The 461,373-nt window shown below is 53.1% G+C and carries 376 protein-coding genes, 12 tRNA genes, 6 rRNA genes, 3 other RNA genes, 4 pseudogenes and 2 riboswitches (2 of these 403 only partly in view); of the genes and pseudogenes, 307 read left to right on the top strand and 94 right to left on the bottom strand.

Annotation, left to right across the window (positions count from 1 at the left end; all coding sequences use genetic code 11):
* The 28 genes from nadB to MKX76_RS22415 all read left to right on the top strand — a co-directional run.
* A protein-coding gene (gene nadB / locus MKX76_RS22550; RefSeq protein WP_007132892.1) for an L-aspartate oxidase crosses the window boundary here: on the top strand, window positions 1-1,601 show its 3' portion. It extends 16 nt beyond the left edge of the window; 1,601 of the gene's 1,617 nt are visible here — the last part of the coding sequence; its start codon lies off the left edge, out of view; it ends in the stop codon at window positions 1,599-1,601.
* The gene (gene nadC, locus MKX76_RS22545; RefSeq protein WP_007132893.1) at window positions 1,591-2,466 is read left to right on the top strand and encodes a carboxylating nicotinate-nucleotide diphosphorylase; all 876 of its coding nucleotides are present in this window, start codon (window positions 1,591-1,593) and stop codon (window positions 2,464-2,466) included. Before nadB ends, nadC begins: the two co-directional genes overlap by 11 nt.
* Window positions 2,463-3,227 (top strand): type III pantothenate kinase, encoded by a 765-nt coding sequence (locus MKX76_RS22540; protein WP_007132894.1) that lies wholly within the window; start codon window positions 2,463-2,465, stop codon window positions 3,225-3,227. The genes nadC and MKX76_RS22540 overlap by 4 nt, the downstream gene beginning before the upstream one ends.
* Window positions 3,228-3,279: 52 nt before the next feature.
* The gene (gene hslO, locus MKX76_RS22535) at window positions 3,280-4,164 is read left to right on the top strand and encodes an Hsp33 family molecular chaperone HslO (RefSeq protein WP_007132895.1); all 885 of its coding nucleotides are present in this window, start codon (window positions 3,280-3,282) and stop codon (window positions 4,162-4,164) included.
* Between the two features lie 23 nt (window positions 4,165-4,187).
* On the top strand, window positions 4,188-5,123 hold the full coding sequence (locus MKX76_RS22530) for a peptidyl-prolyl cis-trans isomerase (protein WP_007132896.1): 936 nt from the start codon (window positions 4,188-4,190) through the stop codon (window positions 5,121-5,123).
* A gap of 400 nt (window positions 5,124-5,523) precedes the next feature.
* Entirely contained in the window at window positions 5,524-6,462 is a 939-nt protein-coding gene (gene cysK / locus MKX76_RS22525; RefSeq protein ID WP_007132897.1) for a cysteine synthase A, read from the top strand.
* Between the two features lie 202 nt (window positions 6,463-6,664).
* The gene (locus MKX76_RS22520) at window positions 6,665-8,326 is read left to right on the top strand and encodes an anthranilate synthase component I family protein (protein ID WP_007132898.1); all 1,662 of its coding nucleotides are present in this window, start codon (window positions 6,665-6,667) and stop codon (window positions 8,324-8,326) included.
* A 4-nt stretch (window positions 8,327-8,330) separates the two neighbouring features.
* Window positions 8,331-8,912: an aminodeoxychorismate/anthranilate synthase component II gene (gene pabA / locus MKX76_RS22515; RefSeq protein ID WP_007132899.1), complete on the top strand. Its 582-nt coding sequence runs from the start codon at window positions 8,331-8,333 to the stop codon at window positions 8,910-8,912.
* On the top strand, window positions 8,909-9,796 hold the full coding sequence (locus tag MKX76_RS22510) for an aminotransferase class IV (RefSeq protein WP_341034644.1): 888 nt from the start codon (window positions 8,909-8,911) through the stop codon (window positions 9,794-9,796). The genes pabA and MKX76_RS22510 overlap by 4 nt, the downstream gene beginning before the upstream one ends.
* Complete coding sequence (gene folP, locus MKX76_RS22505; RefSeq protein ID WP_028405999.1) at window positions 9,793-10,653, top strand: dihydropteroate synthase; 861 nt, start codon at window positions 9,793-9,795, stop codon at window positions 10,651-10,653. The genes MKX76_RS22510 and folP overlap by 4 nt, the downstream gene beginning before the upstream one ends.
* A gap of 37 nt (window positions 10,654-10,690) precedes the next feature.
* Window positions 10,691-11,053 (top strand): dihydroneopterin aldolase, encoded by a 363-nt coding sequence (gene folB / locus MKX76_RS22500; protein ID WP_007132902.1) that lies wholly within the window; start codon window positions 10,691-10,693, stop codon window positions 11,051-11,053.
* A gap of 7 nt (window positions 11,054-11,060) precedes the next feature.
* Window positions 11,061-11,609 carry a 2-amino-4-hydroxy-6-hydroxymethyldihydropteridine diphosphokinase gene (gene folK, locus MKX76_RS22495; RefSeq protein ID WP_028405998.1) on the top strand — a complete coding sequence of 183 codons (549 nt, stop codon included), beginning with the start codon at window positions 11,061-11,063 and terminating at the stop codon, window positions 11,607-11,609.
* The gene (locus tag MKX76_RS22490) at window positions 11,561-11,767 is read left to right on the top strand and encodes a helix-turn-helix domain-containing protein (protein WP_007132904.1); all 207 of its coding nucleotides are present in this window, start codon (window positions 11,561-11,563) and stop codon (window positions 11,765-11,767) included. Before folK ends, MKX76_RS22490 begins: the two co-directional genes overlap by 49 nt.
* Window positions 11,768-12,114: 347 nt before the next feature.
* On the top strand, window positions 12,115-13,140 hold the full coding sequence (gene dusB / locus MKX76_RS22485; RefSeq protein ID WP_007132905.1) for a tRNA dihydrouridine synthase DusB: 1,026 nt from the start codon (window positions 12,115-12,117) through the stop codon (window positions 13,138-13,140).
* A gap of 213 nt (window positions 13,141-13,353) precedes the next feature.
* A complete protein-coding gene (gene greA / locus MKX76_RS22480) occupies window positions 13,354-13,830 on the top strand; it encodes a transcription elongation factor GreA (RefSeq protein ID WP_007132906.1) in 477 nt (158 codons plus the stop codon).
* 238 nt (window positions 13,831-14,068) lie between these two features.
* Window positions 14,069-15,580 carry a lysine--tRNA ligase gene (gene lysS / locus MKX76_RS22475; RefSeq protein ID WP_341034643.1) on the top strand — a complete coding sequence of 504 codons (1,512 nt, stop codon included), beginning with the start codon at window positions 14,069-14,071 and terminating at the stop codon, window positions 15,578-15,580.
* A 205-nt stretch (window positions 15,581-15,785) separates the two neighbouring features.
* Window positions 15,786-16,259 carry an IS200/IS605 family transposase gene (gene tnpA / locus MKX76_RS22470; protein WP_007128375.1) on the top strand — a complete coding sequence of 158 codons (474 nt, stop codon included), beginning with the start codon at window positions 15,786-15,788 and terminating at the stop codon, window positions 16,257-16,259.
* Window positions 16,260-17,036: 777 nt separating this feature from the next.
* Window positions 17,037-18,590 (top strand): 16S ribosomal RNA (locus tag MKX76_RS22465).
* Between the two features lie 353 nt (window positions 18,591-18,943).
* Window positions 18,944-21,870 (top strand): 23S ribosomal RNA (locus MKX76_RS22460).
* A 233-nt stretch (window positions 21,871-22,103) separates the two neighbouring features.
* Window positions 22,104-22,220: ribosomal RNA gene (gene rrf, locus MKX76_RS22455) — 5S ribosomal RNA — on the top strand.
* The 16S, 23S and 5S rRNA genes sit together here, the layout of an rRNA operon.
* Window positions 22,221-22,851: 631 nt before the next feature.
* Window positions 22,852-24,309: an IMP dehydrogenase gene (guaB, locus tag MKX76_RS22450; RefSeq protein ID WP_341034642.1), complete on the top strand. Its 1,458-nt coding sequence runs from the start codon at window positions 22,852-22,854 to the stop codon at window positions 24,307-24,309.
* Window positions 24,310-24,479: 170 nt separating this feature from the next.
* Window positions 24,480-25,892, top strand: coding sequence for a D-alanyl-D-alanine carboxypeptidase family protein (locus tag MKX76_RS22445; RefSeq protein ID WP_341034641.1), 1,413 nt, complete (start codon window positions 24,480-24,482; stop codon window positions 25,890-25,892).
* A gap of 172 nt (window positions 25,893-26,064) precedes the next feature.
* Complete coding sequence (pdxS, locus tag MKX76_RS22440) at window positions 26,065-26,946, top strand: pyridoxal 5'-phosphate synthase lyase subunit PdxS (protein WP_007133228.1); 882 nt, start codon at window positions 26,065-26,067, stop codon at window positions 26,944-26,946.
* A 16-nt stretch (window positions 26,947-26,962) separates the two neighbouring features.
* Window positions 26,963-27,547, top strand: a complete 585-nt coding sequence (gene pdxT / locus MKX76_RS22435) for a pyridoxal 5'-phosphate synthase glutaminase subunit PdxT (RefSeq protein ID WP_007133229.1) — start codon at window positions 26,963-26,965, stop codon at window positions 27,545-27,547.
* Window positions 27,548-27,740: 193 nt separating this feature from the next.
* The gene (gene serS, locus MKX76_RS22430; protein ID WP_144872204.1) at window positions 27,741-29,021 is read left to right on the top strand and encodes a serine--tRNA ligase; all 1,281 of its coding nucleotides are present in this window, start codon (window positions 27,741-27,743) and stop codon (window positions 29,019-29,021) included.
* 79 nt (window positions 29,022-29,100) lie between these two features.
* Window positions 29,101-29,189: transfer RNA gene (locus MKX76_RS22425), tRNA-Ser, on the top strand.
* Window positions 29,190-29,475: 286 nt separating this feature from the next.
* On the top strand, window positions 29,476-29,817 hold the full coding sequence (locus MKX76_RS22420; RefSeq protein WP_007133231.1) for a hypothetical protein: 342 nt from the start codon (window positions 29,476-29,478) through the stop codon (window positions 29,815-29,817).
* Between the two features lie 520 nt (window positions 29,818-30,337).
* On the top strand, window positions 30,338-31,423 hold the full coding sequence (locus tag MKX76_RS22415) for a hypothetical protein (RefSeq protein ID WP_007133233.1): 1,086 nt from the start codon (window positions 30,338-30,340) through the stop codon (window positions 31,421-31,423).
* A gap of 71 nt (window positions 31,424-31,494) precedes the next feature.
* On the opposite strand, the gene tadA is transcribed toward MKX76_RS22415, so the two are convergent.
* Entirely contained in the window at window positions 31,495-31,986 is a 492-nt protein-coding gene (gene tadA, locus MKX76_RS22410; RefSeq protein ID WP_007133234.1) for a tRNA adenosine(34) deaminase TadA, read from the bottom strand.
* Between the two features lie 356 nt (window positions 31,987-32,342).
* Here tadA and MKX76_RS22405 point away from each other — a divergent pair, with 356 nt between their 5' ends.
* The gene (locus MKX76_RS22405; protein ID WP_007133235.1) at window positions 32,343-34,652 is read left to right on the top strand and encodes an ATP-binding protein; all 2,310 of its coding nucleotides are present in this window, start codon (window positions 32,343-32,345) and stop codon (window positions 34,650-34,652) included.
* A gap of 20 nt (window positions 34,653-34,672) precedes the next feature.
* Window positions 34,673-35,377: a 23S rRNA pseudouridine(2604) synthase RluF gene (gene rluF / locus MKX76_RS22400; protein ID WP_007133236.1), complete on the top strand. Its 705-nt coding sequence runs from the start codon at window positions 34,673-34,675 to the stop codon at window positions 35,375-35,377.
* A gap of 103 nt (window positions 35,378-35,480) precedes the next feature.
* Here rluF and motB read toward each other — a convergent pair whose 3' ends face one another.
* Window positions 35,481-36,296, bottom strand: coding sequence for a flagellar motor protein MotB (gene motB, locus MKX76_RS22395; RefSeq protein ID WP_007133237.1), 816 nt, complete (start codon window positions 36,294-36,296; stop codon window positions 35,481-35,483).
* The gene (gene motA / locus MKX76_RS22390; protein WP_007133238.1) at window positions 36,280-37,080 is read right to left on the bottom strand and encodes a flagellar motor stator protein MotA; all 801 of its coding nucleotides are present in this window, start codon (window positions 37,078-37,080) and stop codon (window positions 36,280-36,282) included. The genes motB and motA overlap by 17 nt, the downstream gene beginning before the upstream one ends.
* A gap of 189 nt (window positions 37,081-37,269) precedes the next feature.
* Here motA and MKX76_RS22385 point away from each other — a divergent pair, with 189 nt between their 5' ends.
* Both MKX76_RS22385 and MKX76_RS22380 read left to right on the top strand, forming a co-directional pair.
* Window positions 37,270-37,563: a hypothetical protein gene (locus MKX76_RS22385; RefSeq protein ID WP_077571099.1), complete on the top strand. Its 294-nt coding sequence runs from the start codon at window positions 37,270-37,272 to the stop codon at window positions 37,561-37,563.
* Window positions 37,564-37,671: 108 nt separating this feature from the next.
* Window positions 37,672-37,986 (top strand): 4a-hydroxytetrahydrobiopterin dehydratase, encoded by a 315-nt coding sequence (locus MKX76_RS22380; RefSeq protein WP_007133240.1) that lies wholly within the window; start codon window positions 37,672-37,674, stop codon window positions 37,984-37,986.
* A 115-nt stretch (window positions 37,987-38,101) separates the two neighbouring features.
* Here the strand turns inward: MKX76_RS22380 and MKX76_RS22375 are convergent, their stop codons facing one another.
* From MKX76_RS22375 to MKX76_RS22355, 5 genes are all read right to left on the bottom strand, one after another.
* Complete coding sequence (locus MKX76_RS22375) at window positions 38,102-38,458, bottom strand: c-type cytochrome (protein ID WP_007133241.1); 357 nt, start codon at window positions 38,456-38,458, stop codon at window positions 38,102-38,104.
* Between the two features lie 160 nt (window positions 38,459-38,618).
* Entirely contained in the window at window positions 38,619-39,119 is a 501-nt protein-coding gene (locus tag MKX76_RS22370; protein WP_028406709.1) for a GNAT family N-acetyltransferase, read from the bottom strand.
* Window positions 39,120-39,499: 380 nt separating this feature from the next.
* Entirely contained in the window at window positions 39,500-39,973 is a 474-nt protein-coding gene (locus MKX76_RS22365) for a C40 family peptidase (protein WP_007133243.1), read from the bottom strand.
* 4 nt (window positions 39,974-39,977) lie between these two features.
* Window positions 39,978-40,117, bottom strand: a riboswitch (cyclic di-AMP (ydaO/yuaA leader).
* Window positions 40,118-40,455: 338 nt separating this feature from the next.
* A complete protein-coding gene (locus MKX76_RS22360) occupies window positions 40,456-41,283 on the bottom strand; it encodes a hypothetical protein (protein ID WP_341034640.1) in 828 nt (275 codons plus the stop codon).
* A gap of 11 nt (window positions 41,284-41,294) precedes the next feature.
* The gene (locus MKX76_RS22355; protein WP_213617061.1) at window positions 41,295-43,289 is read right to left on the bottom strand and encodes a M1 family metallopeptidase; all 1,995 of its coding nucleotides are present in this window, start codon (window positions 43,287-43,289) and stop codon (window positions 41,295-41,297) included.
* A 147-nt stretch (window positions 43,290-43,436) separates the two neighbouring features.
* Here MKX76_RS22355 and MKX76_RS22350 point away from each other — a divergent pair, with 147 nt between their 5' ends.
* The gene (locus MKX76_RS22350; RefSeq protein ID WP_007133246.1) at window positions 43,437-43,955 is read left to right on the top strand and encodes a YwhD family protein; all 519 of its coding nucleotides are present in this window, start codon (window positions 43,437-43,439) and stop codon (window positions 43,953-43,955) included.
* A gap of 116 nt (window positions 43,956-44,071) precedes the next feature.
* Here MKX76_RS22350 and MKX76_RS22345 read toward each other — a convergent pair whose 3' ends face one another.
* From MKX76_RS22345 to MKX76_RS22335, 3 genes are all read right to left on the bottom strand, one after another.
* Window positions 44,072-45,238: a copper amine oxidase N-terminal domain-containing protein gene (locus MKX76_RS22345; RefSeq protein WP_341034639.1), complete on the bottom strand. Its 1,167-nt coding sequence runs from the start codon at window positions 45,236-45,238 to the stop codon at window positions 44,072-44,074.
* A 190-nt stretch (window positions 45,239-45,428) separates the two neighbouring features.
* On the bottom strand, window positions 45,429-47,702 hold the full coding sequence (locus tag MKX76_RS22340; protein ID WP_341034638.1) for a heavy metal translocating P-type ATPase: 2,274 nt from the start codon (window positions 47,700-47,702) through the stop codon (window positions 45,429-45,431).
* Window positions 47,703-48,089, bottom strand: a complete 387-nt coding sequence (locus tag MKX76_RS22335) for an ArsR/SmtB family transcription factor (protein ID WP_007133249.1) — start codon at window positions 48,087-48,089, stop codon at window positions 47,703-47,705. It lies immediately after the preceding gene.
* 410 nt (window positions 48,090-48,499) lie between these two features.
* Between MKX76_RS22335 and MKX76_RS22330 the strand changes: the two genes are divergently transcribed.
* Window positions 48,500-49,369, top strand: coding sequence for a hypothetical protein (locus tag MKX76_RS22330; protein ID WP_341034637.1), 870 nt, complete (start codon window positions 48,500-48,502; stop codon window positions 49,367-49,369).
* Between the two features lie 234 nt (window positions 49,370-49,603).
* Here MKX76_RS22330 and MKX76_RS22325 read toward each other — a convergent pair whose 3' ends face one another.
* A complete protein-coding gene (locus MKX76_RS22325; protein ID WP_341034636.1) occupies window positions 49,604-51,670 on the bottom strand; it encodes a transglycosylase domain-containing protein in 2,067 nt (688 codons plus the stop codon).
* Window positions 51,671-51,997: 327 nt separating this feature from the next.
* On the opposite strand from MKX76_RS22325, the gene speE reads away from it, so the two are divergent.
* Together speE and speB are read left to right on the top strand one after the other, a co-directional pair.
* On the top strand, window positions 51,998-52,825 hold the full coding sequence (speE, locus tag MKX76_RS22320) for a polyamine aminopropyltransferase (RefSeq protein WP_077571076.1): 828 nt from the start codon (window positions 51,998-52,000) through the stop codon (window positions 52,823-52,825).
* Between the two features lie 17 nt (window positions 52,826-52,842).
* A complete protein-coding gene (speB, locus tag MKX76_RS22315; RefSeq protein WP_341034634.1) occupies window positions 52,843-53,709 on the top strand; it encodes an agmatinase in 867 nt (288 codons plus the stop codon).
* 783 nt (window positions 53,710-54,492) lie between these two features.
* Here speB and MKX76_RS22310 read toward each other — a convergent pair.
* A complete protein-coding gene (locus tag MKX76_RS22310) occupies window positions 54,493-54,678 on the bottom strand; it encodes a hypothetical protein (RefSeq protein WP_144872835.1) in 186 nt (61 codons plus the stop codon).
* A gap of 295 nt (window positions 54,679-54,973) precedes the next feature.
* Between MKX76_RS22310 and MKX76_RS22305 the strand changes: the two genes are divergently transcribed.
* Window positions 54,974-55,441: a hypothetical protein gene (locus MKX76_RS22305; protein ID WP_007133157.1), complete on the top strand. Its 468-nt coding sequence runs from the start codon at window positions 54,974-54,976 to the stop codon at window positions 55,439-55,441.
* Between the two features lie 30 nt (window positions 55,442-55,471).
* Window positions 55,472-55,696 carry a hypothetical protein gene (locus tag MKX76_RS22300; RefSeq protein WP_007133156.1) on the top strand — a complete coding sequence of 75 codons (225 nt, stop codon included), beginning with the start codon at window positions 55,472-55,474 and terminating at the stop codon, window positions 55,694-55,696.
* 195 nt (window positions 55,697-55,891) lie between these two features.
* On the opposite strand, the gene MKX76_RS22295 is transcribed toward MKX76_RS22300, so the two are convergent.
* Together MKX76_RS22295 and MKX76_RS22290 are read right to left on the bottom strand one after the other, a co-directional pair.
* A complete protein-coding gene (locus tag MKX76_RS22295) occupies window positions 55,892-57,169 on the bottom strand; it encodes a S1 family peptidase (protein ID WP_007133155.1) in 1,278 nt (425 codons plus the stop codon).
* A 370-nt stretch (window positions 57,170-57,539) separates the two neighbouring features.
* Window positions 57,540-57,929, bottom strand: a pseudogene (locus MKX76_RS22290) (transposase); the annotation flags it as partial.
* A 491-nt stretch (window positions 57,930-58,420) separates the two neighbouring features.
* Between MKX76_RS22290 and MKX76_RS22285 the strand changes: the two are divergent.
* From MKX76_RS22285 to MKX76_RS22240, 10 genes are all read left to right on the top strand, one after another.
* Window positions 58,421-59,389: an ABC transporter permease subunit gene (locus MKX76_RS22285; protein WP_144872838.1), complete on the top strand. Its 969-nt coding sequence runs from the start codon at window positions 58,421-58,423 to the stop codon at window positions 59,387-59,389.
* Entirely contained in the window at window positions 59,389-60,258 is an 870-nt protein-coding gene (locus MKX76_RS22280) for a carbohydrate ABC transporter permease (protein ID WP_028406577.1), read from the top strand. Before MKX76_RS22285 ends, MKX76_RS22280 begins: the two co-directional genes overlap by 1 nt.
* Window positions 60,259-60,336: 78 nt before the next feature.
* Window positions 60,337-61,878 (top strand): extracellular solute-binding protein, encoded by a 1,542-nt coding sequence (locus MKX76_RS22275; RefSeq protein WP_341034633.1) that lies wholly within the window; start codon window positions 60,337-60,339, stop codon window positions 61,876-61,878.
* 5 nt (window positions 61,879-61,883) lie between these two features.
* A complete protein-coding gene (locus MKX76_RS22270) occupies window positions 61,884-63,182 on the top strand; it encodes a Gfo/Idh/MocA family protein (protein WP_341034632.1) in 1,299 nt (432 codons plus the stop codon).
* On the top strand, window positions 63,179-65,500 hold the full coding sequence (locus tag MKX76_RS22265) for a glycoside hydrolase family 88/105 protein (RefSeq protein WP_341034631.1): 2,322 nt from the start codon (window positions 63,179-63,181) through the stop codon (window positions 65,498-65,500). The genes MKX76_RS22270 and MKX76_RS22265 overlap by 4 nt, the downstream gene beginning before the upstream one ends.
* Window positions 65,501-65,569: 69 nt before the next feature.
* Window positions 65,570-67,843, top strand: a complete 2,274-nt coding sequence (locus tag MKX76_RS22260) for an AraC family transcriptional regulator (RefSeq protein WP_341034630.1) — start codon at window positions 65,570-65,572, stop codon at window positions 67,841-67,843.
* A gap of 30 nt (window positions 67,844-67,873) precedes the next feature.
* Window positions 67,874-69,940, top strand: coding sequence for a glycoside hydrolase family 65 (locus MKX76_RS22255; protein ID WP_341034629.1), 2,067 nt, complete (start codon window positions 67,874-67,876; stop codon window positions 69,938-69,940).
* 67 nt (window positions 69,941-70,007) lie between these two features.
* The gene (locus tag MKX76_RS22250; protein ID WP_341034628.1) at window positions 70,008-71,153 is read left to right on the top strand and encodes an oligogalacturonate lyase family protein; all 1,146 of its coding nucleotides are present in this window, start codon (window positions 70,008-70,010) and stop codon (window positions 71,151-71,153) included.
* Window positions 71,154-71,178: 25 nt separating this feature from the next.
* Window positions 71,179-72,324 carry a glycoside hydrolase family 88/105 protein gene (locus tag MKX76_RS22245; protein ID WP_341034627.1) on the top strand — a complete coding sequence of 382 codons (1,146 nt, stop codon included), beginning with the start codon at window positions 71,179-71,181 and terminating at the stop codon, window positions 72,322-72,324.
* Window positions 72,321-74,801 (top strand): glycosyl hydrolase family 95 catalytic domain-containing protein, encoded by a 2,481-nt coding sequence (locus tag MKX76_RS22240; RefSeq protein ID WP_341034626.1) that lies wholly within the window; start codon window positions 72,321-72,323, stop codon window positions 74,799-74,801. Before MKX76_RS22245 ends, MKX76_RS22240 begins: the two co-directional genes overlap by 4 nt.
* A gap of 302 nt (window positions 74,802-75,103) precedes the next feature.
* On the opposite strand, the gene MKX76_RS22235 is transcribed toward MKX76_RS22240, so the two are convergent.
* The 3 genes from MKX76_RS22235 to MKX76_RS22225 form a co-directional block, all read right to left on the bottom strand.
* Complete coding sequence (locus MKX76_RS22235; RefSeq protein ID WP_144871793.1) at window positions 75,104-77,176, bottom strand: serine hydrolase; 2,073 nt, start codon at window positions 77,174-77,176, stop codon at window positions 75,104-75,106.
* Window positions 77,177-77,255: 79 nt separating this feature from the next.
* Complete coding sequence (locus tag MKX76_RS22230; protein WP_144871791.1) at window positions 77,256-77,705, bottom strand: SitI3 family protein; 450 nt, start codon at window positions 77,703-77,705, stop codon at window positions 77,256-77,258.
* Between the two features lie 16 nt (window positions 77,706-77,721).
* The gene (locus tag MKX76_RS22225) at window positions 77,722-79,995 is read right to left on the bottom strand and encodes a CdiA C-terminal domain-containing protein (RefSeq protein ID WP_341034625.1); all 2,274 of its coding nucleotides are present in this window, start codon (window positions 79,993-79,995) and stop codon (window positions 77,722-77,724) included.
* Between the two features lie 397 nt (window positions 79,996-80,392).
* Here MKX76_RS22225 and MKX76_RS22220 point away from each other — a divergent pair, with 397 nt between their 5' ends.
* From MKX76_RS22220 to argS, 5 genes are all read left to right on the top strand, one after another.
* A complete protein-coding gene (locus MKX76_RS22220) occupies window positions 80,393-81,250 on the top strand; it encodes a carbon-nitrogen hydrolase family protein (protein ID WP_007133140.1) in 858 nt (285 codons plus the stop codon).
* Window positions 81,251-81,287: 37 nt separating this feature from the next.
* A complete protein-coding gene (locus MKX76_RS22215) occupies window positions 81,288-81,977 on the top strand; it encodes a GNAT family N-acetyltransferase (protein WP_341034624.1) in 690 nt (229 codons plus the stop codon).
* 74 nt (window positions 81,978-82,051) lie between these two features.
* Entirely contained in the window at window positions 82,052-82,723 is a 672-nt protein-coding gene (locus MKX76_RS22210; RefSeq protein ID WP_341034623.1) for a GNAT family N-acetyltransferase, read from the top strand.
* A 245-nt stretch (window positions 82,724-82,968) separates the two neighbouring features.
* Window positions 82,969-83,394 carry a DUF1934 domain-containing protein gene (locus tag MKX76_RS22205; RefSeq protein ID WP_007133137.1) on the top strand — a complete coding sequence of 142 codons (426 nt, stop codon included), beginning with the start codon at window positions 82,969-82,971 and terminating at the stop codon, window positions 83,392-83,394.
* On the top strand, window positions 83,391-85,070 hold the full coding sequence (argS, locus tag MKX76_RS22200) for an arginine--tRNA ligase (RefSeq protein ID WP_341034622.1): 1,680 nt from the start codon (window positions 83,391-83,393) through the stop codon (window positions 85,068-85,070). The genes MKX76_RS22205 and argS overlap by 4 nt, the downstream gene beginning before the upstream one ends.
* 110 nt (window positions 85,071-85,180) lie before the next feature.
* On the opposite strand, the gene MKX76_RS22195 is transcribed toward argS, so the two are convergent.
* Window positions 85,181-86,326, bottom strand: coding sequence for a S8 family peptidase (locus tag MKX76_RS22195; RefSeq protein ID WP_007133135.1), 1,146 nt, complete (start codon window positions 86,324-86,326; stop codon window positions 85,181-85,183).
* Window positions 86,327-86,688: 362 nt separating this feature from the next.
* On the opposite strand from MKX76_RS22195, the gene rpoE reads away from it, so the two are divergent.
* The 46 genes from rpoE (at window position 86,689) to trxB (ending at window position 126,740) form a co-directional block, all read left to right on the top strand.
* Complete coding sequence (rpoE, locus tag MKX76_RS22190; protein WP_007133134.1) at window positions 86,689-87,246, top strand: DNA-directed RNA polymerase subunit delta; 558 nt, start codon at window positions 86,689-86,691, stop codon at window positions 87,244-87,246.
* Between the two features lie 579 nt (window positions 87,247-87,825).
* Window positions 87,826-89,427: a CTP synthase gene (locus MKX76_RS22185; protein WP_007133133.1), complete on the top strand. Its 1,602-nt coding sequence runs from the start codon at window positions 87,826-87,828 to the stop codon at window positions 89,425-89,427.
* 292 nt (window positions 89,428-89,719) lie between these two features.
* Entirely contained in the window at window positions 89,720-90,112 is a 393-nt protein-coding gene (locus MKX76_RS22180) for a response regulator (protein WP_007133132.1), read from the top strand.
* Between the two features lie 168 nt (window positions 90,113-90,280).
* Window positions 90,281-91,135, top strand: a complete 855-nt coding sequence (fba, locus tag MKX76_RS22175) for a class II fructose-1,6-bisphosphate aldolase (protein WP_007133131.1) — start codon at window positions 90,281-90,283, stop codon at window positions 91,133-91,135.
* A gap of 214 nt (window positions 91,136-91,349) precedes the next feature.
* Window positions 91,350-92,609 (top strand): UDP-N-acetylglucosamine 1-carboxyvinyltransferase, encoded by a 1,260-nt coding sequence (locus MKX76_RS22170; RefSeq protein ID WP_007133130.1) that lies wholly within the window; start codon window positions 91,350-91,352, stop codon window positions 92,607-92,609.
* Window positions 92,610-92,782: 173 nt separating this feature from the next.
* The gene (gene rho, locus MKX76_RS22165; RefSeq protein ID WP_007133129.1) at window positions 92,783-94,108 is read left to right on the top strand and encodes a transcription termination factor Rho; all 1,326 of its coding nucleotides are present in this window, start codon (window positions 92,783-92,785) and stop codon (window positions 94,106-94,108) included.
* Window positions 94,109-94,143: 35 nt separating this feature from the next.
* Window positions 94,144-95,421, top strand: coding sequence for a radical SAM protein (locus tag MKX76_RS22160; RefSeq protein WP_007133128.1), 1,278 nt, complete (start codon window positions 94,144-94,146; stop codon window positions 95,419-95,421).
* 266 nt (window positions 95,422-95,687) lie between these two features.
* Complete coding sequence (rpmE, locus tag MKX76_RS22155; RefSeq protein ID WP_028406562.1) at window positions 95,688-95,885, top strand: 50S ribosomal protein L31; 198 nt, start codon at window positions 95,688-95,690, stop codon at window positions 95,883-95,885.
* A gap of 117 nt (window positions 95,886-96,002) precedes the next feature.
* Window positions 96,003-96,269, top strand: an RNA gene (gene ffs / locus MKX76_RS22150) — signal recognition particle sRNA large type.
* Between the two features lie 392 nt (window positions 96,270-96,661).
* Window positions 96,662-98,389, top strand: coding sequence for a DNA polymerase III subunit gamma/tau (gene dnaX, locus MKX76_RS22145; RefSeq protein ID WP_007133127.1), 1,728 nt, complete (start codon window positions 96,662-96,664; stop codon window positions 98,387-98,389).
* Between the two features lie 42 nt (window positions 98,390-98,431).
* Complete coding sequence (locus tag MKX76_RS22140) at window positions 98,432-98,743, top strand: YbaB/EbfC family nucleoid-associated protein (RefSeq protein WP_007133126.1); 312 nt, start codon at window positions 98,432-98,434, stop codon at window positions 98,741-98,743.
* Window positions 98,744-98,768: 25 nt separating this feature from the next.
* Complete coding sequence (recR, locus tag MKX76_RS22135) at window positions 98,769-99,368, top strand: recombination mediator RecR (protein ID WP_007133125.1); 600 nt, start codon at window positions 98,769-98,771, stop codon at window positions 99,366-99,368.
* Window positions 99,369-99,707: 339 nt separating this feature from the next.
* Window positions 99,708-99,998, top strand: a complete 291-nt coding sequence (locus MKX76_RS22130; protein ID WP_028407137.1) for a DUF2508 family protein — start codon at window positions 99,708-99,710, stop codon at window positions 99,996-99,998.
* 49 nt (window positions 99,999-100,047) lie between these two features.
* The gene (locus MKX76_RS22125; RefSeq protein WP_007133123.1) at window positions 100,048-100,314 is read left to right on the top strand and encodes a pro-sigmaK processing inhibitor BofA family protein; all 267 of its coding nucleotides are present in this window, start codon (window positions 100,048-100,050) and stop codon (window positions 100,312-100,314) included.
* Window positions 100,315-100,679: 365 nt separating this feature from the next.
* Window positions 100,680-102,233, top strand: a 16S ribosomal RNA gene (locus MKX76_RS22120).
* 135 nt (window positions 102,234-102,368) lie between these two features.
* Window positions 102,369-102,485 (top strand): 5S ribosomal RNA (gene rrf / locus MKX76_RS22115).
* 9 nt (window positions 102,486-102,494) lie between these two features.
* A tRNA-Ile gene (locus MKX76_RS22110) sits at window positions 102,495-102,571 on the top strand.
* A 26-nt stretch (window positions 102,572-102,597) separates the two neighbouring features.
* Window positions 102,598-102,673, top strand: a tRNA-Ala gene (locus MKX76_RS22105).
* Window positions 102,674-102,977: 304 nt separating this feature from the next.
* Window positions 102,978-105,904 (top strand): 23S ribosomal RNA (locus MKX76_RS22100).
* Between the two features lie 164 nt (window positions 105,905-106,068).
* Window positions 106,069-106,160 (top strand) — tRNA-Ser (locus MKX76_RS22095).
* Window positions 106,161-106,193: 33 nt separating this feature from the next.
* Window positions 106,194-106,270: transfer RNA gene (locus tag MKX76_RS22090), tRNA-Met, on the top strand.
* Between the two features lie 9 nt (window positions 106,271-106,279).
* Window positions 106,280-106,355, top strand: a tRNA-Val gene (locus MKX76_RS22085).
* A gap of 27 nt (window positions 106,356-106,382) precedes the next feature.
* Window positions 106,383-106,458 (top strand) — tRNA-Thr (locus tag MKX76_RS22080).
* 10 nt (window positions 106,459-106,468) lie between these two features.
* Window positions 106,469-106,545 (top strand) — tRNA-Asp (locus MKX76_RS22075).
* 91 nt (window positions 106,546-106,636) lie between these two features.
* Window positions 106,637-106,709 (top strand) — tRNA-Phe (locus tag MKX76_RS22070).
* 12 nt (window positions 106,710-106,721) lie between these two features.
* Window positions 106,722-106,807: transfer RNA gene (locus MKX76_RS22065), tRNA-Tyr, on the top strand.
* Window positions 106,808-106,814: 7 nt separating this feature from the next.
* Window positions 106,815-106,887 (top strand) — tRNA-Lys (locus tag MKX76_RS22060).
* Between the two features lie 266 nt (window positions 106,888-107,153).
* On the top strand, window positions 107,154-108,377 hold the full coding sequence (locus tag MKX76_RS22055; RefSeq protein WP_341034621.1) for a PucR family transcriptional regulator: 1,224 nt from the start codon (window positions 107,154-107,156) through the stop codon (window positions 108,375-108,377).
* Between the two features lie 104 nt (window positions 108,378-108,481).
* Entirely contained in the window at window positions 108,482-109,606 is a 1,125-nt protein-coding gene (locus tag MKX76_RS22050; RefSeq protein ID WP_007132960.1) for an ABC transporter ATP-binding protein, read from the top strand.
* A gap of 349 nt (window positions 109,607-109,955) precedes the next feature.
* Window positions 109,956-110,894 carry an HPr(Ser) kinase/phosphatase gene (gene hprK / locus MKX76_RS22045; protein ID WP_007132961.1) on the top strand — a complete coding sequence of 313 codons (939 nt, stop codon included), beginning with the start codon at window positions 109,956-109,958 and terminating at the stop codon, window positions 110,892-110,894.
* 19 nt (window positions 110,895-110,913) lie between these two features.
* The gene (gene lgt, locus MKX76_RS22040) at window positions 110,914-112,068 is read left to right on the top strand and encodes a prolipoprotein diacylglyceryl transferase (RefSeq protein WP_341034620.1); all 1,155 of its coding nucleotides are present in this window, start codon (window positions 110,914-110,916) and stop codon (window positions 112,066-112,068) included.
* Window positions 112,069-112,072: 4 nt separating this feature from the next.
* The gene (ppaX, locus tag MKX76_RS22035; protein WP_341034619.1) at window positions 112,073-112,720 is read left to right on the top strand and encodes a pyrophosphatase PpaX; all 648 of its coding nucleotides are present in this window, start codon (window positions 112,073-112,075) and stop codon (window positions 112,718-112,720) included.
* Window positions 112,721-112,734: 14 nt separating this feature from the next.
* The gene (locus tag MKX76_RS22030; protein ID WP_007132964.1) at window positions 112,735-113,241 is read left to right on the top strand and encodes an acyltransferase; all 507 of its coding nucleotides are present in this window, start codon (window positions 112,735-112,737) and stop codon (window positions 113,239-113,241) included.
* 180 nt (window positions 113,242-113,421) lie between these two features.
* Window positions 113,422-114,645: an acyltransferase gene (locus tag MKX76_RS22025; protein WP_028406111.1), complete on the top strand. Its 1,224-nt coding sequence runs from the start codon at window positions 113,422-113,424 to the stop codon at window positions 114,643-114,645.
* Window positions 114,646-114,889: 244 nt separating this feature from the next.
* On the top strand, window positions 114,890-116,086 hold the full coding sequence (locus MKX76_RS22020) for an ATP phosphoribosyltransferase regulatory subunit (protein ID WP_341034618.1): 1,197 nt from the start codon (window positions 114,890-114,892) through the stop codon (window positions 116,084-116,086).
* Window positions 116,087-116,152: 66 nt separating this feature from the next.
* Complete coding sequence (hisG, locus tag MKX76_RS22015; protein ID WP_028406109.1) at window positions 116,153-116,794, top strand: ATP phosphoribosyltransferase; 642 nt, start codon at window positions 116,153-116,155, stop codon at window positions 116,792-116,794.
* Between the two features lie 113 nt (window positions 116,795-116,907).
* On the top strand, window positions 116,908-118,191 hold the full coding sequence (gene hisD / locus MKX76_RS22010; RefSeq protein WP_028406108.1) for a histidinol dehydrogenase: 1,284 nt from the start codon (window positions 116,908-116,910) through the stop codon (window positions 118,189-118,191).
* Between the two features lie 75 nt (window positions 118,192-118,266).
* Complete coding sequence (gene hisB, locus MKX76_RS22005) at window positions 118,267-118,872, top strand: imidazoleglycerol-phosphate dehydratase HisB (RefSeq protein ID WP_028406107.1); 606 nt, start codon at window positions 118,267-118,269, stop codon at window positions 118,870-118,872.
* A gap of 5 nt (window positions 118,873-118,877) precedes the next feature.
* Window positions 118,878-119,486 (top strand): imidazole glycerol phosphate synthase subunit HisH, encoded by a 609-nt coding sequence (gene hisH, locus MKX76_RS22000; RefSeq protein WP_007132970.1) that lies wholly within the window; start codon window positions 118,878-118,880, stop codon window positions 119,484-119,486.
* Window positions 119,487-119,510: 24 nt separating this feature from the next.
* Window positions 119,511-120,242 carry a 1-(5-phosphoribosyl)-5-[(5-phosphoribosylamino)methylideneamino]imidazole-4-carboxamide isomerase gene (gene hisA / locus MKX76_RS21995; RefSeq protein WP_028406105.1) on the top strand — a complete coding sequence of 244 codons (732 nt, stop codon included), beginning with the start codon at window positions 119,511-119,513 and terminating at the stop codon, window positions 120,240-120,242.
* A gap of 145 nt (window positions 120,243-120,387) precedes the next feature.
* The gene (hisF, locus tag MKX76_RS21990) at window positions 120,388-121,146 is read left to right on the top strand and encodes an imidazole glycerol phosphate synthase subunit HisF (protein ID WP_007132972.1); all 759 of its coding nucleotides are present in this window, start codon (window positions 120,388-120,390) and stop codon (window positions 121,144-121,146) included.
* The gene (gene hisIE, locus MKX76_RS21985) at window positions 121,143-121,841 is read left to right on the top strand and encodes a bifunctional phosphoribosyl-AMP cyclohydrolase/phosphoribosyl-ATP diphosphatase HisIE (RefSeq protein WP_007132973.1); all 699 of its coding nucleotides are present in this window, start codon (window positions 121,143-121,145) and stop codon (window positions 121,839-121,841) included. Before hisF ends, hisIE begins: the two co-directional genes overlap by 4 nt.
* 12 nt (window positions 121,842-121,853) lie before the next feature.
* Window positions 121,854-122,708 carry a histidinol-phosphatase HisJ gene (gene hisJ / locus MKX76_RS21980; protein WP_007132974.1) on the top strand — a complete coding sequence of 285 codons (855 nt, stop codon included), beginning with the start codon at window positions 121,854-121,856 and terminating at the stop codon, window positions 122,706-122,708.
* Window positions 122,709-122,881: 173 nt separating this feature from the next.
* Entirely contained in the window at window positions 122,882-123,832 is a 951-nt protein-coding gene (locus MKX76_RS21975) for a ribose-phosphate diphosphokinase (RefSeq protein WP_007132975.1), read from the top strand.
* 90 nt (window positions 123,833-123,922) lie between these two features.
* Window positions 123,923-125,659, top strand: coding sequence for a tetratricopeptide repeat protein (locus tag MKX76_RS21970; protein WP_425262133.1), 1,737 nt, complete (start codon window positions 123,923-123,925; stop codon window positions 125,657-125,659).
* Window positions 125,660-125,786: 127 nt separating this feature from the next.
* Entirely contained in the window at window positions 125,787-126,740 is a 954-nt protein-coding gene (trxB, locus tag MKX76_RS21965) for a thioredoxin-disulfide reductase (RefSeq protein ID WP_007132977.1), read from the top strand.
* Between the two features lie 288 nt (window positions 126,741-127,028).
* On the opposite strand, the gene MKX76_RS21960 is transcribed toward trxB, so the two are convergent.
* Window positions 127,029-127,511 (bottom strand): spore coat protein, encoded by a 483-nt coding sequence (locus MKX76_RS21960; protein WP_007132978.1) that lies wholly within the window; start codon window positions 127,509-127,511, stop codon window positions 127,029-127,031.
* Window positions 127,512-127,603: 92 nt separating this feature from the next.
* Window positions 127,604-128,056: a GNAT family N-acetyltransferase gene (locus MKX76_RS21955; RefSeq protein ID WP_007132979.1), complete on the bottom strand. Its 453-nt coding sequence runs from the start codon at window positions 128,054-128,056 to the stop codon at window positions 127,604-127,606.
* Window positions 128,057-128,449: 393 nt separating this feature from the next.
* On the opposite strand from MKX76_RS21955, the gene MKX76_RS21950 reads away from it, so the two are divergent.
* The 5 genes from MKX76_RS21950 (at window position 128,450) to MKX76_RS21930 (ending at window position 131,758) form a co-directional block, all read left to right on the top strand.
* Window positions 128,450-128,782, top strand: a complete 333-nt coding sequence (locus MKX76_RS21950) for a DUF2642 domain-containing protein (RefSeq protein WP_007132981.1) — start codon at window positions 128,450-128,452, stop codon at window positions 128,780-128,782.
* Between the two features lie 319 nt (window positions 128,783-129,101).
* Window positions 129,102-129,605 carry a GNAT family N-acetyltransferase gene (locus MKX76_RS21945; protein WP_007132982.1) on the top strand — a complete coding sequence of 168 codons (504 nt, stop codon included), beginning with the start codon at window positions 129,102-129,104 and terminating at the stop codon, window positions 129,603-129,605.
* A gap of 2 nt (window positions 129,606-129,607) precedes the next feature.
* Window positions 129,608-129,802 (top strand): HAD hydrolase-like protein, encoded by a 195-nt coding sequence (locus MKX76_RS21940; protein WP_341034617.1) that lies wholly within the window; start codon window positions 129,608-129,610, stop codon window positions 129,800-129,802.
* 271 nt (window positions 129,803-130,073) lie between these two features.
* Window positions 130,074-130,481: a hypothetical protein gene (locus MKX76_RS21935; protein ID WP_251537831.1), complete on the top strand. Its 408-nt coding sequence runs from the start codon at window positions 130,074-130,076 to the stop codon at window positions 130,479-130,481.
* A 149-nt stretch (window positions 130,482-130,630) separates the two neighbouring features.
* Window positions 130,631-131,758: a VanZ family protein gene (locus tag MKX76_RS21930; protein WP_210095691.1), complete on the top strand. Its 1,128-nt coding sequence runs from the start codon at window positions 130,631-130,633 to the stop codon at window positions 131,756-131,758.
* Window positions 131,759-132,058: 300 nt separating this feature from the next.
* Here MKX76_RS21930 and MKX76_RS21925 read toward each other — a convergent pair whose 3' ends face one another.
* Complete coding sequence (locus MKX76_RS21925) at window positions 132,059-132,433, bottom strand: cupin domain-containing protein (protein ID WP_007132986.1); 375 nt, start codon at window positions 132,431-132,433, stop codon at window positions 132,059-132,061.
* A 174-nt stretch (window positions 132,434-132,607) separates the two neighbouring features.
* Here MKX76_RS21925 and MKX76_RS21920 point away from each other — a divergent pair, with 174 nt between their 5' ends.
* The 3 genes from MKX76_RS21920 (at window position 132,608) to MKX76_RS21910 (ending at window position 133,975) form a co-directional block, all read left to right on the top strand.
* On the top strand, window positions 132,608-132,811 hold the full coding sequence (locus MKX76_RS21920; protein ID WP_007132987.1) for a DUF4177 domain-containing protein: 204 nt from the start codon (window positions 132,608-132,610) through the stop codon (window positions 132,809-132,811).
* Between the two features lie 19 nt (window positions 132,812-132,830).
* On the top strand, window positions 132,831-133,589 hold the full coding sequence (locus MKX76_RS21915) for a DUF3891 family protein (protein ID WP_244152806.1): 759 nt from the start codon (window positions 132,831-132,833) through the stop codon (window positions 133,587-133,589).
* Between the two features lie 206 nt (window positions 133,590-133,795).
* Window positions 133,796-133,975, top strand: a complete 180-nt coding sequence (locus MKX76_RS21910; protein WP_007132989.1) for a hypothetical protein — start codon at window positions 133,796-133,798, stop codon at window positions 133,973-133,975.
* A 340-nt stretch (window positions 133,976-134,315) separates the two neighbouring features.
* On the opposite strand, the gene MKX76_RS21905 is transcribed toward MKX76_RS21910, so the two are convergent.
* From MKX76_RS21905 to MKX76_RS21890, 4 genes are read right to left on the bottom strand one after another with little or no spacing between them, the layout of a single operon-like run.
* Window positions 134,316-134,921, bottom strand: coding sequence for a response regulator transcription factor (locus MKX76_RS21905; protein ID WP_050954105.1), 606 nt, complete (start codon window positions 134,919-134,921; stop codon window positions 134,316-134,318).
* The gene (locus MKX76_RS21900) at window positions 134,848-136,065 is read right to left on the bottom strand and encodes a sensor histidine kinase (protein ID WP_007132992.1); all 1,218 of its coding nucleotides are present in this window, start codon (window positions 136,063-136,065) and stop codon (window positions 134,848-134,850) included. The genes MKX76_RS21905 and MKX76_RS21900 overlap by 74 nt, the downstream gene beginning before the upstream one ends.
* A gap of 21 nt (window positions 136,066-136,086) precedes the next feature.
* Entirely contained in the window at window positions 136,087-136,833 is a 747-nt protein-coding gene (locus tag MKX76_RS21895; protein ID WP_007132993.1) for an ABC transporter permease, read from the bottom strand.
* A gap of 1 nt (window position 136,834) precedes the next feature.
* Window positions 136,835-137,761 carry an ABC transporter ATP-binding protein gene (locus MKX76_RS21890; RefSeq protein WP_007132994.1) on the bottom strand — a complete coding sequence of 309 codons (927 nt, stop codon included), beginning with the start codon at window positions 137,759-137,761 and terminating at the stop codon, window positions 136,835-136,837.
* 408 nt (window positions 137,762-138,169) lie between these two features.
* Between MKX76_RS21890 and MKX76_RS21885 the strand changes: the two genes are divergently transcribed.
* From MKX76_RS21885 to MKX76_RS21845, 9 genes are all read left to right on the top strand, one after another.
* Window positions 138,170-138,655: a hypothetical protein gene (locus MKX76_RS21885; RefSeq protein ID WP_051425170.1), complete on the top strand. Its 486-nt coding sequence runs from the start codon at window positions 138,170-138,172 to the stop codon at window positions 138,653-138,655.
* A 324-nt stretch (window positions 138,656-138,979) separates the two neighbouring features.
* On the top strand, window positions 138,980-139,930 hold the full coding sequence (locus MKX76_RS21880) for an ROK family glucokinase (protein ID WP_007132996.1): 951 nt from the start codon (window positions 138,980-138,982) through the stop codon (window positions 139,928-139,930).
* Window positions 139,931-139,973: 43 nt separating this feature from the next.
* Window positions 139,974-140,882 carry an RNase adapter RapZ gene (gene rapZ, locus MKX76_RS21875; RefSeq protein ID WP_007132997.1) on the top strand — a complete coding sequence of 303 codons (909 nt, stop codon included), beginning with the start codon at window positions 139,974-139,976 and terminating at the stop codon, window positions 140,880-140,882.
* 57 nt (window positions 140,883-140,939) lie between these two features.
* Window positions 140,940-141,881 carry a gluconeogenesis factor YvcK family protein gene (locus MKX76_RS21870; RefSeq protein ID WP_186311136.1) on the top strand — a complete coding sequence of 314 codons (942 nt, stop codon included), beginning with the start codon at window positions 140,940-140,942 and terminating at the stop codon, window positions 141,879-141,881.
* A 5-nt stretch (window positions 141,882-141,886) separates the two neighbouring features.
* Complete coding sequence (gene whiA, locus MKX76_RS21865) at window positions 141,887-142,816, top strand: DNA-binding protein WhiA (protein ID WP_028406089.1); 930 nt, start codon at window positions 141,887-141,889, stop codon at window positions 142,814-142,816.
* Window positions 142,817-142,916: 100 nt separating this feature from the next.
* Window positions 142,917-143,186 carry an HPr family phosphocarrier protein gene (locus MKX76_RS21860; protein ID WP_007133000.1) on the top strand — a complete coding sequence of 90 codons (270 nt, stop codon included), beginning with the start codon at window positions 142,917-142,919 and terminating at the stop codon, window positions 143,184-143,186.
* Between the two features lie 250 nt (window positions 143,187-143,436).
* Window positions 143,437-145,230 carry an ABC transporter ATP-binding protein gene (locus tag MKX76_RS21855; RefSeq protein WP_341034616.1) on the top strand — a complete coding sequence of 598 codons (1,794 nt, stop codon included), beginning with the start codon at window positions 143,437-143,439 and terminating at the stop codon, window positions 145,228-145,230.
* Between the two features lie 48 nt (window positions 145,231-145,278).
* Complete coding sequence (locus MKX76_RS21850; protein WP_007133002.1) at window positions 145,279-145,956, top strand: response regulator transcription factor; 678 nt, start codon at window positions 145,279-145,281, stop codon at window positions 145,954-145,956.
* Complete coding sequence (locus tag MKX76_RS21845; protein WP_007133003.1) at window positions 145,956-147,026, top strand: sensor histidine kinase; 1,071 nt, start codon at window positions 145,956-145,958, stop codon at window positions 147,024-147,026. The genes MKX76_RS21850 and MKX76_RS21845 overlap by 1 nt, the downstream gene beginning before the upstream one ends.
* A gap of 131 nt (window positions 147,027-147,157) precedes the next feature.
* On the opposite strand, the gene MKX76_RS21840 is transcribed toward MKX76_RS21845, so the two are convergent.
* Together MKX76_RS21840 and MKX76_RS21835 are read right to left on the bottom strand one after the other, a co-directional pair.
* Complete coding sequence (locus MKX76_RS21840; RefSeq protein ID WP_007133004.1) at window positions 147,158-147,886, bottom strand: amino acid ABC transporter ATP-binding protein; 729 nt, start codon at window positions 147,884-147,886, stop codon at window positions 147,158-147,160.
* The gene (locus tag MKX76_RS21835) at window positions 147,879-149,327 is read right to left on the bottom strand and encodes an amino acid ABC transporter substrate-binding protein/permease (protein WP_028406085.1); all 1,449 of its coding nucleotides are present in this window, start codon (window positions 149,325-149,327) and stop codon (window positions 147,879-147,881) included. Before MKX76_RS21835 ends, MKX76_RS21840 begins: the two co-directional genes overlap by 8 nt.
* A 276-nt stretch (window positions 149,328-149,603) precedes the next feature.
* Here MKX76_RS21835 and MKX76_RS21830 point away from each other — a divergent pair, with 276 nt between their 5' ends.
* From MKX76_RS21830 to MKX76_RS21800, 7 genes are all read left to right on the top strand, one after another.
* Entirely contained in the window at window positions 149,604-150,365 is a 762-nt protein-coding gene (locus tag MKX76_RS21830; protein ID WP_028406084.1) for an SIMPL domain-containing protein, read from the top strand.
* A gap of 458 nt (window positions 150,366-150,823) precedes the next feature.
* Entirely contained in the window at window positions 150,824-151,795 is a 972-nt protein-coding gene (locus MKX76_RS21825; protein WP_028406083.1) for an ABC transporter ATP-binding protein, read from the top strand.
* Entirely contained in the window at window positions 151,792-152,640 is an 849-nt protein-coding gene (locus tag MKX76_RS21820; RefSeq protein ID WP_007133008.1) for an ABC transporter permease, read from the top strand. Before MKX76_RS21825 ends, MKX76_RS21820 begins: the two co-directional genes overlap by 4 nt.
* Window positions 152,641-153,447, top strand: coding sequence for an ABC transporter permease (locus tag MKX76_RS21815; RefSeq protein WP_007133009.1), 807 nt, complete (start codon window positions 152,641-152,643; stop codon window positions 153,445-153,447).
* Between the two features lie 73 nt (window positions 153,448-153,520).
* A complete protein-coding gene (locus MKX76_RS21810; RefSeq protein ID WP_144870176.1) occupies window positions 153,521-154,573 on the top strand; it encodes an ABC transporter substrate-binding protein in 1,053 nt (350 codons plus the stop codon).
* 204 nt (window positions 154,574-154,777) lie between these two features.
* Complete coding sequence (tnpA, locus tag MKX76_RS21805) at window positions 154,778-155,251, top strand: IS200/IS605 family transposase (RefSeq protein ID WP_007127619.1); 474 nt, start codon at window positions 154,778-154,780, stop codon at window positions 155,249-155,251.
* A 458-nt stretch (window positions 155,252-155,709) separates the two neighbouring features.
* Window positions 155,710-156,780 (top strand): PdaC/SigV domain-containing protein, encoded by a 1,071-nt coding sequence (locus tag MKX76_RS21800; RefSeq protein WP_210094348.1) that lies wholly within the window; start codon window positions 155,710-155,712, stop codon window positions 156,778-156,780.
* Between the two features lie 295 nt (window positions 156,781-157,075).
* Here MKX76_RS21800 and MKX76_RS21795 read toward each other — a convergent pair whose 3' ends face one another.
* The 3 genes from MKX76_RS21795 to MKX76_RS21785 all read right to left on the bottom strand — a co-directional run bounded on the left by MKX76_RS21795 (window position 157,076) and on the right by MKX76_RS21785 (window position 158,497).
* Complete coding sequence (locus MKX76_RS21795) at window positions 157,076-157,522, bottom strand: hypothetical protein (RefSeq protein WP_210094347.1); 447 nt, start codon at window positions 157,520-157,522, stop codon at window positions 157,076-157,078.
* A gap of 139 nt (window positions 157,523-157,661) precedes the next feature.
* Entirely contained in the window at window positions 157,662-158,258 is a 597-nt protein-coding gene (clpP, locus tag MKX76_RS21790; protein WP_007133013.1) for an ATP-dependent Clp endopeptidase proteolytic subunit ClpP, read from the bottom strand.
* A gap of 164 nt (window positions 158,259-158,422) precedes the next feature.
* Window positions 158,423-158,497: transfer RNA gene (locus tag MKX76_RS21785), tRNA-Arg, on the bottom strand.
* A gap of 263 nt (window positions 158,498-158,760) precedes the next feature.
* Between MKX76_RS21785 and MKX76_RS21780 the strand changes: the two genes are divergently transcribed.
* The 6 genes from MKX76_RS21780 to eno all read left to right on the top strand — a co-directional run bounded on the left by MKX76_RS21780 (window position 158,761) and on the right by eno (window position 166,029).
* Window positions 158,761-159,804 (top strand): sugar-binding transcriptional regulator, encoded by a 1,044-nt coding sequence (locus MKX76_RS21780; RefSeq protein ID WP_210094346.1) that lies wholly within the window; start codon window positions 158,761-158,763, stop codon window positions 159,802-159,804.
* A 118-nt stretch (window positions 159,805-159,922) separates the two neighbouring features.
* Window positions 159,923-160,927 carry a type I glyceraldehyde-3-phosphate dehydrogenase gene (gap, locus tag MKX76_RS21775; protein WP_007133015.1) on the top strand — a complete coding sequence of 335 codons (1,005 nt, stop codon included), beginning with the start codon at window positions 159,923-159,925 and terminating at the stop codon, window positions 160,925-160,927.
* 194 nt (window positions 160,928-161,121) lie between these two features.
* A complete protein-coding gene (locus tag MKX76_RS21770; RefSeq protein WP_007133016.1) occupies window positions 161,122-162,303 on the top strand; it encodes a phosphoglycerate kinase in 1,182 nt (393 codons plus the stop codon).
* 83 nt (window positions 162,304-162,386) lie between these two features.
* On the top strand, window positions 162,387-163,139 hold the full coding sequence (gene tpiA, locus MKX76_RS21765; protein WP_028406079.1) for a triose-phosphate isomerase: 753 nt from the start codon (window positions 162,387-162,389) through the stop codon (window positions 163,137-163,139).
* 1 nt (window position 163,140) lies between these two features.
* Entirely contained in the window at window positions 163,141-164,685 is a 1,545-nt protein-coding gene (gene gpmI / locus MKX76_RS21760; protein ID WP_028406078.1) for a 2,3-bisphosphoglycerate-independent phosphoglycerate mutase, read from the top strand.
* 54 nt (window positions 164,686-164,739) lie between these two features.
* On the top strand, window positions 164,740-166,029 hold the full coding sequence (eno, locus tag MKX76_RS21755) for a phosphopyruvate hydratase (protein WP_007133019.1): 1,290 nt from the start codon (window positions 164,740-164,742) through the stop codon (window positions 166,027-166,029).
* Between the two features lie 655 nt (window positions 166,030-166,684).
* Here the strand turns inward: eno and MKX76_RS21750 are convergent.
* Entirely contained in the window at window positions 166,685-166,876 is a 192-nt protein-coding gene (locus tag MKX76_RS21750; protein ID WP_028406730.1) for a hypothetical protein, read from the bottom strand.
* A gap of 295 nt (window positions 166,877-167,171) precedes the next feature.
* Between MKX76_RS21750 and MKX76_RS21745 the strand changes: the two genes are divergently transcribed.
* Together MKX76_RS21745 and MKX76_RS21740 are read left to right on the top strand one after the other, a co-directional pair.
* Window positions 167,172-167,357 carry a hypothetical protein gene (locus MKX76_RS21745; protein ID WP_028406731.1) on the top strand — a complete coding sequence of 62 codons (186 nt, stop codon included), beginning with the start codon at window positions 167,172-167,174 and terminating at the stop codon, window positions 167,355-167,357.
* Window positions 167,358-167,432: 75 nt separating this feature from the next.
* Window positions 167,433-168,335 (top strand): RsiV family protein, encoded by a 903-nt coding sequence (locus MKX76_RS21740; protein WP_210094345.1) that lies wholly within the window; start codon window positions 167,433-167,435, stop codon window positions 168,333-168,335.
* Window positions 168,336-168,430: 95 nt separating this feature from the next.
* On the opposite strand, the gene MKX76_RS21735 is transcribed toward MKX76_RS21740, so the two are convergent.
* Window positions 168,431-168,955 (bottom strand): hypothetical protein, encoded by a 525-nt coding sequence (locus MKX76_RS21735; protein ID WP_210094344.1) that lies wholly within the window; start codon window positions 168,953-168,955, stop codon window positions 168,431-168,433.
* Between the two features lie 42 nt (window positions 168,956-168,997).
* Window positions 168,998-169,660, bottom strand: a complete 663-nt coding sequence (locus tag MKX76_RS21730; protein ID WP_028406734.1) for a M50 family metallopeptidase — start codon at window positions 169,658-169,660, stop codon at window positions 168,998-169,000.
* A gap of 144 nt (window positions 169,661-169,804) precedes the next feature.
* Between MKX76_RS21730 and MKX76_RS21725 the strand changes: the two genes are divergently transcribed.
* The 17 genes from MKX76_RS21725 to MKX76_RS21645 all read left to right on the top strand — a co-directional run bounded on the left by MKX76_RS21725 (window position 169,805) and on the right by MKX76_RS21645 (window position 194,691).
* Window positions 169,805-171,895 (top strand): TerB N-terminal domain-containing protein, encoded by a 2,091-nt coding sequence (locus tag MKX76_RS21725; protein ID WP_341034613.1) that lies wholly within the window; start codon window positions 169,805-169,807, stop codon window positions 171,893-171,895.
* A 55-nt stretch (window positions 171,896-171,950) separates the two neighbouring features.
* Window positions 171,951-173,285 carry an ATP-binding protein gene (locus MKX76_RS21720; RefSeq protein ID WP_341034612.1) on the top strand — a complete coding sequence of 445 codons (1,335 nt, stop codon included), beginning with the start codon at window positions 171,951-171,953 and terminating at the stop codon, window positions 173,283-173,285.
* Complete coding sequence (locus MKX76_RS21715; protein WP_341034611.1) at window positions 173,282-175,468, top strand: DEAD/DEAH box helicase; 2,187 nt, start codon at window positions 173,282-173,284, stop codon at window positions 175,466-175,468. The genes MKX76_RS21720 and MKX76_RS21715 overlap by 4 nt, the downstream gene beginning before the upstream one ends.
* A 350-nt stretch (window positions 175,469-175,818) precedes the next feature.
* On the top strand, window positions 175,819-176,022 hold the full coding sequence (locus MKX76_RS21710; protein ID WP_341034610.1) for a hypothetical protein: 204 nt from the start codon (window positions 175,819-175,821) through the stop codon (window positions 176,020-176,022).
* 488 nt (window positions 176,023-176,510) lie between these two features.
* The gene (locus MKX76_RS21705) at window positions 176,511-177,521 is read left to right on the top strand and encodes a LacI family DNA-binding transcriptional regulator (RefSeq protein WP_007132950.1); all 1,011 of its coding nucleotides are present in this window, start codon (window positions 176,511-176,513) and stop codon (window positions 177,519-177,521) included.
* Between the two features lie 196 nt (window positions 177,522-177,717).
* Window positions 177,718-178,716, top strand: coding sequence for an ABC transporter permease (locus MKX76_RS21700; protein ID WP_007132949.1), 999 nt, complete (start codon window positions 177,718-177,720; stop codon window positions 178,714-178,716).
* 100 nt (window positions 178,717-178,816) lie between these two features.
* Window positions 178,817-179,701 carry a carbohydrate ABC transporter permease gene (locus MKX76_RS21695; RefSeq protein WP_210094340.1) on the top strand — a complete coding sequence of 295 codons (885 nt, stop codon included), beginning with the start codon at window positions 178,817-178,819 and terminating at the stop codon, window positions 179,699-179,701.
* A gap of 61 nt (window positions 179,702-179,762) precedes the next feature.
* A complete protein-coding gene (locus tag MKX76_RS21690) occupies window positions 179,763-181,406 on the top strand; it encodes a sugar ABC transporter substrate-binding protein (protein WP_186332972.1) in 1,644 nt (547 codons plus the stop codon).
* Window positions 181,407-181,530: 124 nt separating this feature from the next.
* Window positions 181,531-182,877, top strand: a complete 1,347-nt coding sequence (locus MKX76_RS21685; protein WP_340897900.1) for a glycoside hydrolase family 30 protein — start codon at window positions 181,531-181,533, stop codon at window positions 182,875-182,877.
* A 233-nt stretch (window positions 182,878-183,110) separates the two neighbouring features.
* Complete coding sequence (locus tag MKX76_RS21680) at window positions 183,111-184,823, top strand: sigma-54-dependent transcriptional regulator (protein ID WP_341034609.1); 1,713 nt, start codon at window positions 183,111-183,113, stop codon at window positions 184,821-184,823.
* A 302-nt stretch (window positions 184,824-185,125) separates the two neighbouring features.
* Complete coding sequence (locus MKX76_RS21675) at window positions 185,126-186,112, top strand: 2-keto-3-deoxygluconate permease (RefSeq protein WP_040740343.1); 987 nt, start codon at window positions 185,126-185,128, stop codon at window positions 186,110-186,112.
* 13 nt (window positions 186,113-186,125) lie between these two features.
* The gene (locus MKX76_RS21670) at window positions 186,126-187,427 is read left to right on the top strand and encodes a four-carbon acid sugar kinase family protein (RefSeq protein ID WP_276824934.1); all 1,302 of its coding nucleotides are present in this window, start codon (window positions 186,126-186,128) and stop codon (window positions 187,425-187,427) included.
* On the top strand, window positions 187,424-188,428 hold the full coding sequence (gene pdxA, locus MKX76_RS21665) for a 4-hydroxythreonine-4-phosphate dehydrogenase PdxA (RefSeq protein WP_210094337.1): 1,005 nt from the start codon (window positions 187,424-187,426) through the stop codon (window positions 188,426-188,428). Before MKX76_RS21670 ends, pdxA begins: the two co-directional genes overlap by 4 nt.
* 627 nt (window positions 188,429-189,055) lie before the next feature.
* Window positions 189,056-190,696: a methionine--tRNA ligase gene (gene metG, locus MKX76_RS21660; RefSeq protein ID WP_040740348.1), complete on the top strand. Its 1,641-nt coding sequence runs from the start codon at window positions 189,056-189,058 to the stop codon at window positions 190,694-190,696.
* A gap of 387 nt (window positions 190,697-191,083) precedes the next feature.
* Window positions 191,084-192,262, top strand: coding sequence for an MFS transporter (locus tag MKX76_RS21655; RefSeq protein WP_251536227.1), 1,179 nt, complete (start codon window positions 191,084-191,086; stop codon window positions 192,260-192,262).
* A gap of 298 nt (window positions 192,263-192,560) precedes the next feature.
* Entirely contained in the window at window positions 192,561-193,130 is a 570-nt protein-coding gene (locus MKX76_RS21650) for an RNA polymerase sigma factor (RefSeq protein WP_028406749.1), read from the top strand.
* Window positions 193,111-194,691 carry a DUF4179 domain-containing protein gene (locus MKX76_RS21645; protein WP_251536225.1) on the top strand — a complete coding sequence of 527 codons (1,581 nt, stop codon included), beginning with the start codon at window positions 193,111-193,113 and terminating at the stop codon, window positions 194,689-194,691. Before MKX76_RS21650 ends, MKX76_RS21645 begins: the two co-directional genes overlap by 20 nt.
* 280 nt (window positions 194,692-194,971) lie before the next feature.
* Here the strand turns inward: MKX76_RS21645 and MKX76_RS21640 are convergent, their stop codons facing one another.
* A complete protein-coding gene (locus MKX76_RS21640) occupies window positions 194,972-195,817 on the bottom strand; it encodes an alpha/beta fold hydrolase (protein WP_251536223.1) in 846 nt (281 codons plus the stop codon).
* A gap of 334 nt (window positions 195,818-196,151) precedes the next feature.
* Window positions 196,152-196,553, bottom strand: a pseudogene (locus MKX76_RS21635) (class I SAM-dependent methyltransferase); the annotation flags it as partial.
* An 87-nt stretch (window positions 196,554-196,640) separates the two neighbouring features.
* On the opposite strand from MKX76_RS21635, the gene MKX76_RS21630 reads away from it, so the two are divergent.
* Window positions 196,641-197,552: a GNAT family N-acetyltransferase gene (locus tag MKX76_RS21630; protein ID WP_144870742.1), complete on the top strand. Its 912-nt coding sequence runs from the start codon at window positions 196,641-196,643 to the stop codon at window positions 197,550-197,552.
* A 56-nt stretch (window positions 197,553-197,608) separates the two neighbouring features.
* Here the strand turns inward: MKX76_RS21630 and MKX76_RS21625 are convergent, their stop codons facing one another.
* From MKX76_RS21625 to MKX76_RS21615, 3 genes are all read right to left on the bottom strand, one after another.
* Entirely contained in the window at window positions 197,609-197,818 is a 210-nt protein-coding gene (locus MKX76_RS21625; protein WP_341034608.1) for a hypothetical protein, read from the bottom strand.
* Window positions 197,819-197,882: 64 nt separating this feature from the next.
* A complete protein-coding gene (locus MKX76_RS21620; protein ID WP_007132933.1) occupies window positions 197,883-198,944 on the bottom strand; it encodes a hypothetical protein in 1,062 nt (353 codons plus the stop codon).
* Between the two features lie 234 nt (window positions 198,945-199,178).
* Complete coding sequence (locus MKX76_RS21615; RefSeq protein WP_341034607.1) at window positions 199,179-199,967, bottom strand: DeoR/GlpR family DNA-binding transcription regulator; 789 nt, start codon at window positions 199,965-199,967, stop codon at window positions 199,179-199,181.
* Between the two features lie 229 nt (window positions 199,968-200,196).
* Here MKX76_RS21615 and MKX76_RS21610 point away from each other — a divergent pair, with 229 nt between their 5' ends.
* The 5 genes from MKX76_RS21610 (at window position 200,197) to phnX (ending at window position 205,574) form a co-directional block, all read left to right on the top strand.
* Window positions 200,197-200,949, top strand: a complete 753-nt coding sequence (locus tag MKX76_RS21610) for an ABC transporter ATP-binding protein (protein WP_007132931.1) — start codon at window positions 200,197-200,199, stop codon at window positions 200,947-200,949.
* Window positions 200,942-202,558: an ABC transporter permease subunit gene (locus MKX76_RS21605; protein WP_007132930.1), complete on the top strand. Its 1,617-nt coding sequence runs from the start codon at window positions 200,942-200,944 to the stop codon at window positions 202,556-202,558. The genes MKX76_RS21610 and MKX76_RS21605 overlap by 8 nt, the downstream gene beginning before the upstream one ends.
* Before the next feature lie 77 nt (window positions 202,559-202,635).
* Window positions 202,636-203,628, top strand: coding sequence for an extracellular solute-binding protein (locus tag MKX76_RS21600; RefSeq protein ID WP_007132928.1), 993 nt, complete (start codon window positions 202,636-202,638; stop codon window positions 203,626-203,628).
* A 33-nt stretch (window positions 203,629-203,661) separates the two neighbouring features.
* Window positions 203,662-204,756, top strand: a complete 1,095-nt coding sequence (gene phnW, locus MKX76_RS21595) for a 2-aminoethylphosphonate--pyruvate transaminase (protein WP_007132927.1) — start codon at window positions 203,662-203,664, stop codon at window positions 204,754-204,756.
* Window positions 204,753-205,574: a phosphonoacetaldehyde hydrolase gene (gene phnX, locus MKX76_RS21590; RefSeq protein WP_007132926.1), complete on the top strand. Its 822-nt coding sequence runs from the start codon at window positions 204,753-204,755 to the stop codon at window positions 205,572-205,574. Before phnW ends, phnX begins: the two co-directional genes overlap by 4 nt.
* Before the next feature lie 63 nt (window positions 205,575-205,637).
* Here phnX and MKX76_RS21585 read toward each other — a convergent pair whose 3' ends face one another.
* On the bottom strand, window positions 205,638-206,600 hold the full coding sequence (locus MKX76_RS21585; RefSeq protein WP_007132925.1) for an alpha/beta hydrolase: 963 nt from the start codon (window positions 206,598-206,600) through the stop codon (window positions 205,638-205,640).
* Window positions 206,601-206,904: 304 nt separating this feature from the next.
* The gene (locus MKX76_RS21580; RefSeq protein WP_244152802.1) at window positions 206,905-207,627 is read right to left on the bottom strand and encodes a kanamycin nucleotidyltransferase C-terminal domain-containing protein; all 723 of its coding nucleotides are present in this window, start codon (window positions 207,625-207,627) and stop codon (window positions 206,905-206,907) included.
* 285 nt (window positions 207,628-207,912) lie between these two features.
* Here MKX76_RS21580 and MKX76_RS21575 point away from each other — a divergent pair, with 285 nt between their 5' ends.
* From MKX76_RS21575 to MKX76_RS21565, 3 genes are all read left to right on the top strand, one after another.
* The gene (locus MKX76_RS21575; protein WP_213613351.1) at window positions 207,913-208,629 is read left to right on the top strand and encodes an SAM-dependent methyltransferase; all 717 of its coding nucleotides are present in this window, start codon (window positions 207,913-207,915) and stop codon (window positions 208,627-208,629) included.
* Between the two features lie 104 nt (window positions 208,630-208,733).
* Entirely contained in the window at window positions 208,734-209,171 is a 438-nt protein-coding gene (locus MKX76_RS21570; RefSeq protein ID WP_373872013.1) for a hypothetical protein, read from the top strand.
* A 129-nt stretch (window positions 209,172-209,300) separates the two neighbouring features.
* Window positions 209,301-209,945: a hypothetical protein gene (locus MKX76_RS21565; RefSeq protein WP_007132921.1), complete on the top strand. Its 645-nt coding sequence runs from the start codon at window positions 209,301-209,303 to the stop codon at window positions 209,943-209,945.
* Window positions 209,946-210,155: 210 nt separating this feature from the next.
* Here MKX76_RS21565 and MKX76_RS21560 read toward each other — a convergent pair whose 3' ends face one another.
* The gene (locus MKX76_RS21560) at window positions 210,156-210,734 is read right to left on the bottom strand and encodes an LOG family protein (protein WP_007132920.1); all 579 of its coding nucleotides are present in this window, start codon (window positions 210,732-210,734) and stop codon (window positions 210,156-210,158) included.
* 302 nt (window positions 210,735-211,036) lie between these two features.
* On the opposite strand from MKX76_RS21560, the gene MKX76_RS21555 reads away from it, so the two are divergent.
* Window positions 211,037-211,348 carry a MazG-like family protein gene (locus MKX76_RS21555; RefSeq protein WP_245255874.1) on the top strand — a complete coding sequence of 104 codons (312 nt, stop codon included), beginning with the start codon at window positions 211,037-211,039 and terminating at the stop codon, window positions 211,346-211,348.
* Window positions 211,349-211,498: 150 nt separating this feature from the next.
* On the opposite strand, the gene MKX76_RS21550 is transcribed toward MKX76_RS21555, so the two are convergent.
* The 3 genes from MKX76_RS21550 to MKX76_RS21540 form a co-directional block, all read right to left on the bottom strand.
* Entirely contained in the window at window positions 211,499-212,476 is a 978-nt protein-coding gene (locus MKX76_RS21550) for an electron transfer flavoprotein subunit alpha/FixB family protein (protein WP_007132918.1), read from the bottom strand.
* A 289-nt stretch (window positions 212,477-212,765) separates the two neighbouring features.
* Entirely contained in the window at window positions 212,766-213,533 is a 768-nt protein-coding gene (locus MKX76_RS21545; RefSeq protein WP_007132917.1) for an electron transfer flavoprotein subunit beta/FixA family protein, read from the bottom strand.
* A 59-nt stretch (window positions 213,534-213,592) separates the two neighbouring features.
* On the bottom strand, window positions 213,593-214,183 hold the full coding sequence (locus MKX76_RS21540) for a TetR/AcrR family transcriptional regulator (protein WP_007132916.1): 591 nt from the start codon (window positions 214,181-214,183) through the stop codon (window positions 213,593-213,595).
* A 543-nt stretch (window positions 214,184-214,726) separates the two neighbouring features.
* Between MKX76_RS21540 and MKX76_RS21535 the strand changes: the two genes are divergently transcribed.
* The 27 genes from MKX76_RS21535 (at window position 214,727) to MKX76_RS21410 (ending at window position 246,901) form a co-directional block, all read left to right on the top strand.
* Window positions 214,727-216,907, top strand: a complete 2,181-nt coding sequence (locus MKX76_RS21535) for a (Fe-S)-binding protein (protein WP_213613342.1) — start codon at window positions 214,727-214,729, stop codon at window positions 216,905-216,907.
* Window positions 216,904-219,342: a 3-hydroxyacyl-CoA dehydrogenase/enoyl-CoA hydratase family protein gene (locus MKX76_RS21530; RefSeq protein ID WP_340897884.1), complete on the top strand. Its 2,439-nt coding sequence runs from the start codon at window positions 216,904-216,906 to the stop codon at window positions 219,340-219,342. Before MKX76_RS21535 ends, MKX76_RS21530 begins: the two co-directional genes overlap by 4 nt.
* Before the next feature lie 276 nt (window positions 219,343-219,618).
* On the top strand, window positions 219,619-220,809 hold the full coding sequence (locus MKX76_RS21525) for an acetyl-CoA C-acyltransferase (RefSeq protein ID WP_341034606.1): 1,191 nt from the start codon (window positions 219,619-219,621) through the stop codon (window positions 220,807-220,809).
* Between the two features lie 1,079 nt (window positions 220,810-221,888).
* Entirely contained in the window at window positions 221,889-223,679 is a 1,791-nt protein-coding gene (locus tag MKX76_RS21520) for an acyl-CoA dehydrogenase family protein (protein WP_341034605.1), read from the top strand.
* Between the two features lie 159 nt (window positions 223,680-223,838).
* On the top strand, window positions 223,839-224,006 hold the full coding sequence (locus tag MKX76_RS21515) for a hypothetical protein (RefSeq protein WP_167324142.1): 168 nt from the start codon (window positions 223,839-223,841) through the stop codon (window positions 224,004-224,006).
* Between the two features lie 95 nt (window positions 224,007-224,101).
* Complete coding sequence (locus MKX76_RS21510; RefSeq protein WP_341034603.1) at window positions 224,102-225,781, top strand: long-chain-fatty-acid--CoA ligase; 1,680 nt, start codon at window positions 224,102-224,104, stop codon at window positions 225,779-225,781.
* 331 nt (window positions 225,782-226,112) lie between these two features.
* The gene (locus MKX76_RS21505; protein WP_007132910.1) at window positions 226,113-226,562 is read left to right on the top strand and encodes a PaaI family thioesterase; all 450 of its coding nucleotides are present in this window, start codon (window positions 226,113-226,115) and stop codon (window positions 226,560-226,562) included.
* Between the two features lie 422 nt (window positions 226,563-226,984).
* A complete protein-coding gene (gene secG, locus MKX76_RS21500) occupies window positions 226,985-227,215 on the top strand; it encodes a preprotein translocase subunit SecG (RefSeq protein ID WP_007132909.1) in 231 nt (76 codons plus the stop codon).
* Between the two features lie 190 nt (window positions 227,216-227,405).
* Window positions 227,406-230,048: a ribonuclease R gene (rnr, locus tag MKX76_RS21495; RefSeq protein WP_341034602.1), complete on the top strand. Its 2,643-nt coding sequence runs from the start codon at window positions 227,406-227,408 to the stop codon at window positions 230,046-230,048.
* A 284-nt stretch (window positions 230,049-230,332) separates the two neighbouring features.
* Entirely contained in the window at window positions 230,333-230,812 is a 480-nt protein-coding gene (gene smpB, locus MKX76_RS21490) for an SsrA-binding protein SmpB (RefSeq protein WP_007132695.1), read from the top strand.
* A 267-nt stretch (window positions 230,813-231,079) separates the two neighbouring features.
* Window positions 231,080-231,447: a transfer-messenger RNA gene (gene ssrA, locus MKX76_RS21485) on the top strand.
* Between the two features lie 94 nt (window positions 231,448-231,541).
* Entirely contained in the window at window positions 231,542-231,739 is a 198-nt protein-coding gene (locus MKX76_RS21480; RefSeq protein WP_210094321.1) for a hypothetical protein, read from the top strand.
* A gap of 75 nt (window positions 231,740-231,814) precedes the next feature.
* Window positions 231,815-232,198, top strand: a complete 384-nt coding sequence (locus MKX76_RS29800) for a hypothetical protein (protein ID WP_445669849.1) — start codon at window positions 231,815-231,817, stop codon at window positions 232,196-232,198.
* A 91-nt stretch (window positions 232,199-232,289) separates the two neighbouring features.
* Window positions 232,290-232,562, top strand: a transfer-messenger RNA (tmRNA) gene (ssrA, locus tag MKX76_RS29795).
* Window positions 232,563-232,660: 98 nt separating this feature from the next.
* Complete coding sequence (locus MKX76_RS21470) at window positions 232,661-233,113, top strand: HNH endonuclease (protein ID WP_341034601.1); 453 nt, start codon at window positions 232,661-232,663, stop codon at window positions 233,111-233,113.
* A gap of 445 nt (window positions 233,114-233,558) precedes the next feature.
* Entirely contained in the window at window positions 233,559-234,632 is a 1,074-nt protein-coding gene (locus MKX76_RS21465; protein ID WP_341034600.1) for an AI-2E family transporter, read from the top strand.
* Between the two features lie 264 nt (window positions 234,633-234,896).
* Window positions 234,897-235,787 carry an ABC transporter ATP-binding protein gene (locus MKX76_RS21460; protein WP_341034599.1) on the top strand — a complete coding sequence of 297 codons (891 nt, stop codon included), beginning with the start codon at window positions 234,897-234,899 and terminating at the stop codon, window positions 235,785-235,787.
* 41 nt (window positions 235,788-235,828) lie between these two features.
* Window positions 235,829-236,572, top strand: coding sequence for an ABC transporter permease (locus MKX76_RS21455; protein WP_341034598.1), 744 nt, complete (start codon window positions 235,829-235,831; stop codon window positions 236,570-236,572).
* Entirely contained in the window at window positions 236,573-237,745 is a 1,173-nt protein-coding gene (locus MKX76_RS21450) for a sensor histidine kinase (RefSeq protein ID WP_341034597.1), read from the top strand.
* Window positions 237,746-238,351: a response regulator transcription factor gene (locus MKX76_RS21445; protein ID WP_341034596.1), complete on the top strand. Its 606-nt coding sequence runs from the start codon at window positions 237,746-237,748 to the stop codon at window positions 238,349-238,351.
* A gap of 673 nt (window positions 238,352-239,024) precedes the next feature.
* Window positions 239,025-239,819 (top strand): sensor domain-containing protein, encoded by a 795-nt coding sequence (locus MKX76_RS21440; RefSeq protein ID WP_341034595.1) that lies wholly within the window; start codon window positions 239,025-239,027, stop codon window positions 239,817-239,819.
* Window positions 239,820-240,178: 359 nt separating this feature from the next.
* Window positions 240,179-241,432 carry a mechanosensitive ion channel family protein gene (locus MKX76_RS21435; protein ID WP_210094312.1) on the top strand — a complete coding sequence of 418 codons (1,254 nt, stop codon included), beginning with the start codon at window positions 240,179-240,181 and terminating at the stop codon, window positions 241,430-241,432.
* A gap of 144 nt (window positions 241,433-241,576) precedes the next feature.
* Window positions 241,577-241,807: a DUF1259 domain-containing protein gene (locus tag MKX76_RS21430; protein WP_341034593.1), complete on the top strand. Its 231-nt coding sequence runs from the start codon at window positions 241,577-241,579 to the stop codon at window positions 241,805-241,807.
* Between the two features lie 262 nt (window positions 241,808-242,069).
* Window positions 242,070-242,714: a TetR/AcrR family transcriptional regulator gene (locus MKX76_RS21425; protein WP_341034592.1), complete on the top strand. Its 645-nt coding sequence runs from the start codon at window positions 242,070-242,072 to the stop codon at window positions 242,712-242,714.
* Between the two features lie 150 nt (window positions 242,715-242,864).
* Window positions 242,865-245,189 (top strand): ABC transporter permease, encoded by a 2,325-nt coding sequence (locus tag MKX76_RS21420; RefSeq protein ID WP_341034590.1) that lies wholly within the window; start codon window positions 242,865-242,867, stop codon window positions 245,187-245,189.
* Window positions 245,189-245,947, top strand: a complete 759-nt coding sequence (locus MKX76_RS21415; RefSeq protein WP_341034589.1) for an ABC transporter ATP-binding protein — start codon at window positions 245,189-245,191, stop codon at window positions 245,945-245,947. Before MKX76_RS21420 ends, MKX76_RS21415 begins: the two co-directional genes overlap by 1 nt.
* Window positions 245,948-246,058: 111 nt before the next feature.
* Window positions 246,059-246,901: an aldo/keto reductase gene (locus MKX76_RS21410; protein WP_213613336.1), complete on the top strand. Its 843-nt coding sequence runs from the start codon at window positions 246,059-246,061 to the stop codon at window positions 246,899-246,901.
* 98 nt (window positions 246,902-246,999) lie between these two features.
* Here MKX76_RS21410 and MKX76_RS21405 read toward each other — a convergent pair whose 3' ends face one another.
* The 4 genes and pseudogenes from MKX76_RS21405 to MKX76_RS21390 all read right to left on the bottom strand — a co-directional run bounded on the left by MKX76_RS21405 (window position 247,000) and on the right by MKX76_RS21390 (window position 252,647).
* Window positions 247,000-251,007: an endo-1,4-beta-xylanase gene (locus tag MKX76_RS21405; protein ID WP_341034588.1), complete on the bottom strand. Its 4,008-nt coding sequence runs from the start codon at window positions 251,005-251,007 to the stop codon at window positions 247,000-247,002.
* A 432-nt stretch (window positions 251,008-251,439) separates the two neighbouring features.
* Window positions 251,440-251,942, bottom strand: a pseudogene (locus tag MKX76_RS21400) (SRPBCC family protein).
* 12 nt (window positions 251,943-251,954) lie between these two features.
* A complete protein-coding gene (locus MKX76_RS21395) occupies window positions 251,955-252,287 on the bottom strand; it encodes an ArsR/SmtB family transcription factor (RefSeq protein WP_210094310.1) in 333 nt (110 codons plus the stop codon).
* 24 nt (window positions 252,288-252,311) lie between these two features.
* Window positions 252,312-252,647 (bottom strand): DUF1801 domain-containing protein, encoded by a 336-nt coding sequence (locus tag MKX76_RS21390; protein ID WP_213613331.1) that lies wholly within the window; start codon window positions 252,645-252,647, stop codon window positions 252,312-252,314.
* A gap of 146 nt (window positions 252,648-252,793) precedes the next feature.
* Between MKX76_RS21390 and MKX76_RS21385 the strand changes: the two are divergent.
* Window positions 252,794-253,380, top strand: a pseudogene (locus MKX76_RS21385) (sugar phosphate isomerase/epimerase family protein); the annotation flags it as partial.
* Between the two features lie 376 nt (window positions 253,381-253,756).
* A complete protein-coding gene (locus MKX76_RS21380) occupies window positions 253,757-254,542 on the top strand; it encodes a collagen-like protein (protein WP_341034587.1) in 786 nt (261 codons plus the stop codon).
* A 241-nt stretch (window positions 254,543-254,783) separates the two neighbouring features.
* On the opposite strand, the gene MKX76_RS21375 is transcribed toward MKX76_RS21380, so the two are convergent.
* The 3 genes from MKX76_RS21375 to MKX76_RS21365 all read right to left on the bottom strand — a co-directional run bounded on the left by MKX76_RS21375 (window position 254,784) and on the right by MKX76_RS21365 (window position 256,547).
* The gene (locus tag MKX76_RS21375; protein ID WP_213613328.1) at window positions 254,784-255,494 is read right to left on the bottom strand and encodes a DUF421 domain-containing protein; all 711 of its coding nucleotides are present in this window, start codon (window positions 255,492-255,494) and stop codon (window positions 254,784-254,786) included.
* Window positions 255,495-255,586: 92 nt separating this feature from the next.
* Entirely contained in the window at window positions 255,587-255,838 is a 252-nt protein-coding gene (locus tag MKX76_RS21370) for a hypothetical protein (RefSeq protein WP_245255849.1), read from the bottom strand.
* A 184-nt stretch (window positions 255,839-256,022) separates the two neighbouring features.
* Window positions 256,023-256,547: a ferritin-like domain-containing protein gene (locus MKX76_RS21365; protein WP_341034586.1), complete on the bottom strand. Its 525-nt coding sequence runs from the start codon at window positions 256,545-256,547 to the stop codon at window positions 256,023-256,025.
* 162 nt (window positions 256,548-256,709) lie between these two features.
* Between MKX76_RS21365 and MKX76_RS21360 the strand changes: the two genes are divergently transcribed.
* Together MKX76_RS21360 and MKX76_RS21355 are read left to right on the top strand one after the other, a co-directional pair.
* Window positions 256,710-257,372: an MBL fold metallo-hydrolase gene (locus tag MKX76_RS21360; protein WP_341034585.1), complete on the top strand. Its 663-nt coding sequence runs from the start codon at window positions 256,710-256,712 to the stop codon at window positions 257,370-257,372.
* 136 nt (window positions 257,373-257,508) lie between these two features.
* A complete protein-coding gene (locus tag MKX76_RS21355; RefSeq protein ID WP_210094304.1) occupies window positions 257,509-257,652 on the top strand; it encodes a hypothetical protein in 144 nt (47 codons plus the stop codon).
* A 143-nt stretch (window positions 257,653-257,795) separates the two neighbouring features.
* Here the strand turns inward: MKX76_RS21355 and MKX76_RS21350 are convergent, their stop codons facing one another.
* Window positions 257,796-257,975: a hypothetical protein gene (locus tag MKX76_RS21350; protein WP_210094303.1), complete on the bottom strand. Its 180-nt coding sequence runs from the start codon at window positions 257,973-257,975 to the stop codon at window positions 257,796-257,798.
* Between the two features lie 309 nt (window positions 257,976-258,284).
* Between MKX76_RS21350 and MKX76_RS21345 the strand changes: the two genes are divergently transcribed.
* The 3 genes from MKX76_RS21345 (at window position 258,285) to MKX76_RS21335 (ending at window position 261,472) form a co-directional block, all read left to right on the top strand.
* The gene (locus MKX76_RS21345; protein WP_341034584.1) at window positions 258,285-259,142 is read left to right on the top strand and encodes a hypothetical protein; all 858 of its coding nucleotides are present in this window, start codon (window positions 258,285-258,287) and stop codon (window positions 259,140-259,142) included.
* 473 nt (window positions 259,143-259,615) lie between these two features.
* Window positions 259,616-260,341: a divergent polysaccharide deacetylase family protein gene (locus tag MKX76_RS21340; protein ID WP_376773062.1), complete on the top strand. Its 726-nt coding sequence runs from the start codon at window positions 259,616-259,618 to the stop codon at window positions 260,339-260,341.
* A 681-nt stretch (window positions 260,342-261,022) separates the two neighbouring features.
* A complete protein-coding gene (locus MKX76_RS21335) occupies window positions 261,023-261,472 on the top strand; it encodes an Hsp20/alpha crystallin family protein (protein ID WP_007132667.1) in 450 nt (149 codons plus the stop codon).
* 108 nt (window positions 261,473-261,580) lie between these two features.
* On the opposite strand, the gene MKX76_RS21330 is transcribed toward MKX76_RS21335, so the two are convergent.
* The 4 genes from MKX76_RS21330 to MKX76_RS21315 form a co-directional block, all read right to left on the bottom strand.
* Window positions 261,581-262,516, bottom strand: a complete 936-nt coding sequence (locus MKX76_RS21330) for an aldolase (protein WP_210094300.1) — start codon at window positions 262,514-262,516, stop codon at window positions 261,581-261,583.
* Between the two features lie 98 nt (window positions 262,517-262,614).
* Window positions 262,615-262,740, bottom strand: a complete 126-nt coding sequence (locus MKX76_RS21325; protein WP_028404171.1) for a paeninodin family lasso peptide — start codon at window positions 262,738-262,740, stop codon at window positions 262,615-262,617.
* A 15-nt stretch (window positions 262,741-262,755) separates the two neighbouring features.
* Window positions 262,756-264,708 (bottom strand): asparagine synthase-related protein, encoded by a 1,953-nt coding sequence (locus tag MKX76_RS21320; protein ID WP_210094299.1) that lies wholly within the window; start codon window positions 264,706-264,708, stop codon window positions 262,756-262,758.
* Window positions 264,709-264,851: 143 nt separating this feature from the next.
* Entirely contained in the window at window positions 264,852-265,271 is a 420-nt protein-coding gene (locus tag MKX76_RS21315; protein WP_210094298.1) for a VanZ family protein, read from the bottom strand.
* A 217-nt stretch (window positions 265,272-265,488) separates the two neighbouring features.
* Between MKX76_RS21315 and MKX76_RS21310 the strand changes: the two genes are divergently transcribed.
* The 34 genes from MKX76_RS21310 to MKX76_RS21145 all read left to right on the top strand — a co-directional run bounded on the left by MKX76_RS21310 (window position 265,489) and on the right by MKX76_RS21145 (window position 307,641).
* A complete protein-coding gene (locus MKX76_RS21310; RefSeq protein WP_210094297.1) occupies window positions 265,489-267,453 on the top strand; it encodes a glycosyl hydrolase family 28-related protein in 1,965 nt (654 codons plus the stop codon).
* A gap of 337 nt (window positions 267,454-267,790) precedes the next feature.
* A complete protein-coding gene (locus tag MKX76_RS21305) occupies window positions 267,791-268,537 on the top strand; it encodes a YveK family protein (protein WP_210094296.1) in 747 nt (248 codons plus the stop codon).
* Entirely contained in the window at window positions 268,518-269,159 is a 642-nt protein-coding gene (locus tag MKX76_RS21300; RefSeq protein WP_210094295.1) for a CpsD/CapB family tyrosine-protein kinase, read from the top strand. Before MKX76_RS21305 ends, MKX76_RS21300 begins: the two co-directional genes overlap by 20 nt.
* A 309-nt stretch (window positions 269,160-269,468) precedes the next feature.
* Entirely contained in the window at window positions 269,469-270,359 is an 891-nt protein-coding gene (gene galU, locus MKX76_RS21295) for a UTP--glucose-1-phosphate uridylyltransferase GalU (RefSeq protein ID WP_210094294.1), read from the top strand.
* Between the two features lie 15 nt (window positions 270,360-270,374).
* A complete protein-coding gene (locus tag MKX76_RS21290) occupies window positions 270,375-271,073 on the top strand; it encodes a sugar transferase (protein WP_210094293.1) in 699 nt (232 codons plus the stop codon).
* An 18-nt stretch (window positions 271,074-271,091) separates the two neighbouring features.
* Window positions 271,092-272,021: a glycosyltransferase family 2 protein gene (locus MKX76_RS21285; RefSeq protein ID WP_244869059.1), complete on the top strand. Its 930-nt coding sequence runs from the start codon at window positions 271,092-271,094 to the stop codon at window positions 272,019-272,021.
* Window positions 272,000-273,415 carry an O-antigen ligase family protein gene (locus tag MKX76_RS21280; protein WP_245255872.1) on the top strand — a complete coding sequence of 472 codons (1,416 nt, stop codon included), beginning with the start codon at window positions 272,000-272,002 and terminating at the stop codon, window positions 273,413-273,415. Before MKX76_RS21285 ends, MKX76_RS21280 begins: the two co-directional genes overlap by 22 nt.
* Window positions 273,416-273,836: 421 nt before the next feature.
* Entirely contained in the window at window positions 273,837-274,208 is a 372-nt protein-coding gene (locus tag MKX76_RS29790) for an SGNH/GDSL hydrolase family protein (RefSeq protein ID WP_445669848.1), read from the top strand.
* Window positions 274,205-275,356, top strand: a complete 1,152-nt coding sequence (locus tag MKX76_RS21270) for a glycosyltransferase family 4 protein (RefSeq protein WP_210094290.1) — start codon at window positions 274,205-274,207, stop codon at window positions 275,354-275,356. The genes MKX76_RS29790 and MKX76_RS21270 overlap by 4 nt, the downstream gene beginning before the upstream one ends.
* A gap of 14 nt (window positions 275,357-275,370) precedes the next feature.
* Entirely contained in the window at window positions 275,371-276,708 is a 1,338-nt protein-coding gene (locus tag MKX76_RS21265; RefSeq protein WP_210094289.1) for a lipopolysaccharide biosynthesis protein, read from the top strand.
* A gap of 43 nt (window positions 276,709-276,751) precedes the next feature.
* Window positions 276,752-277,804, top strand: a complete 1,053-nt coding sequence (locus tag MKX76_RS21260) for a glycosyltransferase family 4 protein (RefSeq protein WP_210094288.1) — start codon at window positions 276,752-276,754, stop codon at window positions 277,802-277,804.
* A gap of 74 nt (window positions 277,805-277,878) precedes the next feature.
* A complete protein-coding gene (locus tag MKX76_RS21255) occupies window positions 277,879-279,018 on the top strand; it encodes a glycosyltransferase family 4 protein (protein WP_210094287.1) in 1,140 nt (379 codons plus the stop codon).
* An 86-nt stretch (window positions 279,019-279,104) separates the two neighbouring features.
* A complete protein-coding gene (locus MKX76_RS21250; protein ID WP_210094286.1) occupies window positions 279,105-280,292 on the top strand; it encodes a glycosyltransferase family 4 protein in 1,188 nt (395 codons plus the stop codon).
* Complete coding sequence (locus MKX76_RS21245; protein WP_210094285.1) at window positions 280,289-281,485, top strand: glycosyltransferase family 4 protein; 1,197 nt, start codon at window positions 280,289-280,291, stop codon at window positions 281,483-281,485. The genes MKX76_RS21250 and MKX76_RS21245 overlap by 4 nt, the downstream gene beginning before the upstream one ends.
* Entirely contained in the window at window positions 281,486-282,625 is a 1,140-nt protein-coding gene (locus MKX76_RS21240) for a glycosyltransferase (protein ID WP_341034581.1), read from the top strand.
* 2 nt (window positions 282,626-282,627) lie between these two features.
* A complete protein-coding gene (locus MKX76_RS21235) occupies window positions 282,628-284,004 on the top strand; it encodes a sugar phosphate nucleotidyltransferase (RefSeq protein WP_341034580.1) in 1,377 nt (458 codons plus the stop codon).
* Between the two features lie 48 nt (window positions 284,005-284,052).
* Window positions 284,053-285,390, top strand: a complete 1,338-nt coding sequence (locus MKX76_RS21230; protein ID WP_341034579.1) for a UDP-glucose dehydrogenase family protein — start codon at window positions 284,053-284,055, stop codon at window positions 285,388-285,390.
* Window positions 285,391-285,434: 44 nt separating this feature from the next.
* The gene (locus MKX76_RS21225) at window positions 285,435-286,589 is read left to right on the top strand and encodes a nucleotidyltransferase domain-containing protein (RefSeq protein ID WP_341034578.1); all 1,155 of its coding nucleotides are present in this window, start codon (window positions 285,435-285,437) and stop codon (window positions 286,587-286,589) included.
* Window positions 286,590-286,632: 43 nt separating this feature from the next.
* Window positions 286,633-286,926: a lasso peptide biosynthesis PqqD family chaperone gene (locus tag MKX76_RS21220; protein ID WP_007132651.1), complete on the top strand. Its 294-nt coding sequence runs from the start codon at window positions 286,633-286,635 to the stop codon at window positions 286,924-286,926.
* Complete coding sequence (locus MKX76_RS21215; protein ID WP_341034577.1) at window positions 286,926-287,426, top strand: lasso peptide biosynthesis B2 protein; 501 nt, start codon at window positions 286,926-286,928, stop codon at window positions 287,424-287,426. Before MKX76_RS21220 ends, MKX76_RS21215 begins: the two co-directional genes overlap by 1 nt.
* Window positions 287,423-289,228, top strand: coding sequence for an ABC transporter ATP-binding protein (locus MKX76_RS21210; protein WP_341034576.1), 1,806 nt, complete (start codon window positions 287,423-287,425; stop codon window positions 289,226-289,228). Before MKX76_RS21215 ends, MKX76_RS21210 begins: the two co-directional genes overlap by 4 nt.
* Window positions 289,229-289,385: 157 nt before the next feature.
* A complete protein-coding gene (locus MKX76_RS21205) occupies window positions 289,386-289,910 on the top strand; it encodes a GNAT family N-acetyltransferase (RefSeq protein WP_007132648.1) in 525 nt (174 codons plus the stop codon).
* Between the two features lie 318 nt (window positions 289,911-290,228).
* Complete coding sequence (locus tag MKX76_RS21200; RefSeq protein WP_007132646.1) at window positions 290,229-290,933, top strand: PspA/IM30 family protein; 705 nt, start codon at window positions 290,229-290,231, stop codon at window positions 290,931-290,933.
* Between the two features lie 27 nt (window positions 290,934-290,960).
* The gene (locus MKX76_RS21195) at window positions 290,961-291,992 is read left to right on the top strand and encodes a TFIIB-type zinc ribbon-containing protein (RefSeq protein ID WP_210094278.1); all 1,032 of its coding nucleotides are present in this window, start codon (window positions 290,961-290,963) and stop codon (window positions 291,990-291,992) included.
* A complete protein-coding gene (locus tag MKX76_RS21190; RefSeq protein WP_341034575.1) occupies window positions 291,989-292,774 on the top strand; it encodes a TPM domain-containing protein in 786 nt (261 codons plus the stop codon). The genes MKX76_RS21195 and MKX76_RS21190 overlap by 4 nt, the downstream gene beginning before the upstream one ends.
* Before the next feature lie 21 nt (window positions 292,775-292,795).
* Window positions 292,796-293,848 carry an SPFH domain-containing protein gene (locus MKX76_RS21185; RefSeq protein ID WP_341034573.1) on the top strand — a complete coding sequence of 351 codons (1,053 nt, stop codon included), beginning with the start codon at window positions 292,796-292,798 and terminating at the stop codon, window positions 293,846-293,848.
* 259 nt (window positions 293,849-294,107) lie between these two features.
* The gene (locus MKX76_RS21180; RefSeq protein ID WP_077570320.1) at window positions 294,108-294,299 is read left to right on the top strand and encodes a hypothetical protein; all 192 of its coding nucleotides are present in this window, start codon (window positions 294,108-294,110) and stop codon (window positions 294,297-294,299) included.
* Between the two features lie 417 nt (window positions 294,300-294,716).
* Window positions 294,717-295,826 carry a BMP family lipoprotein gene (locus tag MKX76_RS21175; protein ID WP_007132641.1) on the top strand — a complete coding sequence of 370 codons (1,110 nt, stop codon included), beginning with the start codon at window positions 294,717-294,719 and terminating at the stop codon, window positions 295,824-295,826.
* 161 nt (window positions 295,827-295,987) lie between these two features.
* Window positions 295,988-297,514: an ABC transporter ATP-binding protein gene (locus MKX76_RS21170; RefSeq protein ID WP_007132640.1), complete on the top strand. Its 1,527-nt coding sequence runs from the start codon at window positions 295,988-295,990 to the stop codon at window positions 297,512-297,514.
* A complete protein-coding gene (locus tag MKX76_RS21165; RefSeq protein ID WP_007132639.1) occupies window positions 297,511-298,605 on the top strand; it encodes an ABC transporter permease in 1,095 nt (364 codons plus the stop codon). The genes MKX76_RS21170 and MKX76_RS21165 overlap by 4 nt, the downstream gene beginning before the upstream one ends.
* Window positions 298,589-299,542 (top strand): ABC transporter permease, encoded by a 954-nt coding sequence (locus MKX76_RS21160; protein WP_341034570.1) that lies wholly within the window; start codon window positions 298,589-298,591, stop codon window positions 299,540-299,542. Before MKX76_RS21165 ends, MKX76_RS21160 begins: the two co-directional genes overlap by 17 nt.
* Before the next feature lie 167 nt (window positions 299,543-299,709).
* Window positions 299,710-305,973: a 5'-nucleotidase C-terminal domain-containing protein gene (locus MKX76_RS21155; protein ID WP_341034569.1), complete on the top strand. Its 6,264-nt coding sequence runs from the start codon at window positions 299,710-299,712 to the stop codon at window positions 305,971-305,973.
* Window positions 305,974-306,136: 163 nt separating this feature from the next.
* Complete coding sequence (locus tag MKX76_RS21150; RefSeq protein WP_210094271.1) at window positions 306,137-306,628, top strand: RNA polymerase sigma factor; 492 nt, start codon at window positions 306,137-306,139, stop codon at window positions 306,626-306,628.
* Between the two features lie 65 nt (window positions 306,629-306,693).
* On the top strand, window positions 306,694-307,641 hold the full coding sequence (locus tag MKX76_RS21145; RefSeq protein WP_341034568.1) for a hypothetical protein: 948 nt from the start codon (window positions 306,694-306,696) through the stop codon (window positions 307,639-307,641).
* A 401-nt stretch (window positions 307,642-308,042) separates the two neighbouring features.
* Here the strand turns inward: MKX76_RS21145 and MKX76_RS21140 are convergent, their stop codons facing one another.
* Window positions 308,043-309,959, bottom strand: a complete 1,917-nt coding sequence (locus MKX76_RS21140; RefSeq protein ID WP_341034567.1) for a beta-N-acetylhexosaminidase — start codon at window positions 309,957-309,959, stop codon at window positions 308,043-308,045.
* Window positions 309,960-310,294: 335 nt separating this feature from the next.
* On the opposite strand from MKX76_RS21140, the gene MKX76_RS21135 reads away from it, so the two are divergent.
* From MKX76_RS21135 to MKX76_RS21095, 9 genes are all read left to right on the top strand, one after another.
* The gene (locus MKX76_RS21135) at window positions 310,295-311,308 is read left to right on the top strand and encodes a LacI family DNA-binding transcriptional regulator (RefSeq protein WP_007132633.1); all 1,014 of its coding nucleotides are present in this window, start codon (window positions 310,295-310,297) and stop codon (window positions 311,306-311,308) included.
* Window positions 311,309-311,466: 158 nt separating this feature from the next.
* Window positions 311,467-313,140, top strand: a complete 1,674-nt coding sequence (locus tag MKX76_RS21130) for an ABC transporter substrate-binding protein (RefSeq protein ID WP_007132632.1) — start codon at window positions 311,467-311,469, stop codon at window positions 313,138-313,140.
* A gap of 107 nt (window positions 313,141-313,247) precedes the next feature.
* Window positions 313,248-315,158 carry an ABC transporter permease subunit gene (locus tag MKX76_RS21125; protein WP_028404136.1) on the top strand — a complete coding sequence of 637 codons (1,911 nt, stop codon included), beginning with the start codon at window positions 313,248-313,250 and terminating at the stop codon, window positions 315,156-315,158.
* A gap of 12 nt (window positions 315,159-315,170) precedes the next feature.
* Window positions 315,171-316,001: a carbohydrate ABC transporter permease gene (locus MKX76_RS21120; RefSeq protein WP_007132630.1), complete on the top strand. Its 831-nt coding sequence runs from the start codon at window positions 315,171-315,173 to the stop codon at window positions 315,999-316,001.
* 26 nt (window positions 316,002-316,027) lie between these two features.
* Window positions 316,028-318,175 carry an alpha-L-rhamnosidase C-terminal domain-containing protein gene (locus MKX76_RS21115; protein WP_341034566.1) on the top strand — a complete coding sequence of 716 codons (2,148 nt, stop codon included), beginning with the start codon at window positions 316,028-316,030 and terminating at the stop codon, window positions 318,173-318,175.
* Window positions 318,172-320,565 (top strand): family 78 glycoside hydrolase catalytic domain, encoded by a 2,394-nt coding sequence (locus tag MKX76_RS21110; protein WP_341034565.1) that lies wholly within the window; start codon window positions 318,172-318,174, stop codon window positions 320,563-320,565. The genes MKX76_RS21115 and MKX76_RS21110 overlap by 4 nt, the downstream gene beginning before the upstream one ends.
* A 103-nt stretch (window positions 320,566-320,668) precedes the next feature.
* Window positions 320,669-324,535, top strand: a complete 3,867-nt coding sequence (locus tag MKX76_RS21105; RefSeq protein WP_341034564.1) for a DUF5722 domain-containing protein — start codon at window positions 320,669-320,671, stop codon at window positions 324,533-324,535.
* A gap of 16 nt (window positions 324,536-324,551) precedes the next feature.
* Window positions 324,552-327,239 (top strand): family 78 glycoside hydrolase catalytic domain, encoded by a 2,688-nt coding sequence (locus MKX76_RS21100; protein ID WP_341034563.1) that lies wholly within the window; start codon window positions 324,552-324,554, stop codon window positions 327,237-327,239.
* Between the two features lie 513 nt (window positions 327,240-327,752).
* Window positions 327,753-332,747 (top strand): pullulanase, encoded by a 4,995-nt coding sequence (locus MKX76_RS21095; protein ID WP_341034562.1) that lies wholly within the window; start codon window positions 327,753-327,755, stop codon window positions 332,745-332,747.
* A 383-nt stretch (window positions 332,748-333,130) separates the two neighbouring features.
* Here the strand turns inward: MKX76_RS21095 and MKX76_RS21090 are convergent, their stop codons facing one another.
* Entirely contained in the window at window positions 333,131-334,483 is a 1,353-nt protein-coding gene (locus tag MKX76_RS21090) for a sodium-dependent transporter (RefSeq protein ID WP_210094264.1), read from the bottom strand.
* Between the two features lie 397 nt (window positions 334,484-334,880).
* Between MKX76_RS21090 and MKX76_RS21085 the strand changes: the two genes are divergently transcribed.
* Window positions 334,881-336,200 (top strand): APC family permease, encoded by a 1,320-nt coding sequence (locus MKX76_RS21085; RefSeq protein WP_007130703.1) that lies wholly within the window; start codon window positions 334,881-334,883, stop codon window positions 336,198-336,200.
* A 145-nt stretch (window positions 336,201-336,345) separates the two neighbouring features.
* On the top strand, window positions 336,346-337,245 hold the full coding sequence (locus MKX76_RS21080) for a sigma-70 family RNA polymerase sigma factor (protein WP_213613275.1): 900 nt from the start codon (window positions 336,346-336,348) through the stop codon (window positions 337,243-337,245).
* On the opposite strand, the gene MKX76_RS21075 is transcribed toward MKX76_RS21080, so the two are convergent.
* The 4 genes from MKX76_RS21075 to MKX76_RS21060 all read right to left on the bottom strand — a co-directional run bounded on the left by MKX76_RS21075 (window position 337,214) and on the right by MKX76_RS21060 (window position 343,317).
* The gene (locus MKX76_RS21075) at window positions 337,214-337,660 is read right to left on the bottom strand and encodes a carboxymuconolactone decarboxylase family protein (RefSeq protein ID WP_210094261.1); all 447 of its coding nucleotides are present in this window, start codon (window positions 337,658-337,660) and stop codon (window positions 337,214-337,216) included. The two genes, MKX76_RS21080 and MKX76_RS21075, sit on opposite strands and share 32 nt — an antisense overlap.
* A 470-nt stretch (window positions 337,661-338,130) precedes the next feature.
* Window positions 338,131-339,786, bottom strand: a complete 1,656-nt coding sequence (locus MKX76_RS21070; RefSeq protein ID WP_341034561.1) for a DUF4179 domain-containing protein — start codon at window positions 339,784-339,786, stop codon at window positions 338,131-338,133.
* A complete protein-coding gene (locus MKX76_RS21065; protein ID WP_210094259.1) occupies window positions 339,773-340,306 on the bottom strand; it encodes an RNA polymerase sigma factor in 534 nt (177 codons plus the stop codon). The genes MKX76_RS21070 and MKX76_RS21065 overlap by 14 nt, the downstream gene beginning before the upstream one ends.
* 215 nt (window positions 340,307-340,521) lie before the next feature.
* Window positions 340,522-343,317, bottom strand: coding sequence for a glycoside hydrolase family 3 protein (locus tag MKX76_RS21060; protein WP_341034560.1), 2,796 nt, complete (start codon window positions 343,315-343,317; stop codon window positions 340,522-340,524).
* Between the two features lie 254 nt (window positions 343,318-343,571).
* On the opposite strand from MKX76_RS21060, the gene MKX76_RS21055 reads away from it, so the two are divergent.
* The 3 genes from MKX76_RS21055 (at window position 343,572) to MKX76_RS21045 (ending at window position 346,663) form a co-directional block, all read left to right on the top strand.
* Window positions 343,572-343,901, top strand: coding sequence for a PadR family transcriptional regulator (locus tag MKX76_RS21055; protein ID WP_007130697.1), 330 nt, complete (start codon window positions 343,572-343,574; stop codon window positions 343,899-343,901).
* Between the two features lie 2 nt (window positions 343,902-343,903).
* Window positions 343,904-345,226, top strand: a complete 1,323-nt coding sequence (locus MKX76_RS21050) for an FtsW/RodA/SpoVE family cell cycle protein (protein ID WP_341034559.1) — start codon at window positions 343,904-343,906, stop codon at window positions 345,224-345,226.
* A gap of 117 nt (window positions 345,227-345,343) precedes the next feature.
* Window positions 345,344-346,663: an FtsW/RodA/SpoVE family cell cycle protein gene (locus tag MKX76_RS21045; RefSeq protein ID WP_341034558.1), complete on the top strand. Its 1,320-nt coding sequence runs from the start codon at window positions 345,344-345,346 to the stop codon at window positions 346,661-346,663.
* A 281-nt stretch (window positions 346,664-346,944) separates the two neighbouring features.
* On the opposite strand, the gene MKX76_RS21040 is transcribed toward MKX76_RS21045, so the two are convergent.
* From MKX76_RS21040 to nikC, 4 genes are read right to left on the bottom strand one after another with little or no spacing between them, the layout of a single operon-like run.
* Window positions 346,945-347,970, bottom strand: a complete 1,026-nt coding sequence (locus tag MKX76_RS21040; RefSeq protein WP_445669847.1) for an ABC transporter ATP-binding protein — start codon at window positions 347,968-347,970, stop codon at window positions 346,945-346,947.
* Window positions 347,960-348,976, bottom strand: coding sequence for an ABC transporter ATP-binding protein (locus MKX76_RS21035; RefSeq protein ID WP_341034557.1), 1,017 nt, complete (start codon window positions 348,974-348,976; stop codon window positions 347,960-347,962). The genes MKX76_RS21040 and MKX76_RS21035 overlap by 11 nt, the downstream gene beginning before the upstream one ends.
* A 33-nt stretch (window positions 348,977-349,009) precedes the next feature.
* Window positions 349,010-349,933 (bottom strand): ABC transporter permease, encoded by a 924-nt coding sequence (locus MKX76_RS21030; RefSeq protein WP_028404120.1) that lies wholly within the window; start codon window positions 349,931-349,933, stop codon window positions 349,010-349,012.
* Window positions 349,934-349,952: 19 nt separating this feature from the next.
* The gene (gene nikC / locus MKX76_RS21025; protein ID WP_028404119.1) at window positions 349,953-350,852 is read right to left on the bottom strand and encodes a nickel transporter permease; all 900 of its coding nucleotides are present in this window, start codon (window positions 350,850-350,852) and stop codon (window positions 349,953-349,955) included.
* 227 nt (window positions 350,853-351,079) lie between these two features.
* On the opposite strand from nikC, the gene MKX76_RS21020 reads away from it, so the two are divergent.
* The 17 genes from MKX76_RS21020 (at window position 351,080) to MKX76_RS20945 (ending at window position 371,197) form a co-directional block, all read left to right on the top strand.
* Window positions 351,080-352,753, top strand: a complete 1,674-nt coding sequence (locus tag MKX76_RS21020; protein ID WP_341034556.1) for a glutathione ABC transporter substrate-binding protein — start codon at window positions 351,080-351,082, stop codon at window positions 352,751-352,753.
* Window positions 352,754-353,018: 265 nt separating this feature from the next.
* Window positions 353,019-353,351: an ArsR/SmtB family transcription factor gene (locus MKX76_RS21015; protein WP_100085238.1), complete on the top strand. Its 333-nt coding sequence runs from the start codon at window positions 353,019-353,021 to the stop codon at window positions 353,349-353,351.
* A 69-nt stretch (window positions 353,352-353,420) separates the two neighbouring features.
* On the top strand, window positions 353,421-353,930 hold the full coding sequence (locus MKX76_RS21010) for an SRPBCC family protein (RefSeq protein ID WP_251536143.1): 510 nt from the start codon (window positions 353,421-353,423) through the stop codon (window positions 353,928-353,930).
* Between the two features lie 15 nt (window positions 353,931-353,945).
* On the top strand, window positions 353,946-354,770 hold the full coding sequence (locus MKX76_RS21005; protein ID WP_341034555.1) for an alpha/beta fold hydrolase: 825 nt from the start codon (window positions 353,946-353,948) through the stop codon (window positions 354,768-354,770).
* A 263-nt stretch (window positions 354,771-355,033) separates the two neighbouring features.
* Entirely contained in the window at window positions 355,034-355,993 is a 960-nt protein-coding gene (locus MKX76_RS21000) for a LacI family DNA-binding transcriptional regulator (RefSeq protein WP_341034554.1), read from the top strand.
* Between the two features lie 164 nt (window positions 355,994-356,157).
* Window positions 356,158-357,420, top strand: a complete 1,263-nt coding sequence (locus MKX76_RS20995; RefSeq protein ID WP_007130686.1) for an ABC transporter substrate-binding protein — start codon at window positions 356,158-356,160, stop codon at window positions 357,418-357,420.
* Between the two features lie 293 nt (window positions 357,421-357,713).
* Window positions 357,714-358,589 carry a carbohydrate ABC transporter permease gene (locus MKX76_RS20990; RefSeq protein ID WP_341034553.1) on the top strand — a complete coding sequence of 292 codons (876 nt, stop codon included), beginning with the start codon at window positions 357,714-357,716 and terminating at the stop codon, window positions 358,587-358,589.
* Window positions 358,589-359,425 (top strand): carbohydrate ABC transporter permease, encoded by an 837-nt coding sequence (locus MKX76_RS20985; protein ID WP_341035069.1) that lies wholly within the window; start codon window positions 358,589-358,591, stop codon window positions 359,423-359,425. Before MKX76_RS20990 ends, MKX76_RS20985 begins: the two co-directional genes overlap by 1 nt.
* Complete coding sequence (locus tag MKX76_RS20980) at window positions 359,422-360,183, top strand: ChbG/HpnK family deacetylase (RefSeq protein WP_007130683.1); 762 nt, start codon at window positions 359,422-359,424, stop codon at window positions 360,181-360,183. Before MKX76_RS20985 ends, MKX76_RS20980 begins: the two co-directional genes overlap by 4 nt.
* A gap of 54 nt (window positions 360,184-360,237) precedes the next feature.
* Window positions 360,238-361,677 carry a serine hydrolase domain-containing protein gene (locus MKX76_RS20975; RefSeq protein WP_341034552.1) on the top strand — a complete coding sequence of 480 codons (1,440 nt, stop codon included), beginning with the start codon at window positions 360,238-360,240 and terminating at the stop codon, window positions 361,675-361,677.
* 275 nt (window positions 361,678-361,952) lie between these two features.
* Window positions 361,953-362,873, top strand: coding sequence for a proline dehydrogenase family protein (locus MKX76_RS20970; protein ID WP_007130681.1), 921 nt, complete (start codon window positions 361,953-361,955; stop codon window positions 362,871-362,873).
* 568 nt (window positions 362,874-363,441) lie between these two features.
* Window positions 363,442-363,616: riboswitch (cyclic di-AMP (ydaO/yuaA leader) on the top strand.
* A 129-nt stretch (window positions 363,617-363,745) separates the two neighbouring features.
* Window positions 363,746-364,156, top strand: coding sequence for a hypothetical protein (locus tag MKX76_RS20965; protein ID WP_341034550.1), 411 nt, complete (start codon window positions 363,746-363,748; stop codon window positions 364,154-364,156).
* 155 nt (window positions 364,157-364,311) lie between these two features.
* Window positions 364,312-364,389: a K(+)-transporting ATPase subunit F gene (gene kdpF, locus MKX76_RS29785; RefSeq protein WP_077570726.1), complete on the top strand. Its 78-nt coding sequence runs from the start codon at window positions 364,312-364,314 to the stop codon at window positions 364,387-364,389.
* Between the two features lie 31 nt (window positions 364,390-364,420).
* Window positions 364,421-366,100, top strand: a complete 1,680-nt coding sequence (kdpA, locus tag MKX76_RS20960; RefSeq protein WP_340897818.1) for a potassium-transporting ATPase subunit KdpA — start codon at window positions 364,421-364,423, stop codon at window positions 366,098-366,100.
* Between the two features lie 22 nt (window positions 366,101-366,122).
* Entirely contained in the window at window positions 366,123-368,156 is a 2,034-nt protein-coding gene (gene kdpB, locus MKX76_RS20955) for a potassium-transporting ATPase subunit KdpB (protein ID WP_007130677.1), read from the top strand.
* 96 nt (window positions 368,157-368,252) lie between these two features.
* Entirely contained in the window at window positions 368,253-368,882 is a 630-nt protein-coding gene (gene kdpC / locus MKX76_RS20950) for a potassium-transporting ATPase subunit KdpC (protein ID WP_340901414.1), read from the top strand.
* The gene (locus tag MKX76_RS20945; protein WP_340897816.1) at window positions 368,879-371,197 is read left to right on the top strand and encodes a histidine kinase; all 2,319 of its coding nucleotides are present in this window, start codon (window positions 368,879-368,881) and stop codon (window positions 371,195-371,197) included. The genes kdpC and MKX76_RS20945 overlap by 4 nt, the downstream gene beginning before the upstream one ends.
* 158 nt (window positions 371,198-371,355) lie before the next feature.
* Here MKX76_RS20945 and udk read toward each other — a convergent pair whose 3' ends face one another.
* Complete coding sequence (gene udk, locus MKX76_RS20940) at window positions 371,356-371,991, bottom strand: uridine kinase (RefSeq protein ID WP_007130673.1); 636 nt, start codon at window positions 371,989-371,991, stop codon at window positions 371,356-371,358.
* A gap of 198 nt (window positions 371,992-372,189) precedes the next feature.
* Between udk and MKX76_RS20935 the strand changes: the two genes are divergently transcribed.
* Window positions 372,190-372,819 carry a carbohydrate-binding family 9-like protein gene (locus tag MKX76_RS20935; RefSeq protein WP_340897815.1) on the top strand — a complete coding sequence of 210 codons (630 nt, stop codon included), beginning with the start codon at window positions 372,190-372,192 and terminating at the stop codon, window positions 372,817-372,819.
* A gap of 65 nt (window positions 372,820-372,884) precedes the next feature.
* On the top strand, window positions 372,885-373,304 hold the full coding sequence (locus MKX76_RS20930; protein ID WP_340897814.1) for a hypothetical protein: 420 nt from the start codon (window positions 372,885-372,887) through the stop codon (window positions 373,302-373,304).
* A gap of 194 nt (window positions 373,305-373,498) precedes the next feature.
* On the opposite strand, the gene MKX76_RS20925 is transcribed toward MKX76_RS20930, so the two are convergent.
* From MKX76_RS20925 to fabF, 4 genes are all read right to left on the bottom strand, one after another.
* Complete coding sequence (locus tag MKX76_RS20925; protein WP_341034549.1) at window positions 373,499-374,623, bottom strand: stalk domain-containing protein; 1,125 nt, start codon at window positions 374,621-374,623, stop codon at window positions 373,499-373,501.
* 202 nt (window positions 374,624-374,825) lie between these two features.
* A complete protein-coding gene (locus MKX76_RS20920; RefSeq protein WP_341034548.1) occupies window positions 374,826-375,710 on the bottom strand; it encodes a DUF3298 domain-containing protein in 885 nt (294 codons plus the stop codon).
* Window positions 375,710-376,222 carry an RNA polymerase sigma factor gene (locus MKX76_RS20915; RefSeq protein WP_210094246.1) on the bottom strand — a complete coding sequence of 171 codons (513 nt, stop codon included), beginning with the start codon at window positions 376,220-376,222 and terminating at the stop codon, window positions 375,710-375,712. The genes MKX76_RS20920 and MKX76_RS20915 overlap by 1 nt, the downstream gene beginning before the upstream one ends.
* A gap of 201 nt (window positions 376,223-376,423) precedes the next feature.
* Complete coding sequence (gene fabF / locus MKX76_RS20910; RefSeq protein WP_210094245.1) at window positions 376,424-377,668, bottom strand: beta-ketoacyl-ACP synthase II; 1,245 nt, start codon at window positions 377,666-377,668, stop codon at window positions 376,424-376,426.
* A 138-nt stretch (window positions 377,669-377,806) separates the two neighbouring features.
* On the opposite strand from fabF, the gene MKX76_RS20905 reads away from it, so the two are divergent.
* A complete protein-coding gene (locus tag MKX76_RS20905; RefSeq protein WP_341034547.1) occupies window positions 377,807-378,652 on the top strand; it encodes a helix-turn-helix transcriptional regulator in 846 nt (281 codons plus the stop codon).
* Window positions 378,653-379,008: 356 nt separating this feature from the next.
* On the opposite strand, the gene MKX76_RS20900 is transcribed toward MKX76_RS20905, so the two are convergent.
* From MKX76_RS20900 to MKX76_RS20885, 4 genes are all read right to left on the bottom strand, one after another.
* A complete protein-coding gene (locus tag MKX76_RS20900; protein ID WP_210094243.1) occupies window positions 379,009-381,969 on the bottom strand; it encodes a DEAD/DEAH box helicase in 2,961 nt (986 codons plus the stop codon).
* The gene (locus MKX76_RS20895; RefSeq protein WP_210094242.1) at window positions 381,966-383,618 is read right to left on the bottom strand and encodes an SWIM zinc finger family protein; all 1,653 of its coding nucleotides are present in this window, start codon (window positions 383,616-383,618) and stop codon (window positions 381,966-381,968) included. Before MKX76_RS20895 ends, MKX76_RS20900 begins: the two co-directional genes overlap by 4 nt.
* Before the next feature lie 305 nt (window positions 383,619-383,923).
* Window positions 383,924-384,094 (bottom strand): hypothetical protein, encoded by a 171-nt coding sequence (locus MKX76_RS20890; RefSeq protein ID WP_210094363.1) that lies wholly within the window; start codon window positions 384,092-384,094, stop codon window positions 383,924-383,926.
* Window positions 384,095-384,285: 191 nt separating this feature from the next.
* A complete protein-coding gene (locus tag MKX76_RS20885) occupies window positions 384,286-384,576 on the bottom strand; it encodes a hypothetical protein (RefSeq protein WP_210094241.1) in 291 nt (96 codons plus the stop codon).
* Between the two features lie 732 nt (window positions 384,577-385,308).
* Here MKX76_RS20885 and MKX76_RS20880 point away from each other — a divergent pair.
* The 7 genes from MKX76_RS20880 (at window position 385,309) to MKX76_RS20850 (ending at window position 394,274) form a co-directional block, all read left to right on the top strand.
* A complete protein-coding gene (locus tag MKX76_RS20880) occupies window positions 385,309-387,114 on the top strand; it encodes a sensor histidine kinase (protein WP_007130660.1) in 1,806 nt (601 codons plus the stop codon).
* Window positions 387,111-388,673, top strand: a complete 1,563-nt coding sequence (locus tag MKX76_RS20875; protein ID WP_341034545.1) for a response regulator transcription factor — start codon at window positions 387,111-387,113, stop codon at window positions 388,671-388,673. Before MKX76_RS20880 ends, MKX76_RS20875 begins: the two co-directional genes overlap by 4 nt.
* A gap of 97 nt (window positions 388,674-388,770) precedes the next feature.
* The gene (locus tag MKX76_RS20870; protein ID WP_007130658.1) at window positions 388,771-390,096 is read left to right on the top strand and encodes an extracellular solute-binding protein; all 1,326 of its coding nucleotides are present in this window, start codon (window positions 388,771-388,773) and stop codon (window positions 390,094-390,096) included.
* Between the two features lie 51 nt (window positions 390,097-390,147).
* Window positions 390,148-391,023, top strand: coding sequence for a carbohydrate ABC transporter permease (locus MKX76_RS20865; RefSeq protein ID WP_007130657.1), 876 nt, complete (start codon window positions 390,148-390,150; stop codon window positions 391,021-391,023).
* An 18-nt stretch (window positions 391,024-391,041) separates the two neighbouring features.
* A complete protein-coding gene (locus tag MKX76_RS20860) occupies window positions 391,042-391,911 on the top strand; it encodes a carbohydrate ABC transporter permease (RefSeq protein ID WP_210094238.1) in 870 nt (289 codons plus the stop codon).
* Window positions 391,912-392,218: 307 nt separating this feature from the next.
* On the top strand, window positions 392,219-393,280 hold the full coding sequence (locus tag MKX76_RS20855) for a bifunctional transcriptional activator/DNA repair enzyme AdaA (protein ID WP_007130655.1): 1,062 nt from the start codon (window positions 392,219-392,221) through the stop codon (window positions 393,278-393,280).
* A 145-nt stretch (window positions 393,281-393,425) separates the two neighbouring features.
* Window positions 393,426-394,274: an arylamine N-acetyltransferase gene (locus MKX76_RS20850; RefSeq protein ID WP_040738813.1), complete on the top strand. Its 849-nt coding sequence runs from the start codon at window positions 393,426-393,428 to the stop codon at window positions 394,272-394,274.
* A gap of 154 nt (window positions 394,275-394,428) precedes the next feature.
* Here the strand turns inward: MKX76_RS20850 and MKX76_RS20845 are convergent, their stop codons facing one another.
* A complete protein-coding gene (locus tag MKX76_RS20845; protein WP_007130653.1) occupies window positions 394,429-395,247 on the bottom strand; it encodes a helix-turn-helix domain-containing protein in 819 nt (272 codons plus the stop codon).
* A 141-nt stretch (window positions 395,248-395,388) separates the two neighbouring features.
* Between MKX76_RS20845 and MKX76_RS20840 the strand changes: the two genes are divergently transcribed.
* Together MKX76_RS20840 and MKX76_RS20835 are read left to right on the top strand one after the other, a co-directional pair.
* A complete protein-coding gene (locus MKX76_RS20840) occupies window positions 395,389-396,162 on the top strand; it encodes a sugar phosphate isomerase/epimerase family protein (RefSeq protein ID WP_007130652.1) in 774 nt (257 codons plus the stop codon).
* Window positions 396,163-396,201: 39 nt separating this feature from the next.
* Window positions 396,202-397,221 carry a Gfo/Idh/MocA family protein gene (locus MKX76_RS20835; protein WP_007130651.1) on the top strand — a complete coding sequence of 340 codons (1,020 nt, stop codon included), beginning with the start codon at window positions 396,202-396,204 and terminating at the stop codon, window positions 397,219-397,221.
* Between the two features lie 109 nt (window positions 397,222-397,330).
* On the opposite strand, the gene MKX76_RS20830 is transcribed toward MKX76_RS20835, so the two are convergent.
* From MKX76_RS20830 to MKX76_RS20795, 8 genes are all read right to left on the bottom strand, one after another.
* Entirely contained in the window at window positions 397,331-398,977 is a 1,647-nt protein-coding gene (locus MKX76_RS20830) for an MGH1-like glycoside hydrolase domain-containing protein (protein ID WP_007130650.1), read from the bottom strand.
* An 83-nt stretch (window positions 398,978-399,060) separates the two neighbouring features.
* On the bottom strand, window positions 399,061-400,377 hold the full coding sequence (locus tag MKX76_RS20825; RefSeq protein ID WP_007130649.1) for an ABC transporter substrate-binding protein: 1,317 nt from the start codon (window positions 400,375-400,377) through the stop codon (window positions 399,061-399,063).
* 72 nt (window positions 400,378-400,449) lie between these two features.
* Complete coding sequence (locus tag MKX76_RS20820) at window positions 400,450-401,289, bottom strand: carbohydrate ABC transporter permease (RefSeq protein WP_007130648.1); 840 nt, start codon at window positions 401,287-401,289, stop codon at window positions 400,450-400,452.
* Window positions 401,290-401,293: 4 nt separating this feature from the next.
* A complete protein-coding gene (locus MKX76_RS20815) occupies window positions 401,294-402,208 on the bottom strand; it encodes a carbohydrate ABC transporter permease (RefSeq protein ID WP_007130647.1) in 915 nt (304 codons plus the stop codon).
* Window positions 402,209-402,355: 147 nt separating this feature from the next.
* Window positions 402,356-403,063, bottom strand: coding sequence for a helix-turn-helix transcriptional regulator (locus tag MKX76_RS20810; protein ID WP_341034543.1), 708 nt, complete (start codon window positions 403,061-403,063; stop codon window positions 402,356-402,358).
* Entirely contained in the window at window positions 403,024-403,938 is a 915-nt protein-coding gene (locus MKX76_RS20805; RefSeq protein WP_341034542.1) for a response regulator, read from the bottom strand. Before MKX76_RS20805 ends, MKX76_RS20810 begins: the two co-directional genes overlap by 40 nt.
* Complete coding sequence (locus MKX76_RS20800) at window positions 403,913-405,730, bottom strand: cache domain-containing sensor histidine kinase (protein ID WP_007130645.1); 1,818 nt, start codon at window positions 405,728-405,730, stop codon at window positions 403,913-403,915. The genes MKX76_RS20805 and MKX76_RS20800 overlap by 26 nt, the downstream gene beginning before the upstream one ends.
* Window positions 405,731-405,844: 114 nt before the next feature.
* Entirely contained in the window at window positions 405,845-407,134 is a 1,290-nt protein-coding gene (locus MKX76_RS20795) for a Gfo/Idh/MocA family oxidoreductase (protein ID WP_007130644.1), read from the bottom strand.
* A 128-nt stretch (window positions 407,135-407,262) separates the two neighbouring features.
* Here MKX76_RS20795 and MKX76_RS20790 point away from each other — a divergent pair, with 128 nt between their 5' ends.
* The 3 genes from MKX76_RS20790 to MKX76_RS20780 all read left to right on the top strand — a co-directional run bounded on the left by MKX76_RS20790 (window position 407,263) and on the right by MKX76_RS20780 (window position 410,334).
* Window positions 407,263-408,123: an AraC family transcriptional regulator gene (locus tag MKX76_RS20790; protein ID WP_341034541.1), complete on the top strand. Its 861-nt coding sequence runs from the start codon at window positions 407,263-407,265 to the stop codon at window positions 408,121-408,123.
* Between the two features lie 237 nt (window positions 408,124-408,360).
* Entirely contained in the window at window positions 408,361-409,491 is a 1,131-nt protein-coding gene (locus MKX76_RS20785) for a DUF4261 domain-containing protein (RefSeq protein ID WP_007130642.1), read from the top strand.
* A 297-nt stretch (window positions 409,492-409,788) separates the two neighbouring features.
* Window positions 409,789-410,334: a hypothetical protein gene (locus MKX76_RS20780; RefSeq protein WP_138919333.1), complete on the top strand. Its 546-nt coding sequence runs from the start codon at window positions 409,789-409,791 to the stop codon at window positions 410,332-410,334.
* A 4-nt stretch (window positions 410,335-410,338) separates the two neighbouring features.
* Here the strand turns inward: MKX76_RS20780 and MKX76_RS20775 are convergent, their stop codons facing one another.
* Both MKX76_RS20775 and MKX76_RS20770 read right to left on the bottom strand, forming a co-directional pair.
* Complete coding sequence (locus tag MKX76_RS20775) at window positions 410,339-410,845, bottom strand: hypothetical protein (protein WP_007130640.1); 507 nt, start codon at window positions 410,843-410,845, stop codon at window positions 410,339-410,341.
* A gap of 29 nt (window positions 410,846-410,874) precedes the next feature.
* A complete protein-coding gene (locus MKX76_RS20770; protein ID WP_341034540.1) occupies window positions 410,875-411,834 on the bottom strand; it encodes a phosphotransferase enzyme family protein in 960 nt (319 codons plus the stop codon).
* Between the two features lie 292 nt (window positions 411,835-412,126).
* On the opposite strand from MKX76_RS20770, the gene MKX76_RS20765 reads away from it, so the two are divergent.
* Entirely contained in the window at window positions 412,127-413,365 is a 1,239-nt protein-coding gene (locus MKX76_RS20765) for a DUF4073 domain-containing protein (protein WP_341035068.1), read from the top strand.
* A 126-nt stretch (window positions 413,366-413,491) separates the two neighbouring features.
* On the opposite strand, the gene pgmB is transcribed toward MKX76_RS20765, so the two are convergent.
* Both pgmB and MKX76_RS20755 read right to left on the bottom strand, forming a co-directional pair.
* A complete protein-coding gene (pgmB, locus tag MKX76_RS20760; RefSeq protein WP_213613229.1) occupies window positions 413,492-414,166 on the bottom strand; it encodes a beta-phosphoglucomutase in 675 nt (224 codons plus the stop codon).
* Window positions 414,167-414,440: 274 nt separating this feature from the next.
* The gene (locus MKX76_RS20755) at window positions 414,441-416,729 is read right to left on the bottom strand and encodes a glycoside hydrolase family 65 protein (protein WP_341034539.1); all 2,289 of its coding nucleotides are present in this window, start codon (window positions 416,727-416,729) and stop codon (window positions 414,441-414,443) included.
* A 111-nt stretch (window positions 416,730-416,840) separates the two neighbouring features.
* Here MKX76_RS20755 and MKX76_RS20750 point away from each other — a divergent pair, with 111 nt between their 5' ends.
* From MKX76_RS20750 to MKX76_RS20690, 13 genes are all read left to right on the top strand, one after another.
* Complete coding sequence (locus MKX76_RS20750) at window positions 416,841-417,593, top strand: helix-turn-helix transcriptional regulator (protein ID WP_007130635.1); 753 nt, start codon at window positions 416,841-416,843, stop codon at window positions 417,591-417,593.
* 17 nt (window positions 417,594-417,610) lie between these two features.
* Window positions 417,611-419,413 carry a sensor histidine kinase gene (locus tag MKX76_RS20745; RefSeq protein ID WP_040738808.1) on the top strand — a complete coding sequence of 601 codons (1,803 nt, stop codon included), beginning with the start codon at window positions 417,611-417,613 and terminating at the stop codon, window positions 419,411-419,413.
* A 6-nt stretch (window positions 419,414-419,419) separates the two neighbouring features.
* Window positions 419,420-420,970, top strand: coding sequence for a response regulator transcription factor (locus MKX76_RS20740; protein ID WP_341034538.1), 1,551 nt, complete (start codon window positions 419,420-419,422; stop codon window positions 420,968-420,970).
* 174 nt (window positions 420,971-421,144) lie between these two features.
* Window positions 421,145-422,383: an ABC transporter substrate-binding protein gene (locus MKX76_RS20735; RefSeq protein WP_007130632.1), complete on the top strand. Its 1,239-nt coding sequence runs from the start codon at window positions 421,145-421,147 to the stop codon at window positions 422,381-422,383.
* Window positions 422,384-422,486: 103 nt separating this feature from the next.
* Window positions 422,487-423,431 (top strand): carbohydrate ABC transporter permease, encoded by a 945-nt coding sequence (locus tag MKX76_RS20730; RefSeq protein WP_007130631.1) that lies wholly within the window; start codon window positions 422,487-422,489, stop codon window positions 423,429-423,431.
* Window positions 423,432-423,436: 5 nt separating this feature from the next.
* Complete coding sequence (locus MKX76_RS20725; protein ID WP_007130630.1) at window positions 423,437-424,261, top strand: carbohydrate ABC transporter permease; 825 nt, start codon at window positions 423,437-423,439, stop codon at window positions 424,259-424,261.
* 49 nt (window positions 424,262-424,310) lie between these two features.
* Window positions 424,311-426,419, top strand: a complete 2,109-nt coding sequence (bglX, locus tag MKX76_RS20720) for a beta-glucosidase BglX (protein ID WP_007130629.1) — start codon at window positions 424,311-424,313, stop codon at window positions 426,417-426,419.
* A gap of 33 nt (window positions 426,420-426,452) precedes the next feature.
* Window positions 426,453-428,525 (top strand): amylo-alpha-1,6-glucosidase, encoded by a 2,073-nt coding sequence (locus MKX76_RS20715; protein WP_341034537.1) that lies wholly within the window; start codon window positions 426,453-426,455, stop codon window positions 428,523-428,525.
* A 187-nt stretch (window positions 428,526-428,712) separates the two neighbouring features.
* Window positions 428,713-429,183: a DinB family protein gene (locus MKX76_RS20710; protein ID WP_341034536.1), complete on the top strand. Its 471-nt coding sequence runs from the start codon at window positions 428,713-428,715 to the stop codon at window positions 429,181-429,183.
* A 266-nt stretch (window positions 429,184-429,449) separates the two neighbouring features.
* Window positions 429,450-429,959, top strand: coding sequence for a hypothetical protein (locus tag MKX76_RS20705; protein WP_341034535.1), 510 nt, complete (start codon window positions 429,450-429,452; stop codon window positions 429,957-429,959).
* 115 nt (window positions 429,960-430,074) lie between these two features.
* On the top strand, window positions 430,075-430,380 hold the full coding sequence (locus MKX76_RS20700; RefSeq protein WP_007130626.1) for a DUF3139 domain-containing protein: 306 nt from the start codon (window positions 430,075-430,077) through the stop codon (window positions 430,378-430,380).
* A 240-nt stretch (window positions 430,381-430,620) separates the two neighbouring features.
* Window positions 430,621-431,403: a TrmB family transcriptional regulator gene (locus MKX76_RS20695; protein WP_213613223.1), complete on the top strand. Its 783-nt coding sequence runs from the start codon at window positions 430,621-430,623 to the stop codon at window positions 431,401-431,403.
* Window positions 431,404-431,478: 75 nt separating this feature from the next.
* A complete protein-coding gene (locus MKX76_RS20690) occupies window positions 431,479-432,276 on the top strand; it encodes an inositol monophosphatase family protein (RefSeq protein WP_341034534.1) in 798 nt (265 codons plus the stop codon).
* A 123-nt stretch (window positions 432,277-432,399) separates the two neighbouring features.
* On the opposite strand, the gene MKX76_RS20685 is transcribed toward MKX76_RS20690, so the two are convergent.
* From MKX76_RS20685 to MKX76_RS20670, 4 genes are read right to left on the bottom strand one after another with little or no spacing between them, the layout of a single operon-like run.
* Window positions 432,400-433,389 (bottom strand): ketoacyl-ACP synthase III, encoded by a 990-nt coding sequence (locus tag MKX76_RS20685; protein WP_007130623.1) that lies wholly within the window; start codon window positions 433,387-433,389, stop codon window positions 432,400-432,402.
* 12 nt (window positions 433,390-433,401) lie between these two features.
* Window positions 433,402-433,743 carry a hypothetical protein gene (locus MKX76_RS20680; protein ID WP_007130622.1) on the bottom strand — a complete coding sequence of 114 codons (342 nt, stop codon included), beginning with the start codon at window positions 433,741-433,743 and terminating at the stop codon, window positions 433,402-433,404.
* 59 nt (window positions 433,744-433,802) lie between these two features.
* The gene (locus MKX76_RS20675; protein ID WP_341034533.1) at window positions 433,803-435,428 is read right to left on the bottom strand and encodes a thiamine pyrophosphate-binding protein; all 1,626 of its coding nucleotides are present in this window, start codon (window positions 435,426-435,428) and stop codon (window positions 433,803-433,805) included.
* A complete protein-coding gene (locus MKX76_RS20670) occupies window positions 435,425-435,880 on the bottom strand; it encodes a GAF domain-containing protein (RefSeq protein WP_007130620.1) in 456 nt (151 codons plus the stop codon). The genes MKX76_RS20675 and MKX76_RS20670 overlap by 4 nt, the downstream gene beginning before the upstream one ends.
* A gap of 951 nt (window positions 435,881-436,831) precedes the next feature.
* Between MKX76_RS20670 and MKX76_RS20665 the strand changes: the two genes are divergently transcribed.
* From MKX76_RS20665 to MKX76_RS20630, 8 genes are all read left to right on the top strand, one after another.
* On the top strand, window positions 436,832-438,172 hold the full coding sequence (locus MKX76_RS20665; RefSeq protein WP_007130619.1) for an ABC transporter substrate-binding protein: 1,341 nt from the start codon (window positions 436,832-436,834) through the stop codon (window positions 438,170-438,172).
* 5 nt (window positions 438,173-438,177) lie between these two features.
* A complete protein-coding gene (locus MKX76_RS20660) occupies window positions 438,178-439,128 on the top strand; it encodes a carbohydrate ABC transporter permease (RefSeq protein ID WP_007130618.1) in 951 nt (316 codons plus the stop codon).
* Entirely contained in the window at window positions 439,118-439,978 is an 861-nt protein-coding gene (locus tag MKX76_RS20655; RefSeq protein WP_007130617.1) for a carbohydrate ABC transporter permease, read from the top strand. The genes MKX76_RS20660 and MKX76_RS20655 overlap by 11 nt, the downstream gene beginning before the upstream one ends.
* A 110-nt stretch (window positions 439,979-440,088) precedes the next feature.
* Entirely contained in the window at window positions 440,089-440,808 is a 720-nt protein-coding gene (locus MKX76_RS20650) for a glycerophosphodiester phosphodiesterase (protein WP_007130616.1), read from the top strand.
* Between the two features lie 281 nt (window positions 440,809-441,089).
* Window positions 441,090-442,538, top strand: coding sequence for an MDR family MFS transporter (locus MKX76_RS20645; protein WP_373872011.1), 1,449 nt, complete (start codon window positions 441,090-441,092; stop codon window positions 442,536-442,538).
* 59 nt (window positions 442,539-442,597) lie between these two features.
* Entirely contained in the window at window positions 442,598-443,173 is a 576-nt protein-coding gene (locus tag MKX76_RS20640; protein WP_232239381.1) for a TetR/AcrR family transcriptional regulator, read from the top strand.
* Between the two features lie 250 nt (window positions 443,174-443,423).
* Window positions 443,424-444,746 (top strand): MFS transporter, encoded by a 1,323-nt coding sequence (locus MKX76_RS20635; RefSeq protein WP_007130613.1) that lies wholly within the window; start codon window positions 443,424-443,426, stop codon window positions 444,744-444,746.
* Window positions 444,718-445,635: a polysaccharide deacetylase family protein gene (locus MKX76_RS20630; RefSeq protein WP_034273828.1), complete on the top strand. Its 918-nt coding sequence runs from the start codon at window positions 444,718-444,720 to the stop codon at window positions 445,633-445,635. Before MKX76_RS20635 ends, MKX76_RS20630 begins: the two co-directional genes overlap by 29 nt.
* 320 nt (window positions 445,636-445,955) lie before the next feature.
* Here MKX76_RS20630 and MKX76_RS20625 read toward each other — a convergent pair whose 3' ends face one another.
* On the bottom strand, window positions 445,956-446,852 hold the full coding sequence (locus MKX76_RS20625) for a hypothetical protein (protein WP_341034532.1): 897 nt from the start codon (window positions 446,850-446,852) through the stop codon (window positions 445,956-445,958).
* A gap of 161 nt (window positions 446,853-447,013) precedes the next feature.
* Between MKX76_RS20625 and MKX76_RS20620 the strand changes: the two genes are divergently transcribed.
* The 13 genes from MKX76_RS20620 to MKX76_RS20560 all read left to right on the top strand — a co-directional run.
* A complete protein-coding gene (locus MKX76_RS20620; protein WP_251536098.1) occupies window positions 447,014-447,736 on the top strand; it encodes a response regulator transcription factor in 723 nt (240 codons plus the stop codon).
* A complete protein-coding gene (locus tag MKX76_RS20615; protein ID WP_251536096.1) occupies window positions 447,733-449,118 on the top strand; it encodes a sensor histidine kinase in 1,386 nt (461 codons plus the stop codon). Before MKX76_RS20620 ends, MKX76_RS20615 begins: the two co-directional genes overlap by 4 nt.
* 221 nt (window positions 449,119-449,339) lie before the next feature.
* Window positions 449,340-449,930 (top strand): TetR/AcrR family transcriptional regulator, encoded by a 591-nt coding sequence (locus tag MKX76_RS20610; protein WP_341034531.1) that lies wholly within the window; start codon window positions 449,340-449,342, stop codon window positions 449,928-449,930.
* A 141-nt stretch (window positions 449,931-450,071) separates the two neighbouring features.
* Window positions 450,072-450,533 (top strand): SRPBCC family protein, encoded by a 462-nt coding sequence (locus MKX76_RS20605; RefSeq protein ID WP_007130607.1) that lies wholly within the window; start codon window positions 450,072-450,074, stop codon window positions 450,531-450,533.
* 240 nt (window positions 450,534-450,773) lie between these two features.
* Window positions 450,774-452,195, top strand: coding sequence for an aspartate ammonia-lyase (locus MKX76_RS20600; protein WP_007130606.1), 1,422 nt, complete (start codon window positions 450,774-450,776; stop codon window positions 452,193-452,195).
* 310 nt (window positions 452,196-452,505) lie between these two features.
* Window positions 452,506-454,143 carry an ATP-binding protein gene (locus tag MKX76_RS20595; protein WP_007130605.1) on the top strand — a complete coding sequence of 546 codons (1,638 nt, stop codon included), beginning with the start codon at window positions 452,506-452,508 and terminating at the stop codon, window positions 454,141-454,143.
* Between the two features lie 342 nt (window positions 454,144-454,485).
* Window positions 454,486-455,817: a hypothetical protein gene (locus MKX76_RS20590; protein ID WP_007130604.1), complete on the top strand. Its 1,332-nt coding sequence runs from the start codon at window positions 454,486-454,488 to the stop codon at window positions 455,815-455,817.
* A gap of 460 nt (window positions 455,818-456,277) precedes the next feature.
* Window positions 456,278-457,186: a DUF4349 domain-containing protein gene (locus tag MKX76_RS20585; protein WP_341034530.1), complete on the top strand. Its 909-nt coding sequence runs from the start codon at window positions 456,278-456,280 to the stop codon at window positions 457,184-457,186.
* A 227-nt stretch (window positions 457,187-457,413) separates the two neighbouring features.
* Window positions 457,414-458,430, top strand: a complete 1,017-nt coding sequence (locus MKX76_RS20580) for an NAD-dependent epimerase/dehydratase family protein (RefSeq protein ID WP_341035067.1) — start codon at window positions 457,414-457,416, stop codon at window positions 458,428-458,430.
* Window positions 458,431-459,513: a dihydrodipicolinate synthase family protein gene (locus tag MKX76_RS20575; RefSeq protein ID WP_341034528.1), complete on the top strand. Its 1,083-nt coding sequence runs from the start codon at window positions 458,431-458,433 to the stop codon at window positions 459,511-459,513.
* Between the two features lie 39 nt (window positions 459,514-459,552).
* The gene (sdaAB, locus tag MKX76_RS20570) at window positions 459,553-460,236 is read left to right on the top strand and encodes an L-serine ammonia-lyase, iron-sulfur-dependent subunit beta (RefSeq protein ID WP_341034527.1); all 684 of its coding nucleotides are present in this window, start codon (window positions 459,553-459,555) and stop codon (window positions 460,234-460,236) included.
* Complete coding sequence (gene sdaAA / locus MKX76_RS20565; RefSeq protein ID WP_341034526.1) at window positions 460,233-461,153, top strand: L-serine ammonia-lyase, iron-sulfur-dependent, subunit alpha; 921 nt, start codon at window positions 460,233-460,235, stop codon at window positions 461,151-461,153. Before sdaAB ends, sdaAA begins: the two co-directional genes overlap by 4 nt.
* A 6-nt stretch (window positions 461,154-461,159) precedes the next feature.
* Window positions 461,160-461,373, top strand: partial view of a Gfo/Idh/MocA family protein gene (locus tag MKX76_RS20560; protein ID WP_007130598.1) — the 5' end (the start) only. It continues 692 nt past the right edge of the window; only the first 214 of its 906 coding nucleotides appear in the window; the start codon lies at window positions 461,160-461,162; the stop codon falls past the right edge of the window.

Raw genomic sequence — 461,373 nt, 5'->3', positions numbered from 1 at the left:
TGATCGATTTTGACCTAAAGGACCTGCCGGTAAAGGAGACGGATGTGATCGTCATCGGCTCCGGCATCGCCGGATTATATACCGCCATTCTGGCAAGCGAGCATCATAAGGTGCTGTTGATTACGAAGAAATCGCTGCTCGAGAGCAATACGCGCTATGCGCAAGGCGGCATCGCTGCCGTGACGGCGGAGGACGATTCACCGGCCTATCATCGGCAGGATACGCTGCTTGCAGGGGCCGGGTTATGCTCCTCGGCGGCGGTGGATGTGCTGGTTAACGAAGGACCGGCCGGTGTCCAGGAATTGATCCGTCTCGGGACGATGTTTGACGTCGAGAACGGGGAGCTCGCTCTAACGAAGGAAGGAGCCCATAGCCACCGCCGAATTCTCCATGCGAATGGGGATGCTACGGGCTATGAAATCGTACGCGCCCTTTCCATTCAAGTCGAAATGCTTCACAATATAGAGGTGTGGGATGATCATTTTGTCATCGATCTGGTTACCGATCAAGGCGAATGCCATGGAGCGATTGTCCAGTTGCCGGACGGGAAGCGGATCTTCGTGCGGGGCCAAGCAACGATTATGTGCTCCGGCGGTGCCGGTCAGCTGTACCGGTACACGACCAATCCCGAAGTTGCGACCGCCGATGGAGTCGCGATGGCCTATCGGGCGGGCGCCCAGATTCGGGACATGGAGTTTATTCAGTTCCACCCAACGGCGCTGAGTTATCCGGGAGCACCGCGGTTTCTGGTATCGGAAGCGGTGCGCGGAGAAGGCGCCGTGCTCCGGAATATTAAAGGCGAGCGCTTCATGCACAAATACCATGAGCTGCTGGAGCTGGCGCCCCGGGATATTGTCGCCCGGGCGATTGTGAGCGAGATGGAGGAGACGGGCTCCACGTTCGTCTACTTGGACATTACCCATGAATCCCCGGAGATGGTCAAACACCGGTTCCCAACGATTTACGAAACCTGCATGCGGTATGGTCTTGATCTGACCTCCGATTGGATTCCGGTCTCCCCCGCTGCGCATTATATGATGGGGGGCATCAAGACCAATCTGTACGGGGAGAGCAGCGTGAAGCGTCTGTTCGCCTGCGGAGAAGTGTCCTCGACCGGCGTTCATGGCGCGAATCGCTTGGCCAGCAACTCGCTGTCCGAAGCGGTTGTATACGGAAGCCGCATTGTTGAACGGATCCGGCAGCTTCCGAAACGGACGGAGCGATTCCTTCATGTATCCTTCGGGCTTGGGCGCAAGGATGCGCCTTCCCAGGCTATGGTCGAAAAGCGGCTGAAGCTTCAGAAAGTGATGGTCCGGTATGCCGGTCTTCGCCGTAACCGGGACACCCTATTACGGGCGGCCGAAGAGCTTGGCCGGCAGCTGCCCTTGTTTCAAGCGGTATTGACCAAACGCGAGGAGTACGAATTTGCCAATATGCTTACGGCCTCACTGCTGGTCGTTCAAGGCGCGCTGTGCCGTGAAGAGAGCCGGGGGGCCCATTACCGCGAGGATTTTCCGGAACGAAATGATGATGCATGGAAGAAGCATATCGTGCACACCCGGGATCAAGATAGGACGGAGGAAATAAGCGATGATGTTTAACGGTTACCATGACGGCCTGCTCCAGAGTATTCGAACCTGGCTACAAGAGGATGTAGGCTCTGGAGATATTACGACCCTTACGACGATTGAGTCCGGACATGAATCCAAGGCCGTGATTCACGCCAAGGAATCCGGGATCGTGGCCGGCATGCCGGTTGCGGAGCTGGTCTTCGAGACGGTTGACCAGACGCTGGTGTTTAGGTCGCTGGTTCGGGACGGCGAGCGGGTGGAGAAGGGAACCGTTCTTGCTGAAGTGGAAGGGTCTACGCACCGTATATTGACAGGGGAGAGACTGGCCCTTAATCTGCTGCAGCGTTTGTCCGGAATTGCAACCACGACGCGCGCTTATGTCGAGGCGCTGGAAGGGCTGCCGACCCGGCTTGTGGACACGCGGAAGACGACGCCGGGCCACCGGATGCTTGAGAAGTACGCTGTCCGCGTAGGCGGCGGGTCGAACCACCGGTTCGGCTTGTATGATGCCGTCATGATCAAGGATAATCATATTAAAGGCGCCGGCGGCATCCGCCAGGCGGTAGACCGCGCAAGAGCGAATATACCGCATACGATGACCATCGAGGTTGAGACGGAAAGCCTTGAACAGGTAGACGAAGCGCTGGATGCCGGTGCAGATATTATCATGCTCGACAACATGAATCATGAGCTGATGACCGAGGCGGTTCGAAGAATTAAGGCGAGGTCGCCGCATGTTCGGGTCGAGGCTTCCGGCAATGTGTCGCTTCAGACCGTACGCGGCATAGCGGAGACCGGGGTGGACGTCATTTCGGTCGGTCGGCTCACTTATTCGTTCCACAACCTGGACATCAGTTTAGATCTAAACGCCAAGAAGGGAGGAGCAGGGGTTTGATTCTGGTCGTAGACGTAGGCAACACGAACATCGTGCTTGGCGTGTATCAGGGCAAGCAGCTGCTGCACGATTTCCGAATCAGCACGTCACGCCAATCCACGGTGGATGAATACGGCGTGCTGATCCATAATTTGTTTCAAATGTCGAATATTACGGTAAGCCAAATTGAAGGAGTTATCGTCTCTTCCGTTGTTCCGCCGCTTATCCGAGTGGTCGAGGAGATGTGCAGCAAGTATATTGGCAAGGCTCCGTTGATCGTCGGCCCTGGCATTAAGACCGGCCTTAATCTGCGGTATGAGAATCCTCGGGAGGTCGGTGCGGACCGTATCGTCAACGCCGTTGCTGCGATCGAGCAGTACGGAAGCCCAATCATTGTCGTGGATTTTGGGACGGCAACGACCTTTGATTGCATCGATAAAGATCGAAATTATCTGGGCGGCGTTATCGTTCCAGGAATCGGGATCGCTACCGAAGCCTTGGTGCAGCGTGCATCGAAGCTCCCCCGCGTAGAGCTCGAGAAGCCGAAGAAGGTGATCGGACGCAATACGGTCCACGCCATGCAAGCCGGAATCGTATACGGATATGCCGGACAGGTCGACGGGCTGGTTAAACGTATAAAAGCCGAGATGGGGACGGACAATGTTAAGGTTATCGCAACTGGGGGATTGGCAGAGCTGATCGCGAGCGAAACGGAATCCATCGAAGAGATTGCGCCTCTGCTTACGCTTGATGGACTGCGCATCATTTACGAACGCAACTAAGCCCGGGATTCGGGGTAAAACATAACAACTAGAAGACAAGGAGGGCCTTAGGATGGACCAACAAAAAGACCGCATACTGCGGGGAACTGCATTAGGCGGGAAAGTGCGGGCCTTCGCCGTCCGGACCACGGATCTGGTCGAGGAGCTGCGCAGCAGGCATGACACGTTCCCGGTCGTTACAGCCGCTTTAGGCCGTACCGTGTCGGCAGCAGCGATGATGGGAGCGATGCTGAAAGGCGACGAGCGCCTCAGCATTCAAGTACGCGGGGACGGGCCGATCGGCTTGATCGCCGCAGAGAGCAACGCCGACGGCGAGGTGCGCGGGTATGTTCACAATCCGCATGTCGAGCTGACGAATATCCGTCCGGGCAAGATGGATGTGGCTGCTGCCGTCGGACGCACCGGTTATATTCACGTCATCAAGGATTTGGGGTTGAAGGAGCCCTACCGCGGCAGCGTGCCGATTATTTCAGGCGAGCTGGCCGAGGATTTCACGTATTATTTTGCCGTATCCGAACAGACGAACTCGGCAGTCAGCCTTGGGGTGCTCGTATCGCCTGACTATACGGTCGCCAATGCTGGGGGATTCATCATTCAGCTTCTTCCGGGAATCACGGATGAGGAGATCACGGAGCTTGAGCGTGCGCTTGGCGCCATTCCGCCGGTGACGAAGATGCTGGAAGAGGGGCTCAGCCTGGAGGACATCCTGAAGCGGGTTGTACCGGACGTGAACATTCTGGATGAGATGGACGTGAAGTTCACCTGCGACTGCACGCAGGAGCGGGTCGAGCGAGCCTTGATCAGCTTGGGACACGATGAAATTCAACAAATGATTGATGAGGACGGTAAGGCGGAAGTATCCTGCCATTTCTGCAACGAAACGTATACCTTTGATGTAGAACAGCTAAAATCCGTGTTAGAGCGGGCCAAATCTTAAACGTTAAGGATTGAGCGACCGTGATGACGAGACAAGAGAAGGGATTGTGGGCGACCGTCATTGTCTTGACAGCAGGCGTACTGGTCATGGGCAGCTACATGCTGTTCTCCGGGGAAGGTCCGCGGGCAAGTTCTCCATCAGGGAATGGGCCGTCTCCGGCTGTTGCCACCATTCAGGACAAGGCGATCACAGAAGATGAGTGGGTTCGCGAGCTGAAGAAGCGATACGGGCATGACATGCTGATGACCATCCTTAACCGGAAGGCCGTAGCATTAGAGGCCGAAGCGAGGGGCATCGACGTTACGAAACCAGAGCTGGAAGCGGAGATCGACATGATGAGCCGAGCTTACGGCTCGAAAGAACGTTTTTTTGCGGAGATGGAAAGTCAGCTTGGCATCTCAGAGGAAGAGTTGAGAATAGAGACGACCTATCGGTTGCTCCTTGAAAAAATTGCTACGGCCGATGTGCATATCGATGAGCAGCAGATTGATTCCTATCTTAAGCAATATCCGGATCAATTTCGCCCCAAGAAACAGCTGAACTTATCGATGATTGAGGTCGCGTCGGAGGCTGAAGCGAATCAGGTCATGGACCGGCTGGAGGCCGGAGAAGACTTTGCGGATCTTGCCGCCGAGGTTTCCTTGGATGAGTATACCCGGGGCGACGGCGGGAAGATCGGCTTGGTGGAGGAAGATGATCCTTTTGTACCCTCTGAGCTGATGGAAGCTGCCCTGACGCTGGAGGCCGGAGATATCGCAGGACCGATCCGGCTGGAGGACAATTATGCCATCGTGTATGTGGAAGAAATCGTGGAGCCGAAGGTCCCGAGCGAGGAAAGCATCCGCGAATCGGTCCGCAAACAGCTGGCGCTGGAGCAGTCGATATCGTTGACGGAGCTTGAAGAGCGGCTTCGGGAGAAATACGAAGCGCGCATCGTTGCAAGCACAGTGACCTTATGACTTATACTGATACATCAATCCGAGCAGAATAGCTCCTGGGGGAAGGATCATCCTTGCTTCGGGAGCTTTTTTGCTAAACGCCTTTCATAAAGCATTTCCAGGAGCATTCTTTCTCTGGCAGACTCGTCCGAAAGATGCAGGGAAGAATACCTAGAAAAGCTTATTTTCAACGCAAAGTGTTATTGACAATGGCCCTTATCGTTGATAAGATGAAAGTACAAAAACCTACCTATTTACTCGGATTAAGTAAAGGCCGCAGGCATGAGTTATCGTCAGCGCGTTTAGCGGCTCTAATGATTTCGACATCACGGATGGGCTATGCATATACACGATGACATGGCTTGCCTAACAATGTTATGTATTCATGGAACATACCCATATTATGAGGAGGGCTTCATTCATGGCAAAAGTCGTAAACAATGTGACAGAACTCATCGGCGATACACCCCTTGTCCGCTTGAACCGGATCGTGCCGGAGGACAGTGCGGAGATCTATCTGAAGCTGGAATACCAGAACCCGGGAGCCAGCGTTAAAGACCGGATTGCGGTCAGCATCGTAGAGGAAGCGGAGAAGGAAGGCCGTTTGAAGCCGGGCGATACGATCATTGAAGCAACGAGCGGCAACACGGGAATCGGGCTGGCGATGGTGGCTGCGGCCAAAGGCTACAAAGCGGTCATCGTTATGCCTGAGACGATGAGCTTGGAACGCCGCAACCTGCTGCGCGCATACGGAGCCGAGCTTGTTCTGACGCCAGGCTCCGAGGGGATGAACGGGGCGGTGAAGAAGGCGGAGGAAATTCTGAAGGAGAACTCCGGATTTTTCATGGCTGAGCAGTTCAAGAACCAAGCGAACGTAAAGATTCACCGTGAAACGACAGGTCCTGAAATTGTAGAAGCGATCGAATCCATCGGCGGCACGCTAGATGCATTCGTAGCCGGGATCGGCACAGGCGGTACGATTACGGGTGCCGGCGAAGTGCTGAAGAGCCACTACCCTGATATTAAAATCTATGCGGTTGAGCCTGCAGCTTCCCCGATTCTGGCTGGCGGCAAGCCTGGCCCGCATAAAATTCAAGGCATCGGCGCGAACTTCGTTCCGGAAATTCTGAATCAGGAAATCTATGATGAAATCATTCATGTCGAGAATGAGGAAGCCTTCGAAACCTCCCGCCGCGTAGCGAAAGAAGAAGGCGTTCTTGGCGGAATTTCTTCCGGTGCAGCCGTTTACGCCGCATTGAAGGTTGCCAAGGAGCTCGGCAAAGGCAAGCGCGTGGTTGCCGTTATCCCGAGCAACGGGGAGCGCTACCTTAGCACGCCGCTCTATAACTTCGAGGCATAAATCGTTCATACAGCGTTGCCCTCAATGTGTTCATAGCATTGAGGGCTTTTTGTGTATACTACAACCATATTCGGCTGCTTCTGAACGTAAAAAAATATTGTTGGCCAAGCATGTTTTTAGGGTTTTCAAGCGAGGCGGGATACAGTATACTGACAGGCAACAGTAAGGGTTTATGCGTTCAATACTATAAGGGAGGATCGGCATGAAGAGAAGATTGGATTTGGCCCATTGGCTTGCGTGGGCTGCGGAGGGCTGGTCCGTACTTCCCTATCTGGTTCAATATAAAGGAAGTTCCAGAGGACTTCCTCCATCATGGAAGCAGGCTTGGAGATCGGCTTCTCCCTATGCTTTCGTATTCGAGAGCGGCAAGGGCGGACGTTATACGTATCTTGGCCTGCAACCGGCGTCCATCCTGCAGGGCAAGGGAGATGAGGGAGAGATCCTTACGCTGTCTACCGGAGAACGGCAAAAGGTTGCGGGTAAACCGCTGCATCTGCTGGAGAATTGGATGCATGCCTTTCGTGCGCCGCGGATTCAGGGGTGGCCGGATTTTCGCGGAGGCTGCGCGGGCTTTCTCAGCTATGACGTCATCCGCTCCATCGAACAGCTGCCGGCCTTGGCCAAGGACGAGCCCGGCTTCCCCGATTATTTATGGATGCAGATGAATGAGATTTGGATCTACGACCACAAGGATGAATCGATCTACTGCTCGATCCATGTTCCGTGGGATGGCCACAAACGGCAAGAGGATCAATCTGGTTTAAGCGATAAGTCCGCTTCGGGGAAGAATCAGGCTTCCGGTCTATCACCGGAGCAGGAGCTTTCGCTACGACAGCGGTACGCCGAAGCCGAGGCAAAGGCAGAGCGTATGCTGACTGCATGGAACGACTTGTTCGGCCAACCTTTGGAAGCCGGAGGCGAGGGCGAGTCCGAGAATTCAAGGCAGCAACGCAAGCGTGTGGAAAGGGCCGGGGAGCTGTCAGGACCTCATGTTGAAGGCTGGGACCGGCTCGAGATTGATTTCTCGCAGGATGCGTTTCAGCAGGCAGTGCTGGCCATCCAGGAGTATATAAGGCAAGGGGACGTGTTTCAGGTTAATCTGTCCCTCAGGCGGCATCTGAAGCTCCACGGGGATCCGGCAGAGGTCTATGAATGGATGCGGATCTTGAATCCGTCCCCTTACATGGGTTACCTGACGTCGCCGGGATTCAGTCTGGCCAGCGGATCGCCGGAGCTGCTGGTGAAGGTGGACGGCGATATCGTATCGGCCCGTCCGATTGCAGGAACCCGGCGCCGCGGGGGCAATCCAGAAGAGGATGCGGCGATGGAGGCTGAGCTTCTCGGCAGCGAGAAGGAACGCGCGGAGCATATCATGCTTGTTGATCTGGAGCGCAATGATATTGGCCGGATTGCAGCTTACGGCACCGTTCATGTCCCGGAGCTGATGACGGTGGAGCGGTATTCGCATGTCATGCATCTCGTATCGCAGGTCGAGGGACGGCTTGCGGAGGGCAGCAAGGCGTATGACGTCATTGCCGCCGTATTTCCTGGAGGCACGATAACGGGCGCACCCAAAATCCGGACGATGGAAATCATTGAGGAGCTGGAGCCGGTTACGAGAGGGCCCTACACCGGTTCGATGGGCTGGATTGACTATAACGGGGATATGGAGCTGAATATTATTATCCGAACCCTCGCGGTGAAGGATGGGATCGGCTACATTCAGACGGGGGCCGGCATCGTGATCGATTCGGATCCTTATCGGGAGTACAGGGAGTGCCATAACAAGGCAAAGGCTTTGATTGCAGCCTTGATGTGCAGTGAAGAAGAAGCTGCAGCCGTAGCTGCGGATATAGGGGGATAAACGTATGATACTTGTGATCGACAATTATGATTCATTTACGTACAACCTGGTTCAGTATTTGGGTGAGCTCGGTGAGGAAGTTAAGGTATTCCGGAACGATGAGATCGATATTGCCGGCATTGAAGCGCTGGCGCCGGATCATATTCTGATCTCCCCAGGTCCGTGCACACCTAACGAAGCAGGCGTCAGCTTGGAAGTCATATCCCATTTCAAAGGCGTTATCCCGATCTTCGGCGTTTGCCTGGGGCATCAGGCCATCGGCCAGGCCTTCGGCGGCAAGGTCGTCCGGGCCGAGCGGCTCATGCACGGCAAGACCTCGCCGATCCATCATGAGGGCCGTTCCGTCTTTGAGGGGCTGCCAAATCCGTTCACGGCGACGCGTTATCATTCGCTGATCGTTGAGAAGGAAAGCCTCCCGGACGAACTGGAGATTACCGCTTGGACCGAAGAAGGCGAAATTATGGGGCTTGCCCATAAACAGTACCCGGTGGAAGGCGTGCAGTTCCATCCGGAATCGATCATTACGGATCATGGCCATCAAATGCTCCGGAATTTCCTGAAGCGGACCGCAGGTGCCAAGGCATGAAATTTGTCGGCTTGAACGGCGGCATTGTCGAAGCTGCCCGGGCTGAAGTGTCTGTGTTGGACCACGGATTGTTATACGGGATGGGCGCGTTTGAGACGTTTCGCACCTATAACGGCCAGCCGTTCCTGCTGGAGCGGCATCTGAACCGTCTCGCTGAGAGCTGTGCATGGATGGGCATCGAATATCAGGCGGATCCGGAGTCCATCCGTGCCTGGATCACGGACCTAATGAACGCGAACGGGCTGGCGGATGCCTATATCCGTTATACGATAACGGCCGGCGAAGCTCCCCTGGGGTTGCCGTCGGGCGATTATGTCAAACCGGCGCAAATCTTGTTTGCCAAAGCACTGCCTGGGACGAATGGATCTTTATACGAGAAGGGACGGGCGCTGCGGCTCCTTTCTCTTCCCCGAAATACGCCGGAGTCGCCGATCCGGATGAAATCCTTGCATTATATGAATAATATACTCGCGAAGCGGGAGCTCGACCGTTACCCGACCCATTCGGAAGGACCGGCTGAAGGCTTGCTGCTAACAGCTGCCGGCGAGCTGGCTGAGGGAATCGTCAGCAACGTGTTTTTCGTGAAGCAGGGACGGCTGTATACGCCTGACCTCGGGACAGGCATTCTCCCCGGCATTACGCGGGCAGTTGTGCTGGAGCTGGCAGCGGAAGCCGGGATTCGAACCGAGGAGGGGCGCTACCGCTGGCGTGATCTGCTGGAAGCGGATGAAATATTTACGACTGGCTCCGTTCAGGAGATTGTACCGGTAACGACGCTGATTGGTCTGGACGATGTTCACCAGGTCGTTGGAGCAGGGACAACCGGTCCGATCACCCGGATTTTACTCGGAGCCTATCGAGAGAAAGCAGGGTTGCACCAATGAAAACCACGATATATGAACGGGAATACCGACTTAGCGAAGAAGCAGTCCTGAAGCTGGGACAATCGACGCTGATCATGGGGATATTGAATGTAACGCCGGATTCGTTCTCTGACGGCGGCCGGTATAATGATACGGAGCGGGCGCTCGCGCATGCGATGCAGCTGATCGAGGACGGAGCCGATCTGATTGATATCGGGGGGGAATCGACCCGCCCGGGTCATGAGCCGGTCGGAGTAGATGAGGAGCTCGCCCGGGTTATTCCGGTTGTGGAAGCGATCCACCGGCATGCCCCCCATATTCCGTTGTCGGTGGATACTTATAAGGCCGAGGTAGCCCGCCAGGCGATCCAAGCCGGCGCTCATATTATCAACGATATATGGGGGTTCAAAGAGGATCCGGACATGGCGAGAACAGCGGCGGAGCTCGGCTGCCCGGTTATCCTGATGCATAACCGCCGGAACCGGGATTATACCGACCTCGTGGAAGACGTGAAACGGGATTTGATGGAAAGTGTCGAAATTGCTCGAGCGGCCGGGGTGAAGGATGAACATATTTTGCTGGACCCGGGAATCGGGTTTGCGAAGGATTATATGGAGAACCTGCAGGTGATGGCATCGCTGGACAAGCTGGTTGAGCTTGGGTTTCCGGTGCTCCTGGCAACATCGCGCAAACGGTTCATTCAGACGACGCTCAATGCGCCTGCCCAAGATGTGTTGGAAGGAACAGCGGCTACGGTGGCTTACGGCATCGCGCAAGGCTGCCAGATCGTTCGGGTGCATGACGTGCTGCATATGAAACGCACGGCGAAGATGTGTGATGCGATGGTATATGCCTCGCCGGAACTGCGCCGGATGTGATTTTTTATCAGATTGGATGGAAGGGCGGAGCTAGAGAATGGATAAAATGATATTGAGCCGGATGGAATACTACGGTTATCATGGTGTGTTTGAGGAAGAGCGCAAGCTTGGTCAGCGTTTTTACGTCGATCTGGAGCTTGAGCTGGATCTCAGCAAGGCTGCGGCTGCCGACGATCTGACGTTAACGGTAAATTATGCCGAGATTCATGAGCTCCTTCAAGGCATCATGCGGCAGGAGTCCTTTCAATTAATTGAAGCTTTAGCGGAGCATATTGCAACTAAAGTACTGGACACTTATACTATTATCGATGCTTTAACGGTCCGATTAACGAAGCCGCACCCTCCTTTTGACATTCATTTCGAAGGTGTTACCATTGAGCTCCATCGGACCAGAAAGTGAGACGATCATGAATTCACACGCCACCTCTGAGTGCTCAGAGGCTTATATTGCTTTAGGGGCCAATTTGGGGGACCGTGAAGGGAACCTGATGGAAGCCCTGGAACGTTTGGATGATACGCCCGGCATTCAAGTGCTGCGAGTCTCCCATCTATACGAGACCGAGCCTGTAGGTTATATTGATCAGCCAATGTTCCTCAACATGGCGGCGGTTGTGTCGACATCCTTGAGTCCGCACGCGCTTCTTGCCGAAATGCAGCGGATAGAGAAGGAACTCGGCCGTGTCCGTCATATTCATTGGGGACCGCGGACGGTTGATCTGGATTTGCTGTGGATGGAGGGACGCCGCCTGGATACGCCGGAGCTGATGCTCCCGCATCCCCGCATGCAGGAGCGTTCGTTTGTTCTTAGGCCGCTTTCCGATATCGTATTTGAGGATGAGCCTTCCGGCTTGTACCGGGTGGTGCAGACAGCTCTTGCGAAACTGGAAGGAAAGGAAGGAATACAGCTTTGGAAAACAAGCAGCTGGCGCAGCGTATCCGCGCTTTCCGAAAATTAAAGGGTTTGACGCAGCAGGAACTGGCCGAGCGCACGGGCATTTCGCTGGCCGTGCTGGGGGCCGTTGAGCGGGGTAATCGCAAGGCCGAGGAGCAGATCCTTGCGAAGATTGCCGAGGTACTTGGAATTTCGCTGCAGGAGCTGAAGGCAAGAGGCTGATGCCCCGCTCGCCATGCATGTTATGCCGAAGCCGTGGCTCCGGAAAATGGAGATCCATGGATCACCTGCAAACCGAACAACCTCGATTTCGAAATCTCTTTCGGGAATTTCTAAGTCTACTGCATGTCGTCAGGGTATGAACTGCGTGCAGCTTGCTAATCACTATACCGTAACCTAGGGAGCAAGGCGCATTGGACATCCTGCCATCCTTTCATGAACTGTCATGAACTGGACGGGCGTGACGGAAATGGGTATGATGAATGAGTTTGAGAATTACGGATTCACTTTCTAGTCAGAGAGGGGATCATTCAGCGATATATATTTGAAGTATAAAGGAGGGACATAACATGTTGAAAATCGGAGACATCGAGATGAAGAACCAGGTTGTTCTCGCCCCGATGGCGGGCGTGTGCAACCCGGCATTCCGGCTGATCGCCAAGGAATTCGGCACAGGCTTGGTCTGTGCGGAGATGGTTAGCGGCAAAGCAATTGTGCATGGGAATAAACGCACGCAGGAGATGCTGTTCGTCGACGAACGGGAGAAGCCGCTCAGCCTTCAGATTTTCGGCGGCGACCGCGATTCTCTCGTCGAGGCTGCAAAAGTTGTCGACCAGCAGACCAATGCCGATATCATTGATATCAATATGGGCTGTCCGGCACCTAAAGTGACGAAAATGGATGCCGGCGCCCGCTGGCTGCTGGATTCGAATAAAATTTACGAAATGGTGGCCGCCGTGGTGGATGCCGTGAACAAACCGGTTACGGTGAAAATGCGTACCGGCTGGGACAGCGAGCATATCTTTGCGGTTGAAAATGCGCAGGCGGTAGAGCGCGCGGGCGGCCAGGCCGTCAGCGTCCACGGACGTACGCGGGAGCAGCTGTATACCGGACATGCCGATTGGAACATTATTCGGCAGGTGAAGGAAGCTGTGTCGATTCCGGTCATCGGCAACGGAGACGTGGTCACGCCCGAGGACGCCAAGCGGATGCTGGATACGACCGGCTGCGACGGGGTCATGATCGGCCGCGGTGCGCTGGGTAATCCTTGGATGCTGTACCGCACCGTGGAATATCTGAAGACAGGCGAGCTTCTTCCGGATCCGACGCCGCAGGAGAAGATTCGCATTGCTATTTTGCATATGGACCGGTTGATTGCCCTTCGGGGTGAGCAGGTAGCGGTCAAAGAGATGCGGAAGCATCTTGCTTGGTACCTCAAGGGTCTCAAGGGATCTGCCCGGATCAAGGATACCATTATGGAAGAAACGAAACGGGATGAAATGGTCAACATCCTGAACAGCTTCGTGGATTCACTCGAGGATCAAGGGGAGACGACCGCTAGTGCGTATCCTCAAACAGTTGCAGCGGTTGGATAATGATACGCTAAAAAGGCTGTTAACGGTGTGCCGTATATATCACCGCTGACAGCCTTGGCGCACATTGACTTTTTGAAATGGTTACCATATAATCTTTCAGTATAAATTCCAAGAAAGAAGCTTGCATCACGGGGAGGTTCTGATCCCCAAGAATTCGCATATAGTATGGTGATACCGTGGTATAAATTATTTACATGACAGGAGAATCGGTTAATGAGCGATAAAGAAGTCATTCTTACACAGGACGGTCTGAAGAAGCTGGAGGACGAACTTGAAAATCTAAAATCTGTGAAACGCCGCGAAGTGGCAGAGCGGATCAAGGTTGCCATCGGCTATGGCGATATTAGTGAAAACTCCGAATATGAAGACGCCAAGAACGAGCAGGCCTTTATCGAAGGACGAATCATTACGCTGGAGAAGATGCTCCGCAATGCGCGTATCATCAACCACGATGACATTAACACCGATATCGTCAGTGTCGGCAATACCGTTATCGTTGAAGATCTGGAGTTTGGCGACAAGATGGAATACACGATAGTGGGTACGGCAGAGTCCGATCCGCTTAACAATAAGATTTCCAACGAAAGCCCTGTCGGCAAAGCGATCATCGGCAAGGCCAAAGGCTCGGTTGTTGATGTTAACGTTCCAGCGGGCGTTATTCAATATAAAATTGTAGATATTAAGAAGTAAGTCGGAATGTGATTGCGAAAGCTTCCTTCGGGGGGCTTTTTTAAATTAGATAGCTGTGTATAGGACTTAATCGTGTGATGCTGCGAAATGGGCAAGCCATACCTTTAAGTCCTTGGCGAATATGCACACCTGCAGGAAGATGTAGTCACGAACGAAGAGCTCGGACGGCGCTGTGTGATGCTGTTATTTGTTGGTGACGGGACTATGTATGGAAGTGAAATGAAGGAGATGAGCGACAATGACGGAAGAAATCAATAACCAGGAACAGGAGCAGGAGCTAAGTGAGCTTCTGCAGATTCGACGCAATAAATTGGACGAGCTTCGGAAGCTTGGCATCGACCCGTTCGGGGGAAAATACGAAAGAGAGCATCATGCCGGCGATATCGTGAAGGCGTATGACGCACTTTCCAAGGAAGAGCTCGATGAGAAGCAGGTGGAAGTGAATCTGGCCGGCCGGATTATGGCCAAGCGCGGCATGGGTAAGGCTTCTTTCGCCCATATCCAGGATTTGAGCGGCCGAATTCAGATTTATGTTCGTCAGGATACGGTTGCCGAGGCACAGTACGAAGCGTTCAGCATTCTCGATCTTGGGGACATCATCGGCGTGAAGGGTGTTCTCTTCAAGACGAAGACCGGTGAGTTAACCGTGAAAGTGATGGAGATTGAGGTTCTTTCAAAATCACTGTATCCGCTCCCTGAGAAGTTCCATGGTTTGAAGGATGTGGAACTTCGTTACCGTCAGCGTTACGTCGACCTGATCATCAATCCGGACGTTCAGAAGACCTTCATTACCCGTTCCCGCATAATTCAGTCGATGCGCCGTTACCTCGATTCGTTAGGATATCTTGAGGTGGAAACGCCGACCCTGCATTCGATCGCGGGGGGAGCTGCCGCCCGTCCGTTTATTACGCATCATAATGCGCTCGATATGGAGCTGTACATGCGTATTGCGATTGAGCTTCATCTTAAGCGTCTGATCGTGGGCGGATTGGAGAAAGTATACGAGATCGGCCGCGTGTACCGGAATGAAGGGATCTCGACCCGTCATAATCCGGAGTTCACCATGATTGAGCTGTATGAAGCATATGCCGATTACAAGGATATTATGGCCCTGACCGAAAACATGATCGCTCACATTGCCCAGGAAGTACTGGGCACGCAGGTCATCAATTATCAAGGGCATGAAGTCAACTTGAAGCCGCAATGGCGCCGCGTATCCATGGTGGATGCGGTTAAGGAAATTGTCGGGGTTGATTTCGGCGTTCAGATGACGAACGAGGAAGCCCACCGCCTGGCAAAAGAGCATAAAGTGCCGGTTGAGCCGCATATGACCTTTGGCCATATTCTGAATGCGTTCTTCGAGCAGTTCGTCGAGGAGACGTTGATTCAACCGACCTTCGTTACCGGTCATCCGGTTGAAATTTCGCCGCTGGCGAAAAAGAATGATGCCGACCCGCGCTTTACGGATCGTTTTGAGCTGTTTATCGTAGCCCGTGAGCATGCCAATGCATTCTCCGAGCTGAATGATCCGATCGATCAGCGCCAGCGCTTTGAAGCCCAGCTGAAAGAGAAGGAGCAGGGGAACGATGAAGCGCATGAGATGGATGAGGATTTCCTGCGTGCGCTGGAGTATGGCATGCCGCCGACAGGCGGACTCGGCATCGGTATCGATCGTTTGATCATGCTGCTGACCGATTCACCGTCCATCCGCGATGTACTGCTCTTCCCGCATATGCGTAATCGCGAGTAGTTGAAGATGTTCGTACGATGAGATTTCAAAGGCAGTCAGCTTGGGAGCTGGCTGCTTTTTTTATGGCTTTAGCCAGTTGAGCTCGCGAAGCGTGCGAAACAAAAAACCACCCGCTATGCGGGTGGAGGGATCGAGGGTTTGACCAACAAGACCATTCCGATAAAATTGAGATGTTCAGGCTCAATAATGAAAGGAATGGTCTTAGATGGCAAACAAGAGCTATAGTTTAGCTCACACGAAGTGGATGTGCAAGTACCACATTGTGTTCACCCCGAAGTATAGACGGAAAGAGATTTATAATCAAGTGAGGAAAGACTTAATCGAAATTTTCAAACGATTATGCAAATACAAGGGAGTGGAGATAATCGAAGGCCACATGATGCCCGATCATGTACATATGTTGGTAGCAATTCCCCCCAAAATCTCAGTATCATCATTTATGGGATACCTGAAGGGGAAAAGCTCACTCATGATATTCGAGAAGCATGCTAGCTTGAAGTATAAATATGGCAATCGAAAATTTTGGGCGGAGGGATACTACGTCAGCACAGTGGGCTTGAATGAAGCCACCGTGGCAAAATATATCCGTGAGCAAGAAGCACACGACCAGGCAATTGATAAACTGAGTGTGAAAGAGTATGAAGACCCATTCAGCAAAAACAGTAGCAAGAAGAAGTAAACCAGTTTAACTGGTAAGTGAAAGTGACAAATTACACTGAGCCTGAACAATTTTATTGTCAGGCTAGCGTCTTTAGGCGCAGTTTGGCAACAAGGGGTTATACCCCAAGAGCAAACCACCCGTTTGACGGGTGGTTCTGATTATGACTTCTTTCCATTGTTCCTTGTTTATGTGGCTGTATCATTAAACGAAGGTAGTCTCCTTCATGCATTTAAGTAGAATCTTTCCGCAAATGGATCGAGCAATAGGAGAGGCGTGAAGCTCGTACGGAGAGGAACCTGCAATCGTTAATCGGTTAGGGACGGATATACGGCGGCGGCCTATGGATGATTTAATGATCATTCATTACAAATGACGAGGATTATTTTACCGCAAGATAATATTGCAATTAAGGGTTGCACAATTCTAAATCCCATGGTATATTATATTTCCGGCCAAGAAAACAGCCGGTAAGCACACCGGATTGAACAAGCTAAAGAGAATGGATTGAAAAAAGAAATTCAAAAAAAGCTTGCATTAATCGAAAGAGTGTGATAAGATATAAAAGTTGCTAGCGAGAGAGATTGCTGGTAACGAACGAAAAGGTTGATCTTTGAAAACTGAACAACGAGTGAGTAAAAACGAACCGCTTCGGCGGGGAGTTACAATAGAGAATTGAACAAATTCTCGTCAGTTTTTCTAAATGAGCTTAATCGCTCTTTCAAGACTCACCAGATTTGATTCACTCATCCGAGTGGAACCCAAATCCGGCGAGGTCGATCGTCCTTCGGACGATCTTTATTGGAGAGTTTGATCCTGGCTCAGGACGAACGCTGGCGGCGTGCCTAATACATGCAAGTCGAGCGGAGCTGATGGAGTGCTTGCACTCCTGATGCTTAGCGGCGGACGGGTGAGTAACACGTAGGCAACCTGCCCTCAAGACTGGGATAACTACCGGAAACGGTAGCTAATACCGGATAATTAAATCTGCTGCATGGCAGAGTTATGAAAGGCGGAGCAATCTGTCACTTGAGGATGGGCCTGCGGCGCATTAGCTAGTTGGTGAGGTAACGGCTCACCAAGGCGACGATGCGTAGCCGACCTGAGAGGGTGAACGGCCACACTGGGACTGAGACACGGCCCAGACTCCTACGGGAGGCAGCAGTAGGGAATCTTCCGCAATGGGCGAAAGCCTGACGGAGCAACGCCGCGTGAGTGATGAAGGTTTTCGGATCGTAAAGCTCTGTTGCCAGGGAAGAACGTCTCATAGAGTAACTGCTATGAGAGTGACGGTACCTGAGAAGAAAGCCCCGGCTAACTACGTGCCAGCAGCCGCGGTAATACGTAGGGGGCAAGCGTTGTCCGGAATTATTGGGCGTAAAGCGCGCGCAGGCGGTTCTTTAAGTCTGGTGTTTAAACCCGAGGCTCAACTTCGGGACGCACTGGAAACTGGGGGACTTGAGTGCAGAAGAGGAGAGTGGAATTCCACGTGTAGCGGTGAAATGCGTAGATATGTGGAGGAACACCAGTGGCGAAGGCGACTCTCTGGGCTGTAACTGACGCTGAGGCGCGAAAGCGTGGGGAGCGAACAGGATTAGATACCCTGGTAGTCCACGCCGTAAACGATGAATGCTAGGTGTTAGGGGTTTCGATACCCTTGGTGCCGAAGTTAACACATTAAGCATTCCGCCTGGGGAGTACGGTCGCAAGACTGAAACTCAAAGGAATTGACGGGGACCCGCACAAGCAGTGGAGTATGTGGTTTAATTCGAAGCAACGCGAAGAACCTTACCAAGTCTTGACATCCCTCTGAATCCTCTAGAGATAGAGGCGGCCTTCGGGACAGAGGAGACAGGTGGTGCATGGTTGTCGTCAGCTCGTGTCGTGAGATGTTGGGTTAAGTCCCGCAACGAGCGCAACCCTTGATCTTAGTTGCCAGCACTTAAGGTGGGCACTCTAAGGTGACTGCCGGTGACAAACCGGAGGAAGGTGGGGATGACGTCAAATCATCATGCCCCTTATGACTTGGGCTACACACGTACTACAATGGCTGGTACAACGGGAAGCGAAGCCGCGAGGTGGAGCCAATCCTAAAAAGCCAGTCTCAGTTCGGATTGCAGGCTGCAACTCGCCTGCATGAAGTCGGAATTGCTAGTAATCGCGGATCAGCATGCCGCGGTGAATACGTTCCCGGGTCTTGTACACACCGCCCGTCACACCACGAGAGTTTACAACACCCGAAGTCGGTGGGGTAACCCTTACGGGAGCCAGCCGCCGAAGGTGGGGTAGATGATTGGGGTGAAGTCGTAACAAGGTAGCCGTATCGGAAGGTGCGGCTGGATCACCTCCTTTCTATGGAGAATCGTCTTCTGCAACGAAGACATTCAAATATGGCTGACCGCAAGGTCGCCGAGATTATGCTTTCGAAGTAGCTTTACTTCGTAAAGCTTTCAACTCACTCGTTGGTCAGTTTTGAGAGTTCAACCTCTCATTTGATCCTTGAAAACTAGATAACGAAACGAATTTGCGTTTTAGAAATATCCTTTTAGCTGCTTGTGTCTTCATTGAAAGACCAAGTAATAAAAGTAGCACGCGAAGGTTTTGGGATCATCGATCCTTTGGAAGCTTGTTTCACCATTGAGTGGTTTTATCCAATCAGGAAACAAGCGGACAACAGAGCGATGAGCGCAACAACCGGAGCATAAGGTTAAGCTACTAAGAGCACACGGAGGATGCCTAGGCGCTAGGAGCCGATGAAGGACGTGGCGAACAACGATACTGCCTCGGGGAGCTGTAAGCAAGCTTCGATCCGGGGATGTCCGAATGGGGAAACCCGACTGGTGTAATAGCCAGTCACTTCTGCCTGAATACATAGGGCAGCTAGAGGCATACCCAGGGAACTGAAACATCTAAGTACCTGGAGGAAGAGAAAACAAGAGTGATTCCGTCAGTAGCGGCGAGCGAACGCGGAACAGCCTAAACCAGAGAGCTTGCTCTCTGGGGTTGTGGGACGTCTCACATGGAGTTACAAAGGTTTAGATTAGACGAACAGGTCTGGAAAGGCCGGCCATAGAAGGTAAAAGCCCTGTAATCGAAAATGTGAACCCTCCGAGACGGATCCCGAGTAGTGCGGGGCACGTGAAACCCCGTATGAATCCAGCAGGACCATCTGCTAAGGCTAAATACTCCCTAGCGACCGATAGTGAAGCAGTACCGTGAGGGAAAGGTGAAAAGCACCCCGGAAGGGGAGTGAAATAGAACCTGAAACCGTGTGCTTACAAGAAGTCAGAGCCCATTATAGGGGTGATGGCGTGCCTTTTGTAGAATGAACCGGCGAGTTACGTTCCCATGCAAGGTTAAGGCGAGAAGCCGTAGCCGCAGCGAAAGCGAGTCTGAATAGGGCGACTGAGTATGTGGACGTAGACCCGAAACCGTGTGATCTACCCCTGTCCAGGGTGAAGGTGCGGTAACACGCACTGGAGGCCCGAACCCACGTACGTTGAAAAGTGCGGGGATGAGGTGGGGGTAGCGGAGAAATTCCAATCGAACTCGGAGATAGCTGGTTCTCCCCGAAATAGCTTTAGGGCTAGCCTCGGAAATTAGAGTCGTGGAGGTAGAGCACTGATTGGGTGCGGGGCCCGCAAGGGTTACCAAGCTCAGTCAAACTCCGAATGCCATAGACTTATATCCGGGAGTCAGACAGTGAGTGCTAAGATCCATTGTCAAAAGGGAAACAGCCCAGACCATCAGCTAAGGTCCCCAAGTGTGTGTTAAGTGGGAAAGGATGTGGAGTTGCACAGACAACCAGGATGTTGGCTTAGAAGCAGCCACCATTTAAAGAGTGCGTAATAGCTCACTGGTCGAGTGACTCTGCGCCGAAAATGTAACGGGGCTAAACACACCACCGAAGCTATGGCTTGATGCTTGCATCAGGGGTAGGGGAGCGTTGTGTATGCGTTGAAGGTGTACCGTAAGGAGCGCTGGAGAGTACACAAGTGAGAATGCCGGTATGAGTAACGAAAAGATCAGTGAGAATCTGATCCGCCGAAAGCCCAAGGTTTCCTGAGGAAGGCTCGTCCGCTCAGGGTAAGTCGGGACCTAAGGCGAGGCCGAAAGGCGTAGTCGAAGGACAACAGGTTGAAATTCCTGTACCACCGTAAACCGTTATGAACGATGGGGTGACGCAGGAGGGTAGTGACGCGGACTGATGGATGTCCGTCCAAGCAGTGAGGCTGATGTGTAGGCAAATCCGCACATCGTAAGGCTGGGCTGTGATGGGGAGTGAAAATTACAGTAGCGAAGGTCATGATCTCACACTGCCAAGAAAAGCCTCTAGTCAGGTGAAGGTGCCCGTACCGCAAACCGACACAGGTAGGCGAGAAGAGAATTCTAAGGCGCGCGGAAGAACTCTCGTTAAGGAACTCGGCAAAATGACCCCGTAACTTCGGGAGAAGGGGTGCCTCGGTAGGGTGAATAGCCCGAGGGGGCCGCAGTGAAAAGGCCCAAGCGACTGTTTAGCAAAAACACAGGTCTGTGCGAAGCCGCAAGGCGAAGTATACGGGCTGACGCCTGCCCGGTGCTGGAAGGTTAAGGGGAGCGGTTAGGGAGTAATCCCGAAGCTGTGAACCGAAGCCCCAGTAAACGGCGGCCGTAACTATAACGGTCCTAAGGTAGCGAAATTCCTTGTCAGGTAAATTCTGACCCGCACGAATGGCGTAACGACTTGGGCGCTGTCTCAACGAGAGATCCGGTGAAATTTTAATACCTGTGAAGATGCAGGTTACCCGCGACAAGACGGAAAGACCCCATGGAGCTTTACTGCAGCTTGATATTGGATTTGGGTACGATCTGTACAGGATAGGTGGGAGCCTAAGAAGCATGAGCGCCAGCTTGTGTGGAGGCGACGTTGGGATACCACCCTGATCGTATCTAGGTTCTAACCTGGTACCGTGATCCGGTACGGGGACAGTGTCAGGCGGGCAGTTTGACTGGGGCGGTCGCCTCCTAAAGAGTAACGGAGGCGCCCCAAGGTTCCCTCAGAATGGTTGGAAATCATTCGAAGAGTGCAAAGGCATAAGGGAGCTTGACTGCGAGACCTACAAGTCGAGCAGGGACGAAAGTCGGGCTTAGTGATCCGGTGGTACCGCATGGAAGGGCCATCGCTCAACGGATAAAAGCTACCCTGGGGATAACAGGCTTATCTCCCCCAAGAGTCCACATCGACGGGGAGGTTTGGCACCTCGATGTCGGCTCATCGCATCCTGGGGCTGAAGTAGGTCCCAAGGGTTGGGCTGTTCGCCCATTAAAGCGGTACGCGAGCTGGGTTCAGAACGTCGTGAGACAGTTCGGTCCCTATCTGTCGTGGGCGTAGGAAATTTGAGAGGAGCTGTCCTTAGTACGAGAGGACCGGGATGGACGTACCGCTGGTGCACCAGTTGTTCCGCCAGGAGCATGGCTGGGTAGCTACGTACGGACGGGATAAGCGCTGAAAGCATCTAAGCGTGAAGCCCCCCTCAAGATGAGATTTCCCAATTCGTAAGACCCCTTGAAGACGACGAGGTAGATAGGTTGGAGGTGGAAGTGCAGTAATGCATGGAGCTGACCAATACTAATCGGTCGAGGGCTTATCCTAAACAACACCCCAAAAAGTGAAGCGAAGCTTTGAAGCGGATGCCGAATACTTTTCGGGGACCCCGATCCAACATTGGGGAAATGCTACGGATTCTAAACAACGCAAAGACGTTTCGTATCTAGTTTTCAAGGTTCAAAAAATCTTGAAACGATTTTGAAGCTGCATGCCTTTTCTAAGGTTTGATATTTTGCTGATGAGCAATCATTGAAGCAAAGTGCAGCGCAAAAATCACGTTTGGTGGCGATGGCGGAAGGGTTCCACGCGTTCCCATACCGAACACGACCGTTAAGCCTTCCAGCGCCGATGGTACTTGGACCGAAGGGTCCCGGGAGAGTAGGACGCCGCCAAGCGAACAACCATAAAGGCCGTTATCGAACAATCGATGACGGCTTTTTTTGTATATATTCTTGGGTATATATTATACGCTCAAGTAGCGTAAGGATTGAAGGGATATGGGTTAATGACTCATGCACAACAGCGATGGCTAATACACAATGGCATAATAAAGGCTTACGTGTATGCAAAAAGCTTAAATATATCGTGATTTGATACGCCGAGGAGCAGGGTCCGTTAACCGATCAGTCATAAAGGCTGCCTTCAAGCAGGTACTATGAAGATCGCAGAAATGATCAGCTGTTTAGTCTGTATGATCTTAGGTGATACTATGTCAGCATGAAGCCCATCAAGGAATGTTACATCTTACACTTTTGGCTATTCAAAAGGGAAGGGGAAGATCAGGGTAAGGAAACCATGTAATAGAAGATTATTGATGATTTGTCCACTGTGTAAAGACAATCTGACGCCGTGGGTGGATGCCAATCGTCTTTTAGATATGGGGCAATTCAATCCTTGACAGCCCATGGGCCCTTTGCTAAGATGGCAATAATATATTTTCTGAAAATACTTGAAAATGCCGTCCGGTCCAGCACTGACAGTCATTAAAAGTCCGCAGGATGACGACAAAAAGGAGGAATTACCCAGGTGTGGGAAGATAAGTTTAGCAAGGAAGGCTTCACTTTTGACGATGTATTGTTGGTTCCTAGAAAATCCGAGGTGCTTCCAAAGGAAGTGGATGTTACCACTCGATTGAGCGAGCATGTGAAGCTGAACATTCCCCTGATCAGTGCGGGAATGGATACCGTAACGGAGGCTCCTCTGGCGATTGCTATCGCGAGAGAAGGCGGAATCGGCATTATTCATAAAAATATGTCCGTTGAACAGCAAGCCGAGGAAGTGGATCGGGTCAAGCGCTCCGAAAGCGGCGTTATTACGAACCCATTCTCCCTGCATGCAGATAATCTTGTAGCCGATGCCGAGAAGCTGATGGGGAAATTCCGCATTTCCGGCGTTCCGATCGTGGATAAGGATAATAAACTGATCGGGATTTTGACGAACCGGGATCTTCGTTTTGTGCATGACTATAACACGGTCATTCGTGACGTGATGACCAGCGAGAACCTTGTGACTGCACCTGTTGGAACGACGCTTCAGGATGCAGAAACGATTTTGCAGAAGCATAAGATCGAGAAGCTGCCTTTGGTGGACGAAAATAACGTGCTAAAAGGGCTAATTACGATTAAAGATATCGAGAAGGCCATCCAGTTCCCTAACGCTGCGAAAGACGCTCAAGGACGCTTGTTGGTGGGCGCGGCCATAGGGATCTCCAAGGATACCTTTGAGCGAGCGGAAGCGCTTGTAAAAGCAGGCGTAGACGTCATCACCGTCGATTCCGCGCATGGACACCATATCAACATCGTCGACTCGGTACGGAAGCTGCGCGAGCTGTATCCGGATCTTACCATCATTGCAGGTAACGTTGCGACTGGTGAAGGCACGAGAGATTTGATCGAAGCCGGAGCCTCAGTCGTCAAAGTCGGGATCGGACCAGGCTCGATCTGCACGACCCGTGTCATTGCAGGTATTGGCGTACCGCAGATTACGGCGATCTACGACTGTGCTACGGTTGCTAAGGAATATGGCATTCCAATTATCGCGGACGGCGGCATTAAATATTCCGGCGAAATTACGAAGGCGATCGCTGCTGGAGCGCATGCAGTCATGCTGGGCAGCATGTTTGCCGGTACGGAAGAAAGCCCGGGCGAATCGGAAATTTACCAAGGCCGCCGATTTAAGGCTTACCGCGGCATGGGATCTCTGGCTGCAATGAAGCAAGGAAGTAAAGACCGTTACTTCCAGGATGACGACAAGAAATTGGTGCCGGAAGGCATTGAAGGCCGCGTGGCTTATAAAGGGCCACTGGCGGATACGATTCATCAGCTGATCGGCGGATTGCGCTCAGGGATGGGCTACTGCGGTACGCAAAACCTTGAGGAGCTGCGCAATGATACGCAGTTTATCCGCATTACGGGTGCCGGACTTCGGGAAAGCCATCCGCATGATATTCAGATTACGAAGGAAGCACCGAACTACTCCTTGTAATCAAATCTGATCAATATAATCAGCATATGCACACAATGTTATTTATTTCCTGGACAAGCCGGGCGGAATCGCTCCGGCTTGTCTTTTTTTGATATCTCTCCTGTGATAGAATAGAACAAGTTAATGACTTAAACTTATGACTTATTGAGTAGTAGAGGGGAGTATTTCCATTGATAGAGAAGTCGATTAAAAGAAACAAACGGTACCGCATACAACGTACGCTGGCATCCTTGATGCTGTTTAATATACTGTGCTTCTCGGCTGCACCGGCCGTCTCGCTGGCTGCGCCAACCACACTTGCTACGGCGGAGACCACCGATAAAGCGAAAACAGGGGAAGCGACCGCGGACACGAAGAATTCCAAGGTTGATCGAGTTCCTTCAGCTAATCAGCTCGGACTTGAAGTGGAATCAGCGGTACTCATTGAACCGTCTACCGGTCAGGTGTTGTTATCGATTAATGCGGACGAGGCATTGCCGCCGGCCAGCATGACAAAGATGATGACCGAGTATATCGTAGCTGAGCAAGTGAAGCAAGGAAAGCTCTCTTGGGACGAAGTAGTCACCGTTGGGGAGAATGCCGCCAAGACCGAAGGTTCACGTATATTTCTTGCCGAAGGCGATCAACATACGGTTAAAGAACTTTACATAGCGATGGCTGTTGGCTCTGCGAACGATGCAACCGTTGCTTTGGCCGAGCGTGTAGCCGGTTCGGAAGAAGCTTTTGTGAAGATGATGAACGACACGGCCAAGAAGATGGGGCTTAAGACGGCCTTCTTTATTAATTCTACCGGTCTGAGCCGAGCAGATATGCCGGAGAAGTTCCGTCCCAAAGAAGATAAAGAAACCGTAATGTCGGCCATGGACGTTGCCATACTGGCGAAGTACATCGTGGAGGACCATCCGGATTTTGCTGAGTTTACGGCGCTCCAAAATTACAAATTCCGCAAACGCGATGATAAACCAATCATTAACTATAACTGGATGCTGGAAGCGAACAAGAACATTACGAACTTCAAGTCGTATGCATACGAAGGATTAGATGGGTTAAAGACAGGGCATACCAGTGCTGCTGGCTATTGCTTTGCCGGTACGGCCGAACGGAATGGTATGCGCCTCATTAGTGTCGTAATGGGGACGAAGTCCGAGCCTGCCCGTTTTGTAGAGACTCGTAAGGTTCTGGACTATGGCTTCAACAACTTTGAAGTGAAAGAGGTTCAGCCTGCGGGGGCGACTGTTGAAGGTTTTGACAAGGTGCAGGTGAAGAAGGGCAAAGGTAAAGAAGCAAAGCTCGTGACCGATCGTGCCCTGACGTTCGTGGTGCCTAAAGGCTCCAATGGCAACAATATTCAATTCGAAGCGAAGCTCGATTCCACTTCTGTAAATGCTCCTGTAGCAAAGAATACGAAGGTCGGGACGGTTACGTATAATTACAAGATCGAGGGCATGGCCAGCACCCAGAGCGATACGCTGAATCTGGTTACAGCCGAAGAAACGGAAAAGGCGGGCTGGTTCAAGCTGTTCCTGCGTGCGATTGGCGAATTCTTCGCGGATTTGTTCGATTCGATCAAAAATTTGTTCTAATCCGCAAAAGCCTTATAAATTCCGAGTAAATGGGTTGTGTATTTCATAACCTTGCGTTAAAATATCAAGTTAGATTCATTACAAATTTCTACAAGATTCACATGTACGATACCACCTGAGATCTTCATTTCAGGTGGTAAGATCTAAACATATATTCGGGAGGCTAGGGGATATGGAAACAGGAACATCTACTGTAAAAAGAGGTATGGCAGAAATGCAAAAGGGCGGCGTCATCATGGACGTCATGAACGCGGAGCAGGCGAAAATCGCTGAAGCTGCCGGCGCAACGGCAGTCATGGCGCTGGAGCGCGTACCTTCCGACATTCGTGCTGCCGGAGGCGTGGCTCGTATGGCAGACCCGACCATTATTGAAGAAGTGATGAAGGTTGTTTCCATTCCCGTTATGGCGAAAGCCCGTATCGGTCACTATGTGGAAGCGAAAGTGCTTGAATCGCTGGGCGTCGATTATCTTGATGAGAGTGAAGTGCTGACGCCGGCTGATGAGGTATACCACATCGATAAATGGGACTTTACGGTTCCGTTCGTATGCGGCGCGAAGGATATCGGTGAAGCGCTGCGCCGAATCGGAGAGGGCGCTTCGATGATCCGTACGAAGGGTGAGCCGGGAACCGGCAACATCGTTGAGGCGGTACGTCATATGCGCCTGATCAACAGCCAAATCCGTAAGGTACAGAATATGTCGAAGGACGAGTTGTATGCCGAAGCGAAGAACCTGGGCGTCTCTTATGATCTCTTGAAGGGTGTTCATGAGACTGGCAAGCTTCCTGTCGTGAACTTCGCGGCTGGCGGTGTTGCAACACCTGCAGATGCTGCGCTTATGATGCATCTCGGTGCAGACGGCGTATTTGTAGGCTCCGGTATTTTCAAATCCGAGAATCCAGAGAAGTTCGCCCGTGCAATCGTTGAAGCGACAACGCACTACGATGATTACAAGCTGATTGCCGAAGTTTCGAAGAACCTTGGTACACCGATGAAAGGCATCGAGATTTCCAAGCTTACGGCTGCTGAACGTATGCAGGATCGCGGCTGGTAAGAGAGAAGGGGTAATATTGAAGATTGGCGTACTGGCACTTCAGGGTGCCGTTGCAGAACATATTCGGAGTATTGAACGGGCAGGTGCCGAAGCGATTCCGGTTAAACGAGTGGAGCAGCTTGGTGATATCGACGGCTTGATTATTCCTGGCGGCGAGAGCACCACCATCGGCAAGCTTATGCGTAAATATGATTTCATGGATGCGATCCGCAGCTTCTCCTCGCAGGGGAAGCCGATCTTCGGTACATGCGCCGGCCTGATTGTGCTGGCAGAGCGGATCCAGGGCGATGAGGAAGCGCATCTGAAGCTCATGGATATCACGGTGGCGCGCAATGCATTCGGCCGTCAGCGAGAAAGCTTCGAGACAGACCTGAAGGTCGTGGGAATCGATGAACCGGTGCGTGCCGTGTTTATCCGGGCGCCGCTCATCCTGGAAGTAGGAGAAGGGGTTGAAGTTCTCTCTACGTACAACGATGAGATCGTGACGGCAAGACAAGGTCATCTGCTGGCAGCTTCCTATCATCCGGAGCTGACCGATGATTACCGGCTCCATGCATATTTTATTGAAATGGTCCGGGAACAGGCAGACCGTCAAGGCTAAACCAAACATAGGCATAGGATCAGACAGAAGACATCTTGACTCTTTAGGCATTGCTAAGGGTCAAGTTTGTCTTTTTCGCTGAAATAAACTAAGATTGTAACGTATATGAGAGTTTGCAGCTTGCCAGCCTGGAGTACCGGGCCTAGAGCTGTTACGATACACCGATGGATGTTTTACTTTAGGAGGGTTTCCCGTGTTAGACGTAAAAATATTGCGCAGCGAGTTTAGTCGTGTAGAACAATCGCTTAAGAATCGCGGCAAGTCGCTTGATTTGATTGCGGATTTTCCGAAGCTTGACGCCCGCCGCCGGGAGTTGCTGCAGGAAAGCGAGAGCTTGAAGAATCGCCGCAACACCGTGTCGGCTGAAGTCGCTCGTCTGAAGAAGAACCGTGAGAACGCAGATGAGCTGATCCTGGAGATGCGCGAAGTCTCGGATAAGATCAAGGCGATGGACGAAGAGGTGCGCGAAGTAGAAGCAAGCATAGCGGAGCTTACGCTTGCGATTCCGAATATTCCGCATGAGAGTGTGCCGGTAGGCGCCTCGGAAGAAGACAATGTGGAGGTTCGTCGTTGGTCGGAGCCTGCTGCATTTGATTTTGAGCCGAAAGCGCATTGGGAGCTTGCCCAAAACTTGAATATCCTTGACTTTGAAGCTGGTGCCAAAGTTACGGGCTCGAGATTTACCTTCTACAAAGGTCTTGGTGCGCGCCTTGAACGTGCCCTGATCAGCTTCATGATGGATCTGCACAGCGACAAACACGGCTATGAGGAAATGCTGCCTCCTTATATCGTCAACCGGGACAGCCTGTACGGAACCGGTCAGCTTCCGAAATTCGAAGAGGATCTGTTCAAGATCAGCGATACGGACTATTATCTGATTCCGACGGCCGAGGTTCCAGTCACGAACTACCATCGTGAGGAAATCTTGAATGCTGAAGATTTGCCGAAATATTATGTAGCCTACAGCTCTTGCTTCCGTTCCGAGGCCGGCGCAGCCGGGCGGGATACGCGCGGGCTGATTCGCCAGCATCAGTTCAACAAGGTTGAAATGGTGAAGATTGTGCATCCCGACACATCCTTTGACGAGCTCGAGAAGATGACGGCGGATGCCGAGCGTGTTCTGCAGCTCCTTAATCTTCCTTACCGCGTGATGGAGTTATGCACCGGCGATATGGGCTTTGGCTCGATGAAAACCTATGATCTTGAGGTATGGCTGCCGGAGAGCGGCGTATACCGTGAAATCTCCTCATGCTCGAATATCGGTGATTTCCAGGCACGCCGGGCGAATATCCGTTTCCGTCCGGAGCCGAAAGCGAAGCCGGAATTTGTCCACACCCTGAATGGGTCGGGACTTGCGGTGGGACGTACCGTTGCGGCAATCCTGGAGAATTATCAACAGGCTGACGGCTCGGTTGTCATCCCGGATGTGCTTCGTCCATACATGGGCAATATCAGCGTGATTGCACCGAAATAATTAGCTTGATTAAATCATTTGAGTTGTGGTATAATGAATGGTGCACGTGATTCATTTTGGTGCAATTGTTATACCACATGGAGAGGTACCGAAGCGGTCATAACGGGGCGGTCTTGAAAACCGTTAGGGGGCAACTCCACATGGGTTCGAATCCCATCCTCTCCGCCATACATAATAATGACAGGCCCGTTTCCTTATTGGAAACGGGCTTTTTGCATTGCATTTTTTCTAAAGCGGAAATCGATTCTTTCCAGGGGCGGGCGTTCGCGTGCTCATTTATTTCCTTCTATAATAAACGGTTGCTGCACAATAGGTCTCCTTTTTAATCTAAGGGTTACCGATTGAATAAACGAAGCCAGCATGCATGGGCTGGTTGGTGTGTCTTCACAGGCCTTTAGAGGGTGCATAAAAGTTCACCCACTTTCGCAATTTATAGAGAAGGGGAGGTGTGATGATGAACTCAGAACTGAATGTAGATCAGGCTACGCTTGTTAACGCTTGGCAGGAGAGGCTGCCGACGATCCTCAAGCCCGGTGACCGTGCGGAGGTGGCTCCCGACGAGGGAGATCCCAATGCCATCCGCATTCATATCGGTGCGGCTGGACGCCAGGAGTATTCGTTCGATTTCCAATGCACGTACGTGGACACAAGAGAAGTAAAAGTGGACCTGATCGATGTGGAGCGGGATGGCGCAACGACCGATGAACGCAATGAGAATGTCCAGGGCATGATCGGCGATTACACCCGGCATATCCATGAATGCGCGCAGGCGCTGCAGCAGATTACGCATCAATAGGGACATGAAGTAATGACTTTGGTATGGTTCCGATTCCAAGAAACGGAGGACTGCACAATGAGCAAGCCGAAAGCGATTCCTGTACCGGAAGCCCAGGAGACACCGCAACGACGATGACCGTGACAGAGGCGGTCAAGAGCCCCTGTCGGGCTCGCACAAAGCCAAGATCCGCAAGCAGGACGGGCACTTTAACCCGGAGGGCTGACCTGCTGCCAGCCTTCTCTCTAGGCGTTATAAACATGAAGAGATTAGAACTTCCTGTATAATTTCGACAGGAGGTTCTTTTTTTGTTGAAACTAATTCATTACCGTCTCGTATTAGAAGGCAAGTGTAATATTACGGGGCCCCGAACATTACAGGAAAGTTAAGAAGTTTAAATTAAAGATTCCTGGAAAAAGAAAGGAAATAAAATTTCAGCAAATATTCCATAAAGTGTTTCTCATTTCGTCGAAATGGTATATGATTAAAAGGTCTGTTATTTTTTATTTTTTTTTAAGCATTAGAGGGGAGAGAAAGTTTAATGAACAAGAAGTTGGTAGCCATTTTGCTGACACTGCTGCTCACAGTGACAGTGGTTATGTCTGGCTGCGCGAAGAAGGAAGAGCCTAAAGCCGCTATGACGGCAGCTGCCAAGAACGCTATGCAGATGACGTCGTACGAGATGAAAAGCAAAGTTGTCCTTGAAGATCTGCAAATCAACATACCGGAAGTTGCAGGGGATCCAAGCGTAACGCAAGCGATGACCATGTTGAAAAATGCCGAAATCACGATGGACGGCATGTATCAAGCGGATCCGCAGCAAATGGAAATGAAGATGGGCATCAACCTGAAGGGTGACATGGCGATGTCTTTCAACATCGACATGGTTATGACCCAAGACACCATCTACATCAAAGTACCAAGCATCCCGATGCTTCCACTGCCTGAAGATGTTGTCGGCAAATATCTGAAGATGGACCTGAAAGAACTTGCCGAGCAATCCGGCGAAACGTTCAGCCCAGAAACAATGGATACGGAGAAGACTCAGAAGTTCGCGAACGAAGTGCTTGAAGCATTGCTCAGCGAATACGATCAAGCGAAGTACTTCAAAGAAATCAACGCCAAGGACGCAGGTCTTCCTGAAGGCGTAGACGCGAAGCAAGTGGTGCAATTCTTCGTAACGAATGACAACGTAAACGAAGCACTGGAAATCTTGGTAAACAAGGTTGCTCCGAAAGTTGTCGACATCGCAGGTAAAGAAGAATACCGCGAAATGCTGGGACTTACTCAAGAAGATATCGACTCCGCTAAGACTGAGCTGTCCGCATTGAACCAGGAAGATTTCAAAGCAGGCCTGGAAGAAATGAAGAAATACCTGAAGATCAACACATTTAGCATCAACACCGCAATCGATAAGAATGACTTCCCTGCGTATCAGGACGTAGCATTGAATGTTGAATTCAATGAGCCTGAAACAAGCGAAAGCGTAAAAGTCGCTATCAAGGGCAGCACGCAATACCTCAACATCAATAAGAAGCAAGAATTCAAGATCGGTATTCCAAAAGACGCTGATGTCATCACGATGGAGCAATTTGAGGAATCCATGAGCGAATTGGGCGCTTATTAATCACATTATCCATGAACAGAAAAAACCCGGCCGTCATGGCCGGGTTTTTGTATTGTTCCTGACAAGAGGGATTACTTTCCCCGCAAGCGGCGAAAAAACTGGGTCAGAAGCGCGGCGCATTCTTCCTGCATAACGCCTTCCGTGACCTGGGTCCGGTGATTAAACCGCGGCTCTTGAAGCAGGTTCATCAAGGTGCCTGCGCAGCCGGCCTTCGGATCCCGAGTCCCATAAACGAGGTGCGGCACCCGCGATTGAACGATTGCTCCGGCGCACATCGGACACGGCTCAAGCGTTACATACAGGCGGCAGTCCAGCAATCGCCAAGCGCCGAGATGTCTGCTGGCCTCGCGGATCGCAACCATCTCCGCGTGGGCCGTCGCATCGTATGTCGTTTCGCGCAGATTGTAACCTCGGCCGATGATTTTGCCGTCGTGGACAACGACGGCGCCAATAGGCACTTCTCCGAGCTCCTCGGCTTTCCGAGCCTCGTGAATCGCTGCCTGCATCCAGTATTCATGTTGCTCATTATCCACAAGCGTGGTAGACGCTATATTTGATTCCATTTTATGATCTCCCTTCAATACAGCCCAAAACACGTGGGTTATACCCAGTGTTCAACGAACACTCATTCGTTTGTTAACATGATGTGGACATATTTGTGGATAACTTTATTTTTATACACAAAGTTATTCACATTATCCCCAATGAAGCTGTGTATTTGTTAGCAATCTGTGGACATCTATCTTGTCTGTAAGGATTAACTTCTATATTGTAAGGATTCCCTCATTCTTTGGCAATGAAAACGGAAATCCAGGTCCCCTTAAGGGGCCTGTCTTTTCAAACGTTTACGATCAAGGTATCATGAGGATATCAGAGGTTGCAAGCCGTCACTGTGATAGCAGAAAGGTGAAGATGCCATTTGTCGATTAAGACCAAATTATCGATGATCATGTCCATATCGGTATTATTTATACTTCTGCTTAACATCACGCTCAACTACTATACAACGCAGGAAAATTTGCAGCGGGATAGCGAAGTCAAAATGGTTATGGCCGCAACCCAGATCGCGATAACCGTTCAGCAGACGGAGTTCAGCTCCTCTTATGTGGATGATCTGTTCGGAGATATGCTTAAAGATATTTCGATTGAAGCGGCTCAGGTGTTGGATCCGGATATCAATAATATTACGAACGGCCAGTTAGTCGAGCTAAGCAAGAAGTTAGGCGTGGCTCATATTTCGCTTCTGGTCAAGACGAAGGATGACGTCGTCGTTGCCCGTTCCTCCGCGAATGAAGAGATCGGATTGTCCACTAAAAACTGGGGTTATTGGCATACGGCGTTTCTCGAGCTATTCGAACACGGCGAGGTGCGCTCGGTTACGAAGGGCCAACGATCGGACAATTTCTGGTCCGGTCCATTCGAGTTCTCCACTTCAAATCCCGACATGATTTATAAATGGGGGTATTATTATGACGGGAAGCGCAATTATATTATCGACCCCTATATCCAGAACTCTACGTTTAAGGATTATGTAAAGGTTACGAGCCCGAATACGGTCGTTCAAGAGACGCTGAAGGCCAACCCGCATATATTGGAAGTAACGGGCATTAACCCTGAAACGTTTGGCAATCAATATATGAGAGAGGACGGCTCGGACGACGTTCATTATAAGCTCTACAACCGCCCCATTACGTTCGGCAGCTATCATTACGGCACGCTTGACCAGGATGTGGAGGCGGTTCGGAAGGCCGTGTCAACCGGCGAGAACGTCGTGCTTGTGGATACGATCCAAGGGAAAAAGGTGCTTAAGAGCTTTATCCCGATTGATTATGAGGACAAGCCCACCAATGTAATCAGCGTGGTCATGGATTATGAAGCCATTTCATCGGTCATGAGGGAGCAGATGATCAGTCTCGTCGCGATTTCCTTGGTTCTGCTAGAGATCGTTATTTTCGGGAGCTACATTGTAGCCGGCTATTTTACCAAGCCGATTCAGTCCATCCTGAGGACGGTCAATGACGTAGCGGACGGACACTTTGACCGGCGCCTGGAGGTAACGAGCCGCGATGAGCTGGGCCAGCTGGCCGGAAGGATTAATGCGATGACCCGCAATCTCGGCCACTATACAAGCCAATTGAAGCAGATGGTCGAGGAAAATCAATCCGTCAAAGAATATCTCGAATCCATCATTAACCAAACGGCGGATGCTATTCATACAACCGATACGCATGAGCGGGTGATCAGCGTGAACAACGCCTTCGAACAGCTGTACGGCTGGAAGGCGCATGAGGTGATCGGGCAAAAGCTGGAGCTCGTTCCCCCGTCCAAGCTGGATGAAGAGCGCGACCGGATTAGGCGGCTGCGGCAAGGAGAGCGTCTGCCTCCGGTCGAAACGGTCCGCATGCGGAAGGACGGAAGCCTGATTGAGGTCAGCATCAGCACCTCGCTCGTTCGGGACGAGCAGGGGCAAGTAACCTCGATGATCAGCGTGTCCAGGGATGTAACCGAGCGCAACCGGATTGAGGAGCTGCTGCGGCGCTCCGAGAAGCTGAATACGGTCGGTCAGCTGGCTGCCGGCGTGGCTCATGAAATCCGCAATCCGCTAACGACGCTGCGGGGATTCCTGCAGCTGCAGCAGCAGACCCGTTCCGTAAATCCGGATCATATTGACCTGATGCTGTCGGAGCTGGACCGTATTAATTTGATTGTGAGCGAGTTTTTGATTTTGGCAAAGCCGCAGGCGATTCATTTCCAGGAGCGGGATGTCAGGGGCATTCTCCGGGACGTTATATCGTTCTTGGACAGCCAGGCGCATCTATACGGGGTCGAGGTCAAGCTCGACTTCTCCTCCGAACCTGCGCTTGTCCATTGTGAGGAGAACCAGCTGAAGCAGGTATTTATCAATTTGCTTAAAAATGCGTTCGAAGCCATGCCGGACGGCGGAACAGTAACGATTACACTTAAACGCCCGGAAGGAGATCACGTGCTTATCACCATACAGGATGAAGGCCATGGCATACCGGAGGAGCTGATGCCTCACCTGGGTGAGCCGTTCATTACCAATAAGGAGACAGGAACCGGACTTGGGCTTATGGTGAGCCAGCGGATCATTCAGGGTCATCAAGGCACGCTTGAAATCGAGAGCAAGTCCGGGGTGGGAACGAAGATCAGCATCGTTCTTCCTGCGGCAAGACAATCAGACATGGAAGCATCATCAAACGATGAGTGACATAATAAGGGGATGGCAGCTTGAGAATCAATAAATTTATTAGCGAAACGGGATATTGCTCCCGGCGGGAAGCGGACAAGCTTGTGGAGAGCGGGAAGGTAACGATTAACGGCGAGATTGCCGTATTAGGAAGCCAAGCCGAGGAGGGCGATGATGTCCGTATTAACGGGCGTCCGCTGCAGGAGAAGAAGCAGCAGCACGTCTATATTGCGCTTAACAAGCCGGTAGGCATTACAAGCACGACGGAATCGCATATCAAAGGCAATATCGTCGATTTCGTAGGCCATAAGGAGCGCATCTTTCCAATCGGGCGGCTCGACAAGGATTCCGAGGGTTTAATCCTGCTAACCAACGACGGGGATATCGTCAATAAAATATTGAGATCCGAGGGCAAGCACGAGAAGGAATATATCGTGACGGTCAACCGCCCTGTTACCCCGGCCTTCCTGAAGGGGATGTCCAGCGGCGTCAAAATTTTAGGCGAGATGACGCTGCCCTGCCAGGTCACCCGGATTTCGGAGCGGGTTTTCCGCATTATTCTAACCGAAGGGAAGAACCGGCAAATTCGGAGAATGTGCAGCGCGTTTGGCTACGAGGTTCGGAGGCTCAAACGGATCCGGATTATGAACATCCTTCTCGGGGAGCAGAAGGTAGGCACTTGGCGGGATTTGACCCCTGCGGAGAAGCAGGAGCTTGGCAAGCTGCTGAATTACAAGCTGGAGTAGAGGAAATACCATACGCTGGAAGTACCGGAGATACAAAAAAACAACCGATTCGTCTGTTTGGCAGAAGCGAATCGGTTGTTTCATTTATAGGGACTTGCGGCGGCTAATTGCCGGCTTCGTCGACACTCGTAAAGGTTGCGCTGTCCTGATATTTCCGGATAATGGACACTTCAACCCGGCGGTTCTTCGCCCGGCCTGCAGCCGTTGCATTGTCCGCGATCGGATGGTATTCGCCGTAGCCGATCGGCATGAAGCGTTTTGGATCCAGCGACGAGTTCGCCAGCAATATCTTCATGAATTGCAGCGCGCGGTCCGAGCTCAGATCCCAGTTTGACGGGTATTTGCTATTGGAGATCGGAACATTGTCGGTATGACCGGATACGATAATTTCATAATCCGGGAACTTTTGAAGCATTTGCGAGATGGCCTCAGCCAGCTTGCGGGCCTCCGGCTTCACGACAGCTTCCCCTGACGGGAACAGCGCGTTGTCGCGAATCGTCAGCACGAGCTGGGAATGGTTGAGCTTGGTGCTTAGCTCGGAGGTCAGCCCGTTATTTTTAATATAATTATCGATCTGCTTCTTGAGCTGCTCCAGCTCCTCTTGCTCCTGACGCATCAGCTCAGCCCGTCGTTGGTCGGCAGTCGGTGCGGGAATGGTGGGTGCTGTCGCTTTATGATCCTTAACATCAGGGGGATCGTCGCTTGGCTGGGTCTTGCTGTAATCCAGCACGCCGGTACCGCCCGTCAGGGCAATGCTGAAGGCCTCGCTCATCTCCTGGAATTTGCGCGCATCGGTCGCGCTCATGGCGTAGAGCACAAGGAATAACGCAAGCAGGAGCGTCAGCAAGTCGGCATAAGGGAGAAGCCAGGATTCATCAGCATGCTCTTCGTGCGGCTCGTGTCTAGTCTTCTTGCTCACTAGAACCAGCCTCCCTCTCATCAAGCTGAGCACGCTCGGACGGTGTCAGGAACACGGACAGCTTCTGGTTAATGGCGATCGTGGACACACCCGACTGAATGGACAGCAGGCCCTCGACCATCATAAGGCGGATTTCCACCTCGCGTTTCGACAGACGCTTCAGTTTATTTGCAATCGGATGGCAGATAACATAACCTGTAAAAATACCAAGCAGGGTGGCAATGAACGCAGCACCGATCGCGTGGGCCAGCTCGCCCATGTCTTCCATGTGGCTAAGGGCTGCGATCAGACCGATAACAGCGCCGAGAACCCCGAGCGACGGAGCGTACATACCGGCCTGGGAGAAGATCAAAGCCCCGGAACGATGGCGCTCTTCGGTGGCATTGATGTCTTCCATCAGCACGTCGCGGACGAATTCCTGATCGTTGCCGTCGATGATCATCCGCATGCCATTGCGCAGGAAGCCGTCATCAATTTCTTCGACTTTGGTTTCCAGGGCAAGCAATCCTTCACGGCGAGTGATGGAAGCCCATTCCATAAACAGCTTGATCATATCCGTCTTGTCCATCAGCTGCTGCTTCACAAAGGTCATTTTGATCAGCTTGGGAATTTTCTTCAGTTCCGAAAGAGGGAAACCGATGAATAAAGTTGCGGCAGTTCCGCCAAGAATGATTAAGTAAGCTGCCGGATTAATCAAAGACGCGATGGAGGCACCCTTGAGGATCATGCCCACCAGCACCGCGATAAGCCCGAGAATCAAACCTATAAGTGTTGAAATTTCCATGCTACACCTCATCCGTGAGAAATAAATAACGAATCCATTCGTTTTTAGCGGCTCTTGCGGCGAACCGCGCGCCTTTACGGGGCGTTATCCTATTTATCGTCAGATCGGGCTTTTTTTTTTAGTTGTAATTTCCGGTATAATAGAAGGAAGAGTAATCGAAGCTTAGCATGGCAGGAAGGAGTGATGGAGATGGGCGTAAAGCACGGAAGGGATTACGGCGAAATTCTGACCGAATTAACGGAAGCCGTTGGGCGTATTCCTGACAGCTATGTCTTCTTTGAAATGGATCCGGAGGATTGGGGCAGGCTGGAGGATGCCGAGCAGGCCGAGGTTCATGAGGCGCTGGCGGAGGATCTGTTCTATGCCTTGGGCACAGAGCCGGTCATTACGGTCGGCAGCGGGGTTGTCATGCATGATCGGACGAATCATCGGATACATATTTTGATCGGTGAGGAAGAGCTGGCATTCGTAGCGCTCGTGTAAGCCAGGGTTGGTTATCAAGGAATGAAGCATGGAATAAAATAGATGGAAGAAGCCCTAAGGACGTAACAATCGGCTTATGAAAGGTTTTTTTCGGGGAGGAATATAATGATGCTTTATACGCAGCAGGAAGTGGAGGCTCATCTAGAGAAGCTTGAAGGCTGGGAATTTGAACAGGGGAGATGGATTGTACGCAAGTACACCTTTTCCTCCTTCATGAAGGGAATCGCCTTTGTTGATGAGGTGGCAGCGATTTCGGAAGCTTTCGGACATCACCCCTACATCACCATTGATTATAAAACGGTGACGCTCCGCCTGACGTCATGGGATGACGGTGGCATAACGGCCGTCGACATCAAGGAGGCCCAGCAATTTAACGAAGTTTATGAGAAGAGCCGATCCAAGGATCTGAAGGATCCGGAATAGGCAATGTAGATTCGGGCAGCTGCAGAAGCGTTAGGCCCGAGAATTAAAAAACACGCTTGGATCCAAACAGCAGTCTGGGGATCCAAGCGTGTTTTGCGTAATAAGAGCTGATGGATTATTTTTTCTCAGCAAGGTACAGCGCGATGTTTGCAATTTCCTCAGGCTTCAGCTGATCCTTAAAGGAAGGCATTCCTTTACGTCCCTTGGTGACTACGTTAAAGATTGCGTTCGCATCCATATGTCCGCCTACTTGATTCAGAGCCGGACCTGCACCGCCCTGGAGCTGATCGCCATGGCAGGAGATACAGCTGGCTTTCAATGTAGCTTCAGCCGCAGCGGCATCCAAAGTAACCTCCGGCATGGTCGGCTTCTCTTCCTGCGCCACCTGCTCCTTGCCTGGAAGCGTAAACATCAGCGCAATAGCCAACGCACATGCGACGAAGAACAGTCCGCTCATGATCCATTTTTGCATCGTCATATCGTCCTTTCTATGTATACTGCACTTTTGCACTTGTCTTCATTATAAACCAACATCCTTACACATCATAGCCAGTTGTGACAAAAAAAGCAATGTTCAAGCCTGCCTTCATAAAAAGTACACAAAATTGTGCTTTTTCATATAGACAAGACTACTATTCCTCATTGGCCATCGGGTCATGCACCATGCAATAAAAAGACGCCATGCCCGTCGGCGTAAGGCGTTCGTACGTATCGGCAATGTAAAAGCCAGCCTTCCGGTAAGTCCGGATAGCCCGTTCATTCCAGGTAAGCACCTCAAGATCAATCTCGTCCGAAGGCCGGCGCCGCTTCGCCTCATCCACAATTGCCTGCACGAACCGTTTACCCATTCCCCGGCCGCACCAATCAGGCCGCATGCCCAGGCCTAGACGCGTAACGCCTGCCATAGGGAATAGCTGGGCAAACCCCCAGAGCTGATCCTGCTCATCCAGCACGGACAGGTATTGCTGCAGGCGGATGCCGGGATCCCCGAATTCCACCCCTAGTCCCTTCATCTGCTCCCAAGGAAGAAAGCCATATATATTATAGGGCGGGGGATAGGACCAGGTGCAAATTTCAGCGGCATGGGCTTCCTGCATGACCACGGTATGAAACGAGGGTAAATTCGCCTCCATCTAAATACTCCTCTCATTCAAAACAATTCCGTTAGAGAGAGAATACATGCTGCTGAGCGGGATTGCAAAGATAATAGCGCAGGGGGAAACGAAACTGAAGCTAAAAAATTTTCGATTGTTTATTCGTATTGCTGTTTAGGTTAATTCTGGAAGGGTAAATAAAATGTAAGCGCTCGGATTGGCCGAATCTTGTTGGTGGCTTTGAGCATACAGAATGAAAAAAATATTTTTGGATTTTCCGAAAAACATAGAACTTTTCCATGGCCTGAAACGTTATAGAGGTATAGACGAAAAATTATAGAAAAAAAGCCGCTGGGTGAGATCGGCACATCTCATGCTCCAGGGCTTATGGACATTCAGAAAAATTACGGTACAGTCAATTAATTGTAGTTCACGGCAAGGGACTTGTACGTGCTTTGGCTCATGATTCTCTTCGCGCCTACATAACGCTTCGCGTAGTAGCTCTGGCTGAGCGGGCTAACGATGACACCGCGCGAGGAGGAAGAATGGGCGAACTTCCCGCCACCGACATAAATGCCAACATGGGAAACGCCTCTGCCGGAAGTATTAAAGAATACGAGATCCCCGGCCTTCAGGTTGCTCTTCGATACCGCGGTACCTACCTTGTATTGTGCTGCAGAAGTGCGCGGCAGGGTGAGGCCCAGCTTCTTGTAAATATAGCTGGTGAATCCGGAGCAATCAAAACCCTTTGTAGTGGTTCCGCCGGTTTTATAAGAGACACCGATGGTTGGTTTGATAACGGTATTCAACTTGGAATCCGCGAAAGCGCTACCGGTTCCAATCGTGAGCGCAAGGGCCAAGCCTAAAGAGATGGCTGTTAACTTCTTCTTCAAAACAAAAAGCTCCTTCCATTGCCTGCGAGGTTAGCTTAAGGGTTCGGTTGAAGGTCCCCTATGATCCCTCTCTAGCGAGATCAATTCACCCAAAACGGATCCCCCGCTTCCCGTATGAAGACGGGAATTCGGCTTTTAAAAGATGTCGATGAACCCAATATGACGTTCCAACATGTTAACATGATGACAATAGTTACAATAAAAATGACAAAGTTGTTACTAACATATTCGTTATTTTAGCAGAGTATTAACAATTTGGCAAACGAGGAAAGTTGTTTTTTTAACAAAAATCCCTGTCCACATTGAAGTGGGACAGGGATTTTGTATAAATCATGGGAGGAGAATGTTGAGGATTCCGGTTGGATGTAGAAGTTATCGTTCGAAATCTATCCTTTTCGGAGGCTGCTTTAGCTTCCGGTTACAACCTTTTTACCACATTTAAACGATGAATGGTTGTTAATGAAATGTAACTTTTGTAACCGTTATGGATTTGAAGCTACGGACGCTCTCCATAAATGATATTGGGAAGAAATTCCCCATATTTGGAAGAGCCCGTTCAGGAAATAGGAGGCTTGCTGAATGATGAGTCCGATTAATCCCGCCCAGACCAGGGACGCCGAGCTGAACAGCAGGAGAATGACAAATGCGGCTCCACCAACAGAAATGGACAGCAGTACGGCCGTTCCCAGCTTGCGTATGAGCGCCGTGACGGATGCGATCATACCGAGCTCTCCGGTATGCCCGAACTGCATATACAGCAGCACAAGGCGAATAACATAGGTATAGAGGAACCAGGCCGCCGCGTAAGGCAGCACCCGGAGCAGCTGGGAAGGCTCCTGAATGGAGCCGAGCAGTGCCGGAAGAGCCTTGGGAATGATCCAGTAACCCGGCGCAACCGTAAGAACAAGCTCGATGAGATAGAACACCGTTACCGATTTCCAATGCTTCCGCATGCCGATGAAGAAGAACAGACCGCGTTCGCCACGGGCCTCCTGGTGGAGGTTGTAGAAGATGCCGGAGCGAATCAGCGGGGTAAGCACCATGCGGATGAGGAGCAGAGCGGCAAGGATCCAGCCGTAGGTATGAACCGTATTGCTGAGCGACAAGCTCATTTCGCCCTCATAGAAGAACAGGAGGCGGCTCAGCTCGTTAGGAGCCGGATCCGGGTACCGCATCAAAAGCGGGACGACGGCGGATTTCACTAGCCTGTACAGACAGTAGCCCCAGAGAAGACGGTACAAGAACAGTAGAATGGAGACGTATAATTGATCTTTAACACTGATCCAGCCTTGGCCTGCATAGCTTTTCATGTGCTCCCCCCTCACCACGACATGCTGCCGAACAGCGTCTCCACGAGCTTGGTAATGCCGAGATTCCAGCGTGTAACGACTTTCGGATCCATGCCAGCCTTCATATAGTTATTCATGTGTTTATTCTCCAGCATGATGGTATATTTCGGATCTACCATGGCCCAGGCGAGCGGTGTATGGTATTCCAGCGTATAAGTTACTTTGCCGTTCTTGCCGCTCCATGTCCGCTCAACAAGCTTGCCATCCTCAAAAGCAAACACAATCGGCACATCGGTAACATCGCCGCCCTTGCTCGTGATGTTTACGGTCGAAACAAACCGTGGGTGCGCTTGTGAGCCTTTATTTTTGGTTTTGATCTGGTCGATCGCGATGTCAGCCATTTGGCTGCCGTAAACGTACTGATCGAAATACGACTGCCATGAGGACTGGGTAACCTGTTCAACAACCTTCTGGAAGTCCGTCGTTGTCGGATGCTTGAAGCGGAATTTTTTGGCGTAGGTCATCATGATTTTATCCATCGTCTTGGATCCGACTTGTCGCTCGATGCCCTGGAGCACCAGCTTGCCGCGTGTATAGACGTTGAGTGCGTAATTTTCATGCGAGCTGTATTTCCAGGACTCCATCTTAAGCGGTTCAGGCGACGTAATGGATGCGCCTTGCGCCGCGGTATTGGATGTAATTCCGTACTGCTTCTCCATGACCTTCTCCTCGGCATAGGAAGCAAAAGCCTCGTCCAGCCATGCCTCTTCGAATTCGTTATTGGCTACGATGCCGTAGAAATATTGGTGGGCGATTTCATGGATGACGGTCCGCTCCAGCTCATATCCGGGCGAGTCGTTATTGGCTCCGAAGGCGGTGACCAGCGTCGGGTATTCCATGCCGCCTGCGCCGTTGCCGGAGTAAGGCGGGACAACGATGGATAATGTGGAGTACGGATAGGAGCCGTACCATTTGCCGAAAGAGGACAGCGCCGTTTTGGCTGTATCAAAATAACGCTCCTTCAAATCCTTATGAGCCGGATCAAGGTACAGCTTGATCCGGACGCCAGGGATACCCGGAGCGGAGTAAGCCTCTTCCGCTGTCACGAAGTTCGGCGAGGCGGCCCAGGCGAAGTCATGCACGTCATCCGCATAGAATTGGTAAATTTTCTCGCCGTTTGCTTTCTGCGCAGGCTTGGTCGGGAACCCGGTAGCGGCTACGATATAGTCCTCGGGTACACGAATCCGAACGCTATAGATGCCGAAGTTCGAGTAAAACTCCGAATTACCGTGATACTGATGTAAGTTCCAGCCTTCCTGGGTTCTTCCCCGCGTGCCGGCAGGCTCGTATACCGATATCTTGGGAAACCACTGGCCAGCCATGACAAAATCCTCGGTCCGGCCCATGCGCGCGAAAATCTTCGGCAGCTCTACCTCAAACTCCAAATGCAGGGTTATACTCTCTCCGCCTTTTACAGGCTTGGGCAACCGGAGTTTGGCAAGACTTTGATCTTTGATGTTCCCGTCATCCGGCTGAACAAACTGCAGTCGTTGCGTCAGGCCAAGGCCCTCGGTCGTTTTCACGTTCGTAATCTTCATCGACCCATAGCCGTTCTCAGGCATCGGATCGGATCGAAGCCTGCCTCCGGACTCCTTCATGAACGTCGTTTCATCGGATGCAAAGGCGTTCGGGTATAAGTGGAAGTAGAGCTCATTCACGCTTCTTTTGCCAGGATGGGTCCAGGTGACGGTCTGCTTGCCTTTCAGCTTGTTTTGTTCAGGCTCGTACCTTACATCCATGTGGTATTCGACCAGCCGGTCGCTAAGCGCAGGGGCCGGTGCATCAGGCTGAACCTTTGGAGGTGAAAGCGGGGCCTTCTCCACGGCAGAGACGGAGGGCTTGCCCCCATTCGGAGCAAGCGCCGACAAGGAGGACCCTTGATTAGAAAGAAATATTGGCATCGATCCTGCAAGCAAACCCAAGGCGAGCAGGGATGATAGAAAGACTTTGGCACGTGGTGGGACCATATCGAATAACCTCCCGTTGACAAGCATCTACAGCATGTATATGTTTGCTTTTGGAGGATTATTAGTTAAAATAAAATTATTGGGACAAAGGTAGTTACGATGCAGCCGACAGGCTTTGTCGGCTCTGATATAGGAGGTTTTGCGGCAATGGAGAACGGGAGTCAGGAACAGGGCGCCAAGAAACAAATCGCGCTGAACATTATTAACAGCAAGAGCAAGCATAAAGGGTTCGGTGCAGGATCGATTGATTTGAACAGCCTTTCGCCAGTCATTATCGATAATGGCGAGGCCAAGGTGGATATTGGGGCCATGCATGCAAAGAGCAAGGTGGAGCGGGGCATCCGGTTTACGACGGACCGGGACGAGGTGCCTAATGGCCGTCAGGTGTGGATCGTATGGGTAGCGGTGGACCGCACGGCTGAAGGCCAGCATTACGCCGGTGCGACCGCTTGCGAAATGTGGATCGATCAGGAGGCGCGCAAGGGCTGGAAAATCCTCGCCGATCATGTGAACAAGATGGACGCTGCGCTAAAGCGCCGGATTATTCTGGACGGACTTGGCGATGTAGAGAAGAAGGCGCTGCGCGAGCTGCTGATTTCCCGCAATGAGGAATGGTGGAACGCATCCCCGGATGAATTCAAGGAAGCGCTTCGGACTGAGGAATAATTACATTGCCTTGAAAAGAAAGTTTTAGGATTAGAACGCGAAGAAAGACCGGTCAAGATTCGAGGGAGGAATCTTAACCGGTCTTTTTGTGCTGGCGTGTTTAGTTATCGGATTCATCAGAAGGGCAGAGCATATGTCAGATTGTTCTTGATATCGAGAAACGGATTTTCATATTGCAGCGTCAGCTTGCCGCTCTTATAACCGACAAACGTCAGACCATCACCGATGAAGCCCACCTCATTCGGCGGCATTTCCCCGATGGCCTTGATGCTTTCCTCATCCAGAATCTCAGGATAAATCAGCTCTGCTTTCGTGCCAATCGGGTTAACGATGTACAGGGTTGCCTTCGTATACGGCCGGACGAGCAGGAAGTCCTGTTCGATCGCCTCCACCGTGAAATCATCCTTTACGCCTGTAAGGGCGGCGAGATCATAGGTTTTGACCGTCTTGCCGGTCGGATGAACGAGCTCCAGCTTGCTGCCGTTCATCATGGCGATATTTCCTTTATAGCCGGTAACGTTCGGCTCGTAGTTAATGCCCGCGAAGTTGGCATTCTGGGTTGCGGCCGTTTTGATGATCTTCTGATCCCGAATGAGTACACGGTATCTAGCTTCATGGATATGCGGCTCTCCGTACGTGTTATAGATGTCGGCCACGTACGTATTGCCATTTACCTTATGCGCATCGATCTCAAGAATGTCGATATTTTCAATAGACACCTTGCCTGCTTTTACAGGAACCGTTCCTGCTTTCCCCATATAGAGCGTTCCGTTCTCCCGGTTCACCCAGAACAGCATGCTGCCCTTTGCCGTGTAGGCATATCCGGTTCCCGGGTTAAAGGTTGTTGCCAATCCGGATTTGGCATCATAACGAAGCGGGATGGTAAACGCTTTGGTAATCAGGCTGGCAGGGACGTAGGTGACCCCTTTCTTGATGACCGGCGCGGCCTCAAGCTTCAGCACGCTGCCTTTCGCATTCACGGCACGAGCCTGCCCGACCTTGATCCGGACGGATTCCTTCGGACTGTTAATGTACATCTGGTTCTTGCCAACAACCGTCAGCTGCAGCTGGAGCGATTCGGAAATTTCCTTCAACGGTACATATAGTACTTTATTCTTCGTAAATGGCTGATTTTTAAGATCAATCGTGTTCCACGCGGCTTTGGCCTCCGAGGCGGCTGCTGCTGCGGCATGCGAGGGTACGGTCGCGGCGGATGCTGCTAATAACAGCGTCGCGGCTAGGGAGGCGGTTCCGGCTGCTTTCATCCATTTTCTTGTGTTCATGATAGGTCTCCTCCTTTAATCGTTGGGTTAACTTTCTCCCATATGCATAAACGAGTCGGACATGGAAAATGTTTCATTAAAGAGCGAAATGATATGAAAAAAAATATATAGCCAGCCGAATTGCCCTGCTTCTAAGCCCATAAAAAAGAAGCTTCATCCTGCTGGATGAAGCTTCGAAGAGTGTTCGCTGTCACGACCGGGCTATCGGCTGGGATAAGCCCTCGGTTACGGATTCCCGATCCTTGCCAAGCAGGATGGACAGGCCGAGCAGGGTAACGATAATGGTTGCCCCCATATCCGAAATGATCGCGATCCACAGCGTCAGCCATCCGGGGATGGTGAGCAGGAGAGCAATCGCCTTCAAGGACAGTGAGATCCCAATATTCCATTGGATGATGCGGTTTACCCGGCGGGCCGTTCGGATCGCTCCGGGAAGCTTGCCGAGGTGATCCTGCATTAAGACGACGTCCGCCGTTTCGATGGCGCTATCGGTCCCCTTGCCCATGGCAATCCCGAGATCCGCCGCAGCCAATGCCGGGGCATCGTTGATGCCATCACCGACCATGCCGGTCTTCCGGCGGGAGGCCAGTTCCTTGATTTTGGATACCTTCTGTTCAGGGAGCAGGCTTGCAAAGACGCGGGTGACGCCGGATTGCTTCGCGATGGACTGCGCGGATTGTTCATGATCGCCGGTAAGCATAATCGTTTCGGTAATGCCGGCTTCGTGAAGCTTACGGACGACGTCCGCCGTTTCCGCCCGGATCTCGTCCGCCAGACCGAAATGGCCCAATACGCCGTCTTCGCTTACAGCCGCAACAATCGTATATCCCTGTGCCTTTAAGTGGGCAATATCTGCTTTGACGGCGGCCAGATCATTCCGGGCGCTGTCATGAATATGGGACAGAACATCCTCACTGCCGACCCAATACAACTGTCCGTTGATTCGGGCCCGGACACCTTCACCCGGGAGAACCGTAATATCCTGCGGATCACGGAACGTACACTGCGGCTGCTTGATTTCAAGATGCTTCATTACCGCTTTGGCCAGCGGGTGGAGCGATGCTTGCTCGATAGCCCCAACCACTGCGTAAAAGCGGTCTTGGTCGTAGACCGTCTCGGCATACACGGCTGGCTCGCCCTTGGTGAGCGTGCCGGTCTTATCGAAAGCAATGGCCTCCAAGCGGCCGAGCTGCTCCAGATGGATGCCGCCCTTGATCAGAATGCCGTTTCGGGCTGCCCGGGTCATGCCGCTGACGAGCGCAATCGGCGATGACAGCACAAGCGAACAAGGACATCCGACAATAAGGATGGATAGTCCCTGGTAGATCCACGTCATCCAGGGCTGATTCAACAGCAGCGGAGGGATCAGTGCAACGCCGAGCGCGATGATCATAATGGCGGGCGTATAGTATTTGGCGAACTTATCGATAAACAGCTCGGTCGGCGTCTTGCTGTCCTGCGCTTCCTGTACCAAGTGCATAATCTTGGCGAGGGAAGAATCCTCATATGCCTTCGAAATAGCGATATGGAGCACGCCGTCCGTGCTTACGCTGCCGCCAAAGACCGTATCGCCCACCCGCTTGGTTACGGGCACCGATTCGCCCGTAATCGCAGCTTCATTGACGGCTCCGGCTCCGCTGGCAATCGTACCGTCAGACGGAATTTTCTCGCCGGGCCGGACCCGAACTACGTCGCCGGGTTTAAGGGTTCCGATCGGCACGAGGACAGGCTCGCCGTCCCGCAGCAATTCCGCTTCCTTCGGCGCGGCCGCCAGCAGAGCTTCCATGGACTGACGGGCGCGGTTCATGCCGTAGCCCTCCAGCAGCTCATTGAGCCCGAACAGGATCGCGACCAGCGTAGCCTCCCGCCATTCGCCTATGATGACCGCACCGACGAGCGCTACGGTCATCAACGTGTCCATATTAAATTTGAAGCGGGTCAGATTTCTAAGGCCCCGAAGAAATGTTGTGTAGCCGCTAAGCAGCATGGCGCCCGCATACAGTGCGATCAACACGGGCTGCATGGTTCTTCCTTCCAATAGGAAGGTGAGCAGGTACAGCGCAGCCGAGATGCCGAGCAGCCATTTCATCTTCCGCGTGCTGTCCTGTGCGTGATCGTGGGCATGGTCGTGATCATGGCTGCGGTGTTCATGACCGGCCGCCCCGTGGTCGGAATGGCCGCCGGGCGATGCGGCTTCTTGGGAGGAAGATGACGGGGCTTGAACGATTCGTGCTCCATCGCTCTTCAAGATGCTTTCTACGCGGCTGAGATCCACATGAGGGGAGACAGTCAGCTTCCCGCTGTTATAACTCAGTCGGGCATTGTCGCCATGTTTGAGCTTCTGGATCTCCTCCTGCATTTCACGCGTGCAGTTCGGGCAGGAGAGGCCCTGTACGCGATATTCAACAAAGCTAGGACCATCCGTCTCTGGAGATGGCTTCGTTTGTGATTTTTGCATACCCATTTACCTCTTCTCCTTCTGATGCTCCAGCGTCATATGAAGCAGGGTACGGATGTGATCATCCACAAGCGAGTAATACACATTCTTTCCGGATTTTCGCGATTTGGCGATATCCTTGTTCTTCAGCGTTCTTAGATGATGAGAAGCCGTTGCCGTGGAGCAGCCGAGCAGCTCGGCAATATCGCAGACGCACAGCTCGCCTCCGCGGTCCAGCATATAGGCGACCTTCACCCGAGTAGGGTCCGCTAGAGCTTTGAAGATTTCCGCCATCCCCTGCACATCATTGTCGGACACCTGCTCGCTTAATACGGCAGCGACCCTGTCCGGTGAAGGGCACGTGATTTCACATAGCTCGGCGGAATTGTCTGCCGGTACGGTTCGGGTTTCCATATCCAATCGCCTCCTTGAAGAAAATGATTAGGGCTCTTATTCTTTATATTCAAACCGTCGTTTGATTGTTTAAACCTAATATACCTCTTTTTATTATTATATTCAAATGAATGTTTGATTGTTCCTGGGATTTCGCGTTCGGCCAGGGAAAAGCGCAAGCCTGATTTTTGAAAATCTGTGCCGTTAGGAGCAGGGCATATAGGTCAGAAAATCCTTCCATTTCCTTGGCGGCAAATTTATACTTAATAGCAAAAAGCGAAGTCCCTATGAAGTGAGCGAAGCTTGCCGGTGAGCGTTCCCCGTGCCCCCGGTGCAAGAATTGGGCCAGCGGCTCATCACAACCGTTATATCAGCATCATCTGTACCTGATCCTTCAATTGCAGAATCGTAAATAACAGGGAGGCATGCGTATGATGTGTCCAATATGCCGATACGAGACGGAAGAAGGGAAGTACTGCGAGCAGTGCGGAGCCCGTCTGATCATCGAGGATAAGGCCGTATTTACAGCGTTCAAAGAGCAGGCGGCTGCCTCGGAGGTATATGGTGTTCACCAGGGAAGCACAAGATATAGAGGCAGCTCCCAAGGTGAGAAGGAGATGCCTGTGTACATACCGCCTGACATTCCGTTTCATACCGCGGGACGGCAGCACGTAGAAGAGGAAGCCGTATCCAACCCTTATTGGGAAAGCATTAAGTTATACGGGCAAATCTACGGAGACTATGTGGTCAAGGGATTGAAGCATCCGATCGCATCCGCTTCCGCCACGGATGGCAGCCAGCTGCTTAACGCGACGGTGTCCATGCTGCTGTATGTTCTGTTTCTTCCGCTCTTGGGTTATGTTACCCTGAGCTTTGATGGAGCAATCCTGCAGAAGGGAGCTTTTATCCATCTGGTCCTGAAGCCGATGGGCTGGCTGGCGCTGTTTCTATTTTTGCTCAATGTATTTACGTTTACCGCCGTGAAGTTATCCAATCACCCGGGAGTTAGGCTGAAGGAAGCGATGGCAAGGTTCGGGACATTTCTGACCCCGTTTCTGGCCCTGCTCGTCATCAGTCCGCTATTTCTATTTATAAACAGCGACATTACAACGGTCATCCTGATTCTGTCGTTTGTCAGCACGGTAATCACGATCCCGGTGCTCGTCATGAACAGCTACAAGCGCAAAAAAACCGGCGGCTTGGATCCGTTGTACGCGATCCTGTTGGTCTATGCCGCAAGCCTGCTGGTGCTTGCTTTGATCTGGGATATATTCACCCGCTATTTGATCTCAAGCCTTTAGAAGGTATGAAGGTATATAGAGGGATCTAACTCAATTACATAGGAACACAGAAAAGCAGCAGGCGATGCCTGCTGCTTTTCTTATATATCGATGTGTCTGATTGTGATGGATGCTGCTAGAGCACACGGAGCTACGGAAGGCTTGGAAATACGCTAAAATGGGGCACTTTGCAGGGTTCGTGGCGTACGTTGCTTGGGGCCACATCAAAGGTAATCCGCTCGATAGGTTGTTCGTTTACTCCACCCACCAGCGCTTGAAGTCCTTCCACCAGGAGCGCTCTTCTTGCTTCTTGGCCGCTTTGGTCTGGTCCTCTTCCTTCGGCTGCTTCTCCCCGTCGCCGTGCTCGGCACAGTATTCCGTCGGCTCCGTTCCCTTTACGAATACCTCCAATACCTTATCCGGGCAATCGGGACCGGCCAGCATGCCGTTTTTCGGATCGACGTAGGCGCTGACCACCTGATCCGGAATGGGGAAAATTTTCGGCGGCACGTTCTCGAGGGCCTTCTCCGTAAAATTCGCAAAGATAGGCGCTGCGCGGTGGCCGTCCACTTTGCTGATCTCCCGGCCTTTATCGTAGCCGACCCATACGGCGGTGGCCAGCTCCGGGGTATATCCGACGAGCCATGCATCGGTATCGGTCGTCCCGGTTTTGCCCGCGACCGGACGCTTCATCAGGGAGGACACGCGGTTGCCGGTCCCGCCGTTCTCGAACACGCCTTCCATCATGCGGGTCATCACGTATGCGGCTGCCGGCTCCACGACCTGTTCGCCCGGATCCTCCGGAGCTTCGTAGACACTCCGGCCGGCGGCGTCCGTAATACGGAGCACCGCCACCGGAGCAATCCGCTTGCCGTTATTGGCCATAACGGCATAAGCGGATGCCATTTCCAGCGGACTGACGGGGGAGGTTCCGAGCGCGAGCGAAGGGACGGACTCGAGCGGGCTCGTGATGCCCATTTTTTTGGCCATGTCGACGACCTTGTCCGGACCGAGCTGCATGATGGTGTTGACGGCATAAATATTGTCTGACGCCGCGATGGCCTCGCGCATCGGAATTTCGCCCAAATATTTGCCCCCGAAATTGCTGGGCTGGTAGGTCTTGCGGTTGTTATCGTAATGAAACAGCGTCGGCTGGCTGTTAAATACCGTTGTGCTCGTCATTTCCTTAGAGTTGATCGCCGTCAAGTACATGATCGGTTTGAAGGATGAGCCGGGCTGTCTCGTCTTGGCCAAGGCGTGATTGTATTGGTTTTCGCGGTAATTTTTGCCGCCGACCATCGCTTTGATATGCCCGTTTCGCGGGTCGATGGACACCAGGGCGGTTTCCAGCTCGCTTTTGCTGTCCATCCCGCTGGCAACCGCCTCTTCGGCTGCCTGCTGGGCTCTTGGATCAAGCGTTGTGTAGATGTTCAGACCGCCTTGCTCCAGCTGCTCCTCCGTTATGTTAAGCTGCGAGGTGACCAGGCTTCGCACATAATCCCGGAAGTACGAGGCGATCACCTTGTTCTCTTGGCGGTCCTGAGGCAGTATAGCCAGCTTGGAAGAGGCGGCCCGGTCCGCTTCAGTCTGGGTGATGAAGCCGGTCTCCGCCATGGCGTTCAGGACGATGCGCTGTCTTTTGAGGGCATTATCCATATGGTTATATGGCGAATAATAGGTCGGCCCTTTCGGAATACCTGCTAGCAGGGCGCTCTCGGCCAAGTTCAGGTCTTTGGCGGATTTTCCGAAATACAGCAGCGATGCCGATTCGATACCGTAAGCACCGTGGCCGTAATAAATTTCATTCAGATACATTTCAAGAATTTGGTCTTTCGTATATTTCATCTCAAGCTGGGCCGTAAACTTCGCCTCCTTGAGCTTGCGGGTCCAAGTCTTCTCATGGGACAGGTACAGGTTCCGCGCAAGCTGCTGGGTAAGCGTGCTGGCTCCCTGCTTGCGGTCCATGTGACGCAGATTGACGAGCAGCGCCCGTGCCATGCCCTTCACGTCAAAGCCGGGGTGATCATAGAATTTCCGGTCCTCCACCGCCATGGTGGCCTGGATCAGAAGAGGAGAGATTTCGCTTAAGGCCACCTGCTCCGAGGTATGCCCCGTTGTCGAGAATGTGGCGAGCAGCTCGCCTTGGCTGTCGAGCAGCCTTGAGTACCTGTCCGTTTCCGCTATGGGCAGCGGCGTTATAAATAGATAGGCGAGCAGAATGCCGCCGGCGATGACCGATAAGCCAAGGAGTGCAAACAGAAATGCAGATAGCCGGACGAAACGACGTTTGCGCTTTTGCGGTTGTTTTTTGGATCCCGGCATGCGTGAAGCTCCTTCCTTCTCCAGGTGTAAGTCGGTGTTCTCCATCAAGGGCGGACCTACCGGACAAAAGCCGCTTGATGATTACCTTTTCTATACAGTATGGGGCGGGGAAGGGCAGGATATTCATGGGCGGGGCGGCAGAACCTTCCTTGTGCTTGCGCGTCCTAAGTTTTGGTTGCATTTTGGGCTTGATTTAATATAATACAATTTGTTTGGTACAATAGAAAAAGTGTGAAACTGTAAGCTCAAGGCATCTGCCCCGAATAAAGTTTTACGGCTTGGATCTGGACGGCTGAACATTATTCTAGCGGAAAGAAGGTAGAGACGATGGAATTATGGTTTACGGAGAAGCAAACCCCGACTTTCGGCATCACGGCGAAAATCCGGGAAACGTTTGTGCATGAGAAGACGGAGTTTCAACAGCTGGATATGATCGATACCGAGGAATTTGGACGTATGCTCGTCCTGGACGGCATGGTCATGACTACGATTAAGGACGAATTCGTCTATCATGAGATGGTCGCTCACCCTGCGCTAAACACCCACCCAAATCCGAAGAAGGTTCTGGTCGTCGGCGGCGGAGACGGCGGTGTCATTCGCGAAGTGATCAAGCACCCTGGCGTTGAGAAGGCCGTTCTGGTTGAAATCGACGGCAAAGTTATCGAATATTCGAAGCAGTATCTGCCTGAGATTGCCGGCAAGCTCGACGATCCGAAGGTAGAAGTGCTGGTGAATGATGGATATATGCATATTTTGGAGCACAAGAACGAATACGACGTTATTATGGTGGACTCCACCGAGCCTGTAGGCCCGGCTGCTCCATTGTTTGAGCGCGGCTTCTACCAAGGCATCTATGAGGCGCTCAAGGATGACGGTATTTTTGTGGCACAGACGGACAACCCTTGGTTTAAAGCCGATCTGATCCAAAAGGTCAGCAAGGACGTAAAAGAAATCTTCCCGATCGTCCGTGTCTACGGCGCGAACATTCCGACGTATCCAAGCGGCTTATGGACCTTCACGATGGGCAGCAAGACGTATGATCCGCTTGAAGTGGACGAGTCCCAAATTGCGGAGATGGATACGAAATACTATTCGCCACGCCTTCACAAGGCAGCGTTCGTGCTGCCTAAGTTCGTCGAAGATCTGGTGAAATAAGGAGGCCGCGGCAACTGATGAAACTTGATCAAGGTTACTCCGGCAACGTGTTTATTTTGAGCTCCGAGGATTACGCCGGATCCAAGGCGGTCATTTACGGCATGCCGATGGATTTTACGGTCAGCTACCGTCCCGGTTCCCGCTTCGGCCCGGCCCGTATCCGTCAGGCTTCGGTCGGCCTGGAGGAGTACAGCCCGTATTTGGATAAAAGCATTGAGGACATGACCTATTTCGATGCCGGCGACCTGATGCTGCCGTTCGGCAATGCCGCCCGCAGCCTTGACGTGATCGGCGACTATGTCGGCAAGCTGCTGGATGACGGGAAATTCCCGATCGGTCTTGGCGGGGAGCATCTTGTGTCCTGGCCGGTCATTCAGAAGGTTTACGCGAAGTATCCGGATCTGATTCTGATTCATATCGATGCGCATGCCGACCTGCGCGAGCAGTACGAAGGCGAGCCGTTATCCCACTCGACGCCGGTCCGCAAAGCGGCCGAGCTGATGGGCGGCAGCAACATTTACCAGTTCGGGATTCGTTCCGGCTCTCGCGAGGAATTCCAATACGGACGCGAGAACATTAATTTCTATCCGTTCGACGTGGCGGCTCCATTGAAGGAAGCCCTGCCGTCTATGGGTAACCGTCCGGTATACGTGACGATCGACATCGACGTGCTTGACCCTTCAGCCGCACCGGGCACCGGTACCGCGGAAGCCGGCGGCATTACCTCGAAGGAGCTGCTGGAAGCCGTGCACTTGATCGCAAGATCCGACGTCAACGTCGTCGGCTGCGATCTGGTGGAAGTGGCGCCGATTTATGATCCGACGGAACAGACGCAGATCGTGGCGGCGAAGCTGATTCGCGAGATGCTGCTAGGGTTTGTTTGACCCTCCCAAACCCTCCCTGCCAGGGAGGGCCCCGAGGGCGCTGCCCTCTGGACACCCGAAACTTGTTGGCGCCGAGTTAGGTAGGGTGCAGGATTGGAGCGGGGCTGGTGCGTGTGCACGGCCCTTCTCGGGCTCCCTTGCGGACCGCCCTCAGGGCCTTCTGGATGGTTGTGAGGCTGCCTGGGCTCCGCCATCACGGCAGCGTTTTTTTGAACAAGCAAGCCTCCTCCATCTCAGCCTATCGGCTGGCGGAGGAGGCTTGCTTGTTTGCGTGCGAGAGGCCCCCTCGTGTCGGCACCCCTGTCGGGGTAGCCTCGGGGGCCGAGGGGCTGCCGGGGCTTTGCAACCCGGCCGGGAGCGCCTCCAAGCGACCTCCGCAGCCTTAGCCTTCGGCTGTCGGCGTCGGACGCTAGGAGAGGCGGCCCGCCGCTCTCGGAGCATCCAGACGGGAGCGCCTCGAGCGCCTGGCCTGGAAGGCGTTCCGGGCTCCGCGTCCGGCCGCCCGGCAGGACGCGTCCGTGGCTGCGCCTGTGTGCCGCCCGTGCCCGTAATGCTGCCGTGTTCCAACGCGGCAGCGTTTTTTTGAACAAGCAAGCCTCCTCCATCTCAGCCTGTCGGCTGGCGGAGGAGGCTTGCTTGTTCGCGTGCGAGAGGCCCCCTCGTGTCAGCACCCCTGTCGGGGTAGCCTCGGGGGGCCGAGGAGCTGCCGGGGCTTTGCAACCCGGCCGGGAGTGGCTCCAAGCGACCTCCGCTGCCTTAGCCTTCGGCTGTCGGCGTCGGACGCTAGGAGAGGCGGCCCGCCACTCTCGGAGCATCCCTGACGGGAGCGCCTCGAGCGCCTGGCCTAGAAGGCGTTCCGGGCTCCGCGTCGGGCCGCCCGGCAGGACGCGTCCGTGGCAGCGCCTGCGTGCCGCCCGTGCCCGTAATGCTGCCGTGTTCCAACGCGGCAGCGTTTTTTTGAACAAGCAAGCCCCCTCCATCTCAGCCGATTGGCTGGCGGAGGAGGCTTGCTTGCGTTAGAGGATCTTGTCGATGCTAGCGTTGAGCCTAATGAAGAAGTGGACAGACTTATTCAAAATATTCCAAGCAGGCTTTCAGCTCTAGGTTGCCTGCTGCATTGGTTTATGATTGTCATGAAGAAAGCAGAGAAGATTTTGGGTAAGAAACTCGAACGGAAAAAATTCTCAATATTATGCAACTCTGAAGGATTATTAACGTTGTTATATATAATTGCAATTTTTTATTGTAAAAGGAGCTGTTAATTATGAAAAACAAAAAAAACGCACTCCTTATTCTGTTACTGCTGAGTGCATCTCTTCTTATTTCATGTAATAGCAACACTTCAAAAAAAACAGAACAAGAACTACCTGATAACACACCGACTAAACCGTTAATTTTCCAATTGAATGCTGAGGACATTTCAAGTGTTAGCATTTTTAATTTTGAGAGGAACCATGTGTCGGGTGAATTTCAAAAGAAGGATGACATAAAAGAATTAACCCAAATCTTAAATGATAGTTCTACTAATGTTGGAAACGTTACAGATGACTTATACCGTAAATTAATTATTCATATGAACAATACAGATACCCAGATATTGTTATTTGGCGGAAATGGAATCTATTTTAAAGATACAACAACACGGCATACTTATATGCTCGACCCCACCACTAAAACACAAACTTTAAATCAGTTGATAGATCGATTAGAAAAGGAATACTCAAATAGATAACATCTTCAGTTTCATGCGACAGCCCCCAGCATGAAGCCTGTGACCGAAGTTACGTATTTATCGGTTTACTACTTGTCCTTTATCCGGTATCTTATTTACAACGGAATTGTGGTATGGCAAGTGTCCAAGCGCAATGATGTAAAGTTGGTGCTGTATACGGGTGAGCAATGGACACCAAAAAGAGACGTGTTTGAGGCCGTGCTCCATTCGAACCAAGGCTTTCAATACGCGTCTCAGGCATACAACACACGATGAGAAGCCAGCGTCAAAGGCAGCCACTCTCGCAAAGCAATCTGCATGGATAACGTCTGTATTCGTTTTCAGGCGAAACTCAAACAGCGCGTGCTGTTTGGGTTTCGGCACGCGCTGGCTACTTAATTTTTTAGGGGTATGACCATCTCGATCCAGGCGTCAGATTTTTTATGTCTAAAGATAGATCACTAACATCTTCTAATTATTGGGGTCTACCGTTTTGACTGTACTGCTAGTATACATTGTAACCGCTCCGACATTAACCAGAGATGGTATTATTTTGGATGTATATCCCCAGGTTCCGCTTGGCATTGTATCGGTTTCTATATTTCCTCCAGAATGAACACCTATAATATGATTGCTGTTTTGTGCGCTAAAAACAATAGCTCCGCTATCACCGCCCTTACTGTACCCTCCACCTTGTTTATATATTGTAATCATATTGGTAAATGTAAAATAAGTTGTACCTTCTTTGTAATCCACACTTCCACTTGTAGATTGTACATTTGCACAAGTAACATTTGTAGACATTCCTGATTTACAGATAAGTTGTCCGACTAACGCTGTACTTGTTTGAGTATAGCTTTTGTCGTATTCAGCATTCGCGACGGGATTATAATAATACTTATTTCCGTATTTTTTATTCTTATTTGTAAGCAGCACAAGACCGACATCTGTACCGTTATCCTTATAACCAGATAAGTGTTGAGTTCCTATAGATGTTCCGCCTTGATACACAGTAGAACCTATATCTCTTATGCAATGTCCCGCCGTGACAATGAACTCTCTCGTATCTTTGGTCGCTATTCCTGCAGTGCTGCAAGTACCCTTAATTGATATCCCCCCGCCCATTTCCGTAAATGCATCAGTTCTTAGTTTATAAGGTATGTTTTCTGGTCTTTCATCAAATTCAATAAGACCGTTATACTCCTCATTCAGATTAACCATATAACTCTTTTCTAGATTCACACCCTCGGGGACACTGATAATGACCTTCTGTTTCTTTGTACTTACATCGGTTGATATTCCTCGAGGAATTGCTATACTGCCCGATTGAACTCGCTGTAAAATATCTCCTTGTATATTTATGAGGTCTTCCTTTGAATAACTGACACGTTGCACTTCAAGTAAATCACCCGGTAATATTTTTTTAATCTCTTCAATAAAACTACTAACCTTTACACTATCCTTAGCAACAGCAATAACGAAATGTGGGAACTTATCATTTTCAATATATATCTCTCCGTAAGGATTAAAATTTTCGGGATCTCCAAAGTGTTTAGCAATGATGTCAAAGACGGAGTCTAGATATTTCTTTTCAAACTCAAGTTGAAGTTCTTGTTGTGCATCCAATGGTAAGACTGTTTCGGCTTGATATTCATCATAGGACACTGTTTCCCCGCCCTCTGCAAATACTACAGCAGATTGGAAGATGAGACCCACAGTTAGAATAATTGGTAAGAATATTTTTTTCATCCAGAAATTCTCCTTTTACTTTTAATTATAAAACAGCGTAAATACCTTCCTACCCTCCCTTTCTATAATTCTCTTTTGATTGTTATCTTGGTGTGTTATATGTATAAACGCCAGTTTTTGTACACTAGTTACCTAATATTTGGATTTTTTCTAAAAAATAAATTTTTGGAAAAATAAAAATATCATCCTGAATTTCGAAAGCCCATAGCAGCAAGGTTAGCGTAGGAATCAAAGGGCCTTCTTAATGTAAAATCACAGTAGATTCCCCAGTGATATCGTTACGATTACAATCATGAAGGAGCCCTTCCCCATCCCAATGAAGGGGCATTGCGATTTCCATGTAAGATTGTGAAAGGATCATTTCAACTGAGCGACTCGGCGAGAATCCGTTCTTGGCTTCTTTGATGTAGTTTTCAAAGTAGCAGCGCTGATTGTAAAAGCGTCACAAATCAATCGGCTCCCATTCCGAATTCGTGACGATTGCTTCGTATTGCCAGTCGCTGTCGAAGACCAGTCGGCTTTGCCCGTCATCGAATACTTGGACCTTGCTGATGATTGCCACCCGGCGCGTTTTCTTCCAGGACGTTGCTTTGTAGATCAGCGTGATGCCTTCGATGATCCAATCATCGTAGCGCTTCCAGTAGCGACATTTCTGAACTTCCTGCTCCAGCCGCTTTGTCCATTTCATTTTGCCGGCATAGCCGATCTTCCGGCTCTCGAGCAGGCTGTAGAAATCTTCGCCACCAAAACCCTTGTCGAATCAAGCTAGACGATTGGATGCTCGCCAAGCAGTTCAAATGTTTGCTTTCGAAATTTAGGCTCAGATAGATAACATCACCACATATTAATAGTAGGTCAGAGGATCGCCCGTGCCCGTAATGCTGCCGTGTTCCAACACGGCAGCGTTTTTTTGAACCAGCAAGCCTCCTCCATCTCAGCCTATCGGCTGGCGGAGGAGGCTTGCTGGTTCATTGCATATGTACGGTCACGGCCAACCGGTTTTGAAAGGGGAGAATCGCCAACCAACCGATCCTCCAGCGCATCAACAAATCCTCTTTTTCCGGTACTTCCTTCATTTGTTCGCCGGATCAATTTTATGAACCTGGAACTGCCGCAGTCTATGCGGATCTCCGGCGGGGTTTCCTCGATCTGCTCATTGCGTGTCGGATTGAACCGTTGTTCGGTTTGCGCGGTGGACGTTATGATTGGCGATACATTGACATGCTCAAAGCGAAGGGAGGTTTAATCACGATGGCAACCCGGTCAACCGAACTGAAACAGGATGGCGCGCCGCTGCCTCTCAAGGCGAGCGGAATATCCCGCAACCGGTACATTGCGAACATGCGCAAGCACTGGATGCTGTATCTCATGATTCTCCCCGGCATCTTGTTCTACGTCGTATTCAAGTATGTGCCGCTGGCGGGGAGCGTCATCGCCTTTCAGGACTATCAGATTTTTAAGGGCATTTGGGGAAGCCCTTGGGTAGGGCTGGATAATTTCGGATTTATTTTTACTTATCAGGATTTCTACAATGTGCTGCGCAATACAGCCGTCATCGCTTTATATCAGCTGCTGTTCGGATTTCCGGCACCGATCCTGCTGGCGCTGCTGTTTAATGAGATCCGGATCATGCTCGCCAAACGGGTGGTACAGAGCCTGTTCTATCTCCCTCATTTTCTGTCATGGGTCGTTGTGGGCGGGATCGTATTCGAGCTGCTGTCCAGTCAAGGCGTGGTGAACGCGGTTCGCGGCTGGCTCGGATATGAGCCGATTCTGTTTATGCAGGAGGCGGGTTATTTCCGGACCATCGTCGTCCTGTCGTCGATCTGGAAAGAGGTCGGCTGGGGCACGATCATTTATTTGGCCGCCATCGCCGGCATCAACCCGAATTTATATGAAGCGGCCGTCATGGACGGGGCGGGTCGATGGAAGCAGACGATCCATATTACGCTGCCCACGATGTTCCCGACGATACTGGTGCTGTTCCTGCTGCAGATCGGCAATTTCCTCGAGCTCGGCTTTGACCAGATCTTCAATTTGCTGACGCCGATGACCTATTCGGTCGGGGATATCATCGAAACGTATGTCTACCGCGCAGGCGTGCTTCAAGGTCAATACAGCATGACGACGGCGATCGGCTTGTTCCAGTCCGTCATCGGGTTTATCTTGTTGTGGATGTTTAACCGGTTGGCCAGAAAAACGGATCAGGGGTTGTGGTGATGAAAGCGACATTCGGAGAAAAAGTGTTTCAGACGTTGAATTATGTATTTCTGATCGCCGCCGCGGCGACGATGCTGTTTCCGCTGGTGCAGCTGCTGGCCGTATCGTTCAGCTCACCGGTCGCCGCCGATTCCAAGGAAGTGTTTCTGCTGCCTGTGGAATTTACGACCGCTTCGTGGGAGCATATTTTGAAAAACCAAGGCCTGTGGACATCCTTCGGCATAACCGTATATATTACGGTCGTCGGAACGCTGCTCAGCATGCTGTTCTCGGTCATGACGGCCTATCCGCTGTCCCGCCGCGAGTTTCTGCTGCGCAAGCCGGTCATGCTAGGCATCGTGCTGACGATGATTTTCAATGCGCCGATGATCCCGTTCTTTCTGACCGTTCGCGAGCTCGGCATGATGAACTCGTTGTGGGCTCTGATCCTGCCGGGCCTGATCGGCACATTCAATATGATCATCATTCGAACCTTTTTCATGGGCATTCCCGGCGAATTGGACGATTCAGCGAGAATGGACGGGTGCAGCGATTTCGGCATCTTGTTCCGCATCTACCTGCCCTTATCCAAACCGGTCGTGGCGACGGTGAGCCTGTTTTATGCAGTCGGTTACTGGAATACCTTCTCCCGGGCCGTGCTGTTCATCCGCGATCCGGAGAAATGGCCGCTTCAGATGAAGCTTCGGGCTTATCTGCAGTCCCCGGAGGAACTGGCCGCGGTCAATATGTTTCTGGGCGACTTCGATTTTAACACGACAACTTTGAAAGCGGCTACAATCTTATTTGCGACGATTCCGATCATTCTGGTGTATCCGTATCTGCAAAAATATTTCGTCAAAGGCTCAATGCTTGGCTCACTAAAGGAATAGGCCGGGCAGATCTTCGATATGAAATCGGTTCTAGGACCGGTTTGATATAACAACCATTCAAAAGGGGAGGATTTACACATGGCGAAATGGTATTTCCGCAAATGGTTCGGGAAGCCTGCGCTCGCGGTCTTGCTGGCGGCAGGACTGCTGGCGGGCTGCGGCAGCCCGGGAGGCTCCGAAACCAAAGCAGGCCAGGGCAGCGAAGGGGGAAGCGACGTTACGAAGGTCAAGGTGTTCAAAAGCCACATGGGGGTCGGCACGATTCCGGGCCCGGACAATCCGCATGTCCAGTACGTGGCCGAGCGCACCGGGGTCCAATATGAGCTGGTTACGACCCCGCCGGGCTCGGAGCCGACGGAATTTTTAAATCTGATGATCGCCTCCGATGATCTTCCGGATATTTTGCGGCCGATCGGCGGCATCGAGCAGACGTTGATCCGGCAAGGGGGCGCGCTTGCGCTGGACGATTTGCTGCCGCAGTATGCGCCGAACGTGTGGAAGAACATTCCGCAGGAAGCGTGGGATGTCGTGCGATCGGCTTCGCCGGACGGAAAAATCTACTATGTGCCGAAGGTGTTCCTCGTGCCTGAGCGTGCGCCGATGATCCGCCAGGATTGGCTCGACAAGGTCGGCATGCCGATGCCAACCACCACGGAGGAATACAAGCAGGTGCTGGCCGCGTTCCTGGAGCAGGATCCGAACGGCAACGGCGTAAGGGATGAGCTGCCGACGTCTGGCCGGGAATTCGGCAAATGGATGGACCATTTGTTCGCGATGTATGGCGTAGCCATGTGGGAGGGCAGTCCGGAATGGGACGTGTATGACGGGAAGATCCAATATGCCGGCATCACGGACAACATGAAGGCAGCGATCGGGTTCATCCGTGAGCTGTACGCCGAGAAGCTGCTCGATAACGAGACGTTCCTGAACAAGGGCGATGTATGGACCGCCAAAATCAACAACAACCTCGTCGGCAGCTGGTACCATCTTCCGGCGAACCTGCGCGACCGCTTTACGGCGATTCAGCAGAAAGCCCCGGATGCGTATGTCGTCGGCATGCCGCTTCCGAAAGCGGATGGCTATGAAGGTTATGTCACGCAAAAAAGCATGGGCGAGCCCGAATGGATCATTCCGACTAAAGCCGAAGCCAACGCGCCTGCAGCCCTGAAGCTGCTGGATTTCTTCTATGACCGTTCCAACGACGAGTTTATCCGGTTCGGGATCGAGGGACTGCAACATGAAGTCGTAGACGGCAAGAAAGTGCTGCTCCCGCCAGAGGACAGCCGGCCGCTCGCCCTCGGCATGCGCAACCTGACGACCGAGGAGGACATGAACATCCGGATTCAGGAGACGATCCCGGAAGACATGCAGCAGATGGTGAAGGATATTTTCAAGATAAGCACAGCCGACGCGAAGCGGATAGCCGGCGACGGGCTGCCGAGCACCGTGTACGAGGGCTATCCGGATATTCAATCCCATAAGCTGTTCCAGGAATACTTGACCAAGATTGTCATCGGCGAGTGGCCGCTGGAGAAGTTCGATGAATTCGTGGATCGTTGGTATACGTCCGGAGGGGAAGAAGTCACCAAGCGGGTTGAGGAATGGTATTCGAGGATGTGATGCTAATGAAGAAGAAATATGCGATATGCGGGGTAAGCGGACGAGCGCTTGGGATGTTTGCCAAGCCGATCTTGACGACGTATGCCCCGCGGTGCGAGCTGGTGGCGCTGCTCGACACAGACCCGGAGCGTTTTGAGCTGTTCCGCACACGTTTTCCGGAGCATTCCGCCACCGCTGTTTACGGAGAAGAGGAGTTCGACCGCATGATCGAGGAGACGAAGCCGGACGTCGTGATCGTAGCGGGACGGGATGATACGCATGCGCGTTATATCGTCGCCGCGCTGGAGCACGATCGGGATGTCATCACGGAGAAACCGATGGTCACGACCGGGGCGGACGCCCGGCGGGTGCTGGAAGCGGAAAGGGCAAGCAAAGGCAACGTAACCGTCACGTTCAATTATCGTTATGCTCCCGTTCACGACAAGATCAAGGAAATGGTATGGGAGGGCCGGCTTGGCCGCATTACTTCCGTGGATTTGAACTGGTACCTGGATACGTATCATGGAGCTAGCTATTTCAAAAGATGGAACCGCCGGCGCGAGCTTTCCGGCGGCCTCTCCATCCACAAGAGCACCCATCATTTCGACCTCGTCGGCTGGTGGATCAATCAGCGGCCGGTCGAAGCGTTCGCTTACGGGGCCCTTCATTATTACGGCTACGAAGGCGAGCTTAACCCGGAGCGGGTGGACGGCCGCCATTGCGGCACCTGCACGGCAGCAAGCCGCTGTGCCTACTACACGCGCTGGAATGCGCGCCATGTGAAGGATGATCACCTCGGTCTCCTTGCGGCGGAAGGGCGGCAATTTCCTTACACGGGTTACCGCCCGGACCAGTGCATCTTCGACTCCGAGATTGACATCGAGGATACGTATGCGGCCGCTATCCGATACAACGGGGGCGCGCTGCTCAGTTATTCCGTCAACTTCTCGCTGCCGTACGAAGGCTACCGCCTGGCGATAAACGGCACGAAGGGCCGCCTGGAGACGACCGAATACCATGCTCCGTCCAGGACCCCGTTCCCTACGCCGGTCCAGACCATCGATTATTTCCCGTTGTTCGGCTCCAAAGAAACGATCCATGTAGTGCATCGGGAAGGCGGGCATGGAGGAGGCGATCCGCTGCTTTTGAACGATCTGTTCCTGGGTGAGGATCGATCCAGGCCCTATTCCGTCTTATCGGGGGCAGTGGACGGCGCGTATTCGGTTGCAACAGGGGAAGCGGTGTGGCGCTCGGCCAAGGAAGGGAAGCCGGTGGCGATCCAGGACGTGCTTGCAGGTTGGAAAGGAGAGCTGACAAAAGCATGAGCAAACAGGATAGCAGCGAATATTTCGATCCGGCGGAGGGCTTGGCCTACCAGACGGAGGGAAGCTCGATTGAGCATGCTCTTACGGTCATCGCCCAGCGTTATGTAGGGGATCATCCTCCTCACCCTCCGGTGTACCGGGTTAGCCGCAGCGGGCCGATTCGCAAGCGGGGGGATCACGCTTACGTATTTCCGATCGGGGACATGTTTCCGGAGATGACGGAAGATCAGGTGGTTTATGCCTGGGGGAAGCTGTGGGTCAGGGAAGGGCACACCTTTCCCTTCCTGATCCAGAGCGACGGACCGGTACGGCTGTATCATAACGGCAGAAAGCGGTTCGGCTCCGCGCAGGGCGAGGCGGCGGATCCGGACACGCCGATCAGAATCGGGATCCAGCTCACCGAAGGGTGGAACCACTTCGTCCTGGAATTCCGCCCTGGACCCGGGGGAGCCGGAGGTGTATTCGGCACGAGCAACCGCAAAAACAAACCGTATTGCTTTCTGGCCCCGTCAACGGAGAGGGAGGGGGAGGAGGGTTGGATCGTGACACGGCCGCTTTCTCGTCCGCTTCCGGTCATCCCCGGTGTCGTGGAGAGTGAGTCGTTAACGAGAACGGACTGGCTTCCTGCTCGAGCGGAGCATGATGAGAGAGCCGACGCTGGCAGCCCGAAAGGCCCCATGTCCGTCATGTATGGCGACAAGAAGGGATATGCCGCATATGCCTGGGCGGCTGTCGTTAACCGCAGCTTGGCCCCGGCGAAGGTCCTGGTGTCCGGAACCGCCTACGGACCGGTGCGGTTTGAATGGAACGGCCGGGAAGCCGGCTTCTATCCCGAGGCCGGAAGCTTCTGCTTCATGCTCGATGCCCCCGCAGGACGCGGAGAGCTGACGGCCCGGTGCGAATGCGATCCGGACGGATGGGGATTTCGCATCGATGAGGTTTCCCCAGCCGGGATGCTGTGCGCGCCCCGCAAGGTGCACGGCCTCAAGGGAGAATGGCTGTATCTCGGCCCATTCCGTGCGGATGAGGAGCTTGAGATATCCGAGTATTTTGGCATGGATACCCTCGCTCAGCCGGGCGGCGAGAAGCTGTTCTGGACGGGAGGCGAGCCGGGCGCATGCATCCGGCCGTTTCTGGAGAACGAGCTGTTTGGCCGATGGAATTATCCGCTGGGCGTCACGCTTTACGGCCTGCTTGAAACGAGCAAAACGCTGCATCGCCCTGATCTTGAGCATTACGTTCTGCGGCATGTCGAGTTCGCTACCTCCCATTACGAGTACTCGTTATGGGACCGGGAACGGTTCGGCGCAGCCGGGCTGAACAATCAGCTGTCCGATATCGACAGTCTGGATGATTGCGGCTCCTTCGGCGCGCTCGCCATCCTCGCCGACCGCCTTCGGCCGCTGAAAGGGGCTCGCCGGGCCGCTGACGATATCGCCCGGTATATCATGACCGTTCAATCCCGGCTGCCGGACGGCGCCCTCTACCGGGAGGTCGGCGTTTCCCGCAGCATGGACCTGACGATGTGGTGCGACGATATGTATATGAGCGTGCCGTTTCTATGCCGGTATGCGGAGCTGACCGGCGACTCCCGCTATTTGGACGAAGCGGCAAAGCAGCTGCTGCTGTATAAGTCTTACTTGTATATGCCGGATTTGCAGCTGATGTCGCATGTCTATGACGTACGGCAGGGCCAGCCTTCCCGTACGGTATGGGGGAGGGGAAACGGATGGGTATTCTTCTCGCTGGCCGAGCTGCTCGCCGTGCTTCCGACCGGCCATCGCGACTACGGTCGTCTTCTGCAGTTCTACCGTGAGCTTGCGGAAGGGTACCGACGAGTGCAAGGCGTAAACGGGCTGTGGCACCAAGTGCTGACCGATCCCCAATCCTATGAGGAAGCGTCGTGCACCGCGATGTTCATCTACGGCATGGCCCGGGGCGTACGGCGAGGCTGGCTTCGGTCGACACAGCTTTACGCACAGGCGGCCGTCTCGGGGTGGGAGGGCCTGACCGCCCGGGCGATTGACGGCCAAGGCAATGTATTCGGCGTATGCAAGGGGAGCAGCTGGTCCAACTCCCACTCGTATTACAAACACGACCTGTCGTGGAATGTGAACGACACGCACGGCATCGGCATCGTGCTTCTGGCCGGCGTCGAGCTCCTTCAGCTGATGCGTCATACAGCACAGGAATTGGAGGACGGCGGACAGCTGAAGGCATCAACGGTGCCCGGCGGGACCGGTGGTAGTCCGGGGGGACGAAGGTCCACTATAAGTTTAAAAAGGGGAGCGGAAACAAGAGGAAATGAAAACGCTTAATCCCTAATGACGGCAGGAGCGGAGCGTAAGCTATAATGGAACCAAACTGGTAGTAAAGCGGGGATGGATATGTTCCAAACGATCGGTAAGTGGCTCAAATATTCGCTGGCCCAGACGCAGGCCCGACTGGTGCTCATTTTGACCGTATCCGTATTCTTGATCATTTTGGCCGTCAGCCTGACCTCCTATTACACCTCCAAATCGGTGCTGCAGGAGGAGCTGAGCGAGCCTCAGCATCAAATGCTGCAGATCAGCATGAAATTCATCGACGACTCGATCCGGGAGAGCGACAAAATCGCGGTCCAGGTCGCCGTGAACGAGCATGTTTACCATTTCCTGACGAGCGAGAACCAGAATTCGGTCTCCAATATTTCCACCTTGTACCGGCTCCTGTCCACCTGGATCAACAATTCGGAGTACATCAACAGCATATACGTTTATGACATCGAGCGGGGCAGCTTCGTTTCGCTGCCTCAAGGCTACAGCTCCAGCAGGCTGACCTTCGTGGACTCCGAGTGGACCAGCATCGCGGATGAATTCGGTGACGATATGATGACGATCCGCAAGCGGCATGTTCCCGAGGGGGCGGGGAACAAGGGCTCTGAGCTGACGCTGTTCCGAAAGATCATGATTCAGGGCAAATTTCGAGGCATCGTAGCGGTGAATTTGCGGGAAACGGAGCTGTTTGCCAAGCTTAACCCGCCGGCGCTTTCGCAAGTGGACAGCATGCGGTATATCGTGGATCAGCAGGGTCATGTGCTGTACTCGGTCTCCAACTCGGAGTTTAAGCCGGATGCCGTGACCCAGGCGCTGAACGAGCTGAAGGAGGACCGCTTCGGCGACTTTGTTCATGAAGGGCAGAAGCTGCTGGTGAACCAGATCGAATCACCGCTCACCGGCTGGAAATATGTCTCCATCGTGTCGCAGGACAGTTTGCTGGCCCAGTCCAAGAAGGTGCGCGACACCGTGCTGTCCGTCTCTGTAGCTGCCCTGGCACTGGGAGCGCTGACGATCCTGTACGTGAACTCGGCTGCATTCCGGCCGGTGCGGCGGCTGAAGCAGTTGTTTAGCGCCTACGAAGGGAAGACGTCCAGCCCGGACCGCATCGATCTGGAGAAGCTTGCGGGCGAGCTGCTGAGCAACCATGCCCATCTGTCCCAATTGGTTCGGGAGACGATCCCGGATGCGGCGTCCAAGTTTTTACACGATATCCACTCGGGGCATATGAGCGGACGGCGTGAAATCAGGGAGAAGTGGTCCCGTTATTTTGCCGAATGGACCGATGCTCCGGTGACGGTAGCCGTGCTGTCGATTGACCGTTTCGACTCGTGGTCGCGCCGGTTCCCGGCAAGCGATCATTCCTTGCTCAAGTTCGCCTTGGCCAATATCATAGCCGAGCTGCATGAGCCGAAATGGCGGGTCGCCTGCGCCGATTTCGGGGCAGACCGAATGGCGATTCTCCTTCAGCCTCAGATGGCCGAAGGACGTCCGCCACTGGCTGAGGCGATAGAAACGGTGTCCCGGCTGCTGAAGTTCAGCGTATCTGCGGGCATGAGCATGCCGCAAAGCGATGTCTGCAAATTGAAGCAGGCCATGCTGGAGGCGGAGAATGCGTTAACCTACCGCTTATACAGAGGCTATGGCCAGCTCGTGCCGTTCCAGGACGTATCCGCCCATGAGGTAACCGACACGCAAGCGCCGGAAGGCGGAATACGGGAATTGCTGGCCGCCGTGGAGAGCGGGGAAGGGGAAAAAGCGGTGGCCCTGCTGGAGCGTATTGCCGGCAATATCCGCAGTCGATATTGGTATCCGACGGAAGCGCTTGCCGCGCTGCAGTCTTTATTGGAACGCTTGCAGGGACTCTGCCCGGGCGGGGAAGGAGCCGAGGCAGAATCGGCCGGCCGGCTCGCCACGATGTATATCGAGGACATCGAAGCGGAGCTGACGGGCTTGATCAACGCATTGTCTGAACGCTACCGACGCTTGATCGGAAGCAAGGATTTTATCCTGTGCCAGCGGATGATGGAATACATGGAGCAGCATCTCGGAGAGCCGATCGGCATTCCGGAAATCGCCGACTCCATCGGCATCAGCAGCAGCTTGGCCAGCCAGCTGTTCAAGCAGGAGACCAATGAAACGATTTACAACTACTTAACCCGGCTGCGGATGGAACGCGCCGGGGAGCTGCTGGTCAAGACCGACCGGAAAATATCCGATATCGCCCTGATGGTCGGTTATCAGCACGAGAACAGCTTCATCCGGAGCTTCCGCAAATTCAAGGATATCACCCCGGGAAAGTACCGGGATATGATGAGAACCCGAATGGACGCCTTATACGAATAACAGGGCATGTCCACAGCATGGAAGGAGAGCATGGAGATGGAGAGAAAGCAGATTGTACAGCGACATCATCCGGAGTTCGACAGGCTGAATCCATTATCGCCGCTGTCGGTCGGCAATGGGGAATTCGCGTTTACCGCCGACCTTACCGGGCTGCAGACGTTTCCCGAGCAATACGAGGTGCCGCTCGGGACCCAATCGAACTGGGGCTGGCACTTTACGGGGGGACGCCGCCGATTCGATTGGAAGGATGCCGCGCTACAACCGTTTGACACGCATGGCCGCCAGGTCGGTTACCCGATGAAGCCCGGGGATCGGGAGGGGGCATATCAATGGCTGAGGCAAAATCCCCATCGCCTTCATCTCGGCCGCCTGGCCTTCCGATTTTTGGATGAGTCGGGAGAGGAGCTTGATTACGGTCATGCGGGCGGGTTTCGGCAAAAGCTCGACCTCTGGACCGGGGTCCTGTCTAGCTACTTTACCGTTCGCGGGGTGCCTGTCGACGTGACGACGGTTTGCCATCCTGACGCGGATATGCTGGGCGTGAAAGTCGTCTCGCCGCTTGTTGGCAAAGGGCAGCTGCAGGTATTTATCCGCTTTCCCGCACCGGATATGACGCACACCTCCTGGTCCAAGTCCGTGAAGCTCGACTGGGCAAATGACCATCGCCATGAAACGGTTCTGCTCCGGCAGGAGGATGGGGCGGCCTGGATCGAACGAACGATGGATGAGGACCGTTATGCCGTCCGGTGGCAGTGGAGCGGGGGGCGGCTCGAGCAGACGGGGCAGCATGAGTTTACGCTGCATCCGGAAGGAACGGGCGAAACGCATGTCGATGAGCTGGCGTTCTCCGTCGGATTTGCTCCGGGTACGCCCGCTGCCGCCGAGGTGGAAGACATAACGGCAGCCAGCGCCCGTCACTGGGAAGCCTTCTGGCAGAGCGGGGGGGCAATCAGCTTTGAGGGCAGCTCCGATCCGCGCGCCTTTGAGCTGGAGCGGCGGGTGGTCTTGTCGCAATGGCTGTGCGCCGTTCACAGCGGCGGCTCCATGCCGCCGCAGGAAACCGGCCTTATGTACAACAGCTGGTTCGGCAAAGCGCATCTGGAGATGCACTGGTGGCATGCGGCACATTTTGCGTTATGGGGCCGGGCTTCGATTCTGCGGCGCAGCATGGACTGGTACGACCGCATCCTGCCGATCGCCCGCGAGCTGGCCAGGATGCAAGGCTATGAGGGAGCCCGCTGGCCGAAGATGGTGGGCTTTGACGGCTATCCCTGTCCGTCGCCCGTCGCTCCCGGCCTGATCTGGCAGCAGCCGCATCCGATCGCGATGGCGGAGCTGTGCTATAAGGCGGAGCCGACAACGGCGACACTGCGAAGACTCCGCGACATCGTGTTCGAATCGGCTGACTTTATGGTGTCCTATGTCCATTGGAATGAGGAGACCGGCGCTTTCGATCTCGGTCCGCCGCTCATTCCTGCGCAGGAATGCCACCCTATGGACGGCAGCGTCAACCCGCCGTATGAGCTGGAATATTGGAGATATGGCCTTCATATTGCCGTGAAGTGGGCCAGCCGCATGGGGATCCGGCCGAATCCGCGCTGGGCGGAGGTAGCAGGCAGGATGGCATCGCCGCCGCAGAAGGATGGCGTCTATTTGGCTCATGCGCTGGCCCCAGACACGTTTACGGCGAAGAATCATGATCATCCGTCCATGCTGTGTGCGCTGGGCGTGCTTCCGGGCAGACTGATCGACCGGGAAACGATGCGCCGTACGCTGAAGAAGGTGAAGGACGTGTGGCAGTGGGAGACGGCATGGGGATGGGACTTTCCGGTATGTGCCATGACGGCGGCCAGGCTTGGGGAGCGCGATCTGGCCGTCGATTTTCTCTTGATGGACGAAGTGAAGAACACGTATTTGCCGAATGGGCACAATTATCAGCGTCCCGGCTTGTCCGCATACCTGCCTGGCAATGGCGGGCTGCTTGCGGCGGTTGCCATGATGGCCTGCGGCTGGGAGGGGCAGGAGGACCCGGGCGCACCCGGATTTCCGTCCAGCGGCTGGAATGTACAGTGGGAAGGATTGAAGCCGTGGTTGTAGCATTGTGTAGCATTGGATGAACCCTGGTTCGAAGGATGGGGAAAACGCTGGACTGGAGGGAGGCATTATGGCAAAAGGAACGGTATGGAAACCGGAACGGAGGCAATACCGGGACCGGTTGACTGGAGTTGAGGTCGCACAGCTGACCGACTACAAGGCACACAGCCACCATTTGTATTTTACGGAAAACGGATGGTATGACGGGGGACGGCGGCTGCTGTTCGTATCGGACCGCGGAAACAGCGCCAACCTGTACAGCATGGAGGTGGAGAGCGGCGAGATGCTGCAGTTGACCGATTATCCGGACAATGATGAGCTCGATGCTTGTCTGCTGCCGGACGGGACCGCGGCATTCGTCCGAATGGGCCGAAGCGTACGCCGGCTCGATCTTGCAACGCTGGAGGAAGTGGAGCTATATGAGGCGCCTCAGGGCTACACGATCGGCAATTTAAGCTGCCCGGCTGACGGCCGGTCGGTGGTTACGTGCATCCAGGAAGATCTGTCGGACCGGATGCAGCTAGATCTGGGCAATGGCTACGTCGGCCACCGCGAGTTGATGCAGGCTCAGCCCCACAGCCGGATCATCCGGCTGGATGCGAAAGGGAGGACGCAGCCGGAGACGCTGTATGAAGAGCATAACTTCATCACCCATATCAACGCTTCGCCGGTGGAGCCGTGGCTGATGACGTTCTGCCACGAAGGCCCCTGGCATGAGGTGGACCATCGCATATGGGGGCTGGATCTGCGAAGCGGAGAGGTTTGGAAAATCCGGGAGCGCCTCGAGCCGGGAGAGAAAGTAGGCCATGAGTTCTTTTATCCCGACGGCGTAACGATCGGGTATCACGGCTTTCGCGTAGACGGCACGAATTTTTTCGGCAGCATCCGGTATGACAATACGGCGATGGAGGAGACGGAATTCGGCTTTGATACGTGGCATGCGTATGCCGATGGCCTCGGGCAGGCCGTCGTCGACGGCAAGGGGGCGGTCCGCACGCTCTCGGTGTGGCGCAAGGATGCCGGCGGGATATATCAGGGGCCGAGCATGCTGTGCGAGCTGCGGTGCAGCTTTCACTCCCAGAAGGTGCATGCGCACCCGCGCTTTGATCCGGAGGGCAAACGGCTGCTGTTCACAAGCGACAAAAACGGCTACGCCAACCTGTATTTGGTTGACATGCCCGATCAGTTCGATACGCTGCCCCCGTTCTCGGTCTAAAATGAACAGAGAGGAGTGAATTACCTTGGCAGAAGCAACGGTTGTGGAACGGATGCCGGTCCGCATCGGCGACACGATTCTGTCCGCCTGCGTGGACGGGTATCACCCGGGCATCGCCAACAAGTGGGGATACGTGGCTGGAATGGCTCTAACCGCGCTTGGAAGGCTGGGCGATTGGACAGGTGAGCAGCGGTATCATGAGGCGGTTAAGCGCCACATGGATGTCTTTATCCGGGATGACGGCTCGATCGCAGGGTACACGCTTGAGGAATACAATCTGGATCATATCAACAAAGGCAAAAATCTGCTCCGCCTGTGGCGGACCACGGGGGAAGCCAGGTACCGCCAAGCCGCCGAGCTGCTTGCGTCCCAGCTGATCGGGCAGCCGCGGACGGATGAGGGCGGTTTTTGGCACAAAAAGATTTATCCGTATCAGATGTGGCTGGACGGTCTTTATATGTCCTCCCCGTTCATGGCGGAGTATGCGGCTGCGTTCGGGGAGCCGGAATGGTTTGACGAGGCAGCACGGCAGCTGCTGCTTATCGAGCGGCGGACGCGCAATCCGGAGACGGGGCTGCTGCATCATGCCTATGACGAGAGCCGAGAGCAGCGCTGGTGCGATAAGGAGACCGGGCGCTCGCGGCACGTCTGGGGACGCGCCATGGGGTGGTATGCCATGGCGCTTGTGGATGCCCTGGAGTTCTTCCCGGTCCGGCATCCGCAGCGCGGGCAGCTGATGGGCATTTTCGAGCGGATGGCCAATGCCATTGTACGGGTTCAGGATCAGGCAAGCGGGTTGTGGTATCAGGTCATGGACTGCAACGGCCGGCAGGGCAACTATCTGGAAGCTTCCGGTTCCTGCATGCTGACCTACGCTTTGGCGAAGGGCATTCGCCTCAAGTATTTGGCCGAAATCGACCGGGAGGTCGTGGAACGCGCCTATGAAGGCATTAAGAAGCGTTTCGTTACCGTGGACGGGGAGGGCGTCCATCTTCACGGCATTTGCCACGGCGCAGGACTTGGCGGGCGCAAATACCGTGACGGCTCGTATGCTTACTATATCAGCGAGCAGGTTGTAAGCGACTCGTTAATGGGCGTCGCTCCGCTCCTGCTTGCCAGTATGGAAATGGAGAGACTGCAGGCGGAAGGGGAAGGCGGTCATCCTCAATGAGTGCCGGGAATCTGCTGACTTTGCGATATCCGGCATCCTGGTGGCGCAATATGTGGCGCGAGGCGCTGCCATCCGGGAACGGCACCATCGGGGCCTCCGTCTTCGGCGGGGGTCAGGAGGAGACGGTGCTGCTGAACCATGAAGGATTATGGCATTGGGGACGGAAGGACCCGCTGCCGGATGTCAGTTCTGCACTGCCGGAAACGCGAAGGCTTATGGATGAAGGACATTATGACGAAGCCAGCTGGAAGCTGGCGAATGCATTGCGGGAGCGGGGATACGGCACCAAGCTTGCCTCCCGGTTTCCGCTGGCGGCGATCCAGCTGCGGATGCCCGGAAGCCGGGCATTCCGGGAATACCGGCGTACGCTCGACATGGAGACAGGGGAAGTATCCGTCCGGTGGTCCGATGGTGCGGCCCGATATGTCCGGCGGCTGTTCGTTTCCCGCGCGGATTCGGTCGTCGTTTACGACATCCGCCCCGGTGAGCCTGTATGGGAAGATTGCTCCCTTTCCGGTGCACGAGCCGAGCGAGAAGGCGATCCCGGGGATGGAGGAGGAAAGCTCCGCACCGTATCCGGCGAGATTGGACTGATACTCTATCCGAGCGACCGCTGGGGGGATTCCCCCGAATTTAAGGAGCTGGCCGATTCGGTAACCATTCAAGCCGAAGGCTGCTATATCCGATATGCCGCCCGCAACGACGACGGGGAAGACTTCGGGGCCGTGCTGCGGATCATCTGCGAGGACGGGCGCGTCCATACCGGCAAGGAAGGGACGACGATCAGGTTTGAAGCGATGCGAAAGGCGCTGGTTCTTGTAAAGGTATTTGTCGGAGGGCGGCGTGAAGACCAGTGGAAGCGGCTCGAGCAGGAGCTTGCCGCTCTTCTGGATGCATGCGAATATGAACGGCTTCTCCATCGGCATGCCGAGCTGCATGGGCCGTTGTTCCATTCCGCTGCCCTGGAGCTGAGTGGAGCCTCCGATGACGGTCGCTCAGGCGAAGAGCTGCTGCTGGAGGCTTATGAAGGCCAGGCCCCGGCTGCGCTTGCCCGCAAAATGTGGGCGTATGGCCGGTATCTGTTCATCAGCGGGACGGGGGCGGAATCGGGTCCGTTCGGGTTATACGGCCTATGGGGCGGTGACTACCGTCTGGTCTGGTGCCATCATATGGCAAACGAAAACATCCAGATGATGCACTGGCATGCCAATGTCGGCGGATTGTCTGAACTGGTCAAGCCTTTATTCCGTTATTACGGCGGCCTGATGGAGGATTTCCGCGAGAATGCCCGCAAGCTGTACGGCTGCAGAGGGATTTACATTCCGGCAGGCACCACGCCCGGGATCGGCTTGCCCAGTCAGATCGTGCCCGTTATCTTGAACTGGACCGGGGCTGCTGGGTGGCTGTCCCGGCATTTCTACGAGCACTTTCTGTACACGGGGGATACCCGGTTTCTTCAGGAGGAGGCGCTGCCGTTTATGCAGGAGGCCTGGCAATTCTATGCCGATTTTGCGACGGAAGGGGAGGACGGCTTCCTCAAGCTGTATCCTTCGGTTTCACCGGAGAATACGCCGCGCAATTTTATGCCCGAAGACGGCAGACAGCTGGCTCACCCCATGCCGACGACGGTGAATGCCACGATGGAGATAGCCATTCTGAAGGAATTGCTTACCCATCTCATCGAAGCGGGCAGAGCGGTCGGCGTTCCGGAAATGGAACAAGCCGAATACGAACGGATGCTGGCAAAAATTCCGCCCTATCGGACGAACCGTGACGGCGCCTTGGCGGAATGGCTGGATCCCGCCTTCGAGGATCGCTATGATCATCGGCATCTTTCGCATATCTACCCGCTGTTTCCCGGTCATGAAATTACCCGGGAATCGTCACCGGAGCTGTTCAGCGCCTGCGAGAACGCGGTGCGGCTGCGCCGCATCGAGGCGCAAAGCGGCTGGTCGCTGGCCCATATGGCTTCCATCTACGCCCGGCTTGGCGATGGGGATCATGCGCTGGAATGTCTGGATATGCTGGCGCGCTCCTGTCTGCTGCCAAATCTGTTTACGCTCCATAACGATTGGAGAGGCATGGGGATTTGCATGGATATGCCTGCTGCCCCTGTTCAGCTCGATGCGAATATGGGATGGGTTCATGCGGTGCAGGAAATGCTGCTGCAGGTATCATCGCGTATGGTTCGACTGCTTCCAGCCCTGCCTCAGCGCTGGCGCAGGGGCCGGTATGCCGGTTGGAGATTCCATACGGGGCAGATTGCCGCCGAGTGGGATGCCGATACCGGATGGCTGCAGGCCGAGCTTTACGCCGAGCGACAGACCGATACCGTCGTTTCCTTGCCGGAATGGGCCGGGGCATGCTCATTCTCCGGAGAAGGGGATGTTCAGCCGTCGGAGCAGGGCCGCCGCTGCTTCGCCGTACGGCTGAGGCCTGGAGCACGGCTCACGTTCCGGTGCCGTCCCGATCGGTAAAGCGGGAACCCCGGGTTCCCTAAGAGGCGCCGCTTCGGCAGAGCCAAGCGGTCTCGCCGCCCAGTTCACGAAGAAAGGCACCTTTCGAACCCCGGCCTTGGGCCAATGTTCGAAGGTGCCTTTTTTGAGATACCAGCAAGTATAAACTTTGAAGGATCGAATGCCTGATATCGCAGGGAAAACTTCCGCTAAACGCGGTCAGTCTTCTTTGAGCGTACGTCGACAGACCTCTCTCTTATCGTTCATGCATGAGATAAAAAATCGGATAGTTCAGGAAATTCAAGACGCTGTCAATCGGAAGCTTACTTCAACTGAACGCCGAATACCGAGCCCGGTGCACCGGCAAACACGATCGTGCCGTTCTCCGGCAGCTTAACTTCGTTTGAGCGGCTGACAAGGGAGTAGTTCAGGACCGTTCCCAGTTCGTCATAGACGGCAAATGCGCCTTCGGCAGGCAATGTGACGGTAAGGGTCTTGCCGGCCGCTCCTTTAGGAACGGTATACCATTTGGCGTATCCGTCGGATTGAATGGTCACCGTGGATCGCTTGCCCTTATACAGGGATTTGATGCCGTCCTCGCTCATATACAGCGTTCCGGAAGCGTTGAAATACTCGACACCCTTTTCTTTGGTGAACTCGATGTCCAGCGTATCCCGGCTGCCCGTGCCCGGAACGTTGTGCTTGGTCGTTGCCCGGTCCCGATCGGTGATTGCCATGTCGAGCACATAACCTTTAAGCTCAGGATTGCGGGCAATTTGCATGGTCGGCTTCGTCATGAAGTAGGCGATGGACGTGTATTTTTCGTTCAGCGGGTAATAGGTTTTGCCCTCCCGCTTGCTCCAGGCCGCCTCGACGTCAGGGGTCAGCTTGTTCTCATCCAGCTTTTCGGCAAGATATTGGGAAATCGCTACCTGTCCGAGCTCCGGAACGGTGGCATATTGTCTTACCCAGAGATAGGTTCGGCCGTTGTCTTCCGTGACGAAGCTGGCTTTAATCGTGCCGGCCTCATCGACGAAGGCACCATCCTTCGTATAGATATACTTTTCTTCAGGATAATTGGGCACTTGCGGGACCGAGAGGCTGAGGACGCCTTTTGGATCCAGCTTCACCCGGATTTGCTGCTTGGAAGCACCGTAATAGCCGTCATACTTCAGCAGGTCGCTTGGCAGCTCGGCTTGCACCGGCTTGCCGAAGGATTTGTCGGGCTTGAACTCTTTAATCGTACCCTTCTCCTTCAAAGCATGCAGCAGCAGCTGGGTTGCCAGCAGCTGATTCGTCGAGCTGGAGCCGCCGGATGACAATACAGCCGCAGCCATATCCTGCTCCGGAAGCACGATGAGGGAAGCATGGTACAGGATCGTATCCCCGCCCTTTACCAGAGCCTTCATGCCGTAGTCGTTAAACGGATACAGCCGCACGCTGTCCCAGCCGAGGCCGAAATCGAACGAGTTGTCTGCATCCTCCGGCCACAGGCCGTGCTTATACTCTTCCTGCTCCATCGCGCGTAAGGAGGACTCCGAAAGAATGCCCTCGGCTTCGCCGGTGAAGATGGTGCCGAACTTGACGAGGTCTTCCGCGGTGGAGTAGATGCCCCCGGTTCCGATCACGTTGACCGTTTCATTCGGCAGCTGCTCCGGATACGTCGGATAATACAGGCCTGCCATTTGGTCGAGATCCAGATCGTCCTGTGATGTCTTGGTATGGTTCATCCCCAGCGGCTGCGTAAAATGCTCATGAATGAATGCGGTAAAATCTTTGCCGCTGACGCGCTCCACCAAAATTTCAGCCAAGGTAAAGCCGTCGTTGCAATATACGGAGAATGCGCCCGGATCTGCTTTTAACGTCTGGGTGGACAGCTGCTCAAGCAGCGTGTCGTGTGCGTAGGTGTCGTTATCTTCGAACAAAAAGGCGTTCCCAAGGCTGGAGCCTTGCAGGCCCGAGGAATGGTTAAGCAGCATGCGTGGGGTGATCTTCTTGTAGCGCTCGTCTTTCATTTTGAATTCGGGTATGTACTGGACCAAAGGCGTATCTAGATTAATCTTTCCGGCCTCCACCAGCTTCATCACCGCTGCGGTCGTAAACACTTTGCTCGTGGACCCGATGCCGTACATCGTATCCTTCGTGAGCGGAATCTTTCCTTCTATATCGTTCATGCCCGATTGGCCCGATGCTTTAATCTCTCCGTTGTCGATTAGGGCATATTGGACGCTGATCGTACCGTACTGCTCGGTAAGAAGCGCCGCTTTCTCCGCAGCGATCTCCTTAAGTCCTTTGGCCGAGGCCGCCGGGTCACCGCTTGCAGCCATGACGCCTGATGGGACCAACAGGGTAAGCGTGAGCAAACCTGCCAACATTCGTGAAAGTCGTTTCTTCAATGATAAACCTCCTTATGGTTGATGTATCACTTAGTACGTTTTACCAGCCCGAATGGTTCAATGTTTTTCGAAAAAAATTTCAAACCTTCTCCAAATCGCCCTCGACAAAAGAGAGCTTCAGCGCGTGAAACGGAAACTTGGCGGTTCCCTTCAGCTTCTTATCGTCGACCACGATGCGGCTCCCCGTTCTTGTCAGAATCGGGGTGTCCCCGTTGGACTCCAGAATGCAATCACCTCCAATCCGGCTGAGCAGGCGCCCTGTGAACGCCATGAGCTTCTCCGCCCAGTCCGGCTGATTCGGCAGGATGTCGAACCACAGGCTGAACCGGAGCGGCATGCCGTAATCCTCGCTTTTGAATATCAGTCCCTGTCCGCCTTCTTTGGCCGTCATGGTTGCCCAGTCGAATGAAATGACAAGCTCCTCCGCCGTATTTCGAATGACGTCCCCTTCACCGGCATGCAGCGTTACAAGCGTTGCGCTCAGTTCCTCGAACGATGAGCCTGTTCCCAAATATAAATTGTAAAACACCGAGATCCACTCCTATCTATTTTGGAAACCATCTCGTGATGGTCCCGTCTTTAACAACGAACAGCTCGTCAAGGCCCTCGATCGGCCAATCATCGAACTGCTTCATCAGCTTATCCATCGAGCCCGTGTAGTCGTCCAGATTCAGAACGATGCCGCCGGCCTGCCGCTCGGTTTTGCCAACAACCGTGGACCAGATATTCCGGACGTTGCCCGTATCAGGCGAATAACAGTCAAAGGCTTTGCCGTTGATCAGGAAATCGGGGTTGGACTCGGGCAGAATGCCGTGTCCGTTGCCGCCCTTCGTGCCGGGCAGCATTTCAACATCGTATCCTTGCGAGGCCAGCAGGTCGGCGGTTTCATTTTGCCGCATGATCGGCCGAGGATCATTGGGATCAGGCGTTTCATAGTTGCCTCGCGGCTCGCCGCCGGACGTAGTAGGCTCGGTCAAGCCGGACTCCTCCGGCTTGTTCTCCGGCGGATGATTTTCCCCGGATTTATTTTCGTCGGGTTTATTTTCATCGGGCTTATTCTCGTCAGGTCTGTTATCTTCCGGTTTATCGTTAGGCTTGTTTTCGCCGGGTTTAGTGTCTTCCGGCTTATCGTCCGGCTGCCGGTTCTCGGGCTCCGGCTTTCCGTTCGGAGTTTCTTCATGGCGGTCAGGCCTGCCCGGCGTGTCGCCGTCCGGTTTTGGTTTGAGGCCGAGCTTCGATTGAATGGCGTCGAGCAGGCCCTTAGCCCTCGGTCCCAACCGGACAGACAGCCATCTCAGCCCTCTTCCTACCGGAATCCGGTCGAGCAGAAAGGCCGTGAGCCCTGCCAGCATATGCTGAGGGGAAAGCAGCTTCTTCGGATCGCGGATGTAGCTGGCAATGCTGTGCCCGCTTGATGCAATATCGAGTCCGGTCAAGGCAAGCCCGAGAGCCGGCCAGAATCCGACGAACATAAACCCTAAGGCGAATGCCCCGAGAACGATGGCTGCCTGCTCCCAGCCGCTGAGGCGGTCCCACCAGTTCTGAAGCGAATCGAACAGGCAGGCGAAGCAGGCGGAATCCGGGGCCTGCATCATCTGAAATCCGGAGAAGACGCCGCCGGCAAGCAGAAGGACGGTAAGGGCTCCGAGCAGCACCCCGTATTTTTGCAAATGCTCCTGAACGGTAAGTTCCCGGCTCTTGGCCTCTTCATTCCCATATCGAAGGGAGAAGCCCAGCTCACGTCGTGCTCTGTAAAAGGCAAGGAGGTTTCCGAACCTTTTTCTGCTGCTGAACAGCGCGGTCATGGTGTGAAACAACTCGGAGAACGGATTAAGCATGGATTCCTGACCGTACCTAGGCAGGCGCTGTCTAACCTTGTTCAAGTCGATGTAGTCCATGACCAAACCGCCCGCCAGCATAATCAGGAACACGTCTTTGACCCGGTAGCCTTCCCCGGTCCATTCATGGACGGTCATGATCCAGTCCGGGAGCCGATTTTGCCCGTTCCATGCCACATGATTCAATATGGCCCAGAGCAGCAGGATAACCGGAAACAGGTAGACCCACGGAGTCAGCTTATGGCGGAAACGAACGGCGAATCCGACGCCAAGGGAAATCACTGCGGTATGTAAGGGATGGCCTTCACTCATCATTAACGGAGCAATGCTTTCCTCGAAGTATCCCGGAAATAGGGTAAACAGGTCCCAATGGATCGTTTTGCCGCCCAACAACGTTACGCTGTAGTCGTACTGCCGGGCAAGATAGCCGTCATTGACCCAGCGCCTGGAAAGCTCCTCGATAAGTTGGAAGCCGACGCCCGGGGCTGCGCCCAGGAGCACGTAATCGCTAAGGCTTAGCGCAGACGCCCTGCGGGAGAAGAACAGGAACGCCGCGAGCGGCAGCAACTTCAGGGCTTCTTCCACGATCGGGGTGGCCACCGCCATGGACCAGGCATCCGAGGTGCGGCCGCCAAAGATCAGGTGCAGCAGCTGAATCGTAAGATTCGTAAGCGGCACGACCAGAATTACCCCGGACAGCACCAACAGACTGACATGCTTCCACGGCAGCGTTTTGCTCCGGCAGAGCAGCCAGAACTGCAGCAGCACGTAGAATGACCAGAGGTACTGGACCATCATGAGACGGGAATCCCTAATAAAGATGAGGCTGATTAGGAGAAAGATCAAGGAAAGCCAGGAAAATGCGTAGTAAACCTTTACGACCAAAGGGTGCTTCGCGAGCCAGGCGCGCGCCGCTCCGTATACACTCTCCACCGCATCCCGAATGCGGGTTCGGACCATCGTGATGGACATCGTTACCATGCTCCCCTCCCGTGAATGACCAAGCTTTTGCGCGAGAATCGGCGCGGGTTCGGATGATTCTTTTTTCAATATTTTTACACATTCCCGGATTCGTGTGAACCAATATAAGGAAACTTCCCGAGCGGCCGTGCAAAAATGATGCCAACGTATGAGAAGCAGGAGTGCGGAAATACCCATATCCTTAATTCCGCCCATTTAACAAGCCGGGCAAAGGCTGCTCCCGAGCCCTTCACCAATTTTACTGCTCTACTTTCGCAAGAGCCTGTTTCGCATTCTGGTCTCCGCCGGTTTGCCCATGATACGGGCATTCCGCCCAATCAGATCATCATGGATTCCGCAAGCGAAGTTCTCTATAATCTTATATAATGAAACCAGCACAGGCCTAAGGAGGAGTAGCATGAAGTTTCGCGTTTCCGCCGTGCAGTACCATCTGCACACGATCCAATCGTTTGATGATTTCGCTCAGCAATCGGAGCATTACATACGGACAGCCGAGGAGTTTGAAGCTAATTTCGTGCTGTTTCCCGAGTTCTTCACAACCCAGCTGATGTCCATTGGAGACGACCAAGGCAAGGCATTATCGATCAATGATTTGCCGGATTTCACGGACCGCTATCTGGAGCTGTTCATCCGGCTTGCGAAGCAATATGACATGCATATTATCGGCGGCACGCATGTGATTCGCCGGGCAGGGAAGCTGTATAACGTGGCGCATCTGTTTTACCCGGACGGCCGCGTGGCCGAGCAGGCCAAGATCCATATCACCCCGTCGGAGGTTACCGGATGGAATATGGGGGCAGGCGAGGGGCTCGAGGTGTTCGAGACCGAGTATGGCACGATTGCCATGCTGACCTGCTATGATATCGAATTCCCTGAAATTGTGCGGATGGCGAAGGCCAAGGGCGCCGACGTCATTTTCTGTCCGTCCTGCACGGATGACCGGCACGGCTTCCATCGCGTCCGTTATACGAGCCACGCCCGTGCGATCGAGAATCAGGTCTATGTCGTATTGACCGGAACGGTCGGCTCGCTGCCGACGGTCGATTTGATGCGGGCCAATTTCGGCCAGGCGGCCATTATTACGCCGAATGACATTCCGTTTCCTCCGAAGGGACTGCTGGCGGAAGGCGAGTTGAACCACGATATGATTATTACGGCCGATCTGGATTTAGACCTGTTATATCAGGTCCGGGAGAAAGGTTCCGTTACGACGTGGCGCGACCGCCGTACGGATCTTTATCCGGATTGGGAGTAAACGGATCGCTACAAAACACGGAAAGGCAGGGGGCGGCATGAGCAGCTATTTTCAGCGGTTTTACGTATTTGACGGCGACCGGCCGGTACCGGTTGTCATTCGCGGCTATACGGCGGACGATTTCGACGAGCTGATCGTAATTCAATCCGAAACCTTCCCGCCGCCGTATCCATCCGAGCAGTGGTGGAACAAGGAACAGCTGACCCAGCATGTAACCCGGTTTCCCGAGGGCGCGTTATGCGTGGAGGCAGACGGGGTGCTGGCCGGATCGATTACCTCGCTGATCGTGGATTACGATCCTTCGGAGCCGGCTCATTCCTGGGCGGATACAACGGACAACGGGTATATCCGGACCCATAAACCGGACGGCAATACGCTTTATATCGCGGATATATGCGTGAGACCCCGGTTTCGTAAACTGGGGCTGGGCAAATGGCTGATCCAGTCGCTGTACCATGTGACCGTGCAGCGCGGACTGGACCGCCTGTTGGGCGGCGGCCGGATGCCGGGCTATCACAAGTATGCGGACAGGATGAGTGCCGAATCCTATCTGGAGGCGATCGTCCAGGGGAAGCTGCATGACCCGGTGATTACGTTCCTGCTTCGCTGCGGGCGCACGCCGATCGGCGTCGCGGCCGATTATCTGGAGGATGAGGAGTCATGCAATTACGGGGCTTTGATGGAATGGCGCAATCCGTTTAAAGCTGTACGGGGCGGGCTTAATTGAAGTCTTCCATAGCTATGTTACGCACGGATGAAGAGTCATAATCTACGACCATTAATGAAGGGGGCTTTGCAGTCATGGAATATATTCGGATTACTAGTATCGAGGACCCGCTGTTTCGCAGCATGCACAATCTGATGAAAGAGGTGTTCCCGCCTGAGGAGGTGCTGGAATACGAGCTGTGGAAGGAGCCGTTTGAGGATCCCGGCATCCGCGTGTTTGTAGCGCTGCATGAAGGAGAAGTGGTCGGGACGACCGAGTACCGGTATTACGAGGATTGGAACGTGGCGATGACCGACTTTACGATCATCGGCCGGGAAGGACTCGGCATCGGCCGGTTCCTGGCGCAGCATCGTTTGAAGGACCTGCATGCCCTTGCGGCCGCCAACGGGAAAGAACTGCTGGGCATGTTCGCCGAAATCTATGATCCATATCGGGTCAGCGACTACGAATTCGGCGGAATCAAGCCGATGGATCCGTTTGTACGGCGCGAGGTGCTCTCGCATCTTGGCTACAAACGTACCGATATCGACTATGTTCACCCGTCCTGGAACAACGACGGAGAGGCGGTAACCGGCCTGGACTTCTGCTTCATGCCGAGCGATGACAGCATGTCGGAGCTGCCTGCCGAGCTGATCGTGAATTTCCTGACGCGCTACTACGCCGTCCTGCCGGAAAAGCCGCAAGCATGGCTTGATATGGTGGCAAAGCTCAAGCAGCGGGAGAAGGTAGCGCTGCTGCCCCTGTAATTTATGGAAGCTTGGTTCCCTGGGGAACCAAGCTTTTTCTTATCCCTGCTTTTAGAACAGAAGGTCGGCCGGTAGCCTGATGCCGTGAGGGGCGGCATGGAAAATAAGCAGGCTTTTTGTCGCAAAGTATGGCGCAAACCCTGCATGAAGAAGTATAATTTCTGAAGTATTGTACCATCCTCATTTGAATTGCCGGCCCATACTGGATATATTAATACAATAGGTAGAAAAAAGAGGAGCGTATCATGAACGACCGAAAACAAGCGACCATCCGTCTTCAAAGTCTTCACGAAGGCGAGAATACGGTTCAGGAGCTACCGGCTGAAGTGATCTCCAAAGGGAAGGCCTTGTATGTCCGGTATATCGAACCGAAGATGGGACCGCATCAGGGAGAAACCCGGGCGATGCTGAAGCTGACCGAAGATGAGCTGAAGCTTATCCGCCATGGGGAAGTGGAATCTGAACAGACGTTCAGATTAGGACAGAGGCTGCCGGGATTTTACCGTTCTCCATTCACCTCGTTTAATCTGTCTACGCACACTCAGCGCCTGGAGCTTGCCGTTGAAGGTATGTCCGGACGCGCTGCATGGGTGTATGATCTATACGTGCTCGATGAGTTTTCGGGGCACTTTTCCATAAGTTTGACTATTCAGGAGGCTCATGAATCATGACATTGAATCCACTAGACCATATTAACGGGCTGGTCGCGGAAGCGGTGGCCGATGCCGCCGTCGCTGCCGGACTGGTATCCCGCGAGGAGCTTCCGGCAATTACGCTGGAGGTCCCTAAGGATAAATCGCATGGGGACTTGGCTACGAACGCAGCGATGCAGCTGACCCGGATCGCCAAGAAGAACCCGCGCCAGATTGCCGAGGCGATCCTGGAGCATTTGGATACGGCGAAAGCCTCGATTGAGAAGGCCGAGATTGCCGGGCCCGGTTTTATTAACTTTACCTTGAACAAAAGCTATCTTTACCCGGTCGTTGCCCTGGTTCACGAGCAAGGGGAGCGTTACGGACGCGTCGATATCGGCCAAGGCCGGAAGGTTCAAGTGGAGTTTGTCAGCGCCAACCCGACGGGCAGCCTCCATCTTGGACATGCCCGCGGAGCGGCAGTCGGCGACGCGCTGTGCAACGTGCTGGACTATGCGGGTTATGAAGTAACGCGGGAGTACTACATCAATGATGCAGGCAACCAGGTCGTCAATTTGTGCAAATCGCTAGAAGCGCGGTATTTGCAGGAGCTTGGCCAAGAGGCTGAAATGCCGGAGGACGGCTACCACGGCGAAGATATCAAGGGCTTTGCCAAAGAGCTTGTCGCAGAGAAGGGCGATTCTCTTCTGGCGATGAATCCCGGCGAACGGACCGCATTTTTCCGTCAATTCGGGCTTGAGAAGGAGCTCGACAAGATCAAGCGCGATTTGAATCGGTTCCGCGTGCATTTTGACGAATGGTTCAGCGAAACCTCGCTGTACGAGGACGGACTGGTGGAGAAGTCGCTCGAGGAGCTGAAGGCCAAGGGCGAAGCTTATGAGAAAGACGGAGCGGTCTGGCTGCGCACAACGGACTACGGGGATGACAAGGACCGGGTCCTGGTTAAAAATGACGGGACGTACACCTATCTGACGCCGGACATCGCCTACCACCGCAACAAATACGAGCGCGGCTATGACCGCATCATCAACATTTGGGGCGCTGACCACCACGGCTATATTCCCCGCATGAAGGCGGCCATGGAGGCGCTGGGCAACGATCCGGAAAAGCTGACGGTATTGATCGCGCAGATGGTCAGCCTGTTCCAGAACGGCGAGAAGGTGAAGATGTCCAAGCGTACCGGCAAAGCGGTCACGATGGAGGATCTGATGGATGAAGTAGGCGTGGATGCGATCCGCTACTTCTTCACGATGCGGAGCATGGACTCCCATCTCGATTTCGACATGGACCTGGCGGTTTCCACCTCCAATGAAAATCCGGTGTTCTACGTTCAATATGCGCATGCCCGCATTTGCAGCGTATTCCGCCAAGCGGAGGAGCAAGGGATTGCGCTCCTTCCGCTTTCCGAGGTTGACCTCGGCGTGCTCACGGCGGAGCATGAATATGACATTTTGCGCAAAATCGGCGAGCTTCCGCAAGAGGTGTCGGTTGCTGCCGAAAACTACGCGCCGCACCGGATCATCCGTTATGTATACGAGCTGGCTTCGCTGTTCCACAGCTATTATAAAGCCCAGCGCGTAATTACCGAGGATGCGGAGCAGACGCAGGCACGCCTTGCGCTGCTGGGAGCCGTGCGCACGGTTATCGCGAACGTGCTGCGCCTGGTCGGCGTATCGGCGCCGGAACGGATGTAGGATTCGACCATACGCATAATCATCGACAGCCGCTTATCCATGATGGAAAGCGGCTGTTTCTATAGGCAGCGGCGTACGGGAGCTATTCGATTCGGGCATGCCGAAGCGTTCTATAATTTCATGCCCTCGCGCAAAAACTTCAGGGCATTTACCTCTCCGTCGGAAGCGCTGAAGCCCTTCTTCAGTTTAAGAGGGGTGGAGGTGCGGCGCAGCAGGGACTTGACCGTCGCCTGTTTAAGGTCAGGCTTTTGGGCGAGGAGCAGTGCGATTGTTCCGCTGATATGCGATGTGGCCATGGAGGTGCCGCTCATCTCATGATATTTGCCTTGCAGCCACGTGGATACGATTTTGTCGCCGGGGGCGTAGATATCGACAAATTGCCCACGGTTGCTGAACGCGGGGATTTTGCGGTTCCGGTCGGTTGCTCCAACGGAAATGGTATGGGGGTAGCGGGCCGGGTAATCGGCCGTGCGGCGCTTGCCGTCATTTCCGGAGGATGCAACGATAATAAGGCCTGCCTGATTGGCCTTGCTGACGATATCAAGCAAGGTTCTGCTCCGGGTCTGCATGCCGAAGCTCATATTGATGATATTGACCTCGGCCCGGACACACCAGTCAATCGCCGTTATGATGTCCGATACAAAGGCCGACCCATTGTGATCAAAGGCTTTCACCGGGTAGACCACCGATCTGGGCGCAACGCCAATCATGCCTTGCGTGCTGTTCGCTGCAGCAATCGTGCCTGATATATGCGTGCCGTGCCCGTTGTCATCATATGGCGGGATGTTCCGGTTAACGAGATTGACCCCCTTGGTCAGGGAGTATCTCAAATCCGGGTGGGCGAAATCCACACCCGTATCAATAACGGCAATCTTGATCCGATGACCTGTTGAGATTGACCAGGTTTGCGGGGCTTTGATCTGTTTGATTCCCCATGGGATCCCGGTTAGCGTTCCAATGCTTCCCTGTATCGCTTGGATATGAACCTGGTGATCCTCCTCGATCATCAGCTCGTTCCGGAATTCCGCCTCAAGCTTTGCAGTTTGGGACGCCGGAGCGATGATGGTCCGGACAAGCGGCGAGAAGCTGACTGAACCGTCGAGGCGGCTTTTTCCGGTGAGTCGCTTCCATTCGCTGATGCACGCATGGTACAGCTTAGGGTCATGAAACGTCAGGAGCCGCCGGTTCTCTCCCCGGACGTTCCGCATAGGGTTCGTCTCCGCAAGTAGTGATTGCATGATCCGGGTGTAGTCCATGTGTGGCAATCTCCCTTCTCGATGAACCGTTGCTTCAGTATTGTATGAGCCGGGGAGGGAGCCCGAATGGGACGCAGCCCTTTTTCCGGGAAATAGGCCCTGTTTCGCGTGTCAAAGCGATAGGGCGAACATAAGATACATGGAGGGAGCCTGCAGAGGTTCTTTCATCTATCCCGTAAGGAGTCGATCCTAGGGGCGGATACAGTCGGAAGGCGGAGACGATGAGTCTCCGCCTTTTTCCATGCATAAGATGCCAACCGCATAAAAACTTGATTTTTATGTTTAAATAGGTTTTACTTAGTTTTGATAATGGATATGTTGAGGGTATAACGTGAAGATTGTGTGAGAGGAAGTGTGCGTTAGTGAGTAATCCGCTCAATTTAAAGATCGATCCGGAGAAGATCCAGGAAATCCCGATGGTTGACCTGGCTTTTATGGTTCTGAAGGCGGCCAATACGCCGTATTATTACCGTGACCTGATGAATGAGGTGGCCAAGCTTCGCGGCTTTACGGAAGAAGAGATTAACGAAACGATTGCCCAGTTATATACCGAGATCAATATAGACGGACGTTTCGCTTGCGTTGGAACGAATCTGTGGGGATTGAAGCGCTGGTATCCTCTGGAGCGCTCCGAGGATCCGATTGCGAACGCCAAGCGCCCTCGCATCATCAATGATGAAGACGATGACGACGATGACTTCACCGATGAAGAGGATACGTACAGCGTGGATGACGTCGAAGACGATTACGACAGCCTGGATGACGAAGATGACGATCTCTTCGCCGAGGACGACGATGCTGACGCTGACGTTGACGACGATGTCGTGATCGATGACGACGATTTGGACGATGAGGATGCCGAAGCGGAGGAAGAAGAGAATCTGGATGGCGAGGAATTCGAAGAGGAAGATCTGGATTAATCCGTGATCGAATACCTTGGAATATGACTTGCCGAGGCCAGTTTCAGCAGGTCGTGAACGGGATTGGGAAATAGGGGGATTTTAAGCCTGTTTCTTCCCTTGACAAGCAGACAAGGCACAGAGTAAACTATTGCTTGGGCTTATGATTGTGGATTAAAATATGTTTAATATAAAAGTGCCCCGTTACTACTCGGGGTCACTTTTTTTGTTTTTATGAGCAGGTGTAGGGGTGTCTTCGGAAGGAGGACGCATCCTTGCTCATAGGGATGTCTTCTACAAGACCTCATGATCGATCTGGATGTAGTCTTTGCAGAAGACAAGGATGAAGGTATCAGAACCTGTTCCTGCCCGAATACGCATGATCGGAAGATCTGTGTGCTTATCGTGGGCCGCCTGGATGGATTGCCCACGCGAAGAGGCGGGGACGGTTTGTAATAGGTCGGAGGTCAGCTCGCTCACCCTTAGGGAAGCGGGCCGTGCTTTTTGTTGGTCCCCTCTGATGAATCTGGGGAAAACGGGTTAGGATAAACATCATATGTCGCCTGAAGTTATGGAGATTATATAGGAGGGTTTTTAACAGTGACAAAGTATATTTTTGTAACAGGCGGGGTTGTATCATCTCTCGGGAAGGGAATTACCGCCGCTTCGCTCGGCCGATTGCTGAAGAACAGAGGACTCAAGGTAACGATTCAGAAGTTCGATCCGTACATTAATATAGATCCGGGCACGATGAGTCCCTATCAGCATGGCGAAGTATTCGTAACGGACGACGGTGCGGAAACCGACCTGGACCTCGGGCACTATGAGCGATTCATCGATATCAATCTGTCGAAGAACAGCAATGTTACGACAGGGAAAGTATATTCCTCGGTAATCAGCAAGGAGCGCCGCGGCGAATATTTGGGCGGTACGGTACAGGTCATTCCGCATATTACGAATGAAATCAAGGAGCGCGTATTCCGTGCAGGACGTGAAGCCGGCTCGGATGTGGTCATTACCGAAATCGGCGGTACGGTCGGCGATATCGAGAGCCTTCCGTTCCTTGAAGCGATCCGTCAGATCAAGAGTGATGTCGGCCGCGAGAACGTGATGTATATCCATGTAACCCTCATTCCATTTATTAAAGCTGCCGGCGAAGTGAAAACGAAGCCGACCCAGCATAGCGTGAAAGAGCTCCGCAGCATTGGCATTCAGCCGAATGTCATCGTATGCCGTACGGAGCATGAGCTTTCGACGGAGATGAAAGCCAAAATCGCGCTCTTCTGCGACATCGATCCGAACGCAGTTGTGGAATGCCGCGATGCGTCCTCTCTGTACGAGGTGCCGCTGAACTTGCGTGACGAGGGTCTTGACGAGATTGTCGTCAACCACTTGAAGCTGACTACGCCGGCGCCTGACATGAGTGAATGGGAGGCTCTGGTTGAGCGCGTATCCAAGCTGGAGAAGACGGTTGAGATTGCCATCGTGGGTAAATACGTGGCGCTTCATGATGCTTACCTCAGCGTGGTCGAATCTTTGTCGCATGCCGGATTCGATGCCAATGCCGAAGTGAAGATCCGCTGGGTGAATGCCGAGGAGATTACGGACGAGAACGTGGAAGAAGCTTTGAACGGAGTCGGGGGCATCCTCGTACCGGGCGGATTCGGCGATCGGGGGATCGAAGGCAAGATCAGCGCGATCCGGTATGCCCGTGAGCGCAACATTCCGTTCTTCGGCATCTGCCTTGGCATGCAGGTATCGGTAATCGAGTACGCCCGTTCCGTCTTGGGATTGCAGGGGGCGAACAGCTCCGAAATCGATCCGGCCACCGAATATCCGGTCATCGATCTTCTGCCGGAGCAGAAGGATGTCGAGGACTTGGGCGGAACGATGCGCCTCGGCTTGTATCCGTGCAAGCTGGCTCCGGGCTCGCTGGCCGAAGCCTGCTACAAGGACGAGCTGGTGTATGAGAGACATCGTCACCGGTATGAGTTCAACAACCAATACCGCGAGGACATTGAAAAGGCAGGATTGCGCATTTCCGGGACGTCGCCGGACGGACGTCTGGTCGAAATCGTGGAGATGCCGGGCCATCCTTGGTTCCTTGCCGTGCAATTCCATCCGGAATTCACATCGCGTCCGAACCGCCCTCAGCCGCTGTTCCGCGAATTCGTGAAAGCTTCGATTCAGCATCAGGTGTAATCGGCGAGCTATAGCAGACTGCGCCCATTCCAACGCATAATAGTCCCCTTTAAGCAGACCTTGAGGCGGTTTGCTTAAAGGGGATTTTTTATGCTGAGCAGGCATCATACCTTTTAACAGCAATGGGTATTTCTGTGTTTTGGCAGGGCATTATTTTCCAGAAATTTTTCGAAAGTAAGGAAGGATTTCGACTACAGCGGGCGAATACAGATAATGGTCGGTTTATGGGGCGTTAAGGGCTCTTAGATTTGCGTATCATCAATGCCATTTAAGGATCGGGAGGCTTTGAAGAATGAACGAACCAAGCAAACACAAAGTGTTGATCGTGGATGACCAGAACGGAATTCGGATTCTGCTAGTGGAAGTGTTCAGCAGCGAGGGATATGAAACGTTCCAGGCCGCCAACGGCAAGGCGGCTTTGGAGATCGTGAAGCTGCATGCGCCGGATTTGGTACTGCTCGATATGAAAATTCCGGGGATGGACGGGCTTGAGATTCTAAAGCATATTAAACAGATGAATCCGGATATCAAGGTCATCATGATGACGGCCTACGGCGAGCTGGATATGATTAAGGAAGCGACGGATCTCGGCGCGCTGATGCACTTTACGAAGCCCTTTGATATCGACGAGATGCGGCAGGCCGTCAATATGCAGCTGAAAGGCGCGGCGAACAAGATAGGTTAAGCTATGAATTCTGCTTCAATGGCGGAGTTCTTTTTTTTGCCAATATGTGATGCAGGGGATTCGGGAAATGCTTGTTTAGTATTTACGACGCGATGTGGTATAATATATGCGTATGTTATGTCGGCTTTAAACCATAGACAAACTAAGCATCTTTAGGAGGATGAAACCATGCCATTAGTATCAATGACAGATATGCTGAACAAAGCGCTCGAAGGCAAGTATGCTGTTGGTCAGTATAACATCAACAACCTTGAGTGGACTTACGCGATTCTGGAAGCGGCTGAGCAAGAGAAATCCCCGGTTATTCTCGGTGTTTCTGAAGGCGCAGCACGTTACATGGGCGGCTTCAGCACCGTTGTGCACATGGTTAAAGGTCTGATGGAAGACCTGAAAATCACGGTTCCAGTAGCGATTCATCTGGACCATGGATCCAGTGTCGAGAAATGTAAAGAAGCGATCGACGCGGGCTTCACTTCGGTCATGATCGATGATTCCCACAGCCCGATCGACACAAATATTGCAACAACGAAGCAAGTTGTCGAGTATGCTCATGCCAAGGGAGTATCCGTTGAGGCAGAAGTGGGCATGGTAGGCGGCCAAGAAGATGACGTAATCGGCGATGTTATGTACGCGAAGCTTGATGACTGCGTGCGCATCGTGAACGAGACGGGCATCGACACGCTGGCACCTGCGCTTGGCTCCGTACACGGACCATACAAAGGCGAACCAAACCTCGGTTTCAAAGAGATGGAGGAAATTCGCGATGCCGTGAAGCTTCCGCTCGTTCTTCATGGCGGAACAGGTATCCCGACGCATGATATCAAAAAAGCGATCTCGCTCGGTACTTCCAAAATCAACGTCAACACCGAGAACCAAATTTCGTTCACGAAAGTGGTTCGCGAAGTGCTCGCCGCTAAACCAGAAGCTTACGATCCTCGTACGTTCTTGAAGCCAGGCCGTGAAGCGATCAAAGAAACGGTTGTCGGCAAAATCCGCGAGTTCGGCTCCAACAACAAAGCTTAAATTCCATACCTATTCCGAATCCCTTATTGCCCTTGGCGGCTATAACAGTAGATTTGGAATCATCTAAGATATATGTTTAGGCTGTCTTATGCTGCACCTTGAATTGGAAAGGCACCGGTTTTCTTGCGGTGCACTTTCCTTTTCATTTACTTACGAACGACTGCCATCAGAACCATTTCCGGCTGCGAAGTGATGTAGGGGGACCCGAAAGCTTATGGAAAAATTGATGATCAGCGGTGGACGCCCACTGCGAGGCACAGTCACCATCAGCGGTGCCAAGAACAGTGCTATAGCGTTAATTCCTGCCGCAATCCTGGCGGATTCAGAAGTCATACTCGATAACTTGCCGCTGCTCAGCGACGTGGCGGTGTACGCCGAAATGCTGAGAGATATCGGCGGAGAGGTATCATGGGAAGGCAATCAGATGAGAATCGACCCTTCTGATATCAAGTCTATTCCGATGCCCAACGGACCCGTGAAGAAACTGCGCGCCTCCTATTATATGATGGGTGCTATGCTTGGAAGATTTAAAGAAGCCGTGATCGGCCTGCCGGGCGGCTGTAATTTTGAACCTCGCCCGATCGACCAGCACATCAAGGGGTTTGAAGCGCTTGGCGCAACCGTGACGAATGAGCACGGTTCCATTCATCTGCATGCCAAGGAGCTGCGGGGCGCTAAGATCTACCTGGATGTAAGCAGTGTCGGCGCGACGATTAATATCATGCTGGCGGCTGCCAAAGCCAAAGGCTCCACAATTATCGAAAATGCGGCCAAAGAGCCTGAAATCATAGATGTTGCTACCCTTCTAAACTCAATGGGAGCCGTCATTAAAGGCGCCGGAACGGAGACAATCCGGATTGAAGGCGTTACGGAAATGCACGGCTGCCGTCACTCGATTATCCCGGATCGGATTCAAGCCGGCACCTACATGATTGCCGCTGCCGCCACTCGCGGCGATGTTCTCATCGACAATGTTATTCCGAAGCATCTGGAAGCGTTAACCGCGAAGCTGATCGAGATGGGCGTCGGCATCGAGGAGCTGGATGAGAGCATCCGCGTAATCGGCAAAGACCGATACAATCACGTGGATGTTAAAGCCCTGATTTATCCCGGATTCGCAACAGATCTGCAGTCGCCGATGACCAGTCTGCTTACGCAAGCCGAGGGAGTCAGCGTTCTTAGTGATTTTGTATATAGCAACCGGTTCAAGCATGTGCCGGAACTGATTCGGATGGGCGCCAAGATTCGTGTGGAGGGACGCTCCGCGATTATCGAAGGAGGCCCGCTGAATGCAGCGAAGGTCAAAGCGACTGACCTCCGTGCCGGCGCGGCGTTGGTCATTGCAGGGCTTACGGTGCCGGAGGGCGTAACCGAGGTCAGCGGCGTACAATTTATTGACCGCGGCTACGACCATTTGGTCGAGAACCTCCGCATGCTCGGGGCCGACGTATGGCGCGAGACCGAAGAAGAATAATTTTCACCCAGGATGAGGGAAATATGCCGTCTTTACTGCATATCTCCCTCTAATTTGGGTAATGCTTATCTAGTAAAGTGTAAAGTAACTCATAGAATGATAGACTTTTTTTACAATCATATTGAAGGCTTGAACGTGAAAAGACACGAAAAAATTGAATAGGTGGTTATTAAATGGATTTACAAATATCCGATTTGGAAGGCATGAAGCTAACGGATCTATATAAGCTGGCCAAGAAATACCAGATTCCGTACTACGGGCAGTTGAAGAAGAAGGAACTGATTTTTGCCATTCTTCGGGCCCAGGCTGAACAGAGCGGTTTAATGTTCATGGAGGGCGTGCTTGAAATCTTGCCGGAGGGCTACGGATTTCTCAGACCGATCAATTACTTGCCGAGCACGGAAGACATTTATATTTCGGCATCCCAGATCCGCAAATTCGATCTGCGTACCGGTGATCTGGTTTCAGGCAAATGCCGGGCGCCTAAAGAGAATGAACGATACTTCGGTCTGCTTCAGGTGAATGCCGTCAACGGCGAGAATCCTGCGGTAGCGGCAGAACGACTGCACTTTCCAGCCTTGACTCCTCTATACCCGCAAGAAAAGCTTGTTCTCGAAACATCCCCTAATCAGTTGTCCACCCGAATCATGGATTTGCTCGCACCGGTAGGTCTAGGACAACGCGGTTTGATTGTGGCACCGCCCAAAGCAGGGAAAACGCTCCTCTTAAAAGAAATTGCCAACAGCATCTCAACCAATTATCCAGATATCGAACTGTTTGTTTTGCTTATCGACGAACGTCCGGAGGAAGTAACGGACATGCAGCGCTCAGTCAAGGGAGAGGTGGTTGCTTCCACGTTCGACGAGCTGCCGGAGAACCATATTAAAGTGGCTGAACTGGTGCTCGAGCGTGCATTACGCTTGGTGGAACATAAGAAGGATGTCGTGATCCTGCTTGACAGCATCACCCGTCTTGCCCGTGCCTACAACCTGGTCATCCCGCCATCGGGCAGAACGCTTAGCGGTGGTATTGATCCTGCGGCGTTCCATCGTCCGAAGCGTTTCTTCGGTTCGGCACGGAACGTGGAGGAAGGCGGAAGCCTGACGATTCTGGCAACCGCGCTGGTGGATACCGGCTCGCGCATGGATGATATCATTTACGAGGAATTTAAGGGTACAGGAAACATGGAGCTTCATTTGGACCGCCGCTTCGCGGAACGCCGTATTTTCCCGGCAATCGACATTCGCCGCTCGGGCACACGGCGTGAAGAAGTGCTCTTGAACAAGGAGGAGCTGGATACGATCTGGGCCATTCGTAAGAACATGAACGATTCGGCCGATTTCGTGGAGGGCTTCTTGAAAAAAATGCGTGACAGCAAAAACAACGCGGAATTTTTGGCAGCATTTGATGTCAGTGCGAACAGCAGCGGATCGGGCAGCTCGGGCAATCCGGCCAGACGTCCGTCCCGTGCATCGCAGACGGCTGCCCCTCAAAGCTAATCCCGAGTACGAAAGCCGGAGAATAGGAGATCAACATGTATTTGGTTTACGCAGATGAACAAGGAAACGTCTATGATCATCCCGAGCTGTTCGGGTTAGCCCGCAGCGCAGATATGATCGTTGAAATATTGGAGGATGAATTAATTCCATTGCCGGAAGGGGCAACGCTGGTCGGACTGCCGAACACCCGCGCCATCGGAATGGATCCCGAGAGCGGTGAGATGCTGCCGCTGGAGGAGGGCTATACCGCGGTAGGTGCTCTGCTTCCGCAGGGCTTTACCCGCCTGTGCCTGCCTGGGTATGTAAAGACCGACAAGGAATACAAGCTCCCGCTCTTCGGATATTCCGCCGTCGTGTGGAAAGACGGAGCCTTCTATACAACGGCCCGGCTGTCCGATGATCCGGAGAAGTGGAATCCGGTTAATTGCGATCTGAATGAGCTTGAGCTTGGAGTAAAGCGGCTGACCGAGAAGTATCCTGATAACCGGTTGTACGAGCATCTCTCGAATTGTGCGCTCGGGTATGAATGCCTTACCGCCTCCAACACCTTCCTGAATCGCTGGGAGGGCGCTGTGCCGGTATCCTATTCCTGCAATGCGGGCTGTTTTGGCTGCATATCGGAACAACCGGATGACAGCGGCTTCGTTGCGCCTCAGACGCGGATGAACTTCCGACCACGGGTGGATGAGCTGGTGCAGGTTATGATGGAGCATCTCAAGACGCCGGATTCAATTATCAGCTTCGGCCAAGGCTGTGAAGGTGAGCCTTCCACGCAGGCCAAGATCATTATCGAGGCAATGAGAGAGGTTCGTTCCCGGACCGACATGGGTTATATCAATATCAATACAAATGCGGGTCTGACCGACTTTATCCGCGGCATTGTCGATGCAGGGCTTGATCTTATGCGGGTAAGTACGATCAGTGCGCTGGATGATCACTATAACGCATACTACAAGCCGCGGGCCTACACATTAGCTAATGTGGAAAAATCTTTGCGCTACGCATCCGATCAAGGCGTGTATACGTCGATCAACTACTTGATCTTCCCCGGCGTAACGGATCGCGAGGAAGAGCTTGAAGCGATGATCGAGTTTGCCCGCCGTACCGGACTTCGTCTCATTCAGCTTCGGAATCTGAACATTGATCCGGAGAGCTATCTTGAGCTGATACCGCCGGCACGGGGAGAGATTCTTGGGATGAAGCAAGCCATTGAAATTATGCAGGCCGAGCTGCCTGATGTTGTGATCGGTTCCTACACGCATGTTCCGCCCGCCGGTCAGGCGCGGCCTAAGAAAAAGCCTTTAATGAGCTAATTAATGTAGCTGTCGGTAGAGATTTGTCCATCTTGTTCGTAGATGAAGGATGGTAAGCCATTCGTAAACGCTGCTTAAAAACGATGCTTGAGCAAGCATGTTTGCGAGGATCTCCTAAAATCAGGTCCTGGATCCAGTTTTGGGCTCGGCTGAGTATTTGTGTGCGGGCTATTGCGCAATGAAAAATGCCGTGATATACTGATTTTATGTGTCCATATAACTCTGGGTCCGCATGAGGCTCAGGGCGGAAAGAGGTGAAAGGTATAATGAAACAAGAGATTCAACCGAAATATCACGTTACTACAGTAACCTGCGCATGCGGTAACACGTTCGAAACAGGTTCTGTAAAGCCGGATCTTCGTGTCGAGATTTGCTCTAACTGTCACCCGTTCTTCACAGGTAAGCAGAAATTCCTGGATGCTGGCGGTCGTGTTGATAGATTCAAAAAGAAATACGGTATCTAATAACAAGCCCTTCGCCTTTACTGGCCGAAGGGTTTTTGTTTTATTATGGCAGGGCGGGGGTTAACAACTTCTTCCGTCGGTTGCATTTTTGGTGCCCATGCGCTATACTAAAGTTCGCCGTGCTAGATGGGGAGGTAGCGGTGCCCTGTAACTCGCAATCCGCTGTAGCGAGGTTGAATTCCTGTTAGAGGTATTGTCGATGTGAGGCTGGTCCCTGCGCACAATGTTGACGGTTGGGTCCTCCGCAATGAGCACTTGTGAACCTGGTCAGGTCCGGAAGGAAGCAGCCATAAGCAAGCCCGCTCTTGTGCCGGAGGAGTGCCTAGCCCGAGTTGCTGTTCAGGATTGCCGCTCGGATCGCAATTATCAATAACAGGTGCACGGTATTACATAGCATCTACTCTAACACCCTTGCCTAAGGCAAGGGTGTTTTTGGTTAGTGGATGAATAGACGATGAAGCTCTGTAAGGATATCCAGTGGAAGAAATGGTATTTTTCCAGGTACGGCGTGCAATTCTAGAACATGTTCTGTGCGTCGATCCATGTCGATTAATTTGGATAAAGATTTCCAATTAAACGTTTTGCTAAGGCAGGGGAAAGTAGTATAGAATGTAGTATAATAATATCCGTCAGCTGATGGCTGTTGATGCGTTGGTCTGATGAATCGAAGTAGCAAACAACGATGCGCGTATGTTTTCGATACGGGTTAGTCCGGATGATGGATCCGTCCGTTCGAAAAACAACGTGAAGTGGAAGTTGAAAGAGGGTAAAGCACAGTGGAACATATCGCGCTATATCGTGCATGGCGGCCGCAGTCGTTCAGCGACATGGTGGGCCAGCAGCATATCATCCAAACCCTGCAGAATGCTATTCGCGAGCAGCGGGTGTCCCATGCCTACCTGTTCAGCGGTCCGCGGGGCACAGGTAAGACCAGTGCCGCTAAAATTTTGGCCAAAGCCGTGAACTGTGAGCATGGTCCGGCTGAGGAACCCTGCAATACATGTGAAGCCTGCCGGCGAATAACCGCAGGAGCTGTCATGGATGTCCAAGAGATCGACGCGGCTTCCAACCGCGGCGTTGAAGAAATCCGGGATTTGCGGGAGAAGGTCAAATATGCACCAACTGAGGTGCGGCGCAAGGTTTATATTATCGACGAAGTACACATGCTGACAACAGAAGCGTTCAATGCGCTCTTGAAGACGCTCGAGGAGCCGCCGGCACATGTGATGTTTATACTGGCCACCACGGAGCCGCATCGGCTTCCTGCCACCATTATTTCGCGTTGTCAGCGGTTTGATTTCCGGAGAGTTTCGCTTGATGAGCAGACGGGTCGGCTGGAGCGGATCTGTACGGAAGAAGGGATTACGGCTGAGCCCGAGGCGCTCTCGTATATTGCCAGACTTTCCGACGGCGGGATGCGCGATGCGCTGAGCATCCTGGACCAGATCGCTTCCTTTACCGGCGGCACGGTATCCTATCAGCAGGTGCTGGACATGACGGGTGGCATCGCCTCCGAACAGTTCGGCCGATTGGCCGCAGCCCTGAAGCAGGGCGATGCGGGACTCGTGCTGCAGATCGTGGAGCAGTTCATGCAGGAAGGGAAGAGCGCTGACAAGTGCATGGAGAACCTTCTGTACTATTTCCGCGACCTGCTGATGATCAAGATGGTTCCGGATGCCGACAAGCTGACGGATCGTGTGCTGAATCCGGCGGAGTTTCAAGAGATGGCAGGCGCCTTTAGCCGTGAAGAGCTGTTTCAGATGATCGATACGCTGAACCGCTATCAGGGGGAGATGAAGTACGCTTCGCAGCCGCAGACGCTGTTTGAAGTCGCTCTGTTGAAGTTATCGGGCATCGCTCAATCGGCAGGAGCTTCGGCTCAGAGCTCCGCGCAAGCCGGCAGTGCTGCTGACGCGGGCGAGGTGGCCAAGCTGAAGCAGCAGGTTGCCGCGCTGGAGAAGAAGCTGGAGCGTGTCATGCAGAACGGAGTGCCTGCTGGTGCCGGACGTGAAGCTGCCAAGCCGGCAAGAACGCCAGCGCCGAAGGTAGCGTCCACCGCCAAAATACCGCAGCATATGGATCAGTATGTCGCTTCCCGAAGCAGTGAGGCCTTTACTGCCGTGCAGCGGCAGTGGCCGCAGATTTTGCAGAATGTTAAGGAAACGAAGGTTACGGTCCATGCTTGGCTGATGGATGGGGAGCCGGTCTCCGTATGGGAAGACAATGTGCTTGTCGGGTTTAAAAACAACATCCACCGCGAAACGACCGAGAAGCCGGCCAACAAGCAGGTGATCGAGAGTGTGCTGGAGTCTTGCCTCGGCAAGCCGTACAGGCTCGTTACGATGATGCTCCGGGACTGGAGTGAAGCGGTGGAGGGCGTAGGAAAGCCCCAGGCCGAAGAGCTGAAGCTGGAGCATGAAGAGGCCGGAGAGAACGGAGAAAAACCTTGGATTGATGAGGCGATCCAGCTTTTTGGTGAAGACCTCGTTGTCATAAAAGACTAGTACGCTTAATCGCGTGCACCCTATATGAAGGAGAGATGACTCATGAATAATATGAACCAAATGATGAAGCAGGTTAAGAAAATGCAGGAGCAAATGCTGAAGGCACAGGAAGAACTCGCCACGAAAAAGGTGGAAGGCACTTCCGGCGGCGGCGTTGTTACGGTAGAGGCTAACGGACATAAGCAAATTCTGTCCATTAACATCAAGCCGGAGGCCGTTGATCCTGATGATGTGGAAATGCTTCAGGACTTGGTATTGACCGCGGTGAACGATGCGCTTGCGAAAGCGGAAGAGCTGGCTAATGCAGACATGGGCAAATTCACAGGCGGCATGAAAATCCCGGGCTTGTTCTAATCTAACCTAGAAGGAGTAGTTACATTTGTACTATCCCGAACCGATCGCGAAGCTCATCGACGCCTTTACGCGACTGCCGGGTGTGGGGCCGAAGACGGCTGCCCGCCTGGCTTTTCACGTTTTGAATATGAAGGAAGACGATGTCATTGATTTTGCCAAAGCGCTGGTGAGCGTCAAGCGGAATTTGCATTACTGCTCGGTATGCTGCAACATTACGGATACGGATCCGTGCCGGGTATGCCAGGACAAGACGAGGGACGCATCCGTGATTTGCGTCGTGCAGGATGCGAAGGATCTAGTGGCTATGGAGCGCACGAAGGAGTTTGACGGTTACTATCATGTGCTGCATGGAGCGATATCGCCAATGGAGGGGATCGGGCCGGATGAAATCCGCTTGAAAGAACTTCTCACCCGGCTTAGCGATGAAAGGGTGAAGGAGCTGATTCTGGCAACGAACCCGAATATCGAGGGGGAAGCCACGGCGATGTATATATCGCGACTGGTTCGTCCTTTTGATATTAAAGTAACCCGGATCGCGCATGGGCTGCCTGTCGGCGGTGACTTGGAGTATGCGGATGAAGTGACGCTATCCAAGGCACTTGAGGGACGGCGCGAGTTGAATTGACCTCATACATTATTATTATGGCTGTCAGCCTGCAGGTTCATCCAAAATGTCATGGTGCCATTTAGCCTTAAATAGGCGGAAGCTGCAGAGCGTTAGTTACACATGCCAAATTAACGGGAGGGGTCCCTAAGGGGTCTCTCCCGTTGGATTGTTGCGATTTTAATACAGGCGGGTATCCGGTTTAAACCGGATGCTCGCTTTTTTTATGTAATTAGGCTGGTTACCGAAGATGGCTTGTTCAAGTGCTCGCAGGTTTATGTTCTAAGTTTGTCCTCCCCTTTATATGAATGTTACAGACGGTCTGATCAAGCTGTGACCAATAACGAAGGGGTGAGCCAGATGAGAGTATGGTGGAGACCAGCGAAGAAAGACGAACAGGAAGTATATATAACGGCTGAGGAGCAGGAGCGGATGTGGCATGTGTTTATGGACGTCCGCAAGTCCCAGATGGAATGGGAGCGGGCACATATGATGTTCCAGGAGGCGACAGGACAGGATCAGATTGATTACGCCATCTATATGCTGGAAGCGGCAGAACGGAAGTATCAGATGAATTTAAAACAGGCTAAGCAGTTGAATATTAACTCTGTATTTATGCAGAAGCTTGAACAGCAGCGGGGGAACGGGTAAAGGTAGGCGCAACCCGAGGATCGATTAAGAGGAAAGGAGTTGGACTTAGATGAAGCTGATTGTTCTAGCTGTGCTGTGCATATCATTACTGCTGCTCGTTTATATCATCTTTCGGAGGAAGCTCGGTTTTGGTTGGATGACGGTATTCGGTGCGCATCTGGCCTTGTCTGCACTAGGGATCTACGTCGTGAATTTCTCAGGGATCTTTACGGAAGTCTATATACCGCTGAATCCGATGACCATTGGTACGGTTATGATATTGGGGCTGCCGGGAGTTGCTCTGCTGATCGGATTAAAATTAACGATATTTGGGTAGTTGACGCGGCGCTCGAATCTATGATACATTAATGTTCGCCCGTTTGATTCGGGTTGCTAGCAGGGTGGATGGCAAGACAAAGATTGGTTATGAAATAATTCAAAAAAAGTCTTGACCAATAGCAAGCTAGTATGATATATTATAAAAGTCGCCGCTGAGATGCGGATGACGAAAAGAAACACTGATTGATCTTTGAAAACTGAACAACGAGTGAGTGAGGATTTTACTTGTAAAATCCATTGCGGCATCATTGGACAGGCTTCGGTTTGTCGGATGGTGAAGCATAAATGAGAATTGAACGAATTCTCGTCAGTTTTTCTAAATGAGCTTAATCGCTCTTTCAATCGATCATCCTCGGATGATCCTTATTGGAGAGTTTGATCCTGGCTCAGGACGAACGCTGGCGGCGTGCCTAATACATGCAAGTCGAGCGGACTCGATGAGGAGCTTGCTTCTCTGAGAGTTAGCGGCGGACGGGTGAGTAACACGTAGGCAACCTGCCCTCAAGACTGGGATAACTACCGGAAACGGTAGCTAATACCGGATAATTAAATCTGCTGCATGGCAGAGTTATGAAAGGCGGAGCAATCTGTCACTTGAGGATGGGCCTGCGGCGCATTAGCTAGTTGGTGAGGTAACGGCTCACCAAGGCGACGATGCGTAGCCGACCTGAGAGGGTGAACGGCCACACTGGGACTGAGACACGGCCCAGACTCCTACGGGAGGCAGCAGTAGGGAATCTTCCGCAATGGGCGAAAGCCTGACGGAGCAACGCCGCGTGAGTGATGAAGGTTTTCGGATCGTAAAGCTCTGTTGCCAGGGAAGAACGTCTCATAGAGTAACTGCTATGAGAGTGACGGTACCTGAGAAGAAAGCCCCGGCTAACTACGTGCCAGCAGCCGCGGTAATACGTAGGGGGCAAGCGTTGTCCGGAATTATTGGGCGTAAAGCGCGCGCAGGCGGTTCTTTAAGTCTGGTGTTTAAACCCGAGGCTCAACTTCGGGACGCACTGGAAACTGGGGGACTTGAGTGCAGAAGAGGAGAGTGGAATTCCACGTGTAGCGGTGAAATGCGTAGATATGTGGAGGAACACCAGTGGCGAAGGCGACTCTCTGGGCTGTAACTGACGCTGAGGCGCGAAAGCGTGGGGAGCGAACAGGATTAGATACCCTGGTAGTCCACGCCGTAAACGATGAATGCTAGGTGTTAGGGGTTTCGATACCCTTGGTGCCGAAGTTAACACATTAAGCATTCCGCCTGGGGAGTACGGTCGCAAGACTGAAACTCAAAGGAATTGACGGGGACCCGCACAAGCAGTGGAGTATGTGGTTTAATTCGAAGCAACGCGAAGAACCTTACCAAGTCTTGACATCCCTCTGAATCCTCTAGAGATAGAGGCGGCCTTCGGGACAGAGGAGACAGGTGGTGCATGGTTGTCGTCAGCTCGTGTCGTGAGATGTTGGGTTAAGTCCCGCAACGAGCGCAACCCTTGATCTTAGTTGCCAGCACTTAAGGTGGGCACTCTAAGGTGACTGCCGGTGACAAACCGGAGGAAGGTGGGGATGACGTCAAATCATCATGCCCCTTATGACTTGGGCTACACACGTACTACAATGGCTGGTACAACGGGAAGCGAAGCCGCGAGGTGGAGCCAATCCTAAAAAGCCAGTCTCAGTTCGGATTGCAGGCTGCAACTCGCCTGCATGAAGTCGGAATTGCTAGTAATCGCGGATCAGCATGCCGCGGTGAATACGTTCCCGGGTCTTGTACACACCGCCCGTCACACCACGAGAGTTTACAACACCCGAAGTCGGTGGGGTAACCCTTACGGGAGCCAGCCGCCGAAGGTGGGGTAGATGATTGGGGTGAAGTCGTAACAAGGTAGCCGTATCGGAAGGTGCGGCTGGATCACCTCCTTTCTATGGAGTACCTCGCTTCCGTAGCGAAGCGGTACAAATACGGTCAGCGTAAGCTGCCGGAATAGACTTTACGAAGTAAAGTCAACCAACTCACTCGTTGGTCAGTTTTGAGAGGTCAATCCTTTCATACATACGTTTGGTGATGATGGCGGAAGGGTTCCACGCGTTCCCATACCGAACACGACCGTTAAGCCTTCCAGCGCCGATGGTACTTGGACCGAAGGGTCCCGGGAGAGTAGGACGTTGCCAAGCGTATGATATGGGCCCTTAGCTCAGCTGGTTAGAGCGCACCCCTGATAAGGGTGAGGTCGGTGGTTCGAGTCCACTAGGGCCCACCATAACAACTTTATATACTTCCTAATATGGGGCTATAGCTCAGCTGGGAGAGCGCCTGCCTTGCACGCAGGAGGTCAGGGGTTCGATCCCCCTTGGCTCCACCATATTTATTCTTAACGCTTCCATAAATTGCAGGTTGTACTGTGATGGAGGTTGTGGTAAGATAATCTTCCGGTCGAAAGACTGGCATTGATCCTTGAAAACTAGATAACGAAACGAATTTGCGTTTTAGAAATATCCTTCTCTAACGACTTGTGTCAAGTGATTGACCAAGAAGTGAAAGAGTAGCGTTAGAGCGAAAGATTCGTGACAGGTGATCCTTTGGAAGCTTGTTTCGCCATTGAGTGGTTTTATCCAATCAGAAAACAAGCGAACAACAGAGCACATGGCACGAAGCTGGAGCGACATGGTTAAGCTACTAAGAGCACACGGAGGATGCCTAGGCGCTAGGAGCCGATGAAGGACGTGGCGAACAACGATACTGCCTCGGGGAGCTGTAAGCAAGCTTCGATCCGGGGATGTCCGAATGGGGAAACCCGGCTGGTGTAATAGCCAGTCACTTCTGCCTGAATACATAGGGCAGCTAGAGGCATACCCAGGGAACTGAAACATCTAAGTACCTGGAGGAAGAGAAAACAAGAGTGATTCCGTCAGTAGCGGCGAGCGAACGCGGAACAGCCTAAACCAGAGAGCTTGCTCTCTGGGGTTGTGGGACGTCTCACATGGAGTTACAAAGGTTTAGATTAGACGAACAGGTCTGGAAAGGCCGGCCATAGAAGGTAAAAGCCCTGTAATCGAAAATGTGAACCCTCCGAGACGGATCCCGAGTAGTGCGGGGCACGTGAAACCCCGTATGAATCCAGCAGGACCATCTGCTAAGGCTAAATACTCCCTAGCGACCGATAGTGAAGCAGTACCGTGAGGGAAAGGTGAAAAGCACCCCGGAAGGGGAGTGAAATAGAACCTGAAACCGTGTGCTTACAAGAAGTCAGAGCCCGATCTATGGGTGATGGCGTGCCTTTTGTAGAATGAACCGGCGAGTTACGTTCCCATGCAAGGTTAAGGCGAGAAGCCGTAGCCGCAGCGAAAGCGAGTCTGAATAGGGCGCTTTAGTATGTGGACGTAGACCCGAAACCGTGTGATCTACCCCTGTCCAGGGTGAAGGTGCGGTAACACGCACTGGAGGCCCGAACCCACGTACGTTGAAAAGTGCGGGGATGAGGTGGGGGTAGCGGAGAAATTCCAATCGAACTCGGAGATAGCTGGTTCTCCCCGAAATAGCTTTAGGGCTAGCCTCGGAAATTAGAGTCGTGGAGGTAGAGCACTGATTGGGTGCGGGGCCCGCAAGGGTTACCAAGCTCAGTCAAACTCCGAATGCCATAGACTTATATCCGGGAGTCAGACAGTGAGTGCTAAGATCCATTGTCAAAAGGGAAACAGCCCAGACCATCAGCTAAGGTCCCCAAGTGTGTGTTAAGTGGGAAAGGATGTGGAGTTGCACAGACAACCAGGATGTTGGCTTAGAAGCAGCCACCATTTAAAGAGTGCGTAATAGCTCACTGGTCGAGTGACTCTGCGCCGAAAATGTAACGGGGCTAAACACACCACCGAAGCTATGGCTTGATGCTTGCATCAGGGGTAGGGGAGCGTTGTGTATGCGTTGAAGGTGTACCGTAAGGAGCGCTGGAGAGTACACAAGTGAGAATGCCGGTATGAGTAACGAAAAGATCAGTGAGAATCTGATCCGCCGAAAGCCCAAGGTTTCCTGAGGAAGGCTCGTCCGCTCAGGGTAAGTCGGGACCTAAGGCGAGGCCGAAAGGCGTAGTCGAAGGACAACAGGTTGAAATTCCTGTACCACCGTAAACCGTTATGAACGATGGGGTGACGCAGGAGGGTAGTGACGCGGACTGATGGATGTCCGTCCAAGCAGTGAGGCTGATGTGTAGGCAAATCCGCACATCGTAAGGCTGGGCTGTGATGGGGAGTGAAAATTACAGTAGCGAAGGTCATGATCTCACACTGCCAAGAAAAGCCTCTAGTCAGGTGAAGGTGCCCGTACCGCAAACCGACACAGGTAGGCGAGAAGAGAATTCTAAGGCGCGCGGAAGAACTCTCGTTAAGGAACTCGGCAAAATGACCCCGTAACTTCGGGAGAAGGGGTGCCTCGGTAGGGTGAATAGCCCGAGGGGGCCGCAGTGAAAAGGCCCAAGCGACTGTTTAGCAAAAACACAGGTCTGTGCGAAGCCGCAAGGCGAAGTATACGGGCTGACGCCTGCCCGGTGCTGGAAGGTTAAGGGGAGCGGTTAGGGAGTAATCCCGAAGCTGTGAACCGAAGCCCCAGTAAACGGCGGCCGTAACTATAACGGTCCTAAGGTAGCGAAATTCCTTGTCAGGTAAATTCTGACCCGCACGAATGGCGTAACGACTTGGGCGCTGTCTCAACGAGAGATCCGGTGAAATTTTAATACCTGTGAAGATGCAGGTTACCCGCGACAAGACGGAAAGACCCCATGGAGCTTTACTGCAGCTTGATATTGGATTTGGGTACGATCTGTACAGGATAGGTGGGAGCCTAAGAAGCATGAGCGCCAGCTTGTGTGGAGGCGACGTTGGGATACCACCCTGATCGTATCTAGGTTCTAACCTGGTACCGTGATCCGGTACGGGGACAGTGTCAGGCGGGCAGTTTGACTGGGGCGGTCGCCTCCTAAAGAGTAACGGAGGCGCCCCAAGGTTCCCTCAGAATGGTTGGAAATCATTCGAAGAGTGCAAAGGCATAAGGGAGCTTGACTGCGAGACCTACAAGTCGAGCAGGGACGAAAGTCGGGCTTAGTGATCCGGTGGTACCGCATGGAAGGGCCATCGCTCAACGGATAAAAGCTACCCTGGGGATAACAGGCTTATCTCCCCCAAGAGTCCACATCGACGGGGAGGTTTGGCACCTCGATGTCGGCTCATCGCATCCTGGGGCTGAAGTAGGTCCCAAGGGTTGGGCTGTTCGCCCATTAAAGCGGTACGCGAGCTGGGTTCAGAACGTCGTGAGACAGTTCGGTCCCTATCTGTCGTGGGCGTAGGAAATTTGAGAGGAGCTGTCCTTAGTACGAGAGGACCGGGATGGACGTACCGCTGGTGCACCAGTTGTTCCGCCAGGAGCACGGCTGGGTAGCTACGTACGGACGGGATAAGCGCTGAAAGCATCTAAGCGTGAAGCCCCCCTCAAGATGAGATTTCCCAATTCGTAAGACCCCTTGAAGACGACGAGGTAGATAGGTTGGAGGTGGAAGTGCAGCAATGCATGGAGCTGACCAATACTAATCGGTCGAGGGCTTATCCTAAACAACACCCCAAAAAGTGAAGCGAAGCTTTGAAGCGGATGCCGAATACTTTTCGGGGACCCCGATCCAACATTGGGGAAATGCTACGGATTCTAAACAACGCAAAGACGTTTCGTATCTAGTTTTCAGGGTTCAATCTCTGAAACTGCATAATAAGTTATGATGGAGAGATACCCAAGTGGCTATAAGGGGACCCTCTGCTAAGGGGTTAGACTGCGTAAGCGGTGCGAGGGTTCGAATCCCTCTCTCTCCGCCATTGATATAACTTGAATGCATAAGAATTTGTTATGGCGGCGTAGCTCAGCTGGCTAGAGCGTACGGTTCATACCCGTGAGGTCGGGGGTTCGATCCCCTCCGCCGCTACCATACATATTCGGAGGCTTAGCTCAGCTGGGAGAGCATCTGCCTTACAAGCAGAGGGTCGGGGGTTCGATCCCCTCAGCCTCCACCATGAATATTTTTGTACGTCCTTATATGCGCCGGTGTAGCTCAATTGGTAGAGCAACTGACTTGTAATCAGTAGGTTGGGGGTTCAAGTCCTCTCGCCGGCACCATCTAAAATGCGGAACTGTGGTGTAGAGGCCTAACATGCCTGCCTGTCACGCAGGAGATCGCGGGTTCGAATCCCGTCAGTTCCGCCATTTTAATTACCAGCATAAAAGTGAATCGGTTTCCACAGATTAAAGTGGGAAGTGTTACACTCCGCACTTTATTTTTATGCCAATTACATATGGCTCGGTAGCTCAGTCGGTAGAGCAGAGGACTGAAAATCCTCGTGTCGGCGGTTCGATTCCGTCCCGAGCCACCTTTATATTTTGGAGGATTAGCGAAGTGGCCAAACGCAGCAGACTGTAAATCTGTTCTCGTACGAGTTCGGTGGTTCGAATCCATCATCCTCCACCAGTATTACGAGCCATTAGCTCAGTTGGTAGAGCACCTGACTTTTAATCAGGGTGTCGAAGGTTCGAGTCCTTCATGGCTCATCTCAAAAGTCGTCAACATTGTTGGCGGCTTTTTTGTTATGTTCTTCTGTTTTTCTAGGCTTGAGTTGTAGGGGGATTTGAACGGGAGAAGGGGAAGCTTACCGTCCGAGCGTCGACGCTGATCATCGTGCAACAGTCATCATTAGACCGAGCGCCGGGAGAGACACGCGGTAAGGAGATTTGTTGAGACTACCCGCATGATATTGTCGCTCCCGGCGGTTCGTGTGCTAAAATAAGAAAAAAACGATAAAGTGGTGGGGACATCAATGGAGATGGAGCACATCGTTCAGCAGCTGGAGCAGACCCTGGGCATATCCCTGAGATTGAAAACTTTGAATGAGCAAGAATATGGAGAACTCGCTAAGGCGCTAGCGGCTTCCAAAGATGATGCGGTGAGTATCGGCGGGTCACAAGGCAAGCGGTCGACTCAATCCAAGACGAAAAGTCCTCAAGTTCAGCACGGACAAGCCCGGTCCATGACGCAAACGGCAGCCGGTGCCTATGAGAACGAAGCACTCGGTGAGATTTGGATCCCGATCCAAATGCAGAAACCGGGTATCGTGATTGCAGTGGCCCGGGGGGATTTAACCGTTTCGGAAATCCGGCTCATTGAGCTATGGCTCTCCGCACTGCGAGGAGCCTCATCTTTAAATGCCAAGAGCGGTTCTAAAGCCGAGGAGGAGCGTTCTGCACAGCAGCTGGGCGCATGGCTGAAGGAGTGCTTGGAAGCAGGTGAGCAGGTTGCCGAGCTGCCTGAAGAGCTGCCGATCCGTTCAAGCCTGTCGGCGGATATGGTGCCGTTTCTGCTCCTGAATGAAAGCGAACATGCCCCGGCCCCGAGCTATAAGGCATTGCAGCGACTATTACGGAGCTATTTTGACGGAGACATTGTACTTGTGCCGCTGCATGAGAAGGAATGGCTCATTCTGGCAGAGCAGCAGCTGCTGGTGGGCATTGTGGATGATAAAGAAGAGCTTACTGCCGAAGGGGAGCAGGACTCGCTGGCCTTATTCTGTATGGGGCTATACGAGCTGATCTCTACGGAATGGGTCGGGGACTTTCATATATCGGCCATACCGTCCGTAAATGCCTTACACGCCCTTCCGCAGGCGGTGAACATGCTGAGGGAAACGATGACCATCGGGCGTACGTTTCAGGTTAAGGAACATATACACCTGTCGACCGGGCTTCATTTAGAACGTTTGGTGTACAGTATTCCCGAATACCAGCGCAATTTATTTTTACGAGAGTATGCCGCCGGTCATACCGATCTGTTCGAGGATAGCGAGACGTTATCGACACTGGAATCCTTCTTCGAGCTGGACTGCAACGTCAGTGAGACGGCCAAGCATCTGTATATCCACCGAAACACGCTGCTGTACCGCCTGGATAAGATCAAGCAGGAAACGGGGCTGGACGTTCGAAGCTTCAGCGATGCGGTATTAGTGAAAATAACACTGCTATTGTATAAAGTGACGAAAAGGAAATAGGTTTTTTGTGCAGATTGTGTATAGCAAGTCAGGTGCCCATCAGGTAATATAATATTATAAATTGTATTCGATTTCATAACTTTCCTAAGAGGGGGCAAATGCACATGGCAGGTGTACGCTTAGAGCATATTTACAAGAAGTATCCAGGTGCGGATAAAGCAACGGTAATCGACGTGAATCTTGATATTAAAGATAAAGAATTCTTGGTATTGGTAGGTCCGTCCGGTTGCGGTAAGTCCACAACGCTGCGTATGATCGCAGGTCTTGAGGAAATTTCCGAAGGTAAACTCTACATTGGCGACCGCGTTGTTAACGATGTAGCTCCTAAAGATCGTGACATCGCGATGGTGTTCCAGTCCTACGCGTTGTATCCGCATATGAACGTATATCAGAACATGGCATTCGGCCTGAAACTCCGTAAAGTGAAAAAAGACGAAATCGACAAGCGTGTACGTGAAGCAGCAAAAATTCTGGATATCGAGCACTTGCTGGACCGTAAGCCGAAGGCTCTCTCCGGTGGTCAGCGTCAGCGCGTTGCCTTGGGCCGTGCAATCGTCCGCGATCCGCAAGTCTTCCTGATGGACGAACCGCTTTCCAACTTGGATGCGAAGCTCCGCGGTCAGATGCGTGCCGAAATCACAAAGCTGGTTAAGCGCCTTGAAACCACGTGTATCTACGTAACGCACGACCAGACAGAGGCCATGACGATGGGTGACCGTATCGTCGTTATGCAGGATGGTATCATTCAGCAAGCCGACTCTCCGGAGCAGCTGTACAACAACCCAAGAAACCTGTTCGTTGCAGGCTTCATCGGTTCCCCAACCATGAACTTTATTAACGGTAAGCTGTCCGAGCAGAACGGCGGCGTATACTTTACTGCCGATGGACTGAATGTACAGGTTCCAGGCGGTAAGGCACAGCTTCTGAAGAATAAATCGATGATCGGCAAGGAAGTTATTATGGGTGTTCGTCCAGAAGATATCCATGAGGAGCCAGTATTCCTGGAAGCTTCCCCGAACACAATCTTCACGGCTAAAGTTGACGTAACAGAGAACCTCGGTCACGAGATGCTCTTGTACCTGAGCGGACTTGGTACGGATACCGTAATCGGCCGCGTTGATGGACGTTCCACTACGCGTGAAGGCGACAATGTGAAATTGGCTATCGACATGAACAAAGTTCATATCTTTGATAAAGAGTCCGAATTGAATGTATTGGTGGAGGACTAATCCCCAAGGCAGAAACGGCTAACTCTTGAAAAACCGCCCCTCAAGGGCGGTTTTTTTAGGTATTCGATGAGGGTGGCCGTGATATGAAATCAGCAGCATGAGCGATAACCTGAATTGCAATCCTTGGTTTTTTTCGATAAGATAAGCACAAAGCAGGGCCTACATCGCGAATGCTAAGAATAGGATTGAGACAGCATGCGTACAACGGCCGCATGATGGCATGATGAAGTTTGGCATCGCCGTAAAACCGGCGACAACCGATGAAACAAATCATGGATAACGGGTCTTTCAGCCTATGAAGGCAGGCTTCGTTATGATGTTTACATACTGGATGAAGAGGGGTAAGACCATGGCCAAGAAAGTAAAAGTGTCCGAGCTGGTCCAACAATTCCAGCTGGAGGTCATTTCGGGCGAGGAGGGCTTGAAACGTCAGATTACAACGGATGATCTTAACCGCCCGGGTCTAGAGATGGCCGGTTATTTCGAATACCATCCGCGTGAGCGCGTACAGCTTTTGGGACGGACAGAGCTGGCATTTTTCGGCATGCTCAAGCCTGAGGAGCGAAAGGAGCGGATGCGCAGCCTGTGCACGGATGAAACACCATGCATTGTCGTAACCCGTTCCCTGGAAGTGCCGGAAGAGTTAGTTGAAGTCAGCAAAGAGAAGGGCTTGCCGGTGCTGCGGAGCAGTATGGCCACTACCATTTTAACAAGCCGATTTACGAGCTTCCTAGAGCGTCGACTGGCTCCGACGACTACGATCCACGGCGTATTATGCGATGTGTATGGCGTAGGGATGCTTATCACCGGTTCAAGCGGGATCGGGAAGAGCGAGACCGCCTTGGAACTGGTGAAACGGGGACACCGCTTAATTGCGGACGACGCGGTGGAGATTCGCCAAACCTCCGACTTTCAGCTTCATGGCACCGCGCCGGAGTTAATCCGTCACCTGCTGGAAATCCGCGGAGTCGGCATTATCAATGTCATGACATTGTTCGGAGCCGGCGCCGTCCGGAACAACAAACGAATCACGCTGGTCGTTCGTTTGGAGGCCTGGCAGCAGGATAAGCAGTATGACCGTTTGGGATTGGATGAAGAGACAACACGCATAATCGATACCGACATTCCTCTGGTAACCATTCCGGTTCGTCCTGGGCGTAACCTTGCGGTTATTATTGAAGTTGCGGCAATGAATTACCGATTGAAGCAAATGGGGCTCAATGCGGCACTTCAGTTTACGAACAAATTAACAGCAACGATTAACGAAGATATGGATGACTTGGATTAGGACTAGGGGAGGTTAAATTATGAGGCAAACGTTGCTTATCGATCCGGTGGCGTTCTCCATTGGATCGCTGAGTGTTCATTGGTATGGCCTGATTCTGGGCTTAGGCGCACTGGTCGGGCTGCTCTTGGCCATTCGGGAAGGGAAACGGTTCGGTATTCCGCAGGAATTTTTCATGGATCTGCTGTTGCTTGGCGTTCCATCCGCAATCATTGCTGCACGTATTTATTATGTGGCTTTCAAGTGGGAAGACTACAAGGATAACTTCCTTGACGTGTTTAAAATATGGAATGGCGGGATCGCCATTTACGGTGCGCTGATCGGCGCCGTTATTTGCGCTGTCATCTACGTGCGCAGGAAAGGCTATTCGTTCTGGCGGATCGCCGATATCTGTGCGCCGTCCTTGCTTGCCGGGCAAATTATCGGACGCTGGGGAAATTTTGTGAACCAGGAAGCGTATGGCGGCCCGGTGGAGGAGTCCTTTTTGCGCAATACACTGAATTTGCCGGACTTCATCGTCAATCAAATGAATGTGCAGGGTGTGTTCCATCACCCGACCTTCCTGTATGAGTCGTTATGGAATGTTGTCGGCATCATCCTGGTCCTGATTATACGGAGACTTCGTTTTCTGCGTGCAGGCGAGCTGTTTATCGGTTATTTCATCTGGTATTCCATCGGACGGTTCTTTATTGAAGCTGTGCGGACCGACAGTTTGGCGTTCCAAGGGGCACAACCCGTGGCTGACTTTATCAACAACACGCTATGGGCTCCAATGAGATGGATGGGCTTCGAGCTCGGATATCTTGATCCAGCCTATGGCAACATCCGGATTTCGCAGCTCTTGTCGATCCTGCTCGTGATCGGGGGCATTGTTCTCATTATCGTACGGCGGGTGACGGGAAAAGCCAACGAACGGTACCTGGACCCGATTGTCTCGACAAAGGCAGTCTCGGAAGCGCCAGAAGCCGACCAGCAAGCCGGAAAGAGTCCGGTTTCGGCTGCCAAGGCTTCCGAGCCGGTGTCCGCAAACCGAACCGATAAGGTGCAGGAAGACGCTAACGTTAAAATCCAGGGGGAGGATCGCCCCGCAACCCCGCACGATTCGGGCAATGGGGAGTCTGATTCGTATACAGAGGATCCGGCCTTGAAGCCGGACACGGAGGATAAAAAGGAGTAGCAGCATGATTGAAACCGTACTGTTTGATTTGGATGGTACCATTATCGATACCAATGAATTGATTATTTCGTCTTTTCTCCATATCTTCGAGTCCCGGCAGACGGGTCCGCTGACGCGGGAACAAATCATTCCCCATATGGGGACGACGCTGGAGCAGCAGCTTCAGGCGTTCTCCGGCGCGGAGGATGTGAGTTCCTTCGTTCAAGCGTACCGCTCCTACAACGCGCTTCATCATGATGAGATGGTGCGAACGTTCCCTCACGTAAATGAGGTGGTGGAGCGTCTCTATGAACATGGACTTGCACTGGGCGTCGTTACCACGAAAATCCGGCCATCGACCATGATGACGCTGGAGAAATATGATCTGGAACGGTTTATGTCTGCGATTGTGACAGTAAACGACGTGGAGCATCCGAAGCCGCATCCCGAGCCCGTGTTGACTGCGGTGGAGCGGCTGGGAGCAAACCCGGAGACGACCCTCATGATCGGCGACAGCCCGGTGGACATCCAGTCCGCCAAAGCGGCAGGCGTGAAGGCCGCAGCCGTGGCCTGGTCGCTTAAGGGGGAGCAGCAGCTTCAAGCATACGAACCGGATTACATCATTCGGGATATGAGAGACCTATATGACATCGTAGGACTTCCTAAAGAATAGGAGTTTGGGGCAGCATGGCCAGAAAGTTAACCCGTTACCCGGTCGAGGGACCGAATGCGCTGTGGCAGATCTATCGCACGGTCAGTCCGTTTAAAGGCGTCAAGAATTTCATTTTTATTCAGCTTGCCCGTTATTGCCCGATTCTTCCGATGAAGAACTGGATCTATCGCCGTATGCTGGGCATGACGGTCGGCAAGCATACCGCTTTCGGATTGATGGTTATGGTGGATGTGTTCTTTCCCGAGAAAATCACGGTCGGCGAGAATTCGGTGATCGGGTACAACACGACGATCCTCGCGCATGAATACCTGATTAAGGAGTACCGTCTTGGCGAGGTGCGTATTGGAGAGAATGTGCTGGTCGGTGCCAACACGACGATCCTGCCGGGCGTTACGATCGGGGACGGCGCGGTTGTTGCCGCCGGCTCCGTTGTACATAAAGACGTTGCTCCCGGGGCGTTCGTAGGGGGAAACCCGCTGCGAGAGCTGGGAAGGGCAGCAGCGGAAAACGAGTCAATATGAGGCAATGCGACAGGAATGGTTCCCATTCGATAGGATTTATTGTAGAATGATAGAGGATCGTCAAGAAGCGAACGATAGTCCCTTGGGTATGATGCGCCTTGAGGGACTTTTTTGTCGGTTCCGAAGCGTGATACACGTAAAAAGATATGAAAAAATGGATACAAGGAGGCGACGCTCGACATGTCTGCTACGCTGATCAAGAAGGAGCGGCTGCCGCAGTTGGATATTTACCGCGCGTTGGCGATTCTGGGCGTGCTGCACGTGCATGCGACATCCTTTGCCACGGTCGAAGCACTTGATTCGAGATTCTACTACATTATTAACTTTATCAATATCTTCTTTAAATATGGAACGCCCTCGTTTATATTTCTGAGCAGCTTCGTTCTGTTCTATAACTACGCGGACCGACCGTTAACTAAAGAATTAATCGGGAACTTCTATAAGCGGCGTTTGTTGTACATTCTGCTCCCGTATTTGCTGTTCTCGATCCTGTATTTCTTTGTCCGGATGTATCAAAACGGCTATTTGGGCCCGTCATTTGATTTGTCTGCGCAGCTGCCGGTCTTTTTCGAGCGATTGATTCGCGGTCAGAACTACACGCACTTATACTTTGTGTTTATCAGCTTGCAGTTCTACATTCTGTTTCCGATCTTCCTGGCACTGTTCAAGTCTTCCCGTTTTCTGGTCCGGTGGGCCGTGCCGATCGGATTCCTGCTGCAGTGGGCATTTATCATCTGGAATAAATATGAGCTGCGGTACGAGTTTAAAGGAAGCTTAGCCATTTCCTATTTGGCTTATTATATGCTGGGTGCATTTCTTGCTATGCATTATGACAAGTTTAAGGACTGGCTTACCTTGTCCTGGTGGAAGCAGAGTGCAAGGCAGAAAGCCGGAACGGTTGTGCTCTGGGGAGGCTGGCTGTTCATGGCGCTGACGCATGTGCAGATCTGGTACAACCAACGCTTGCACGGAGCCAAATACGATTCCCTGCTGTACGAGCTGCTCTGGAACCTGCATACAGTCTTCTCCGCACTCGTCCTGATGCAGCTGGCCAACTGGCTGTACCACGGCGGCTGGAAGTGGCTCGTGAAGCTCTTAACACGAATCGGCGAGCTGTCTTTCGCCATCTACCTGGTTCACCCGTTGTGGCTGTTCCTTTATCGGGAGCTCGATCCGAAGCTGAACCCGGTAACCGACGATTATTTGATCTGGGTCTATGGCGGAATGGTAACCGCGCTGATCGTAAGCGGGCTGGCCGTACAAGCCTTCATGCGGTGGATTCCTGGAGCTTGGGTGCTGCTTGGAAGCATTCCACGTTCGCTCAAGCGGGCTCCTAAAGCGCCGACGCCGTCCCATCCGAAGGACACCGTTACCGGTGACAGCCGAAAATCGGTTGATCTCTAAAACGAATACTGAACTGCGAAGTAAAGAGAATGCTGCAGTCATGCGAGCCGTCCGGGAACCGGACGGTTTTTTTGCGAGTATATGGGGTAAAAAAATCATGCGCCCGAGTAATATGTTTGCATTCCATTGACGATAAGGTTACATTCATGGTAATATAGCCAATATTATTCTTTATCTTATTAGCAAGTTAACACTTTACCATATTGAAGTAAATCGCAAAACGGACAGAATTTGAGGTGGGATCATGTCTAAACCGAAAGGCTTCGAGAAACCGGCAGGCGTCCGGGATTATCTCCCGCATGCGGTCGCCAAGCTGCGTCGGATCGAGCGTGAGGTGCTGGCTTGCATGGATCGCTGGGGATACCGGCAAATTATGACGCCGACGATGGAATATTACGATACGGTAGGCGTGGCTAGCTCCACGTCGGACCAAAAGCTGTTCAAGCTGCTCAACAAACGTGGCACGACAATGGTGCTGCGGTCGGACCTAACTGCTCCAATTGCCCGGGTTATGTCTTCGCTGCTGAAGGATGAGCCGCTTCCGGTTCGACTGTCCTACCATGCGAATGTGTTTCGGGCAATCGAGGAGGAGGCCGGGAGAGAGGCGGAATTTTTTCAGACCGGTGTAGAGCTTGTCGGCGACGACTCACCGGAAGCGGATGCCGAGGTCATCGCGCTGGCGATCGAGTCATTGCGGGCCGCCGGGGTAGAACGGTTCAAAATTGCCATGGGACATATGGGGTTCCTGAACGGGCTGCTGCAGGAGGTACTCCTGGAACGGACGGAGGATCAGGAAAATCTGAAGCAGGATCTGCTCAACCGCGACTACGTCGGCTACAGGGGAACCATCGCCGGGTTGAAGCTGGAGGCACGGCAGCAGGAGCAGCTGGAAGGCATTCTCCGGCTTCGCGGAGGCAAAGAGATCGCCGAGCAGGCATTGGAGATTAGCAGCAATCCGCTAGCGCGCTCCTCCATTGAGCACATGGGTCATGTGTGGGAAGTGCTGGAAGCTTACGGGGTATCGGGACATGTAATGATCGATTTGACACTGCTCGGAGACTTCTCCTATTACACAGGGATCACGTTTGAAGGGTATGCCGCCGAGCTGGGATCGCCTGTGGCGAACGGCGGTCGTTATGACAAGCTGCTGAAGCAGTTTGGCCGGGATGTTCCGGCTACCGGATTTGCGCTGAAGACCAATCGGATTTTGGATGGCGTTCAAGGTACAGCAATGGAAGAGCCGCTCCCGATTCTGGTCCGCTATACGGCAGAGTACCGGCAGGAAGGCTTGGCCAAAGCGGCGAAGCTGCGGGCAGAAGGCCTCACGGTAGTAACCTCATTGATTCGGGAGAACGACCAGACCGATCTGGTTGGGGTCGCATCCGGTGTAGCAGGCAGCTTGCTGCACAAAGGCTACCAGGAAGTCATTACGCTTAAGTAGTCCCGGCAGGTAAGAATATATGAGATTTACGAGCTTTCAATCAAGGTTAAGTCAGGAGGATTTGACGTGGCGGAAACGTTGAAAGTAGCGATGCCCAAAGGGCGTATATATAAAAAAGCCTCTGCGCTGTTCCGTTCAGCCGGACTGCCGATTCCCCTCGATGTGGATGAGACGCGGAAGCTGGTCATTCCATTGCCGGAAGCCGGCATGGAATTCATTCTGGCCAAGCCGGTCGATGTGCCGACCTATGTCGAGTATGGCGTAGCCGATATCGGTATTGTCGGCAAGGATGTGCTTCTGGAGGAGAACAAGGATGTCTACGAGCTTCTTGACCTAGGCATTGCAAGATGCCGGATGTCCATCATCGGGCTGCCGGACTGGAAGCCCGGCATTCACCAGAGGGTCGCAACCAAGTATCCGAATGTGGCCTCCCAGTATTTCCGCGAGCAAGGACAACAGGTTGAGGTTGTCAAGCTGAATGGCTCGATTGAGCTCGCGCCTCTGATCGGTCTTGCTGACCGCATCGTGGATATGGTGGAGACCGGACAGACGCTTAAGGAGAACGGATTGGTTGAAATGACGAGCCTGTTCGAAATTACGAGCCGTCTCATTGCGAACCGCGTCAGCTACCGAATGAAGAATAATGAAATTCAGGCATTGTGCGACCGGCTGCAGCAGGTTATAACGGAAGGGCAAGTTAACCGCTAAAATGGCTTGGCGTATAGGCAGCAGGGTATACGAATCGATAAAGAAGAAACACCACGTAAGATATCGGTGATCAGCGTTACGTGAGGAAGCGAGCGGGATAGGGGGAGATCATGATGAAGGTAGTATCAGCATCCGACTTTCAATTGAATCGGGAAAATGACTATGGCACGCCGGAGCAGAATGAAACCGTCAAAACGATCGTGCAGGCGGTGCGGACCGAAGGCGATGCCGCGCTGCTGCGGTATACCGAGCAGCTGGACCGGATCCGGTTGACGGCCGGGCAGCTCCGCGTTACGGACGAAGAGCTGCAGGCCGCTTATCAGAAGGTAGAGTCATCGTTCGTGGAAGCGATCCGGGCGGCGGCGGACAATATTCGCGCCTTCCATATGAAGCAGAAGCGGAATTCATGGATGGACGTTCAGCCGGACGGAAGCATACTCGGGCAAATTATCCGTCCCTTGAAGCGGGTCGGAGTATATGTACCCGGAGGCAAGGCGGCATATCCTTCATCGGTGCTGATGAACGTCATTCCCGCTCAGGTGGCCGGCGTTCCCGAGATCGTCATGGTAACTCCGCCTTCCACCGGGGGAGAGGAAGGGATCAACCCTTATATTCTGGTAGCTGCCGCTGAGGCCGGCGTAACGGAATTGTACCGCGTAGGCGGTGCTCAGGCGATTGCTGCATTGGCCTATGGCACCGAAACGCTCGCTCCGGTTGACAAAATTTGCGGACCTGGCAACATATTTGTGGCGCTGGCGAAACGCGAAGTGTATGGCGCCGTCAACATTGACAGTCTTGCCGGACCGAGCGAGATTGCCATTCTGGCGGATGACACGGCGGAGCCTGCTTACATCGCGGCTGATCTGCTCTCTCAGGCCGAGCACGACGAAATGGCCTCGGCTATTCTGGTGACGCCGTCTCGCAAGCTTGGCGAGGCGGTCGCCGCTGAGGTGGAGAAGCAGCTGGAGCTTCTGCCGCGGCGCGATATCGCTAGAGCATCCATCGACCAATATGGCGCGGTCGTGGTGACGGAGTCCCTGAGTGAGGGGATCGAGCTTATCAATCGCCTGGCGCCGGAGCATTTGGAGATCGTCACCGAGGAGCCGATGTCGCTGGCCGGGCGGATCGAGAATGCCGGCGCCATATTCCTCGGCCCGTACAGCTCGGAGCCGGTGGGGGATTATTTTGCAGGACCGAACCATATCATTCCGACCAACGGCACGGCAAGATTCGCGTCTCCGGTCGATTTGGACGACTTCATTAAGAAGTCGAGCCTGATTTATTACAGCCGGGAGGCGCTGCTTGCTAACGGCGAGCAGATTATGGAGCTGGCACGGCGAGAGGGGCTGGAGGGCCATGCCAGGGCAATCGCCATCCGGCTCGAGCAGGAACGCTAATTATACAGGTTATAGCAGGGATGCTAATTATACCGAATAACGATCATGGCACAAGACCATATAGGGGGTATCATTGTGAGCAGTTTTGAAGCGGCAGGCCGCACCGCCAGTGTGAGCCGAACAACGAATGAAACGGACATTACCTTAAAGCTGAACGTAGACGGAACCGGAGTTTCCGAGCTGGAGACGGATGTTCCCTTCCTTAACCATATGCTGGATTTGTTTACGAAGCATGGCCATTTCGATCTCAGCGTGAAGGCCAAGGGCGACATCGAAATTGATGATCACCACACGGTTGAGGATATCGGCATCTGCCTTGGACAGACCTTGCGGGAAGCGCTCGGGGACAAGCGGGGCATTAAACGATACGCGAGCGTATTCGTGCCGATGGATGAGGCGCTGGCACAGGTGGTCGTTGATATCAGCAACCGTCCGCACTTCGAATACCGGGCCGAATACCCATCCGGGCAGGTAGGGTCGTTCGATACCGAGCTGGTGCACGAGTTTCTCTGGAAGCTGGCGCTTGAGGCGCGGATTACGCTGCATGTCATCGTTCATTACGGACAGAATACCCACCATATGATCGAAGCGGTGTTTAAAGCGCTCGCCCGTGCCTTGGACGAAGCGACCAGCATCGACCCGCGGGTGACGGGCGTGCCATCCACGAAGGGAGTGCTCTAACCTCTATGGCAATTGCAATCGTCGATTATGGCATGGGCAATCTGCACAGCGTCAGCAAGGCAGTGGAGCGGCTCGGCTTCGAGCCGCTTGTCACGGGGGATCGTGAGGAGCTTCTGTCTGCAGATGGCGTAATTCTCCCGGGGGTCGGCGCGTTCGGAGATGCGATGGAGCAGCTGCGGCAGACCAGGCTGGATGCGGTCATGAAGGAAGCTGCCGCTGTTGGCAAGCCGCTGCTTGGCATTTGTCTCGGCATGCAGCTTCTGTTCAGCCGGAGCGAGGAGCATGGGAACCATGAAGGGCTTGATATGCTGCCCGGCTCGGTTGTCCGGTTTGCCGGAGGCGATTATAAAGTGCCGCATATGGGATGGAATGCCCTGCAGTTTCAGAAGCCGGAGCACCCGCTGCTGGCCGGGCTTGAGGAAGGGCATGTGTATTTTGTTCACTCTTACCATGTCCTCCCTGAGGCGCAGGAGGATCTGCTGGCGGTAACCGATTACGGGCAACCGGTAACGGCGATTGTCGGCCGGGGCTCCGTATACGGCATGCAGTTTCATCCGGAGAAGAGCGGGGAGCTCGGCATGAGCCTGCTCCGTAATTTCTTAGCTTTAACCTAAAACGAATGGAAAGTGGGTATGGGGATGTCCTCTTTTATCATATATCCGGCCATCGATATTCGCGGCGGAAAATGCGTTAGGCTTGTACAGGGCGATTACAACCAGGAAACGGTGTACAACGACAATCCGCTGGAAGTGGCGAAGTCTTGGGAGTCGCAGGGCGGAGCATTCATCCACCTGGTCGATTTGGACGGAGCCAAAGCCGGCCATCCGGTCAATGATGAAATCATCGGAAGCATTGCGTCGAGCGTCAATGTGCCGGTCCAGGTCGGCGGCGGTCTTAGAACCTTGGCGGATGTGGAGCGGCTGCTGGGACTCGGCGTCAGCCGGGTGATCATCGGTACGGCAGCGATTGAGGACCGCGCTTTCACAGAGGAGGTGCTCGGCCGGTACGGCGACAAGGTGGCCATTGGTATCGACGCTCGGAACGGGTATGTCGCAACACGGGGGTGGCTTGAAACATCCGAGGTGCAGGCGGAAGTATTGGCGAAGGAGCTTGCAGCCAAAGGCGCGGAGACATTCATCTTCACGGATATTTCCCGCGACGGCATGATGCAGGGCCCGAACGTAGAGGCCATTGTATCGCTCGCTAAGGCCAGCGGCCGCTCGGTCATTGCCTCGGGAGGCGTAACCCGGCTTGAGGATTTGCTGGCGCTGAGCGCACACCGCGAAGATGGCGTTGGCGGTGCCATTGTCGGCAAAGCGCTGTATACGGGCCATATTGACCTGGCCGGGGCGGTTCAGCGAATCGGGTAAGGCTCGCGCTGCAGGGCGATGGAGGGATTCGGTGGATTTTGCCCAAAATTAAAAGCCAAGTGATTCTGATGGGTGATCGGTTCATAGGGATTCGAACGCCATGGTATCGATCATATGTTGGTTAACAGGGGGAGGAGACGAAACCATGCTGGCAAAACGGATTATCCCTTGCCTGGACGTAAAGGACGGGCGGGTTGTAAAAGGCGTTAACTTTGTAAATCTCCGCGATGCGGGAGATCCTGTGGAGCTCGCAGCGCTGTATGATCGCGAAGGTGCAGATGAGCTGGTGTTCCTGGACATTTCGGCCTCGGTGGAAGGACGGGCGACGATGGAAGAGGTCGTGCGGCGGACGGCCGGGGAAATCGCGATTCCGTTTACGGTTGGCGGCGGCATCTCCTCCGTTGATGATATGAAGCGGATCCTTCGCGCAGGTGCGGACAAAATCGGGATTAACACGGCGGCGGTCAAGCAGCCGGAGCTGATCTCGGCCGGGGCACGCAAATTCGGCTCCCAGTGTATCGTGGTGGCAGTCGACGCCAAATACAACGAAGACTGGGACGAATGGGAGGTCTACACGCACGGCGGCCGAACGCCAACCGGCATCAAGGCGCTGGATTGGGTGAAGCAGGCGGAATCCTTAGGCGCAGGCGAAATATTGCTGACGAGCATGGACGCGGACGGAACGAAGGACGGCTTCGATCTGGCCTTAACCTCAGCCGTATCATCGGCCGTTCGGATTCCGGTGATCGCCTCCGGCGGTGCCGGAGATGAGGAGCACTTCTACGATGTGTTTACGAAGGGCAAAGCCGATGCCGGACTGGCGGCAACCATTTTTCACTATAAGGAAATTTCCATTCCCGATTTGAAGGGGCAGCTTAGAGTAAAAGGAGTGAATGTACGGTGAGCGAGGATATAGGAAAGGATCTGATCCTGGAGCAGGCAAGCGAATATATTCGCTGGGATGCGGCCGGCTTGGTGCCGGCGATCGTGCAGGATGCAAGCAGCAAGCAGGTGCTGATGATGGCTTATATGAACCGGGAATCGCTCAAGCGGACGCTGGAGAGCGGCGAGACCTGGTTCTGGAGCCGTTCCCGCGGGGAACTATGGCATAAGGGCGCCACTTCGGGCAATACTCAAACGGTGGTCTCGATAGCCTATGATTGTGACGGGGATACGCTGCTGGTGCAGGTGGAACCGAAAGGGCCTGCCTGTCATACCGGGGAAACGAGCTGCTTTTATCGGGAGATAAAGGCCGGAGATTCGATCCGCGGCCAGGTTAATAGACAGGAAGCCGCAGGTGATCGGTTCGCCGTGCTGGCCGAGCTGGAAGAAGTCATCGCGCAGCGTGAGGTGGAACGGCCGGAGGGTGCATATACGACCTATCTGTTCGATAAAGGCGTGGACAAAATCTTGAAGAAGGTCGGCGAGGAAGCCTCCGAGACGATTATCGCTGCTAAAAATAAGGATAACGCCGAGCTGAAGCTGGAGGTCAGCGATCTCATCTATCACCTGTTGGTTCTTCTGCAGGAGCGGAAGCTTCCGCTTGATGAGATCATGGCCGAGCTGAGCCGCCGTCACGAACGTCCGCGCCGCGATTAGGGGGGAGTATCGATGCATATCGATTATCATACGCACCATGTCCGCTGCGGACATGCAGAGGGACGACTCGAAGAATATGTGCAGCGTGCGATTGAGCTTGGCTACGATCAGCTTGGCTTATCGGATCATATGCCGCTCATTCACGTTGACCCTGCTTCCTATTATCCCGAAATGGCGATGCCCATGGAGGAGCTCCCCCGATACGTAGAGGAGTGCCTCCTTCTAAAGGACCGTTACCAAGGGCAGATCGATATCCGGGTCGGGCTGGAAGGGGACTATATCGAAGGCTATGAGGAGCAGATCGAACGGATCATCGCCGAGTATCCTTGGGATTATGTCATTGGTTCGGTTCACTTCCTGGGCGAGTGGGACATCACGGATTATCGCCAGACCCAAGGCTGGGAAGGGAAGGACCCGCTCGAGGTGTACCGCCAATATTACGATGCGGTGCAGAAGGCCGCAGCGACCGGATTCTATGATATTATGGGCCACCTGGATGTGATCAAACGGTTCGGCTACGGACCGGGCAAGGAGCAGGCGGACGAAGTGATCGCTTTGGAAAACGCTGCGCTTGCAGCCGTCGCCAAAAGCGGCAAGGCGATGGAGCTGAATGCTTCCGGCCTATCCAAGGCCTGCGAGGAGATGTTTCCGAGCAGCCGTATGCTGGAGGAAGCGATTGCGCTTGGCATTCCCCTGACGCTGGGCTCGGATGCGCATCAGCCCGGGAAGCTCGGGGAGCATCTGGATAAGGCACGGGCGCTGCTGGCTGACCTGGGGGTACGGCACATTGCGACCTTCCGCGGGCGAAAGCGGGAGATGGTGCCTTTGGATGGTCATTTTTTGAGTGATGAAGAAAACGATGTATAATAAGATATATAGATATTGATCGGGACATGCTCGTACGGACGGCTGTTCTCCTCCCCGATGCTCGCGAGGTGCGGGCCTTGCAGGGAGGGGGCAGCCTGATTTCGCGACAGCGCTTTCCTAATCGACGGGTGTGCAGCATGCGCCTAAACCATTTATTGTGTCAGGAGGTCTCCATGTATCGTACCCTTCGATTGTTCGCCGGAACGTCCAATCCGCAGCTAGCCGAAAGCATCAGCCGGCAGCTGGGCGTGGAGCTGGGCAAGATTAAAATTTCCCGCTTCCAGAGCGGCGAAATCTACGTTCACTACGAGGAGAGCATCCGCAATTGCGATGTGTTTCTCCTGCAGTCTTTTTCCCAGCCTATCAATGAAATGTTCGTTGAGCTGCTGGTCATGATCGATGCGGCCAAGCGGGCTTCGGCAAGAACCATCAATATTATCGTACCCTACTACGGGTATGCGAGACAGGAGCGCAAGTCGGCTCCGCGTGAGCCGATCTCCGCTAAGATGGTGGCTGATGTGCTGACGACAGCCGGGGCAAACCGGGTGATTACGATCGATCTGCATGCCCCGGCCATCCAGGGCTTCTTCAATATTCCGGTGGATCATCTGACAGCGCTGGATCTCATTACGGAGTATTTGAAGACGAAGAACATCGAGCAGCCGGTTATCGTGTCCCCGGACGCAGGCCGGGCGAAAACGGCGGAGAAGCTGGCCAGCAGGCTGGGATCCCCATTCGCGATCATGATCAAACAGCGGCCGGCCCATAACGAGTCGGTCATTACGCACGTGATCGGAGATGTGGCCGGCCGCACGCCTATCATCATCGAGGATCTGATCGATACCGGCACCACCATCGTCCAGGTCGTGGAGGGACTTAAGGAGCGCGGGGCGAAGGATGCGATCGTCTGCGCGACGCACGGCCTATTCTCCGGCGAAGCGCTGGACCGGCTGGATCATGGCCATATTGCAGAAATTGTCGTAACGGATTCGATCGTGCTGCCGGAGCATCACTGCCGGATGCGGCTGAAAGTACTGTCGGTTGCGCCGATGCTGGCGCAGGCTACCCAAATTATACTTGAGGGCGGATCCATCGCCACTTTATTCAAAGACGCCGGTGTGTAAGCTGGTGTCTTTTTTCTGCAAATGATGTTGTAACTTGTGTTATACTGTTCTGGATAGAGGAGCAAGTTAAAAGGAGGTGCCTTGCTTTTCGTGAATGGAAATCCATACGGGTCGAGTGACCCTCACAACATTATATCTATCGAAATGAACGCGAACTTTTTCTTCGATCGGGCGGTTCGCTCGCTGGATCGTTACCAATATGAAAAGGCGCTTAAATATTTTCGCAAAGCTGTTGAATATGAACCGGATAATCCGGTGAATCATTGCAATATGGCGGGTATATTATCAGAGACGGGAGATTATAAAGCTTCGAACGAGGTGCTTGCCCACATTTTGGAGCAGGTCGATCCGTCGATGACCGAATGCTATTTCTATATGGCCAACAACTATGCCAATATGGAGCAGTTTGAGAAAGCGGAGGAAGCGCTGGTCACTTATCTGGAAGAAGACCCGAACGGGCAGTTTCTGGATGAGGCGGAGGAGATGATGGAGCTGCTGCAGTATGAGCTCAATCGTCCTGCCAAGCTGAACCGCATCAAGAGTCGGGAAGGCGTCGTTGAGCATGAGCATGCCCGCGCTTTGCTGGAAGAGGGCAAATTCGCGCAGGCGGTGAAGCAGCTGGAGGAGATTGTGAAGGAGCATCCGGATTTCCTTGCCGCGCGCAACAACCTGGCGCTTGCCTATTATTATATGGGACGATTCGATTCGGCGAAACGGACGATCGGCGAGGTGCTGGATCAGGAGCCGGGGAATCTGCACGGCTTGTGCAACCTGGCGATCTTCTATCAGCATGAAGGAGACGTGGAGCAGCGCGACCGTCTGATGGACATGCTTCGCATCACGGTGCCGTTTCACCTGGAGCATGTATTCAAGCTGGCAACGACGATGGGCATTCTTGGGCAGCATGAGGTGGCGTACGGACATTTCCGGCGGCTGCTGAAGCATGAAGAATTTAGTTCCGATCCGAGCTTGTATCATTATACCGCTGTGGCTGCCTGCAATATCGGCCGCTACGAGAAGGCGGAGCAATATTGGCGCCATGCCGCGAAGCTTGATCCCGAGTCGGTCATTCCCGATTTCTACCTGGCTCAGCTCCAGAAACGCAAGGAGACGGGAACCGATCAAATGAAGGTCAGCTATCACTATCACTTGCCGTTTGAGGAGCAGTTCAGACGGTGGGAGCAGGATGGGGATCAATTGACCGAGGAGGCGAAGCAGAATCCGCTGATCCGTTCTTCATTCTTCTGGGCGCTTCGGCATGGTGATCCGCAGACGAAGCTGCAGGTTATCCGTACGCTCGAGCTGATTGCCGATGAAGAGGTGCAGCATGCGCTGCAATCCTTCCTTCAGGAGCCCGGAGAGAACGCGGAGCTGAAGACGGCTGCCCGCCTTGTGCTGCAGCATATGGAGTCGGCAAGCAACCGGATTGCGGACCGCAGGGAAGACCGCGACGCCGCTCCGGTCAAAACCCGAGAAGTGCTGCCCGACTGGCTGCTTTCCTGGAAGGCCGTTCTGGAGAGAGCGGAGCAGGCGATGGACATGCGATCCGATGCCTTCTTGAAGAAAGAGATGGAGAATCTCTGGACCGACTTTCTCAGCCGTCTGTATCCGGACATCCCGAACATCCGAAACGTAGAGGGCTGGGCAGCGGCGCTGGAATATTGGACCGCGAAGAAGCGTGGACGCAACCTGACGTACGAGGAGGTTGCCGTCCGTTACGGGATTTCGCCTTCGACGGTCAGCCGGTATGCACGTCAAATTAACAGTGTTTGCGGGGACGAGGCGCAATCGGATCATAATTTCCGCCCATTTACAGAGAATATTTAAGTATGGGTTAGCGAATCAGTGGATCAGAGGACAGGAAAGCGTTCCCTGTTGCATCATGGAATCGCGGTTAAGTCATGAATAGGATGTAGAAGCATTCAATCACCCTATATACTAGGAGGCTGTATCTATGTATAAATCCATCGTAATCGGAACCGGGCCTGCCGGATTGACGGCAGCCATCTACTTGGCACGCGCAAACCTGAAGCCGCTCGTCATCGAGGGCATGCAGCCCGGCGGGCAGCTGACAACCACGACCGAAGTTGAGAACTTCCCAGGGTTCCCGCAAGGTATCATGGGCCCGGAACTTATGGACAATATGCGCCAGCAGGCGGAGCGCTTCGGAGCCGAATTCAAGAGCGCTTGGGTGGAGTCCGTTGATTTCTCCGAGCGGCCGTTCAAGGTGAACGTTGAAGGAATGGGTCAGCTTCTGGCAGAGTCTGTAATTATATCCACCGGCGCATCCGCCAAATATCTGGGCATTCCGGGCGAACAGGAGAATGTGGGCCGCGGGGTAAGCACCTGCGCGACTTGCGACGGCTTCTTCTTCCGCGGCAAAAAGATCATCGTCATCGGCGGCGGCGACTCCGCGATGGAGGAAGCGAGCTTCCTGACGCGCTTCGCTTCCAGCGTTACGGTGGTTCATCGCCGTACGGAGCTGCGAGCTTCGAAGATTATGCAGGATCGCGCACGAGAGAACCAGAAGATCGAATGGGCGCTCGATCGTACGCCGCTTGAAGTCGTGACCAGCGAAACGGGCGTGAAAGGCCTGAAGGTAAGAAACAATGAGACCGGCGAAGAAGAGCTGATCGAAGCCGAAGGCGTGTTCGTGGCGATCGGCCATACCCCGAATACCGGCTTCCTCGGCGGTCAGATTACAACGGATCCTACCGGCTATATCCTGGTTAAGCCAGGTACGACCGAGACGAATATTCCAGGCGTATTTGCCTGCGGCGACGTGCAGGATACGCGTTATCGTCAAGCAATCACTGCAGCAGGCACTGGCTGCATGGCTGCGATGGACTGCGAGAAATTCCTCGAAGGCCATATGGTGCATGACTGGAGCGAAACGCTCAACCCATAATAGAGGTTGTTCAAACAGTAGGAAGTGCGAAGAAGCCCCCGAGCTTACAGCGCCTTACGGATGACGACGATAAACCGTCATGTCCGGGGGGCTGAAGCCGGGGGCTTTATTGTACAAGATGCAGATCTCAAACTTGTGGATCCATCTGTAAGTCATTGCCTGAGCAAACTTGCAGTTGGACCTTAACTTAACCCGTAAACCGTCGCATTTCCAATGTCCGATGAAAGCCGTGGAGAAGGGGTCCGGGCCAGGCAGGGTAGAGTAAAGCCGAGCCCGCCGGAACTCCAATTACAAGCTGATCGCTTTATTGGCGTTCTTGACGTCGTTCGAAAGCAGCTGCTTCAGATTGTAGGAAGGGTACAAGCCCCGTTCATACATGAAGTAGTACACTTTCCCGTGCAGCTCAATCGCCTTGTTCAGCTGCTTCTGCAGCGTCTCGCGAAGGCTTGGGGTCGCGGTTTCGGTAATGGCGATCGCGTAATTGCGGACCGACGTTTTGGCGAAGCCGAGCAGATGGCCGGCATAATAGGCGGTCAAATCAGCCTCGGACAGCTTGCGGGTGCCGACAGGGGCTTCCGGGAAATATTGAAGCAGCTCTTTCAGGTTGTTTTCCACGCCTTGGATCGCTTCGATGTACAGGCTGTGCAGCTGCGGGTCTTGAATATCGCCGAGCGCCATCTTGAACCCCATCAGGTTGTTAGCTTGGAAGGCCGTTAATTCGTGCATCTCGAGCGTCTCATGCCACGCCAGATGCTTGGGATTATGCTTCATATCCTCTCTTGTCTCCTCCATGTGATGAAATATGTGATAGCCTATTCAATCACGCGGGGGAAGGTGCCTATCCTGCCGGAGTTCTTAGGAGTTTATAGATCCTGGGATAGCCGTACCATATCCCGCAGCCGCATCCCGTTCTCGTAAATCTCCTCTTCATAATGCCGGACGAAAAAATCCCGGTCGATCGCCGTCATGCGGAAGCCGCATTTTTGGTACAATGCGAGCTGGGCGACACCGGTGCTTCCTGTACCGACCTCAATGGTGGCGAATCCGAGCTCTTTAGCCTGACGGACCGCATGGTTGACCAGCTGCTTGCCGAAGCCTTGGCCGTGCCGCTCTTCCGCTACGGCGACATTGACGAGTTCGACGGTATCGGGCCGCGTAGGCAGCAGAACATATACGCCGATAACTGCGGAATCGACTTCGCCGATGTAGCAATGTCCCCGATGGATATAGTCCTCCACCAGGCGCTTTGAAGGGTCCGCGAGCAGCAGCAGATCCATGGGAGGCGGTTCACCAGGAATAAGCCGTCGGATGTTCATAGCGTCGTCTCCTTTCATCTTCCACTTCCAATCTCGAAATCGAAGCATTATATTTGCTATTTTATCACAAAAAAGGGCTCGCTCACGCTTCTCATGGAAGCAGCGGCCCGCCCCGTGGTTCCTTGTGCGAGTGGAACAAGCGCATGGCTTGTCGTCCGAGCGTCGACGCTGATCATCGTACCAGCAGTGATCATTACATCACGCGCGGGAGAGGCACGCGGTAAGAAATCCCAATTAGCGCCTCCACACTCGGCTGCAAATGGAAATCGGGAAAGGCGCTAACTCTTGTATCGGAGCGGATTCCCTCGAAAAAATACACCAGGATAAACATAGCGATCCGAATTCGCTCATACATAAGGTGTAAGATGATTTATGACAAGGGAGGACTTGCGCTTGAACAACTATGGATTTTACGGATACCCGCCGCCGACCGGATATTCGCCGAGCAGCTTCTATTCTGCACCCCCTACGACTCCTGGGCACCTTGCACCGCGAGCATCGGCTGTTCCGCTGCATGTCAATTACGTAACCCTTGTAGAGCCAATGTTTATGGACCATCTGCTCAAGCATAAGGGGGCGAAAATTACCGTCGTAACGACAGCGGGAAAAGTAGAGGGCATCCTCTCCGGGGTCACCGCAGATCATATCCAGCTGACCGTCGGGGATAACAAGGCGCTGCATATTCGGTTGGCACAGGTGGTGTACTTTGAAGGGGTTCCCTATTAGCAGGGGCCTTACGTCATCTTAGTTTGGCTATAATTGAATTTTACCGCTGTTGCAGGCAGGATCGGGCGGTATAAACCGCCAATATGTATACATGGATCCGGAAGGCGTCTATCGTAGACGCCTTTTATAAACGACAGATCCGGCTTCGTTTGTTCTCATGGCAGCACCAGCTATGGGGCAGGCCTGTGTCGGATTTCCATATTACCTAAGCTTTTCGTTCTCAACCGACGATAAGTAGGAAGTGTATCCGGTGATATTTCGACCGTTTTTTATAGATCCAGAGACTAAGGTGCGGGATAGCAAGAGAGGTGGATTTTTCATGACTTCATTAAATTCGTATAACATTCGAGTGGCGACGGCACAGGACGAGCCCTTTCTATGGGATATGCTGTACGAATCCCTGTATGTGCCTGATGGGGCGGAGCCCTTTAGCAGGGATATCCTCAACGAACCCTTCATGAGGAAATATGTGGAGGGCTGGGGCCGAGAGAGCGATCTGGGCTATATCGCGACCAACGGGGAAGGAAAGCCGATGGGCTCGATTACCCTGCGGTATTTTGACGAGGCGAACAAAGGATTCGGCTACGTCAGTGACGAAATTCCGGAGCTTGGCATGGCCCTGCTGCCGGAGAGCAGGGGACAAGGGATTGGAACGGCGCTGATGAGGGCGTTGCTTCAAGGAGCGAAATCCAGAGGCATCTCCCGGTTATCCCTAAGTGTAGCGCCGGAGAATACGGCAGCAGTGAAATTATATAGGCGCTTTGGGTTTCAAGAGGTTGGCGTATTTGGCACATCCATTACAATGGTAGCGGACGTCGTATAAAAATGAGAGTGATCCATATCGGCGATTCTTTAACCAGCGACATCCGGGGTGCGCAGAGCCTGGACATTGCGGCGATGTGGCTCAATCGGCTGGGCAAACCGCAGGCGGATGGGATCGAGCCCGATTACGTTTGCACAACCTTGGATGAGGCTCGGAAGTTGCTGCGTGGCCATCATAAGGAAGAGGCAAGGGCGTGAGGCAGCGAAAATGCCATATATGGACAGTGTTCGCTAAAATCCAGCGGCTTCTGAACGAGAAAGCTTTAACAAGCCATGACAAGTTAGAACAAGCTAGAACAAGCTAGAACAAGCGTCCCGGGCTAACCGAAGACGCTTGTTTTTTCGGCTAAAGGAGTCCGGCTCGGATAGGAAGCAGGTTTGGAGAATTCGGTTACGGTAACCCCAAACCTTTTACCCCGAAACTGCGTTATAGCTACGTACTGATCACAAGGTTAAAGAAGGTGCGGGCATGAATCGAACGAAAACGATGCAGTTTGCCGGCAAAGGTGCGGCGTGGAAAGCGGACTATATCGTTACGCATAAGGATAAGGTTAATGCGAAGCAGACCGTATTTCAGGACGAGCTTGGCGGGAAATTAAAGCTTCAGTATGTCGGGAAGGCGCCGCTAGGCAGCGGTAGAATTACCTACCGGCTGGAGGATCGAAAAGGACGCTTCTCGGAAGGTGAGATCATTGCGGGGACGGACTATGCCGGCATGAAAGAAACCCTCTCCACCCTGGACTACAGTTCTTTGCTCGATATGATGGATCCTGATAAGGAACTGATCCTCACCATAGACTGGGAGAGTGGACGCGAACAGTTTCTGCTGACCCTTCCACCCTCAATCGGCTTCGGCAGACTTCCCCGTAAACGGTGAGGTCTATACCTGTCCAAGAACCGCCCATCTCCAAGAAGAAGGGACGGAGCTGGTGGATTTTAACCCTTTTTTAAACGAAGGCGCTCCCCCGATTTAACCTGGACCTTGTAAACTATAAATAGAAACCTCATGAAGGGAGTGAACGGGGCGTGCTGGAGGCGTATTTGTTCCCGATATCGTATGCATTTTTAACTTTTCCCATAGCAGCCTTGCTGTGTGCGGTCCCGTTTCTGATCGTGCAATACCGCAAGTATGGCTATTTCAATAAATTTCGCGGGTTTCTTCTGTATCTGTTCCTGCTCTATCTGCTCAATGCGGTGTACCTCGTGCTGCTCCCGCTGCCGGCATCTCGACATAATGCACCGATGGACGTGTCCTCGGTGATCCAGTGGATTCCGCTCAATTTTATTCACGATATTGTGAAGGAAACCCAGGTGGTTCTGTCGGAGCCGGGGACGTATATCCACTTGATCAAGGAACGGGCTTTTCTGCAGGTGGTGTTCAACATCCTGCTGGTCGTGCCGTTCGGCATGTTCCTCCGTTATTATGCCCGGGTGAATTGGCTTACGTGCCTGGTCGCTTCATTCGGTCTGTCGCTGTTCTTTGAGGTAACCCAGGTTACCGGAATCTACGGCTTCTATGACCACCCTTATCGGCTGTTTGATGTAGATGACCTGCTGACCAACACGCTCGGCGGGATGGTCGGCTTCGTGCTGGCCGATTGGATGAAGAACCATCTGCCACGGATGGATCGGTTGGATGAGAAGGTGGATCTGTCCAAGAAGCGGGTCAGCTATACAAGAAGAGCAATCGCTTTTGGCATCGATGCGATGATTACGTTGCCGGTCATCGGGATTATGTCCGTGGTGCTGAACGTGAAGGCCGCGTATTTCATCGTTGTCATTCTGTACTATATCGTAATTCCGTATATGCTGGAGGGGCAGACGGTAGGCAAATGGATTGTACGGATTCGCATCCAAGGGCAGGGCGAACATCTGAAGCTGAAAGAGATCATTATCCGGAATGGGCTGCTGTACGTCGTGTGGGGCGGCATTCATGCCCTGCTGATAACGCTGAGCTTCCCGGGCTCTGGCTTTCTGTATGCCTTGTATGTCATGGGAATGCTGCTGATCGACGGGGTTGTCATGGTCCATCTGCTGCGGTGCCTCTTCAACCATGAACGGACGCTGCTGCATGAGGCGAAGAGCGGAACCAGACAGGTGATCGCGGAGAAAAGACAGCCTGCGGCGGGGCGAAGCGAAGGGAATACTGTCTGATCGTTACTTCTTTCAAGAAGAAGCTCGATAAAGCCAAGGATATTATCGATATTGGCCGTTGTGCCTGCACTCGATTCATACCATGGCATGCGGCAGGAGCCGGGGATGGAGATTCAGGTCGGCGGAAGAAGCAAACAAATCCAATGAAATCGTCCATGAAGGACAGATCAAGAAGTACGGCCGGTGTATAAGGTTAAGCCCAAGACACCGGCTTTTATATTTATGTCGGCCAACCGGTAGGTTCAGCAGGGGCAGCCGGATGCTATATCAATAGCGGTCGAAAGTATGGAAATAAATCATTCAACCTATATAAACGTCAGCTTCGGGCATATCGGGCTCAATCAAGGGCCCTTCAACAACGATGACGGTCATGCCTAGCTCGGAGCCGGATTCATGCCACTCCCCTTTTTTCCACAGCACGGCCTGTCCAGCAATCACCTTCGTTCTCGGTCCATGATTGGCGGTAACCCAGCCTTCTCCTTCAACAACGATAAACAATTGGTCCGACGATGCCGGATGCTCTCCGACCACGCCCCCGGCGCCGATGTGCATGCAGCCGATGTGGTGAATGGGGATGGCTGCTTGACTCATGAGTATTTTCGACATAATCAGATGCTGGCTGCCGTATACGGAAATCGGGCGTCCGGCGTCCATGTCAAAGCGGAATATCTTCAAAGCCTCATCTCCTCTTGGAAAATTCATCAAAAACGATCTATTGTATGATAACATAAGGTGAATAGCACCACGGTGAATTCTCGCATACAAGCGAGAGATCCGTACTCGCGAACCACACATGTCAAAGCGGATTTGATGGAAGCCTTGAAGAACAACATACAGGAGTGACGTTTCATGGATAAATGGGAGTATAAAACTTTGAAATTTAAGACACGGGGATTTCTCGGGGGCAAGGTTGATGAGGAGGAATTCGAGGATTTACTGAACAGCTACGGGATCGACGGTTGGGAATTGGTGTCGTGCTTCGATACAAGCATGTATCAGGGCCAGTCCAATGATATTATTGCTGTTCTGAAGCGGAAAGCATATCTCGAGTAGTGACCAAAGGAAAGAGGGAGTGGATCCAGTGATCATTCGGGAGACGGAAGATGCGTTTGTGATGACAACTCAGGACGATCATGGCCGGTTCTCCGGGGACGTTGCCCGGGGCTTCCGGAAAGAGCTGTTCCTGGATGAAACGGTAGTGGAAGAAGTGCTGCTCGCAATCGCCGAGCATGATCGGGCCTGGCTGCCAATGGATGATACGCCCATCTGGAATGATGCGGTCGGGGTACCCTTTACTTTTGTTGATTATCCGACATTGCCGAAATTGCTGATGTATGCCAAGGGGGTTGACGAAACGGAAGCGATGAACCCCTATGCAGGGTACTTATGCAGCCTTCATTATGCGTCGTTTATGAAAAATGCGACCGAAGCGCCCTTCGTGGAGTTTTATCATGCGGAGCTGGAGCGCCAGGAGAGGCTGAAGAGTCAGCATCCTTTTCCGGATGAGGAGACAATCCAGCGGCAGTTTGCGCTGCTTCAGCTGTGCGATGACCTCTCGCTTTATGTATGCATGAACGCTCCCGGCGCGACCAAGGAAGAGGAGCACCCGTGGTTCAGGGATGGCTTTGATATGTCCGTGGATGGACAGCGGGTTGCGGCTGAATGGCTGGGCGGCGAAGAGATCAGGCTGAGCCCGTTTCTGTTCGAGCGGGAGTGGCCGGTTGTGCTTAAGAATAAGCATGTGCGGAAAGCGCAGATTAAACAAGAAGGCATCGCGAAGGCATTTGAGCATGCTCCATGGACCGAGCAGAAGGTTCTCTTCGTTCCGTAGCCGGAAGTGTGCAGGGCTATACGTATTTTTGAAGATATCAGACAATAATTACTTCGGAGGATCTGCTGCCCGATACCGTAAGAAAAACTAACCGTTTAACGCGGTCTGTATTCTGTGAGTACGTCGAGAGACATTTTTCTTATGGAATATGGTATGATCCGGTTTGAAGCCATGGAAAAATCCCGTCAGATTGTAGAGGTTGAAGGATGAAGAAAAAAGAGTTTTTGATCGTAGCCATGTTGAATTTTTTAGCGGCGATAGCCTTTTTGGTCGTGGTGATTATCACCGACCGCAGCTCATGGAAGTGGGGATTCGGCCTCGTGTCGCTGCTGTTCGCGCTAGGCGGGATAGGCAATATCGTCCTCCATTTTAAAAATAAATCGTAGGTGCAGCACTCGATGCAAGTTATAAACAGTATACATTACTGGGGGCTCCATGCCCCCGAATTGAACTTGCGTCAATGGTGCTCCTTCCCAATCATTGATATGAATGTGATAGTATTCACTAAATCTAAAATAGGGGCCTAGCCAAGCCTTCCACTCGTAGGATAGGAGAGGACGTGCAGGCGTCAAAGGCGCTGACCGCTGCCGCTTCGAAGGGACAGAACACAGGACAACCGGTGGAGAATTGGCGGGGAGCCGGGGAGGACGAAAGTTCCACGCCAGAGGTCTTTTGGCGAAGAGCAACGTTCAGACTCAGGACCCAACGCGGCCCGGCAGAATTCCTTCAAATCCATCCCTTTTCCTCCGCAGTCGTAATCGCCTCGATTCGATTCTTCGCCCCCAGCTTGCTCAAGATTTCAGACATGTAGTTGCGGACCGTGCCGTAGGATAGATGCAGCTTGGCGGCAATCTCGCTCGAGCTGCTTCCGCCGGCAGCCAGACGGAGCACCTCCCGTTCACGTTCCGTAAGCGGGTTCGCATCTCGCATCGTCCCGAAGACAAGCTCGGGCGAAACCTCCCGGCGGCCGTCCATGACGCGGCGGATCGCTTCCGCCAGCCGCTCGCTCGGCTCATCCTTCAGCAAGTATCCTTGAACGCCTGCTTGGACCGCCCTCTCGAAATAGCCCGGCCTTGCGAAGGTGGTCAGGATGATGACCCGGCATTCATAGCCAAGACGCTTGATCTCCTCAGCCACCTCCAGGCCGCTGCGAACCGGCATCTCGATATCCAGCAGGCAAATATCGGGACGGTGGGCTGCAATCAGAGACAGAGCCTCATCTCCATTGCCTGCTTGCCCAATCACATCGATATCCTCCTCAAAATCTAGCAAAGAAGCCAGTGCGCCCCGAAGCATGCGCTGATCCTCGGCGATCACCACTCGGATGCTCATGTGTATCCTCCTCCTTCCGGTTCTCGTTTTTGATGACGATCGGTACGCGAATGGTAATGATCGTTCCTTGGTTAGAGCGGGCTTCGATCGTCCCTCCGATCAACGACAGCCGTTCCGCCATTCCTTTCAGGCCGTTGCTCCCCTCAGCGGGAAGCGGACTGTCGTTCGGGAGACCAACCCCATTATCGGCGACGATCATCCGCCACTCATTCTCCAGCGTTTCCATCCGAATCCGGCATTGGCTGGCCTTGCTATGCTTCACCACATTCGTTACGGACTCGCGCAGGCAGAGGCTGAGAATATTATGAGCCAGATCCGGAATTCCTTCCAGCCGCTCATTTCCTTCACAAACCAGCTCAATCCCGGCGCTGTCCAGAATCATGCGGGCATCCCGGATTTCTTCGGGGAGCGTGGCTGTCCGCATTTCAGCGACAAGCTCGCGCACCTGGCGCAAGGCCGCACGGGACGTATTCTGGATTTCGCGCGCTTCCGCCTGGGCCTTCATCGGGTCCTTCGTCACCAGCTTCTCCACGAGCTGGCTCTTTAGCGTGATGAGCGACAGCGTATGGCCAAGCGTGTCATGAAGGTCGCGGGCGATGCGCATCCGTTCTTCGCCTTTAATCAAATTGCGGATTTGCTCATTGGCTTTCGCAAGCTCCTGTTCCAGCTTCTGCCGCCTGCTCAGAGAACGGAAGCCGAGCGGCGACAGCAGCATGATCAAGAAGAATGGAATGAGCACCAAGAGATCGGCGGTTTCGAGCGTTGGTGCATAGAGCGCCAGCGGGATCGCTTCGACAAGGAAGAAGATCAGCATAGCCGTTTTGAATCGGCGGTCATCAATGTACCAGCCGATGAAGTTGGCGGAGAAGAAGCCCATATACATAAAGGTAGGGTGATACCAGGTGGACAAGATGAAGATGACGGCAAGCTGGACTAACAGCCAATACATAAACGATCGCTTCTCTACTTCAAAATACAGCTGACGGTACGTAAAAAGAAATACCGCTAGCAGGAAGAAGCCGATGCCCATTTTCCACGAATCGAATTTGAACATGTTGTAGATCGGCAATATTACATACACCAGCCACAGATAGGGGAAGAATCCCATGTGGCGCGGAAACACCTCGAATCTTTGTCCTCTCATATATCCATCACACTCATCCCCTTAATCGGCTTGTTGTTTTTTCCGAATATAGGTGGATAGTATCATAAATACGAGCAAATATCCCGTCAAAATCAGGATGTGATCCCAGCCTGGTGCCTCGCCGCGCGTAATGGCCCATGCCCCGCCGCCGAAATGGTAGGAAGGCATCCACTTGCCGATCGCTTGCATGAAGCCTGGCATGGCCTCGATCGGGAACCACATGCCGCCGGTCACGGCCAGCGCCAGATAAATGCCGTTGCTGACGCCGCTGGCCGTATCGACGCGCCTCATGGCTCCAATCAGCGTACCGAGCGCGAGGAAAGGAATGGAGGCGATAAGGATCCACAATCCGCTGAACAGCCACTGCCAGAAGGAGAGCGAGACGCCGTTGATGAGATAGCCGGCAGTGAAAATAACAACGATGCAGAGCAGGTGCATGATCGCCTGCACGAACATTTTGCCGAAGAAATAGACGCTGCCCGGAAGCGGCGTTACCCGCATATAGATCGACCACCCCTGCACCCGCTCCTGAACGAGCCGGATGCCAAGCGACATAATGGCCGTGCCCATGACGCTGAAGGAGGTCATCGACATGAGGTAATGCGCCTGCCACTGGCCAGCCTCGGCTGCGCCGGTATCCACGATGCGGGTGAAGATGAAATAGAACAAGATCGGCATGGCCAAAGACCAGAATATATAGTACGGATTGCGAATCATCCGCAGCAGCTCCATCCGGCATTGAATCGTAATCAACTTCAGGTTTTTCATGTTAACCCGCCTCCCCTTGACTCATCGTTAACTGATCGAATGCTTCATCCAGACTGCCCTGATCGATCCGGATATCGCGAACGGTGAGTCCGGCACGGAACAGTGCCGCCAGCGCTGTGTCCGTATCACTCGTGACGGCGATGAGCCGCCCGTCCTGCTCGTAGACATCCGTTACGCCCGGCACCTCATGAAGCAGCCGTATCACCTGCTGGCCGTCCGCATCCGCGATGAAGGAAACCGTTCGCCGGGTAAGCTTGGATTTGATGGCTTCAGGCGTACCGTCGGCCGCCACTTGGCCTTGGTGAAAGAGCACGATGCGTTCGGCTATATCGTCAGCCTCCTGCAAGTAATGCGTGGTGAACAAAATGGTCTTGCCTTGGGCCTTGAGACCTCGGACCGTCTGCCAGAACAGCCGGCGGGCGGACGTGTCGAGACCCACCGTCGGCTCGTCGAAGAACAGCAGCTCGGGGTTGCCGGCGATAGCCAGCGCGAAGCTGAGCTTGCGTTTCTGGCCGCCGGACATTTTCACCGCCCATTTGCCGAGTTCCTCGGGAGTGAGCCCGCTGAGCGCTGCGATTTCCTCGAGCGTCATCGGATTCGGATAATAGCTGCGGATCAGGTTGATGATCTCCCGCGTTCGCAGGCCGTCCATGACGCTCACCTCTTGGAGCATCGCCCCGATCTTTTCCCGAACCTTGAGATCTTTCGGGCTCTGGCCGAAGAGAAGGACCTCGCCTTCGCTTGTGTCCTTGAGCCCCAGCATCATGGAGATCGCGGTCGATTTGCCCGCCCCGTTAGGCCCGAGAATGGCCGTAATGGATCCACGCTCAATCGTAAAGGATACTCGGTTCACGGCTTTCTTGCTTCCGAACGTTTTGGTCACCTGCTTCAGCTCGACGATTGGTTCGCCGCTTAGCTGTTGAATCATAGGTTACGCACCCCCGTTTTCGTTATCGTGATCTTATGATTCCATGATATCGGGAGCGGGAAAGGCACGTTAGTAAAGGATGTCACCGGTTTGAAATGACTTTTGTCATGTTGCAGGGAGACAGCTGGACGATTGGTTTAGTGATGGAATTCATGCCAAACATTTTCCCATATAACTTTTACCATTCTTAGAGCGTCTACTATATATCAATCGGCTGACATTCTTACCAAGAACGGACAATAGAAATGCAATAAGGCCAATGGGGAGAATAGATGGAAGGGGGAAGTTCTCATCAAAAAAAGCACGATATTTTTAGTAGCTGTATCTATTCTTGCTGCATCATCTTTATACTTTGCAACGAGTGCAGGGAATCCGGATAAAGATCGTCCAATAACAGGAACAGTTAATATGGATGCCAAATATATCGCATTCGATACGATCGAGGAACTCGATCAAGCCGCGGACGTGATCGTTATCGGTTCCCCGATTAAGGATTTTGAGGATCGGGAACATATGGCGCAATATTTTGAAGATGGAATGATCCAGGATTTCTATACAATGACCGAGCTGAGGATCGAGAAGGTTATCAAACAACCGGACGGGATAGACATCGGCGAGATGATGGAGTTCATTGAACCGTTATGCATTATAGAAGAGTCCGGGAACCAAAAGACGAAAATCATTATGGATGATTACCGCGAATTGAAGAAGGGCAGCAGGTACATTCTTTTTCTAAAAGACAATACGTTCGGCCAGTACAGCATCATCAACATGAACAACGGTAAATTTAACCTGGATAATACCGATGATTCCGATATGCCTATGGAGCAGCAGGACCTTGCGTTTAAAACTTCCCTGAAAAACCAAGTTTTGCGGAAATACGACCTGTATTGATTGCGAGTAAGAATACCGGAGTTAGATTCGGTGTTCTTTTTTCGCTATCCAACATTTCTGCAGCCTTTAGCCCACATGCCCAGTACCGGATGATTTGAGGGTTGGCGCGATCAATTCGTTAGTGACGCTGGCAATAGGTATAAAAAATGAAACGGTGCCTGTTTTTGTTAAGGGGGTCATGAGCACCTTGGACATCCCGACTTTCTGCGGCCTATAAGGGATTTCTATCCCCTTGTCTTCTCTTGACCGCAGGGGTGCCTTCAATTATAGTGGGTACAGTAGGAGCAATCTATAAATTATAGAAGGAAAAAGGTGGCTTGTAACATGTCTGAGAAGATCTACGTCGGTGTCGACCTGGGCGGAACGGCAATCAAAGTCGGAATTTGCGACGAGGAAGGGCATCTTCTGCATAAGTTTGAGGGGCCTACGGAAACAGCAAAGGGCGTTGACACGGTAATTGACAACATTGAAAAATATGTGCGTCACATTGTGGAGGAATCGCCATACACCTGGGATCAGCTGGCCGGAGTGGGAGCCGGATTCGCAGGCTTCACGAACATTCGTGAAGGCATCATTATTCTGGCACCGAATGTAGGATTCAAGGATGTACCGATTCGCGCCATTTTGGAGGAGCGTCTTGGCAAGCCGATCAAAATAGACAACGATGCGAATGTAGCGGCGCTTGGAGAAGCATGGAGCGGCGCGGGCCGCGGAGTTGATAACTGCGTATGCTATACCCTGGGAACCGGCGTAGGCGGCGGCATCATCATTAACGGCAAAATTTATCAAGGCTTCGGGGGAATGGCCGGCGAGCTCGGACATATTTCGGTTGTCCCTGATCTGGAAGCCATCCAATGCGGCTGCGGGAAAATGGGCTGCCTGGAGACCGTATCCTCCGCTACCGGCATCATTCGCATGGCGAAGGACGCCGTGGAGCGCGGAGACCGCACCTCCCTGTCGCTCGTGCAGAACATCGCGGCCAAGGAAGTGTTCGACGCGGCGAAGGCGGGCGACGAAGTGGCGATCCGCATCGTAAATCGCGCAGCGTATTACCTGGGCAAATCGATGGCTGCCGTATCGGCCGTCCTGAACCCGGAAGCTTATATTATCGGCGGCGGCGTGTCCAAAGCCGGCGACATTCTGTTCGATGAGGTGAAGGCGGTATTCGCGAAGCTGACACCGGAGCCGCTGCAGCGCGGCGTGCGTATTGTGCCGGCCGAGCTTGGCAATGATGCCGGCGTCGTCGGCGCTGCCGGACTTCACCTGCGCTCGTAGTTAATTCATCATTCGATTTTAACTTATAAGGGAGGGAAAGCTGATGCTGGAAGCAGCCGAACGAGGCAGCAACACATCATCGATGGCCACCCTGATCATCATTACCGGGATGTCGGGAGCAGGTAAAACATTGGCCGTGCAAAGTCTGGAGGATCTTGGGTTCTTCTGCGTGGATAACCTGCCCCCGGTGCTCATCCCGAAATTCGCGGAACTGATCGATCAGTCCAAGGGCAAGATCGGCAAGGTTGCGCTGGTCATCGACCTGCGCGGACGTGAATTCTTCACCGCCTTGTCGGAATCGCTAAATTATATTAAGGATCACTTCACGATTCACTGTGAAATTCTGTTCCTCGATGCGACCGATTCCGTACTCGTTCAGCGTTATAAGGAGACCCGTCGCCGCCATCCGCTCGCTCCGGAAGGCATGCCGCTTGACGGGATCCGACTGGAACGGAAAATGCTCGAAGAGCTGAAAAACTCGGCAACACAAGTGATCGATACGAGCAATATGAAGCCGCTCAAATTAAAGGAGAAAATCATCTCGCGTTTCACGCATCTTGAAAGCAGCATTCTGTCGGTCAACATTACGTCGTTCGGGTTTAAATACGGCATTCCGATTGACGCAGACCTGGTTTTTGACGTCCGGTTCCTGCCGAACCCTCATTACGTCGAGCAGCTCCGCCCGAACACGGGCCAGGACAGCGACGTGTACGACTACGTAATGAAATGGCCGGAAACCCAGGCTTTTCTGACAAAACTGCTGGATATGCTGCATTTCTTGATCCCCCAGTATCGCAAGGAAGGCAAGAGCCAGGTCATCATCGGCATCGGCTGCACCGGCGGCAAGCATCGTTCGGTAGCGATTGCGGAGTACCTCGGCAAGATGCTGGGCGTAAGCGAGACGGAGTCCGTATCGGTGAGCCACCGGGATTCCGAGCGGGATCGGCATTAATTAAGGGAAGTGATAGATGTGGCTGTGCAAGCTAGAAAGCGCCCCCGCATTGTCGTAATGGGCGGAGGCACCGGGCTGTCCGTTATGCTTCGGGGCCTTAAGGAAAAACCGCTCGATATAACGGCCATTGTCACGGTCGCAGATGACGGAGGAAGCTCCGGCATATTGCGAAGCGAGCTGCAGATGCCTCCCCCCGGAGACATTCGCAATGTGCTTACGGCGCTAGCCGACGTGGAGCCGCTGCTATCGGATATACTGAAATACCGTTTCAAGTCAGGGTCGGGACTGGCCGGCCACAGCCTCGGCAATCTGATCCTGGCTGCCATGACGGATTTGCACGGAGATTTTGTCACGGCAGTCAAGGAGATGAGCCGGGTTTTTGTTGTTCGCGGACAGGTGCTCCCCGCAGCCGGTGAAGCCGTCATCCTGCACGCGGAGATGGAGGATGGCACCATTGTCACCGGTGAATCCAAAATCCCGGAGGCCGGAGGCCGCATCAAGCGGATATTCCTGGAGCCGGAGCATGTCGAGCCGCTGCCGGAGGCGCTGGAAGCGATTCAGCAGGCGGATGCGATATTGATCGGTCCAGGGAGCTTATATACAAGTATTTTGCCAAATCTGCTCGTTCCGAAGCTGTCTGAGGCGATCGTCGCCTCGGAGGCGATTAAAATTTTCGTCTGCAATGTTATGACGCAGCCCGGCGAGACAGATAATTATACGGTGAGCGATCATCTCCAGGCGGTGTATGACCATATTGGTCTTCACCTGTTCGATTATGTTATTGTTAATGATGGAGAGATTCCGCCTCAGGTTCAGGATAAGTATGCCCAGAAGGGTGCCAAGCCCGTCTATTTGGACCGTGATGAGGTGACCAGCCGTGGATATAAGCTCATTGCGGATAAGCTTGTGCTATTTCGAACATACTTGCGGCATGATGCCGACAAGCTGAGCAACCATATTTTCCAGCTGGTGCAAGACTGGATTTCACGAAAGGGGTGAGTACCTTGTCCTTTGCGGCACAAACGAAGAAGGAACTAACGATGGTCGAAAGCCAAAACTGCTGCGAGAAAGCCGAGCTGTCCGCGTTGATCCGGATGAACGGTTCTGTTCAGCTGTCCAACAAAAAGGTGATTTTGGATATTTCGACGGAAAATGCCGCGATTGCAAGGCGTATTTATTCCTTAATTAAGAAGCATTTCCAGGCGCATACCGAGCTTTTGGTGCGTAAAAAAATGCGTTTGAAGAAGAATAACGTATATATCGTCCGGATTCCGGCCCAGGTTCAGGAAATTTTGAAGGAGCTTCGCATCGTGTCCGAGGGATTTCTGTTTCAGTCCCGGATCGATGAGAAGATCATCCGGAAAAATTGCTGTAAACGGGCGTATCTCCGCGGTGCCTTCATGGCGGGCGGATCGGTGAACAATCCGGAGGGTTCTTCGTATCATCTCGAGATTGCTTCGATGTATGAGGAGCACTGTCAGTCCCTCGTTGAGCTTGCTAACCAGTTTCGCCTGAATGCGCGCTGCATCGAACGCAAGAAGGGCTTTATCTTCTACATTAAGGAAGGCGAGAAGATCATTGAGTTCCTCAATCTGATCGGCGCTCATCAAGCGCTGTTTAAATTCGAGGATGTCCGCATTATGCGCGACATGCGCAACTCGGTGAATCGGATCGTGAACTGCGAGACCGCCAATCTCAACAAAACGATCGGTGCCGCTGTTCGTCAAATCGAGAACATCAAGCTGCTTCAGAAGGAAGTAGGACTTGAGAATTTGCCGGACAAACTGCGGGAGGTCGCCGAAATCCGGCTGGCTCATCCCGATATGAACCTCAAAGAGGTCGGGGAACTCCTCAAGGGGACCGTCAGCAAGTCGGGCGTCAACCACCGTCTGCGCAAGATCGATGAAATGGCCGAAAAGATCCGCAATACCTGACATTTTTTCTTCTAGTGTCCTGTATGCTAAAATGGTATAATATTATAAAATGTCAAGACGCTTTCAATACCGCAGATTTATAAGATAGGGGGTAATTTTCATGACAAAGCACCCGGTAGTCGTTCGGTTGAAGACGGGGCTCCATGCTAGACCGGCCGCGCTGTTCGTTCAGGAAGCGAATAAATACTCATCTGAAATTTTTGTTGAGAAAGATGATAAAAAAGTAAATGCCAAAAGTATCATGGGAATTATGAGCCTTGCAATCAGCTCGGGTACGGAAGTGCATATTAGCGCTGAAGGAGCCGATGCCGAGCAAGCGGTTACTTCTCTGGTTAATCTTGTGAGCAAAGAGGAACTCGAGAACCAATAAGCCATCCATGTTTAAGAAAAGTCTTGTGTTTGCAAGGCTTTTTTTAATATATGGGCGGGCGACGTTCCCCGTACTCAAGTATGCATCGCGCGGAGCATGTTAGATCTACATATGACTTTACAGAAAAGGGGAAGCGATTCCGCCTTTTTTTGTTTCTGCGCCGGAAAGCTGTTGTTTAACTTCAGTTTAACTTGTTGTTTTATTCTGACCTTACACCATAAATAATCGGACGGGGAAGGGAAGAGAAACAATGAGTGTACTGAAAAATACGGCAGACAATCTTCAGGCGTCACAAGACGAGAATCGAAAGGCAGGCTCGCAGGCGTTCTTCCGCCTGTTGAAAGAGACCAAGCCGCCGATGGCCCTGCTCGTGGGCGCCATTCTGCTCAATGTCGTCTCGACGCTGGTCGGGCTGGTCATTCCGATGTTTACGAAAAACCTGGTGGATGGCTTTTCCTTAACGGATATGAACCGGAGCCATATCATAGGGCTTGGCATCGCATTTATCGTGCAGACGATCGCCGCAGGCTTCTCGATCTATTTGCTGAGCTATACGGGACAGAAGATGGTGGCCGCCCTGCGGGACCGGCTGTGGAAGAAGCTGCTGGTGCTGCCGGTAAGCTATTACGATCATAACCGGTCAGGGGAAACGGTCAGCCGAATGACGAATGATACAAGCGTCATTAAGGGCCTGATCTCCGATCATGCAGCCGGCTTCGCCAGCGGGATCGTGTCGATCGTCGGATCCATCGGGGTGCTGTTGTATCTGAACTGGAAAATGACGCTGACCATGTTCGTTGTGATACCGATTGCTGCGCTAATCCTCGTTCCACTGGGACGCAAAATGTATAAAATATCGCTGGGCATGCAGGATGAGACCGCATCGTTTACGGCGAATATCAGCCAGGTGCTGTCCGAGATCCGCCTGGTCAAGGCCTCCAATGCGGAGAATCGGGAGTACGCTAACGGCAGCAGAGGTATAAGGAATCTGTTGAGATTCGGCATTAAGGAAGGCATCGTATCCGCCTGGATCGCGCCGCTGATGTCCTTTGTGCTGATGATGCTGCTCGTCGTCGTCATCGGCTACGGCGGATTGCAGGTGTCGACCGGGGCGCTGACGGCAGGCGAGCTCGTGGCGTTTATTCTATACCTGATTCAGATCGTCATGCCGATGACGCAGCTGACAACGTTCTTCACCCAGCTTCAGAAGGCAAAGGGGGCTACCGAGCGGATCTTGGAGGCGCTCGATGCCGAGGAAGAGGCGTTCGAGGACGGGATGGATGTACTTGATGCGAACCAGCCGGTATCGATTGAGCATCTGACTTTCGGCTACAAGCCGGGTGAGCCGGTGCTGAAGAATGTCAGCTTCCGGATGGAGCCGGGGACGGTTACGGCCGTTGTCGGGCCGAGCGGAGGCGGGAAAACGACGCTGTTCTCCATGCTGGAACGTTTCTACCTGCCGCAGGAGGGACAGATTAAGCTTGGCCAGGATCCGATTCATACATTTGCTCTACGGTCCTGGCGCGGATTGATCGGTTATGTCTCGCAGGAAAGCCCGATGATTGCCGGTACGATCCGCGAGAATCTGTGTTATGGGACGGAGCGGGACATTAGCGACGCGGAAATCCGGAGAGCGGCTGAAATGGCTTATGCGGACGGATTTATCGATGAGCTGCCTAACGGCTTCGATACCGATGTAGGTGAGCGAGGGATCAAGCTTTCGGGCGGACAACGGCAGCGGATTGCGATTGCGAGGGCACTGCTCCGGGATCCGAAAATATTGATGCTGGACGAGGCGACCTCGAGCCTGGACAGCCGCTCCGAGATTGAAGTCCAGAAGGCGCTGAAGAACCTGATGACCGGACGGACGACGATTATTATCGCCCACCGGCTGTCGACGGTGGTGGGCGCAGACCAGATCATTTTCATTGAGAAAGGGGCCGTTACCGGAAGAGGCACTCATGAGGAATTGGTACGGGAGCATGCGATGTACAGGGAATTTGCAGCCCAGCAGTTACAGATGAACGAAAGTCTGGAGGCCTAGGGAGCAGACCGGGCCGGGGAATAATGCTTGGGAAAGAAAGGGATGGACATGGCAAACATATTGGTCGTCGATGATGATCCGAATATTCGGGAGCTGGTGAAGGTGTTTCTGGAGGAGGCCGGCATGGACGTCCTGGAAGCTCCGGATGGACTGGCGGCGCTGAGCGTGATGGAACAGAGCCCCGTTGATCTGGTCGTGATGGATATTATGATGCCGAATATGGACGGCTGGGAGCTGTGCCGGGAGATTCGCCGGCATGACGGCGTTCCGGTGCTGATGCTGACTGCCAAAGGGGAAACCAGGCAGATTGTGAAGGGCTTCGAGCTCGGTACCGATGATTATCTGGTGAAGCCCTTTGAGCCGGCCGAGCTGGTGGTTCGGGTGAAGGCGCTACTGAAGCGGTATCAGGTGGCAGCCTCGCAAACGGTCACTGCCGGTAAGCTGCAGATGAACCGCCGCACCTATGAAGCGAAGACGGATGAGGAGACGTTCATGCTGCCGTTGAAGGAATTCGAGCTGCTGTTCAAGCTGGCCAGTTATCCGGGCAGCACGCTGCCCCGGGACCGGCTGATCGAGGATATTTGGGGCTACGATTTCGAGGGGAATGAACGGACGCTCGACGTCCATGTGAACCGGCTGCGGGAGCGGTTCCCCGAGGCGAAATACCGGTTTCGCATACGCACCGTGCGCGGGCTCGGCTACCGGCTGGAGGGGTGTGAGGACTAGTGCGCAAAACCGGCAAATGGGCATGGAGAATCCTGAGGGAGATCTTACAGATCATTGTCCTCTTCGCCGTGCTGGCCGTCTCCTGGACGGCTGCGACTTATTTGACCAAGGCCGTGTATGCGAAGACAGGTGAGCCATCATCGGCTTATGTGATGCAGATCATCGACTTGTTTCTTGGCGTCGTGATATTCTTCTTATGCATAATGCTGATCGGACTGATGTTCAAGCATAAGCAGATGGCCGTCTTGAATGCGATGATCGATGCGATGCGCCGCATCTCTCAAGGCGACTTCAACGTCAAGATGGAGGAGCATAAGCTGCCCGGTGAATTTAAAATGATTGCGACCGGCATTAACGACATGGCCGAAGGGCTTGGGCGGATGGAGACGATGCGCCAGGATTTCATCTCGAACGTATCGCATGAAATCCAGTCGCCGCTGACGTCCATTCGCGGCTTTGCAAGGGCGCTTCGCAATCCCCGGCTGACGGAGGAGCGAAGGAATCATTACCTGGAGATCATTGAGGGAGAGAGCAGACGCTTGTCCCAGCTTAGCGATAATCTGCTGAAGCTGTCCTCGCTCGAAGGGGACCGGACCGCGTTCGATATGCAGCCCTACCGGTTAGATGGGCAGCTTCGCGCCGTGGTGCTTGCAAGTGAGCCGCAATGGCTGGCGAAGCGGATACAAGTGGATCTCGAGCTGGCGCAGGTGGAAGTCCGGGCGTCGGAGGATTTAATGAGTCAAGTGTGGATGAATCTGCTGCACAACAGCATCAAATTCACCCCGGAGGGCGGCGTGATTACGATTGAGCTGAAGGCAGACCGGGAAGAGGCCGTTGCTACGATTGCCGATACGGGAATCGGGATGTCGGAAGCGGATCAGCTGCGCATCTTCGAACGCTTCTACAAGGCGGATAAATCGCGAAATCGTGAGGCCGGGGGGAGCGGACTCGGGCTGTCGATCGTGAAGCGGATCGTCGACATCCATCAAGGGACTGTGACCGTGCTGTCCAGGCCCGGAGAAGGCTCCGTCTTTACCGTGAGGGTGCCGCTTGCGCCTCCTCCCGAATGAGGGGCGGACGCAACAAGGCTCACCTGCCATCGCGAGATGTCCGGTGAGCCTTGTCTTTGTTTGTTGCGTTGGTAAGTGGGAACCTTACGCCAAGACGCTGCGGCTGTCACTTGGGTTACAGCCGTTCAGCGTCATAGCACTTTCTCCAGGAAGCTGATCGTCCGCTCGTTCTTCGGATTGCCGAATACCTCTGCGGGCGGTCCTTCCTCCACGATATAGCCGCCGTCCATAAAGATGACCCGGTCGGATACCTCGCGGGCAAAGCCCATTTCATGCGTGACGATCATCATCGTCATCCCTTCGCGCGCCAGATCCTTCATGACGCCGAGCACCTCGCCGACCATCTCCGGATCAAGCGCCGACGTTGGCTCATCGAACAGCATGATGTCAGGGTTCATGGCGAGCGCCCGTGCAATCGCGACCCGCTGCTTCTGTCCGCCCGAGAGCTGGCTAGGAAAGGCCTCCGCCTTATCGGACAGCCCTACCCGTTCCAGCAGCCGCAGGGCCGTGGCCCGCGCTTCCTCCTTCGATTGCTTGCCGAGCTCGACCGGAGCAAACATAATATTCTTCAGCACGTTGAAATGAGGGAACAGGTTGAAGTGCTGGAACACCATGCCGATATTTTCCCGTACCTTGTTGATGTCGGTCTTCGGATCGTTGATGTCCCGCTCGTCCACGATGACTCTGCCGGCCGTGATATCCTCCAGTCGGTTAATGCACCGGAGGAAGGTGCTCTTCCCCGAGCCCGACGGGCCGATCACGCAGACGACCTCGCCTTCCTGTACCTGCATGTCGATGCCCTTCAGCACCTCGTTCGAGCCGTAGCTCTTCTTCAGTCCTTCTACACGGATTTTACCCAACTCGAACCCTCCTTTCCAGACGGTTCGCAATCTTCGTCAGAATGGTGATAACAATCAGATACATGATCGCTATGGTCAGCCAGATATCAAACGATGCGAACGTTCTTGCAATGACGATTTTACCCGATTGGGTCAATTCGACCAAACCGATGACCGACAGAATGGACGTATCCTTCAGCGTAATGACGAGCTGGTTGATTAATGTCGGAATCATGATTTTGACAGCCTGCGGGATGATGATCTTCATCATGGCTTTGCGATACGGCAAGCCAAGGGAGCGTGCTGCCTCCAGCTGGCCGGGATCGATGGACTGGATGCCGCCGCGGATAATCTCCGTCACGTAAGCCCCGGCATTGAGGCTCAAAGTCAGAATGGCAGCCACCAGCGGCGACATCGTGAATCCGAGAGCCTGCGGAATACCGAAATAGATGAAGAAGGCAAGCACCAGCAGCGGAATGCCACGGAAGATGTCGACAAAGACGGTCGCAATGCCCCGAAGCCATTTGTTGCGGCCCACCTTCATGAAGCCGAAGATCAGGCCGATGAAGAAGGCAAAAAACAGCGACACGAAGGTAAGCAGAAGCGTTTTGCCGAGGCCTGCGAGCAGTATCGGCATCGACTCGGCAATCAATCCGAGACGGCTTTGGTTAGCCGGTCCGGCCGCGTTCTCGCCAACGTATGTTTCGAGAATGCGGTTATACTCGCCGTTTGCTTTCAGATTAGCCAGCCCGGCGTTGAATTTCTCCATAAGCTCCTGATTCTGCCCCTTCTGAACGGCAAATCCGTAGGATGCCCCGGGTTCTTTCTCGGTAACGAGCTTCAGCCCGTTATTTTGCTTGACGCCGTAAGCCAGCACCGGATAATCGTCAAAGCAGGCCACGGAATTGCCGGTTTTGACATCATCGTACATCTGGGCCGAATCGTCGAACGGCACGATCGTGAAGCCGTATTTCGATGCGATGGATTCGGCGAAGCTGTAGCCCTCCGTGCCGGTTTTGACCGCCACCTTCTTGCCTCGCAAATCCTCGTAGCTTTGAATACCCTCTTGGTCCTTACGGACGGCCATCACGACACCGGAATCGAAATAAGGATCCGAGAAATCGAATTTCTGTTTCCGTTCCTCCGTGATGCTCATGCCGGCGATCACGCCGTCCACCTGGCCGGATTCCAATGCCTGAACGGCTGCGTTGAAACCGAGCGGCCTGATCTCGTATTTGAAGTTCTGATCCTTGGCGATTGCTTTCATTAAATCCATGTCGATGCCGACGAATTCGCCGCTCGGATCCTGGAATTCAAACGGAGCGAACGTGACGTCCGTACCGATCAGATAGGTTTTGCCCGATCCCGGCTGATCCGCCTGGCTTTGCGCCAACACCGGTACGCCCGTCGTTGCAGCGAGCAGCAGGACCAAGGCAAGTACTACACCCCGTATTAATCTCATAATGACCTCCTCATGTTAAAAACAACATATTAAGTTAGTTACCCACTTACCATCTTACATTAACATCCTGCTGCCTATTTCGTCCTCTATTTCTATTTTATTTGTCATAGCGGCCTGCAACCACTGGCATTTCCTGGATGGCGAAATAGAGGGGGCGATGAAGGAAAAAAAGTTGTGAAACCGCTTAAACGTGATGCAACATTTACCAATCGGTTTGCGTTAGAGAGGTAAGGCAAGCATCAGAAGCGGGCCAATATTAAAGGAGGTTGACCACACATGAAAAGATGGGTCAAACAGGTAGGTTCCATTATGATTGCAGGCGCTCTGCTGACAGGCGGCACGGCTTGGGCCGGATTCGGCGGCGCCACGGAAGCCTATGCGGCCGAGGCGGTGCAGCAAAATGTCGTGACGGTGCTCGGCAAGGGCGAGATATCCGTGAAGCCGGATATCGTATATTTGTCCATTGGGGCAGAGTCGTATGCGGAGACGGCTAAATCGGCGCAGAAGGCCAACGCGCAAAAAATGGATAAGGTTATCAAGGTGCTGAAAGAGACCTGGAAGATCGACGACAAAGATATTAAAACCGAACAGTTCTATGTGCAGCCAAATTACTCTTATACGGAAAAAGAAGGCCGCAAGGTGCAAAACTACTCGGCTTATCATTCCCTTGAAGTAACGCTGCGCGATCTGAACAAGGTGGGCGAAGTGCTGGATGCAGCGGCTGAAGCCGGGGCCAATTCGATCGGCAATGCCCGCTTCTCCGTGGAGAATCCTGATACATTCGAGGCTCAAGTGATCGATAAGGCAATGGCGAATGCCGATCTCAAGGCCCAGGCGATCGCCAAGGCTTCCAAACGTCAGCTTGGGGTTGTCGTAAACGTAACCGAAGGCTCCGTGAACAACAACGTTGTGTACGGCATGTATGACAAGATGTCGATGGAAACGGCTTCGATGGCCGACGGCGGCGCTGCGACATCCGTGAAGCCGGGCGAGATCAAAATCACGACCCAGCTGTACGTGCAGTATGAGCTGAAATAATCTCCTTTATGAGGAACCGGCAAGAGAAGAGACCGTCACCGCTTAGCAATGCGGGGGGCGGTTTTTTCTATTTGGCAACCCTAAGCCTTGGACGGTTCGATCCACCATGGGATCCAGAATCCGGCGAAATATCCGGGGCTTCCCCTGTCGAATTACTAAGAAAAGTGTTGTGTACAAAGGGAAAACAAGGTATAGTGAATATGCGAAAAACGTAAAGCCGCCAGTACGCGGCGTGAACATCGAACGAAATATGAAGCAAACGGTAAAGCCATACCCATGGATATGGCTTTTTTTTCTTAAAGAGACTTTAAAGCATCGTCCCTCAAGAAACGGATCCCCCTTCGGCACAGGCTGGAACACGGGCGGAATTACCGTTTCTTCTTAATGGAAATGGAATTGTAGGTTCGGTCAAATCAAGAGGCCCTGTGCCGATAGGCCGCATTTTGAACAAGGAGTTGGTGCATGTGATTGAACTTGTCCAGATCGAGAAGCATTTCCAAGGACAAGCGGTCGTGCATCCGCTGTCGCTCTCTATTAAAGAAGGGGAATTCCTGACTTTGCTGGGCCCCAGCGGCTGCGGCAAAACGACGATTCTCCGGATGATAGCAGGATTTGAACAGCCGACAGGGGGCCAGGTATGGCTGGCGGGTCAGAACGTGACAGAGATGCCTGCGAATAAGCGGGATCTCAATCTCGTATTCCAGCATTACGCCCTGTTCCCGCATATGACGGTGGAGGATAATATCGCCTTCGGGTTGAAAATGAAAAAGCTGCCGCGCCAGCTCATCAAGGAACGCGTGGAGGAGGCGGCTGCGATGACGCAGCTCACCGCTCTGCGGGAACGGTTCCCGCACCAGCTCTCCGGCGGACAGCAGCAGCGCGTGGCGATCGCCCGCGCGATTGCGAACAAGCCTAAAGTGCTGCTGCTCGATGAGCCGCTCGGCGCGCTGGATCTGCAGCTGCGCAAAAGCCTGCAGTCGGAGCTGAAGCATCTGCAGCGGACGCTCGGCATTACCTTCGTCTATGTAACGCATGACCAGGAAGAAGCGATGATGCTCTCGGATCGGATCGTCATCATGAACCAAGGGAAGGTCGAGCAGATCGGGACGCCGCGCGACGTGTATGCGAAGCCGCAAACGCTCTTCGCTGCCACATTCATTGGGGAGAACAATGTTTTCTCTTCGCCGGAGGGCCTGTTCTCTGTCCGTCCCGAGAAGCTGGTTCCGCAGCGCGGCGTGGCCGGCAGGAAGACAGGCGTCATCGAAGACGTCCAGTTCCTTGGCAGCGTGCATAAGCTGCTTGTCCAGCTGGACGACGAGCCGATGAAGGTGACGATCGCGCTCGATATTACGGAGGAGCATCCTTGGAAGATCGGCGAGAGGGTCGGGGTGAATTGGAACGACAAGGATGAGGTGATGATCGGGCCATGAGGAAATCGAAATTCCTGCTGACCCCGGTGCTGCTTTGGATGTCCCTGTTCCTGATCATCCCGATGCTGATTGTGATCGGCATTTCATTCCTGTCGCGGGATGCCCAAGGCAATTTGGTGTTCGAGCTCAGCATGGAAGGCTACAAGACCTTTTTCGATCCGTTATATCTTGGGATCTATTGGGATACCTTGGTGCTGTCGCTGCTAACAACCATCATCTGTCTGCTGGTCAGTTATCCGCTTGCCTATTATATTGCGGGCGCATCCCCGCGAATCCAGACTTGGGGTCTGATTCTCATTACGATTCCGTTCTGGATTAATTTCTTGATTCGAACCTACGCCTGGGTGCTGCTGCTTCGGACACAGGGCGTTGTCAACAGCCTGCTGATGTGGCTCGGCTGGATCGATGAGCCGATTCAGATGCTGTACACCTACGGCGCCGTGCTGCTCGGCATGGTGTATAACTTCATTCCGTTCATGGTGCTGCCGATCTATGTAGCGCTGGAGCAGATGGACAAGCGCCTCCTGGATGCAGCCAGCGATCTCGGCGCGTCCAAATGGAAGGCATTTCGGCATATTACGCTGCCGCAGAGCAAATCCGGCATCATGACCGGATCGGTGCTGGTCTATGTATCGACCTCGGGGATGTTCGTCGTCACGGACATCCTGGGCGGAGCCAAGTCCTCCATGATCAGCAACATCATCCAGTCGCAGTTCCTTGGAGCCCGCAACTGGCCGTTCGGCGCCGCGTTGTCGGTCATTTTCGTGGCCACGTCCCTGGTGCTCATTCTGCTGTTTAACCGGGCGATGCAGGCCCGCCATCAACGTGTAGGGGAGGGGAGATAAGTGAAGAAGAAGCGCCAGCCTTTGCTTTCGATTCACGCCTTCCTGATGATGGCGTTTATCTATGTGCCGATCCTGATTATCATCATTTATTCCTTCAACGATACGCGGTTGAGCGGGAACTGGGAAGGCTTCACCTTCGACTGGTATATCTCGCTCTTCGACAACCGAAACGTGATGGAAGCCTTGATGAACAGTCTGACCGTGGCGGTGGTGTCCACGATCATCTCGACAATGCTGGGAACGGCGGCGGCCCTCGGGCTCCGAAATTTGGGACGCAGAGGCCGCAGCGGCATGAACGGTCTCCTGTACTTACCGGTTATCATTCCGGATATTATCATGGGCCTGTCGCTGCTCGTGCTGTTCAGTCAATTAAATATTCCGCTCGGCAAGATGACGGTGATGATCGCCCACATCACCTTCAGCATATCCTATGTCTATGTAGTGGTGAGCGCCCGGTTGTCGGGAATGGGCAAGCAATTGGACGAGGCGGCCCAGGATCTGGGCGCTACGCCTTGGCAGGCCTTCCGGCATGTGACGCTGCCGCAGATCGCACCGGGTATTATCTCCGGGGCCTTGATCGCGTTTACGCTGTCGCTTGACGATTTCATGGTCAGCTTCTTCGTCGCCGGACCAAGCTCGACTACGCTGCCAATCTACATCTATGCCCAGGTGAAGCGCGGAATTTCGCCTGAGATTAATGCGTTATGTACGATACTGATTCTGGTGAGCATCACGCTCATCCTGCTGGCTCAATATATTCTTAACCGCGGCAGCGGGGATAAGAAACACAAAACGCTGCCGATTTAAAGCAAATGTTCCATTTCTTTTTGGGAAGGATCCGATATATCCATCATGGATACGAAAGAGAGGAGATAGGGAATTGAAAAGATCAAGATGGACCCGCCTGCTTGCTGCAGGGCTGGTCGCCGTATTGTCCGCAAGCCTTCTGGTTGCGTGCGGATCAAGCAAGGAGACACTTCACATTTACAGCTGGGCTGACAACTTCGATCCTGAGGTACTGGAGGATTTCGAGAAGAAGTTTAACGTAAAGGTCACGTATGACAACTACGCGAACAATGAAGATCTGCTGGCGAAGATTAAGGCCGGCGGCAGCGGCTACGACCTGATTCAGCCGTCCGATTACATGGTCAAGACCATGATTGAAGGAGACCTGCTGGAGCCGCTCGACATGAACAATATCCCGAACTTCGTCAATATTTCGGAGACGTTTAAGAACCCTTCTTTTGACCCGGGGAACAAGTACTCCATCGTCTACACGTCCGGTGTGACGGGGATTGCTTACAACAAGAAGTACGTGAAGGATGAGATCAACAGCTGGGAAGATTTGTGGAATCCGGAATACAAGGGCAAAGTGCTGCTTCTGGACGACAACCGTGAAATGATCGGCATGGCGCTGAAGAAGCAAGGGAAATCCAACAGCACGACGGATGAAGCCGAGATTAACGCTGCGGCCCTGGACCTTAAGACGCTGCTGCCGAACGTCCTTGCCTTCGACACGGATAACATCAAGCAGAAGATGATTCAAGAGGAAGGCTGGATTGCAACGGTATGGTCCGGTGACGCTGCATTCATCGCGGAAGAAAATCCGGATGTGGCGTATGTGGTGCCGGAGGAGGGCGCAACGATCTTCTCGGATAACTATGCAATTCCGAAGGGCGCGAAGAACAAGGAGCTGGCGGAGAAATTTATCAATTTCATGCTGGAGCCTGAAGTCAGCGCGAAGAACTACGAATATATCGGATACAGCAATCCGAATACGAAAGCGATGGAATTCCACAGCGAGGACTATCGCAGCAACACCATGATCAACTTGACCGACGAGGAGCTGGGCCGCACGGAATGGCTCGATAACGTCGGAGAAGCTCTCCAGATCTATGATCGCTTGTGGACCGAGCTGAAGAGCGGACGATAGAGAATTGGTGCTTTAGCACCTTTTTTATAAGCCTTGCCCATAGGGGCAGGGCTTTTTTTATTGCGGCTTTAGCCAGTTGAGCTCGCGAAGCGTGCGAAACAAAAAACCACCCGCTATGCGGGTGGAGAGATCGAGGTTTGACCAACAAGACCATTCCGATAAAATTGAGATGTTCAGGCTCAATAATGAAAGGAATGGTCTTAGATGGCAAACAAGAGCTATAGTTTAGCTCACACGAAGTGGATGTGCAAGTACCACATTGTGTTCACCCCGAAGTATAGACGGAAAGAGATTTATAATCAAGTGAGGAAAGACTTAATCGAAATATTCAAACGATTATGTAAATACAAGGGAGTGGAGATAATCGAAGGTCACATGATGCCCGATCATGTACATATGTTGGTAGCAATTCCCCCAAAAATCTCAGTATCATCATTTATGGGATACCTGAAGGGGAAAAGCTCACTCATGATATTCGAGAAGCATGCTAGCTTGAAGTATAAATATGGTAATCGAAAATTCTGGGCGGAGGGATACTACGTCAGCACAGTGGGCTTGAATGAAGCCACCGTGGCAAAATATATCCGTGAGCAAGAAGCACATGACCAAGCAATTGATAAACTGAGTGTGAAAGAGTATGAAGACCCATTCAGCAAAAACAGTAACAAGAAGAAGTAAACCAGTTTAACTGGTAAGTGAAAGTGACAAATTACACTGAGCCTGAGCAATTTTATTGTCAGGCTAGCGTCTTTAGGCGCAGTTTGGCAACAAGGGGTTATACCCCAAGAGCAAACCACCCGTTTGACGGGTGGTTCTGATTGGAATGGGGATCATGACGGAGGAGCAGCGGTCTATGAGATATGCCAAAGATTTTGAATGTTATAGAACCAGCTGAAGTGGTAAGACACTATAAAGAGATACGGTTCGCAGATCGATCAGGTGAAGGAAGCAGCCCGTTCATAAGTTTTGGTCAAATATGGGGAAATAAGACTATAAGACTATATTCTTCATGTAGTTCCTATAGCATGGAATCAAAATTGTCATTCACTTGTTACCAAACGGTGGTCCGGATTTTTTATAATGAATGAGGGTAATAAACAACTATGGCAACTTAAATTGGAAAAGGTGGAACTAATATGAATTCCAAATTTCGCGTATGCGCAACAATTATTGCAACTGGCGTCCTGCTCGGAAGTCTTGGCTTGAACGGACAGGTCATCGATGCAAGCCCCTCGAAGCCCTCTGTTTCCGCCAGCCACAACGTAGCGAAGAAGAATGAAGTGACATTGAAATGGAACGGCAAGACCCTATCCCAGAAGGGAGTCCTTCTGCACGGAGTTACTTATATCCCTGCAACCGTACTCCGGGATGCGGCGGGAATGCCCCTGAAATATGATTCGAAAAACCGTACGTATACCCTGAACGCCGGCTATCATCAACTAAGTGCCGTTGTGTATGATTCGAAGGAAATCGGCTTGTTGGTCAACGGCCTCTATGCCGGAGAGCCTGGGGGTCAAATCCTCAACGGACGGCTCTATCTGCCGTTCAAGACGGTCAGCGAATACTTAGGGATCCAGGGACAATGGAGTCCGTCCTCGAAGACGCTCAGCTTGACGAAGAAGCAGAGCGATCTAACGATCAAATCGGAAACGTTGAAGAAGACGATCCAGGGCGTGGAAGCTGCTGTGAGTTATCCGGTTGTCAGCGGCCTAAGCAATGGCGAGGCCCAAACTCAAATCAACAGCGTATTGAAAAAGCATGCGGAAAGCGTGATCGCCCGCGCAGAGGAAAGCATCAAGGAGCTTCCTCCGGGTGAAGACAGCTTCCCTTATGCCTTCGAAGGCAATTTTGTGGTCCACTACAACAAGGACGGCTTGCTGAGTGTTACGGCGCATGATTATTCCTATCTCGGCGGCGCGCACGGCATGACCTTCAAGAACAGCTTCACGTTCTCCCTGAAGGATGGAAAGCTGCTGAAGCTTGGCGATTTCATCGACCTGAAGGGCAAGAAGAAGAAGCTCGACAACCGCGTCTTGAGCGAGTTGAAGAAGGGCGGGGGCTACCTTGGCGGATTCGAAGGAGTTCCGGAAGATGCGGAATTCTATCTGAAGGATAACGCCGTGGTCCTGTACTTCCAGCTGTATGAATACACGGCTTATGCCTACGGCTTCCCTGAATTTGAATTGAAGCTGAAGGAATGGAAATAAGGATGGGAACCGCAGGTTCTGAACCATGGGATAACTGAATCCTAGGGGGCGCGAGGCCTGTGACCGTTTGATACACTGTGATGTAAAGATGCAACAATGTGCCGGAATACAAAAAGAAATCCCTTGGATCGCAGCCTGAGGTTAACTTCAGGCCTAGCGGCCAAGGGATTTTTGTATGCGTAGGGCATGGCGGAGGGGTCTGCATCACAGTTGGGTATAGCTAATCAGACGGATATGGGCATTCACAAGCTCATGAACCAATTACGAATCCATCCTGAAGGGATCCGATGGAATCTCATGTTGCTTGTTGAGGATCCCTCCGTCTGAAGCGGGAATGTCCAATTCCGTAACCAATTATACCGGCTCCCCAACCAACGGCCGCATGGACAAGAGGATAAACCGTCTCCTCCGAGTGACCGGTGTAGTGGACGAGCCCGTAAAGGGGGACGGCGTAGAGAAGGACGAATGGAATGAGAACGACGTAGAGCTTCAGCAAGTAGCCGACGACCATGAAGAACACGCCGACGAGCCAATAAGCCGAGAACCAGCGGGGGTAGAATGTCTGATTGGTATACCCCATCACAAAACCGGAGAACAGAAGCAGAAGGACAAGAACAATGGAGGCAACTCCATGAATTGCATGCGGATCGGCGCCGGAAACGGCACGCTCCAGGTTCATGATCAGAAACGGAAGATGGACGAGCACGAGCATGAAAACAAAGGATATTTTAGAGCCGATCATAAGGACCTCCCTGTATATTAGGAATCAACAATGCAATTATACCAGAAATAACCATTGGGGTTGGTCACTATGTTCTATACAGACATAAGAAAAAAGGCATGCACCTTTACGTGTGCATGCCTTTTGCATGTATTGCTTCTTATAGTCCTTGCGAAGGCGTCTTCTCCAACACTTGGTCGACGAGACCGTATTCTTTGGCTTCTTCAGCCGTCATGAAGTAGTCGCGGTCGGTATCCTTCTCGATCCGCTCCAGCGGTTGGCCGGTGCGCTCGGCAAGAATACGGTTCAGCTTGTCGCGCATCTTCAGAATGCGGCGTGCCCGGATTTCGATATCCGTTGCTTGACCTTGTGCGCCGCCAAGCGGCTGGTGAATCATGATTTCGCTGTTCGGCAGCGCGTAGCGCTTGCCCTTAGCGCCTGCATTCAGCAGGAATGCACCCATGGAGGCGGCCATACCGACACAGATGGTCGAGACGTCCGGCTTGATGAATTGCATCGTATCGAATATTGCCATCCCCGCGGTGATCGAACCGCCAGGGCTATTGATGTAAAGGTGAATATCCTTCTCCGGATCCTCTGCCGACAAGAACAGCATTTGGGCAATGATGGAATTGGCGACCACGTCATTGACGTCGGAGCCGAGGAAGATTATGCGGTCTTTCAGCAATCTGGAATAGATGTCGTATGCCCGCTCGCCGCGGTTGCTTTGTTCAACGACCATAGGTATAAAACTCACGTGAAAAACCTCCTCATTAAGTGCATCACTAATAAATACTGTTACCGTATTACCCACATGATAAACAATTTTAATCAAAAAGTCAAAGATAGTCAAACTATTGGGCAAAAAAAAGAGCCGTCATGGGCACTTTCGGGTAATTCATATATGAGAAAATTTAAAGATGGCGCGCCCGCGAGGAATCGAACCTCGATCTCAGGCTCCGGAGGCCTACGTCATATCCATTGGACCACGGGCGCATATAAAAAATCAGCAACGAAGATGATTATACCCTATCTAATAGAAAAACACAAGAGCGGATAAAACATTGTTTTGATATATAGAGAGGTTTCGATTTGGCCATAATGTATAAGAATGATGGTTGCAGAGAAATATACGTTCGGACACTTGCAACCTGCATCATTATTGGTTAGAATAGGGGTGGGACTTAAAAGGTTATCCTGGGACATTTTACGTCCAACCGATAGAAGAGCCGAGACGAAAGTTTGCAGGAGTGGAATGCATGCGTAACCTATTAGAAATACAAGAGCAGCTTCTGCCCGATTTGATGGACACCTTTAAACGAAGGTACACGATCCTCCATCAGATCAAGCTGTCCGGGCTGGTCGGCCGACGAACGCTGGCGTCATCCTTATCGATGACGGAACGGGTTCTGCGGGCTGAAACCGATCTTCTGAAAGCGCAGGGACTGATCGAGATTGAGACGCTCGGTATGCGGATCAGCCATGCAGGACTGTGTCTGCTCGAAGAACTGGAGCCGCTCATGAAGGATTTGTTCGGGCTGGTCGAGCTTGAGGAGAAGATCAAGAAGGCCTACGGACTCCGCAAGGTTGTCGTCATTCCCGGTGACAGTGAATCCTCTCCGGAAGTGAAGCGCGAGCTCGGACGTGCCGGAGCAAGAACACTGCTAAGCTTCGTCGAGAACGGCGATACGATCGCCGTCACGGGTGGATCCACGCTCGCCGAAGTCGCGGAGCAGATGTCACCGCTTGCGGCAGGGCCTCTGAAAGGCACATGGTTTGTGCCCGCACGCGGCGGTCTCGGAGAGAGCATGGAAATTCAGGCCAACACGATTGCTTCCAAGATGGCAAAGCGCGTGGGTGCCGAATATCGTCTGCTGCACGTGCCTGATCTCCTTAGCGAGGATGCCTATCAATCCCTAGTGCAGGATCAGCACATCCAGGAGATTGTGGATGTCATCCGACGTTCCCGGATCATTATCCACGGGATCGGCGACGCGATGGAAATGGCCAGAAGACGCAAGCTGGACGAGGACTCGATCCGCAGCCTCCAGCAGGATGGGGCGATTGCCGAATCCTTCGGATACTACTTCAGCGAGGAAGGCGCGGTTGTCCACAAGATGCTGACTCTCGGGCTCCGGCTGGAGGACATCATGCAGACGGAGACGATCATTGGCATTGCCGGCGGCCGAAGCAAAGGCAAAGCGATTCATGCCGTGCTGAAATTCGGGCACGAGGATATCCTCGTTACGGATGAGGCGGCTGCGCTGGAGGTAGAGAAGGAGATCGATGCAGCGGCATCGTAACCTTAAGGTCCGGCAAGCATACAGGTGCAAGGCCTCGTTATTCTTTATCCCGTTGTCTTGATCGGCTTAACGGTCGGTCTTGAATATATTAATTTTACAAATATGGAGGGAACTACTCATGGTTAAAGTAGGTATTAACGGTTTTGGACGTATTGGACGCAACGTGTTCCGTGCTGCGCTGAACAACAGCGAAGTAGAAATCGTTGCAATCAACGATTTGACGGACGTAAGCACGCTGGCTCACCTTTTGAAATATGACACGACTCACGGAAGACTGAATGCAACCGTTGAAGCTAAAGAAGGCGCACTGGTTGTAAACGGCCGTGAGATCAAAGTATTTGCTGAGCGCAACCCTGAAGCATTGCCTTGGGCTGAGTACGGCGTAGAAATCGTTGTTGAGTCCACGGGTATCTTCACAGCGAAAGAGAAAGCTTCCGCTCACCTGAAAGGCGGCGCTAAGAAAGTTATTATCTCCGCTCCAGCTACGGACGAGGATATCACTATCGTTATGGGCGTTAACGAAGAGAAATACGATGCTGCTAACCACACCATCATCTCCAACGCTTCTTGTACAACCAACTGCTTGGCTCCATTCGCTAAAGTTCTCGACGAGAAGTTCGGCATCGTGAAAGGTATGATGACTACCGTTCACTCCTACACGAACGACCAGCAAGTGCTTGACCTTCCGCACAAAGACCTGCGTCGTGCTCGTGCAGCTGCAGAGAACATCATTCCTTCCACAACAGGTGCTGCTAAAGCGGTTAGCCTGGTTCTGCCGCAATTGAAAGGCAAGCTGAACGGTATGGCAATGCGCGTACCTACGAAGAACGTTTCCGTAACGGACCTCGTTGTTGAGCTGTCCAAGAACGTTACGCAAGAAGAAGTTAACGCAGCGCTGAAAGCAGCTGCTGAGGGTCCATTGAAAGGCATCCTGAACTACTCCGACGAGCCGCTCGTATCGAGCGACTACAATGGCGATCCTGCTTCTTCCACGATCGACGCGCTCTCCACAATGGTTGTTGGCGACAACATGGTTAAAGTTGTTTCCTGGTATGACAACGAGTGGGGCTATTCCAACCGTGTCGTTGACCTCGCTGCTTACATCGCAAGCAAAGGTCTGTAATTGATCCAGCCAACCAATCGAAGAGGAGTTCCGTTTACGGGCCTCCTCTTTGGTTCATGGTTTTAACCTGTTTTCATGCCAGAGTACTGGGAAGTAGCGAGAGAAGCCGGCTCTGGCGGGCGATTAGAGAGAGAAACGAGAGCAGCGGCATGCTGCCCGGCGAGGGAGAACATTTTGTTAGGAGGAACGTGGAGATGAACAAGAAAAGTGTGCGTGACGTAGAAGTAAGCGGCAAACGGGTGTTTGTCCGCGTCGATTTCAATGTACCGCTCGAAGATGGTAAAATTACAGACGACACTCGGATTCGCGAAACTTTGCCGACGATTCAATATTTGGTGGAGCGGGGCGCCAAGGTCATCCTGGCGAGCCATTTGGGCCGTCCGAAAGGCGAGGTTGTCGAATCGCTGCGTCTGAATCCTGCGAGCGAGCGTCTGTCCGAGCTGCTGGGCAAGCCGGTAGCAAAAGCGGACGAAGCTGTAGGGGAAGCGGTAAAAGCGCAGGTCGAAAAGCTGCAAAACGGCGACGTGCTGGTGCTTGAAAATGTTCGTTTTTATCCAGGTGAAGAGAAGAATGATCCGGAGCTGGCGAAGCAGTTCGCAGAGCTTGCCGATCTGTTCGTGAACGACGCGTTTGGCGCAGCACACCGTGCGCATGCATCTACTGAAGGTATTGCTCATCATCTTCCAGCCGTATCCGGCCTCTTGATGGAGAAGGAGCTGTCCGTTCTCGGCAAAGCCCTCTCGAATCCGGATCGTCCGTTCACGGCGATTATCGGCGGCTCGAAGGTTAAGGACAAAATCGATGTCATCGACAACCTGCTGAACATTGCCGACAACGTGATCATCGGCGGCGGATTGACGTATACCTTCCTCAAGGCGCAAGGGCATGAAATCGGCCAATCTCTGCTTGATAAAGAGAAGCTGGATGCCGCGCTCGGATTCATCGAGAAAGCGAAGCAGCTCGGCAAGAATTTCTACCTGCCTGAAGATATCGTCGTTACCGACGAATTCAGCGCAAATGCCAACACCAAGATTGTCAATATCGATGGTATTCCGGCTGATTGGGAAGGCATTGACATCGGACCGAAGACTCGTGCCAAATATGCTGAAGTCATTAAAAACTCCAAGCTGGTTGTATGGAACGGACCTATGGGCGTATTCGAAATCGAACCATTCAGCCATGGTACCCGTGCAGTGGCACAGGCATGTGCAGAAACGGAAGCCTACACGGTGATCGGCGGCGGGGATTCCGCAGCAGCTGCTGAGAAATTCGGACTCGCTGACAAGATGGACCATATTTCCACCGGCGGCGGTGCGTCTCTTGAGTTCATGGAAGGCAAAGCACTTCCTGGTGTTGTGGCACTGAACGATAAATAAAGATATAGATCAATGATTTTGGATAGCTAATGTGGAAGAAGCTTGAACCCCGGCTCACCGGGGGGAATAAAGGAGTGAACTGTGTGAGAACACCTATCATAGCTGGCAACTGGAAAATGTTTAAGACGGTTCCGGAAGCAAAGGCTTTTTTCGAAGAGATTAAAGGCAAAGCGGAAGTAGAAGGCGTGGAAAGCGTGATCTGCGCACCGTTTACGAATCTTCCGGCTTTGGTGGAAGCAGCCAAAGGAACGAACATCAAGATCGGCGCGCAAAACCTCCATTTTGAAGATAACGGCGCATTTACAGGCGAAATCAGCGGTTTGATGCTGAAGGACCTGGGCGTTGATTATGTCATTATCGGACATTCCGAGCGCCGCCAATACTTTGCAGAAACCGATGAGATCGTGAACAAGAAGGTTCATGCGGCATTCCGTCACGGCTTGCTGCCGATCGTATGCGTAGGCGAGAAGCTGGAAGAGCGTGAAGCCGGCCAGACGAAAGATGTGTGCAAGGTGCAGACCGAAGCCGCATTTGCAGGTCTCCCTGCAGACCAAGCGGTTCATGTTGTCATTGCTTACGAGCCAATCTGGGCTATCGGGACAGGCAAATCTTCCACGGCTGAGGATGCTAACGAAGTGATCGCCTATATCCGCGAGCTGGTGAAGGGCTTGTACGGTGAAAGTGTTGCAGCTCAAGTACGGATTCAGTACGGCGGCAGCGTGAAGCCTGAAAATGTAGCGGAGTATATGGGACAAAGCGACATCGACGGCGCGCTCGTCGGCGGTGCAAGTCTTCAGCCGGCTTCCTACATCGCACTCGTTGAGGGGGCGAAGTAAGATGACAGCTCCAAGACCAGTAGCCCTGATCATCATGGACGGTTTCGGGCTTCGCAACACCGAAGTAGGCAATGCAGTCGCTCAAGCGAACAAGCCGAATTATGACCGGTACTTGAAGCAGTATCCGAACACAACGCTTACCGCTTGCGGCGAAGCGGTTGGTTTGCCGGAAGGCCAGATGGGGAACTCTGAAGTAGGCCACCTGAACATCGGCGCAGGCCGGATCGTGTACCAAGACCTGACCCGGATCTCGAAGTCGATTCGTGAAGGCGAGTTCTTCGAGAACGATACGCTGGTCGAGGCGGTTCGCGCGGCAAAAAACAGCGGCAAGAAGCTTCATCTGTACGGGCTTGTGTCGGATGGCGGGGTACATAGCCACATCGAGCATATGTTTGCGATGCTGGACCTGGCCAAAAAGGAAGGCATGCAGGACGTTTACATCCATGGCTTCATGGACGGACGGGATGTAGCGCCTGACAGCGGCAAGCAGTTCGTGAAAGATCTCATTGCCAAGATCCAGGAAGTGGGCGTTGGACAGATCGCTACATTGTCCGGACGCTATTACGCGATGGACCGCGACAAGCGTTGGGATCGCGTGGAGAAGGCTTACCGCGCCATGGTATACGGAGAAGGACCGAAGTACACCGATCCGCTCAAAGCGATTACCGAATCGTATGAGAAATCCGTATATGACGAATTCGTCGAGCCTACGGTGATCGTTGATGACCAAGGCCAGCCGATAAGCCTTGTGGAAAGCGGCGATTCGGTCGTCTTCCTGAACTTCCGCCCTGACCGCGCGATTCAATTGTCCCAGGTGTTCACGAATAAGGATTTCCGCGGATTCGATCGCGGTCCGGGATTCCCGCAGAACCTGCATTTCGTGTGCTTGACCCTGTTCAGCGAGACGGTGGAGGGCTTCGTTGCCTACAAGCCGAAGGATCTGGACAACACGCTTGGCGAAGTGCTGGTGCAGCATAACAAGAAGCAGCTGCGCATTGCGGAAACCGAGAAATATCCGCATGTGACGTTCTTCTTCAGCGGCGGACGCGATGTGGAGCTTCCAGGCGAAACGCGCATCCTCATCAACTCGCCGAAGGTAGCAACCTATGACCTCAAGCCGGAAATGAGCGCTTACGAGGTCGCAGATGCGTGCGTGAAGGAAATCGAAGCCGAGAAGCATGATGCGATTATCCTGAACTTCGCGAACCCGGACATGGTTGGCCACTCGGGCATGCTCGAGCCAACCAAGAAGGCGGTTGAAGTGACGGATGAGTGCGTCGGCAAAGTGGTTGAGGCCGTTCTGGCTAAAGGCGGGGTCGCCATCATTACGGCTGACCACGGCAATGCGGACATGGTATTCGACGAGAATGGACGCCCATTCACGGCTCATACCACCAACCCGGTACCGTTCATCGTTACCGATGAGAACGTGACGCTGCGCGAAGGCGGCATTCTGGCCGATATTGCTCCGACGATCCTCGACCTGATGGATCTGCCGAAGCCGGCTGAAATGACCGGAACTTCCATGATTGCGGCGCGTAAATAAAGACGGACAAAATCTTTACCATAAACGATACCAAAGAAAAAGGAGACTATACCCATGACTATTATTTCTGACGTATATGCTCGCGAAGTCCTTGACTCCCGCGGCAACCCGACTGTAGAGGTTGAAGTATACCTGGAATCCGGCGCGATCGGACGCGCGATCGTTCCATCCGGCGCTTCCACTGGCGTTCACGAGGCGGTTGAGCTTCGCGACGACGACAAATCCCGTTACCTGGGCAAAGGCGTTCTGAAAGCTGTTGAGAACGTGAACGAAATCATCGCCCCTGAAGTAATCGGTATGGACGCGCTTGACCAGCTCGGTATCGACAAGCTGATGATCGCTTTGGACGGAACGCCTAACAAAGGCAAGCTCGGCGCAAACGCGATCCTGGCTGTATCCATGGCTGTAGCACGCGCTGCTGCTGACGCATTGGATCTCCCGCTGTACGTATACCTCGGCGGATTCAACGCCAAACAGCTTCCAGTACCAATGATGAACATCGTGAACGGCGGTGCACATGCCGACAACAACGTAGACGTTCAAGAGTTCATGGTACTGCCTGTGGGCGCACCTAGCTTCAAAGAAGCGCTTCGCATGGGCGCTGAAATCTTCCACAACCTGAAGTCCGTTCTGAAAGGCAAAGGCCTGAACACGGCAGTTGGCGACGAAGGCGGTTTTGCTCCAAACTTCACGTCCAACGAAGATGCACTGTCCTCCATCATCGAAGCGATCGAAAAAGCCGGCTACACGCCAGGCAAAGACGTATTCCTGGGTATGGACGTTGCTTCCACGGAATTCTTCAAGGACGGCAAATACGTTCTGGAAGGCGAAGGCAAATCCTTCACGCCTGCGGAATTCGTTGACCTGCTCGCTTCTTGGGTAGACAAATACCCAATCATCACCATCGAAGACGGATGCTCCGAGGACGATTGGGAAGGTTGGAAGCTGCTCACTGAGAAGCTGGGCAACAAAATTCAGCTGGTTGGTGACGACCTGTTCGTTACGAACACTGAGCGTCTGGAGAGAGGTATCAAGGAAGGCATCGGTAACTCCATCCTGATCAAGGTTAACCAAATCGGTACATTGACTGAAACATTCGATGCAATCGAAATGGCAAAACGCGCAGGCTACACCGCTGTTGTCTCCCACCGTTCCGGTGAGTCCGAGGACAGCACGATCGCTGACATCGCTGTTGCTACCAACGCAGGTCAGATCAAGACGGGTGCACCTTCTCGTACGGACCGCGTAGCGAAGTACAACCAATTGCTTCGCATCGAAGACCAATTGGGCGAGCTTGCTCAATACAACGGCTTGAAGTCGTTCTATAACTTGAAGCAACAATAATTTAGGGTAAAGCCCGGCTCCTGCTCTTGCAGGGGCTGGGCTTTTTATTTTGCGCTTTTCTGGGTGAGGGCGTGGCTGTTGGCTGCACATTTATTAGGGTGCCGTGGGGCGGTGCGTATATCGACTCCGGTCGCTGTTAAAATCGGGAAGCTGGAATGGAGTAGGCAGAGGATACTTCCCGATTTTAAAGGCGAACGCATAGCTCCTCCGCCGATATACGCACCTGTGGCAGGGAAGAAAGTGTGCAGCCCAGCCACGTGGGTTCCCATAGAAGCGCAAAGGCAAAGCCGGCTCAGCTGCAAAGGCAGGAGCCGGGCTTTTTTGGGGAGGAGGGAGGAAGGGCTGCACATTAGGGTTTGTGCCGTGGGGCGGTGCGTATATCGGCTTCGGTCGCTGTTAAAATCGGGAAGCTAGACTGGAATAGGTAGAGGATGCTTCCCGATTTTAAAGGCGAGCGCGCTGCTCCTCCGCCGATATTCGCACCTGTGGCAGGGGAAGAAGTGTGCAGCAAAGCCCTTGTGGGTGTCCCATGGAAACGCAAAGGCAAAGCCCGGCTTGGCTGCAAAGGCAGGAGCCGGGCTTTTTATGGAGAAGGGGGGCTGTGGCTGCACTCCTTAGCGAGCCGTGGGGCGGTGCGTAAATCGTCTCCGGTCGCTCATAAGTCTGACTTTTCAAGGTTATTAATTTTTGTATGTAAGTTTTTTACCTCTGCCCTTAATTTTGTGATGTCCTCTTTAATTTCAGATCGGTTAACCGCAAGTTTTACGATTCGATATAGGACTAATAAAACAACAAAGATTATGACTAGATTGGCGATCAGGCCTCCAAAACCAAATGCCGAACCCATATCAACACCCCCTTATCATGGGATTTTATTAAACTATTTACAATTATACCATTACACGCGCTCTTCGTTCGACCGTATGGTGAAAACAACCGATTGCTTTGCACCAGGCTCCTGCTCTTGCGGGGGCTGGGCTTTTTATTTTGCGCTTTTTTTGGGAGTGGGGGAGGGGCTGTGGCTGCACACCTGTTAGCGTGCCGTGGGGCGGTGCGTATATCGAATAAGTGAGCAGATTTGAATTCCTCATTCCGCAAACTATGGTAAAATTGGGTATGCGGCATAGTGGAGGTGCATTCATATGGTCATGGGCCCGGAGCCATTGGATCAAGTACAACAGGAAGTTTCAGAAAGAAAGGTCAAGGAGAAGCTTGCAGGTCATCAGCAGCGGGGGTTGCTGAGCGATATGGCGATGACTTTATTAGCGGCTGGTGTATTGATCGTGATCGCCGTTATTTTTGGATTTATCATTCATATTGTCAGGTAGTGATTGGAGTTGCTTTGAAATACTGATGGAAAAGAAATTGGGGTTTCATCCAATCGTAGGGGGAACGAAAACGTAATGAGTAAAGTTGTTTCTGGATGGTTGATCGTGTGCCTCATCAGCCTGATCTCATTCGCATCAGGGGTTGATGCGGCTTCAACCAAGGTTAAGACAAGCGTACATTACTTCCTCGGCCAACAATATGTGCAAATTAGCGGGGAAAACAAAAAAGTGGTCAGTGATATCAATAGGATTCTTAAAGCAGACGCCCAGCTTTTAGCCTGGGCGAATATGGAATACAAAAAGAGCGGTGAACATACCTCTTTTCGTTCCAAAGCCAATACCAAATACAATAAAAACGGAAAGTTATCGATTGTTAATACCATCTACTTAAATTCTGAAGGCGGCCAAACCATCTCAGCCAGTACATTTAATTTTGATCTAAGGACAGGCGAGCGCTTGGAGCTTGATGATGTGATCAAGACTGAAAGTCAAAAGCTCAATCTGATTGAGGCTGTTACATCGCAGCTTGTAAAGAGGGAGTCCAAAGGGGATCCGATCTTCACGGATCATATTGAATTTTACCTTACTCAGTCCAATCACTCATTTTACTATTATGATCAGGGCATCGTCATCCGCTTCAATCCAGGTGAAGTTGGGCCTCACTCCGAGGGATTTGTGGATGCTAAAGTAGACTATACAACAATTAACAAGAAAAGGAATGGCCCGCCATCGCCTGCTCCAACCATTCCAGGTTATACGTATGTCACAAAGTCCCATATCGAAAATGAATTTACCGGATTTGATTACGGGAATATTTATGAATTAGCAAACGGGCAAACGTGGAAGCAAGTGGGGTATGTATTTTATTATAATCCCTCTTGGCCGGAAGTGATCATTTATCAAAAAGGGTCCAAATATTACTTGAAAGCCGAGTACATAGATGAACTCGTAGAGGTTGAGCTTGTCGGAACAGATTAACTGGACCTCAATATTTTTTAAAAAGCGCTACTACCCACTTCAGCTAATAAAGAAGCCGCCGTCCCTCTCACCGAGGAAACGACGGCTTATTCCATTTACAGCACTTCAAGCGGAATGCGGTCCCGGATGGATTGCCCATGGCTGTTCCTCCACTCGACGACGACATAAACGCCGGAAGGCTGGAATTTGATCATATTCCGTTCGGCAGCCGTAATCGGGCTTTCCACCGAGCCTAGATCCTCCAGATTCTGGAGGAGATTGATCGCCCCGCCTACGGCTGTCTGGCTTCCACTAAGCACGGGAACGGCTTCATTCTCGCTGCCGAGCGTCTCATAAACGGTATAGCTCAGGTAGTCGGAGTGCCTGATTTCGTTAGAGTCCCCCAGATAGACCAGCTTGGCATTGCCGCGCCAAATGGAGTCCTTTGTTCGAATGACGGTATAGTCCTCCACCCGCCAGGCGGCTCCATTCCCTTCTAGTGTATATAATTCCGTATGATCCGCAGTCTTAGTATCTGCAGTTTCGTTATCAGGTATTGCTTTAGACCAGAGGATGCCTAAAGTGATGAGACTCGAGGCAACTAACACCACAAGCGCTCTGATCCATTGCTTCCGGGCCATGCTAAGCAGCTCCTTTCAAAATCAGGTAAGCGGGACGGCCCATCATCGCTTCTTCCAGAACAGCTGCAGCGCCACCTTGGCGCACCACAAGGAAAAGACGAAGAACAGCAGTGCCCAGATAATCGCGGGAACCACAGTCATATTGGCCAGATTGCTTGCGTCTCCTGCTTGCGATGGCTGGCTCAGCGCCCGTATGGCCAAGGTCAACGGCCCCATGACGGACTCCTCCAGCACGAGAAAGGCCAGGAGCAGGTAATAGAAGTTGCGGATTTTCGGTCCCAGCATATAGAAGATAAGATTGACGATGATGAAAATAATGAGCCACCACAGCCCGTACCCCTTGTGTACGAAGAAAATAATCATAATAACCGCCAGCGCGGTAATGGTCATTAAGCCTTCGCCCTGCCGTTTGCGGGCATATCCCAGGAACATGAGAATGGCGAACACGGAGGCCGATACATACCCTGCCAACGAGACAACGACAGGACTCCAGCCCCCCGAGGACAGCATGGAATACGTGACGCCGCTGTGATCCGGGTTCAGCTCAATGCTGAGCACTCGGCCGGACATGAGGAGGGTCATGAGCGCGTGTCCCAGTTCGTGAATCATCGTATCGAGGATGCGGAACCAGGAAGAGAAGGGGATCAGCCGGGTCAGAATGGCCGCCCCTACCAGAAATAATAGTGCCTTGATCCATTTATTCATCAGGAAGTCCTTTCCGGCTTCAGTCTTTGATCTGGAGCATCGTTCGCTTTCATCCCTTATAATATAGATGAGTTTCATATGAAAATCCATTAGACTGGCCATGCAAAATGGTATAATTGAAGTCATGACGGAGGTTCATGACCGATGAAAAATGAGAAGCCGGATTTCAATAATAACAAAAACAATCACATAGAGCACATAAGACATACCACGCTAGTCAATGATCAGGGGATTCGATTTGCGGAAATCGAGTTCGGCGGGGAGGAGCGGGACATGCCGCTTGCCGCCCGGTCCGGGGAGGGTCTGGATCCGGAACAAGAGCGGGATAGGCAAACGGAGGCACCTCAAGCACCGGGGGAGAGAACCTCGTTGGTAGTGAAGCCGCAGCAGCCCCTTGATCTGAATTTGGACGACAGCTTCCGTTATCTCACCAAGGAGCAGCAATTCGCGCTGAAGGCACGGGAGCTGGCTTGGCATACGGAGGATGAGGCTCCATTCGTTCCGTTCAAAACGTACTGGCCGACGTACGAGCAGATGAGGCCTGAACAGTTTCGCTGGTATTTTTACTGGCGGGAGGAGGTAAGGTCCGGCCGGTACCCGGATACGGATTTATCCTATTTGTTCCTGTACTTTTACGAGCTGATTCACGGCGTAGGCTGGAGCGACCCGCGGCAAGGGTACGATTTGATGCTGCAAGCATGGAACGCTTACCGAGAGCGTTATGCCAAGCTCGATATGTACTTGCGGGAATGGCTATATGATTTTATGATCGTGCATCACCTGGATATGCCGATTCCCGAGACGTATGATCGCCTGCCGCGGGCCATCTCGCCGGAATTGAAGGAGCGGGAGTACATGCGGCGTTTCTCCCTTCAGCCTGCCGAGCTGACCTGGGAGCTGTTGTGCGGCCTGCTGGATTATGACGCCGAGAAGAGCCGTTTCTATCAGGAATCCGGACGCAAGGACATGCAGCGGTATGCCCCGAAGGTTGTGGCGCTGGTCGACAGCTATCTGGCCAAAAAGACGGGGCAGCGCTTCATCGACCGCTTCCAACCCCGGCCAAGACAGGTCAAGCGATATCTGTTTCGCAGCGCGGTGTATGACCATGGTCTGCATGGGCGAACGGTTGTCCTGACAATCCTCTCCTTAAGCGAGTATGCCCCATTGCGGGCTTACATGACCGGGTTGATCCGGCTGACGGAGAACAAGCTGAGGGAGCTTAGGGGCTTCAAGGGACGGCTTCGCGGGACGGAGGCCATCGGACCGGATGTGGCGCAGCTGGTTGAACGGTATTTGACCAAAGAAATAGAGCAGCAGCTTGAAGCCGAGCGGAAGAAGAGCATCCCGGAGGTGCAGATCGATACAAGGAAGCTGCGGCGACTGCAGCGGGAGTCGGACGAGGTCCGCGACATGCTGCTTGTCGAGGGGGCCGGATCGGAGGAGGCCTTGGATGAGAAGTCTTCATTAGTCCATGCAGGTTCAGATCAGTCCCCGAAAGCCGTCTCATCTGGAAAGCGCAAACCGAAGAGTGTGGATGTCGTTCAGGCCGTGATGGATTTTGATGCGGGGCTCCCTAGCGAAGATTCTTCCGGAATGGAACCGCGGATCGAAGGGACGGCTAACGCAACGACCGTAAAAGCGGCTAAACCAACGACCGTCGAAGCGGCAAACGTACCGACTGGACAAACTACGGGGGGATCTTCTGCGGAAACCGCTGAGCCAATCTATAAACAGGCTGCTGAACAATCTATCGCGCTTACTACTGTAGAAACTACCCTGGATACTAACATAAAAACTATCGAAGAACCAATCGAAGAACCTTTCGAAGAAACTACCAAAGAAGCTACCAAAGAAGCTACCGAAAAAAACGCTGAAGTAACGCTTGGCGCTAAAGAAATCCCTCATATTGAACGGGGATCGGAGGCTGAAGCGAGTAAAGTAGAGGAAGCATCCCATTCACACGGACAGGCATGGCAATGGGATGTTGAGGATGACGATTGGCAGCAGCTTGCGGAGCGTCTGACGCCCGTGCATATGGAGATTCTGCACGTCTTGAAGGCGGGACCGAATTCGGCTGCGCTGCAGCCCATTGCAGAGCGCGCAGGCTCGATGCCTGCCCTGCTGCTGGATGAGATTAACGAGGCTGCAATGGATACCATCGGGGATCTGCTGATTGACGGAGAATCCATTGCGGAAGAATATATCGACAAGATGGATGCTTTGAAGAGGATATAAAAGCAAGGGCGGTACAACCGGCCTCTAATGCTTTGAAAGAAGGTGAATATCGATCATGAACGAGTTGAAAATCCCGAAGCGGCTCACCACTGCCCTTGTGAACTCCATGACGGCAGGCGTCGTGCCGCGCGTTGGGCTTGAATATATTGCCGTCGGGCGTAAACCGGAGGTGGAGTCGATCCTGCGGGATATGGACAATATCGCCGAAGGGGGGGCGGCTTTCCGCCTTATCACGGGACGTTACGGCAGCGGCAAGAGCTTCCTCCTCCAGATGATACGAAACTATGCCATGGACCGCGATTTCGTCGTGGCGGACGCGGATTTGTCGCCGGAGCGCCGGCTCGTAGGCACGAAGGGGCAGGGGCTGGCGACGTACCGGGAGCTCATGACCCATCTGTCAACGAAGACGCGGCCTGACGGCGGAGCGCTGGAGGCTATTCTGCAGAAGTGGATTGCGGCGATTCAGCAGCGGATCATGGTTGAGGCGGGCCTTCGGCCGGATGATCCCGCCCTGAACGAACGCGTGGAGCTGGACATTTTCGCGGTGACGAATGAGATGCAGAATCTGGTGCACGGGTTTGATTTTGCAAAGGTGCTGGCTGCTTATTGGAACGGCTATAAGCTTGGCGACGATGACCGGAAAGCGGCGGCGCTGCGATGGCTGCGCGGGGAAGTGCCGACCAAGACGGAAGCCCGCAAGGAGCTCGGCGTAGGGGTCATCATCGACGATGACAACTGGTACGACTATATGAAGCTGTGGTCCGAATTCACGGCTGCGATTGGATACAAGGGACTGCTGCTGTTCATTGACGAAGGGGTTAACCTGTACAAAATCACGAACAGCATCTCCCGTCAGAGCAACTACGAGAAGCTGCTCACCATGTTCAACGACACGATGCAGGGCAAAGCCCAGCACCTGGGGATCTACATGGGCGGCACGCCCCAGTTCGTCGAAGACGAGCGCCGGGGGCTGTTTAGCTATGACGCCCTCCGTTCCCGTCTGATCGATGGACGTTACGGCAGTAGCACGCTTCGGACGTATACGTCTCCCATTCTGAAGCTGGACATGCTCTCGTACGAAGAAATTCTCATCCTTCTGCAGAAATTGAGGGATATCCATGCGCTGCACTTCAAGTATGAGCCCCAGCTGAAGGACGAGCAGCTGGTGGCGTTTATGCAGGCTGCCGTGAACCGGCTGGGCGCGGAAGAACTGCTGACGACCCGGGAGGTTGTGCGGGATTTCATGGACCTGCTGCACACGCTGCATCAGCATCCGGAAGCCAGCTTCGAGCAGCTTATGGGCGAGCGTGCGGAGGCGCAGCCAATCGGCAAAGGAGCGGATGAGCCGGGGGACGACATGGATGATCTGCTGGCGGAGTTTGAGCTATGAGCGCAGCGAATCCTTTTTCCCGGTTGGCGCCATTCATTCAGGAATTTATCTACAAAAAAAGATGGGATACCCTTCGCGAGGCACAGGTTGAAGCCTGCCGCGTCCTGTTCGATACGCCGAACCATTTGCTGATCGCATCCGGTACGGCTTCGGGGAAGACGGAGGCGGCGTTCTTTCCGGCCCTGACGGAGCTGCATAACAGGCCATCAAGCTCGGTAGGCATTTTGTATATCGGGCCGCTTAAGGCGCTGATCAACGACCAGTTCGAGCGCATCAGCGATCTGCTGAAGGAGGGGCAGGTTCCGGTATGGCACTGGCACGGCGACGTGTCCCAGGCTGAGAAGACGAAGCTGATGCGGAAGCCTTCCGGCGTGCTTCAGATTACCCCGGAGTCGCTTGAGGGGCTGCTGATGAACCGGCCGAATGCGATACCGGCCCTGTTTCAGGATCTTCGGTATGTCATTATCGACGAGGTCCATGCGTTCATGGGGGCTGATCGCGGCATTCAGGTGCTGAGCCAGCTCACCCGCATCGAGCGGATGGCTTCGTGCGAGCCTCGCCGGATCGGCCTGTCGGCTACGCTGAGCGACTACGAGACCGCGGCCGGGTGGCTGGGTGCGGGAACCCAGCATGCGGTCGAAGTCATTGCTCCGCAAGGCGGGCGGAGACTGCGGCTGTCGGTGGAGCACTTCTCCTTTCCCGATGCGCGGGACGAGAAGCAGGCCGAGCAGCTGGAGCTCGCGCGCAAAGCCTACTATGATTTCGTGTACGATCACACGTATATGAAAAAAGCGCTCGTCTTCACGAACAGCCGCTCGGACGCAGAGCTCACGACGCTGGAGCTGCGGCGAATCGCCGCGAAGCGGCAGCAGCCGGACGTCTTCCATGTCCATCATGGAAGCATCTCCGCCATGCTGCGCGAGGAAGCGGAGGCCGCGCTGCGGTCGGGGCCGGGGCCGGCGGTGGCCGCGGCAACCCTGACCCTGGAGCTTGGCATCGACCTCGGCGAGCTGGAGCGGGTCATCCAGCTTGGTGCGCCGTACAGCTGCTCCAGCTTCGTGCAGCGGCTCGGCCGTTCCGGCCGCAGGGGGGACCAGGCCTCCGAGATGATGTTTCTTTGCCCGGAGGACGAGGATGAAGAGGCGCTGCTGCCGGCGCGCATGCCCTGGATGCTGCTGCGGGCGATCGCCGTCATCGAGCTGTACATCCGGGAGAAATGGGTTGAGCCGCTCACCTTGCGGAAGAAGCCGGTGGGCGTGCTGTACCATCAGACGATGAGCACGCTGAAGAGCATGGGAGAAGCCGAGCCGCAGGATCTGGCGCGGGCTGTGCTTACGCTCCCGGCATTTCGCGGCATCGAGCCGGAGGAGTATAAGGAGTTCCTGCAGTATTTGCTGCAGACCGATCATATCCAGCGCACAGAGGAAGGCAGCCTCATCATCGGTCTTGGCGGGGAGAAGATCGTAAATAACTACCGCTTCTATGCGGTATTTAAGGACGATGAGGAGCATGTCGTCTACAACGGATCCGAGGAGATCGGATCGATTACGACCGTGCCGCCTCCGGGCTACTGCTTCTCGCTGGCCGGCAAGCTGTGGAAGGTAGAGGAAGTGGACACCAAGCACAAAGCATTGTACGTGAAGGCTGCCAAAGGCAAGGTTGATACGTTATGGCTGGGCGCCGGCGGCGATGTCCACACCCGGGTCGTACAGAAGATGCGGGAAGTGCTGGCGGACAGCACCATCTATCCGTATCTCGCGCCCGGCGCCGTGAACCGCCTGGAGCGGGCGCGCCGGCTTGCCCGGGAGAGCGGGCTGCTGAAGCAGGTCGTTATCCCGGCGGGCGGGGATTCGCTGTTTATACTGCCTTGGGCGGGCAGCAAGCAGTTCCGGACGCTCGAGCGGCTGCTGAAGCATAATCTGTCCGAGCCGCTCTCCTTGCGCTCGATCGTGCCGATGGAGCCCTATTACATGATCGTTGCCGGCAAGGCGGATGCCGGGACGCTGCTCGAGGAGATCCGCCGCGAGCTGGCGGAATGCAGCGACGCCAGTTCGCTGCTGGATCCGGACGAGGCGCCTTACCTCGGCAAATACGACGAGTTTGTGCCGCCGAAGCTCGTCCGCACGGCGTTTGCCGCCGACGGGCTGGATGTGCAGGGCCTCGCTGAGTTGTTGAGGTCGTGATAAGCCCCTTGCGGGGTGTTTTAGCCAGCGTTAGGCGCGAACATAGGCGCGTGAAGTAAACATGAAATCGAAATCAGCCATGGAAGAACGGGACATGCCCGATTCCATGGCTGATTTTTTATTCTTCACTTTTTGATAGCACATAGGATTTCAGGTCATTAAAACGTTTCTCATTTTCTCGGATCCACTTCGTTTCATCGCTGAATCGGCCGGTACTCGTCGCAGGATTTCAGCTTAGGATCTATAACTAGGAGAGATAAATTATTCCAGCTTTGTCGATCTGTGTTACAATATTCTTAGGTAGAAAATACAATACTTTGAATTTCTGTGAACTAGAGGTGAAAACAGCTGTGAAAAATAGAAACAAAACAGGTATTGTTGTGGCCCTAATTTATTGTTTTGTCCTTTATGCGATTTTTATTGATGCACCCCCTGGTGAGGCTCCGGTTAATCCGCCATGGGCACCCGCCATGATTCCGCTTGGAGCTGTTATTATTACATCTCTCTTTGATTACGTGATCAAGTTCGATTTCTTCGAAAAAAAGAAAAAGTGAATGGATAAAATGCCAAAATTAAAAATTGCGAAGACTTTTAATGGCTGGAGTTCTGCTCTACATTTCTGCTCTACATTTAATTGAATTCCAGCCTTTGAATGAAAACCTGCAGACTTCTCTTCGAATTAAAATGATCCCTTCGTTTATTTTCTTAATTTAAAGAGTCGTCTGAATCGGCTTGATCATCGCTTGTGAATCTAGGTTATCCCCAAAAATGAGCCTTGGTGATGTCATTCACCAAAGGCTTCTGTTCCTTTTGGAGCCGTACTGCCCTCCCTCAAAAGGTTCTTCCATCACTCGCACGCAGATGGGATCACCCGATCCACTTCCGTCGTCTTCCATCGGCTTCTATCGGCCCCGAGGATTGGTGCGAATGACAAGCCTCGCATAAAAATCCGCCTACCCGAAAAAATAAGCATTGTGCTCAACGCCATCGTATGGTAACTTATGTACATAAAAACGTTTTTATTGCAAAGGAAGATCAGTGAATGGGCAAGGTAACCATCAAAGATGTCGCAAGAGAGGCCGGCGTATCGATTTCGACGGTATCGAACGCGCTCAATGACGTGGACGTGCTGAATCCCGAGACCAAGTCGCATGTGTTGAAGGTGGCGGAACGGCTCAACTACGTGCCGAACCTGAACGGCAAGCTGCTGAAATCGGGCAAGACGAAGATGCTTGGCTTCTTCACCACCAGCGTATCGGGGCCCTATTTCTATACGCTCGTGGAATCCATGTCCCGCGAGTGCGACCGTCTCGGCTACGGGCTGAACGTGTTCGTGACGAAGGACAAGCAGGTCATTATGAGCAACATTCTGGGCGGGCGCGTAGACGGCGTCATCATTTTCGAAGAGCTGAGAATTGATGATAAAGACATTGCCGTCATGGAGAAGGACAAGATCAAGGCGGTATTCCTCGATCGAGTCGTTCAGAACGAGACGATGGGGAGCATTATTTTCGATTCATATGAAGCTGGATATGAGGCGACGAAATACTTGATCAGTCTCGGACACCGCAATATTGCTTACATATCGGGCGTGGACACCATGTTCGACAGCGTCCAGCGGAAGGAAGGCTATCTCGCGGCCTTACGCGAAGTGCAGTTTCCGATCGATGAGGACTTGATCCTCCAGGGTTATTTCGAGGAGGAAGGCTCCTATAACGCCGTAAAATCGTTCATCCACATGCATCCAGGCAAGGTGCCGGACGCGTTCCTGGCAGGGAACGACCTCAGCGCCATCGGCTGCATCCGGGCACTGAAATCGCTCGGCTACGAGGTTCCGAAGGATATCAGCGTCGTCGGCTTTGACGACATCGATATCGCACAGTATTTTACGCCGCCGTTATCAACGGTGCGCAACCAGATTGCGCGGCAAGGCATCCTGGTCGTTGACCATCTGGTGCGCATGATCCAGAAGAAGGAGCAGGGCAAGGTGCAGAAGCTGGCGGGAGAACTGATCGTCCGCGGCTCCAGTCAAGTGAAGGTCCGATCGGAATGAGTCGGAGCCAGTAGACTAGGCAGAAGGCGTCATTTCGGATCTGTTTTTTTAAAATTCATCCAAGCATAGGGGGTTTTTATTACCAAAAATAAAAACGTTTTTATTGAATGATTGCGTTCTTATGGATGGGTAACAAGGTGTAGTGCAATCGAGGGGTCTGGAAACAACCATGTTATTAAAGGAGGAGGCGAACGAGGTGGCAAAGACAGCCGAGGCTCCGTCCGCGACGCCCGCAGGAACGGGAGCCGTGCTTCCATCCGGCAAAAAGCCGATGGGGCGGAGAGTGAAGGAGTTTGTCGTGGATTTCGGACGGCAATGGGAGCTGCAGTCCATGATTCTTCCGGGCGTCGTGTTCATGTTTATTTTCTGCTACATTCCGATTTACGGTCTGACGATCGCATTCAAGAGCTACACGGTCATCGACACGATCGATTCCGCGCCGTGGGTCGGCTTGGACAATTTCAAAATCATCATGTCGGACAAGTACTTCTGGGATTCCGTCGTAAACACGCTGGGCATCAGCTTTCTGAAATTAGCGATCGGGTTCGTCATTCCGATTATTCTTGCCATCATGATTTACGAGGTCAGCTTCGGGCGGTTCAAGAAATTTGTGCAGACGGTGTCGTACCTGCCGCACTTCCTGTCCTGGATCGTGCTCGGCGGGATGCTTATTACCTGGTTCTCGACGACGGGCTTGTTCAACCAGCTGCTGCTCAGCCTGGGTCTGATCTCGCAGCCGCAGAACATTATGCTGGATCCGAACAAGTATTGGTGGATCGCCACCTTGTCCGACATCTGGAAGGAAGCGGGCTGGGGGACGATTCTGTATCTGGCGATTATGGCCAAGATCGATCCGACCTATTACGAAGCCGCGAAAATCGATGGCGCCAGCCGTCTCAGACAAATCTGGAATATTACCATTCCGAACATGAAAATGATCATCAGCTTGAATTTGATCCTAACTGTAAGCGGTTTATTAGGCTCGAACCTGGATCAGACGCTGGTGCTTATGAACTCGCAAAACCGGGAAAAGGCGGAGGTTATCAACTCTTACGTATACCGGATGGGGATGACGCAGGGTGACTTCTCCTACGCAACGGCCGTGGGCCTTGGCGTCTCGATCGTTTCGGTCATTCTGCTCGTGACCGCCAACAAAGTCACCAGCAAATTAAACGACAACCAGTCGGTTCTGTAACGGTTGTTCACCCAAAAGTGCCCGCTGCATCCAAAGCGCCGAATCGGACGCTAAGGGTTAAGGGCGGGCGGTAGAAGTGTAACGGGAGGGAGGCTTTACCTTGAATTCGAAAGCAGCGAAAGGGGACTGGGATAGCCGGATCTTCGATGCCGTCAATATCGCATTGCTGGTAGTGTTTACGCTGATCATCGTGGTTCCGCTTTGGAATGTTCTGGTCTCTTCCTTCAGCTCGGGCAGAGCTCTGGCGGAGGGCGGGTTTATTTTCTGGCCGACCGAATTTTCCCTTGAAAATTACCAGGCCGTATTCCGGGATGACGGCATCTGGCAGGCCTTCTTCATCTCGGTCGCCAAAACCTTGATCGGGGTCATCACCCACGTCTTTTTCTGTGCGATGGTCGGCTACGGCCTCAGCAAGCGGTACGTGCGCGGCCGCAAATTTTATGTCACGATGGGCGTCATCACGATGTTTTTCTCGGGCGGGATGATTCCGACGTACCTGCTCATCAAGGACCTGGGCATGCTGAACAGCTTCTGGGTGTATATTATTCCGGCGCTGCTCAGCTTCTACGATGTCATTATTTTGATGAATTTCTTCCGCAACGTGCCGGATTCGCTGGAGGAATCCGCGAAGATTGACGGCGGCGGGGATTGGCGGATCTTTCTGAGCATCTTCATTCCGCTGTCCATGCCGGCAATGGCGACCATTGCGCTGTTCAACGGCGTCGGACAATGGAACGACTTTATGACGACCAAGCTCTATATTACGGATCAGTCGCTGTACCCATTGCAAATGATGCTCTACGAAATTATTGTGCAGTCGCAGACGCAATCGATGCAGAACGCCGGCTCGGTCGTGATCGAGACGACGACGAAGGGCGTTCAGCTTGCCACGATCGTTGTTACTACGCTGCCGATTGTTGCGATCTATCCAATACTTCAAAGGTACTTTATTTCCGGAATGATGCTGGGAGCGGTGAAAGAATAAGAAAGCAGCAGTAGGTTCGGGTCTGAAAGAAAGCGCTTTTATTAAAAGGGAGGGTTACTGGATGTTGAAGATGGATAAATCAAAGGGCAAAACAAGATTCGCATGGGCTTCGCTCATGCTGGCGATTATGCTGGTGGTTGCCGGCTGCGGCTCGGGCGGCGACTCCGGCTCCAAGAAGGAAAACTGGATCTCAATCGAGGACCGGTACACCCCGGATCCGGAAACGCCGGCGTGGAAGCTCGATAAGAAGGAAGAGGCGACGGAGCTGACCTGGTATGTGAACGCTGATTGGTGGAACACCGATTTCGGCAAGGACGTCGTCACGAAGAAAATCAAGGAAGACCTTAATATCAACATCAAGTTCATCACGGGGGACGATACGAAGCTGAATACGTTCTTTGCCGGCGGCGATATGCCGGATTTGATCACGACCTTCGACTCCAACTCGCCGGTAGTGCAGAAGGCTGCGACTTGGGCATTGCCGCTCAATGATCTGGCCGAGAAGTACGACCCTCACTTCAACAAGGTGGCAGCGCAGGATACGCTGAACTGGTTCCAGCTGAAGGACGGCAAAACCTACGGGTACCCGAACTACTCCAACACCCAGGCGGATTATGACAGCGGTAACATTCCGGCGAAGACGGCGTTCATCATCCGCAAGGACGTGTATGAGGCGCTGGGCAAGCCGAGCATGGGAACGCCGGATGAGTTCCGCGCGGTATTGGCTGACATCAAGCAAAAATTCCCGCAGCTGATTCCATTCGGATTCAACTCGATCGGCGAGGGAACCGGGTCGCTGGGCGACGTGCTGCAGGACTTCATCGGCGTGCCGTTGGAGGACGAGAACGGCGGGTTCTACAACCGCAATCTGGACGAGGACTACCTGACGTGGGTGAAGACGCTGAACACCGTTTATCGTGACGGCGCAATCAGCGACGACAGCTTTGCGGACGACGGGACGGCTTTTGAAGAGAAGGTGAAAGCGGGCAAATACGCGACGATTCTGCTCGACGGAACCCCGCAGCAGGGCGGCAATCTCCAAAGCTTCGCCAGCGCTAACCCGGGCAAGGAATACATCGCGATTGACGGGCCGCAAAGCACGGCGGGACATGCTCCGACCTTGAACCAATCCGGCATCACCGGCTGGATGATCAGCTTCATTACGAAGAGCAACGCCGATCCGGCCAAATCGATTCAGCTGTTCACGTACCTGCTGAGCGAAGAGGGCCAAATGCTGATGAACTACGGAATCGAAGGCGAAACCTATCAGGTCAACGCCGACGGCACCGTAGCATTCCTGCCGGCCGTGAAGGAGCTGCAATTGAACAATCCGGACACCTTCAAGAAGGATTATCGTATGGGTGAATTCATGTTCTTCGGCCATGACCGCCATAAGGCGCTAAGCCAGGACGCCTTCCCGGATGCGATCAAGCAGATGCAGGAATGGGGCCGGGGCAAGCTGGTGCCGCACTTTATTCTGGAGAATATCAATCCGGATCAAGGGACCCCGGAGGCTCGCGCATTGAGCGCCATTAATACGAAGTGGAACACGACGCTCGTCAGCATGATCCGTGCCAAGGACGATGGGCAATTCGAGAGCATTTTGAATGAATACAAATCGTTCCTTGAGGCCAACAGCTGGGACAAAATCGTGGACATCCGCAACGAGAAGATGAAAGCGAATAAGGAGAAGCTTGGTCTTTAAATAGACGAAGGTCCATGCAGGGGCTGCGGAGATTTTTCCAAGAAGGGGAGAGCTTCAGCAGACAAGCCCCTGGCATGGGCCGATCCGATGGATAGGAAACTTAGCGAACCTGGAGGGAAACAGCATGCTAAACATCACCATTTATGAGTCGAGAGGGGAAGACGAGCTATTCGTCCCGAAATCGAAGGAACAGCTATCTCCGGTACCACCGGACGAGGAGCATAGCACGATTACCATTAACGATGAGCTTACCTATCAGGAGATGGACGGATTCGGGGCATCGTTTACGGATTCGGCCGCGTATTTGATCCATCAAGTGCTGGAGCCGGAGCAGCGTTCGGTGCTGATGAGGAGGCTGTTCGATGCGGAGGAAGGAATCGGCTTGTCGGTGCTTCGCAATCCGATGGGCGCTTCCGACTATGCCCGCGATTTCTACAGCTATGACGATATGCCGGACGGTGAAACGGATGAGGAGCTTAAGCGGTTCTCGATCGCGCATGATGAGGAGGACATCATCCCCTTGGTGCAGGAGGCGCTGCGGCTGAATCCGGATGTTAAGCTGATGGGCTCGCCTTGGAGTCCTCCCGGCTGGATGAAGACGAGCGGCTCGATGATCGGCGGGGAATTGAAGCCGGCATATTACGGGGTGTATGCAGATTATTTCGTGCGGTACATCCAGGCTTATGCGAAGCATGGCCTGCCGATTTATGCCGTAACCCCGCAGAACGAGGCATTGTATTCGCCCGTGCACTATCCGGGCATGATCATGCTGCCGGAAGCGCAGAGCGATTTTATTAAAAACCATCTCAAGCCGAAATTCGTGCAGCACGGCATCAACACGAAAATACTGTGTTATGACCACAACTGGGACAAGCCGGAGTATCCAAAGGCAGTGCTCGAGCAGGCGAATGACGAGGTGGATGGCGTCGCGTGGCATTGGTATGGAGGGCGGCCATCGGCGCAGACCGAGGTGTTTGAAGCTTTTCCTGGCAAAGAGGTCCATTTCACGGAGGGATCGGGCGGGGAGTGGATTCCGCCGTTCGAACCGGCTTTCTCTAATGTGATGCGGACGGGCATCGATATTCTCCGGAATTACAGCAAGTCGTTCGTGCTATGGAATATGGCGCTCGATGAGAAGAACGGGCCTACGGTACCGGGATTCGGCAAGAGCACCTGCCGCGGTATCGTCAAGATCGATCAAGGAAGCAAGGAGCTGACCTATACGCTGGATTACTACGCGCTCGCCCACTTCAGCAAATGCATTCGTCCCAAAGCGGTCCGAATCGCGTCCGAATCCAGCCATGCGCCGGTATCCAACGTTGCATTCAAAAATACGGACGGCTCGGTGGCCGCCGTGATGTTCAACGACGGGGAGCAGGCTGCCAATGTATCGCTTGCGCTGAAGGGTATAGAGGCGTTAAGCTTCCGCATGGAAGCCAAGAGTGCCGTAACGGTACGGATTGAAGCATAACTGAATATGATAGAGGCACCCCCTGGCATGGAAGACGGTCGGGGGGGGTGTTCGCTGTTCATTTTGTGCCGATGGGAAATCTTCTTACCGCTAGCGCATCCTGATCGGATCCCGTTTAATAGTCCGGCTCCCGGCAAGGCCCTTGCCCTGTGATCCCATAAAAAGTTGGTTATTTGAACGGGAACGTTTAGAATAATGAGCATAGGGTTAACCAAAGAACTTATAGGTGGAACATGATGAAGATAAAAACATTGTTTATCGCTCCTTACCCGGCCATGACCCCGCTCATCGACGAATGCCGGCAGGAGGATCCCGATCTGGATATTCATATCGAGGTGGCGAACCTCCAGGAGGCGATTCCGCTTGCGCAGGCAGGAGAGTCTCAGGGCTATGACGTGATCATCAGCCGGGGCGGCACGGCCAAGCTGATCGAGCCCGAGGTGGCGATTCCGGTCATTGACGTTCATGTTTCGGGCTATGACATGCTGCGGGTGCTGACGCTGGCGAATGATTTTCCCGGAAAAAAAGCGATTGTCGGTTTCTCCAACATTACCCTTGGGGCCAAGGCCATTACCGATGTGCTGGATATCGAGATCGAGGTGTGCACGGTCGAGAAGGCAGGGGAGGTCGACTCGATTCTGGAGGAACTCAAAGACAAGGGCTATGAGCTGATTATGGGGGATGTCGTAACGATAGAGGCTGCCGCCAAGCACCGTCTGGAGGGCATTCTTATCCAGTCCGGGCGGGAAGCGATTTTTGAAGCGTTCCAAAGGGCGAAGTCGGTTCATCGCCTTTATCGGCGAAAGGAGTGGGAGATTTCCTTCCTCCAATCCCTGCTTGCCGAGACGGCCAACAACCTCATCGTGCTGGATCGCCAAGGCGAAGTGGTCTATCAAAACTGGATCGACTATGATTCCTGCCCTGTTCCGGTCGATGAATTAAGCGCAGGCATTCGGGAGAATCCGGATCAAACCCGTGTTCTGACGGTTCAGGAGCGCGGGCAGCGCAAGCTGAAGCAGAAGCGGATATTGAAATACATCCAGGGGAAGCCGTACTATCTGTTCGATTTCTCCGAAATGAAGGAGAGTACCGGACAAGTGGCCTTCCCTGTCGAGGCCGTATCCCAGCTGCCGATGATCATTGCCCGCAGCGAATCGATGGCCGGATGCCTCGCAGCAATGGAGCATCATCTCGAGAGCGACTCCTTCATCCTGATTGGGGAAACGGGTACCGGCAAGCAGCTGCTGTCACGCTACATTCACTTCAAGAAACACGACCGCAAGGGGCTGTACGCGGCATTGACGGCGAAGCAGGCCTTGACCGAGATCGAAGGCGAAGGCTTCGACGACGATATCAAAACGGTCTATATTAACGGAATCGACATGCTTAGTCCGAACGAGATTTCGAACCTTCAAGCTCTGGTGAGGGCTGAACGCAGCAGGGGGCGAACGGTGATACTGGCCTTCGAGAAGGAGGATCCGGTCTATCAATCGCTCCTGTTCGATGAGCAGTCCGTTCGCGTGAATGTGCCGGCACTGCGGGAGCGCAAGGAAGATATTAAGGCGCTGGCAACCTACTATATCGCTGCCTATCACGGAACGCTGGGCACATCGCCGGTCAAGCTGAAGGACGAAGCCGCGATGATGCTGGAAGGGTACAGCTGGCCGGGCAATGTGGCCGAATTAAGGACCTTGCTGAAGGATGCGGTGACGGAGGAAAAAGGCTATGTGATCGGGAGGGCGCAAATTTCCCGGCATCTTGGCAGGAAGCAGATACAGCATTCTGTAAACGCCCGTTTGCCGGCGGATTTTCTTCAAGGAACTTTGGATGAGATTGAAAAGCGGATTATTCATGCCGTCATGAAAGAAGAACATGATAATCAAACGCGCGTTGCGGAACGGCTGGGGATCAACCGCTCGACGCTGTGGCGAAAGCTGAAACAATAGTTTCAGCTTTTTTTGTTATGCTGATATATCTGCGTTTCATTATGCGTGAGGGGTATCGGTTCAGGAGGAACGGTCAGAATAAGGGAAGGCACGGAGTCAGGCTTTGAACCGGTAGTGTCTCATTTAGTTTGGCATCTTGGAGAAGGAAATATAGCTCTTTAGATAGAATGTTTAAAATTGCAACAATTTTTGAACAATGTGTTGCAAATTTTAGAGTAAGCATTTACAATAATCCCTGCAAGCGATTTCAATTATGAATCACTGTTTAATATTGAAACAATTATTGAAGGGGTGCTACAATAATGAAGATCAAAGCAGCTTTAGATCGAATTCCCGGAGGCATGATGGTAGTTCCGCTGCTTATTGCAGCAGTTATCAATACCTTCGCTCCGGATTTGCTTCGCATCGGTAATTTTACTGAGGCCTTGTTCGTAAACGGTTCAAGCACATTGATCGCGCTGTTCCTGCTCTGTACGGGGGCGCAGATCAACGTCAAATCGTTCGGCGTATCGGTCGGTAAAGGCGCGACGCTGCTCGTAACCAAGTGGGTAGTAGGGGCGGCATTCGGCTTGATCGCTTATGCGTTTGCCGGCGAGAACGGATTGTGGCTCGGCCTGGCGCCGATTGCGGTCATCGCGGCGATGACCAATAGTAACGGGGGCTTGTTCGTGGCGTTGGTCGGCCAGTATGGCAGCAAAGAGGACCGCGCGGCCTATTCTTTGCTGGCATTGAATGACGGTCCGTTCCTGACCATGGTGGCCTTGTCGATCTTCGGTGCGATGGGATTCGTCGACGGCATGTTCTCGTTCGTCTCGTTCATCTCGGTGCTGCTGCCGATTCTCGTCGGTATGGTGCTGGGCAACCTGGACGAAGACATGCGCAAGTTTCTGGATAAAGGAAGCTCTATGCTGATTCCGTTCTTTGCATTCTCGCTCGGTATGGGCATCGATTTCGGCGCGATCGTGGAAGGCGGACTGTCCGGCATCATTCTTGGACTCTTGACGGTGTTTGTTACAGGTACTGCAGGTTACTTTGTATTTAAAGCGATGAAATGGAATCCGATTGTCGGAGCGGCTGAAGGCTCGACTGCAGGCAACGCGGTGGCGACGCCTGCTGCCATTGCTGCCGCCAATGCATCCTTCGCGGCCTTTACCGATATTGCAACCGTGCAGGTGGCGGCCTCTGTAGTAACGACGGCCATCCTGCTTCCGATCTATGTCGGCTTCCTGGTCAAACGGATGGAGAAGAAGGGATATTCATTTGAGCGGGAAGCGGAAACCGAAGTTTAAAGGTGTGATAAATGTGATCAATCAAATGGGAATTATCGCTGACGATCTGACGGGGGCGAACGATTCAGGCGTACAATTGGCGAAGAAAGGCCTCTCCTCGACCGTTATACTCGACTATCGTCAGAGCGGTGACGCTGCGCCTGCCGATGTGCTGATCGTGGATACAGACAGCCGGGCGAAGCAAGGTGCCGAAGCTTATGAAGCGGCATATGGAGCGGCCCATTATTTGAAACGGCATGGTTACGGGCATATTTATAAAAAGGTGGACTCGACGCTTCGGGGCAACATGGCGGAGGAGCTGAGGGCGGTGGAGCAGGTGTTCCGCCCGGATCTGATGTTGATTGCTCCGGCTTTTCCCAAGATGAACCGGGTAACCGTCGGCGGGCATCACTATGTGAACGGCTCGCTCATCACGGATACGGAATTTGCCAAGGACCCTAAGACGCCTGTTACGGAAAGCTTTATTCCTGGGCTTCTCCAGGCAGGGGCCGGCCGTGAGGTAGGGCTGATCGATACGAGCCTGCTGCGGGGGCCCGCGGATGAGCTTGCGGCATATGTGAACCAAGCGATATCGCATGGGCAGACCTGGCTGGTCTGCGACAGTGAGTCCGAGCAGGATCTTCGGACCATCGCCGCCTTCTTCTCGAGCTGGGATCGATCGATCGTCTGGGCCGGTTCGGCCGGGCTGATCGAATACCTGCCAGAGGCTTTGGCTTTGAAGCCGTCAGGTAGCGGGGAGGAGGCTGAGGCGCTGGCGGGCAAAACGCTGGTTGTCTCCGGCAGCTTGTCCAGAACCACGCGGCAGCAGCTGACAAAGGTCGGCGAGATGGCGGAGGCCTGCATGCTGGAAGTGGATCCGGTCGACTTGGTCCGAGGCGATACAGATGCCGATCGTTACGTTCGAGCATTGGAAAAGAGCTCGGACAAGCCTTATGCTGTATTGTATGTGGACGGTTCCGAGCATAATCGCATCGCTGCGAAAGCAGCGGGAGATCAGCTTGGGCTGTCCTTGACGGAAGTAAGCGAAGCGATCTCTCGGGGACTCGGGCATATTACACGGGAGATTTTGCAGGCATTTGAGGATATTGAGGGGCTGGTGCTGACGGGCGGAGATACGGCGAAGGCGGTCTGCCAGGAGCTGGGGATCGGCGAAATGCAGCTCCATTCGGAGGCGGAGCCCGGACTGCCGTTCGGTAAGCTCCAAGGCAAGGGTCGCAGTTATTGGGCGATTACGAAAGCCGGAGGCTTTGGCCGTGACGAGTCGCTCGTTGATGCGTTGCAGTATATGACCACAAAGAAAAGGGTGAGAGTATGAGTGAGCGCAAACCGATAATCGGCATCACGATGGGCGATGCCGCTGGCGTCGGACCGGAGATTATTCTGAAGAGCCTCAAGCAAGGGGAGATGTATGAGATCAGCAGACCGTTCGTCATCGGGGACCGTAAGATCCTGGAGCGCGCGAAGACGTTCGTAAACAGCGATTTGGCCATCGAGAGCATTGCTGCGGACGAGCTGGAGCAGGCCGATTACCGTCTGGGCACGGTATACGTGCTGGATCTGGACTTGCTGCCGGGCGATCTGCCGGTCGGTCAAGTGTCGGCCGAGGCTGGACATGCCGCGTTTAAATATTTGGAAAGAGCCATTGAGCTGGCGAAGGAAAATCGCATTCAAGCAATTTGCACGGCTCCGCTGAATAAGGAGGCTCTTCACAAGGGCGGGCACAAATATCCGGGTCATACGGAGATTTTGGCAGACTTGACGGGAACGCAGGACTTCTCCATGATGCTGTCCGCGCCGAACCTGAAGGTCATCCATGTGACGACCCATGTCGGACTGATCGATGCCGTGAAGATGATCACGCCGGAGCGGGTATATCATGTGATCAAGCTGGCGCATGAGACGCTGCGGAAGGCGGGGATCGATGCGCCGAAGATTGCCGTGTGCGGGATTAACCCTCATGCCGGGGAGAACGGCCTCTTCGGGTACGGGGAAGAAGAGGAGAAAGTCATTCCGGCTGTTGAGAAAGCTCAGGCGGAAGGCATTGAGGTTGTGGGACCGCTCCCGGCGGATACGCTCTTCTTCCGGACGGTTCGCGGCGACTTCGATATCGTCGTGGCCATGTATCACGATCAGGGACACGGACCAGTCAAAGTGCTGGGCCTGGATGCGGGCGTCAACATTACGGTCGGGCTGCCGATCATCCGCACAAGTGTTGACCACGGCACGGCATTCGATATTGCCGGAACGGGCATCGCGGATGAGAAGAGCTTGATGGAAGCGATCCGCCAAGGGGCCGAGCTGGCGCCGAAGGCTTAACCGATCAGACTGTGAGTATCAACCAATATGCAGTCCTTTCTTGCCGGATGGCAGAAGGGGCTGTTTTTTTCATGAAGAGAGCGATGGCTGACCATTGGATGGGCAGGACTGCTTGAATCGTATTTCGATCCCGATGGATCTAGGCTTTATGCAGCTGTAAATCATATGGAGAAGCGACACTCGCTTTACAAAAATCTTTGGCGCTTATGTGAGATTAGATGCTAAGCGGCTTTGCATTTTTTCTTACGTAACAGGTCGCCCCTTGACTTCGGGAGTTATGATCAGGTATGATTTCCAATAACTTGAATATGCCAATGACAAGCGATGATGAGAAGAGTACCTAGGTAAGGTCCTTGACCAGAGAGCCCCGGCAGGTGAGAAGGGGTAAGGAATGAGCCTAAGGGAATATGGCCTCTGAGCTGCGCACCGAAGCTGATCCAAGCCGTAGGCTGCGCCGGAACCTGCACCCGTTACTGTGCTAGGGTATACGTGCATGGAATGCGCCGTACCCGAAGAGGTGAATGCTGTGAGGCATTCGTGAAATTGGGTGGTACCACGTGAGCACAAGCTCTCGTCCCTTTGGGATGAGGGCTTTTTTTGTTTGTGAAAAAAAGGAGGGATTATATGATGACCAACATTTTTATCGGGGGCGCGTGGCCTTACGCGAATGGATCGCTCCATTTGGGGAGGCTGGCGAGTCTGCTCCCTGGCGATGTATTGGCTCGTTATTTTCGGGCTAAAGGCGAGCGGGTGCTGTATGTATCCGGCAGCGATTGCCACGGAACGCCGGTGGAGGTTCAGGCCACTGCCGAGGGGATTGCTCCGCGGGATATTGCGGACCGGTACCATCAAGAATTTTCGGAATGCTTCCGGCGGCTTGGGTTTACCTACGATCTGTACACCCGTACAGACCAACCCTTCCATCACCGTATTGTACAGGAGCTGTTTTTAAAGCTTCAGGAGAACGGGCATTTATACCGGAAAACGATCCGGCAAGCGTATTGCGAGACCGACCACCGGTTTTTGCCGGACCGTTATGTGGAAGGGGACTGCCCGATATGCGGAAGCCGGGCTCGCGGCGACCAATGTGACGTATGCTCCGCTATTTTGGACCCTTCGGACCTGACGAACGTAGCCTGCAAAATTTGCGGCAACCCTCCGGTAGAACGCCCCACGGAGCATTTTTATGTACCGTTGTCCAAGTTTCAGGAAGATCTCGCGCAATACGTGAAGGAAGCTGAGGGCTGGCGGGAGAATGCGGTGCTGCAGAGCCGGCGATATCTGGAGGAGGGCTTGCGGGACCGGGCGGCTACAAGGGATTTGGACTGGGGGATCGACGTCCCGGTTCCGGGGCTTGAAGGGAAGAAAATCTATGTCTGGATCGAGGCGGTTAGCGGATATTTATCGGCAAGCAGGCAATGGGCCGCGGAAACGGGCGGAGATTGGGAGTCCTTTTGGCAGGAAGATGGCGACATTACCGCCTACTACGTTCACGGTAAGGATAATATTCCGTTCCATACGTTGATTTGGCCGGCGATTCTTAAAGGGGTAGGCGGACTGCATCTGCCGGATCGGATCTTGTCCTGCGAATATATGACCTTGGAAGGGAGAAAATTTTCGACAAGCCGAAACTGGGCGATCTGGGTGCCGGACCTTCTTAGCCGCTATCAGCCGGATTCGATCCGCTACTTCCTGATCGCCAACGGACCTGAGCATCGGGATACGGATTTCTCTTGGCTCGATTTTATTAACAGGCATAATGGTGAGCTGCTCGGGGCTTTCGGGAATTTGGTGAATCGGACGCTGGTTTTTATCGAAAAATCGTTTGGCGGCAAGATTCCTGAAGGGAATTTAGAAGAGGATTGGCGGAGGATCATCGAGCAATCGTATGTCGATACCGGAACGCTCATCGAACAAGGTCGTTTGAAGGAAGCCTTAGCCTCCGTCTTTCGGATCGTGCGCCAGGCTAACAAATTTTATGATGAGCGGAAGCCATGGCTTCAAATCAAGAATGACCCGGAGGCTTGCGGTCACACACTGCATACCTGTGTGCAAATCATCGCTAACCTTGCGAATCTTCTGCAGCCTTTTATTCCGTTCGCCTGTGATCGGATACGGGACTTTCTTGCGTTGGATGAGCCGGGCTGGTCTCGGTGCCATGTACCCGTAAATCGGACGGTATGCCAGTTGGCGAAGCTGTTTGAGCGCATTGATCCGAGCCGGATCGAGGAGGAGATGAGCCGCTTGGGTGGGGCTGATCTGCAATGACCCTTTTTAGGGATAAGGGGTCTTGGTTGCTGTATGATGTTGATCGGGTCGGCTGCGTCCAAAAGCCGGAAATCCGGGCCAAGAACATCCGGTAGTTTACCGAAATGTTGAAGAAGGAGAGAGCTACCCAAGCGGGTCGGTCGATGACTGCCCGCAAGAGTCAGCGCCCGGAAAGAAGGATTCCCGGGGACGGACAATATCCGTTATAATAGCGTTAACGAAAGAGGCAAGCGAGCATAATATAAGCAAGTTTATCAAGCGAAGAGGAGGCCGCTGAATGAATCAAGCCCGACCGCCCTGCTAATCCCTCGCCGTACTTCGTGCACGAGGTCCCCCCTCTGTATCCGGATTTGAAATAAGACAGTCCGATAAGAGAGGGAGCCGATAATGAACCATTCGATAAATATAAATGTGTGGAAGCTGCTGGCGATCCGCTTCTTCTACAGTCTCATTCCCGCGTACGTCATCGAACGATTGTACTGGGAAGATCGAGGCATGACGATTCCGATGGTCGTGTATGCGGAGATTATTTATGCCGTTACAATCGTGCTGCTGGAAGTGCCTAGCGGCATGATGGCCGACCGCTGGGGGCGGAAGACCATGATGCTGGTCTCCGCGCTCATGGGCTGCGCGGAGTTTCTGCTGCTCCTGTTCGCCGAGGCATTTTGGCATTTTGCGCTCGTTGTCGTTGTGGCGGCAATTGGCGGCGCGGCCAGCAGCGGGGCCGAGCAGGCGCTGCTGTATGAGTCGCTGCGAGAACGAGGGCGGGAGCGCTCCTTCGAGAAGTGGCTCGGCCGCTTGAACGCGGTGGATATAGCATCAACGGTGCTGGCGGCGCTGTGCGGCAGTCTGCTGGCAAGCCGTCTGCCTTACGAATTCAACTACGCGCTGTCGCTAATCAGCATGCTGGTCTGCCTCGGCTTGACCTTGACGCTGACGGAAGCGGGGTCGTCCGGGGACGGGGAGGAAAGTCCGATTCCAATCCGCGTGTACCTTACCGCATCATGGAGACTGTTCAGGGAGAACCGGGGGCTGCTATTGGTAATGCTGTCCGGCATGGTCACAGGGGCAGCCGTCAATTTCATCGATGAGTTCTGGCAGACATATTTAGAGCGTGTGGAGATTCCCGTGCTGTATTTCGGCCTGTTCTCCGCAGGCATCTTTCTGCTCAGGCTTCCGGGCAACTTGCTGGCATTCGCGCTGAAGGAGCGGTTCAGCTACAGGCTGCTCTTAACCCTGGTTACCGTCGTGCTGGCTACCTGCTTCTTCTGGCTTGCCGCCATGCGGGATAGCCGCTCGATAGCGGCATTGTTTGTCATATCCCTGTTCGCTGGCCTCATCGAGCCATTAGCCGCAGGATATCTCCAACACCGGGCAGACTCCCGAATGCGGGCGACGATGGGATCATTCCAGTCGTTGGGGGAGAAGGCGGTACTAATTGCAATCGGCTTAGGCTTCGGATACTTTTCGTCGAAATTCGATGTGTTTGGCGGATATGGCTTCATTGCCGGCATCTGCGCCTTGTATGCGTTGTATTTTCTAACCGCTTCGCACAAAGCCGTTTAAACAATGCCTTGGTGCTGCAAGCTTTCCCTTAACATCGACAGCCTCAAATTGATTCAGGTGCTATTAGACCGCGCAGATTCCTGGATGTATTTCCGTGTACGGGTGGTGGCGAGCACCTGCCCCAGCGCCGATGGTGATCCAAGCGACAACCTGTACAATCTTCCGACATTCTATGTTTTTAACAAAGACCTCGCAAGATCATCTTGCGGGTTTTTTGTTTTGGGGTGAGAAATTCATCCACCGTTTACGTCTATAGAGTACAGACCATGCATGGGCTCTGAAAGTTAGGAGGAATAACATGACTCAACCGCCGCAGGATGCGGAACTGATAGAACGGATTATCAACGGGGACAAGCAGCTGTTCGCTGTGTTGGTTGACCGGTATAAGAACAAAATATACGGAATTTTCTACGGAATGGGCGCCAGCCATCAGGATGCGCAGGACTTGGCCCAGGAGACCTTTATTCGGATATACCGCAACTTGCCAAGCCATCGCCAAGGCAGCAGCTTTTTCTCATGGATGTATACCATCGCCGTGAATTTGATGAGAGACCACCAGCGGAAAAAGAAGCCCGTTCTGACGTCAGATACGCCTGAAGCCGTATCGCCTGACGAAAAAACGCCCGAGCAGCAATTGCTGCACCAGGAGATGAAGCGGGAAATCCACCAACAATTAGATGAGCTCCCTGAGCAATATCGTCTTGTCCTCCTGCTGAAATATACCAATGAGTTAAGCTATGAGGAAATAGCGGACATTGCCAATATGAGCACCTCTCAAGTGAAAAATGCCTTATACCGCGGCAAGAAAATGCTAAAAGCAAGAATCGAGCGCAAAGGAGGGATCCTGCTTGAAGCTAAAATCAAATGAGGAAGATCCAATGTGGGAGCATATGTTGTTCAGCCAGGGCACCGATACCGATTTCACACAAAAGGTCATGCAAAGCTTAGAAGAGGTCGAGATGGATTACAGCAAACAGGGAAGTCATCAACGTTGGAAACGAGCCAAGCAGAGAAGACGGATGATCACCGCTGCCGCAGCAGTCTCGCTGATTGTGATGGGCGGTTCCCTGCTGGCCTGGAAGCAGCCTGACCTGATACGCCAGGTCTCGAGCATCTTCAGTCCGCAACCGCAGACTATAGAAGAAAGTTTGCCTCCGGAATTAAAAGCTTGGACAGAAATGAGCGACTTGAGCTGGCTTGAAGATTATAAAAAATCCAAGCCGCTTGGCCTGGTGCAAACGCCTAAGATCAAGGTAGAAGACAAAGGCTACAGCTTTGAAATTGTGAATGTCATGGTGGACAGCTCCCGAATTGTCATTACCGCCAAACAGACTGGACCTGATGGCAAAGAGCTGCAGAGTCCCTTGGAAGACGGCGGCCTGCAGGTGACCGATCTTGAAGGCAATGTGATCGCTTCGCTCGCAAGAGGAATTAATATGATGGACGGTCTGGAGGAATATGTGTTTATTTTTGATCAAACCGTACCTGACCGGATTCTCGTAACGGGAAATCCTGAATACATCAGAGAGTCAGTGGACAATCAGGAGACGGGGCGTTTTGAGCGCAAGCAAGTCGAGGTCGATTGGGACTTCCAATTTCAGATTGATATGAAAAAATCCAAGCAATTCGAACACCGGGATATACTGGATGCGAAGTATACAACCCCGGAGGGGCTTGTGGTCAGTATGGAACAGATGATCCGTACCCCGAACGGCATTCGTTTGGATATGGGCTTTAAGCTAAAGGATATGCTTGCCAGCAAGGCAACTGCCGACTGGGGAGACGATCTCCACATTTGGTACCATCTTGAAACGGATCAACCGCAGAAGATATTGCGCTTTGGGGATGGGATCGGAAGACACTCTGTCAAAATCCAGGGGCTGCCCACTGTCAATGAGGACAACGGCACATTACCTTGGTCTGAAACATGGTATACAGGCACTGTTCCGCCCGAGACCAAGAATATACGATTCGTATTGGACGGATACAGCCTGCCTGTTAAGAATGAAGCTGCTGTTCACATCCATATGGAAAAGCTGGAACAAACCCCCGTTGTCTTCGAACATGAGGGAGACCAAATTACGATCACGGGCTCGAGTATGGAGAAGGATGCGGTGAAATCCAACGGCAACGTTCTGCGGCTTCATGCCAAAGGCCGTTATACAAATAACGTCACTAGAGACCAATGGATCGCTTTGGACAGCAATGGTGAAGAATATCCGGTTGAAATTGAGGGATCCGGCAGCGCGAACGAGGACGGAACAGCAGAGTGGATAATGGATTTTGTCGTAGCAGGAGTGGACCCTAACTTATCTGAATTGACCTTAAAGCGTACGGTGGTAGACAAAAGATTCACCGACGTGAATTGGGCCGTCGATCTCCCTTCCTACACAAGCTTGCCGTGGGAAAGTCTTGCGGAAAATAAATAAACTGCACCCCATCAAGTAGACAATTCAAAAATAAAATTATCAATTAAGCGGCCTTGGTCCTGGAATTCCATCGGATTAAGGCTGTTTAATTTTGCTTGCTTTACTGCATGGAGCTTAAGATCAGCACTAATAAAAATCTCCCCCTACGGCATCCAAGCTTTTGTTATTTCACCTGTCTGCCGTAAGGGGAGCATATCAAACGGGGGTCCCTGCTATTTTAAAATTTACCCGAGCGAAGGAGGCTTCAGACAGCGCAGGCTTTCTTCATCCGTTCATCCGTTCACTCATGTATCCAACCGGAAAGCGCCGAGACGAATGCTTCAGGCTCCTCCAGCATCGGATTATGGCCGCTGGCTTCAAAAACAACCTTGCGTACATGGCCATACCGTTCATCTACGGGATCCCACAGCGATACCGGACCGACTAGGTAGTCATACCGTCCGAGTCCGAGGAATACGGGGGTGCGCAGCTCCGCCAGCAGCGGAATCAGATTTTGCTCAGCGAAGGTCCTGCCCCATAAATCATCGATGACGGGCATATTGGTGTAGACTCCGTCCCACATTGGCGAGGCGTCAAAGGTATAATCATGAAAGCTGTGCGCGCCCATGCGGATACATATATGCACAAACCGTCTCTCAGGCTCCTTCGCGAGATCTCCCTCAAGCAGGGCGATGTCCTGCTCGAATTGCCGTTTACGCTCCGGACTGGCGGTATCCTGGAAGAAGGCCAGGCTCTGCTGCTGCCGCTGCGGGCTGTTGGTCGGCGCGGTGTTCAGCAGAACAAGCTTGCGGACAGCTTCAGGATAACGGCGGGCGTAGGCCGCTGCCATGAACGCATGCCCGGAATGGCCCATGAGCACAAAATCCTCCAAGCCCAGTGCTTGCCTCGCAGCCTCGATATCCTCCACGATGCGGTCCAGCGTATAATCTTCCGGCTGAAGAGGCCGCGGCGGCTTCACAAACCCCCTGTGGTCAAGGGCAATCAATTGGAATGCTGTATAAAAATGCTCCGAAAACAAGCGCGGATAATACACACTGCTTCCTACGGCAAGAATGGGTTGACCTTGCCCGCGGACTGTATAGTTCAATGCAAATCCACCGCTCATGATCGTGCCGTTTCTGTTCATGTTCATCGTCCTCTTTTCGTTTATATTCGTTAAGCATCAACTCCTTTCGCGAAATATCCCATCACATTCTCCATCGAACGCTCCAGCATTTCATGCTCACCTCGATTACATCATGGTTGTTTGATGCCAGTATACCGGAAACTCGGGAATGGTGGGTATAGGTTCTTAATTGATTGTAATAAGACCATAGGCTTAAAGCTTATCGAACATCGTCCGCTCTGCTTCTTCTGTGAATGGTACGTGGTCAGGTGCATGCTTGGATGGCTGTCGACCCAACTTACATTGTGGACCATTTCAGCCGGGATTGGCTGAAACGCATGCATGTTTTCGGACTCTACCGCTTCCGGAACAGGGCCGTCCACAGGAAAGACTCCCCAAACAGCGGGCCGGGCTGCTCCATGCTCCGCATTCGCCGGAACTCGACTGACTCGAAGGATTTGAAAATATCCCGCAGCTTCTCCTCCGTGTACCCGAGGCCTCCTTTCAGGCTTCGCTCCCGGTATACGTCCCAATCCGACATCTCTGCCCCCATGCCGCCTGCGGCAAAACAGACAAGGCCGAAGAAGCCGCCGGGCTTTAAGCAGGTGTTCAGCATTTGCAGGTAGCTGATTCTCCGGTGCGGAGCAATATGATGAAAGCAGCCGCAGTCGTACACGAAATCGTAGGCGTTCGGGGAGAGTTTTAGCTCGAACAGATTACGGCAGTGGAACTGCACCTCGGCATTCAGGGCATCGGCACTTCGCCTTGTTTGACTTTAGCCATTTTTTATATAGGTCAGGCCGCAGGACCATCGTACAATGAAGGCAAAAGGAGGAAGCGAAGCTTGAATATACGAATCATACGAAACTTCCGGCAGGACGACATGCCTTTGCTCGGAGCGTTATACGAGGCCGTGCGCCAAGGGGACGGGCTGTTCTGGTGGGTGGGCGATGAAGACAACTGGACGAACGTCTTCTGCGCATTTGAAGAGGGGAAGATGGTTGCCAAAGGACAGGTGGCTGTCATCAATGTGCTTCCGGAGGATTGCACGGAAAACTGCAAGCACCATATTTACGTAAATTTGAAAACCATCCCCGAACGGGAGCGGGATGCTGAGCTGCTGGAGGAATTGTACCAACGTCTCTACGCCCGGGCGCTCGAGCTGAACGAGACGCTGCCCGGTCATCACGGCACTTATTTGTGTGTCGGTAATTTTGCCCATGAGGAGAGGAATACGGCTTTTTTCACAGAGGAAAAAGGATTTAGGCCGCTGGAGAACCTGTACTCCATGGTCCGCTCCTTGAACGAGCCGATCCCTTCATTTGCGATTGATGAGAACTTTAGCTGTCAGTTATGGGACATGCAGACCGAGCGGGAGGAAGCGAGGTATCTGAAGCTGGAGGCCGAGGTATGGCCGGATGCACCGCTTGGCTTGAACCGGCTCCGGGAATACAAGGCGAAAAAGAATTGGACGGCAATCATCGCCGCTGAGGGAGGACAGATTGCAGCCAGTGTCATGGCATGGCAGGAGGAAGGCGAGGGCGTCATTGAGGACGTGTTCGTCCGTGAGCCTTGGCGCCGGCAAGGGCTTGCCAAGTACTTGTTAAGCCGGGCGATGATGTACTTACGTGAACACGGCTCGGAATCGGCGGAGCTGGTAGTGAAAGCGGCGAATGCCTCGGCCTTGTCGCTCTATCAATCGGTCGGATTCGCCCAAGCCGGGGAAGAGCAGCGATTCTATCTGCCGATCCCGTGAGGAGGAGCATGGCAAAAAGGAGAAACGCTGCCGTTTCGGCTGCGATTCTCCTTTTTTTATGCTTCCCGTCGAAAAACGGCTGCGACGCTAAGAACGAAGCCGAAGATCATGAGGAACACTCCGAGCAGCACAATGCTGTCGGCCCCCATTTGCGTAATATGGTACAGCAGGAGTAGTTCGATCCCGAACAATGTGCTCTGGCTGCCGAGTAATAACAGATGCAGCGATTTTCGCCTGAAGACTGTCAGCGCATATACGGCCCCCACGATAAGCGAGAAATCGCGGCGTCAATTAAAGTGATCAATCTACTTCCTCCCTGTTAGAAAGGCGTTAAGCCGGAGCAGGGCTGTCTCCATCTTTCACATTCGGGTTAACAGCAAGAATATCCTCCGTAACCTTCCACAGCTTCGGCAAGTATTGCAAGGCTAATTCCGCTCTGCTGAACAGGTCATCCCTGCCGGTGATGCCGAGGTCGGCAAGGAGCGAATCAAAGGCCGGCCGGTACTCCTGCTGCAACTCCGGGGTTGCATCAGCTGCCAGGATGGCATGGCAGCGGGCGTACGTGGCGACCATCCAGAAGACGGCCTCCCGGTGGTTCCCCCGGGCGATCAGCTCCCGGCTGCCGTCGATGGCAATCGGCCTGGCCTCCGGCGTAATATCGCTGCTGAAGAAGAAGGGCGTCTTGGCAACAGCGCTGGCTGCATCAAAGGTGCGGGCTAGACCCTCAAGATGCCCCAAAGCTTGATTTTGAGTCATCAGCTGACAGCCCAGCAGCTCCAGCAGCTCGCTGTACACCTCATCATAACCATATGCTATCAGCACATCGCGGGCCGCCAAATACCTGAGCCGAACAGTTGGATTACGAAGGTCGGCAACCAGCAGCAAATGCGTCGTAATCCCGGTGGGAAACAGCCAGGAGGTTACCTGCTGGTGCCAAGGTGCGTCCTTCTGGATGGAGCGAAGACCTGTTATGATGCGCTCCCGGACACTTTCGCAGCGGCGCATGACCCAGGCCCGGTCAGCGAATTGACGGGCAACGGCAGCCTGCAGCTTGCGAAGCTGTCCGGATGGATCGGCAATCAGTGTGTCCACGCGAAAGCTGCCGGCCAAATGATGAGAGGATAGCACCCGCTCGGGCGAAGCAAGGTCCTGCCACGACAAATAAGTGACCTCAATCAAGGCGTCCTGGTAACGAAACTTTCCAGGCTTCATCGGAGGCTCTGCGCGATCGGTAACGACCACAACGTCGATATCGGAGGATGGCGCGATCTCGGCATCGTCCGGCTTTCCTACCGTTGAGCCGCTAAAGTAGGCCCCCATAAAGCCGGGCTCGCTGCCTGCATGCTGCAGCACCCAATCCGCTGCGGCCGCCCGAGCTGATCCAACGTTCATAACCCGATTTCCTCCCCTATCTGCATAGTGTTGTATTCACTTAGAAAAAACATCCTGATCTTCTTACCATTATATTGACTTCCATTTAGTAGTACAACTACAGTACGATGGATCGATCATTCGCTCATTTTGCTCCAATGCCGATTCTGCTTCATGCCCATGCATACCGAAAAAGGACACTTCCTCCGGATGGATCCCTCAAGATCCCGAAGTAGAAATGTCCCTTTGCTATGATTACATCTCAGCGATAACAAGCTCAGTCCCCGTCTTCTTGAATTTGGGAATAAAGCCTCGATTCACGTTGGAGTCGGTCACGATACAATCGATTTTGTCGAGCGAAGCAATCGACACGGTCACGTCCTTGCCGAATTTGGTGTTGTCGGCCATCACGTAGACCTCCTTGGACAGCTCGATCATCTTTTTGCGGGTAATGGCTTCCTCTAGATTGTAATCGGAGATGCCCCGCTCGATCGTAATGCCGCTGCAGCATATGAAGGCTTTCTGCACATTTAGCTCGTGAAAATTAAAGATATACTCATACGCAACGACCGACTGCTCCTCGCGCCGTATTTTTCCTCCGATCATGATCAGCTCCACGTCGCTGTCCATCAGCTCCATCGCAACCGGAAGCGAATTCGTTACGACAGTGAGCTTCTTCCGGAGTTTCACGTACTTGGCGATCTGGTAGGTCGTCGAGCCGCTGTCGATATAGATACAGTCGCCTTCTGCGACAAATTCGCTGCACCTGCGGGCGATCCGGTCTTTCTCCTCCAGATGGCTGACCATGCGCTCATCCATGGAGGATTCGCCGAACCGGGACTCCGCAAGCTTCACGCCGCCGTATATTTTCTCGATCCGCCCTTGGTCGGTCAGAATATTCAGGTCCCGGCGCAGCGTATCTACAGAAATCTTCAGCTCATCGGTCAGCTCCGTGATCTTCATGACTTTTCGAATTGTCAGCAGTTCAATGATTTTCTGTTGCCTCTCCAGCGGAAACATGCCCCTCACCCATCCCATCAGCATTAGCCGAAGCCTCGTTTTTTCATGTCCAGTTTACCGATTTTCCCCTGCTTATTCAATAGAGTATCCCACATTGTTCATAAGTTAGGCATTCATTAAGGGTGAATATGACCATAACATGGTATAGATTTAGTAATGATTTATGCATAATTTACGTGAATTTAACAGTTCGCATGATTCCTGTTTACATAGGATTTCTATACTGGGGGTGTGTTTAAGGGAGGTGACCGGTTTGCTGAAACTCCAGCATGTAAGCAAACATTTCGACAATAAAGCGGTTTTGGACGATATCAGCGTGGAGATCGGCACGGGAGAGATCGTCTCCCTGCTCGGTCCGAGCGGAAGCGGGAAGACGACGCTGCTGAATATGATCCTCGGTCTGACGAAAGTCGACCAGGGCAAGATTTTATTCCACGATCAGGACCTGAGCCGCGTGCCGATGAAGAAGCGGGGATTCAACATTGTTTTTCAGGATTACGCGTTGTTTCCCAATCTGAATGCCTACGAGAACATCGTCTATGGCTTGCGCAATAAGAAGGGGGCTGCCAGCCCGCAGGAGGTTCATGAGTATATCGATTTTCTTGAGCTCCAGCCGCATTTGAAGAAGCGGATCGGCGAGCTGTCCGGCGGGCAGAAGCAGAGGGTGGCACTCGCTAGGACGCTGGTGACGAAGCCGAGGATTCTTTTGCTGGATGAGCCGCTCAGCGCCTTGGACGGCGTCATTAAGGAGTCGATCAAGCAGCGGATCAAATCGATTGCGAGGGAATTCAAGCTGACAACTATTATTGTCACGCATGACCCGGAGGAGGCGCTTACGCTTTCGGACAAAATCCTCATCATCCATCAGGGGAAGGTGGCGCAGTTCGGGACGCCTCAGGAGATTGTCCATCAACCGGAGAACGAGTTCGTGCGGGAGTTCATTATCAAGCAGCTGCACATCAAGCGCCAAAACATTTACAACCTGTTCGGTGAGCAGTATGCCTAACGCCAAACCGGAAATGCGGGTGATCTTTACCGTCATCCTGCTGCTATTCGCTGTGTTTCTGTTCTTGCCGCTCTTGATTTTGCTCGTGCGCTCGCTGGAATCCGACCAGGGCTTTACCCTCGGTCATTATGCTTCGGTGATATCGAGCCCCGAAATGGCGGCGTCGATCGGGAACAGCCTGAAGGTATCGGCCATGACGGCTGCCATCACAACAGTGCTGGGCTTCATCCTTGCGTATTCCATTCATTGCACGAAAATCTACCGCCCGCTCAAAGGCGCGCTAAAAACCGCCATCATCGTCCCGATGCTGCTGCCAACGATCACATACGGGTTCGCCATTATGTATTCGTTCGGCAATCAGGGTCTGATCACCCGGATTACCGGGCGCAGCTGGTTTGAGATATACGGCTTTAACGGCCTGTTGATCGGCTATGTCATTTACACGTTGCCGCCGGTGTTTCTGCTGATCCATAACGCTTTTCAATACATGGACAAAAAATTCATCATCGTCTCAAAGCTCATGGGCGACGGCACGCTCAGAAGCTTCCTGAATACGATCCTGCGGCCTTTGGCCGGCGCCCTAGGCGGCGCGTTCGTGCTGTCCTTTATCTTAAGCTTTACCGATTTCGGCATCCCCGCCTCGGTCGGGGGCACCTACCCGGTGGTGGCTACGCAGCTCTACCAGGTCATGCTTGGATCGATCCCCGATTTCAATCAGGGCGCGGTCATCGCGGTGCTGATGCTGGTCCCGGCGGTATTCGGCATCTGGCTGCTGCGCGTTCTGGAGAGGTTGAACTTTCATTATGACAAGCTGTCCGATACCGAGCTGCCGCAGCACCGGACTCGTGATATTTTGTTCGGCGTCGGTTCATCGGCCATTGTGCTGGGGATGCTGTCCGTATTTGCGGTGATGTTCATAGCGCCTTGGCTCGGCAGCTACCCATATGACTTGACGTTCACCCTCAAGCATGTGAGGGACGTGCTGCAATCCGGAGATTTGACCGGAGTGTATCGCAACTCGCTCTGGGTTGCGCTATTGACGGCAGTGTTCGGAACGTTGACGGCTTACTTATCCGCGCTGCTGAATACGCGCACTTCGCTGAAAGCCCGGTCCGGCACGGATGTGATCTCGATGATCACCAACACGGTGCCCGGCATGGTGCTCGGGATCTCCTATCTGCTGCTGTTTAACGGCAGCACGTTGAAGGGGACGTTCACGATTATCGTCCTGTGCAACATCGTTCATTTCTTCACGACGCCATACCTGATGGCCAAGAACTCCCTGTCGAAAATGAACCCGGCTTGGGAGACGACCGCGGAGCTGCTCGGAGACAGCTGGATCAAGACGGTGTGGCGGGTCATTGTGCCGAACTCTGTGTCGACGGTCATCGAGATGCTTAGTTACTTCTTCATCAACGCCATGGTGACGGTCAGCGGGATTATTTTTCTCGTCTCGGCTCAAACGTCGCTCGTTGCCAGCAAAATCAAGGAGCTGCAGCACTTCGCCAAATTCAATGAAATTTTCGTGCTGTCGATGCTGATCTTCTTTACGAATTTGGTCATCAAGCTGGTGTGCGATGCATTGCAGAGGAGAACGGCGCAGCGCTGAAGTTGCCACTGTTGAGTCCGCTTCGCTGCCGGATCGTATTTCAAAATATAAAAAGTATACAAGGAGTGGAGTTAATCATGATGAAGACGCTTAAGGGAATGCTGCTGTCATTGTTTGCAATCAGCATGGTGTTTGCGCTGGCCGGCTGCGGCAGCGGCACGTCGGGGGAAGCGAAGAAGGTTGTAATCTACACCAACGGGGATGAAGAAGCTGTTGCGGCGATGGAAGCCTCTCTCAAAAACGCCGGATACGACGGGCAGTATATCATGCAATCGATGGGGACATCGGAGCTTGGGGGCAAGCTGATGGCGGAGGGAGGCGATATCGAGGCCGATTTGGTCACCATGAGCTCGTATTTTATCGAAAGCTCGCAGACAAAGCATTCGATGTTCAAGGACCTGACCTTCGAAACGGGCGCCATCGACTCATATCCCGCATACTACACGCCGATTCTCGCCAACACCGGAGCGATCTTCGTGAACACCGAGGTGCTGAAGGAGAAGGGACTGCCCATGCCGACTTCCATTACGGAGCTGACCAAACCGGAATATAAGGGACTGGTATCGATTCCGAATATTATGGATTCCTCCACCGGTTGGCTGCTCGTTCAAGCGATTATCAACCAGTATGGACAAGAAGCGGGGCAGCGGGTGCTCCGTGATCTGATCGCGAATGTCGGTCCGCATCTGGAGAGCTCCGGCTCGGGACCGATCAAGAAGGTTCAGGCAGGGGAAGCCGCAGCAGGCTTCGGTCTTCGCCATCAAGCGGTAGCGGCCAAGGCATCCGGTGCTCCGATCGATTATATCGATCCGATGGAAGGCAATTTCTCGCTGACGGAATCGATTGCCGTGGTGAATAAGGAGAACGGGAATACGGACCTTGCGATGAAGATGGCGGAGACCATCATCAAGGATGCGCGAAAAGATTTGATCGTGAACTATCCGGTTGCGCTCTATAAGGGCGAAACGGTCGACGAGGCGAACAAGCCGGCGCATGCGATGACTTTTGAGAAGCCGCTGACCGTCGAGCTGCTGGAGGAGCATCAGCAATTTTTTAACGGATCGAAATAATGGAACTTTACTTCATAGGAGTGATGGGAAATCATGAACAGCTATAAGCTATTGACACCGGGACCGCTGACCACGACTCAAACGGTAAAAGAGGAGATGCTCTTCGACCGCTGTACTTGGGACGATGAATATAAATCGATTACGCAAAAAATCAGATCACAGCTTCTGGACCTGGCCGGAGCGGAAGCCTCCCGCTATACGGCCGTGCTGATGCAGGGCAGCGGCACGTTTGCGGTCGAATCGGTCATGACCTCCGCCATTTCCGATAAGGATAAAGTGCTGATCGTGTCCAACGGCGCATACGGTGAACGAATCATCCAAATGGCCGAGTACATTGGACTCCAGTACGCCGCTTACAGAACGGGTTATGATGTGCACCCGAAGGAGGAGGAGCTTCGCACTATCCTGAATGAGGATCAGCGCATCACCCATATCGCGATGGTGCATTGCGAGACGACAACCGGGATTCTTAATCCGCTGGACATGATTTCGGGGCTGTCCCGGGAATACGGAAAAACCCTGATCATCGATGCGATGAGCAGCTTTGGCGGCATCGAGATCGACGTGGCAGGGCTTGGCATCGACTATTTGATCAGCAGTGCGAACAAGTGCATCCAGGGCGTTCCGGGCTTCGGGTTTGTCATTGCCAACATCGAGCGGCTGGCGGCTTGCCAAGGCATCGCGCGCAGCTTGTCCCTGGATCTGTATGATCAGTGGAGGGGAATGGACAAGGACGGCAAATGGCGTTATACGTCGCCCACCCATGTCGTAGCCGCTTTTTCCAAGGCGCTGGATGAACTCATGGAAGAAGGCGGAGTATCTGCAAGATTCGAGCGCTACCGGAACAATAACCGGCTGCTGCGAGAGCGAATGGCGAGAATCGGAATCCGCGCTTATATCGCCGAGCCTGTTCAATCTCCCATTATTACTACATTTGTTTTTCCAAGCGACCGGTTCAGCTTCGAGCAATTTTACGCGTACATCAAGGACAGGGGCTATGTCATCTACCCGGGCAAGCTGACGGAGGTGGACACGTTCCGCATCGGGAACATCGGAGAGATCTATGAGCAGGATATCGAGCGGTTATGCGAAATTATCGAAGAATATATGGGAGTGATGGCACAATGAACAAGATCGAAGGCGTAATTCTCGACTGGGCTGGGACGGCTGTGGACTTCGGCTGCTTCGCACCGGTGAATGTGTTCGTGGATATATTCCGGAATGCCGGCATCGATGTAACGATGGAGGAAGCCAGAGCGCCGATGGGCATGCTGAAAATCGATCACATCCGCGCAATGCTGTCTATGCCGCGTGTGTCGGGACTGTGGGAGGAGAAGTACGGAAGGGCCTTCAATGAAGATGATGTGGAGCGGCTGTACGGCGAATTCGAGCCTGCGCTCATGGCATCGTTGTCCACATACACCGACCCTATTCCTGGAGTGATCGAGACGGTGAAAGAGCTTCGCGGCCGGGGGCTGAGGATTGGCTCTACAACCGGCTATACGGCCGGGATGATGGAGGTGGTCGTATCGAATGCCGAGCGCAAGGGGTATCGCCCCGATGTGTTCTTCACGCCGGATGATACGCATTCATGTGGACGCCCCTATCCGTATATGATCTACCGGAACATGGAGCATCTGAAGCTGTCGGCTGCCTGGAAGGTCGTGAAGGTCGGGGATACCGCGTCTGATATTAAAGAAGGCGTAAATGCCGGGGTGTGGTCGGTAGGCGTTGCTGTGGGCAGCTCGGAAATGGGACTGTCCCATGAGGAATTCGAATCCTTGTCCGAATCGGAACGGGCGGAAGCCATCTCAAGGACCCGGCAGACGTTTATTCGGCACGGGGCGGATTTTACGATCGATACGATGCGCGATCTTCCGGCATTGATCGAGCGGATCGACGGTTTGCTGAGCGAGGGGAAAAGACCGGGTCATCATTATGAATAGCATGATACGAGAAGAAACCGCGCCTTGGGCGCGGCTTCTTGCTGCTTGGTTAAACTAGGATTTTTAGCGTACCATGGCCGCTCTTTTATTCTCCTCACGGACATACGCCCCGATAAACTCCGTCACTTCCCCGTCATAGCCTTCGGGATCGAACTGACGAGCCAGGCCATGGCCGGCACCGGGAACGACAAACAGTCGTTTTTCCGCAGGCCCGTTCTCGTACAGCCTGTAGACCATTTCTGTCGGGACAAACAAATCGCCGCCGCCGTGGATGAACAGAATGGGGGTTTTGGATTTCTTCACCTGCTCCAAAGCCGAAGCCTCTTTGAACGAATAGCCTGCGCGCAGCTTAGTGAGCAGACTTGTGGATGGAAGGATCGGGAACGAGGGGAGCTTATACATGCGCTTCAGCTGATACGCCAGCTCATCCGCCACCGAGGTATACCCGCAATCCGCTACGATGGCCTTCACCTGGGGAGGCAGCTTCTCGCCGCTGGCCATCATGACGGTTGCGGCGCCCATGGATACGCCGTGCAGGACGAGCTGCGCTTCTTCTCCCGTATGTTCAACGATCATATGAATCCACTTCACCACATCCTTGCGCTCCGGCCATCCGAAGCCGATATAATCACCTTCGCTCAAGCCATGGCCCCGGGCATCAGGCAGAAGGACATTAAAGCCTAAATCCTCATAGTACATTTGAGCGAAGCTGCTCATTTGCTCGGAGCGTCCGGCATAGCCGTGCGCAAGGAGAACCGTTTGGTTAGTGGCCTTTTTTGCCGGCAAATAATAGGCATGAAGCTTCAGGCCATCGTCCGCGATAAGACTCCAATTCTCGAAGCTTTGCGCGCTCCACCAGTCTTTGCTGTCCGCAAAAGGGTTCTCGACATCCGCATTGGCTGCCAGGTCCGGATTCTCTGCTAGAAATTCCTTATCTGCGCGGGCGATGGCGACGTGATAAAAATAAAAGCTGACTGCGACCATCACGATTATAAAAAGCACTAGTGCCGTAATTGCTGCTAACATGACGACAATCCTTTGTTCAATATGGTTGATAATCTCTCTATGGTCATTGTGGTGTACGTCGTGCTGAGCTGCCGTACATCGAACGAGCGGTGATTCTGGGAAGAGAGTATGTTGTTCCTATCATAGCTTATAACCGTATCCCTTTAAAAGAACAACTTACCAAAGTAACAAGCTGCCCCCCAAGTACAAAAACTTGAGGGGCAGCTGTTTTTTTAGCCTATGCTTTTTTGCACCGTACGCATAGAGAGCAATGCGCACGGTGTACAAATAGCTGCCTGTGAGAAATTCATGCTTGGAGCGATTATCAAAAAGGAAGCTTGTCCAACTTATACTCGATGCCCATCTCCGCATACCATTCGTTTAGTCCGGTCCACAAATGCTCGCAGCGCTCATATATAAGCTCCGAATCATGAAGCTGTCCCCGTGTCACCAATTCGATAAGCTCATCATAGCCCGATGGGCGAGATGGCATTTGAAGCGATTCCTCATAGGTTCTGGCTCGGGTAGTATAGAAGGTTTTGTTGGCGAGCCCGATCAGCTTGGCGCTCTGCCACGCCAGATCCTTGGCACCGAGGGGCAGGTAGCCGTTATTGCCTGCCTGTTTATTGTTGCGGATTTTGCCCATCGTTTCGTAAGGCTCCCAAATCATAAAATCTCTCATCACGGCCCGAATCGCTTCATCTGAAATTTGCATCGGCCGTGTGCGAATCTCATCGAGCAGCCGGTCCGGATCATAGATTGCTTGCAAATGAGCATATGCGCCTGCCTTAATGGCCCAGGAATCGTCAACGGTCGCAGCGGAGCGCATGGCTTCGCGTTTTTGCTTCATTCCGATTTCGATTTTGAATGGAGGATATATAAATTCATGCCCGGGAAGAGAGAAGCCATCCTTCGTAATCACCCGAAGCTCGATATCGGAGTAGGGCCCGTCGATCCCTTGGGCAAGCGAGCCGTACAGGCCGATCGCCAGAATGGCATCGCCATGAAGCTGAAGCAGCCGATCCTTGATTTGGGCAACCAATTTCATTTTTTCCTCTCTTGTCGTGGGAGCAGGGTAAGGCAGCATACGTATGATCCTCCTTATATGGCTTTTTTCAAATTGAATACGTACATAAAAAGAGTATAGCTTAAACAGGGGAGGGCCGAAAACGAATGGAGAAGGGATGATAGAGAAGAGGCAAGTACACGGGCACCTGCACGGATCGGAAAATGACTAATATCCATGCATTCCATCATATGGTAATATAGGTTTGCGGAGATGACGCTTGGATGGCCGGAATCCGCACCAAGATCATAGCTGAGGTGAGATGAGATGAGAAGAGACGAGAAGAGGCAAGGGAAGACGAAGCTGGAATTGAACCGGGTGGTGTTTATCGGTCGTACCTATGAGGAGTACATGCGGATGTTTGATCTGCAGGCAGGGGAGCTGGCAGGCAAGAAAATATTAGATTGCCCCGCCGGAGCGTGCTCTTTTACGGCGCATGCCGCAGCGGCCGGATTGGATGTCACCGCAAGCGACATCGCTTACGATCATCGGATCGAGGATCTGGAGCGGAAGGGCTTGGAGGATACCGCGCACGCAATGGAATCCATGGAGCAGACGAAGCGAAACTTTATATGGGACTTTTACGGGGATGTTGCGGGCGTCAGCCGTCATCGCCATCAAGCCCTCCAGGACTGTGTTTCGGATATGAGAGCACATCCGGAGCGGTATGTGGCTGCAGTGCTGCCGGAGCTGCCATTTTGCGAAGAACAGTTCGATCTGGTGTTATCCGCTCATTTTCTGTTTATGTACAGCGACCGTTTGGACTATGACTTTCACCTGAACACGATTCGAGAGCTGCTTCGGGTTGCTTCGGAGGAAGTACGTATTTTTCCGCTAACCGATTTGTCGGGGAACCGATATGAGCATCTGGAGCGACTGATTCAAGATCTGGAAGCTGAAGGTCTCGAAGTGACCGAGAAACAGGTGTCCTATGAATTTATGATCAATGGCAACTCCATGCTGCAGATTCGAAAAACAAGATGAAGAAACTAGGGGGCCGATCAACATTCGGCTCCCTTTCTTTGTGGTGATCTTATAAGCGTGGGAGTAAGATTTTCGTATAACTGTGAGGTGAATGGTTCTTGAAAGTGATCAAATGGATGACTGCTGCTGTACTTCTTTGCTGCACCTTTGTTTTAGGATCGTGTTCTCCACAGCAGGCGGAGAATCCTCTACCTGAAGATCAAGAAGAACAGCCTGGACAGCTGCCCCAAGCCAAAATTACAAATGTATCTACAACCCTAGAGGAACGGGACAACTGGTTCGTCGTCCCGGAAAACACGGAAACCGTGACATTTAAGGTGGAAGCGGAGCATACGAATACGGTTCTGTTCTGGATTGCTCCTACAGGTACCGAGACAGGGAAGGAACGTAAAATAATAGGTTATGATGCCGATGGTTCCGATGGCTGGTCATTGGAATGGAAGGTAGGAAATCAAGCACTGCATGATCATATATCGATTGAAGCATTGGGCGTTGATGGCCGCACAATGGATAGTTATACGCTAAATATACATTCTGATTGAGGGAGCTGCCGGAAGTTCCTGGGGATATATATTTGTTAAAAATTGGATTAATACAAATACGCAACATTTAATAGTGGATTTCGTTCTCGACTACGTAAATATCTTTTACAAATACTAAGGGGGAATCACGTGAAAAAAGCTATTTATATCATTGCCTCTTTGGCAATCGTCTCATCGATCGGATTTGGAATGATACAAACTGGTGGAGATACCAGTCAGGTTGCAGGCACAAAACAACTGAAGGAAGGCACCTATCAAATAGCTACGACCCACGCTAAAATACCTTTCTTTGAAGAGTTTAGCACTTTAGAGAACTACTCGGAAATAATCGTAATTGGACATGCAGTAGGGCAACAAGGCACCTATCAAGTTAAAACAGATACTGGAGCGATAATTGACAAGCTTGATAAAACGCCTTTTCAGATTGACAAAGTTTTTAAGGGTAACATCTTTAAACAATCTACAATCACCGTAATGGAGGATGGGCGTATTGAAGATGGTGTATACCACAACCTGGAAGGATACGTCAAAATGAACGATTCCAATCAATATTTACTGTTTTTGCGCAAAACCGGTGATAACACATATGCTGTTAATGGATCTTACCAGGGCAAATTTAATGTTGATAAACCGGGTAAAGTTTCGAACTTCACGAGTAATTCAATTTCTCCACAACAATTAGGAGATGTTGAATACCTTGGTGAAAATACGGAGCATTACAACAAACTGAAAGATAAAGCCATTAGTAAATACACAATCAAGGCAGCCGACTAAGCGAAAATCCCACGGAGTAAATCCGCGGGATTTTTTTATTTGGGGGCTCGTCTTATTGGCCGCTATTTGGCTTTCTATGGGCTTAGCTGATCTAAGACAGCAACCGGGAACAGCCTTCAAAAGGATAGGGTGTAAACACTTGATCGTGAATGGTGTCAAATTAAGGCAACCTTGAGTCAGCCTCTTATGTAACAACGGACCTCTCGTGACTTAATCGAGATCCTTCCACTTCATATCCAGCATAGGCGGTGTATAACTCTCCATTAGCTCCAGAAGCTTGATCGGATCGTCGGAAATGTTGATCAGATTCAAATGGGACGAATTAGCAAAGCCGGCGGTAATGCTGGATTGGACCAGGCTCATCAGCGGGTCGTAGTAATTTCGGATATTCAGCAGCCCGATCGGCTTCTGGTGAATCCCGATTTGAGACCAGCACAACACCTCGAACAATTCCTCAAAGGTTCCGAAGCCCCCAGGCAAAGCGATAAAGCCGTCGGCGTATTTCCCCATCGTTGCCTTACGCTCATGCATATCCGCAACTTCAATCAGCTGCGTTAGTCCGGTATGTACAATTTCGCCCTTAAATAACCCCCGGGGCATGACCCCAATGACCTCGCCGCCAAGCTCAAGCACCGTATTGGCCACCTCGCCCATCAGTCCGACACGCGATCCGCCGTATACCAGCCGGTATTGTTTTCGGGCAATCAGTTCGCCTAGCGCTGCCGCTTGGGTCTTATAATCCGGATGCTCACCCATGTTCGAGCCTGCAAATACGCATATTGATTTCAATTCAGCCACTCCTAACCAGATGTTGATAATCATTCCGAGTAATTATACTATATATAGTGATTGGTGTCATGGAACGAAAAAACATGTCTTCGTGTTCCTTAAGTTAGAGCATGTTTATATCGTACTCGCCTTATGTTAAACCGCATGTTAGAAGATTCCCCTTATATGTAAAAATTTATGAATAAGCCGACAACACTCGCGGTTTCAACCATGAAATGAATCGGCTTTGGGCAAGGCGTATCTTTTTAGCGGCTCAAGACATAGGGTACAGCCCAGAACTCGGAGGTATTTGGACAGTGAACATGAATGAAGCGCAGCAATGGATCAAGCAATTTTACGGAGGGCGGGGCTGGACGGACTACGGTCCTTTTATCCGCATCGGTTTTCTGATGGAGGAGGCGGGGGAGGCCGCCAGGGCAGTACGCGCTTATGAAATCGGGAGAGACCGACCGGACGAGGAAGTATCGTCCCGAGAGCGGCTGAAGCAGGATTTGGTGGAAGAAATCGGCGACGTTCTTGGCAATATATCATTGCTGGCCGATCTCTATGATATATCGCTGGAGGAGGCATTTCGGGCACATCAGCAGAAGCTGCTGAAACGGTTCAGCTCCTGAGTGGAGTGACGGATTGACATAGAACATTAATGTATGAAAAAAAGAAAGGTCGAGTCCTGTCATCCGATATGCCGGATGGGAACTCGACCTTCTTTGAGCTGGAGAAGCCGGGTAGGCTTCAATAGCACAGACCGCTAATGCTTCGGCCGGTTAAGACACCAACACCTTGCGGAATTCCTGGGTGAGCAGCGGCACGATGTCGAACAGGTCGCCGACGATGCCGTAATCGGCTACCTTGAAGATCGGCGCTTCCGGGTCCTTGTTGATCGCGATAATGACCCGCGATTGGCTCATGCCTGCCAGGTGCTGAATGGCGCCGCTGATGCCGCAAGCGATATAGATCTCCGGCGTAACCACCTTGCCGGTCTGCCCGATCTGGAGCGCATAATCGCAGTATCCGGCATCGCATGCGCCCCGGGAAGCGCCGACGGCGCCGCCGAGCAGCTCGGCCAGCTCCTCGAGCGGCTTGAAGCCCTCCGCGCTCTTCACGCCGCGCCCGCCGGAGACGACGATTTTGGCCTCGGAGAGGTCGATTTTTCCCGTCGTTTTGCGGACGACATCCTTAACGACGGAGCGGAGGGAAGGCGCGGGGAAGGCGACATCCTCGATGCTCGTGTCCACACCCTCAACAGCTTCGGCTGCCGGGATGTTGTTGGGCCGCACGGTCACCACCCATGGTCCGTTTACGAACACCCGCTTCTCGAATGCTTTGCCGGCATAGAGCGGACGGGTGAATACCGCTTCGCCGCTGTTATTCTCAATCGCGGTTACGTCGGAGATTTGACCGGCATCCATGGAAGCCGCCACCAGCGGAGCGAGATCGCGTCCGATCGCTGTATGTCCGAATAGAACCGCATCCGGCTTCGCAACGCCTAGCACCGCTTCGATCGCCGCCATGTAAGCGTCGGGATTATAGTGCTCCAGGTCGTCATGCTCAACGGTATAGATGATTTCGCCGCCGTAAGGCTTAAGCGCGGATACGGCCTCCGTAATGTTCGAGCCAGCCACGAGAATGCGGATGCTGTCCCCGTCACCTGCGATCAGACGGGCTGCCTCCAGCGTTTCCAGGGCGACCTGACGCAGCTTCCCGTCGCGGGTTTCCGCGTATACCAGTATCGTTTTGCTCATAACATAACCTCCTTAGGTCCCTATCGAGATGGATGAAGAGATGATAAATCAATAAGTTAAGAGCCAATCAAACAAATCACGGTTCAAGCTTAGATTGATCAGAGGGCTGTAATTCGCCCACCCGAACCTAGGGCCCGGCCATCGAAATGCGTGCATGACGGACATCCCATGAACCATACAATCAGAATACGTAGTGAAAGGGGAAGTGCTCGATCAGCCCCTGTGTAACCGCATTCAACGAATCGTATAAAAGTAAGGAGCGAAGAATCTCCCCGTATTCCGTAAAAAACTAGATCACCTTGGACTCGGTTCGCAGCAGCGTAACAAGCTCATGCGCCACCTCGGCAGGCTCACCCTTCAGAATGCGTCCGGCGCTGCGCTCCGGCGGCAAGGACAGATCGCTTTGCTTCGTCGCCGGGCGGATATCGTCCTCGGAGAGACCGAGATCATCCAGCGACAGCGTTTGAAACGGCTTCTTCTTCGCCTTCATAATGCCCGGCAGCGACGGGTAACGCGGCTCGTTCAAGCCCTGCTGGGCGGTGAAAATCGCTGGCAGCTGAACCTCCAGCACTTCGAGATCGCCCTCGGCGTCCCGGTGCACTTCAGCCTTATTGCCGCTGATCGTAAGCTTGGTAATCGATCCGGCATGGGCTATGCCGAGCAATCCCGCAAGGCGTATCGCGACTTGGCCCGAACCCCGGTCGACCGAGAAGTTGCCGCCTAGAATCAGATCCGGCGTTTCTTTAGCCAAATACGCATGGAGCACTTTCGATACGGCATATTCGTCATCCGGTATCCGTTCATCCGAGATAAGCACCGCATCGTCCGCACCCATCGCAAGCGCGGTCCGCAAAGCCTCCGACGTGCGGTCCGGACCGACCGAGAGAAGCGTGACGCTGCCGCCATGCTCGTCGCGGAGCTTTACGGCTTCCTCCACAGCATATTCGTCATACGGATTAATCACGAATTTGACGCCATCCTCGGCAATCGACCCGTTCTCAATCTCAATCTTCTCCTCGGTGTCAAATGTTTGCTTCAGCAATACTACAATCTTCATGGGCCTCAGCTCTCCTTTCGAATGGTTGCCTTCATAAAATATGATGAGCGGGACTTGTTTTATTGCCCGCTGGACACACCGTTCAGAAAAAATCCAAGCGTCTCCTCCACCTGATCGGACAGGGAATACTTGCGGCCCGAGATGAGCCAGGAGGTTACCGCTTCGTCCATCGCTCCGAATATCAGGCTGCGCACAAGCTTAACGTTAAGATCGGGGCGGAACTTCTTCTCTTGGATACCCTGCTCCAGGATATTCTCGATCAATACGATATAGGGCTTAAGCGCATTGCCGATTTCCTTGCGAAGCTCGAGATCGCTCTGCCGGAGCTCAATCTGCGTGACATAAGCCAGTTCCGGATTGCTCTCCAGCTCGGAAAAATGAATGCTGCATACGGTCCGCAGGGCTTCCACTGCGTCTGTCGTTCCTTTCACGCTTTCGTGGAATTTTCCGACGAGCTCGCCGAGCTTCTCCTGGAACAGACGGATCAAGATATCCTCCTTTCGCTTGAAGTATAGATAGATGGTACCGTCGGCTACGCCGGCCGCCTTGGCGATCTTGGACACCTGGGAGCGGTGGTAGCCGTTCTCGGCGAATACTTTCAGGGCGCCTTGAAGGATCAGATGGTACTTCTCATTTTTTTTACTTGTCATATGCTCACCCCGATGTTAGAATACAGTTAAAATTATGAATGAATACTCATTCAGTTCTTGTATCCATCATAAAATACGTTCATGTCATTGTCAACGACCGGTTGACTGGGGCCGGGAAATTTATGAAGCGGGCGTATTCGGACCACAAATTATAGACGTTCATATCACTAGGGCAACAGACGGCAGTTTAACCGTAAGAGCGAAATGCAGCTTTAAGGATCGGCAAAGCCATTACCGGTTTAAAGGATCTAGATACGCAGCTAACGCAAGCAAGTTCGGTTTGAAGAAGTCGGCAGGGCACAGGTATGAAGGTCTATTTTTAGTCCTTGAATGTAAGCGCTTCATATGTTGTCCGAGTAACGCATGGACGGGCGGATTAGCGGAAGGAGTGACGGCAGCCTGGTTTCACGGTGCAGAGTGCAGTTGGATCAACACCAACCTCGTTGTTGGCAGTCTTCCGGCTTAGGAGGCGGGTTAAGAGTCCAACCACATCGCCTGAGCGGCAAGCAGGGGAAAGAAAAATAACGCAAGGAGCTGAGAGGGATGATTCTTGATCTGATCAACGCCGTGCTCTTTGTTGGAATCACAGGCTGGGCGGTATATATGTTCGCGAGCGTGGTGTATCGCCGATACCTGTACATCCGTTTGGGAAAGCCGGCGAATTTGAAAAAGGATCTGAAGGAGCGCTTGAGCCAATTTGCGATTCAAGTGTTCGGCCAGAGCAAGCTGTTCAAGGACCGCAAGAGCGGGATCATGCACTTTATCGTTTTTTATGGATTCATCATCTTGCAGTTTGGCGCGATCGACATTATATGGAAGGGCCTGTCAGGGCACGGACTCCCGATTCCGGGGTATGCGGGCTTCATCCTGATGCAGGAGATTACGGTGGCCCTTATTCTGCTCGCGATCGGCTATGCGGCATACCGGCGGTACGGCGAGAAGCTGAAGCGGCTGAAGCGCGGGTGGAAGCCGAGCATTGTGATCTTCTTCATTACCTCGCTGATGGCTTCCGTGCTGCTGACGATGGCATTCGAGCGTCTGCGGGAAGGTCTTCCCTGGTCGGCATTGGCACCGATCACCTCGAGCATTGCCGCCGCGTTTGCCTGGATGCCTTCCACGGCGGTCTCGGTATGTTATTTCGCATTTTGGTGGATTCATCTGCTCATTCTGTTGTCGTTCTTAGTCTACGTGCCGCAGTCGAAGCACTTTCACCTTATTACGGCACCGATCAACATTCTGGTCCGCCGTACCGATCCTCCCGGCAAGCTCAGCAAGCTGGATCTCGAGGATGAAGAGGCGGAGTCGTTTGGCGTCGGCAAAATCGAGGACTTTACCCAGAAGCAAATGCTCGATTTCTACGCCTGCGTCGAGTGCGGACGGTGCACGAATGTGTGTCCGGCCTCGAATACCGGCAAGCTGCTGTCGCCGATGCACATGATCGTGAAGCTGCGCGACCACCTGACGGAGAAAGGGGCGGCCCTTACCTCCAAGTCGCCGTGGATGCCGGCTTCGGTGTTTGGATCCGCCGGCGTGCATACGATGGCCGCCACCGATCTTGCGCTGGTCGGCTGGAAGGGCGAGGGCATTACCGATATCGGGCCGACGATGGAGGTCCAGAAGCGCTCCTGGCATCAGGTTGAGGGCGTGGATCCGAAGGATGTCCAGCTGATCGGCGGGGTCATGACGGAAGAAGAGATATGGGCATGCACCACCTGCCGGAATTGCGAGGATCAATGCCCGGTCGCGAACGAGCACGTTGACAAAATCGTTGACCTAAGGCGGCATCTGGTCCTGATGGAAGGCAGTGTGCCGCAGGAGGGGCAGCGTGCCATGCAAAACATCGAGCGCCAGGGCAATCCATGGGGCATCAGCCGTGCTGACCGCAGCAAATGGGTGAAGGAGATTGATCCGGAAGGAACGCTGGATTTAAAAATTCCGACCGTGAAGGAAAATCCGGATTTCGACATCCTGTTCTTCGTCGGTTCCATGGGGTCCTATGACAACCGGAGCCGCAAAATCACCCGCGCCTTCGTCCGGCTCATGAATGAAGCGGGCGTGAACTTCGCCATTCTCGGCAATGAGGAGAAGAACTCGGGCGATACCCCGCGCCGGATGGGCAATGAATTTTTGTTCCAGCAGCTGTGCATGGAGAACATCGAGACGTTCCAGAAGTACGATGTGAAGCGAATCGTCACAGCTTGTCCGCATACCTTCAATATTTTCAAAAACGAATATCCGGAGTTCGGGCTCACGGCTGAAGTCCTCCATCACACGGAGCTGCTGGATCAGCTGGTAAAGGAAGGCCGGCTTACGCCGAAGCATCCGATCCGGGAAAAAATCACCTACCACGATTCCTGCTACCTCGGCCGGTATAACGACGTCTATGACCAGCCGCGAAACGTGCTTCGCGCGATTCCGGGCGTGGAGCTGCTCGAGATGGAGCGCACCCGCGAGAACGGAATGTGCTGCGGAGCCGGCGGCGGCCAGATGTGGATGGAGGAGGATGCCGGCAAGCGCGTCAATCTGGCGCGAACCGAGCAGGCGCTGGCGGTCTCGCCGACGATGATCAGCTCGGCCTGCCCGTACTGCCTGACGATGCTGGAGGACGGCACGAAGCTGAAGGAAGTGGAGGACAGCGTAAGGACGCGGGATATCGCGGAAATTTTGGAGTTATCCGTATTTGGTCTATCCGAAATCCATGAACAGGAGGTCGTTGTGCAATGAATCAAACCACTACCCGGGAAGCCGTCAGAGGCTCCGGCGTCGCTAGCCGAAACATTACCAAAGCCGCTGTCATCGGCTCCGGCGTGATGGGATCCGGCATTGCCGCCCATCTCGCCAATGCAGGCATCCCTTGCCTGCTGCTCGATATTGTTCCAAAGGATCTGACGCCGGAGGAGGAGAAGGCCGGTCTTACGCTCGACCATCCGAAGGTGCGTAACCGGTTGGCGGCCAAGGCTGTTGCCGCGCTGCCGAAATCAAGCACCGCTCCGCTGTACCGTGCCGATTTTGTCAGCCGCATTACGCCTGGGAATATGGAGGATCACCTGAGCCAGCTGAAGGAGGCCGACTGGATCATTGAGGTCGTCACCGAGCGGCTGGAGATCAAGAAGAGCATTCTGAAGACGATCGAAGGCGTTCGCAAGGATGGAGCGATCGTCAGCACCAATACATCCGGGATCTCGGTCAATGCGATGGCGGAGGAGTGCGGCGAGGAATTCCGTAGGCATTTCCTGGGGACGCATTTTTTCAACCCCCCTCGCCATATGAAGCTGCTGGAGATCATTCCGGGCTTCGATACCGATCCCGATATTACGCAGTTCATGGTGGATTTCTGCACGAAGCGTCTTGGCAAAGGCGTTGTGCTGGCGAAGGATACGCCGAATTTTATTTCGAACCGCATCGGCACCTATGGCCTGCTCGTCACGCTGCAGGAAATGGTAAAGAACAGCTACTCCGTCGAGGAAGTGGATGCGGCGACCGGGCCAGTGCTGGGACGGCCGAAAAGCGCCACCTTCCGTACGCTCGATCTGGTTGGGATCGATACGTTCGTCCATGTGGCGAAGAATGTGTACGACAACGTGCAGGACGGACATGAGAAGGACGTATTTACAGTGCCCGACGTGCTGAATGAGCTTGTATCCCGCGGATGGATCGGGGAGAAGGGCGGCCAGGGCTTTTATAAGAAAATAAAAGGAGATCAGGGCAGCACCATTCTGTCCCTGAATCTGTCCACGATGGAATATAACCCGAGCGCTAAAATCAGCTCCGCATCCATTGAGGCGGCTAAGGCGGTGAAGGGGGCTAAGCGGAAGATCAAGGCTTTTCTCGGCACGAAGGACCGCTACTCGGAGCTCGCCTGGAATGTGCTGAAGCAGGTACTCGTGTACTCCGCCGAGAAGCTGGGCGAAATTGCAGATTCCATCCAGGAGATCGACAATGCCATGAAATGGGGCTTCAACTGGGAGCTGGGGCCGTTTGAAACCTGGGATCTGATCGGCCTGCCGGAATCGGTGCAGCGGATGGAGGCCGAGGGGCTGACGGTGCCGGCCTGGGTCAAGGACTGGATCGCCGCAGGGAATAAATCCTTCTATCAAGAGAAGGACGGTCAGGTGTTCCATTATTTGAAGGGCGAGTACAGAGGCGTGGACGTGGAACCGGAACGAATCTCGCTATCGGCGCTCAAAGCGCAGAATCGGGTGATCCGATCCAACACGGGGGCGAATCTGATCGATATCGGGGACGATGTCGCACTGCTGGAGTTCACGTCACCGAACAATGCGATCGGTGCGGACATTCTGGTCATGATCCAGCAGAGCGTGGAGGAAGTCCGGGCGAATTACCGCGGGTTGGTTCTTGCTAACGAAGGACGCAATTTCTGTGTCGGGGCGAATCTGATGCTCATGCTGATGGAGGCCCAGAGCGGCGATTGGGATGAGGTGGATGACATCATCCGTCTGTTCCAGGGCAGCATGATGAAGCTCAAGCGGCTGGAGAAGCCGGTCGTCGCGGCGCCGCATCGGATGACACTCGGCGGCGGCGTGGAGGCGTGCCTGCCGGCGGACCGGATTGTTTTCTCGGCCGAGACCTACTTCGGCCTGGTAGAGACCGGTGTCGGCCTGATTCCAGCAGGCGGGGGCTGCAAGGAGCTCGCCCTGATGGCTAGCAGCCGCTACCCGGATCCGGGCAGCGATCCGCAGCCGGAGATTAACCGCATGTTCGAGATGGTGGCCATGGCGAAGACGTCCACCAGCGGTCACGAAGCGGTTCAAATGTACGGCCGCGGGGCGGATACGGTGGTCATGAATCAGGACTACCGGATCTATGAGGCCAAGCAGGCCGTGCTCGAGCTTGATCGCGCAGGCTATGTCCCGCCGCAGCCGGGCAAGGCCCGGGTCGTCGGCCGCGACGGCCGCGCCGTGCTCCAGATGGGCGCCATCGACATGAGACGCGGCGGATATATCAGCGACCACGATCTGCTGATTGCAAAGAAGCTGGCGCATATTTTGACCGGCGGCGACGTGCCGACCGGAACCGTCGTCAGCGAAGAGCATCTGCTCGATCTGGAACGCGAGGCGTTCCTCAGCCTGCTCGGCGAGGTGAAGACGCAGCAGCGCATGCAGCATATGCTCGCCAAGGGTAAGCCGCTGCGGAACTAGGGACAGCTGTTGGTCAAAAGCAAGTCACTGCGGAACTCGGGGAGTTGTTGGTAATCCGTTGGGGATTAGATTTTACTTTGACAATTCCTCTGTGATTCACCATTCATCAAATGCTGTTGCTGCTTGCAAATAGGTCTTATACGTTCATCGAACCTTTCGATTTCCAGCAGTGCCTTAGGTCCTGATTGAATTATAGTCGGCAAATCCGATTAGTAAATGAAGTTAGAAGTTGTCCTATTATATCCAACCAATTCAAGGTGACGAGGTGAAGATGGCATGAGAGAAGCAGTCATCGTATCGCTTGCCCGAACTCCGGTGGGGAAAGCGAAGAAAGGGAGTTTGGCCCAGACGCGCGTGGAGGACCTGGGGAAGGCGGTGCTGGAAGCCGTCATAGCTCGTGCGCCGGGCCTTAAGAAGGAGGATGTTGAAGACATCATCCTCGGGTGTGCGATGCCGGAAGGCGAGCAGGGATTGAACGTCGCCCGGATCATCTCGTTGTATGCGGGATATCCGGTCACGGTTCCCGCCCTGACGGTGAACCGGTTCTGCTCCTCCGGCCTGCAGGCAATCGCCTTTGCAGCGGAACGGATTATGCTCGGTTACGCCGACGTGATTATCGCTGGCGGCGTCGAGAGCATGAGCCATGTGCCGATGACCGGCTTCAAGCCGGCTCCGCATCCGACGATCGTTGATGAGATGCCGGAGGTGTACATCGGCATGGGGCATACGGCGGAAGAGGTCGCCCGCCGGTTCGGCATTACCCGCGAAGCGCAGGATGCCTTCGCGGCCAGCAGTCACCGCAAGGCAGCGGCTGCCATTGCGGAAGGGAAGTTCCGCGACGAGATCGTGCCGGTGAACGTGTCCTTGGCAGCCGCAGACGAGTCGGGCAAGGTGCGCAGCAAGTCCTTCACCTTCGATATGGATGAAGGCGTACGTCCCGACACATCGCCGGAGGTACTGGCGAAATTGCGGCCTGCCTTTGCTCTCGGCGGGACCGTAACCGCCGGGAACGCCTCACAGACCAGCGACGGCGCGGCGGCGGTCGCGGTCATGAGCCGCGAGAAGGCGGAAGCGCTCGGCCTTAAGCCGCTCGCGACCTTCAGGTCCTTCGCGTTGGCGGGCGTGGAGCCCGAGATTATGGGCGTGGGCCCGGTGGAGGCCATTCCGAAGGCCCTCCGGATGGCGGGCATCGGGCTGGATCAGGTGGATGTGTTCGAGATTAACGAAGCGTTCGCTTCGCAATGTCTCCACATCATCCGCGCCTTGGACATTGACGAGAGCAAAGTCAACGTCAATGGCGGAGCCATCGCCCTCGGTCACCCGCTCGGCTGCACCGGTGCGAAGCTGACGGTCAGCCTTGTGTCCGAGCTGGCCCGGCGAGGCGGCGGCTACGGCGTCGTGAGCATGTGCATCGGCGGCGGTATGGGCGCCGCGGGGGTGTTCGAGGTACACGCAGCCGGGGCGTGAGGTAACTATTTACTACATCGGAGCAGGCACCTTCACAGCCAACAAGCGCTGTGCCCGCTCCGAACACGGACCGGGCACCCGCGCCCTTCCCCCCACCAACAGTGATTGTGGGGGGAGGGTGGCCCTACCCAGCGGAGAGGGCGGAATTGGACTGGAGAAACGGAGTGTTCGCCTTTAATTTCAGATTTCAACCGCACTAAGGGTCATTCAGGAAATCTGAAATTAACAGTGATCGGAAGTACAATCCGCCATCGTAGCGGACACCAGGCCATTACCTGCACCAGTCATCGAAGCGACGCTATCTAAGGAGGTACATCGAAGCAGCACCCGCACCAGTCATCGAAGCAGATCACAGCCAACAAGCGCTGTGCCCGCTCCGAACACGGACCGGGCACACGCGCCCTTCCCCCCACCAACAGTGATTGTGGGGGGGAGGCGGCCCTACCCAGCGGAGAGGGCGGAATTGGACTGGAGAAACGGAGTGTTCGCCTTTAATTTCAGATTTCGACCGCACTAAGGGTCATTCAGGAAATCTGAAATTAACAGCGATCGGAAGTGCAATCCGCCATCGCAGCGGACACCCGGCCATTACCCGCACCAGTCATCGAAGCGACGCTATCCATGGAAGTACATCGCAGCAGCACCCGTACAGTCTTCGAAGCAGATCACAGCCAACAAGCGCTGTGCCCGCTCCGAACACGGACCGGGCACCCGCGCCCTTCCCCCCACCAACAGTGATTGTGGGGGAGGCGGTCCTACCCAGCGGAGAGGGCGGAATTGGACTGGAGAAACGGAGTGTTCGCCTTTAATTTCAGATTTCGCCTCTGTTAAGGATCATTCAGGAAATCTGAAATTAACAGCGATCGGAAGTACAATCCGCCAACGTAGCGGACACCGAAGCAGCACCCGCACCAGTCATCGAAGCAGAACACCAGGAAGTACAATCCGCCATCGTAGCGGACACCCGGCCATTACCCGCACCAGTCATCGAAGCAACGCTATCTAAGCAAGCAGACCTAATCATCGCAGCAGACGCACCACCACAATCACTAATCCCATTCCAGAAAGGAGCCATAACCATGAGCGACAACCAAACGAAAGAACCGAAAATCAAAGGCGGCAGCTATATTATCGATAACCTGGACGTGCAGCGCATCCTGACCCCGGAGGATTTCACCGAGGAGCATAAAATGATCGGCGACACGGTCCGGGACTTCATCGACGGTGAAGTGGTGCCGCATGACGAGGAGCTGGAGAAGCTCAATTACGAGCTGACCGTGGATTTGCTGCGCAAGTCCGGGGAGCTCGGACTGCTGGGCGCTGACGTGCCGGAGCCGTTCGGCGGCGTCGGGCTGGATAAAGTGAGCTCCACGATCATCAGCGAAGCGCTGGCCAAGGGCTCGTCCTTCGCCCTGTCCTTCGGGGCGCACGTCGGCATCGGGACGCTGCCGATCGTGTTCTTCGGCACGGCGGAGCAGAAGAAGAAGTACCTGCCGGACCTGGCCACCGGGGCCAAAATCGCGGCCTATTGCCTGACCGAGCCGACGTCGGGCTCCGACGCGCTCGGCGCCAAAACGACGGCACGTTTATCCGATGACGGCGAATATTATATTTTGAACGGATCGAAGTTATATATTACCAATGCCGGATTTGCGGATATCTTTATCGTGTACGCCAAGATCGACGGCGAGCATTTCACCGCGTTTATCGTGGAGAAGGAGATGGAGGGCTTTACGCTCGGACCCGAAGAGAAGAAGATGGGCATCAAAGGCTCCTCGACGCGTCCGCTCTTCTTCGAGGACGTGAAGGTGCCGAAGGAGAATTTGCTGGGCGAGATCGGCAAAGGCCATCGCATCGCCTTCAACATCCTGAACATCGGCCGGTATAAATTGGCAGCCGGTACGGTCGGCGCGGCGAAGGAAACGATCGAGCTGAGCGCGAAATATGCAAATACCCGCAAACAGTTCGACACCCCGATCTCCCAGTTCCCGCTCATGCGCAAAAAGCTGGCCGAGATGAACATTGCCACCTTCGTGATGGAGAGCATGGTGTACCGCACAGCCGGCCTGCTCGACGAGGCGCTTCAGGACATCGATTATGCCAGCGAGGACGCGGGCGCCTTATCGGCCGCCGCAATCTCGGATTATGCCATCGAGTGCTCGATCAACAAGGTATTTTGCTCGGAAGGGCTGGATTTTGTAGCGGACGAGGGGGTTCAAATCCACGGAGGGTACGGGTACATTCAGGAATACAAGGTGGAACGGATCTACCGCGATTCCCGCATCAACCGCATCTTCGAGGGCACGAACGAGATTAACCGCCTGCTCATCCCGGGAACACTCGTGAAAAAAGCCATGAAGGGCGAAATCGCGCTGCTGCAAAAAGCTCAAGGCCTGCAAAATGAACTGCTGCAGATCGTTCCAGGCCAAACGTTCGAGGGTACGCTGGAGCAGGAAGCCCACTTCCTGGACATGAGCAAAAAGATTTTCCTGCTCGCCGGCGGCCTCGCGGTTCAAAAATTCGGGACCAAGCTCGAGAAGGAACAGGAGCTATTGTCCAATCTGGCGGACATGATGATTGATATTTTTGCGCTGGAAAGCGCCCTGCTGCGCACCAAGAAGCATATCGCTCGTACATCGGAAGAGAAAGCGGCCGGCATGATCGAGATGACGCAGGTATTTGCGTATGAAGCGTTCCAACGCATCGAGGCGCTCGCCAAAGAAACGCTGGCCTTGGTGGAAACCGGCGATATGCTGCGCATGCAGCTGTCGGTATTGAAAAAGCTGACCCGCACCAGCCCGGTCGATACGGTAGCGCTGAAGCGCAGCATTGCGGCCCGCGTCGTCAAAAACGAGCGGTATACGGTGTAAGTAACGTTGCGCCCATACTGCTGCCGGCATATTAACAAGGTATCCAAACCTTCCGGCGGATCGCCCTGAAGCTCATTGCGCAGTTTGCGGATAACGGAGAACCCTGTGAACGAGTTCATAGGGTTCCCGCCTCGTATAAACGCAGGGAGGAGTCAAGTCGTGCGAACAGCCAAAGGAGCGCACGACTCGGAGACCGGACCAAAGCGGTTCGATAAATCCGGGCAAACCGATGTCCAGACATTCAGAGCACGCGGACATTCTAAGACAGCGGGCAACTCCAAGCAAGCGCACGACCTAAACCGTTCCTCCCGGGATGTGCGGGGGTGATCTATACCGGATTTTTTTGGAGCTTATCAAAAGAGACAGGTTTTTTCTTGGAGTAGGAAAGGAAGAAGCATTCCTTAGGAAAGGGTTGGTTTTGTATGGATACAAAGCCTTGGCTGCAGTTTTATCCGCCGGAAGTAGCCCCCGCTTTTGATTATCCGAAACAGAATTTGGCGTTGTTTCTCGTGACGTCGGCACAGAAATATCCCCGAAAGCCGGCGATGTATTTTATGGGGAAAACGATCACCTACCAAAGCTTGCTGGACTCCGCCTACCGCATGGCAAATGCGCTCCGCAGCAAGGGCGTGAAGAAGGGAGACCGGGTGGCGATCATGCTGCCCAATTGTCCGCAGGTCGTCATCTCGTATTATGGCGCGCTGCTCGCTGGAGCGGTGTGCGTCATGACCAATCCGCTCTATATGGAGCGGGAAATCGCGTATCAGATGAAGGACTCCGGTGCCAAAATCATCATAACGATGGATATGTTCGTCTCCCGGGTGGAGAAGGTAATAGAGGAGACGAAGCTTGAGCATATCATCGTAACGTCGGTGAAGGACTATCTACCGTTCCCGAAGAATCTGCTCTATCCGATCAAAGCGAAGCAGGCAGGCCCTCTCCCGGTCGTCCATTATGGCAGCCGGGTGTATGCATTTAAACAGCTGCTGGCCGCATCGCCTAACGATCCAATCTGCGAAAGCGTGGATGCGGAAAGGGATTTGGCACTGCTGCAGTATACCGGCGGCACGACGGGGACGCCCAAGGGCGTCATGCTGACGCATCTGAATTTGGTGGCCAATACGGTCCAGTCCGCGAACTGGTGTTACCAGGTTGAGGACGGGAAGGAGCGGTATATGGCCGCGCTGCCGTGTTTTCACGTATTCGGGCTGACGGTGCTGCTGAATCAGGCGGTGTACCGTGCCGGTATGCTGATTCTGGTCCCTAAATTCGAAGTGGCGATGATTCTGGATTTGATCAAAAAAGTAAAGCCGACGCTCTTCCCCGGGGCGCCGACCATGTATATTGCTCTCATCAATCACCCGCGGATTCAGGAATACGACTTGTCTTCCATTAATGCTTGCATCAGCGGCTCCGCCGCGCTCCCGGTCGGGTTGCAGGATAAGTTCGAGGAGCTGACGAAGGGACGGCTGATCGAGGGCTACGGATTGACGGAAGCCTCGCCGGTGACCCACGCGAATCCGATCTGGGGAAGACGCAAGATCGGGACGATCGGTATCCCGGTTCCCGATACGGAGGCGAAAGTGGTCAACCCGGAGACAGGCGAGGAGATGCCGGTCGGCGAGCCCGGCGAGCTTATTGTGAAGGGCCCTCAGGTCATGAAAGGCTATTGGAACCGGCCGGAGGAGACCTTCGATACGATCCGCAATGGCTGGCTGTTTACCGGCGATATGGCCACGATGGACGAGGAAGGATATTTTACGATCATCGATCGGAAGAAGGATATGATAATTGCAAGCGGTTACAATATATACCCGAGGGAGATCGAGGAAGTGCTGTATGAGCATCCTTCCGTCAAGGAAGCCGTTGTGGTCGGCACCAAGGACGATTACCGCGGCGAGACGGTCAAAGCCTACATCGTGCTAAAAGATGGGGCTGCTCCCGATCCTTCGGGATTGGAAAAGTTTTGCCGAAGCCAGCTTGCCGCTTATAAGGTGCCGCGGCAGTTCGTATTCCGTGACGCTTTACCAAAGACGATGGTCGGAAAGGTGCTTCGCCGCAAGCTGCTGGAGGAAGAGGAGGAAGGCAGACCAACGGGCTGATGCATAGGATGGAGAAGTTAGGTGCAGGCGCTGCGGGCATGCATCGGTCGACAAGACGTAGCTTCTCCTCTTACCGCGTGCCTCTCCCGGCGCGGTGTAAGGATGACTGCTGCACGATGCTTAGCGTCGACGCTCGGGCGACCAGCCATGCCCTTTGGATGACCCACTGAGGTCACTCCCAGCATGTCGTCGGCGATTTTCAGCCGATTTTTAAGAAGTTATCATCAATAACTAGGATTAGGTAACGTTGAAAATCGGAAGATGGGGTACCTTAAACGTTGAAATATTGTAAGTATGCCGTGTCATAAATTCGATACAAGGAGGCGGCCTTATGCATAAAGCCGATACGAGCCAGGATCCGAAGGCCGAACAGCCGACATTTGACCGGGAGGCCTACATGGAGGCGATGGCCAAGGCGGCCGAGCCCACCTTCTGGGGATATCTTGGCTGTAAGCTGGCTTCCGCTACCCCGGAAGCGGTTGTCGTCACCCTGGATGTGCAGCCTCATCATATGAATATGATGGGGATCGTGCATGGCGGTGTCCTCTCCTCGCTGATGGATAATGCTATGGGCATCGCCGTCATGCTGGAGCGTCCCGGCGAGTCGACCGTGACCAGCAACCTGAACGTGCATTTTGTCATGCCGGCCCGGGAGGGGGTCCTTACGGTGACGGCCAGCATCGTTCATCAGACGCGCCGGTCGGTCACGACGGAATGTAAAATTACGGATGCAAAGGGAGAACTGGTTGCCATAAGCACCGGATCATTCCGGGTGAAATGAAGCAAGACGGAATAAAAAGCGGTCTGTCGTCTCCTAAGGGTGGAGAGGGCAGGCCGTTTTTTGTTGAAACCAGGTAAGCTCTATGGGCTTTGTTGCGATACATAGTTAGATAAACGTTTCTCAACGTTGAATTTCTCGTATTCACGTATTATCGCTCACAAACTTCGAATCAGGGAATCCTACGAATCTTGTGTCTGTCGAAACGTTCTCATGAATTTGTTGCGTTCTTGGAATTCTGTCTCTCTTTTAAATCACTTGAGTCTCTTGAATCCAAACATTAGATCAGATCACCAGAGACGGTTGGTAATGCCTTGTCAGTCAGAATAAGCTATGGTACAATAATAATGCTGTTTTTCATCAGAATTTGAACATTATATTTGATTATAAATCTGATGTTTACATACGCGTAGGAGGTGGAAGTCATGGTTGTATTGTTCGAAGTGCTGCTCGTCATTTTCTCCATCGGGTTGATTACGGTTGTTCTTCTCCAGAAAGGGAAAAGTGCAGGTCTTGCCGGTGCCATCTCCGGCGGTGCGGAACATCTGTTTGGCAAAACGAAGGCTCGCGGTATGGATCTCGTGCTGCAGCGCATTACCGTTGGTTTGGCGGCAGGATTCATGATCTTGGCGATTGTTGTTGCGATGCTGAAATAATTGGAATACGGCCCTCGCTTTTCACTCTGGAAGAGCGGGGGCTTTTTATATGCCTTGGGCGAATGGTGATCTTTGGGGGGATTTCGAAGGATACCGCGGATTAAATTCGTGTATACTAGGGTATGTGTATATGTAGGTAAAGAATGGATAGAGGAACGAATGAATTCGCAGGTTCCCCGAGGTGATAATCATGATAACGGAACAAATTTTACTCGATTTTATGCGGGAAACTGCATACAAACCGATGACGTACCAGGAATTGGAGCAGCATTTTGCGATTGAGGATGCTCATGATTTCAGGGAGTTTTTAAAGCTGTTGAACGATCTGGAGCAGTCCGGAAAAATCATTCTCACCAGCACCCAGCGTTACGGCGTGCCGGAGCGGATGTCTTTGCTGCGCGGGCGACTGCAGGCGCATCCGAAGGGTTTTGCTTTTCTGATTCCGGATGATCGGGAGCATCCCGATGTGTACATTCATGCGAACGACCTGAAGAGCGCCATGAACGGCGATACGGTGCTGGTTCGCATTAGCTCGCAGCATAGCGAGGGCGGCAAAATGGAAGGCGAGGTTGTCCGCATCGTCACCCGCGCGGTCACGCAGGTAGTGGGCGTCTTCCAGAATCACGAGGCATACGGCTTCGTGCTGCCGGATGATAAGCGGATTAACCGGGATATTTTTATCCCGAAGCATGCGATGAACGGCGCCGTGGACGGCGTGAAGGTCGTCGTTAAGCTGGTAAGTTATCCGGAGGGCCGGGCCGCAGCCGAGGGCGAGGTTGTGGAGATTCTGGGCCACAAGGACGATCCGGGCGTCGACATCCTGTCGATTATCCGTAAGCATCAGCTGCCGGAAGGCTTTCCGGATGAGGTGCTGGCTGAAGCGGATGCTGCGCCGGATTCCATTACGGAAGAAGAGATCGTCCAGCAGGGCCGGCGGGATCTTCGCGGCTTAAATATCGTCACGATTGACGGTGAGGATGCCAAGGACTTGGACGACGCGGTCAACGTGGAGCGCCTGCCGAATGGCCATTACCGTCTGGGCGTGCATATTGCGGACGTGAGCTATTACGTGCGCGAGCATTCCGAGCTGGATAAGGAAGCGTACAACCGCGGGTGCAGTGTCTACCTGGTAGACCGCGTTATTCCAATGCTGCCGCACCGCTTATCCAACGGCATTTGCAGCTTGAATCCGAAGGTGGACCGTCTCACGATGTCCTGCGTCATGGAATTCAATGAGCAGATGAAGGTCGTGAAGCACGATATTTTCACAAGCGTGATTCGGACGAAGGAACGGATGACGTACAACAATGTGCGCAAAATTCTGGTCGACGAGGATCCGGAGCTGATCGAGCGTTACAGCGATCTGGTGGAGGATTTCCGCCTGATGCAGGAGCTGGCGCTGAAGCTGCGCAACCGCCGGATGCGGCGGGGCGCGGTCGATTTTGATTTTGTGGAGTCGAAGGTCATTGTCGATGAAAACGGCAAGCCGATCGATATCGTCAAACGGGAGCGTTCCATCGCGGAGCAGATCATCGAGGAATTCATGCTGGCCGCCAACGAAACGGTGGCTGAGCATTTCCACTGGCTGAAGGTGCCATTCATCTACCGGATCCACGAGGATCCGGATCCAGAGAAGCTGCAGAATTTCATGGCGTTTGCCGCGAATTTCGGCCATCACGTGAAAGGGCGCGGCAACCAGATTCATCCGCGTGCCCTGCAGAACCTGCTGGACGACATCCACGGCACGAAGGAGCAGACGGTGCTCAGCACAATGATGCTCCGTTCGATGAAGCAGGCGAAGTACGATGCCGAGAGCACCGGCCATTTTGGCCTGGCGGCCGAGTACTATTCCCACTTCACTTCACCGATTCGCCGTTACCCGGACCTGGTCATTCACCGGGTGATCCGGGAGGTGCTGGAGAGCGGCGGAACGCTGAGCGAGCAGCGGCATGAGCAGCTCGCGGCCCGCATGGCGGACATTGCTCAGCAATCCTCGGAGCGCGAGCGCGTCGCCGTTGATGCCGAACGTGACACCGAGGCCCTGAAGAAGGCCGAGTTCATGCTGGATAAGGTCGGCGAGGAATTCGAGGGCATTATCAGCAGCGTGACCAGCTTCGGTATGTTCATCGAGCTGGAGAATACGGTGGAAGGCCTGATTCGGCTCAGCGCTCTGACCGACGATTATTACCACTTCGACGAAGGCCACATGGCGCTGATCGGGGAGCGGACATCGAAGGTGTTCCGCATCGGCGATGACGTCAAGGTGCGCGTGGCGAAGGTGAATATGGATGAGCACACCATCGATTTTGAGATGGTGGACATGAAGCCGCGCCGGCAAGGCCGCGGCGGCGGTGCTGGCGGCGGCGACCGCGGCGGAGCCGGTGGCCGCGGGTTTGGCGCCCGCGATGGCGCAGCCCGCGGGGGCAAGGGCCGCGGCAAGCGCAGCTCCGCGGCAGAAGGCGGCGCGCCTGCAGGGCGCCGCGAGGGCAGCGCCGGCGGCCAGGGCGGCCGTGCCGGCGGGAAGCGCGGCGGCGGAGAGGCCGCCGAAGGCACGGAGACGCGCAGCTTCGCGTTCGGCTCCGGCAAGGGCGGCTACAGCTCCGCCGGCGGCGGGGCCCTTGGCTTTGACCGCAACGCCCGCTCGGGCGGCGGAGGCGGCAAGGGCCGCCGGAAGAAGACGTCGCGCAGCGGCATCTTCATCGGCGAAGGACCAACGCCGGGCAGCGGGCCAGCCGGCGCTGAGGGCGATGCCGCAAGCGGCGGCGGACGGCGCAAGCGGAAGAGCAAAGGCGGGAACGGCACAGCCGCTTTTGTGAGGAAGAAGAAAAAGTAGGGCTGGGGCGGACGGCAAGCGCTTTGGCATCCCTAGGACCAGCACTGTGAACACAGTAATGAAGGGGAATGGGATACTTTTAATCTTGAAGTCCCTCCCCGGTGCACTTGGCCTTGGAATCATGGCTGTCGATTTTGCCATTCGATATTCAGAGTGGAACGCTTGCCCCGCCTTGCGTAAGCAGGCCTACGTTTGATACAATGGACTTCTGGTGAGATTGCATATTTTCGGCGGTCTGCCGGGAGTCCTTTTTCCATTTACTGCTCATGACAAGGAGTGAGACCATGGGTAAGAAGAGTGACGGGAAGGTTCTGGCCCAGAACAAGAAAGCTTCCCATGATTACTTCATAGAAGATACGTACGAAGCGGGGATGGTTCTGACCGGGACCGAGATCAAGTCGATCCGTAACGGCCGTGCCAATATTGGCGACGCGTTTGCGACAATTCGCAATGGCGAGATCCACATTCACAATATGCACATCAGCCCGTTTGAGCAAGGGAACCGGAGCAATCCATCCGACCCGACGCGTGCGCGGAAGCTGCTGCTGCACAAAGAACAGATCCGTAAGCTGCTAGGTCAATCCAAGCAGGAAGGATATACGATCGTTCCGCTTAAAATCTATATCCGCAACGGCTATGCCAAGCTGCTGCTGGGCCTCGGTAAAGGTAAGAAGCAGTATGACAAACGTGCGGATGCTGCCAAGAAGGACGCGCAGCGCGATATCCAGCGGGCACTGCGGGAGAAGCAGAAGATTGTGCGTTGAGGAAGCAAGTTGGCTTTTTGAGTGGCATGTTTTAGCTGTGTTACCTGCATTATATATATCATTTTGATGCAGTTTGTGATATACTATTTGATGTAAGGCAAGATCGATTCTTTGACAACAGCATGCAGTAGACGGCATTCTTTCTTTGGAGGGAAGGAATGCGAACGTTTGATTGACTACTGTGGCTGAATCATCTTTAGATCTAATCCAGGTACCCTTTTTGGCGGAAACGTCAGGTGCTTCGCGCATCGGCATTTCTCCACATAAGGGGGCGTTCTTTGGATTCGACGGGGATAGTTCGGACATGAGTAGCGGGTAGTGGGGACGCGTCCACTTCATCAACGCTAAAGCCATAATAACTGGCAAACAACAAACTTCTTACGCTGTAGCAGCTTAATAACCTGCACGCGTGCTCTCGCTCTGTATCGCCCATGTACCGGGATGAGGGCTCAACTTTAGTGGGATACGCAGTCACATCTCCGCCTGGGGTGTGCTGAAGAAGACAATCAGGCTGGGCATAGCGAAAGCCGGTTACGGGGCGTTTGCTTTGCCGACATTAAAACTGTAACTACACCCGTAGAAACTTGTGTTGTCGTTATCTTCGGACAGGGGTTCGACTCCCCTCGCCTCCATACATACCAATGATAGAGCCATCAGCCAGTGATCTGGTTGGTGGCTCTTCTGTTTATGATATAATAAGCGTAATTAGAAAACTGGAGGGGACTCAGGATGGTTGCCAATCGAGAGCAGCTCCAAGAAATTCTGAAAAAAGCAAATCAACATGCACGCAAGCAAGCCAAGGAGTCAGGGGCATCCATTTACTATATCAAGGATAATAAACGAGTTCGTGAGGATGCTAACGGAAATAAGTTCGAAATCATTTATGATGCAACCGGAAAACGACATGAGTTCGAATATCATGAATAAGCAAAAACCAGTTATGACGGTTTTTGCCGGAACAAATGGGGCCGGAAAAAGCACGCTCAGTATGCAGATGAGGACATGTTAGGCGAGTTGGTTGATCCTGATCAGATTGCGCGTGAACTAAAACCAGATGATCCAAGAAGTGTCGATCTTTCGGCGGGAAGAGAAGCGGTCAAAAGAATCAGATCGTTGATAAAAAGACAGGAGCATTTTGCCATTGAAACTACCCTATCAGGTACATTTGTTTTAAAGCATATGCAAGTTGCTAAAGAAAGCGGTTATGACATCGTCATGTACTATATTGGACTTCAAGATGTACAAATGCATATTGACCGTGTGGCCTCTCGTGTCGAGCAGGGTGGACATTGGATTGCAGAAGAGGATATTCGGTTTCGATACGGCCAGTCATTGCAAAATTTAAAGCCTGCACTAGCCATTGCAGATCATTTTTATTATAGATAATACAAATGAACCCATGATTGTTGCTGAAATCGCAGGAAGTAAGCTGATATATTGCATAGATCATATACCTGCTTGGTCTGCAAGTGTTATTAGAGACCATAGTTGATGATGTATTCTAGGGGATATTACAGCTTAATAACCTGCACGCGTGCTCTCGCTCTGTATCGCCCATGTACCGGGATGAGGGCTCAACTTTAGTGGGATACGCAGTCACATCTCCGCCTGGGGTGTGCTGAAGAAGACAATCAGGCTGGGCATAGCGAAAGCCGGTTACGGGGCGTTTGCTCTGCCGACATTTAAAACTGTAACTACACCCGTAGAAACTTGTGTTGTCGTTATCTTCGGACAGGGGTTCGACTCCCCTCGCCTCCATCTTGAAAAACACCATCCGCATGAGGATGGTGTTTTTGTTTTATATTAATACTATAGGCTAGAGCATGTCTTACAGATGGAGTGAAATCGATGAATCATAGTCATGATGGAGAGGATCGATTGATAACGGTGCTCAATATGGATGGTCAACAGCTAACCCCGTGTTTGCTCCATCGGGCTTGGCGGGAAGTTGAGCGATCGCGAGCAGTCTGGATTGATGAGCAGACGATCCAATTGCTTTATAATCCGTTCTTATTCCGGGGCTATCGAAAAGCTGCACTGAAACGAGATCATCACACTTGTTTGTGGTGCGGAGGACACGCCACGACAGTAGACCATATTATCCCCTCAAGCAAAGGCGGCTCGGATCTTCCCCACAACCTGATCGCTTCATGCAGCGAATGCAATACGAAACGCGGAAACCGTCCGGCATGGTCCTATCTCAAAGAAAACGTACGCGCTGTTCCGAATCTTATAAAGCTGTGCTGGCGTATCTTTATCGCGAATTACAGACATCGCCCCATGAAAAAAGGGGACACTTGAGTAAAGGTCTAGAATTGTTGTTTCGACCGACCGAAGTCTTTGCAGCAATCGTGACGCGCTCCTTAATTTTGCCGACATTAAAACTGTGACTACATCTGTAGAAACTTGTGTTGTCGTTATCTTCGGACAGAGGTTCGACCTCCCTCGCCTCCATACATACAGTAAAAAAGCGACCCTAATTGGTCGCTTTTTTGCTTGTTACCACTTTTAGCTTCAGTCTGAATTCAACATGTTCTTTGTAGAAGGGTTTGCTTTCTTATTACTTGGGGAGGGGGCAGCCCCCTTTGCCGTCATTGTATGTGTCTTGGGCAGTAGAAATGGCATGTGTTTTATTGCTTAAGTGCCGACATTTCATAATGTAACAATCTTCATATATAATTGAACTGTCTAAGTTGAACTCCGTAAATGATTAGATAACTAAAATATAGTTAAATGAGGGAAGCGAATGAATTTTTTGCGGGAGTTTTTTGCTAACAATATAGTAAGAAGAATTCTATTCCTCCTACTAGTCGTTTTATTGCTGTATAGCTTGAGAGATATGCTCAATTTGCTGTTATTGCTGTTTCTTGTTACCTTCGTCATGGGACGCCTCGAGCAATATATTACGAAGAAAATATCTAAGCTGTTTCCTATATCGCCTATTGTCGTTAATACGGTATTGTATGCGGCTTTAATATTTGGGCTTGTCTACGGAATTCTCCATTATGTTCCGAAGCTCATTAGTCAAATTTCTGATTTGTATTTTTCCATTATCCGATTTCTAAATACACCTCAGTCAGATGAAATTGCTGCGCTTGTCTCCTCCGCACTTAGTAAGCTGGAATTAGAGCAATACGGAAGCCAGGCACTAAATTATATTCTGAAGCTAGGCAAGTGGGCAGAGGTTATCATTTTTGTTATTGTATTGAGCTACTTCTACTTAATCCAGAAGAAAACCGTCAATGACTTTACAGATAAGTTGAGCAAAAGCAAAATAAGCTGGGCTTACAATGAGTTTAAATATTTTGGCCAAAAATTCACCTCCTCCTTTGGTAAAGTGATCGAGGTTCAATTGATGATCGCCTTGTTGAACACGATTCTAACGACGATCGGGTTGTCGATTTTGGGCTATCCTTACTTGTTCGCTCTAGCGATTATGGTTTTTCTACTAAGTCTTGTGCCGGTAGCCGGTGTTGTTCTTTCCTTCATTCCGATCAGTATTATCGGTTACCAGATTGGCGGTATCTCAACCGTTATTTGGGCGATTGACATGATTTTGATCATCCATGCAGTTGAGACATACTTCTTAAATCCGAAGCTGTATGCTCATAAAACGAAGCTGCCGATGTTCTACACCTTTATTGTTCTTATTTTCTCCCAGCACTTCATGGGGATCTGGGGGTTAATTCTCGGGATTCCGATCTTTATGTTCCTGCTCGATATTTTCGAAGTCGATCAAAAAAACACGGTATCATCAAATATTGAAGCTGCACAGCTTTCAGGAGAAAACGTAAGTCCTAGGAATAATCAACAGCCCTAAGGCACTTCCCGAAATAATCTTGCTGTGTTCGATTAAAAATGTAAAATCCTTATCGTTTGCAAAGCAAGACACCTCACTCAAAGAGTATCAAATGTACATTATGCATAAGAAGGGCCTTTAGAGGTCCTTCTTTTTTTGCCCCCTTTTTTTCTGACATTTGTCATAATCGGCTTGTGACAACCCACACTAATTGGTTCTCGCGCTTTCTCAATATAATAAGGACATCAAGGAACGAAAGAAGAAATTAGCGGAGGTTAGTACAAAATGACAAAGGCGATTGAATGTATCAATCTAGTGAAGAAATTCGGCGATTACTGTGCCGTTGATCATATGAATCTATCATTTGAGAAAGGTCAAATAACAGCATTGCTCGGACCGAATGGGGCAGGCAAGACAACCACCATTTCCATGATACTTGGAATGATCAAGCCAACATCAGGAGAAGTCAGGGTCTTGGGGATGCCATCTGGAACAAAAGAATTACGGCAGCGCGTTGGAGCGCTTTTGCAGGATGTTAAAGCAGCAGATGGACTTACGGTGAAAGAAGTGCTTCAATTGTTCCGCAGTTATTATCGTAATCCGATGTCGCTAGAGCGATTGTTAGACATTTCGGGTCTCCACGCGGATCAGAAACGACGCGCATCCTCCCTGTCTGGAGGTCAACGTCGTAGATTAGCTTTCGCCCAGAGTTTGGCGGGGAATCCGGAGCTTCTCCTGCTGGATGAACCAACCGTCGGAATGGATATCGAGGCTCGTGGCCGCTTTTGGGACACCATCCAAGCGCTGGCAAGTGACGGACGTACGGTGCTCTTAACTACACATCATTTAGATGAAGCTGATGCTGTCGCAGATCATATCGCAGTCATCGCCAGGGGACAGGTTGTTGCGGAAGGGACTCCGGCACGTTTAAAGGCACAAACAGCACTTAGAACGGTTTCATTTCGGGCGGCAAATGCGCCAGCCCAGCAGGAGTGGCTCACATTACCTGGTGTAGAAAAGGCGGAATGCAACGGCGAGCGGATTCGCCTTTATGCCCAAGAGACCGATGTATTGTTATTTACACTGATGCAGTCTGAATGGGGAATTTCCGATATTGATATACAATCCGCCAGTTTAGAAGATACATTCCGAAGTCTTACAGGCTCAAATAAATAAACGATTATACGATAAAAAACATTTTTAGGAGGAAAATAGCCATGTTCCATATGTTTGTTGCTCAGACGAAAGCAGAAAGTATACGAATTATCCGCAGTCCATTTTTCTTACTCTTCTCCATTGCGATGCCGCTTGCTTTCTACTTTTTATTTGCGAGTATGAACGGGGTAGATCAATCGATCCAATCAACAACTTGGGGTGTCTTTTCATTGATGTCGATGACGGCATTCAGTTTGATCGGTACAGCCGTATCTCAATTCGGCATCCGTCTATCGTTTGAGCATCAAGATGGGTGGGTACGCCTGTTGAAGCTGACTCCACTATCTCCTGCCGTCTGGATTGGCAGCAAAATCGTATCGCAAATGGCTGTTCACTTGATCGTCATTGTTGTTATATTTGTATCTGCCGGCCTTGTTCATGATATACAATTGACAGCCGGGCAATGGATTTTATGCGGATTATGGTTATGGATTGGGAGCATATCTTTTCTGGCGCTTGGTGCCTTGTTAGGAACGCTTAAAAATGCGAATACCTCCGTTGCCATCGGAAATGTATTACAGATGGGACTTGCCATTGTGGGGGGGCTTTGGATGCCGCTTAGTACTTTGCCGAGCTGGATGGGATCGGTCGGGGAATGGCTTCCATCTCACCGTTACGCTAATGGGGCGTGGAATATGATCGCTGGAAAAAATCCAGCAAGCATCGATTTCATAATTTTGACAGGATGCGGACTCCTCTTTATGCTACTATCAATCTATATCTATAATCGACGGGATGCGGTCTAATTGAATAGAGAAAAGTGGCGTCTCTTTCCAAAATCGGAAGGAGTCGCTCCTTATATTTTGTTAACAAATTTAATGATACCCATGTACTTTCTACTCTATGAGCCGTCAAGTATACAGTGGCTTGGCTTTGTTCTGTTAGGTATATTCGTTCTATTGTTTCGACAATCCTACTTTTATTTAAAGTGGGCCACGCCAATATTGATCGTTCAGGTGGGTATACTTTTGATTTTAGCAGCTGTATTTCACCCTATGTATACGTTTATGGGTTTTATGATCGCTGCTCCGCTGAGCAAACAAAAGCTGCCGATGTTACTCTCTATAACGATCGTTTTCACTGTAGCTATGGGATTTATCGCTGTTCCTTACTTGGACCGGATGGGCAGCCTAGTATGGATAGGGCTGGTGCCTATGTTTGGCATCTGTATTCTGCCGTATATTATTCGAACTTCGACCCGATTTCAACATAAGTCTGCGCGGCTGCGGGCAGAAACGGCTGAACGAATGGCACAGCAGGAGGAGCGCCAGCGGATCGCACGTGAATTACATGATACATTGGGACATACGCTGTCATTAATCGCACTAAAAGGTGAGGTCGTTGAGAAATTGGTCAATCGTCAACCCGAGAGAGCGATAGCAGAGGCTCGTGAAATACGAGAAACGGCACGCGCAGCCTTGAAACAAATGCGAGAATTGGTTACGGAGATGAAAGTTACATATCTCGCTGACGAATATAAGCATGCTATATCGTTATGTTCAGCAGCGGGCATACAGCTTTTTTTCCAATATCAATCGATTTCAGATCCCAGACCTTCTAATGGAGGGACGCAAGACGCCTTAGTGAACAATCCGCTTCCGTTAACACCCTTGCAGGAGACGATTTTGGCGATGTGTTTTCGCGAGACGATTACAAATGTGGTTCGACATAGCCGAGCAACAAGTTGCAGCGTTCTTCTCGACATTCAGGAAGGGGAAGTTCGTGTATCCGTAAGTGATGACGGTATTGGGGCAGATATGGATCAATTCTATACTAGCAGTAATGGCCTCGCCGGTTTACGGCAACGGTTGGTTATGATCGATGGTCGTATGTCGCTGTCTTCGTCCCCAGGCAAGGGGACGGAAGTCACCTTACATATCCCTAGGGTAATACGAAATGAAAAGGTAGGTAGTGCTTAGATGATTCGTATTGTTTTGGCAGAAGATCAAAAGTTATTAAGGGGAGCACTGGCAACGTTACTCTCGTTAGAAGATGATATTGAAGTCGTCGGTCAAGCTGAAAATGGGGAAGAAGTGATGTCCATGATTCAGCAATATGAACCCGATGTAGCTGTTCTGGATATTGAGATGCCGCTGAAAACGGGGTTAGATATTGCGGAATTGGTTCAAAAAAATAAGTCAGCTGTTCGTGTCATCATCTTGACGACATTCGCGCGTCCTGGATATTTCCAGCGGGCTATGCAGGCAGGAGTTTATGGATATCTTCTTAAAGATACAGGCAGCGAGGAACTGGCTGATGCGATTCGTCGGGTTTATGATGGGAAACGCGTCATCAATTCAGAATTGTCGCTCGCGGTATGGGATGATCCATGTCCATTATCACCCAGGGAGCGTGAAGTCATGAAGTTGGCTGCCCAAGGCTTAGTTCTTCAAGATATTGGAGCACAGCTGTTTCTATCCTATGGAACGGTACGGAACTATATGTCTGAGGCGATTGGGAAGCTTGGGGCGAATACACGGATCGAGGCAATCGATATCGCACGTAGCAAGGGTTGGTTGGATTGAGGAGAACTCCGAGAAATTCTGAAAAAGCGGGTCAATTTTAATAGGATTTACTGATGTAAAGGCGAAAGAAAAAAGCCCCGAACAACGGAGCTTGTATGCTATAATTTGGAATGTACAACACACCTTGAGTGGGTGGGGCTTCCTCCGGAAAGGAGGTGAGTCCATATGAACTTCTCTTTTTCCGATGTGATCGTATTCGCAGGGTTTATCGTTGCGTTACTGACCTATATCGACCGAAAAAAGAAGTAACCCACTCTTAAGGTTGGCAAACCGTGGGTTACTTCTCTGGACAAGCATTACCCTGGAGGGAATCCCCACTCAAGAGGTTGTGCTGAGGACGGACTGCCATCCGTCCTTATTTCTATTCTTATCTTATCATACCCGGTTTTAGTCCTCAAGGATCAGCATTAATGAAGATCCCCCGTATAGTCCAGTGAATGGGTGTACAATCCCTTCGCCTACATATATATCAAAGAGCAACGATTTGAACTGGACCCTTTACAGAAGCTCCGATTGAGAATAGCCGAAGAATAAGTTCACCAGAGCCAGGCCCATTCCTAGTCTAAGGTCTAGGTTCAGATACCCCTTAAGACGGTTATGTCAGGTAAATGAGGCGGTTATAATGAATTTATATAACTCGCTGATACGTGATATATGAAGCCAAAAGGGGTGTTTGAATTTGAACACAGAAGTAACGAACACGGCACGGGCAGGTAAGGTGAAATGGGTGCTTTTTAATCCGAAAACCTATGCAACGATCCTCTATTTATTGCTATCCCTCCCGTTAGGGATTATTTATTTTACAGTAGGGATAACGGGACTGGTATTATCAATCGGTCTAACTCCCATATTTATCGGAATACCGCTGTTCTTTGGCGTAGCGAAGCTGTTGAACGGGATTGTGCTCTTTGAACAAAGCATGATTAGGCAAATTTTGGGCCTTCCTGCCCCATCCGTTTCATATTCCTACCATCAACAGCCTGTAGCTGGGCAGAACTGGTTGAAACAAATGGTGAGCGGTTTTGACGGAGCGCTATTTATTCGAAATCTGCTGCTCGTATTCCTAAGGTTTGTTACTGGCATCGTATTCTTTGTTATAATGGTAACGGTGATTTCACTGGGACTCGGATTGATTGCTCTTCCCGTCGTGCATATCATTTTGATGAATGAATTGAAGCTTGATATTTTGGAGAATAGCTTGTTCAGTTATTTCCATATCGATTGGACTTATAATCAGCAATACCTGCTGTACGTAGGCGTTGGTCTTGTCCTGTTCTGGGTCGCGCTGCGCGTCGTGAATGGGCTCATGCAAATTCAGCGCAGAATCATGTACGTAGATGAACCCTATCAACGTCCGTCCGTGTCCATGGAACCCCCAAGCCATGAGCCTTTTCAGCCGCAATATGATGAGTACCTGGAGGATCAGCCCGCTCAAGGGATGATGCAGCCAGCCTATAGAGAGCTTTAAAAGCTCTCCCAAAAGCGACCTTAATTGGTCGCTTTTTCGTTTGCGCCCGGTTATGCCTGAAGTATCCTAATCTGCACCTTGAATCTGTTGCTTTCAGAAGTTAGAGATATGCCGGTAAGGATGGCTAGAAATTCGGGGTCGTCTTTATCCATCTATGCCTTAAGAAGGCGATGGTTGAAAGAAGTGTGGTACATATAACCATTGAATCTGTCTTTCCTTTACCTCGGGTCTCCATCTACTTTATAATAGTAGGCTATATAAGCTGAACGAAATGAGGTGTAGACAGCACGAATATTTTACGTACTAGGCAGTGCATCAATTTCATACTCATATAGGAAACAAGGCTTTAGGAGGCAACAATGGATTTTATCAGAAATCAACTAGACGGATATGGCATGAGCGAGCAAACGGTGATCTATCTTTCCAACATGATCATGGTCCTTTTCATCGCGCTGGTCTCCATACTGGCCAATGTTATAACCAAAAAGATTGTGCTGAAGATCATCATTCACATCGTCAATAACAATCGATATACGTGGGACAATATCATTGTGGAGAAAAAAGTGTTTCATAAGCTCTCGCACCTGGTGCCGGCAATCATCATCTATTATTCGGCGTCGATCTTTCCGTCCTATCAAACTTTGATTGAAAAGGCAGCCATGACTTATATGATTATCGTAACGATCATGGTATTTAATGCGCTGCTCAATGCGTTTGATGCGATTTATCGTTCGTTCGAGGTTTCCAAGATCAGGCCGATTAAGGGATACATTCAGGTAGCGAAGATCGTTCTTTACATCGTCGGCGGCATTGTGGTCATCTCGAACCTCATCGGTCAGAATCCCTTGATTATTCTCAGCGGGCTGGGTGCATTATCGGCTGTGCTGATGCTAATCTTCAAGGACTCCATCTTAGGCCTGGTGGCAGGCGTTCAGTTATCGTCAAATGATATGGTGCGTGTCGGCGACTGGATTGAAATGCCGAAATACGATGCGAACGGCGACGTCATCGACATTACCTTAAACACGGTGAAGGTGATGAATTTCGATAAGACGATTACCATGATTCCAAGCTATGCACTCATCTCCGACTCGTTCAAGAATTGGAGAGGCATGCAAGTATCCGGCGGCAGAAGGATCAAGCGCAGCTTCTATGTTGATACGACCAGCATCTGTTTTTGTACCAAGGAAATGATTGAGGAATTTCAGAAAATTCACTACCTTACCGACTATATCACGACCAAACTAAGCGAAATTAATGCGTACAACCTCGAACACCAGATTAATACGGAGAGCAAAGTGAACGGCAGACAACTTACGAATATCGGCGTGTTCCGGGCATATATCCAACAATATCTGAGGCATCATCCGAGAATTCATCAAGAAATGACGCTGATCGTCAGGCAGTTAGAGCCGGGAGATAACGGGCTGCCATTAGAAATCTATGCATTCAGCAATGATACCACCTGGGCAGTGTATGAATCGATTCAAGCGGATATTTTTGACCATATTTTCGCAGTCGCGCCGACATTCGGGCTTCGTGCCTTCCAAAATCCAAGCGGCCATGATATCGTCCAACTCAAGCAAAGCCCGGAATTTTCGCGGGGATATTGAGGCAGGGATAGAAAATATTCATTAGAAGGCGACCGGACCTGGTCGCTTTTTTTAATTTCATCTCCCGATTCCTTACAAATCGGGGTAATTTGGATTTCTTAATTCAAAATAATCCGCCTTGGGCCAGACGGTTGAGCTCTATGTTTGGGAGAGACGGTTATTCTGACAAAGGAAATCACCCCCTTTATTTCCCGGCTGCGCAAGCATGGAATCAAGGTAACCGCGCTTCATAACCATTGGTTATTTACGAATCCGAATCTCTGGTATATTCACTTTGAAAAGCTGGATCAACCGCTTGACTTCGCAAGTGATAGCCGGGATACGCTGAATGTATTAACGACACGGGTAGTTCGGCCTGTGATTCATAAAAAATAATATAATTAGCCATCCTTCGATCACACTAGAGTCGAGGTTCCATAGAATAGGGGCTCAGAGAGCACTAACAGAGGCTCAACTCCCTCGCCTCTTCTGGAATCCACAGCCATGCCGGTTGTGATTTTTCTTATGTTTAAAATGGGTAAAGAATGACGCTTCATGGAAACGAACTCCGACGACAAGAAACTCTTTCTTGACACCCTTCCAGCATATGGTATCATTTTACCGACAGACAGTCGGTCTAATCCAATGGAGGGATTGCATGAGAGTTGTAAAAAAAGCGGAGGAACGCAGGAACGAAATTCTTGACGCGGCGGATGAGCTTTTCGGTCAGAAGGGCTTTGACGGAACGAGCACCAATGATCTCCTCGAGAAGGTCGGCATTGCGCGTGGAACCTTGTATCATCACTTCAAGTCGAAGGAGGATATCATGGACGCCCTGATCGATCGGTATGCGGCCCGCCTCTTGGAGGGGGCACGGGGAATTGCCGCGGACAAGAGCATCCCAGTCGTTGAGCGGATTACCCGCGTTGTGATGGCGCTGAACCTTAGCGGCGGAAGCAGCCAGGAAATTATGGAGCATATTCACAAGCCGCAGAATGCGCTCATGCATCAAAAAATACAAAAGGTCATTATCCATGGCGTTCCTCCGATCCTGACGGAAATCATCCGCGAAGGGATTACAGAGGGGCTGTTTCATACACCGTTTCCGTATGAGTGCATGGAAATGGTGGTGATCTACGCGACAACCGTATTTGATGACGATGTGGTTGCCATGACGAGCGAGGAGCGGTTATCACGAATGGTCGCGTTTATTTCCAATGTCGAACGACTGCTTGGCGCGGAAAGCGGAACGCTGATGGATACATTGAAGATGTTTGGCGGAGAAGGGGGGAGCCATGAGTAGACCGGAGAATTCGTTCTGGAGGCTTCTTCCGTTGTGGTCGGGACGGGAAAATATCGTCTTGATCGGTATTTCAGGATTTCTTTTCTTCGTCATGCTCCCGTTTGCCGGCACAAATCTGGATGTCAGGAAGCCTGAATATCGAGGTGACTTATGTATTTCAGAATAATTCGCAACGATATGCTAAAAAGCAAATGGGTCACGTTCACAACCATGCTGTTCGTTGCCGCTGCAGCTATGCTTGCATCCCTTGCGGCTATTCTTTTCGTCCATTTGTCCGGGGCGCTGAATGAACTGATGACTACGGCAAAAACGCCGCATTTTCTGCAGATGCATGCAGGCGAGGTTAATACGGAACGACTTCGGACTTTTGCGGAGCAGAATCCCGATGTGGATGAATATCAGGTGCTCCAGTATCTGAATCTAGACAACGCCCGGTTTCAATTTGGGGAACAATCGCTTGCGAATAGCGTTCAGGATAACGGGCTTAGCGTGCAAAGCGAAAAATTTGATTATCTGCTCGATCTGGACGGTAACGTCATCCATGTCTCCGAAGGGGATCTCTATGTTCCGGTCAGTTATATGAAGGCCGGCCTCGCACAGGTTGGAGACAAGGCGACTGTAAGCGGAAAGTCGTTTACGGTAGCGGGATTCCTTCGAGATTCGCAGATGAATTCCGCGCTTGCTTCCTCCAAGCGATTTCTGATCAGTGCCCGAGATTTCGAGGAGCTTAGAGGCCTTGGAAATGTAGAGTATTTGATTGAGTTTCGATTGAAGGATTTGTCGAAGCTGAGCGAATTCGAAGCGGCTTATGCCTCCGCAGGGCTTGAAGCGAACGGACCAACCATAACCTACCCGCTGTTCAAAATGATTAACGCCATCTCCGACGGAATGATCATTGCGGTTATTCTTCTCATTAGCGTGCTGGTCGTTACGATTGCGCTAATGTGCATACGCTTCACGCTCCTTGCGAACATCGAGGACGATTACCGCGAAATCGGCGTCATGAAGGCAATCGGGATGCGGATCTCCGACATCAAGAAGATGTATCTTGCGAAGTATGCGGCGATAGCGGCTGCAGGCGGTATGCTGGGTTTTGTCTTTTCCTTAGCCTTCAAAGACAGGCTGCTCGAGAATATTCGGCTTCATATGGGGGAAGGCGGCAATTCTTCATTAGCCTGGCTGCTTGGAATCGCCGGCATCCTGGCTGTGCTCCTTGGAATAATGGCTTATGTAAATCATGTTCTCAGACGTTTCCGGAACATATCCGCCGCCGAAGCCATCCGCTTTAGTATGTCGCAGGAAAAGGCAGTCGGTACCAAACGGTTTACCCTGAGCGGAAACAGGCTCTTCAGCACGAATATATTCCTCGGGCTAAAGGATGTTCTGGCAAGGAAAAAGCTTTATGCGACCTTGCTCGCCGTACTGGTCATTTCGGCATTTATCGTCATCGTTCCGCAGAGCCTGTACCATACGATTTCGTCCAAAGGCTTCATCCAATACATGGGGATCGGCAACAGCGATATGCGCATTGATATTCAGCAGACCGACAATATGTCGGAGAAAGCCGCTGGAATTATGAACATGATGGAAAGCGACGACGCTTTTTCAAAATATTCTCTGCTTGCAACCAAAGCATTTAAAGTAAGAACGGAGAACGGGGTGGAGGAAAGGCTGAACGTTGAGCTCGGTAACCATTCCACATTTCCCTTAGAATACACCGAGGGAGATGCGCCAGCCGCAGACGATGAAATTGCCCTTTCGTCTATGAATGCCGATGAGCTGGGCAAAAAGGTCGGAGAATCCATCATGCTGGTAGTTGAGGGAAAGGAAAGGAAGCTGACGGTAAGCGGCATCTATTCCGATATTACGAACGGCGGCAAAACCGCCAAGGCAGCGTTCGCCGATCATTCGGCAGACGTTATGTGGTATGTGATCTATGCGCAGCTTTCGGAACCGTCTCTTACCGATCGTAAGGTCTCGGAATATGCGGAGAAATTCGCGTATGCCAAGGTGTCCGACATCGATGAGTATATGGCGCAGACCTACGGCTCAACCATAAGCTCTGTCGGCAAGGCCTCCCGTACCGCTACGGTCGTTGCGCTGACAATTATGATCCTAATCACCCTGTTGTTTATGAAAATGCTTGTGGCCAAAGACAAATATGCCATTGCCGTCATGAAAGCGCTCGGGTTTACGGACAAAGACGTGAAGGCGCAGTATATGTCCCGTTCGGTCATCGTCCTCATTGTCGGCATCGTCCTCGGCACCATTCTAGCGAACACGCTTGGAGAGCGACTTGCGGGCGCTGCGATCTCCACCTTCGGAGCATCGGCGTTTCGGTTTACGGTCGATCCGCTGTCTGCGTATTTGCTCAGTCCGATGATGATGATCGGTTCGGTGCTGATTGCGACCGTGATCGGCACATCAGGCGCGCGGCACATCAAAATATCCGATAGTTTAAAGGAGTCAACCTGATGAAGAAAATGATTGTCGGTGATCATATCGTAAAATCTTTCGGCGAGGGTGATGAAAAGCGCAATGTTCTTGACGGCGTCTCGGTCCATATCAACGAGGGGGAGTTCGTTTCGGTAATGGGACCATCAGGCTCGGGGAAATCGACGCTAATGTTTGCGCTTAGCGGCACGGATGGCATTAACGGCGGGAAGGTCGTCGTTGACGGCCAGGATTTATCGGAGCTGGGAGAGAAGGAGCTATCCGATGTACGAAGAACGAAGATGGGCTTTGTGTTCCAACAGCCGACGATGCTGAAGAATCTGAACATTCTCGATAACATCCTTCTTCCAGCCATGCGGGATAACCGCAAAAACTCTGCGGACCTGACGAAAAAAGCAAGAGCGCTTATGAAGAGGGTAGGTATTCAAGAGCTCGAGAAGCGCGACATGACACAGGTATCGGGGGGACAGCTTCAGCGTGCGGGAATATGCCGGGCGCTGGTGAACAACCCGATGATTATTTTTGGCGATGAGCCTACGGGCGCGCTCAACTCTGCCTCGGCGCAGGAGATTATGGACATTTTCTCCGAAATTAACGGCGAAGGCACGGCGGTAATGCTTGTCACCCATGACGCCAAGGTGGCGGCACGGACAGAACGGATTATGTTTATGCGCGACGGAGCAATTGTAAGTGAAATGACGCTTCCGAAGTATAACGGCATGAGGCTGGACGACAGGGTCGAGAAGGTAACGGCCAAAATGCGGGACATCGGCATATAACAGAGTCCGTCGCCAAAAAGGAGCTAACTGAATCATGAATGGGTCATGTCCCCTGAATGAGGTTTATAATAGGACTAGCGAGGACTCAAATTTATGTAAGGAGGCTTTCCAATGAATCAGAATGTTCCGGAGCTTACGCTAAATGACGGCTTGAAGGTGCCCGCAATCGGACTCGGCACTTATAGCCTGAAAGGCGAAGAAGGCGTTAAAGCCATGGCTGCCGCGATGGATGCAGGGTATCGGTTGATCGATACGGCTTTTAACTATGAAAATGAAGGTGCCGTCGGCAAAGCCATCAAGCGGAGCTCCGTTGCCAGGGAAGAGCTGTTGATTTGCTCCAAGCTGCCGGGCCGCCGCCATGCCTACAAGGAGGCGCTCGTAACCATCGAAGAGTCGCTGTACCGAGCGGATCTTGATTATTATGATCTTTATCTGATCCACTGGCCGAATCCCAAGCAGGATGTGTACGTGGAAGCCTGGCAGGCGATGATTGAAGCCAAAAAACGCGGATACATCCGGTCTATCGGGGTTAGCAATTTCCTTCCCGAACATATTGACCGTCTAATTAAAGAGACCGGGGCAGCGCCTAGTTTGAATCAGGTGGAGCTTCATCCTTTCTTTGACCAGGCGTACCAGCGGAAGAAGGATGCGGAGCATGGCATTGTTACGGAATCGTGGAGCCCACTTGGGCGCGGCAATGATATCGTGCAGGATGAACAAATCGTCCGAATAGCCGAGGCTCATGGAAAGACGGGAGCGCAGGTGATTTTGCGCTGGCACACCCAGCTTGGGGCCATTCCGATTCCTAAGTCGGGCTCCCTTCAGCATCAGACGGAAAATCTCGATATTTTCGATTTCGAGCTGACTGCGGAGGAGATGGATGTCATTTCATCCTTCAGCCGCGAGGATGGACGGTTGTGGGGACAGGATCCGAGCACTTACGAAGAATTTTGATCGTAGTAAGCCGCTTCTTTGGCCAATATCCCCCATCATCAAAATCAGACGCCGATATTTAACCGGCGTCTGATTTTTCGTCCTTTTCTATTGCTGTACTACAGCTTCCAAATACGGTACAGAATCACTGCTGCTTCGGCGCGGGTGAGGGGATCGTGCGGTGCAATGCGGCCGTTCTTGCCGTTTACAATCCCGGACTTGACCAGTCGGGCCGCACTTTCCAATGCATAACCGGAGACGCTTGCCGCATCGCGGTAACCGTCTAAGCTTCCGGTACCTTCGAGGGACTTGCCGGCTGCCGATAATGCCCGCACGGTCAGCGTCATCATGTCTTGTCTTGAGATCGGCTCATTCGGCTGGAAGGTCTGATCTTGAAAACCTTTTACGATTCCGAGCGCATAGGCGATGTCCAGCTCGCTGTGATCGAAACCGGCAGACTCGGCATCGCTGAAGCCTGCTTGCAGAGCCGCTGTCCCTTGGCCGTCGGATCCCTTTAACTCGAGCGCTCTGACAAGAAGTGCGACGAAGTCGCCTCTCGTCATAAATGCTTCGGGAGAGAAGCGGCCCTCGGACGTCCCTTTGATGACATCCCGCGCAGCCATATGATGAATGGCTTGCTCGGCCCAAGGAACCTTTTGCAAATCTTCGAAAGACTTGGCTTCGTAAGCTATAGCGTAGGTACCGAAACGGGTCGTTTGAAAAACAACCGCGCCCGCCGATGCATCATATCGGCCATTTGGAATGACCGCAACCTTTCCTTTGCCGTTGCCGTCCATGTACCAAACCACCAGGCGCTCCGGATTAAGCAGTTCTTTGGCGGTTGGGGTATATGGAATTTTGACCGTTACAGGAACCTCAGGATGACTCCAGTCTATGGCTTTCCCGTCTGCCGAAAGACTTAGATCGATGGCTGGTCGGCCGCTGATCCGTTCGAGGTCCGCTGCAGCCAGATGAGCCGTTGAAGCTGTGCCTATGCGGATCGACACCTGTTTTGCGGCTTTTGCCGCTTGCGACAACCCGCTGCTTGGGATATGAAGGGTCGCGTTGTCCGTTTTCAACACAAACTCAAAGGCTGGTTGGGCGTTCAGGCTAGGGCCCGGCAGCTGTACTTCATATGCATCTACGTCATTTTGAGGGGCCACTTCAATTACGATTTGTTTCTTGCCGTTGGGGTTAGGAGTGGCTAGCCCAAGCGCTTTTGCGAGATCATCGCTAGCAATGGCGCCTACTGCATGTCGATTAGCGACCTTCACTGCGGGCTTGATGGTAATCAAGCCGTTTTCGTTCCTAATGCTTCCGGCTTGCGGGGTGCTTCCATTGCCGGAGCCGGGATTGCTGCCATTGCTGCTGCTTGGGCTGCTTCCATTGTTGTTACCTCCACCGCCGCCGTTCCCAGGACTTGCGGGTTTGCCGTCTAAGGTAACGACGCCGAACACGGAAGGATCCTGATAGCCGTTGCCGGTCGTATCATTCCACGCGGCAACGCTTTGGCGAGCGCCGTCTTTCGCGTCATTGATCTGGGCGTCGAAGCCTATTTTAACCTGATTTGCAGGTTTGATGGATTTGAAAGGGATCTTTGCTTCCACCGTGTAGTTCGTTCCGGAAATTTTGGTTGCGGACACAAAGTCTTCTGCGATCGCTGGAGGATTAAATGAGGTCTCATTTTCAAAGTTGATTCTGTACTGCCCGTCATCCGCTTGATAGAACGTTGTTTTGGCATTGTTTTCGTCCAGGAAAATTTCAACGGAGTCCTGCTCCCATACATTCACGCTCGCTTTATCAAGCTGGGCGTCGCTAACCTGGATCAATACATATAGATTGTGTTCATCCCAGAGCGTTCTGGCCACCCCGGTCGCACCCTGCCAGGCCGTCTGGTATTGATGGATCGACATCTCGGGAGCTTGGCTCCAGATCGGGTCGACTGTTCCGTCTATGCCAGGTGTGCCATACATGGCAGTGGACTGGTTGGCATCTTTCGAATCAGGTTGGTGCTCCTGAATAAATGTATCAGGATCAATGACACCGAAATAGGCCGGTTTGGCCCGCAAGTTCTTATCAAACAGCAGCGGGTTGGAGGCGGCCCGCCAGCTTGAGCTGTCTTCAAGGCCCCAGAAGGTAACGCGGCTGATATGAGCCGCATGCTCCTTGAAAATTTTCATGAGCTGGGCATACAAATAGCCTTGTGCATTGGCTAACTGCTCGGAGAGCTGGTGGTTGCTTCCGGCCTGGATATCAAGCTCGCTGATGGTGATTTCCACGCCCAAGGAGATAAATTTCTCCAGGGAGCGCTTCACGTTTTCCGGATTCGTGTTGATGTTGTAATGTCCCTGCATGCCGATTCCGTCGATGAGCAGCTTGCCCGGATGGTCCAGCGCATACTTGTCATTGATTGCTTTCACCATATTGTAAATGGCCTGGGCCTTATTCTGATTGTCTTCGTTATAGTCATTGTAATGAAGCTTGATATCCCATTCCGGATGTTCATCTAGCACTTCCCTTGCCGCGAGAAATGCCTGCTCGACATAATCCGGACCGATGGCCTGATACCAAGGGGACTGACGCAGCGAGGCTTCCCAATCGGACGGATTCGGCGGATTATCGCTCATCGCCTCATTGACGACATCCCAGGAGATGACTTTGTCGCCGAAGTGCTCCATTACGGTGCGGATATGCGTGCGCAGATTCTCAAGGGCTTCCTCCCGGCTTAAAGGGATCGTATTCCCTTGTCCATCCTGCACCGTGTTCATCCATGCCGGGGACTGCTGGTGCCATACCAGCACATGCCCGTGCATCTGCATGCCCTCTGCCAGAACTTTATCTACCATGGCATCCGCGGCCGTGAATGTAAAATTACCCTTTGTCGGCTGCAGCGCATCCGGCTTCATCGCGTTTCCGGCGGTGGCCGCATTATGATGCATCGATAACAGCTCGAGCCGCACGCCTTCGAGATCCTCCGCTGTGATGGCGTTGCCGATGAGGAAATCATTTTGATACGCTTGTTTGACGGGAATCAAGTCTTTCTCGATTTCGACGGGGCCGGCGCTTGTTTTCTCGAAGCTGATGTCATCGATATAAAAGGATGCCGTCGCGTTATTCGAGCTTTCTACATAGATGGTTAAGTATTCATTCCCCACACTGTTGTACCGATAGGTTCCCTCGAACTGGACCCATCCGTCGCTGGTGCTGATCGTTTTGGGGGAAAGGGCCACATAATTCGCGCTGCTTCCGGAGCCGATTTGGGAGGACAGCTGGAGCTGCGAGCTTGCGGGCTCGATCAATTTGATCCATGCCGTGACTTTATATTCGCTGCCTTGATCAACGTATTTCTCGACTCGGAATGATGGCCCGTGCCATGTGGCTGTACGGCCTTCTACCTTCAAAGAGTAAGAGCCGCCGGGGGTATGGTTGGCTTCCTGGGTGACGGTCAACGTTTCATTACCGGATCTGCCTTCAAATCCGCCAGCCGTTTGGTCTTCAAAATCGATGGGAGTGAAGGGTAAAGCGGGTTCCCTAGGAGGCTCTTCCTCACCATCACCGCCGGAAGCCGCCTTCTTGGTGATCCGTATATCCCCGATGTAGAAGGGAACCGTCTTCCCGTCCTCGTTGGATTGAACCCGGAGGGCCGAATCGACTTCGGTATTAACGGTGAATTCTTTAGTTAGCTGTACAGGCGTGCCTGCGGCAAAATCCGCACCGGCCAGCCAACCATAGCTGTCTACCGTTTGAAGAAAAGCCTGAGCGCCTGTTGGCACAGGCTCATTGGCGTCTACATATACAGAGACGGTCACCGTATACGTTATGCCGTTCTCCAAGCCCAAGTCGACGTATTTGAAATCGGCCGCGTCCCAGTTATTGGCTCGGTTGCTTACATACAGAGCGCCTCCGTCCTCATTGCCGGCAAACGCTTTATTGGATACATGCGATATGCTGGCACTGCCGGATTGCACCGCTTTTCCTACGCCCGTCCCAAAGGTTTCATGATAAACGGTTTCGGTGGCTTCCGGTTCCTGTGCGTCAGCCCGAACATCAGGGGCTCTCCAGCCCGTCGGAAGAAGTAAAGCTGCCGCGATCAGAATCGAGATGCCTTGTTTGATCCATTTACTCATTTACTGTACTCCCCCTAACCTAAGAATATTAAGCGCTTTCATTACTTGACAGGCGGCCTCCTTTCTCCAGAAATTGTAGCATCCAGTTAGATCCAGTGTCTTTTTGCAAATTAAAGGAGATACTTAGTTTTTTACATACATTTGTTGGTTAGAAGCAGAAGAGAGTGGAGGAGCGGTGACCAAATACTGAAGAGGATGCCGATGCAGCCTCTTTAAATTCCGGCATCACTGAACTGAACCAACTCACCGTTGCGGTTCATGACCTCGTGATACGTCTTGCTAGCTCGTCGAAGCCTCTTGGGGTATGCTTCTGAGCAGAGCTGCTTTCGAGCAGCTTTATCGCCAATTCTTCCGTCTACTTATACGATAACAGACGAGAGAGCTGCGGAGCGATTCACCGCAGCTCTCTCGTCAAAGCAGATTGTATCCGCATTATTGTTGACTTGCCAAGTAATTAGCAAGTTGCTCGAACGTGCCTTTAAAACCTTGCGAAACCATTGGTGCCATAGCATTGTACGCTTCCTGTTCCTCAGCAGAGGCGTTGAGCGGTCCACCTTGCAGTGTCAGCAACGTCTTTCCTTCGTTTTCTTCAAGCGTTAGGACATTCAGTATTTCAAGGGGCCAGTTCGGATTGAACGGGGCTCGAATAATGTTCCCTTCTTCATCGGAGAAGGATTGTACCCATACCAATTTCTCAGGCGCCTTTACCTCATGGTAAACAAATCTGCCCCACATGGCATGCTGCCCATCCGGAGACTTCTGGCATCCCAGAAAAATTCCCCCTGGACGGACATCCATTTTTTCCACCTCAAGCGAGAATCCTTGGGGACCCAACAGTTACCAAAGTGCGCTGGATCGGTCCACACCTTAAATACCAGTTCTCGAGGGGCGTTAAACTCACGTTTCAATACAATGCCTTGTTGTTGGTTCTTCATTACACTTCCTCCTTAGGATTTAGGGATAATTCGTTCTTTATTCAGATGATCAAGATAATCGGATAGACGGTCAAAACGTTCTTCCCACATCCCACGAAATGATTCTAGCCAATCATCCAGCTCTATTAGGGGTTCTAGGCGAATTCGATAGATTCTTCGGTTGGCGTCCGCATGTACTTCAACAAGACCTGCCTCACTCAAGATTTTCAGATGTTTGGATGCCTGCGGTTGCCGAAGGTGCAAGCGATTCGCTATTTCTCCGACCATTAGCGGACCCTCGCGCATCAGTTCAATGATCTGCAATCGGTTGGGTTCCGCGAGCGCATTCAAGGTTGTCGTATTCATTAGTCCCTCCCGATGAGATGATCGTTATAAAGAGCTGGAGGCTTGTTTGAGAAACCCCGACAGCATTGTAAGATCCAGATTGTCCCCTTCCCGCAATTTAATCCACTTTCGTTCGGCAGGTCCTTCAAATCCCTTCGGAAAGTCAATCCCGTTTGCATTCATGATCATGAATGCAATGGCGTCCTTTGAAGGCGAAATGACAGCTGCGTAATGTCCGTTTTTCAGAAAATGAGGTTTTTTGTACTGAATACGTTCTTCGGCCTCCGGAATCGTTTCATGAACCATGTCCCGCAAGATTGAACTGACCTCACCTTGCCACTTCGGCAGATTTTCAATGTAGGCTGTAACTTCCTGATTCACTTTGTTTTCCCTCCTATTTGGATATTGCATTCCTTATGAATTGAATATACCACAACAGGAATATTCCTGTAAAGGAATATATTGATTTTCAGGAAATTGATAAAACATAAGCAATCGATTTTTACCTACATTCAAAATCGGCCTAATTGACGCCAGCCTCCCAGGTCGGTGTCCGCGAAAGACTTCATAAAGCGAAAGCCATCGGCGCAGACGGAGTGCAAATTTATGCGGTAACCGGAGAGATGGACCTGGCGGCCTTGACGCCGGCCAATCGCCGGGAGTGGAAGTGTTCATCGAGTCACTCGGGCTGGAAATTTCCGCGCTTGCCGGCGATTTAGGCGGCCACGGCTTCCAGGATCGGGAGCGAATCCAGCTAAAGTCGAGAAATCGAAGCGTATTCTTGACCTAGTTGATCGAGTTGGGCACTCGTGTCGTTACGACATATATCGAAATCGCTCTCTAAGACGAGAACAGCGCGCCGCCTATGAAACGATGCATAACGCATACAAGGAGCTTAGCGAGTGTGCAACACTATTTTGCGATTGAGACGGGACCCGAGACAACGGCGCATTTAAGAAGCGCGCGGCTTGGGCTCGAAGGGCATGTCAGGAACTTCGACCCGGCCAACATGGTATTGGTCACCGGCGACTATCCATTATAAGGTGTTTATACGCTGCGCGACTATATCGTTCACACGTACGCCAAGGACGGCATTCGCTTGCGCGAGATCGATCAGCACAGAAACTCGGCGTTGATGCAAAATCAGTCATGAACTGGGAAGCTAACAAGGTAATTCCATCATAGATTTTTCTTATATAGACCATTTTGTAAGAATAGTTGAAATATTAAGTTTACATTTAGTTTTAAAAAAAAAGGCCCATGGAATGGGCCCAATTAAGGAAGTGTATAATCGTTCTCATGCCAATGTATACAGAACTTCTCAATACGTTCAGGCTAAAATGACTCTTTTTTAAAAAAACACGATTCCTTGTATGTTTTAGCCTGTTTTCAACGAAATCCAACTATAGTCTAATAAATCGTAGGTGTACATCCATGCATCTAAAGGCATTTCAACATACCCTGCATTAAACCATAAGGAGGTGCCTCTATTGCATCGATCTATAAGTAAATTAAAGAAAAAGCCACTAAAGAGAACACTCTCGTGTTGCCACGGGAAAAAGAAAAAAGAAATTGTGGTTAAAAAAAGAAAGGTGGTAAGAGTAACCTGTCCTACACCGAAAATAAATGTTACTCCTGTTCCTGGACCACAAGGGCCACAAGGGCCGCAAGGCATTCCTGGGCCACAAGGCATTCCTGGGCCACAAGGCATTCCTGGGCCGCAAGGACCCGCTGGGGCGCAAGGAATACAAGGACCAGTTGGTCCTGCAGGACCGGCAGGAGCCCCTGGACCAATAGGACCTACAGGACCAGCAGGCGGACTTGCCGCATTTGCCTTTGTATGTAGCTCGGAAGCACAGACCGTGGCCGCTGCTCCAGCACCAGGTGCTCAAGGTGGAGCTGTGACGTTTAACAACCCTCCAGTTATTGGTGGGACGTCCGTTACTTTCACCGCACCATCAACCTTCACCATTAACGAGACAGGTGTCTATCATATTAGTTGGGAGGTATTCCCAACCGCTGGTAACAGTGCTTTTGGATTGTTCTTTGACCCTGACGCTGCTGGACCTGCTGCTCCCGCGCTGGTTCCATGTAGCAACTATGGAGCAGGGTCTGGTAACCAACCATACCAAGGTCAAGTCGTAGCTTCATTAACAGCAGGGGGGGTACTAACCTTAAATCGTATCGACTTCATGGGAACACAGACCTTGCAAGCTGCCATCGGCGGAGGCACACCGACAGTGAGTGCATCTATTGTTATTGAACGACTGGCATAATATGATATTCCAGTGACTATCGTTGTGCTATGTTTGACCATATTTAGGGCTCCCGAGAGGGAGCCTTTTCAAGGTGCTGGAAAAACAAATGGTCGCACTATAAAGCTGCTCCAATTGCTATTACAGTATGCCTGTCGCTTGGAATTACGCGTCATCATTAAACGTCACGCATTCATACTTAACTGAACCCAGAGCGTTTCTGAGCTTTTTTTGCATTATTACACTTAACCTCAACTGTTTCTTATTCGATATCAATGGGATGGGTTATTTTATCATTATAGAAATCAATGTACAGTTGTCCGTTACTCCCTTTTACTGCATAAAAAACATCATCCAGTTGCTTCCCGCGAGCGGTTAGTTTATCCATAACCCACTCCGGGGGGATGTTGTTGACCTTTAGATTCCCCTCTAATAGTTGTCCATCCATTATGAGTTCAATCGGAAAATTTCCAAGGTCTTTGGATCCCTTTTTTAAGTCTTTTAGCGTTACGTTGTGATATTCCTTTTTTTTCATCACTGAGATTTTCCCGTTGATCTCCAATAAAGCATATTCAATTTCGCTATAATCAAATATATCCTTTTGGCGCAGCATCTGATTTAATGTGTCTAAAGTTAGATGGTTTTTCTTTAAATTATCCTCAAGAATTTTCCCGCCCTCAATAAGAATCGTCGGTGTCCCTTCAGTCCACATACGGAATTTCCGGTTTTTTACGACAATTATTGATAAAAGATATGACGTAAATGTAAAAACGGCAAGCGAAATCAGTAAGTGAATGACTTGCATTTTTTCATTGAAAGCAAAATTCGCAGCAATTGCACCCAAAATAACGGCTGTAACAAACTCATGAAAATTCATGTTAGATAGTGTTTGTTTTCCTAAGAAACGCGTAATAATTAACAGAATTACGAATGCTGATATACTACGAAGTAAAATTATCATATGATCAACCATGCTTCATCCAAACCTCCATAGATTACATTTTCTATCCTAAGTATGGGCAGTTTTAGAAAAATAAAAACGATAAGGCTAAGAAATAGTCTACCTTATCGTAAAATATATGCTTCGATTAAGTCACTCACACTGATATCGTCAAGTTCTTCAGCGACTTTATCTGCTTTGGTCTTCTTTCTAAATGAACCCTCCAATAATACTTGAACCTTTTGGTCTTTATCGATAAGGACAGAGTTTACTTCTAAGGCATTGGTAAGTATTCCGACTATTACTGCAATCTGGGCAGGGGATAACTTGGGCAGTGAGTTTTTTTTTACATTTACCGTTTTTCTTGTTCCTTCCATTACTGTTATTGTTATTTTTTCTCACTGCTCTTCCCCCCAAAACTAATCCTCTATGATAGGAACATTATCTCCTCCTATGTTCTGCAGGTCCCGTGATATATGAAAATTTATTTTTGCCAGTTACACAAATGTGATTATTCAGCAACCTGATTCAATACTTCAGAACTAATGGTTATACGTATCATCAATTAGCAATATCATTCAACTTTCTTTTGAGTTCTAAATTCAAAATAAAATTATACTTACTTGCATGCTTGAGTTCATCAGTTAGTATCTCAAATACCATGTCTCGGTAATACCTGATTGGCAGTCCTGCTCTGATATTACGGTATCTTTCTACCGCTTTTAACTCACCCATTAAAGCTTTCTCTACACCCTCATTAAATGATTCTGGCTTTTGAAATTGGACTTCCGTCGGAGACTGGATCGCTCTCCCTGTGAATGCCTCAAAGATCATACGAAACATCCTATTGTGTTTGCGTTCATCATCCCTGATACTAATTATAATTTCCCTTTCCTGCTGCGTTGGTGCCATTGAAATTAAATAATCATAAAACAACTCATCTTCTCGCTCCCCAGAAACTGCTTGTTCAATTAATGATAGTGCCTCCTCTAAAGATATGTACGAGGATTCTCCTGATGCACTACGATAATATGGATAGCCCCTTTGTATAGAACTAAGCTGATAATAACTCGGCATATTAAACATGGCTCTTACCTCCTGGTTTATTTCTTAACAACATATTCACAATTTGAAGTTAGGAATCATGTCCAAAGTTTAAAATGATTTTGAGCAAAGATTGATCTTAACCAAGCACCGGTCGTCTTAAGCCAACAGACGTCATTTCAAAATTATCTCGCGAAAGTGACAGTGTTCACGAAGCGACTTGCGTCTGATGCCGTTGATGTACAGCAAAGAAATCCTAGCGCAGATCCCGTTGCCGTCCGGCAGCTTCGTTTTTTTCCTTATGTTGGTGTTGTAGGCGCGGGGGAGGCGGTATTCGCGCAGATCGAAGCTCGCAGGCCGGAGCGTGAAACCGCGGACAACAGGAGCTGCGCGCGCCAAAGAACAGGAGCTTCAGATCCCTCGAACCTGCAGAACGCCAGCGCTTCAGCCGATGCATCTGCTAAGCCGCGGTCCGAATACGCGATTGTCCACCGGACGGGTGACGTATTCGATACGAAATCATACCAGGATCAGCTCACAGTACGTTATTTTTTCCTCGACCGGGAGGAGAAACCCGGCGACTCTATTTTTCTGCAAAACGCCCAACGGGCTCAACATCATGATCCACGCAGGCATTCCCGAGACAAGCTCCCAATTGGAGGAGTATATGAACGGCTGGGTGTAACCCGAATCGATTACGCCATAAATACCCATCCTCATTATGACCATATGGGCGGATATACATCGCTGCTAAGGGCGAAAGAAATTGGCGGATTTTATATTCCGAATATTGAACACACGACCGGCACATACCGCACGGTGATGGATTTGTTTGAGCAGCATGATATATCCCGCTGCATGTGTTGAAGGACGGCGACCGCCATCAGATCGCGAGCATGTGGAGGTTGAGCTGCTGAATCGGAAAAAGGCATATCCCCGGATAAATTTGAGGATTGGTCGGCAGAGAATATCAATAAACAGTCACTCGTGATGAAGATGCACGATGGGGACAACACCTTTTTATTTGCCGGCGACTTGTACAAGTCTGGAGAATATGATTTTGCAAAGCGGCATGCTGATCATCTTAAAGCCTGGCAAAGCCATTGAGCTCATTGCGGTGAAGGAAGTCAAAGAACCGTCCTTATGAAACACTCGTACAAGGCCCCGGAAAACCGGAGGTTTATCAACAACCGGGAGTCCTAACAGGATGGCACAGCCCGTATGCTTAAATACCCGCTTTGCTTCCCACACATAATACTCATCACAATCGATTCCAGCATAAGGAAGGCCTTACATTTGAGCACGAACCAACCGGACAATAATTTGATCAATACGGTCGAGAGACTGGATGAGACGCCCGTGAACAGCTTGGACGCCCAGCACCAGCAGGCCCGCAATGATCGCCGAAAGCAAGCACTGCATGTCAGCGATGGCAAGTACAACGAAAACAAGTCCAAGAACTATCATCAAGGGGTACCCCCTCTACTCCCTTCTAGCTGTTTTTTTGTTTTTAACTACCCTGTCCCAAAAAACAATCACCTAAGAAGCGGCCGAGCACCGGTCGCTTTTCATATTGTCAAAAGTGCTACATATTTAGTGCTACATATTTATAGGGCATGTTCAGGCGGGACGTCCTCGGCATGAACATGACCCCTTAAGTGGAATTTGATTTGGTATTTGTTTCTGCTGAATGGAATCCAAACACGCGGCTGGAATGGTCACAATCCAAAAAGAGCAGGATTCCCGATTTAACTGGGGAACAGGAAGCTGGCACCAGCCTTGTTTGTGGTTCCATTATTAAGTCTGCTTCGCGGTTATCTGCAAGGCATTGAATTGTATAATGTCATTGCTTTCTCCGAAATTATAGAGCAAGCCATTCGAGTGTTCTTCATGCTGGTCATTGTTGTTCTCTATATGCCTCAAGGTCCTGCCATTGCAACCGGTAACAGCATGATAAGTACATCATTGGGTGCGATTTCTGCTTTCTTCGTATTAATTTCATATTATCTATTCGTGAATCGAAAAAGTGATCAACCTCCGCCTCGTTGGAAAGACACTAGTTTTCAAAAGGAAATAAAATGGTTCTTAAACAGCTCTCTCATTATATCTCTTACCCGATTACTGGTACCACTCTCAGATGTTTTGGACGCGATCATTATCCCTAACCGACTTCAAGCCGCTGGTTATACATCCGCAGAAGCAACGGCAATTTTTGGAGTTCTCACAGGCATGGCTGCACTTGTAGCCTATATGCCCACATTGGTCACTGCCGCGATTTCACATACATTAGCTATGAGAATGGTAGCAGATTGGGAGGCAAGAAACTTTGATGGTTTTCATCTGCGTACGAGAATAGCACTGAAGATAAGCTGGATATGGGGCTGGACAGCGAGTCTATTTCTTTATGTCTATAATGAGGAAATTTCACTTATTCTATTTGACACAATCGAAGCTGCAAAACCCATTCAATATTTATTTATCGTTCCGTTGCTTGTCGGTATACGTGAGGTCAGCACAAGCATACTTTGGGTCCAAGAGTATAAAAAAGTACCATTAATTGGATTAATCGTTGGTATAAGTATATCAATTGTCGTTCATTATTATCTTGTAGCAATACCCGGACTGAACTATTGTTAATAATTTTACTCATCATTCAGAATCTGGAATAATAACAACACAGACCATTATTCGAATGATGATTTATGTTTGTTGTAGTTTAATTTATGGAACTTTTCGTTTCAAATCTGACATATAAGTGATTATGAAGAATAACCCCATCTGAAAAAATATGGAGGGTTCTCTGGGTAAACTCATATGCAATTTTCTCAACTGAATAGAATCGAAGGAATTAATGGGTCGTACAGAATATAATCTTCATTCTTGGCTTACATATTTTTATACCTCTTCTCAAACAATACGGGTAGTTAGATTATCATGAACAGGAGTGGAGGGCTAAAGCATGAAAAAGGCATAAAAATTCGGTGATCCTGCTGTGTATGATGTGGGGGATCGTATGCGGATCACGTATTGGCTATGGGGCTGATGGGGGGGCTTTGGCTGATCCGTCTCGTCAGAAACCAACCCAAGTAAAGATAGACTCCGATGGCATCATGACTGGACAGGAAGAGAAGGCCAAATTAGCCGTCATTATCGATGATTTTGGAAATGGTCAAAAAGGGACGCAGGAGATGTTAAATTTGCCTGTCAAGATTACGGTAGCCGTGATGCCTTTTTTACCGACAAGCAAGAAAGACGCAGAGGCTGCGCATCGACATGGCCATGACGTCATTATCCATATGCCCATGGAGCCTAAGAAAGGCCGATCCTCATGGCTTGGACCGGGGGCAATTTTGAGTTCGCTTACGGATGAAGAAATTCGTCAACGAATGGAAGAGGCAATCGATTCGATTCCTTACGCCGTTGGATTAAATAATCATATGGGCTCCAAAATTACCGGAGATGAACGGGGCATGTCCATCGTGCTCGATGTCTGTAGGGCGAGAGGATTGTTCTTCATCGACAGCAAGACGAATTACCACAGCGTTGTCGGCAAACTGGCTGTAGAGAAGGGAATGCCATCCATTGCCAACGACATATTCCTGGATGATATTCATGCCGTACAGCACGTGAGCAAGCAACTCCAAACGGCGGCACAGCAAGCGGAAGAAAGAACATTTTGTATAGCGATAGGCCATGTAGGCGTGTACGGAATTCGTACGGCAGAGGCGCTGAAAAAATCCATTCCGGAGCTCCAAAAAAAAGTGGAGTTCGTCGGGATCAGCGATTTAGTCAGAGAGCATTCAAGCTGGCGGCCTAAACCCCTTCGCGCATATTAAGGCAAACGGGAACAGGAGAACCAAGGTGATGTTAGCCAATGAACCGATAATGTAGCCGAAAAAACCGATCTTGTGCAGTTCTTGTCCCAAGGTAGAAACCCATCCATTTTGGCAACAGTTAGAGAGTCATGAGCTTATGAAAGAAAATAATGTCAGATCGCTTCATTCATGGCAATGACGTTCATGGACTCACTCCTGTGGACGTTTTTTTCAAGACCGGTATGAATTTCGTAAAAGTACAGCAGATCTGCGAGGGGTAATAAGAAAAAGCCCTTTGCACCAATAAACCTTTAATCGATAAAGGCTCTGATGATGCAAAGGGCTTCTCATATTCTCTGCCCGCTTCAATTTCCAATATTCACTCTCATAGTACACATATCTTAGAATGATGACAAGCTATTTCGTAAGTAACGTAATCGTCGATCAACGGGTACAATTTCGTCGAAGTCTATTTTCGATGATGAATGGTTGATGTATATCTTCCGCGAGTGCTTAGTCTCAACAGAACGAAAAAGGTCAAAGATAGTCAAAATCAAAAATCGAATGCTAAAACACGGCCATTTCCGGCCAAAACAAGCGGATTCAGGGCCATATCGGGTTTATTCGGCTTTGTCATAACCCTTCGACGGGCATATAATGAACATGTAAGGTCAAACAAGGTCAAAGAAAGGGGAATGCATCATGTTTGATATGATTCCTTTTGGAAAACGCAGAGAGGACTCCATCAGCCAGCTGATGAAGTCATTCAATGATGTGTTTAGCAACGACTTTTTTGCACCGTTCAAGGGTTCGGCGGCGATGTCCTTTAAGACCGACATCCGTGAGACGGAGAACGCTTATCTGGTTGAAGCGGAATTGCCCGGTTTTCATAAAGACGACATTGAAATTCGCTACGAGGAGCCTTACCTGACGATTAAAGCCGTGCGCAAGGAAGCTAGCAGCGTGGAGGATTCCGATCAAAATATCATCCGGAGAGAACGCAGCTACGGCGAATACGTACGCCGCTTCCATGTTCAGCATATTGACGAAGACGGCATCACCGCATCGTTGAAGAACGGGGTGCTGAAGCTGGAAATCCCGAAACAGCCGGACACTCGTGCTAAACGGATCCAAATCCGGGATGACATGTAATCCAATTACGCGGCCTTAAGCCGCGTTTATATAAAGGGCTGCCTCCAGGGTGATATCACCAGGGGGCAGCTTTTGCTGCGTTGGAGCCATCCATAACCATGCCTAGTCTCACCTATTGTCGTCGGCACCGATCGTCGAAAGAACCAGCTCAGCCAGCTCATGAACCGTCGATTCATACAGCGGTCGTTCCAAACGGTACATGTCTATACATCCGGATAACCGTGCGGTAAAGTCAAAATGCCACTGGGTTAATCCGCTGCCCGAGAGCAGCAGATTGCGATATGTATGAAGATATAGAAGCGGAAGCCTCCCCAATCTGTCGATCGGTTGAATCCGAACCTTGTCACAATCGGATTTCACCAGTTCAAAAACACCAGCCAGCGGTACCTTGGCATTGGAGAATTGCTCTACTACAGGAATGGCATATTTGGTTTCGCGGTCGGCCAGGGGGCGATACTCAACCGAATTCATCCCGAAGGCGTCCAGGCTTTCCTGCCACAGCTTCTGCTGCGGGTAAGCAGGCGTGACAAGGGGCATATTCTGCTCATCCAGCGTGACGGCGATCACGTCATCGGTCAATAGCCGATAGCCACGCTGCAGCAGGGCTGATGCCAATGTTGATTTGCCATGTCCGGAGTGGCCGACGAAGGCGTATGCCTTATGGTCGACGACAACCGCGCTGCCGTGAAGCGGGAGGATTCTGCGCTGCAGCAAGATCGCCCCCATGCAGGATCCGAGCACGTACAGCCGAATCCGATCCTCCTCCCCATTCTTTTCGGGGGAGACCGAAATGAGTGTGCCATTTTCGATGGCAAAGATCGCAAGCTCGGGTACCCTGAACATGACCCTGTTCTCTGTACATACGAATGAGGCGTTGGCCGCGCTCGATTCCTCCAGCCATGCCTCTGCCAAATCGGCATAGCCCACGTTAATATCAGCGGAAGCTCCGAGGTTGGGGGCGGACTGCAGCTCCGGAAGGGGAATGTCACTATGTATGGTGAGCCCGAAGGCCTTATAAGCAGTTGATTTTATTGTGTGAAGCAAGGTCCTCACTCCAAAAATTCATATTCCAATAAAAGAAGATAAGCCCTTATACCCGTTCAGGCGTATAGGGGCTCACTCAGAAAAATTCCAGCTTGCTATTAGCTAGTATGGACCAATTCATCGGGATCCGGTTGTACACCGTCCGGAATTGCGTTACCAGGACCAGCCATCGTCATCTTCATGTCCAGTACCTCCAAAGCAGGCTCACTCCATTGCTTTTTCATTTGGTTCACCTCCTTTCATAAGTTTTTCTGAAGAAATCGATATAGAATCAAGCTCCGCATAAGCAGCTTAATGGAAGGGCCGTAGGCTTGATTCGTGTCCATTCCGTGACGCGCCGTTGCAAGCGCATCTTGGAGAACGGGCATATTCATGATGTCCTGCATTCTGGAATCACGGGTGAGCCGATCCAACTCATCGATAAATTGAGGCCAGTCTCTCTGCATCCGATGGATAGAGTCGGCAGCCTGAATGCCTTTGGTTCGCTGATTGAGCCGGATCGCGTCGGGAAGCCAGCCCTTGGTTGAGCGTCTGATTAAGGCGCGGTCCATCCCGTTGTGAACGAATTGTTCCATGGGTGTCGCCAGGCAGAAACGGATGACCCGCAGATCGTTGGTCGGATCGTGGCTCCAGACAGCATATCGAAGAGACATTTTGCATCCGCTCGTTCCCGTGGTGGTCCATATATAGATTCGTTTGAAATGCTGCACTCTTGCCTCCAGAGGATCACTCGGCAGATCGTCCGTCGATCCGATCCCGATAAATGCGCGGTCCTCCAGCTTATCGTAAATTCCAGTCCGTCTGGCAAAATCGGAATGTACAAGCTGCGGGAGATCATCGGTGGAGGATCCGAGCGGTGCCAGCTTCTGTAGGGAAGGAAAGGCTTTGCGGCCCAGGATGGAGTATAGCCGCTTACGACCGACACCGACATTCCGACTGTACTGATTGACCTCCCGTGTTAGCCGAATCCAGTGAAACCTCTTCATAAGCTGGGCATAGTGCTCGATCGCCGGGCCCCAAGAGATGCTGTAATTCCCTCGGGCGCCATTAAGCAGAATACCGATACCGCGCTGCTGGGCCTGTTCATAGATGCCTCGGAGCCAGAAGGAGTTATCGAAAAATTTATAAGGAGCTTCCAGGATGTCGAGCCAATCGTCAATTTCGGTAAAGGGACTGCGCCCCTGGAAATCCAAATAATGATCCTCGATATTACCTGCGAATTGCACCGTCTGCTTGATAAGAGGCCTCTCGTCCGCGAGCCTGTGCTTCGGTGTCCAATCAACGAAGTCGCTCTCAGGGACGTAGCTGAATGTATGGAGAGGACGCTGCTCTTGTTGAAGTGCCCTGGCAGCGAAGCTGACTACTGAGCCTGAGTCCAAACCGCCGCTCAGATGGGCGCCGACATGACGCCGGGTTCGGCGAAGTCTGGATGTGACGGCCTGCTGGAATACGTTCTGGAAGGCTTCTTCATACTCTTCAGACGAGTTCAGTCGCAGCGGCTCTTCATGTCCCAGGCAGTCGTATCGGCTGATGCGCAGCCGGTCGCGCTGGATGACAAAGAAGTGGGAAGGTGGGATCTGATGAATTTGGTGATACACGGTGGTTGAAGCATCAGGTGGTTCGAATACGCCGCGGATCGCCAGAAATTCGGCCAGCCACCGTTCATTAAGCTTTTTATGTACATAAGGCAAGGCGAGCAACGGATTCATAAGCGTGCAGAAGGAAAACTGCTGTTCATTCCGGTGATAATACAGGGTACGAGCCCCGGAAAAATCCCTTGCCCCATATAACAGCTGCTTGCGTTCATCCCAAATGACAAAGGCAAAATCTCCGGTCAAACGCTCCGCCATCGCCTCTGACCATTTCTCGTAAGCCAACAGCATCACTTCGCTATCCGTCATGATTGCTCTTACCGGATGCGGAACCTGCAGCTGATCCATGAGATCGTCCCGGTTGTCTAGGATGGCGTCAGCCGTAATGGCAAGCCCGCGCTGCGGATCGTAATAAGGCAGCGTCTCGTCGACTGCTTCCTCCGTAATCCATTGGGCAAGACAACCCATTATAACGTGGCTTTTGTGCCATAGAGCTCTTCGATCTGCAGGATAAGCGTCCATCGCTGACATGATGAGCTCGCCGTCCCCCAAGTGAACCGGTTGCCCATAAAAACGATAAATACCGGCAATTGCGCCCATTTATATATTCCTCCGTTATGGCCTATCCCGGCTTTATCTTCACGATTATATTTGGATACATTTCGTATCATTGACATTATATATCATGTATACGTTTTGTATCAATACATTTTCACCCGTATTATGCAATAACTTAATCCCAATCATTTTTTTAGATGTATTGCTCTGTGTTCATTCCTACGGAATATGAGACAAATCAGGTAAGCGAGACCGATTCCGAAGGCGTCGTTGATTACATCATAGATCCGCCCGCCCCTGAAGAAAAACAATTGCAAGATCTCGGTTAATGCCGCATATCCCACGCATACATAGAAGGCCATCTTGCTTTTGCCGAAGCCGGAGGCAAGCTGGGCAAGAATAAAGAAGCCTAGGAAATGACCTATTTTTCGCATGACCCAATCCGTGCTGTACCATTGAAAATCCATTTTAAAGAGCTCCGACCAATCCGGGGAGGGGTTTAGTTGAAAATTGATGATGTGATACCGGATAAGAAGCTGAAAGTTCAGTGAGCAGGTGAAGATGAAGAGAATCAAGCCCCATAGGACGGTTAGAATGGTGCGCATGAGAAAGCTCCTTTAATGAAAACGCTTCTATTATAAAAATGTATGTTGTTAGCCTTAAGTATGATGATACAAAATGTATCTTTAGATATGTATATTATAGGAGGATCGGGGCCATTGCAAGTCATAAATTGGGTGAGAGGCATGCGTCCCAAATAGGCATCTTCATCAAGCACATCCGCAAAGGAACCACTACTATGGTAGCAAGGAGGGGATCAGCATGGCCAAGGAAACGGATTTCATGAAGATGGATACATGGTCATCCACAGACCCGATCAATCCAGAGGATTTAAGCTCCAATTTCAATATGCTCGATGAGGAATTGATGGAACGCGGGATCAACGTCAAGTGGTTCGGAGCTAAGGGAGACGGCCGGACTGATGATACGGCTGCGTTTCAGGCTGCTATGGCCGTGTGCGACAAGCGGTATAGATTGTTTATTCCTGCTGGAAACTATCGGGTCAGGCAAACTATTGAGAATAACAGCCGCGGGATTTTTGGAATTGCCCCCTATGTGGACAGCGGTCAAATGGGCTCGCGAATCATCTGGGATCCAGTTGATATCGCCACTGATTTGCTTCCTTGTCTACGAATTCGAAGCTCGGGGGATAAAGCCGTGTTCGAGAACTTTTCCATTACGGGAATTTCCGAATATAACTCTAGAAATCTAGCAGCTTGGATCGATAGGAATCTATTCCAGCAAAATCGATATGACATGTTTTCGGTTGGAGCCGTTGCCATTGAAATTGCAGCCAAATCGACTCCGATCTTCAGGAATATTAGGACGTCCGGCGTTAAGGTGGGTCAGCTGCTAAACAGCACCAACGGTCACGTATATTCATATGATTGCAGCTGGAACGGACTGGTTGGTGTTTATTGCCGGGTGAACTCCGGCGATTATTTTTATCAGGGTGGTGGCATATCGGGAGCATTCTGTGGGTTATTGCTTGGAACTATATTGAATGCAGGCCATCGGGGAGGATTTGACGGCCATTTGCATCGGGTACATTTAGGATTCTCGCCATACGGCATCTACCAATGCATTGACAGTTCGCTGGATGAATATAACAGGTCTTCCTCCGTCAGAGGATTAAGCGGGATGTTCACAGGTGCCCAGTTTGAGCAATGTGGAGAAGCGGCCATCCGGCTCCTGGAGAAATCCGCCACTTCAAATTTACGGATGTTCGGCTTCGGCTTTTCCTGGTCGGTACCAGCCTATTCCGGAAACTCAGGGGTCTGGGAGTTTCCTCTGCCGGATGAACTGAAACCGCTCGAAGAGAAACAGCAGTATGCAGCTTGGTTCGGAACGGTAACGGCTCCCGTCACATTCAACGATGACTTGGGGGTTTTAAGAAAGTCTACCGCTCCCGGAGCAGCTGGTTCGGCCTATATTGATATTTTAACAGGAGACAAGGAATCCGATCTGTCTGGACTTGGCATCGATGATACGGTCATCAGGAGAAAGGTTACCCCCTTGTATAAAACGGTTGACTTGCAGGAGCGGATGAAGGAACGGGAACATCGAACTCTTATGCCGGTGTCAGCTCCTAATCTACTCTCCAATCCGGAGGTTTTATCCAATTGGACCGTGACTAATGGCGGAATGATCAGTCTTGTCACAGTGGATGAAGTACCCGTTCCCATCACGAACGAGATGAAACAGGTTATCGGCAGCCGGCCAGTTATTTTAAAGGTAACACCGAATGGGGTGTTTTCGCCCAGCCTCCGAATCAAATTCAATGCACAGCCGCTGCCGTTTCAGGGAGATGCGGGGAGAAACTTGGCCATGCAGTACTTTATTCTGGAAACGGAATACGAAAGCGGAACTTCCTACAAGTCGATTGGACGGATCTCGGCCCAAAACGCAGAGTTTATTTTTAACGACGCCGTCACGTGGAAAACGAAGGGATGGAAGCATCTGCGAGGCAGAGAGCTTGCAAGCAAGTCCGGATTGTTGCATGAATTCAACATCGGGTTTATTCCGAAGACCGGTGACACCTACATTGCGGGCGTTATGGTCACGTGGGACCATATCGGATCATATTCCCCCTACCCCCATAGCTATATGGCCGATTCGCTTGAAATCGGCGGACCAGGCAACGGATTGATTCTTACGGATTCCGTAACGAATAAAAGGTATCGCCTTTCGATGGCCAATGGCAGCTTGCAAATTACGCAGGCCTGATGAATAAAAAATCATTTTATACAGTCAGTCCCGTCGATCCCTGCATCGGCGGGGCTTATTTTGTTGCTTTCGAAAGGCTTGTAAGAAAAGGAATCATCTCCGAACTCCTCAGAAATCGAAAGCGCTAACAGCGATACATTTTGTCTCCTGTAAATGAAAATTCATGAAAATTAGCCTTGACATGATACAAAGTGTATCGTAAATTATGGGATATAAATGTATACGAAATGTAGCAAAAGAGGGGCTGCAGGCTTAGTCCTCATCCCGGTTATGCGTCGAAAGGCCTCAAGGCCAGCGTAATATCCAATTCAGATTTCAACGGGGGGCTGCTAAGGAGATGGAACTCAAGCAGTATTTTCGAATTATCCAGAAAAAATGGTGGTTGATCGCTGTAATCGTCCTCGTAGCGATGGCCGCGGCAAGTGTCAAAAGCTTCTACTTTACGACACCGATCTATGCGGCAAACGCAAAGCTGATCGTCAACCAATCATCGGGTGATGGACCACTCAATGCAAGTACGATCCAAACCAGCATTTTTCTCATTAATTCCTATAAGGAGATTATTAAGTCGTCAGCTGTCATGAATAAAGTTGTCCAGCAATATCCGGGCCTTGGCGAGAGTCCTGGGGTGCTGGCCGCTAAAATATCCGTTACTTCAGCAAGTAATTCGCAGGTCATGAATTTGGTTTACCAGGACACGTCCTACGCCAAGGCCGCCAAGGTCGTCAATGCTGTCTCCACCGTATTCAAAGAGGAAATTCCGAACATTATGAACATCGATAATATCACAATACTTAGCGAGGCCGACACGTCAGCTGCTCCTGCCCCGATTAACTTCAATCCTTTTATGAATTTGCTAATCAGCTTCGTTGTTTCCCTCGTACTGGCCATAGGGTTCGTATTCCTTCTGGATTATCTGGACGATACGCTCAAGACGGAAGCCGAAATTATTGAAATTATGGATGTTCCTGTTCTAGCCGTCGTAGGCAAAATCGGCAAAGGCGATCTGAAAAAATCAGCCAGAGGGAAAGCCGTCCAAAAACAAAAGGCAGGTGAGAGCCAATATGCGACGCTCAATCAGTGAGGGCAGCTTGATCGTATCACACAACCCTAAATCATCCATTTCAGAGGTATATCGTCTTCTTCGTACCAAAATCCCGTTTTTCTCCAAGGACCAGGAACTTAAGACGGTAATGGTAACTTCTTCTCAGCCAGGGGAAGGAAAAACCACAACCATAAGTAATCTGGCCGTTACCTACGCTCAGGAAGGCAAAAAGGTGCTTCTAATCGACGCGGATTTGCGCAAGCCCTCACTGCATCGCGTGTTTTCCCAGATAAATCATCAGGGCTTAAGTTCGCTACTGACTGGTCATTCGAGCATTCAGGAATCCGTTCAAAAGACATCGATCGACAACCTTTGGCTCCTTCCTTCAGGCCCGGTTCCTGCCAATCCCTCGGAATTAATCGATTCTTCGGGAATGCGCGAGCTGCTTCATCAGATAAAAGATCAATACGACGTCATTCTCGTCGATACGCCATCTGTCTTATCCGTGTCGGATAGCGTCATCGTCAGTGCTTTATGTGACGGCGTCATTATGGTCGCCGCGGCCGGCAAGGTAAAGAAAGATCATCTCAAGAAGGCGAAGGAACAACTGGACCATGTGAATGCCCGCATGCTCGGTATTGTCCTCAATCGGGTGGTTTAAACTCCTCTTCCACAAATGGGCACTAGCTCATCAAAGAGAAAGGCTGTAACCCTTACAACAATACAGGTAATGTCTACTGCACCTTTATCACTGTAGGCACTCGGTCACACTGTGGGTCCTAAAGGACCTTAGACATGATTGTCGAGGGTGTGATGTGAGGGTGGGTTCAATGCCCTTTTCAAGAAGTATTAGCTATGTCCTTTTCACTCGAAGAGTACATAGCTAAGCCCTTCTGCTATAGAAGCACTGATCATGGGTTATGGGATTATCGCACAAATACCATATAAAGAGTTGGAGAGTGAATGAAGGATGAAGAAAGTAAAGAAAGCCATTATTCCCGCAGCTGGGCTGGGAACAAGGTTCTTGCCTGCCACGAAGGCGATGCCGAAAGAGATGCTCCCAATCGTGGATAAGCCGACCATTCAATATATCGTTGAAGAAGCGGTGGCATCCGGGATTGAAGACATTATCATTGTGACCGGCAAAGGCAAGCGTGCTATCGAAGATCATTTTGACCATGCGTTCGAACTTGAACATAATTTGTTCAGCAAGGGGAAATTCGACTTGCTTGACGAAGTCCGCCGATCTTCGAATGTTGAAATTCACTACATACGTCAGAAGGAAGCCCGTGGACTTGGGCACGCTGTGTGGTGCGCCCGCAATTTCATCGGCGACGAGCCGTTTGCCGTGCTGCTCGGCGATGATATTGTACAATCTCAGACGCCTTGCATCCAGCAGCTTGCACAGCAATTCGAAGTGACGCAGAAATCCATGATCGGAGTTCAGACGGTTTCCCAGGATCAGACGCATCGTTACGGCATCGTCGCACCGCTAGAGCGAATCGATCGATTGTACCAAGTGGATTATTTTGTCGAGAAGCCGCCTGTTGGGCAGGCACCATCACGACTGGCCATCATGGGCAGATACATATTGACACCGGAAATTTTCGAGTTTTTGGAGCATCAGGAAGAAGGCGCCGGCGGCGAAATTCAACTGACAGATGCTATTCAAAAGCTGAACGAAACCCAAGGCGTGTACGCTTATGATTTCGAAGGAACCCGATATGACGTAGGAGAGAAGCTAGGCTTCATTATGACGACGCTTGATTTTGCGTTGAAAAACGAGGAGCTCCGAACACCTCTGCTGCAGGGGATGGAGACGATTCTCGAGAGAGAGAAGCTCATCAAAATAAATCGCTAATGAGGTGAACGACAGATGTACCCCAATCCGCAACGGAACGAAGCAGACGCAGTTTTTGAAGGAGCTTCGGACTATGCGAACTACGCATTTGATGACCAGAAATCCAAGGTCCTGTATTTGCTGATTAAGCGAGGGATGGACTTCGTGTTCGCGCTTATTGGGCTTGTTCTGCTTTCTCCGCTCTTCCTGATCGTATCGATACTCATTAAGCTTGAGGACCCGAAGGGGTCCGTTTTTTTTTATCAAACCCGTGTCGGTAAGGACGAAAAGCCGTTTCGGATGTACAAGTTCCGCTCAATGGTATCCAATGCCGAGGAACTGCTCGATAAGCTGCTGGAACAGAATGAAATCAGCGGCGCCATGTTTAAGATGAAAGAAGATCCCCGAATTACGAAAATCGGTAAATTCATTCGGAAGACCAGCATTGACGAATTGCCGCAGCTGTGGAATGTCGTTCGTGGAGAGATGTCGTTGGTAGGACCTCGCCCGGCCTTGCCAAGAGAAGTGATGCAGTACAGCAGCTATGACAAACTGCGATTGAGAGTAAGTCCCGGCTGTACGGGTCTATGGCAGGTGAGCGGACGCAACAATTTAAGTTTTCAGGAAATGCTGGCATTAGATTTGGAATATATCGAACGCCGAGGAATATGGCTGGATGTGAAGGTCATGCTTCGAACGGTCAAGATTATGGTTTTTCCGAATTCCGCCTATTAGATCGCGGGGGGATATAGAATGAACATGACAATTAGCGTCATCATTCCAACGTACAAGCGTGTGGAAGCTCTTCAACACTGCCTCGAAGGGATTCAAAGGCAAACGAGATATCCGGACGAGATTATGCTGGTCGTTAGAAATACAGATGAACGGACATTGAATTACCTTCGATCCTTGAACATCCGAAACACAAAAATTGCGCTGATTGAGGGAAGCGGCGTGATTGCCGCACTGAATGCCGGGATCAGGCAGAGTACGGGCTCGATTATCGTACTAACCGATGATGATACCGTTCCTCATACGAATTGGCTTGAACAACTTGAGCGGCATTATGCGTCGAACTCGGAAATCGGAGGCGTAGGGGGCAGAGATATCGTGTTTTTACGCGGACATGAGATTCCAGCGGGAAAACAGCAGGTTGGTATCATCAAACCCTATGGCAGAATCATCGGCAATCATCATGTAGGCATTGGCAGCGCCCGGGAAGTGGATATTCTGAAAGGTGCGAATATGAGCTTCCGAAGAGAGGCCATCTGTGGCTTAGCCTTTGACGAGCGGATGAAGGGGACGGGCGCACAGGTTCATAACGAGCTGGAATTTAGCCTGGCTGTGAAAAAGAAGGGGTGGAAGCTGATTTACGACCCTACGGTATGCGTGGATCATTTTCCGGCCGAACGTTTCGACGAGGATCAACGGAACAGCTTTAACGAGACCGCCTTTTTGAATGCGGTGCATAACGAAACGTATGCCGTATTGAAGCATTTCGGCACGTGCCATCGAGCGCTGTACGTCTTGTGGGTGCTTATAGTCGGGAGTAAGGCTTCGCCAGGAATCATTCAGTTCCTGCGGTTGCTTCCCCGAGAACGAACGGCAGCGTTAAAAAAAGTATGGCTGGCCTATAAAGGCAGATGGGATGGTTGGAGAACATGGAGAGGATCTTTGGAATAAGCGCATCGGCACTGCCAGCGGGCCTTAGGCGCTTGATCCTACTGGCGTGTGTAATCGCTCTTGGGGGGATGGTCGGCGTTGCTGGGGCGACGGGCTCGCTTCATATGAGGCTCTTGGAATTTACGCTTCTCATCCTCAGTATGATGGCGGCCCTGCGCATACACTTTAAACGCCCTCATGCGTTAGTTCCATATGCGTTGTTGATGTGGGTCGTAAGCCCGGAACTGAGGCGACTGCTCGATTGGTCCTTTCGCTCATATACCGATACATCATTAATCTCGCTCATTCCTTATTGCGTGAGCTTGACCATGTTAATTCCAATTATCAAAAACATGAAACAATTGGACCGTAAAGTGGGCATCCTCTTAAAAATTTTAGGGGCTGCCTTGATTTATGGTTTTGGCGTCGGCTTTCTAAAATACGGATTTTCATCCGTATTTGACCTATTGAATTACGTTGTGCCGTTTCTTGTCCTGGCTTATGTAAGCGTAAGCCGCTTTGGCCGGGATGTACGAGATCAATGGCTTCGCAGCTTCGGATATCTTGCCGTAATCGTTGCAGCATACGGAATCTATCAGTACATGGTCCTTCCTCCATGGGATCACTTCTGGATGACCAGTTCCGAGATGAAATCCATCGGTCCTGCGGAGCCTCAAAAATTCAGGGTATTTTCGTTGCTAAATTCCCCAGGGCCTACCGGGGTATTTCTTGCCCTGGCACTGGCCATTATGACGGTTCAAAAGAGGTGGAGGGCGTTCGGAGTAGTCGGGCTCTTGCTCGTAGCCTTCGCTCTACTGCTAACCCTTGTCCGCATTGGTTGGATTGCTTATGTTTTGATGATATTAGCCTACTTTCTTCGTTCTCAGTTAAAGAGCAAATTGCAGCTGCTTATGCTCGGGATTGTCATCGTGCTCGCCTATCAATTCCTGCTGCCTGTTCTGCCGGGGGCAAGCCAGGTGGCTTCTCGCATCGATACGTTCGGGTCCCTTGAAGAGGACCATTCCTTCAATGAGCGGCTTCATTTTTCTACGCACATCTTCTCAGCAGTTCTAGCAAATCCGGTTGGCATGGGGCTTGGCAGCTCCGGGTTAGGGGCGAAATTAACCCAGAATTCGGATACGCTGACGGTATTCGATAACGGCTATTTGAATGTATTTTATACCTTTGGTTTGCCTTTGGGGTTAGGGGTCGTTAGCGTACTCATTTACCTTCTAATTTATCTATATAAATCGAGTCGGACTGAAAGGATGTATTCTCCGATATCCTTCGCAGCTATTACAGCTACATTGTTGCTGCTTATGGGGAGCAACGTTTTAAGTGGTTTTAGCGGATTTATTCTTTTGTTGGTTATTTCGCTTGTCTACTTGCCAAGGCCAGGAGAGGAGGGAATATAGCGTGTTAATCGTTTGTTTGGGCGATTCCGTTACACAAGGGCTAGGTGTTAGTAAATATGGCAGGTCTTACGGGAATTTATTGCAAAGTAAGCTCCAATCGCTATATGCCCAATCCGTTCAACTCATGAATCTTGCAGGGAGTGCCATGCAGGTTCATGAATCCAGAATGAAATATGAAAAAAAACTGATGGAAATGCAGCCCGAGATTATTATATTCGCGCATGGAATTACGGAGTCTGTAGTCAGGGAACAGAAAAAGCATCTTAGATTTTTACCGAAACGATGGAGGAAGCCGGGCTGGATGGATCCAAGGCCTTATTTCTCAAGACGAAAGCCTAAAGTGTGGCTAGAGAAATTGGAGTCGAGTCTCCGGTGGAGGGTGAAGGTAATCCTCATTAAAACCTTGGGAGGCAGGCCATGGATGAGTGTCGATGAATTTAAGCAACACACCACGGACTTCATTCTTAACGTGCTGGGTCATAATCAAAAAACGAAAATAATCCTTCTTACCCCAGGCGATATCGAAGAAAGGTATTTCCCCGGATCTCCGGCTTCCATGCAGAAGTACCGCGATGCACTTCGGGACATTTATGAAAACAGCAAATCGACAAACCGGGTGTTCATGTGCGATTCGTCAACCAAGTTACATCGATGGGATGATTATTTCGAGGATCGCTTCCACCCGAATGAGGGAGGGCATAACAAAATTGCCGAGGCTCTCATGGACACAATCGTGAAGTACTCGCTAATAGATGATGAACGTATGCATGTAATGAGAGAGGTAAGCGGATGAAGATCTGTTTCGTTACGCACAAGGTGAAGAAGGGAGACGGTCAAGGAAGAGTCAACTACGAGGTCATCGTGAAAGCAATAACGGAGGGGCACGAAGTAAGCATTATATGCTCCGAATTGGCAGAGGAGCTCCAAGGACATCCCCAAGTGACTTGGCTTAAGAGAGGAACGAGAAGGATCCCGACGCTTCTGCTTCAATACCAGTGGTTCGCCTTGATTTCAGCAATTTGGATTTGGATGAACCGAAGCAAGATAGATCTTGTCGTGGTGAACGGTTTCATCACGTATGCCCGCTCCGACATTAACTGTATTCACTTCGTTCATAGCGCATGGATAAAGTCCTGGTATCATCCATTCCGGGAACATAAAAATGCTAGAAGCTTCTATCAATTGATTTATAACGGATTGAATGCATTCCTGGAACGGTATGCCCTAAGAAGGACGAGGCAAATTATAGCGGTGTCGCAGCAGGTCAAGCAAGAGCTGGTACAGGATGCACGGGTAGAGGCTCAACGGATTGCGGTCATTCCCAATGGAGTTGACCTGAATGAATTTTATCCCCGAACTGTAAACCGGGCCGATTATTATTTGGCCGATGATCGAACCTATGCGCTGTTCGCCGGTGATTTGAGATCGAGGAGAAAAAACCTAGATACAGTCCTGGCAGCGCTGGCCGAGGTCAAGGATATTGAGCTTATTGTACTCGGATATACCGAGAGAAGCCCGTATCCCCAGTTAGCCGAGCAGCTTGGAATTAGCGACCGTGTTCACTTCCTGGGGTACCGGCGGGATATCGCAGACATGATGTCGCTCGCCGATTTATTTATTTTTCCTTCCAGGTACGAGCCCTTCTCTCTTGTTATCCTGGAGGCGATGGCTTCTGGACTGCCCGTGATCACAAGCAACCGTTGTGGAGTTGTGGAACTGCTGTCCGATCAATCCGCCGTTGTAATTGAAGATCCGGACGATACTTCTGCGTTGGTACGGGCGCTTCGGGAACTGTCCTCTAATAAAGAGCGTTTGGAAATGATGGCGGTCAAGGCGAGGGAGGATGCGGAGAGCCATTCTTGGGAGCATATGTCCGGCAAATATTTACGATTGTTTCATTATGCGATGCATCCTAAATTTGAGACCGTTAATCAGGCCTGAAGGGATACGTATAAATGGCACTTACGAATTCAGTAAAACAAAGAGGCAGTCTTGGGAATGTTGTCCAAATCTTTGCATCCAATGTCTTTATTCTTGGATTAAATGTGCTGACAGGCATAATAATTGCAAGGTTCTTGGGGCCAGAGGGACGAGGCGAGCAAGCGGCCATGATTATGTGGCCTAGATTTCTGGCGTATTCCTTGACATTAGGGATTCCAGCGGCGCTTGTTTATTACATGAAGAAAAAAAATGAGGATCAGGGCTCCCTCTATGTAACGGCATTGTACATGAGTGTGCTGCTTGGTTTTGTGGCCATGGCGGTTGGAGCCGTGATCATCCCTGTCTGGATGAAGGGGTACTCCGGCGAAGTCGTTGATTTTGCCGTGTGGGCCTTGATCATGTCTCCAGTAGCCATGATCGGAACCATCAATACGGCAGCTTTACAGTCCAGGGGAGAGTACGGTCTTTATAATTTTATGCGATATATTCCGGTGCTCGGAACGTTGATATTATTATGTGCGCTTGTTGCAACCGGGCACGTTACGCCTTTCCTTACGTCCGTCGCATATCTCTTTCCGGCTATTCCGATCGCCGTCTGGACGACATTTAAACTCGTCTCCCGTTACAGGTTGAAGCAAAAAAACAAGGCGAAGTCCGGGAAAAAGCTGCTAGGCTACGGCATCCGTTCCTACGGAACGGACGTGGCCGGAACCTTCTCCGGGTACATCGACCAGATTTTAGTGGTAGGGCTGCTATCTCCAAGCAGCCTGGGTCTTTATGTGGTGTCACTTAACTTAGCCAAAATGTTGAACACAATTCAGGGGTCCATAACCTCGGTATTGTTTCCCAAGGCTTCGGGCCTTCAGCAGGATGAAGCTTTGCGACTAACGTTTAAAGTAACGCGCATCAGTTCGGTTATAACCTTCATGGTGGGGGCAGCGGTATTTGTAATTGCGCCCTATTTTCTGATTCTTTTATACGGCCCCTCGTTTGCGGAAGCGGTCTCTGTATTTCGGATTTTGATCTTCCAAACCGCGATTACCAGTATTTCGTGGATTTTGGCACAAGGTTTTATGTCCATCGGCAAGCCCGGAGCAGTGACCATTATTCGGATGACCACGCTTGGACTGAACGTCGTGTTTATGAATTTGTTCATACCGCTGCTGGGTATCAAAGGGGCAGCTATCTCCTTGTTGGCTACGGCTTTGATAGAATTGTCGGTCATTTTTCTGGTTTATACGTTGAAGCATCGAGTTGCAGTGCGTCATTGGATGATTTCAAAAAGCGATATCGTATGGCTTCTTGAGCGTATACGCAGGCAAAAGGGACGGAGCAATACTGAAGCCATGTGAGGAAGGTCAAAGGCACAGAAGAACAATAAGACGGGGTGATCCCTTGAATATTTTGCACATAGCAAACCATGTAAAACAGTCGGGAAACGGTATTGTTAATGTCATGGTTGACTTGGCTTGTGAACAAGCGATTCTGGGACATAGAGTGGCGGTAGCTTCCCAAGGAGGGGAGTACCTGGAACTGCTGAAACAACATCATATCGATCATTACAAGTTGGACCAAACGAGAAAGCCGATGCAGATGCTTCAGGCTTTTTTTGATTTTAGAAGCATCGTCAAACGATTCCAGCCGGACATCATCCATGCACATATGATGACAGGTGCGTTACTGTCTCGTTATTTGAAAGGTTTAAGCAAATACAAGATCGTCACGCATGTCCATAACGAATTCCAGAAGAGTGCCGATTACATGAAGGTTGGTGACACGGTAATCGCCGTCAGCCATGCTGTAGCCCAATCGATGGCCAAACGCGGAGTTCATGAAGAGAAACTCCGCGTTGTCCTTAACGGAACGATAGGCAGCAGAAGGAATACGGGCATGGAAGAAGTACAGCTCAAAGGACGTTCCATCGTTACCGTTGCAGGGCTTAATGAACGGAAGGGCATTGCAGATCTCATTATGGCGTTTAGTATCGTCTCTGAGCAATGCCCTGATTCGGAATTGTATATCGTTGGAGACGGACCGGAGAGGGAACGATTTAAAGAGATGGCTTCCCAATCGGCTCATTCTCATAAAATTCATTTTGAAGGCTTTCAGACAGATCCAAGACGATACATGTGCTCGTGCGATGTATTTGTTCTAGCATCACATAAAGATCCATTCCCGCTCGTTCTTCTTGAGGCGCGGGAGTCGGGATGCGCGATCATCGCTACCGAGGTGGACGGTATACCGGAGGCGCTGGATTTCGGGCGATCAGGCATGCTGGTTCCGCCAAAGGCACCGGAGAAGTTGGCTGCAGCGATGCTCAACATGCTGTGCGATCAGAAGCTTCGCCAGGAGTACAAACACTCCGCTCAGCAAGGTCTGGACTTCTATAAGGTGGAACGCGTCGCGAAAGAAACATTACGAATTTATGAGGAGATTCTGATTAGTTAGAACTGGGAGTGCGCTATTTATGCATACTGCAGCAGGGCAGGAGATGAAGATATGAATAATTGGAGTGAGTTTCCTTGAAAGTAGCCATGATAGCAAACTCTAATCATAATGTGAACTCAGGCGTGTCAGGAACAAGGATCGCGATTGCTGAATCGTTACGACAGCTTGGCGTACAAGTCGATACATATTTCATGGACGACTTTAAAGTATTCGATGGCGGGATCATGGACAAAATTATTTTTCCATGGAAGCTGGCCTCAAGACTGTCGAAATGGAAGGAATATGATTTGTTGGATATTGCTTCTGGAGATAGCTGGGTTTTGTCATACTTCAGAAAACGTCCAGTAATTGTATCAAGCAGTCATGGACTTGAACATCTGGCCCATAGGGAAATTTTGGAGGAACATCGTTTAGGCAATCTGCCTCTCAGCAAGAAGTACTTTATTTACTGGGGAGGTTATCGGATTTGGGAGGTATCCAAATCCTTTAAGCGAGCCGACTTCTCAATAGTCCTCAACTCCGAGGACAAACACTTCGTACAGGATCAGATTGGCAAAGATTCGTATAAAATTAGCGCCATTTTTAATGGGATCCCAAGTTATTTCTTGAATCTTCCGGTAAATGATATGGAAACAGCGAACAATGAAGTCATCCAGATAGCCCAGGTTGGGAGCTACATCCACAGGAAGGGGATATCTTATAGTGCACAGGCCCTGAATACCATCCTTGCAAAATATGCCCATGTGGAAGTTGCCTTTATGGGTACGGGCTGTGAAGATGAGAAGGTATTGGCCGACTTCGATCCCGAGGTCAGGGATAGGGTCACGACCATTCCAACGTATAAACACAGTGAGCTGCCGCACCTGCTAAGAGGCTATCATATTAAACTATTCCCGACATTATCCGAAGGATTCGGTAAAACGCTAATCGAGTGTATGGCATGCGGCTTGGCGCCAATTACGACAGATACGGCAGGACCGGCCGATATTGTAACGGATGGGGTCGATGCTCTTGTCATACCCAAGCGAAACATTGATCAAATGGTTGTCGCGATAGAGAAGCTGATACACGATCCGAGCTTGCTGAAGCAGCTTCGTTTCAACGCTTATCGCACGGCTCAGAAGTTCACTTGGGACAATGCGGCAAAAAATCGATTGGCATGTTATGAGCAGGCAATCCGTGAGATGAAGAGGGGTTATGCGCAGGAATCGTAATTCTTGTTGGTGCTAGGAGTATCCTGAGATTAAATGTTTGATTTATTCAATATTCTCATATCAGAATTAAGAAAAGAGAGATGGCCATGAATGTGCTTTCGACGGGAATGGGATGGATTGATATCCAGCATGGAGGACTGAACCGCTATTTTGCGGACTACACCAAGGCTATGAAGGATTACGGGCATACCGGGCTGGGTGTTGTGGTAGCCCCGCAAGGAGCGGAGCTGCCTCCCGACCGGAACATCAGCAATGCAACCAAAGAGCTTCGTCTCAACCATTTCCTGCCGCGCATGAAATCGGTGCAGAAGCATGCGGTCCATGCGGTCCGAAGCTTTCGGCCGGATGTCTTTAATCCGCATTTTGCTTTTTATGCGACGATGGTTACAAGAAGCCATATCCCTCCCCATATCCCGATCGTTACCCATTTTCACGGACCGTGGGCGATGGAGTCCAGGGTAGAGGAGAAGGGCAATATCGGCATGATCCAAGGCGCGAAGTTTTGGCTCAAAAAACAAGTGGAGCTGCTGACCTATCGCCGGTCGGATAGCTTCATCGTGCTTAGTGAGTATTTCCGGGACATTTTAAGGAACACCTACGGCGTAGATGAACGAAAAATCCATATTATACCGGGTGCGGTTGACCATCATCTATTCCTGCCTAACCCGGATCGGGAAGGGCTCCGATTGCAAATGGGGATCCTTCCGGACCAGCCTGTGTTGTTCTGTATTCGGAGGCTGGTACGCCGGATGGGAATCGATCGCCTCATTCATGCCATGGTGGCTGTCGTTCGCGAGCACCCGGATGTCCGCCTCTATATCGGGGGAGACGGGCCGATGCGCGAACCGTATGAAGCGCTTATTCGGGAGCTCGGGCTTACTGCCAATGTTCGACTGCTCGGCCGGATTACGAACGAGGAGCTTGTGCAATACTATCAGGCTGCCGATATCAGCATCGTTCCGACATTGACGCTCGAAGGCTTTGGCCTGATCACCGTGGAATCGCTAGCTTGCGGAACACCTGTGCTCGGCACCCCGTATGGAGGAACGAAGGAAATTTTGCATCGCATCTCCGACGACTTGATGTTTGAGGACGGGACGTCTGAGGCGATGAGCCGCAAGATCATTGACGTGCTCAATGGGCAATCGTTTCTCCCGTCACGTGAAGCATGCAGAGAACATGTATTGAATCGATACACATGGAACCGGGTTGCAGAAGCCGTGACCGAGGTGTTCGCGGAGGAAATCGATAAGAGAAGGGTGTTTCGGAAATGAAGATCGCCTTTTATAACCATACGAGCGCGATCAGCGGCGCGGAGATCAGCCTTCTGCTGACCGCCAAGCATCTGACGAGAGCCGAGCCGATTCTATTCGCTCCCGAGGGGGAGCTGCTGCAGAAGGCTCGCGATCAAGGGCTTGAGGTAGTAGCCCTCCCTAGCTACCGTGCGAGAATGACCCGCAATCCGTTTCTCCTGCTGATCTATGTTATGGGGATGCTCTTGGCAGGCTGGAGGCTGGCGCTTCTAATGAAGAAAAGCGGGGTGGATCTCATCCATGCCAACTCCATACGCGCCGGCATCATGGCAGGGCTGTTCCGGTGGTACCATCGGATACCGGTCATCTGGCATGTGAGGGATATGCCTCCGGAAGGAATAATAGGCCGCTTGATCCGGAGGTTTGCAGGCAGCACCGCCGGGGCGCTGATCGGCATTTCCGAGCCAGTCATTCAAGCGATGGACCATCGGTCCCTAACCGGGAAATGCCATCTTGTACATAATGGAGTCGAGATTAAGCCATTCCGAGCTGAAGAGCGGCAATCGATACGTGAACGGACCCGGAGGGAGCTGGGAACGCCGCAGGATGCGGAGGTCATGGCAATCATAGGCCAGATCGCCCCTTGGAAGAGACAAGAGGACGCCATTGAGGCGCTTTCCCGTTTATTCCGCGAGGGAAGGCAGGCGTATCTGTGGATCGTTGGTGAAGCGAAGTTCCGCCAGGAGAATGAGGATTACCTCACTAGCTTGAGGGAAAAGGTACGATCGTTAGGGCTTGAACAACACGTCATATTTACGGGATTTAGAGAAGATGTACTGGAGATCTGCTGCGGAGCAGATCTCCTTTTATTATGCTCGGATCGCGAGCCCTTCGGCCGGGTCGTGATCGAAGCGATGTCTCAAGGCACCCCAGTCGTGGGAACCCGGGGCGGAGGCGTCCCCGAAATTATTGAGCACGGCAAGAGCGGATTGATGTACGAGACTGGAAACATTGACGAGTTGAATCATTGCATCCGTCTCCTTCTGGATGATCCGCAAATTCGGGCTATGCTGAGCCGTGGCGGACAGGAGCGGGCGGAGGAACGGTTCTCCATCATGCAGACATCGCACCGCGTGGAACTGATCTATCAGCAGCTGCTGACGAAATCCGGCCGGGAACGGTCCCGACGCCAACAGGCAAAGGAGTTCATGTAAATGCGAAAAGTGAAGGTTGCCATTGTCCATGATTATCTCAACCAAATGGGCGGCGCGGAACGGGTGGTGGCCGTATTCCACAAAATGTTCCCGGAGGCGCCGATCTATACGACGATTGTCGACCGGGACAAACTGCTTCCGGAATTGAAGGATGCGGACATCCATACAACCTGGATGCAGCGGATACCGGGGATTTTGCGCAGATTCAAGCTGTTCTTCTGGCTCTATCCCTTCGCCGTATCATCCATGAAGTTGAAAGGCTATGACCTCATCCTGAGCTCCAGCAGCGCTTATGCGAAAGGGGCAAGGAAGGGCCGTGACAGTGTACATATCTGCTACTGCCATACGCCGATGCGATTCGCCTGGAATTTCGAGTCCTATATGGAAGGTGTTCCGGTGCCAAAGAACGTAAAACGGATTGCAAAATGGCTGACATATCCGCTTCAGGCATGGGATCGCCGCAACTCCAAGCGGGTGGATCGTTTGATTGCCAACTCGACCATTGTTAAAGAGAGGATCGGACATACTTACGGAATGAACGCAACGATTATTTTTCCTCCGGTAGAAATCAGCCGGTTCAGTGTTGGAGAAGGCGATCCGAAGGATTACTTCCTGGTTGTCTCCAGACTTGTGTCGTACAAAAGGATCGATCTTGCGGTTGAAGCCTGTTCCCGGCTTGGCCGAAAGCTCATCGTGATTGGGGATGGGCCCGATCGGCCTCGGCTGGAGCAGCTTGCAGGTAATACGGTTACGTTCCTTGGGAGAAGAAGCGACGAGGAAGTGGTCAGTCATATGCAGCGCTGCAAGGCACTGATCTTTCCGGGAATCGAGGATTTCGGGATAACGCCGCTCGAGGTGAATGCTTGCGGCAGACCGATTGTCGCATTTCGCGGAGGCGGAGCATTGGACACGGTTGTAGCCGAGCGGACAGGTCTGTTCTTTGAAGAGCAATCGGTGGAATCCTTGGCGGAGACGATCGAGCGTTTCGACCAATATGAATGGGACCCGGCCCGGATTCGGGAGCATGCAGAGGCTTTCGGCGAGCATGTATTCATCGAACGTCTGCAATCGAGTATTGACGGACTGATGGGCGCCAGGGAAAGAGGCGCCAAGATCGCGCAAGTGGAAGGGAGCTATTAACTATGCAAATCATACTGTTATCTGGAGGAAGCGGTAACCGGTTATGGCCGCTATCGAATGAAACCAGATCCAAACAGTTTCTGAAAATATTAAATAGCGCTTCCGGAAAGCGTGAGTCCATGGTGCAGCGGGTGTGGAGCCAGCTGGGGCTGATGAATCTCCAGCCATCCGCCGTGATCGCTACCGGAAAGTCACAGGTGGAGTTGCTGCAGAATCAGCTGGGCTATGAAGTGGAGCTGGTCGTCGAGCCGGAGCGCCGGGATACCTTCCCGGCCATCGCCTTATCGGTCTGCTACCTGTACTCCGTTAAAGGCGTCAGTCCCCGGGATATCGTGATCGTTCTCCCGGTGGATCCGTATGTGGACACGCATTTCTTTCGAAAGGTGCAGGAGCTGGAGACGCTGATGCAGGAAACCGGGGCAGATATCGGGTTGATCGGCGTCTCGCCGGATCATCCTTCCTCGAAGTTCGGTTATATCGTCCCGCAGTCGGTATCGAGACTCGAGAACGGCACGGAATATTTGAACGTAAGCCACTTCGTCGAGAAGCCGGAAGAAGAGGCCGCACGCAGCTTAATCGAGCATAAGGCTCTGTGGAACTGCGGCGTCTTCGCGTTCCGGCTGGAATATGTTCTTGAGCACTTGTTGGAGCGCTCCCTTCCAATCCAGTACGATGAGCTGCTTCGGCAATACGGGCAATTCGAGAAAACCAGCTTTGATTACGCGGTTGTCGAGCAGGCGAAGAATATCGTTGCACTGCCTTATCAGGGGCTATGGAAGGACCTCGGGACCTGGGATGCGCTCACGGAGGAGATTCATACACCACTAGTCGGAAAGGGGACACTGACCGACGACTCCGTGAATACGCATGTCATCAATGAATTGGATATCCCGATTACGGTAATCGGTGCGCCGAATTTGATCGTGGCCGCCAGCCCGGACGGGATTCTGGTATCCGAGAAGAATGCCAGCATGCGGATCAAGGAGGTGCTCCAATTCGGAGACCAACGACCGATGTATGAAGAGCGTCGATGGGGACGTTATCGCGTGCTGGATTATATCAAGTATCCGAACGGTCATGAGGTGTTGACGAAGCGCATTTGCGTCCTTCAAGGCAAAAATTTGAGCTATCAATACCACTTGCTGCGCAGCGAAGTGTGGACCGTCGTATCCGGGCAAGGCGAAATGATATTGGACGGCGCCGTTCGCATGATCGGCAAGGGCGATGTCGTCATCATTTCGGCGGAAGCCAAGCACAGCCTGCGGGCCATTACGGATATTGAAATTATAGAGGTTCAGACGGGCAGCGAGCTGATTGAGGACGACATTGTCCGGTTGGCCATGGACTGGGATGAAATCAAGATTAGCGTTTTGAATTAATAGGGCTGACCGTTGTGCAAGAACCATTATAAAGGTGAGGTGAGAACCATGAAAATTACGGTGATCGGTACAGGTTACGTCGGGCTGGTATCCGGCGTGTGCTTTTCCGAGCTTGGCAATGAGGTTATATGCGTTGATCAGATCGAGGCCAAGATTGAAATGCTGAATCGGGGAGAGGTACCGATTTATGAACCGGGACTGCAAACGTTGATCGCAAACAACCGTGAGAGGGGGCGGCTGCGCTTTTCGACCGACTTGAGAGCGTCCGTAAAGCATGCCGAGGTCATCATCATTGCGGTAGGGACGCCCTCGCTGCCGAACGGTCAGGCTAATCTGAGCTTCATTGAACAAGCGGCGAGCGAGATCGGTCAGGCCATGAACGGCTATAAAATCATTGTCACCAAGAGCACCGTGCCGGTAGGGACGAACGAGCGTATCCGGGACATTATCGCGCAGCATTCGAAGGAGCCTTTCGATATTGCTTCTGTGCCGGAGTTTCTGCGAGAGGGAACGGCGGTTTCGGACACGATGAACCCTGACCGTATCATTATCGGTACGGACAGCGAAGTGGCGCGGGAGCGGCTATCCGAACTCCATCGGAGCCTGACCTCCCATATTATCGTTACGGATATCCGCAGCGCCGAGATGATCAAATATGCCTCCAATGCATTCCTGGCAACCAAAATTTCATTTATCAACGAGATTGCGAATATTTGCGAGAAGGTAGGAGCGGATGTAACGAAAGTCGCCTATGGAATGGGATTTGACCAGCGCATCGGCGCATCGTTCTTAAAGGCCGGCATTGGATACGGCGGCTCCTGCTTTCCAAAGGATACCCAAGCCCTGATCCAAATCGCCGGACAGATGGATTATGATTTCAAGCTGTTGAAATCGGTCGTCGAGGTGAACCGGGAGCAGCGGTTTAATGTGATCCGCAAGCTGGAATCCTTGATGGGCCATCTCGCCGGGAAGACGATTGGCATATGGGGTCTGGCGTTTAAGCCGGAGACGGACGACGTGCGCGATTCCCCTGCTTTCGAAATCATTGCAGCTTTAACCGAGATGGGGGCCAAGGTGAAGGCTTACGACCCAATTGCTGCCGAGAACTTCAGAAGAAACTGCGATGTCGACAGTCTAATCTACTGCGACACTGCCCGCGAAGCCGCTTGGCAGGCGGATGCGCTATGTGTCCTCACGGAATGGAAGGAGTTTCAGCGCATTCCGCTTTCCGAGATCGAGAGTTGGCTGAAGTCCCCGTATTTGATCGATGGCCGCAATATCTATAAGGAAGAGCAGCTGGCCAATACGCAGCTAGTGTACTATTCCGTAGGCCGTCCGGGGATGAATCGGGGTGTGAAGGAACCTGCACCGTATATTTTGCTATGACAAAGCAAACATTTGGGGTGGTTGGATTGATTATGGAGGACGCCTTGACGCTTGAAATGCGTGATGCGCCGAAGGAGCTGTCGTTCCTGCTGTCGATTTTACGGAATCGGGATCAGGATCAGGCCATTCTTCCGCAGGAGGCCGCCGACATGGATTGGAATCTGTTCATGAAGCTGGCTGTGCATCACCGAGTCTATCCGCTGGTTTACTTGGCTTTGAAAGGGAGCGATACCTCGCTGATCCCGGCTTATGTCATGCAGTCGCTGCAGCGGCATTATCATAACAACACGATCAAGATGCTTCACTTAAGCAGAGAGATGAGCCGAATATGCGACGTATTCGCAGAGGCTAGGATTAGGAGTCTTTGGCTGAAGGGGCCGCTTCTGGCCCTGCACCTATATGGGGACGTGGCTCACCGAACGTCGAAGGATCTGGATATCCTAGTCGATGCAGAAGATGTGGAGAAGGCGGAGCAAGTGCTGACACAGCTCGGATATGAGGCCGAGGAAGAGATCGTGCTGGGCAATTGGAAGAAGAAAAGCCATCATCGCTCGTTCGAGCATCGGGAGCATTTCGCTCAGGTGGAGATTCATTGGCGATTAAATCCCCATTATAGCAGGTCCTTCTCGTTTGAGCAGCTGTGGCAGCGGCGAAGAGAGGTCAGGCTGTCCAGCCAGACCTATTTCTGCCTTGGTAACGAGGATCTGCTGTGTTACCTGACGGACCATGGAGCCAGGCATGGCTGGTTCCGATTACGTTGGTTAGCGGATATTGTCCGTTTGCTGCCTCTGCTTGACAACAGCCGGTTAAACCAGCATCTGGAGCGGTACGGAGGCGAGATCTATGCAGGGCAGGCCTTTATTTTATCGTCGCTGCTCCTTTCGGCTAAGGTTCCTCATGACTTGGAGGCGGCAACAGTTGGCGCTAAATCGTACCGACTGGCGGAGAAGGCTCTTTATTACATCCAAAGAATCGTGCAGCTGAATCCGGTACCGGAAAAAAGCGTAGCCCGTCATTATAACCGTTATCTTTTTTCGCTGATGTCCGGCAAACAGAGAATCGCCTACGTGTTTAATAAGCTGCTTCCAAGCTCGCGGGATGCCCTTCAGCTGCCTTTGCCTAAACCGCTTTATTTTTTATATGTTCCGCTTCGGCCCTTCCTTTGGTTTTGGAGGCGGATGAAGCAGCCGTCGGTGTGACGGGTGTAACGGTTACGATGTGAAACGAACGGAGGTTCTTCCCATGAGCACGGAATTCATTACGGATGAGGTACTGATCATGCAGTCCGAAGGCTTTCTGGTCAGTGATATGGACGGCGAGAAGGTTATGCTGAGTATCGATAATGGAAAGTATTACAATCTGGGCCGGATTGGCGGCCGGATCTGGGAGCTGGCGTCTACGCCCATTACGGTCGGCGGTATGGTGGAGAGGCTCGTTGAGGAATACGATATCGAACCGGATGCGTGCGAGCAGCAGGTACAGCGGTTCCTGCGGCAGCTTGCCGATGAAGGGCTCGTGCAGGTGAAGAAGGCCTAATGAGTCTATACCGGAAAGCAAGGACGTATATGTCTTTTCCCGTTGCGATGAAGCTGATGTTCATCGAAGCCTATGTTTACTTGGCTTGGGGGAGAGTGTTCAAGCAGCTGCCTTTCGCGAAGGTGGCGCCCTCCTTGGGCGATTTTATGAAGGAAACGCCGTATACCTGCTCGGAGGAGGAGCTGAAGCAGCTCCGCCTAATCTCCAGAGCCGTACATGCGATGAGCCGAGTTACCTGGTGGGAAAGCCAGTGCTTGGTCAAAGCCGTTGCCGCCAAGAAAATGCTGGAGCGAAGAAGCATTCCCTATACACTGTATTTAGGAAGCGGGCGGGATGACCAAGGACAAATGGTGGCTCACGCCTGGCTCCGCAGCGGTTCTTACATTGTTACGGGCAAGGAAGGGCATGAGAAATATGCGATCGTCGGAATATTCGGCAAGGATATGCGGGCGGAGGAGCTGAACTTTAATCGGTCATCCGGTAAGGAGTTTTTACGTTGAAGGATCTCATTTATTTTATCCGAAAAATGCACGGGATGGCCGGGTTCAAGCTCTACCTTAATATGTGCATGATCCTGGTCATCAGCATCCTGGACGGTATCGGCATCTACCTGATCGTCCCGCTTCTCGGCGTGATCGGCGTATTTCAGACCGATCTGAGCGGAGTCCCGCTCGTCTCGACCTTGATGGATCTTGCGGATTCGTGGTCCCTGCAGCTCAATTTGCCGGTGGTGCTGGCCATCTATGTCGTGATTGTGGGCGGGCAGGCCCTGCTGCAGCGAAGCCAGACCTTGCTAAACGCCAAGATCCTGCAGCGATTTATCCGCAAGCTGCGCATGGAGACGTACCAGGGATTGCTGCATGCGAAATGGGAGTTTTTTCTCCGCCACCGCAAATCGGATTTCAATCATGTCATGACCAATGAGCTTGGGCGCGTGAACCAAGGCACCTTTCTGTTCTTCCAAATGATCTCGTCGTTGTTGTTCACGATCATTCAGATTGGCCTTGCCTTATGGCTGGCTCCGTTGTTAACCCTCATCGTGCTGGTCAGCGGAGGGGTCCTCGCCTTGTTCGGGCGCAAGTTCATCCGCAGCTCGAAGCGGATCGGCGAGCAGACGACCGAGCTTTCAAAATATTATTTTGCCGGCATCAGCGAGCATTTCAGCGGCATCAAGGACATCAAGAGCAACCGGCTAGAGCCATCCCATATGGATTGGTTTGACAGGCTGTCGCGAAAAATGGAGCGGAACTTCATCCAATTCAATAAAGTGAACTCCCTGTCCCAGCTCATTTACCGGCTCTCGTCCGTCATCCTCGTTGCCGGGTTCGTATACCTTGCTCTTGAGGTGCTTCGCACCCCGGCTGAGCAGCTGCTGATGATTGTGCTTATTTTCTCACGGTTATGGCCAAGATTTATCAGTATTCAAACCAGTACCGAGCAGCTTGCTTCGAATTTCCCGGCGTTTCGGGCAATACGCGAGCTGCAAGCGGAATACGAGGCAGACCGGGAGCTTGCCGGAACGGCTGGAGTCCCGGATGGCGAGCGACTGCATCTGCAGCAGGGTATTACTTGCAGTGATGTGGACTACCGATATGACGCTTCTTCTCCGACCTACGCTTTGCGGGGCATTAACTTACATATTCCGGCCCGCCGCATGACGGCCATCGTCGGCAAATCCGGCGCGGGCAAGAGCACCCTGATCGATCTGCTCATGGGACTGATCCAGCCGGAGAGCGGGCAGGTTCTGGTGGACGGCGTGTCCATTCGGGATGAACGTCAGCTTCTGTCGCTCCGGGGGAGTATCGGTTATGTGGCGCAGGACCCTTTTCTCTTCAATGAGAGCATCCGGGATAACCTGAAGCTGGCCGCTCCCGAGACATCGGATGATGAGCTGTGGGAAGCGTTGAGGTTTTCGGCGTCGGACGAATTCGTGCGAAGGCTTCCGCAGGGGCTTGACACGGTCATTGGCGACCGCGGCGTGCGCTTGTCCGGCGGTGAGCGACAGCGGATCGTCCTGGCAAGAGCCATCTTGAAGCGTCCATCGATTCTTGTGCTGGATGAAGCGACAAGCGCGCTGGACAGCGAGAACGAGCGGCGGATCCAGGAGGCGCTGGAGCAGCTGAAGGGAAGCATGACCCTTATCGTGATCGCTCATCGGCTGTCCACGATCCGTCATGCCGATCAGGTCATCGTGATGGAGCAAGGGCGGATTATCCAGCAAGGAGGCTATCAGCAGCTGTCTCAGGATCAGAAGGGCACCTTCCGGCAGCTTCTCAGTTACCAAACAGGCGCCCAGATGTAAACAGTGTTCAACAGCCGTCCCTCGTTGAGGGGCGGCTGTTTTTTTGTTTTTAGTTTGCGGTGTTGGCGCTCACCCGAATTCCTATTATCATTTGTACTAACGATGGCCGGTGTTTATCGGCCAATGTTCAATCTTTATATGTAGAGGGGGAAAGTGAATGGATGGCCAAAGCAACCTTTCACAGTGGATTCACATACGGCCGATTACCCTGGATGATTTTGAAAATGTCTTGGCATGGAGCAAGGATGACTCCTTCTGTGAAGCGAATGGATGGGAAATCAACAGAAGCTCTGAAGAATTATATAAATGGTGGCGCAATTGCGTAAATCATCCTGCCGAAGATTTTATTCGAATGGGAATTACGTTGAACGGGAAATTAATTGGATATGCAGATATGGCCTGCATGAAAGGTAATACGGCTGAACTGGGCATTGCAATTGGTGAGAGCAGGCTGTGGGGGCAGGGGATCGGATCTGCTTCGGCAAAGTGTATGATGGAATATGCATCGAAGAAGTTAGGAATTTCATTTTTTAACGCTGAAACTCACGAGGCCAACGCTCGTTCAAGAAAAATGCTTGAGAACTTAGGGTTCAAAGAAATAAGTCGAATAGGCAGTGAAGAATATCAAGGGATGAGGAGCGAACGAATTCAATATAGACTTATTTTTAATGGGGAAACCTGAATGAAGAATCTACGCACAAGGCCTAAAACTCCTCCTTCAACCAGTAAAAATCCTTAAAGCTAGACGCTTTGATAACCTTTTGTCCAATTTGCCTTAACAACAATTCCTCGTCATATTTCCCAGAAATACTCAACATTCGACCAGGATAGACAATGGTTTCCCCGTTACGATCAACCACTAATGAAGCCCCGCCTAACTACCTCTCGCTACCTAATGTAAATTTTCGGAAAACATGCCATGAAATATCGAGAAATGAAACCTCTCCGGATGAATTCCGGTATTATTAGATAAACAAAGTTGCCAAGGAGGAACATGTCCATGGGAATGCTGTCGAGATTTACCGATATTATGCGAGCGAATGTGAACGCTTTGCTGGATCGGTCGGATGATCCGGAGAAGACGATTGATGAATATATGCGCAGCCTGCACAGCGACTTGGGCCAGGTGAAGGCGGAGACGGCCTCACTGCTTGCGGAGGAGCGGCGGGCCAAACGGACGCTGGATGAGTGCATTACGGAGGTCGCCAAGCTGCAGCGGTATGCCGAGAAGGCGGCGGAAGCAGGAAATGAAGTCGATGCCCGCAAATTCCTGGAGCGTAAGGCGGAGACGGCCGTGAAGCTCGATGACTTGCAGCAGGCATATGAGCAGGCCGCTTCCGATGCGGTGAGCATGAAGCAGATGCAGGATAAGCTAGTCGCGGATATGGAGCGGCTCGAAGCAAGACGGTTGGAGCTCAAAGGGAAAATGGCCGAGGCGAGGCATCAGCAGCGCTTAAACGAGAGCGGCTCCTCCCGTGGCGACGTTGCTGGGGCGTTCCAATCGATGGAGGAGAAGGCGAACCGGACCCTGGACGAAGCGCTGGCGCTCGCGGAGCTACGGGCCGGATCGAAGGAAGACGATTTGGACGTGCTGATGGCGGAGCTTGAGGAACAGATGAAGCGACGCAGCGATGATAGCCATACGGCAGCGAGTCCGGAAGCAGCCCCGGATGATCGCAGCGGCGAATCGAAACAGAAGGAGTAATGGTCTGATGGGAATTGAGGTGATCCGATGCCGGTAATTGAATACAAATGTCCGTACTGCGGCAGCGGGATGAGCTTTGATGCGGCGACGGGAACGCTGTCTTGCCCGGGCTGCGGAAACCAAGAACATATTGATCAGCTCCCCGATCCGATGAAGCAGCAGGTGTTTACGGAGGGTGAAGTCAAGGAATACCACTGCGGCAGCTGCGGGGCCGTGATCATGACGGATGCGGAGACCAGCGCAACGAGCTGCAGTTATTGCGGTTCCGCGGTAGTGCTCGCTGATCGGCTGACCGGAGAGCTTGCTCCGGCGATGGTCATTCCTTTTTCCATTAGCAAGGAGGAAGCGATTAAGGCTTTTCGAAAATGGTGCAGAAACGGCCTTCTCACGCCGCGGGGGTTCATGAACGCCAACCGGATCAAGAGCTTAACCGGCATGTATGTGCCGTTCTGGTTATATGAGCTGCATAACCGGGTGGAGGTACACGGTCACGCAACGAAGGTAAGAACATACACGCAAGGTGACTACGAATATACCGAAACGCAGCACTACGAGATCTACCGTAAGATGCGCTTGAATTACACGAAGCTTCCGCTTGATGCATCGGCGAAAATGGACGATGAGCTGATGGATAAGCTGGAGCCTTTTCCTTACGAGCAGCTGAAGGAATTCAAAACCCCGTATCTTGCCGGATATTTGGCGGAAAAATACAGCTACAACGACCAGGAGCTTCTCCCTCGGGCGAAAGAGAAGGTTCGCAGCTACATCGATGCGGCTATTTCGTCTGCAGTCGCCGGGTATACAACGGTTAATTACACTAATAAGCAGATTGATACAACGATGAAAAAAGCGGATTACGTCCTTCTTCCGGTATGGATGGTGCATTACGACTACAACAAAACCGTATACACGTTCGCCATGAACGGTCAAACGGGCAAGGTGGTGGGCAGGCCGCCGCTCAGCAAGGCGAAGATCGCCGCGTGGTTCGCCGGGATATCCGGCGTGTCCTTCTTGTCCTTGAAGCTGATCGCCTGGATGATGGGAGGTGGGTTCTGGTGAGAAGACGACGGTCGTTGCTAAGGTTAGGATGGATTATGATGCTGGCGGTATTCCTTATGATGCCGCTTCGAACGACAGCCGCTGCTGCCGAGGCCAAGCCGCTCATCTTTGATGACGCCGGGCTTTTGAGTGCGCAGGAGTATGAGGAGCTAAGCGCCTTGGCCCGCGAGTACGGAGCCGAACGGGAGACGGACTTTATCATAATTACTACGGACAATCCGGACAATGTGGATATCGAGATATTGATTGAGGATTTTTATGATGCGTATGCGCCCGGGTATGACAGGCCACACGGCAACGCCGTCATTTTGGGGCTGGATATGCGCAACCGCGATGTGGAAATGCAAGGATATTACAAAGCCGAGGAATACCTCGACCGTAACCGGCTGGATAAAATCCGCCGCAAGATCACGGGCGACTTATCGGATGGGGAGTATAAGAAGGCATTCGAAGCCTACATTATATCCGCGCATGAATATATGGGCTATGAGCCGGGATTCAATCCCGATAATCCGCTGTTCAATATATGGGTTCAGCTCGGCGGTGCTGTCCTGATCGGCGGATTGGCCGTCGGCCTGATGACGTACCGCGCCGGCGGCCGGGTGACGGTCAATCGCCGGACTTATGAGGATGCGAGCACCTCGGGCATTATTGATCAGGAAGATCGGTACATTCGAACGACGACAACAAGACGGGAGATACCCAAAAATGATGGAGGCAGCTCCGGCGGAGGCGTAACGAGCGGTGGCCATTCGCATAGCAGCAGCCGTGGGAAATTCTAAAGGAAGGGATGGAATCGTAGCATGGGATTTTTCAGAAATCAATTCTCCAACGTGGTGGAATGGGAAGAGTTTAGAGACGATATGATTTTTTGGAAGTGGAGCAACCGGGAGATCAAGAAAGGCAGCAGGCTGATCATTCGCGCCGGCCAAGACGCCATCTTTGTGAACAACGGCAAGATTGAAGGGATCTTTGAAGATGAGGGCGAGTACAGTATCGATTCGGACATCATTCCGTTTCTGTCCACGCTGAAGGGCTTTCGGTTCGGGTTCAACAGCGGTATGCGGGTAGAGGTTCTGTTCGTCAACACGAAGGAGTTTACCGTCCGGTGGGGAACGCAAAATCCGGTTCTGATTCCGACGCCCCAGCTTCCGGGCGGCATGCCGATCCGGGCTAACGGCACCTTCAATTTCAAAGTCACCGATTATGTGACGTTGATCGACAAGATTGCGGGCATGCGGGAGAGCTATCTGGTGGAGGATGTCAAAATCCGCATTACGTCCGTTTTGGATCAGCTCCTGATGAAATGGATCAGCCGTGAAGGCAAGAACATGTTCAATCTACAGGCGAATGCCTCCGAGATCGCCAAAGGCATCCGGGAGGACCTGGATATGGAAGTGATGGACAATGGAATCTCTATCACCGGCTTCCAGGTCATGAGCTTCAATTATCCGGCCGAAATCCAAGAGATGATCACCAAGACGGCATCCCATGAAATGATCGGCAACCTGCAGAAATACCAACAGGTCAGCATAACGGATGGCATCGCTTCAGGTAAAATAAAGGGCGGCGGTGCCGCTTCGGATATGGCCGGCATGATGATGGGGATGAATATGGTCAATGAGATGATGCGAAACATGAATGCCAGTCCAACTCGGGACCAACGTGACCCCGAGAGGGCGGAGGGGCAAGACCAAGCCCGGAACGACAAGCAGCATGCAGGCGGAGAATCCCAGTCATCGTCGCCGGCGTCTTCTTCCTCGGAAGGCAAGGGCAAACCGAACTTCTGCCCGAATTGCGGAGCGAAGAACGAGGGCTCGAACTTTTGTCCGAACTGCGGACATAAGCTGGGATAGATTCAGGCAGAGCCTGGCGTAAAGTACAGCCATAAGCTGGGGGCTTTTGATAAGCGGCCAACTTATGGCTGTTTTTATCAGGATACCGCTATCTAATATAGTTGCTTGAATCTCATTGTAGATTCTACATTGGAGCTGCTTTCTAACCATTTTATAAAATGTATGCGCATACTTATTCATGGTATAATGTTTTTATGAAAGATGATAATGCTGGGAGCAGGATGCGTCAATAGACCTTGGGGGCAGGAGTGTTGCGGGAATGAGAGGATATAATGTGTGGCGGCCGTTGATCTTGATTGCGGCGGCGCTGCTGACTAGAAGCTTGGTAACCAATTTATGCGTTTTGTTTGGCATGACGCCGGAGTCGGCGAGCAATTTGGGGTTCATCGCGATGATCGCTGCCGCGTTCATCACATACAGCCGAATGATGAAGCATCAGCGTAGGAAGTAAGAAGGTTCAGCTGTGAGCCGTAAACGTACATATACAGAATGCATCATTATATATACTGAATGAGCACCTCGGGAGGGGTGCTCTTTTATGCTTTCAAATGAACGGAATAGGCGCATGCTACTGAGGATCAACTCTATTTTTTTCTTTCTCTATAAAATTCGTTGCTTCAACCACTGCATCACACCTCCTGTAAACCCTATGTTATCTATAAATGCGGATCTATTGCCTTCTTTCTGTTCAGGTGCTCTAAAATGCGCATGAAATGGCTATATACCAAGGCTTAAGCCATTCACCGCTTTACAGATGTACTTTGGCAAAAACACCCAAATTTTTGTTGAAAACGGTCTATATTATTAATATATTGTAAATAGCGCGAATCTACCATTCGGGCATATAAACCTAGGAGGGTCAACCTTAATGAAAAAAGGGGTCTTATCATTAATCAGTTTGGCGTTATCGGTCACCATGCTCGCGGGCTGCGGCGGCAAGCCAGCATCTGAGCCAACCGGAGGTGCAGGCTCGGACGCACCGAAGGCAAACTTCAAGGTCGGAATGGTTACCGACGCAGGCACCATTGACGACAAGTCGTTCAACCAAGGGACGTATGAAGGTATTCTCAAGGCGAACAAGGACTTTAAAATCGAGTATAAATACCTGAAGCCGGCCGGAACAACGGAGGCCCAATATACCAATGAGATCGTCAACCTGTACGATGCCGGATTCAAATTCATCGTAACGCCGGGCTTCAAGTTCGAGACGGCTGTGCATAAGGCACAAGAGAAATATAAGGACGCAAAATTCGTCCTGATCGACGGATCTCCTCGTCCTAATCCGGATGCGGATCCAGAACTTAAAGAGAACACCGTAGCCATCTACTTCGCCGAGCAGGAGTCCGGCTTCTTGGCGGGCGTTGCAACAGCCCTTCACGTGAAGGACGGACAGGCCGGCTTTATCGGCGGCATGAAAATTCCTCCGGTGCAGAAATTCAACTGGGGCTTCCAGCAGGGCGTGAAATACGCGAATGAGAGCCTGGGGACGAAAGTGACGATCAACAAGGAAAATGTCGTGTATCAGGGTACCTTTGATGATGTTGCAGCAGGCAGCCAGCTGGCCGCCCAAATGTACGACCGCGGCGTGAATGTCATCTTCGCTGCCGCAGGCGGCGTTGGCGTTGGGGCGATCAACGAAGCCAAGACGCGTGTGCAGAACGGCAATGACGTATGGGTTGTCGGCGTAGACGTCGACCAGTATCAAGACGGCGTGTATGAAGGCGACAAATCCGTGATCCTGACTTCCGCAGTGAAGAAGATTGACCAAGCGGCTTACGACATGATCAAAGCCGAAACCGAAGGCAAGTTCCCTGGCGGACAGACGATCACGCTGGATGCGAAGAATGACGGCGTCGGCCTTCCGGCTGAAAATCCAAACTTGAGCGAGGACATTCTCAAGCAAGTGGATGAAGTGTTCAATAAGATCAAAGCCGGCGAAATTACGGTGGCGGCAGAGCAAGGCGACCTGATCGAATAGTCAAGGGAGCGCCCTGCTCGGGGTTGCCGGGCACATTTGAATGGATAACCGCAATGCGTTAAAAAAAGACGGACTTCCCTCCGTCTTTTTTTAAGGTAAGTGGGAATAGGATTGGAACAACAGACGGCATCTACCAAATATGAAGGAGAGGACGCTAAACCATGGACTATGTTGTCGAGATGGTGGGCATCCGCAAGGAATTTCCGGGCATCGTGGCCAATGACGACATCACGCTTCAGTTGAAGAGAGGGGAGATCCATGCGCTGCTCGGCGAGAACGGCGCGGGGAAATCAACCCTGATGAGCATTCTGTTCGGCATGTACCAGCCCGACCGCGGAGTCATTAAGGTCAACGGCCGGGAAGTGCGGATTTCGAATCCGAACGTGGCGAACAGGCTCGGCATCGGGATGGTGCACCAGCACTTTAAGCTTGTTGAGGCGTTCACCGTGACGGAGAACATTATACTGGGCAGCGAGACGCGTCGAGTGGGGATGCTAGATATCAGGACCGCTGCCAACCGAGTGGAGGCGTTGTCCAAGCAGTACGGTCTAAACGTGGACCCGCACGCCAAAATCGAGGACATCTCGGTTGGCATGCAGCAGCGCGTGGAAATTCTCAAAATGCTGTACCGCGATGCGGAGGTGCTGATCTTCGACGAACCGACCGCGGTGCTGACGCCGCAGGAAATCGAGGATTTGCAGGGCATTATGAAAAATTTGGTTCAAGAGGGCAAATCGATCATCCTGATCACCCATAAGCTGAAGGAGATCAAGGCGGTGGCTGACCGCTGCACCGTCATCCGGCGTGGCCGGACGATCGGCACCGTCGACGTGGCTGATACGAGCCGGGAGACGATGGCCGAGATGATGGTCGGCCGCAGCGTTTCCTTTAAGGTCGACAAGCAGGAGAGTCGACCGGGAGAGACGGTGCTCGATATTCGCTCGCTGACCGTGAAGAACAGCAAGAAGGTCGATGCGCTTAAAGCCTTCTCGCTTGAGCTGCGTGCCGGCGAGATCGTCGGCATTGCCGGGGTGGACGGTAACGGGCAAACCGAGCTGATAGAGGCTATCACGGGTCTGCGGCAGGCAGAGAGCGGCAGCGTGATCCTGAATGGAAAGGATATTACCGGGCTGTCCGTGCGCCAGCGCAATGAGAGCGGCATCGGGCATATCCCCGAGGACCGTCAGAAGCGCGGGCTTGTACTGGACTATACGCTGGAAGAGAATTTGATTCTGGAAGTCTACAAGCGGCCCCCGTACTCCAAGAACGGGCTATTGCAGCGAGCGGCCATCCGCAAGCATGCGGAGCATATCATTCAGAGCTTCGATGTCCGTTCCGGGGAGGCCGGCCGCTCCATCGTTCGCTCCATGTCCGGGGGGAACCAGCAGAAGGCGATCATCGGCCGCGAGGTCGAGCGGGATCCGGATCTGCTGATCGCGGTTCAGCCGACGCGCGGTTTGGATGTCGGCTCGATCGAATATATTCACAGACGTCTTGTGGAGCAGCGGGACAAAGGAAAAGCGGTGCTGCTCGTATCCTTGGAACTCGATGAGGTGCTGAACCTGTCCGACCGCATCGCGGTCATCAACAACGGCGAGCTGGTCGGCGTGGTCAACGCTTCCGAAACGAACGAACAAGAGCTGGGCCTTATGATGGCCGGGTATCATAAAGAGGAGGGCAGCGCATGAATAACAGCATAAAATCACTGCTGGCCGTCCTCTTCGGCCTCCTGGCTGGGGCGCTGCTGATGGCGGTGACCGGCCACAATCCGGTGGAAGGCTACAAATTCCTGATCCAGGGCGGGCTGAAGAGCCCAGAGAGGATCGGCAACACGCTGGCGACGGCAACCCCGCTTATCTTGACGGGCTTGTCGGTTGCTTTTGCCTTCCGGACGGGGCTGTTCAACATCGGGGCCGCAGGCCAGATGCTGTTCGGCGGCTTCTGCGCGACGGCAGTCGGCCTGTCGGTGGATCTGCCGCGGGCCTTGCTGCTGACGCTGATGGTGCTGGCCGGATTCATCGGCGGCGCTTTGTGGGCGCTGATCCCCGGCATTTTGAAGGCCCGTTACAACGTGCATGAGGTCGTATCGACCATCATGATGAACTGGACGGCGTATTGGACCGTGTATTACGTCATTCCGGGATATTTTAAAGGGGAAAGCCTGGAGACGGAATCCCGTCAGCTCCCGCCGGAGGCGATGCTTCACGCGTCCTGGCTGAGCGATATGTTCCAGGGCTCGTACATCAATCTCGGCTTTTTTATCGGGGTGGTGGCCGTTCTGGTCGTCGCCTTCCTGATCAATAAAACGACGCTCGGCTATGAGCTGAAGGCGGTCGGATTCAACCGCCACTCGGCCGAATACGCAGGGATTGCGGTGAAGCGCAGCATCGTGCTGTCGATGTTCATCGCCGGCGGCATTGCCGGCCTTGCGGGCGTGGCGCAGTACGCCGGGAATGCGTCGAGCCTTCAGATCGGCGTCTTGCCGAGCCAGGGCTTTGACGGCATTGCCGTTGCGCTGCTCGGGGCGAACGCGCCGCTTGGCGTGATGGTCTCCGCGCTCTTCTTCGGCGTGCTGTACTCGGGCCGGGGATTCATGAATGCGATGACGGAAATTCCGCCGGAGATCGCCGATTCGATTATTGCCATCATCATCTACTTTGCGGCGACAAGCATTCTGATCGAGCGCCTGTTCCGCAAGTGGAAAGTGCGCAAGTCACGAGCACCGCACAGCGCGGCAAATAAAAAGCAGGGGGAACGAGAACATGTGGACAACGCTTGAACAGATTTTTCCGTATGCCATCGTCTTCACCATCCCGCTGTTGATAACCGCCTTGGGCGCGCTGTTCAGTGAACGAAGCGGGGTCGTGAATATCGGCCTCGATGGACTGATGATCGTCGGTTCCTTTATTGGAGCCTTTGTCGTATCCAAAATGCAGGCGCAGTTCGGGGGAAGCTGGTGGGTGCTGTGGGTCGGACTTCTGGCCGCAGCGGCGGCAAGCGCCCTGTTCTCGCTCCTTCACGCCTTTGCGAGCATTAATCTTAGCGCCAACCAGATCATCAGCGGTACGGCAATCAATATGATTGCGGGCGCCCTGACGATCTTCCTGGCCCGGAATATTACGGGGAGCGGCAACATCCGCATTACGAGCGGCTTTAGACCGTTTGATTTTCCGATCTTGTCGGATATTCCGATCATCGGAGATCTGTTCTTTACGAACACTTACATCACGACGTGGCTCGTGCTGATCCTGCTATTGCTGAGCGCGTTTATCCTGTACAAGACGCCGTTCGGTCTGCGCCTAAGAGCTTGCGGCGAGCATCCGCATGCAGCGGAGGCGGCCGGAATTCGGGTACGCGCCATGCGGTATGTCGGCGTCATGATTTCCGGCGCTTTCGCCGGGCTTGGCGGTGCCGTCATCCTGATGACCTATTCCGGCGAATTTACCGGCAACGTGGCAGGTTTGGGCTTCCTCGCCCTGGCCTCGCTCATCTTTGGCCAATGGAAGCCGTTCGGCATCCTGGCGGCAACGTTCTTCTTCGGATTCGCGAGCACCGTGGCGAACGTCTCGCAGGTTATTCCGCAGCTGGCCGTAATCCCGCCGGTGATTCTAAAGATTTTCCCATACGTGGTCACCTTGATCGCGCTGGTCATCTTCTCGAAGTCCTCCAATGCGCCTAAGGCCGTTGGGGAGCCGTTCGACTCAGGCAAGAGATAGGATTTTGACGAAAAAAGAAACCTCCGATAGGACCTCCGCCTGGAAGGCTGGGTCTAACGGAGGTTTTTTTACATAGGCTTCACTTTCTATTAGATCGGCCAAAACAATTCTGGTATATATAGTAAATAAGGCTGAAAATTTAATAGAGTTGAGGAGTGAAAACCTGAATGCGCATTCGATTCCAGAAGGGCCGAAAACCACTTAGTGTACTTCTTGCTATTGCTATGCTGGTAAGTATTCTTGTTCCTTTCGGTTCCTTGCAGATCGCGAAAGCTTCGTCTCAGAACGATCAAGTCGTGATCAGCCAGGTTTACGGTGGTGGCGGAAGCAAAGGGGCGTTGTATGCCAACGACTTCATCGAATTGTTCAACCCTACGGGACAGGCCGTAGACCTTACAGGCTGGAAGGTACGTTATGCAAGTGATACAGGTGGTTTTAATAGCACGACCTCGTTAACAGGTAGCATCGAGCCTTACCAATATCTATTAATTCAGCAAAGCGGGGGCAACACAGGTCTGCCTCTTCCAACACCCGATCTGACAGGGAACTTGGCCCTAGCCGCCAGTAACGGCAAGGTAGACCTGGTGAACGCAGCAGGGGAGCGCGTCGATCTGATCGGCTACGGCTCCGCGAGCGATTCGGAAACCAATCCGACGGCTGCGTTATCCGCTGACAAGGCGGCGATCCGGAAAGAATTGACCGCAGGTCAGCCCGGAGATCGCGGCCGGGATACGGATGACAACGCCGCTGATTTCTACGTTGCGGCTCCGGATCCTCGAAACAGCTCGCATCCGGCTACACCGGTGAGCCCGGGCAGCGGCTTAGGCAAGGTAACGGCCTCCCCGGAACCGAATGCCTGGCCGGCAGGAACAGAGATTACGCTGGCCCCGCCTACGGTAGGCGCTTCAGTCTATGCGGATGTTTACGTTTCGGGTGGCTCCGGCAGAGGGTTTGAGCTCGTAGACGGTCCGATCGTTATCAACGAGCCGACCCGAATCGATGCGTTTGCCGCTATGGAAGGCGTTCCGGATGGGCCGGTAACGTCGTTCCAATATGATATTTTGAAGCAAACATCGGTTGCGGAAGCGAGAGCCAAGTCTAAAGGCGAACACGTCTGGACGGAAGGCATCATCACACATATCGAAGGCAGAGAAACTTATATCCAGGACGATACCGCTGGCATTGTGCTCTACGATTATCCGATTGGCGCAGGAGTGGGCGATCGGGTCAGCGTGGCCGGCGTGATGGAAATCTACAACAATTTGCAAGAGATCAAGCCGCATGCGCTGCTGCCGTATAACGTGACGGACAGCAACGTCGGACCGCCGCAGGCGGTACGGATTAGCGGAGCGGATCTTGCTGCAGACAAAGGGGAAGCTTACGAGGCAAGGCTGGTTTATTTGGAGGATGTGTCCATTAAGTCCGAGAATCGGGCGGGCGAGTTTACGGCCGAGCAAGGCGGGCACGAATTCATCATTTATTCCGGTCTGTCGAAGCTTGCTCCGGGTAAAACCTTCAGCCGGGTAACGGGCGTGGTGAAGCAGTACGACAATATCTACGAGCTGATCCCGCTAAGCAATGACGCCTTGATTGAAGACTTGTTCTCCGTGATCGCAAGCCCGGGGCCAGGCCCGATCATGATCGGAAGCACGGTAGAGCTGTCGAGTCCGACGACTGGAGCCAGCATCTATTATACGGTGGACGGAACGACTCCGACGACGGCAAGCACGCTGTACACCAAGCCGATTCAAGTGGACCGCGACATGACCATCAAGGCCATCGTGGTCTCTGGCACGAATATGAGCAAAGTGTATGAGTTTGCTTACAAGGCGACACAGCAGCCGCGCATTGCGGACATTCAAGGCGAAGGACACGCCTCGCCGTATAATGGGCAAACCGTAAAGGGCATTGAGGGTATCGTTACGCAATACGGCTATACCTTCTCCAATGGCAGCATCAAGGGCTTCTATATCCAGGATGCAGAGCCGGATAATAATCCGAACACCTCCGATGCGATTTTCGTGTTTGGGACGGGCAGTACTAACCTGCCGGATGTAGGCGACCTTGTGTCCGTTACCGGCAAAGTGGCGGAATATAACGAAGGAAGCTCGTCCAATCTGACCTCAACCCAGATCGAGCTGCAATCGCTCACCGTAATCTCGGAAAATCAGCCGCTGCCGGAGCCGGTTACGCTGGGCAAGGGCGGGCGGCCGATCCCGGCATCGATCATCGATAATGACGGATTCCAGGTGTTCGATCCGGAAGAAGACGCCATCGATTTCTACGAATCGCTTGAAGGGATGCGGGTCAGACTGCCGGAGCCGACGATTATTAGTCCGTATTGGACGAGCAGCGGCACCTACAACATTCCGACCCGTGTCGAAAATAACGTTCCGGACGTCATTACGCCGGCAGGCGGTCTGGTGCTGAAGGAGCAAGGCAACTTCAACCCGCAGCGCCTGATCATCGCTTACGGGAATCCGGGGCAGGAAGTGAGCACGGGCGATACATTTGCCGAGGATGTCATCGGCGTGATCGGATACAACAGCGGCAATTTCAAGGTCATTCCTCCAAAAGACGGGCTGCCTGCGATCGAAGGCGGTTCCTTTGAACAAGAGGTATCCACGATCGACGTGAAGGATGACCAGCTGCGCGTGGCGACCTATAATATCGAGAACTTTTATCCTGGCGTGGGCTCCGCCAAGATCAACAAGCTTGCGGATTCCATCGTGAGTCATTTGAAATCCCCGGACATCATTGGACTGGTCGAAGTTCAGGACAACAACGGGGAGAAGAATGACGGCACGACGGCGGCGGATCAAAGCTATCGGGCGCTGATCGAAGCGATCAAAGCGGCCGGCGGACCGGAGTACAGCTTCACGGACATCGATCCGGTCAACAACAAAGATGGCGGTGCACCGGGTGCGAATATCCGGGTAGGCTTCCTCTATAACGCCGACCGCGTCAAGCTGTCGGAGAGCGTGAACGGCAAGAAAGGCTCCTCGACGGATGCGGTTGCCTATGATGCGGCCACGGATCAGCTTACCTACAATCCGGGCCGGATCGAACCGGAGAACAGCGCGTTCCATGCATCCCGCAAGCCGCTGGCCGCCCAGTTCGAATTCCGCGGCGAAAAAGTGATCGTCGTAGCGAATCACTTCAATTCGAAATCCGGAGACCAAGGGCCTTTTGGCAGCACGCAGCCGCCACTGCTATCCAGTGAGGCTCAGCGCCATCAGATTGCGGCTGTCGTGAACGGCTTCGTCAAGGATGTGCTGCAGGGCAATCCTGACGCGAATATCATCGTTCTGGGCGATTTGAATGATTTCCAGTTCACGCAGACCGGAACGATTCTGAAAGGCAATGAGCTCGACAATCTGATCGACATTCTGCCGCCGGGAGAGCGGTATACGTATACGTACGATGGCAACTCGCAGGTGCTTGACCATATTATGGTCAGCAAGAATCTGACGAAGTCGGCTGAGGTTGACGTTGTCCATCTTAACGCCGATTTCCCGGCCTCCAAAGGCCGCGTGTCCGACCATGATCCGGTGGTCGCGCAGCTGGACCTGACGGGCGAGGCCGCTTCGGGCTTCCCGCTGACGATTCTGCATACGAACGATACGCACGCGAATCTGGATACCGTCAGCTCGCCCGACAACATCGCGCGCCGGGTGACGGCCATTAAAGAAGCGAAGGCTTCAGCGGTGAATCCGCTGCTTGTGGATGCGGGGGATGTATTCTCCGGGACGCTCTATTTTAATCAATATGAAGGACAAGCCGATCTGGCGTTCATGAATCTGGTTCAATACGATGCGATGACCTTCGGAAACCATGAATTCGACAAAGGATCCGAGGTGTTGAACGCATTCATCGAGAACGCAAAATTTCCGTTCGTGTCTTCGAATGTGAACTTCTCGGCAGATCCTGTGCTTCGGGAGAAATTCAACGATGGCGTCACGCGGGATGCCAAAGCCGCCAACATTTATCCGGCGGTCATCATGGAAGTGGACGGCCAGGAGGTCGGCCTGATCGGCCTGACCACCGAAGACACGGCAAACATTGCCTCTCCAGGGCCGGTCACGTTTGACGATGCCGTACAGAAGGCTAAGGATACCGTCGCGATGCTTCGGCAGGAAGGCATTAACAAAATCGTCGTGCTGTCGCACTTGGGCTACGACGTCGACGTAAACCTGGCCAAGGCCGTGGAAGGCATCGATATTATCGTGGGCGGGCACAGCCACACCAAGCTGGATCAAGCCGTCGTGGATCGTACGGACAGCGAGCCGAAGCTGATCGTACAGACCGGCGAGAAGGGTCAATTCCTAGGCAGGCTGGAAGTCGTGTTCGACGACGAGGGTGTTCTGCAGGATTGGAACAGCCGCTTGATCTCGGTTGATGAAAAGGATAGCAGCGGCCAGTACGTGATCCAGCCGGATGCCGAGGCGCTCAACCTTCTGAATACGAAATATAAGCCGGGCGTAGAGGAACTGAAGCAGACGGAGGTCGGCTATACGGAGGTTAAATTGAACGGAGTCCGGGCCGATGTGCGGACGAAGGAAACCAATCTTGGAAACCTGATTGCCGACGGCATGCTGGATGCGGCGCGGGCAGCGGGAACGAATGCGGTGATCGCGCTGCAGAACGGCGGAGGCATCCGGGAGTCGATCGAAGCCGGCAAGGTTACGATGGGCGACATCATGACGGTTCTGCCGTTCAACAACGATCTGGTTACCATCACGCTGACCGGTCAGGAAATTAAAGAGGCGCTGGAAAACGGCGTGTCCAAAATCCCTGCCCAGGACGGACGGTTCCCGCATATTGCCGGCATGAGGTTCTACTATGATTCCACGAAACCGGCCGGTGAGCGTGTGCTCCGCATGGAAGTGAAGGGTAAGAACGGCTATGAGCTGATCGATCCGAAGCAATCGTACGAGGTTGCTACGAACGCGTTTACCGCCAAGGGCGGCGATTTCTACGCATCGCTAGAGAAGGCCTATCAGGAAGGGCGCGTAAAGCTGCTTTATCTTCCGGACTATGAGGTTTTCTCGGGTTACGTGAAAAAGGTAGGCACGATTACGGACAAAACCTCGGCTGTCGAAGGCCGGATCGTTGACTTGAAGGGAGCACCGCTTCCTGGAGGACCTGACCCAGGACAGCCAGGGCAGCCTGGCCAGCCGGGAAATCCAGGCACACCGGGTTCCCCTGGACCGGCAACCCCTCCGGTGAACCCGCCGGGTACCGGCACCCCATCGCCTGCAGAGCCGGGCAAAGTCAAGGTGCAGGCTCAAGTGAAGGATGGAGAAGCTTCCGGCACGGTGACCGGGTCTGCCTTGAAGGATGCGTTGAAGCAGCCGACTGGCGGAAAAGTAACGGTCGAGGCCGTAAGCACGCAGCCTTTCCAATCCGCCTCGATTACGGTGGATAACGAAGCGTTGCAAGCTTGGCTTGCCCAAGCAGGCGTCCAGGTGCTGAGCGTCGTAACGCCTTTCGGAAGCTTCGATCTGCCGAAGAAGGAGATTGACCTTCAAGGCTTGGCGAAGCAGATTGGGACAGATACCGCGGGGATTCGCCTGGTTGTCCGGGTGGCCAAGGATACCGACGCGCTGAAGGCAGCTGCAGCCCAGGGCTATCGCCCGCTGCAAGCGGTGAACTACGCTGTAGAGGCGCATGCCTCCAGCGGCAAGACCGCCCAGTTGAATGAATTTGCCTCTTACGTGAAGCGTTCGGTCGTGGTGGATCAGACCGGACCGGCCAATTCGCTGGCGGTGGTGCGTCTGAACGAGGGACGATACACACCGGTGCCGTTCAAAATGAACGCGCAGCAGGTCGATATCTACAGCCGGGAGAGCGGAACTTATCTGGTTCTCCGGAATACGGCCACGTTCCCAGACATCGGTTCCCACTGGTCGAAGGGGGACGTTGAATCACTCGCTGCCAAGATGATCGTAACCGGACGTTCGGAGCAAGCCTTCGTGCCGGATGCTCCGATCACGCGGGCGGAGTTTGCAGCGCTGATTGTAAGGGCGCTCGGTCTGAGTGCTGCTGCGGGACCGGATTCCTTCGAGGATATATCGGTATACGATTGGCATGCCGGTTCGATCCGGGCGGCTGTGGAAGCGGGCATCGTCAATGGTTATTCGGACGGCACATTCCGGCCGGACCGGACGATTACGCGCGAAGAGATGGCGGCTATGGCGCATAAGGCGCTGGAATACGCCGGGTACGAGCAAGGCGGCGATGTGCCAATCCGCTTCGCTGATGAGGCTCATATCGGTGCTTGGGCCGAGGAAGCGGTGCAAGTTTTAGGCGAGCTTGATATTCTGAACGGCGATAACCGACAGCGGTTTGCGCCGAAGTCCCATGCAACGCGAGGCGAGAGCGCCGCGGTGCTGAACCGGATGCTGGGCAAGCTGACCTTTGCGAAGTAACATGGGCGCACATCATCGTGCGAAATGTACGGCAGCTTCGCGCTGCTGTGAGGATTGACCGCAAAAGAGCTGTTCCCTATGGGAACGGCTCTTTTTTTTGTACCCAAATGTGACCCATCTGCGTCCATAACTGTGTTAAGGGTAAAAGGAGGTCTGAAACACCATGCAGACATATTCGCTCCGGCCGGGCGGGGATATTGCGGAAGCCTATGAACTTTACGGCGGCATGCTGTTCAAAATTGCGATGGTTTACCTTGGAAACAAGCAGGATGCCGAGGAAGCCATGCAGGAAACGTTCATCAAGCTGATGAACAAAGCACCTGTGTTCACAGACAGGGAGCACGAGAAAGCCTGGCTGATCCGGGTGATTACAAACCAGTGCAAAAACATGCTGTCCAGTTTGTGGCGCAAACGGGTGACCCGAATGGAGCATATGGACGATTACTTCGAGGAACCGTCGGAACGTCTGCTTATGGATCATGTGATGGGCCTGCCTTTTAAATACAAGTCGGTTATTCATCTGTTTTATTACGAGGATTATTCGGTGCGGCAAATCGCCGGCATACTCCAGATCAGCGAATCTGCCGTCAAAATGCGTCTTCAGCGCGGCAGAAAGCTGCTGCGAATGGACCTGGAAGGGGAGGAGCGCCCATGAACCGGAATGATTACAAGAAATTGATAAATCGTATAGAACCTGATCAAGGATTGGAGGAACGTCTCATGAATGGAATCCGAGAAAAAGAGCAAGAGAAACATTCGCCGATAAGGAGAAGCCGGATCGGCATGGCTGGCGTTGGCGCTGCCGTTATACTAGGCGTGGTGCTGGTGATATCGATCATCTGGCAGACAGAGAATACGCCTATAGCGGAAGCGCCTGCTGTGACGCCGACCGTGAGCGATGGCCAGGACGCACTGCCCGGGATGGAGGGTCCTCGGGATCCGGCCGAAGCCGGGCACGAGAAGGTGGAGCTTCCTGCGATCGAGCTTCCGAAAGACGACGGCGTCATGATGGATATGATCGGCCTGGTCGTCTATAAAGGCAACATTTACACCCAGACAGGGACGCAGATCACGGCCGAGACGGCCAAGGAGCTGCGCGGAGAGAAGCTCGGCAGGACGACGGCGGGCATTACGGAATGGAGCACGCAGGCGGATTATACGGAGCTTGCCTCCACCATCGGCGAGGCGGATATTTACGCGGTACAGGGGTACGATGAGACGTTTCGGATCATGTCCTATGAAGAACACGACGGTCAGGTCTTTGCCGAGTTATATGAGCATTTGAATGGCATTACCGTTATGCGGGGCGAGGATATCGCGGGCAAGCTTAAGCTTGACGGCCGGATCGCCTCAGCGCAGTGGCAGGACTTTGACAGCTGGAATATGGGGGAGACCCGTCTCGAGGAGCTGCCCGCGGATGCTTCACTGGACGCTTTCATCAAGGCGTTATATGAGGCAAAGCCGGTTGCGGAGAACCAGCTGATGGAAGCCGGAATATACGATGCCGGTTCGGGTGAACAGAAATTCTTATATCTGAATCTGGAGGATGGAACCAAGGTAGAGCTGCGGCTGTTCAAAAGCGGGCCTTATGCGAAATACAGCCATGCGCAGGTGTTTTTCGAAATGGATGCCGAGGCTTTCGGCGCGCTATGGGATCGCATGGAGTAGCATAAATGGAGTGCCTTTGATTATAGGAAACGTTGACTTTATGAAAAAAGAGCGACCCTTGGGGCCGCTCTTTTTTTGGGTCACTCGTTGGATGAGCCAGCCGAGCTGATGCAAATGGGTTGAGTTACCGCGGATGAGACGCTGGGTTCAACGGATGAAGCCGGTTTAACTTTGATTCGAGGTGATTCCATGTTGGTCCAATGTTGGTTCAATGTTGATCCAATGTCGGTTCAATGTCGGTTCAATGTGGTTCAATGTTGATTCAATGTCGATTCCATGTTGGCTTGGTGTTGGCCCATTGTTTGTTCAATGATGTTGGCTCACTGCTGCGACATGGACAAGAGGTACGCCCTGGTAACCCGAGGGCCTTCGGCCTTCGGGTCCATTCGGAGTTTACCGGATCAGAACGGATTCAGCACATGATAGAATACGTTTGGCGACGCCATCCGGTAATAGTGGCTGCACCAGCCGACGCCTTTGTGGTTGAAGCGGTTGGTGGTGCTGAACACGAGCCGCTCCTGCTCCAGTTCCTCGAGCCGCGGGATTCGTCCGTCCACATAATCAAGAATGCGGAGCGATGCGGTATCCAGGCGGGTGAGGACGCCGCCGTAGCGGATATCGATGACCTCCCAGCCGAAAGGCTTGAACATCCGGTGCCACTGGATGCGGTGCGAGGCGCGCAGGTCACGGACGGCATCCGCGATGGCAGGAAGCACGCTTTTGGCGATATGCCGCAGCGACTCGTGATCCTTGGCATCATAGGCATGCTTCAACGTAATGCCGATTTCGCTTTTGCGCTTCAATACGGCGCTCAGCTTTTCCGGCATGTCGAACAGATAATCCAGCCCGGCATCCGGGCTGCGCTTGTCGCGAATGCGCTGCTCCAGCTCCGCGTAATGGTTCGCGAGGTCCAAGCCCTCAATCTGCTTGTCGAATAAACCGAGAAGCACATCCTGGTACAGCAGAAATTTCGATGGATTACTTTGCTTCGCATTGTTCGGCTCCTGGCCCGGAATTTCGTCCAGATCTTTGAGCAGCAGAAAGGTGTCCATCTCGATGCCCGTGCAGAATTTTACCCGTTCGGCCAAGTGGGCCCAGGAGGGTTTTTGCTCCGAGTAGGCATGCTCTGCGTATAACTGAAGGCCCAGCAGGGCCGCGAACGGATTGCCCTCATTTCCGTCGTCTCCCCACATGGTTGCGTATACCTCCCGGATGCCCTCCTGCTTACACACCTGCAATGCGACATCGGATGCGTTAAGGGAGAGCCCGTAATTGACGCCGAACGTATTGAAAATCCAAACCGCGCCGGCAAAGACGAGGTTGCAGCCGAGAGGACGGTGATTTGCGATCAACTTCTCATAGTCCCCCGGCTCCATGTGGGTATAGTCCCAGTACACCATGTCCACGTCCTTCGGGATGCGGCGGGCCATCTCTTCCGGGATCGAGGTGTCCTTAGCGTAATATGCCGCATCGCCGCCTCCGCCTGAAGCGAGTTTGAGGAACATGTCGCTCCACATCATCGGCTTGAGTCCGCGCTTGCGGACGGCAGCCAGCACTTTGTCCAGGTGCGCGAGCATGATGTCGAAGCGGCTCTCATATCCGTTCAGGTCCAAATATTTGCCGCGGCCGAGCTCCTCCGCCTCGTCCATGCCGATGTGGATTTTCTTGCTGCGGAACGGGGCGGTGGCTGCTTCGATCATCCGTTCAATAAGGGAATCGGTTCGCTCGCTGCCGACGAGCAGCGCTCCCTTCGTATCGCGGTAATGCTTGATCGGCTCCCACTTCAGGAATTCCTCCAGATGTGCCAAGGTCTGGATGCTCGGGAACGCCTCAATGCCGAATTGATCGGCATAGTCGTCGATTTCCCGCAGCTCCTCCTGCGTATAGCGGCCCCGCATATATCCAAAATAGGGCTCATCATCGATCTCGTACGTATCCTCCATATACAGCATGACGGTATTCATGCCCATTAAGGCGAGTTTATTCAGCATCAGCTTGAAGCTCTCTACCGTGAGCACTGCATTGCGGGACAGGTCGAGCATAGGCCCGATCTGGTCGAATTGTTGTTGTTCCCGAATATGGAAGGCTTCGCGCTGGCGGCTGTGCTGAACGAGCAGGCCCAATCCACGGAAGAATTGATGCTTCGCCCCATAGCGGATGTAGGCATGGTCCGCTTCGCGGCCGACCACGAGTTCGCCCTCCGACTGTCCGATGCGGACAGGAAATCCGTCCTCACTCATCTCCACGCCAAGCTCATGCAACAATATCCGGGCACCGGATTCAATATCCGCGGTTAGGCCCTCGAAACGTAATTTCATCGAGATAATCCCCCTGTTTCACGATTTTTACGTCACAACATTATATCATTATAATGTTTAATGGTATTGCAATCGTGGGCGGAAAGCAATAAGGATTTTATCAAGCCGGGCTGAACCGGTTTCTTAACAGCAATCTGTAACTCATTCCAAATCCGCGGTATCGAATCGAGGAAAAAATTCTGTTGACACTGGTAAATTACGGGTGTATTTTAGATACAAATCGTTTTTGCAAAAACGTTTTGCATACCAAGCTACTACCCCAATCGATCGTTTAGGTTATTATGATATCGCTTACACGGATTACATATGATTTCATTCGAGATAAGGAGATAACCATGGCAGCAACCATTAGAGACGTCGCCCGCGAAGCGGGAGTGGCAGTATGTACCGTATCCTTCGCGATGAATGGATCGGCCCATGTGGCCGAAGCGACGAAGAAACGCATTTTTGAAGCAATCGAGAAGCTGAATTACCGGCCGAATCAATCGGCGCGCGGATTAGTGACCAAGAAGACGAACAACATCGGCTTGGTCGTCGAGGACACCGTAGACGGGCTGGAGAACAGCATTCTTCTTGACGTGATCAAGGGTCTCGGGCAGGCGACGGGAGATAATAATTACGATCTGCTGCTCTCCTTCCAGAAGCCCAGCACAAGCAAGCTTGCGGATCATCTGCTCGACGTGTACCGGAAGCAGTCGGCCGACGGCCTGATTTTGATGGGGGCAGCCATCAATCAGCCATTCGATGAATTGATCAAGAACCGCTTCCCGTTCGTGCTGCTTGGAAGGCCCGCCATCCCGGGTCTATGCCACAGCGTTAACGCGGATAACGAACAAGGGGCATACGAAGCGGTGAAGTATTTAGTCGGCAAGGGCCACCGCCGCATTGCGCTTATTACGCCATGCACGCTGGAGGTGGATGCCTCGCTTGACCGGTATAACGGGTATCGTCTGGCGATGGAGGAATTCGTGGGCCGGTTCGACGAGCAGCTGGTTGCCATCGGTTCGTTCGAGCAGGACAGCGGATATGCGGAAACCGAGAAGCTTCTGAGCCTGAAGGACCGCCCAACCGCTATTATCGCAGGCCGGGACGTCATTGCCTCCCGCGTTGTGGAGCGGGCGCAGGAGCTCGGCTATGCAGTGCCGGACGACGTAGCGGTCATCGGCTTCGACAATACCGTCGTATCCCAGCTGGCCCGTCCGTCCATCACCTCGATCGAGCTGCCGATGCGGCAGATGGGACTCGAAGCGGCGAAGCTGCTGATGAAGCTGATCGACGGCGAGATCGGCTTTGATGATATCCAGACCATTGTACTGCCTTGCACCGTGTGCGAAAGAGAATCGACCTGATAACGAATAGATTTCGTTGGACGGTTCTTTTTTTAAGCCATACAAAAACGTTTTTGTACCCCATCGTCATTGAAGGGAGTGATGCAGGTCAACTTGATCAGCTTAGACTTCACATAAATGTAAGCGAATACATTGAACGCTTAAGGGGAGTGATAGTCATGTTTCCATTTCGAAGATTCGTTAGCCTCATCCTGATCACCTCGCTCATTACGCTGCTCGCCGCTTGTTCCGGCGGCAGCGCCAACCGTGCCGAACCGGCACCGACTCCCGTTAGTAACAACAATAACGACAATACGACACCCGCAGAACCTGCTACCGGCCAGCCGGTAGCACCATCAAAAAGCGGCACCATCCAGATCTCCTTGCGCGGAGCCTCCGCCGAAGTATGGGGCAAGGTAGCCGAAGCCTATATGGCGAAGCATCCCGACGTTAAAGTGGTCGTGGATATCAAGCCGGCCGAGGGGTACCGGGATTGGCTGCAGGCCCAGTTCGCCGCCGGGGAACCGGAGGCCGATTTTGTGAACACGAATGAGAACAGCGATCTCAATGAAGACCAGAAATTCGTCGATTTCAAGCCTTGGCTGGAGACGGAGAACCCCTATACGGGGAAGCTCTGGAAGGAGAGCTTCAATCTCGACGGCATGGGCGTCAATTTGGATGATCCGAATCTGCAAACGCTGCAAGCGCTGAACTTCGAATCGGTGCAAATTTTGTGGATGTACAACAAAGAGATGTTTGAGAAGGCTGGCATCACAGACACCCCGAAAACCTTTAACGAGCTGACCGCGGCTTTTGACAAGCTGAAGGCAGCAGGGTACATCCCGTTTACGATCGGCGGCAATGCGCTCTCCTTATGGAGCGGTCAGGCCGGTTGGCTGATGCGCATTTATCCGGACCAGTATTTCCGCGACTATGTGGAGCTGATCCGGTCCAAGCCAGAAGATTATACCTATATGCCGAGCATCGACGATAACTGGAAGTTCGATCTAAACGATCCGTACAACGATTCCCGTTCCAATGTGTCGACGAATGAGCTGCGGATGTATAAGGCAATCAAAGACAAGGTCGGTCCATACAAAGTCGAGGGCAATCCTGCTTGGCGCGAGGTGTTGACCAATCTGAAGACCTTGTTCAGCTACGCACCCGAGGGATTCATGGGCATGTCGGAGGAGCAGGCCTACAAGCTGTTCCTAACCGGCAAGGCCGCAACCATGGTTGCGCTGCCGTCCTCTTATTGGCAGCTTCCGAAGGATTTTGCCGATGCGGAGAAGACGGGCGAGAGCGGAGGCGTAAAATCATTCGATTTCGGATTCTTCAACATGCCTTCCATGGAAGGGGAGCTGGTGCAGGCGCCTGCTAGAACGATCCATATCTATACCGGTTTTTACGGCTTTGTCAAAAAGAATGCGGAGCAGACCGCACTGAACATTGATTTCATGATGTATCTGACCAGTCCGGAAGGATACAAGGTATACCTTGAGGCTGTTCAAAACTCCAAGGATGCTTCCTTAAGCGGCGCTCCGCTGTTAAACGATATCGAGCTGCCGGAGGAAATGAAGAAGACATTCGAGTCGTTCGACGCGATCGGAAACACGGAAGGACTGAACAGCCCGGGCAATGTGCTGGCGCGCGGTCTCCACGACTATCAGCCGTCCGTGCAGAGCTACATCGGCCTCATCTCCAAATATTTCAACGATGAAATCGATGTGGACCAATTGCTGAAGCAGTACCAGGCCGACATTGATGCCAAGTTTGAGGCTATGCTGAAGGAACGCAAGAAGGAGCTCTCCGACCTTGAGCATCCGGAGCGGCAGCCGCCGGTTAGGCAGTAGCATGCGAAATCGTGAAGCGCAGGGTACCGTTTTAAACAAAAAGGGGTACTCGTATCGAACGGTCCTGCGTTTCCACTTGGCATGGAAGGGAGTGTGAACATAAGGTTATGCGGGCAATCAAATCCATCCTATTAGTACTGCTGCTGCTATGTCTGTGGATCCCGCCGATTTATGCCTCCGTGCCGATCTGGACCATGGAGCAGGGGCTGACGATCAAAGCGATGTCCATCTCCGAAGACGGCGAGCAGGTGGCGGTCGGCACGCAGAATGCAACCGCAATATTGCTTCAGCAAGATGGCACGCAGCAGTTCGAATTTGCGGCAAAAAACGTCGTTACCGGTGTCGCGCTTCTGAATGACGGGCAGATGCTGGTCTCCTCCGACGACCGGCATCTGTATAAGCTTGATGCGAAGGGCGAGGAGATCTGGAGCCGGGATTTCCGAAAAATGATCAAGAATTTATCGGCAACACCGGACGGCAAACGAGTGATCATAACGCTCCACAACGAAAGCGTGATTCGTTTGCTGGACGAACAGGGAGAGGTGCTGCAAGAGATCCCTGTGGGCATCGCCGTGAAGACAGCAGCCTTATCGCCGAATGGGCAATGGCTGGCAGCGGGTGCGGCCAATCAGTATGCTTATATGTTCGGCCCTTCCGGAGAGCAGCTATTTCAGATCCCCCTAGATGGTGATATCCAGCATGTGGCTGTCGGCGACAATGGCACGCTGGTCGTAGGATCGTCCAACAACAAGGCGGTCATCTACTCGTCCGAAGGCGACAGCCTTGGAGAATTGGTGACCAAGGACAAGGTCACATCTGTCCATATCACCAATGATGGAGCATTTGTTGCGGTCGCTGATTATTCCGGCAATTATTACGTGGCGGACGAGGGCGGCTCTCTGCTGTGGAGCACGAAGGAGGTTGGTGCCGGCCAGCAAATCCGATTCAGCGCTGACGGCACGAGGCTCTTTGCAGGATCGGATCAAGGAGCCGTTTTCCAATATGAAGTCGGAGCCGTGCTTGCGCAAGGCAAACAAGCGGCGATGACTCAGAAGATGCTTCAAATCGGGGCGGTCGTGGTCTCCATCGTGCTGATCGCACTGTTGTTCCTGTGGCTTTGGCGCAAGAAGCCCCACATCCTTCAGCGATTGTGGAGGAGCAAGCTGGCCTATGCCATGCTTCTGCCGAGCTTCACGCTTCTGATCATATTCCTGTATATCCCGGCTTTCTCCGGCTTGATTCATTCCTTATATGACTGGAATCCGGGGGCCAGGAGCGAATTCATCGGCCTGGACAATTTCAGGCGCATGCTGAATGATCCGTACGTCACCAAAGGCGTGGGCAATCTTCTGATCCTGATCGTGACCGGGCTGATTAAGGCTCTCATCCCTCCGCTAATTGTAGCGGAGCTGATCTACCATCTGAGAAGCAAGAGATCACAATACGTATTCCGTACGTTCTTTGTTATTTCCATGGTCATTCCATCCGTCGGCATGCTGCTGGTCTGGCAGGATATGTATGATCCGAACATCGGTCTCGTGAATCAGGTTCTGCGGATGATCGGGCTCGGCTCGCTTAGCCATGCATGGCTGGGAGACCCGAATACCGCGCTGTGGGCTATCATCATGATGGGCTTCCCGTTCGTCGGCATTCTTCAGCTGCTGGTGCTCTACTCGGGGCTGATCGCCATTCCGGACGAGGTCATTGAAGCGGCCAGGATCGACGGGGCCAAATCCTTCCGGATTATCCGCACCATCCATCTGCCGCTGCTGGCCGGGCAATTCAAGCTGCTGATCGTGCTCGGGCTGATCGGCATCATCCAGGACTTCGGCTCGATTCTGATCGTAACGGGGGGCGGGCCGGCGGATTCAACCTACGTACCGGCGCTGCAGATGTATTTTGCCGCTACGAAATTCAATGATCTGGGGTATGCCTCGGCGCTCGGCGTCAGCATGTTTGCCATCATAATGATCATTACGGTCATCAATATGAAATTTATCAAAACGAATACGGACTAGGAGGGGAGCGGCATGAATACCAAGGCAAGGCTTGTTCAGCAGTCGGCGCTTTATGTGCTGCTTACGGTTTTTGTAGGATTAACCCTCGCCCCGATCGTCTTTACGCTGATCTCATCCTTCAAAAATAACGCCCAGATTCTAGGAGGCATCTGGACGCTGCCCGTCCCGGCGCAAATCGGCAATTATGCGGAAGCGTTCGCGGCCATTTGGCGCTACACCTTGAACACCGTGCTGTATGCGGCGGTGGGAGGCACGCTCGTGGTGGCCTTGTCCGCTGTGGCGGGCTACACCTTTGCCAAGAAGGAATTCCTCGGCAAGGAGTTGCTCTTCATGATGATGCTCGCGATCATGATGATCCCGGGCGTGATGACCCTCATCCCGTCGTACGTGCTGTATGCGAACCTGGGCCTGGTCAATACGCCCTGGGTTATTATTATCAGCGCCGCGGCTGGAGGACAAATCTTCGGCACGTTTCTGTGCAGAAGCTTCATGGCGGGGATTTCCAATGAGCTGTTTGATGCGGCCAAAATCGACGGCGCAGGCGAATTCGTCGTTTTTACGAGAATGGTGCTGCCGTTGTCGGTTCCGGTTCTCATGACCCTGATGATCATGCAATCGGTCGGTATTTACAACGACTATATTTGGCCGCTGCTCACGATCAAATCGAACAGCATTCAGATGATTGGCGTCGGTCTTACGCAGTTTACGAACCAGTTCGGCATATCCAACATGGGCGTGGAATTCGCAGCTTATATCATTTCGGCGATTCCGCTCGTGCTGCTGTTCAGCTTCGGGATGAAGTACTACATTCAAGGGGTTACGCAGGGTGCCTTGAAAATATAAACGACGGACCAAATGGAGAGAGATGGATGAATATACACAGACAAGCGGAGAAGATTCCCAGCTGGATCTGGCACCGGGAACGGGAAGGCAGACGACGGATCGTGCTGGAGAGATCCTTTGTTCTGCAAGAGGCGGAGCGGATAGAGATGAAGCTTGCCTGCACGGGAGAAGTGGAAATCATGCTGAACGGAGCGCCCGTTGGTCGCGTTGCGGAGCACGCCAGGCATACGTCGGCATTCTTCAAGGTAGAAGGATTGCCGGACCGGCTGGAGCCGGGGGCGTACACGATTCGTTTGGAAATCTGCAACACGGTATCGATGCCCATGCATCCGATCAACATGCATCTGCACGACCGCTCGGTCGGCTGTATCGCGTATATAAGCGGAAGTGAAGGATTGTGGCTGGCCACGGACGAGACCTGGAGCGCTGGCGATTCCCCCGCCGAAGTGGTGTGCGTATGGGGCGAGGAGCCCTTCGGTGATCTGGACGGGGCTCCCGGCTGGTTCATTGCCGGCGGTTACGGCGATATCGCTACCGAGCCGATCCATGGCGTGAACGTTATGTCGGTTAACGGCATGGTGGCGGACTCTGATCAGGATGGCGCCTTTCTTCTACAAGGGACTACAACCGGACCGATCCTCCTGGGGGAGGTAAAGGCCCGGAACGAGCGGCATATTTTCTACCACCTCCTGAAGCAGGGCGAGTGGAAGGAACGCCGGACGCAGCAGCGCCAGCTGGATTTAAGCCGGGTGCCGCAGCTGCTGCTTGAACTGCCTCAGGAGCTGAACGTGCGGTTCTGGGTCGAGAACAGGGGGGATACGGAGATCGGTCTGTTGTGGAACGGCGCGGAATCTTTGCAAGAGCTGCTGCATTACGACGGATGTATGACCGAATGGCTGACCGTGCCTGCGGGGAGCGCCGTCGCAACCAATCCCCAAGGCATGCGCTACGTCAGGATGTACGTGAGCGGGGATTGCGGAGCGCCCTTCCAAGCCGAGATTCGGCTGGAGGCTGCCGGCGTTGCACTGAACCAGGTCGGGCAATTGCAGGTCGATCAGCCGTTGATGCGGCGAATCTATGATGTATCAGTCCATACAAGCCGGGTATGCCACCAAATCGGGCTGTGGGATGGCATCAAGCGGGACCGTCTGAATTGGGCGTACGATATTTATTTGGCAGCCAAAACCGAATATTCGCTGTGGGACGATTACTCCGTCCTGAAACGGTCGCTTCGCGAGCTGGGCCGGACGCCTTACGGCTATTGGATGAACAATCTGCCCTCCTATACGCTGTGGTGGCTCAGCAGCATTTGGGATTACTACTTTGAGACGGGCGACCGTGCGTTTGTGCTGGAGCTCCGGGAGGAGCTGCTGCGGCATATCGCCTGGGTAAGGGCGAATGCGGATGCCGGCACCGGGGTATTCATGCCGGAGGCCGAGGGGACTTACTCCTTCATCGAATGGTCGCCGATGGCCGAGTCCGAGTCCTGGGCGTGCTTAAATGCGATTTATAGCATGACGAAGAGCCAAATGCAGCAGTTGGCAGGGGATATACCGGAGCTTGGCATTCAGTGGGGTGAGCCGCGCGCGGAGCTTGACGAGAGCCGATTCATCGGCTCCTCCTACGCGTTGCTGACTTCGGTCATCGGCATTAAGAGCGGGTATGTCGGTGAAGAGCATGCACGCCGGTTTCTGCTTGGCTATCGGCTGAGGGACCCGCTCACCCCGCTTTCGGCTTATTGGCTGGCCGAGTGCTATTCGGAGCATGGCATGCATGAGCGGGCGTGGGAAGTGATTGCCACCGTGTGGGGGACGATGCTGGATGCGGGAGCAACGACCTTTTGGGAAGGCGTGAGGCTGACGCCGAGCAGCGATATTCACCACGCGCTGACCACATATACTGCGTACAGCTCCTACAGGATGAGTCTGTGCCATAGCTGGTCCAGTACGCCGGTCGTGTGGATCGCCAAGTATGTGCTCGGCATTCGGGCGCTTTCTCCCGGATATGAACGCATTGCGTTTGAACCTCATGCCATCGGAGGGCTGACGGCGGCAAGCGGCGTGATCCCGAGCCCGCGGGGACCCATTTCGGTGGAGTGGAGATTGGAGGAGGACGGTCGTATGATCAAATCGGCCCGCATCCGAGGGGCGGAGCTGGCAGGGAGGCTGGGATGAAAGCTGAATTGCACAAAAAGAAGGCGTCATGGCAGGCGAGCTGGATCTGGGGAGACATTCCCCCCAATACGCCGAATGTTTACCTGGAGGCTCGAAAGAGCTTTGATCTTGAAAAACCAGCTTCCCGAGCCCGGCTGTTCGTGTCGGCGAATCAAAAATATCAGGTGTACCTCAACGGAAGCTTTGCGGGAGGAGGCCCGTCTCCCGCTGACCTTCAGTGGAAATATTACGACGAAATCGACGTAACTGGCCTGATCCGCTCAGGAAGGAATGCGCTCGCGATCGTCGCTTACAACTTCGGAACCTCCGATATCGTGACAGGACAGATGCAGGGTCCGGGCGGCCTCATCGCTGAGCTGGAAATAGAGATGGGCGACGGGACACTGGCTGTTATTGCAACGGATACCGACTGGAAGGTCCGCCGTTCGCCAAGGTGGATGGCCCAGGTCTCCAGGCAGCATTTGTGGAACGGTTTCCGCGAAATTTACTTGGCGGAGAAAGAGGATGGCTGGGAGGAGCCCGATTATGACGATGCTTCATGGGCCGGAGCATCCGTAGTCGCAGCTGCGCTGGATCCGGACTCCCCTTGGCCGCGGCTGCTTCCCCGGGAGATTCCGCCGCTGGAACGGGTATTGGCGAAGCCGGCTGCGATCGTCCGGACGGACTCCAATTTCGGGGTCAGCGCCGGAGAATGCCGAATGCTGGCCGAAGCAGCGCAAGCATCGGCCGGAGCCGGCGGCAGCGGCTGGGATAGCTGGACGCTGGATGCAAGCGCCCCCGGATCGCTCCCCGGGGTGGTGTTCGACTTCGGCAAGGAAACGGTAGGGTACCCCGAGCTGGAGGTTCATGCACCGGAAGGCGGCGTCATCCAGCTGTCGTATGGGGAATCGCTGGAGCTGCAGCTGTACGATACGTTTATTCTGCGTCCAGGGATGAACCGGCTTAAGCCGTTCGGTCGGCGGGCATTCCGGTTTCTGCAGGTGTCGTGCCAGGCGACGCCGGTTCCGTTGAAGGTGGCGCATTTTGCCGTCGAATCCGTGCATTATCCGTTTGACCGGTCCGGTTATTTCCGAAGCAGTGATGAGCGGCTCAACCGGATCTGGGAGGTCGGCGTCTACACGACCCTCGTCAACAGCCAGGATCATCTGGAGGATTGCCCGCTTCGGGAGGAGGCGCTATGGGTAGCGGATGCCGTGGTAATGGGCAAAGTGATTTACCATGCTTTCGGCGACGAACGGCTGCTTCGTAAATGCTTGCTGCAAGGAGCGCGCATTCAGAATCCGGACGGCTCCATTCCGGGTACGGGGCCGGAGCGAAATTCGTTCCTGCTGCCGGATTTCTGCGCGCACTGGCTGTTCGGCGTGCACGCCCATTGGCTCTACACGAAGGACCGCGGGTTTCTCGGCGAAATCTGGCCAGCGGTCGAGCGGCTCATGGCGTGGTTCCGGGACCAGGAGGATTCCAGCGGCTTGTTTGCACGGGCCGACAGGCCAGGCTGGTGGTGCTTTATCGACTGGGCCGATTACATCGATCGGCGGGACCGGGTGACGGCCGTTTCCTGCTTCTATTACAAGGCGCTGGGATTGGCGGCGGATCTGGCTGCCGAGATGGATCTCCACGATTTGGCAAGGCAGTGGCGGGAGCATGCGGCCCGGCTGAGGACGGCGATCCGGGGGCAGATGCGGAAGCCCGGCGATATCGTATTCGCTGATTGCATCGGTCCGGAAGGGTTGTCGGCTCAGATCACGGCTCAGACCAATTTTGCTGCCGTCTGGTCGGGCGTTATGGATCCGCAGGAAGCCGATCGGTTTCTGGATGAATGGTATGAGGCCGGGAAGCTTCCTCCTTTAAAGGGCGCTTTCTTCTATCATGTGGTCCTTGAAACGCTAATCGGCAAAGGGAGAACCCGGCGCGCGCTGGACCTTATTCGCGAATACTGGGGCGGAATGCTGGACCTTATTCGCGAATACTGGGGCGGAATGCTGGACCGCGGAGCGACGACCTGGTGGGAGACGTTCGATCCAGCCCTGCCGTTCAGCACGGTGCCGAGTCCGTATCAGGGACACACGCCGACCTATCTGATCGATCATATCCCTGTGAGCTTCAGCCATGGTTGGGGGGCGTCGCCCAGCTATATTTTGACCCAATATGTGCTGGGATTGGATTTGAGACGGCTTGGCGATCGGGAGGTGCGAATTGAATTCGATCCGGGTGATTTGTCCGAGGCGGAAGGAGCAGTGCCAACCCGTTACGGGCTGATTGAAGCCCGCTGGAATCGAAAGGAAGGGGGAGGTTTGCGCTATGAGCTGACGATTCCGCAATGCCTGACGGTGAAGGCTGAGCAAGGAACGGAGCTTGTTGTGAGCACACGAGAAGGGATGATTGTGTAACGGATCCGGAACAATGCGGAGGAGAGCGGAAAGGGGGTGAATGGTGAAGCAGCAGTAATATCCGTGTGTGAACATATTCATAGCCATGCGAGGAGGATTGAACGTGAATAAGCTGAAGAGGTTCATGAAACCGCTGCTCGTTGCCGCCATGGCGGCGATTGCCCTGCAATCATTCCCTGCGGGGATTGCCCTTGCAGGTACGTATGACCCTGACCTGACAGCATCTGCCCATGTCAGAAGCGTCTCGGGTTACACGCCGTCCATCATCATCGATGATTTTAATCAGCCTGACGAGGTGAACCAGCCGGGGAAATGGAGCGCGGGAGCCGGTGCGGAGAATGTTACCTATGCCGACCGGTATGCGAACGGCCCGAATACGCCTTATGAGGGAAGCCATACGCTGGAGATTTGGTCGGACCAAGTCAAAGCCTATGAATGGAGAACCGTATCCAAGGAGTTTGATCAGCCCATTGACTTATCGGGAGTAAACTATTTAACGTTTGCGGCAAACAGCTATGGCTGGCAGACGGAGGATTATCTCATTAAGGCGACGTTGTTTAACGGAGACGAAGCCTACGAGAGCATTGCCAAGATCAACCCGAACAGCTGGAACAAAATCGCGGTATCCATCGAGGATTGGGCGCATCGGGATGCGATCACGAAGATCGAATTCGCGTTCATGCTCAATTTTGACCACGGCGGCTTGAAGCCAGGAGATCCCGGCTATGAATATTGGGGAGGCAATTATCAAATCGATTATCTCAGCGGGTCGAACGCGATCGGCATGGACTTCAACATCGACGGTGAAACGGAAGGATTTACCGCGCAGGGGGCGGCCGTGAGCGCGGCCGGCGGCGAGCTGCTGCTGGATGTGTCGGATGCTGCTCCGGTGCTGCAGTCTCCCATGATCATTCAGGACATCGAGCATTACAATACGCTCAGCGTAAAGCTTCGGAATGATGCTTCGTTCCATAAAGTAAGGGTCGAATGGGTGACGGAGGAGAGCCCAGCCTGGGACACCGCCAAATCGGAGGAATTCGATATTGCGGCTAATCACGCCTCGTCCGCCGAGTATGAGTTCAATCTGTCGCTGAGTCCCGACTGGACCGGTACCTTAAAACAGTTCAGGCTGTCGTTCTTAAGCGAGGACGGAGCAAGCGGAGGACAGATCGGCATCGATCAGATCCGGTTCAAGCAGCTGGCGCCGATCGAGCGTTTCCCGGGAGAGCTGACCAGGCATGAAATCGCCTCCTCTCTCGACCGGATCATCATCGAAGGAGTGCTCGACCCGGAAACGGTCGATTCCTATGAGAGCGCAAAGCTTCAATTGTTTGAGCTCCAGCCTTACGAATCGGATCGAGACCTGCAGAATCGGGCGCCGTTAGCCGAGCAGGATTTGTCCGAAAGATTCACGTTCGACATCGGCTTGGCGGACGACGCGGGCCATACCCGGATATATTCCAAATTCGCCGTTGCCATCGTCCGGCAGGACGGGACAATCGACCTTGTAGACCGAGCCAAGTATGTGAGCAATCCGGATGCGCTCGCGCTCGGAACTTATCCGTTCCCGGTTGCGAAGAGCAAAAAGGGGCTCCAGGTGCAAATGGTGGGCGATGCGGAGGATTTGGGCATCAGTCACGCGGCGCTGAACGTGGACTACAATAACGCCTTATATATCGATGGCACGGTTAACCCGGCCAATACGTTCGAATACGTGCATGAGGGAGAGACCTTTTACTTCAAGAAGGATTGGATCGAAGAGAGGGATAATTCCATTAAGAGCTTGTCGGATAACGGGGTGACGGTATCCCTGATCCTGTTGATGTATAAGACCGGGATGGACGCCACAACGCCAAACCGGTATCTCCTCCATCCGGATGCGACCGACGGCATTGTGTATGCCTTCAATACAACGGATGAGCTCGGCATGAAGTACTATAAAGCGATTACCGCCTTCCTGGCGGAACGCTACACGCGCGAGGACGAGAAATACGGAAGGGCCGTGAACTACATCGTCGGCAACGAGGTGGACGCCGGGGAGACATGGTACAACATGGGCAATGATAAGACGGTGCGAGAGTTCGTATCGGACTATGCCCGGACGGTGCGTCTGACGAATACGATCGTAAAAAGCTACTACAGCAACGCCAGAGTATACATCTCGCTCACGCATAACTGGGACCAGCAGCTGCCGCCGACACAGATCGGCTCGTTTGACGGCCGCTCGATTATCGACACGCTGCAGGCGGAGATTGCTGCGGAAGGCGATATTCCATGGCATATCGCTTATCACCCATACCCGGAGAACCTGTTCGATCCGCGGGCATGGATTGCACCCCAGTCGCTGGAGCGATTCGATACGCCAAAAATCACGTTCAAGAACCTGCACATCCTTGTAGAATACATGAACCAGCCGAAGTTCCTCTACGGTGATAAGGCGCGCCGGATCATCCTTTCGGAACAGGGCTTTCATAGCGGCGACAATTCGCCGGAGAGCCAGCGGGTGCAGGCGGCCGCTTATGCGTATGCCTATTACATTACCGATTTTCTGGACGGGATTGACTCCTTCATCTTGCACAGGCATGTGGATCATGCCGGAGAATACGGCTTGAACCTCGGTCTGTGGACGCATGATCCAGACACGAGCAAAGGCTTAAACATCCCTGACGAGCACAAGCTCGTATACGATGTGTTCAAATATATCGATACCGAGCGCTCGCTCGAGGTGACGGAATTCGCAAAACCGATCATCGGCATCGGCGATTGGACGGAGATCGCGCCGGCTTTTGATGCCAGCAAGCTCGCGCGGCGGGAAATGCCGGATGCAGCCCAGGCCGAGGCGATTCAGGCCGGCCAGCTGGAAGGGGCCGAGGTCAGGTTTGATTTCGAACAAGACGATCAAGGCTGGACCAAAGCGGAATACGTCTCCCAGGTCGGAATGGATGATTCCATCGCCGCCAGCGGCAGCCGGTCACTGAAGGCATCCGTGATGGGGAGAGCACAGCTGGGCGACAGCAAAGGGATTGCCAAGACGTTCGATCAGCCATGGAGCGCCGAAGGCAAGCGGTACCTGTTCTTCGGCATTTATCCTTCGCAGGGTCCGGCGTCGGCCGAAGCTTATACTGTACGGGTGAAGATCTACAGCGATCAGCATATACTTGAAGCGGAAGAGAATGTCCCGGCGAAGCAGTGGACCCAAGTGGCAGTCGATCTTGGAGAATGGGCGCATAAGGACCGCATAACGAAAATTAAAATCTGGATTGCCCCGGAGAACCGGATTCCTTGGTCTGGCGGTTCCTTCCATGTCGACGGCATCGGTCTTGCGGACAGCATCGAACGGGTGAAGCTTGCCGCAGCTGTATCGCCCGAGCAGCCGGATGGACGCGGGGATTGGTACCTTCAGCCGGTGAACGTGTCCATCGAGGCGGAAGGCGGCGTACCTGAAGGCTGGAGCATTCAATATCGCGTCAACGGCGGAGAGTGGCAGGCTTACGACGCCGCATTTACGATCGATACGGACGGTGTCAATACGGTCGAATACCGCGCCGTCCATACATCGGGTGAAACTGGAAAGTCCACATCGCTGGCCATTCCGATCGACCGGACTGCGCCGAGCGTGAATGTTACGCTTGATCAAGCGGTGTTGTGGCCGCCGAATCAGAAGCTCGTGCAGGTGAATGCGGTCGTGGAAGCAAGCGACGAAGCTTCGGATATCGACTCGGTCGTTCTCACGTCGATTACGAGCAATGAAGAACTGCAGCCTGAGGATATTCAGGATGCGGACTACGGCACGCCCGATACCGCCTTCCTGCTGCGGGCAGCAAGGTCAGGCCAGGGCTCCGGCCGAATCTACACGATAACGTATACCGTTACCGATCAGGCAGGCAATGAGACGGTTGTTACGGCTGAAGTACAGGTACCGCATGACGGGTCAGAGATGAAAGAGAGTGGTTTGGCAGAGGTCGAATGAATAGGGGATGGACGACATGCTTAGGATACAAAATCCAAGGGTCAACGGGCTCAATGCGCCGCCAGGGCTGGATGAGCGGGTTCCTGTATTCTCCTGGCAGTTGACCGGCACTAGGCGGGGAGAGGAGCCGACTGCCTGCCGGGTGAAGGTAGCCTCAACGAAGGCGGGTCTTCGCAGCGAGGATGGGGAAGTCTTATGGGATAGCGGGAAGCGCTGCGGTCATGAGCTGTCCCTGTCTTATGAAGGACCTGCGCTTCGCGGAAACCGGCGCTATTGGTGGCAGGCCGAGGTGTGGGACTGCGACGGGAGCCGTTATGCCATGGAACCTGCCTGGTGGGAGACGGGACTATTCTCTGGCGACTGGCAGGCGGAGTGGATCTGGCGAGCAGGCGACATTGTGATCAATGATTTCGTCTATTTCCGCAAAACCTTCGAGCTTGGCGCACCGGTCGTTCGCGCAAAATTATTCGTCTCGGCTCATCATATTGTGCAGTTGTATGTAAATGGGCAGCGGGTAAGCGGCTTCGGGTCGCCTGCGCCGACGGGAGTTCCCCGCCGCAAGTTTTACCTGGCGTATGACGTCACCTCCTTGTTGTCCCATGGCGCCAATTGTATCGGGGCATGCGTCCATTATCTGGGGGGCAGCGGCCAGAACTATGTCGACGGCTCCCCGGGACTTCTGCTGCAGCTTCATGCGGAGCATGCGGACGGCAGCGAGTCGCTCGTCGCCTCCGATCGGAGCTGGCGGACGCTTCGGCGCATCCCGCATCGGATCGGGACTTCTTATCAACAGAACCGCCGTCTGTCCGCCGTGGAGGATTACGACGGGGGCCAGCTGGATCCGAGGTGGCTTACTCCGGCTTACGACGATTCATTATGCGATCCTGCCGTGGCGGCCAGCCCGGATTGCCGAGCGTGGCCGCTGATGTGGCAGCGGCTTCCGGAAGGCGCGGAGCTGGAGCTAATCCAGCCGACCACCGCGGGGCAGCCGAGGAAGGGGGCAGAAGGCTGGGTTCAGGTGTTCGATGCGGGGAAAATCGTCTCCGGTTGGCCGCGGATCACGCTTCCCGGCAAGGCCGGGGTGACGGTGCAGCTGCGTTACGCCGAATCGCTGGACCCGGACGGCCGGGTGCCGCATCAGGTCTGCAATGAAATCTCGCATAGCTATTTCGACCGTTATACGATGCACGGCCGGGGAGGTCCCGAGTGCTGGCAGCCGGATTTCAGCTACAAGGCCTTTCGCTATGTCGAGGTGAGCGGATATCCAGCTCCTCTGGAGAAGGGGCAGCTGACCATCTGCGCAGCGGGAACAGACATGGAGCGAACGGGACATTTCCGCTGTTCCTCCGCTTTCATCAACAAGCTGTATGACGTTTGCATGCAAACCCAGCGCAACAACGTGCTGGGCCAGGTCGTGGACTGCCCGCATCGCGAGCAGGCGCAGTATTTGGCCGATACCGATCTGCAGGCCGAGGCCTTGCTGTATAATTTCGAAGCGGTTCCGGTGCTGGACAAAACGCTGGGGGATTTCGCGGACGGGCAGCTTCCGGATGGCACCTTTCCGTTCGTGTTCCCGTCGAACTACTTGCATCCGGACTTCAATCTTCGTATTCCGGAGTGGGATTTGCATTATGCGACGCTGCTCTGGAAGCTGTACCGTTTTACCGGGGATCGGCAGCTGCTTCTCCGCCATTACGGGCCGATGCGGCAAATGATTGACGCCTACATCTCCGGGGCGTCGCCGGAGACCCGCTTAATACCGGTCGGAGATGGCTGGCATATCAGCGATTGGCCATATCCAACGGTTGAGCATGAGGGCGAGTTCCTGACGGTGCAGCAGATTAAAGCTTGGCAGGCGCTCCGGATTGCGGCGGAAGCGGCGGATGTGCTGGGCAAGGCGGAGGACCAGGAAATGTATGAACGACAGGCTGCGGCATTGCGCTCAGGTATCCTGACTTTCCTATACGATCCGTTCCGAAAGCTGCTTCGCGACAGCTCCGGCTCGCAGGCCTTCCACCAAGGCGTGAATGCGTTGGCGATCTATGCCGGACTGCTGCCGGAGGAGGACCGGGAAGCTGCGGTGGAAGCCGTTGCGGGTATGCCATGGGAGAGCAGAACCGTGCTTTCGCTGCCGCTGGTGCGCTTGTTGTTTGAGGAAGGACGGTCTGAATTGGCTTATCAGCTGCTTAGTAAATCCGATTACCCAGGTTGGGGGTATATGATTGCCCAAGGCGCAGAGACGCTGTGGGAGGGCTGGGACGACATCGAGTCCCACTGCCATGCGTGGAACGGGTATCCCGCCAGACTGCTGCAAGAATATATATGCGGTATCCAGAGCGGCAAGCCGGGATTTGCGGAGGCTCGAATCCGTCCCTTTTTCCCGGATGAGCTTGAGTTCGCCGAGGCTGCGGTGCCAACTGTGAGGGGAAGCATCAATGTGCGCTGGGAGCGGGTTCTGCGCGGCGGGATTCGGCTGCGAGTTACACTGCCCTGCACGATGAAGGGGCTTGTTGTCCTTGATTCGCGGCCTGATCGTCCCATAGCAAGCATAGCGGACCGGGATGAGCCGGTCTGGGAGGATGGGGCCGTCCTTCGGGACGTTCCGGGGATCGCGGGGTGCCGGCTTTACGGAACGCGGCTGGAATTGGAGCTTCTGTCGGGGGACTATGAGCTGATGATTCGATATGCCGGTGAGGGCTTGTAGCGATTTTTGGCGATTTTCCAAGAGAGTACGCTCTGGACGGTGAAGCGGAAAGTAGGATTTCGGACATAAGGTAACCGAGAAATCATGAAACGCTGGAATACGGCAGAAATGGTGTAGCGGCTAAACACTGGAATGGAACGGGAAATTGAAGGGAGAGGTCCGCTATCGTCGCGGGATCTCCCTTTTTTATGAAGTGTTATAGGCTGCCAACGAAACCAGCACTCCTCACATTTTGTTGATGAAGTCAAGAGAAGGGAGAAATGAAGGAAAAAGGGTGGTTGACGTTAACTTGGAGCGATACTACAATAGAGAATGCAAACGTTTACATTGTAATCGCTTTCGGTTAATTAGCCTATGACAACGCATCTGAAGGTTCAGCATCTTTCACCAGACTTTGTCGGGGAATGTCGTCAGTTTCGAAGAATTGAAAGCCCTTACCCATTTATGCAAGCGTTTGCGCAAACGATAGCACTCAATCAGTATTGTACATTTAACGAAAAAAGGAGGCTTTTGATGATGAGTAGGGCCGTAATGAATCCGGCAATGAAGCGAGCATGGTCCATCCTGGTGATTCTATCCTTGGTGCTGTCCATGCTAGGCATCTCTCCTGCAACGGTACATGCGAACCAGGCGCCAAGCAAGGTTGTCCTCGTCGGCAGCCTGCAAACCAAGCTGGGCCATGACAAGGATTGGGACCCTGCGGCAACGGTTACCGAAATGACCGCTACCGCTGACGGCGAATACCGTCTGACAGGGGTACTGCCGGCAGGAACGTATGAGTACAAAATCGCGATTAATGGCGATTGGAACGAAAGCTACGGATTCGACAATTACTCGAACCGCAATGGTGTCAAGAAGGACGATAACATTGAGATTACACTCGATAAGGAGACCGAGGTAACCTTCTACTATCATCACGGTACACATCGGATTGCCGATTCTACATATTACAAGCCGCTTGCCGCGGACAAGCTTCCGCGGGTCATTGGCAGCTTCCAGACCGGCATTGGTGAAGCCGCCGATTGGTCTGCTTCAGATGCGCGGCTCTTGCTGCAGGATACGGATTATGACGATGTTTATACCGTGACGGCAGACGTTTACGGCGGCGATCATGAATACCAGATCGCGCTCGGGGCGGATTCAGCCGCCGAGGTCTATCCGGCAAGCAAAGAAACGCTCAAGCTGCCAGAGGACGCTGCGGTCACCTTTGCTTACAACGCGCTGGATCACAGTGTATCCGCAACCTATCAAATTCCGCAGCAGCCGGCCAACCCGGCGGATCCGATCCCGGTCGATCATGTTCGGGTTCATTACCAACGGATGGACGGCAATTACCGCAATATGGGGCTGTGGATTTTTGGCGATGTCGCGTCACCGTCTGCAAATTGGCCGGCAGGTGCGACACCATTTCCTGACGGGCAAGTCGACGAATACGGCGCCTTCGTGGACATTCCGCTGAAAGCGGACGCCAAGAAGGCCGGCATCGTGGTCGTTGACCGGGTCAGCGGCAACAAGGACGGCGGCGACAAAAACTTCGCCGTTACGTCTCCGGAGATGAACGAGGTATGGCTCAAGGAAGGCTCCGATACGGTATACCTCTTCGGACCGGTGGATCTGCCGGCGGACACCGTACGGGTTCATTATCAAAGACAGGACGGTAACTATTCTTCATACGGCCTATGGCTGTGGGGAGATGTGGCCGCGCCTTCGGAGAACTGGCCTACCGGCGCAACCATGTTCCCTGCGGGTCAGACAGACCGTTACGGGGCTTACGTCGACATTCCGATGAAGGCCGATGCGCAGAAGATTAACTTGATCGTGCTGGATCCGTCGAAGGGGGATGCAGGCAAGGACGGAGGCGATCGCGGCTTTGCTTTAGTCGACCGTTACCAGCATCTGTTCTTGAAAGAGGGAGACAATACGGTGTATGTATCTCCTTACGGAGAGGTTGCAACCGGGCTGGTCTCGGCCGAAGTGCTGGCTCCAGGCAAGCTGCGTCTTGGCTTTACAATGACGGACGGGCTGGAAGCCGGCGCTGTCCAAACCGAGCTGCAGATCCGCGACAAAGACGGCAGCACGGTCAATGTCGGCAAGGTGAGCATCCTTGATGGCACGACGGTGGAAGTAGAGGCTGATTTTACGCTGGACCAGGTCCCGCTTCAGGTCACCTATGCCGGGAAGACCGTATCGGCCTCCACCGGCTGGCGCATGCTGGACGAGATGTACGCCTACGACGGCGATGATCTCGGCGCGACCTATCAAGGCGGAGGTGCTGTACTGAAGCTGTGGGCGCCGACGGCAGATAATGTGACGGTGAATGTGTACGATAAAGGCGACGCGACAAAGTTGATTGGAAACGTCCCGCTGCATAAGGGCGATCGCGGCGTATGGTCGGTGGAGCTGAAGCCGGGAGACCTCGGGATTGCCGACTTTAGAGGCTATTACTACCAGTATGAAGTGACCAACCAAAGCGTTACGAAGAAGGTGCTGGATCCTTACGCCAAATCGATGGCGGAGTTTCGGGTCAACACGAAGGGCGAAGCAGGACCGGACGGCGACACCGTCGGCAAGGCTGCGATAGTGGACTTGAGCGGGACAGACCCGGCCGGCTTCGACTTCGCGAATATCCCGGGGTATCAGCAGCGCGAAGATGCGATTATTTGGGAAATCCATGTCCGGGATTTCACGTCCGATCCTTCGATCGAGCACGATCTGAACCATGCGACATGGGGATCCTATGATGCCTTCAAAGAGAAGCTTGAGTACATTAAATCCCTCGGCGTGACGCATGTTCAGCTTCTGCCCGTCATGGCATGGTATTACGGCGACGAGGCCGCCATGAAGAACCGGGAGCTGGAATACTCCGCGAAGGACAACGAATACAACTGGGGCTATGACCCGCACAGCTATTTCTCGCCGGACGGCGCTTACTCGGAGAATCCGGCCGATCCGGAGCTTCGGATCAAAGAGCTGAAAGCGATGATTCATGCGATCCATGAAGCGGACATGGGCGTCGTTCTCGACGTCGTGTACACGCATATGGCCAAGGCCGATTTCCTGAACGATATCGTGCCGAATTATTATGCCTTCCAGGATGCCAACGGCAATTTCATCGGCGGGTTCGGCAATAACCTGGCCACCAACCGCAAAATGGCCGAGAAGCTGATGGTGGATTCGGTGAAATACTGGTTTAAGGAATACAAAATCGACGGCATGCGCTGGGACATGATGGGTGATGCCACATATGAGGCTGTCCAGAATGCGTATGACGCTGCAGCTGCAATCAATCCGAACGCGCTGTTCATCGGCGAAGGCTGGGTGACATTCGGCGGGCATTTATCCGATCCATCTCTGGCAGGCAAAGGCGCAGACCAGAACTGGATGGATAAAACGGATGATGTCGGCGTATTTTCCGATGAGTTCCGCAATGAGCTGAAATCGGGCTTCGGCCATGAAGGGGAGCCTAGATTCATTACCGGCGGGGCACGCGACATTCAGACGATTTTTAAAAATATCAAGGCACAGCCAAGCAATACGAAAGAAGACGATCCGGGCGATATCGTGCAGTATATCGAAGCTCATGATAATCTGCCGTTATATGACATCATCGCGCAGTCTATCAGGAAGGATCCTTCCGATCCGTCGAATGATCTGGAGATCCATAAGCGGATCCGGCTTGGCAACCTGATCACGTTAACATCCCAGGGAACGGCGTTCCTCCATGCCGGGCAGGAATACGGCCGCACCAAGCAATGGAAGGGGCAGGGGGTTCCGGAGCAGAAATATCACGAATTGTTTGATGAGAACGGCAAGAGCTTCGGCTATTTTATTCATGACTCCTACGATTCCTCGGATGCGATCAATATGTTCGACTGGGCGAAGGCGACGGATGAAGTCCAGTTTCCGGAGAACAACAAGACGCGGGAGTATACCACAGGCCTGATTGAGCTTCGGAAATCAACCGACGCATTCCGGCTCGGCGATCGCGGCTTGGTGGATTCCAATGTGACGCTGCTGCAGATTCCGGAAGTAAAGGCGCAGGACTTGGTGATCGCGTACAAAAATAAGGCAACGGACGGCACCGGATCCTATTATGTGTTCGTGAATGCCGACAATCGGGAGCGTTCGCTGACGCTGAGCGAGGACTTGACCTCCGGGCAAGTGCTCGTGGACGACGATGAAGCCGGCACGAGCGGGGTCACAACGAAGTCGGGCTTCACGCTGACATCCGGCTCCATTGCGCTGGAGCCGTTGACCGCGGTCGTTATTAAGATGAACCCTGGCACGAACCCAGGAGGCAACGACGGCGGCAGCCCTGGCGCAGGCTCCGGCGGCGGTTCAGGCAACGGAGATGGAGGTGCCGGTGGCATTGCTCCGCCGACGAATCCGGCGAAGCCGCAGCAACCGGAGACCGGTCAGCGAATCCTTACCGAGGACATGCTGAAGAGCGGACAGGGCAGCGTAACGATCGGACTGCAAGCAGGGGACAAGGAGATCCTGCTGCCGCTTCAGGCAGGCGATTTGCTGGGCACGAAGGCACTGGAGCTCAAACGGGAAGGCTTGGTGGTACGACTTCCTGCCTCACTGCTAAGTTCGCTGCAGAAGCTGGTACCGGCAGGCCAGGGGAAGAATGCCGTGATCTCCTTCACGCTGGAGGAGATCGCGCAGCAGAACGCGGATGCAATGACGACTAAGGCGGCATCGTCCGTGAAGGCCAAGATCAAGCGCGGCGGCAAGATGTACGACGTTCAGCTTGCCGTTAAGCTGTCCGACGGCACGGAATACAAGCCGGAAGCGTTCGCTTCGCCGATTACGTTCGGGTCGGCCCTGGAAGCGGGGATCAATGCCAAGTGGGCAGGAATCTACCGTATTGCAACCGATGGAGGTTTGACGTATATCGGCGGCAAGTCGGGTGATGGCTATTTGACCGCGCAGCTTAATCAACCTGGCATATTTGCCGCTTGGGAGTACGATAAGTCGTTTGCCGACCTTGCCGGCCACTGGGCGGAGCAGGCGGTTAAGGAGCTGGCGGCCAAGCATATCGTGAACGGCACCAGCGAATCGACATTCAGCCCGCAGCAGCAGCTGACACGGGCGGAATTCGCGGCTATGCTCGTACGTGCATTGCATTTGGAAGCCGATCAAACCGAGGCTGTCTTCCGTGACGTCGACAGCTCGGCGTGGTATGCTTCCGCCGTCGCCGCCGCGAGCCAGCATGGACTGGTGAATGGCAAGGGCAGCGGGATGTTTGCGCCTCACGCGGCGGTGACCCGTCAAGAAATGGCGGCCATGCTCCTGCGTGCTTACGAAGCGAACGGAACAGCTCCTAAAGCGCCGGCTCCTAAGGATCAGGAGCAAATCTCGGCGTGGGCAGCAGAGATGGTGGAAGAGGCGCTGGCGCACGGCCTGATGAAGGGCCGCACGGACGGCAGCTTCGCACCGAAGGATGCAACGACCCGGGCGGAGAGCGCTCAGGCGATCTTGAACCTGCTGAGCAAACGGCAATAAGCAGAATTGGAATTGGGGAATTCAAGCAATCCTGCTCATGCAGGGGAGCGTTGGCGATGACCACGGGGACGTAATAATAAGACTGGCGAATAACGAACAACGGGCACCCTTTGGGGTGTCCGTTTCTATTCGTCATACAAAATAGGCGATATCGGCCCATCGAATAACTGCTGGAACTCCGCAACCGTTTCGGCCTTATATATGAGCATTAAAATCATCGATCATGCATGTTTTGAGTGGCAAGGCGCTTGGTTTCGTATGCTCAGCTTGTCGAGCGTAGCAATAGCGCGGAAATTCTTGCTTAGTCCCAATCCATGAAAAAGGCAACCTAACCCCGGTGACGGGTCAGGTTGCCTTAAGTTGTCTTGCTTTAAGTCTTCTTATTAGACTTTAATTACGCCTGTCGTATGCAGCAGAACGAGGACAACCAGAATCGGTGCAATGTATCTGAGCATGAACAGCCACACGCGGAACCATCTTGCTTTGAGGCCGGCGGCATCGGCTGCTTTTTTCCAGAAGTAGCCTGCAAACAAGGTTGTAATCAAGCCGCCTACCGGAAGCAGGATATTGGACGTAATGAAATCAAGCCAGTCAAAGAAATTTTTGCCGCCGATGTCTTCAAGGCCGGGTACGATCCCGAAGGACAATGCGGATGGAAGGCCCAGCAGCAGCACCAGCGAGCCTACGATAGCAACGGCTTTCGTCCGCCCCCAATGCCAGCGGTCCATGACATACGACACGGGCACCTCGAGCAAGGAGACGGCCGAGGTCAATGCGGCGATAGCAAGAAGGATGAAGAACAATCCGCCGAAGAATGCGCCGAGCGGCATTGCCGAGAAGGCAGCCGGCAGTGCGATAAATACGAGCGACGGACCGGCATCCGGTGCGATTCCGAAGGACGCGGTCGTTGGAAAAATAATCAGGCCGGCGATAAACGCATAGATCAGGTCCCCGGCGCCAATGGCAAGGGTAGCTTGTCCAAGCGACTGCCGCTTGTCCACATAGGCCCCATAAGTCAGCAATATCCCCATTCCAAGCGACAAGGAGAAAAAGGCATGGCCGAGAGCGACCAGTGCAGCCTCTGCACTCAGCTTCGAGAAGTCCGGGTTCAGGAAGAAGGATACCCCCGCGCCGGATCCAGGAAGCGTGACCGCCCGTATCATCAATACGATCAGCAGGATGACGAGACCCGGAATCAGAATTTTATTGAATTTCTCAATTCCGCCGGAGACGCCTTTGGCGACAACCCATCCGGTGAGTGCAATCGCAACGACCTGCCATACAATCGGCATATAGCCTGCCGTGAAGGAGCCGAACTGTCCGGTAAAATCGGTGCTCTCATACAGTGCACCGCTAAAGGACATGACCGCATAATGGAGCGTCCAGCCCGCCACAATGACATAGAACGTCAGAATCAGGAATGGAGCGATGACCTGCAGCAATCCGAGATGGCCGAATATTTTGGCTCCTCCAGCTTTCACGAAGGAAGTGGCCGCACTGCCGCGGCCGGCTCGTCCAATGGCGAGTTCAGCGAGCAGGACCGGCAAACCGATCAGGATGAGACAGATGATAAAGAGCAAGAAGAAGGCGGCGCCGCCATGCTCACCCGTAATATACGGAAACTTCCACATGTTGCCGAGTCCGACGGAGCTTCCGATGGCCGCCAGTATGAAACCCGCTGAAGAAAAACGATCCTGTTTTCCGGATGCAGCTGGGTCGTTTAGCTGTTTTTTCATAGATGTTCCCCCAGTAGAATTTTTATTTAAGTTTCTCTATTATATTTCAAGTTTGCTTATAAGGCATAAGTAAATTTTCCTAATACGTCCGAGTGCGCAGGCCACGGCCGCTAAATTGGGAGTTTCGTCACAACTCCGCGTTACCCGAAACAGCTTTGTTTTGTACTATGTGCGTCGCCTGTTCCATGCCTGCCAACCCATATCTTATTGAATATTTGCCTGATTGTCGATAGATTTATTGGTTTTGGAGCGGCTAAAGTCTTCAAGCAGGCCATTGCCCTACAAGACTATCCGCTAAAAATCATTGAAAACTGACCCTTTAAAAGCGATGAGCCCTCAGCTAGAGTAGGAGATAATTTGGGGAGACAAAACACACTGAACGAAAGGAAGGTGCAAAATGGATAGAAAAGAGCTGCGCCAGGTGCTTCGGCTTCCGCATATTATTGCGTTATACGTCGGTTCGGTGATCGGGTCCGGCATTCTGCTCATCCCCGGCTTAACGGCAGAGCTGGCAGGTCCTGCATCGCTCATAGCCTGGCTGGCCATGTCCATCCTGGTTGTTCCGATGGCCGTAACAATGGGGCTGTTGGCGTCAAGGCACCCGAGTTCCGGCGGCGTATCCCATTTTGTCAGGCTGGCCTTTGGCCGCCATTACGGCAATCTGGTCGGTTGGCTGTTCCTATTGTCGGTGCCGATCGGGGGACCGGTCCTTGCGGTAACCGGAGCACAGTACGTGGCTGTTTTGCTTGGGTGGGGCAGTATGGAGACGTATATCCTTGCCCTGCTCATATTCATCCTGCCTTTGGTTATGAACGGGTTTGGGCTAAAATTAGCCGGGAGGGTGCAAATGATCGTCGTAGCCTTAATCCTCGGCATCCTGCTGCTGGCAATCTGCACGTCGGTTCCGCATTATGACGCCGCTCATTTCACGCCTTTTCTTCCGCACGGCGGGCTGAGCGTGTTTCAGGCAGCTGCTTTAATGTTCTGGTGCTTTATCGGCTGGGAGGCGGTGACCCACCTGTCGGCCGAGTTCGTTGACCCGAAGCGGAATGCTCTTCGCGGTGTGATATGGAGCGCCGGCATCGTAGCGATCATATATTTTGCCGTGGCATTCATGAACGTGGCAACCCGAAGCTACGGCCAAGAGGAGGGCTCGGCAACTTCCCTGAGCGCCATGGTGCAGCTGACGCTTGGCCCGGCAGGCGGGTGGATTGTTGCCGCGGCCGCGCTCTTTATTTGCTTCGCTGCACATAATGCGTATTCAAGCGCAGCCTCCCGCATTGCGTTAACGCTGGCTCGGGAAGGGGCCGCACCGCGGTGGATGGGTACGTTGAACGGCAAATACGGGACGCCTGTCGGCGGACTTGGTTTTATCGCAGCCGGCGGAATTCTCGCTTTGTGCGTCTTGGGGAGCGGTGCGGTAACGTTAAACGAATTGATTGCGCTGCCCAATGCGACATTTATAGCAACGTATGTCGGCGGCTGCCTTGCCGGATTCAAGCTGCTGCGGGACGATCGCATAGGAAGGCTGGCTTCCGGGGTATCGCTTGTCGTGACGGTGGCTCTTTATCCATTCCTGGGATGGCCGGCCGTCTATCCGCTTGCCGTCGTCGCCGTTGCGGCGTTTTGGAGAAAGCGTCACACGGGTTGGCTTGCACGGAAGAAGGGCACAGATTTTATAGCCGCCCCTGAAGACGGGGAGGCCCCAAAGTTGTGATAGCTGGTCACAGCTTCGCAATTTTCGCAGTTTCGGGACACCCTAATCATGACAGTCCAGCAGGTGACGTCACAAATGCGGCAGCTGAATTGTCTTCATTATGAGGTAAGGATAGAGAAATGCAGAAGTGACGAGGAGGGAGCTTATGCTGCTGGAACAAATTTATACCGCCTATCGACCGCTTCTGTTCAGCCTCGCATACCGAATGCTGGGAAGTGCCGCCGATGCGGAGGATATTGTACAGGACGTCTTTTCCCAATTTGTTGCGATGGACCAAGGTGAGGTATCGAATGTAAAGGCGTACTTGGCAAAAATGACCACGAACCGCTGCATCAATCTCCTGCGCTCGTCCCGCCGTCAGCGCGAGACTTATACAGGGCCCTGGCTCCCGGAGCCGCTGCCGATTGACGGGCCGGTGATGCCGGCTGATCCCGCCGAGCGCCGTGAAAATATAGGCTATGCTTACCTGGTGCTCCTTCAGCAGCTGACGCCGCTGGAACGTGCAGTGTACGTATGCAAGGAAACGCTAGGGCTGGAATACAAGGATCTGGCGGAGATGCTTGGCAAGACGGAGCCCGGCTGCCGGAAAATCTTCAGCAGGGCCAAGCAGAAGATTGGCCGAATCTCATGGAATACGGACACGCGGCAGCACCGGATAGAAGCGCAGGAGCGTTTTGTCGAGGCATTCTTGAAAGCTTCCGATGAGGGCAATTTTAAACCTCTGCTGGCATTTTTGACGGATGAGGTAACGCTCATCTCGGATGGAGGGGGCAAGGCAAGAGCTGCGCTTAAGCCCATTCTGGGGGTCGATCGGGTACGCGCCTTTTTCGAGGGGCTTTCGGCAAAGGGTAGATTTCGTGAAGGCTTTGAGCCGGTTGCGGTGAATGGGGAGCCCGGGCTTCAGCTGAAACAGAACGGCCGGGTTACGCTGGTGCTGACCGTAGAGTGGGAGCCTGACGGCTCCCGCATCAAACGGATCTTTCTTATGGTAAATCCCGATAAACTGCTCCGATTTAATCAAAGCAGCCGGGGAACATACCTGTAGACACGCCGATCCGGTTCCAGGCATTGATCGTGCTGATGGCCAGGATAAGATCGACGTATTCCTTCTCGTCGAAATGCTCCCGCACGCGCGCATAGACGTCATCGGGAACGCCGGCCTCATGGAGCTTCGTCACGCATTCGGTCAGCTCCAGAACGGCGCGCTCAGCCTCGGAATAGATCGGTACTTCCCGCCACATTGGGAGGAGAAGCAGCCGATCGGTGCTTTCCCCCATGGACAGCAAGTCCTTGGCGTGCATATCGACGCAATACGAGCAGCCGTTGACTTGGGATGCCCGAAGCTTGATCAGTTCGTACAGCTTGTGGTCAAGGCCGCTGTTTTTGGCGGACTGCTCTAAGGCGAGCAGCGACTTAAAGGCATTTGGATTGACGGATCTGTGATTCATTCTAAGGGTCATGGGAGGGTCTCCTTTGCGGTTGTTTTATTTTGTGTTCACCCTTATGACAACCGGGTCCATGGAATTGTGACGTCCATCCGAAAAAAGTTTGGACCAAGCAACTCTAGTAATTTCCAGTGGATCTTAGAGCTGTGGGCCTTGGCTGACGATACCCTATCTAAGGCAGTTTAAGGGATAATTATCAGCGGCATGACTGTGCCAGCTCGGAGAACCCCTCCGACAGAACCGGATTATCGGCAGTGAAAAAACAGCAGCCCCTCCTGGGCAGAGATTCTGCCGGAAGGGCTGCTGTTTTTGTGGGCGAGAGAGCCCGCTTAGGCTGTCAGCCGTGAAAAATGAGGGAGCGGCCGGATTGTGGGCTTCGCTCAGCTGCTAAATGGTTGGCTGCACACGAATTGGCTGCGACGTGCGTTAATGGCTTGTCGTACCAGCGTGGACGCTAAGCAACGCACCGGTGGTGTCATCATGACTTATTTTCCCTGTCTAATTGGAACGCGAAGCTCGTCATCAGGCTGGGTGGTCGTATAGTTATAGATATACAGCTCTTGCTCGGTTCCGGTATAGTTCTCATAAACGTCCATATGCTGATTATTTCCGTCTCCGAATACCCCGAGGATGGCAGGTCTTCCGTATTCCCGATCCTTGCCGTCCAGATAATAGGTTTGATTCACTCCGCCGAACGCAGAATCCGTGCTGCTGGATTCTACGTACAGATTGCCGTCCTTCATGTAGTAGGTCCAGGTGACCGGATAACCCCCAATGCTGGAGCTTACCGTTTGCCGCTCTGTGGAGATCCCGGTTAGCCGGACCACCGGATTATCATCGCCCTTGTGCTCATCGACCCGATGGTTAGCAATCAGCGTTAATGGTTGTTGGGCCAAGCTTTCAGGCGTAAGGCCGGCCATTTCGAACCGAAGCTCCGTTTTGTTTGATTGATTCGGCACAGTCCACACGTTGCCATTGAGAAGTTTGCCGCCCACATCCAGCTTGTAGTTCATATAGTGGGCCCTTGTAAATTTCTCTTCATGGGTCAAGACGAGCCGAACCTGAGTTGGCGTGACGATCATTTCTGTGATTTTCGTTCCCCCTGGTACCTCGGTGAATGGAATATTCAACTCTTCCTTAAACGAGCTGTCCTCCAGCTGCTTCTTCGAAAGGGAGGTGCCCAGGCTCCAAGTTCCATCGGCCCTTCCGATCGTGCGATCATATTTGAGCTGGAACGTCGTTCCTTCGGCGCTTAAGGAGGCTGCGGAAAACACCTGTTGGCTCGTATAGTTGCCGGATGCACCTGGTGCGCCGAATACCGGAGTTTCCGTCTCCTTTATGCCTGCCCCTTCCTTATCCGTTGCTTCGATCCGAACCCAGCTGTTAGACTGAACGGCCGGATCGGTAAAGGTAATGACGGAATTCAGCAGAACCTTGTCTCCGGGCTGATCGAAGGATTGCAGCGTAACCGTGCCGATCCCGTCCTTCTGGATCTCGAATGTTTGCGTCTCCGGATGGTCGGGGCGGAAAGCGATCGTTTGGCTGCCGTCTCCGATAAAGCGGATGTTTTCCACGACAAACTCCATCTCGGCTTGGCGCTCATTCAGCACCCAATCGGTTTCGAAATATCCCTGGAAGACCTGAAGCTCCTCATTCCATTGGTGATAGTAGCGGCCTTTAATCAGCTTGCCGTTGGCATCTTTAAGCCCGATGTTTTCGAAGCTGACAGATTTCCCTTTCGCGGACGCTCCAGGATCGAGACTGTATAAAAGAAAGGTCCGGTTCTCATCCGTAAAGGCGGTATGCAGCGTCAACGTGATGCCGTCCCGGGTGACCGATTGCTCGATCGTTTGGCCGAGCCCCTGCTCCAGGGCAGTCTCAATACCGGCTCTGAAGGACAGAAGATTGGACCAATCATAGGTCACTGCTGCGTATACGGGCGTTGCCATAAGGGCGACAGACAACGAGACTGCAATTGCGGTCCGCTTTCGGCTGCGCGAACGGGGGGCTGCTAATTCTCCTCCGGCGGCTGTCCGCAGCTCGCCCTGCTGGATGCTGCTCCACATCCGGTCGAAATCCGGATAAGGCACCGTGTTCGAGTGTTTCATTTGGTCTTTCATTTGATTCTCAAGACGTTCCAAGTCGTTCCTCTCCCTTCAACCATACGGAATGATTTTGTTCCAGCTTCTTGCGCATCAGCTTCAATGCTTTATGGAGCCTTGACTTCACGGTTCCTTGCGGAATATGCAAGGTATCGGCGATTTCCGCCACCGACAGCTCGCCGATAAAGCGGAGGGTTACCACCGCAAGCAGCTTATCGGGAAGCTGCTTCAGCAGTTTCTCCCATTCGGCCGAGGTCTCTCTCTCGAGCACGACAGCGTCGACCGATTTGATCGATGCGGCCTTGTGTTCATGGAGCCACTGAACCTGGGGCTGCTTCTCGCGTTTCGTCTGGTTTTTCCTAAGCAGATTCAGGCAGTGATTCATCGTGATGCGCATAATCCATGCCCGGATATTCTCGATACGCTTCCAGTCCTGCCGAAATACGGTGACGAATACGTCATGGCATACATCCTCCGCATCCTGCGCGTTTCGGAGCATGTAATAACAAGTCCGGTACACTTCCTTGTTGTACGAATCAAACAGCTCACGTTCGGTCAATTACGGCACTCCTTTCTTCGCGTTATGCTATATAAACAAATGACCCTTGGAAAAGGTTCATTTTCCGAAACAGCCCCAAGTATGGTAGAACAATCCGTTAAAGCTATGACTCTAAGATAGCAAAAGAACATCTGTCCCGCTCTAAAAAAGAGGGGCAGATGTTCTCGGAATTGATAGGGAGAAGGCATTGCCGAAAATATAAGCAGTTTCGCCGATTAAACCATCCGCAGCCAGCTTACTTGAACTTCGCCTTTTAAGATAAGGAACACATCATGCCGTCCGCATATGGCCTCTACGGACGCCTTGACGGTCGTCCAGGCTTGGCGTCCGCCGGTCGGGATCACCTTGCAGCTTCCGATGATCGGGCCATCTGGGCTGCCTGTTGCGAGAACTAACTCGCCGCCCCGGATATGGCCGGACACTCTGGCCTCGAACGTAGAGACAGGTTCGCTGAACTCAACGTCATGGAAGGCGATCCATCCGCTTTCCGTGGCGACACGGATGCTTTCGCCGCCTTCGCGGCATTCGTCGATGAACACCCCGCTGTAATCGTCGTAATTGACGGCACGGACACGCCCGGATAAGGAACGCGGCGGAATGACTTCTCCTTCCACTTGCAGGATAGCCGTTTCGGCAGCCTGTGAAGAGGAAGGTCCGACCATAACGCAGTATTCACCGCTCTCGATGCAGTAACGCTCGCGCGTGACGTCCCAGAACGCCAGCTCCTCCGCGGCTAGCTCGAAGCTTACCGTTTCCGAGGCGCCCGGGTCCAGGTGAATCCGGCGGAAGCCCTTTAACGTTTTGAGCGGACGCACGACGCGGGAGTTGTTCGCGCTGACGTACAACTGGACGACCTCGTCGCCGGCGCGATCGCCTTCATTGCGCACCTGAACGGAGACCGTAACCTGACCGTCCGCTTTCATAACGGGTTCGCTGATGGACAGCCGGCCGTAAGCGAAGCGGGTATAGCTAAGACCATGTCCGAACGGGTAAAGCACATCCCCGTCAAAATATTGATACGTACGCTTCCCTTTAATGATATCGTAGTCCATCAGGTCCGGAAGCTGATCAACGGATTTATACCAGGTCATGTTCAATCGGCCGCCCGGATTGTAGTCTCCGTATAGGACATCCGCTACGGCACGGCCGAGCTCCTGGCCGGCATGCGACGTGAAGACGATGGAAGGCACGTGCTCCTGCTCCCAGTTCACGGTGAATGGATAGCTGCCCACAATGACAACAACCGTGTTTGGATTCGCTGCATGTACTGCTTGAATCAGCTGCTGCTGGGATGGCGGGAGCACGATGTCAGGACGGTCGATGGTTTCCTTGCCGTTAATGAACGGGCTGTTGCCCACAAAAACGATGGCCGTTTCGGCCGCTTTCGCCGCGGCAGCCGCTGCTTCGATGCCATCCTGAACGGTCTCCACCATAAACGGTGCGGCCTCTGCACCGTCAGCACCGATGGTTAACCGGCCTTGTTCATCCAGAATGACCGGCTTGCCTTCCCATGAAGTCATGACCGTTGTACCGTCCGGAAGCGTCTCGAGACCAAAGGCTTCCTTCACGAACCAGCCGCGGGCTTCGTCAGCGATCGCCTGAAGACCGTTCTCGGTCTCCGTCACGAATTTGCCGCTGCTCACAAGGCGGAGCGTAACGGATCCCCAACCCCAATCGTTGCGTTCAAAGAGGGCAGCCTCCGAAGACTCGTTCGTTCCGAAGAGAAGCCTGTTATCATCCGCCAACGTCACGTACTGACCGCTGGCCGCGCTGCGCAGGCGCACTTGATCCAGCCCGGTATGGAAGTTCACCTTGAGGCCGTTCATTTTCTCCGTAATGCCTTGGAGCGGCGTGATCCGGTATGGCGGCGTGCCGCTGTACCAGTCGGTAAAGGCTTCATCCGCAAGCGGGCCGATCACCGCTGCCGACGGCATATTGTTGTTCAGCGGCAGCAGGCCGTCGTTCTTCAACAGGACTACGGATTCACGAGCTGCCCGTAAGGACAGCTCGGCATGCTCGGGTGCGCACAGCTTCGATTCCGGGACATGGCTGTATGGATTGCGGTCCTCCGGATCGAATTCGCCGAGGCGGAAGCGCACGCGAAACGTGTTGCGGAGCGCGTGATCGAGATCCTGCTCTGTAAGCAGGCCCTGCTCCAGCGCATCGCGGAGGGCGCGGAAGGAGATCTCCTGGTCATCGGTAATGCTGTCGATTCCGGCCTTTACGGAACGGGCTACAGCCTCGGCGTAGGAATCGACGTAATGATGGTCCATGACGGTGCCGAGCACGTCCCCGGCATCGCCGACGACAAATCCGTCCATGCCCCATTCCTGTTTGACGATCCGGTTTACCTCATCGTTCAGATTGCACGGCGTACCGTTAATGCCGTTATAAGCGGTCATCATCGACTTGGCGCCGCCTTTACGGAAAGCCGGCTCGAAGGCCTTCAAATAGTACTCCCGCTTGTTGCGCGGGTCGATGCTTACCGAAGCGCAGCCGCGGTCAACCTCGTTGTTGTTGCCGTAGAAATGCTTAAGGGTCGCGACCGTTTTGTAGTAGAAAGGATGGTCGCCTTGCATGCCTTGAACGAGTCCGGTGGACAGCTCGCCGGTCAGATGGGGGTCCTCGCCGTAGGCTTCCTCGGTGCGTCCCCAGCGGGGATCGCGCTCCATATCGACGGTCGGCGCCCAGATGGTCAGGCCGTTGACGGCCTTGTCGCGCTGGTAGTAGACGCGGGCCTCATCGGCGATAACCGATCCGATCTGACGCATCAGCTCGGGATTCCAGGTGCAGGCAAGCCCGGTATTTTGGGGAAAGACCGTCGCTTCGCCAAGCCATGCAACGCCGTGGGCACCTTCGGTGCCGTGTTTGTATTTTTGCACGCCAAGACGGGGAATCTCTGCCTGGTATTGGCACATGAGCTCGATTTTCTCCTCCAGCGTGAATCTTGAGACCAGGTCGTTAACCCGTTCTTCCAAGGGAAGATCGGGATTTTGGAATGGATAATTCATAATATAACCTCATTTCTTAGCATGATTGTGAAATGGAAACGCTGTCAGTAACAGCCGAGCAATTCCCATCGTTGCAGCCGAATTGAAATCAACTCTATCATATCGTGGACCGCGGCCGCTTCATACACGCATAATTAGCGTTGTTTTCATGCGATAATTTAGCCTGTTTAGGATTGCGAATCAGGGAAGGATGATTTATACTCATACCTAGGATTACGATACATAGATTTACTAGGTATAGGGGTGAGGGCAGGATGGGCATCAACAAAGAGCTGCTGAAGGGCAGCACCGTCATTTTACTGTTGACCGTTTTGAACAAGCGGGAGATGTACGGGTATGAGCTGATCAAGGAGATCGAGCAAAGCTCGGACGGCGTATTCGTTATGAAGGAAGGCACGCTGTATCCGATCCTGCATACGCTTGAGGCGGAAGGGTGGCTTGAATCCTATTGGAGTCAGGTTGATGGACGCAAGAGGAAGTATTATCGGATCACGGAGCGGGGGAAGGATCAGCTACATGAGAAGACCAAAGAGTGGATCACGTTCCGCACCGCTGTAGATACCGTCATCGGGGAGGGAAGCTAACCGTGCGGTATATTGAAGAGTACAGGACGGTACAGGATTTTCTGGACCGATTATGCAAGCAGGTTCGGGCAAAGCCCATGCACGCGGAGATCCGGGAAGAGCTGCTAAGCCATATCGAAGAGCGGGCAGAGCTGCTGATGCTGGAGGGGAATGCCGAGGAGCCGGCCGTGCTGGAGGCGGTTCGGCAGATGGGCGAGCCGGAGGAGATCGGACGAAGTCTGCATATGGCCCACCGGCCGCAGCTGGATTGGAAGCTGCTTGTGCTGATCGGTATGCTGTCCGTCATTGGTTTGGTCGGCATGCTCAATGTTGATTATTCGGATGGACCGTCAAAGACTGGTTTATTTGCCCATAAGGCGACATTCCTTGGCCTCGGCGCCATTTTCCTCGTCCTGCTTTATTTCCTGGACTACCGAAAATTGAAGAAACACTCGGGCGCATTGTTCTTCATCACACTTTGTCTTATGGCATACACGCTTTTTCAAGGGGTTACCATTAACGGACAGACCTTATATTTGAGTATCGGTTCGTTCGCGATTCCGATGCTTGGCAATGTATCCATCTTGCTTCTCCTGATTGCCTTGGCGGGAATGAAGCCTGCAAGCCAGTGGGGACTATGGAAGGGTATGCTAATCACACTCTATCGTGGCGTATTGCCTGTTGTGCTGTATGCTTTGAACGATTCGATGGTACATCCGGTCGTCTATTTGCTAGGATTTACGGGGATGACCTGGGCGACAAGCCGTAATTTCCGGCAATTCTCCTTGCTGATGATCGTGCCGTTCACGAGTTTGGCAATTGTGCTTGTAACGAAGCAGCAGTACCTCATGTGGAGGCTCGAAAGGATCATGGATCGTGAGGGAGACGGCGGGTACGTTATGCGCGCTGCATCGGAAGCTGTTTCCTCTGCAGGTTGGTTCGGCCATGGATTCGGTGCGCCCAACCCTGGAATTCCTTATATTTATAGCGAGTCGGTATTTACATATCTCATCTACTGCTTCGGCTGGCTGTTCGGAATTGCGCTGGGGATTATGGTATTTTTGTTTCTTGCTAGAATCTGGACGATCTCCTCGGTGCTGCAGGATGCCTATGCGAAACATATCGTGATGGCGGTTATCATCGTCTTCTGTATGCGCATGCTTATTCCGTTGTTTATGGGGTTAGGGATCATCCCGGCCTTTAGTCTGGACCCGCCCTTCATCTCCTACGGCGGAACGAACCAGCTCATAGATTTGGCTGTCGTCGGCCTGATCCTGTCGATTTACCGGCGGAAAAATATGATTCCGAGCGACCTCGGAAATGCATTGGATACCAAACTTGCTTGATATGGCATGTTGAGTAAGCGAAGAGACGATTTATTTTCTATCAAGAAAATGATTTAACGTATCAGTTTCTTGATGTTAATAGATCCTATTGAAATCTTAGTTGGGGAGTGTGGATTGATGCATTCCATTGAGGAAAGCTATGTTGTTCAGCAATTTCTGGACCGCGTGTGCAAGCAGGTTCGGGCTAAGCCCATGCATGCGGAGATCCGCGAAGAGCTGCTAAGCCATATCGAGGAGCGGGCAGAGCTGCTGATGCTGGAGGGGAATGCCGAGGAGCCGGCCGTGCTGGAAGCGGTTCGTCAGATGGGCGAGCCGGAAGAGATCGGGCGAAGTCTGCATATGGCCCACCGGCCGCAGCTGGATTGGAAGCTGCTCGTCATTGTAGGATTGTTCTCGGTAATCGGACTGTTTGGGACAATGAGTGTTTACTACTCCGATGTTATTCGTTTTATGCAAATCCCTAATAAGAAGATGCTGTTATTTGGAATAGGGATCTTCCTGCTTATCGTTCTTTATTTTACGGATTATCGAAAATTAAGAAGATTCGCGGGAATCGTATTTTTCTCTGTCTTATTCTTACTTGGATATGTTTTAGTCTACGGTAAGCTGCATGGATACAATACAGGATATTTGGGTATCGGCTTTATTGGGGTCAATATGATTACCGTATCCTTGCTCCCGCTCCTTATTGCACAGGCTGGCATGAGACCTGCATTCGAGTGGGGGCGATGGGAGATGGTGCTCAATCTGCTGTATCGGGGCGTTCTGCCGATCGTACTTTACAGCATGAGCAACTCAGTTATGTACCCACTTATTTACATGGCCGGATTTCTTGTCTTGACCTGGAGAACGAAGAAAAGCCGGCGGCAATTTGTCCTAATCACGACGCTTCCGCTTGCGATCTTAACGGTTTCTCTTTTCACGCATATGGAGCTTTTACTTTTCCGGTGGAGGGACATGATAAACCCGCTTTCCGGCTACAACTGGCATGTCGGCAACAGCATAAGTGCGATTAAGAATGCCGGGTGGTTTGGGCAAGGATTCGGAGCAGAATCCCCCAAATTGCCTTATATCTTGAATGATAGCGTATTTCCTTATCTCGTATATTGCTTCGGTTGGATTTTTGGTATTGCCGTTGTAGTCTTGACGATATTATTCCTGATTAGAATCTGGAAAGTTTCCAAAACGCATCGGGATCTTTATGCCAGACATATGGCAGCGATGATCATGGTCGTCTTTGGAATCCGGCTGCTATGGCCGTTACTTATGGGAATAGGGATTGCCCCGCTCGTCTCTCTGGACCCGCCCTTCATCTCCTACGGCGGAACGAACCAGCTCATAGATTTGGCTGTCGTTGGCTTAATCCTGTCGATTTACCGGCGGAAAAATATGATTCCAAGCGACCTCGGAGGAATCGAAGCGGTTAGAGTGAAATGAGCAAAAACAAGCTACCACGTGGCGGTGCGGTTGATTCTGCTCTAGCCCATGATTAAGACCGAGCGGCACAGCCGCTCGGTCTTTCTACTGCATCACTTCTATCCGCTCCATCGCACCATTTCTCGCACCATTTCTATTTGCCCCGTCTCTATCGCATCGCATCTATCACACCTGTTTCTTACGCATTTGTTTCTATTCGCACCTGCGTCCACTCACATCAGTTGAATTTCGCACCCGGTTCTTTCCTCCGCATAGCGATGTATTACCGGGAGCCTGCGGTATTACTCCCTCCTAGAATAAAGCGCGCCTTCCGCAATTTCCTCGATATAATGGCACGCTGCCTGATGGCCGCCGCCCATGCCTGCTTCCCGAAGGACGGGGATTTCGGATTTGCAGCGGTCCGTCGCGTACATGCAGCGGGTATGGAAACGGCAGCCGGACGGCGGGTTGAGCGGGGAAGGGACGTCCCCTTTCAGCAGAATCCGCTCCTTCTTGCGGTCGGGATCGAGGGTGGGGATCGCTGACAGCAGCGCTCGGGTGTAAGGATGCTGCGGCCGCCGGAACAGCGATTGTTTGTCCGCAATCTCAACGATCGTGCCAAGGTACATGACGATAATCCGGTCGGAAATGTGGCGGACGACGCCAAGATCGTGGGAGATGAACAGATACGTCAGCTTAAAATCCTTCTGGAGCGATTTCATCAGGTTCAGCACCTGAGCCTGGATCGAGACGTCAAGGGCGGACACGGCCTCGTCGCTGATAATGAGCTTGGGATTGACCGACAGGGCGCGGGCAATGCCGATCCGCTGCCGCTGTCCGCCGCTGAACTCGTGCGGGTAGCGATCGGCCTGATAGGCGGATAAGCCGACGGTTTCGAGCAGCTCGATGGCCCTTGACCGCCGCTCCTTTTTCGGGACGATGTTCTGAATTTCCATCGCTTCCTCCAGCACTTGAACCGCCGTTTTGCGAGGGTTCAATGAAGCGTACGGGTCCTGGAAAATCATCTGCAGGTCCTTGCGCTTCCGATTCATCTGCGATTTGCTTAAGGCAAGTAGATTGGTGCCCTCGAACACGACTTCGCCGGAGGTGGGCTCATCCAGGCGCAGAATTGCCCGTCCGGTCGTCGATTTGCCGCATCCCGATTCGCCGACGAGGCTGACGGTCTCCCCCTCGTTAACGGAGAAGGAAATGTCGTCTACGGCCTTCACGACATTGACGGTACGTCCAAAGATGCCGCCCTTGATCGGAAAATACTGCTTCAGATGCTTAACGGACAATAATTCCTTGCCGATTCTATTATCGCTCATCGTTATCGTTCACCTCGCTTACGGCATCCCATTGATCGGTATACTTCCAGCAGCTGACCTGCTGGCGGTTCGTCAGCGCCGACAGCTCGGGCTGCTGATCATAGCAGAGCTTCCGGGCATCCGGGCAGCGCGGGGCAAACCGGCAGCCTTTCTGCAGGTCGAATGGGCTCGGCACCGAGCCCCGGATCGGCTCCAGCGCTTCTTGGTCGACGTCATGGCGCGGCAGCGAATTCATCAATCCGATGGTGTAGGGATGCTTCGGATGCTTGAATAGGGAACGGACATCGGCATATTCAACGACCTTGCCGCAGTACATCACCGCCACATCATCACAGGTTTCGGCGACAATCCCCAAATCATGCGTGATGAAAATAATCGACATATGCAGCTTCTGCTGCAGCTCTTTCATCAGCTCCAGAATTTGCGCCTGAATCGTCACGTCGAGCGCGGTCGTGGGCTCATCCGCGATCAGGAGGTCGGGATTGCAAGCGAGCGCCATTGCAATCATGACGCGCTGCCGCATCCCGCCTGACAGCTGGAACGGGTACTGCGAAATCCGCTTCTCCGGTGAGGGGATGCCGACAAGCTGCAGCATGTGGACGGCTTTCTCCAGCGCCTGTTTTTTGCCCAGCTGCTCGTGAATGCGATAAACCTCGGCGATTTGATCACCGATCGTGAAGACCGGGTTAAGCGATGTCATCGGCTCCTGAAAGATCATCGAAATTTGATTGCCCCGCAGCTTGCGCATCTGCCGGTCCGTTTTATCCAGCAGATTCTCGCCGTTATATAGAATTTGACCGCCTACAATCCGGCCCGGACTCAAGATGAGACGGAGAATCGACAAGGACAGAATGCTCTTCCCCGAGCCTGATTCGCCTACGATCCCAAGCGTCGCTCCTTTGCGGACATGCAGGCTGACCCCGTCCACGGCCTTGACCTCCCCCTGCTCCGTGAAAAAAGAAGTCCGCAAATCCTTAATGTCCAGCAGCGTTGATGCTGACTTCATCTACCCTCGCTCCCTTCTCTTCGAATTCGTCGATCAATCGAAATCAATGCGTTTGTTGAAATACCGATAGGAGATGTCCACGAGCAGGTTGACGAGCACGAACATGACCGAGAGCACCAGCACCGTAGCCTGAACGACCGGGAAATCCCTGCCCCTGATGGAATCGACCACATAACGGCCCATGCCATTGACCGCGAATACGGATTCGGTTAGCACGGCGCCGCCAAGCAGTCCGCCGAATTCGAGCCCGATGACGGTGATGACCGGAATCATTGCATTTTTTAGCGCGTGCCGGTAGATGATGACGCGTTCCCGAACGCCCTTCGCCCGCGCTGTGCGGATATAGTCCTGGCTGATCACCTCCAGCATGCTGGAGCGGGTCATCCGCGCAATGATCGCGGCACCGCCGGTCCCAAGGGTAATGACGGGCAGGACGGTCTGCGACCAGGTGCCCCAGCCGGAGGGACGGAACCAGCCGAGATCCACTGCAAAATATTGGATCAGCATCAGACCGAGCCAGAAATTCGGCATCGACAGCCCGAACAGGGCGATGAACATGACCCCGATGTCGGCGGGGGAGCTTTTCTTGACGGCGGAGATGATGCCGGCGAGGATGCCGAGAAACACGGCCAGAATCGTACTATACACGGCGAGCTCTAACGTAATCCAGAACCGGCTGGTGAAAATCTCATCGGCAATCGGCCGGCTGCTGCGGATCGAGTCGCCCAGATCCCCCTGAAGCAGCCCGCTGACATAGTTCCAATACTGAAGCGGCAGCGGATCGTTGAGTCCGAGATTTTCCCGGATCTGTTCGACTTGCTCTCTCGGCGCGCCTTCCCCGATGATGACCTGTGCCGCGTCCCCGGGAATGAGATGCATGAGCAGGAAAACGACAATCGTGACGCCGATGATCACGGGAATCGTCTGAATCAGTCTCCGAACGGAATACTTGAGCATGGCCCGGCAGCTCCCTTCATTATTTTTTTAATTTCGGGTCAAGGACGTCCCGCAGTCCGTCGCCCAGCAGATTGAAGGCAATGACGACAAGCACGATCGACAAGCCGGGGAACAAAGCGACATGCGGATGGTCGGTAATATAGTTGCGGCCGTCGTTCAGCATGGCCCCCCATTCCGGCGTGGGCGGCTGGGCCCCGAGCCCGAGGAAGGAGAGCCCGCTAGCCGTCAGAATAGCAACGGCAATCCGGAGCGTAGCCTGTACGATGATCGGCGACAGGATATTCGGCAGTATGTGGCCGAAAATAATCCGCCGGTCGCTGGCGCCGAGCGAGCGCATGGCATCAATGTACTCCAGCCGGCGTACGGCAAGGGTGGAGCCGCGCACGACCCTGGCGAACATGGGGATGGAGAAAATGCTGACGGCGATGATGACATTGAACAGATTTTTGCCAAGAACGCTGACGATCGCCAGGGCAAGCAGTATGCCGGGGAATGCAAGCATCACGTCGGTGATCCGCATGATGAACGTATCCCATTTGCCCCCGTAATACCCCGAAACAATCCCGAGCACGATCCCGAACGCGGCGCCGATGATGACGGAGACGAAGCCGACCGACAGCGTCAGCCGCATGCCGTGAATGATGCGGGTGAAGATATCTCGTCCATTATGGTCCGTGCCGAACCAATGATCGGCGGATGGCTTTAGGAATTTGGCCGTATAGTCGATTTTGCTCGGGTCGTATTGGGTCAATAGCGGACCGATTATCGCAACGAGGATGACGAATAGGAGAAAGTAGCCTCCGAATAATGCCGCTTTATTCTTCCTCAACCGATAATAGAAAGATTTCCATCTAGTCCTGTGAGCCTCATGCAGGCCGGGCTGCTGTGTTGTTCTAGCATCAGCGGTCAGGTTATCCATGGGGAATCATCCTTTCTCCAAAATATGAATTTGAGAATTGTTGCTAACATGCGCATGCGGATGTTGGATTAATATCTAGCTGGTATCAGGAATATGCAATATAGCTGATGGAAAGTCGATCTTTGGATTTTTGCAAAATCCTCGTATAAATATCAAATAGTAAAATATATGTTAACTGTGCATGAAATATTTTCCTATTTATCGCAAGAAGGGGGAGGATGTTTACTATGACAGGTAACAAGAGGACAAAATGGTGGCTGATCTGCATGCTGGTCATCTTTACGCTGCTGCTGTCGGCCTGCGCAGGCGGCGGCAGCGGCAAGAGCGCTAACCCGGAGACGCCGCCAAGCGGCGGAACAACAACGCCGCCTTCCGGGACGGACAACAAGGACCCCGGCACGGACACCGGCAAGGATACCGGGGAGGCGGCAGCTAATGAGCTTGTGATAGCCTGGCTTTCGGATCCGGCGTCGATGGATCCCCACATGTCGACAGACCAGCAAAGCAGCATCGTGACATCGCATATCTATAACACGCTGCTGGTGCATGATAAAGACCTGAACTTCCAGCCGGGGCTTGCCGAGAGCTGGGAGGCTGTCGATGAATTAACGTGGGAGTTCAAGCTGAGACAAGGCGTGAAATTTACGGACGGATCGCCTTTTAATGCCGAAGTGGTGAAGGCCAATCTGGATCGTATGCAGGATCCGAAGGTCGCATCGCCGCGGGCTTCGCTCGTCGCTATGATTAAAGAGGTCAAGGTCGTGGATGAACACACGGTTCAGCTTATAACCGAGTATCCTTACTCGCCGCTGCTCGCCCATCTCGCCCATCCGGCCGTCGGCATAATCAGCGCGGAGGCGATCAAGCTGGATTATGAGAAGGTCAATGCCGGCGAAAAGGCCGGTGCTTATCTCGCCCAAAATCCGGTCGGCACGGGGACCTTTAAGCTGGAGAGCTGGAATCCGGGCTCAGAGGTGAAGCTTGCGGCCAACCCGGACCACTGGGGAACCAAGGCGAAGGTGGACCGGGTGACGTTCAAGGTCGTCAGCGAAGAGGGGACGCGGATTGCGGAGCTGGAGACCGGATATGCCCATATCATCGATCCGGTATCGCCAAGCAGCATCAGCCGGATTGAGAGCAATGACGGAATGTCGCTGAATCGGCAATCGTCGTTAAGCTTGTCTTATATCGGGTTCAACAACAATAAGAAGCCGTTTAACGATATTCGCGTGCGGCAAGCCTTGACGATGGCCATCAATAAAGACGAAATTATGCAGGGCATCTACGAAGGAACGGGAATTCCGGCCGTCGGCCCGCTAGCCCCGGACGTGAACGGCTATGATCCGAGCGTGAAGCCGATTGAATACAATATGGATAAGGCGAAGGAGCTCCTGAAGGAGGCCGGCTATGAACAAGGCTTCTCGACGTCCATCTGGACGAACGACAATCCGGAACGGATCAAGATCGCGGAGTACGTCCAGTCCAAGCTGAAAGAATTGAACATCGACGTCAAAATCGAAGTGGTGGAGTGGGGGTCTTACCTCGCCCAAACGGCAGAGGGCAAGCATGATATGTTCGTGCTCGGTTGGTCCACGGTCACGGCCGATGCCGACTACGGAATGTATGAGCTGTTTCACTCGAAGAACGCCGGAGAGCCGGGCAACCGAACCTTTACCAATGACCCTGAATTGGATCAGCTGCTCGATGCCGGACGCAAGGAGAACGATCCGGAGAAACGCAAGGCGATCTATAAGCAGGCCCAGGAGAAGCTGGTCGAACTCGCACCGATGCTCTACATTCACCACCAGGAGTATTTGAACGGCGTTAGCAGCAAGGTGCAAGGATTCTGGAGGCACCCGAATGGCATAATGCAGCTGCACGACGTGTCCATTCAGCCCTAATGTGCAGGCATAAAAGAGGCATAAAAGGGTAATGGCGCGACGGGATTTCAATTTCTCGTAAGCAGTTCATTTTAGGGGGAGGCAGCCCGATCGGGCTGTCTTTTTCTCTTTGATATAGGATAGAGCACTGAAGCACTCACCAGGGAAGATCCGCCCGGTTAACGATGCTGAGAAGAAGAGGCTGACGGGAGCATTTGAAAGAAAAATAATGTTTACGCCAATATATTTGTTGACACGTATATACACATCGGTGTATATTTCAATCATGAACACTTCAGCAATGCAATTAACCCTGTCTACGATCTCGGAACCGAACCGTTTTAACATTATCGAGCTATTAAAGCAAGGACCGCGTTCGGTAAGTGACCTCGTAGAGCTGCTTAACATCGGTCAGCCGCAAGTATCCCGGCATTTGCGGATCCTGAACGAAGCGGGATTGGTGAAGGTCCGCAAGAATGCGCAGCAGCGCATCTATAGTCTTGAAGCCCGTCCGTTCCAGGAACTGGACGAGTGGCTCGACTCCTTCAGCCGCCTGTGGGAAGAGAGACTCGACAATTTCGAAGACTATATGAGCGACTTGAACGGAAAGGAGAGTTAATTGATTTTTTTGCTAGATCCACAGGAAGGGCTCTGCCGGGGCAGAGCCGAATAGACGGGAGGGATTCACATGGGCAGGAAGACAACCATTACGAAAGACAGAGAACAGCGAAAGCTGACGGTGGAACGCATCGTTTCCATCCCCCTGAAGCTGTCCTGGGAAGGCTGGACCAAGCCTGAGCACATCGAACGCTGGTGGGGGCCGAGGAACTGGACCGCCACGGTGTACGAAATGGATGTAAGACCGGGCGGCGCTTGGCGCTACCGGATTGCGCCCGATACGGCCGGTGAGGGAGATACGGCATTCTGCAAGGCGATTTATACCGAAGTGGTGGAATGGTCGAGGCTTGTTTACAATGATACATTTACAGACTCGCAGTGGAACCCCGTCGAGGGAAGCGATATGCTGACGTCCGTCACATTCGACGAGGCAAGGGGTGGGACAAGGCTGAGCATTATCACTCAGTTTGCAAGCGCAGAGGACCTGGATCAGGCAGAGCCCATGGGCATGGTGGAAGGATACCAGGAGACGCTGGAAAGATTCGAGCATCAAATGCAGTACATATTGAATCAACCATAACAAGGAGGAATTGGGATGAGCCATGTGATTTCGAAAGACGGAACACGGATTTATTATGAGAAAAAGGGTACGGGACCGGCAATCGTGCTTGTGTCCTCCGCCGCTGCGGATCACAACGATGGATCGCGCCTTGGCGAGCTGTTGTCCGAGCATTTCACCGTCTATAATTATGACCGGAGAGGGCGCGGCGACAGCGCGGATACGGCTCCATATGCAGTTGAACGCGAGATCGAAGACCTGGAAGCCCTTATTCAGGAGGCGGGCGGCAGCGCCTATTTATTCGGGAGCTCATCGGGGGCCGTTCTGGCTCTGGATGCAGCCAGCAGCCTCGGCAGCGGTAAAGTTAGCAAGCTGTTTCTATACGAGCCGCCTTTTATCGTTGACGACAGCCGCGCACCCGTACCGACGGAATACGTGCAGCATCTAAATACATTGATGGCCGGCAACCAGCGTAGCGAAGCGGTAGAATACTACATGACTGCAGCGCTGGGAATTCCCGGGGAATACCTGGAATTCATGAAAGCAGACCCATCCTGGAAGGTGATGGAAGGCTTGGCGCATACGCTGGCCTATGACGGTATGATTATGGGAAATACGCAATCCGGTCAACCGTTGCCGACGGACCGATGGGAGGTCAATGCCCCGGTTATGGTGGTTACGGGCGAGAACAGCGGTGCTCTATTCCATAACGCTGCCAGCGCATTGGCCGACTTGCTCCCGCAATGCGAGCACCGCATGCTTCCAGGCCAAGACCATTCGGCTGTCGTCATGGCGCCGGAGGTGCTGGCCCCGGAAATCGTGGATTTCCTGCAGCCTTCAGCGGGCCATATATCGAGATAACAAGCGCATAGCGTGAAAAGAAACCGTGGCTAATAGGGCCACGGTTTCTTTGTATCCGATGGAAGCTTCAATCGGACTTCTCAAAGCAGCCCGGCACGGCCTGCTTTTTGCTTGATAAAAAAGGAGCCGTTCGGTCCGCAAGGTTATTGGTACAGGGAGAAGGTTCAGGCAAAAAAATTCGTTTACCCAGAACAAGTAAATTTTATTAAAAATAAAACCATGTTATATTAAAATTACATAGCGTTTGGAGGGGGACTGGAATCATGAGTAGTTTAAAGGAAATTGCCAAGCTCGCGGAGGTCTCGGTTTCGACGGTATCCAATGTGCTCAACGGACGGAAGAACGTTGGCAAGGACACCCGGGAACGGGTGCTTCGGATCTGCTCGGAGCAAGGTTATTTTCCGAACAAGGCGGCCAAATCCGATCACAGCAACACGATCATCTTTGTATTCAGCGATTTCGACCGCGACTATTATTTGAAAATTATTAAGGGCATCAGCCACTGCCTGACGGAGAACGGCTATGATCTGATCATCTGCACCAGCAAATCGAGCGCGAACTTCATGCGCAGCAAATTTGCAAGCGGTACCATAAGCCTGGATCGGCATATGACAGACGATTATTTAATCTCCGTGGCGACCCCTCAATTCCCTGTCGTGCTCATGGACCGGATTATCGATAATGCATTCGCCAATACCAAAAGCGTCCTTGTCGACAATTATCCGGTGATGTGCGATATGGTGCAGGCGTTGGTGGATAAGGGGTTCCGCAGCTTCGGGTTTATGGGCGGTCTGGAGTTCACGCTTGACCATAAAGAGAGGTACGCCGGATTCGTCGATACGCTGGAGAAGAATGGGATCATCTTTGACCGCCGCAACTACTTCCACGGGGACTACAGCGAAGAGAGCGGATATCAGGCAGCCAAAATCCTCATTCTCGGCAATTCGCTTCCGGAAGTGCTGGTATGCGCGAATGATAATATGGCGCTTGGGGCGATCAAGGCTTTCGAGGAGAACGGGCTCCGCGTGCCGGAGGATATTTCCGTTACCGGCTTTGACAACTCGGACGCGGCGGCCATGGCGGGTCTGACGACGATTGCGATCCCGCGTTATGAGAGCGGTTATTTGGCCGCCAAGGAGCTGCTCGGCATGATTAAGGGGACGACCGGCAAGGAGCCTTTTAAATTAAGTGCCACCATTCAGTGGAGAAAGACCGTTAAATAAAGTTTTACGAATTATTCTAGTAAAAAGTAATATATTTTACTAAATATTTTACTTAATATTTTATGAAAACGTGTACATTTTTTATTGACATGAGCGCATAACAGGCCTATGATTGGGTTGTAAACGTTTTACTTTATTGAGTCCTTACGGGGGAGGCGTGTCACTTGAAAAAAGTAAAAAAGGTATTAAGCGTACTGACTGCAACGGCTTTGGTGGCCACATTGGCGGCCTGCGGCGGCACTTCCGGTACAGCCGACAAAGATTCGGGAGCAGCATCCGGAGGAGACAAACTAAAGAAAATAACACTCTTCCAATCGAAGGTTGAAATTACGGAGCCTCTTGAAGCACTGGTTAAGACCTATAAAGAAGAAACCGGCAATGAGGTTGAAGTATGGGGAGCCGCCGGCGATGCTTATTCGCAGCAGCTGGTAGCGAAGCTTGGCAGCAATCAAGGCCCTACGATTTTCAGCGTAGCGCCGGGACCTGAATCGGAGAAATTGAAATCTTACTTTACGGACTTGAGCGGTGAGGAATACGTCAAAAATATTGCGCCTGACATGGAGCTGAAGGTGGAAGACAAGACGGTCGGCGTTCCTTACGGCGTTGAAGGTTTCGGCCTCGTGTACAACAAGGATCTCGTCGATCCGGCGAACGTGAAGGACCTGGATTCGTTCACGAAGCTGCTGGAGCAGATGAAGGCAGAAGGCAAGAACGGGCTGAGCCTGTCGCAGGAAGCTTACTTTCTGATCGGGCATATCCTGAATACGCCGTTCGCGCTTCAGTCCGACCCGCTGGCCTTTATCGACCAGCTGAACAAAGGCGAAGTGAAGATGGCGGATACGAAGGAATTCCAGGAATGGGCGAAATTCATGGACGCGATCAAAGCCAATGCCAAAAACCCGATGGAAGTGAAGTACGACAGCCAAATGGGTGACTTTGCAACAGGCAAAACGGCGATGGTTCACCAAGGCAACTGGAGCTATTCCATGCTCGCCGATTTCGGGGATATGGATTCGAAGATCGGCATGATGCCGTTCCCGCTGGCAGGCAACGACAAACTTGCGGTCGGGGTTGCGAGCTACTGGGTGATCAACAACCAGGCCGATGCGGACGAAGTGAAAGCAGCCAACGCATTCTTGAACTGGCTCTTCACCAGCGATACCGGTAAAAAAGCGATCGTCGACGACTTCAAGTTCATTCCGGCGCTGACCAACATCGAGGCAGGCAACCTGGATCCATTGTCCCAGGCCGTGCATGAAGCGACGAACAGCGGCCAGACGATCCCTTGGGCGCTGAACTACTTCCCGTCCGGCATCATTACGAACGACTTGGCGCCGGCTACTCAGGAATTCTTCATGAACAAGGATATGACAGGCGAGCAATTCCTGCAGAAGCTGGATGAGGTTTGGGCGAAAGCCTCGAAATAAGGGATACAGCAAGCGCTCGTGAACGAGCGGTGATCTAAACAATTTCATCATAACGAAAGCCTAGCCTCTGACGTTCCGAATTGACTCTGAGCGTTTAGGCTTTTGTTTTTTCAAGCTCGAAGTAGCGGGTAACGAACATCATCTACTCCCACCAGCATGCATAGCACAACGGCTTCGGAAGGGGCCAGAAACGACCCCGACCGGGCTCGTTTAAACGAAAAACACAGCAATTGCAAGTATCAAGGTGATGCCTTACCACGGGGATCATCCGGGACAGAAAGAAGGTATGGATTATGAGCAAAGGAAAGGACAAAGCCTGGTTTGCCCTGTTCACGGTACCGCTTTTGTTTATTTTCACGACCGTGGTCATCATCCCGTTCATCATCGGGATTTATTACTCCTTCGTCCAGTGGGACGGAATTCCGGCCAATCCGAAAGTATTTGTGGGCATGGACAATTATGTCCAGATCTTCCAGGACGAACGCTTCCTGTCATCGGCTTGGCACACCGTGCAGTTTACGCTTCTGGCGCTGGTATGCGTCAACATCCTGGGCCTGGGATTCGCGCTGCTAGTGACGACCAAGCTTCGCTCGCGTAATGCCGCACGGACGATGTTCTTTATGCCGAACCTGATCGGCGGCCTTATTCTCGGTTATATCTGGCAGTTCATTTTCACCGATGCCTTTAGCTTCCTTGGGGAGAAAACCGGGCTCGGCAGCATCTTCTTCAACTGGCTCCTGCATCCGCAGTTCTCGCTGTATGCGATCGTTGTCGTATTTACCTGGCAGCTGGCCGGCTATACCATGATCATCTACATTGCCGGCATCCAGGGGATCCCGGATGAATTGATGGAAGCGGCCAAAGTCGACGGCGCGAGCCTGTGGCAGCGGCTGAAGAACATCGTCTTCCCGCTCCTGATGCCATCGTTCACGATCTGTCTGTTCCTGACCCTGTCGGGCGCATTCAAAATCTACGACGTGAACCTGTCCCTGACCAAGGGCGGTCCGAATAACGCGACCGAGATGTTTGCGATGAATATTTTCAATGAAATATTCGCTTACGGCAATTACGGCATAGGCCAGGCGAAAGCGATCATCTTCTTCCTGATCGTAGCCGGACTTACCTTGACCCAAGTGATCATTACGAAGAGAAGAGAGGTGCAGATGTGATGAGGAAAACAGGCAAATGGCTGCTCGATATTGTGCTGCTTCTCTTCGCGATCGTCTTCCTGTCTCCTGTCTTCATCATGCTGATCAACTCGTTCAAGGACCGTGCGGAGCTGTATGAGAACGCGCTTGCGTTTCCGTCATCCTTCAGCTTCGAGTATTACAAGTCGGCGATGGAGAAGATGAATTTCTTTACGGCGCTTGGCAACTCGCTCTACGTGACGGTCGTCTCAGTGATTCTTGTCATCGTGCTGGCTTCCATGACGGCATGGATGCTGGTGCGGACGGATAACAAGCTGAGCAAAATCATTTTCTTCACGTTCGTGGCGACGATGCTCATTCCGTTCCAGACGCTGATGATGCCGCTCATGCAGGTCATGGACTGGATTCGCAGCAATCTGCATATTCCGATGCTGAACACGCATGAGGGCTTGATCTATATGAATGTCGGTTTTACCTCGAGCATGGCGGTCTTCCTATACCATGGCTTTATCAAGTCGGTACCGGTCGCTCTGGAAGAGGCCGCGACGCTGGACGGCTGCTCCAAGCTGGGCGTATTCTGGAGAATCGTATTTCCGCTGCTGAAGAACATCACCGTAACGGTAGCGATTTTGAACGTGATCGCCCTGTGGAATGACTATCTGCTGCCGTCCCTGACGCTGTCGGATAAAGGGCTGCGGACGATTCCGCTTTCGACGTTCTACTTCTTCGGGGAATTCACGATCGTATGGAACCAGGCGATGGCCGGCCTGACCTTAACGATTATCCCGGTGGTCATCTTCTATATTTTTGCGCAAAAGTATATCATCAAAGGGATTGCTGCAGGTGCGGTAAAATGAGGCGGATCATTACCAGAGCGGATGATCTGGGCTCGAGCCGTTCGGCCAATCTGGCGATTGCAAGAACCGTAAACGCCGGATTTATCAAAAACGTATCCGTTATGGCGCCGGGGCCGTATGTGGCGGAAGCTGCCGAGCTGCTGGCCCGCCGCGATGACATATGCTTCGGATTCCACATGACGCTGAATGCGGAGTGGGACCGCATCAGATGGGGACCTGTTTCGGCGAAGGAACAGGTTCCTTCGCTTGTGGACCCAAGCGGATATTTCTATCAGGATCCGTCGATGTTCCAGCAATCTCCTCCGGCCTTGGAGGAGATTGTGGCCGAGTGCAGCGCGCAGCTGGATAAGCTGACGGCGCTAGGCTTTCGCATAACGTATGCGGATTCGCATATGATGCCGGAGCGCTTCGTCCCCGGGCTTCAGGAAGAGCTGGACCGCTGGATCGCAAGCAAAGGACTGATCAATCACCGGTATTACTATAATTTTTTCCCTGACGGCGTTCCATCTTCCATCCCGCAATTCGAGGCTGTGCTCAGCAGGCTCACAGACGAGCAATATTTCTTTCTGTCTCATCCGGCACTCTATTCGGAGGAGATGACGCAATGCGGCAACGCCCGGGTCGACGGCGAAGAGCTTGCGCGCGGGCGTGATGCCGAGGCTGCCTTTCTGATGCAGGAGAACTTGATCGAGATCAGCGAGCGCCATGGCTTTCGACCGGTTCGATATGATGAAGCGGTTTCAGGATCTGGTGTATAATGGTTCTGACAGGATGATCGATTACTTGCAATATACAGGGAGAGGCGGATTCTTATGAGTATGGACACGGTTCAATCATTGTCAAGAAGCACCCCCGAACGCCAAGGCATTTCCTCGCGGGCCATCGAGCGCTTTATCGGTTCGGTCCAGGATCAAGGGCTAGAGCTGCACAGCTTTATGCTGCTGCGCCGCGGCCATGTCATTGCGGAAGGCTGGTGGGATCCCTACGGACCCGAGATTCCGCACATGCTGTTCTCGTTAAGCAAGAGCTTTACCTCCACTGCGATCGGGCTCCTCGCAGAGGAAGGCCGCATCGCCTTGACGGATCCAGTGATCGGCTTCTTTCCGGAATATGCGCCGGAGGCTCCATCTGAAAATCTGGCAGCGATGACTGTGCGGGATTTGCTCGTGATGGGGACCGGCCATGCGGCGGAACCGGCGCTGGAATCCGAGGACTGGGTAGCCGACTTCTTCAAGCAGCCCGTGGAGCATGAGCCGGGAACCCATTTCGTGTACAACAGCGCGGCGACGTATATGCTCTCGGCGATCCTGCAGAAGATTACCGGCAAGACGCTGCTGGAGTATTTGGAGCCTCGGCTCTTCGAACCGCTCGCCATTCACGGAGCTACATGGGAGAACTGTCCGCGGGGCATCAATGCCGGCGGCTGGGGACTCAAGCTGAAGACGGAGGATATTGCGAAATTCGGTCAGCTGTATCTGCAGAAGGGCGTTTGGGGAGACAAGCGCCTCATTCCGGAGGCGTGGGTCCTCGAAGCGACGTCGAAGCAGATTTCGAACGGGCCGGCAGACGGCTCCTCCGATTGGACGGAAGGATACGGCTACCAGTTCTGGAGATGCCTGCATGGCGCCTACCGCGGCGATGGCGCATTCGGCCAATACTGCATCGTTCACCCCGAGCTGGAGGCGGTGATCGCCATCACCTCGGGCTTGAATGATATGCAGGCCGTCCTGAACAGCGTATGGGAGCATCTGGTGCCTGCCTTTGAGCCGGATGCTTTACCGGAGAATGAAGGAGCGGCGGTCTCGGTCACCGAAACGCTTGGAGCGCTGAACGTGCAGCCGCCGAAATACCAGGCCTTCTCCACCCGGGAGCCGGAAGTTTCCGGAATCGTGTTCGAGCTCGAGGAGAATGAGCAGAAGCTTCGTACCTTCTGCGTTCGATTCTCGGAAGAAAGAGTCGTGCTGGAGATCGAAGCGCATTACGGCCTCGAATCGCTTGTGCTTGGCCGGAACGCATGGGCGGAAGGCACGACGAGACTGTTCCGGATGGAGGAGGGCAAGGTATGCTCCTCCATGACGTGGAATGATAAGGGCAACCTGGTGATCACGCTTCGGGCGGTCGAGACGCCGTTCTGCCTGACCGTGGAGGCTGACTTTACAGAAGACGGGCTTCATTTGGCCCAATCGGTCAACGTATCCTTTGGAGACCCGGGGCTGAAGCCGATTACGGGTCAGGCAAGGGAAGGGCAGTAATGAGGCTAGGCGCTCCCTCAAGTGCAGATTGGGGCGTGAACCATAGAATTGCTTCAAGCACAGCCGTAACATCAGCAATGAACAAACGCGCTTGGACGCTCGGAGATTTCTCCGAGCGTTTTTTAACGTGTGTTTCTTTCCCTTCCGAAGTCGCTTTTCCATTTTAGCGGAAACTCCCACCAAGCCGAAGGAATGTCCTCTTCGCATGATGCGACCTTTTTTGCATATGAGTTAAGGTAGAGCGCATTTTACTCCGAGAAGAGGGTGAGGCATGCATGGACGGGACCGAGCTTTACCGGAAAGTCGTGTTGACGGTGTCGGGGAACCGGCTGGTGAAATGGCTTTCGATTCGTTACGGCAAGAAACTAGCGGGCAGATTCATTGCGGGAGATACGCTGGAAGAGGCACTCGATGAGATCGAAAGGCTGAACGGGAAGGGAATCCTGGTAACGCTGGACCATCTGGGAGAGGGCATTACTTCGCTGACGGAGGCTTCGGCCTACCGGGAGGAATATATTCGGCTTGTGGAGGGCATCGCCAACCGGGGAGTGCAATCGAACGTATCCCTGAAGCCGACGCAGATGGGCTTGGCGCTCGACCCGCAGGCAGCATACGAGAACATTAGAACGGTGGTCCGGGCGGCCCAAAGGCATGGCAACTTCGTACGGCTGGACATGGAGGACTCGCCATTCACGCAGGCCACGATCGATATGACGCTGCGGCTTCATAAGGAGGGGCTGACCAATGTGGGAACGGTCATCCAGGCCTATTTGTACCGGTCGGAGGAGGACGTCCGGATGCTAATGAAGGAAGGGGTGAAACTCCGGCTGGTCAAGGGAGCTTATAAGGAGCCGGGAACGATTGCGTATCAGAAGAAGCAGGAGATCATCGGCAATTATAAAAATTTAATCAAGCTTCAGCTGGACCAAGGAGCCTATACCGCTGTCGCGACCCACGATAACAACATCATCGATTGGGTCAAAGTATTTGCAGAGCAGAACCGGATCAAGAAGGATGCGTTCGAGTTTCAAATGCTGTATGGGCTGCGCATGAAGGACCAGGCCCGGCTAGCGCAGGACGGTTATCGAATAAGATGCTACATGCCGTACGGCACGATGTGGTACCCGTATTTTACCCGCCGCATTGCAGAGAAGCCGGCCAATCTGATGATGGTGCTGAGGAATATGTTCAAGTGATTGGGAAGCGAAAAACCGCTGACGATTTCGGTAGGGAAACGGTACGAAAGGTCGGAAAAAGTAAATTCCGATTTGTGGCCGTTATTTTCTGAAAAAACGTGAAAACAGCGAAGGAAAGCGCGTACATTTGGGAATGGCATTCATTATTGCCATTCCATCGCCTTATATCGCTTTATTGCTAAGAAATGGCGAAATAGAGAGGGATATCGAGTATGGAGAAGATAATCGGGGATGAAGAGGACTTTCCGGATTGCACCTGTTCCATAATACGTTACACGGGTTTTCGTCTGCATTTACTTCCCGAATCGCCGGTCGTATGATACGAACTATGAATTGACCGGATGATTTCCGGAAGCTGGCAGGGCGGCCTGATACCGCCGTGGAAGCCGGCCAGTGTGGGAGCTGCGGCCTTCCATCGGAAAAAAGCGCGTATGCCGGAGACCGCTATGGGGTCCTTCGGCTCGTACTTGCGTCAAGTGCCTCTCACCGCTTGACCCTCGGCCGGGCCGCTTTGACAGTTTTCGAAAACATCAGGGTCAACCATTAACCGAATACATGCAGCTCGCTAGATTCATTTTCGCTGAGTCCTTGAATGAAAAAGGAGCGGGGGAACCAATCGGGAGACGCGATTTCGCGCGTTCTCTCCGGGGTGAATCCCATAGACAAGATAACGGTCTATGGGTAGGGCGACTCTCACGCCCGAATCCGTCAGCTAACCTCGTAAGCGTATCGAGAGAGGCAACGATTGTCGTGACTTGACGAAGCCGCGGTGTTTTTCGCCGTGCCTTTAGGAAGAAGCCGCGGGAAGAGTTCTTCTCCTCCCGAGGCTTCTTTTTTGTTGCCTTCTCCGACGGACACGAGGAGGAGAACGTATGGAAAAACAGCAAGACACGATTCTGATATCCGCGCCGACCAAGGCCGGAGAGGCATTCATCCGCCAATTGCTCTTAAGGGAGATCCCGTTCGCCGTTCTGGCAAACAACCCTGCAGAGGGGGAGAGGGCGAGCAGGCTCGGATGCAAGGATGTCATCATGCTCGACACGAGAGACGAGCAGACCTGGGTGCTTCCCGAACGGCCGATCGGCAAGGTGTTTCTGTTCGAGAACAGTTTGAACCTCTGCTGCCGCTACTTGCGAATATGCCGGACATGGACCTCGGCTTCGATCTATGTTATTACAAATTCCGGCAATCCGAGACTGATTTACAGAGGGCTTGGCGCGGATGTCGTGCTGCACACGAATCATGACCGCGTCGATTTCCTGATCGCCGCGCTTTTAGACTAGCTACCGGAAAGAGCTGTTTTTACGGCTTACCGCCAAGGAGGGATAACAATGCAGGATGTATATATGCTGCTTCTGCTAGGTGCAGCCTACGGGCTGTTCCGGCTGTTCATAAGCTGGTGCGGCCGCGTTATTCAAGAATCGGAGGGTGACAGGCCATGACGCTGATTTTGATATTGACCGCTGCGTTATTTTTATATTTGGTTTATGCGCTGATTCATCCCGAAAAATTTTAGGATTCAAACATAAAGGAGGAAGCCGCTTATCATGGGCATCGTACAAATCGCCATCGTCATCCTGGTTCTGCTGCTGCTCGTCAAGCCGCTTGGAACCTACCTCTATCTCGTGTTTCGCAATGAACCCGGCGGCACGGACAAATGGTTCTCCTGGGCGGAACGCCCGATATTTGCCCTCATCGGACTCAAGGAACGCAGGGGGATGAGCTGGAAGGGCTATGCGCTCAGCTTCCTGCTCACCAATATCATCCTGGTCGGAGCAGGGTATGCCATCCTCCGTTTTCAACAGGTGCTGCCGTGGAATCCGAACGGCATCGAGAACATGGAGCCGACGTTGTCGCTCAATACAATGATCAGCTTCATGACCAATACGAACTTGCAGCACTATAGCGGGGAGTCGGGCCTCTCTTACTTTTCCCAGATGGCCGTGATCATGATGATGATGTTCACGTCCGCCGCCACCGGGCTGTGCGTTGCCATCGCCTTTATCCGGGCCGTGACGACGAAAGGCGCTACGGTCGGCAACTTCTTCGAAGACTTCGTGAAGGCCATGACCCGGGTGTTTATCCCGGCGGCCTTCCTTATTGCCATGCTGCTGGTGGCACTGCAGGTGCCGCAGACGTTAAAGCCGACCATGAGCGTAACGACCCTTTCGGGATCAGAGCAGCAGATTGCGGTCGGCCCGGTAGCCGCGCTTGAATCGATCAAGCACTTGGGAACGAACGGAGGCGGCCATATGGGAGCCAATTCCGCGCATCCGTTCGAGAATCCATCCCCGTTGACGAACGTGATCGAAATATTGTGCATGTGGAGCCTCGGGGCTGCCCTGCCCTATACGTTCGGATTGTTCGCCAAGAGCCGCAAGCAGGGCTGGATCGTGTTCTCTGTCATGATGACGCTGTTCATCGGTTTTCTATCCCTGAACTATGCGGCCGAATCAAGCGGGAATCCAGCGCTGAACCGGCTCGGGATTGATTCGTCCCAAGGCAGCATGGAAGGCAAAGAGGTCCGCTTCGGCATTCCGCAATCCTCCTTGTTTACGACCGTCACGACGGCGGCCACGACCGGATCGGTCAACAACATGCACGATACCCTGACCCCGCTTGGGGGCATCACGCCGCTAGCGCTAATGATGCTTAATTCCGTCTTCGGCGGGAAGGGCGTCGGCTTGATGAACATGCTCATGTACGCGATTCTGGCCGTATTCCTGGCCGGGCTGATGGTCGGACGAACACCCGAATTTCTTGGCAGGAAGATTGAAGCGAAGGAAATGAAGCTGATCGCCGTCGTGATCCTGGTGCACCCGTTCATCATCCTGGCACCGACAGCGCTTGCGTTGATGACCGATGCGGGTCAATCAGGCATTACGAACGCAGGGTTCCACGGCATCTCCCAGGTGTTGTATGAATATACGTCTTCGGCGGCGAACAACGGGTCCGGGTTTGAAGGGCTTGCCGATAACACGCCGTTTTGGAATGTAACAACCGGTCTGGTCATGCTGCTCGGCCGTTATATTTCGATGATCGCATTGCTGGCGGTCGGCGGATCGCTGATGCGGAAACAGTGGGTGCCGGAGACCCCAGGAACGTTCCGTACTGATAACGGGTTGTTCGCCGGCATTCTGATTGCCGTCGTGCTGATTATCGGCGCGCTGACCTTTTTGCCTGTACTGGTTCTCGGGCCGGTTGCCGAGCATCTTACGATTCGTTAAATAGAAGAGGTGACTTAGGACAATGAATAACCCCAAACAACGTTTAATGACCAAAGCGATGGTCGTTCAGGCGCTGAAGGACAGCGTTGTGAAGCTGAATCCTGTCTTGATGCTGAAAAATCCGGTCATGTTCGTGGTGGAGGCCGGAACGATCGTGGTGCTGCTGATGACGCTGTTTCCGTCCTATTTTGGGACGGAGAGCAGCATCGGCTTCAATCTGACCGTGTTCCTGATCCTGCTCTTTACGCTGCTGTTCGCGAATTTCGCGGAGGCGATGGCGGAAGGGCGCGGAAAAGCGCAGGCCGATTCCTTGAAGCAGTCCAAGAAGGAGATGACGGCCAATAAAGTAACGGAAGGAGGCGGCGTTACGGTAGTTCCGTCGACCGAGCTGCGAAAAGGGGATATCGTCATCGTGTCCCAAGGCGAAATGATACCTGGCGACGGCGAGGTTATCGCGGGACTGGCATCCGTCGACGAATCGGCCATCACCGGCGAATCTGCGCCGGTGATCAAAGAGGCCGGTGGCGACTTCAGCTCGGTTACCGGGGGCACCCGCGTGGTTAGCGATACGATCAAAATTCGGATTACGAGCGATCCGGGAGAATCGTTTCTGGACCGGATGATCTCGCTTGTTGAAGGAGCCTCCCGACAGAAGACGCCTAACGAAATTGCGCTTAACACGCTTCTGACCGTACTGACGCTCATCTTCCTGATCGTGGTGGTGACACTGGCGCCGATTGCGAAGTACCTCGGCATCGAGCTGTCGGTTCCGGTGCTCATCTCGCTGCTTGTCTGCCTCATTCCGACGACGATCGGCGGTCTGCTGTCAGCGATCGGCATTGCGGGGATGGACCGGGTCACCCGGTTCAATGTGCTGGCGATGTCGGGGAAGGCGGTAGAAGCAGCCGGGGATATCAATACGATGATTCTGGATAAGACAGGAACGATCACATTCGGGAACCGGATGGCCAGCCGATTCATTCCGGTGGGCGGCGAATCGCTGGCTTCCGTTGCCCAGTGGGCGGCCGTTAGCTCTCTGCTGGATGAGACGCCCGAGGGCCGTTCCGTGCTGGAGCTGATGAAGAAGGAAGGATATGCCTTCGATGAAGGGGTGGCGTCCTGCGCCGAGTGTGTCGAATTCAAGGCCGAGACGCGGATGAGCGGCATGAATCTGAAGGATGGCCGGAAGGTTCGCAAGGGAGCGGTGGACGCGGTGAAAGCTTGGGTGCAGGCACAAGGAGGAGAAATCCCCGCAGATCTGATCCCAAGCAGCGATGCTATCGCCACCGAGGGCGGCACGCCGCTGGCGGTTGCCGTCGACGACCGGCTCTACGGCTTGATCTACCTGAAGGATACGGTGAAGCCGGGCATGAAGGAGCGGTTCGAGCAGCTGCGCCGGATGGGCATCAAGACGATTATGTGCACCGGCGACAATCCCTTGACCGCAGCGACGATCGCCCGCGAGGCGGGCGTCGACGAATTCATTGCGGAGAGCAAACCGGAGGATAAGATTGCGGTCATCCGCCGGGAGCAGGCGGAGGGCAAGCTGGTTGCTATGACCGGCGACGGGACGAACGACGCTCCGGCGCTGGCGCAGGCCGATGTCGGCCTAGCGATGAACAGCGGCACGGTTGCCGCGAAAGAAGCGGCCAACATGGTGGATCTCGATTCCGATCCGTCGAAAATCATCGAGGTGGTTGCCATTGGCAAGCAGGTGCTGATGACGCGCGGTGCCTTGACCACGTTCAGCGTGGCCAATGACGTGGCCAAATATTTCGCAATTATTCCGGCCATGTTCACAGCGGCTATTCCAAGCATGGGCGCACTTAATGTTATGGGGCTCGGCTCCCCGATGTCGGCGATTTTATCGGCGCTGATTTTCAATGCGATCATCATACCAGTGCTGATTCCGCTTGCGATGAAGGGCGTGTCCTACAAGCCGATGAGCTCATCCAAGCTGCTGCAGCGCAATGTGCTGGTCTACGGATTTGGCGGGGTTATCGTCCCGTTCGTCGGCATCAAGCTGATAGATATGATTGTCCATCTATGGATTTAAGGCGAGCGCCTTGGCGGTCCTAGCAAGGGATGCAAGAGTTTGCCCGCCGGTCACAATATCGCGATGAACCTAATCAGAAGGGATCGAAGAACCATGATGAATCATCCTGTGCAAAAAGCCTCTGGACGTGTTTCCGCTCGAGCCGAGGCGATCCGCGTTCCGGTCGGGATTGCGGTGAGAACGAGCTTTGTCTTTATTGTTCTGTGCGGCTTACTGTACCCGCTCGTAACGACAGGCGCCGCGCAGCTGCTGATGCCGAAGCAGGCCAATGGCAGCTTGATCGAGGATCGAAGCGGCAATGTGGTGGGCTCGGAATTGATCGGTCAGAGCTTCCCGGATCCGAAATATTTCCACGGCAGGTTATCCAGCATCGAATATAACGGGGCGGGATCCGGCAGCAACAACTATGCCCCGTCAAACCCGGAAATGCTGGAGCGGACCAAGGCTGAGATCGAGGCGTGGAAGAAGAACAACCCGAACGTTCCCGTCCAAGAGCTTCCGATCGATCTCGTCACGAACTCGGGCTCGGGACTAGACCCTCATATCACGCCGAAATCGGCTGAAGTTCAAATTCCGCGCGTCAGCGAGCGGACGGGAATTGCCGAAGCGGAGTTGAAACGACTGGTGAAGGAGCATACGGAAGGGCGGGATTTCGGCGTGTTTGGCGAGCCCCGTGTCAATGTGCTCAAGCTGAATCTGGCGCTGCAAGAGCTTTTGGAACATTGACTGAGCCCTACCGAAGAAAATCGCCGGAGGAAATCCTGCGATCGATCTTAAAGCTGAGGCAAGGACGTCTCAAGGTCTATATCGGAGCTGTAAGCGGGTCCGGCAAAACCTATCACATGCTCCGCGAAGGCCAGAGCCTGAAACGGCAGGGGATCGATGTTGTCATCTCCGCCGTATCAACGATGCAGAGGCCTGATACGGTGGAGCAGGCCCGGGAGTTGGAGCGGGTGTCCAGCATCCACTGGTTCGAAAGCGGGAATGAGCGTAAGGACCTGGATCTGGAACGGCTGCTGCGGCGGAATCCGGAGGTGCTGCTGGTAGACGGTCTGGCGCACCGGAACCGCCAGGGAGCCAGGTTCGAGACCCGGCTAGAGGATATCCGTTTTCTTCTTAGCCACGGCATCAGCGTTATTACGACGATCAATGCTTATGAGCTGAAGGACGTAGGCGATATCGCGAGCAGATTGACGGGCGTCACGGCCGGTTATTCGCTGCCTGCGGATACGCTGGAGTTCGCCGACGAAGTGGTACTGATCGACGTTACGCCCGAGACGATGCTGGAGCGGGTGCAAAGCGGTCTGCTTGCCGGCGGCGATGCTTGGGAGCGGGGCAATCTGGCCGTGCTTAGAGAGCTTACCCTTCGGCTGGTAGCGGAGGGCGTTAACAGCTCGCTGGAGCGGCATCGGAGGGAGCGTGGGTTGACAGGCCCTTCCGGCGCCGCCGAGCGGATCCTGGTCGCAGCGCAGTATCATTGGAACGGATCCATCTATATGCGTCGCGGCCAGCAGATTGCCAAGCGGCTGAACGGCGAGCTGCTCGTCGTCACGTTCGTGAAGCCCGGATCGACGCTCGGGAAGGAGCAAGCCGCCTTCAGAAGTTCCCTTCAGAAGCTGGCAGAGCGAATCGGAGCGACCCTGGAGGAGCTTCCGTTACGCTCCCGGCGCAAACTCGCAGGAGCGATCCTGACGTATGCACTGGATCGGCATGTCACCCGGATCGTGCTGGGACATTCGAAGCAGACCCGAAGTCAAGAGCTGTGGCAGGGCTCGGTCATTCATGATCTGCTCCGGCAAATGCGAGGGGTGGACCTGCTCGTGGTGGCTGACCGGACAGCCCATAACGGCGAGCGCATCATTCCCGCCCGGATTCAACCGAATCCGCCGAGGGCAGGGGCGTTTCAACGGCTTAGCGGGACCGAGCTCGATGAGCGGATCGAGCAGGCAAAGCGGGGGCGGTTCAAGATGTATATCGGCGCGGCCCCCGGCGTTGGAAAAACGTATGCGATGCTGCGGGAAGGCGGCGACCTGCGCCGAAAAGGTCTGGACGTGATCGTCGGTCTCCTCGAGACCCACGGCCGCGCCGAAACCCAATCTCAAGTTGGCGAGCTGGAAGTAATGCCGCGGAAGACGAAGCAATACCGCGGGACGCGATTGGAAGAGATGGATACCGACGAGATCCTGCGGCGAAAGCCCGATGTCGTGCTGGTCGACGAGCTGGCCCATACGAATGTGCCCGGCAGCCGGAACAAAAAGCGGTATGAGGATGTGCTTGATATCTTGTCTGCCGGAATCTCCGTCATTACGACCGTGAATGTGCAGCATCTGGAGAGCCTGAACGATGCGGTCCTGCAGGTTACCGGCGTCCGCGTCAGGGAAACTGTGCCTGATCGCATTCTGCAGCTGGCTGACGAGGTTCAACTGATCGACGTCACCCCCGAGACCCTGCAGCAGAGGATGCGGGAGGGCAAAATCTATGCGTCCGAGAACATTAAGCAAGCGCTCGGCTCCTTCTTCAAGACCGGAAACCTGATTGCGCTGCGGGAACTAGCGCTAAGGGAAATCGCCGACGACGTGGATGAGCGGTTGGAATCCCTTGAGCGAAGCGCCTCGCTGCGGGGACCGTGGCGACGGGAGGAAGTGATCTATGTTCTCGTCGGCAGCGGTCCCGAGTCGGAGCGAATCATTCGCCGCGGCTTTCGAATCGCCTACCGGCTGAAGGCGGCCTGGTATGTAACGCCGCTGCCGGATAGATCTGAAGACGGCAAGCTGTCCATGCCGGCACGAAGGGATCCATTTCAGGCGATGACGGAGCGGCTTGGGGGGATTTTTCGTCCGCTGGAGCTGCAGGGAAAGCAAGCGTACGACTTGCCTGCGCTTCTGATCGCGGCGGCTGATGAAGTGAAGGCTACCCAGCTTATTATTGCTCAGCCGCCGGGCAAAGGGTTCCCTGGCTCCTCCCAAATGCGGTTTGTGAAGCAATTGCTGAGACGGGCCAGGCATATGGATGTGCTGGTCATTGCCGACACCGGCCAGTAAAGGGCGGTTGCTTCAGGCGATAGATAGCCGATGATGCCCTATACGCTCAATGACCCGCCGATAGTGTTCCAGTTATCAGAACGCCCGCCTTCCTGTATAGGAAATGCGGGCGTTGTTGTTATGCAAAGCTACGGTCAGTTATGCGTTTTTAAGGGCTTCTATTCGCCGGACAGCGAGCGGTCGCCGGTCAAATATTTTTCCGTCAGGGTGGATAGCAGCTGGATGCCGACTTCATTCTGTCCGCCTTCCGGAATAATCAGGTCGGCGTATTTTTTCGAAGGCTCGATAAACGCTTCGTGCATCGGTTTTACGGTCGACAGGTATTGATTATGGATGGACTGAATCGTCCGGCCGCGGTCCTCGATATCCCGGACGACCCGGCGGAGGAGGCGCACATCGGGATCGGTGTCCACGAATACTTTAATGTGCAGCAGCTTGCGAAGGTTCTCATCGGACAGCACATGCAGTCCCTCGATGATGACAATGTTGTTGGGCTTAAGCTCCACGGTTTGATCCTTGAAGCGGGCATGCTTGGTGAAATCGTACACGGGCGCCTGTGCCGGCAAGCCCTGCTTGAGGATGCCCAGATGCTCGATGAGCAGATCGTTATCGAAGGCAAACGGATGATCGTAATTGATCGCTTCGCGCTCCTCGAAGCTGAGCTCCGGGTGATCCTTGTAATAATTGTCTTGAGAAATGAACGTCACTTTATCTGAGCCGAGTCGGTCGATGACTGAGCGGGCAACCGTTGTCTTGCCTGAACCCGTGCCGCCGGCGATACCTATAATGAGCATGGCGAATCCATAACCCTCCCTAGAAGTTTACAATTTCATTATTGTAGCACAGCATGCGCCTTTTTTCACTATGAGGACGCAGAGTAAAAGCTGGGATTTTCGAATTTTTCTCATCACTATTCTAACCAAGGAATGGTTAACAGAATCTGGATCGATTATCATAAAGCTAAATGCTCATATGGACAGGAGAGATGAAGGATGGCATCAGTACCGATTTATCCTTGCAAGCGCGCGGTTTACAGGGGGGCAGGAGAGGACGGCGCCGCAATCGATTGGGAGCGCTGTGAAGCGGTGGAGCTGACCGATACCGTGACGGGAAAGCCTGTGAAGGAACAGACAAGCGTCCAGGCCTGTTGGAGCCCGGAATGGTTTCATGTCCGGTTTATCTGCCAAGACTCTCATGTTGTATCCCAGTATCGGCACAGGGATGATCCGCTGTACGAGCAGGATGTGGTCGAGCTGTTCATTGATGAGACGGGAGCGGGGAGCGAATATATCGAGCTTGAGGTCAGCCCGCATAATGTTGTTTTTGACGCCCGGATCCAAAACGACGGCATGAAGTCGATTACCGCCAGTGATGTGGCGTGGGATTTGGCCGGACTTGAAACTACCGTAACGCAGGATGACAAAGGTCGAAGAATATACGACATCGCGATCCCGGCCGTCAATTTCGGGAATCCGCCTCGTGCGGGCGGGAGCTGGAACGTCAACTTTTACCGTATAGACGAGGATCCCCAGGGCTTGCAGGAATTTCAGGCGTGGAGCCCGACGGGAGAGGTGAATTACCATATTCCGTCCCGGTTCGGCAAGCTCGTATTTGAGGAATAGAGGCTTAAATGGTTCAGCGGATAAAAGGCTCTCCTTTATACATAAACAACATGGGGTGAAACAAAATGGATCGAGAGCATGCCGTATTCCTTCTGAAATGTCACGCTTTCGTGCATGAAGACCTCGAGCATCCGAAGAAGCAGCGCGGGTTTCTCGGCATGCTGCGCCCGTTCAACGGCGAGCTGGTGGAGGAGAACTTTCACGAGTTGATGCAGATCATCGAGGTGCTGGCTGATGACCATGGCCAACCGGCGCTGGATCGGGAGATCATCGCTTGCTTCTGGAGCATCTGCCAACTGGCAACGGCCTGGGCGGTGTATCCGGAGGGGATGCTGCGGAGGAATGGGCTCTTGACGGCCGACCAAGAGGAAACAATCGAGGAATGGATTGACATGATCTCTTATGCGGTCATGGTGCTGCTGGAAGGCGAAGGCCAGCTGGATGAAGCCCTGTGGGGCTACCGGGAGTATTTGAAAAGGGCGTAGGGAAGCAGTCATGGGGCGAATACCATCTGTATGTTTATAATGATGACGGTTCGGAAGGTGCCTTAAACATCGTCGCTTCGACGAGAGAATAGGCATTTTGGCTGTGAAAAAGAGACCGCTCGCGCAAATGAATGCGGGCGGTCTCTTAATGTACTGTAATATGAGGGCGTGTAGAAGGACTGAAGCGCGTTTTTTTATTTTCCTGCGACGGAGATTGTGATCTGACCGTTCTTATTATCTTGGCTGACCTTCAAATTCAGAATGTCGGACAGGAACTCAAGCGGCACGTATACGTGTCCGTTTCTCATCTCCGGTGCTGCACCGAGCTTGCGGGGGGCTTTTTTTCCAAGGAAGTAGCTGTCCTTGTTCAAGCTGATGGAGCTCCAAAGGGCACCCTTCGAAATGTCGGCGGCTTTGCGCTTGCCGTTCCATGCAACGTCGAACTGCAGCTGGCGCAGGGCGCTTGCCAACGGCACCATGATCTTGCCGTCTTTGCCGATGTAATGCTTGCCGGAAGGAATGATCGATTGGACAGCTCCGTGCACTTCCTCCTTACGGTCCGGAAGCTTAACGGCAAATTCGGGCGTGCCGGTTGATCCCGGGGCGATGCTGTATTCTTGGAACACGATGTACGCTTTGCCGTCCTTCACGTAAAAGCTCTGCTCGGGATCTACACCCTGAAAGCCGTCCTCCCCTTCAAAATAGCGCTCTTGATCTGCAGCGATCGCGGATTTAATATACGCATCCAGAATGGATGGGTACTTACTGCCGAACAGGTCCGCAAGCGTTACGCGCTTCGCTTCGGCCTCATTCGTGAAGTTGTACGTATCGATACGGGTATCCGGATTGTTCATGCCGGTCCCCTCCGTCGTGATTTTCAGGGAGACCAGACCGTTGTCCGAGCCGTCTGATGTCAGCTCATATTGAATCAGCAGCTGGTAGGGATGCATGGCGTAGCCGTTCTTTTGGGCCAGAGCTGCGGATGCCGCGGCCTCCTGTTCCCATTTTGCGAGATCCTTGAAGGCATGGGATTCAATGATATCGTTCAGCTGATCCTGATATTTAGCGTCGCTGAGACCTTGGAATACGGGAATGGTGATATCGGCCTCGAGCCATTTCTCGGTGGATTGGAGTGTCTTGCTGGTAACCAGCGGCGCGGCAAGCGCGGGAGCCGTGATCCGTCCGTTGCCGGAAGCGGCCTTGGCCTGTGCATGGACATGAGCGGAAGGAAGCCCGGAAGCGGACACCATCAGAATGCCTGCCAAGCCGGCCGCAACCAAGGTTTTGGTCCATTTTGTTGTATGCTGCATCGTTTTCATCGTAATTACCTCCTGGTGTTAAAAAAGGATATAGTCGTACAGTAGTTGTTAGTTGTTACATTGGAATCATGCCCAGCCGGGCTCGCCCGAGGTGATTTCCTGCTCCCTTACTCGGCGCCATTCATGTGGTTGATTTCCCGACATGTGACGCCACACCGTACACTGTGGAGCTATTGCGCGGTACAAAACGGCTTCTTATTAGTTATTTGATATACTCGTTGCTGACGAGCAAGTCCTGGATCGCCTCCGTTGGAATCGTGAATTCCACAACGCCCATGTAGCCCGGCGCTACGTCATATTCATCGAAGCTGATGACCAGCTTGCCGTCCTGATTAATGTAGAAGTTCTGATCCTTCGCGATGCTTCGGAACATCTCCTCTTCCGGCATATCGGGTTCGATGCCCGGCTGCTGAACCCAGTAGACCTTGTTAGGGTCGTCCTTCATCTGCTGACGCATTTGCTCTTTAATATTGTCGCTGATCGCTTGGATATAGCGGTCGTCGCTGAAGAGGCTCGGCAGCGTGATGACGATGTGATTGATTTTATCGATCGTATCGTATTTGCGGGATTCGGCGGATGATCCGGCCGATTCGACGACATAACGGGAGAGGGTCAGCAGCCGATCCGTATCGGTGACGACTTCATAGCCGCTTTCCAGCCCGAGATGTCCGCCCCCGCCTTTTTCCAGCTGAGCCACTTCATCCTTAAAGTCCTCGTACAGCTTCCTGTTTTCCTCCAAATACTTGGTATTTAGGGACTGCTCCAGCTCAGGATCGCCGGTGCCGGCAATGCCGGGCGTTTTAAGGTGCACATCGGTGTTTTCGTTCTGCTCGGCATATTCCCGGATGGTGATCACCTTGACGATCTTCCCGAGCACCGGCACTTCAGACAGCGCCTGGGCGAAGGCCGGGCTGGCGTTTACGCCGGCAAACAGCAGGATGCATGCAGCCGCGGCGCTGGCGAGCCAGGGCATGGCCTTTATTTTTTTTCGCCGGGAGGCGATCGTTCTGTTCACCATCTCGTTTAATTCATTGGGAATAGGAATGGACTCATACTCCTGCTTCATCCTATTCAGCTTGTCATGCATTATCGTCGCTCCTCCTCTTGGTCTTCCTCGCTCATGTTCACCCGAAGCTTCTGCAGTCCTTGATAGAGCCTTGTTTTCACGGTACTGAGATTCTCATGGAGCACTTCGGCAATTTCTTCGATCTTCATATCTTCAAAAAATCGGAGGATAATCACGATCCGGTATTTGTCCGGCAGTTCATCCAGTGATCTTGCCAGGTCCAGATTCGGATAATGGTCTTGACTGCTTGGCAGCACGACCTCCAGTTTTTCATCGTCCATGATTTGGACTTTTTTCTGTTTTCGTATGAAATCCAGGGATGTTGTCACAACGATCCGGAAAAACCAGCTTTTTAATGAACCCGTATACTTTAGGTTTTCCATGGACATGAACGCTTTGTGGATGGCGTCCTGTACGATGTCGAGGGCATCCTCTTTGTTGCGGACATAGCTGTAAGCCAGTCGATACGCCCTTTCCTGGTTTTCGGTGATGCATTGGATTAGAAGCTTCTCCAGCTTCCGGCCGCCTCTCATGTAATCAGACACTCCTTTGGGCCCGCGCGGGTAACCATCAATTGCAATTGCCTTACGGAAGCAAGACGTGCGAGTGGTTTGAAAAGTTTGATTAGCTTAAAAAAAATTTTGGTCTGCTGCGACCGTCCACGATTTAGCAGGCAGAGAAAGCCGCGCAACAAGCAAAAGACCCCAGCTTCACCGGGGTCCTGACGCTAACTTCTATTCACCTTCACATTTTTGGATAATAATCGCGGAATTATGCCCGCCGAAGCCGAACGAATTGGAGATGCCGATCCGCAGACCATCGGAGCGTCTGGCCCGGTTCGGTACATAATCGAGATCGCACTCGGGGTCTGGCGTTTCCAGATTGATGGTGGGCGGAATGACGCCCTCTTGCAGTGATTTGACGAGCGCGATCGCCTCGATGCCGCCCGAGGCGCCAAGCATATGGCCGGTCATCGATTTGTTGGCCGTCACCGGAATCCGGTACGCATGCTCCCCGAATACCTGCTTAATGGCCGCTGTTTCCGAACGGTCGCCAATGACGGTGCTCGTGGCATGGGCGCTGATGACATCGATATCGGCTGGCGACAGCCGTGCCTCGGCAAGCGCAGCTCTCATCGCCCGGGCAGCTCCTTCGCCATCCGCAGGAGTAGCAACCATATGATAGGCGTCCGAGCTGGCGCCGTAGCCGATCACTTCGCCAAGGATGGGAGCGCCTCTGCGCTTGGCATGCGTAAGCGACTCCAGGATCAGGATGCCGGCGCCCTCCGCCATGACGAAGCCGTCGCGATCCGCGTCGAACGGACGGCTGGCGCGGGCGGGATCGCCTTCCCGGGTAGAGAGGGCGGTTGCGTTCGCGAAGCTGGCGACGGATATGCCGGTCAGAGCCGCTTCCGTACCACCTGCAATGATGACATCCGAGCGGCCAGCCTGGATGTGATAAAAGGCCTCGCCGATGGCGGTGTTCCCGATCGAGCAGGCGGTCACCGGAGCGAGCGTCGGCCCTAACGTCCCGTACCGAATGCTGATCATGGCGGCAGCCATGTTGGGGATCATCATCGGCACGAGCGTAGGACTTATTCGCTCCGGCCCCCGTGAGGCCAACGTTTCGCTTTGATTCATGAGTGTCTGGATGCCGCCGATGCCGGAGCCGACGTAGACGCCCATGCGTTCCCGGTTGACCTGGGTCAGGTCCAGCCCGGAGCTGGACACGGCTTGATCGGCCGCTGCCAGGGCAAACTGGCAGAAGCGGTCCATGCGGCGGGCTTCTTTCGCGCCGAATCGCTCGTTTGGATCGAATTCTTTGACGGTGCCTGCTATTTTCACTTTATGCTTTAAGGTATCAAATGTATCGATAGGCGAAACGCCGGACTCGCCCCGGGACAGCCTCGCCCAGAAGGTTTCGGTGTCATTGCCGAGCGGCGAAATGACGCCCATGCCCGTAATCACAACTCTTTCCATAAGATGTCAGCCTCCTCTAAGACTTTATATCTTGTCTTGCTTAAGGCTATAATGTCACTAGTTATATCCTATTACAAGATAGTGTTTATCCTAGTATAATTACTGCTATCCTGAGCTGGATAGCGAGGGGGGACAGGTATGAACTCTCAAGTCAGGCTGCAGGCGCTGTCGGCGTTCCTGAAAGGCCAGCGGGCCAAAATATCGCCGGAATCCGTCGGCTTGCCGCCAGGTACGCGCAGAAGAACGCCGGGGTTGCGCCGGGAAGAAGTGGCACAGCTGGCCGGCGTTAGCACCACCTGGTATACATGGCTGGAGCAGGGACGGGACATTCAGGTGTCCTCGTCCGTGCTGGATTGCGTTGCGAATGCGCTGCAGCTGAATGCGGATGAGCGGCGGTATTTGTACTCTTTGGCATTTGAGGGGGGTGGGGAAGTGTACCCCGTTCAGCAGGAAGCCGTTCAGATCAGTCCTTCGCTGCAGAAGATCATGACAGAGCTCAAGCTGTGCCCTGTCGTGATCTCCGACCGGATGTGCAACATCGTCGGGTGGAACCGGGCCGCAGCCTTCGTATTCCTGGATTTCGACCGGATTCCGCCGGAGGAACGGAATATGATCCGCCTGCTGTTCACACGCCGCGAATTCCGGCGGCTGGCCGTGAACTGGGAGCAGTTCGCCAGCGGTTATCTGGCGATGTTCCGGTCCTACTACGGACAATATGTCGGAGATGAATGGTATGACCGATTTCTGGAAGAAATGAAACGGAAGAATCCGGATTTTACCCGGATGTGGGAGGAGAGCCAGGTCAGCTACGCGCCGGAGGTGCATCTGGAATTCAGGCATGCGAAGGCCGGAAAAATGGTGTACGAGCTCACCTCGCTGAAGGTGTACGGGAATGCCGACCTGCGCTGCAGCATCTACACGCCTGCACCGGACACGAATACGGAAGCGAAGCTGCGGCAGCTGATGGAGGAGATGGGGGGGTGAGTTAGGGTCTGGGTCTGTTTTCGGCATTAAATTTAGCCATACAAAAACTGCACCCCCAATATGTTAGATGGTGTCCAACATTAGGGGTGCAGTTCAGCGGTACAGCTTCCGTGCACTAAGCAGAATGCTTAACACGGCGGCAACACCTTTGAGAATGTTCAGCAGCTCCACAAGGGTGATCATGGCATCATCCCCTTTAACAAGAGGCTAACGCCGTGATCACTCCACCGCACTTTGTCCTTGTAGATGAGTATAGCATCATAATAAAACGCTTGTCCCAGTAAATTCCAATAATCTGCGACAAACGGTGTACTATAGTTTAGGTCAGTCGATCACACCCCAAACTTCCTGCTCGCCTACACCCAGTCCCGCCGCAGCGTGAACAGCTCCTTCAATTCATCGGTGGAGAGCTCGGTAATCCAGCCTTCGCTGCTTGAGATGACCTGATCGCTGAGCATCTGCTTGCTCTCCAGCATCTCATCGATCCGTTCCTCGAGCGTTCCCATAGAGATGAACTTGTACACCTGGACATCCTTGGTCTGGCCCATCCGGTAGGCCCGGTCCGTTGCCTGATTCTCAACGGCCGGGTTCCACCAGCGGTCGAAGTGGAACACGTGGTTGGCGGCGGTCAGGTTGAGACCGACGCCGCCCGCCTTAATCGACAGGATCATCACATTCGGCTGTTCATTTGGGGGCAGCGACCGGGATTGGAACCGCTCGATCATGCTGTCCCGGGCCCGCTTGGTCGTGCTTCCGTTCAGGTACAGCACCGGCTCGCCAAGCTCTTGCTCCAGCACCTGGCGCATCATATCGCCCATGCCGATATATTGGGTGAAGATCAGGCAGCGCTCGTCTTCTTCCCGCAGCTCCTTCACCATGGACAGCAGCCGCTCCAGCTTCGCAGATCTGCTCACGATCGCTTCGGTGTCGAGAAGCCCGCCCGTTCCCGGCAATTCGGGAAGCGGCTCCTTCGTCAGCAGAGCAGGATGGTCGCAGAGCTGCTTGAACTGCGTCAAGGCGGCCAAGATCGCGCCTTTGCGCTCGATGCCTTCGAGCTTTTGCATCCGCTCCAGCAGTCCGCTTACCGTCTGATCGTACAGGGCGCCCTGCTCGGCGGTCAGATGAATATAGGTCTTCATCTCGTTCTTCTCCGGCAGGTCGAGCTGAATGGCCGGATCCTTCTTCTTGCGCCGGAGCATGAACGGCTTGATCAGCTTCTGCAGCTCCGCCATGCGCTGCTCGTTCTTGTCCTTCTCGATTGGTTGAATGAACCGCACGGTAAATCCGCGGAGACTGCCGAGATATCCCGGATTGATGAAATCGTAGATCGACCACAGCTCCGAGAGGCGGTTCTCGATCGGCGTACCGGTCAAGGCGACGCGGTGCCTTGCGGGAAAGCTGCGGACAGCGGCGGATTGCTTGGTGTCTGCGTTTTTGATGTTCTGGGCCTCGTCGATGCCGATGGACTCCCACTTGACGTCCCTTAACAGCTCCTGGTCGAGCGTGGCGGTCGCATAGGAGGTCAGCACGATGTCGGCATCATAGGCCATCCGATAAAATGCTTCGCCACCGCTTCGCTTGCCTCCGTAATGAAGCATGACCCGCAGCGTCGGTGCAAAGCGCTCCAGCTCCTTCTGCCAATTGCCTAGAACCGAGGTCGGGCAGATCAGCAGCGATGGAAGCGGCTCTTCGCCGCGCTGCCGCACCGTGTCCTTCACATGCAGGAGGTATGCGATGAACTGCACGGTTTTACCAAGGCCCATGTCGTCGGCAAGGCAGGCTCCGAGGCCGTAATGCCGCAGGTAAGCAAGCCATGCAAAGCCGTCCCGCTGATAGGTTCGAAGCTCGGCCTTAAGGTCTGGCGGCACGGGAAGCTCCGGCCATTCTTCCTGCCGGCCGAGCCGCCCGATCAGCTTCACGAAATGCTCGTTAAGCTCTACCTCCAGCTTCACCCGATCTGCGTCTGATGAAGATTCCCCGGCGGCTTCGGACGTCTCCGCTTCGTCGCTGCTGCCCAGTAAATGCAGCTGAAGAATGTCTTGGAAGGACAGCCCCTCTTCGCGGTTCATGCCCGCCATCATCTGACGGATCTGCGCGACGAGGGCCGGATCGAGCGGAATCCACTCCCCTCGGAACCGGACAAGCCGTTCGTTCCGGGCGACAAGGTCGGCGAATTCGGCCTCAGTCAGCGTGGATTCGCCGATGGCGATACGCCAGTCGAAGTTGACCAGCGAATCCAAGCCGAACAAGGAGCCACCGCTGCTTCCTCCTGCGGCCTCGCCTTCCCCTGCGCGCACCTTGGCCCGCAGCTTCGGCTTCTTCCGGCGCGCCGCTTCCCACCAGGCGGGAAGCAGCACCTGCCAGCCGGCCTCCAGCAGCCGAGCGCTGTCGGCCGTCAGAAACTGCCAGGCGGCCTCATCGGAGAGGGGCTTGCCGAGCACTTGTTCACCATGGCCGTCAAAGAAGCGGTCCGGCAGTGCCGCTCTCAAGCTTCGGAGCCAGCCGGGAGAGCGCTCGGCGATATGGGCAGCCCATGTGTCCGGCCAAGCACCATGCGCCGTTCCGTCTTCCGCCAGCCGTATGTCGGTAAAAGCCGCCGCGTCCTGCTTGTCCTGCAGCACAAGCGCAAGACGCCAACTCGTCTCTTCTTCATCGGGCTCCAGCAGCTGCAGCAGCGGACGGAAGGGAGCGGTATCCGGACGCCATCCGATGGAGATGAGCCAAGCCGCCGCGTCCATGCCGGCTGCCGCCGCCCGTTGCGGCGTGAAGAGCAAAGGATATTCTCTGCGCAGATCGGCTGCCGCTTCTTCCGTTCCATAATATAGGCGGTGAACATAGGCCGAGAAGGAAGCGCGCAGTCCCTCATCCCATGTTTCGTCCGCGCACAGCAGGGCGAGCTTCTCCTGCCCCTCATGGGTTAAAGCCTGCTCATCCCACACCCACTGCAGCTTTCCGGCCTTGTAGGCGCCGAAATCGGGAACAAAGCGGCGGTCCCTCGCGCACGCAGCGAGGGCAGGGGCCAATTCGATAAAGGGAATACAGGCTTCATCCCACAGCCATTCGATATGTTCCAGCAGCTGCAGGTCCGCGAAGAACGGAATGGCCTGTTCAGCCGGCAGTATGACGACCTCGATATCGGAGACGGATTGGACCGTGAGCTCCGTGCCGTAGAAGGAGTCCTCATGCCAAGCAAATAAGCGATGCTTCAAATACGTTCCGGGTACATAGCCCTGCATCAGGGTCGAGCCGTAAATCACCGCGTCCCCGAATTCGCTTATAGCCATATGAATCGTGATGGTTTCCGTGTATTTGCTCATGATATCAGCTTTCCTCTCCGCAGCTCTTCTTGAAATGCGCGCAGCCTGCTGTTGCGGACGGATAGGGACGTGATAAACAAATCCCAGCGTTCCTGCTGCTTGAGCTTCTTATACAGCTTGGCCAACCGCTTCAGCAGCTTGACGGCAGCTTTGTAGCCGTCCCGGTTCTTATGGAGAATGTAGCGTTCGACCGCCTGGTGGTAAAACGGCAGCAGAAGCTCCGGCGCATGCTTCTCAACAGGCGCAAGGTCGCTTACCCTCAGCTCCAGCGGTTCTCTGCCCGTGCTCAGCTGATAATCGATCCACTCCCGCCAGCGGCCGTGGGTCATGAGCGCATTTTGGTAAATGTGCTTGGAGTATGGAAGCAGGGAGGCAAGGCAATTCCACATGCGCTCGGCCGCCTCCGGAACATGCTCGATCACCGCATCCCAGTAGTCCTGGTAACGGCTGAGATGTTCGTTTCGATGGCTGCCAAGCAGCGGGCCGATCTCCGGAAGCCAGCGGGCGAGTCGTTCCCACTCGGAAGCCGAATACAGCATATGGAAGAAGCCCAACACGAATTCGGCCGAAAGGGTGCTGAGCTTGTCCGCTTCCCGGAGCAGCTCCCAGGCCGCCTCGTCTTGCCTCATATAGAAGTGCATCAGGCTCTGTGACGTCAACCATGCCGCACGGGAGAGCGATGCGCCGAAATCGCCTTCGGCCGCTTGCAGCTCCTTAAGCTCATCCGCATATGTCTGCTGATTCTCCCCGTAAACCGGGCTGATCCAGTAGATCCACAGCTGCATATAGACCTTGGCAAAAAACTTCCGGTTCCTCGGCTCGACCAGCATGCTCCTGCGGATATACGCCTTGGTTTCGTCCAGGCGTTCCCGAAACGCCTCTCCCGGTTCAATGTCTTCAAGTCCGTCTTTTAAGATTCTCCCGATTTGGTCTTGGACGTGGTCAGCTGCCACTTGGGTATGGTAGCCGATATAGGAGCCGGAGGAATTCCAGGCGCTCGCCTGCTGCTTTACCAGCTTCTCCAGTACAAAGAGATGGGCATGCAGCCCGTATAGCGGTTCCAGATCGGCAGGCAGAGGCGGCTTGATATGATGAAGGGCGGCCAAGGCGTTTTTGGCGTAAAACGAATTTTGGGTGTTCGTTCCGAGCGAAGCCGTGCAAATATCAAACAGCTCATGCCATGCCGTAATAGGCAGCGTCGGCAGCTGCTCCGCTTTGTCTCTCCATTTCTGGGGGCTCGGAGCAGCCTGCCCTGCTGCAGTCCTGGGCCGTAGAGAGTTGGGAGTAATGGGGGAGCTGGCCCAGGACATCGAATGTGCATTGACGAGGGCGTGAATGGACCGCCCTTGCTGCTGGGCGTAATCCAGCAGAACGGCCGCCATATGCTTGCATGCCCCTTCAACAGGGCATGAGCATTCGCTGTCGCTCAGGGAATTGACGCGAAGCCGGACCTGATAGGGTTCCGCAACCGAGCCTTGTACGAGGGCATCGATCACCCCGGAGGAAGGGTCAGACAGCTCGCTTGAGCGGACGCGGCCTTGCTTGAAATATTGAAAGCCCCTCTTGATCGTGAGGTCGCTGAAGGTCTGGGTCGTTCGCTGAATGAGTTCCTGCCACTGCATATCGTCTAAGGTCAAGTATGAATTCATGTTCGCATAGTCTCCTAAGAGAATTTATATCCATGTATCCATTTAATCTATCATATTCACAGAATTGGCGAAACAAGGCCAAGAAGCCGAAACAGTGGAAAAATTCCCTAACATGCATGAAACAGGGGGCCGAAGAGAGAAAGGGAGCTAGAAGCCATCGGGAGAAGAGAAACGTACGCGCCAAAGGGAGCTCCATATCCTCAGCAAGCAGCAGATGTGCGTGACAAGCAGCGGTAGGGAGCCCCCCAGGTTTTAAGCAAATCTTCCAAAAGGAACTTGCATGTTATTTGCCGTCAGGCTTCCTTTTATAGACGACGGTTCTTCTTATCATCAATGTACAGCTCGACCGCCGTGATGAGCCGGATCAATAGCTTGATCAGAAGAAACAGCGCATAAAGGCCAAGCAGTGCCAATAGCCCCTGAACGATTAATGCGATAAGCGGCAAGAATGCAAATGCGGAAAAACTCATGCTCACAGTCCATCACCTCCTCCAATAGAATCAATTGCTCTGGATCCGGGCGACGATGTTTGAGCTGCAGGAAGGATGTTTTCATATTAAATCAATTAGGAGAAGAACATGTATCCTTTATATCTTGCGCCCTTTTCGCCTTGTAAGCTTTAATCCATTTTCGTTTAGCAAAATAAAACCAAAAATAAAAACGAGTTTTAGAAATTGTATTTTTCAGGGTTTTTAAAAAAGTCGAGATAATTATATCTTCCAATAGGCTCAAAGGTCTTCCTGTCCTCATTGAACTCCAAAACAATTACTTCTCCACTCAGTCCAGAATTAGTTTCTGTTTCAACTATAGCTATTCTGTTCTCAGCTAGTTGTACAACTGACTCGCTGACGTATGATGGAAAATCAGGAGCATTATTTTGGGGGACTGGCTTAAGAGCAATAATTATAAGACAAATTAAGATTCCAATCATAATAGTTAATTTGCTTTTTTCCTGCACTGCTTCTCCTCCTAATAGGTTTTTTAAGTATCTAATTATAAAAACACATTTTATCAAATAATGTTTGTTTCATATCGGGACATATTGTACTCTTTAGAGCTGGTAGTTTGCCAAAGCGGTGCTACTGATCTCGGGTCAAGTTAACGAATTTTTAATTAAATTTCTGTCTAATTGGTGGTAATCGTAATATGCATCGGGCACAGCCGCGCACAATCGGGCGCGGGAAACGGCTCTTGGTGTTCCAAGCCGAATCGGACACTGGGAAGTAACCGGTGCTTGCCTGTATTGCATATTTCTGCAAATCTAAACGGCTTGTGATAGATTATAAAATGCAGCTCAAAGCATTGGCTTCGCAGGCATGCAAAGCTCCCCCGGCCTGCTGCTGCTGACCATGTGCAAGAGCTTTTAATTGGAGTCTTCTAAGCTTACTAATGGCTTCAAGGCCCCTTGGGCCAAGAAATCTTCCGGTTTAAAGACAAGCTGCAGAAGGTAATATGTAAGGCTGCAAAAGGCGCTCCCATAAGCTGCTTCCTGGATATCTGGTGAGCGGGATGGAGGGAACTTATATTTTCCTCCCTAAGCCTTTAATACCATTTACTTGAGTCTTAAGTATCCTCTAAGATAGGTAATAAACTTGGTGGATGTCGACCGTTGTCCAATTTTGTAGTAACCGCATACAAAGTTAACTAGCCTTACGGACCCATTCCCTAGGGTATAAATGAGGTGAACGCATTGCAGCAATGGCTTGGGAAATCATTAAAGCATAAATTATCGCTGCTTATCATTATTACGACGATGGTTCCTTTGCTGTTTCTCGGCTTTTTCTCTTTTAACATGGCGGAAAGCCTGACGGAGGAGAAGGCCAAAATTACGGGCATGAATACCTTGCGCCAGCTTGAAGCGTATCTCGATACGATGGTGAAGGATGTTGAGAACATGTCGCTGTTTCTGATCGGCCATAACGGCGTGCAGTCCTATCTGAAGTCGTCCGAGAGCAATTACGTCCAGCAGACGACCGTCATCAACTTTTTGACCAATCTGGCGTTTTCCAAAGACTATATCGCCAACATTATCGTGGAGCCGCTCGGCAATAAGGATCCGATTTCCCATAAATCGCTGGTGCGATCCGAGTTCAAGGACATTACGGAGGAGATTCCGGATTATTACGCGCAGCATCCGAAATGGTGGTCTTTCGTCCACCGGCAGTGGACTTTTGAAGGAGTCAGGAAGGTGATCACCCTGGCGAGGCCGATCCGCAGCACGGACAAGTACAAGCCGATCGGCAATTTGCAGATCAACCTCGATCAAGCGGTCATCGCGAACCAATTCCGGCAAGCGGTGCTGGAGAAGAGCGGCTTCGTGCTGCTTCTGGACGAGCAGAACCGGATCATCGTCGGCCCGCCGGATATGGAGACCAATCTGACGCTTTCGGATTACTACCCTTCCATCGGCGAATTTGAAGGCGACAGCGGCAGCATGGATTACGGCAAGGATGAAGACAAGAAGACGATCCTATATAAAAAAATGTCCAGTGTGAACTGGAAGCTCGTCGGCATCATCCCGTCGCAGGAGTACCGCTCGCAGAACCAATACTTTTTGAAGCTTACGGCGGTGGCGGTCACCGTGGCCGTCGTGTTCGTGATCGTGCTCGTCCTGTTTCTGATCCAGAAAATTACGAACCCGCTGTCCGTGCTCGCGAAGTTCCTGAAAAACTCCAGTCCCGAGGAGCCGCTGCCGGCCCTCCCGGTCAAAACGGTTGACGAGGTCGGCCAGCTGATTATCAGCTATAACCGACTAAGCTCGCGGATCGTGAAGCTGACCGATGAGGTAAAGCTGAGCGAGTCGCTGAAGAAGGAAGCGGACATGCACGCGCTGCAGGTACAGATCAATCCGCATTTTCTTTACAATACGCTATCCTCCATCCACTGGCTGGCCCTGATGAACCAGGATGTAAAGATTGCCGAGATGGTGGGCTCGCTCAGCGACTTTCTGCGGTTCAGCCTGAACAACGGCCAGGAATACTGCACGATTCAGCAAGAGATCATGCATGTCCGCCATTATGTGAATATTCAGAAGATCAGGTACCCGGACAAGTTCGAGTTTGACGTCCGCGTGGAGGAGAGCTTGTATAACCAGACGATGCTGAAGCTGCTGCTGCAGCCCCTCGTGGAAAACTCCATGCTGCATGGTATTTTGAGCCGGGACGGCCTAGGGACGATTACGATATACGGGGAGCGCGTACCGGGCGGGATTCGCTTCACCGTGGAGGATGACGGAATCGGGATGTCCCCGGATCGCCTCAGATGGCTGCAGGAGCAATTGACGGAGCATCCGCAGCAGCAAGAACGGGAGAAAGCCGGGCGCGGGAGCTACGGGCTGCGCAATGTGCATAAACGGCTTCTTCTCCATTACGGGCGGGATGCCGGCTTGGAGATCGAAAGCACCGAAGGTGCCGGAACCCGGGTCCTGTTTACGATACCGGATACGATGGATGACACCGGCCATGAAGGAATTAACAAAGGGGATGACAAACCTTGAAGGTATTGATCGTTGATGATGAAGTGATCATTCGCAATGGTCTGAGCACGGTGATTCAATGGGCGGAGCATGGCTATACGGTGCTTCCCCCCGCGGCTTCGGCGGAGGAAGCCCTTCAGCGGCTTCCGCTCGAGATGCCGGATATTATATTTACCGACATTCGGATGACGGGCGCAAGCGGGCTCGATCTGGCTCATGAGGTACGGCAGCGTTATCCCGAGATCGAGATCATTATCATCTCCGGCTATGACGAGTTCGTTTATGCCCAGCAGGCGATGCGGGAGGGGGTCAGTGATTATCTGCTCAAGACGAGCAGGCCGACCGAAATCATTGAGGCTGCCAATCAGGCGAGGGCACGGATTGAAGCACGCAGGCAGCATCACGCCAAGGGCAGGGAGCAGGAAGCCGCCGTTAACCGCAGCTTTCTGCGAAGGGTGCTTGCAACGGGCTTTTCGCCCGATGAAGCGAGCATAGCTGAGTTGTGGAACCGATATCCCCAGCTTCGCATCGAAGCGGGCAAGTCGCTTCAAATTTGGCTGCTGTCCATTCAGGCGATGGAGCAAGGGGACGAAGCATCCCGGCCAACCGAATGCAACGCATCCCTAGGCTCCGTCCTCGCCGAAGAGCTGCCCTGCGCGTGGATTGAATGGAACGGCGCGCTGCTTGTGCTCGCTAGAACCGAGCCAGGCTTCCCGGACCGGGTGAACGCCGCCGTCCGAGCGTGGGAGTCCCGGCACGGCTGCCGGGTCTTAGCCGCAAGCGGCCGGCCCGTTCATGAGGCCTCGGAGCTGCATATTGCCTTGGCTTCGGCGGAGGAAGCCGCCTCCTATGCATGGCTGCTGAGGCATGAGCGGAGCATCCGCTATGAGGACATCTCCGGCCGTAAAGGGATCCGGACCGTATGCACGCAGGACGAGGAAGCGGAGCTCGCTTCGCTGCTTCGTTCCGGCCAGGAGCCGGCTCTATATGCCTGGATCGGGCGTTTGCTCGAGCGGATTTCAAGCGATCCGGACGCAACCCCGGGATCGGTGCAGGCATATCTGCATTCCCTGCTCATCTATGCGCAGCGCTGGCTTGAACGCGCGGCGGACTCGATCGGGTATTCCAGCCCGCTGGCTTCGGAGGAGCCGATCCATTTCGGGGAGTTGAAGATTTCGCCGGAGAGCGTGCTGACCCGTTATCTCGGGCTGATCATGAAGCAGTACGGTGAAATGGTATCGGCGACGACACCGGTTCAACGGGCGATCGCCTATATTCACGAGCATTTGGGCCAAAGCCTGTCGCTCCAGCAGGTTGCCCGCCATGTGCACATGAATCCGAACTATTTCAGCGAGATGTTCAAGAAGGAAACCGGTCAAAATTATATTGAATTCGTCACCCAGGCGAAGCTGCGGAAGGCCATGGTGCTGCTTCGGGAGACACCGGCCAAAATCAGCGAAATTGCCAATGAAATCGGCTATGAGGACATCAAGTACTTTAACCGGCTGTTTAAGAAATGGACCGGACAGACCCCGTCGGAATATCGGGCAAATCCTGAATTTTGTCCCTCTATGGACTGAAGTATATCCCCTATGTAAGCGCTATATCCTCTTTTATACTAAAGACGATCATCAAGAGATTAACCCATCCGAACGATTATAAAAGGGGGATTTAACTATGAGACCAGGAAGAAAAATAGGTCTAGTCCTGCTGGCCATGTCTCTGCTCCTGGCCGCTTGCGGCGGCGGAAAGAGCAGTGAGAAGGCCGGCGAGAGCACGAACGGCTCGGAGAAGGTAAAGCTGACGATCTGGCACAACTTTGCCGGTGACGACCTGCGGGCGAAGGCCGTTCGCAGCTATATCGATCAGTTCGCACAGGATCATCCGGAGGTTACGCTGGACGCACAGGCGATCCCGCCGGACGGCTATCGCCAGCGCTTGAGCACGGTGGCTGCCGCCAACGAAATGCCGGACGTATTCTTCGTCTATGCCGGAAGCCAATCGTCCGAGCTGCATCAAGCGAAGCTGCTCCAGCCGATTACGGAAGTGCTGGATGCGCATCCGGAATGGAAAGAGAAGTTCCTCCCTGGCGCATTCGATCCATTCGAATTTGAAGAAGGCCAGATATATTCCGCTCCGCTCGGAATGTCGGCGACATCGATCCTGTATTACAACAAGGCGCTCTTTGAGAAGCACAACGTGAAGGTGCCAACGACGTGGGATGAAATGATGACCGCGATCAAGACGTTCAACGACAACGGAATCACGCCGATTGCGCTTGGCAACAAGGCGCCGTGGGTAGCCCAGTCGACGATTCTCGGCTCGCTTGCGGACCGGGTAACGGGTACGGAATGGTTCAAGAATGCCGCTGCCCAGCAGGGAGCGAAATTCACCGATCCGGAATTCATCGAGGCGCTTGGCTATTTCAAGCAGCTCGTGGATAACAAGGCGTTCCAAGAAGGCGCGAACAGCATTGATAACACGCAAGCCGAGCAGTACTTCATTCAAGGCAATGCAGCGATGATGATCAGCGGTGCTTGGACCTTGACGAATCTTGCGGCATCTTCTACGGAAGAGCAAATGAAGGACATTGAAGTAACCACATTGCCGGCGATTCCAGGCGGCAAAGGCGAAGCGAACACCATTTCCGGCGGCGCCGGCGGCGGACTTGCGCTCAGCAGCAGAACCGAGGGCAAAGCGAAGGAGCTCGCACTGGAGCTGATCTACACCGTGAGCGGACCGGAAGCCCAGAAATCCATTGCCGAGAGCAATTCCATGGTTATGTACGATGCCGAGATCGACCAATCCAAAGTAACTTCCCTTTACTACAAGGCGTACAACCTTGTGAAATCGACGGGAATCACGCCGGTATACGATGCTTATCTGTCTGCAGAAGCAGCTGAAGTCATCAACAACGGTCTGCAAGAAATTATGATGGGCGGCTCCGTTGAAGATGTGGCTAAGAAGCTGCAGGATGCGCAAGCCAGATCCGCTACTCCGTAAATTGTCAGCCCTGAACATGCTTAAGGATAAGGATAGGAGGAGGAGGCTGCCATGCCTACAGCGATGAGAAGCAAAGGATTTATAGCCATAGCGCTTCTTCCTGCGCTTCTGTTGTTTCTGATATTTGTCATCATCCCGGTGTTCTGGTCGGCCTATTACGGATTTTTCAGCTGGAAAGGGTTTGGTGAAGCCACGTTTATCGGACTTGATAATTATAAAGAGATGTTCAAGGATCCGATCTTCTGGCGCGCTCTTCGCAACAACTTGATCCTGGTCGTGTCCTCGATTATCGGTCAGGTGCCCATCGCGTTGGTTCTGGCGATCGTCCTGTTTAAAAATTCGCTCTTCAGCCGGTTCATCCGTTCGGCCGTATTTATGCCGATGGTTCTTTCCACGGTGGTTGTCGGCCTCATCTGGGGGTACATCTACCACCCGCAGTTCGGAATTGCAAACCACGTGCTGGAAATGCTCGGATTGGAATCGTGGACCCGGGCCTGGCTGTCGGATCCGAAGGTGAATATGCTGGCGATTTCGATTCCGATCAACTGGGCCAACGTCGGCCCGTATCTGGTCATCTTTATCGCAGCGCTGCAAAACATCTCCCCGGAGATTCATGACGCAGCCAAAATCGACGGATCCTCGGGCTGGAACAAGCTGAGAAACATTACGCTGCCGATGATCTGGAGCACGGTCGTCGTTACCATCGTGCTCTGCATCTCGGGAAGCTTGAAGGCGTTCGACCACGTTATCGTCATGACGGGCGGCGGACCGGCGCAATCGACGGAGCTGCTTGCCACCTACATGTACAACAGCACGTTCAGCGTCTATCGTTACGGTTACGGCTCGGCCGTATCCACCATGATCATGATTGTCAGCGCGATCCTGATCGCCATCAACTATTTTGCAACGCGCAGAAAGTCAAGTTAACAGGAAGGAGTGAGCGACATGAATTTACAGACAACCGGTATCGGAAGCGCTTCGGGAAAAAGAACGATCATGAAGGGATTATCCGGGTTCGTCAAACTGCTGCTGCTTGGTTACGCCATTCTTACGCTCTACCCCCTGTACTGGCTTTTTACGAGCGCGTTTAAATCCAATCAGGATTTCTTTACCAATCCTTACGGCCTGCCGAAGGAATGGATGTCAGAGAACATATTCCGGGCGTGGGAGCTTGGAAATATGGGCCGCGCGATGCTGAATTCGACCGTGGTGACCATTATATCCGTCGCCCTGACGATTCTGCTCAGCGTTCTTGCTGCCTATGTGCTGTCCAGATTCCAGTTCCCGTTCAAAAAGGCCGTCGTGGTTCTGTTCACGACAGGCCTGCTGATCCCGATTCACAGCACGCTTGTACCGCTGTTCATTATGATGAAGAACATCGGCCTGCTCGATACGTACGGGGCGCTCATTCTTCCCTACACGGCGTTCGAGCTGCCGATCGCAATCTTCCTGTCGATGGCTTATATGTCATCGATTCCAAGGGAGATCGAGGAAGCGGCCATGATCGACGGCAGCGGCTGGTGGGGAATCTTCGGCAGAATGATTCTTCCGCTCTGTATGCCGATCGTGGCAACCATTTCGATTCTGGCGTTCCTGCGGTTCTGGAACGATTTCTCCTTCGCGCTCGTCTTTATCAATACCCAAGCGCTGAAGACGCTGCCTCTCAGTCTGTCGCTCTTCTCGGACGGCTTCGGTACGGATTATGCGTTGACGATGGGAGCTATGGCCATCGCGGTCATTCCGACCATTGTCGCTTACCTGATCCTGCAGGAGCAGATCATGAAGGGCATGGTGGCCGGCTCGATTAAAGGTTAAGTCAGCTGCAAGGGAAATTAACAAACTGTACCGTATAGCGGGAATACAGTCGATGGATTCAGGAAGTTCCACTTCATATGCATCTTGAAAACCCTCTACCGATTCATTCGGAAGAGGGTTTTTGTTGATGGCGGTGGATTCAACGTGTTAATTTTTAAAAAATTCATGCACGATTTTCGGCGATGTCATGCTTGCAGAAGAAATATAATGAGAACAAATGGCGGTGCCTGGATTACCCCAAAGCAGCTCACAACATGAACCACGGTCGCACATGGCGTGCCAACAAAGGATACGGGAGGAATTTTGCATGATATCAGCCTCGAATCAACAGGAATATTACCAGGCGCTGCTGGAGAAGAAGTCGGAATACGAGGGCGTCTTTTATGTAGGCGTTAAGACAACCGGCGTATTCTGCCGCCCGACATGCCCGGCAAGGAAGCCGAAAATCGAGAACTGCGAATTTTTTGGGACGGCCGAAGAAGCGCTGCTTGCTTCCTACAGGCCCTGCAAACGATGCCGGCCGCTTTCGCATCCCAATCAGGTGTCCGACCTGGTTCGGCTGCTTGTAGACGCGGTGGAGGCAAACCCGGAGAAGAGATGGACCAACCAGGACTTTCAGGAGCTGTCGGTGGATGCCTCAACGGCGAGGCGCCAATTCAAAAAGCGGTTCGGGATGACCTTCGTCGAATATGCAAGGGCGCGGCGGATGGGGCTTGCCTTGAAGCAGATCCGGGAGGGACATGCCGTCATCGATGCCCAGCTGACGATCGGTTACGAGTCCAGCAGCGGGTTTCGGGATGCCTTTTCCCGGATTATGGGCGCAGCGCCTACCCGGTCAGGCCATCACCGTGTTCTAAGAGCTTCCTGGCTGGACACGCGCCTCGGGCCGATGATCGCGATTGCGGACGAGGAAGCGTTATATTTGCTTGAATTCGTTGATCGCAGAGGGCTGGAGCGCGAGGTTGAACGACTTCGGCGGAGAACCCGTTCGGCAATCATTCCGGGTTGCACCGCCCCCCTCCGTTCGATTGAGCGTGAGTTGGGCGAGTATTTTGACGGGAAATTAACGGTGTTTCAAACCCCTCTGCGCATGTTGGGATCTCCGTTTCAAACCGAAGTCTGGAGTCGGTTATTACAGATTCCTACCGGTCAAACGTCTTCGTATGGCGAAATCGCGGCAACGATGGGAAAGCCAACCGCGTACCGTGCTGTTGCTCAGGCGAATGGGGCGAATCAGCTCGCGATTGTCATACCCTGTCATCGCGTGATCAATGCGAATGGTGAATTGGGCGGGTACGGCGGGGGATTGTCGCGCAAGCAGTGGCTGTTAAACCATGAGAGGGCGATGGGGGCCGGAGCTGATAATTAGACTTAAGTCGTAGGGAATGGTCTTAGCTCGGGCCGGACTTTTTTTGTATCGATTAAGTAGTCGTTCGTATGATGTATTCAGATGGAAGGTCTTTAAAATAAAGAGCATAGCTTCCACTATCGGAGAAGGGAGACTGATCATCGTGATGGATCAAGAGCGATTACCCCAATGGGTCACCAATTATCTGAACTATATTCAAGTTCCGTTAAAGGAGCCTTCCTATGCGTATTTAACTGAAATCTGCACGGCGCATCATAACCGGATTCCGTTTGAGAATATCAGTACACTCCTTCGATTCCATGAGTATCATCAAACAGGAAGCCTCCAGGAAGATGCAAAGCGGTTCGTGGATCAGCTGCTGCAGTTCAATATGGGGGGGACCTGCTACATGATCAACAGCAGCCTTCAACAGTTGTTGACACAGCTTGGTTTCCGCAGCCGCTACACGTTGCTTGGAGGCGGGCATGTCGGATTGCTCGTTCAGCTTCCTGATGAGGAGGAAGAGGTCTATGTGGATTGCGGGAATGCAGCACCATTCTTTCAGCCGGTTCGATTGATGAGCGAGCCCGATTACGTGTCTGCGTATGCCGGTATTGAAGTAAGATTACGCCCAGCCGGCGAACCGGGAACCTATGCGTATTACCGGTATGTCGACGGCAAGCTGCAAACGGATCTCTTGTGGACCTTCGATACGAGAAAAACCTATCAATTTGATGATTTCCAGCCTGCGATACGGCAATATTTCAAGCCGGATGATATGTTTACTTCGACCTTGCGCTGCCAGCTTTGGCAGCTGGATCAGCAGCGTTCGCTGTCCTTGGTCAACAATGGTTTGAGCATCCGGTATATCGATGGAACGGTCGAGAAGCGGGTATTGTCGGATCTTGGAGAATTACGTGAAGTCATCAATCAAGAATTCAAACTCCCCAAGCTGCCGGTAGAAGAGGCGGTTAATGTTCTCCGGCAGCTCGGGGTGGATATATGGAAGGAATAATGATGCCTCTTTTCATAGAAGCGAAATCCCATAGGCCGCCGCCAGTTGGTTGAAGAATACTCATGGGCTGCCGTCAGTAAGTTGAAGAATACTCATGGGCTGCCGCCATTGGTTGAAGAATGCTCATAGGCCGCGTATTCGTTGAAGAATACACTCAAATGAGGCGCTCAGGACTCGCCGGGACGGTGGCAGCTTCCCGGAATTTAACCGGCGACATGCCGTAGTTGGCGCGGAAGACGCGGTGGAAGTAGGAATAGCTGGCGAACCCCGAGGTTTCCGCGATTTCCTCCAGCGTCATCGTGCTGTATTTGATCCGCTCAACGGCCGCGTTGAGGCGGATTTCCAAAGCATATTGAATCATCGTCTTGCCGTAATACTCCTTGAACAGCTTGACTGCCCGCGACAGGCTCAGGCCGACGTGCTTTGCCGCATCCTCCAGCTTAAAGGTAACCGTGGCATGCTCCTCCACAAACCGCTTCAGCCGGAGGGCTGTAAAGGCGAGGCGGTCGGCCGGCTTCGTCTCGGTAATGGCGCGATCCAGGCTGAGGCACAGCCCGCGCAGCAGGTAGCCTGTCATTTCATCGTTTTCCCCGTCCATTCCGCGCCGTTTCTCCAAGAGGAGATGTCTCCATAGTCCAAGCAGATGATCGTCCAGCCCGATCCGGCTGACGACCGGGCGCTGTATCCGGCCCCACCATTCATCGATCCATGCCCCATCGCAAAATATGAAATAATCCCCGCTGGACACGCGGCCTTCCCCGCCGCCGTCCTTGACACGCAGCTCGTACTCGTCGCCGGGCTTCAGCAGCAGCAGATCTCCCCCCTGCACATGGTGCACGATTCCGTTGCAGTACACCTCACAGGATCCTTCCGTCTGCAGACGAAACAAATAGTTCGTCAAGCCGCCCCGATGGCTGTTGCTGAATTGCTGGAAGTGGTACGAATAGTCGCAGATCAGCAGTCTTGCATCCATAATGGCCAAAACCTCCAGTGAAAAATATAAGCAGATAGTTCATGTTGCAGCCATATTGTTTATGTTCATTTTAGCCCATTTCCTTGTATGATAGTAGCAGATTGAGCATTAACCCAAATTTTGAATCGAGGTGCGCCAAACATGAGAAGAATGAATATCGGTTTGCAAATGTACACGCTGCGCGACGAGACGGCACAGGATTTCCGCGGTACGCTCCGCAAGGTGGCGGAATTGGGTTATGAGGGTGTTGAATTTGCAGGCTACGGAGACATTCCCGCCGAAGAAATGAAAACGCTTCTTCAAGAGCTCGGACTGAAAGCGATCGGCAGCCACGTCGGTCTGCATCTGCTGCGCGAGGATCTGCAGAAGGAGATCGATTACCTGAAGACGATCGGCGCGAAATATATGATGTGTCCATACGTTGCTCCGGAGGACCGCGAGAATGCCGAGGATTGGAAGAAGCTGTTCGCGTTCTTGGAAGAGGTAGGGGCTGAAGCCCGCAAGCAGGGTCTTATCTTCGGTTATCACAACCATGCATTTGAATTTGAAGATAAAGTGGATGGAGCGTTCGTATTTGATGCCATGTATGCGGCAACCTCACCTGAAGCTGTGCAAGTGGAAATGGACGTATGCTGGGTACAATTTGCCGGTCAGGACCCGCTTGCCTATATTCCGAAATATGCTGGCCGTCTGCCGCTTCTCCATCTGAAGGACTTCAGCAAGGATGCCGAGGGGAACATGAAGACGCTGGAGCTTAGCCAGGGCGACGTAAACCTGCCGGGCGTCATTCAGGCTGCATCCGATGCAGGCACGGAATGGCTGATCGTTGAGCAGGACGTATGCCAGAATCCGCCGCTCCAAAGCGTGGAGAACAGCATGAACTGGCTGAAGCAGAACTATTTGAACCAATTTTAATTAATTCGTACCTGAGAACGAGGAAAAGGAGAATTGTTCATGAGCAAAATTAGAGTAGCTGTATTCGGCTGCGGCGCGATCGCCCAGCGCAGACATATTCCTGAGTATGCCAACAATGAGAACGTGGAGCTGGTAGCCTTCGCCGATCCGGTGAAGGAGCGTGCCGAAGAAATGGCGGCCCAGTACGGCGGTACGGCGTACACGGACTACCAGGAGTTGCTGAAGAATGAAAAGCTGGATGCCGTAAGCGTATGTACACCAAACTACCTGCATGCGCCAATGACGATCGCGGCAGCTAATGCCGGCCTGCATGTGCTGGTCGAGAAGCCGATGGCTTCCAATGCCGAAGAAGGGGAGCAGATGATCGAGGCTGCCCGCAAGAACGGCGTTTATCTGATGGTCGGACACAACCAGCGCCTGATGCCTCCGCATGTGAAGGCGAAGGAAATTCTGGACTCCGGCAAGCTCGGTAAAGTGCTGACCTTCCGTACATCCTTCGGTCATGGCGGTCCGGAGGGATGGAGCTTGGACGGACGCGACAGCTGGTTCTTCCGCAAGGAGGAAGCGGTTATGGGCGCCATGGGCGACCTCGGCGTGCACAAATCCGACTTCATCCGTTACTTGCTGAACGATGAAATCGTGGAAGTTGCCGGCTTCATCGGCACAGTTCATAAAGAAGGCACCGACGTGGACGACAATGCGACTTGTATCGTGCGCATGAAGAGCGGGGCCGTAGGCACCTTGATGGCGAGCTGGACGCATTACCGGGCCGGCGACAACGGCACCGTGCTCTGGTGCGAGAAGGGTGCCATGAAGATCGGTACGGTTCATGGCGACGAAGTGATCGTCGAGCTGACCGACGGCACGGTTGAGACATATAAAGTCGGTGCGATGGCAACGAACGAGAAGCAGGTGCCGAGCGGCGTTATCGACGAGTTCGTGGAGTGCATCCTGACCAATACGCCTCCGCGGATTTCCGGCGAAGAAGGTCTCCGTTCGCTCAACGTAATTCTGGGCGCGTTCGAATCCCAGGCTACCGGCAAAATCGTGAAGCTGTAATAAGTTCATAAGAGAGGGGAGCCGTATCATACGGCTCCCCTAATTACATTTTAGAACGGATAAATTGGAGGTGATGCTTCCTTATCATTCGGTAGATAACCGGAAACTATCAGCGGTACGTCGGATAAATAATGCCGATATCCCGCTCGGTCGTCAGGATTCCATCCTGGTAGCGCTGCTGTTCATTACCCTTGATCTCGACGGCTATTGACCGGCCGTCGTAATGCAACATTCCCGTTACGGTTCGTACACTCATGCCTACAATCCCTTCCAGTTTTCCGGCGGTGTCGGTGATAAGCCGGATCCCGGACGGAGCCTGAATGTGAACCGCTCCGTCTCGGAGGATCGTCATGGTATCCGAACCATTCGTCAGCTCGAAACGCATGCCGTTCACTATCCGGGTATAAGCTGTACTGCCTGCGATTTCCTCTCCATGATCCATGGCTGCCGGCAGAAGGCCGGTGAACCATAGACGTTCTCCGTCTTTAGGCAGGATTCCGCATAGCCGCTCCACGTAATCCATTAGGCAGAGGATGGCGGGCGAGTAAGTCTCCGTAAAACCCTCCTGACCGGTCCACGGACTCAAAGCCTGCGGGAAGCGTTCGGCTCTGGCGAGGGCGGACAGGATCGGCTGCATGACCCAAGTCAGCTCGACATAACGGTGATGCGCTTCGAACGCATGCGGCGCGCGGATCAGGCTCAGGAAGTTGGATGGTCCGCCCCAGCTGTTATAAGTAGAGAACGGATCAAAACGTGGATCGTCCATGGCCAAGGAGGTGAAAGGGTACTTGGCAAAAAATTTGCTCGTATTAAGGAGATAACGCTCCAGCATGGTATCAAACAAGGACCGGTCGCCGACTTCGCAGGCCATGACCCGCAGCAGAACGTCGGACTGGACCCGTACGAAACGGCCGTTTCGGTCCAGGTCATAGAAGAACATATCCTCTTCGTCGTAGCAATAGCGGAAGAGACTGTCCAGGCTGGCCACGGCCTTCGCCCTCCAGCCTTCTCCGGATTGCCCGAGCTCCTCGGCGATCCGGGACAAATACAGCCGCTGGCAGTAGATGTTGGCCGTTAAATCCGGTGCCAGGAAGGGGAGGATCGGCGAATCCGGGTGGAAGGCCGCCGCATCGCTCCCGTAAGGTGTATCGGGTACATGCCAGAACCTTGGTGATAAGTCATGACCGGTATCGAAGGTGCTGAAGGCTTCGACGCAGCCTGTGCCCCGGGTGTTGCGGTTAAGCGCAATCCACTCGTCGTACCGGGCCATGGCCTGATACATCATGTCCAGGAAGGACCGGTCCCGGCCATGCAGACGGTAATGATTCCAAATGCAGCGTGCAAGCGGAGTGACCAGCTGGATCTGGCGGAAGGCCGGCCCGTTCTCGGTCAGCTTGTATGGAATTAAGCCGTCGTCCCGCTGGAAGTCGGCAAAGGCCAAATAAGTCGACTCGGCCACAGAGGGAAGAAAGCGGGACAACAGCTCGGCATTGATTGTCCCCGTGCTTTCCAGCCAGCACCCGAGATAGATGCCGCCCTCCTGGAGAATGGGATTGCGGCCCCTTATGGGGACGATGCAGCAAAGAAGCTTCTGCAGCGCGGCATAGTAAGCATCTTCCAGATTACCGCCGGAAGCGGCGAACCGGACGCCCGATTCCTGCCACTCGGCTAAGAGCAGCGGATCCTCCTGCTTGACCGGCCGCACCCGATCCTCAATCGACATCCGGCGCAGCTTCTCCATTGCATTTTCGTTCATGCTCTAAAGCCACCTCCTTTTCCCCGAGCTCCTCGCGAAGCTTCCAGCGCGGTGCTCGGCGTCACATGACGGTAGAAGTTAGGTTATTGATTGGATTCGAAAATGCGGACCGTGCCGTTATAAAAGTCTGCCACAGCCTGTTTGACGTCTTTACGCCCGAAGCCGATCTCCTGGGTTGTCGTCTGGGCCAGCTTGGAGAATTCCGCGAACCCCGGCGGGTTATAGCTGACGTCGAACGGCTCTTTTTTGGTCGCCTCGGATACCAGGCTCGTATAAGCGTAGACGATCTCCTCGACGGGTCCGGCTTCCTTCTGCAGCAGCTCCCGGTTCGCCTCCGTGACGGGCACCCCGCGGTCATTGCCGAGGATTTTGGCGGCTTCCGGATCATTAATCCAGAAATCCATTAATAAGGCGACTTCTTTCGGATGCTTCGTATTGGCATAACCGGACAATCCTTGGCTCGATTCGAACACGACGCCGGTTCCCTTAGGACCTCGCGGGACCGGATACAGCACGAGCGGGTCTTCCGTTAGGCTCTGAAAAGCGGCCAGCTGATTCGAAGGAAGGAGGCTCATAGCCGCCTTGCCGGTAATTAACAGCGATTTGCTCGTGTCGTCATGCGGATTGGAGACTTGGAGCTCCGGCGTCACCACGCCGCCGGCTTTCGATGCCCTCTCCCAATATTCAAACCATCCCAGAATATCCTCTTGGGCAAAGCCGAGCGTACCGTTCTCCATGTCGTACAGCTGCTTTCCGCGCTGCTTCAAGTAGATGTCCATACCGTCCACGGTGAAGTTATACGTTCCGTATACGCCATTCCCAAGCTTCTCGGACAGCTCCCGGCTGACTGCAGCGTACTCTTCCCAGTCCCAATCCTGGTTAGGCATTGGCATTCCTGCCTTTTCGAACAACGCCTTGTTGATGACAATTCCTCTTGCATTCGCACCGGCGGATATATGCTGCAGCTTGCCGTCGATGCGCCCGTATTCCACCATTGCCGGATCCATGCCATCCAATTTCAGCTCGTTGCCGACGTAAGGATCGAGGTTCAACAGGACGTCCTTCTTGGCATAGTCGACGACGTTCCCGCCCAGGAAGAAGATGTCGGGAGCGGTGCCGGAGGCAAGCTGCGTGTTCAGCTTGTCGAAGTATCCCGACGAGGGCGAGAACTCGCCTACGATTTTGATGTTTGGATGTTTTTCCATAAATATCTTAAGAGCTTCGTTCGTAATATCCGCGCGTTTCTGGTCTCCCCACCACATCATCCGCAGCTCGATTTGGCCTTCGGCTTCGCCCGCTGAACCAGTGCTTCCGCTCTTACCCGTATGATCCGTTCCGGAGCAGGCTGTGATGAACAAGAGAAGAGAAGCCAACATGCCAACCATGATTCGCTTTAACATCGTTATTCCTCCCAAAAATTCGTGATTCGTGCTATACAAGCCATCAATTACGATGCTTTTCTGCAGGGAACTTTACTTCAAGCCTGTCGTGGCGATGCCCTCGAGAAAATACCGCTGAAATAACAGAAAGATGATCGTCACGGGCAGCAGCGACAGCGTGGACATGGCCAGCAAGGCGCCCCAATCGGATTGTCCGGAAGGGTCGAATAAGGATCGAATGCCGAGCTGAACCGTGAATAGGTCGATTTTGCTTAAATAAATCATCTGACTGAAGAAGTCGTCCCAGCTCCAGATGAAGGTGAAGATCGAGGTGGTGATCAGGGCGGGTACGAGAAGCGGAACCACGATTCGGAAAAAGATCTGCGCCTGACCACACCCGTCGATCGTTGCGCTCTCGTCCAACTCGCGCGGAATACCGCGTATGAACTGCACCATCAGCAGGATGAAGAACGAGTCATGGGCAAGCCATTTCGGGAGAATCAGCGGAAAGTACGTATTGATCCAATGCAGCTCATTATACATAATGTACTGGGGCACCAGCGTCACGTGGTACGGAAGCATGATGGTCACGAGCATGATGCTGAACCACAGGCCCTTGAGCCGGAACTTCAACCGTGAGAATGCATAGGCTGCAAGCGAGCAGGACACGACGTTTCCGATGACGCTGAGGATTGAGATGACCAGCGAGTTGCTGAAGAACCGGCCGAAGGACACGCCCTGCAGGCCTTTCCACCCGTTTACGTAATGATCCAGAGTAAACACCTCGGGAATGAGGCCGGAACTGTTGAATATTAGATGGTTCGGTTTGAACGAGCTCAAGACGAGCCATAAGACCGGGTATAGCATGGCGATGCCCAGCAGAATGATAACCGCATGCCTTCCAGCTTGAATAAGGCGGCGCTCCAATGGCATATCGTTACCTCCCTTCCTGGTTGTCGCCATAGAAAACCCAGAACTTCGATGTCAGAAAGACGACTGCCGTAAAGATGCCGATAATCCCCAGCATGATCCATGCCAGCGCCGACGCATATCCCATATCGAAGTACGAGAACCCTTTGAGATAGAGGTACAGAGTGTAGAACATGGTGGCGTCCAGCGGTCCTCCACGCCCGTCGCCGATGACATAAGCCGGCGTGAAGGCTTGAAAGGAATTGATCATGCTCATGATCAGGTTGAAAAAGATGACGGGTGACAGCATCGGCAGCGTAATACTGAAAAATTGCCGCAGTTTCCCGGCACCATCGACCCCCGAAGCTTCATAGAGGTCTGCCGGGATCTGTTTGAGGCCGGCAAGGAAGATGACCATCGCCGATCCGAACTGCCAGATGGACAAGGTCACGATCGTATAGATCACATAATCTGGATGCGCGATCCAGGAAGGTCCGGTAATTCCGAACCAGCTTAAGAACTGGTTGACAAGTCCGCTGCCATCAAAGATCTGGCGCCATACGATCGCAATGGCCACGCTCCCCCCTAACAGCGAAGGAATGTAATACACGGTTCTATAGATGCCGAGACCGCGGATGCCCTTGTTCAGCGCCATGGCGACCAAGAGTGCGAAGGCGAGCCGGAGCGGCACGGATAAGAAGACGTAATAGAACGTCAGCCATAGCGATCGCCGGAAGGTATCATCTTCGCTAAAAATTTGGACATAGTTGCTCAGTCCGGTCCATGTTGCCGATGACAACAGGTTGAATTTGGTCATGGATAAGTACAATGAAGCAATCATCGGCCCGAGCGTCAGACAGAAAAAACCGATGAGCCAAGGAAGCAAAAAGAGGTATGCCGTTTTGTTCTGCTGTCCATACAAGGGTTTGGACGAATTTCTCATCATGAGCCTCCCTTCGGGTATGATGCAGTGGTAGCCTGACCGGTAGTTCGATCAGCGCATTGTGACCGCTTACAAATGGCGCGGTGCACGATCCGTTGCATTCATCATAACGGGGGAGTCCGGAAGGCGGAATCTCATTTCTTCGGATCATGATTGTTGTTTTTTTCGGGTGGCTGCCAAGCGGAAGTCCGACGGGCTCATGTGAAACATCTTTTTGAATTTGGAACTGAAGTAGCCGGGGGAGGAGAATCCGACCAGCTCCGCGATGTCCCAAACGGTGAGTCCCGTCTCCGTCAGAAGGCGAACCGCTTGCCTCATGCGCATCTCCGTGACGTACTGAATGAAGGTGACACCTGCCGCTTCCTTGAACATCTCCGAAAAATACGTAGGATGGTAGTTGTATTGCTCGGCCAGATTTGTCAGTGTAAGGTCCTGCATGTAATGTTCCTCAATATACCGCTTGGCCGATTCGATCACCGTCTGCTCGGCGTGTGTTTCCCGTTCTCCGAAGGCATACTGCTGCGCCCACTCCATCAGCAGGCGCTCGGCTTGCTCGGGCGACTCCATCAGCAGGACCCAATCCGGGGAGAGACCGATCGGCTCGCGTTCGGGAAGATCCCGCGGTACGTCGGCCAAGATTGATTCCATGAGAAGCGAAATTTGAAAAATGCAGCGGTAGAACCGGGGAGAGGAAATAGCAAAAGCGTCCCGGAGTTCCTTCCGAATGATGTCCCCGAAGGCATCCATTTGTCCGCGAACGAGACAGCGATGCAGTGTCCTGCTCGTTTCCTCAGGCAATAACGGGCTGTGATCCGTTACCGGGGCAGGGGTAGGTCCGCCCTGACGCCAAGCCATGTTCCAAGCGAGGAGGGAATGGAGATAGCCTCCTTCCAACGCGCCAAGCCCGTTACGGGCCGGCCTATTCCGATGAGAACGTCAACGTCCAGTAGCGCATCGGCTTGTTCCGTCAGCCTGCGGGCGAACTCCTGTTGAAGTCCCCTTGCGATAACGCAATGCACCGTAGCCGCGTTGGCATGATCACGGAACATCTGGATATTCTCCGAATGAAGCTGTGCCAGTTCATGGCAGAGCATATGAAACGGAAGGCGGAGCTGTTCCAGATCCCGGCCGCCAGCCTCCATCCGTGAACGCGTTGATCTGATGCCCGCCGTGATGAAGCAGACTTCGGATTCCTGCCAAGCATCCAGATGAAACAAGCGGAGGCGTTCCGATAACGAGGAGGGGGGAATCCGGTCTCCCCTCACCAAGTCCATTAGGAATCGCCCTTTCATTTCCTGATAGTATTGGGATAGTCGCCACTGCATCATCTCCGACTCATCCCGCACTTTCCGCTCCTTATCGAGGCTGGCCTTGATGCGCTCCAGTGCCGACTTCAGATCGTCCCGTGTTACGGGCTTAAGCAAATAGTCTGCGGCTTGGCTGCGGACGCCCGCTCTTGCGTATTGAAAATCCTCGTAGCCGGTAATGATCATGATCCGAATGTCGGGAATATAGCTCCGGCACACGTCAAGCAGCTTCACCCCGTCCATAACGGGCATGCTCATATCGGTAATCAGCAGGTCATAATGGCCGGCTTTCAGCAGGGACTCCGCTTCCAAGCCGTTGGCCGCTTCGCCGGTGATCTGAAACCCGGAGGCTTGCCAGTCGACTTTGAGCTTTAGCCCTTCGCGTACCTCAATTTCATCATCCGCAATCAATACGTTGTACATAACGTTCCTCCTGTGCCGGTAATATCAGCTCGATGCAAGTGCCGGTTCCTTCTTCGGCATGGATGTTAACCGTGAACAATGAACCATAGTGCAGGTGGCAGCGGGCGATGACGTTCCCTAGTCCGATATGCCAGCTCCGGCTGTCCAGAATCGGGTCCAGCTGCGGGGTGGCATCCTGATCTCGCAGCTTCCGCAAGATGCCTTTCGGCATGCCGGGTCCGTTATCGGAAATGCGCAGGCGGAGCCGGTCGGCCTCCCGGGTAACCCGGATTTCCACGATGGCGATGGGCTGGTGCCGGAAGCTGTACTTGACCGCATTCTCGATGAGCGGCTGAAGGATAAACTTAATGACCATCAGTGCTTCCAGTCGTCCTTCCTCGGCGATATCGATGCGAAGCTTATCGCCGAAGCGGGTTTGAAGAATGGAAATATAGTGCCGGACATAACCCAATTCTTCCGCTAGGGCAACCCGGTCATCGCTCGTGTTCATCGAAAAGCGCATCATTTTGCCGAGATCCTCGATGACCTGAACCGTATCGTCGGTTCGGCGCTGCATTGCGAGACTGCTGATGAGCTCAAGCGTGTTAAACATGAAATGCGGATTGATCTGCATAAGCAATGCTTTGTATTCCGCCTGCTGGCGAAGCAGCTTGAGCTCGAATTCGTTCTGGATATGCTGCCGGAGACGGCTGATCATATAACGGAAGGTGGAGATAACGTAGCTGACTTCGCTTTTTACGTTTTTATCAGGAGGCAACATCGTCTCGGCCTGATCGAAAGCGCCGCGCTGCACCTGCCTCATCGCCAGCACGAGACGGGTAAGGGGCTTGGTTACGCCATAGGAGAGCCAGGCCGCCGCGAACAGCGAGACGAGGACTAGGATGGCCGTGACGGCTATGATCGTGCTCTGAAGTCTATGAAGCGAGGCATACAGCTCTTGCTCCGGCGCCAATCCGGCGAGCATCCATCCGGTTCGCCCGAGCTTCTTGTAGACCAGGATGTCGCGCTTTCCTTCGGCGTTGTCCAGATAAACAACCCCTGATTTCATCGGCCCGCTCCGGATGCGGTCTATTTCGTGCGCGGCCTCGGCGCCGAGCTCATGCGCTTGTTGGGAAAGAATCGGCCCGCCCTTTTCATTCAAAAGGAAGATCGTACTGTTCTTGGCCAAGTGAATCCTGTTCAGCGGCTCCAGAAAATAGGATTCGCTCACATTTACCTTCATGACCGTTTGAGCCGCTTGATGGTGGAATGTGCCGATCGGCATCAACAGGCTGATGACCGGATTTCCATGGTCCCGAACTCGTTCGTGAGCATCGATGTGGGCAGGAAGCCAGCGCTCTCCCAAGTCGAAGAAGCTGCGATACCACCTCTCCTGCAGGAATGCCGGTTCGAAGGCGACTTGATTCTCACCACCGACTCGCAGGCCGTCCTCGCGGTATACCGAAATATCGGAAATGCTGGTATAGCTGTTGGTTGCCTGAGTAAGGAAGCGGCTCATTGCCAGATTGGCCAGCATCTTCTCGCCTTCGGTCATCGATTTGTCATTCAAGGCGCTGTCCCAGTTCTTGGTCGTGTCGCTGTTGAACACAAGCGAAGCGGCATCGTAAATCTGCATCTGCACCATATCGACATACGAGCCATACTCCTCCATCTTTTCCAAGGCGGAGGACTCGATATAAGAACGGATGACGGTGCGGGCCTCGCTGAAGAGCAGAAAGGACAGCGTGCCGAACGAGAGTACGAAGAGCACCACGATCAATCCGATGAGTCGGCTTTTTAGTGAGAAAAACATGAAACCCCTCCTTGTGTTTGCCACTTGTTTGTTGTTCAAGCAGCAAAAAAGGCTGCGTGAAGCACGCAGCCTTATGGATGTGTGTATGCCGGCGGGAAGCCGTCCTATGCGCTCCTAGAAGCGGACCAGGCTATGAATATGAACCGGCATACCGGTTGCGATGGCGCGGTTGGCTGCAATTCCCGTGAGGATCGATCGGGCCCCATCGATATGATTGGCCGCGCGGTGGAATGGATCCTCCGCGGCCTCTCCGAACAGATCGTTCAGCAGAACCGGATCGCCGCCGCCGTGGCCGCCTGCCTTTTCTTCAACCTCAACTTCATACGGAGCCCCGAACATCGGAAGTACGCGGAGGCTTTTTCCTTTCAACGCGCCTTCCAGCTTCTTATCTCCTCCCGAGTTGACGTAGGACTGCTCGATGACCGACATCTCGATCCGGCCCTTGGTCCCGTTGATGGCAAGGCGGTATCCCTCCCATGGCTGGTAGGCGACCAAGGAATAGGTCAGGATGGCTTTGTTGCGGTAACGGACGAGGACGCCCATCGTATCCTCGATATTAATGCCGTCCCCGAACACGCTCTGATCCCGCTGGTAGCCGTCCTCTTGCTCCGCATCCAAATACATCGCCTTCAGATGGTCATTGGAATCCAAATGGAGCGCGAAGGGATCGTCCTTGGCGACCGGATTTCCGGTCGCCCGGTTGTAGAACTGCGTTACTCCGCGGGCTTCCGCATTTTCCCTTCCATAAAACATGAGATCGCCAAAAGCAAACACGGTTTCCGGCTGAGACCCGATCCAGAAATTGACCAGATCAAAATGATGGGTGGATTTATGAACGAGAAGCCCGCCGCTATTGCGCTTATCCCGATGCCAGCGGCGGAAGTAGTCTGCGCCGTGGCGCGTATTGAGCAGCCACTCGAAATGGACCGACGTCACTTGTCCGATGGTGTCGTTCATGATCAACTCCCGCACCTTGGTATGATGGGGCGCATAGCGATAGTTGAAGGTGACCCGGATGTTTCGGCCCGTCCTTTTGGCGGCATCCAGAATGGCTTGGCATTTCTCTTCGTCGACGGTCATCGGCTTCTCCGTTACGACGTCGCAGCCGAGCTCCATGGCGCGGATAATGTACTTGTGATGCGTCCTGTCAATGCTTGTCACGATGACGTAGTCCGGCTTCTCCGTTTCGATCATCCGGTCGAATTGATCGGCGCCGTAGGTTGGCACCTCGGGGTGGTTATATTTCTCGCGAAGCAGCCGGTTGGCATAGTTCATGCGGGTATGGTTGATATCGCAAAAGGCCGCAAGCTCGGATTGATCGCGGAAATGCTCCGCCAGCGCACCGTAGAAAAATTCGGCCCGGCCCCCGGTTCCGACCAGGACATAGCGTTTTTTGCTGCTCATCTTAAATCGCCTCCTTGAATATAGCTCAAGCCTATAACAAGGGAACACTTCTTTCTCCGCATTTTATGCGTAATCGCTTTCAAACACCGCATATTTTGCTATAATTCAGAACAAGAGGGGGCGAGCGCATGGTGAGACCGTTCAAAGCGGAGTACCGCGATCCGGGCGGATACCTGGATATTGAATATGATCGCCGGATCGGGTATTTCTCGATGGCGACCGATCATCTTCATGACCATTATGAGCTGTATTATCTCTTGTCCGGGGAGCGTATTTACTTTATTAAGGACCGCTCGTACAGAGTGATGGCGGGGGACCTCGTATTCGTCGACCGGAATGCGGTGCATAAGACGCTGGACAGCGGCCGGCCCGACCACGACCGGGTCGTCCTGTATATAAGCCCAGGCTTATTCGGCGATTTATCGGTTTCGTCCGAGCTCGAGGAGAGCTTGCTGGAGCCCTTCCGCTGGGAGGTTCCTTTGCTGCGGCTTCCAACCGCCGAAGGAGAAGCGATCCGGCGCATCGTGGACGAGATGGTGGGCGAGATGGTCCGCCCTCAAGCGGGGAGCGGCCAGCTGCTGCGACATCGCGCTTTGGAGCTGCTGCTCCAAGCTTACCGGGGCCGGCATCTGGGCCAGGTCCGCCCGGCGGACACCGAGCCGGCTCTTCATCCGAAAGCCCAGGCGATCGTGCAGTATTTGAACCGGCACTACCAAAGCCCCGTCACCTTGACCGGTGTCGCCGAAGACTTCCGGATCAGCCCGTATTACCTCAGCCGGTTGTTTAAACAGATGACAGGCTTTACCTTCAGCGATTACGTGAATCTGCTGCGGATCAAAGAAGCACAGCGTCTGCTGCGCGAATCCGGCGATTCCGTAACGGATGTCGCCTTGCATGCCGGATTCGGCAATTTCTCGCATTTCGGGAAAGTGTTCAAGCGGATCGTCGGCATGTCGCCAAGGGAATATCGCCGGCAGTACAGGCCGTAGGGATGAGGGGACCGAGAGCTTGATTGGTTTGCTTGCATAAGAGGGAGCTGGGGGAGGGGAATGGTGAGTGCGTTTTGACATAATCGCATGTGTTGAGGATACATGTCGCCGCAGCGACCGCCCCAGAGCCTCCGGGAGTGTGGATTGGCTGGCCATCTGCCGTTCTGTTGCTGAACCTGCTGGGGGCTGGTAGAATATAACAGGTGCAATCCTAGATGAAATTAAGGAGAGGAATACATGACAGCTCAACAGCAAGCGGCCACGGATTCAATGATCGAATGGCTGGCCCATGAACAGGAGCTCGGCCACAAGCCCAGCAGAATCGAAATAGCCGGAGAATTTGATCTCCACGATATGCATTACTACATATTTAAATATAAGAAGTCCATGCTCGGGAAATGGTTACTTGGCGTCTGCGGCGGCTATGAAAGCTCCTCTGATACTGACCACTGCGGACATGTATTTAGCGAGATGCAGCCCTACAACCCCGCAACAGCAGAGCAGGAGGCCATAGCTATGGTCGAAATGATCCGGGAGTATTGGATGAAGCAGGCGGCAGCCTATGAACAAGAAACCGCAGAGGACAGCAAGGCCGAGCCAGATGAATCATCCGGATCCGGCATCTTTAACGGGTTTGTTCTGCTGAACTCCCCGGAATGTGATCTGGAACAGATCAAGGCCAATCTCCGGCATGACTGGAATATCACCTGGTCCCCCGAGGAGGAAGATGGTGCCTCCAGTAAGGAGAAGGACGGCATTCTGGTTTTTGAGGCAGAGGGCTGTATGGCTGCGGTCAGCTTCGTTGAGGCTCCGGTTCCGGATGGAGAGGCTGAGCATTACGCGCAAGGAAACTATTTGTGGCCCGAGGCGGCTGCGGTTACCCAGACCCATGTTGCGCAGCTGATCGTGGCGGTATTTACACGCACAGGTTCTCCGCTGGACAGCGGAAAAATGTATGCGAAAGTGGCGGCAAGCTGTTTGAAGCTGCCCAATGCGGTGGGGCTTTATTCATCCGGAACGGTATTTCAGCCCGAGATTTTTGTCGATATGGCAGAGCTGATGAAGGAGGAAGATCTATTTCCTCTGTTAAATCTGGTTCACTTCGGTTTGGTCGGAACGGAATCGGGAGTGAGCGGATATACCTATGGGCTGAGAGCTTTAGGCAAGGACGAAATTGAGGTGCTGGACAGCCAGGTAACCCCGGCTGAGCTCCGTGAATTCTTGATGGATATTTCATTGTATGTTGTTGAGCAGGACGTCACGTTAAGGGCTGGGGAAACCATCGGATTTTCGGCTGAGCATAAGCTGCCGATTACCCGCTCCGAGGGCGTGTATGTTCATGGGGACACGCTTAAAATTCAGTACTAATCCAAGGCTGTTGGCCATGGTTCTTCGCTTGCCGTGAAGATCCGCAGCCATGCCGGGTTGCAACAAAGAGCCTTTACCGTTAGCGCGGTGAAGGCTCTTTGTTTATAAGTAACATTGCTGCCAAAACACGTGAATATCAACTTAACAAAGCACAGCTGGTCACATAAATAGGAGGGGATTTTTTTTGGTTATAACCTGAAACCTTGCCTTTCGTTCCGGAGTCTATAAGATATAGCCTAAAAAAATGTAGAAGACCTTAATGAACGGGATCGCAAAGAGCAAAAGGGGTGCATGATTTTGAAAGCGTTGAAGATGCTTACCCTTCTATGGGTTGCCCTATTCGCATTGGCAGGATGCTTCCAGGCGGAATCGAGGGGGCCTGTTACGAAGCAGGAAACCGAAGGGCGGGCTCAGGCTGATAACCCGATGGACTCATCCGCCGCGGGGGAGGCCACTGAGGTACGGTTTACGCTTGAGGATGTGGAAGAAGCATTGAAGGGGCAAGGGATCGACCTCCGCTCCAAGCACATCAGCCCGGACTGGGTGCTAAGTGGCGTGCAAGCCATGATGTATGCACTGGATGAGAACCAGCCGGAAGGCTCAGGCATCGAGGAGCGAATTTCGGTGTACATTTTTGATACGGAAGAAGAACGCATCCAAGGCCAGGCTGATTTCCATAAGCAGAAGGATGTGTATAATATGCAGGTCCCGAATGAACATGAGCTTGCGAACGTCCTGATTTTATACTGGCACCGGGAAAGCTTGGACGAGGCAGCCAATGCGAAATGGGAACAGGACATTAAGACCGCCCTGCCCTCAGCCTTTCTGTCAGTTGTCCACTAACACGCTATTCTTGAAAAAAACGCCCCATCGAGATATTCCTCTTGAAGGTCAGCCCCAGGTATCGATATTTCAGCTCGACTGCCCGGATCGGCTCATCGTGGAGTAGGCGTATCCCATAATTCAGCGGGATGCGGGGGCTTTGGTTCAGCGCGGCCTGCTTGTCTTCCGGGGAGAGGTCCGGATGGAGGGGCATGTCCCCGAGCCCGACAAACGCGATATCGGGATTGCCCTCCAGGTTGGAGCCGCCGACAAGGTGCAGCGAGTAGCTCACGCCAAGCTCTGCCTTAACCGGCCGGTGTCCGCCGTTGACGAGCACGTCCAGCAGCTGCACGTCCGCAATCCCTTCGTTCACCGCCTCGAAGATGATCGTATGCTCGTTGTCGACCGTCGTAAAGAAATCCGTCTTAATCGGTGTGGGGCGGAGATACAGCAGATAGAGCAAGGCGGCTGCGAGGAGCAGCCCCGCCGCAAGAAAGAGGGTCCGCCGTGTTCGCTTCGTGGTTGATTTCATTTTGAAATAGGTCCTGCTTTCCTTATCGATTATGATATCGGCAAATGAACGACCGGAGTGCCGGCCTCGATATCGGCTTTCATCCCTGCGAGATACTTCCGGGTCCGTTCGTCGAGCTCATGCCAGTCAACGTATTTGGAGAAGTAGACGAAGGAGTATACGTTTCGAAAATCAATGAAAAAAGGAATCCGCTTGATCCAATCGGTGCTGAGCGGATGCTCCTGAAGATATCCGGTTAAGAGCGCATCGCAGAAGCGGGAGGCAAACTCGGCTTTTCTCGGGCCGGGAACGGTCTGTACCGCATGATAGATCGAGATCGCGATATCGTAAGCGTACCAGTGATAGCCAATGTCTCCGAAGTCGAAAAAGACGATGTCGCCGTCGTGGACATGGAAATTGCGATGATGCAGATCATTATGGACGATGCCGTAGCCTTGCGGATCTTGGGGGAGGGAGGACAGCTCCTTTAGATACTCCTTCCAACGGGTGTGCACCTTTTCGCCGGCGGCAGCCGGAAATTCATCCGTAAAGATCGGATGGCTGTTCCAATGGGCAAAGCCCATTTGGTGAAGGAGAGCGGCGGAATCGTGCTTGCCGAGCGCATGCATCCTGCCCAGACCGCGTCCCCAGCGCTCGATCACGGCAGCGTCCGATTCCAGATCGGTTAACGGCCGGCCCGGGGCCATCGTAAAGGCGATCACATAAAATAATTGCCCATTATGGGCTACCTCTTCAATAAGAAGCCCCTCCCGCGAGGTTACGGATTCCGTAATGCGAAGCCCGTGTCCTGCCAGATGGGCCATCCAGGTCTGCTCCCGGATGATGTCAGCCTTCCGGTATTTGGCGGCATCCAGAAACTTTAATACGAAACGGGACCCATCCTCCCCGGCATACTCGAATACACTCTGATCAAATCCCCCCAGCAGCTTTAACGAATACGCCCCCTTGCCGAATTTCCCGGCACCTTGGTTCAAAACAGCCTGTTCCATCGATCATTCCCCTCTCTTCCGCTACTCGTCATAGATTCCCGCCCACGGCATAACCACTATCATATGATGGGAATCACTGTATCTATCAGTCTACTATTTTTTAATGTCGGATTGTCAAGTCAAGGGGGCGGCAACTCTTCTGAAAAGGCTTCCCGCTCATTATGTGAACGATTTACTTTAAGTGAATATTAGCTTAATATTTCCTGTTTACAATAAGAGAGAAGCATACATTAAAGCATACATTGTTTTGCGAAAGTATTCTGAACATGAACATTACTAGGAGGAATTAATGATGAAGAAGCTGCTAACAAGTATTATGGCAACATCTATTTTTTTTAATATAGGTGCTGTTTCAGGATCCGCTCAAGCAAAACTGGATGAACATCTATTTTCGAAAAAACCAGGCCTTACCTTTGATGTCATTAGTGACATTCAAGGGGATTACGCTGACTTTAAGCATGTGCTTCATGATATGAAAGAGGTAAATCCTGCTTCGAAAGCATTAATCATTAATGGCGATATTACGGACCGAGGGTGGGATTTCGAATATCAAGCCGTACAACAAGTGTTAGATCGTAATCCTCACCCGGAAAATGTATGGTACAGCATAGGAAATCATGAATTTTATAAACCGAAATGGGCAACACCGAACAAATTAGCACAAGACACATGGCCCAATCATACACCGGAATCTGAAATGTTCCAAAATTTTTATAACTTTACTGGTGAGGAAAAAGTCTACCATAAAAAAGAGTTAGACGGATATCCGTTCCTTTTCTTGGGTACCGAAAAATATATGCACTATCATGATGAGTCTTTGTGGGATGAGGTTTATCTTAGCGATGAGCAGCTTGATTGGTTAAAGCAGAATCTTGAGGAATATTCAAAGAAAAAACCAAATAAACCGATCTTTCTCTTTAGTCATCATATCCTAAAGGATACGATTTCAGGCTCTAATCAATCGCCGTATACAGGTGACTACTTAGACCAGGCTAAATTAGAAGCAATCTTAAAGGATTATCCGCAAGTCATTCTTTTCACAAGCCACAGTCATTGGGATCTGAATCTTCCGGATTGGGCAGGTAAAAAGGTAGTAGAAGGTGGAGATCAACGTGGGTTTACCGTTGTGAACACAGCCGGGATTCAAGCGGGGTGGGCATCGGCAGGGCCTAATGGCGGTGAAGTTTCGACAGGCAATGATTTTAAACAGGGCCTCCAGGTTGAAGTGTACGGAAATGATGTAAAGATCAAGGCGTATGACTATAAAACAGATAAAGTTATTAAAGAGCTTGGTGTGCACAATGGTACTGTTGTTCAATTACCACCCGATGTAGTAGCAGATGACGAAAAAAATCAATTGATCGGTGCTACCCAATACATGGAATACTCTGTGAATGGGAAAAGTCGCTGGGTAGACTATGATCCGAAGAACCCTCCAACATTTGAAGGAAACCAAAATGTATTCGTTCGCCATAAAGGTGAGATGAACCTGGAAGACGGATTATCCAAAAAGGTGACTTTCAAAAAATAATATCTGCAATTCAAGTGTTATAAGAGAGAAAACGATTTAATCGACAACGGTGGCATTGGAATAAAAATGGGAGTGTCCGAAAGAACGCCAGACTCTTTCGAGAACACTCCCATACTTATTTCAAAGCTACCCTTCAAACGCTTGCTTCAGCTCGCGGAAGTCAAGCTGCGACGTGCTAGGCAGCACGATATCCGCATGCGGGAAATGCTCGGCCCGGCCGATCGCAACCGCGAACATGCCTGCGGCCTTGATGGCCTCCACGCCGGACGCAGCGTCCTCGACGCCGATGCAAGCGGCCGGATCGGCGCCAAGCTGGGCAGCCGCCGTCAGGAAAATCTCCGGGTCCGGCTTGTTGTTCTTCAGCTTCGTGACGTCAACGATGACGTCGAAGCGATCCATGACGCCAAGCCGGGTAAGGACGGCTACGGCGTTCTTGCTGGCCGAAGCGATGCCTGTCGCCAGGCCCGCCGCCCGGATAGCGGCGACGAAATCGGCGACGCCGGGAAGCAGATCGGCCGGCGTAATCGTCTCGATCAGCTCGACGTAGAGCTTATTTTTACGCTCCGCCAGCTGATGCAGCTCCTCGTCCGAATAGCTGACGGGCGTTTCCGCTTGGCTTAAGAGCAGCTTCAGGGAGTCCATGCGGGAGACGCCCTTCAGGTTCTCATTAAACTCGCGGGTGAAGGGAATGCCAAGCTCGGCGGCAATGGCTTTCCACGCCTGGTAATGATATTCGGCCGTATCGGTAATGACGCCGTCCAGGTCAAAGATGACGGCTTGAAGCGTTATTCCTTCGCTCATGGTTCATTTCTCCTTCTATCAACGGAAACATGTCTAAGTCATGTTCCCGATTATCACTTTTAAATAGTCTGGCAGCCGATAGGGGATGGACTTTCATGGACCTTCACCAGCAACATGCCGCGTCAATCCCGGCAATTTTGCGATGTGTACCCAGTATGCAATTTGTACCCAGTATGCGATTGTGCTTGGTACATGTCAGGTGAGATTCCCGGCGCATGCGTCGTACGAGCCGTGGACATCCAAGCCTCTGGCTGAGTTAAAACCCTTGAGCTGTTTAGCCTTTAAGCGGCCGTTTCACCGGCTGTCCGGAAGCCAGATCCACAAGCTCCTCATACAGCTTGATTTCGAGGGGTTCGCCTTCGACGAGCTCGATCGTCACACCTGATTTTTCAATCGATACGCCGATCAGCCGGCCCCGGAAGTTCAAGCGGAATGCATACTGCTCCCAATCCTTCGGTATGGCCGGAGAGAGGGACAGCCCGTTTTCCTTAATGCGCATCCCGGCAAATCCGTATACGATGGACATCCAGGTGCCGCCCATATTCGCCATATGCAGCCCGTCCTTCGTATTGCCGTGCGTGTTGTCCAGATCCAGGCGCGCGGTTTCGATGAAATACTCGTACGCCTTGTCCATATTGCCGATCTTCGAAGCCATGATGCTGAAGATACAGGAGGACAGCGAAGAATCGTGCGTCGTGATGCCCTCGTAATAATCGTAGGAGCGGCGGATCGTCTCGAAATCCTGCTCGTCCTCCAGCAGGAAATGCGCCAGCACGGTGTCCGCCTGCTTGCACACCTGGTACCGGTAAATCGTCAGCGGATGGTAGTGCAGCAGCAGCGGATATTTGTCTTCCGGCGTGTTCTCGAAGTCCCATACCGCTTTGCGCAGGAACGTGTCATCCTGCGGATTGATCCCCAGCGTCTCGTCGTAAGGCAGCAGCATCGCGTCCGCAGCCTTGGCCCAAGCGGCGATTTCCGCATCGGTTACGCCGAGTCTGTCGCAGAGCGCTTTGTAGCCTTCCGCATCGTAGTCTTGCAGGATCGAGCAGCTCTTGGCGGCCCACTTCAAGTTATGCTTCGCCATCACGTTGGTGTAATAGTTGTTGTTCACGCAGCAGGTATATTCATCCGGTCCCGTCACTTCATCGATGTGGAACGCCCCGTTGTAGTAATGGCCGATGTCTGCCCAGAGGCGGGCCGTCTCGATCAGCACCTCCGCACCGTAAGACAACAGGAAGTCCTGATCCTGTTCAGCCAGATAATACTGAATATAGCTGTAAGCGATATCGGCGCTGATATGGTACTGCGCGGTTCCCGACGGGAAGAACGAGGAGCATTCGGTTCCCGAAATGGTACGCCACGGGTACAGGGCCCCCTGTTTATGCCCCATCTCGCGGGCTCTTGCCCGTGCCTGGTCAAGCGCAGCGTAACGATACAGCAGAAGCTGGCGTGCGATGTCCGGCTGAGTCATCAGGAATACCGGGAACATGTAAATTTCCGTATCCCAGAAGTAATGCCCTTCGTATCCTTCGCCGCTGAGGCCTTTAGCCGAGATGTTGCTGTACTTGTCCCGACCGGCGGATTGCAGCAGCTGGAACAGATTGAACCGGATGCCCTCCTGAAGACGATCATCGTTACGAATCGTGACATCGGCGGACTTCCAGTAGTTGTCCAAATACCGGGTCTGCTCGGCGACCAGATCCTCGAACGACAGATCCTGCAGTCGCTCGTGGAGCCTGATGCCCTCCTCCACGAGATCCGAGCCATGACGCAGGCTGTCCGTGTACATATTGTATTTCGTCAAAGTAACCGGTCCGGAGAGCGGGAATGAAGCGGTGAACAGAACTTCGCCCGATCCGGCTTCCAGCTGCACCTGCGCCTCGGAGCCTTCCAGACGGTGACGCGTCACGCAAGCCGCACGCAGCTTGGAAGCCATCGTCTCGTCAATGACGTAGCCGTCCTGACCTCGAACGCCGGCATCGATCACGGTCATCCGCTCCGCATGACCGGCTCCGACCCGCGGATCGTTCGGGTTCGTGTAGTTTTTTACGTTACCGTTCACCGTCGAGACGATGCGTACCCGGCCGTTGAAATTGACCGGCTCCAGCTGGAGCTGGATCGCAAACAATTCGCGGCGGGTGAAGGACACCAGGCGTCGGAACGTCAATCGGATTTCTTTGCCGGACGGAGAAGTCCACTGCACCTTTCGCTCCGCATAGCCTTTATCCATGTGCAGATGGCGTTCATGGGCCGAAATCGTGCCGTGGTCCAGACGAAACGGCTCCGGCTCGTCGTCCAAGTAGACGAGAACGGTTTGAGCGTCGATATTGTTAACAAGCTTTTGCTGGGTATCGGGAAAGGCGAACAGTTTCTCGCCGTATGGAATTTCAATGATATCGTGAAAAGCATTCAGATAGGTTCCGCGAATGGTCGACATGGACGGGCCATATCCCTCCTCGAAGTTGCCCCGGACGCCGAGGTAACCGTTTCCAAGCGCGAACAGGCTCTCCATATTGAGCAGTGCCTGCTGTGATAATTCGGAATTTGAAATCTTCCAAGTCATCGTGTACACTTCCTCCCTAGCAAGGTTATGTTTGAATTTTAGAGCCAAAAAGGGTTATATTATACTAAAATATTCAGATTTTTATCAATATTTTTAGGTGGTGTGCAAATAATGAAGGAGCTGTCCCGGCCGGCAAACCCGCCCTTTGTTTTGTCTTCCCGGATGCAGTATTTACGCGACAATTTTATCCATCCGCCGTTCGATTACGAGCATGAGCTGCTGGAAGCGATCCGATTCGGCGACGAGGCCAAAGCGATGGATATGCTGCGCAAGATCAATGAGCTCGAGGCCGCGGTCTTGGCCAGCTATCCGCTCCGCTCCAAGAAGAACGCGCTGATTGCCTCTTGTACGTTATTTACCCGGGCGATTATTAAGGGCGGAGTCGATCCGGAGACGGCCTTTCATCTCAGCGACACGCTTATTTTGGAAATCGAGAAGATCGGCGATGTGGAGCGTCTCGTCGCATTCGAATACGAGATGCTGGTGCAGTTCGTCTCGATGATCCGCAAGGAGAAGGAAGAGCTGACGTACTCGCATATTGTGAACCTGGCGATCTATTATATTCGCGAGCATATTTTTCAAGAGCTGTCCCTGCAGGGAATCGCGGACCATCTGGGCGTTCACCCGAGCTACCTGTCCGACCGCTTCAAGCGGGAGACCGGCATGCCGCTGACCTCGTATATTAACCGGAGAAAGGTGGAGGAATCCAAGCATCTGCTTGTGTACACGAATCAGTCCATCTCCGAAATCGCATTCACGTTCAAGTTCTGCAGCCAGAGCTATTATACGCAGGTGTTCCGAAATTTTACGGGGATGACGCCGCGCCAGTTCCGGTTAAGCGGAGCCAAATCCATATCGACATGAAGAAAGAGACCTCTAGCATGAACAGACTAAAACAGAAAATGCTGGATTTAAGCCTGGAGCATAAGCTGATCGCCGCTTTCTCCTGCTTCATCATTGTGCCGCTCATTCTGATCGGCGGGATCGTATCCTGGGTATATGTGGACAACAACCGTACAACGATGATTGATGCGGCCGTGGAGAACAATAAACAGATCGTCAAAAATATCGATACATCCCTTCAGCCCCTGCTGCGGCTGTCAATGTTCCCGATCCAGGACTCGACGGTGTATCAGATCATGCGCAAGGATTACGCCAAAATCGAGTATCCCCTGCTGGAACGCGGCCAGGATTTCGACAAAGTGAACGGCTTGATCCAGAGCGGCATCATGCTATATTCTGATCTGATCGATTCGGTGGTCATTTATCATGAGAACAGCAAGTCGATCATCGGCCGCAGCAACCGGGAATATATGAATGCTGCTTATTTCAGGGACCGATTCACCGAGGAGCCGTTTGTCCGGAAGATCCGGGAGGCGTATGGACTCTTTGTGCCAATCGGCATACACAAGGAGGAGCTGCTGTCCGCCAAGGGCGTGCCGGTCGTATCGGTAGGCCGGGCCATTATGGACCCCTATACGAAGGAGGACCTCGGCTTTATCCTGTTTAACATTTCGGTGGACAAGCTGAAGACGCTGTGGAGCGATACGGCCTTTTCGGAAAACACGAGCTTTTACCTTATCGATGAAGCCGACCGGATCGTTCACAGCATGAATGCGGAAGAGATCGGGCTGCCGGCTTCCGAGGTGCTTGGCAGCGAGTTTCAATATCATAAGGACGGCAAGGTGAACACGCAGATTGCCCGGGACACCTATATCATTTCTTCCGGTTCCTCGCTGGCGAATTGGAAGGCCGTCACCGTCATTCCGAAGAAGGACCTGTTCTCGATCGTGTACCTGATGGTAGCGGTTTTGATCGGCGTCCTCATCTTGCTTCTGGTGCTCTCGATCCTGATCTCCGCCCGAATCGCGACCACGATCATGAAGCCGCTGGCGGTGCTCAACAGCAAGATGAAGCTGGTATCCCAAGGGCAGCTGAACGTAAGCCTGGATACGAAGCAGCGTGGGGAGATCGGCGTCATCAACAACACGGTCGACCAAATGCTCAAGGAGATCCGGGAGCTGATCGAGCGAATCTACGTGGAGGAGGAGGAGAAGCGGAAGCTGGAAATGAATGCGCTCCAGTCGCAGATCCGCCCGCATTTTATCTATAATACGCTGAACGTGATTAAGTGGATGGCCAAAATCCAGGGCGCTGCGGGCATCGAAGAAGCGCTGCAGGCGTTCTCGTCCGTCATCAAGTTCACGGTAAAGAAGGAAGGGAACTACGTTACCATTGCCGAGGAGGTCGAATTCATGGAGAATTACACCAAAATCCTCGATTTTCGGTACTTTAATACCTTCGATGTCACGTATGAGGTCGATCCGGCCGTTATGAAATATAGGACGCTGAAGTTTCTATTGCAGCCGCTAGTGGAAAATGCGGTGTTTCACGGATTCGAAGGCATTGACTATAAAGGCCACCTGATCATCGCTATTTATGAGGATCAAGGAGCGCTTGTCATGAAGGTCGAGGATAACGGACGGGGCTTCCCGGAGGACGGGCAGCCCAAGAAGGAACAGAACGGGCCAAGGGATGGCTTCAACTCGATCGGATTGAACAATATTCGTAACCGGATATCCCTTCACTTCGGTCCGGAATACGGGCTTTGGATCCAGCGAAGGGAGCAAGGCGGAACGGTGGCATGGATCCGCGTTCCGATCATCACAGAAGAAGCAGGGTGATAGCAAGTGCGGATACTTATCGTGGATGACGAGCCGCTCGTTCGGATCGGCATCAAGTCAGCAATCGACTGGGAAGCTCAGGGTGTGCAGATCGTCGGAGAGGCCGGTGACGGAGAGGAGGCGCTGCAGCAAATTGCGGACAAGGACCCGGATGTGGTGCTCCTCGACATCAAAATGCCCAAGCTGGACGGCATTGAGGTGCTTCGCAGGGTTCGTGAGCAGCAGCTGCCGGTTCAGATCGTGGTGCTTAGCAGCTTCGACGATATAGCTTATGTGAAGGAAGCTTTGAAGCTTGGGGCTTTCGATTACTTCCATAAACCGGATATGAACGAACGCGAGCTGACAGCGATGCTTCGGAGCATCCGGGAGCAGCTTGGAACAAGCGGGACGCCTGCCCCGCCGACCGTGGTGACGCAAGGCAGCCGGAAGGAACAGCTGCTGTATGAGGCCCTCGAAGGCAAGGTGCAGGACCTGTCCGAAACGAGTCTTGAGGAAGGGAATATGTATATCGTTCTCTTTAAAATCAAAAACTATCGCACCGTCATTCAGCGATATACGAAAGAAACCGAATCGGTGCTCCCCAGCACCGTTCAAAATGTGGTGCGCGAGATGCTCTCCAAAGAGAAGGAGGTCGAATACCTGCAGCTAGACGTCCAGCATAGCTGCGTATTCATCAGCAACAGCGAGCATAAGAGTCTGCTCGCATCCCTAAACCGCGTAAACAAATTGGTGCAGATGATCAGCTCGGCCCTGAAGCGGTTCGTGAACATCGATATCGTGCTGGGCGTCAGCGATTGGTTCGAAGGCTACAGCGCCATTCCTGCAGGCTATGAGCAGGCGGCTAAAGCGCTGTCCCATCATTTTTACCATCCTGATACGTCCATCTTCTATTATCAGCATCTGCGGCTGCAGGGGGAGAGCGCGCTGAAGCAGGCGGATGCCTATGTGAGCCAGATGAAGTCGGCGCTGCGGGAAGAGGAGAATGAACGTTTTCTGGAGCTGCTGTCCCGCTGGGAGGCGTTCTTGGAGCAGGAGGAGTGCATGGAGGAGCGGGATGTCCGCAAAGTGTACGAAGGCTTGCTGTTCATGATCGGCGGGGACGACGGCAAAGTTGAATCAGGGGCGGAGCACAGCGGAGGCTTCGAGGAGATCGAGGATTTCCGGGGAATGGCCGCGGGATACCGGAAGCTGTTCGAGGACCGTCTCAAGCAGCGCCAGCGACTGTCGAATAAAGGCTACAGCCAGCTTACGCGCAGCATTATGGAATATATCGAGGAGCATTATGCCGAGAGCCTTTCCCTGAAATTGTTCGGGGAGCTGCTGCATGTCAGCCCGAATTACGTCAGCCGGCTGTTCAAGCAGGAGGTTGGCCAAGGGCTGTTCGACTATATTAATGAGCTCCGGATTGAGAAAGCGAAGAGACTGCTTCGGGACTATCGATACAAAATATATGATGTCGCCGAGATGGTGGGATTTCATAATCAGGCCCATTTTGCGATTGTATTTCAGAAATACACAGGCTTATCTCCTAAGCAATATAGGAAAGAAGAAGTGTGATTTTAGAGAAGAAAGTGTAATTTTTCATAAAATCGTTTCTCTCGTGCAAGATATCTATAAAAAAATAGTCAATATTAAAAAATTAATCATCATTTGATTAATTTTTTTTATTCTTCGGACTCCTTATCATGAATGTGTAAGGTTTAACGAAACGAAACATAGGGGGTAGCATTCATGGGTAAAGTGAACAAGAAGATTTCCGCCATGCTGGTATTATGCCTGGCTCTTGTTGTCGCGTTAACCGCTTGCGGCGGCAATAAAAGCGCTGACAATAAAGAAGGAGCATCCGGAGAGAAAGTGACCGTAAACTTCGGCTTCTGGGGTACGGCGCAGGATTTGGAGATCTACCAGAAAGCAGCCGATACCATTTCCGAGAAATATCCCGAGATCGAGCTGAAGATCAAGCAGTATCCGAGCAGCGAGCAGTTCTGGAATACGTTGCCCGGCGAAATTGCGGCAGGCGTAGCGCCTGACTTTATTAAGATGTCCAATGAAGGCGCATACGAGTACATCAACAAAGGCCTGTTCACGCCGATTGATGATCTGGTTCAAGCGACGGGCGTTGACATGGGCCGTTTCCCGGATACCTCGAAGAAGATCTGGAATGTTGACGGCAAGCAGTACGGCATTCCGAACAGCGACATGCCGGCCATGTTCTTCATTAACGAGCAGATGTGGAAGGACGCCGGTCTTGGCGATTACCCAACCACATGGGACGAAGTGATCGAAGCGGCGAAAGTGCTGAACAAAGGCAATGTAAAAGGCATTATCGTCAATCTGGACGCATTCCATATTACGAACTACGTGAAAAGCTTCGGCGGCGGATGGGGCAACGGCAAGACCATAAACTCCCCTGAAAACGTAAAAGCGCTGGAATTGATCATCGACATGTACAACCAAGGCATCGCGGTTACTCCGAAATCCGCCGGCTTCGGCTGGGACGGCGAAGTGTTCGCGAACAGCCTGGGTGCTATGAGCACCGGCGGATATTGGTATAAAGGCTACCTGAAGGACGCCAACCCGGATATGAAATACGTTGCGATTCCGGTTCCGAAAGGCACAACGAACGGCAGCACCATGAGCTCCGACGCTTATATGGTGCTGAAGGATGCCAAGAACAAGGAGGCCGCACTGAAGGCCGCTTATTACATGACCAATGACGACACGCAAACCGCATTCATGGATCTTGGCTTCAATCCTGCCGTGTCGTCGCTGTCCGAGAAATACTTCGAGAAAAATCCGGAGTTCAAGGCGCTTCAGCCGGCGCTGGAATACAGCACCGACTATGGCTATCCGACCGATACCAAGCGCTTCACGGATGAACTGGTGAAAGAGCTGGAAGGCCTTGTGCTTGGCGGTTCCGGTAAGACGGCTCAGCAAATTCTCGACGATATTCAGAGCCAGTTCCAATAAGAAAAACAGGCAACAACCTGCTCCCGCTCCTTGATATCAGGGAGGCGGGAGCCTTTATTTTGCATGAGCGATTCAATTCTAGCATGGGAGTGGGGGATAACTTATGTCCGAATACAGCAGCAAGCATGTCGGCGCGAAGGGCGGCAAGATCAAGCAGTCCTGGCTGCGTTCGCTGGCCGACTCCGACAAGACACTCGGCTGGTTGTTTACGCTGCCCTTTTTGATTTTGTGGGCTTGGTGGTTTTTATATCCGTTTATCCAATCCTTCGTGAGAAGCTTCCAGGACGCCAATTTTGCGGCACTGGACCAGGCCAAATTCATCGGCCTCGAGAACTATACGGCGATTCTTCACGATAAGGAGTTTTTCCGGGCGCTGCTGCATTCCTTGGAGATCGTGGTCATTTCGATCCCGATCCAAACGCTGCTCGGGCTGCTTTTGGCCATCCTCGTGAACCAGAAGCTGAAGGGCAAGGGGATTTTCCGTACGGTGTTTTTCCTGCCGTATATCACCTCGCAGATCGCCATTACGACCGTTTTCATGATGATGTTTAAGCAAGGGACCTTTCTGACCGATTTCTTCGGCGTTTTGGGCTTCGGGAACGTCACCTGGTTTGCGGATACCCGCTATGCGCTTCTGTTCGTCTGCATCCTGTTCATTTTCCAGCAGGCAGGCTTCACGATGATCGTGTATCTGTCCGGCCTGCAGGAAATACCGAAGGATCTGTACGAGGCCGGCGAGATCGACGGCGCTTCGAAATGGAACAAGTTCCGCTATATCACCGTGCCTTATCTGAAGCCGATCACCTTCTTTATCGTGTCGGTATCCACTATCGCCGGCTTCCAGATTTACGACCAGATCGCGGCGATTTCGCGTTACGGCGCACTCGGCTCGCCGGCGGGAGCGACCAGCACGGTGGTGACGTACTTCTACCAGCACGGGATCCGTTACATGAACATCGGATACGGAAGCGCGGCGGTCGTACTGTTCTTTATCATTATTATGCTGATCACGTACCTGCAAAAAAAATTCCTGGATGAGAAGGAGTGAGAGCAATGAAGACCCGCATAAACAGCAATCGGCCGTTTCTGTATATCGGCACGATCATTCTGGGGCTTTTATTCGCCCTTCCTTTTCTCTATACGATTTATACGTCCGTCATTCCGATGCGGTATGTCAATACGCTGACGTCGCCGGCCAACTGGACGTTCGAAAATTTCAAGGTATTCTTCACAAACGATGCGTACAACGTGCCAAGATGGTTTCTGAATACGGTCATCATGACCGGCGCCGTCGTGCTGGGCAACCTCGTCATTAACCCGATGGCCGGCTTTGCGCTTGCCAAGCTGAATTTCCGCGGGAAAGGCCTGATTTACTGGATCGTGGTGGCTACGATGATGGTGCCTTATCACATGATTCTGATCCCGGTATATGTGAACGTGGCGCAGCTGGGATGGCTGAACACGTTCTGGGGCTTGACGGTGCCGTTCTTGTATCAAGGGTTGTATATCTTCATGCTCCGGCAGTTCTTTATCTCGGTTCCGAATGAATTTCTGGAAGCCGCCCGCATCGACGGCTTGACGAAGATGGGCGCCTTCTGGCGGATCGTCTATCCGCTGGCGCGCTCTTCCCTGATCACGATGTCGATTCTTGCGTTTGCGGGCACCTGGAACAGCTATTTGATTCCGAGCACGCTCGCCAATACGCCGGAGATGTACGTGCTAGTCGTCGGCCTGAACAGCGTGAAGGACATGTTCTTCGAGAATACACCGATGATCATGGCGGGCGTCGTGCTGTCGACGCTGCCGATCATCCTGTTCTTCTTCCTGTTCCAGCGCCAATATATTGAAGGCATCTCGAATGCCGGCGTCAAAGGCTAGATTGCTGATTGTTGATCGCTAAGTAGACATACGTTGAGGAGGGAGCTGCATGGATCAAGCAGAACAGCGAGCGCGGGAGCTGTTAGCCCGGATGACGCTGGCCGAGAAGATCGGCCAGACGGTACAATACGGCCGCTGCGAGGAACGGGAGAGGCAGCTGGTCGCCGAGGGGCGGATCGGGTCTTTGCTGAACGTTCACGGGGCGAAGAAAATAAATGAATTGCAGCGTCTGGCAGTGGAGCAAAGCCGCCTCGGCATCCCGCTGTTGATCGGCGACGATGTCATTCACGGCTTCCGGACCATCTTTCCGATCCCGCTTGGCGAAGCCGCCAGCTGGGATCCCGAAGCGATGGAGAAGAATGCCCGCATCGCGGCGAGGGAGGCGGCGGCCGAAGGCATCCGCTGGACCTTTGCCCCGATGGTGGATATTACGCGCGATCCCCGGTGGGGACGCATCGCGGAGAGCACGGGCGAAGATGTGTATTTGTCTTCTCTGGCTGCCGCGGCGAAGGTCAAGGGATTCCAGAGCCCGAACGAGTCCGGATATCCGGCCGTGGCTGCCTGCGTGAAGCACTTCGCCGGGTACGGCTTTGTCGAGGGCGGAAGAGATTACGATACGACGGATATGTCGGAGCGGACGCTGCGGGAGACGGTGCTTCCGCCGTTTGCGCACGGCATTCGGGCCGGCGCCATGTCGGTGATGAGCGCATTCAGCGAGCTGAACGGCGTGCCTGCATCGGGCAGCCGGTACTTGCTGCGGGATATTCTGAAGGAGGAGTGGGCCTTTGACGGCATCGTGGTCAGCGACTGGGAGTCGATTGAGGAGCTGATTCATCACGGCTACGCGGAGGACCGTAGAGATTCGGCGCTGAAAGGCTTGGCGGCAGGCGTCGATATGGATATGCATTCCGGCGTCTATCTCGATCATCTGGAGTCCATCATTGCGGAGCATCCCGAGATGATGGAGCTGCTGGATGATGCCGTGCTTCGCATTCTGAAAGTGAAATTCCGGCTCGGCTTATTCGAGAATCCTTATGTAAGCGAGGACGATCCGGAGGAAATCGGCATTCCTGCCGCTCATCTGGAGCAGGCCCGGGACAGCGCACGCAAATCGATCGTGCTGCTTCAGAACGATGACGGCATCCTGCCGCTGGATACCGGCCGATTCAAGAAGCTGGCCCTGATCGGGCCGCTGGCCGACGATCGCCACAATACGATGGGCTGCTGGGCGTGGAAGGGCCGCGACGAGGACGTTGTTACCGTATGGGATGCCTTCCAATCCGAGCTGGCTCCGGATACGCAGGTGTTCCATGAACCGGGCAGCGGCATTTTGGAGGAACTTCCCGGAGGGATCGATCGTGCCGTGGACCTGGCAGGGCGCTGTGACGTCGCGGTCGTGGTCGTCGGGGAATCGGAGCCGATGACCGGGGAGCATTACAATGTGGCGTCCATTACGCTCCCGGCGTGCCAAGAGCGGCTGATCCGGGAGCTGAAGAGCCGGACCTTCACGCCCGTCGTGGTCATCCTGATGAACGGTCGCCCGCTCGCGGCGCCATGGCTGCACGAGCTGGCGGATGCGGTCATCGAGGCATGGCACCCGGGGACGGCTGCGGGGTATGCCGTGGTCGATGTGTTGACCGGGGCGCACAACCCGAGCGGCCGCCTGCCGGTAACCGTTCCGCGGGCAACCGGACAAATTCCGATGTATTACAATCGGAAGAATACGGGACGTCCGCACTTGTACGAGGATTACATCGATTGCGACGATTCGCCTTTGTACCCGTTCGGGTACGGCCTCAGCTATACGACGTTTGAATATGCGGATCTGGCGCTGGACAAGCCTGTAATCGGCAAGGATGAGAGCGCGAATTTGTCTGTGAGAATCAGGAACACCGGCAAGCGCGCCGGCGAAGAGACCGTGCAGCTGTACATCCGGGATCTGGTGGCCAGCTCTACCCGTCCCGTCCGGGAGCTGAAGGGCTTCAGCAAGGTGTTTCTTGAGCCAGGAGAGAGCCGTGTCGTCCATTTTGCGCTTGGGCCGGATGAGCTCGGGCTTCTCGACGAACGGATGGCGTTCACGGTTGAGCCCGGGAAGTTTCATATTTGGGTCGGGCCGCATTCGGAGGAAGGGCTGCGTACGGAGCTCACCGTGATTTGAAACGCCGTAAGGGCGATAAAAGGGGGATGAATGATGGATTATCGCGTAATTAAGGAAGGGGATCTGTTCTTTCTGACGGGGCTGAATGGGGATATGGCTCCTGGGGATGATCAGGGTCACGGTTTATATACGAAGGATACGCGCTTCTTAAGCCGCATGGAGGCGTTCATTGACGGGGAGAAGCCTTCCCTGTTGTCCTCCGCCGGGGATAAGAGCTACATCGCTTCCTTCCGCTTGATGAAGGATTCCAAGGATGAGGGAGCGATCGAGCTGCACCGGGAGCGGTTTATTTACGGCGGGATCCTCTACGAGCGCTGCACGCTGACCAACTATTTTATCGATGCCCGGAACGTTGAGTTTTCGGTCGCATTCGATGCCGATTTCCAGGATATGTTCCTGGTTCGGAAATACCGCACCGGGGACGTTGGCCGCATGGAAGAAGCACGCGCCAAAGACCGGGAGCTGACGCTGTCTTATATGGGCGCGGATAGCCAAAGACGCGAGACGCGCATTTCCTGGGATGCCGAGGGCGGCAAGGCGCATGGAAGCGGAACGATTACGTTCCCGATGTTCTTGAAACCGAAGGAACAGCGGGTGGTCACCTTCTTCATTGCGCCGATCACGGAGGAGCACGCGGAGCCGGAGCCGCTGTCTTATGACGAGGGGCTGAGGAAGCTGGAGGCTTCCTATGCGCAGTGGTACGCAAACAGCACGCGGGTGAAATCCGACTCTGCCGTGTTCAGCGGATTGTTCGAGCGAGGTCTGCAGGATTTGCGCATGCTGACCCTGGACGTCGGCTTCGGCGACACGACGGTGGCCGGACTGCCATGGTTCGCGGTTCCATTCGGCCGGGACAGCCTGATCACCGCCCTGTTCATGCTGCCGGTGAATCCGCAGCTGGCCAAGGGAACCCTGAAGACGCTGGCCTCCAATCAAGGGGAGAAGACGGATCCTTGGCGAGACGAGCAGCCGGGAAAAATCATGCACGAGATTCGTTACGGTGAGCTGGTTACGACCGGGCAATCGCCGTTCTCGCCTTATTATGGCACGATCGATTCCACTCCGCTGTTTCTTGCCCTGATCGGAGAATATTACCGCTGGACGGGCGATTTGTCTCTCGCGGAGGAGCTGAAGCCGAACATGCTGCGGGCGCTTGATTATATCAATGCTGCCTTGGAAGCGGGGAACGGCTTCATGGCCTACAAGCAGGAAGCCGAGAAGGGCTTCCCAAACCAAGGCTGGAAGGATTCAGCGAACTCCATCATCCATGAGCATGGGGAATATGCGGAGTCGCCCATCGCATTGTCCGAGGTGCAAGGATATGTATATCAGGCGAAGAAATCGCTCGTCCCCGTGTTCGCTGACATGGGCGAGCACGAGCTGGCCCGCAAGCTAGAAGAGGAGGCCGAGGAGCTCCGCGCAAGATTCGAGGCGGCGTTCTGGATGGAGGACGAGCAGTGCTACGCGATTGCGCTGGATAAGGAGCAGCGTCAGGTGCGAAGCGTAACCTCGAATCCCGGGCATCTGCTCATGAGCGGGCTCCCTGAAGCCGGGCGGGCCGCAGCCCAGTCCAAGCGGCTGCTGAAGGACGACATGTTCAGCGGATACGGCATCCGTACGATGAGCACAGGCTCCACGGGCTACTATCCGATGAGCTATCACAACGGCAGCGTGTGGCCGCACGATAACGGGATGATTCTGCTTGGGCTGGGCAAGCAGGGCTTCAAGGAAGAGGCCGGCAAGGTCATTTCCGGACTGCTCAAGGCCTCGGAGCACTTCGAGTACCAGCGCCTCCCGGAGCTGTTCTGTGGGAATGATGCGGGGCTCGGTTATCCGGTGCCTTATCCGACGACCTGTTCGCCGCAGGCATGGGCGGCCGGCACGTCGATCGCTTTTCTGCAGGCGATGCTCGGATTGTACCCCGATGCGCCTAAGAAGGAAATCGCGTTGTCACCGTTCCTGCCGGAGGGCATGAACGAGCTGAAGGCCGAGCGGATCGCGATCGGTAATGGCCATCTGTCGGTCAGCGTAACGCGTGATGCCGGCGGAGCATCCTTCAACGTGAAGGTGCTTGAAAATACGACCGGCTATACGCTGGTCGGATAGATAATATGAACAGCACGACAACACGAACAGCAAATACACGGACAACAACCTGGTTCTCTCGCTTCAAAGAGAACCAGGTTGTTTTTTATTGAAAATACAGGAACATGTGTTCTATAATATAGAGCGGAGTTTTAAACTACATACCCCAAGCATGCTGAACGACAACCTAAGATGGGAGAGAACGGGAATGAATACCTTTTGTACATATGCGCTGCACCAGATCGAAGTGGCGGTGCTGTCGGTCGTGGCGATTATTGACAAGCTAACAGAGGAGGATCTGCTCGTCAGGCCAACGGCGGACAAGCATTCCGTCGGCGAGCTGCTGAAGCATATCGCGGTCATCTGCAGGGCCGACTTCCTTATATCCGGCGGGGCGACGCAGGAAGAGATGAGCGCTTATTACGCCGGCGTGTCGCTGAATAACCTGAAGGATATCCAGGCTGAATTGTTAACGAGCTATTCGTATCTGGCGCAGGCATTTCATGATATGGACGACGAAGAACTGCATCGGGAGGTAACGTCCTATTGGGGCGCAACCTATACCCGTTATGAGTGGCTGCTTGAGCTTCTGGCCCACCTGTACCATCACCGGGGACAGCTGCATGCGATGCTGGTCCACTGCAACGGCAAAGACCCGAAGGTGCCGCTGTTCGAATAAGATATTGGCATCAAAGAACCGCTCCCCAGATGCGATAGGAGCGGTTTTTTGTTTAGGCTTAGGCCAAGGTGCTGTTATTTGAATATGAAGGCACAGGAGTGGCTGGAAACGGAGGGAGACATTAGCTGCATTTTTCCCAACGGGGGGATCAGTTGTTAGTGCTGAGAGTCTTACTTCTGAGGAGAGTATCAATCTTTATAACATAGAAGTTAATGATAACACGGACAGTAGCGAAGATATTTCAATCCAAAATGATAGCGAATTAATTGAATCATTTGCGGAGATTGGGCCTACATATCCCGGTACTTAATGTTCCAATGCGAATCGGAGATGTCCTCTATTCGACAAAAACGCTTGGCTCTAGTTCACAGATTGTGGGGCATACTGGAATTGTAAATTCAAATTATAAAGTGGTCCACGTAACATTACCTGTGAATGGTGGGACCGTAGATAACATGTCAGGTTATATGAGTAGACATGGCAAAGGAGAAACTATCAAAGTCTATAGACCTATTAATGGTATGGGGGTTGAGGCTGCCAAATGGGCAACATACAACTATAAGTATGTGACAAAATACGAAATTGAACCATACGTAAAGAAGAGCACACTCTCTCCAAACTATTGTTCGAAATTTGTATGGCAGGCATTCTATTACGGGGAAGGAATAGATCTATTGGATCTTGGTAATACCCCCGATCTAAGAGGATTTATTACTCCATCAATGGTAATAAATGCTCCTAATTTGGTATATGTAACTCAATTTACAGCACAATAATTTATACTAGAAACTGCCATTGTGCAGTTTTTCTTTTTAAGATTATCGGATATGATTAAGTGTTATGAGATTTTCAATTTGACAACTTAGATTTTCGTAAGGGAGGATGTTAATAGTGAAAAAAACCTTGGCTATTTTTGTGATAGTAATTGTGTTAATTATAGGAGGCGGTTATGCAGCACTACAATACAAATACAATGCACTAGAAAAGAGCTTAAAGAACCATTTATTTAATGTAGAAGGCTACGCTGAATCTGATATCATCAGTATTAAGGCGAAACTAAGTGGTATGCCTAAATTCCCTGTTTACGTAATATTCGCCGACGATCCAAATACTAAATATATTTTTACTGATAGAGATACAGGAGAATGGACACAATTAGATCCTAAAACACCGCAGCGTTTAAATGTAAAGAATTGAAGTTTGATCTAAACCACTGATCTTGATAAAATCAGTGGTTTTTATATTAGACTACTTATCGAGGTTATAGCCTATTGCTAGATAGCGTTAAAGAGATGCCTATATCATGGCTAATTAATTTTGCGGATTAGAGTTCCTCATCACAATTGGAATGGCTGATAAAATGAAAGGATTGACAACATACCTCCTCAACAGTAGTATTATTGAATAATACTAATAATAGCGTGAAGGAGCGTTACGATGATTGATGAGCTGCGAAGCATCGGGCTGTCGGATTTGGAGGCGCGAATTTACCTTGCCCTGCACGAATCCCCCGAAATGTCGGGATATGAAGTAGCCAAGCGGGTGTCGGTATCCCGTTCGAACGTTTATGCGGCCCTGCGGGCGATGACGGATAAGGGGGTGTGCCGAACGATCGAGGCGGATCCCGTGTTATATGATGCGGTGCCGATCGGTCAGGTGGTGAAGACGCTGAAAACCCAATTCGATCAAAATGCACGTATGCTGCTTGAGGAGCTGAACGCGCCGCCGAAGTCCTCGCCGTCGTTCTACAGCTGGAAGGGGGATCAGGCGCTGCGCAAAGCCATTGACCGTCTGGCGGCAAACGCCGAGAAGAGCATTGTCGTTGATCTATGGTCCGAAGACGTCCACTGGATGAGCGAGGCGCTGTCTGAGGCCGAACGGCGCGGCGTCCGAGTTGTCGCGATTGTCATCGGAGAATCCGGGCTCTCCCTGAAGCATGTCATCGAGCATAAGCGGAGCGAGGCATGGCAGCAGGCGCAGTCCAGAAAATTCTCGATGCTGTGCGATTCGAAGTCGGCATTAATCGGAAGCTTCGGCCGGTCTCTCCGATTAACGGCGCTTGAAACCGATCATCCTTCCATAATTGAACTGCTTCAGAACGGTCTATATCACGATCTGGTGATGGAGCGGATTGAGGAGGATTTCGCCGCCGAGCTTTCGGATCAATACGGCAGCGATTATGAACGGATTATCAGCCCGTTTCGGGAGCTGCTGGAATAGAGTAGCGGGAGACCGCTTCTTTTTGCGAAAATATTAGTAGTATTCAAAAATACTATCCTAAGGAGTGGACATTTTATGATCCATGTAGATCCACATGCCATCGGGGCCATACTGGCTCAAGTCGGGGAAGAATTGTTGGAGGAATATGGAGGGCTTGCTCCTGCAGCGTCGCGGGAGCAGCTGATTGAACGTTTTGCGGACGCCAACGGCTGGGCAGAGCGCCGCATACGCCAGGCGGTGAACGAAATCCATCCCGGGCTGCCATGGTCCGATGCTGAGCTGGATGCAGCCAGGCAGGGAAGTCCGGAATACGGAGACGCCTACTGGGTGCTTGACCCGATCGACGGAGCCGTCCATCTGCATCAGGGATTCGGATTTTGGGCGATCTCCCTTTGCTTGATCCGGGAAGGCGTTGCCGTCTTCTCGGCCGTTTATGATGCCGGCCGCCGCGAATTGTTCCATGCGGTCCGCGGAGAAGAGGCTTACTTGAACGGCGAGAGGATTCGGGTATCGGCGAAAACGGGTCTGGCCGATGCGCTTCTGCTGACGGCTCCCCCTAACAAAGTCGAGGTGGAGCCCGAGAACGTCAAGCTGACCGCCTGGAGCGTCGGCAAGCTGCTGCCGGAATGCACGGCGCTGCGCATGCTCGGCTCCGTCGCGCTTCAGATGGCTTATGTGGCCTGCGGGCGCATGGATGCCTACTGGGAGTTTGGCCGCGAAATTTACGACTGGCTGGCAGGCGCGCTGCTGATCGAAGAAGCGGGCGGCTGCGTATCCGATGTCGACGGATCGCCGTTCACTTGGGGAACATCCGGGGTTGTTGCAGGACCGGACGCGCTTCGGGACAAGATCGTAACCGTATTGGCAGGGTGATTTTCCCCTGCATGAATCCATGACATGGAGAAGCCCGTCCATTGCGGAAAATGGGCGGGCTTCTTGCTGCAGATACCTTTTATTATTAACGTTGAGAATCGGTCCGTTCCCAGAGCAGGATGCTCAGTACTGAATCAACAGGCTGACATTTTGCCAACCCGCTCCTACCGTCCAGAAGACCAGGTAATCGCCGCGCTTCACTTTTCCGGCCCGAACTGCTTCGTACAGGGCGAGGAAAGGGCTCGTTGTCGCGGTGTAACCGTACTTGTCCCCGATATAAGGAACCTTGTCCTGATCAATCCCGAGGCGCTCCGAAACATGCTTGATATTGCCCAAGGTAAATTGGGAGAACATAAAGCCGGCAATATCATCCTTGGTCAGATCGTTGCGTTCCAGCAAGATGCGAATCGAATTCACCGCGGATTCGGCACAGACCGAATCATCGAAAGGCGTAAACTTCACCTGCGCATCCTTAGCCGTAAACTCCTCACGGTACAGATTCGACAAGCCGTGGGCCGGGAACAGGGAATTGTCGATAACGGATGTATCGGTTTGATAGACGGAATCGATCAAACCGCGGGTGCCTTCCGCTTGCTCCAAAATCACGGCTACTGCCGATTCGGCAAAATTCGAATAATACACCGGCTCCTCCGGACTGTGAACCGAAAGATAATCGGAGCCGACCACAAGCGCACGCTCTACCCTAGGATTAGCGGTCATATAGCGGGAAGCCTGCTCTACCGCAACAAGGATGCCGGCACAATTCGCGTTAATGTCGAAGCAAGCCGTTAGGAGATCGCCTCCAAGGGCATGGTGGAGCTTCAGCGCATTGCTGGGCAGCAAATATTCCGGTGTCTGGGAAGTGAAGATGATCAGATCTACGTCTTTTGCGGACAGCCCGCTCTTCTCCAGCACCAGCTTGGATGCCTGCACGGCCATCGTGAATGTATTCTCTTCCGGATTATCGATAATAAAACGCTTATTACGGCCCAGAGCGGTTACAAGTCCGGTAACATCCGTACCTCTTTCCGCAAAATAGTTAATGTAGTATTCGTTGTCTACTTCATTAGCAGGATGGTAGATTTCAATCTCGCGAATTTGTACACCTCTCATGGCCATCTCTCCTTATTGTTCGATAATTTCGTAGTTGTCCAGCTTCACGCCACGAGCAACACGCCCGAGCTGCATCTTCAGGATCGGATTTTTGGAAATGCGCAGCGTAACTTTCTTAAAGCCGTCTTTTTTATACATCTCGAAGCATCCTTCCAAAAGCGGAAGCGTCTCAGGCGCAGAGACGTTCAGCTTCGTGCAGTCGATGTCAATTTCATATTCCGGAACGGAAATGGTTGAGATGGCCTTGCCGTAAGCCTCAATGGATGCCATTCCGTCTTCCGGCGAGAAGGTGCCTTCCACCTCGGCATGAAATACTTTTGCAGCTTGATCGATTTTGATATTAAAGCTTCCCATGTTGCTCTTCCTCCTATGATCGAAACATATTATGTTGAATTGGTGTTGTACCTTAGTGCTTATTTCTTCAGGGCTTTCAAGCGATCCAAGATCGGCGCGGGCTCGCTGCCGTCCGTATTGACCTCAATGATGCACGGCCCTGTCATCTCCCGCAGGAATCCCGGAATATCCTCCATGTCCTCCAGACGGTCGACAGACATCGCTCGGATTCCGGCGATTCGCATCATGTCGGCGATGGAGATTCTCTCCTGCTTGTAATCCGGGATCGTGCGGTTATATAGAAACTTCTGCCCGCGCTCGACGTAAGACAGCATGGCGTTGTTAATAATGAAATAAATGATGGGCAGACCGTACTCTTTAGCGGTAAGCACCTCGGTGCCATTCATGAAGAACGAGCCGTCCCCCGCAATAACGGCAACCGGGCGGGTCGAGTCGGCCAGATATAGTCCCGGTCCTCCCGCCATCGCCGATCCCATCGCTCCATAGTTCAGATTGATTTCAAAATCGCAGCCGGCGGGCACTTCCAAGTACTTCAGGACAAAGTTGGTAAATTCCCCGATATCGCATACATATCGCGTGTCTGCCGGCATCACTTGGCTCAGCTTCTCCAGAAACAGGCGCAGCGACAAGCCTGTATGATTGGGCTCGTAGGCCTCGTTAAGCGGGAACGGCTTCTTAAATGAAGCTGAAGACGGACTCACGTGCTCCGCAAAATAAGGAACGGCATCCCGGAGATCGGCAACAACGGCTGCATCGGTCCGGAAGACTTTCCCAAGCTCTTTGGCATCACGGTCGACATGAATCACCTTGCGTCCGTCCACCAGGACATCATTGAAGTTGCATGTAGAGGACTCTCCCAGGCTTGTACCCAAGATTAAAATGCAGGTGGCCTTCGAAGAGGTGACGTATTCCATCGCCGCATCGGTGCTTGAAAATCCGTAATTCCCTAAGTTAAGCGGAAATTCGGCCGGAATGATGCCTTTGGCCGATGGCGTCGTAATGATGGGCCACTGCAGCCGTTCGCTGAGACGCATGATGGCTTCGGCTGATGAGCGCCCGCCGCGTCCGACCATAATGATTCCCCGCTCAGCCTCATTCAGGAGGGCTGCAGCACGCTCCATCTCATCCGGATTCGGGCGAATACGCTGAAGCGCGGAAGGCTCTGGAGCCGCAGGCAAGAGCGCCGGCGCTTCCATCCGCTGCACATCGATCGGAACCGAAATATGCACAGGCCCGCAAGGGGGAGTCAGCGCGATCCTTACCGCCTTATCCAGCTCGGCCAACACATCGGCTTCGTTCATCACGGTGTTGCTGTATTTGGTGATGGGCCGGACAATATCCTGCGCATCCATCTCTTGGATGGCTCCCTTGCCGATCTGCCACCGGTTTACGTATCCGGTGATGACCAGCAGAGGGGCTTTGGCGCGCATGGCATCGGCAATCCCGTTCATCATATTGCCGACCCCGACCGCACCGGCACCGGCACAAACGGCGAGCTTGCCGGAATTGCTGGCATATCGCGCAGCCATATAGGCGGCGCCGGCTTCATTTTTCGTAATGATCGGCTTGATATCGACATCAATCAACGCGTCATAGATCGGGCCGATGATCCCGGCCGGAATTCCGAATATGCAGTCCACTCCGACATTTCGCAAATACTTCAGCACGGCTTCGGCAATATTCATCTTGAAGAATCCTCCTTATGCTGTAGTTGAAACGCATCCTTGTATTCAAACACAAGTGATTCTGCACGTTTGACCTCTTCTTTCGTAAAATCATGCCGTGCTCCAATCGAGGCGACGACGACGATCCCCTTCACCGTCTCATGCTGCATCACAGGCAGAACCATAATGCTGTCGATCCCAAACAGGAAAAACTCGTCGGCCGCGCGCGGATCGTTCTTGACGTCTTGCAGGACAACCGTTTGCGGATGCTCCATCATTTCGCGCAAAAGGCGGTCATGCCGGATGTAGACGGGGTGCTCTGCATGAACGCTTTTCCACTTCTCCACGCCGAGCTGGTCCGTCTTCGTTTTGGATACCGGATTCAAACGGCCGTCCCGGATTTCATGATAGGCGATATCGGCCACGCCTGTGAGGCGTTCAAGCTCTTCAAACAGTGATGCTAATCGCTCCATGCCCATTTCTCCTCCGTATCAAAAATCTCATTGTCCGATCGGATGTTTAGTTTCTTCGTCCGATTCAAGCAGCTAGGAGGACGTTAACATTTCTCCCTTAGCGGATAGCTTAAAGCAGCCGCTCTTGTCCAAATTGTCGGTGTCGTTATGTTTGCTGAAGTACGGTACGCCCCCTTTGTCGCAATGGCCGCGGCATTTCCGGGTACGGGCAAACTGCGGCTATTTTTGGAATTGCGTGTAACACACCATTTATATCGGATCCTTTTTTTCGTTCTTTCATGGTTTTTCGGAAATATTATAATTTTTTTCACTTTTTCATAGCGTGTTATCCAAGTTGAGGTGAAGGGTTTGTTTCATTTGTTATGTTCGCAATGACAATTGTTACATCAAGCTAAAATTCTTTTTAATTCGACAAAAAAACACAAAATTCGCTATAGACTCCTGCTAATTAATTCCTCTATGATAGATACTAAACATGATAGACACAGCTTGAGAGCAGTTTTGGCTATTCTGAAAGCGCTCTCCTGGGTGAGGCGGCGAATAACTGAAGGATTGGAAGAGGCTAAAGCCGGTATGATAACTCCAATCCATTGTTTGTGCAGCCATAACCGAAAGCGCATTCATAGAAATGGCCGTTTGAACAGGAGGTTGTTTAGACTAACGCTTGTTTAATACTCCCTTGATCAACCGTCGCTAACACGAAGTCGTGCGTGTTTCATTGGGCGGTTTGATCCGCAGTGAATGAATTTGCTTAATTGCATATCGCTAGGGGTGGAGACGATGAGATAACCCTGGGAGGCAGCTGCTTTAGCTTTTTTAGGAGGTGGTGGCTCTTTTGGTTGCTCGTTAACGTCTCTATTTTTGTGCGCATTTTTTAGGAGATATCCAGGCTTTGAATCACAGACAGCAGATATGCAGTGATAGAAACATTCGAAAGGGGCCAGAACATTGATGAAAAAGAAAACATGGTTGCTTACGCTGTTGACCATTGTGATGATCATGACGACCGCGTGCGCAGGAGGCAGCGGAGGAAGCGGGAATGCAGGGGGCGAGGTTAACCTCGATGACGTGGAAGCGGCTTCGATGGATTTGAAGAACGATACGACGCCGATCAAAATCCAGTATTGGCACTCGCATGCCGAGGCACAACTGGAAGGCTTGAACTACATGATTGGAGAGTTTCAGAAGAAGTATCCGCACATTACAGTCGAACCGGTATTCCAAGGCGGGTATCCGGATCTGCATAAGAAGCTGTCGGCTGCCGTGGCCGCTGGCGACGTTCCGGCTGTGACGAACGTGGAAGTATCCTCCCTGCCGAACTTTGCGGACAGCGGCGTATTCGCCGACCTGGGACCATGGATCAAACGGGACGAAGTGAACATGGATGACTTCGCGCAAGGCATGTTGAACGCGTATGCATTTAACGGCAAGCAGTACGGCTTCCCGCTGATCGTCAGCACCAGCGTCTTCGTGTACAACAAAACGATGCTGGACGAGCTCGGCGTAGAGCCGCCGCAGAAGTGGGACGAGATTGAAGCCTTCAACGCCAAAGTCGTGAAGAAGGAAGGCGACAAGACGACACGGTATGCCTTCTCCGTTCCTGGTTGGGATACCTGGTACTACGATCCGTGGAACATTAACGGCGGCGGGCAAATCTTGACAGAGGATATGAGCGCATCGGCGGTGGAGAACGAGGATTCCCTGCGCTACCTCCAAAACTTCTACAAGTGGCAAAACGAAGGCAGCATGCATATGGGCTTCGGCAAGGGCGCTTCCGACAATATGCGTCAAATGTTCCTGAACGGCGAGATCGCAATGGTACAGCACACATCGGCCATGCTGAAAATGTACCGTGAGAATGCGGATTTTGAAGTGGGCGTATCCTTCCTCCCTGGCGACAAGAAGCGTACCTCTAATATTGGCGGTGCAGGCATCGTGATGATGAACGGCGCCAAGGATCTGGAGAAGGAAGCTGCATGGAAGTTTATCGAGTTCATGACCGCAGCCGAGCATAACATCAAGTGGGCGGAATCGGTAGGCTACCTGCCAACTCGGAAATCGGCCATCGAATCGGAAGAAGGCGACCAATATTTCGAAAGATGGCCTCAATACAGAGCGGTTTACGAGCACTTTGACGAAGTGACTCCGCGCCTGCAGCATCCGGCTTATCCGGAATTCAGCGAGGTGTATAAGGAAGTGATCGGCGAGATGGTGCTTAACAAGAAAGATCCGGTGCCGTTAATGCAGGAAGCGGCCAAGAAGATTAACGATATTCTGATGGATTACGAGTGATGTCTATGGGAACCAATCCAAAATTAAACAAGGCGGCGCCCAACCGGGCGTCCGCTTCCGTATCCAGACGGGTGTCGAATTCGGTCATCGAGAAATGGAAGGACTTTGCCTTTTCGGTGCCGGCCCTGGTATTCATGGGGGCTTTCCTGTACTTTCCGCTCCTGTACTCCATTTATATCAGCTTCACGAACTGGAACATGACGCGCCCGGTGATGAAATTTGTCGGAGCGAACAACTATACCCGGCTGCTGACGAACGAAGAGTTCTATCAATCGATGAAGGTGACGTTCCTGTACACGCTCATGGATGTCGTCTTTACGCTGGCGATCGGCTTGCTGCTGGCGCTGCTGCTCAACGTGTCATCCTCCCGCCTGTTCGGATTCATGCGGGGCGTGATCTTCATGCCGTATTACATTTCCATGGTCATCGCGGCCATGGTGTTCACTTGGATTTATAACGGGCAGTACGGGCTTCTGAACCAGGTGGTGTCCTGGTTCGGAATGGATCCCGTGGAATGGCTCATCAATCCGTCCACCGCGCTGCCGGCGCTTGTCGCCGTCTCGGTCTGGAAGGGCGTTGGCTTTGCCATGATCCTGTTCATTGCGGGTATGCGCGGAATTCCGGCGGAATATTATGAAGCGGCCTCCATTGATGGAGCCAGTCGGCTTCGGCAGTTCCGCAACATTACGCTTCCGCTCTTGTCGCCCATGACGCTGTTCCTTGTTATTACCAGCTTCATTTCGTCGATGCAGGTCTTCCAATCCATCGATGTCATGACAGATGGCGGACCGCTTAAGGCCACCAACGCGATCGTATACTGGATTTATACGATGGCCTTCGTCGAATTCAAAACGGGAAGGGCTTCTGCGCTTGTCATGATTCTGTTCGTGATTATATTGCTGTTAACGATGTTTCAGATGTGGGTCAGCAGGAAGAAGGTGCACTATGAGGGATAATTATATGGCCGGTTCGGCCGCAAACCGCAAACTGCTCATGGCGCTTCGCATTATAGCGGCGGTCCTGGTCACTCTGGTCATGTTCTTTCCGGTATATTGGCTCTTGATCAGCTCCCTTAAGACGCAGGCAGAGATGCGGATGGCCGTACCGACGTTCTGGCCGCAAAGCTTCGCATGGGAAAACTTCGCCGAAGCTTTCCGCGTCATTCCATACGCGCGGTATTTCGGCAATACGCTGATTATGGCCGTAGGGACGATCATCCTGCAGCTGAACGTAGCGTTAATGGCGGCTTATGCGTTCGCGAAAGGGCAATTCCGGGGACGGGATGCGCTGTTCTTGCTCGTGCTGGCTGCCCTGATCGTCCCCGAGCAGGTTACCTTCGTGCCGGTATACGTCATGATGTCGAAGCTGGGCTGGCTGGACACATTCTTGGCCCTGATCGTGCCTCATGGCGCTTCGGCTTATGCGATCTTCCTGCTTCGGCAATCGTTCAAATCGATCAACAATGATGTACTGGAGGCGGCACGTGTCGACGGTGCCGGCCGGTTCTCCATCTTGTACAAATTGCTGCTCCCGATGGCGCTGCCGACCGTCGTAACGATGGGCGTTCTGATCTTCATCTCGACCTGGAACTCGTATTTCTGGCCGCTGATCATGACCAATGATAACGATATGCGGGTGCTTACGGTCGGCATCGCGATGCTTCGCGATTCCATTGCAGGCAATGAAGCGATGTTCTTCCATATCATCATGGCATCGAGCGTCATGGCGATTATTCCGATCGTGCTCGTCTTTACGGTCATGCAGAAGCATATCGTAGCGGCTATGGCAAATTCGACTTTTAAGTAAGAGGCATGCCTTGGCCTCCGGGGCGCTCGCTCCCCGGGGCCTTTCCATGTTGCGGCGGCAGGCCGCATCATGGAATAATAACCATAAAGCTTACGAGGGGGAATTGAACGATGACAGTACGTGGACTGGCCCATCGGGGATATCCGCTGAAATATCCGGAGAATACGATGCTGGGCTTTCGGAAGGCGCTGGAGCTTGGGTACACGCATTTGGAGCTGGACGTTCAGCTGACGAAGGACGGGGTGCCTGTCGTCATCCATGATCCGACGGTCAACCGGACGACGAACGGCACCGGAGAGGTGAAGTCCTTCACGTTCGAGGAGATCCGGCGACTCGATGCCGGACAGGGGGAAGCCATCCCCACGCTGGAGGAAGCGCTGCTGCTGGCGAAAGACCGCATGACGGTGGATATCGAGCTGAAGCAGACAGGCCTTGCTTATCCGGGGCTGGAGCAGAAGGTGATCGAGACGGTACGGCATGCGGGCATGGAGAAGCAGGTGTTCCTGACCTCCTTCGATCATTATTCGATCGAGCGGGCCCGGACCCTGGATTCGGACATCGAGCTTGGCCTGGTTATTTACGGGGCAACGCCATCGGTATTTCCGTATCTGGATCAATTAAGGGCAAAGTATGTGTCCGTAAAATACGTGTTTATCACGCCTGAATTTTTGGAGGAAGCGCGAAAGAGGGATATTCAACTGATTGTGTGGACGCCTGACGATGAGTCGGTGCTCGAGTCCCTCGCACAGTATCCGGACCTGTTGATCTGCACGAACAATCTGGAGGGCTGGGCGAAGGTGTACAAGGAGAAGGTGCTGCTGAACTCGTAAAGCATTTGCAGTGTTTGCAGAGAACCTGAAGAGCTTCCAGCATGTAAGCAAGTTGTTCTCTACTCCTCGTTTGGCCGACAGCGGGTTTGGAGTTGAATCAAATGGAATACGAATGGTTAAGGGTATGTCCGGGCCGGTGGAGGCCGGACATACCCTTTCTTTGTAAAGAATATGTAAAATTTTAAATTTCAGTTTGACTTGCGGACAATTGTCCGTTAGAATAATACCACGCTAACGGACAATTGTCCGTATATAGAGATAAGGAGGATACATTTTTGGATATGGGAGTGGGGCCGAGTTCGGCCAAAATTGATTTAAGCAAGATAAAGAGGGGACCGATCGTCGCCGCGCTGATTATCGGCGCGTTCGTCTCGATCTTGAATGAGACGCTGCTGAATATCGCGTTTCCAAGCTTGATGGAGCAGTTCGGCATCGGTGAGGCGACGGTGCAATGGCTGTCCACGTCTTACATGCTCGTTGTCGGCATTCTCGTGCCTATCACGGCGCTGCTTCAACTGTGGTTTTCGACAAGGCAGATGTTTATCGGCGCGATGTCGCTATTTCTTGTCGGGACCATTATATGCGGGTTCGCTCCAGTATTCGGGGTGCTGCTGACCGGCCGCATTTTGCAGGCAGTCGGAACGGGTCTCATGATTCCGGTGCTGATGAATACGATCCTCAGCATCTATCCGCCCCAAAACCGCGGAGCCGCCATGGGGATGATCGGGCTTGTCATTATGACCGCCCCGGCGATTGGACCGACGCTGTCCGGTTTGATTGTTGACGCGCTCAATTGGCGCTGGTTGTTCTACCTCGTTATGCCGCTGGCTGCGTTCTCCATTATTTTTGCAGCTATGTTTTTGAAAAATGTAACAGAGCTTACGAAACCGAAGGTCGATTTCATCTCCATCATTCTGTCGACGATCGGCTTCGGGGGCATCGTGTACGGCTTTAGCAGTGCCGGAGAAGGCTCTTGGTCGGATCCGGTGGTTATTTGGTGCATCGCGGCCGGGGCTATCAGCCTGCTGCTCTTCGTATGGCGTCAGCTGAGCATGAAGGAGCCGATGCTGGACCTGCGTACCTTCAAATATCCGATGTTCTCGCTGGTGACGATTCTGATGCTTGTGCTGATGATGAGCATGTTCTCCACGATGATCATGCTGCCGCTGTTCTTGCAGAATGCACTGGGAATGACGGCGCTGGCAGCCGGCCTTGTCATGATGCCGGGCGGTATTATCAACGGACTGATGGCGCCGATCACGGGCAAGCTGTTCGACAAGTTTGGGCCGAGAGTGCTGGTCATTCCGGGACTCGTCCTGTTAGTTATTGCCATCTTCCTGTTTTCGCGCGTTAACGCTTCATGGACGGGTGGTTATGTCATCTTCCTTCATGTTATGATGATGATAGGTATATCCATGGTCATGATGCCTGCCCAAACAACGGCTCTGAATCAGCTGCCGAGACTGCTGTACCCGCACGGAACCGCGATTATGAATACTCTTCAGCAGGTAGCGGGGGCCGTCGGTATGGCGCTGTTTATAAGCATCATGACAGCAGGAGCTAAAAATTATGTCGTGACAACCGGGGATCTGAATCCGGTCGAGAGTATGATAGCCGGCCTTCATAGTGCTTTCATCACCGGGCTTGTTCTGGCAATTGCCGCATTGGTGCTGGGTCTGTTCGTGAAACGCGCATCTACGCCGTCTGAACAGGAACGGTCCGCCGCATAAAGATTCCTGTGTCGATGGGAAAGGATGCATGCATTCTGAGCAAAAAAGAGAATGACGAATTGAGTCAAAAAATCTTGGATACGGCTCAAGCGTTGTTTAATAAATACGGGGTCGAGGACGTATCCATGCATCAGGTGGCCAAAACGGCCGGGATCGGTCAAGGCACGCTCTATCGCCGTTATCCAAGCAAGAGCAAGATATGCTTTTCCTTGATGGAAGCGAAAATCGATCGGTTCCTGCAGGAGTTGGATGAGTATCTTCGCAACAGTGATGAACCGGTCGCCGTCCGGATTCGGACGATTATCACCCGCGTGATCCTGCATTTTAATGAGGATTTGGAGTGGCTTCGGGTGATGCTGACCTCCGACAGGCTGGAGGAAACCAAGAATCATCTGTGCGAAAATCCGCCCTTCACCTATCTGCGGCTGCAGATCAAGACTCTGCTTGAGGATGCGGCGGAACAAGGCGTTCTGATGCCCGTGGATCCGCAGTTTACTTCCGTCATGATGGCCTCGCTGCCGCGTGCGGATATTATCTTGTTCCTGCGCGACATGGGATACAGCGCGGAGCAGATTGCCGAGCAATATTGCCGAAGCTTTGTGGATCCGCTGTTTGTAGACCGTTCAACCATATAGCATTCGCGGTAACCATGCCGCTTCGCCTCAAGACCTGCCGGTCTTGGCGAAGCGGCTTTTCTTTTCCTGTTGTTACAGCAGGCCTGAAGCGGCAAGCCGGTATAAGAGAAGGGTCCCGCGAGACTCATTTGGCAAGTGCTTTGCTCATAATCGGGCCCCGGGCGCGTGAGCAGGTATAAACCCAGGCTGCGGCGAATACTGTACACCAATATCGTCCATTCCAGGATGGACCTTTGGTGGGGGGATGCGCATGAAGCGCAGTTGGGTCAATTCGCCGTATTCATTTTCGCTCGGGATGTTTGCCATGATGGTGCCGAGCCAGGCGTTCAGCTCCTTTTACATCTTCTTTTATGTGGATCAGCTGGGATTGGGAATTGGGCTGGCATCTCTGGCACGGACGGTTTTTCTAATCTGGGATGCGGTCAATAATCCGCTGATGGGGTATTGGTCCGATCGGACGAAGACAAGATTCGGAAGGCGCAGGCCGTGGGTGTTCGGCGCGATTCCGCTGTTTATGCTCACCTTTGTGCTCGTATTTTCCCCGCCGGAGGGACTTGGGCAGAACGGACTTTTTACGTGGTTTCTGATAACCCTAATTCTCTACGAGGCGGTAGCGACGGTGCTGTGGGTCAATTACGGGGCATTGTTTCCGGAGCTGTTCCGGGGCGACCGTCTTCGTGCCAAGGCTTCGGCGGTGCAGCAGGGCTATCAAGTCGTTGCTCTGCTGATCGGTACGGCCGTGACGCCGATTCTGTACGATGCGATGGGGTTCTCGAACATGGCGATCCTATATGCGGTGCTGTTCGGCGCGTTCATGTTCATATGCATGATGAGCGTCCGGGAGCTGGAGGCTTATCGGGAAGCAGACCCGCTCCCGCTTGGCGCGGCATTCCGGGAAACGCTCCGCAACAAGAAATTTTGGGTATTCAACATCTCGAATTCGTTCGCACAGACGGTGAACGGGCTTATTAGCTCGACGATTCCCTTCTATGCCAAATATGTGCTGAAGATTCCTGACGACCAGGTGTCGCTGCTGCTGGCGTCGGTATTTGTATCGGTCATTCCGCTCGTGTTCGTCTGGTACCGGATCATCCGCAGCATGGACGGCGTGAAGGCTTGGCGGCTGTCCTTGGCGATATACGGTCTGTCGGTCATTCCGCTCTGGTTCGGCTTTAACCTGGTCAGCGGCATCTTGGCCGGCATCGGCGTCGGCTTCGGGCTTGCCGGCTTTCTGGTGACCCCGGCCGTTGTCAGCGGCAGTATCATCGATGAGGATGCGTTGCGAACAGGCTTGCGGAGGGAGGGGATCTACACGTCCGTGAGCGGGTTTATTACGCGTTCGAGCGGTCTGATCTCCGCGCTTGCCTTCTGGGTGGTCGGCATCATCTTTGGATATGAAAGCGGCGACAACCCGGGAAGCGATCCGGAATCGACCTTCCGTTATTTAATGAGCGTCGTTCCGCTATGCCTGCTGGTCGTTTCATTCCTCGTATCCTTCCTTACCAAAATCGAATTTTCTAAACCGATCGGAGGCGTGCATGAGCATGGAGCGAAGATTGATCATCAATTGTGACGATTTCGGGCAGAGCGGGCCGATGAATCAGGCCATCCAGCACCTGCTTGAAGAGAATAAGGCATCATCGGCCACTATTATGACGGTTGCCCCCGGATTCGAGGAGGCGGCAGCCTGGGCATCGCGCAGGAATCAGGCCAATGTGGGTCTGCATCTGACGATGACCAGCGAATTTGAAGCCTTGCGATGGCGAAGCCTGACCGGACATTCCTCGCTTCATGATGCCGAAGGCTACCAATACCGGACGGTCCGCGAGTTCGAACAAGGCGCTGAGGCTGGAGCGGTGCTCAAGGAACTGGAAGCCCAGTACCGGCTCGCCCGCAGGGCAGGGATCCGGATTAGCCATGTCGATAATCATATGGGGAGCCTGTACGGGATAGAGACGGGGCGCAGCCTCATCCCTCAGATGCTGTGGAAGACCTCCCGCTGGAAACTCCCGGTGCGGCTCTTCCGCTATATCGATCCGGAGGACTCCCTGCTCCGCTCCCTGCCGAACATCGAGCGGCCGGTAGCGCTGGCATCGGGCTTAGCCGATACCTTCGGGGTTCCGATTCCGGATTATTTGCTCTCGCATCCCTTCGCCAAGCTGGAGGGGGAGACGTACGACAGCTTCAAGCAATCGATCATTGCCAGACTGTATCGGCTGCCGGAAGGCGTATGCGAAACCTATGTCCATCCGGGAGTGGAGGATGACTGGATGGAGGCGAATATTCCGAACTGGGAGAAGCGGGTGTGGGAGTTCAAGCTTTTGTTTGACGATGATTTTGCCTACGGGATGCGGGATGCCGGCGTAATCCTGACGGATTACCGGTATGTCGAGGCGCACTTGAAACGTCCCCGCATGCGGTCGGCGATGAAGCTGGTCAAGGTGCTGGCCAAGAAATCGTAATCGGGCGCTGGAGTCTGGCAAGCTTGGTCGCCGAATTCGGCCAGCCGACACACCCGAGCCTGCATGACATAGTCCAGCCAACAACTTGCCGGATCCAGCAAGCAGCCTCTGCCCGGCCAGACCTGCCAACAAACTTGCCAAGCCTAGGCTCTCCAACAGAACTGCCGGGTCCAGCAAGCAAGCCATCCTGAAGCGGGTCAGCTATAACGACTGCCTGGCCTGGGCCAAGCATCAAGCTTGCCGGGTCCGCCAAGCCAAGCCCTGCCCAACCTGGGCAGGGCTTGTTCTTGAATTTAAGTTTATCGTTTCCTACAGGCTATTCATCGCCCGGCGTCTTCCTTCGCAGCCTTCAGCTCCAGTTGGGTGATCTGTGCCTTGTACTGCTCAAGAAGCTGGGCCAGCGCGTTCTTGATGGCTGCGGAATCCTTCGATTCCACGGCTTCTGCAAGCTCCATTCGCGCTTCGATGAATGCGATATCGCTCTCGGTAAGTTTGACGGCCTTAAATTCCTTATGGTGGCCTGGAGCTGCTTCAATAGGGATACCGTCCGGAGATACGGCTGCTGCCGCTTTGATAGCAATGCTCGCTTCTATAGGGGAGACGATTGTGTCGCTAGCCGTATCATCGGACTTAAGCTCATGCCGTATGATCGTTTTCACCCATTGCTTAGGGAAACCCTGTTCCGCGATATCGCTCGGTTTCGCGACATGTACCAGGCCGGCATCACTTTTTATCTCGTAATTTCCCAAGATCTCTGAATCTCCCAGGATCTTTGTAATTTCAACCGTTTTCGCAGCCTCTTTCAATTCCTTGATGTCTTGGCCCTGAATGTCCAGCGCTTTAACTGCTGCAATGGCTACTCCATGGATGGGCGCCGACTTTTCCTGGGCTTCCGGATCCGGCTCAGTAGGAGGGGCTTCGGCCGCAATAAAGAAGGCCTTCCCTTCCGTTACAGTCAGCTTCTTATATTTCTCCAGCGTCTGCTCCCAGTCTTTCAGCGTTTCCGGTGCATACTGCTTGACCAGCTCCAGCGGATCAGGCAGTATGCGAACGGAGGAAGCGACCGGACCGGCCTCCGTTTTCGTTTGGTATATCTTCACGTTGTGAAGGGGCCGATCCGTCGCAGACGAGTCTGCGGAGGCATGGGCCGTGCCTGCGGAAGCCGCAAGAAGAGCAGCCGAAAGGGCCAGTTTGCCAAAAACATGCTTGTGATTCATGGTAACACTCCTTTTTTTGAGGGATAAGTTGTCTTACAGCTTTCAATTTACAGACCGGCATTGGCAGAACGTTGGTGCTTTTGTGGAAAAATAATGGCATTTCCCATTCGCCGACCGCCGCTTGGTATACTGGGAGAAGATAAAGCCCGGAGGTACATGAAATGAATGCAAATGTGCTGATTGCGGTCGTTGACGATGACCAACATATCCGTAACTTAGTGGAGGCCTACTTGCGTAAGGAAAACTACAGGACGGTCGGTCTTGGAACTGCTGAGGAGGCTTGGGAGCTGTGGCGGACGAATCCGCCGGATATGTGGGTGCTCGACATTATGCTTCCTGGCATGGACGGCTTCGAGCTGTGCCGGCGAATTCGTACCGAAGCTGAAGTGCCGATCATCATGATTTCCGCCAAGGACAGCGAAGTGGACAAAATCCTGGGGCTCGAGCTCGGCAGCGACGATTACATGGTGAAGCCGTTCAGCCCCCGCGAACTGGTAGCCCGCATCAAGCGGCAGCTGAGCCGGTGGTATAAATTCCATCATGCAGGCGGAGCTTCGCAGCTTGCGCCGTCCGCATCTGCCGCCATTACGAACGGCCGTCTCCGGCTGCTGCCGGATGAGCGGCGCGTATTTTGGGACGGAGCTGAAGTAGATATGACCAACAAAGAGTTCGAGATGCTCCGGGTGTTCGCCGAGCACCCGAATCGCGCATTTACGCGGGACGAGCTGCTGACCTCCGTATGGGGGGATGATTATTTCGGCAGCGACCGTGCGGTCGATCATCTGATCAAACGTCTGCGGAAGAAAGTGGAGCAGCTGCCGATCGAGGCGATTTGGGGGCACGGATACCGAATGCGGACCGAAGGAGGGGAGATATTGCCATGAAGCTGGTGCATCAGATCAATCTGGCGTTTGCGATATCGCTGATCGCCGTCCTGTCGGTGACGGCGGTGATCATTCATTATGTACTTCTGGATCATTTCATCGGAACGCAGCGGAAGGACATGCAGTCTATAGGAGCCCAAATAACGGAGACATTGGTCAGCGCGGCCAAGAGGCAGATTCCGATTGAAGAGGCCCCTTTGGCAATGGCGAGCGGGATTTCCTCTTATCCGATCGTCGGCATGTCTGCCGTCATTACGGACACCCAGGGAAATGTGGTCAGCTCCACGCCGCTTCCTGCGGCAGTCCCGGCTGAAGCTGTCCGGGTCGATGGTGACGAGTACCAATCTGTCGGGATAACCAAAGGCCTAACGGTCCGGCAGATACTCAAAGATGACCTCTTCCTTACGGAGGTCACCTCGGTGCCTCAAGGCACGCTTACGCTGATCACGCCGATCAGCAAGATCAAGGCGATCGAGCAGGCGCTGCTGGGACGGCTGCTGCTCGTCTTCGGCGCCGGGGCGGTCATGATGCTGACCCTAAGTCTGTTTATAACGAAAAAGCTGATCAAGCCGCTCATGCTGCTTCGGGAAGAGCTGAAGAAGGTGAAGGAGCGTCAGTTCTCGGAGGTCCGGCGAGTGGGCGCTCCGGGGGAAATCGGCATTGTGGCGGAAGCCGTCCATGAAATGGCGAACGAGCTGGAGCGGTATAACCATGTGCAGAAGCAATTTTTTCAGAATGCCTCCCATGAGCTGAAGTCGCCGCTCATGTCGATCTCCGGATATGCGGAAGGCATCCGGGATGGCGTGTTCGAAGGGGAGGATATCCGCAAGGGGTTGGACATCATCATGAGCGAAAGCAGCCGAATGAAAAATATCGTAACTGAAATGACCCTGCTGGCGAAGCTGGACAGTGAGGAGGATATTTTTCAGGCGGCTCCCGTCCACCTGAAAGAGCTGGTGGAAGAAGCCGTCGAGAGGATCAATCCGGTCCTCGTCAAGAAGGGGCTGTCCGTGCATCTTTCCTATGCAGAGAACGAAACATTAATCGTATATGCGGACCGCGATAAGCTGCTGCAGGCTCTTCTGAACATCGTCACTAATGGCGCAAGGCACGCCAGTAAGCATATTTACATCCAGGCAGGCATTGAGAAGGGACGGGTGGTGCTGTCCGTCTCCGATGACGGGGAGGGAATCGCCGAGGAGCTCCTTCCATATCTCTTCCACCGGTTCGTAAAGGGGAAGAACGGGGAATCCGGTCTCGGCTTGGCCATCGCACGGGCGATTGTCGAGCGCTGCGGGGGGCTGATCATGGCTGCTAACCGCACGGAGGGGGGCGCAGTTATCACGCTCGGATTCCCTCCGTATCGTGCTGCAGGAGCCTGAGCTGAAGCCGCTTAGGGACCAGGTTGCTGATACGAACGGCCCTTGGGAGGTAACGGATAGCCGCTAAAGCATGCATTTTGATCTGAGCGGAGATTGAGGGCGCGTGGAGTAAGCGGATCCGCACGCCCGATTACCATCTATTGACAATCGGAGTGCAATGGGCTAAAATGCATACACGATGATAGTGAACACTAACAATTGAAATGGAGAGGATGCTTGGGGTGAAGCGTAGTAGTGAATCGATGAGTAACAAAGACAGACTGCTGCTTACGGCAATCGATCTGATGGCCTTGAAGGGATACAAGGGAGTATCGACGAAGGAAATCGCATCAGCCGCGGAGGTTAGCGAAATGACGCTGTTCCGCAACTTCGGAAGCAAGCAGAATCTGCTGGAGACAGCAATCGAGCGCTTTTATTACGCCGGGGAAATGAAGCGTGTGTTTGACGAAGAGCTGGTCTCGGATTTGGAGAGCGACCTGCTGCTCATCAGCCGGCGATACCAGGACAGCATGAACCGCAACCGGAAGATGATCCGCATCGTGCTGCAGGAGCCTGAGCTAAAGCCGCTTAGGGACCAGGCACAACGACACCCGAGGCTGCTCAAGGAGCTGCTGACGGAATATTTCGATCAGATGCAGCGCGAGGGGAGGGCAGCGCGAACCGACTCGGAAGCGGCGGCGTTGTCGTTCATGTGGATGAATTACGGGGCGTTCATGAGCAGCTTGTTCGAAGCGGAGCCGATTACCGACGGGAGTATGCCGGGGCTTCTGGAGAACGGGATCTCGCTGTTCGCAAGGGCCATGAGGCCGTGAGAGCCAGCCTCGTGCCCCCAAATTTTCGCCACGGTACAGGAAAAAACTCGTCAGAACGACGTTTTTTTTACAAGAATAGATAGTTAGCACTAACTATTGATTGTGATCAAAGGCAGGTATGAAAAAAGGAGGGATCTGTTTATGAAAGAGTCTCAAATTACACGCTCCGAGCAAAAGCCGGTCGGCTTGACCGCAGCTGCGGGATTTCAGGTCGGGGTCCGCAGAACGTTGCCGATCACGCAGGAGGAGGCATGGCGATTGCTGATTTCACCCGAGGGATTGTCCCTATGGCTGGGAGAGGTCGAGACGCTGGAGCTTGCTCGGGGAACGGCTTTTGCGACACGGGAGGGAAATCATGGGGAGCTGCGCGTCGTCAAGCCTATGCACCAGCTTCGGATGTCATGGCAGCGGGCCGGCTGGAGCGTCCCCTCGACCCTGCAGATCCGCCTTCTGCCAACCAAGCAGGGGGGAACGACCATCAGCTTCCATCAGGAGAAGTTGAAGGATCTGTACGCCAGGGAGCAGATGAAGGCGCATTGGGAGGATGTGCTGCACCGATTGAAGGAAGCATCCGATGGAATCAGCCGGGAGCACCATGAATAGCTTCTGTTGAACCAATGCCGATGGAGCGTCATTCCATCTCCCTAAAGGCCTGCCTTCAGACCGGCGATTGCTTGCACATCCGCACAAAATGATCAATCTTCCCTGACATCGGACGTAAACTATAGAGGGGGAGTTAGAGGATTTTCCCGTTTCAAGCAGAATTCTATATATATCCGGGCATGATGGATGATAGCAGGTTCCCTGCATTTACAAAAAAAGAAAAGGCGATGGTGATTGTCCATGGGTATGCAATTTCGGGTTGAAAAAGATTTTCTGGGGGAAAAACAGCTTCCGGCTGAAGCTTATTACGGCATTAATACCGTCAGAGCGGTTGAGAACTTTCCGATAAGCGGCGTGCCGATCCACGCAGAGCTGATCTCTGCGCTAGGGGAAGTGAAGAAGGCGGCAGCCCTGGCCAATATGGAGCTCGGGTTTCTGCCGAAGAAAATCGGCCAAGCCATTGTTGAAGCAGCAGATGAAATTATCGCAGGCAATCTCCGTTCGGAATTCATCGTGGATTCGATTCAAGGCGGAGCAGGCACCTCGATTAATATGAATATGAATGAGGTTTTGGCGAATCGTGCACTGGAGCTTCTAGGGAAGCAGAAGGCGGAATACTTTTACTGCAATCCTAACAATCATGTCAATATGTCGCAGTCCACGAACGATGCCATTCCGACCGCAATCCGCATTGCCTCTTACCGCCTGGCGCAGGAGCTGCTCGCGGTATTCCGGACGCTGGTGGATGGTATTCGGGCGAAGGCCCGGGAGTTCGATGATGTGATCAAGATGGGACGCACGCATCTGCAGGATGCGGTTCCGATTCGGATGGGGCAGGAGTTCGGGGCGTACGCCAACGTGCTCAGCCGGGATATCGCCCGGATTGATCGGGCTGCGCAAGGGCTGCTCGTCGTGAACATGGGGGCGACAGCGGTTGGAACAGGACTGAATGCAACGCCGGCTTATATGGACAGCGTGGTGAAGCATCTGGTTGAACAGACGGGATTCACCTTGAAGCAGGCCGAGGACCTCGTCGATGCTACCCAGAATACCGATGCTTATATGGAGCTCTCGGCTGCCTTGAAGGTATGCGCCGTGAATATTTCGAAAATGTGCAACGACATCCGCTTAATGGCTTCAGGGCCGAAAGCCGGGTTGAATGAGCTGAACGTGCCGGCAAGACAGCCGGGCTCTTCCATTATGCCAGGTAAGGTTAATCCGGTGATGGCCGAAGTAATGAACCAGATCGCCTTCCAGGTGATCGGAAACGACCATACGATCAGTCTGGCTTGCGAAGCGGGACAGTTCGAGCTTAATGTCATGGTTCCGGTAGCGGCGAACAATTTGATGCATTCCCTTAAAATTTTGAGAAACGGAATGGACGTGTTCTACAAGAACCTGGTGGTTGACCTGCAGGCCAATAAGGAACGCTGCAAGCACTTCGTTGATACCAGCTACGGCATCATTACCGCATTGAATCCGCATTTGGGTTATGATGTGGCGTCCCGCTTGGTGAAGGAAGCACAGAAGACGGGCCAGAGCATCCGGGAGATCATTCTGGAGCAGGGTCTGTTGACGGAGGAGCAGGTCGAGGTTATTTTGGATCCGTATCACATGACCTCCCCGGGAATCGCAGGCGAGGAGTTTCTGCTGAACCAGTAGGCTCCAAGAAGGCAGAATGCTTCGGTTACAGGTAAATGGCAATACGGTAGATCCAAGCTTACCGTAAACGAATTACGGCTTGAATAGCATGGCGGTGCAGGTTAATCCTGCGCCGCTTTTTTTCATGAACTTATATCTTAGTTCCTTATCCGACATCCGGATCATGGTGATCGAATCCAAACGGCCAAAAAAAGCCAAGGGCGGAGACAAGCCGTTATGGTATGATAATGTTAGATATATTAGGCAGAGGGCAGGCCGCAGGGTCTTGTGTTGAGCCCTCTGATTGTATTAAAGAGCTATGCTTAAATAGATGAAACGTAATATAAAGGGGTACACGCTTGTGGAGAATCAATACGGTGAAATCACAGATCGGGAGATTATACAGGATGCTAAACAGCAGTGCAAAGATAAAGGGATGAATCCGGCGTTTCTTCCATCTCATCCTGATCGATTGGATCCCGAGACATTGGCCGCAAGGCGTGAAAAATATAAGGAATATATCGAAGTCACGCAAATGTTCGTTCGGAAATTTCTCTCCTCCGGCTCAGGCAATCCGGTCACCATTACGCTAACGGATGATGACGGGTACGTGCTTGATCTTGCAGGGGATCCTGCCATTATTGAAACGGTGAGAGAATTGGGAATCGGAGAAGGGCTCGGGTATAACGAACATAACGGCCCGAGCTCGGTGCATCTGTGCCTTCAGCACAAGCGCCCGTTCCGGTTAGTCGGAGAGGATCATTATCATCACATTCTCCAGCGGATGGCCTGTTATTCCGCTCCTTTCCGCGGCGAAGACGGCTCAAGGATTCTAGGCACGCTCTCCCTCATGACCGATATCGAGCACGAGCATCCTCACCTGCTTGCGTTGCTCTGCACAATGGCGGATTCGCTCGAGCGCGAAATGTTTACCCGGAAGCAGAACACCCAGCTTCAGACTCTGAATCAGGTGCTCATGGATACAAAGTACCACGGCGTCATCATTACCGACGACAGCGGGCGGATTCTGAAGATGAACGATTGCAGCTTAAGGCTGCTCTGTCCGGATGATGGCGACCGTTCGAACTATGTGAGCCGGCCGATATTTGAGATTCCTCCGATCAGCCGGTATTATGAGCAGGTCATTCACAAGGGGAAATCCTGCATCGGCGCCGAGCTGACCATGGAGCTTGGCGGGGATATTCATCACTATATGCTGGATGTGCAGCCGGTCTACGACCGGGAGGGCAATCTCATCCGCGTGATCGGCACCCTGCGGGACATTACGGAGATGAAGCGAACGGAGGAAGTGCTTCGCAATACGGAGAAGCTGGTCTTTGCCGGACAGGTGGCCGTGAGCATTGCCCATGAAGTCCGCAATCCGCTAACAACGGTCAAAGGGCTGCTGCAGCTGGCACATCGGGACAATAACCTGCGCCATTATGATTTGATGATGTCCGAGCTGGAACGGGCCAACCTCATCGTGGGGGAATTTATGATACTGGGTAAGCCCCAGGCGACGGTGTTCAAGCTTGAGGATTGCGGCGGAATTTTGGAGGAAGTGCTCCAGCTGTTCGAAATTCAGACCGAATTGAATGACATTGAAATAACCCGCACCCTTGAGCAGAGCGCCACCATCCGCTGCGACCGGAATCAGATCAAGCAGGTGTTCCTGAATATTTTGAAAAATGCGATGGAGGCACTGCCTTACGGCGGCCATATTCATGTTCGTTTGGATGTATGGGAAGGGTATCAGCGGATTACCTTTACCGATAACGGCACCGGCATGACGGAGGATGTGCTTTCCCGGATCGTGGAGCCGTTTCATACAACGAAGCCCGAAGGGAACGGCCTCGGGATGATGATCGTTCACCGGATTCTTGAAACCCATGACGGGACGATGACCATTCGAAGCGAAGCGGGAAAAGGAACATCGGTCGAAATCGGACTGCCGATTCAGGATATGTAGACTTTTGGGAGATCCCGGGGCGCCTTGGGGACGGTAACGACGATTGTTTGTGTATCTCTTAGGTATGAACGAGCAAACGCTGACCGCTTCATCTTTCGGTCCGAATCGGCCGGGATGGGGGTCAGCGTTTTTTTGTTCATTTGCTTGAAATCACGAAGTGCGGAGTGCTACTTTTTGTACTCCATGTACAAAGCTTCGTTCGATCCCATCATGCTGGGAGATGGATTCACTTTGGCTTCATAACTTGCCAAATTTTCGATAGCAGGTATGATTTAGGTAACCATGCCGGCTTGATTAACTCGAATCGCCGGTGCAAACCGAAAACAACGGGAGTGAAGGATCGTGAGTGAGAGCAGCCGGCTGCAGGTTCAGCAAATTCGCATCGGGATTATTGGGACGCAGACCATTGTCGATAAAATCATGAAGATCATGGACACTTTTCCGTCCTTCGACCCGATGCCGCTGGTATTTCAGGAAGAAGATGAAGCGCCTGCCTTGGCTCAGCGAATCAGTGATGAGGTGGAGGTATTGTTCCTCTCCGATCCGTTGTCGCAGCGGAAGGTAAAGGAGAGCGGGCGCTTGGCGATCCCCGTTCATTATGTGCCGGTCACCGATGCCGGCTTGTATAAAGCGTTGTTCTCAGCCAGCCAGAAAGGGGAGCTTGCGGGCGGAGTATCCGTGGATACGCTGACGGAAACGATGGTTGTGCGCACGCTGAAGGATTTACGCATCCCTTCGGTACGGGCCGTCGTATACGATGGGCCGGCATATGCCCCTAAGCAGCACATAACCGCCTTCCACCAAGCCCAGTACGAATCGGGTGCATGCTCCATTGCGCTTACCGGCGTCGAATCGGTCGCCAGGGAGCTGGCCGCCCTTGGTATTCCGCATGAATGGCTGCTTCCCTCGGATCAGGATATCGTGGTGTCGCTGGAGCGGGCATTGTTATCTACGGCATCCCGCCGAAGCCGGGAAGGGCAAATCGTTGTCGGCATGATCAATGTCGATGATTTCGGAGCCCAGGCGCTTCGCCGCAGCAATGAGCACGAGGTGCAGAAGCTGAAGCTCGACATCCACCGGATGGTGCTGGATTATGTGGAATCGCTCGATGGGTATTTGACCCATCTGGGCGGGGATGAATATTTGTTTTTTACGACACGGGGGATCTTTGAGCGGGAGAGCGGCGGGTATAAGACCATTCCGCTGGCCAAGGACGTGAACAAGACCTACGGGATCTCGCTGAGCATCGGGATGGGCTTTGGCAGATCGGCCAGCATGGCGGGGACGAATGCCCGCATCGCGATGCGGAAGGCGAAGGAGGTCGGCGGCAACGCCTGCTTCATCGTCCGGGAGGACGGAACGCTGATCGGCCCGCTGGAGATGGCCGATCCGGTTCAGGAGGTGCTATCCGTGACGGATCCGGCCTTGATCAAGCGGGCGGAGGATGCGGGGATGACAAGCGCGTATTTGAGCAAGCTGCTGAACCAGCGGGCCCGCTCCGGCAAGTATGAGTACAAGGTCCATGAGCTTGCGCATCTGCTGGATATTACGGTGCGGAGCGCGCATCGGCTGCTGCAGCTGTGGACCGACCACGGTCTTGTCGAAATTTCGGGGATCGAGAAGGTGCCTCGGGGAAGACCAAGACAGATTTTCAGATTTACGTTTTTGGAATAGCTCTGTGGAATTGCTCTGAGAACAGGCGCCTCTTCCGTTATGCGACGGAGGAGGCGCTTTTGGCGATGGACTACATCATCAAAAGCGGAATTGGAGCAGGTGGGGCTAAGATGGTGTCCTAAGCCGAATCGCCGAGCGCATATGCGGAGTTAAGGGGATAAACGCGGCATATTGCGAGCCGTAAGACTCGCCTTGATAATTTCTTATAGCCGGATCCGCAACCTTCCATATGATGGAACCGTTAGTAGTTAAAACGGGAAATATCCATATATAGGGGGTTAAAGGATGAGAAAGCGGAGTTCATGGATTGCTGCGTTGATGCTTATCGTGTTGCTGGTCAGCGGCTGCTCATCGGGTTCTCAAGGCAAAAGCGAAAGCCCCGGAAGCCGAAACGCAATCAGCCTCGGCGGATCGGACTTCAAACACAGACGGAGGTGCGTCGGCGAAAAACGTAACGTCGGTGAAAAGCGGTCACAATGCCGAGGAACCGGCCTCGGCGGATGCCGAGCTTCCGAATATGCCATCGCCTGCTCAGACTTCCGGCGCGGGCATTAATTCGCAGGATCTGTCAAACGGGCTTAACAAAAAGCTGATGTACAAAGCGAATATCGTGATGGAGATTCAGGATTATGGCAAAGCGCAGTCGGAAGTCCGGAACATCGTGACGCTTTCAGGCGGCTATATCGTGAATTTCAGCGAAACCCAGTCCAGCAGCGAAAGAGGCGGCACGTTTATTGTGAAGGTTCCTGCAAACGGCTTCTCCTCCTTCTTAAACCGTTTGGAGAACATTGCGCATGAAAACCTGCAGCGAAGCATCGAGGGGCAGGACGCGACCGAGGAATATGTCGATCTGGAATCCAGGCTCAAGGCCAAGCAAATCATGGAGGAGCAGTACGTAGCCTTCATGAAGAAGGCGACCAAAACGACCGACCTTGTTGCTTTTGCCAACGAGCTGGAGCGCATTCAATCAGAAATCGAGCAGATGAAGGGCCGGATGCGGTACATTGACCAAAACGTGTCGTATTCCACCGTAGAAATCAGGCTTTACGAGACGCCGCAAAAAAAGGATGATCCCAAATCCTCCGCCGCCCAGGCGCCGCTCGGCCAGCGGGTCTCCGAAGCCTTTCAGGGCAGCATCGACGTGATCACCATCATCGTCCAATGGATGATCGTCATCCTTTCCGGCTCGCTTCCCGTCTTGGTCATCGCGGCCCTCGTTCTGCTCATCCTATGGCTGGTTCGAAAATCGGGACAGCGGAAACGGGAAGAGGCTGCCCAAAAGCGAAAGCTGCTCAATAACGGGCCGACGTTTGAGGAAGGGTATCCGGAAGGCCCACAGGACGAGGAAAACGAAAGGAAAGACGAATAACGGCAAGAGTTAAACTTAAGAATACGATGCAGGCAGTCGCCTTTGGTTTCAGATTTCTACTGTGCCAGGTTCTATACCGTCAAGAAATCTGAAACCTACAGCGATTGCAGAAACATTTTGCGTGCTTGCCCTAACATCCATTTATTTAAAGACGATTTAAAGATTTGTCTTTATATAATATCCCCCCGTATGATGAAAGGGAATCAATACGAGGAGGAGATGGAATGATGTTGACCGTTGCAGAACTAGAAGCGAAGCTGGCTGAGCCTTCGGAACAGCTGGTCGCCGATCTGGCGTCATTGGATGGAGATATTGTGGTACTTGGCGTCGGTGGGAAGATGGGTCCGAGCCTTGCGAGACTGGCGGCGAACGCTGTTCGCGAAGGAGGCGGGGGTAAACGGATCATTGGCGTGTCCCGGTTCTCGAACCAGGAGGCCAGACGCGAGCTGGAGGAAGCGGGCGTCCACACGATCTCGTGCGACCTGCTGAACGATGGGGAGCTGCAGCAGCTGCCGGAGGCCCCGAACGTCATTTATATGGCCGGGAATAAGTTCGGTACGACCGGCCGCGAGTATTTCACCTGGGCGATGAATTCGTATTTGCCTGGGCGGGTGGCCGAGAAGTTCAAGCAATCGAGGATCGTGGTGTTCTCGTCGGGGAATGTGTATCCCTTCTCCCCGGTAGGGAGCGGCGGTGTGAACGAATCGGTTGCGCCGGAGCCGATCGGCGAGTACGCGCAGTCCTGCCTGGGCCGGGAGCGGGTCTTTGAATATTTCTCCCATCAGAATGGAACGCCGATGGCCATTTACCGTCTCAACTACGCGATCGATATGCGGTACGGCGTACTGCATGAGCTGGCCAAGGCCATTCATGAGGACCGCCCGATTCACCTGGCGATGGGGCACGCGAATATTATATGGCAGGGGGATGCCAACGCGATGGCGCTCCGATCTCTCTTGCATTGCAGCACTCCGCCCGAAATCATCAACATTACCGGACCGGAGACGATGTCGATCCGCTGGGCGGCACAGGAGCTGGCCAAACGGATGGGGAAAGAGGCGCGGTTTATCGGCACGGAATCCGAAACGGCGCTGCTGAATAACGCGTCGAAGTCGCACCAGCTGTTCGGCTATCCGAAGGTATCCCTGCTGCAGATGATCGACTGGACCGCAGCATGGGTACAGGCTGGCGGCGAAAGCTGGAACAAGCCGACACACTTCCAAGAGAGAAAGGGGAAATTCTAAATGAGCGGACTGACAACCACCACCTTGCAATTGGCTCCCGAAAAATTAGCGGCCCTCCATCAAGGGCTCGTCATTCCGGCTCACCCCCTCGCCTTGGACGAGAACCGTAAGCTGGACGAACGACGCCAGCGGGCCTTGTCCCGTTACTATGCGGCATCAGGCGCAGGCGGCATTGCGGTCGGCGTGCATTCGACCCAGTTCGAGATTCGCGAGCCCGGCATTGATCTGTACGAGCCGGTGCTGCGGCTTGCGGCCGAAGAAATCGGCAAGGCCAAGCTTGAGCGTCCGTTCATCCTGGTCGCGGGCGTCTGCGGCCCGACTCCGCAAGCGCTCGAGGAGACGGAGATCGCCGGAAGGCTCGGTTATGACGCGGTGCTGCTCAGCATGGGCGGTCTGGACGGCTGGAGCGAGGAAGACATCCTGAAGCGGACTGAGGCGATCGCCGCTAAAATGCCGGTTATCGGCTTCTACCTTCAGCCATCGGTCGGCGGAAAGATCTTCTCCTTCGATTTCTGGCGGGCTTTTGCCGAAATTCCGAACGTCGTGGCCATCAAGATGGCGCCGTTTAACCGGTACCAGACGATCGACGTCGTACGTGCCGTCTGCTACTCCAGCCGCCGGGACGAGATCGCGCTGTATACCGGCAATGACGATAATATCGTGAACGATCTGCTGACCACGTACCGTTTTCAGGTCGACGGGGTTGCTGTAGAGAAGGAGATCGTCGGCGGGCTGCTGGGCCATTGGGCTGTATGGACGCAGAAAGCGGTCGAACTGCTGGAGGAAATCAAGGAGGCGAGAAAAGCCGGAAGCCTCTCCAAGGAATGGCTGACGCGCAATGTCGAGATTACGGATTGCAATGCGGCTTTCTTTGACCCCGCGCATGGGTTCGCCGGATGCATCCCGGGAATCCACGAGGTTCTCCGGCGCCAAGGGCTGCTGAAGGGCACCTGGTGCCTGAATCCGCATGAGACGCTGTCACCGGGACAGGCCGAGGAAATTGATCGGGTCTATCGTGATTATCCGCATCTGAATGACGACGACTTTATTCGCGAGCACTTGGAAGAATGGCTTTCGGACTGATACAATGAGGGCAGAATAGTCGAAAGTGGGGAATCGCGTATGCGGTTTAAAGATGTGTTTTCAATTATCGGGCCGAGTATGGTGGGGCCGTCGAGCTCCCACACCGCCGGGGCCGTCCGGATCGGAAGGGCTGCGCGGCGCATATTCGGCGCGTTCCCCGACCAGGCGGAAATTGTATTTTACGGCTCCTTTGCCGATACCTACCGCGGTCACGGCACGGATCTGGCCGTTGTCGGCGGACTGCTGGATTTTGCAACGGACGATATGCGCATCCGAAGCTCCATTGAGCTGGCTGAGGCGGCAGGCATCAAGCTAACCTTCAAGACGGCGCAGAATGTCGCTTTCCATCCGAATACGGTGGAGCTGAGACTAATCAGCGGTGAGCGCGAAGATCGTATTGTAGGCGCTTCCATAGGCGGAGGCAGCGTTGAGATGCTGCGGGTGAACGGCTTTGACGTCAAGTTCACGACCAACTATCCGGTGCTGCTGGTCTTTCATGACGATACGCCGGGCATGGTGGCGCATATCACCCGCCTGCTCGAGGGCGGAGGCGTTAATATCGCCTATATGGATGTGGATCGCAAGGGACGAGGCGGTGATGCCCTGACCGTCGTCGAATCGGACGAGGCGGTTCCGCAGGAGCTGATGAAGCATATCGAGGGCCTGCCGGGCGTGCATCGCGTCGTGTTCGCGGATTTGACGACAGAGGAGGCGGCGTCATGAAATTTTCCACATTGAAGGACATCATTGCCTGCTGCGAGAAGGATCAAGTGACGATCGGGCAGCTGATGCTGCAGGAGCAGATCAAGGAAACCGGCAAAAGCCGGGAAGAGACATTCAAGCAAATGGCCGATTATTACGGCATTATGAAAGAGGCGGTTCACCGGGGCATTCATGAGCCGGTTCCGTCGAAGAGCGGCTTGACCGGGGGCGATGCCGTCCGGGTTCATGACTATTTGTCAGCGGGCGTGCCGGCGCTCGGCACGGATGCGTGCACAGCGCTCGCTTATGCGCTGTCCGTATCGGAAGTGAACGCGTCCATGGGGCGGATCGTGGCTACGCCGACCGCCGGCTCATGCGGCATCATCCCCGGCGTGTTCGTCAGCGCGCAGCAGCGATTTGGCTGGGATGACGATCATCTGGTGATGGGGCTGTTCAGTGCAGGCGCCATCGGATATGTCATAGCGAACAATTCATTCATATCGGGCGCTGAGGGCGGATGTCAGGCCGAAGTAGGCTCTGCGATCGGCATGGCCGCCGGCGCATTGACGGAGCTTCGCGGCGGCACGCCGGAGCAGGCGGTCCATGCGGTAGGACTCGCACTGAAGAACTCGCTGGGTCTCATCTGCGACCCTGTCGGCGGTCTGGTGGAGATTCCGTGCATCGTCCGCAACGGCTTCGGCGCGGTTACGGCGCTGGCGGCGTCGGATATGGCGCTGGCCGGCGTTCGAAGCGTCATCCCGTCGGATGAAGTGATCGATGTCATGCTGGAGGTAGGCACGGCTATGCCAGCCAAGCACCGGGAGACCGCAAAGGGCGGGCTTGCACAGACGCCGACCGGCAAGAAAATTTTAAAGGACCTCTACGGGAAGGAAGGCAAGAAGCTGCGCGAGAAGGGTGCAAAAGGGAAGGGGGAGTAACCGGATATGACGCTGTTGAATATCGGCATTATCGGACTGGATACGTCCCACGCGGTTGCGTTTACCCGGCTGCTGAACGATCCCGGGCACCCGTACCATATTCCGGGAGGCCGGGTTACGGCTGCGTTCCCCGGAGGATCGCCGGACTTTCCGCTTAGCGCCGGCCGGGTGGACGGCTTCACGAAGGAGATCAAGGAGCAATTCGACGTTGCGATTCTGA

It is taken from the genome of Paenibacillus sp. FSL R5-0810 (assembly GCF_038002285.1).
In the GTDB taxonomy this organism is placed as follows: domain Bacteria; phylum Bacillota; class Bacilli; order Paenibacillales; family Paenibacillaceae; genus Paenibacillus_AQ; species Paenibacillus_AQ lactis.
The sequence above is the reverse complement of the archived record's forward strand: the minus strand, read 5'-3'. Positions and strand labels throughout refer to the sequence as shown.

Bases quoted from the DNA above. Each gene is read 5' to 3' on its own strand.
- MKX76_RS20770 (WP_341034540.1), bottom strand. From the start codon at position 411,834: ATGGAACAGGCTGTTTTGAACCAAGGTGCCGGGAAATTCGGCAAGGGG.
- bglX (WP_007130629.1), top strand. From the start codon at position 424,311: ATGGATCAAGCAGAACAGCGAGCGCGGGAGCTGTTAGCCCGGATGACG.
- MKX76_RS22220 (WP_007133140.1), top strand. From the start codon at position 80,393: ATGAAGTTTCGCGTTTCCGCCGTGCAGTACCATCTGCACACGATCCAA.
- MKX76_RS21245 (WP_210094285.1), top strand. From the start codon at position 280,289: ATGAAGATCGCCTTTTATAACCATACGAGCGCGATCAGCGGCGCGGAG.
- MKX76_RS21020 (WP_341034556.1), top strand. From the start codon at position 351,080: ATGACAGGTAACAAGAGGACAAAATGGTGGCTGATCTGCATGCTGGTC.
- MKX76_RS21355 (WP_210094304.1), top strand. From the start codon at position 257,509: ATGGGGACAACACCTTTTTATTTGCCGGCGACTTGTACAAGTCTGGAG.
- MKX76_RS21530 (WP_340897884.1), top strand. From the start codon at position 216,904: ATGAATCAAACCACTACCCGGGAAGCCGTCAGAGGCTCCGGCGTCGCT.
- MKX76_RS21655 (WP_251536227.1), top strand. From the start codon at position 191,084: ATGAACCATTCGATAAATATAAATGTGTGGAAGCTGCTGGCGATCCGC.
- MKX76_RS22295 (WP_007133155.1), bottom strand. From the start codon at position 57,169: ATGAAAAAAATATTCTTACCAATTATTCTAACTGTGGGTCTCATCTTC.
- hslO (WP_007132895.1), top strand. From the start codon at position 3,280: ATGGACCAACAAAAAGACCGCATACTGCGGGGAACTGCATTAGGCGGG.
- MKX76_RS20830 (WP_007130650.1), bottom strand. From the start codon at position 398,977: ATGAACGAAAATGCAATGGAGAAGCTGCGCCGGATGTCGATTGAGGAT.
- fabF (WP_210094245.1), bottom strand. From the start codon at position 377,668: ATGGAAAGAGTTGTGATTACGGGCATGGGCGTCATTTCGCCGCTCGGC.
- MKX76_RS21885 (WP_051425170.1), top strand. From the start codon at position 138,170: ATGGATGCCAAATATATCGCATTCGATACGATCGAGGAACTCGATCAA.
- MKX76_RS21740 (WP_210094345.1), top strand. From the start codon at position 167,433: ATGAGTAAAGTTGTTTCTGGATGGTTGATCGTGTGCCTCATCAGCCTG.
- MKX76_RS22140 (WP_007133126.1), top strand. From the start codon at position 98,432: ATGAATAATATGAACCAAATGATGAAGCAGGTTAAGAAAATGCAGGAG.
- MKX76_RS21605 (WP_007132930.1), top strand. From the start codon at position 200,942: ATGCCTAACGCCAAACCGGAAATGCGGGTGATCTTTACCGTCATCCTG.
- MKX76_RS20680 (WP_007130622.1), bottom strand. From the start codon at position 433,743: ATGGGAAGCTTTAATATCAAAATCGATCAAGCTGCAAAAGTATTTCAT.
- MKX76_RS21150 (WP_210094271.1), top strand. From the start codon at position 306,137: ATGCAGACATATTCGCTCCGGCCGGGCGGGGATATTGCGGAAGCCTAT.
- MKX76_RS21855 (WP_341034616.1), top strand. From the start codon at position 143,437: ATGAGTGTACTGAAAAATACGGCAGACAATCTTCAGGCGTCACAAGAC.
- MKX76_RS22300 (WP_007133156.1), top strand. From the start codon at position 55,472: ATGAAGCCTGTGACCGAAGTTACGTATTTATCGGTTTACTACTTGTCC.
- MKX76_RS29800 (WP_445669849.1), top strand. From the start codon at position 231,815: ATGTTAGGCGAGTTGGTTGATCCTGATCAGATTGCGCGTGAACTAAAA.
- MKX76_RS20810 (WP_341034543.1), bottom strand. From the start codon at position 403,063: ATGGCTTGGCGTCAGGGCGGACCTACCCCTGCCCCGGTAACGGATCAC.
- metG (WP_040740348.1), top strand. From the start codon at position 189,056: ATGACCAACATTTTTATCGGGGGCGCGTGGCCTTACGCGAATGGATCG.
- MKX76_RS21640 (WP_251536223.1), bottom strand. From the start codon at position 195,817: ATGAACAGAAACGGCACGATCATGAGCGGTGGATTTGCATTGAACTAT.
- MKX76_RS21920 (WP_007132987.1), top strand. From the start codon at position 132,608: ATGGATAAATGGGAGTATAAAACTTTGAAATTTAAGACACGGGGATTT.
- MKX76_RS21960 (WP_007132978.1), bottom strand. From the start codon at position 127,511: ATGAAGCATAATCCCAAGCATCTGGCGTGGCATGAGACGCTCGAGATG.
- folB (WP_007132902.1), top strand. From the start codon at position 10,691: ATGGATAAAATGATATTGAGCCGGATGGAATACTACGGTTATCATGGT.
- MKX76_RS21155 (WP_341034569.1), top strand. From the start codon at position 299,710: ATGCGCATTCGATTCCAGAAGGGCCGAAAACCACTTAGTGTACTTCTT.
- MKX76_RS20735 (WP_007130632.1), top strand. From the start codon at position 421,145: ATGGGTAAAGTGAACAAGAAGATTTCCGCCATGCTGGTATTATGCCTG.
- MKX76_RS20645 (WP_373872011.1), top strand. From the start codon at position 441,090: ATGGGAGTGGGGCCGAGTTCGGCCAAAATTGATTTAAGCAAGATAAAG.
- MKX76_RS21520 (WP_341034605.1), top strand. From the start codon at position 221,889: ATGAGCGACAACCAAACGAAAGAACCGAAAATCAAAGGCGGCAGCTAT.
- MKX76_RS21935 (WP_251537831.1), top strand. From the start codon at position 130,074: ATGAATCGAACGAAAACGATGCAGTTTGCCGGCAAAGGTGCGGCGTGG.
- MKX76_RS21205 (WP_007132648.1), top strand. From the start codon at position 289,386: ATGGATGGCCAAAGCAACCTTTCACAGTGGATTCACATACGGCCGATT.
- lgt (WP_341034620.1), top strand. From the start codon at position 110,914: ATGAGGCAAACGTTGCTTATCGATCCGGTGGCGTTCTCCATTGGATCG.
- trxB (WP_007132977.1), top strand. From the start codon at position 125,787: ATGTATAAATCCATCGTAATCGGAACCGGGCCTGCCGGATTGACGGCA.
- smpB (WP_007132695.1), top strand. From the start codon at position 230,333: ATGGGTAAGAAGAGTGACGGGAAGGTTCTGGCCCAGAACAAGAAAGCT.
- MKX76_RS20660 (WP_007130618.1), top strand. From the start codon at position 438,178: ATGGGAACCAATCCAAAATTAAACAAGGCGGCGCCCAACCGGGCGTCC.
- MKX76_RS22225 (WP_341034625.1), bottom strand. From the start codon at position 79,995: ATGGTAACGATGTCCATCACGATGGTCCGAACCCGCATTCGGGATGCG.
- speB (WP_341034634.1), top strand. From the start codon at position 52,843: ATGAAACTTGATCAAGGTTACTCCGGCAACGTGTTTATTTTGAGCTCC.
- MKX76_RS22510 (WP_341034644.1), top strand. From the start codon at position 8,909: ATGAAATTTGTCGGCTTGAACGGCGGCATTGTCGAAGCTGCCCGGGCT.
- MKX76_RS20930 (WP_340897814.1), top strand. From the start codon at position 372,885: ATGGATCGAGAGCATGCCGTATTCCTTCTGAAATGTCACGCTTTCGTG.
- MKX76_RS20575 (WP_341034528.1), top strand. From the start codon at position 458,431: ATGAGCGGACTGACAACCACCACCTTGCAATTGGCTCCCGAAAAATTA.
- MKX76_RS22125 (WP_007133123.1), top strand. From the start codon at position 100,048: ATGAAGCTGATTGTTCTAGCTGTGCTGTGCATATCATTACTGCTGCTC.
- MKX76_RS21000 (WP_341034554.1), top strand. From the start codon at position 355,034: ATGAGTAGTTTAAAGGAAATTGCCAAGCTCGCGGAGGTCTCGGTTTCG.
- hisJ (WP_007132974.1), top strand. From the start codon at position 121,854: ATGCATATCGATTATCATACGCACCATGTCCGCTGCGGACATGCAGAG.
- MKX76_RS22530 (WP_007132896.1), top strand. From the start codon at position 4,188: ATGACGAGACAAGAGAAGGGATTGTGGGCGACCGTCATTGTCTTGACA.
- MKX76_RS21200 (WP_007132646.1), top strand. From the start codon at position 290,229: ATGGGAATGCTGTCGAGATTTACCGATATTATGCGAGCGAATGTGAAC.
- nikC (WP_028404119.1), bottom strand. From the start codon at position 350,852: ATGGATAACCTGACCGCTGATGCTAGAACAACACAGCAGCCCGGCCTG.
- MKX76_RS21280 (WP_245255872.1), top strand. From the start codon at position 272,000: ATGGAGAGGATCTTTGGAATAAGCGCATCGGCACTGCCAGCGGGCCTT.
- MKX76_RS21435 (WP_210094312.1), top strand. From the start codon at position 240,179: ATGGATTTTATCAGAAATCAACTAGACGGATATGGCATGAGCGAGCAA.
- MKX76_RS21780 (WP_210094346.1), top strand. From the start codon at position 158,761: ATGCGTAACCTATTAGAAATACAAGAGCAGCTTCTGCCCGATTTGATG.
- MKX76_RS21005 (WP_341034555.1), top strand. From the start codon at position 353,946: ATGAGCCATGTGATTTCGAAAGACGGAACACGGATTTATTATGAGAAA.
- MKX76_RS29790 (WP_445669848.1), top strand. From the start codon at position 273,837: ATGAGTGTCGATGAATTTAAGCAACACACCACGGACTTCATTCTTAAC.
- MKX76_RS21745 (WP_028406731.1), top strand. From the start codon at position 167,172: ATGGTCATGGGCCCGGAGCCATTGGATCAAGTACAACAGGAAGTTTCA.
- MKX76_RS21600 (WP_007132928.1), top strand. From the start codon at position 202,636: ATGATGAAGACGCTTAAGGGAATGCTGCTGTCATTGTTTGCAATCAGC.
- pdxA (WP_210094337.1), top strand. From the start codon at position 187,424: ATGAGTGAGCGCAAACCGATAATCGGCATCACGATGGGCGATGCCGCT.
- MKX76_RS22340 (WP_341034638.1), bottom strand. From the start codon at position 47,702: ATGGGTATGCAAAAATCACAAACGAAGCCATCTCCAGAGACGGATGGT.
- MKX76_RS22325 (WP_341034636.1), bottom strand. From the start codon at position 51,670: ATGCCGGGATCCAAAAAACAACCGCAAAAGCGCAAACGTCGTTTCGTC.
- MKX76_RS20850 (WP_040738813.1), top strand. From the start codon at position 393,426: ATGGATCAAGAGCGATTACCCCAATGGGTCACCAATTATCTGAACTAT.
- MKX76_RS20815 (WP_007130647.1), bottom strand. From the start codon at position 402,208: ATGAGAAATTCGTCCAAACCCTTGTATGGACAGCAGAACAAAACGGCA.
- MKX76_RS21075 (WP_210094261.1), bottom strand. From the start codon at position 337,660: ATGACCCTTAGAATGAATCACAGATCCGTCAATCCAAATGCCTTTAAG.
- MKX76_RS22335 (WP_007133249.1), bottom strand. From the start codon at position 48,089: ATGGAAACCCGAACCGTACCGGCAGACAATTCCGCCGAGCTATGTGAA.
- speE (WP_077571076.1), top strand. From the start codon at position 51,998: ATGGAATTATGGTTTACGGAGAAGCAAACCCCGACTTTCGGCATCACG.
- MKX76_RS21165 (WP_007132639.1), top strand. From the start codon at position 297,511: ATGAATAACAGCATAAAATCACTGCTGGCCGTCCTCTTCGGCCTCCTG.
- tnpA (WP_007128375.1), top strand. From the start codon at position 15,786: ATGGCAAACAAGAGCTATAGTTTAGCTCACACGAAGTGGATGTGCAAG.
- MKX76_RS21615 (WP_341034607.1), bottom strand. From the start codon at position 199,967: ATGCTGATGGGATGGGTGAGGGGCATGTTTCCGCTGGAGAGGCAACAG.
- MKX76_RS20655 (WP_007130617.1), top strand. From the start codon at position 439,118: ATGAGGGATAATTATATGGCCGGTTCGGCCGCAAACCGCAAACTGCTC.
- MKX76_RS21305 (WP_210094296.1), top strand. From the start codon at position 267,791: ATGGAACTCAAGCAGTATTTTCGAATTATCCAGAAAAAATGGTGGTTG.
- MKX76_RS20835 (WP_007130651.1), top strand. From the start codon at position 396,202: ATGAGCAAAATTAGAGTAGCTGTATTCGGCTGCGGCGCGATCGCCCAG.
- MKX76_RS21860 (WP_007133000.1), top strand. From the start codon at position 142,917: ATGACAAAGCACCCGGTAGTCGTTCGGTTGAAGACGGGGCTCCATGCT.
- MKX76_RS21265 (WP_210094289.1), top strand. From the start codon at position 275,371: ATGGCACTTACGAATTCAGTAAAACAAAGAGGCAGTCTTGGGAATGTT.
- MKX76_RS21540 (WP_007132916.1), bottom strand. From the start codon at position 214,183: ATGACAAGTAAAAAAAATGAGAAGTACCATCTGATCCTTCAAGGCGCC.
- secG (WP_007132909.1), top strand. From the start codon at position 226,985: ATGGTTGTATTGTTCGAAGTGCTGCTCGTCATTTTCTCCATCGGGTTG.
- MKX76_RS21720 (WP_341034612.1), top strand. From the start codon at position 171,951: ATGAACGAGTTGAAAATCCCGAAGCGGCTCACCACTGCCCTTGTGAAC.
- MKX76_RS22330 (WP_341034637.1), top strand. From the start codon at position 48,500: ATGATGTGTCCAATATGCCGATACGAGACGGAAGAAGGGAAGTACTGC.
- MKX76_RS22520 (WP_007132898.1), top strand. From the start codon at position 6,665: ATGAAGAGAAGATTGGATTTGGCCCATTGGCTTGCGTGGGCTGCGGAG.
- MKX76_RS20980 (WP_007130683.1), top strand. From the start codon at position 359,422: ATGAGGCGGATCATTACCAGAGCGGATGATCTGGGCTCGAGCCGTTCG.
- MKX76_RS21130 (WP_007132632.1), top strand. From the start codon at position 311,467: ATGTTTCCATTTCGAAGATTCGTTAGCCTCATCCTGATCACCTCGCTC.
- hisD (WP_028406108.1), top strand. From the start codon at position 116,908: ATGAAGGTAGTATCAGCATCCGACTTTCAATTGAATCGGGAAAATGAC.
- MKX76_RS20860 (WP_210094238.1), top strand. From the start codon at position 391,042: ATGAATTTACAGACAACCGGTATCGGAAGCGCTTCGGGAAAAAGAACG.
- MKX76_RS21620 (WP_007132933.1), bottom strand. From the start codon at position 198,944: ATGAACGTTGGATCAGCTCGGGCGGCCGCAGCGGATTGGGTGCTGCAG.
- MKX76_RS21145 (WP_341034568.1), top strand. From the start codon at position 306,694: ATGAATGGAATCCGAGAAAAAGAGCAAGAGAAACATTCGCCGATAAGG.
- greA (WP_007132906.1), top strand. From the start codon at position 13,354: ATGAGCGATAAAGAAGTCATTCTTACACAGGACGGTCTGAAGAAGCTG.
- MKX76_RS22025 (WP_028406111.1), top strand. From the start codon at position 113,422: ATGTCTGCTACGCTGATCAAGAAGGAGCGGCTGCCGCAGTTGGATATT.
- MKX76_RS21455 (WP_341034598.1), top strand. From the start codon at position 235,829: ATGTTCCATATGTTTGTTGCTCAGACGAAAGCAGAAAGTATACGAATT.
- MKX76_RS20795 (WP_007130644.1), bottom strand. From the start codon at position 407,134: ATGAGCAGCAAAAAACGCTATGTCCTGGTCGGAACCGGGGGCCGGGCC.
- MKX76_RS21395 (WP_210094310.1), bottom strand. From the start codon at position 252,287: ATGAATACGACAACCTTGAATGCGCTCGCGGAACCCAACCGATTGCAG.
- MKX76_RS21370 (WP_245255849.1), bottom strand. From the start codon at position 255,838: ATGGAAGGAACAAGAAAAACGGTAAATGTAAAAAAAAACTCACTGCCC.
- MKX76_RS22420 (WP_007133231.1), top strand. From the start codon at position 29,476: ATGAACTCAGAACTGAATGTAGATCAGGCTACGCTTGTTAACGCTTGG.
- MKX76_RS20665 (WP_007130619.1), top strand. From the start codon at position 436,832: ATGAAAAAGAAAACATGGTTGCTTACGCTGTTGACCATTGTGATGATC.
- MKX76_RS22270 (WP_341034632.1), top strand. From the start codon at position 61,884: ATGAAGAAGAAATATGCGATATGCGGGGTAAGCGGACGAGCGCTTGGG.
- sdaAA (WP_341034526.1), top strand. From the start codon at position 460,233: ATGAAATTTTCCACATTGAAGGACATCATTGCCTGCTGCGAGAAGGAT.
- MKX76_RS21835 (WP_028406085.1), bottom strand. From the start codon at position 149,327: ATGAGATTAATACGGGGTGTAGTACTTGCCTTGGTCCTGCTGCTCGCT.
- MKX76_RS20670 (WP_007130620.1), bottom strand. From the start codon at position 435,880: ATGGAGCGATTAGCATCACTGTTTGAAGAGCTTGAACGCCTCACAGGC.
- pdxS (WP_007133228.1), top strand. From the start codon at position 26,065: ATGGAAACAGGAACATCTACTGTAAAAAGAGGTATGGCAGAAATGCAA.
- MKX76_RS21870 (WP_186311136.1), top strand. From the start codon at position 140,940: ATGGGCGGAGGCACCGGGCTGTCCGTTATGCTTCGGGGCCTTAAGGAA.
- gpmI (WP_028406078.1), top strand. From the start codon at position 163,141: ATGACAGCTCCAAGACCAGTAGCCCTGATCATCATGGACGGTTTCGGG.
- MKX76_RS21080 (WP_213613275.1), top strand. From the start codon at position 336,346: ATGCTGCTGGAACAAATTTATACCGCCTATCGACCGCTTCTGTTCAGC.
- MKX76_RS21290 (WP_210094293.1), top strand. From the start codon at position 270,375: ATGTACCCCAATCCGCAACGGAACGAAGCAGACGCAGTTTTTGAAGGA.
- MKX76_RS21705 (WP_007132950.1), top strand. From the start codon at position 176,511: ATGGGCAAGGTAACCATCAAAGATGTCGCAAGAGAGGCCGGCGTATCG.
- MKX76_RS20785 (WP_007130642.1), top strand. From the start codon at position 408,361: ATGACAGCTCAACAGCAAGCGGCCACGGATTCAATGATCGAATGGCTG.
- MKX76_RS21315 (WP_210094298.1), bottom strand. From the start codon at position 265,271: ATGCGCACCATTCTAACCGTCCTATGGGGCTTGATTCTCTTCATCTTC.
- pgmB (WP_213613229.1), bottom strand. From the start codon at position 414,166: ATGAGCGAAGGAATAACGCTTCAAGCCGTCATCTTTGACCTGGACGGC.
- MKX76_RS21900 (WP_007132992.1), bottom strand. From the start codon at position 136,065: ATGAGAGGACAAAGATTCGAGGTGTTTCCGCGCCACATGGGATTCTTC.
- MKX76_RS20615 (WP_251536096.1), top strand. From the start codon at position 447,733: ATGAAGCTGGTGCATCAGATCAATCTGGCGTTTGCGATATCGCTGATC.
- MKX76_RS22385 (WP_077571099.1), top strand. From the start codon at position 37,270: ATGGGCGTAAAGCACGGAAGGGATTACGGCGAAATTCTGACCGAATTA.
- MKX76_RS20790 (WP_341034541.1), top strand. From the start codon at position 407,263: ATGGTGAGACCGTTCAAAGCGGAGTACCGCGATCCGGGCGGATACCTG.
- MKX76_RS20965 (WP_341034550.1), top strand. From the start codon at position 363,746: ATGGAAAAACAGCAAGACACGATTCTGATATCCGCGCCGACCAAGGCC.
- MKX76_RS22350 (WP_007133246.1), top strand. From the start codon at position 43,437: ATGGAGAACGGGAGTCAGGAACAGGGCGCCAAGAAACAAATCGCGCTG.
- MKX76_RS21365 (WP_341034586.1), bottom strand. From the start codon at position 256,547: ATGTTTAATATGCCGAGTTATTATCAGCTTAGTTCTATACAAAGGGGC.
- MKX76_RS21310 (WP_210094297.1), top strand. From the start codon at position 265,489: ATGGCCAAGGAAACGGATTTCATGAAGATGGATACATGGTCATCCACA.
- MKX76_RS21465 (WP_341034600.1), top strand. From the start codon at position 233,559: ATGAATTTTTTGCGGGAGTTTTTTGCTAACAATATAGTAAGAAGAATT.
- MKX76_RS21550 (WP_007132918.1), bottom strand. From the start codon at position 212,476: ATGAGCAAAACGATACTGGTATACGCGGAAACCCGCGACGGGAAGCTG.
- MKX76_RS20625 (WP_341034532.1), bottom strand. From the start codon at position 446,852: ATGAATCACAAGCATGTTTTTGGCAAACTGGCCCTTTCGGCTGCTCTT.
- MKX76_RS21240 (WP_341034581.1), top strand. From the start codon at position 281,486: ATGCGAAAAGTGAAGGTTGCCATTGTCCATGATTATCTCAACCAAATG.
- nadC (WP_007132893.1), top strand. From the start codon at position 1,591: ATGATGTTTAACGGTTACCATGACGGCCTGCTCCAGAGTATTCGAACC.
- MKX76_RS22055 (WP_341034621.1), top strand. From the start codon at position 107,154: ATGGAGATGGAGCACATCGTTCAGCAGCTGGAGCAGACCCTGGGCATA.
- MKX76_RS20580 (WP_341035067.1), top strand. From the start codon at position 457,414: ATGTTGACCGTTGCAGAACTAGAAGCGAAGCTGGCTGAGCCTTCGGAA.
- gap (WP_007133015.1), top strand. From the start codon at position 159,923: ATGGTTAAAGTAGGTATTAACGGTTTTGGACGTATTGGACGCAACGTG.
- MKX76_RS21715 (WP_341034611.1), top strand. From the start codon at position 173,282: ATGAGCGCAGCGAATCCTTTTTCCCGGTTGGCGCCATTCATTCAGGAA.
- MKX76_RS22170 (WP_007133130.1), top strand. From the start codon at position 91,350: ATGGAAAAATTGATGATCAGCGGTGGACGCCCACTGCGAGGCACAGTC.
- MKX76_RS20800 (WP_007130645.1), bottom strand. From the start codon at position 405,730: ATGTTTTTCTCACTAAAAAGCCGACTCATCGGATTGATCGTGGTGCTC.
- MKX76_RS22345 (WP_341034639.1), bottom strand. From the start codon at position 45,238: ATGAACACAAGAAAATGGATGAAAGCAGCCGGAACCGCCTCCCTAGCC.
- MKX76_RS21250 (WP_210094286.1), top strand. From the start codon at position 279,105: ATGAATGTGCTTTCGACGGGAATGGGATGGATTGATATCCAGCATGGA.
- kdpF (WP_077570726.1), top strand. From the start codon at position 364,312: ATGACGCTGATTTTGATATTGACCGCTGCGTTATTTTTATATTTGGTT.
- MKX76_RS20840 (WP_007130652.1), top strand. From the start codon at position 395,389: ATGAGAAGAATGAATATCGGTTTGCAAATGTACACGCTGCGCGACGAG.
- MKX76_RS21140 (WP_341034567.1), bottom strand. From the start codon at position 309,959: ATGAAATTACGTTTCGAGGGCCTAACCGCGGATATTGAATCCGGTGCC.
- MKX76_RS22160 (WP_007133128.1), top strand. From the start codon at position 94,144: ATGTATTTGGTTTACGCAGATGAACAAGGAAACGTCTATGATCATCCC.
- MKX76_RS21690 (WP_186332972.1), top strand. From the start codon at position 179,763: ATGTTGAAGATGGATAAATCAAAGGGCAAAACAAGATTCGCATGGGCT.
- MKX76_RS20600 (WP_007130606.1), top strand. From the start codon at position 450,774: ATGGGTATGCAATTTCGGGTTGAAAAAGATTTTCTGGGGGAAAAACAG.
- MKX76_RS21555 (WP_245255874.1), top strand. From the start codon at position 211,037: ATGAATGAAGCGCAGCAATGGATCAAGCAATTTTACGGAGGGCGGGGC.
- MKX76_RS20900 (WP_210094243.1), bottom strand. From the start codon at position 381,969: ATGAGCAAATACACGGAAACCATCACGATTCATATGGCTATAAGCGAA.
- tnpA (WP_007127619.1), top strand. From the start codon at position 154,778: ATGGCAAACAAGAGCTATAGTTTAGCTCACACGAAGTGGATGTGCAAG.
- MKX76_RS20990 (WP_341034553.1), top strand. From the start codon at position 357,714: ATGAGCAAAGGAAAGGACAAAGCCTGGTTTGCCCTGTTCACGGTACCG.
- MKX76_RS20765 (WP_341035068.1), top strand. From the start codon at position 412,127: ATGAAGAAGCTGCTAACAAGTATTATGGCAACATCTATTTTTTTTAAT.
- MKX76_RS20865 (WP_007130657.1), top strand. From the start codon at position 390,148: ATGCCTACAGCGATGAGAAGCAAAGGATTTATAGCCATAGCGCTTCTT.
- MKX76_RS20915 (WP_210094246.1), bottom strand. From the start codon at position 376,222: ATGAGAGGCGGCCGGAAGCTGGAGAAGCTTCTAATCCAATGCATCACC.
- MKX76_RS20715 (WP_341034537.1), top strand. From the start codon at position 426,453: ATGGATTATCGCGTAATTAAGGAAGGGGATCTGTTCTTTCTGACGGGG.
- MKX76_RS21055 (WP_007130697.1), top strand. From the start codon at position 343,572: ATGGGCATCAACAAAGAGCTGCTGAAGGGCAGCACCGTCATTTTACTG.
- MKX76_RS21215 (WP_341034577.1), top strand. From the start codon at position 286,926: ATGAGTCTATACCGGAAAGCAAGGACGTATATGTCTTTTCCCGTTGCG.
- MKX76_RS21185 (WP_341034573.1), top strand. From the start codon at position 292,796: ATGGGATTTTTCAGAAATCAATTCTCCAACGTGGTGGAATGGGAAGAG.
- MKX76_RS21160 (WP_341034570.1), top strand. From the start codon at position 298,589: ATGTGGACAACGCTTGAACAGATTTTTCCGTATGCCATCGTCTTCACC.
- MKX76_RS22380 (WP_007133240.1), top strand. From the start codon at position 37,672: ATGCTTTATACGCAGCAGGAAGTGGAGGCTCATCTAGAGAAGCTTGAA.
- MKX76_RS20895 (WP_210094242.1), bottom strand. From the start codon at position 383,618: ATGAATTCATACTTGACCTTAGACGATATGCAGTGGCAGGAACTCATT.
- MKX76_RS22210 (WP_341034623.1), top strand. From the start codon at position 82,052: ATGGAATATATTCGGATTACTAGTATCGAGGACCCGCTGTTTCGCAGC.
- MKX76_RS22370 (WP_028406709.1), bottom strand. From the start codon at position 39,119: ATGGAGGCGAATTTACCCTCGTTTCATACCGTGGTCATGCAGGAAGCC.
- MKX76_RS21135 (WP_007132633.1), top strand. From the start codon at position 310,295: ATGGCAGCAACCATTAGAGACGTCGCCCGCGAAGCGGGAGTGGCAGTA.
- MKX76_RS20690 (WP_341034534.1), top strand. From the start codon at position 431,479: ATGATCCATGTAGATCCACATGCCATCGGGGCCATACTGGCTCAAGTC.
- MKX76_RS22285 (WP_144872838.1), top strand. From the start codon at position 58,421: ATGGCAACCCGGTCAACCGAACTGAAACAGGATGGCGCGCCGCTGCCT.
- MKX76_RS21830 (WP_028406084.1), top strand. From the start codon at position 149,604: ATGAAAAGATGGGTCAAACAGGTAGGTTCCATTATGATTGCAGGCGCT.
- MKX76_RS21580 (WP_244152802.1), bottom strand. From the start codon at position 207,627: ATGAAATTGGTTGCCCAAATCAAGGATCGGCTGCTTCAGCTTCATGGC.
- lysS (WP_341034643.1), top strand. From the start codon at position 14,069: ATGACGGAAGAAATCAATAACCAGGAACAGGAGCAGGAGCTAAGTGAG.
- tadA (WP_007133234.1), bottom strand. From the start codon at position 31,986: ATGGAATCAAATATAGCGTCTACCACGCTTGTGGATAATGAGCAACAT.
- MKX76_RS21940 (WP_341034617.1), top strand. From the start codon at position 129,608: ATGAGAGTGATCCATATCGGCGATTCTTTAACCAGCGACATCCGGGGT.
- MKX76_RS21575 (WP_213613351.1), top strand. From the start codon at position 207,913: ATGAGAAGAGACGAGAAGAGGCAAGGGAAGACGAAGCTGGAATTGAAC.
- MKX76_RS21220 (WP_007132651.1), top strand. From the start codon at position 286,633: ATGAGCACGGAATTCATTACGGATGAGGTACTGATCATGCAGTCCGAA.
- MKX76_RS20730 (WP_007130631.1), top strand. From the start codon at position 422,487: ATGTCCGAATACAGCAGCAAGCATGTCGGCGCGAAGGGCGGCAAGATC.
- MKX76_RS20605 (WP_007130607.1), top strand. From the start codon at position 450,072: ATGAAAGAGTCTCAAATTACACGCTCCGAGCAAAAGCCGGTCGGCTTG.
- MKX76_RS20820 (WP_007130648.1), bottom strand. From the start codon at position 401,289: ATGCCATTGGAGCGCCGCCTTATTCAAGCTGGAAGGCATGCGGTTATC.
- MKX76_RS21470 (WP_341034601.1), top strand. From the start codon at position 232,661: ATGAATCATAGTCATGATGGAGAGGATCGATTGATAACGGTGCTCAAT.
- MKX76_RS21085 (WP_007130703.1), top strand. From the start codon at position 334,881: ATGGATAGAAAAGAGCTGCGCCAGGTGCTTCGGCTTCCGCATATTATT.
- MKX76_RS22030 (WP_007132964.1), top strand. From the start codon at position 112,735: ATGGCCAGAAAGTTAACCCGTTACCCGGTCGAGGGACCGAATGCGCTG.
- MKX76_RS22180 (WP_007133132.1), top strand. From the start codon at position 89,720: ATGAACGAACCAAGCAAACACAAAGTGTTGATCGTGGATGACCAGAAC.
- MKX76_RS21285 (WP_244869059.1), top strand. From the start codon at position 271,092: ATGAACATGACAATTAGCGTCATCATTCCAACGTACAAGCGTGTGGAA.
- MKX76_RS21100 (WP_341034563.1), top strand. From the start codon at position 324,552: ATGCTTAGGATACAAAATCCAAGGGTCAACGGGCTCAATGCGCCGCCA.
- MKX76_RS21725 (WP_341034613.1), top strand. From the start codon at position 169,805: ATGAAAAATGAGAAGCCGGATTTCAATAATAACAAAAACAATCACATA.
- MKX76_RS22020 (WP_341034618.1), top strand. From the start codon at position 114,890: ATGTCTAAACCGAAAGGCTTCGAGAAACCGGCAGGCGTCCGGGATTAT.
- motA (WP_007133238.1), bottom strand. From the start codon at position 37,080: ATGGAAATTTCAACACTTATAGGTTTGATTCTCGGGCTTATCGCGGTG.
- MKX76_RS21235 (WP_341034580.1), top strand. From the start codon at position 282,628: ATGCAAATCATACTGTTATCTGGAGGAAGCGGTAACCGGTTATGGCCG.
- MKX76_RS22355 (WP_213617061.1), bottom strand. From the start codon at position 43,289: ATGGTCCCACCACGTGCCAAAGTCTTTCTATCATCCCTGCTCGCCTTG.
- MKX76_RS20925 (WP_341034549.1), bottom strand. From the start codon at position 374,623: ATGAAAACGATGCAGCATACAACAAAATGGACCAAAACCTTGGTTGCG.
- cysK (WP_007132897.1), top strand. From the start codon at position 5,524: ATGGCAAAAGTCGTAAACAATGTGACAGAACTCATCGGCGATACACCC.
- rapZ (WP_007132997.1), top strand. From the start codon at position 139,974: ATGCTGGAAGCAGCCGAACGAGGCAGCAACACATCATCGATGGCCACC.
- MKX76_RS22375 (WP_007133241.1), bottom strand. From the start codon at position 38,458: ATGCAAAAATGGATCATGAGCGGACTGTTCTTCGTCGCATGTGCGTTG.
- MKX76_RS20825 (WP_007130649.1), bottom strand. From the start codon at position 400,377: ATGTTAAAGCGAATCATGGTTGGCATGTTGGCTTCTCTTCTCTTGTTC.
- udk (WP_007130673.1), bottom strand. From the start codon at position 371,991: ATGCTCATTATAGGTATCGCCGGCGGCACGGGTTCAGGCAAGACAACG.
- MKX76_RS21735 (WP_210094344.1), bottom strand. From the start codon at position 168,955: ATGGCCCGGAAGCAATGGATCAGAGCGCTTGTGGTGTTAGTTGCCTCG.
- MKX76_RS20750 (WP_007130635.1), top strand. From the start codon at position 416,841: ATGAAGGAGCTGTCCCGGCCGGCAAACCCGCCCTTTGTTTTGTCTTCC.
- MKX76_RS21545 (WP_007132917.1), bottom strand. From the start codon at position 213,533: ATGAAGATTGTAGTATTGCTGAAGCAAACATTTGACACCGAGGAGAAG.
- MKX76_RS22305 (WP_007133157.1), top strand. From the start codon at position 54,974: ATGAAAAACAAAAAAAACGCACTCCTTATTCTGTTACTGCTGAGTGCA.
- MKX76_RS21060 (WP_341034560.1), bottom strand. From the start codon at position 343,317: ATGAATTATCCATTCCAAAATCCCGATCTTCCCTTGGAAGAACGGGTT.
- MKX76_RS21460 (WP_341034599.1), top strand. From the start codon at position 234,897: ATGACAAAGGCGATTGAATGTATCAATCTAGTGAAGAAATTCGGCGAT.
- MKX76_RS22275 (WP_341034633.1), top strand. From the start codon at position 60,337: ATGGCGAAATGGTATTTCCGCAAATGGTTCGGGAAGCCTGCGCTCGCG.
- MKX76_RS21115 (WP_341034566.1), top strand. From the start codon at position 316,028: ATGAATATACACAGACAAGCGGAGAAGATTCCCAGCTGGATCTGGCAC.
- MKX76_RS21040 (WP_445669847.1), bottom strand. From the start codon at position 347,970: ATGAGCGATAATAGAATCGGCAAGGAATTATTGTCCGTTAAGCATCTG.
- MKX76_RS21010 (WP_251536143.1), top strand. From the start codon at position 353,421: ATGGGCAGGAAGACAACCATTACGAAAGACAGAGAACAGCGAAAGCTG.
- MKX76_RS21585 (WP_007132925.1), bottom strand. From the start codon at position 206,600: ATGTTAGCAGCAATTACGGCACTAGTGCTTTTTATAATCGTGATGGTC.
- MKX76_RS21180 (WP_077570320.1), top strand. From the start codon at position 294,108: ATGAGAGGATATAATGTGTGGCGGCCGTTGATCTTGATTGCGGCGGCG.
- MKX76_RS20870 (WP_007130658.1), top strand. From the start codon at position 388,771: ATGAGACCAGGAAGAAAAATAGGTCTAGTCCTGCTGGCCATGTCTCTG.
- MKX76_RS20845 (WP_007130653.1), bottom strand. From the start codon at position 395,247: ATGGATGCAAGACTGCTGATCTGCGACTATTCGTACCACTTCCAGCAA.
- MKX76_RS22130 (WP_028407137.1), top strand. From the start codon at position 99,708: ATGAGAGTATGGTGGAGACCAGCGAAGAAAGACGAACAGGAAGTATAT.
- MKX76_RS21650 (WP_028406749.1), top strand. From the start codon at position 192,561: ATGACTCAACCGCCGCAGGATGCGGAACTGATAGAACGGATTATCAAC.
- dusB (WP_007132905.1), top strand. From the start codon at position 12,115: ATGTTGAAAATCGGAGACATCGAGATGAAGAACCAGGTTGTTCTCGCC.
- MKX76_RS22205 (WP_007133137.1), top strand. From the start codon at position 82,969: ATGAACGACCGAAAACAAGCGACCATCCGTCTTCAAAGTCTTCACGAA.
- kdpC (WP_340901414.1), top strand. From the start codon at position 368,253: ATGAATCATCCTGTGCAAAAAGCCTCTGGACGTGTTTCCGCTCGAGCC.
- MKX76_RS22360 (WP_341034640.1), bottom strand. From the start codon at position 41,283: ATGAAAAGCTATGCAGGCCAAGGCTGGATCAGTGTTAAAGATCAATTA.
- MKX76_RS20635 (WP_007130613.1), top strand. From the start codon at position 443,424: ATGAAGCGCAGTTGGGTCAATTCGCCGTATTCATTTTCGCTCGGGATG.
- MKX76_RS21230 (WP_341034579.1), top strand. From the start codon at position 284,053: ATGAAAATTACGGTGATCGGTACAGGTTACGTCGGGCTGGTATCCGGC.
- MKX76_RS21730 (WP_028406734.1), bottom strand. From the start codon at position 169,660: ATGAATAAATGGATCAAGGCACTATTATTTCTGGTAGGGGCGGCCATT.
- MKX76_RS21300 (WP_210094295.1), top strand. From the start codon at position 268,518: ATGCGACGCTCAATCAGTGAGGGCAGCTTGATCGTATCACACAACCCT.
- pabA (WP_007132899.1), top strand. From the start codon at position 8,331: ATGATACTTGTGATCGACAATTATGATTCATTTACGTACAACCTGGTT.
- argS (WP_341034622.1), top strand. From the start codon at position 83,391: ATGACATTGAATCCACTAGACCATATTAACGGGCTGGTCGCGGAAGCG.
- MKX76_RS21795 (WP_210094347.1), bottom strand. From the start codon at position 157,522: ATGATCGGCTCTAAAATATCCTTTGTTTTCATGCTCGTGCTCGTCCAT.
- MKX76_RS20650 (WP_007130616.1), top strand. From the start codon at position 440,089: ATGACAGTACGTGGACTGGCCCATCGGGGATATCCGCTGAAATATCCG.
- MKX76_RS21120 (WP_007132630.1), top strand. From the start codon at position 315,171: ATGAATACCAAGGCAAGGCTTGTTCAGCAGTCGGCGCTTTATGTGCTG.
- MKX76_RS21175 (WP_007132641.1), top strand. From the start codon at position 294,717: ATGAAAAAAGGGGTCTTATCATTAATCAGTTTGGCGTTATCGGTCACC.
- MKX76_RS21685 (WP_340897900.1), top strand. From the start codon at position 181,531: ATGCTAAACATCACCATTTATGAGTCGAGAGGGGAAGACGAGCTATTC.
- MKX76_RS20595 (WP_007130605.1), top strand. From the start codon at position 452,506: ATGAAACGTAATATAAAGGGGTACACGCTTGTGGAGAATCAATACGGT.
- MKX76_RS20695 (WP_213613223.1), top strand. From the start codon at position 430,621: ATGATTGATGAGCTGCGAAGCATCGGGCTGTCGGATTTGGAGGCGCGA.
- MKX76_RS20805 (WP_341034542.1), bottom strand. From the start codon at position 403,938: ATGTACAACGTATTGATTGCGGATGATGAAATTGAGGTACGCGAAGGG.
- MKX76_RS21375 (WP_213613328.1), bottom strand. From the start codon at position 255,494: ATGGTTGATCATATGATAATTTTACTTCGTAGTATATCAGCATTCGTA.
- MKX76_RS21480 (WP_210094321.1), top strand. From the start codon at position 231,542: ATGGTTGCCAATCGAGAGCAGCTCCAAGAAATTCTGAAAAAAGCAAAT.
- kdpA (WP_340897818.1), top strand. From the start codon at position 364,421: ATGGGCATCGTACAAATCGCCATCGTCATCCTGGTTCTGCTGCTGCTC.
- MKX76_RS21910 (WP_007132989.1), top strand. From the start codon at position 133,796: ATGAAGAAAAAAGAGTTTTTGATCGTAGCCATGTTGAATTTTTTAGCG.
- MKX76_RS21820 (WP_007133008.1), top strand. From the start codon at position 151,792: ATGAGGAAATCGAAATTCCTGCTGACCCCGGTGCTGCTTTGGATGTCC.
- folK (WP_028405998.1), top strand. From the start codon at position 11,061: ATGAATTCACACGCCACCTCTGAGTGCTCAGAGGCTTATATTGCTTTA.
- MKX76_RS21890 (WP_007132994.1), bottom strand. From the start codon at position 137,761: ATGATTCAACAGCTAAGCGGCGAACCAATCGTCGAGCTGAAGCAGGTG.
- MKX76_RS21030 (WP_028404120.1), bottom strand. From the start codon at position 349,933: ATGCTCAAGTATTCCGTTCGGAGACTGATTCAGACGATTCCCGTGATC.
- MKX76_RS20935 (WP_340897815.1), top strand. From the start codon at position 372,190: ATGGCATCAGTACCGATTTATCCTTGCAAGCGCGCGGTTTACAGGGGG.
- MKX76_RS20675 (WP_341034533.1), bottom strand. From the start codon at position 435,428: ATGAATATTGCCGAAGCCGTGCTGAAGTATTTGCGAAATGTCGGAGTG.
- rnr (WP_341034602.1), top strand. From the start codon at position 227,406: ATGATAACGGAACAAATTTTACTCGATTTTATGCGGGAAACTGCATAC.
- MKX76_RS22215 (WP_341034624.1), top strand. From the start codon at position 81,288: ATGAGCAGCTATTTTCAGCGGTTTTACGTATTTGACGGCGACCGGCCG.
- MKX76_RS21420 (WP_341034590.1), top strand. From the start codon at position 242,865: ATGTATTTCAGAATAATTCGCAACGATATGCTAAAAAGCAAATGGGTC.
- eno (WP_007133019.1), top strand. From the start codon at position 164,740: ATGACTATTATTTCTGACGTATATGCTCGCGAAGTCCTTGACTCCCGC.
- galU (WP_210094294.1), top strand. From the start codon at position 269,469: ATGAAGAAAGTAAAGAAAGCCATTATTCCCGCAGCTGGGCTGGGAACA.
- MKX76_RS21675 (WP_040740343.1), top strand. From the start codon at position 185,126: ATGAAGATCAAAGCAGCTTTAGATCGAATTCCCGGAGGCATGATGGTA.
- MKX76_RS21975 (WP_007132975.1), top strand. From the start codon at position 122,882: ATGTATCGTACCCTTCGATTGTTCGCCGGAACGTCCAATCCGCAGCTA.
- MKX76_RS20745 (WP_040738808.1), top strand. From the start codon at position 417,611: ATGAACAGACTAAAACAGAAAATGCTGGATTTAAGCCTGGAGCATAAG.
- phnX (WP_007132926.1), top strand. From the start codon at position 204,753: ATGAACAAGATCGAAGGCGTAATTCTCGACTGGGCTGGGACGGCTGTG.
- MKX76_RS20775 (WP_007130640.1), bottom strand. From the start codon at position 410,845: ATGAAATCAACCACGAAGCGAACACGGCGGACCCTCTTTCTTGCGGCG.
- MKX76_RS20905 (WP_341034547.1), top strand. From the start codon at position 377,807: ATGAACTCTCAAGTCAGGCTGCAGGCGCTGTCGGCGTTCCTGAAAGGC.
- hisH (WP_007132970.1), top strand. From the start codon at position 118,878: ATGGCAATTGCAATCGTCGATTATGGCATGGGCAATCTGCACAGCGTC.
- MKX76_RS21505 (WP_007132910.1), top strand. From the start codon at position 226,113: ATGCATAAAGCCGATACGAGCCAGGATCCGAAGGCCGAACAGCCGACA.
- MKX76_RS21410 (WP_213613336.1), top strand. From the start codon at position 246,059: ATGAATCAGAATGTTCCGGAGCTTACGCTAAATGACGGCTTGAAGGTG.
- hprK (WP_007132961.1), top strand. From the start codon at position 109,956: ATGGCCAAGAAAGTAAAAGTGTCCGAGCTGGTCCAACAATTCCAGCTG.
- hisA (WP_028406105.1), top strand. From the start codon at position 119,511: ATGTCCTCTTTTATCATATATCCGGCCATCGATATTCGCGGCGGAAAA.
- hisF (WP_007132972.1), top strand. From the start codon at position 120,388: ATGCTGGCAAAACGGATTATCCCTTGCCTGGACGTAAAGGACGGGCGG.
- MKX76_RS20975 (WP_341034552.1), top strand. From the start codon at position 360,238: ATGAGTATGGACACGGTTCAATCATTGTCAAGAAGCACCCCCGAACGC.
- MKX76_RS22240 (WP_341034626.1), top strand. From the start codon at position 72,321: ATGAGTGCCGGGAATCTGCTGACTTTGCGATATCCGGCATCCTGGTGG.
- MKX76_RS21320 (WP_210094299.1), bottom strand. From the start codon at position 264,708: ATGGGCGCAATTGCCGGTATTTATCGTTTTTATGGGCAACCGGTTCAC.
- MKX76_RS21325 (WP_028404171.1), bottom strand. From the start codon at position 262,740: ATGAAAAAGCAATGGAGTGAGCCTGCTTTGGAGGTACTGGACATGAAG.
- MKX76_RS20970 (WP_007130681.1), top strand. From the start codon at position 361,953: ATGGACGGGACCGAGCTTTACCGGAAAGTCGTGTTGACGGTGTCGGGG.
- MKX76_RS21170 (WP_007132640.1), top strand. From the start codon at position 295,988: ATGGACTATGTTGTCGAGATGGTGGGCATCCGCAAGGAATTTCCGGGC.
- MKX76_RS22195 (WP_007133135.1), bottom strand. From the start codon at position 86,326: ATGGACTACACCCGGATCATGCAATCACTACTTGCGGAGACGAACCCT.
- fba (WP_007133131.1), top strand. From the start codon at position 90,281: ATGCCATTAGTATCAATGACAGATATGCTGAACAAAGCGCTCGAAGGC.
- MKX76_RS21945 (WP_007132982.1), top strand. From the start codon at position 129,102: ATGACTTCATTAAATTCGTATAACATTCGAGTGGCGACGGCACAGGAC.
- MKX76_RS21415 (WP_341034589.1), top strand. From the start codon at position 245,189: ATGAAGAAAATGATTGTCGGTGATCATATCGTAAAATCTTTCGGCGAG.
- MKX76_RS20710 (WP_341034536.1), top strand. From the start codon at position 428,713: ATGAATACCTTTTGTACATATGCGCTGCACCAGATCGAAGTGGCGGTG.
- MKX76_RS21800 (WP_210094348.1), top strand. From the start codon at position 155,710: ATGAATTCCAAATTTCGCGTATGCGCAACAATTATTGCAACTGGCGTC.
- MKX76_RS21035 (WP_341034557.1), bottom strand. From the start codon at position 348,976: ATGAAGTCAGCATCAACGCTGCTGGACATTAAGGATTTGCGGACTTCT.
- MKX76_RS21090 (WP_210094264.1), bottom strand. From the start codon at position 334,483: ATGAAAAAACAGCTAAACGACCCAGCTGCATCCGGAAAACAGGATCGT.
- MKX76_RS21895 (WP_007132993.1), bottom strand. From the start codon at position 136,833: ATGAAAAACCTGAAGTTGATTACGATTCAATGCCGGATGGAGCTGCTG.
- MKX76_RS20630 (WP_034273828.1), top strand. From the start codon at position 444,718: ATGGAGCGAAGATTGATCATCAATTGTGACGATTTCGGGCAGAGCGGG.
- MKX76_RS21750 (WP_028406730.1), bottom strand. From the start codon at position 166,876: ATGGGTTCGGCATTTGGTTTTGGAGGCCTGATCGCCAATCTAGTCATA.
- MKX76_RS21195 (WP_210094278.1), top strand. From the start codon at position 290,961: ATGCCGGTAATTGAATACAAATGTCCGTACTGCGGCAGCGGGATGAGC.
- phnW (WP_007132927.1), top strand. From the start codon at position 203,662: ATGAACAGCTATAAGCTATTGACACCGGGACCGCTGACCACGACTCAA.
- MKX76_RS21955 (WP_007132979.1), bottom strand. From the start codon at position 128,056: ATGAACATCCGACGGCTTATTCCTGGTGAACCGCCTCCCATGGATCTG.
- folP (WP_028405999.1), top strand. From the start codon at position 9,793: ATGAAAACCACGATATATGAACGGGAATACCGACTTAGCGAAGAAGCA.
- rpmE (WP_028406562.1), top strand. From the start codon at position 95,688: ATGAAACAAGAGATTCAACCGAAATATCACGTTACTACAGTAACCTGC.
- MKX76_RS21015 (WP_100085238.1), top strand. From the start codon at position 353,019: ATGAACACTTCAGCAATGCAATTAACCCTGTCTACGATCTCGGAACCG.
- sdaAB (WP_341034527.1), top strand. From the start codon at position 459,553: ATGCGGTTTAAAGATGTGTTTTCAATTATCGGGCCGAGTATGGTGGGG.
- MKX76_RS20920 (WP_341034548.1), bottom strand. From the start codon at position 375,710: ATGCATGACAAGCTGAATAGGATGAAGCAGGAGTATGAGTCCATTCCT.
- MKX76_RS21770 (WP_007133016.1), top strand. From the start codon at position 161,122: ATGAACAAGAAAAGTGTGCGTGACGTAGAAGTAAGCGGCAAACGGGTG.
- MKX76_RS21045 (WP_341034558.1), top strand. From the start codon at position 345,344: ATGCATTCCATTGAGGAAAGCTATGTTGTTCAGCAATTTCTGGACCGC.
- MKX76_RS21110 (WP_341034565.1), top strand. From the start codon at position 318,172: ATGAAAGCTGAATTGCACAAAAAGAAGGCGTCATGGCAGGCGAGCTGG.
- MKX76_RS21535 (WP_213613342.1), top strand. From the start codon at position 214,727: ATGATTCTTGATCTGATCAACGCCGTGCTCTTTGTTGGAATCACAGGC.
- MKX76_RS22415 (WP_007133233.1), top strand. From the start codon at position 30,338: ATGAACAAGAAGTTGGTAGCCATTTTGCTGACACTGCTGCTCACAGTG.
- MKX76_RS22050 (WP_007132960.1), top strand. From the start codon at position 108,482: ATGGCAGGTGTACGCTTAGAGCATATTTACAAGAAGTATCCAGGTGCG.
- MKX76_RS21340 (WP_376773062.1), top strand. From the start codon at position 259,616: ATGACTGGACAGGAAGAGAAGGCCAAATTAGCCGTCATTATCGATGAT.
- MKX76_RS21125 (WP_028404136.1), top strand. From the start codon at position 313,248: ATGCGGGCAATCAAATCCATCCTATTAGTACTGCTGCTGCTATGTCTG.
- MKX76_RS21425 (WP_341034592.1), top strand. From the start codon at position 242,070: ATGAGAGTTGTAAAAAAAGCGGAGGAACGCAGGAACGAAATTCTTGAC.
- MKX76_RS20755 (WP_341034539.1), bottom strand. From the start codon at position 416,729: ATGACTTGGAAGATTTCAAATTCCGAATTATCACAGCAGGCACTGCTC.
- MKX76_RS21095 (WP_341034562.1), top strand. From the start codon at position 327,753: ATGATGAGTAGGGCCGTAATGAATCCGGCAATGAAGCGAGCATGGTCC.
- MKX76_RS20685 (WP_007130623.1), bottom strand. From the start codon at position 433,389: ATGAGAGGTGTACAAATTCGCGAGATTGAAATCTACCATCCTGCTAAT.
- MKX76_RS20855 (WP_007130655.1), top strand. From the start codon at position 392,219: ATGATATCAGCCTCGAATCAACAGGAATATTACCAGGCGCTGCTGGAG.
- MKX76_RS21405 (WP_341034588.1), bottom strand. From the start codon at position 251,007: ATGAGTAAATGGATCAAACAAGGCATCTCGATTCTGATCGCGGCAGCT.
- MKX76_RS20985 (WP_341035069.1), top strand. From the start codon at position 358,589: ATGAGGAAAACAGGCAAATGGCTGCTCGATATTGTGCTGCTTCTCTTC.
- MKX76_RS21880 (WP_007132996.1), top strand. From the start codon at position 138,980: ATGTCTGAGAAGATCTACGTCGGTGTCGACCTGGGCGGAACGGCAATC.
- MKX76_RS22260 (WP_341034630.1), top strand. From the start codon at position 65,570: ATGTTCCAAACGATCGGTAAGTGGCTCAAATATTCGCTGGCCCAGACG.
- MKX76_RS22280 (WP_028406577.1), top strand. From the start codon at position 59,389: ATGAAAGCGACATTCGGAGAAAAAGTGTTTCAGACGTTGAATTATGTA.
- MKX76_RS22265 (WP_341034631.1), top strand. From the start codon at position 63,179: ATGAGCAAACAGGATAGCAGCGAATATTTCGATCCGGCGGAGGGCTTG.
- MKX76_RS21850 (WP_007133002.1), top strand. From the start codon at position 145,279: ATGGCAAACATATTGGTCGTCGATGATGATCCGAATATTCGGGAGCTG.
- MKX76_RS21905 (WP_050954105.1), bottom strand. From the start codon at position 134,921: ATGAGCATCCGAGTGGTGATCGCCGAGGATCAGCGCATGCTTCGGGGC.
- rho (WP_007133129.1), top strand. From the start codon at position 92,783: ATGGATTTACAAATATCCGATTTGGAAGGCATGAAGCTAACGGATCTA.
- MKX76_RS21510 (WP_341034603.1), top strand. From the start codon at position 224,102: ATGGATACAAAGCCTTGGCTGCAGTTTTATCCGCCGGAAGTAGCCCCC.
- MKX76_RS21680 (WP_341034609.1), top strand. From the start codon at position 183,111: ATGATGAAGATAAAAACATTGTTTATCGCTCCTTACCCGGCCATGACC.
- MKX76_RS21270 (WP_210094290.1), top strand. From the start codon at position 274,205: ATGAAGATCTGTTTCGTTACGCACAAGGTGAAGAAGGGAGACGGTCAA.
- ppaX (WP_341034619.1), top strand. From the start codon at position 112,073: ATGATTGAAACCGTACTGTTTGATTTGGATGGTACCATTATCGATACC.
- MKX76_RS22250 (WP_341034628.1), top strand. From the start codon at position 70,008: ATGGCAAAAGGAACGGTATGGAAACCGGAACGGAGGCAATACCGGGAC.
- MKX76_RS21525 (WP_341034606.1), top strand. From the start codon at position 219,619: ATGAGAGAAGCAGTCATCGTATCGCTTGCCCGAACTCCGGTGGGGAAA.
- kdpB (WP_007130677.1), top strand. From the start codon at position 366,123: ATGAATAACCCCAAACAACGTTTAATGACCAAAGCGATGGTCGTTCAG.
- MKX76_RS21445 (WP_341034596.1), top strand. From the start codon at position 237,746: ATGATTCGTATTGTTTTGGCAGAAGATCAAAAGTTATTAAGGGGAGCA.
- MKX76_RS20725 (WP_007130630.1), top strand. From the start codon at position 423,437: ATGAAGACCCGCATAAACAGCAATCGGCCGTTTCTGTATATCGGCACG.
- MKX76_RS22255 (WP_341034629.1), top strand. From the start codon at position 67,874: ATGGAGATGGAGAGAAAGCAGATTGTACAGCGACATCATCCGGAGTTC.
- MKX76_RS21335 (WP_007132667.1), top strand. From the start codon at position 261,023: ATGTTTGATATGATTCCTTTTGGAAAACGCAGAGAGGACTCCATCAGC.
- MKX76_RS20620 (WP_251536098.1), top strand. From the start codon at position 447,014: ATGAATGCAAATGTGCTGATTGCGGTCGTTGACGATGACCAACATATC.